Annotated in this window: 367 protein-coding genes, 7 pseudogenes, 1 CRISPR repeat array and 1 riboswitch (2 of these 376 running past the window's edge); of the genes and pseudogenes, 170 read left to right on the top strand and 204 right to left on the bottom strand. The window is 71.8% G+C overall.

Annotated features, from left to right (window positions below; genetic code table 11):
• Together ACFVFH_RS08025 and ACFVFH_RS08020 are read left to right on the top strand one after the other, a co-directional pair.
• Positions 1 to 1,205, top strand: the 3' portion of a protein-coding gene (locus ACFVFH_RS08025; RefSeq protein WP_383764967.1) for a coagulation factor 5/8 type domain-containing protein. The gene continues 583 nt to the left of window position 1, outside the view; the window shows 1,205 of its 1,788 coding nt (coding positions 584–1,788); the start codon falls outside the window, past its left edge; the stop codon is at positions 1,203 to 1,205.
• A 91-nt stretch (positions 1,206 to 1,296) separates the two neighbouring features.
• The gene (locus ACFVFH_RS08020; protein WP_383764964.1) at positions 1,297 to 1,905 is read left to right on the top strand and encodes a TetR/AcrR family transcriptional regulator; all 609 of its coding nucleotides are present in this window, start codon (positions 1,297 to 1,299) and stop codon (positions 1,903 to 1,905) included.
• Between the two features lie 25 nt (positions 1,906 to 1,930).
• On the opposite strand, the gene ACFVFH_RS08015 is transcribed toward ACFVFH_RS08020, so the two are convergent.
• The 9 genes from ACFVFH_RS08015 to ACFVFH_RS07975 form a co-directional block, all read right to left on the bottom strand.
• Positions 1,931 to 2,695 (bottom strand): SDR family NAD(P)-dependent oxidoreductase, encoded by a 765-nt coding sequence (locus ACFVFH_RS08015; RefSeq protein ID WP_383764961.1) that lies wholly within the window; start codon positions 2,693 to 2,695, stop codon positions 1,931 to 1,933.
• Positions 2,696 to 2,879: 184 nt separating this feature from the next.
• The gene (locus ACFVFH_RS08010) at positions 2,880 to 3,491 is read right to left on the bottom strand and encodes a response regulator transcription factor (RefSeq protein WP_383764958.1); all 612 of its coding nucleotides are present in this window, start codon (positions 3,489 to 3,491) and stop codon (positions 2,880 to 2,882) included.
• Complete coding sequence (locus ACFVFH_RS08005; protein ID WP_383764955.1) at positions 3,488 to 4,678, bottom strand: sensor histidine kinase; 1,191 nt, start codon at positions 4,676 to 4,678, stop codon at positions 3,488 to 3,490. The genes ACFVFH_RS08010 and ACFVFH_RS08005 overlap by 4 nt, the downstream gene beginning before the upstream one ends.
• Positions 4,675 to 5,415 carry an ABC transporter permease gene (locus tag ACFVFH_RS08000; RefSeq protein WP_383764952.1) on the bottom strand — a complete coding sequence of 247 codons (741 nt, stop codon included), beginning with the start codon at positions 5,413 to 5,415 and terminating at the stop codon, positions 4,675 to 4,677. Before ACFVFH_RS08000 ends, ACFVFH_RS08005 begins: the two co-directional genes overlap by 4 nt.
• A complete protein-coding gene (locus ACFVFH_RS07995; protein WP_383764949.1) occupies positions 5,412 to 6,347 on the bottom strand; it encodes an ABC transporter ATP-binding protein in 936 nt (311 codons plus the stop codon). Before ACFVFH_RS07995 ends, ACFVFH_RS08000 begins: the two co-directional genes overlap by 4 nt.
• Positions 6,348 to 6,523: 176 nt before the next feature.
• A complete protein-coding gene (locus tag ACFVFH_RS07990; protein WP_383764946.1) occupies positions 6,524 to 8,374 on the bottom strand; it encodes a hypothetical protein in 1,851 nt (616 codons plus the stop codon).
• 418 nt (positions 8,375 to 8,792) lie between these two features.
• Positions 8,793 to 9,239 carry a DUF6113 family protein gene (locus ACFVFH_RS07985; protein ID WP_383764943.1) on the bottom strand — a complete coding sequence of 149 codons (447 nt, stop codon included), beginning with the start codon at positions 9,237 to 9,239 and terminating at the stop codon, positions 8,793 to 8,795.
• Positions 9,236 to 10,135 carry an N-acetyl-1-D-myo-inositol-2-amino-2-deoxy-alpha-D-glucopyranoside deacetylase gene (mshB, locus tag ACFVFH_RS07980; protein ID WP_383764940.1) on the bottom strand — a complete coding sequence of 300 codons (900 nt, stop codon included), beginning with the start codon at positions 10,133 to 10,135 and terminating at the stop codon, positions 9,236 to 9,238. The genes ACFVFH_RS07985 and mshB overlap by 4 nt, the downstream gene beginning before the upstream one ends.
• A 66-nt stretch (positions 10,136 to 10,201) precedes the next feature.
• Entirely contained in the window at positions 10,202 to 10,396 is a 195-nt protein-coding gene (locus ACFVFH_RS07975; protein ID WP_093550068.1) for a hypothetical protein, read from the bottom strand.
• Positions 10,397 to 10,561: 165 nt separating this feature from the next.
• On the opposite strand from ACFVFH_RS07975, the gene ACFVFH_RS07970 reads away from it, so the two are divergent.
• A complete protein-coding gene (locus ACFVFH_RS07970; RefSeq protein ID WP_383764937.1) occupies positions 10,562 to 12,694 on the top strand; it encodes a prolyl oligopeptidase family serine peptidase in 2,133 nt (710 codons plus the stop codon).
• A gap of 18 nt (positions 12,695 to 12,712) precedes the next feature.
• Here the strand turns inward: ACFVFH_RS07970 and ACFVFH_RS07965 are convergent, their stop codons facing one another.
• The 6 genes from ACFVFH_RS07965 to ACFVFH_RS07940 form a co-directional block, all read right to left on the bottom strand.
• Positions 12,713 to 13,726: a hypothetical protein gene (locus tag ACFVFH_RS07965; RefSeq protein WP_383764934.1), complete on the bottom strand. Its 1,014-nt coding sequence runs from the start codon at positions 13,724 to 13,726 to the stop codon at positions 12,713 to 12,715.
• Positions 13,727 to 13,878: 152 nt separating this feature from the next.
• Complete coding sequence (locus ACFVFH_RS07960; protein WP_383764932.1) at positions 13,879 to 15,090, bottom strand: ABC transporter ATP-binding protein; 1,212 nt, start codon at positions 15,088 to 15,090, stop codon at positions 13,879 to 13,881.
• Positions 15,080 to 16,057: an ABC transporter ATP-binding protein gene (locus ACFVFH_RS07955; RefSeq protein WP_383764929.1), complete on the bottom strand. Its 978-nt coding sequence runs from the start codon at positions 16,055 to 16,057 to the stop codon at positions 15,080 to 15,082. Before ACFVFH_RS07955 ends, ACFVFH_RS07960 begins: the two co-directional genes overlap by 11 nt.
• A 13-nt stretch (positions 16,058 to 16,070) precedes the next feature.
• Positions 16,071 to 17,045, bottom strand: a complete 975-nt coding sequence (locus tag ACFVFH_RS07950) for an ABC transporter permease (RefSeq protein ID WP_383764926.1) — start codon at positions 17,043 to 17,045, stop codon at positions 16,071 to 16,073.
• The gene (locus ACFVFH_RS07945) at positions 17,038 to 17,961 is read right to left on the bottom strand and encodes an ABC transporter permease (RefSeq protein ID WP_383764923.1); all 924 of its coding nucleotides are present in this window, start codon (positions 17,959 to 17,961) and stop codon (positions 17,038 to 17,040) included. The genes ACFVFH_RS07950 and ACFVFH_RS07945 overlap by 8 nt, the downstream gene beginning before the upstream one ends.
• A gap of 124 nt (positions 17,962 to 18,085) precedes the next feature.
• Positions 18,086 to 19,717: an ABC transporter substrate-binding protein gene (locus ACFVFH_RS07940; RefSeq protein WP_383764919.1), complete on the bottom strand. Its 1,632-nt coding sequence runs from the start codon at positions 19,715 to 19,717 to the stop codon at positions 18,086 to 18,088.
• Positions 19,718 to 20,189: 472 nt separating this feature from the next.
• On the opposite strand from ACFVFH_RS07940, the gene ACFVFH_RS07935 reads away from it, so the two are divergent.
• From ACFVFH_RS07935 to ACFVFH_RS07915, 5 genes are all read left to right on the top strand, one after another.
• Positions 20,190 to 21,218: an ABC transporter permease gene (locus ACFVFH_RS07935; protein WP_383764915.1), complete on the top strand. Its 1,029-nt coding sequence runs from the start codon at positions 20,190 to 20,192 to the stop codon at positions 21,216 to 21,218.
• Positions 21,219 to 21,291: 73 nt separating this feature from the next.
• Entirely contained in the window at positions 21,292 to 23,070 is a 1,779-nt protein-coding gene (locus ACFVFH_RS07930) for an ABC transporter substrate-binding protein (protein WP_383764912.1), read from the top strand.
• An 87-nt stretch (positions 23,071 to 23,157) separates the two neighbouring features.
• The gene (locus ACFVFH_RS07925) at positions 23,158 to 24,138 is read left to right on the top strand and encodes an ABC transporter permease (protein WP_383764909.1); all 981 of its coding nucleotides are present in this window, start codon (positions 23,158 to 23,160) and stop codon (positions 24,136 to 24,138) included.
• Positions 24,139 to 24,209: 71 nt separating this feature from the next.
• Positions 24,210 to 25,175, top strand: coding sequence for an ABC transporter ATP-binding protein (locus ACFVFH_RS07920; RefSeq protein ID WP_383765584.1), 966 nt, complete (start codon positions 24,210 to 24,212; stop codon positions 25,173 to 25,175).
• A 26-nt stretch (positions 25,176 to 25,201) separates the two neighbouring features.
• The gene (locus ACFVFH_RS07915) at positions 25,202 to 26,287 is read left to right on the top strand and encodes an ABC transporter ATP-binding protein (protein WP_383764906.1); all 1,086 of its coding nucleotides are present in this window, start codon (positions 25,202 to 25,204) and stop codon (positions 26,285 to 26,287) included.
• 191 nt (positions 26,288 to 26,478) lie between these two features.
• Here the strand turns inward: ACFVFH_RS07915 and ACFVFH_RS07910 are convergent, their stop codons facing one another.
• From ACFVFH_RS07910 to ACFVFH_RS07870, 9 genes are all read right to left on the bottom strand, one after another.
• Positions 26,479 to 27,630, bottom strand: coding sequence for an ABC transporter ATP-binding protein (locus ACFVFH_RS07910; RefSeq protein WP_383764903.1), 1,152 nt, complete (start codon positions 27,628 to 27,630; stop codon positions 26,479 to 26,481).
• Positions 27,623 to 28,681, bottom strand: a complete 1,059-nt coding sequence (locus ACFVFH_RS07905; RefSeq protein WP_383764900.1) for an ABC transporter ATP-binding protein — start codon at positions 28,679 to 28,681, stop codon at positions 27,623 to 27,625. The genes ACFVFH_RS07910 and ACFVFH_RS07905 overlap by 8 nt, the downstream gene beginning before the upstream one ends.
• A gap of 14 nt (positions 28,682 to 28,695) precedes the next feature.
• Positions 28,696 to 29,643, bottom strand: a complete 948-nt coding sequence (locus ACFVFH_RS07900; RefSeq protein ID WP_383764897.1) for an ABC transporter permease — start codon at positions 29,641 to 29,643, stop codon at positions 28,696 to 28,698.
• Positions 29,636 to 30,562: an ABC transporter permease gene (locus ACFVFH_RS07895; protein ID WP_093550093.1), complete on the bottom strand. Its 927-nt coding sequence runs from the start codon at positions 30,560 to 30,562 to the stop codon at positions 29,636 to 29,638. The genes ACFVFH_RS07900 and ACFVFH_RS07895 overlap by 8 nt, the downstream gene beginning before the upstream one ends.
• A 151-nt stretch (positions 30,563 to 30,713) precedes the next feature.
• Positions 30,714 to 32,357, bottom strand: coding sequence for an ABC transporter substrate-binding protein (locus tag ACFVFH_RS07890; RefSeq protein ID WP_383764894.1), 1,644 nt, complete (start codon positions 32,355 to 32,357; stop codon positions 30,714 to 30,716).
• Positions 32,358 to 32,903: 546 nt separating this feature from the next.
• A complete protein-coding gene (gene typA, locus ACFVFH_RS07885; RefSeq protein ID WP_383764892.1) occupies positions 32,904 to 34,775 on the bottom strand; it encodes a translational GTPase TypA in 1,872 nt (623 codons plus the stop codon).
• Between the two features lie 608 nt (positions 34,776 to 35,383).
• Complete coding sequence (locus ACFVFH_RS07880; RefSeq protein ID WP_383764889.1) at positions 35,384 to 37,750, bottom strand: ABC transporter family substrate-binding protein; 2,367 nt, start codon at positions 37,748 to 37,750, stop codon at positions 35,384 to 35,386.
• A 335-nt stretch (positions 37,751 to 38,085) separates the two neighbouring features.
• Positions 38,086 to 38,640 carry an isochorismatase family protein gene (locus tag ACFVFH_RS07875; RefSeq protein WP_383764886.1) on the bottom strand — a complete coding sequence of 185 codons (555 nt, stop codon included), beginning with the start codon at positions 38,638 to 38,640 and terminating at the stop codon, positions 38,086 to 38,088.
• A 274-nt stretch (positions 38,641 to 38,914) separates the two neighbouring features.
• The gene (locus ACFVFH_RS07870; RefSeq protein ID WP_383764883.1) at positions 38,915 to 39,394 is read right to left on the bottom strand and encodes a MarR family winged helix-turn-helix transcriptional regulator; all 480 of its coding nucleotides are present in this window, start codon (positions 39,392 to 39,394) and stop codon (positions 38,915 to 38,917) included.
• Positions 39,395 to 39,564: 170 nt separating this feature from the next.
• On the opposite strand from ACFVFH_RS07870, the gene ACFVFH_RS07865 reads away from it, so the two are divergent.
• Positions 39,565 to 40,620: a LacI family DNA-binding transcriptional regulator gene (locus ACFVFH_RS07865; RefSeq protein WP_383764880.1), complete on the top strand. Its 1,056-nt coding sequence runs from the start codon at positions 39,565 to 39,567 to the stop codon at positions 40,618 to 40,620.
• A 296-nt stretch (positions 40,621 to 40,916) separates the two neighbouring features.
• Here the strand turns inward: ACFVFH_RS07865 and ACFVFH_RS07860 are convergent, their stop codons facing one another.
• Positions 40,917 to 41,909 carry an acetylxylan esterase gene (locus ACFVFH_RS07860; protein WP_383764877.1) on the bottom strand — a complete coding sequence of 331 codons (993 nt, stop codon included), beginning with the start codon at positions 41,907 to 41,909 and terminating at the stop codon, positions 40,917 to 40,919.
• A gap of 360 nt (positions 41,910 to 42,269) precedes the next feature.
• Between ACFVFH_RS07860 and ACFVFH_RS07855 the strand changes: the two genes are divergently transcribed.
• The 5 genes from ACFVFH_RS07855 (at position 42,270) to ACFVFH_RS07835 (ending at position 48,484) form a co-directional block, all read left to right on the top strand.
• Positions 42,270 to 43,520, top strand: a complete 1,251-nt coding sequence (locus ACFVFH_RS07855; protein ID WP_383764874.1) for a sugar ABC transporter substrate-binding protein — start codon at positions 42,270 to 42,272, stop codon at positions 43,518 to 43,520.
• A gap of 5 nt (positions 43,521 to 43,525) precedes the next feature.
• Complete coding sequence (locus tag ACFVFH_RS07850) at positions 43,526 to 44,518, top strand: carbohydrate ABC transporter permease (protein WP_383764871.1); 993 nt, start codon at positions 43,526 to 43,528, stop codon at positions 44,516 to 44,518.
• Positions 44,515 to 45,423 (top strand): carbohydrate ABC transporter permease, encoded by a 909-nt coding sequence (locus tag ACFVFH_RS07845; RefSeq protein WP_383764868.1) that lies wholly within the window; start codon positions 44,515 to 44,517, stop codon positions 45,421 to 45,423. Before ACFVFH_RS07850 ends, ACFVFH_RS07845 begins: the two co-directional genes overlap by 4 nt.
• Before the next feature lie 99 nt (positions 45,424 to 45,522).
• Entirely contained in the window at positions 45,523 to 46,725 is a 1,203-nt protein-coding gene (locus ACFVFH_RS07840) for a glycoside hydrolase family 1 protein (RefSeq protein WP_383764865.1), read from the top strand.
• A gap of 283 nt (positions 46,726 to 47,008) precedes the next feature.
• Positions 47,009 to 48,484: a glucoamylase family protein gene (locus tag ACFVFH_RS07835; RefSeq protein ID WP_383764863.1), complete on the top strand. Its 1,476-nt coding sequence runs from the start codon at positions 47,009 to 47,011 to the stop codon at positions 48,482 to 48,484.
• A gap of 114 nt (positions 48,485 to 48,598) precedes the next feature.
• Here the strand turns inward: ACFVFH_RS07835 and ACFVFH_RS07830 are convergent, their stop codons facing one another.
• Entirely contained in the window at positions 48,599 to 49,690 is a 1,092-nt protein-coding gene (locus ACFVFH_RS07830; RefSeq protein ID WP_383765582.1) for a hypothetical protein, read from the bottom strand.
• 140 nt (positions 49,691 to 49,830) lie between these two features.
• On the opposite strand from ACFVFH_RS07830, the gene ACFVFH_RS07825 reads away from it, so the two are divergent.
• The gene (locus ACFVFH_RS07825) at positions 49,831 to 51,924 is read left to right on the top strand and encodes a TPM domain-containing protein (RefSeq protein ID WP_383764861.1); all 2,094 of its coding nucleotides are present in this window, start codon (positions 49,831 to 49,833) and stop codon (positions 51,922 to 51,924) included.
• A gap of 178 nt (positions 51,925 to 52,102) precedes the next feature.
• The gene (locus tag ACFVFH_RS07820; protein WP_383764859.1) at positions 52,103 to 52,816 is read left to right on the top strand and encodes a PspA/IM30 family protein; all 714 of its coding nucleotides are present in this window, start codon (positions 52,103 to 52,105) and stop codon (positions 52,814 to 52,816) included.
• A gap of 730 nt (positions 52,817 to 53,546) precedes the next feature.
• Here ACFVFH_RS07820 and ACFVFH_RS07815 read toward each other — a convergent pair.
• The 6 genes from ACFVFH_RS07815 to ACFVFH_RS07790 form a co-directional block, all read right to left on the bottom strand.
• Entirely contained in the window at positions 53,547 to 56,075 is a 2,529-nt protein-coding gene (locus ACFVFH_RS07815; protein ID WP_383765580.1) for a SpoIIE family protein phosphatase, read from the bottom strand.
• A 189-nt stretch (positions 56,076 to 56,264) separates the two neighbouring features.
• Positions 56,265 to 56,693, bottom strand: a complete 429-nt coding sequence (locus tag ACFVFH_RS07810; RefSeq protein WP_383764857.1) for an ATP-binding protein — start codon at positions 56,691 to 56,693, stop codon at positions 56,265 to 56,267.
• A 636-nt stretch (positions 56,694 to 57,329) separates the two neighbouring features.
• On the bottom strand, positions 57,330 to 57,734 hold the full coding sequence (locus ACFVFH_RS07805) for an NUDIX domain-containing protein (protein ID WP_383765578.1): 405 nt from the start codon (positions 57,732 to 57,734) through the stop codon (positions 57,330 to 57,332).
• A 242-nt stretch (positions 57,735 to 57,976) separates the two neighbouring features.
• Positions 57,977 to 58,159, bottom strand: coding sequence for an SPOR domain-containing protein (locus ACFVFH_RS07800; protein WP_383764854.1), 183 nt, complete (start codon positions 58,157 to 58,159; stop codon positions 57,977 to 57,979).
• Positions 58,160 to 58,695: 536 nt separating this feature from the next.
• Positions 58,696 to 59,448: a GntR family transcriptional regulator gene (locus ACFVFH_RS07795; protein ID WP_383764851.1), complete on the bottom strand. Its 753-nt coding sequence runs from the start codon at positions 59,446 to 59,448 to the stop codon at positions 58,696 to 58,698.
• Between the two features lie 415 nt (positions 59,449 to 59,863).
• A complete protein-coding gene (locus ACFVFH_RS07790) occupies positions 59,864 to 61,450 on the bottom strand; it encodes a S8 family serine peptidase (protein ID WP_383764849.1) in 1,587 nt (528 codons plus the stop codon).
• Positions 61,451 to 61,694: 244 nt separating this feature from the next.
• Here ACFVFH_RS07790 and ACFVFH_RS07785 point away from each other — a divergent pair, with 244 nt between their 5' ends.
• Positions 61,695 to 62,792, top strand: a complete 1,098-nt coding sequence (locus tag ACFVFH_RS07785) for a threonine synthase (protein ID WP_383764846.1) — start codon at positions 61,695 to 61,697, stop codon at positions 62,790 to 62,792.
• A gap of 323 nt (positions 62,793 to 63,115) precedes the next feature.
• On the top strand, positions 63,116 to 65,761 hold the full coding sequence (locus tag ACFVFH_RS07780) for a discoidin domain-containing protein (protein ID WP_383764844.1): 2,646 nt from the start codon (positions 63,116 to 63,118) through the stop codon (positions 65,759 to 65,761).
• Positions 65,762 to 65,870: 109 nt separating this feature from the next.
• Here the strand turns inward: ACFVFH_RS07780 and ACFVFH_RS07775 are convergent, their stop codons facing one another.
• The 3 genes from ACFVFH_RS07775 to ACFVFH_RS07765 all read right to left on the bottom strand — a co-directional run bounded on the left by ACFVFH_RS07775 (position 65,871) and on the right by ACFVFH_RS07765 (position 69,438).
• Positions 65,871 to 66,371, bottom strand: coding sequence for a levansucrase (locus ACFVFH_RS07775; RefSeq protein ID WP_383764841.1), 501 nt, complete (start codon positions 66,369 to 66,371; stop codon positions 65,871 to 65,873).
• A 109-nt stretch (positions 66,372 to 66,480) separates the two neighbouring features.
• A complete protein-coding gene (locus ACFVFH_RS07770; RefSeq protein WP_383764840.1) occupies positions 66,481 to 67,170 on the bottom strand; it encodes a peptidoglycan recognition protein in 690 nt (229 codons plus the stop codon).
• Positions 67,171 to 68,019: 849 nt separating this feature from the next.
• Complete coding sequence (locus ACFVFH_RS07765; RefSeq protein ID WP_383765576.1) at positions 68,020 to 69,438, bottom strand: ATP-binding protein; 1,419 nt, start codon at positions 69,436 to 69,438, stop codon at positions 68,020 to 68,022.
• Positions 69,439 to 69,966: 528 nt separating this feature from the next.
• Here ACFVFH_RS07765 and ACFVFH_RS07760 point away from each other — a divergent pair.
• From ACFVFH_RS07760 to ACFVFH_RS07735, 6 genes are all read left to right on the top strand, one after another.
• Positions 69,967 to 71,214, top strand: coding sequence for a helix-turn-helix domain-containing protein (locus ACFVFH_RS07760; RefSeq protein ID WP_383764838.1), 1,248 nt, complete (start codon positions 69,967 to 69,969; stop codon positions 71,212 to 71,214).
• A 316-nt stretch (positions 71,215 to 71,530) separates the two neighbouring features.
• The gene (locus tag ACFVFH_RS07755; RefSeq protein WP_383764835.1) at positions 71,531 to 72,322 is read left to right on the top strand and encodes a toll/interleukin-1 receptor domain-containing protein; all 792 of its coding nucleotides are present in this window, start codon (positions 71,531 to 71,533) and stop codon (positions 72,320 to 72,322) included.
• Positions 72,319 to 74,301 (top strand): hypothetical protein, encoded by a 1,983-nt coding sequence (locus tag ACFVFH_RS07750; RefSeq protein ID WP_383764832.1) that lies wholly within the window; start codon positions 72,319 to 72,321, stop codon positions 74,299 to 74,301. Before ACFVFH_RS07755 ends, ACFVFH_RS07750 begins: the two co-directional genes overlap by 4 nt.
• A 137-nt stretch (positions 74,302 to 74,438) precedes the next feature.
• A complete protein-coding gene (locus ACFVFH_RS07745) occupies positions 74,439 to 75,614 on the top strand; it encodes a hypothetical protein (protein WP_383764829.1) in 1,176 nt (391 codons plus the stop codon).
• Between the two features lie 616 nt (positions 75,615 to 76,230).
• Complete coding sequence (locus tag ACFVFH_RS07740; RefSeq protein WP_383764827.1) at positions 76,231 to 76,494, top strand: CPCC family cysteine-rich protein; 264 nt, start codon at positions 76,231 to 76,233, stop codon at positions 76,492 to 76,494.
• The gene (locus tag ACFVFH_RS07735) at positions 76,491 to 77,222 is read left to right on the top strand and encodes a HEAT repeat domain-containing protein (protein WP_383764824.1); all 732 of its coding nucleotides are present in this window, start codon (positions 76,491 to 76,493) and stop codon (positions 77,220 to 77,222) included. Before ACFVFH_RS07740 ends, ACFVFH_RS07735 begins: the two co-directional genes overlap by 4 nt.
• Before the next feature lie 90 nt (positions 77,223 to 77,312).
• Here the strand turns inward: ACFVFH_RS07735 and ACFVFH_RS07730 are convergent, their stop codons facing one another.
• The 6 genes and pseudogenes from ACFVFH_RS07730 to ACFVFH_RS07705 all read right to left on the bottom strand — a co-directional run bounded on the left by ACFVFH_RS07730 (position 77,313) and on the right by ACFVFH_RS07705 (position 84,293).
• The gene (locus tag ACFVFH_RS07730; protein ID WP_383764822.1) at positions 77,313 to 80,630 is read right to left on the bottom strand and encodes a hypothetical protein; all 3,318 of its coding nucleotides are present in this window, start codon (positions 80,628 to 80,630) and stop codon (positions 77,313 to 77,315) included.
• Positions 80,631 to 80,700: 70 nt separating this feature from the next.
• Complete coding sequence (locus ACFVFH_RS07725) at positions 80,701 to 81,336, bottom strand: hypothetical protein (RefSeq protein WP_383764819.1); 636 nt, start codon at positions 81,334 to 81,336, stop codon at positions 80,701 to 80,703.
• 133 nt (positions 81,337 to 81,469) lie between these two features.
• Positions 81,470 to 81,709, bottom strand: a pseudogene (locus ACFVFH_RS07720) (helix-turn-helix domain-containing protein); the annotation flags it as partial.
• Positions 81,710 to 81,941: 232 nt separating this feature from the next.
• Positions 81,942 to 82,403, bottom strand: a complete 462-nt coding sequence (locus tag ACFVFH_RS07715; RefSeq protein WP_383764817.1) for a hypothetical protein — start codon at positions 82,401 to 82,403, stop codon at positions 81,942 to 81,944.
• Positions 82,400 to 82,936 (bottom strand): NUDIX domain-containing protein, encoded by a 537-nt coding sequence (locus tag ACFVFH_RS07710; RefSeq protein WP_383764814.1) that lies wholly within the window; start codon positions 82,934 to 82,936, stop codon positions 82,400 to 82,402. Before ACFVFH_RS07710 ends, ACFVFH_RS07715 begins: the two co-directional genes overlap by 4 nt.
• Before the next feature lies 1 nt (position 82,937).
• Entirely contained in the window at positions 82,938 to 84,293 is a 1,356-nt protein-coding gene (locus ACFVFH_RS07705; RefSeq protein ID WP_383764812.1) for a tetratricopeptide repeat protein, read from the bottom strand.
• A 223-nt stretch (positions 84,294 to 84,516) separates the two neighbouring features.
• Here ACFVFH_RS07705 and ACFVFH_RS07700 point away from each other — a divergent pair, with 223 nt between their 5' ends.
• The 6 genes from ACFVFH_RS07700 to ACFVFH_RS07675 all read left to right on the top strand — a co-directional run bounded on the left by ACFVFH_RS07700 (position 84,517) and on the right by ACFVFH_RS07675 (position 89,883).
• Positions 84,517 to 85,266: a hypothetical protein gene (locus ACFVFH_RS07700; RefSeq protein ID WP_383764809.1), complete on the top strand. Its 750-nt coding sequence runs from the start codon at positions 84,517 to 84,519 to the stop codon at positions 85,264 to 85,266.
• Positions 85,267 to 85,341: 75 nt separating this feature from the next.
• Positions 85,342 to 86,253, top strand: a complete 912-nt coding sequence (locus tag ACFVFH_RS07695; RefSeq protein ID WP_383764807.1) for an aminoglycoside phosphotransferase family protein — start codon at positions 85,342 to 85,344, stop codon at positions 86,251 to 86,253.
• A 1-nt stretch (position 86,254) separates the two neighbouring features.
• Positions 86,255 to 86,947 (top strand): class I SAM-dependent methyltransferase, encoded by a 693-nt coding sequence (locus ACFVFH_RS07690; RefSeq protein ID WP_383764804.1) that lies wholly within the window; start codon positions 86,255 to 86,257, stop codon positions 86,945 to 86,947.
• A gap of 34 nt (positions 86,948 to 86,981) precedes the next feature.
• Positions 86,982 to 87,527, top strand: coding sequence for an HAD domain-containing protein (locus tag ACFVFH_RS07685; RefSeq protein ID WP_383764802.1), 546 nt, complete (start codon positions 86,982 to 86,984; stop codon positions 87,525 to 87,527).
• Between the two features lie 73 nt (positions 87,528 to 87,600).
• Positions 87,601 to 89,079, top strand: coding sequence for a hypothetical protein (locus ACFVFH_RS07680; RefSeq protein WP_383764799.1), 1,479 nt, complete (start codon positions 87,601 to 87,603; stop codon positions 89,077 to 89,079).
• Between the two features lie 270 nt (positions 89,080 to 89,349).
• On the top strand, positions 89,350 to 89,883 hold the full coding sequence (locus ACFVFH_RS07675; RefSeq protein WP_383764797.1) for an SMI1/KNR4 family protein: 534 nt from the start codon (positions 89,350 to 89,352) through the stop codon (positions 89,881 to 89,883).
• Between the two features lie 49 nt (positions 89,884 to 89,932).
• On the opposite strand, the pseudogene ACFVFH_RS07670 reads toward ACFVFH_RS07675, so the two are convergent.
• The 4 genes and pseudogenes from ACFVFH_RS07670 to ACFVFH_RS07655 form a co-directional block, all read right to left on the bottom strand.
• Positions 89,933 to 91,630, bottom strand: a pseudogene (locus ACFVFH_RS07670) (relaxase/mobilization nuclease domain-containing protein).
• Positions 91,620 to 92,195 (bottom strand): hypothetical protein, encoded by a 576-nt coding sequence (locus tag ACFVFH_RS07665; RefSeq protein WP_383765575.1) that lies wholly within the window; start codon positions 92,193 to 92,195, stop codon positions 91,620 to 91,622. Before ACFVFH_RS07665 ends, ACFVFH_RS07670 begins: the two are co-directional and overlap by 11 nt.
• A gap of 243 nt (positions 92,196 to 92,438) precedes the next feature.
• The gene (locus tag ACFVFH_RS07660) at positions 92,439 to 93,581 is read right to left on the bottom strand and encodes a DUF3631 domain-containing protein (protein WP_383764794.1); all 1,143 of its coding nucleotides are present in this window, start codon (positions 93,579 to 93,581) and stop codon (positions 92,439 to 92,441) included.
• Between the two features lie 651 nt (positions 93,582 to 94,232).
• The gene (locus ACFVFH_RS07655) at positions 94,233 to 94,427 is read right to left on the bottom strand and encodes a helix-turn-helix transcriptional regulator (protein ID WP_383764791.1); all 195 of its coding nucleotides are present in this window, start codon (positions 94,425 to 94,427) and stop codon (positions 94,233 to 94,235) included.
• 121 nt (positions 94,428 to 94,548) lie between these two features.
• Between ACFVFH_RS07655 and ACFVFH_RS07650 the strand changes: the two genes are divergently transcribed.
• On the top strand, positions 94,549 to 95,049 hold the full coding sequence (locus ACFVFH_RS07650) for a helix-turn-helix transcriptional regulator (protein WP_383764788.1): 501 nt from the start codon (positions 94,549 to 94,551) through the stop codon (positions 95,047 to 95,049).
• A 24-nt stretch (positions 95,050 to 95,073) separates the two neighbouring features.
• On the top strand, positions 95,074 to 96,195 hold the full coding sequence (locus tag ACFVFH_RS07645; RefSeq protein ID WP_383764786.1) for a tyrosine-type recombinase/integrase: 1,122 nt from the start codon (positions 95,074 to 95,076) through the stop codon (positions 96,193 to 96,195).
• 108 nt (positions 96,196 to 96,303) lie between these two features.
• Here the strand turns inward: ACFVFH_RS07645 and ychF are convergent, their stop codons facing one another.
• On the bottom strand, positions 96,304 to 97,392 hold the full coding sequence (ychF, locus tag ACFVFH_RS07640) for a redox-regulated ATPase YchF (RefSeq protein ID WP_093550145.1): 1,089 nt from the start codon (positions 97,390 to 97,392) through the stop codon (positions 96,304 to 96,306).
• Positions 97,393 to 97,623: 231 nt separating this feature from the next.
• Here ychF and ACFVFH_RS07635 point away from each other — a divergent pair, with 231 nt between their 5' ends.
• Positions 97,624 to 98,238, top strand: coding sequence for a DUF6542 domain-containing protein (locus ACFVFH_RS07635; protein WP_383764784.1), 615 nt, complete (start codon positions 97,624 to 97,626; stop codon positions 98,236 to 98,238).
• A 154-nt stretch (positions 98,239 to 98,392) separates the two neighbouring features.
• On the opposite strand, the gene ppgK is transcribed toward ACFVFH_RS07635, so the two are convergent.
• On the bottom strand, positions 98,393 to 99,151 hold the full coding sequence (gene ppgK / locus ACFVFH_RS07630) for a polyphosphate--glucose phosphotransferase (protein WP_383764781.1): 759 nt from the start codon (positions 99,149 to 99,151) through the stop codon (positions 98,393 to 98,395).
• Between the two features lie 45 nt (positions 99,152 to 99,196).
• The gene (locus tag ACFVFH_RS07625) at positions 99,197 to 100,186 is read right to left on the bottom strand and encodes a 4-hydroxy-3-methylbut-2-enyl diphosphate reductase (protein ID WP_383764778.1); all 990 of its coding nucleotides are present in this window, start codon (positions 100,184 to 100,186) and stop codon (positions 99,197 to 99,199) included.
• Between the two features lie 74 nt (positions 100,187 to 100,260).
• Between ACFVFH_RS07625 and ACFVFH_RS07620 the strand changes: the two genes are divergently transcribed.
• From ACFVFH_RS07620 to ACFVFH_RS07600, 5 genes are all read left to right on the top strand, one after another.
• Positions 100,261 to 101,652, top strand: a complete 1,392-nt coding sequence (locus ACFVFH_RS07620) for an APC family permease (protein WP_383764776.1) — start codon at positions 100,261 to 100,263, stop codon at positions 101,650 to 101,652.
• A gap of 230 nt (positions 101,653 to 101,882) precedes the next feature.
• A complete protein-coding gene (gene xseA, locus ACFVFH_RS07615; protein WP_383764773.1) occupies positions 101,883 to 103,094 on the top strand; it encodes an exodeoxyribonuclease VII large subunit in 1,212 nt (403 codons plus the stop codon).
• 212 nt (positions 103,095 to 103,306) lie between these two features.
• Complete coding sequence (locus ACFVFH_RS07610; protein WP_383764770.1) at positions 103,307 to 103,555, top strand: hypothetical protein; 249 nt, start codon at positions 103,307 to 103,309, stop codon at positions 103,553 to 103,555.
• Complete coding sequence (locus ACFVFH_RS07605) at positions 103,552 to 103,815, top strand: exodeoxyribonuclease VII small subunit (protein ID WP_383764767.1); 264 nt, start codon at positions 103,552 to 103,554, stop codon at positions 103,813 to 103,815. Before ACFVFH_RS07610 ends, ACFVFH_RS07605 begins: the two co-directional genes overlap by 4 nt.
• Positions 103,816 to 103,930: 115 nt before the next feature.
• Positions 103,931 to 104,521, top strand: a complete 591-nt coding sequence (locus ACFVFH_RS07600; protein WP_383764764.1) for a malonic semialdehyde reductase — start codon at positions 103,931 to 103,933, stop codon at positions 104,519 to 104,521.
• A gap of 313 nt (positions 104,522 to 104,834) precedes the next feature.
• Here the strand turns inward: ACFVFH_RS07600 and ACFVFH_RS07595 are convergent, their stop codons facing one another.
• The gene (locus ACFVFH_RS07595; RefSeq protein ID WP_353788217.1) at positions 104,835 to 105,353 is read right to left on the bottom strand and encodes a DUF4245 family protein; all 519 of its coding nucleotides are present in this window, start codon (positions 105,351 to 105,353) and stop codon (positions 104,835 to 104,837) included.
• 141 nt (positions 105,354 to 105,494) lie between these two features.
• Here ACFVFH_RS07595 and glpX point away from each other — a divergent pair, with 141 nt between their 5' ends.
• The gene (gene glpX / locus ACFVFH_RS07590; RefSeq protein WP_383764760.1) at positions 105,495 to 106,526 is read left to right on the top strand and encodes a class II fructose-bisphosphatase; all 1,032 of its coding nucleotides are present in this window, start codon (positions 105,495 to 105,497) and stop codon (positions 106,524 to 106,526) included.
• 372 nt (positions 106,527 to 106,898) lie between these two features.
• On the opposite strand, the gene ACFVFH_RS07585 is transcribed toward glpX, so the two are convergent.
• Both ACFVFH_RS07585 and ACFVFH_RS07580 read right to left on the bottom strand, forming a co-directional pair.
• Complete coding sequence (locus ACFVFH_RS07585; RefSeq protein ID WP_383764758.1) at positions 106,899 to 107,282, bottom strand: WhiB family transcriptional regulator; 384 nt, start codon at positions 107,280 to 107,282, stop codon at positions 106,899 to 106,901.
• A gap of 191 nt (positions 107,283 to 107,473) precedes the next feature.
• Positions 107,474 to 108,133, bottom strand: coding sequence for a DUF1707 domain-containing protein (locus ACFVFH_RS07580; RefSeq protein ID WP_383764755.1), 660 nt, complete (start codon positions 108,131 to 108,133; stop codon positions 107,474 to 107,476).
• Positions 108,134 to 108,429: 296 nt separating this feature from the next.
• On the opposite strand from ACFVFH_RS07580, the gene ACFVFH_RS07575 reads away from it, so the two are divergent.
• Positions 108,430 to 110,097 carry a fumarate hydratase gene (locus tag ACFVFH_RS07575; protein ID WP_383764753.1) on the top strand — a complete coding sequence of 556 codons (1,668 nt, stop codon included), beginning with the start codon at positions 108,430 to 108,432 and terminating at the stop codon, positions 110,095 to 110,097.
• 65 nt (positions 110,098 to 110,162) lie between these two features.
• Here ACFVFH_RS07575 and ACFVFH_RS07570 read toward each other — a convergent pair whose 3' ends face one another.
• Positions 110,163 to 111,149 (bottom strand): LuxR C-terminal-related transcriptional regulator, encoded by a 987-nt coding sequence (locus ACFVFH_RS07570; RefSeq protein ID WP_383764751.1) that lies wholly within the window; start codon positions 111,147 to 111,149, stop codon positions 110,163 to 110,165.
• A 1,217-nt stretch (positions 111,150 to 112,366) separates the two neighbouring features.
• On the opposite strand from ACFVFH_RS07570, the gene ACFVFH_RS07565 reads away from it, so the two are divergent.
• Positions 112,367 to 113,668, top strand: coding sequence for a M18 family aminopeptidase (locus ACFVFH_RS07565; protein WP_383764748.1), 1,302 nt, complete (start codon positions 112,367 to 112,369; stop codon positions 113,666 to 113,668).
• A gap of 70 nt (positions 113,669 to 113,738) precedes the next feature.
• Here the strand turns inward: ACFVFH_RS07565 and ACFVFH_RS07560 are convergent, their stop codons facing one another.
• On the bottom strand, positions 113,739 to 115,268 hold the full coding sequence (locus ACFVFH_RS07560) for a ricin-type beta-trefoil lectin domain protein (RefSeq protein ID WP_383764745.1): 1,530 nt from the start codon (positions 115,266 to 115,268) through the stop codon (positions 113,739 to 113,741).
• A 106-nt stretch (positions 115,269 to 115,374) separates the two neighbouring features.
• Between ACFVFH_RS07560 and ACFVFH_RS07555 the strand changes: the two genes are divergently transcribed.
• From ACFVFH_RS07555 to ACFVFH_RS07540, 4 genes are all read left to right on the top strand, one after another.
• Entirely contained in the window at positions 115,375 to 116,799 is a 1,425-nt protein-coding gene (locus tag ACFVFH_RS07555) for a class II fumarate hydratase (RefSeq protein WP_383764743.1), read from the top strand.
• Between the two features lie 83 nt (positions 116,800 to 116,882).
• Entirely contained in the window at positions 116,883 to 117,590 is a 708-nt protein-coding gene (locus ACFVFH_RS07550; RefSeq protein ID WP_383764740.1) for a DUF402 domain-containing protein, read from the top strand.
• 372 nt (positions 117,591 to 117,962) lie between these two features.
• Positions 117,963 to 119,864 carry a SpoIIE family protein phosphatase gene (locus tag ACFVFH_RS07545; protein WP_383764737.1) on the top strand — a complete coding sequence of 634 codons (1,902 nt, stop codon included), beginning with the start codon at positions 117,963 to 117,965 and terminating at the stop codon, positions 119,862 to 119,864.
• Between the two features lie 147 nt (positions 119,865 to 120,011).
• Entirely contained in the window at positions 120,012 to 121,481 is a 1,470-nt protein-coding gene (locus ACFVFH_RS07540) for a catalase (RefSeq protein WP_383764734.1), read from the top strand.
• Positions 121,482 to 121,565: 84 nt separating this feature from the next.
• Here ACFVFH_RS07540 and ACFVFH_RS07535 read toward each other — a convergent pair whose 3' ends face one another.
• Positions 121,566 to 123,806: a transglycosylase domain-containing protein gene (locus ACFVFH_RS07535; RefSeq protein WP_383764732.1), complete on the bottom strand. Its 2,241-nt coding sequence runs from the start codon at positions 123,804 to 123,806 to the stop codon at positions 121,566 to 121,568.
• Positions 123,807 to 124,028: 222 nt separating this feature from the next.
• On the opposite strand from ACFVFH_RS07535, the gene ACFVFH_RS07530 reads away from it, so the two are divergent.
• The 5 genes from ACFVFH_RS07530 to ACFVFH_RS07510 all read left to right on the top strand — a co-directional run bounded on the left by ACFVFH_RS07530 (position 124,029) and on the right by ACFVFH_RS07510 (position 128,960).
• Positions 124,029 to 125,000, top strand: coding sequence for an SPFH domain-containing protein (locus ACFVFH_RS07530; RefSeq protein ID WP_383764729.1), 972 nt, complete (start codon positions 124,029 to 124,031; stop codon positions 124,998 to 125,000).
• Positions 124,997 to 125,242: a hypothetical protein gene (locus tag ACFVFH_RS07525; RefSeq protein ID WP_383764727.1), complete on the top strand. Its 246-nt coding sequence runs from the start codon at positions 124,997 to 124,999 to the stop codon at positions 125,240 to 125,242. Before ACFVFH_RS07530 ends, ACFVFH_RS07525 begins: the two co-directional genes overlap by 4 nt.
• 114 nt (positions 125,243 to 125,356) lie before the next feature.
• Complete coding sequence (locus ACFVFH_RS07520; protein ID WP_383764725.1) at positions 125,357 to 125,881, top strand: PadR family transcriptional regulator; 525 nt, start codon at positions 125,357 to 125,359, stop codon at positions 125,879 to 125,881.
• Positions 125,878 to 126,564, top strand: a complete 687-nt coding sequence (locus tag ACFVFH_RS07515) for an ABC transporter ATP-binding protein (protein ID WP_383764722.1) — start codon at positions 125,878 to 125,880, stop codon at positions 126,562 to 126,564. Before ACFVFH_RS07520 ends, ACFVFH_RS07515 begins: the two co-directional genes overlap by 4 nt.
• Positions 126,561 to 128,960: an ABC transporter permease gene (locus ACFVFH_RS07510; protein WP_383764719.1), complete on the top strand. Its 2,400-nt coding sequence runs from the start codon at positions 126,561 to 126,563 to the stop codon at positions 128,958 to 128,960. The genes ACFVFH_RS07515 and ACFVFH_RS07510 overlap by 4 nt, the downstream gene beginning before the upstream one ends.
• A 79-nt stretch (positions 128,961 to 129,039) precedes the next feature.
• Here ACFVFH_RS07510 and ACFVFH_RS07505 read toward each other — a convergent pair whose 3' ends face one another.
• Positions 129,040 to 130,008, bottom strand: coding sequence for a hydrogen peroxide-inducible genes activator (locus ACFVFH_RS07505; RefSeq protein WP_383764716.1), 969 nt, complete (start codon positions 130,006 to 130,008; stop codon positions 129,040 to 129,042).
• A 131-nt stretch (positions 130,009 to 130,139) separates the two neighbouring features.
• Here ACFVFH_RS07505 and ACFVFH_RS07500 point away from each other — a divergent pair, with 131 nt between their 5' ends.
• Entirely contained in the window at positions 130,140 to 130,694 is a 555-nt protein-coding gene (locus tag ACFVFH_RS07500; RefSeq protein ID WP_031083404.1) for a peroxiredoxin, read from the top strand.
• Positions 130,695 to 130,706: 12 nt separating this feature from the next.
• Entirely contained in the window at positions 130,707 to 131,240 is a 534-nt protein-coding gene (locus tag ACFVFH_RS07495) for an alkyl hydroperoxide reductase (protein WP_072483998.1), read from the top strand.
• Positions 131,241 to 131,321: 81 nt separating this feature from the next.
• On the opposite strand, the gene ACFVFH_RS07490 is transcribed toward ACFVFH_RS07495, so the two are convergent.
• From ACFVFH_RS07490 to ACFVFH_RS07475, 4 genes are all read right to left on the bottom strand, one after another.
• On the bottom strand, positions 131,322 to 132,761 hold the full coding sequence (locus ACFVFH_RS07490) for an AI-2E family transporter (RefSeq protein ID WP_383764714.1): 1,440 nt from the start codon (positions 132,759 to 132,761) through the stop codon (positions 131,322 to 131,324).
• Positions 132,762 to 132,897: 136 nt separating this feature from the next.
• A complete protein-coding gene (locus tag ACFVFH_RS07485; protein ID WP_383764711.1) occupies positions 132,898 to 133,611 on the bottom strand; it encodes a transglycosylase SLT domain-containing protein in 714 nt (237 codons plus the stop codon).
• A gap of 390 nt (positions 133,612 to 134,001) precedes the next feature.
• Positions 134,002 to 135,324: a PhoH family protein gene (locus ACFVFH_RS07480; protein WP_093550200.1), complete on the bottom strand. Its 1,323-nt coding sequence runs from the start codon at positions 135,322 to 135,324 to the stop codon at positions 134,002 to 134,004.
• A gap of 471 nt (positions 135,325 to 135,795) precedes the next feature.
• The gene (locus tag ACFVFH_RS07475; protein WP_383764708.1) at positions 135,796 to 136,557 is read right to left on the bottom strand and encodes an isoprenyl transferase; all 762 of its coding nucleotides are present in this window, start codon (positions 136,555 to 136,557) and stop codon (positions 135,796 to 135,798) included.
• A gap of 200 nt (positions 136,558 to 136,757) precedes the next feature.
• Here ACFVFH_RS07475 and mgrA point away from each other — a divergent pair, with 200 nt between their 5' ends.
• Positions 136,758 to 137,798, top strand: coding sequence for an L-glyceraldehyde 3-phosphate reductase (gene mgrA / locus ACFVFH_RS07470; protein ID WP_383764706.1), 1,041 nt, complete (start codon positions 136,758 to 136,760; stop codon positions 137,796 to 137,798).
• A 277-nt stretch (positions 137,799 to 138,075) separates the two neighbouring features.
• A complete protein-coding gene (locus ACFVFH_RS07465; protein WP_383764703.1) occupies positions 138,076 to 139,227 on the top strand; it encodes a winged helix DNA-binding domain-containing protein in 1,152 nt (383 codons plus the stop codon).
• A gap of 237 nt (positions 139,228 to 139,464) precedes the next feature.
• Here the strand turns inward: ACFVFH_RS07465 and ACFVFH_RS07460 are convergent, their stop codons facing one another.
• The 3 genes from ACFVFH_RS07460 to ACFVFH_RS07450 form a co-directional block, all read right to left on the bottom strand.
• Positions 139,465 to 139,932, bottom strand: coding sequence for a hypothetical protein (locus ACFVFH_RS07460; RefSeq protein WP_383764701.1), 468 nt, complete (start codon positions 139,930 to 139,932; stop codon positions 139,465 to 139,467).
• 67 nt (positions 139,933 to 139,999) lie between these two features.
• Positions 140,000 to 140,797 carry a class I SAM-dependent methyltransferase gene (locus ACFVFH_RS07455; protein WP_383764698.1) on the bottom strand — a complete coding sequence of 266 codons (798 nt, stop codon included), beginning with the start codon at positions 140,795 to 140,797 and terminating at the stop codon, positions 140,000 to 140,002.
• Positions 140,798 to 140,867: 70 nt separating this feature from the next.
• The gene (locus ACFVFH_RS07450; RefSeq protein ID WP_383764695.1) at positions 140,868 to 141,728 is read right to left on the bottom strand and encodes a prepilin peptidase; all 861 of its coding nucleotides are present in this window, start codon (positions 141,726 to 141,728) and stop codon (positions 140,868 to 140,870) included.
• 96 nt (positions 141,729 to 141,824) lie between these two features.
• On the opposite strand from ACFVFH_RS07450, the gene ACFVFH_RS07445 reads away from it, so the two are divergent.
• Complete coding sequence (locus ACFVFH_RS07445) at positions 141,825 to 142,220, top strand: DUF192 domain-containing protein (RefSeq protein ID WP_383764692.1); 396 nt, start codon at positions 141,825 to 141,827, stop codon at positions 142,218 to 142,220.
• 262 nt (positions 142,221 to 142,482) lie between these two features.
• Here the strand turns inward: ACFVFH_RS07445 and ACFVFH_RS07440 are convergent, their stop codons facing one another.
• Entirely contained in the window at positions 142,483 to 143,067 is a 585-nt protein-coding gene (locus tag ACFVFH_RS07440; RefSeq protein WP_383764689.1) for a helix-turn-helix domain-containing protein, read from the bottom strand.
• A 226-nt stretch (positions 143,068 to 143,293) separates the two neighbouring features.
• On the opposite strand from ACFVFH_RS07440, the gene ACFVFH_RS07435 reads away from it, so the two are divergent.
• The 5 genes from ACFVFH_RS07435 (at position 143,294) to ACFVFH_RS07415 (ending at position 149,260) form a co-directional block, all read left to right on the top strand.
• The gene (locus tag ACFVFH_RS07435) at positions 143,294 to 144,442 is read left to right on the top strand and encodes a Zn-dependent alcohol dehydrogenase (protein WP_383764687.1); all 1,149 of its coding nucleotides are present in this window, start codon (positions 143,294 to 143,296) and stop codon (positions 144,440 to 144,442) included.
• A complete protein-coding gene (locus tag ACFVFH_RS07430) occupies positions 144,439 to 145,869 on the top strand; it encodes an APC family permease (RefSeq protein ID WP_383764684.1) in 1,431 nt (476 codons plus the stop codon). The genes ACFVFH_RS07435 and ACFVFH_RS07430 overlap by 4 nt, the downstream gene beginning before the upstream one ends.
• A 218-nt stretch (positions 145,870 to 146,087) precedes the next feature.
• Positions 146,088 to 148,088 carry a hypothetical protein gene (locus ACFVFH_RS07425; RefSeq protein ID WP_383764681.1) on the top strand — a complete coding sequence of 667 codons (2,001 nt, stop codon included), beginning with the start codon at positions 146,088 to 146,090 and terminating at the stop codon, positions 148,086 to 148,088.
• A gap of 117 nt (positions 148,089 to 148,205) precedes the next feature.
• Positions 148,206 to 148,790, top strand: coding sequence for a hypothetical protein (locus ACFVFH_RS07420; protein ID WP_383764678.1), 585 nt, complete (start codon positions 148,206 to 148,208; stop codon positions 148,788 to 148,790).
• 20 nt (positions 148,791 to 148,810) lie between these two features.
• Positions 148,811 to 149,260: a DUF3592 domain-containing protein gene (locus tag ACFVFH_RS07415; RefSeq protein WP_383764675.1), complete on the top strand. Its 450-nt coding sequence runs from the start codon at positions 148,811 to 148,813 to the stop codon at positions 149,258 to 149,260.
• A 128-nt stretch (positions 149,261 to 149,388) separates the two neighbouring features.
• On the opposite strand, the gene ACFVFH_RS07410 is transcribed toward ACFVFH_RS07415, so the two are convergent.
• From ACFVFH_RS07410 to ACFVFH_RS07400, 3 genes are all read right to left on the bottom strand, one after another.
• Complete coding sequence (locus ACFVFH_RS07410; RefSeq protein WP_383764672.1) at positions 149,389 to 150,132, bottom strand: Imm52 family immunity protein; 744 nt, start codon at positions 150,130 to 150,132, stop codon at positions 149,389 to 149,391.
• Positions 150,133 to 150,175: 43 nt separating this feature from the next.
• Positions 150,176 to 152,560, bottom strand: a complete 2,385-nt coding sequence (locus ACFVFH_RS07405) for a Tox-REase-5 domain-containing protein (protein WP_383764670.1) — start codon at positions 152,558 to 152,560, stop codon at positions 150,176 to 150,178.
• Positions 152,561 to 152,807: 247 nt separating this feature from the next.
• The gene (locus tag ACFVFH_RS07400; protein ID WP_383764668.1) at positions 152,808 to 153,401 is read right to left on the bottom strand and encodes a hypothetical protein; all 594 of its coding nucleotides are present in this window, start codon (positions 153,399 to 153,401) and stop codon (positions 152,808 to 152,810) included.
• 380 nt (positions 153,402 to 153,781) lie between these two features.
• Between ACFVFH_RS07400 and ACFVFH_RS07395 the strand changes: the two genes are divergently transcribed.
• Positions 153,782 to 154,285 carry a DinB family protein gene (locus ACFVFH_RS07395; protein WP_383764666.1) on the top strand — a complete coding sequence of 168 codons (504 nt, stop codon included), beginning with the start codon at positions 153,782 to 153,784 and terminating at the stop codon, positions 154,283 to 154,285.
• A 215-nt stretch (positions 154,286 to 154,500) separates the two neighbouring features.
• On the opposite strand, the gene ACFVFH_RS07390 is transcribed toward ACFVFH_RS07395, so the two are convergent.
• The gene (locus tag ACFVFH_RS07390; RefSeq protein WP_383764663.1) at positions 154,501 to 155,370 is read right to left on the bottom strand and encodes an LLM class F420-dependent oxidoreductase; all 870 of its coding nucleotides are present in this window, start codon (positions 155,368 to 155,370) and stop codon (positions 154,501 to 154,503) included.
• Positions 155,371 to 155,779: 409 nt separating this feature from the next.
• On the opposite strand from ACFVFH_RS07390, the gene ACFVFH_RS07385 reads away from it, so the two are divergent.
• The 3 genes from ACFVFH_RS07385 (at position 155,780) to ACFVFH_RS07375 (ending at position 160,691) form a co-directional block, all read left to right on the top strand.
• Entirely contained in the window at positions 155,780 to 156,499 is a 720-nt protein-coding gene (locus tag ACFVFH_RS07385) for an HAD family hydrolase (protein ID WP_383764661.1), read from the top strand.
• 192 nt (positions 156,500 to 156,691) lie between these two features.
• Positions 156,692 to 159,325 carry an MDR family MFS transporter gene (locus ACFVFH_RS07380; protein ID WP_383764658.1) on the top strand — a complete coding sequence of 878 codons (2,634 nt, stop codon included), beginning with the start codon at positions 156,692 to 156,694 and terminating at the stop codon, positions 159,323 to 159,325.
• Between the two features lie 70 nt (positions 159,326 to 159,395).
• Positions 159,396 to 160,691 (top strand): serine hydrolase domain-containing protein, encoded by a 1,296-nt coding sequence (locus tag ACFVFH_RS07375; protein ID WP_383764655.1) that lies wholly within the window; start codon positions 159,396 to 159,398, stop codon positions 160,689 to 160,691.
• A gap of 52 nt (positions 160,692 to 160,743) precedes the next feature.
• Here the strand turns inward: ACFVFH_RS07375 and ACFVFH_RS07370 are convergent, their stop codons facing one another.
• The 17 genes from ACFVFH_RS07370 to ACFVFH_RS07290 form a co-directional block, all read right to left on the bottom strand.
• Positions 160,744 to 163,818, bottom strand: a complete 3,075-nt coding sequence (locus tag ACFVFH_RS07370; protein ID WP_383764652.1) for a type I restriction endonuclease subunit R — start codon at positions 163,816 to 163,818, stop codon at positions 160,744 to 160,746.
• A gap of 12 nt (positions 163,819 to 163,830) precedes the next feature.
• Positions 163,831 to 164,988, bottom strand: a complete 1,158-nt coding sequence (locus ACFVFH_RS07365; RefSeq protein ID WP_383764648.1) for a restriction endonuclease subunit S — start codon at positions 164,986 to 164,988, stop codon at positions 163,831 to 163,833.
• Complete coding sequence (locus ACFVFH_RS07360) at positions 164,981 to 166,567, bottom strand: N-6 DNA methylase (RefSeq protein WP_383764646.1); 1,587 nt, start codon at positions 166,565 to 166,567, stop codon at positions 164,981 to 164,983. The genes ACFVFH_RS07365 and ACFVFH_RS07360 overlap by 8 nt, the downstream gene beginning before the upstream one ends.
• A gap of 436 nt (positions 166,568 to 167,003) precedes the next feature.
• The gene (locus ACFVFH_RS07355; protein WP_383764643.1) at positions 167,004 to 167,609 is read right to left on the bottom strand and encodes an OmpA family protein; all 606 of its coding nucleotides are present in this window, start codon (positions 167,607 to 167,609) and stop codon (positions 167,004 to 167,006) included.
• A gap of 53 nt (positions 167,610 to 167,662) precedes the next feature.
• Positions 167,663 to 168,277: a hypothetical protein gene (locus tag ACFVFH_RS07350; protein WP_383764640.1), complete on the bottom strand. Its 615-nt coding sequence runs from the start codon at positions 168,275 to 168,277 to the stop codon at positions 167,663 to 167,665.
• A gap of 31 nt (positions 168,278 to 168,308) precedes the next feature.
• Positions 168,309 to 168,923, bottom strand: coding sequence for a pilus assembly protein TadG-related protein (locus tag ACFVFH_RS07345; protein WP_383764638.1), 615 nt, complete (start codon positions 168,921 to 168,923; stop codon positions 168,309 to 168,311).
• Positions 168,923 to 169,153 carry a Flp family type IVb pilin gene (locus ACFVFH_RS07340; protein ID WP_383764635.1) on the bottom strand — a complete coding sequence of 77 codons (231 nt, stop codon included), beginning with the start codon at positions 169,151 to 169,153 and terminating at the stop codon, positions 168,923 to 168,925. The genes ACFVFH_RS07345 and ACFVFH_RS07340 overlap by 1 nt, the downstream gene beginning before the upstream one ends.
• A gap of 254 nt (positions 169,154 to 169,407) precedes the next feature.
• The gene (locus ACFVFH_RS07335) at positions 169,408 to 170,505 is read right to left on the bottom strand and encodes a response regulator (protein WP_383764632.1); all 1,098 of its coding nucleotides are present in this window, start codon (positions 170,503 to 170,505) and stop codon (positions 169,408 to 169,410) included.
• Between the two features lie 52 nt (positions 170,506 to 170,557).
• Positions 170,558 to 171,874 (bottom strand): sensor histidine kinase, encoded by a 1,317-nt coding sequence (locus ACFVFH_RS07330; protein WP_383764629.1) that lies wholly within the window; start codon positions 171,872 to 171,874, stop codon positions 170,558 to 170,560.
• A gap of 51 nt (positions 171,875 to 171,925) precedes the next feature.
• On the bottom strand, positions 171,926 to 172,813 hold the full coding sequence (locus ACFVFH_RS07325; RefSeq protein ID WP_383765574.1) for a DUF5936 domain-containing protein: 888 nt from the start codon (positions 172,811 to 172,813) through the stop codon (positions 171,926 to 171,928).
• Positions 172,814 to 172,827: 14 nt separating this feature from the next.
• A complete protein-coding gene (locus ACFVFH_RS07320) occupies positions 172,828 to 173,766 on the bottom strand; it encodes a type II secretion system F family protein (protein ID WP_383764626.1) in 939 nt (312 codons plus the stop codon).
• A 10-nt stretch (positions 173,767 to 173,776) separates the two neighbouring features.
• Positions 173,777 to 175,114, bottom strand: coding sequence for a CpaF family protein (locus ACFVFH_RS07315; RefSeq protein WP_383764623.1), 1,338 nt, complete (start codon positions 175,112 to 175,114; stop codon positions 173,777 to 173,779).
• A gap of 59 nt (positions 175,115 to 175,173) precedes the next feature.
• Positions 175,174 to 175,560, bottom strand: coding sequence for a TadE family protein (locus tag ACFVFH_RS07310; protein ID WP_383765572.1), 387 nt, complete (start codon positions 175,558 to 175,560; stop codon positions 175,174 to 175,176).
• Positions 175,561 to 175,562: 2 nt separating this feature from the next.
• Positions 175,563 to 175,955 carry a TadE family protein gene (locus ACFVFH_RS07305; protein WP_383764621.1) on the bottom strand — a complete coding sequence of 131 codons (393 nt, stop codon included), beginning with the start codon at positions 175,953 to 175,955 and terminating at the stop codon, positions 175,563 to 175,565.
• 90 nt (positions 175,956 to 176,045) lie between these two features.
• Complete coding sequence (locus tag ACFVFH_RS07300; protein WP_383764618.1) at positions 176,046 to 177,329, bottom strand: CpaE family protein; 1,284 nt, start codon at positions 177,327 to 177,329, stop codon at positions 176,046 to 176,048.
• Positions 177,330 to 177,336: 7 nt separating this feature from the next.
• On the bottom strand, positions 177,337 to 178,044 hold the full coding sequence (gene cpaB, locus ACFVFH_RS07295) for a Flp pilus assembly protein CpaB (RefSeq protein WP_093550270.1): 708 nt from the start codon (positions 178,042 to 178,044) through the stop codon (positions 177,337 to 177,339).
• Positions 178,045 to 178,153: 109 nt separating this feature from the next.
• Positions 178,154 to 179,020, bottom strand: a complete 867-nt coding sequence (locus tag ACFVFH_RS07290; protein WP_383764615.1) for a hypothetical protein — start codon at positions 179,018 to 179,020, stop codon at positions 178,154 to 178,156.
• Between the two features lie 705 nt (positions 179,021 to 179,725).
• Here ACFVFH_RS07290 and ACFVFH_RS07285 point away from each other — a divergent pair.
• Both ACFVFH_RS07285 and ACFVFH_RS07280 read left to right on the top strand, forming a co-directional pair.
• A complete protein-coding gene (locus ACFVFH_RS07285; RefSeq protein WP_383764612.1) occupies positions 179,726 to 181,462 on the top strand; it encodes a chitinase in 1,737 nt (578 codons plus the stop codon).
• 241 nt (positions 181,463 to 181,703) lie between these two features.
• The gene (locus ACFVFH_RS07280) at positions 181,704 to 182,213 is read left to right on the top strand and encodes a hypothetical protein (protein WP_383764610.1); all 510 of its coding nucleotides are present in this window, start codon (positions 181,704 to 181,706) and stop codon (positions 182,211 to 182,213) included.
• A 231-nt stretch (positions 182,214 to 182,444) separates the two neighbouring features.
• On the opposite strand, the gene ACFVFH_RS07275 is transcribed toward ACFVFH_RS07280, so the two are convergent.
• The 4 genes from ACFVFH_RS07275 to ACFVFH_RS07260 form a co-directional block, all read right to left on the bottom strand.
• Positions 182,445 to 183,920: a GntP family permease gene (locus ACFVFH_RS07275; protein WP_383764607.1), complete on the bottom strand. Its 1,476-nt coding sequence runs from the start codon at positions 183,918 to 183,920 to the stop codon at positions 182,445 to 182,447.
• A gap of 115 nt (positions 183,921 to 184,035) precedes the next feature.
• Positions 184,036 to 184,446 (bottom strand): RidA family protein, encoded by a 411-nt coding sequence (locus ACFVFH_RS07270; protein ID WP_356480669.1) that lies wholly within the window; start codon positions 184,444 to 184,446, stop codon positions 184,036 to 184,038.
• Positions 184,447 to 184,452: 6 nt separating this feature from the next.
• Entirely contained in the window at positions 184,453 to 185,211 is a 759-nt protein-coding gene (locus ACFVFH_RS07265) for an IclR family transcriptional regulator (RefSeq protein WP_383764604.1), read from the bottom strand.
• Complete coding sequence (locus ACFVFH_RS07260; protein ID WP_383764601.1) at positions 185,208 to 186,287, bottom strand: sugar kinase; 1,080 nt, start codon at positions 186,285 to 186,287, stop codon at positions 185,208 to 185,210. Before ACFVFH_RS07260 ends, ACFVFH_RS07265 begins: the two co-directional genes overlap by 4 nt.
• A gap of 129 nt (positions 186,288 to 186,416) precedes the next feature.
• On the opposite strand from ACFVFH_RS07260, the gene ACFVFH_RS07255 reads away from it, so the two are divergent.
• Both ACFVFH_RS07255 and ACFVFH_RS07250 read left to right on the top strand, forming a co-directional pair.
• Positions 186,417 to 187,724 (top strand): alanine racemase, encoded by a 1,308-nt coding sequence (locus ACFVFH_RS07255; protein WP_383764598.1) that lies wholly within the window; start codon positions 186,417 to 186,419, stop codon positions 187,722 to 187,724.
• A 141-nt stretch (positions 187,725 to 187,865) separates the two neighbouring features.
• Complete coding sequence (locus ACFVFH_RS07250) at positions 187,866 to 189,497, top strand: amidohydrolase family protein (protein WP_383764595.1); 1,632 nt, start codon at positions 187,866 to 187,868, stop codon at positions 189,495 to 189,497.
• Here the strand turns inward: ACFVFH_RS07250 and ACFVFH_RS07245 are convergent.
• Complete coding sequence (locus tag ACFVFH_RS07245; protein WP_383764592.1) at positions 189,492 to 190,328, bottom strand: siderophore-interacting protein; 837 nt, start codon at positions 190,326 to 190,328, stop codon at positions 189,492 to 189,494. The two genes, ACFVFH_RS07250 and ACFVFH_RS07245, sit on opposite strands and share 6 nt — an antisense overlap.
• Positions 190,329 to 190,412: 84 nt before the next feature.
• On the opposite strand from ACFVFH_RS07245, the gene ACFVFH_RS07240 reads away from it, so the two are divergent.
• A complete protein-coding gene (locus ACFVFH_RS07240; RefSeq protein WP_383764589.1) occupies positions 190,413 to 191,219 on the top strand; it encodes a TetR/AcrR family transcriptional regulator C-terminal domain-containing protein in 807 nt (268 codons plus the stop codon).
• A gap of 73 nt (positions 191,220 to 191,292) precedes the next feature.
• Here ACFVFH_RS07240 and ACFVFH_RS07235 read toward each other — a convergent pair whose 3' ends face one another.
• Positions 191,293 to 192,153: a serine protease gene (locus tag ACFVFH_RS07235; RefSeq protein ID WP_383764586.1), complete on the bottom strand. Its 861-nt coding sequence runs from the start codon at positions 192,151 to 192,153 to the stop codon at positions 191,293 to 191,295.
• A 293-nt stretch (positions 192,154 to 192,446) separates the two neighbouring features.
• Here ACFVFH_RS07235 and ACFVFH_RS07230 point away from each other — a divergent pair, with 293 nt between their 5' ends.
• The 7 genes from ACFVFH_RS07230 (at position 192,447) to ACFVFH_RS07200 (ending at position 200,072) form a co-directional block, all read left to right on the top strand.
• A complete protein-coding gene (locus ACFVFH_RS07230; protein WP_383764583.1) occupies positions 192,447 to 193,298 on the top strand; it encodes an arylamine N-acetyltransferase in 852 nt (283 codons plus the stop codon).
• 268 nt (positions 193,299 to 193,566) lie between these two features.
• The gene (locus tag ACFVFH_RS07225) at positions 193,567 to 194,778 is read left to right on the top strand and encodes a pyridoxal phosphate-dependent aminotransferase (protein WP_383764580.1); all 1,212 of its coding nucleotides are present in this window, start codon (positions 193,567 to 193,569) and stop codon (positions 194,776 to 194,778) included.
• Positions 194,779 to 194,893: 115 nt separating this feature from the next.
• Positions 194,894 to 195,292: a hypothetical protein gene (locus ACFVFH_RS07220; RefSeq protein ID WP_383764578.1), complete on the top strand. Its 399-nt coding sequence runs from the start codon at positions 194,894 to 194,896 to the stop codon at positions 195,290 to 195,292.
• 147 nt (positions 195,293 to 195,439) lie between these two features.
• Entirely contained in the window at positions 195,440 to 196,543 is a 1,104-nt protein-coding gene (locus ACFVFH_RS07215; RefSeq protein ID WP_383764576.1) for a hypothetical protein, read from the top strand.
• Positions 196,544 to 196,571: 28 nt separating this feature from the next.
• Entirely contained in the window at positions 196,572 to 197,789 is a 1,218-nt protein-coding gene (locus ACFVFH_RS07210; RefSeq protein ID WP_383764573.1) for a toxic anion resistance protein, read from the top strand.
• A complete protein-coding gene (locus tag ACFVFH_RS07205) occupies positions 197,786 to 199,417 on the top strand; it encodes a substrate-binding domain-containing protein (protein WP_383764571.1) in 1,632 nt (543 codons plus the stop codon). The genes ACFVFH_RS07210 and ACFVFH_RS07205 overlap by 4 nt, the downstream gene beginning before the upstream one ends.
• Before the next feature lie 64 nt (positions 199,418 to 199,481).
• Entirely contained in the window at positions 199,482 to 200,072 is a 591-nt protein-coding gene (locus tag ACFVFH_RS07200) for a hypothetical protein (RefSeq protein ID WP_383765570.1), read from the top strand.
• Between the two features lie 158 nt (positions 200,073 to 200,230).
• Here ACFVFH_RS07200 and ACFVFH_RS07195 read toward each other — a convergent pair whose 3' ends face one another.
• Together ACFVFH_RS07195 and ACFVFH_RS07190 are read right to left on the bottom strand one after the other, a co-directional pair.
• Positions 200,231 to 201,973, bottom strand: a complete 1,743-nt coding sequence (locus ACFVFH_RS07195; protein WP_383764569.1) for an Ig-like domain repeat protein — start codon at positions 201,971 to 201,973, stop codon at positions 200,231 to 200,233.
• 315 nt (positions 201,974 to 202,288) lie between these two features.
• Positions 202,289 to 204,121, bottom strand: a complete 1,833-nt coding sequence (locus ACFVFH_RS07190) for a phosphoenolpyruvate carboxykinase (GTP) (protein WP_383764567.1) — start codon at positions 204,119 to 204,121, stop codon at positions 202,289 to 202,291.
• Between the two features lie 212 nt (positions 204,122 to 204,333).
• On the opposite strand from ACFVFH_RS07190, the gene ACFVFH_RS07185 reads away from it, so the two are divergent.
• Both ACFVFH_RS07185 and ACFVFH_RS07180 read left to right on the top strand, forming a co-directional pair.
• Positions 204,334 to 205,032 (top strand): hemolysin III family protein, encoded by a 699-nt coding sequence (locus ACFVFH_RS07185; protein ID WP_383764564.1) that lies wholly within the window; start codon positions 204,334 to 204,336, stop codon positions 205,030 to 205,032.
• Between the two features lie 96 nt (positions 205,033 to 205,128).
• Positions 205,129 to 205,493, top strand: a pseudogene (locus tag ACFVFH_RS07180) (TetR/AcrR family transcriptional regulator); the annotation flags it as partial.
• Between the two features lie 354 nt (positions 205,494 to 205,847).
• Here ACFVFH_RS07180 and ACFVFH_RS07175 read toward each other — a convergent pair.
• Positions 205,848 to 207,863 carry a thioredoxin domain-containing protein gene (locus tag ACFVFH_RS07175; RefSeq protein ID WP_383764562.1) on the bottom strand — a complete coding sequence of 672 codons (2,016 nt, stop codon included), beginning with the start codon at positions 207,861 to 207,863 and terminating at the stop codon, positions 205,848 to 205,850.
• 197 nt (positions 207,864 to 208,060) lie between these two features.
• Here ACFVFH_RS07175 and ACFVFH_RS07170 point away from each other — a divergent pair.
• Positions 208,061 to 208,291 (top strand): annotated as a pseudogene (locus tag ACFVFH_RS07170) (Uma2 family endonuclease); the annotation flags it as partial.
• A gap of 184 nt (positions 208,292 to 208,475) precedes the next feature.
• On the opposite strand, the pseudogene ACFVFH_RS07165 reads toward ACFVFH_RS07170, so the two are convergent.
• Positions 208,476 to 209,050 (bottom strand): annotated as a pseudogene (locus tag ACFVFH_RS07165) (IS5 family transposase); the annotation flags it as partial.
• A gap of 1,390 nt (positions 209,051 to 210,440) precedes the next feature.
• On the opposite strand from ACFVFH_RS07165, the gene ACFVFH_RS07160 reads away from it, so the two are divergent.
• The 6 genes from ACFVFH_RS07160 (at position 210,441) to ACFVFH_RS07135 (ending at position 218,370) form a co-directional block, all read left to right on the top strand.
• Positions 210,441 to 211,685, top strand: coding sequence for an ATP-grasp domain-containing protein (locus ACFVFH_RS07160; protein WP_383764559.1), 1,245 nt, complete (start codon positions 210,441 to 210,443; stop codon positions 211,683 to 211,685).
• Complete coding sequence (locus ACFVFH_RS07155; RefSeq protein ID WP_383764556.1) at positions 211,682 to 212,932, top strand: MFS transporter; 1,251 nt, start codon at positions 211,682 to 211,684, stop codon at positions 212,930 to 212,932. The genes ACFVFH_RS07160 and ACFVFH_RS07155 overlap by 4 nt, the downstream gene beginning before the upstream one ends.
• A 2-nt stretch (positions 212,933 to 212,934) precedes the next feature.
• Positions 212,935 to 214,101, top strand: a complete 1,167-nt coding sequence (locus ACFVFH_RS07150) for an acetyl-CoA carboxylase biotin carboxylase subunit family protein (RefSeq protein WP_383764553.1) — start codon at positions 212,935 to 212,937, stop codon at positions 214,099 to 214,101.
• Between the two features lie 65 nt (positions 214,102 to 214,166).
• A complete protein-coding gene (locus ACFVFH_RS07145) occupies positions 214,167 to 215,468 on the top strand; it encodes a lysine N(6)-hydroxylase/L-ornithine N(5)-oxygenase family protein (protein WP_383764551.1) in 1,302 nt (433 codons plus the stop codon).
• Positions 215,469 to 215,480: 12 nt separating this feature from the next.
• Positions 215,481 to 217,103, top strand: a complete 1,623-nt coding sequence (locus ACFVFH_RS07140; protein WP_383764548.1) for a phosphotransferase — start codon at positions 215,481 to 215,483, stop codon at positions 217,101 to 217,103.
• A gap of 43 nt (positions 217,104 to 217,146) precedes the next feature.
• Complete coding sequence (locus ACFVFH_RS07135; protein WP_383764545.1) at positions 217,147 to 218,370, top strand: ATP-grasp domain-containing protein; 1,224 nt, start codon at positions 217,147 to 217,149, stop codon at positions 218,368 to 218,370.
• 58 nt (positions 218,371 to 218,428) lie between these two features.
• On the opposite strand, the gene ACFVFH_RS07130 is transcribed toward ACFVFH_RS07135, so the two are convergent.
• Positions 218,429 to 221,650, bottom strand: a complete 3,222-nt coding sequence (locus ACFVFH_RS07130) for an amino acid adenylation domain-containing protein (RefSeq protein ID WP_383764542.1) — start codon at positions 221,648 to 221,650, stop codon at positions 218,429 to 218,431.
• Positions 221,651 to 222,076: 426 nt separating this feature from the next.
• Here ACFVFH_RS07130 and ACFVFH_RS07125 point away from each other — a divergent pair, with 426 nt between their 5' ends.
• A complete protein-coding gene (locus ACFVFH_RS07125; protein ID WP_383764540.1) occupies positions 222,077 to 223,444 on the top strand; it encodes a hypothetical protein in 1,368 nt (455 codons plus the stop codon).
• On the opposite strand, the gene ACFVFH_RS07120 is transcribed toward ACFVFH_RS07125, so the two are convergent.
• From ACFVFH_RS07120 to ACFVFH_RS07075, 10 genes are read right to left on the bottom strand one after another with little or no spacing between them, the layout of a single operon-like run.
• A complete protein-coding gene (locus ACFVFH_RS07120; protein ID WP_383764538.1) occupies positions 223,434 to 224,216 on the bottom strand; it encodes a hypothetical protein in 783 nt (260 codons plus the stop codon). The two genes, ACFVFH_RS07125 and ACFVFH_RS07120, sit on opposite strands and share 11 nt — an antisense overlap.
• Positions 224,216 to 225,757, bottom strand: coding sequence for an AMP-binding protein (locus ACFVFH_RS07115; RefSeq protein ID WP_383764535.1), 1,542 nt, complete (start codon positions 225,755 to 225,757; stop codon positions 224,216 to 224,218). The genes ACFVFH_RS07120 and ACFVFH_RS07115 overlap by 1 nt, the downstream gene beginning before the upstream one ends.
• 5 nt (positions 225,758 to 225,762) lie before the next feature.
• Positions 225,763 to 226,818 (bottom strand): amino acid--tRNA ligase-related protein, encoded by a 1,056-nt coding sequence (locus ACFVFH_RS07110; protein WP_383764532.1) that lies wholly within the window; start codon positions 226,816 to 226,818, stop codon positions 225,763 to 225,765.
• Between the two features lie 12 nt (positions 226,819 to 226,830).
• Entirely contained in the window at positions 226,831 to 228,198 is a 1,368-nt protein-coding gene (locus ACFVFH_RS07105) for an FAD-binding oxidoreductase (protein WP_383764529.1), read from the bottom strand.
• Positions 228,195 to 229,523, bottom strand: a complete 1,329-nt coding sequence (locus ACFVFH_RS07100; RefSeq protein WP_383764526.1) for an acetyl-CoA carboxylase biotin carboxylase subunit family protein — start codon at positions 229,521 to 229,523, stop codon at positions 228,195 to 228,197. The genes ACFVFH_RS07105 and ACFVFH_RS07100 overlap by 4 nt, the downstream gene beginning before the upstream one ends.
• A complete protein-coding gene (locus tag ACFVFH_RS07095; RefSeq protein WP_383764523.1) occupies positions 229,520 to 229,804 on the bottom strand; it encodes an acyl carrier protein in 285 nt (94 codons plus the stop codon). Before ACFVFH_RS07095 ends, ACFVFH_RS07100 begins: the two co-directional genes overlap by 4 nt.
• A 35-nt stretch (positions 229,805 to 229,839) precedes the next feature.
• A complete protein-coding gene (locus ACFVFH_RS07090) occupies positions 229,840 to 231,474 on the bottom strand; it encodes a condensation domain-containing protein (RefSeq protein ID WP_383764521.1) in 1,635 nt (544 codons plus the stop codon).
• Positions 231,475 to 231,490: 16 nt separating this feature from the next.
• Entirely contained in the window at positions 231,491 to 232,831 is a 1,341-nt protein-coding gene (locus tag ACFVFH_RS07085) for a hypothetical protein (protein WP_383764518.1), read from the bottom strand.
• 35 nt (positions 232,832 to 232,866) lie between these two features.
• On the bottom strand, positions 232,867 to 234,591 hold the full coding sequence (locus tag ACFVFH_RS07080) for an ABC transporter ATP-binding protein (RefSeq protein ID WP_383764515.1): 1,725 nt from the start codon (positions 234,589 to 234,591) through the stop codon (positions 232,867 to 232,869).
• Positions 234,588 to 236,300: an ABC transporter ATP-binding protein gene (locus ACFVFH_RS07075; RefSeq protein WP_383764512.1), complete on the bottom strand. Its 1,713-nt coding sequence runs from the start codon at positions 236,298 to 236,300 to the stop codon at positions 234,588 to 234,590. Before ACFVFH_RS07075 ends, ACFVFH_RS07080 begins: the two co-directional genes overlap by 4 nt.
• A 563-nt stretch (positions 236,301 to 236,863) precedes the next feature.
• On the opposite strand from ACFVFH_RS07075, the gene ACFVFH_RS07070 reads away from it, so the two are divergent.
• Positions 236,864 to 238,036, top strand: a complete 1,173-nt coding sequence (locus ACFVFH_RS07070; RefSeq protein ID WP_383764509.1) for an acyl-CoA dehydrogenase family protein — start codon at positions 236,864 to 236,866, stop codon at positions 238,034 to 238,036.
• Between the two features lie 75 nt (positions 238,037 to 238,111).
• Here ACFVFH_RS07070 and ACFVFH_RS07065 read toward each other — a convergent pair whose 3' ends face one another.
• The 14 genes from ACFVFH_RS07065 to ACFVFH_RS07000 form a co-directional block, all read right to left on the bottom strand.
• Positions 238,112 to 239,872 (bottom strand): non-ribosomal peptide synthetase, encoded by a 1,761-nt coding sequence (locus ACFVFH_RS07065; RefSeq protein WP_383764507.1) that lies wholly within the window; start codon positions 239,870 to 239,872, stop codon positions 238,112 to 238,114.
• On the bottom strand, positions 239,869 to 240,762 hold the full coding sequence (locus ACFVFH_RS07060; protein ID WP_383764504.1) for a metal-dependent hydrolase: 894 nt from the start codon (positions 240,760 to 240,762) through the stop codon (positions 239,869 to 239,871). Before ACFVFH_RS07060 ends, ACFVFH_RS07065 begins: the two co-directional genes overlap by 4 nt.
• On the bottom strand, positions 240,759 to 242,111 hold the full coding sequence (gene lysA, locus ACFVFH_RS07055) for a diaminopimelate decarboxylase (protein ID WP_383764501.1): 1,353 nt from the start codon (positions 242,109 to 242,111) through the stop codon (positions 240,759 to 240,761). The genes ACFVFH_RS07060 and lysA overlap by 4 nt, the downstream gene beginning before the upstream one ends.
• A gap of 3 nt (positions 242,112 to 242,114) precedes the next feature.
• Complete coding sequence (gene sbnB / locus ACFVFH_RS07050; RefSeq protein WP_383764498.1) at positions 242,115 to 243,101, bottom strand: 2,3-diaminopropionate biosynthesis protein SbnB; 987 nt, start codon at positions 243,099 to 243,101, stop codon at positions 242,115 to 242,117.
• Between the two features lie 72 nt (positions 243,102 to 243,173).
• Positions 243,174 to 244,172: a 2,3-diaminopropionate biosynthesis protein SbnA gene (gene sbnA / locus ACFVFH_RS07045; protein WP_383764495.1), complete on the bottom strand. Its 999-nt coding sequence runs from the start codon at positions 244,170 to 244,172 to the stop codon at positions 243,174 to 243,176.
• On the bottom strand, positions 244,150 to 250,440 hold the full coding sequence (locus ACFVFH_RS07040) for an amino acid adenylation domain-containing protein (RefSeq protein ID WP_383764493.1): 6,291 nt from the start codon (positions 250,438 to 250,440) through the stop codon (positions 244,150 to 244,152). Before ACFVFH_RS07040 ends, sbnA begins: the two co-directional genes overlap by 23 nt.
• On the bottom strand, positions 250,437 to 253,466 hold the full coding sequence (locus ACFVFH_RS07035; RefSeq protein WP_383764490.1) for an amino acid adenylation domain-containing protein: 3,030 nt from the start codon (positions 253,464 to 253,466) through the stop codon (positions 250,437 to 250,439). Before ACFVFH_RS07035 ends, ACFVFH_RS07040 begins: the two co-directional genes overlap by 4 nt.
• A complete protein-coding gene (locus ACFVFH_RS07030; RefSeq protein WP_383764487.1) occupies positions 253,460 to 258,373 on the bottom strand; it encodes an amino acid adenylation domain-containing protein in 4,914 nt (1,637 codons plus the stop codon). The genes ACFVFH_RS07035 and ACFVFH_RS07030 overlap by 7 nt, the downstream gene beginning before the upstream one ends.
• Positions 258,370 to 263,367 carry an amino acid adenylation domain-containing protein gene (locus tag ACFVFH_RS07025; RefSeq protein ID WP_383764484.1) on the bottom strand — a complete coding sequence of 1,666 codons (4,998 nt, stop codon included), beginning with the start codon at positions 263,365 to 263,367 and terminating at the stop codon, positions 258,370 to 258,372. The genes ACFVFH_RS07030 and ACFVFH_RS07025 overlap by 4 nt, the downstream gene beginning before the upstream one ends.
• Positions 263,358 to 264,374, bottom strand: a complete 1,017-nt coding sequence (locus tag ACFVFH_RS07020) for a TauD/TfdA family dioxygenase (RefSeq protein WP_383764481.1) — start codon at positions 264,372 to 264,374, stop codon at positions 263,358 to 263,360. Before ACFVFH_RS07020 ends, ACFVFH_RS07025 begins: the two co-directional genes overlap by 10 nt.
• The gene (locus ACFVFH_RS07015; RefSeq protein WP_383764478.1) at positions 264,371 to 265,384 is read right to left on the bottom strand and encodes a TauD/TfdA family dioxygenase; all 1,014 of its coding nucleotides are present in this window, start codon (positions 265,382 to 265,384) and stop codon (positions 264,371 to 264,373) included. The genes ACFVFH_RS07020 and ACFVFH_RS07015 overlap by 4 nt, the downstream gene beginning before the upstream one ends.
• Before the next feature lie 32 nt (positions 265,385 to 265,416).
• Positions 265,417 to 266,193: a hypothetical protein gene (locus ACFVFH_RS07010; protein WP_383764476.1), complete on the bottom strand. Its 777-nt coding sequence runs from the start codon at positions 266,191 to 266,193 to the stop codon at positions 265,417 to 265,419.
• Positions 266,186 to 268,561 carry a condensation domain-containing protein gene (locus tag ACFVFH_RS07005; RefSeq protein WP_383764473.1) on the bottom strand — a complete coding sequence of 792 codons (2,376 nt, stop codon included), beginning with the start codon at positions 268,559 to 268,561 and terminating at the stop codon, positions 266,186 to 266,188. The genes ACFVFH_RS07010 and ACFVFH_RS07005 overlap by 8 nt, the downstream gene beginning before the upstream one ends.
• Positions 268,558 to 268,785, bottom strand: coding sequence for an MbtH family protein (locus ACFVFH_RS07000; protein ID WP_383764471.1), 228 nt, complete (start codon positions 268,783 to 268,785; stop codon positions 268,558 to 268,560). The genes ACFVFH_RS07005 and ACFVFH_RS07000 overlap by 4 nt, the downstream gene beginning before the upstream one ends.
• 572 nt (positions 268,786 to 269,357) lie before the next feature.
• Between ACFVFH_RS07000 and ACFVFH_RS06995 the strand changes: the two genes are divergently transcribed.
• Positions 269,358 to 272,639: a tetratricopeptide repeat protein gene (locus ACFVFH_RS06995; protein WP_383764469.1), complete on the top strand. Its 3,282-nt coding sequence runs from the start codon at positions 269,358 to 269,360 to the stop codon at positions 272,637 to 272,639.
• Between the two features lie 50 nt (positions 272,640 to 272,689).
• On the opposite strand, the gene ACFVFH_RS06990 is transcribed toward ACFVFH_RS06995, so the two are convergent.
• Positions 272,690 to 272,926, bottom strand: coding sequence for a hypothetical protein (locus ACFVFH_RS06990; RefSeq protein ID WP_383764466.1), 237 nt, complete (start codon positions 272,924 to 272,926; stop codon positions 272,690 to 272,692).
• Position 272,927: 1 nt separating this feature from the next.
• Positions 272,928 to 273,809: a mycothiol conjugate amidase Mca gene (gene mca, locus ACFVFH_RS06985; protein ID WP_383764464.1), complete on the bottom strand. Its 882-nt coding sequence runs from the start codon at positions 273,807 to 273,809 to the stop codon at positions 272,928 to 272,930.
• A 97-nt stretch (positions 273,810 to 273,906) separates the two neighbouring features.
• Between mca and ACFVFH_RS06980 the strand changes: the two genes are divergently transcribed.
• Entirely contained in the window at positions 273,907 to 274,323 is a 417-nt protein-coding gene (locus tag ACFVFH_RS06980; protein WP_383764461.1) for a DUF4307 domain-containing protein, read from the top strand.
• A 184-nt stretch (positions 274,324 to 274,507) separates the two neighbouring features.
• Positions 274,508 to 275,005, top strand: coding sequence for a transcription elongation factor GreA (greA, locus tag ACFVFH_RS06975; protein WP_093550387.1), 498 nt, complete (start codon positions 274,508 to 274,510; stop codon positions 275,003 to 275,005).
• A 73-nt stretch (positions 275,006 to 275,078) separates the two neighbouring features.
• On the opposite strand, the gene ilvA is transcribed toward greA, so the two are convergent.
• The gene (ilvA, locus tag ACFVFH_RS06970) at positions 275,079 to 276,308 is read right to left on the bottom strand and encodes a threonine ammonia-lyase (RefSeq protein ID WP_383764458.1); all 1,230 of its coding nucleotides are present in this window, start codon (positions 276,306 to 276,308) and stop codon (positions 275,079 to 275,081) included.
• Between the two features lie 175 nt (positions 276,309 to 276,483).
• Between ilvA and ACFVFH_RS06965 the strand changes: the two genes are divergently transcribed.
• The 4 genes from ACFVFH_RS06965 (at position 276,484) to ACFVFH_RS06950 (ending at position 278,083) form a co-directional block, all read left to right on the top strand.
• Positions 276,484 to 277,014: a MarR family winged helix-turn-helix transcriptional regulator gene (locus ACFVFH_RS06965; protein ID WP_383764455.1), complete on the top strand. Its 531-nt coding sequence runs from the start codon at positions 276,484 to 276,486 to the stop codon at positions 277,012 to 277,014.
• Positions 277,015 to 277,088: 74 nt separating this feature from the next.
• Positions 277,089 to 277,583 carry a sigma factor-like helix-turn-helix DNA-binding protein gene (locus tag ACFVFH_RS06960; protein WP_383764452.1) on the top strand — a complete coding sequence of 165 codons (495 nt, stop codon included), beginning with the start codon at positions 277,089 to 277,091 and terminating at the stop codon, positions 277,581 to 277,583.
• Positions 277,580 to 277,828: a hypothetical protein gene (locus ACFVFH_RS06955; protein WP_383764449.1), complete on the top strand. Its 249-nt coding sequence runs from the start codon at positions 277,580 to 277,582 to the stop codon at positions 277,826 to 277,828. Before ACFVFH_RS06960 ends, ACFVFH_RS06955 begins: the two co-directional genes overlap by 4 nt.
• A gap of 63 nt (positions 277,829 to 277,891) precedes the next feature.
• Positions 277,892 to 278,083: a DUF1059 domain-containing protein gene (locus ACFVFH_RS06950; protein ID WP_383764447.1), complete on the top strand. Its 192-nt coding sequence runs from the start codon at positions 277,892 to 277,894 to the stop codon at positions 278,081 to 278,083.
• A gap of 156 nt (positions 278,084 to 278,239) precedes the next feature.
• Here the strand turns inward: ACFVFH_RS06950 and ACFVFH_RS06945 are convergent, their stop codons facing one another.
• Positions 278,240 to 279,385 (bottom strand): cystathionine gamma-synthase, encoded by a 1,146-nt coding sequence (locus ACFVFH_RS06945; protein WP_383764444.1) that lies wholly within the window; start codon positions 279,383 to 279,385, stop codon positions 278,240 to 278,242.
• 69 nt (positions 279,386 to 279,454) lie between these two features.
• On the opposite strand from ACFVFH_RS06945, the gene ACFVFH_RS06940 reads away from it, so the two are divergent.
• The 3 genes from ACFVFH_RS06940 (at position 279,455) to ACFVFH_RS06930 (ending at position 282,177) form a co-directional block, all read left to right on the top strand.
• Entirely contained in the window at positions 279,455 to 280,558 is a 1,104-nt protein-coding gene (locus ACFVFH_RS06940; protein WP_383764441.1) for a hypothetical protein, read from the top strand.
• 84 nt (positions 280,559 to 280,642) lie between these two features.
• The gene (gene msrA / locus ACFVFH_RS06935) at positions 280,643 to 281,308 is read left to right on the top strand and encodes a peptide-methionine (S)-S-oxide reductase MsrA (protein WP_383764438.1); all 666 of its coding nucleotides are present in this window, start codon (positions 280,643 to 280,645) and stop codon (positions 281,306 to 281,308) included.
• A gap of 431 nt (positions 281,309 to 281,739) precedes the next feature.
• Positions 281,740 to 282,177 (top strand): peptidase inhibitor family I36 protein, encoded by a 438-nt coding sequence (locus tag ACFVFH_RS06930; RefSeq protein WP_383764435.1) that lies wholly within the window; start codon positions 281,740 to 281,742, stop codon positions 282,175 to 282,177.
• Positions 282,178 to 282,239: 62 nt separating this feature from the next.
• On the opposite strand, the pseudogene ACFVFH_RS06925 reads toward ACFVFH_RS06930, so the two are convergent.
• Positions 282,240 to 282,464: pseudogene (locus tag ACFVFH_RS06925) on the bottom strand (NmrA family transcriptional regulator); the annotation flags it as partial.
• 89 nt (positions 282,465 to 282,553) lie between these two features.
• On the opposite strand from ACFVFH_RS06925, the gene ACFVFH_RS06920 reads away from it, so the two are divergent.
• The gene (locus ACFVFH_RS06920) at positions 282,554 to 283,162 is read left to right on the top strand and encodes a TetR/AcrR family transcriptional regulator (RefSeq protein ID WP_383764432.1); all 609 of its coding nucleotides are present in this window, start codon (positions 282,554 to 282,556) and stop codon (positions 283,160 to 283,162) included.
• Here ACFVFH_RS06920 and ACFVFH_RS06915 read toward each other — a convergent pair.
• Positions 283,144 to 283,689, bottom strand: a complete 546-nt coding sequence (locus ACFVFH_RS06915) for a GNAT family N-acetyltransferase (protein ID WP_383764429.1) — start codon at positions 283,687 to 283,689, stop codon at positions 283,144 to 283,146. The genes ACFVFH_RS06920 and ACFVFH_RS06915 overlap by 19 nt on opposite strands.
• 128 nt (positions 283,690 to 283,817) lie before the next feature.
• On the opposite strand from ACFVFH_RS06915, the gene ACFVFH_RS06910 reads away from it, so the two are divergent.
• Positions 283,818 to 284,213: a YrdB family protein gene (locus ACFVFH_RS06910; protein WP_383764426.1), complete on the top strand. Its 396-nt coding sequence runs from the start codon at positions 283,818 to 283,820 to the stop codon at positions 284,211 to 284,213.
• 57 nt (positions 284,214 to 284,270) lie between these two features.
• Here the strand turns inward: ACFVFH_RS06910 and gdhA are convergent, their stop codons facing one another.
• Positions 284,271 to 285,650 (bottom strand): NADP-specific glutamate dehydrogenase, encoded by a 1,380-nt coding sequence (gene gdhA, locus ACFVFH_RS06905; protein ID WP_383764423.1) that lies wholly within the window; start codon positions 285,648 to 285,650, stop codon positions 284,271 to 284,273.
• A gap of 210 nt (positions 285,651 to 285,860) precedes the next feature.
• Positions 285,861 to 286,031: a hypothetical protein gene (locus ACFVFH_RS06900; protein WP_383764420.1), complete on the bottom strand. Its 171-nt coding sequence runs from the start codon at positions 286,029 to 286,031 to the stop codon at positions 285,861 to 285,863.
• 275 nt (positions 286,032 to 286,306) lie between these two features.
• Between ACFVFH_RS06900 and ACFVFH_RS06895 the strand changes: the two genes are divergently transcribed.
• The gene (locus tag ACFVFH_RS06895; protein ID WP_383765569.1) at positions 286,307 to 287,860 is read left to right on the top strand and encodes a hypothetical protein; all 1,554 of its coding nucleotides are present in this window, start codon (positions 286,307 to 286,309) and stop codon (positions 287,858 to 287,860) included.
• Positions 287,861 to 287,902: 42 nt separating this feature from the next.
• Here the strand turns inward: ACFVFH_RS06895 and ACFVFH_RS06890 are convergent, their stop codons facing one another.
• Complete coding sequence (locus ACFVFH_RS06890) at positions 287,903 to 288,415, bottom strand: hypothetical protein (protein WP_383764417.1); 513 nt, start codon at positions 288,413 to 288,415, stop codon at positions 287,903 to 287,905.
• Between the two features lie 88 nt (positions 288,416 to 288,503).
• Here ACFVFH_RS06890 and ACFVFH_RS06885 point away from each other — a divergent pair, with 88 nt between their 5' ends.
• Positions 288,504 to 289,097, top strand: a complete 594-nt coding sequence (locus ACFVFH_RS06885) for an RDD family protein (protein ID WP_383764414.1) — start codon at positions 288,504 to 288,506, stop codon at positions 289,095 to 289,097.
• 35 nt (positions 289,098 to 289,132) lie between these two features.
• On the opposite strand, the gene ACFVFH_RS06880 is transcribed toward ACFVFH_RS06885, so the two are convergent.
• The 4 genes from ACFVFH_RS06880 to ACFVFH_RS06865 all read right to left on the bottom strand — a co-directional run bounded on the left by ACFVFH_RS06880 (position 289,133) and on the right by ACFVFH_RS06865 (position 293,454).
• The gene (locus ACFVFH_RS06880) at positions 289,133 to 289,816 is read right to left on the bottom strand and encodes an ABC transporter ATP-binding protein (RefSeq protein ID WP_383764412.1); all 684 of its coding nucleotides are present in this window, start codon (positions 289,814 to 289,816) and stop codon (positions 289,133 to 289,135) included.
• A gap of 45 nt (positions 289,817 to 289,861) precedes the next feature.
• The gene (locus ACFVFH_RS06875; RefSeq protein ID WP_383764409.1) at positions 289,862 to 291,337 is read right to left on the bottom strand and encodes an ABC transporter permease; all 1,476 of its coding nucleotides are present in this window, start codon (positions 291,335 to 291,337) and stop codon (positions 289,862 to 289,864) included.
• A 180-nt stretch (positions 291,338 to 291,517) separates the two neighbouring features.
• On the bottom strand, positions 291,518 to 292,780 hold the full coding sequence (locus ACFVFH_RS06870) for an Ig-like domain-containing protein (RefSeq protein ID WP_383764406.1): 1,263 nt from the start codon (positions 292,778 to 292,780) through the stop codon (positions 291,518 to 291,520).
• A 275-nt stretch (positions 292,781 to 293,055) separates the two neighbouring features.
• Positions 293,056 to 293,454, bottom strand: a complete 399-nt coding sequence (locus ACFVFH_RS06865) for a hypothetical protein (protein ID WP_383764404.1) — start codon at positions 293,452 to 293,454, stop codon at positions 293,056 to 293,058.
• Between the two features lie 106 nt (positions 293,455 to 293,560).
• Here ACFVFH_RS06865 and ACFVFH_RS06860 point away from each other — a divergent pair, with 106 nt between their 5' ends.
• Positions 293,561 to 293,884, top strand: coding sequence for a hypothetical protein (locus ACFVFH_RS06860; protein WP_383764401.1), 324 nt, complete (start codon positions 293,561 to 293,563; stop codon positions 293,882 to 293,884).
• Between the two features lie 44 nt (positions 293,885 to 293,928).
• Here the strand turns inward: ACFVFH_RS06860 and hutH are convergent, their stop codons facing one another.
• The 5 genes from hutH to ACFVFH_RS06835 all read right to left on the bottom strand — a co-directional run bounded on the left by hutH (position 293,929) and on the right by ACFVFH_RS06835 (position 300,430).
• Positions 293,929 to 295,479: a histidine ammonia-lyase gene (hutH, locus tag ACFVFH_RS06855; RefSeq protein ID WP_383764399.1), complete on the bottom strand. Its 1,551-nt coding sequence runs from the start codon at positions 295,477 to 295,479 to the stop codon at positions 293,929 to 293,931.
• Between the two features lie 76 nt (positions 295,480 to 295,555).
• Positions 295,556 to 296,725: a diguanylate cyclase domain-containing protein gene (locus ACFVFH_RS06850; RefSeq protein WP_383764397.1), complete on the bottom strand. Its 1,170-nt coding sequence runs from the start codon at positions 296,723 to 296,725 to the stop codon at positions 295,556 to 295,558.
• 95 nt (positions 296,726 to 296,820) lie between these two features.
• Positions 296,821 to 297,633, bottom strand: coding sequence for an enoyl-CoA hydratase/isomerase family protein (locus ACFVFH_RS06845; protein ID WP_383764395.1), 813 nt, complete (start codon positions 297,631 to 297,633; stop codon positions 296,821 to 296,823).
• Positions 297,634 to 297,756: 123 nt separating this feature from the next.
• Entirely contained in the window at positions 297,757 to 298,929 is a 1,173-nt protein-coding gene (locus ACFVFH_RS06840; protein WP_383764392.1) for an adenylate/guanylate cyclase domain-containing protein, read from the bottom strand.
• Between the two features lie 634 nt (positions 298,930 to 299,563).
• A complete protein-coding gene (locus ACFVFH_RS06835; protein WP_383764390.1) occupies positions 299,564 to 300,430 on the bottom strand; it encodes a biotin--[acetyl-CoA-carboxylase] ligase in 867 nt (288 codons plus the stop codon).
• Positions 300,431 to 300,567: 137 nt separating this feature from the next.
• Here ACFVFH_RS06835 and ACFVFH_RS06830 point away from each other — a divergent pair, with 137 nt between their 5' ends.
• From ACFVFH_RS06830 to ACFVFH_RS06815, 4 genes are all read left to right on the top strand, one after another.
• The gene (locus ACFVFH_RS06830; RefSeq protein WP_383764387.1) at positions 300,568 to 302,160 is read left to right on the top strand and encodes an acyl-CoA carboxylase subunit beta; all 1,593 of its coding nucleotides are present in this window, start codon (positions 300,568 to 300,570) and stop codon (positions 302,158 to 302,160) included.
• A 14-nt stretch (positions 302,161 to 302,174) separates the two neighbouring features.
• Complete coding sequence (locus ACFVFH_RS06825; RefSeq protein ID WP_383764384.1) at positions 302,175 to 302,384, top strand: acyl-CoA carboxylase epsilon subunit; 210 nt, start codon at positions 302,175 to 302,177, stop codon at positions 302,382 to 302,384.
• Positions 302,385 to 302,535: 151 nt separating this feature from the next.
• Complete coding sequence (mmpB, locus tag ACFVFH_RS06820) at positions 302,536 to 302,664, top strand: morphogenic membrane protein MmpB (RefSeq protein WP_383764381.1); 129 nt, start codon at positions 302,536 to 302,538, stop codon at positions 302,662 to 302,664.
• 280 nt (positions 302,665 to 302,944) lie between these two features.
• Complete coding sequence (locus ACFVFH_RS06815; protein WP_383764378.1) at positions 302,945 to 303,556, top strand: Maf family protein; 612 nt, start codon at positions 302,945 to 302,947, stop codon at positions 303,554 to 303,556.
• 45 nt (positions 303,557 to 303,601) lie between these two features.
• Here the strand turns inward: ACFVFH_RS06815 and ACFVFH_RS06810 are convergent, their stop codons facing one another.
• Complete coding sequence (locus ACFVFH_RS06810) at positions 303,602 to 304,051, bottom strand: hypothetical protein (protein ID WP_383764375.1); 450 nt, start codon at positions 304,049 to 304,051, stop codon at positions 303,602 to 303,604.
• Between the two features lie 410 nt (positions 304,052 to 304,461).
• Between ACFVFH_RS06810 and ACFVFH_RS06805 the strand changes: the two genes are divergently transcribed.
• Both ACFVFH_RS06805 and ACFVFH_RS06800 read left to right on the top strand, forming a co-directional pair.
• On the top strand, positions 304,462 to 306,216 hold the full coding sequence (locus ACFVFH_RS06805; protein WP_383764372.1) for a biotin carboxylase N-terminal domain-containing protein: 1,755 nt from the start codon (positions 304,462 to 304,464) through the stop codon (positions 306,214 to 306,216).
• Between the two features lie 129 nt (positions 306,217 to 306,345).
• Entirely contained in the window at positions 306,346 to 306,945 is a 600-nt protein-coding gene (locus ACFVFH_RS06800; protein ID WP_383764370.1) for a TetR/AcrR family transcriptional regulator, read from the top strand.
• A gap of 327 nt (positions 306,946 to 307,272) precedes the next feature.
• Here the strand turns inward: ACFVFH_RS06800 and ACFVFH_RS06795 are convergent, their stop codons facing one another.
• On the bottom strand, positions 307,273 to 308,253 hold the full coding sequence (locus ACFVFH_RS06795; protein ID WP_383764367.1) for a DeoR/GlpR family DNA-binding transcription regulator: 981 nt from the start codon (positions 308,251 to 308,253) through the stop codon (positions 307,273 to 307,275).
• Between the two features lie 187 nt (positions 308,254 to 308,440).
• Positions 308,441 to 309,880: an NAD(P)H-quinone dehydrogenase gene (locus ACFVFH_RS06790; protein ID WP_383764364.1), complete on the bottom strand. Its 1,440-nt coding sequence runs from the start codon at positions 309,878 to 309,880 to the stop codon at positions 308,441 to 308,443.
• 250 nt (positions 309,881 to 310,130) lie between these two features.
• On the opposite strand from ACFVFH_RS06790, the gene ACFVFH_RS06785 reads away from it, so the two are divergent.
• From ACFVFH_RS06785 to ACFVFH_RS06775, 3 genes are all read left to right on the top strand, one after another.
• Entirely contained in the window at positions 310,131 to 310,568 is a 438-nt protein-coding gene (locus ACFVFH_RS06785; RefSeq protein ID WP_358857946.1) for a gamma-glutamylcyclotransferase, read from the top strand.
• A 101-nt stretch (positions 310,569 to 310,669) separates the two neighbouring features.
• Complete coding sequence (locus tag ACFVFH_RS06780; RefSeq protein WP_383764361.1) at positions 310,670 to 311,494, top strand: purine-nucleoside phosphorylase; 825 nt, start codon at positions 310,670 to 310,672, stop codon at positions 311,492 to 311,494.
• A 59-nt stretch (positions 311,495 to 311,553) separates the two neighbouring features.
• Positions 311,554 to 313,203, top strand: a complete 1,650-nt coding sequence (locus ACFVFH_RS06775) for a phospho-sugar mutase (RefSeq protein ID WP_383764359.1) — start codon at positions 311,554 to 311,556, stop codon at positions 313,201 to 313,203.
• 761 nt (positions 313,204 to 313,964) lie between these two features.
• Here the strand turns inward: ACFVFH_RS06775 and ACFVFH_RS06770 are convergent.
• Complete coding sequence (locus ACFVFH_RS06770) at positions 313,965 to 314,615, bottom strand: PH domain-containing protein (protein WP_383764356.1); 651 nt, start codon at positions 314,613 to 314,615, stop codon at positions 313,965 to 313,967.
• 115 nt (positions 314,616 to 314,730) lie between these two features.
• On the opposite strand from ACFVFH_RS06770, the gene deoC reads away from it, so the two are divergent.
• Genes deoC through ACFVFH_RS06755 form a run of 3 tightly spaced genes read left to right on the top strand, consistent with a single transcriptional unit; the run spans position 314,731 to position 318,069 of the window.
• Complete coding sequence (gene deoC, locus ACFVFH_RS06765) at positions 314,731 to 315,732, top strand: deoxyribose-phosphate aldolase (RefSeq protein ID WP_383764353.1); 1,002 nt, start codon at positions 314,731 to 314,733, stop codon at positions 315,730 to 315,732.
• Between the two features lie 5 nt (positions 315,733 to 315,737).
• The gene (locus ACFVFH_RS06760; protein ID WP_383764349.1) at positions 315,738 to 317,177 is read left to right on the top strand and encodes an aldehyde dehydrogenase family protein; all 1,440 of its coding nucleotides are present in this window, start codon (positions 315,738 to 315,740) and stop codon (positions 317,175 to 317,177) included.
• The gene (locus ACFVFH_RS06755; protein ID WP_383764346.1) at positions 317,167 to 318,069 is read left to right on the top strand and encodes an aldehyde dehydrogenase family protein; all 903 of its coding nucleotides are present in this window, start codon (positions 317,167 to 317,169) and stop codon (positions 318,067 to 318,069) included. The genes ACFVFH_RS06760 and ACFVFH_RS06755 overlap by 11 nt, the downstream gene beginning before the upstream one ends.
• 96 nt (positions 318,070 to 318,165) lie before the next feature.
• On the opposite strand, the gene ACFVFH_RS06750 is transcribed toward ACFVFH_RS06755, so the two are convergent.
• Positions 318,166 to 318,600 (bottom strand): hypothetical protein, encoded by a 435-nt coding sequence (locus ACFVFH_RS06750; RefSeq protein ID WP_383764343.1) that lies wholly within the window; start codon positions 318,598 to 318,600, stop codon positions 318,166 to 318,168.
• Between the two features lie 63 nt (positions 318,601 to 318,663).
• Between ACFVFH_RS06750 and ACFVFH_RS06745 the strand changes: the two genes are divergently transcribed.
• Positions 318,664 to 319,374, top strand: a complete 711-nt coding sequence (locus ACFVFH_RS06745) for a uridine kinase (RefSeq protein ID WP_383764340.1) — start codon at positions 318,664 to 318,666, stop codon at positions 319,372 to 319,374.
• A gap of 758 nt (positions 319,375 to 320,132) precedes the next feature.
• On the opposite strand, the gene ACFVFH_RS06740 is transcribed toward ACFVFH_RS06745, so the two are convergent.
• Positions 320,133 to 320,894 (bottom strand): SigE family RNA polymerase sigma factor, encoded by a 762-nt coding sequence (locus ACFVFH_RS06740; RefSeq protein WP_383764337.1) that lies wholly within the window; start codon positions 320,892 to 320,894, stop codon positions 320,133 to 320,135.
• A 192-nt stretch (positions 320,895 to 321,086) separates the two neighbouring features.
• On the opposite strand from ACFVFH_RS06740, the gene afsQ1 reads away from it, so the two are divergent.
• From afsQ1 to ACFVFH_RS06715, 5 genes are all read left to right on the top strand, one after another.
• The gene (gene afsQ1 / locus ACFVFH_RS06735) at positions 321,087 to 321,764 is read left to right on the top strand and encodes a two-component system response regulator AfsQ1 (protein WP_176729344.1); all 678 of its coding nucleotides are present in this window, start codon (positions 321,087 to 321,089) and stop codon (positions 321,762 to 321,764) included.
• Positions 321,761 to 323,299 (top strand): ATP-binding protein, encoded by a 1,539-nt coding sequence (locus ACFVFH_RS06730; protein ID WP_383764334.1) that lies wholly within the window; start codon positions 321,761 to 321,763, stop codon positions 323,297 to 323,299. The genes afsQ1 and ACFVFH_RS06730 overlap by 4 nt, the downstream gene beginning before the upstream one ends.
• Complete coding sequence (locus tag ACFVFH_RS06725; RefSeq protein WP_383764331.1) at positions 323,296 to 324,000, top strand: hypothetical protein; 705 nt, start codon at positions 323,296 to 323,298, stop codon at positions 323,998 to 324,000. The genes ACFVFH_RS06730 and ACFVFH_RS06725 overlap by 4 nt, the downstream gene beginning before the upstream one ends.
• 403 nt (positions 324,001 to 324,403) lie before the next feature.
• On the top strand, positions 324,404 to 324,952 hold the full coding sequence (locus ACFVFH_RS06720) for a VanZ family protein (protein WP_383764329.1): 549 nt from the start codon (positions 324,404 to 324,406) through the stop codon (positions 324,950 to 324,952).
• 92 nt (positions 324,953 to 325,044) lie between these two features.
• Positions 325,045 to 325,251 (top strand): PspC domain-containing protein, encoded by a 207-nt coding sequence (locus ACFVFH_RS06715; RefSeq protein WP_383764326.1) that lies wholly within the window; start codon positions 325,045 to 325,047, stop codon positions 325,249 to 325,251.
• An 82-nt stretch (positions 325,252 to 325,333) separates the two neighbouring features.
• On the opposite strand, the gene ACFVFH_RS06710 is transcribed toward ACFVFH_RS06715, so the two are convergent.
• Complete coding sequence (locus ACFVFH_RS06710; RefSeq protein ID WP_383764323.1) at positions 325,334 to 325,651, bottom strand: hypothetical protein; 318 nt, start codon at positions 325,649 to 325,651, stop codon at positions 325,334 to 325,336.
• Between the two features lie 135 nt (positions 325,652 to 325,786).
• A complete protein-coding gene (locus ACFVFH_RS06705) occupies positions 325,787 to 326,941 on the bottom strand; it encodes an adenosine deaminase (RefSeq protein ID WP_383764320.1) in 1,155 nt (384 codons plus the stop codon).
• Positions 326,942 to 327,128: 187 nt separating this feature from the next.
• Here ACFVFH_RS06705 and ACFVFH_RS06700 point away from each other — a divergent pair, with 187 nt between their 5' ends.
• Entirely contained in the window at positions 327,129 to 327,815 is a 687-nt protein-coding gene (locus ACFVFH_RS06700; protein WP_383765568.1) for an alpha/beta hydrolase, read from the top strand.
• A gap of 136 nt (positions 327,816 to 327,951) precedes the next feature.
• A CRISPR array of direct repeats spans positions 327,952 to 329,567; the repeat unit is 28 nt; unit sequence GTGGTCCCCGCGCGTGCGGGGGTGGTCC.
• A 96-nt stretch (positions 329,568 to 329,663) separates the two neighbouring features.
• On the opposite strand, the gene ACFVFH_RS06695 is transcribed toward ACFVFH_RS06700, so the two are convergent.
• Positions 329,664 to 330,617, bottom strand: coding sequence for a LysR family transcriptional regulator (locus tag ACFVFH_RS06695; protein WP_383764317.1), 954 nt, complete (start codon positions 330,615 to 330,617; stop codon positions 329,664 to 329,666).
• Positions 330,618 to 330,679: 62 nt separating this feature from the next.
• On the opposite strand from ACFVFH_RS06695, the gene ACFVFH_RS06690 reads away from it, so the two are divergent.
• The 4 genes from ACFVFH_RS06690 to ACFVFH_RS06675 all read left to right on the top strand — a co-directional run bounded on the left by ACFVFH_RS06690 (position 330,680) and on the right by ACFVFH_RS06675 (position 334,229).
• Entirely contained in the window at positions 330,680 to 331,999 is a 1,320-nt protein-coding gene (locus tag ACFVFH_RS06690; protein WP_383764315.1) for an MFS transporter, read from the top strand.
• An 85-nt stretch (positions 332,000 to 332,084) separates the two neighbouring features.
• Positions 332,085 to 332,801: a L,D-transpeptidase family protein gene (locus ACFVFH_RS06685; RefSeq protein WP_383764312.1), complete on the top strand. Its 717-nt coding sequence runs from the start codon at positions 332,085 to 332,087 to the stop codon at positions 332,799 to 332,801.
• Positions 332,802 to 332,919: 118 nt separating this feature from the next.
• A complete protein-coding gene (locus tag ACFVFH_RS06680; RefSeq protein WP_383764309.1) occupies positions 332,920 to 333,909 on the top strand; it encodes a sigma-70 family RNA polymerase sigma factor in 990 nt (329 codons plus the stop codon).
• 8 nt (positions 333,910 to 333,917) lie between these two features.
• Positions 333,918 to 334,229, top strand: a complete 312-nt coding sequence (locus tag ACFVFH_RS06675) for a hypothetical protein (RefSeq protein WP_383764307.1) — start codon at positions 333,918 to 333,920, stop codon at positions 334,227 to 334,229.
• A gap of 451 nt (positions 334,230 to 334,680) precedes the next feature.
• On the opposite strand, the gene ACFVFH_RS06670 is transcribed toward ACFVFH_RS06675, so the two are convergent.
• A complete protein-coding gene (locus ACFVFH_RS06670) occupies positions 334,681 to 334,986 on the bottom strand; it encodes a hypothetical protein (RefSeq protein ID WP_383765567.1) in 306 nt (101 codons plus the stop codon).
• Between the two features lie 641 nt (positions 334,987 to 335,627).
• Here ACFVFH_RS06670 and ACFVFH_RS06665 point away from each other — a divergent pair.
• On the top strand, positions 335,628 to 338,918 hold the full coding sequence (locus tag ACFVFH_RS06665) for a S8 family serine peptidase (RefSeq protein WP_383765565.1): 3,291 nt from the start codon (positions 335,628 to 335,630) through the stop codon (positions 338,916 to 338,918).
• Between the two features lie 138 nt (positions 338,919 to 339,056).
• On the opposite strand, the gene ACFVFH_RS06660 is transcribed toward ACFVFH_RS06665, so the two are convergent.
• The 8 genes from ACFVFH_RS06660 to ACFVFH_RS06625 all read right to left on the bottom strand — a co-directional run bounded on the left by ACFVFH_RS06660 (position 339,057) and on the right by ACFVFH_RS06625 (position 348,540).
• Entirely contained in the window at positions 339,057 to 339,647 is a 591-nt protein-coding gene (locus ACFVFH_RS06660; RefSeq protein WP_383764304.1) for a Uma2 family endonuclease, read from the bottom strand.
• Positions 339,648 to 339,745: 98 nt separating this feature from the next.
• Positions 339,746 to 341,023 carry a thymidine phosphorylase gene (locus ACFVFH_RS06655; protein WP_383764301.1) on the bottom strand — a complete coding sequence of 426 codons (1,278 nt, stop codon included), beginning with the start codon at positions 341,021 to 341,023 and terminating at the stop codon, positions 339,746 to 339,748.
• A gap of 133 nt (positions 341,024 to 341,156) precedes the next feature.
• The gene (locus ACFVFH_RS06650) at positions 341,157 to 341,555 is read right to left on the bottom strand and encodes a cytidine deaminase (RefSeq protein ID WP_383764298.1); all 399 of its coding nucleotides are present in this window, start codon (positions 341,553 to 341,555) and stop codon (positions 341,157 to 341,159) included.
• The gene (locus tag ACFVFH_RS06645; protein WP_383764295.1) at positions 341,552 to 342,841 is read right to left on the bottom strand and encodes an ABC transporter permease; all 1,290 of its coding nucleotides are present in this window, start codon (positions 342,839 to 342,841) and stop codon (positions 341,552 to 341,554) included. Before ACFVFH_RS06645 ends, ACFVFH_RS06650 begins: the two co-directional genes overlap by 4 nt.
• Complete coding sequence (locus ACFVFH_RS06640) at positions 342,838 to 343,956, bottom strand: ABC transporter permease (RefSeq protein WP_383764293.1); 1,119 nt, start codon at positions 343,954 to 343,956, stop codon at positions 342,838 to 342,840. Before ACFVFH_RS06640 ends, ACFVFH_RS06645 begins: the two co-directional genes overlap by 4 nt.
• Positions 343,953 to 345,545 (bottom strand): ABC transporter ATP-binding protein, encoded by a 1,593-nt coding sequence (locus tag ACFVFH_RS06635; RefSeq protein ID WP_383764290.1) that lies wholly within the window; start codon positions 345,543 to 345,545, stop codon positions 343,953 to 343,955. Before ACFVFH_RS06635 ends, ACFVFH_RS06640 begins: the two co-directional genes overlap by 4 nt.
• A gap of 248 nt (positions 345,546 to 345,793) precedes the next feature.
• Positions 345,794 to 346,834 carry a BMP family protein gene (locus ACFVFH_RS06630; RefSeq protein ID WP_383764288.1) on the bottom strand — a complete coding sequence of 347 codons (1,041 nt, stop codon included), beginning with the start codon at positions 346,832 to 346,834 and terminating at the stop codon, positions 345,794 to 345,796.
• 467 nt (positions 346,835 to 347,301) lie between these two features.
• Positions 347,302 to 348,540 (bottom strand): amidohydrolase, encoded by a 1,239-nt coding sequence (locus ACFVFH_RS06625; RefSeq protein WP_383765564.1) that lies wholly within the window; start codon positions 348,538 to 348,540, stop codon positions 347,302 to 347,304.
• 563 nt (positions 348,541 to 349,103) lie between these two features.
• Here ACFVFH_RS06625 and ACFVFH_RS06620 point away from each other — a divergent pair.
• Together ACFVFH_RS06620 and ACFVFH_RS06615 are read left to right on the top strand one after the other, a co-directional pair.
• Complete coding sequence (locus ACFVFH_RS06620; protein ID WP_383764285.1) at positions 349,104 to 350,078, top strand: ArsR/SmtB family transcription factor; 975 nt, start codon at positions 349,104 to 349,106, stop codon at positions 350,076 to 350,078.
• A 155-nt stretch (positions 350,079 to 350,233) separates the two neighbouring features.
• Complete coding sequence (locus ACFVFH_RS06615; protein ID WP_383764282.1) at positions 350,234 to 350,617, top strand: peptidase inhibitor family I36 protein; 384 nt, start codon at positions 350,234 to 350,236, stop codon at positions 350,615 to 350,617.
• An 86-nt stretch (positions 350,618 to 350,703) separates the two neighbouring features.
• Here ACFVFH_RS06615 and ACFVFH_RS06610 read toward each other — a convergent pair whose 3' ends face one another.
• From ACFVFH_RS06610 to ACFVFH_RS06590, 5 genes are all read right to left on the bottom strand, one after another.
• Positions 350,704 to 351,432 (bottom strand): hypothetical protein, encoded by a 729-nt coding sequence (locus tag ACFVFH_RS06610; protein WP_383764279.1) that lies wholly within the window; start codon positions 351,430 to 351,432, stop codon positions 350,704 to 350,706.
• Positions 351,433 to 351,934: 502 nt separating this feature from the next.
• A complete protein-coding gene (locus ACFVFH_RS06605) occupies positions 351,935 to 352,990 on the bottom strand; it encodes a hypothetical protein (RefSeq protein WP_383764276.1) in 1,056 nt (351 codons plus the stop codon).
• Positions 352,991 to 353,001: 11 nt separating this feature from the next.
• Positions 353,002 to 353,937 (bottom strand): N-acetylneuraminate synthase family protein, encoded by a 936-nt coding sequence (locus tag ACFVFH_RS06600; RefSeq protein WP_383764273.1) that lies wholly within the window; start codon positions 353,935 to 353,937, stop codon positions 353,002 to 353,004.
• A gap of 88 nt (positions 353,938 to 354,025) precedes the next feature.
• Positions 354,026 to 355,267, bottom strand: a complete 1,242-nt coding sequence (locus tag ACFVFH_RS06595) for a cytidylyltransferase domain-containing protein (RefSeq protein ID WP_383764270.1) — start codon at positions 355,265 to 355,267, stop codon at positions 354,026 to 354,028.
• Positions 355,268 to 355,287: 20 nt separating this feature from the next.
• Positions 355,288 to 356,637 carry a DUF6716 putative glycosyltransferase gene (locus ACFVFH_RS06590; RefSeq protein WP_383764267.1) on the bottom strand — a complete coding sequence of 450 codons (1,350 nt, stop codon included), beginning with the start codon at positions 356,635 to 356,637 and terminating at the stop codon, positions 355,288 to 355,290.
• Between the two features lie 209 nt (positions 356,638 to 356,846).
• Here ACFVFH_RS06590 and ACFVFH_RS06585 point away from each other — a divergent pair, with 209 nt between their 5' ends.
• Both ACFVFH_RS06585 and ACFVFH_RS06580 read left to right on the top strand, forming a co-directional pair.
• A complete protein-coding gene (locus tag ACFVFH_RS06585) occupies positions 356,847 to 357,836 on the top strand; it encodes a glycosyltransferase family 2 protein (RefSeq protein ID WP_383764265.1) in 990 nt (329 codons plus the stop codon).
• On the top strand, positions 357,833 to 359,221 hold the full coding sequence (locus ACFVFH_RS06580) for a polysialyltransferase family glycosyltransferase (protein ID WP_383764262.1): 1,389 nt from the start codon (positions 357,833 to 357,835) through the stop codon (positions 359,219 to 359,221). The genes ACFVFH_RS06585 and ACFVFH_RS06580 overlap by 4 nt, the downstream gene beginning before the upstream one ends.
• Positions 359,222 to 359,294: 73 nt before the next feature.
• Here the strand turns inward: ACFVFH_RS06580 and ACFVFH_RS06575 are convergent, their stop codons facing one another.
• The 3 genes from ACFVFH_RS06575 to ACFVFH_RS06565 form a co-directional block, all read right to left on the bottom strand.
• The gene (locus ACFVFH_RS06575) at positions 359,295 to 361,637 is read right to left on the bottom strand and encodes a glycosyltransferase (protein ID WP_383764259.1); all 2,343 of its coding nucleotides are present in this window, start codon (positions 361,635 to 361,637) and stop codon (positions 359,295 to 359,297) included.
• Positions 361,634 to 363,148 (bottom strand): hypothetical protein, encoded by a 1,515-nt coding sequence (locus ACFVFH_RS06570; RefSeq protein ID WP_383764256.1) that lies wholly within the window; start codon positions 363,146 to 363,148, stop codon positions 361,634 to 361,636. Before ACFVFH_RS06570 ends, ACFVFH_RS06575 begins: the two co-directional genes overlap by 4 nt.
• Positions 363,149 to 363,553: 405 nt before the next feature.
• Positions 363,554 to 364,198: a TetR/AcrR family transcriptional regulator C-terminal domain-containing protein gene (locus ACFVFH_RS06565; RefSeq protein WP_383764253.1), complete on the bottom strand. Its 645-nt coding sequence runs from the start codon at positions 364,196 to 364,198 to the stop codon at positions 363,554 to 363,556.
• Between the two features lie 122 nt (positions 364,199 to 364,320).
• Between ACFVFH_RS06565 and ACFVFH_RS06560 the strand changes: the two genes are divergently transcribed.
• A complete protein-coding gene (locus ACFVFH_RS06560; protein ID WP_383765562.1) occupies positions 364,321 to 365,754 on the top strand; it encodes an FAD-dependent monooxygenase in 1,434 nt (477 codons plus the stop codon).
• Positions 365,755 to 365,843: 89 nt separating this feature from the next.
• Here the strand turns inward: ACFVFH_RS06560 and leuE are convergent, their stop codons facing one another.
• The 3 genes from leuE to ACFVFH_RS06545 form a co-directional block, all read right to left on the bottom strand.
• Positions 365,844 to 366,509, bottom strand: coding sequence for a leucine efflux protein LeuE (gene leuE / locus ACFVFH_RS06555; RefSeq protein WP_383764250.1), 666 nt, complete (start codon positions 366,507 to 366,509; stop codon positions 365,844 to 365,846).
• Positions 366,510 to 366,570: 61 nt separating this feature from the next.
• Positions 366,571 to 367,182, bottom strand: a complete 612-nt coding sequence (locus tag ACFVFH_RS06550; protein WP_383764247.1) for a Uma2 family endonuclease — start codon at positions 367,180 to 367,182, stop codon at positions 366,571 to 366,573.
• Between the two features lie 89 nt (positions 367,183 to 367,271).
• A complete protein-coding gene (locus ACFVFH_RS06545) occupies positions 367,272 to 368,852 on the bottom strand; it encodes a methylmalonyl-CoA mutase (protein WP_383764244.1) in 1,581 nt (526 codons plus the stop codon).
• Positions 368,853 to 369,096: 244 nt separating this feature from the next.
• Here ACFVFH_RS06545 and ACFVFH_RS06540 point away from each other — a divergent pair, with 244 nt between their 5' ends.
• A complete protein-coding gene (locus ACFVFH_RS06540) occupies positions 369,097 to 370,011 on the top strand; it encodes a L,D-transpeptidase family protein (protein WP_383765560.1) in 915 nt (304 codons plus the stop codon).
• Between the two features lie 229 nt (positions 370,012 to 370,240).
• Here the strand turns inward: ACFVFH_RS06540 and ACFVFH_RS06535 are convergent, their stop codons facing one another.
• Together ACFVFH_RS06535 and ACFVFH_RS06530 are read right to left on the bottom strand one after the other, a co-directional pair.
• Positions 370,241 to 371,404 (bottom strand): hypothetical protein, encoded by a 1,164-nt coding sequence (locus tag ACFVFH_RS06535; protein ID WP_383764241.1) that lies wholly within the window; start codon positions 371,402 to 371,404, stop codon positions 370,241 to 370,243.
• Positions 371,383 to 372,198: an RNA polymerase sigma factor gene (locus tag ACFVFH_RS06530; RefSeq protein ID WP_383764238.1), complete on the bottom strand. Its 816-nt coding sequence runs from the start codon at positions 372,196 to 372,198 to the stop codon at positions 371,383 to 371,385. The genes ACFVFH_RS06535 and ACFVFH_RS06530 overlap by 22 nt, the downstream gene beginning before the upstream one ends.
• Before the next feature lie 514 nt (positions 372,199 to 372,712).
• Here ACFVFH_RS06530 and ACFVFH_RS06525 point away from each other — a divergent pair.
• Positions 372,713 to 373,888: a glycosyltransferase gene (locus ACFVFH_RS06525; RefSeq protein ID WP_383764235.1), complete on the top strand. Its 1,176-nt coding sequence runs from the start codon at positions 372,713 to 372,715 to the stop codon at positions 373,886 to 373,888.
• Between the two features lie 19 nt (positions 373,889 to 373,907).
• Here the strand turns inward: ACFVFH_RS06525 and ACFVFH_RS06520 are convergent, their stop codons facing one another.
• A complete protein-coding gene (locus ACFVFH_RS06520; protein ID WP_383764232.1) occupies positions 373,908 to 374,339 on the bottom strand; it encodes a low molecular weight phosphotyrosine protein phosphatase in 432 nt (143 codons plus the stop codon).
• Complete coding sequence (locus ACFVFH_RS06515; protein ID WP_383764229.1) at positions 374,339 to 375,013, bottom strand: DegT/DnrJ/EryC1/StrS family aminotransferase; 675 nt, start codon at positions 375,011 to 375,013, stop codon at positions 374,339 to 374,341. Before ACFVFH_RS06515 ends, ACFVFH_RS06520 begins: the two co-directional genes overlap by 1 nt.
• A 332-nt stretch (positions 375,014 to 375,345) precedes the next feature.
• On the opposite strand from ACFVFH_RS06515, the gene ACFVFH_RS06510 reads away from it, so the two are divergent.
• From ACFVFH_RS06510 to ACFVFH_RS06500, 3 genes are read left to right on the top strand one after another with little or no spacing between them, the layout of a single operon-like run.
• Positions 375,346 to 376,602 carry an MFS transporter gene (locus tag ACFVFH_RS06510; RefSeq protein WP_383764227.1) on the top strand — a complete coding sequence of 419 codons (1,257 nt, stop codon included), beginning with the start codon at positions 375,346 to 375,348 and terminating at the stop codon, positions 376,600 to 376,602.
• Positions 376,599 to 379,970, top strand: a complete 3,372-nt coding sequence (locus tag ACFVFH_RS06505; RefSeq protein WP_383764224.1) for a type I polyketide synthase — start codon at positions 376,599 to 376,601, stop codon at positions 379,968 to 379,970. Before ACFVFH_RS06510 ends, ACFVFH_RS06505 begins: the two co-directional genes overlap by 4 nt.
• On the top strand, positions 379,967 to 387,514 hold the full coding sequence (locus tag ACFVFH_RS06500; protein WP_383764222.1) for a MupA/Atu3671 family FMN-dependent luciferase-like monooxygenase: 7,548 nt from the start codon (positions 379,967 to 379,969) through the stop codon (positions 387,512 to 387,514). Before ACFVFH_RS06505 ends, ACFVFH_RS06500 begins: the two co-directional genes overlap by 4 nt.
• A 459-nt stretch (positions 387,515 to 387,973) precedes the next feature.
• Here the strand turns inward: ACFVFH_RS06500 and ACFVFH_RS06495 are convergent, their stop codons facing one another.
• From ACFVFH_RS06495 to ACFVFH_RS06485, 3 genes are all read right to left on the bottom strand, one after another.
• Complete coding sequence (locus ACFVFH_RS06495; protein WP_383764219.1) at positions 387,974 to 388,543, bottom strand: hypothetical protein; 570 nt, start codon at positions 388,541 to 388,543, stop codon at positions 387,974 to 387,976.
• A gap of 114 nt (positions 388,544 to 388,657) precedes the next feature.
• Entirely contained in the window at positions 388,658 to 389,491 is an 834-nt protein-coding gene (locus ACFVFH_RS06490; RefSeq protein WP_383764216.1) for a DUF4328 domain-containing protein, read from the bottom strand.
• Between the two features lie 141 nt (positions 389,492 to 389,632).
• On the bottom strand, positions 389,633 to 391,231 hold the full coding sequence (locus ACFVFH_RS06485) for a glycoside hydrolase family 20 protein (RefSeq protein ID WP_383764214.1): 1,599 nt from the start codon (positions 391,229 to 391,231) through the stop codon (positions 389,633 to 389,635).
• 316 nt (positions 391,232 to 391,547) lie between these two features.
• On the opposite strand from ACFVFH_RS06485, the gene ACFVFH_RS06480 reads away from it, so the two are divergent.
• From ACFVFH_RS06480 to ACFVFH_RS06450, 7 genes are all read left to right on the top strand, one after another.
• Complete coding sequence (locus ACFVFH_RS06480) at positions 391,548 to 392,066, top strand: 2-oxo-4-hydroxy-4-carboxy-5-ureidoimidazoline decarboxylase (protein WP_383765558.1); 519 nt, start codon at positions 391,548 to 391,550, stop codon at positions 392,064 to 392,066.
• 218 nt (positions 392,067 to 392,284) lie between these two features.
• Positions 392,285 to 392,665 (top strand): succinate dehydrogenase, cytochrome b556 subunit, encoded by a 381-nt coding sequence (gene sdhC, locus ACFVFH_RS06475; RefSeq protein WP_072486591.1) that lies wholly within the window; start codon positions 392,285 to 392,287, stop codon positions 392,663 to 392,665.
• A 5-nt stretch (positions 392,666 to 392,670) separates the two neighbouring features.
• Complete coding sequence (locus ACFVFH_RS06470; RefSeq protein ID WP_124716825.1) at positions 392,671 to 393,147, top strand: succinate dehydrogenase hydrophobic membrane anchor subunit; 477 nt, start codon at positions 392,671 to 392,673, stop codon at positions 393,145 to 393,147.
• A 29-nt stretch (positions 393,148 to 393,176) separates the two neighbouring features.
• On the top strand, positions 393,177 to 394,931 hold the full coding sequence (gene sdhA, locus ACFVFH_RS06465; protein WP_383764212.1) for a succinate dehydrogenase flavoprotein subunit: 1,755 nt from the start codon (positions 393,177 to 393,179) through the stop codon (positions 394,929 to 394,931).
• On the top strand, positions 394,931 to 395,689 hold the full coding sequence (locus ACFVFH_RS06460; protein ID WP_383764210.1) for a succinate dehydrogenase iron-sulfur subunit: 759 nt from the start codon (positions 394,931 to 394,933) through the stop codon (positions 395,687 to 395,689). The genes sdhA and ACFVFH_RS06460 overlap by 1 nt, the downstream gene beginning before the upstream one ends.
• A gap of 170 nt (positions 395,690 to 395,859) precedes the next feature.
• Positions 395,860 to 396,420, top strand: a complete 561-nt coding sequence (locus ACFVFH_RS06455) for a hypothetical protein (protein ID WP_383764208.1) — start codon at positions 395,860 to 395,862, stop codon at positions 396,418 to 396,420.
• A 12-nt stretch (positions 396,421 to 396,432) separates the two neighbouring features.
• On the top strand, positions 396,433 to 396,609 hold the full coding sequence (locus ACFVFH_RS06450) for a hypothetical protein (RefSeq protein ID WP_383764205.1): 177 nt from the start codon (positions 396,433 to 396,435) through the stop codon (positions 396,607 to 396,609).
• A gap of 25 nt (positions 396,610 to 396,634) precedes the next feature.
• On the opposite strand, the gene ACFVFH_RS06445 is transcribed toward ACFVFH_RS06450, so the two are convergent.
• A complete protein-coding gene (locus ACFVFH_RS06445) occupies positions 396,635 to 397,144 on the bottom strand; it encodes a MarR family winged helix-turn-helix transcriptional regulator (RefSeq protein WP_383764202.1) in 510 nt (169 codons plus the stop codon).
• An 88-nt stretch (positions 397,145 to 397,232) separates the two neighbouring features.
• Between ACFVFH_RS06445 and ACFVFH_RS06440 the strand changes: the two genes are divergently transcribed.
• The 4 genes from ACFVFH_RS06440 (at position 397,233) to ACFVFH_RS06425 (ending at position 400,135) form a co-directional block, all read left to right on the top strand.
• The gene (locus ACFVFH_RS06440; RefSeq protein ID WP_383764199.1) at positions 397,233 to 398,459 is read left to right on the top strand and encodes an MFS transporter; all 1,227 of its coding nucleotides are present in this window, start codon (positions 397,233 to 397,235) and stop codon (positions 398,457 to 398,459) included.
• Between the two features lie 67 nt (positions 398,460 to 398,526).
• On the top strand, positions 398,527 to 398,958 hold the full coding sequence (locus ACFVFH_RS06435) for a hypothetical protein (protein WP_383764196.1): 432 nt from the start codon (positions 398,527 to 398,529) through the stop codon (positions 398,956 to 398,958).
• Positions 398,931 to 399,398 carry a thiol-disulfide oxidoreductase DCC family protein gene (locus tag ACFVFH_RS06430; RefSeq protein ID WP_383764194.1) on the top strand — a complete coding sequence of 156 codons (468 nt, stop codon included), beginning with the start codon at positions 398,931 to 398,933 and terminating at the stop codon, positions 399,396 to 399,398. The genes ACFVFH_RS06435 and ACFVFH_RS06430 overlap by 28 nt, the downstream gene beginning before the upstream one ends.
• A gap of 23 nt (positions 399,399 to 399,421) precedes the next feature.
• Positions 399,422 to 400,135, top strand: a complete 714-nt coding sequence (locus tag ACFVFH_RS06425; protein ID WP_383764191.1) for a TetR family transcriptional regulator — start codon at positions 399,422 to 399,424, stop codon at positions 400,133 to 400,135.
• A gap of 96 nt (positions 400,136 to 400,231) precedes the next feature.
• Here the strand turns inward: ACFVFH_RS06425 and ACFVFH_RS06420 are convergent, their stop codons facing one another.
• The 3 genes from ACFVFH_RS06420 to ACFVFH_RS06410 form a co-directional block, all read right to left on the bottom strand.
• Complete coding sequence (locus tag ACFVFH_RS06420; RefSeq protein ID WP_383764187.1) at positions 400,232 to 401,788, bottom strand: ABC transporter substrate-binding protein; 1,557 nt, start codon at positions 401,786 to 401,788, stop codon at positions 400,232 to 400,234.
• A gap of 187 nt (positions 401,789 to 401,975) precedes the next feature.
• Complete coding sequence (locus ACFVFH_RS06415) at positions 401,976 to 403,289, bottom strand: metallophosphoesterase (RefSeq protein ID WP_383764184.1); 1,314 nt, start codon at positions 403,287 to 403,289, stop codon at positions 401,976 to 401,978.
• A gap of 29 nt (positions 403,290 to 403,318) precedes the next feature.
• Positions 403,319 to 403,564 carry an SCO4848 family membrane protein gene (locus tag ACFVFH_RS06410; protein ID WP_383764181.1) on the bottom strand — a complete coding sequence of 82 codons (246 nt, stop codon included), beginning with the start codon at positions 403,562 to 403,564 and terminating at the stop codon, positions 403,319 to 403,321.
• Here ACFVFH_RS06410 and ACFVFH_RS06405 point away from each other — a divergent pair.
• Positions 403,503 to 404,933, top strand: coding sequence for a D-alanyl-D-alanine carboxypeptidase (locus tag ACFVFH_RS06405; RefSeq protein WP_383764178.1), 1,431 nt, complete (start codon positions 403,503 to 403,505; stop codon positions 404,931 to 404,933). The genes ACFVFH_RS06410 and ACFVFH_RS06405 overlap by 62 nt on opposite strands.
• Here the strand turns inward: ACFVFH_RS06405 and ACFVFH_RS06400 are convergent.
• On the bottom strand, positions 404,881 to 405,810 hold the full coding sequence (locus ACFVFH_RS06400; protein WP_383764176.1) for a YihY/virulence factor BrkB family protein: 930 nt from the start codon (positions 405,808 to 405,810) through the stop codon (positions 404,881 to 404,883). The genes ACFVFH_RS06405 and ACFVFH_RS06400 overlap by 53 nt on opposite strands.
• Before the next feature lie 143 nt (positions 405,811 to 405,953).
• Here ACFVFH_RS06400 and ACFVFH_RS06395 point away from each other — a divergent pair, with 143 nt between their 5' ends.
• Together ACFVFH_RS06395 and ACFVFH_RS06390 are read left to right on the top strand one after the other, a co-directional pair.
• Positions 405,954 to 407,297 (top strand): FAD-binding protein, encoded by a 1,344-nt coding sequence (locus ACFVFH_RS06395; RefSeq protein WP_383764173.1) that lies wholly within the window; start codon positions 405,954 to 405,956, stop codon positions 407,295 to 407,297.
• A gap of 48 nt (positions 407,298 to 407,345) precedes the next feature.
• Positions 407,346 to 408,233, top strand: a complete 888-nt coding sequence (locus ACFVFH_RS06390) for an SDR family NAD(P)-dependent oxidoreductase (RefSeq protein ID WP_383764171.1) — start codon at positions 407,346 to 407,348, stop codon at positions 408,231 to 408,233.
• Positions 408,234 to 408,358: 125 nt separating this feature from the next.
• Here ACFVFH_RS06390 and ACFVFH_RS06385 read toward each other — a convergent pair whose 3' ends face one another.
• The gene (locus ACFVFH_RS06385; protein WP_383764168.1) at positions 408,359 to 408,946 is read right to left on the bottom strand and encodes a 2'-5' RNA ligase family protein; all 588 of its coding nucleotides are present in this window, start codon (positions 408,944 to 408,946) and stop codon (positions 408,359 to 408,361) included.
• 112 nt (positions 408,947 to 409,058) lie between these two features.
• Positions 409,059 to 410,072 carry a tryptophan--tRNA ligase gene (gene trpS / locus ACFVFH_RS06380; protein WP_383764165.1) on the bottom strand — a complete coding sequence of 338 codons (1,014 nt, stop codon included), beginning with the start codon at positions 410,070 to 410,072 and terminating at the stop codon, positions 409,059 to 409,061.
• Between the two features lie 140 nt (positions 410,073 to 410,212).
• Here trpS and rocD point away from each other — a divergent pair, with 140 nt between their 5' ends.
• From rocD to ACFVFH_RS06365, 3 genes are all read left to right on the top strand, one after another.
• Positions 410,213 to 411,418 carry an ornithine--oxo-acid transaminase gene (gene rocD, locus ACFVFH_RS06375; protein ID WP_383764162.1) on the top strand — a complete coding sequence of 402 codons (1,206 nt, stop codon included), beginning with the start codon at positions 410,213 to 410,215 and terminating at the stop codon, positions 411,416 to 411,418.
• A gap of 246 nt (positions 411,419 to 411,664) precedes the next feature.
• Complete coding sequence (locus tag ACFVFH_RS06370; protein WP_383764159.1) at positions 411,665 to 412,435, top strand: SMI1/KNR4 family protein; 771 nt, start codon at positions 411,665 to 411,667, stop codon at positions 412,433 to 412,435.
• A gap of 187 nt (positions 412,436 to 412,622) precedes the next feature.
• On the top strand, positions 412,623 to 413,477 hold the full coding sequence (locus tag ACFVFH_RS06365) for a hypothetical protein (RefSeq protein ID WP_383765557.1): 855 nt from the start codon (positions 412,623 to 412,625) through the stop codon (positions 413,475 to 413,477).
• A 17-nt stretch (positions 413,478 to 413,494) separates the two neighbouring features.
• On the opposite strand, the gene ACFVFH_RS06360 is transcribed toward ACFVFH_RS06365, so the two are convergent.
• Positions 413,495 to 414,898, bottom strand: coding sequence for a PLP-dependent aminotransferase family protein (locus ACFVFH_RS06360; protein ID WP_383764156.1), 1,404 nt, complete (start codon positions 414,896 to 414,898; stop codon positions 413,495 to 413,497).
• Positions 414,899 to 414,945: 47 nt separating this feature from the next.
• On the opposite strand from ACFVFH_RS06360, the gene ACFVFH_RS06355 reads away from it, so the two are divergent.
• Both ACFVFH_RS06355 and ACFVFH_RS06350 read left to right on the top strand, forming a co-directional pair.
• Complete coding sequence (locus ACFVFH_RS06355) at positions 414,946 to 415,458, top strand: carboxymuconolactone decarboxylase family protein (protein WP_383764154.1); 513 nt, start codon at positions 414,946 to 414,948, stop codon at positions 415,456 to 415,458.
• A gap of 84 nt (positions 415,459 to 415,542) precedes the next feature.
• Positions 415,543 to 416,277 (top strand): isocitrate lyase/phosphoenolpyruvate mutase family protein, encoded by a 735-nt coding sequence (locus ACFVFH_RS06350; protein WP_383764151.1) that lies wholly within the window; start codon positions 415,543 to 415,545, stop codon positions 416,275 to 416,277.
• A gap of 102 nt (positions 416,278 to 416,379) precedes the next feature.
• Here the strand turns inward: ACFVFH_RS06350 and ACFVFH_RS06345 are convergent, their stop codons facing one another.
• From ACFVFH_RS06345 to ACFVFH_RS06335, 3 genes are all read right to left on the bottom strand, one after another.
• Positions 416,380 to 417,369, bottom strand: a complete 990-nt coding sequence (locus ACFVFH_RS06345) for a malate dehydrogenase (protein ID WP_383764148.1) — start codon at positions 417,367 to 417,369, stop codon at positions 416,380 to 416,382.
• A 487-nt stretch (positions 417,370 to 417,856) separates the two neighbouring features.
• Positions 417,857 to 418,525 (bottom strand): DUF3017 domain-containing protein, encoded by a 669-nt coding sequence (locus ACFVFH_RS06340; RefSeq protein ID WP_383764145.1) that lies wholly within the window; start codon positions 418,523 to 418,525, stop codon positions 417,857 to 417,859.
• A 29-nt stretch (positions 418,526 to 418,554) separates the two neighbouring features.
• Complete coding sequence (locus ACFVFH_RS06335) at positions 418,555 to 419,418, bottom strand: bifunctional methylenetetrahydrofolate dehydrogenase/methenyltetrahydrofolate cyclohydrolase (protein ID WP_093548990.1); 864 nt, start codon at positions 419,416 to 419,418, stop codon at positions 418,555 to 418,557.
• Positions 419,419 to 419,643: 225 nt separating this feature from the next.
• Here ACFVFH_RS06335 and ACFVFH_RS06330 point away from each other — a divergent pair, with 225 nt between their 5' ends.
• Entirely contained in the window at positions 419,644 to 420,381 is a 738-nt protein-coding gene (locus tag ACFVFH_RS06330; protein ID WP_383764142.1) for an RDD family protein, read from the top strand.
• A 65-nt stretch (positions 420,382 to 420,446) separates the two neighbouring features.
• Here ACFVFH_RS06330 and purH read toward each other — a convergent pair whose 3' ends face one another.
• Together purH and purN are read right to left on the bottom strand one after the other, a co-directional pair.
• Complete coding sequence (gene purH, locus ACFVFH_RS06325; RefSeq protein ID WP_383764141.1) at positions 420,447 to 422,000, bottom strand: bifunctional phosphoribosylaminoimidazolecarboxamide formyltransferase/IMP cyclohydrolase; 1,554 nt, start codon at positions 421,998 to 422,000, stop codon at positions 420,447 to 420,449.
• Complete coding sequence (gene purN, locus ACFVFH_RS06320) at positions 421,987 to 422,643, bottom strand: phosphoribosylglycinamide formyltransferase (RefSeq protein WP_383764139.1); 657 nt, start codon at positions 422,641 to 422,643, stop codon at positions 421,987 to 421,989. The genes purH and purN overlap by 14 nt, the downstream gene beginning before the upstream one ends.
• Positions 422,644 to 422,962: 319 nt before the next feature.
• On the opposite strand from purN, the gene ACFVFH_RS06315 reads away from it, so the two are divergent.
• A complete protein-coding gene (locus tag ACFVFH_RS06315; RefSeq protein ID WP_383764136.1) occupies positions 422,963 to 423,847 on the top strand; it encodes a hypothetical protein in 885 nt (294 codons plus the stop codon).
• 117 nt (positions 423,848 to 423,964) lie between these two features.
• Here the strand turns inward: ACFVFH_RS06315 and ACFVFH_RS06310 are convergent, their stop codons facing one another.
• Positions 423,965 to 425,719, bottom strand: coding sequence for a DUF6350 family protein (locus ACFVFH_RS06310; RefSeq protein ID WP_383764133.1), 1,755 nt, complete (start codon positions 425,717 to 425,719; stop codon positions 423,965 to 423,967).
• Positions 425,720 to 425,835: 116 nt separating this feature from the next.
• On the opposite strand from ACFVFH_RS06310, the pseudogene ACFVFH_RS06305 reads away from it, so the two are divergent.
• Positions 425,836 to 425,973: pseudogene (locus tag ACFVFH_RS06305) on the top strand (DNA-directed RNA polymerase sigma-70 factor); the annotation flags it as partial.
• A 423-nt stretch (positions 425,974 to 426,396) separates the two neighbouring features.
• Positions 426,397 to 427,275: an RNA polymerase sigma factor gene (locus tag ACFVFH_RS06300; protein WP_383765555.1), complete on the top strand. Its 879-nt coding sequence runs from the start codon at positions 426,397 to 426,399 to the stop codon at positions 427,273 to 427,275.
• A 139-nt stretch (positions 427,276 to 427,414) separates the two neighbouring features.
• Here the strand turns inward: ACFVFH_RS06300 and sucD are convergent, their stop codons facing one another.
• The 5 genes from sucD to ACFVFH_RS06275 form a co-directional block, all read right to left on the bottom strand.
• On the bottom strand, positions 427,415 to 428,299 hold the full coding sequence (gene sucD, locus ACFVFH_RS06295) for a succinate--CoA ligase subunit alpha (RefSeq protein ID WP_093544207.1): 885 nt from the start codon (positions 428,297 to 428,299) through the stop codon (positions 427,415 to 427,417).
• A 21-nt stretch (positions 428,300 to 428,320) separates the two neighbouring features.
• Positions 428,321 to 429,502, bottom strand: coding sequence for an ADP-forming succinate--CoA ligase subunit beta (gene sucC / locus ACFVFH_RS06290; protein WP_383764131.1), 1,182 nt, complete (start codon positions 429,500 to 429,502; stop codon positions 428,321 to 428,323).
• Between the two features lie 282 nt (positions 429,503 to 429,784).
• Complete coding sequence (locus ACFVFH_RS06285; protein ID WP_383765554.1) at positions 429,785 to 430,945, bottom strand: vWA domain-containing protein; 1,161 nt, start codon at positions 430,943 to 430,945, stop codon at positions 429,785 to 429,787.
• A gap of 257 nt (positions 430,946 to 431,202) precedes the next feature.
• On the bottom strand, positions 431,203 to 433,716 hold the full coding sequence (locus tag ACFVFH_RS06280) for a DUF5682 family protein (RefSeq protein WP_383764128.1): 2,514 nt from the start codon (positions 433,714 to 433,716) through the stop codon (positions 431,203 to 431,205).
• On the bottom strand, positions 433,713 to 434,831 hold the full coding sequence (locus tag ACFVFH_RS06275; protein ID WP_383764126.1) for an AAA family ATPase: 1,119 nt from the start codon (positions 434,829 to 434,831) through the stop codon (positions 433,713 to 433,715). The genes ACFVFH_RS06280 and ACFVFH_RS06275 overlap by 4 nt, the downstream gene beginning before the upstream one ends.
• Positions 434,832 to 434,949: 118 nt before the next feature.
• Between ACFVFH_RS06275 and ACFVFH_RS06270 the strand changes: the two genes are divergently transcribed.
• Together ACFVFH_RS06270 and ACFVFH_RS06265 are read left to right on the top strand one after the other, a co-directional pair.
• Entirely contained in the window at positions 434,950 to 436,368 is a 1,419-nt protein-coding gene (locus tag ACFVFH_RS06270; RefSeq protein WP_383764124.1) for an SWIM zinc finger family protein, read from the top strand.
• Between the two features lie 273 nt (positions 436,369 to 436,641).
• Positions 436,642 to 438,234: a DUF5691 domain-containing protein gene (locus tag ACFVFH_RS06265; protein WP_383764122.1), complete on the top strand. Its 1,593-nt coding sequence runs from the start codon at positions 436,642 to 436,644 to the stop codon at positions 438,232 to 438,234.
• A 388-nt stretch (positions 438,235 to 438,622) separates the two neighbouring features.
• Here the strand turns inward: ACFVFH_RS06265 and ACFVFH_RS06260 are convergent, their stop codons facing one another.
• Entirely contained in the window at positions 438,623 to 439,036 is a 414-nt protein-coding gene (locus ACFVFH_RS06260; protein ID WP_383764120.1) for a cobalamin B12-binding domain-containing protein, read from the bottom strand.
• Between the two features lie 107 nt (positions 439,037 to 439,143).
• A complete protein-coding gene (locus ACFVFH_RS06255; protein ID WP_383764117.1) occupies positions 439,144 to 439,317 on the bottom strand; it encodes a hypothetical protein in 174 nt (57 codons plus the stop codon).
• A gap of 38 nt (positions 439,318 to 439,355) precedes the next feature.
• Between ACFVFH_RS06255 and ACFVFH_RS06250 the strand changes: the two genes are divergently transcribed.
• The gene (locus ACFVFH_RS06250; protein WP_383764115.1) at positions 439,356 to 440,240 is read left to right on the top strand and encodes an esterase/lipase family protein; all 885 of its coding nucleotides are present in this window, start codon (positions 439,356 to 439,358) and stop codon (positions 440,238 to 440,240) included.
• Positions 440,241 to 440,473: 233 nt separating this feature from the next.
• Positions 440,474 to 442,066, top strand: coding sequence for a M23 family metallopeptidase (locus tag ACFVFH_RS06245; protein WP_383764112.1), 1,593 nt, complete (start codon positions 440,474 to 440,476; stop codon positions 442,064 to 442,066).
• Between the two features lie 105 nt (positions 442,067 to 442,171).
• On the opposite strand, the gene pcrA is transcribed toward ACFVFH_RS06245, so the two are convergent.
• Positions 442,172 to 444,637, bottom strand: coding sequence for a DNA helicase PcrA (pcrA, locus tag ACFVFH_RS06240; protein WP_383764109.1), 2,466 nt, complete (start codon positions 444,635 to 444,637; stop codon positions 442,172 to 442,174).
• 290 nt (positions 444,638 to 444,927) lie between these two features.
• Positions 444,928 to 445,093: riboswitch (cyclic di-AMP (ydaO/yuaA leader) on the top strand.
• Between the two features lie 6 nt (positions 445,094 to 445,099).
• Between pcrA and ACFVFH_RS06235 the strand changes: the two genes are divergently transcribed.
• Complete coding sequence (locus ACFVFH_RS06235) at positions 445,100 to 446,242, top strand: NlpC/P60 family protein (protein ID WP_383764106.1); 1,143 nt, start codon at positions 445,100 to 445,102, stop codon at positions 446,240 to 446,242.
• Between the two features lie 55 nt (positions 446,243 to 446,297).
• Here the strand turns inward: ACFVFH_RS06235 and ACFVFH_RS06230 are convergent, their stop codons facing one another.
• Complete coding sequence (locus ACFVFH_RS06230; RefSeq protein WP_383764103.1) at positions 446,298 to 446,651, bottom strand: hypothetical protein; 354 nt, start codon at positions 446,649 to 446,651, stop codon at positions 446,298 to 446,300.
• Positions 446,652 to 447,007: 356 nt separating this feature from the next.
• Here ACFVFH_RS06230 and ACFVFH_RS06225 point away from each other — a divergent pair, with 356 nt between their 5' ends.
• Together ACFVFH_RS06225 and ACFVFH_RS06220 are read left to right on the top strand one after the other, a co-directional pair.
• Positions 447,008 to 448,054 carry an NlpC/P60 family protein gene (locus tag ACFVFH_RS06225; protein ID WP_383764101.1) on the top strand — a complete coding sequence of 349 codons (1,047 nt, stop codon included), beginning with the start codon at positions 447,008 to 447,010 and terminating at the stop codon, positions 448,052 to 448,054.
• A gap of 440 nt (positions 448,055 to 448,494) precedes the next feature.
• Positions 448,495 to 449,256 carry a GNAT family N-acetyltransferase gene (locus tag ACFVFH_RS06220; RefSeq protein ID WP_383764098.1) on the top strand — a complete coding sequence of 254 codons (762 nt, stop codon included), beginning with the start codon at positions 448,495 to 448,497 and terminating at the stop codon, positions 449,254 to 449,256.
• A 21-nt stretch (positions 449,257 to 449,277) separates the two neighbouring features.
• Here ACFVFH_RS06220 and ACFVFH_RS06215 read toward each other — a convergent pair whose 3' ends face one another.
• Positions 449,278 to 449,976 (bottom strand): LuxR C-terminal-related transcriptional regulator, encoded by a 699-nt coding sequence (locus tag ACFVFH_RS06215; RefSeq protein ID WP_383764095.1) that lies wholly within the window; start codon positions 449,974 to 449,976, stop codon positions 449,278 to 449,280.
• Positions 449,960 to 451,258, bottom strand: a complete 1,299-nt coding sequence (locus tag ACFVFH_RS06210) for a PspC domain-containing protein (RefSeq protein WP_383764092.1) — start codon at positions 451,256 to 451,258, stop codon at positions 449,960 to 449,962. The genes ACFVFH_RS06215 and ACFVFH_RS06210 overlap by 17 nt, the downstream gene beginning before the upstream one ends.
• A 198-nt stretch (positions 451,259 to 451,456) precedes the next feature.
• On the opposite strand from ACFVFH_RS06210, the gene ACFVFH_RS06205 reads away from it, so the two are divergent.
• A complete protein-coding gene (locus ACFVFH_RS06205) occupies positions 451,457 to 452,785 on the top strand; it encodes a PspC domain-containing protein (RefSeq protein ID WP_383764090.1) in 1,329 nt (442 codons plus the stop codon).
• Complete coding sequence (locus ACFVFH_RS06200; protein ID WP_383764087.1) at positions 452,772 to 453,035, top strand: hypothetical protein; 264 nt, start codon at positions 452,772 to 452,774, stop codon at positions 453,033 to 453,035. The genes ACFVFH_RS06205 and ACFVFH_RS06200 overlap by 14 nt, the downstream gene beginning before the upstream one ends.
• Here the strand turns inward: ACFVFH_RS06200 and ACFVFH_RS06195 are convergent.
• From ACFVFH_RS06195 to guaA, 5 genes are all read right to left on the bottom strand, one after another.
• Positions 452,942 to 453,451 (bottom strand): DoxX family protein, encoded by a 510-nt coding sequence (locus tag ACFVFH_RS06195; protein WP_383764084.1) that lies wholly within the window; start codon positions 453,449 to 453,451, stop codon positions 452,942 to 452,944. The two genes, ACFVFH_RS06200 and ACFVFH_RS06195, sit on opposite strands and share 94 nt — an antisense overlap.
• 102 nt (positions 453,452 to 453,553) lie before the next feature.
• Positions 453,554 to 454,822, bottom strand: coding sequence for a hypothetical protein (locus tag ACFVFH_RS06190; protein WP_383764081.1), 1,269 nt, complete (start codon positions 454,820 to 454,822; stop codon positions 453,554 to 453,556).
• A gap of 112 nt (positions 454,823 to 454,934) precedes the next feature.
• Positions 454,935 to 455,705 (bottom strand): class II aldolase/adducin family protein, encoded by a 771-nt coding sequence (locus ACFVFH_RS06185; protein WP_383764078.1) that lies wholly within the window; start codon positions 455,703 to 455,705, stop codon positions 454,935 to 454,937.
• Positions 455,706 to 455,828: 123 nt separating this feature from the next.
• A complete protein-coding gene (locus tag ACFVFH_RS06180; RefSeq protein ID WP_329195393.1) occupies positions 455,829 to 456,434 on the bottom strand; it encodes a Uma2 family endonuclease in 606 nt (201 codons plus the stop codon).
• Positions 456,435 to 456,547: 113 nt separating this feature from the next.
• Positions 456,548 to 458,143: a glutamine-hydrolyzing GMP synthase gene (gene guaA, locus ACFVFH_RS06175; protein ID WP_383764074.1), complete on the bottom strand. Its 1,596-nt coding sequence runs from the start codon at positions 458,141 to 458,143 to the stop codon at positions 456,548 to 456,550.
• 364 nt (positions 458,144 to 458,507) lie between these two features.
• Between guaA and ACFVFH_RS06170 the strand changes: the two genes are divergently transcribed.
• Positions 458,508 to 458,825, top strand: coding sequence for a chorismate mutase (locus tag ACFVFH_RS06170; protein ID WP_383764071.1), 318 nt, complete (start codon positions 458,508 to 458,510; stop codon positions 458,823 to 458,825).
• A 582-nt stretch (positions 458,826 to 459,407) separates the two neighbouring features.
• Positions 459,408 to 460,487: an LPXTG cell wall anchor domain-containing protein gene (locus ACFVFH_RS06165; RefSeq protein ID WP_383764068.1), complete on the top strand. Its 1,080-nt coding sequence runs from the start codon at positions 459,408 to 459,410 to the stop codon at positions 460,485 to 460,487.
• A 109-nt stretch (positions 460,488 to 460,596) separates the two neighbouring features.
• Here ACFVFH_RS06165 and ACFVFH_RS06160 read toward each other — a convergent pair whose 3' ends face one another.
• Positions 460,597 to 461,373, bottom strand: partial view of a GMC family oxidoreductase N-terminal domain-containing protein gene (locus tag ACFVFH_RS06160; protein WP_383764065.1) — the 3' end only. Its footprint extends 1,047 nt past the window's final position; 777 of the gene's 1,824 nt are visible here — the last part of the coding sequence; the start codon falls outside the window, past its right edge — the gene reads right to left on this strand; the stop codon is at positions 460,597 to 460,599.

Genomic DNA, 461,373 nt, shown 5'->3' with positions numbered 1-461,373 from the left:
GCAGGATCGACGGCCAGGTCGCACCGTACTCGCAGCAGCAGTGGTACACCCGGGACAGCTCGGTCGGCGGCTGGAACAACGCGGTGTGGAACATGACGTTCTCCGGCGTCGAGGGCGCGCCCGCGCAGAGCTTCCCGGAACCCCCGTACACCACGCTGGACACCACCCCCGTCTCGCGCGAGAAGCCGTTCCTCTACCTCGACGGCGACGCGTACAAGGTGTTCGTCCCCGCCAAGCGCACCGATGCGCGCGGCACGTCGTGGGGCCATGGCGCACCGCAGGGCGAGTCGCTGCCGCTGGACCGGTTCTACGTCGTGAAGCCCGGCGCGAGCGCCGAGACCATCAACGCGGCGGTCCAGCAGGGCCTGCACCTGCTCTTCACGCCCGGTGTCTACCACGTCGACCGGCCCATCGAGATCGACCGCGTCGGCACGGTCGTACTCGGCCTGGGGCTGGCGACGATCGTCCCGGACAACGGGGTCACCGCTCTCAAGGTCGGTGACGTGGACGGCGTGAGGCTGGCCGGTCTGCTCGTCGACGCCGGTCCGGTCAACTCGGACACGCTGATCGAGATCGGCCCCGAGGGGTCGTCCGCCTCGCACGCCGCCGACCCGACCTCGCTCCAGGACGTGTTCGTGCGCATCGGCGGCGCCGGACCCGGCAGGGCGACCACCGGTCTCGTCGTCAACAGCGACGACACGCTCATCGACCACACGTGGCTCTGGCGCGCGGACCACGGGGACGGCGTCGGCTGGGAGACCAACCGGGCCGACTACGGCCTCCGGGTCAACGGTGACAACGTCCTGGCGACCGGCCTGTTCGTCGAACACTTCAACAAGTACGACGTGGAGTGGGCGGGCGAGAACGGCCGGACGATCTTCTTCCAGAACGAGAAGGCGTACGACGCCCCGAACCAGGGGGCCATCCAGAACGGCAGCACCAAGGGCTTCGCGGCCTACAAGGTCGACGACTCCGTCACCACCCACGAGGGCTGGGGGCTGGGCAGCTACTGCTTCTTCGACGTCGACCCGACGATCCGCCAGGACCACGGCTTCCAGGCACCGGTGAAGCCGGGCGTGCGGTTCCACGACCTGCTGGTGGTCTCGCTCGGCGGCAAGGGCCAGTACGAACACGTCATCAATGACACCGGCTCCCCCACCTCGGGGTCGGACACCGTTCCGTCGAAGGTGGTGTCGTTCCCGTAGCTCCGGGAGCGCGTACGGACGGGGCCCGGTCGTCGCGACGGCCGGGCCCCGGCTACGGTGGACCGCGCAGTCCATTCCGAGGAGGCGGATCGTGCGCGGGGAGCTGACGGCCAAGGGGAAGGCGACGCGGCGCCGGATCGTCGAGGGCGCCGCGGAGGTGCTGCGGGAGAGGGGCGTCGCCTCGGCCACGCTGGACGACGTCATGGCGCGGACCAGCACCAGCAAGAGCCAGCTGTTCCACTACTTCCCGGACGGCAAGGACGAACTGCTCCTCGCCGTCGCCCGGTTCGAGGCGGACCGCGTCCTGGCGGACCAGCAGCCGTATCTGAGCCACCTGGACTCGTGGGAGGCCTGGGAGCAGTGGCGGGACGTGGTGGTCGAGCGCTACGAGGCCCAGGGGGACGAGTGCCCGCTGGGGTCCCTGTTCTCCCAGGTCGGGCGCTCGACCCCCGGCGCGCGGGCGATCGTGATCGAGCTGATGCGCCGCTGGCAGGAGAGCCTGGCGTCGGGAATCCGGTCCCTCCGGGCGGCCGGCCTGCTTCCCGGCGGGCTCGACGCCGACGCCAGGGCCGCCGCGCTGCTGGCCGGGATTCAGGGCGGGGTGTCGATCCTGCTGTCGACGGGGCGGTCCACCCATCTGCGCGCCGCCCTCGATCTGGGGATCGCGGACCTGCGCCGAGCGGGCGAGGCGGCTTCGTGACGGACGACAGCGACGGCGCCCCGTGTCACCCGGCGATGACTGCGGTGGCGGTGCGGCCGCCGTCCACGTCGAGCGTGATGCCGTGCACGAAGGCCGATTCGTCACCGGCCAGGTAGACGGCGGCGTTCGCGATGGCGTCGGGGGTTCCCATCCGGCCCGCGGGGGTCCCCTTCATCATGACCTCGGCGGGATGGACCTCCCCGGGCACGGGCGCGAGCACGACGCCCGGCGAGATCGCGTTCACCCGCACGCCCCGGGGCCCGAACTCCGCCGCCCAGGCCCGGGTCAGGGTTTCCATGGCCCCCTTGGTGGAGCTGTAGAGGGCTCCCACCGGAACGCCCAGGCGCGCGATCCAGGAACCCAGGTTGACGACCGCCCCGCCACCGGCCTCCACCATGGCGGGCGCTACGGCGGCGGTGAGGAAGAACGGGGCCTTCACATTGACCGCGTAGACCTCGTCGAAGGTCTTCTCGTCGGTGTCCGCCGTGGTGTCGCCGGGGTAGATGCCCGCGTTGTTGACCAGGACGTCGATACGGCCGCCGAGCACCCGCGTCGCCTCCCGGGCCAGGGCCTGCGAGGCGGCGGCGCTGCCGTCCAGACCGGCCCGCACGAAGTCGGCGCGACCGCCGAGGGCGCGGATGCCGTCGACGACCTCCCGGCCGCGCTCCGCACTGCGTCCCGAGACGACGACATGGGCCCCCTCGGCGGCGAACGCCTCCGCGATGGCCCGTCCGATATTGCTGGTCGCTCCGGTCACCAGAGCGGTCTTGCCCTCCAGGCGCATTGACATGGTCCACTCCATCGCTCGGTTCTCCATCAGGAACCCGCACGCCCGGACCGCGTACCGCGTCCGACCGGTCGGGGCCCCGGAGCACCGGGGCGAGTGCCACTGTGCGACGACAAAAATGGACCTGCAAGTCCAGAAACTGCGGCGCCGCCGCGTCGTGGGGGGGGCGGCGAGCGGTCCGGATCGGCTACAGCCAGCCCTTCTCCCGCGCGATGCGGACCGCCTCCGCGCGGTTGCGGGCCGCCAGCTTCTGGATGGCCGTGGAGAGGTAGTTGCGGACCGTGCCCTGGGAGAGGTGGAGCGCGGCGGCGATCTCCGCGTTGGTGGAGCCGTCCGCCGCCGTGCGCAGCACATCGCGTTCGCGGTCGGTGAGGGGGCTCGCCCCCTCGGCCAGGGCCGCCGCCGCGAGGGTGGGGTCGATGACCCGTTCTCCGGCGAGCACCTTCCGTACCGCTTCGGCCAGTTGGGAGGCCGGTGCGTCCTTCACCAGGAAGGCGTCCGCGCCCGACTCCATGGCCCGGCGCAGATAGCCGGGGCGGCCGAAGGTGGTGACGACGACGACCTTCACCGCGGGGAGTTCGCGGCGCAGGACGGCCGCCGCCTCGATGCCCGTCATGCCCGGCATCTCGATGTCCAGGAGCGCCACGTCGACGTCGTGCGCGTGAGCGGCCGCCACCACCTCGTCACCGCGGGCGACCTGGGCCACCACCTCGATGTCGGGTTCCAGGCCGAGCAGGGCCGCGAGGGCCTCGCGCACCATGGACTGGTCCTCGGCCAGGAGAAGTCTGATCATGCTCATTCCGTGGATCCTAGGCCGGAATCGAGCGGAACGGTCAGGGTCAGCGTGAAGCCCTTGCCGGAGCCGAAGCCGGAAGCGGCCCGGCCCGCCGCGGTGACCAGGGTGCCGTCGACCGCGGCGAGGCGTTCGCCGATGCCGGTGAGGCCGTTGCCCGGCTTCGAGCCCGAGGGGCCGACCCCGTCGTCGCGGACGGTGAGTTCGAGGACCCTGCCGTCCAGGGTCTGGCGCGGGACGAGGGTGACCGTGCAGCGCCGTGCCCCGCTGTGGCGTACGACGTTGGTGACCGCCTCCCGCAGCGCCCAGGCGAGCACCTCCTCCGGCTTCTCGGGCAGGTCCTCGGGGGCCTCGGCCGGTACGTCGGCGCTGATGCCCGCGGCGGCCAGGGCCGTGCGGGCGCCCGCGAGTTCGCCGGGGAGGGTCGGGCGGCGGTAGCCGGTGACCGCGCTCCGTACGTCGATCAGGGCCTGGCGGCTCACCTGTTCGATGTCCGCGACCTGGGCCGCCGCCTGTTCCGGGTGGTCGGGGAGCATCCGGCCGGCCAGCTCGCTCTTGAGCGTGATCAGGGAGAGCGAGTGGCCGAGGAGGTCGTGCAGATCGCGGGCGAGCCGGAGCCGTTCCTCGTTGGCGGCGAGCTGGGCGACGGTCGCGCGGGCCTCGCGCAGCTCGATGGTGGTGCGGATCAGCTGCCGTACGCCGGTCATCGAGAAGCCGCCGAGCAGCGCCGGGAAGACCAGGGCGGTGATGACCTCGCGGGGGTGGTCCCCGGCCAGGCCGATGCCGACCAGGACGGCCGTCACGACGGGGATGAGCCAACGGGACGTCCTGGCCGGCAGGGTCGCACCGACCGAGACCGCCACGTACACGAAGAGGACCAGCCAGGAGGTGCCGAGCGTCAGGGTGAGGACGGTGGCGAGGACGCCGAGGAAGGCGATCGTGGAGTGGACGAGACGGCGGTCGAGGGGCTTGGACGTGTGGCGGAAGACCAGGAGCAGATAGACCCCGACGAAGGTCAGCAGGCCCAGCGCGCCGAGCGCCGTCGCCCAGTCGGTGTGGTTGCCGTCGGCCAGGTCCTTGACCGGTGCGCCCATGAACGCGAGCCAGATGCCGATCCAGAGCAGCTTGATCCAGAACTGCTTGCGGTTCGTGGGCGGGCGTCCGATGCCCACGGACGTCTCGTCGTCGTTCACGCCTTCAGGGTGTCCTTCCGGTAGAGCCAGGCCGCGCCGCCCGCGAAGACCGCGAAGTAGGCGCAGAGCAGGACCACGTCCCTGGCGTGCGGCGAACCGCCCATCTCGATCGCCTGGCCGAGAGAAGCGTACGCGTGGGTGGGCAGCCACTCGGAGATGTTCTGGAGCCACTGCGGGAAGGTCGCGCTGGGCATCCAGAGACCGCCGAGGATGGAGAGCCCGAAGTAGATGATCATGGTGAGCGGGCGGACCGCGTCCCCGCTGGCGAGATAGCCGATGGCGACCCCGAGCGCGGCGAACACCAGCGAGCCGGCCCAGATGACCCCGGCCAGCGCGAACCACTGCCAGGGCTCCACCCGTACGTGCTTGACGGCGGCGGCGACCAGGAAGACCACCACGATGCAGGGCAGGGTGACGATCGCCGCACTGGCGATCTTCGCGAGGACGTAGCCGCGGCCGGGCAGCGCGGTGAGCCGCAGCTGGCGGACCCAGCCCTTCTCGCGCTCCTTGGCTATGCGTTCGCTGTTGCCCATGAGGACGGCGGTCAGCGCGCCGAAGGAGGCCATCGAGACCATGAAGAAGGCCTGGAAGGTGAGATCGCTGTGCGGGATCCGGTCGGAGGTGTTCTGGGTGTTGGAGATCAGCAGATAGATCACCGACGGATAGATGACCGAGAAGAACATGAACTTCTTGTTCCGCAGGGTACGGGTCACTTCGAGCCTGATGAGCGTCTTCATGCGGTCCTGGCCTCCTCGGCCTCGGTGATGGCGACGAAGGCCTGTTCCAGGCCGAGTCCGGAGACTTCGAGGGCGCGCGGGTAGAGGCCGAGCCCGTAGACGGCGTGGACGGTCGCGTCGGCGTCGTGGGACTGGATCCGGATCCGGTTGCCGCTGATGTCGAGCGCGGCGAGGAACGGCAGGCCGCGCAGGGCCGATTCGTCGACCGGGCCCGCCAGCTCGAAGGAGATCCGCCGGGCCCCCGCCTTCGCCTTGATCTCGGCGGCGGTGCCGTCGGCGAGCAGCCGGCCCTTGTGCAGGACCAGGACGCGGTCGGCGATCGCGTCGGCCTCTTCGAGGTAGTGGGTGGCGAACAGGACGGTGCGGCCCTGGTCGGCCTGCTCGCGCATGGTGGCCCAGAAGGCCTGGCGGGCGGTGACGTCCATGCCGGTGGTCGGTTCGTCCAGGATGATGAGGTCGTTGGCGCCCGCGGTGGCCAGGGCGAAACGGACGCGTTGTTCCTGGCCGCCGGAGAGCTTGTTGACCATCCGGTCGGCGATCTGTGTGATGCCCGCGCGGGCGAGCACCTCCGTCACCGGGTAGGGCCTGGGGTGCAGATCGCAGGCGAGGCCGACCAGTTCCTCGACCGTGACGTCCTCCATCAGTCCGCCGGTCTGGAGCATCGCGCCGACGCGGCCCGTCGCGATGGCGTCCTGCGGGGTCGTGCCGAAGACCTGGATCGTGCCGGAGTCGGCGGTGCGCAGGCCCAGCAGCAGATCGAGGGTGGAGGACTTCCCGGCGCCGTTGGGGCCGAGGAGCGCCACGGTCTCGCCGGGGTGCAGTCGGAGGGTGAGCCCGTCGACGGCGCGTACGGCTCCGTATGCCTTGCTGACCTGTTCGAAGCGGACCGCGGCGGTCTTCGCTCCGCCGGCCTCGGCGGTTGTTGTCGTCATGCCTCCAGCGTGGCGGAGGACGGGTGCGCTCCGGCAGGGCCGCGGATCGTGGAAACGGGATGACAGATGTCATGCCGGATGTATGAAAGCGGCTGCCGGGGAGGGCGGTGCCCGGAGACGGCGCCGCCCCCGGCCGGGGGTCCGGTCGGGGGCGGGCGGTGTGTCCTGGCGGGCGGTCAGCCGCTGCCGTCGAGGCTGATGACGGTGGTCCGCTCGGCCGGAGTCTTCCCGAGCAGTGCGGTCTGCATGGCCTGGGCCACGTCGTCCGCGCCGAGCTGGTGCTTCTTGCCGTCACCCTTGGTGATCATGATGCCGTCGAAGACACCGTCGCAGAGGGTCTCGATGGCCTTCTTGTCGTAGTGCTCGACCAGCCGGCCGTCGACCGGCACCATCGACAGGATCTGCGGCAGCGACCTGGCCGGGCCGAACTGGATCTGCTTGGCCCCCGCCTTGATGGTGATCAGACCGGACATCGCGGGCTTCGCGAACTCCTTCATCGCCCGGTCGATCTCGGCCTGGCCGATGGTGGGTTCGCGGGTGGTGACGGGCAGCTGGACGACCTTCGAGCGGCCGGTCTGCACCTGGGCGCGGTACGCGTCGCGGACCGAGGTCATCGACTGGTTGACGTCCAGCGCCTTGCCGGACTTCCCCGGTACGGCGACGGCCTTGCCCGGCTCGAACTTGATCGTGCCGTCGTTGGCCGAGCCGGAGACGCCCGCCAGGTCGGTCAGCGCGACGCCGAGCTTCTCCTCGTCGACCGGGATCACCGGGTCGACGGTGCGCTTGCCGCCGAACAGGGAGCCGATGACGGAGACCGGGTTGTAGTCGCTGCCCGCCGCCGCGCGCACGGTCGCCTGGCTGTCCAGGGCGAGCCCGGCCTTGTCCGGGGCGAGCTGGGTCTTCTTGCCGTCCACGGACAGCTGGAGGGGGGCCACGGAGCGCTTGCCGAGGGCCGCGTCCAGCTTGGTGACGCCCTCGTCCTTCGTGCCGCCGCCGATGTCGACGCCGAGGACGGTGGTGCCCTTGGGGACGTCGGAGTGGTTCATCAGCAGTCCGGCGCCGTACGCGATGCCGACCAGCACGACGACACCGGCGCCGAGGAGGACCAGCTTGGAGCGGCCCTTCTTCTTCACGGGCGCGGGGGCCGGTTCGCTGCGCGGGGCGGGGGCCGCGGCGGAAGCGCCGGGGCCTGCCGGTCCGGTGCCCATCGGGTCGCCCGGGAGCCGCGACGCCGGGTCGCTGCCGCCGCCCGCGGGCGCCCCGGGGCGGGGACCGTTCGGGAACGCGGACGCCGCCCGCCGCTCCGGCGGGACGACGGGGATGCCGCTGGTGAGCGTGTCACCGGAGACGTTGCCGCCGGGCGCGGGGGCCGCGAACTGCGGTGTCAGCACCGCCGTGTCGTCGGACAGCCGGGGCACCGGGCCACCGGCCCCCTTGGCACCGGAGGGACCGCCCGGCGCCACCGGTCCGGGGCCGGAGCCCAGCGGCCCCGAGCCCATCGGCCCGGAACCCATCGGTCCGGAGCCGGGGCCGCCCGCTCCGCCGAGGTCCGGCGTCAGGGGCGAAGTGCCGGTGGCCGGGCCCGTGGTGGGTCCGGCGGGGCCGGGGGTGCGGATGCCGAGGTCCGGCGTGGGGCGCGGGCCGCCGGAGGCGGATCCGCCGAAGTCGTCGGAGCGGGGGGCGCCCTGGTCGCCCGTGCGCTGCGGGCCGTCCGAGAAGTACGGCAGGTCGGCGCGGGGCGGTGCGCCCTCGGCGCCCCGGACGCCGTCCGCGCCACCGGCCGTACCGCCGCCCGCGACCGAGGTGTTCGTGGGGGCCTTGCGCGGGGCGAACCAGTCGCTGCCGCTCTTCTCCCTGGCCGGCTTGTCGGCGGCCGGTTCCGCGCCGACGGCACCGGTCCGGGCCTCGGCGGCCGGGGCGGTGTCGGACCCGGCCGGAGCGCCGTCCGCCGCGGGCGAGCCGGGGCGCGGGATGCTGCCCGTGCGCTCGGCGTCGGCGGCGTCGGTGTCACCCACGGGCGTGCGCATGACGACGGGCGGAATGGGCCGCGAGCCCGGGATGTTGATCCGGATGCGCGTCGTCAGCGTCGTCTCGGTCCTGGGCTCGTCGGACGGCGCCGGATCCGCGGGCTCCGGGGCCCCCTCCGGGGCGTCCTGCGAAGGGTGCAGCGACGGATACTGGCGGGATCCGTACGGCGGCGTCCCCGAGGGGTACGCGGCTCCTCCACGCCCCTGGGGTCCGGAGGACGAACTGTCAGTTTCACGACTCAAAGCAGGTTCTCCCGATTGGCTCCGCCGCCCGTACTTCCCCCATGCCGCAGGCCAGGGGACGGCTCGGCGCGCCAACCACCATACTGGCCGCCGCCGACGGACACCCCGCGACCGGGGGAAACGGCTGTGCGGCCACCGGACGGACACGGGGCATTACGGGATCGGACGTGGCACTTTACTTGCCGGGCCGGCCGCCGTGGGCGCCCGGTCGGGGCGCCCGCGACATGGTGGCACAGATCACAGCGACAGCCATCCCGCCCAGCAGGAAAAGGGTGAGGCCGAGTTCGTCGCCGAAGACATAGTCGCCTTCCGGGCGCCCGCCCAGGAGAACAACGATCGAAATCAGCCATCCTGCGGCGGGGGCCAGGGCGCCGAGCTGGGTGCCGAAGACGAGGCGTCCACCGTGGAAGAGCCCGGCGGCGGCCACCAGCGCGAGCAGCAGTCCGGCGGGGAACCAGGCGGCCTGGACGAGCGCCCCGGCGATCCCGACGAGTGCGCCGAGGACGGCGAGGCCCACGTAGGCGGCGATCCGCCCGGGGTTGAGCGGCGCGGCGAGGCCGGTGGCCGCACCGCCCCCGGAGGGCGCCGCGGGGCGCGGTGCCCTCTGCTTGTCGCCGCTCACCGCTCCGCCCCCGTGACGCCCGCGAACAGGTCGTCCTCCCGGGCCCCTGGAAGGGCTCCGGAGTCGCCGCGGACCAACTCGTAGTACTCGGTGGTGAAGACGGGCTGTCCGAGGTCGTTGGAGAGGGCGAAGAAGGGGCCGTCCACGGCGATCTGGGTGGCGTGCGCGCGCATCGCGGCGCCCTTGGCGGCGGCGTGGGCCGCGCCGTCGATCTGCGCGGTGATCCGGGCGTCGTCGACCACGCCCGGTACGTCGTCCAGCGCGGCGATGCCCGGGAAGGCGTCCGGGGCCGTCTCCCTCAGGCGGGCGAAGCCCGCCTCGGCGACCGTGCGCGGGACCCGGTTCCAGTAGATCTTGGCGACGGTGTGCGGGGCGCCGGACCCGGTGCGGTACGCGGGATCGGCGGCGAGGTCCGCGGCGCGCGTCGCGACGCGGTGCGCCTGGATGTGGTCGGGGTGTCCGTAGCCGCCGTCGGGGTCGTAGGTGACCAGGACCTGCGGGCGCACCGAGCGGATGACGTCCACGAGGTGTCCGGCGGCCTCGTCCACGTCCGCGGCCCAGAAGGCGCCGGGCCGGCGGTTCTGCTCGGCGCCCATCATCCCGGAGTCGCGGTACCGGCCGGGGCCGCCGAGGAACCGGTGGTCGGTGACCCCCAGCTCCTTCATCGCAGCGTCGAGCTCGCCCTGGCGGTAGGGGCCCAGGGTGTCGTCCCGGTCGGCGGCGAGATGGGCGAGGGAGTGCGGGATGACCTCGCCCTCCTCACCGAGTGTGCAGGTCACCAGGGTGACCTGGGCACCCTCGGCCGCGTACTTGGCCATGGTGGCGCCGTTGTTGATCGACTCGTCGTCGGGGTGCGCGTGCACCAGGAGGAGACGCCGGGCGGGAAGGTCCGTCATGGGTCCACCCTACGAGCCGGGCGCACCGATCTCCGCCCCGCGCACCTGTCGTCGACGGGCCGGGCCTCAGAACTTGAGGCTTCCGAGCATGCCGGCCACGTTCGAGGTCAGGTTCGAGATGCTCGGCGCGATCGACGAGCTGGCCAGATAGAAACCGAGCAGTGCGCAGACCACCGCATGTCCGCCTTTCAGTCCGGATTTCCGGATCAGCAGGAAGACGACGATCGCCAGCAGCACCACCGCCGAAATCGAGAGTGCCACGGCGGTTCACCTCCATCAGTACGGTCGGGACGGGCAGCACACATGGAGCCAGCAGGTTCATACCCACCGAGCGCTACGGATCATAACTATCCGTGGCAACGCATTGATCGGGGCACAGCAGCACGAGGGGCGCACGACCGGGCGGTCGGGGGCTAGGTTCGCCCCATGACTTCGCAGAGGATTTCCTTTCCCCGCCAGCACGCCAGAACCATGCGGTTCACCCTGGGCGCCCCCCGGGCGTTCACCGTCTCGCCCGACGGGGAGCGGGTGGTCTTCCTGCGGTCGGGCTCCGGTACGGACCGCTCGGGCCGGCTGTGGGTGCTCGACCTGCCGAAGGACGGAGCGCCGAAGGAGCGCGTGGTGGCCGATCCGGCGGCCCTGCTGGGCGGTTCGGCGGAGCGGCTGTCGGCGCAGGAACGGGCCCGGCGCGAGCGCAGCCGCGAGGGGTCCTCGGGGATCGTCGGCTACGCGGTCGACGCGGCCGCCGAGTTGGCCGCCTTCGCGCTCTCCGGGAAGGTGTACGTCGCCGACCTGCGGGCGGGCACGGCGCGGGCACTGCCGGTTCCGGGCCCGGTGATCGACCCGAGGCCGTCACCGGACGGACGACACATCGCATATGTGTCCAAGGGCGCGCTGCACGTCGTGGGCGCGGAGGGGGACGGGGACCGGACGCTGGCCGAGCCCGAGGGCGAGGAGGTCTCGTACGGTCTCGCGGAGTTCATCGCGGCCGAGGAGATGCAGCGTTCGCGGGGCTTCTGGTGGGCGCCGGAGTCGGACCGGCTGCTGGTCGCCCGGGTCGACAACAGCCCCGTGCGGCGGTGGTGGATCGCTGACCCCGCGCACCCGGACCGCAGGCCGGCCGAGGTCGCCTACCCGGCGGCGGGGACGCCCAACGCCGAGGTGCGGCTCTTCGTGCTGGGCCTGGACGGCACCCGGACCGAGGTGGTCTGGGACCGGGTGCGCCACCCGTACCTGGCGCAGGTGCACTGGTCATCGGACGGGGCGCCGCTGCTGCTGGTGCAGTCCCGCGACCAGCGGAGCAATCTCTTCCTCGCGGTGGACGCGGAGACCGGTGCGACGCGGACGGTGCATGTCGACGAGGACCCGGTATGGCTGGAAATCTTCCCCGGGACGCCCGCCTGGGCCCCGGACGGACGGCTCGTGCGGATCGCGGACGAGGGCGGGGCGCGGGTGCTCGCGGTCGGCGACCGGCTGCTGACCGGGGCCCAGTTGCAGCTCCGGGCGGTGCTGGACATCGGCGCGTCGGACATCCTGGTGGCGGCCTCGGCCGGTGAGGAGGCGGCGGAGCCGGAGATCGGCGAGACCCATGTCTACCGGGTCAACGAGCTGGGTGTGGAGCGGGTCTCCGAGGGCGCCGGGGTGCACTCGGCGGTCCGCGCGGGCGGGGTGACGGTGCTGGTCTCGCACGCTCCGGACCGGCCGGGGGCCCGGACCGAGGTGTACCGGGACGGCAAGCCGGTCGCCACGGTGGCGAGCCATGCCGAGGAGCCGGTGCTCTCCGCGCGGGTCCGGCTCACCGAGGGGGGCGCACGGCGAATTCCGTGCGCCGTGCTGCTCCCGGAGGGGTACGAGGAGTCGGACGGACCCCTTCCGGTCCTGATGGACCCGTACGGCGGGCCGCACGGCCGCCGGGTGGTCGCCGCCCACAATCCGCATCTGACGTCGCAGTGGTTCGCGAACCAGGGCTTCGCGGTCGTGGTCGCGGACGGCCGGGGCACTCCGGGGCGTTCACCGGCCTGGGAAAAGGCGGTCAAGAACAACCTCGTGCTCTCCGTGGACGACCAGGTCGACGCCCTGCACGCCCTCGCGGAGCGGTTCCCGCTGGACCTCGGCAAGGTCGCGATCCGCGGCTGGTCGTTCGGCGGGTATCTGGCCGCCCTGGCCGTGACGCGGCGCCCCGAGGTCTTCCACGCGGCGGTGGTCGGCGCCCCGGTGACCGACCAGCGGCTCTATGACACGCATTACACGGAGCGTTACCTTGGTGACCCGGCCGAGCAGCCGGAGGTGTACGCGCACAACTCGGTGATCACGGACGAGGGGCTCTCGGGCGCCGCCGACCAGGTGCGGCCGATGATGATCGTCCACGGCCTCGCGGACGACAACGTGGTGGTCGCGCACTCGCTGCGGCTGTCGTCGGCGCTGCTCTCGGCGGGACGCCCGCACGAGGTGCTGCCGCTCAGCGGGGTGACGCACATGACCCCGCAGGAGCAGGTGGCGGAGAATCTGCTGCTGCTCCAGGTCGACTTCCTGAAGCGGTCGTTGGGGCTCACCGGCTGATCCGGCGGGCCGGCCCCGTCACCAGCCGGGCGGCGGCTGGGACGGGGGCGGCGGCCCGAAGACGCCGGGCCGCGGATAGCCGTACCCCTGCCCGTAGCCCTGGGCATGGCCCGGGTCGGACGGGGCGGGCGGCTCCTCGGGGCCCGGCCCGGCCAGCACCAGCAGCACCAGGGCTCCGGCGATGACCTCGAAGAACCAGGTCAGCACGTTGAGTTGGCTCTCGACACGCAGATCGCCGAAGTGGTCCAGCAGTTCGTAGTGGGCCGTGCGGGCCACCCCCAGCACCCCGCCGGCCAGCAGCAGCGCCCCGGCGATCAGGCCGAACGGCCGTGCGTGCGCGGCGCGTGGCAGGGCGCTCACCCCCGCGAACAGGCAGAGCAGTATCAGGAACGCCGAGAACCAGCCGGGCGGCGGGTCGATCAGCCCCTGCGCGACCCGGTCCCCGCCCACGATCCAGTCGGGGTAGAGCTCCGGGAGCCGGACCGCCTGCTTGATCTCCCAGGCCGCCACGACCGCCCCCGCCGCCCCGAGGAACACGAAGGCGGTCACCCCCGCGCCCTGCCCCGGCCGGGCCGGGGGGCGTTCCGGCCGGTCCCGTGCCGGTCCGCGGCCCGCCCCGGCGGTGATGATCAGCGCGAGGCCCGCCGCGAGCGCCGCGAAGGAGCAGAGCAGGGCGCGGGTGCGCAGGTCGTCGGTGAACCGGTCGTCCATCCGGGACTCCCCGATGTTCCAGAGTCCGGGCAGCCGCAGGACGATCGTGACCGCTCCGGTCGCGACCAGCACCGTGGCGGCCGCCGAGGAGCGCAGGGCCGCGACGGCGGCGAGGAGGTACACCACGAGCAGCACCCCGTCGTAGGCCGAGGTGACGGGCATCGTCGGGCGCCGCAGGTCGTAGTAGCCGGCCCAGTAGCGCCACAGCGCCCCGAGGTCGTCGGCCGCCCTGATGTCCCGTACGAGCCAGCCCGCGACGATCAGCGCGAGAACGGCGCAGAGCACGGCGCCGGTGATCCTTGCCCCCCGAGTGAGTATCACCCGAGCGATCCTCCACCGCCCCCGTCCACCGGACAAGGGGTTCGTCGGCGTGGTGCGCGAACGGGCAACCGGCCGCGCGGAGTTGGCGGCTCCCGGCCGGAGCCCGGCCCCCGCACGGCCGTACGCCGGAGGCGGGACGGCCCGGTCCGGCCTCAGTCCGCCGGGGTCGCCCCGGGCGACGGGGACGGCCCGTTCCCCCCGTCCTCCGGCTCCCCCGGCTCGCCCGGCCCCTTCAGCAGCCCCTCCGGCGGGACCACCTGCTTCTCCTCCGCGAAGTGGCAGGCCGAGTCGTGCCCGGCCGGTGACTCGGTCAGCCGGAAGACGGCCGGGACCGCCAGCAGCGGCACCTCCAGTTCGCACCGCTCCTGCGCCTTCCAGCAGCGGGTGCGGAAGCGGCAGCCCGAGGGCGGGTTGGCGGGCGAGGGGACGTCGCCGCGCAGGATGATCCGCTCCCGGTGCTCGCGGGCCGCCGGGTCCGGCACCGGGACGGCGGAGAGCAGCGCCTGGGTGTACGGATGCGTGGGGTGCTCGTAGATCTCCTCGTCGGAGCCGGTCTCGACGATCCGGCCCAGGTACATCACGCCGACCCGGTCGGAGATGTGCCGGACGATCGACAGGTCGTGCGCGATGAAGACGTAGGAGAGCCGGAACTCCGCCTGGAGCCGGTCCAGCAGGTTGACGACCTGGGCCTGTACGGAGACGTCGAGCGCGGAGACGGGTTCGTCGGCGACGATGATCTCCGGGTTGAGCGCGAGGCCGCGGGCGATCCCGATGCGCTGGCGCTGGCCGCCGGAGAACTGGTGCGGATAGCGGTTGATGTACTCCGGGTTGAGACCGACCACGTCCAGCAGCTCCTGGACCTTCCGCCGCCGCTCGCCCTTCGGGGCCACCTCGGGGTGGATCTCGTACGGCTCCCCGATGATGTCGCCGACGGTCATGCGCGGGTTGAGCGAGGTGTACGGGTCCTGGAAGACCATCTGGATGTTGCGGCGCACGGCCTTCAGGGCCCGCCCCGACAGCTTGGTGATGTCCTCGCCCTTGTACTTGATCGCGCCGGCCGTCGGCTGCTCCAGATGGACCAGCATCCTGGCCACGGTCGACTTGCCGCAGCCGGACTCGCCCACGATGCCGAGCGTCTCGCCCGCCGCCAGCTCGAAGGAGACCCCGTCGACCGCCTTGACGGCGCCGACCTGCTTCTTGATCAGGATGCCCTGGGTCAGCGGGTAGTGCTTGACCAGATCGCGGACCTCCAGGATCGGATCACCGCCCGCCGCCGCGGATCCGGCCCGTGCCTTGGCGAGCAGCGCGCGGGCCTTCTCGCCCTCTTCGCGCGCTTCCCTGCGCCCCGAGTGGTCAGCGTGCATCGAGCGTCTCCTTCCAGAAGTAGCAGGCGCTCTCGCGGTGCTCGGCCACCTCGAACAGCGGCGGCACCTCGTCCCGGCAGATCTCCTGGGCCATCGGGCAGCGCGGGTTGAAGGCGCAGCCGGGCGGGATGTGCAGCAGATTGGGCGGCAGGCCCTTGATCGCGTACAGCTCCCGGCCCTTCTGGTCCAGGCGCGGGATCGACCGGAGGAGGCCCTTGGTGTACGGGTGGGCGGGTGCCCGGTAGATCTCGTGGACCGGGGCGGATTCGACGATCCGGCCCGCGTACATCACGGCGATCGTGTCGGCGACGTCCGCGACCACGCCCAGGTCGTGGGTGATCAGGATCAGGCCCATGTTCAGTTCGCGCTGGAGTTCGGCGAGCAGGTCCATCACCTGGGCCTGGACGGTCACGTCGAGGGCGGTGGTGGGTTCGTCCGCGATGATCAGCGAGGGCTCCAGCGCCATCGCCATGGCGATCATGATGCGCTGGCGCATACCGCCGGAGAACTGGTGCGGGTAGTTCCCGACGCGTTCCTTCGCCGCCGGGATGCGGACCCGGTCCATCAGCTCGACGGCCTTCGCCTTCGCGTCCTTGCGGGACATCCCCCGGTGCACGACGAACATCTCGCCGAGCTGTTCCCCCACGCTGAGCACGGGGTTGAGGGAGGAGAGCGCGTCCTGGAAGATCATGGCCATCTCCTGGCCGCGGACCTTCCGGCGCTCGTCCTTCTTCATCTTCAGCAGATCGCGGTCCTTGAAGAGGATCTCGCCGCCGCTGATCCTTCCCGGGGGCATGTCGAGGATGCCCATGACCGCCTGGGCGGTGACCGACTTGCCGGAGCCGGACTCGCCGAGGACGGCCAGGGTCTCGCCCTCGGCCACCGAGTAGTTGACCCCGTTGACGGCCTTGGCCACCCCGTCGCGGGTGTGGAACTCCACATGCAGATCGCGCACTTCGAGCAACATGGCAGCGGGCTCCTCAGCGCAGCTTGGGATCGAGGGCGTCGCGCACCGCGTCGCCGAGCATGATGAAGGCGAGCACCGTGACCGCCAGGGCTCCGGCGGGCCAGAGCAGCATGTGGGGGGCGTTGCGGATGTACTGGGAGGCGGCGGAGATGTCGATGCCCCAGGAGACCGCGGGCGGTTTCAGGCCGACGCCGAGGAACGAGAGGGTCGCCTCCAGCGAGATGTAGGTGCCGAGCGCGATGGTCGCGACGACGATCACCGGGGCGATGGCGTTCGGCGCGATGTGGCGCAGCAGCATCCGGGAGTGGGAGGCGCCGAGCGCCCGCGCCGCCTGCACGTAGTCGTTCTGTTTCGCGGTGATCACGGAGCCGCGGGCGATGCGGGCGATCTGGGGCCAGCCCAGCAGCACGATGAAGCCGATCACCGGCCAGACGGTGGAGCTGGTGACCACGGAGAGGAAGACCAGGCCGCCGAGGACCACCGGGATGCCGAAGAAGACGTCGGTGAGGCGGGAGAGGATCGCGTCCGACCAGCCGCCGAAGAACCCGGCGAGGCCGCCGAGCACCCCGCCGAGCAGGGTGACGCCGAGGGTGGCGCAGACACCGACGGTCACCGAGTTCCGGGCCCCGTAGACGGTGCGGGTGTAGACGTCGCAGCCCTGTCCGTCGAAGCCGAAGGGGTGTCCGGGCTGGGAGCCCTCCTGGGCCTTGCCGAGGTTGCAGTCGAGGGGGTCCTGGTCGGCGATGAGCGACGGCCAGATCGAGATGATGACCAGGAAGAGGATGACCAGGGCGGAGATGATGAAGACCGGGTTGCGGCGCAGGTCCCGCCAGGCGTCCGACCACAGGCTGCGGGGCTTCTCGGCGGGGCCGGCGCCGTCCGGGCCGCCCGGCGGTCTTTCGAGGGTGGTGCCCTCCTCCAGGGCGAGGTCCATGACGCCTCCCGCTCCGGCGGACGAGATCGCCTCTTCCGGTGTCTGCTCAGGCATAGCGGATCCTCGGGTCGAGTACGGCGTACAGCAGGTCGACGATCAGGTTCGCGGCCAGGAAGACGAGGACCAGGATGGTGACGAAGCCGACGACGGTCTGGGAGTTCTGGCGCAGGATGCCCTGGTAGAGCTGGTAGCCGACGCCGTGGATGTTGAAGATCCGCTCCGTGACGATCGCCCCGCCCATCAGGGCTCCCACGTCCGTGCCGATGAAGGTGACGACCGGGATCAGGGAGTTGCGCAGCAGGTGCCGGACGACGACCCGGCGTCCGGGCAGTCCCTTGGCGACGGCGGTGCGGACGTAGTCGGCGCGGGCGTTCTCGGCGATGGAGGTGCGGGTGAGCCGGGTGACGTAGGCCAGCGAGACCGAGGCGAGGACGAGCCCGGGGACCAGCAGTTCGTTGAAGGGGGCCTCCGGCGAGACGGAGGGTTTGATCACACCCCATTCGACGCCGAGGAGGAGCTGGAGCAGGAGTCCGGTGACGAAGGTCGGGATGGAGATGACGACCAGGGTCAGGATGAGCACGGAGGTGTCGACGGGGCGGCCGCGGCGCAGACCGGTGACGACGCCGAGGCTGATGCCGATGACGACCTCGAAGACGATCGCCACGACGGTGAGCCGGATGGTGATGGGGAAGGCGGTGGCCATCAGCTCGGTGACCTTCTGCCCGTTGAACGCGGTGCCGAAGTCGCCGGTGAAGACGTTGCCCATGTAGGTGAGGTATTGCTGCCAGACGGGCTTGTCGAGGCCGAATTCCGCACGGAGCTGGGCCGCGGTCGCCGGGTCGCACTGGCGGTCGCCGCAGAGACCCGCGATGGGGTCGCCCATCACGTTCACCATGAGGAAGATCAGCAGCGTGGTGCCGAAGAAGACCGGGATCATCTGCAGCAGCCGCCGGATCACATAACGTCCCATGAAGGGCTCCGGGGGTCGCGGGGGTCAGAGGCTCGGGGCTGGGGAGTGACGCGTCGGAGGCGGGGAGGCCGGGTGGCCGGCGCGCCGTCGGCACCGGCCCCCCGGCCCCGTGGCTCCGGACGGGTCACTTGACCTTGATCTGCTCGTACACCGGGACGCTGAACTGGTTCAGCGTCACGTCGGTGATCCGGTCCGAGTAGCCGGCGCTGCCGTTCTGGTACCAGAGCGGGATGACGGGCATCTGCTCGACCAGCACCTTCTCCGCGTCCTGGAACGTCGAGACGGCCTTGGCCTTGTCCGATTCGGCGTTGGCCTTGTCGATCAGCCCGTCGAACTTCTTGTTGCTCCACTTGCCGTCGTTGGAGGAGGCGTCGGTGTAGTAGACGGGCTGGAGGAAGTTCTGGATGAGCGGGTAGTCCATCTGCCAGCCGGCCCGCCAGGCGCCGTTCAGCTTCTGCTGCGAGACCTGGCTGCGGAAGTCGGCGAAGGTGCCGACCGGGGCGCCGACGCACGCCTTGTTGTTGCCCATCGCCTTGTTGATGCTGTTGCAGACGGCGTCGACCCACTCCTTGTGGGAACCGGTGTCGCCGTTGTACGAGATCTTGAGCTGGCCGCCGGGGATGCCGCCGCCCTCCTGGATCAGCTTCTTGGCGTCCGCCGCGTTGTACTCGCAGGGCGCGCCGCACAGCCCCTTCTTGAAGCCGCCCGCCGCGCCGAGGACCGGGGAGGTCCAGTCGGAGGCGGGGGTGCGGGTCTTCTGGAAGATCTGGTCGGTGATCTGCCCTCGGTTGATCGCCATCGAGAGCCCCTGGCGGACCTTGATCCCGCCGGGGGTGTCCCACTTCTTGTCGTAGAAGGGGAAGGCGAGGGTCTGGATGATGCCGGCCGGGGTGTTGATGTAGCGGTCGCCGAGGTCCGCCTTGACGTTCTTCAGCTGCGAGGCGGGGACGTCGTCGACGAGGTCGAGGTTGCCGGCCGTCAGATCCGTGTAGGCGGTGTTGTTGTCGGTGTAGACCTTGAGGTCGATGCCGCCGTTCTGCGCCTTGTCGCTCCCGGGGTACTTGTCCCACTTGCGCAGGTTCATCGACGAGCCCTTGGTGTACGTGTCCACGGCGTACGGGCCGTTGCCGATCGGCTTGGACACCCAGGCGGCGTGGTTGGTGAAGAACGCCTTGGGCAGGGGCGCGAAGGCCGGGTAGCCGAGGGTGTCGGGCCACAGGGAGAACTTCTGCGACAGCTTGACCGTGAACGTCCTGTCGTCGACGACCTTGAGGCCGGAGAGCGTGGTCGCCTTGGCGTTGCCGGTGTCGGGGTGGACCTTGTCGTAGCCGTCGATGTATCCGAAGAAGTAGGCGTTCTTCTGATGGTTCTTCAGCAGGGCGCCGTAGTTCCAGGCGTCCACGAACGACTTCGCGGTGATCTTCTCGCCGTTGCTGAAGGTCCAGCCGTCCTTCAAAGTGACCGTGAAGTTCTGGTTGTCCTTGGTGTCGATCTTCTCGGCCAGCATGTTGGTGGCCGCGCCGGTCTTCGGGTCGTACCTCTTGAGCCCCCGGAAGATCATGTCGAGGACCTTGCCGCCCTGCACCTCATTGGTGTTCGCGGGCTCCAGCGGGTTCTGCGGGTCACCCCAGGAAGAGCTCACGATTCCGTCGGCCCCACCGCCGCCACCGCTGCTGCCCCCGCCGCCGCACGCCGTCGCCGCCAGGGCGACGGCCACCGCACATGCGGCCCACTTGGCCTGTGTGGCTCCGCGCATGGAGTGCCTCCTCGTTGTGCTCCGTCTCACTTACGGTCAAATATCACCGCATAAAAGGCATCATGCACATTTACTCCACCCATTCGGGCGCGTCGGAGCCCGTTCCGAGTGGCACCTCCCGGCCGGAGAGGATGCGGGCGTGCACCTGACAGACACCGGAGCGATAACGGCCCCGCATCGAATGCGCATCGACCGCTGGCCCGCCTGATCGGATGTACGTATTCCGAGACAACCCCGCCCGCATATCGGACTCATTGCCGGACTTCACCCGTTAAGTCGCGAACACGCCTTCGAAAAAGCCAAACGGAAGCAAAGCCACACCCAAACGAAAGCCATGTGTTGGTCAAATTTCCAAAGAGCGTGCCAAGGGCGTCGGACATTCATTGACCCTGCATGAATTGCGTTGAAAAAGTCCGGGTAGCCCGTAGGTGTTGCCCTGCGGAGTCCTTCGACCCTCCGGGCCAGGAGCACCATGACGATTCCAACCCCGCAAGCCACCACCCCCCTTGAGGTGGAGGACGCGAAGCCGTCGGCCGTGGCGGACCCGTCCGCCTCGAAGGGCGGGAACGGCCGATCGCCGGGCAAGATGGCCTGGCTGCGCTTCAAGCGCGACCGCACGGGCGTGATTTCGGCCTACGTGGTCATCTTCTTCTTCGTGATCGGCATCTGCGCGCCGCTGGTCGCGAAGCTGTACGGCAAGGACCCGTACACGACGTACGGGCAGAACCAAGAGGGCCTGCTGGACGACTTCGGCTCGCCCATGCTGCCCAACGGCGGTATCAGCGGCGACTTCTGGTTCGGCATCGAACCCGGACTCGGCCGGGACGTCTTCACCTTCCTGCTCTACGGCATCCGCAACTCCCTGCTGATCGCCACGGCGACGACCCTGCTGGTGACCCTGATCGGCATCGTCATCGGCATCACCGCGGGCTATCTGGGCGGCAAGACCGACTACCTCGTGGGCCGGGTCATCGACATCCTGCTGGCCTTCCCCTCCACGCTCTTCTTCATCGCCTTCTGGCCGGTACTGCTCTCGATCCTGGTCTCCCCGGAGGAGAACACCCCGGTCTGGCTGACCGTCGTCAGCCTCATCTCGGTCATGACCGCCTTCGGCTGGGCATCCATCGCACGACTGCTGCGCGGCGAGGTACTCGCCCTGCGCGAGCGCGAGTTCGTCGAGGCCGCGAAGGTCACGGGGGCGTCTCCGACGCGCATCATCTTCAAGGAACTGCTGCCCAACCTCTGGACGCCGATCCTGATCCAGGCCACGCTCGCGCTGCCCGCGTACGTGACCGCCGAAGCGGGCCTCGCCTTCCTCGGCGTCGGCCTCAGCGACCCGACGCCCGACTGGGGCGTGATGATCCAGCGCGGATCGGACGTCTACCAGAGCGACATCACGTTCATGCTCTTCCCCGGCCTCACGATGGTGATCTTCGTCATCGCCTTCAACCTGCTGGGCGACTCGGTGCGTGACGCACTGGACCCGAAGACCAAGCGCTGAACCGTACGTCCTCCGGCGGGCGACGGGGCCCGCCGGAACAATCGTTTCTCTCCCTCGACCAGAGCAGGAAGCCATGTCCCTCTCCCGCAGAAACTTCGTCATCGCCACGTCGGTCGCGGCCGGCGGCTCGATGGTCCTCTCCGCCTGCAGCAGCGGCAGCACGGCCAAGAAGGGCGGCGGTGGACACGGCGGTGCCGAGAAGTACACCGGCGCGGTCGTCGTCGGTACGAAGGCCGACTCCACCGGCCCCGCACCCGAGATCCCGGGCGCCAAGAAGGGCGGCACGATCCGCGGTCTGGCCCCGAGCGACTTCTCGCACCTGGACCCGCAGCGGATCTACTACTCGTGGAACTCCGCCATCGGCGACCTCTTCGTCCGCGGCCTGACCGGCTACAAGATCGCCTCGGACGGCACGATGAAGCTGGTCGGTGACCTCGCCACCGACGCGGGCACCATGGCCGACGGCGGAAAGACCTGGACCTTCACCCTGAAGGACGGTCTGAAGTGGGAGGACGGCAAGGAGCTCACCGTCGAGGACGTGCGCCACGGCATCGAGCGCGGCTTCGCCAGCTTCACCACCGAGGGCGCAGGCTACGTCCAGACCGCGCTGTTCGGCACGTCCAGCTACCGCTCGAAGTACAAGGGCCCGTACAGCGGCAAGCACCTCGACTCGGTCATCACCGACGACAAGGCCAAGACGATCACCTTCAAGCTGGCCGAGGCCCGTCCGGACCTCAACTTCACGCTGGCGATGACCTCCTACGGCGCCGTCCCGGTCAAGGGCGACACCAAGGAGAAGTACGACAAGGACCCGGTCAGCTGCGGCCCGTACCGGATCAAGGCGCACTCCATCGACAAGTCGATGACGCTGGTCCGCAACCCGCACTGGGACCCCGCCACGGACTCGATCCGCAACGCCTACCCGGACAGCTTCACCTATGAGTTCGGCCCCGAGTCGCTCCAGTCCGCCGACCGGCTGATCGCCGACGACGGCGACGACAAGTTCGCGTACATGGCGTACAGCGGTGTCCCGGCCGAGCGCATCCAGAAGGTCCTCACCGACCCCGAGCTGAAGAAGCGGACCTTCAACGGCCTGCTCACCGGTGTCTACTACTACGCGATCAACACCAAGCGGATCACCGACCTGAAGGTCCGCCAGGCCCTCATCCACGCCTGGCCGCTGGAGCAGATCCGCAAGATCTACGGTGGCCCGTCGGCCGGTGACTACGCGACCTCCATCCTGAGCCCCGACATCGTCGGCTACGCCAAGGACGACGTCTACGGCAAGCTGAAGAAGCCGCAGGGCGACCCGGAGGCGGCGAAGAAGCTGCTGAAGGAGGCGGGCAAGGAAGGCCAGAAGATCGTCTACGCCTTCCCCATCGGCAACACGTACAACAAGACCAAGGTCGTCATCGAGAACGCCCTCAAGGCGGCCGGCTTCGACCCGGTCATCAAGCCGCTGGACGCCACCAGCTACTACGACCAGATCCAGCAGATCGACAACCAGTTCGACGTCATGTGGTTCGGCTGGTCCCCGGACTGGCCGACCGGCTACACCCTGATGCAGCCGCTGTTCGACGGCGGCACGATCGCCAACGGCGGCAACAACATCTCCCAGCTGAACGTCGACTGGGTCAACGAGGCGATCAAGAAGAACGTCACCATCACCGACTCGGCCGAGGCCGGCAAGGCCTGGGCCGCGCTGGACAAGCGGCTCATGACGGAGGAGGCGCCGATCATCCCCGAGACGTTCCAGCGCCGTTTCTACCTCTACGGCGAGAAGGTCGGCGGCGCGATGTTCCACCCGCTGTGGTCCTCGGCCGTCAGCTACAAGCTGTTCGTGAAGGCCTGACGCCGACACTCCTGAGGCGGGGCGCCCCTGCGGCGCCCCGCCCGCTCCACTCCCCCTCGTCGGCGCCTGCCAGGGAAATCCATCGCCATGTTCCGCTTCCTCATCCGCCGGGCAATCGGCGCACTGGTCATCCTGCTGATCATCAGTGTCATCACGTTCGTCCTCTTCTACGTCGCGCCCCGCGACCCAGCCCGGGTCGCCTGCGGCAAGGTGTGCACACCCGAGACGCTGGCGCTGGTCAAGCGCAACCTCGGCATCGCCGACCCGCTGCCCGTGCAGTACTGGCACTGGCTCCAGGGCGTGTTCGTCGGCCGGGACTACACCTCCTTCGGACACTGTCCGGCGCCGTGCCTGGGCTACTCCTTCACCAACCGCGAGCCGGTCGTCGGCACCATCCTCGACCGGCTCCCGACGACCCTCGCCCTCTCCGTCGGCAGCGCGTTCGTCTTCGTGGTCTTCGGTGTGGGCACCGGCATGCTCGCCGCGGTCAAGCAGGGCAAGTGGCTGGACAAGGTGGCGTCCTCGGCGTCGCTGGTCGGTTCGTCGATGCAGATCTACTTCGTCGGCGTGATCGCCATGTACTACCTCGCGGACCAGTGGCACATCCTGAGCCGCCCGAAGGAAGTCCCCTTCGCCGAGAACCCGGCCGGCTGGTTCACCGGGCTGCTGCTGCCCTGGCTGGTGCTAGCGCTGATCTTCACCGCCAACTACACCCGTATGACCCGCTCCCAGCTCGTCGAGACGCTGAGCGAGGACTATGTGCGCACCGCGCGCGCCAAGGGCCTCTCCCGCCGGACGGTGTTCTTCCGATTCGCCTGGCGCGGCGCCATGGGCCCGATCGTCACCATCTTCGGTCTCGACATCGGCCTCCTCCTCGGCGGCGCGATCATCACCGAGAAGACCTTCGGCCTGCACGGCATCGGTGCCCTCTCGGTCAAGGCCGTCTCCGACAACGACCTGCCGTTGATCCTCGGCGTGGTCCTGATCGCGGCCGCGGCGATCGTCGTCTTCAACATCATCGTCGACGCCGTCTACGCCCTCATCGACCCGCGCGTCCGCCTCGCCTAGGGAGAGATCCAGTGAGCACCCCCTTCCTCTCCGTACGCGATCTGCGCGTGCACTTCTCCACCGAAGACGGCATGGTCAAGGCCGTCGACGGGCTGTCCTTCGACGTCGAGAAGGGCCGGACCCTCGGCATCGTCGGCGAGTCCGGCTCCGGCAAGTCCGTCACCAACCTGACCATCCTCGGGCTGCACCACCCCGATCACACGGAGATCGAGGGCGAGATCCTGCTCGACGGGCAGGATCTGCTGACCGTCTCGGAGCGGGAGCTTGAGCGGCTGCGCGGCAACAAGATGGCGATGATCTTCCAGGACGCCCTGGCCTCGCTTTCGCCGTACCACACCATCGGCAAGCAGATCGGTGAGACGTACCGCAAGCACACCGGCGCCTCCAAGCGGGAGGCGCGGGCGCGGGCCGTCGAGATGCTGACCAAGGTGGGCATCCCGCAGCCCGATCTGCGGGTGGACGACTACCCGCACCAGTTCTCCGGCGGTATGCGCCAGCGCGCGATGATCGCCATGGCGCTGGTCTGCGACCCGGAGCTGCTGATCGCCGACGAGCCGACCACCGCGCTGGACGTCACGGTGCAGGCGCAGATCGTGGACCTGCTCAAGGACCTCCAGCAGGAGACCGGCACCTCGATCGTCTTCATCACCCACGACCTCGGCGTCATCGCCGACATCGCGGACGACGTACTGGTGATGTACGGCGGGCGCTGCGTGGAGCGCGGTACCAAGAAGGAGGTGCTGCGGGCTCCCCAGCACCCGTACACCCTGGGTCTGCTGAGCTCGATGCCCACCCTGAACGGCCCGGTCGACGTGCCGCTCTCGCCGATCCCCGGCGCCCCGCCGAGCCTCCTCAACCCGCCGAGCGGCTGCCGCTTCCACCCCCGGTGCACCTTCACCGAGCAGGTGGGCGGCGGGCGTTGCGCGAGCGAGCAGCCGCCGCTGGAGATCACCGCCGGGCGCGGCGCCGCCTGCCACCTCACCGTGGAGCAGCGCACCGAGTTCTTCGCAGACTTCGCCGGCACCCGGCCCAACTGACGTACAAGAGACGGGACTTCCCCACCATGAGCAGCACAGATCCCCTCCTGGACGTCTCCGGACTCACCAAGCACTTCCCGATCAAGGGCGGCTTCCCGATCCGGCGGACGGTCGGCGCGGTCCAGGCCGTCGACGGGCTGGACTTCAGCGTCGCCGAGGGCGAGAGTCTGGGGCTGGTCGGCGAGTCCGGCTGCGGCAAGTCGACCACGGGGCGGCTGATCACCCGGCTCCTGGAGCCGACGGCCGGCCGGATCTCCTACCGGGGCCAGGACATCACCCACGCCTCGCGCAAGGAGCTGGCGCCGGTCCGCTCCGAGATCCAGATGATCTTCCAGGACCCGTACGCCTCGCTGAACCCGAGGCAGACCGTCGGCAAGATCATCACCGCGCCGATGGAGATCAACGGCATCAACCCGCCCGGCGGCCACGAGGCGCGGGTGCGGGAGCTGCTGGAGACCGTCGGTCTCAACCCGGAGCACTACAACCGCTTCCCGCACGAGTTCTCCGGCGGTCAGCGCCAGCGCATCGGGGTGGCCCGCGCGCTCGCCCTGGAGCCGAAGCTGATCGTGGCCGACGAGCCGGTCTCGGCGCTGGACGTGTCGATCCAGGCACAGGTGGTGAACCTGCTGCAGAAGCTCCAGAAGGAACTCGGCATCGCGTTCCTGTTCATCGCCCACGACCTCGCCATCGTGCGCCACTTCTCGCAGCGCGTCGCGGTGATGTACCTCGGCAGGATCGTGGAGATCGCCGACCGCGAGGACCTGTACGGCAACCCGCGCCACCCGTACACCCGGGCGCTGCTCTCGGCCGTGCCCGAGGCGTCCGCCGACGACACGCCCGCCCAGGAGCGCATCCGCCTGGTCGGTGACGTCCCGTCCCCCGTCAATCCGCCGTCGGGCTGCCGCTTCCGCACCCGGTGCTGGAAGGCGACGGACAAGTGCGCGAGCGAGGCCCCGCCGCTGGTGCGGGTGGAGGGGAGCCGGGAGGGCCATCTGACGGCCTGCCACTACCCCGAGGACACCCGGGCCGTGCCGGCCGTCCCGAAGGCCCGTGCGGCCGCGTCGGGGCCGAAGTCCGGCAAGGCCGCCGAAGAGCCCGGGGCCGGGGCCTGACACCCCCTCCCGGCCCCCGGGGCGCCTCGTGGACAGGGACCCGACCGGTCCCCGGACGCGGGGCTCCCCGGTCCTACGGAACCGAGCACGTGAGCCCCTTGACCCGAGCCACCCGCGTGCCCGGCTCCGGGAAAAGGAAGAAGCGCCCGGAACCGATCGGTTCCGGGCGCTTCCGCGTCGTACGGGCCCTGCTAGGAAGCCGCGCCGACGACGTCCCGCTCCTCGGCGAAGTGGCACGCCGACTCGTGCGCCGCGGGGGTGTCCGAGCCCTTGAAGCGCTCGGGGACGGCCAGCAGCGGCAGTTCCGTGGAGCACTTGTCCTGGGCCTTCCAGCACCGGGTGCGGAAGCGGCAGCCGGACGGCGGGTTCGCCGGCGACGGGACGTCACCGGTGAGGATGATCCGCTCGCCGCGCTCACGGGCCTCGGGGTCCGGGACCGGGACCGCCGACAGCAGCGCCTGGGTGTAGGGGTGCGTCGGGTGGTCGTAGATCTCCGCGTCCGTACCGATCTCGGCCATCTTGCCGAGGTACATCACGCCGACCCGGTCGGAGATGTGCCGGACGATCGACAGGTCGTGCGCGATGAAGACGTAGGAGAGGTTGAACTCGTCCTGGAGCTTCTCCATCAGGTTGATGACCTGCGCCTGCACCGACACGTCGAGCGCGGAGACCGGCTCGTCGCAGATGATGATCTCCGGGTTGAGCGCGAGGCCGCGGGCGATCCCGATGCGCTGGCGCTGGCCGCCGGAGAACTGGTGCGGATAGCGGTTGATGTACTCCGGGTTGAGACCGACGACGTCCAGCAGCTCCTGGACCCTGGCCCGCCGGTCGCCCTTGGGGGCCACCTCGGGGTGGATGTCGAAGGGCTCGCCGATGATGTCGCCGACCGTCATGCGCGGGTTCAGCGAGGTGTACGGGTCCTGGAACACCATCTGGATGTTCCGGCGGACCGCCTTCAGGGCGCGGCCGGACAGCCGGGTGATGTCCTGGCCCTTGTAGAAGACCTCGCCGGACGTGGCCGTCTCCAGCGCCATCAGCAGCCGCGCGACCGTGGACTTGCCACAGCCGGACTCGCCGACGATGCCGAGCGTCTCGCCCTGGTAGAGGTCGAAGGAGACCCCGTCCACGGCCTTGACCGCGCCGACCTGGCGCTTGAAGAGGATGCCCTGGCTCAGCGGGAAGTGCTTGACCAGATTGCGCACCTGGAGGATCGGCTCACCGCGCTCCACCGGAGCCTCGATCGCGGCGACCGCGGCCGTCTCGTCCGTGACGTCGACCGCCACGACCTCGGTGACGTTCGGGGTGGCGTCCATGGAACCGTCCGTCTTGTCGAGCTCAGCCATGGATCGTCTCCTTCCAGAAGTGGCACGCGCTGCCGCGGCCGGGCAGCTCGCTGCCGTCCTGCTCGGAGACCGGGACCAGGGCCGGGATCTCCGTACGGCAGATGTCCTCGGCCTTGGGGCACCTCGGGTTGAAGGCGCAGCCGGCCGGGATCTTGAGCAGGTTGGGCGGCAGCCCCTTGATCGCGTAGAGCTCCTGGCCCTTCTGGTCCAGGCGCGGGATCGAGTCGAGCAGACCGCGGGTGTACGGGTGCGCGGGCCGCTTGTACAGCTCGTGCACCGGCGCCGTCTCGACGATCCGGCCCGCGTACATGACCGCGATCTTGTCCGCGACGTCGGCGACGACGCCGAGGTCGTGGGTGATCAGGATCAGACCCATGTTGAACTCGGTCTGGAGCTCCTTGAGCAGGTCCATGACCTGCGCCTGGACGGTCACGTCGAGCGCGGTGGTCGGCTCGTCCGCGATGATCAGGTCCGGCTCCAGCGCCATCGCCATGGCGATCATGATGCGCTGGCGCATACCGCCGGAGAACTGGTGCGGATAGTCGTTGACCCGCTGCGCGGCGGCAGGGATCTTGACCCGGTCCATCAGCTCGACGGCCTTGGCCTTGGCCTGCTTCTTGGAGAGGCCCTGGTGGACCCGGAACATCTCGCCGAGCTGGTAGCCGACCGAGAGCACGGGGTTGAGGGAGGAGAGCGCGTCCTGGAAGATCATCGCGATCTTCTGGCCACGGATCTTCCGCCGCTCCTCGTAGCTCATGGTGAGCATGTCCTGGCCGCGGTACAGGATCTGGCCCTGCGGGATCTTGCCGGGCGGCATGTCGAGAATGCCCATGATCGCCTGAGCGGTCACGGACTTGCCGGAACCGGACTCACCGAGCACGGCCAGGGTCTCGCCGGAGTCCACGCTGTAGTTCACACCGTTGACTGCCTTGGCGACACCGTCACGCGTGTGGAACTCCACGTGCAGGTCGCGCACTTCGAGGAGCGGTGCGTCGTTGGACCCTCCGGCGCGGGGCGCCGGGATGTCTGCTGTCTTGTCCATGATGGTCACGTCGTACGCCCTCCTCAGCGCAGCTTCGGGTCGAGGGCGTCGCGGACCGCGTCGCCGAGCATGATGAACGCGAAGACCGTGAGGCTGAGCATTCCTGCCGGGAACAGCAGCGCATGCGGGTTGTCCCGGATGGCCTGGCTGCCCTCGGCGATGTCGATGCCCCACGAGATCGTCGGGTCCGCGAGCCCGAGTCCGAGGAACGAGAGCGTCGCCTCGGCCGAGATGTACCCGCCGAGCGCGATGGTGGCCACGACGATCGTCGGGGCGAGCGCGTTGGGCAGGACGTGCCGGAAGAGGATCCGCGGGGTGCCCGCGCCGAGGGCGCGCGCCGCCGTCACGTAGTCCGCCTGCTTGGCGGTGATCACGGAGGCCCGCATCACACGGCAGATCGAGGTCCAGCCCAGGAAGGCCAGGGCCAGGATCACGACGTACACCTTGCGGTCGGTGAACGCGTTCAGGACGACCATCGCACCGAGCAGGAAGGGGATGCCGAAGAAGATGTCCGTGACCCGGGAGATCACGGAGTCGAGCCAGCCGCCGAAGTATCCGGCGAGCATGCCGAGCAGGCCGCCGACCAGGGTGACCGCGGCGGTGACGCCGACGCCGACCAGGATCGAGGCGCGGGTGCCGTAGATGACACGCGCGTAGATCGAACGGCCCTGGCCGTCGTAGCCGAACCAGTCGGCCTGGAAGAAGTGCCCCAGGTCCGGCTTGGTCAGGAAGTGGTTGGTCAGGTCGCCGTCGCGCGGGTCGGCACCGGTGAACAGCCCCGGGAAGGCGGCTATGACCAGCAGGACCAGCAGCAGGATCGAGGAGATCCAGAACATCGGGCGGTGGCGCAGGTCGAACCAGGCGTCGCCCCAGAGGCTGCGCGGCTTGTCCTGGGTCTTGACCGCGGTGGCCGAGGGAGCGGCGGTGGCGTCCACCACCGCTTCGGTCTGGGTCTTGGTCGCGTCAGGCATACCGGATCCTCGGGTCCAGGACCGCGTACAGCAGGTCGACGAGCAGGTTGATCACCAGGATGACGAGGACGAAGACCGTGACGACGCCGACGATCGTCGAGCCCTCGCGCTGCTGCAACGCCTTGAAGAGCAGGTTTCCGACACCCTGGACGTTGAAGATGCCCTCGGTCACGACCGCGCCGCCGATGAAGCCGCCCACGTCCGTACCGAGGAAGGTGACGACCGGGATCAGCGAGTTGCGCAGCAGGTGGACACCGATGATGCGGCGTCGCGGCAGGCCCTTGGCCATGGCGGTACGCATGTAGTCGGCGCGCAGGTTCTCCGCGAAGGTGGTGCGGGTCAGCCGTGCCACGTACGCCATGGAGAGCATGGCGAGGACGAAGCCCGGCAGGAACAACTGCGCGTAGTCCGTCGAGTCCTGGACGTTCGGTGCCACCCAGCCGAGCTGGTCCGCGAGGACGAAGCGGGCGAGGAAGCCGAGCACGAACACCGGGATCGAGATGACGATCAGGGTGAAGATCAGGACGCCGGTGTCGGCGGCCTTGCCGGCCCGCAGACCGGCCCAGGCACCGAGCCCGATGCCGACGATGATCTCGATGATCATGGCGACGGCGGTCAGCCGCAGCGTCACCGGGAAGGACTCGGACATCTCGTCGATGACTTCGCGACCACCGAAGGTCTTGCCGAAGTCGCCCTGGAAGAGATTGCCCATGTAGTCGATGTACTGCTTCCACAGGGGCTGGTCGAGCCCGAACTCATGGCGGAGCGACGCGACCTGTGCGGGGTCTGCCGCCTTGTCTCCCCACATCGCCCGGATTGGGTCACCGGGAAGGATGTGGACCATGAGGAAAATAATCAGAGTGGTCCCGATGAATACCGGGATCATCTGGAGCAGTCGCCTTGCGACGTAACGCCCCATCATGCCTCCATGCCGTGAGGGGTCGGCGATGGCCTTGTCAGAGTGGTCTCCGCCGCGGGGTGTGGGGGGAGAGCCCCGGGGCCGACGCCTACGGGCCGGTTCCGCCGTCCTCCGGAGAGGAACGGCGAAACCGGCCGTCGGATCCCGAAAGTTACTTCTTGGCCTTGACCTGGACGTCGGTGAAGATCGGGTCACCGTCCTGGCCGTAGACGATCTTGCCGAACACGTTCGTCGACTGGCCGGAGTTGACCTTGTAGAACCACAGCGGGATGGCCGGCATGTCGTTCTTCAGGAGCTGCTCGGCGTCCTGGTACATCTTGACGGTCTCGTCGAGCGTCTTCGCCTTGTCGGCCTTCGCGGCGAGGGCGTCGAACTCCTTGTTGGAGTAGCCCGAGGTGTTGCCCGCGGCGGTGGAGCCGTACAGGTCGCGCATGAAGTTCGAGTTGACCGGGTAGTCGAGCACCCAGCCACCGCGGTACATGGACTTGACCTGGTGGTTGTCACGCGCGTTCAGGTCGGCCTGGAAGTCGGGCTTGGAGTCGCCCACGCACTCGACGCCGGTCGCCTTGCGGATGCTGTTGCAGACCGCGTCGACCCACGGCTTGTGGGACTGGTCGGCGTTGAACTGGATCGAGATCTTGTTGCCCGGGACGCCGCCGCCGTCCTTGATGAGCTTCTTGGCCTCGGCCGGGTTGTACTTCACGATGTCGCCGAGCGCGCCGGGCTTGTAGCCGAGCACACCGCGGGCGACGAACGAGTCGGCCGGGGTACGGGTGCCGTGCAGCACGGTCTTGGTGATCGTGTCACGGTCGATCGCCATCGACAGACCCTGGATGACCTTGGGGTCGATGTTCTTGAACTGCTTGGTGTAGAACGCCGGGACGATCGACTGCACCGCGGAGTACTCGGCGTCGATGGCACGGTCGCCGAGGTCCTGCTTGTAGCTGGTGAGCGACGTCGTCGGGATCTGCTCGATCCAGTCGAGGTTGTTCGACCGCAGGTCCGAGTAGGCGGCGTCGGCGGTGGTGTAGTTCTTGAAGTCGATGCCACCGTTCTTGGCCTTGTTCGGGCCCTGGTAACCGTCGAACTTCCGGACCTTGATCAGCTTCTTGTGGTCCCACGAGACGAACTTGTAGGGACCGTTGCCGATCGGCTTCTGGCCGGCGGCGGCCGGGTCCTTGAAGAAGGACTCGGGCAGCGGCGCCCAGACGTCGTAGCCGAGCTTGTACGCGAAGTACGAGACCGGGCCGTTCAGGCTGATCGTGAAGGTGTTGTCGTCGACGATCTTCAGACCGGACATCTTGTCGGCCTTCGGCGCACCCTTGGCCGGGTGGACGTCCTCGTAGCCCTTGATGTCCTGGAACCAGCTGGAGTTGGTCTGGTTGTTCTTGACGTTGGCCGACCAGTTCCAGGAGTCCACGAAGGACTTGGAGGTGACCGTGGTGCCGTCGTGGAACTTCCAGCCCGGCTTCAGCTTGACGGTCCACACGGACGAGTCCGCGTTGGGCGTCACGGACTCGGCGTTCACGTAGACGAGCTTGCCGGTGCCGGGCTCGTAGTCGACCAGGCCGGAGAAGATGGTGCGCAGGACACGGCTGCCCTGGCTCTCCTTGGCGTTCGCCGGCTGAAGCGGGTTCTGCGGCTCGCCGAGCTGGGCGGTCAGGATCCCGTTCGGGTCCGCCTTGCCGGACTTCATGCCACTGTCGCTGTCCTTGTCGTTACCACCACAGGCGGTCGCGGCCAGGGCGATGATGGCCGCTCCCGCGACCCACTTGGCGCTCTTGGCACCACGCATGGGTTTCCTCCTCATGAGTCCACTTTTGACTACAAGAAGGGCACTGGAGTGATCCACCGACACCCCTGACGGTGATCGTTCAGTGCCCCTAGTGTGCTCGTGAGTCGGCACTCCCCACAGTGCGTGACCCATTGACCCGAGCTCAATGGAGCCAACTATTAAGTACGACCGGGCTGTAAACCACACTTAAAGGGTCTCGTTTTAACAACATCGAGGAAGCTCGATTGCCCGAAATCCGGACAAAGTGATCCCAGACAGACACCCTCGAAACGGACCGTTAGCGCAGCTTTCGGAGAGCGACGATCGATATGCGGACGGATCGCCAGAGAAAACCACTGGACAGAGGCTCGATGGGCCTTCTTGACAGTGCACTGCCACTTCCTCGTGGTTGCTGGTGCAACAGCGGACGCACCACTTGAGGCATCGCCGCGCGCCGGGGCGCACTCCGACGCGGAGCACAACGGGGCCCCGCCCCCCGTCAACTGACGGAGGACCGGGCCCCGTTGTGCGGTTCTCGTCCGGGCGCGCACGGCGCCCGGCGCGGGATCAGCGCTTGGCGCGCGACGCGGCGCGGCCGCGCTCCTTCTGGTCGAGGACGACCTTGCGGATGCGGACCGTCTCCGGGGTCACCTCGATGCACTCGTCCTCGCGGCAGAACTCCAGGGACTGCTCCAGGGAGAGCTTGCGGGCCGGCACCACGTTCTCCGTGGTGTCGGCGGAAGCCGCACGCATGTTGGTGAGCTTCTTCTCCTTGGTGATGTTCACGTCCATGTCGTCGGCGCGGGAGTTCTCGCCGATGATCATGCCCTCGTAGACCTCGGTGCCGGCCTCGGTGAAGATGACACCGCGCTCCTGGAGGTTGACCATGGCGAACGGCGTCACGGAACCCGCGCGGTCGGCGACCAGCGAGCCGTTGTGACGGGTGCGCAGCTCGCCGAACCACGGCTCGTGGCCCTCGAAGATGGAGTGCGCGATGCCCGTGCCGCGGGTCTGCGTCAGGAACTCCGTACGGAAGCCGATCAGGCCGCGGGACGGGACGATCCACTCCATGCGGACCCAGCCCGAGCCGTGGTTCGTCATGGTCTCCATGCGGCCCTTGCGGGTCGCCATCAGCTGGGTGATGGCGCCGAGGTGCTCCTCGGGCGAGTCGATCGTCATGCGCTCGATCGGCTCGTGCGTCTTGCCGTCGATCTGCTTGGTGACGACCTCCGGCTTGCCGACCGTGAGCTCGAAGCCCTCACGGCGCATCTGCTCGACGAGGATGGCCAGCGCCAGCTCGCCGCGGCCCTGGACCTCCCAGGCGTCGGGGCGCTCGGTGTCCAGAACGCGGAGCGAGACGTTGCCGATCAGCTCGCGGTCGAGGCGGTCCTTCACCTGGCGGGCGGTGACCTTGTGGCCCTTGCCGCCCTTGCCGACCAGCGGCGAGGTGTTGGTGCCGATGGTCATCGAGATGGCGGGCTCGTCGACCGTGATCAGCGGGAGCGCGATCGGGTTCTCGGGGTCGGCCAGGGTCTCGCCGATCATGATGTCCGGGATACCGGCGATGGCGCAGATGTCGCCCGGACCCGCCTTCTCGGCCGGCTTGCGGGTGAGCGCCTCGGTCATCAGCAGCTCGGTGATGCGGACGTTGGACATGGTGCCGTCGCGCTTGATCCAGGTGACGGTCTGGCCCTTGCGCAGCTCGCCCTGCTCGACGCGGCAGAGCGCGATGCGGCCGAGGAAGTTGTCGGCGTCCAGGTTGGTGACGTGGGCCTGGAGCGGGGCCTCGTCGTCGTACTCCGGGGCCGGGACGTGCGCCAGGATCGTGGAGAAGAACGGCTCCAGGTTGTCGCTGTCGGCCGGGACGGTGCCGTCCTCCGGCTTGGTCAGCGAGGCGACGCCGTCACGGGCGCAGGCGTAGACGATCGGGAACTCGATCTGGTCCTCGTCCGCGTCCAGGTCCAGGAACAGGTCGTACGTCTCGTCGACGACCTCGGCGATCCGGGAGTCGGGACGGTCGGTCTTGTTGATGCAGAGGATGACCGGCATCTTCGCGGCGAGCGCCTTGCGCAGCACGAAGCGGGTCTGCGGGAGCGGGCCCTCGGAGGCGTCGACCAGGAGCACCACCGCGTCCACCATCGACAGGCCGCGCTCGACCTCACCACCGAAGTCGGCGTGGCCGGGGGTGTCGATGATGTTGATCGTGATCGGGTCCCCGCCGTCCTTGGGGTGATACTTCACCGCCGTGTTCTTGGCGAGGATCGTGATGCCCTTCTCACGCTCCAGGTCGTTCGAGTCCATCATGCGGTCGTCGAGGTGCTCGGCGGCGTGCGCGGCGAAGGCGCCGGCCTGCTTGAGCATGGCGTCGACCAGCGTGGTCTTGCCGTGGTCGACGTGGGCGACGATGGCTACGTTACGGATGTCGTGGCGCGTGGGCATGGGTGGCTTGCGCTTCTCTCGGATCGTGGGATCAGGCGTCTAAGTCGGTCTCAAGTCCTCGTACGCCCGCCGGGCGGACGCGCCACGGCTCGTCCAATGGTACGGGGCTGGCGCCGCGGCGGCTTCCCGGGCAAGTCCCGTGGGCCCCGGGACGGGGGTCGCGCCGGTCCGCCGGGCAGGCGTCGGCGGTGGTGGCGCCGAGTGCGGGCACGTACGTATCCGGTGGTGGGAGCCCGCGTCCGCGCCGTGTTCGCAACGCGTTCGCGCCCCCGTGACCGGTTCTTCCGGCGAACTTCACCGGGTCTCGCGGCCACGGCCGGCGGAGCGGTCGGCGGCGGGCATGGGGACCGGGCCGTGCCCGTGACGGCCACGGCGTCCGGTGCGGACGTACGAGGCTCCACGGACACGGCCCGGCACGGCTTCGGAGGTGGGGCTCCGGAGCGCTGTCTTCGAGAGGACCGGAGTTAGGGGCTCCGGTGCGGGGATCTCGAAGGTGGGGGGATCGAGCGGCCACCCGGGTCGACGGGCTGAAGCGACCTTGCCCGCCGGGCAGGGCGGCGGGCAAGGGATTTGAGCCAGTTCTGAGCTTCCGGTACTGCGCTGACCTGCTACTTCTTCGGGTGCGCCGGGGCCCCGGCGGCCTGCGGCGCCCGGAAACCGATGTCCTGGTAGCGGGGCGTGCCGAAGCCGAAGGCCCCGACGTTCACCAGCTTCCGGTTCGCCGCCACGAGCTGGGGACGCCGGTAGAGCGGGATCGACCCGGCGGCGGCCCAGATCCGGGCGTCGGCCTGCTTCATCAGTTTCCGGGCGGTGGCCTCGTCCAGCTCCGATACCGCCTCGTCGAAGAGCTGGTCGATGTGGTCCGTGCCGACCCGGGTGTAGTTCTGCTCGACCAGCAGCGAGCCGTCGGTGGCGGGCACCGGCTTGGCGAAGATCGGGCGGTCGTCGGTGGCCGGGTAGGCGGTCGCGGGCCAGGAGTACAGGGCCAGGTCGTAGTCGCCGGAGGCGATGTGGTCCTGGAAGTAGCTCTCGTCGGAGACCTTGGTGATCTCCGTACGGATGCCGACCGATTCGAGCATCGCCGAGATCTTGTCCCCGACGCTGCGCAGCGCCTCCGAGCCGGGACCGGACGGCAGGACGAAACGCAGGGTCAGCGGCTTGCCGTCCTTGCCGAGCGGGCCGCGCCCCGGATCGGCCGCCCGTGCGGGCGCCGCGGTGCCCACGGGGGCGTACGCGCCGGCGGCGCCGCCGGGCCGCTTGTCCTGCGCGGTGAGTCCGGCGAGGGCGTCCTCGGAGATGCCGGAGTCGGAGAGGTATCCGGCCTGGCGCAGCAGGGCGGAGCTGTGGAACGCGGCGGCGGGGGCGGGGGCGAGCACATGGGTGGCGCGGCTCGCCGGATCACCGTCGCCGGGCTTGCCGTCCTCGCCGACGATGTAGAGGCCGTCCTCGGGGGCGGGCTCGCGCCGGGCGGCGGCGTCGCCGGACTTGCCGTCGGTGCTGCCCGCCTTCCCGGCCGCGGGGCCCGTCTCCTTCTTCTCCGGCTTCTCCGCGTCCTTCGTGCTCTTCTTCCCGGCCTCGCTGCCCGCCTTGGTGCCGTCCGTCCGGGAGACGGCGCCCTCCGGCGTCCAGCCCGCGTCGGCCAGCAGCGCCTGCGCCTTCTCGGTGTCCTGCCCGCCGAGCGCGTCGCTGCTGTCCTCGTACGCCGGCTGTCCGGCCAGGGCCAGGTGGCTGCCGAGCGGGCGCGCGGGCAGGCCGAGCGGCTTGAGCACAGTGTCCACCAGCTCCTGGCGGTTCAGGGCCCGTGCGACCGCCCGGCGCACCCGGTCGTCGGCGAGCGGTCCGGACTCGCCGTTCAGCGCGAGCTGGGTGTAGGCGGGCTCCAGCGACTTGCGCACCACGTAGCCGCGCAGCCCGTCCTGTTCGGCGGCGTACGCCTCGGCGGCGGCCCGGCTCTTCTCCCTGGCCGCCTGGGCGGCGGCCGCCTCCTCGGCGTTCGAGCCGTGGGCCTCGGCCCAGGAGCGCAGGGCGGCGGCCGGGTCCGTCCCGGAGCCGGGGCCGGGGGCGGCGGGCTGCCCGTTCGCGCCCGCGTCGCGGGCCGCCCGCGCGATCCGGCGGACCGTCGCGGCGTCGACGTCGGCCACGTCGACCTTGTGCGCGGCCAGGGCCTCGGTGCGGTCCTTCGGCGCGACGGCCCGGAAGACCAGCGAGTCGAGCTTGGCCGGGGTGCCCCACCAGCGGGGGTTGCGGTCCAGGGTGACCTCGCCCGCCTTCGTGTCCACCCCGCGCAGCCGGAACGGCCCGGCGGTGGCCTTGAGGGTGGTCCGGGCGCCGTCGTTGAAGGCGTCCGGGGAGCCGGTCGCCTCCTTCGGGTACAGCGGGGAGAACAGCGAGCGCCAGTCCGCGTAGGGCTTGGCGAAGGTGACCCGTACCTCCAGGTCGTCGGCGCCGCGCTCGATCTTCTCGATGCGGTCGTAGCCGGCGTTGCGGGCGGTCCAGAAGGCCGAGTCCCGGCCGCTCAGGGCCCGCCACTGGGCCACGAAGTCGGGCGCCCCGATCTCCCGGCCGTCGCTCCACACCGCCTGCTGGTTGAGCCGGTACAGGACCACCTGCCGGGGCTCGCGCTCGACCACCTCGGCGGACTCCAGGTAGTCCGGGTTCAGCTGCGGCCTGCCCTGGGCGTCCAGCGGGAAGAGCGTCGGCAGCAGGGCGCCGGTGATCCGGGTGGTGGAGGCGTCGGCGTCCGCCTGGAAGGCGTTGAGGGTGGTGGGCACGGCGTCGATCGCCCAGTTGACCGTGGAGCCCTCGGCGACCTGGTCCCGGCTCGCGACCGCGACGTCCTGGGGGGCGGCTCCGGCGGCCGCACCGCCGCCGGAGCTGCATCCCGCCAGCACCGGGAGCGTCAGCACGCCTGTCGTGAGGAGCGCGAGGGAGCGGCGCTTTCGGGCCGTCCCCCGCGGGACGCCGACGTGGGACATGGCTGATACCTCCGGGGACGGCCCGACCCACCCATCCGCGGGTGTTCCGGATTGTGCGTTTTTGGTGGCATTGGCTGTTGATCACACTGGTTCCGTCCCACCACTGAATGCGCCCCCGCGCGAGAGGCCGCGCAGACACGGCGCGACGGCCCCGAACCTCACCCGTGCGGCGCAGCGGCCCCGGTTGCCGCGGCGCACGGGAACGGCCGGTCCGACCACGGGGGTCGGACCGGCCGGAAAGGAGGGGCCCGGCCGTGGGGCCGGGCCGTGGGGCCGGGCCGTGGGGCCGGGCCGTGGGGCCGGGCCGTGGGGCCGGGCCGTGGGCAGGGTCCCGGTCAGCCGAGCAGCTTGACGATCGCCTCCGTCGTGTCCGTCTCGCCCAGGCGCGGGAAGATCTTCTCGACGCTGTTGCGGTGGGCGTCGGCGTCCCGGTCGGTGACCGCGTCCGTGGCGATCGTGACGTGGTAGCCGTGCTCGTACGCCGAGCGGGCGGTGGACTCGACGCCGATGCTGGTCGCGATGCCGGTGAGGACGACCTGGGTGACACCCGCGCGGCGCAGCCGGAGGTCGAGGTCGGTGCCGTGGAAGGCGCCCCAGGTGCGCTTGGTGACCACGATGTCGCCCTCCTGCGGCCCGAGCTCGGGCACGATGTCGGCCCAGTCGGTGGGCGGCTGCCCGCCGGCCCCCGCCGGAGTCTCGTTGCGGCCGGGGGCGCCGTCGACGACATGGACCAGGACGACCGGGAGGCCCTTCGCGCGGAAGGCGTCGGCGAGGGTGACGGAGCGGGCGACGACATCGGCGGCGGGGTGGGCGGTGTCCAGGCCGACGATGCCCTTCTGGAGGTCGATGACGACCAGGGCGGTCCTCGGGTCCAGGGTGGTTGCGGTCACGGTGATACTCCTGTGGCGTGGGTGAACGGGTGGGTCCTGCTGCGGTACGGCTCGGGGTGCGGGTCGGGTCGGCGTGCGGGTCGGGGGTACGGGTACGGGCCCGGCTGCGGGTACGCGGTCGGCGCTCGGCGCTCGGCGCTCGGCGCTCGGCGCTCGGCGGTCGGCGGTCGGCGGAGGTTGCCGGGGAGGGGCGGAGGTTGCCCGGGAGGTTGCCGACGGGCCGGGGGCCGGGGCCCAGGTGGCCGACGACGGCATCGGCGCCCGTCGGCGGCGTTCACCGGTCGGTCAGTCGGTCCAGCAGTTCGACGGCCTCGGCCACGGCGCGGCGCTCGGCGCCGTCGAACTCGGCCGCGAGGGCCTGGGCGAGCCAGTCGCGCTTGGCGGCCCGCACCTCGGCGAGCGTCGCGGTCCCGGACTCCGTGAGCGACATCACCGACTTCCGGCCGTCCTCGGGATCGGGGGCCCGCTCCACCAGCCCCTGGCTCTCCAGCGCGCCGAGCGTCAGCCGCATGGACTGCGGACGCACGTACTCCGCGCGGGCCAGCGCGGCCGTGGTGGCCGGCCCCTCCCGGTCCAGCCTGGCCAGCACCGAACGTTGCGTCGGGGTGAGCAGCCCCTCCGACGAGGTGCTGCGCAGCCGCCGCAGCAACCGGCCGACCACGGCGGCCAGCCGGATCGCGAGCTGCTCGGCGTCCGGCTCCGCGGACGGGGCGGCGCGACGGGCGTCGGGGGTGGTCGGAGTCGGTTCCGTCATGCCCCCAACGTAAAAGATGTACAAGGCACCTTGCAAGGTTGCCTGTCATTTCTTGGCCGCTCTTGCCCGTCGCGCGGCCCGCGATCTAGGGTGAATGCGCTTTCAGAAGAGGGTCGGTACATGCAACAACAGGTGCTTCGGCACGGAAGAAGAAGCGGACGGTCGGTCGAGTGAGCGCCCCAACGGTGTACGACGTCGCCGAGCGGTCGGGCGTCTCCATTGCCACGGTCTCGCGGGTCTACCGCACCCCCGATTCGGTACGCGCCCAGACCCGTGAGCGGGTCCTCGAAGCCGCCCGCCAGCTCGGTTACGTACCCAGCGGCAACGCCCGGGGCCTGGCCAGCCGGACCACGGGCGTGCTCGGCCTCTGCTTCCCCGACTACGCCGACCCCGACGCGGAGGCCGACGCCGAGGCGGACAGCGACACCGACGACGCGGTGATGCTCTACTCCGACCAGATCATCCGCGGCATGGAGCGGGCGGCCCGGCGGCACGGCTACGCGCTGCTGATCGCGGCCTCGCTGGAGGGCGGCCCCGAGAGCCTCGTCGCGAAGGTCGCGGGGCGGGTCGACGGCTTCGCCGTGCTGGCGCAGACCGTGCCGACCGAGGACCTCGAAGTGATATCGCGCCGGCTCCCGGTGGTGATGATCGCCGGTCCCCGCGAGATCGACCACCTCGACCACATCGTCGTCGCGAACGCGGACGGCGAACGCGAACTGGCCCGCCATCTGATCGAGGACCACGGGCTGCGCAGGCTCGCCTTCATCGGCGGCGAGGTCGAGTCGCCGGACGCCGAGGCGCGGTTCCACGGCTTCCGGCAGGCGTGCGGCGATGCCGGGCTCCCGGTGCCGGACGCGCCGGATCTGCGGGCCGAGATGATGACGCAGGCCGAGGGCGCGCGGGCCGCGGAGGCGCTGCTCGACCGGACCGGCGAACGGCCCGAGGGCATGCTCTTCGCCAACGACCAGATGGCGGTGGGCGCGCTGCGCGCGCTGGAGCGGCGCGGGGTGCGGGTGCCGGAGGACATCGCGGTGACCGGCTTCGACGGGATTCCGCTGAGCCGGATCGTCCAGCCACCGCTGACGACCGTGCGCCAGCCGATCCGCCGGCTCGGTGAGCAGGCGGTGGAGCTCCTGGTCCAGCGGCTGGGCAACGGCGGCGCCGAGCCGGTCTCGCTCATGCTCCCGGTCTCCCTGATCCGCCGCGCCAGCTGCGGCTGCGGCTGACGGGGACCGCCGGGGGCCCGGCTCAGGCCCGGACCGCCCGACGCCCTCAGGCCCGGACCACCCGGCACCCGGCTCAAGCCCGCACCGCCTGACGCCCGCCTCCCTCAGGCCCGCACCGCCAGCACCCTCAGGCCCTGGCCGCCCGACGCCCGCCCGACGCCCGCCCGGCACCCGCCCCGCTCAAACCCGTACCGCCCGAAGCCCTAACGCCCGGACCGGAACCCGCCCCTCAGCGCCCCTCGGCGCCTCGCCGCGCCCCCTCGGCGCCGCGCCGCGCGCCCATGTGCCCCGCCCCCTCAGGCCCGGCGCAGCCGCTCCCCGAAGAAGCGCTGCCGGGCCGCCCGGAGCTCCGCCTTCTCCGCCTCCGTGCCCTCGTACTCGAAGTGCCCCGCCTCCAGCACCGTCAACTCGTGCTCACCGGCCAGCGCGTTGTGCACGGCGAACTGCCCCGGCGGTGGCACCGAGGGGTCGAAGAGCGCCGCTGCCACCAGCGTGGGCACCTCCAGCCGCGTCGCGGCCGTGGCGGCGTCGAAGTACGGCAGCACCTCGACGACCTCGGGGTGGTCCCGGCGGTACCCCCGCACGGCCTCCCCGCTGCCGATGCACGGCAGGGTGAGCCTCAGCGGGTGGTTGCCGAAGGTGGGCACGGTCAGCTGACCGGCCCCGAAGCGGTCGTCCCAGGGCAGCGCCAGCGCGCCGAGCCCGCCGCCGAAGCTCTCCCCGAGGTACCCCAGCCCCGGGCCGCCCTCCTGCGGCGTCAGCCCCGGCACCAGCTCGCACAGCGCGGACGCGGCGCACCACAGGTCCGCCACGCAGTCGCCGATGACATAGGTGTCGCGGGACTCGATGCCGTGCAGCACGTGCGCGGCGGACACGTCCGGTATCCCCGGGTGCAGGCCGCGCGACCCCATGCCGCGTACACAGGGCAGGATCGCCGCGGCCCGGGGCAGCGGCAGCGGCACCTCGGGGCCCGGCTCGTCCCGGCCGCCGTAGCCGTGCCCGATGACGAATCCGTACTCCGCCACCCCGTCGGCGGGCAGCGCCACCCAGCCGCCGAGCCGCACCCCGCCCACCGAGGTGTAGGTCACACCGTGGATCCGCACCCCGTCGCGCTCCTCCTCGGGAGGCCCGAGCTCCGGCTCCGTGGCGACCTTGCGGGCCTCCGCGTGGCGGGCCCGCCAGAAGGCGTCGAAATCGTCCGGAGCGGTGGGGGCGGGGACGCCCAGCAGGTCCGGGAGCGTGTATCCGTAGGCCGGATCGAAGGGGAATTCGTGTTCGAGCGAAACCATGGCACGACCGTATCCGCCCCGCTCACGACGGTACAGACCTGTTGATCATCACGGCGGGGACCCGCGGGCCCCGGCGGCTGGGCCCCGGCGGCTGGGTCCCGGCGGCCCTCGCCGTACGGGCCCGTCCGCCCCGGGAGACCGGACGGCGTCGGCCCCGGGAGGCCGGGCAGCGAAATCGGTCACATCACCCCCAATTTCACAAACAACCCCTTTACCGTGACAAGTTGAACATTCAGATGTCCAGCACGTTGCACGAGTGTGACCAAGCACCCTCTTGCGGATTCCCGAATCTCTGTCGCAGAGTGATGTATGCGCTTACAGGCAGCGCATACATCCGGATTGCTCAAGGAGGAGCCCTCCATGTCCCGCACCGCCAGAAACGCCTCGATCGGTATCGCGGTCACGGCCGCGCTCACTCTCGGTCTCACCGCGTGCGGCAGCTCCGGGGGCGACGAGGTCGCCGCGGACAAGAAGCAGACGATCACCGTCTGGGCCATGGGGGCCGAGGGCGAGAAGCTCGCGGATGTGGCCAAGGTCTACGAGAAGGCCAACCCGAACATCACCGTCAAGGTGACCCCGGTGGGCTGGGACGTCGCCCACCAGAAGCTGGTCTCCGCGGCCGCCGCCAACACCCTGCCGGACGTGGCGCAGATGGGCGGCAGCTACATGGGCGAGTTCGCCGAGCTCGGGGTCCTCGAACCGGTCGACACCAAGACCTTCCACGAGAAGGACTACTTCCCGTCCGGCTGGAAGCAGGGCGAGGTGGACGGCCAGGCGTACGGCGTGCCGTGGTACGTCGACACCCGGGTCCTCTACTACCGCACCGACCTGGCCGAGAAGGCCGGCGTCACCAAGGCTCCGACCGACTGGAAGGAGATGCAGGACCTCGCCACGGCCTACCAGAAGAAGGCCGGGACCAAGTGGGGCCTGTCCATCCAGCCCAGCGGCCTGGACACGGTGCAGAACTTCTACTCGTTCCTGTACTCGGCCGGCGGCGAGATCGTCAACGACAAGGGCGAGGCCGTCATCGACAGCCCCGAGGCCGTCAAGGCGCTCAAGGAGTACGGCTCGTACTTCGACAAGGGGCTCTCCAACAAGTCCGTGCAGCCCGGCTACGACGTGGTCAAGGACTTCGGCAACGGCCGCGTCCCGATGTTCTTCGGCGGCCCCTGGCACGTCACCCTGCTGAACGAGGGCCAGCCGCAGATCAAGGGCAAGTGGGCGGTGGCCAACGTGCCCGCCGACAAGTCCTCCGTCTCCATGGCGGGCGGCTCCTCCCTGGTGGTCTCCAAGGACAGCAAGCACAAGGCCGCCGCCACCGAGTTCATCAAGTACCTGACGGACACCAAGGGCCAGGCCGACTGGTACGAGCGCACCAAGGACCTGCCGGCCAACACCTCCGCCTGGACCTCCGGCGCCCTCGCCGACGACGCCGACCTCCAGGTCTTCAAGAAGCAGATGGACACCGCCAAGTCGTCGCCGTCCCTGTCCAACTGGACGGAGATCACCGACAAGGTCGACCAGGCCATCGCCAAGGTCACCCAGGGCAAGGCGTCCGCCGAGGACGCGCTCAAGACGGCCCAGTCCCAAATCGAAGGCCTCGTGAAGTAGGAGTCATGCGCACCATGACCGCAAAGGCCGCCGAGACGGCCAAGGTGCAGGCCGGGCCGGGGGCCTCCGGGTCCCCGGCCGCCGGGCCCGCAGGTCGCCGGGGTGGCAAGAGGGCCTCGATGGGCGTGCAGAACGTGGCCGGCTGGCTGTTCTCCACCCCCTTCCTCGTCCTCTTCCTCGTCTTCATGGCGTTCCCGATCCTCGCCACGCTGGTGATGAGCTTCACCGACTTCGGGCTGCGCAACGTCACGCACCCGCTGGACGCGAACTTCATCGGCTTCGAGAACTACGTCAACCTGTTCAGCGACGACAAGTTCCTCAAGTCGCTGTTCAACACGGCGTACTTCGTGGTGATCGGCGTCCCGCTGACGATCTTCCTCGGGCTGGTCGTCGCCGTACTGCTGAACAACGGCATCGACCGGGCGCGGACCTTCTTCCGCGTCGGCTTCTACGCACCGGTGGTCACCACCATCGTCGCGGTCGCCGTGGTCTGGCGGTTCGTGCTCGACCCGAGCGACGGGCTCGTGGCGGGGCTCTTCTCCGAAGTGGGCCTCACCTCACCCGACTTCCTGGGCTCCGAGACGCTCGCCATGCCGTCGATGATCGCGATGGCGGTCTGGCGCAACCTCGGCACGGTCATGGTGCTCTTCATCGCCGGTCTGCAGGCCATCCCCACCGAGGTGCGGGAGGCCGCGCGGCTGGACGGTGCCGGTGTCTGGCAGGAGTTCAAGGGCATCACCGTGCCCCTGCTCCGGCCGACGCTGCTCTACGCCACGGTGATCACCACCATCGGTTACCTCAACGTCTTCGAGGAACCGTTCGTGATGACCCAGGGCGGTCCCTCGGACTCCACGCTGACCGTCTCGCTGAACATGTACCGCGAGGGCTTCAACTTCTTCCACATGGGCTATGCGAGTGCCATGGCGTATGTCCTCTTCGTAGTGATCATGGGCATCACGGTGCTACAGCTCCGACTGCTGAAGGACAACACGAAATGAGCGCCACCAGTGCACCCGGCGCCGTCTCGACGGCGCCCGCGCAGAAGCCCGGGGACACGCGGCCCGCCGGGGCGAAGAAGGCCCGCAGCCCGAAGCGCGTCCTCGTCTACGTCCTCCTCTCGGTCGGCCTGCTGGTCATGTCGGCGCCGTTCCTGTGGATGGCGGTCTCGGCCTTCAAGACACAGCAGGAGCTGACGGCCAGCCCGCCGGTGTGGATCCCGACCGAGTGGACCCTGGAGAACTTCCGGGAACTGCTCGACAAGCTCGATCTGCCGCTGTACTTCATGAACTCGGTCATCGTGGCGGTGCTGGTCACCGTCTCGAACCTGGTGTTCTGCTCGATGCTCGGGTACGCCCTGGCCAAGCTGAACTTCGCCGGCCGCAACAAGATCTTCGGCCTGGTGCTCGGCGCCCTGATGGTGCCCGGCAACCTGATGCTGCTGCCGCTGTTCGTGCTGATGAGCAAGTTGCACCTGATCGACTCCTACGCCGGTCTGGTGCTGCCGTTCGCCGCCGGGGCCTTCGGGGTCTTCCTGATGCGGCAGTTCATGCAGTCGATCCCGGACGAGCTGCTGGAAGCGGCCCGGATGGACGGCGCCGGTGAGTGGTACATCTTCTGGCGCATCGTGATGCCGCTGGTCAAGCCCGCCCTGGCGACGCTGTCGATCTTCACGTTCCTGGGCTCCTGGAACAACTTCGTCTGGCCGCTCATCGCGACCAACGACCCCGACAAGTACACCCTCCCGGTCGCCCTGGCCACCTTCGCCACCGACCCCAACAAGGCGGGCGGCTCCAACGGCATGCTGATGGCCGGCTCCCTGCTGGTCGTCCTGCCCGTCGTGATCCTGTTCATCGCGCTCCAGCGCCACTTCACCCAGGGCATCGCCACCGCGGGCATGAAGTAGAACCGGACCCGCCCCGGCGCGGCCGCCCGACGAAACGTACGAGGCCACGGCCCCACCCCCGTCGGCCACACCCCATCATCACCAGAAAGACAGTTCGCGATGACGCATACCCAGGTCCCGTTCCCCGAAGGCTTCCTGTGGGGCGCCTCCACGGCCGCCCACCAGATCGAGGGCAACAACACCAACAGCGACTGGTGGGTCAAGGAGCACGCCGCGGGCACCCACATCCAGGAGCCCAGCCTGGACGCCTGCGACAGCTACCACCGCTGGCACGAGGACATGGACACGCTGGCCGGTCTGGGCTTCACCGACTACCGGTTCTCCATCGAGTGGGCGCGCATCGAACCCGCCGAGGGCCGGTTCTCCCGCGCCGAGCTCGCCCACTACCGCCGCATGGTCGAGGGCGCCGTCGAACGCGGCCTGCGCCCCATGATCACCCTGCACCACTTCACCGTTCCGCAGTGGTTCGAGGCGCGCGGCGGCTGGACCGCCGAGGGCGCGACCGAGCTCTTCGCGCGCTACGTCGCGGCCTGCGCACCGGTGATCGCCGAGGGCGTCGGCCACGTCTGCACCATCAACGAGCCGAACATGATCGCCGTGATGGCCGGCCAGGCCAAGCGCGGCGACAACAGCTTCCCGCCCGCCGGTCTGCCGACCCCCGACGACGAGACCACCGAGGCCGTCATCGCCGCGCACCACGCGGCCGTCAAGGAGGTCCGGGCGATCAACCCCGCCATCCAGGTGGGCTGGACCGTCGCCAACCAGGTCTACCAGGCCCTGCCCGGCGCCGAGGAGGTCACCGCCGCCTACCGGTACCCCCGCGAGGACGTCTTCATCGAGGCCGCCCGCGGCGACGACTGGATCGGCGTGCAGTCCTACACCCGGACCAGGATCGGCACCGACGGCCCGATCCCCACCGCCGAGGGCGCCGAGCGCACCCTCACCCAGTGGGAGTACTACCCCTCCGCGGTCGGCTACGCGCTGCGCCACACCGCCGAGGTCCTGGGCAACGGCATCCCGCTGATCGTGACCGAGAACGGCATCGCGACCGACGAGGACAGCCGCCGCGTCGACTACTACACCGGTGCCCTGAACGAGGTCGCGTCCGCGATCCAGGACGGCCTGAACATCCAGGGCTACCTGGCCTGGAGCGCGCTCGACAACTACGAGTGGGGCTCCTACAAGCCCACCTTCGGCCTGATCGGCTGGGACCCGGAGACCTTCGAGCGCCTGCCCAAGCCGTCCGCCGTCTGGCTGGGCGAGATGGGCCGCACCCGCGCCCTGCCGCGCGTCGCCGGCTGACCCCGGCCCCCGAGCCGACCCACCTCGGCTCCCCCGACCGGGAGCGACCCGACAGCTCCCGCCCGTACGGGAACCGGCGGCACCTGACGGACCCCGGTTCCCGTACAGCAGGGCCCCCGGGCCCTGTGCCCGCGTACGGCGCCGCTCGTGTCCAGCCCTGCTCACGAGCGGCGGCGCACGCGGGTGCCGTACCCGGCACGGCGCCCCGCGCCCGCGCTCACGACCGACGAACGAAATCCGCCCACCGCCCACAGCCGGTGGCTCTCTTCTTCGAGGGGTTCCGATGGACCGTCGTACGTTTCTCACCGCAGCCGGGACGGGAGCCGCCGCCCTGTCGCTCGGCGCCGTGGCCGCGCCCCCGGCGGGCGCCGCCGACCGGCCCGCGCGCGGCGCGCACGCCCCGCTGCTCCTGCGCTGGTTCCGCGACACGTACCGCTCGATCGAGGCCATGACGACCGGCCTCGGTCTCGCCGTCGACAAGATCGACGTCAGCGGGCCCGGCGCCCCCGTCCAGTCGCGCCAGACCTCCCCCACCAACATCGGCTGCGGCCTCTGGTCGACCGTGGCCGCCGCCGGACTCGGGGTGATCGGCCACGACACCATGCTCCGCAGGCTGGAACGGACCGTGCGGACCGTCGAGAAGCTGGAGCGCCACCACGGCTTCTGGCTCAACTGGTACGACGCGCACGACGGTTCGGTCCTCACCGAGTGGCCGGGCACCGGCGACCCGGTCCGCCCGTTCCTGTCCTCCGTCGACAACGCCTGGCTGATCACCGGTCTGCGCATCGCCGCCGACGCCGCCCCCGCGCTGCGCCCCCGCGTCGCCCGCATCCTGGCCACCGCCGACTGGTCGTACTACTACACGCCGTACGACCCGGCCGACCCGGTCGCCGGCCCCGGTCAGCTGCGCGGCGGATTCTGGCCCGACACCGAGGAGCCCACCGGCCACCACTACGGCGCGCTCAACACCGAGCCCCGCATGGCCAGTTACCTGGGCATCGCGGACGGTTCGCTGCCCGCCGACCACTACTGGCACCTGCTGCGCACCATGCTCCCCGAGCACGAGCAGGAGCAGCACCCGCAGGGCAGCTACGTCGCGATGGACGGCGTACGCGTCTGGCAGGGGCACTACACCCATCGCGGCCGGAAGCTCGTGCCCACCTGGGGCGGTTCGATGTTCGAGGCCCTGATGGTGCCGCTGTTCGTGCCGGAGGCGGAGTGGTCGCCCGGATCCTGGGGCCTCACGCACCGCCGGTACGTCCGCAGCCAGATCGAGCACGGCATGGTGGAGGCGGAGTACGGGTACTGGGGCTTCTCCCCCGCCGACATCCCCGAGGGCGGCTACCAGGAGTACGGCGTCGACGCGATCGGCATGCAGGTCGACGGCTACGCCTCCAACACCGACCGTACGTACACGAAGGACGGCGAACCGCTGCCGCCCGCCTCGGCGTTCACCAACGGTGTGGTCACCCCGCACGCCTCCTTCCTCGCACTGCCCCAGGCGCCGAAGGAGGCGATCGCCAATCTGCGGGCGCTCGACCGCGACTTCGGCGCCTACCACGCCGGATACGGCTTCCGGGACTCCGTCAACGTCTCCACCGGCCGGGTCAGCGACTACCACCTCGCGCTCGACCAGGGCATGATCGCCGCGGCACTGGCCCAGGCGCTCCGTCCCGGTCTGCTCCAGCGGCCGTTCCGGACCGGCGGGTTCCAGTCGAGGGTGCGGCCGCTGCTCGCGAAGGAGCGGTTCTCGCTCTGAGCCCCTGAGACGTGGTGGCGTACCGGTCCGGGGCGGGGTGCTCGGGGCCCGGCCCCGGCCCGGTACGCCACCGCTCCGTTCCCGCGCGGTCCGGGCCGCCCGGCTCCGGTGCGGTCAGTTCCAGCCCGCCCGGTACGCCGCCCAGTCGCCGTCCCGCGCGGCGAAGTCGACGTAGAGCGCGACCCCGAACCGTGCGCGGTGGCGGTCCGTACGCCCCAGCCCCAGCCGGGTGCCCCGGACCGCGGCCTCGACCGTCTCGGCCGACTCGTGGTGTCCGAGGTCGCTCTCGTGGAAGAACGGCAGCCCCATCAGCAGATCGGTGTCCTCGGGCGTCACTTCGAGGGCGAGCGCCGTCTGGTGGGCCACATAGCCGCCGAACATCCCTTCCAGCGGCATCCAGGTGTCGTACGACATGACGGCGATCTGGTCGACCCGGCGCGCGACCTGCCCGAAGAACGCCTGCGACCACCATTTCTCGCTGCCGCTGACCGCGCCGACCACGCTGTGCGCCGCGGGCAGCGGGTCGATCTGGTGGGCGGCGACCGACAGCCGCGCCCCGCGCGACCCGGTGAGCGCGCCCAGGTCGTCGAGGAGCGAGAGGTAGTGGCGGTCGCCGGAGTGCAGCGGCTCCAGGTCGAAGTGGACGCCGTCGAACCCGGCGTCCAGGACCTGCCGCGCCGAGGCGACCACGGCGGTGCGCGACCCGGCCCGCTCCAGGCGCAGCCCGTCCGGCCCCTCGGTGGCGAGTACGTCGCCGAGCCAGGCCTGGACCCGGATGCCGGGCAGGGTGCGGTGCACGGCATCGATCAGCCACCGGGCCCGGGGGTAGCGGTCGGCGGGCAGGGTGCCGTCGTGTTCCAGCGGCCCGGCGTGGACGTACAGGTCCTTGATCCCGGTGCCCTCGATCCGGGTGGCGAACGCGGCGAGGTCGGCGTCGTCCTTGCGCCCGTCGACCCAGGCGTGGCCGAGCCAGATGGCGTCGCGGCCCCGGGTGCGGGTGCCGTCGCCGGGGTCGCCTGAGTAGGCGAGCCGCAGGGCGGCGCCCGCGGTGAGGACCGGCACCACGACCACCAGGACGGCTGCCGCCACGATCCGTCTCGGCCAGGTCCACCGGAACCGTCTCGGCCAGGTCCACCGGAACCGGACCGCCCGCCCCCGTATCCTCCCGGCCGCTCGTCCGGCCTTCTCCCGGGCCGTCCGCCCCATCCCCGTGAACACGTCCGTCTCCCCCTGTGTACCGGTGTGCCGTAGGGCATCATGGCGCACCGCCGGGGACCGGCGGCGGGCCCGTCGCCGGGTCGCGGGTCACAGAGAGTGGACATAACCTCACAAAGGTGATGCCGCTCGTGAGCCGTACCCGGATATCCGTGCCGGGCCGGGCCCTGCTCGCCGTGCTGATGGCGGTGTGCTGGCTGGCCCTTCCCGCGGCGTCGGGCGCGCGCGCCGACGACCCCGTCACGCTCTCCCGCGACGGGCAGATCACCGACAAGGTGGGGGCGCTCGGGGACCGCCGGGACCAGGTGCGGACCACGCTCGACCGGCTGTACGCGGACCGCCGGGTGCAGCTCTTCGTGGTGTACGTACGGGACTTCTCCGGCCGGTCCGCGCAGAGCTGGGCCGACGCGACGGCCGACCGCAACGGGCTCGGCGGCGACGACGTCCTGCTCGCCGTCGCCACCCACGACCGGCAGTACGCGTACACCGTGGACCAGGGTTCCCGGCTCACCGACGCCCAGCTCGCCGAGGTGGCGCGCACGGCGATCGTGCCCGCGCTCCGGGAGCACGACTGGGCCGGTGCGGCGATCGGCGCGGCGGACGGGTACGCCGCCGTACTGGCCGGCCGGGCCGTGCCCACCCCGTCCGTGACCCCCGGTGCCGCCGATCCCGGAGCGGCCTCCGGCGGGACGGGCGCCGGGGACCTGGTGCTTCCGGTGGTCGTGGTCGGAGGTGCGGCGGCGGTGGCCGGCTACGCGTACACCCGGCGCAGACGGCGCACCACGACCCGCACCACCCCCGGCGCGCAGGGCTGGGGCCGTGCTTCCGCCGGGCCGGGCGGACCGCCCGCGCCGACTCCGCTGCCCGAACTGGACGCCCGCGCGAAGGAGGCGCTGGTGGAGACCGACGACGCGGTCCGCACCAGCGAGGAGGAACTCGGCTTCGCCACCGCGCAGTTCGGCGAGGAGGCCGCGGCACCCTTCACGGAGGCCGTCGAACACGCGAAGGGCGAGCTGACGGCCGCGTTCCGGCTGCGGCAGCAGCTGGACGACGCCTTCCCCGAGGACGACGCGACGCGGCGCCGGATGCTGGACGAGATCATCGGCCGTTGCGCGGACGCGGATGCCCGTCTGGACGCCGTGTCCGAGGACTTCGACCGGCTGCGCGCCCTGGAGCGCGACGCCCCGCGAGCCCTGGCCACGGCCGAGGCGGCGTTCCGGGCCCTCGCCGGGCGGGTCGCCGCGGCCGAGTCCGCGCTGACGGCGATGCGCGACCGGTACGCGCCGTCCGCCTCCGCGTCCGTCGCCGGTGACATCGAGCAGGCCAAGGACCGGCTGCTCTTCGCCACGTCGAGCCTCAACCGGGCCCGGCAGTCGGTGGACGGCACGGACCACTCCGCGGCCGCCGTGTACATCCGGGCCGCCGAGGGCGCCGTCGACCAGGCGACCACCCTGGTGGACGCGGTGGACCGGCGGACCCGGGAGCTCGCGGAGGCGGCGGACCGGCTGCCCGGCGCCCTCACCGGGACGGAGACCGATCTGGCCGAGGCGGGCGGGCTGCTCGAAGGGACCGGGGACGGGGCGCCGACCGCGGAGCTGCGGGGCCGGATCGCCCGTGCGCGGTCGGTCCTCGCCGATGTGCGCGAGGAGCTGCGGGCCGGTCCGTACAACCCGATCGACGCGCTGCGCCGGGTGGAGGAGGCGGACGCGGCGCTCGACGCGGCGCTGGCCGGTGCCCGCGAACGGGAGCGCGGCGACCGGCGGGCGCTCACCCTCCTGGACGCGGCGACGCTCACCGCGCGTTCCGCGATCGCCGCCGCGGCCGACTTCATCACCACGAACCGGGGGGCGGTGGGCAGCCAGGCCCGGACCCGGCTGGCGGAGGCCCAGCGGCGGCTGGACCGGTCCGGCGAACTGGCCGGGTCGCACGATCCGCAGGGGGCGCTGGCCGAGGCCCAGCAGGCGGACTCGCTGGCCGGGCAGGCCCGCAGCCTGGCGGAGCAGGATGTGAGGTCGTACGGGAACCAGGGCGGCACCCGGGCGGGGGGCGGCGGGGTCGGCGGCGCGATGCTCGGCGGCATCATCCTCGGCGGGCTCCTGGGCGGCGGCCGCGGCGGGGGCTACGGAGGCGGGTTCGGGGGCGGCGGCCGCGCCGGGGGCGGCGGGCCCGGCAGCTTCGGCGGCGGCACCACCCGTGGCCGGCGCGGTGGCGGCGGCCGCTTCTGAACCGACGTCACGGCCACCGCCCCGAGGAGTTCCCCCGCACCACCGCCCCATACGGAACGGCACGGGGAACGGCTTACGGAACGGCACACGGCACCGCATACGGCACCGCATACAGCACGGCATACGGCACGGCTTACGGAACCCACCCGGAGAACCCCACTCGCGCAAGGAGAGGCCCATGACCAAGCAGACCATTCTCGGGCGCGTCACCCAGCTGGCGAAGGCCAACATCAACGCGCTGCTCGATCAGGCCGAGGACCCGCAGAAGATGCTGGACCAGCTGATCCGCGACTACACGGCCAACATCTCGGAGGCCGAGCAGGCGGTCGCCACGACCATCGGCAATCTGCGGCTGATGGAGCAGGACCACCGGGAGGACGTGGAGGCGGCGAAGGAGTGGGGCGGCAAGGCGCTCGCCGCGAGCCGCAAGGCGGACGAGCTGCGGGCGGCCGGTGCGGCCGGGGAGGCGGACAGGTTCGACAACCTGGCCAAGGTCGCGCTCGGCCGCCAGCTCCGGTCGGAGAAGGAGGCCGGGACGGCGGAGCCGACCATCGCCGCGCAGACCGAGGTGGTGGACCGGCTGAAGACCGGCCTGGACCAGATGAAGACCAAGCTGTCGGAGCTGAAGGCCAAGCGTGACGAGCTCGTCGCCCGCGCCAAGTCCGCCGAGGCGCAGAACCGGATGATGGACTCCGTCAAGAGCATCGACGTGCTCGACCCGACCAGTGAGCTCAGCCGGTTCGAGGACAAGGTACGGCGCGAGGAGGCGCGGGCGCTCGGCAAGCAGGAACTGGCCGCCTCGTCCCTGGACGCCCAGTTCGAACAGCTGGACAGCCTGGGCGACACCGCCGAGGTCGATGCCCGGCTGGCCGCGCTGAAGTCGACTCGGTGAGCCCTGCGCCGCCCGCCAAGGTGGGCGCCGCGGTCGACTCGGCGGCTTTGTCATGGGGTCGACGCGGTGAACCCTGCCTCCGGCTCGGAGAGCGTGGTTTTCAGCACGGCGGCTCCGTCATGCCCTCGGCCCGGTGAGCCCTGCCCTCGGCACGGCGGCTCCGTCATGGGCTCGGCCCGGTGAGCCCTGCCCTCGGCACGGCGGCTCCGTCATGGGCTCGGCCCGGCGGCTCCGTCATGGGCTCGGCCCGGCGAGCCCTGCCCTCGGCCCGGCGGCTCCGTCATGGGCTAGCCCGACGAGCCCTGCCCTCGGCACGGCGGCTCCGTCATGGGCTAGGCCCGACGAGCCCTGCCCTCGGCTCGGGCGAACTCTGCCACGGACTCAGCGAGCCCGTGCCCTGCACTCGGTGCGCCCTGCCACCGGCTTCATGAGCGCCGCCGATCGGTCGATCGGTCCGGTGAACGCCGCCATGGGCCCGGCCCGGTACGCGCTCAGCAGCTGCCCGCCCGGCAGAAGCCCGGCGGCCCCCGCTCAGCCCGTGCCCATGCTCACCAGTCGCTGCCGCCGGCTCGGTCCATGCCCACCGGCCGCTGCCAACGTCCCAGTCCCCGTCCCCGCCCCTGCCCCCGTCCACCACCGCTGCCGACGTCCCCGTCCCCGTCCCCGTTCCTGTCCACACCCACACCCACACCCACACCCGCACCCACACCCACCAGCCGCTGCCACCCGCTCAGTACATGCTCAGCAGCTGCTCGACCGAGAGTTCGGCGGCCGGCTCCCCGTCGGGCAGGGCCAGTTCGAACCAGACGGTCTTGCCGCGCGGTGTACGCCTCGACCCCCAGCCCACGCTCAGCAGTCCGACCAGCTGGAGTCCGCGCCCGCCCTCGTCGGTGTCGCGGGCCCGCCGCCGCCGGGGCTGGACGAGCCCGGCGTCCCACACCTCGCACACCAGGGTGCGGTCGCGCAGCAGCCTGAGCCGGATCTCGCCCTCCCCGTACCGCAGGGCGTTGGTGACCAGCTCGCTGACCAGGAGTTCCGTGGTGTCGACCAGGTCGTCCAGACCCCAGGCGAGCAGCCTGCCGCGGGCCAGTTCGCGGGCGCGGCCGACGGAGCGGGGCTCGCGGGGCAGCCGCCAGTCGCCGACCGCGTCGGCGGGCAGTCCCTGGATGCGGGCCATCAGCAGGGCGATGTCGTCCTCGCCGTGCCGGGTGTCGAGGGTGGTCAGTACGTGGTCGCAGAGATCCTCGATCGGCCGTTCCGGTTCGACCAGCGCTCCGCGCAGGGCGTCGAGGCCCTCGTCGAGCGGGTGGTCGCGGGACTCGACGAGCCCGTCCGTGTAGAGGGCGAGGAGGGAGCCCTCCTTCAGCTCGACCTCCACCTCCTCGAAGGGTTCGCCGCCGACCCCGAGCGGCATGCCGGGCGGGACGTCGAGGAGCAGGGCGGCCTCGCCCGGCTCGACCACGGCGGGCGGGAGGTGGCCCGCGTTGGCGAAGGTGCAGCGCCGGGTGACCGGGTCGTACACCGCGTACACGCAGGTCGCCAGGTAGACCTCGGAGAGGTCCGCCTCGCGGGACTTGTGGGCGGCCCGGGAGGGCCACTGGGAGCCGCCGGACGCGCCGCCGCCACCGGGGGTGCCGAGCCCGCGGGCGACCTCGTCGAGCGCGCCGAGCACTTCCGCGGGTTCCAGGTCGAGCAGGGCCAGGGTCCGTACGGCGGTGCGCAGTTCGCCCATCGCGACGGCGGCCCGCAGCCCGCGCCCCATCACGTCACCGACGACGAGTGCGGTGCGGTGGCCCGGCAGCTCGATCACGTCGAACCAGTCGCCGCCCACCTCGGTGGCGGTGTTGCCGGGCAGGTAGCGGCAGGCGATGTCGAGGCCCGCGGCGACCGGGTCGCCGGGCGGCAGCAGGCTGCGCTGGAGGATCAGGGCGCGTTCGTGCTCGCGCCGGTAGAGGCGGGCGTTGTCGATGCAGACCGCGGCACGGGCGGCGAGCTCGGTGGCCAGCGCGCGGTCCCGTTCGCCGAAGGGCTCGCTGCCCTTCGTACGGGAGAACTGCACGAGACCGACCACGGTGTCGTGGGCGACCATCGGTACGGCCAGCGTGGACTGGACGAAGCCCCGGTCGTCGCCGGGTACGTCCTCGACGTGGCCGGTGCGCAGCGCGATGGCGCACGGCGAGTTGAACGTGAAGCGGTGCACGGCGCCGAGCTCGGGCGACCCGGTGTCCGCGGCGATGTCGGGCAGGGCGTCCGACACCGCGCTGGCCAGGGCGACGCGGCGCAGCTCGGCGGAGCCGCCGACCGATTCCTGACGGAGTGAATCCCAGCTGCCCGGCGGCGCGTCGTCACCGGTGAGCAGCCCCTGGTAGAGGTCGACGGAGGCGAGGTCGCAGAAGCCGGGCACGGCGACGTCGAGGAGTTCGCGGGCGGTGGTCTCCAGGTCGAGGGAGTTGCCGATGCGGGCGCTGGCCTCGTTGAGCAGGGCGAGGTTGCGGCGAGCGCTGGCGGCCTCGCGGGCGGCGATGTGCCTGCGGGTGACGTCGGTGGCGAGTCCGGCGACGCCGATGGGGCGGCCGGAGCCGCTGTGCACGCGATAGAGGTTCATGGACCAGTGGCGGCTGCCGAGTTCGCCCGGCGCGGTGCCGATGATCCGGAGATCGGTGACGGAGGTGCCGGTCTCCAGGACGCGCTCGATGGTGGCGGTGAGCCGGTCGGCCTCGGGGCCGGAGAGGTAGTCCTCGACCGTGCGGCCCCGGTGTTCCTCGGCCCGGCCGCCGAAGACGGTGGCGAAGCGCTGGTTGGCGCGGATGACCGAGAGGTCCGTACCGAACAGCACGAAACCGAAGGGAGATTGGCCGAATATGGCCTGTGACGCTGCGAGGTCCGTCTCGATGTGGCGCAGTGCCCGGACGTCCACGACGATGCAAAGCGCGGCCCGTTCCCCGCTGGCCGTCTCGCTCGGCATCACATAGATCTCGGCGAGCCCGCGCACTGCGCCCTCGCCGGGTATCCGGAAGGGAACGAGGCCCGTCCACTCCTTGCCGTCGAGGATCTCACCGACCGTACGGCGGCCGTCGGGGCGCAGTTCGGCGGGCATGAAAGCCTCGACCGGATCCATGCCCACCGCCTTGTGCGCGGCAATGCCGAAGAGGCCGGCGGCCCGGCGGCTCCACTGCTCGATCAGGCCATCGGGGCCGATCGAGAAGGAGGCGACCCTGATGTAGTCGTAGATCGAGCCAGGCGGGCTGCTCTGCCACACGATCCCGCCCGCTGTCCCAGGTATTTCGCTCACGCGACCGTCCCCTCCAGCTCACACACCGGACCGGTCCTGCCCGCAGTATTCAGCACTCCGGCCCCAACCGACACGGCGTTCACGATCACAGCACGGTCTCAGTCCCTTTCAGCCAGCTTCTGGCCGACCCCTGGTGATCGCCGTCCCACCCCACTCCTAACCAGGTAGGGCCAGCTCGAACCACACGGTCTTGCCGGTCTTTCCCCGCCTGGTCCCCCAGCGGCGGGCGGAACACGCGACCAGCTGCAAGCCCCTGCCCCCTTCGTCCTCCGGTCCAGCCATACGTTCGGTGGGCGGATCCGGAAGCGGATCGGAGACTTCCACGAGCAGTCCGGGGTGCGCGGAGGGGCCGTCGCCGTTGAGGTGAGGGCGCACCAGCCGTACGCCGATGGGGCCCGATGTATACCGCATCGAGTTGGTCACCAACTCGCTGACCAGCAGAACCGTCACATCCCCGACAGTCGCGTCGAGCCCCCAGGCACTCAACGCCTCATGGACGGCGTGCCGCGCGGATCGCACGGCGCCCGGCACAGCCGGAAAGGTCCACTCGGCGCAGTCGCCTTCGCTCTCGATCACGCCGATCACTTCCCAAGACCAGCTGTGGGGAACACCCCGTTTACAAGGGCTATTCAGCACATACCCGATATTTGGGTTTAACTATCGCCAGGATCGACACGTGGGGCGTACGGGTGTATGCCCGCGCACACGAACAGATGTGCACAGCGAGAAGGGCGCACACGGCAATCCGCACGCGCCGCCGCCATGGCGTCCGCCCCGGTCGACCGCCCGCCCGGCACCCCGGTTCCGCCCCGGTTCCGGCGGCGCCGGGGCAGGCGCCGCAGGTGCACGGAGCGGCGACGGGGACGGGAGCGGAGAGCAGCGAGCGGCCCAGGGAAGCGGGGACGGCCACAGGGCAGACCCCACCCCGGAACGGTCTCGACGGTCTCGACGGCTTCGGAAGCTTTGGATGCTTCGGATGCTTCGGAGGCCGCCGGTGGCCGCCAGCCTCTCCGAGCCCGGCGGCCACCGCCCTCGCGAACTGCGGCCCCGGGCAAGCGGATCGACCGTCTCCGATACGGTCGCCGAGCGCGGCGCCCGCTCAAACGCACCGGCCCCGGGGCCCGTTGCGAGCCACGGCCCCCGGCGGCAGCCCGCCGCCCGCTGTTTTCGGCCCACACCGGCGGTTCCGTACGATGCCCCTCGCGCGCGGGCGCCGACCCGTCAGGCCAGCGCCCCGGAGTCCCTGAGGTCGTCGAAGAGCAGCTGGTCGACCGGCGGGACGAGCGGCCGGTCGGCGTAGGAGAACCAGGCCATCTCCTCGATCTCGCTGCTGGCGGCCAGCGTCCCGCGGTACTCACCGGCGTAGCAGCTCATGCGCACGACCACGCCGTCCGGATGACCGTGCGCCTGCGCCTCGTACGTGCCCATGTGGGACACGGTCGCCGGGAGGATGGCCACGGTCAGCTCCTCCTCCACCTCGCGCAGCAGGGTCTGCAGATCGGTCTCGCCGCCCTCGCGCTTGCCGCCGGGAATGTAGAAGACGTCCTTCCCTCGCGGTCGCGCGCAGAGGATCCTGCCGTTCTCCACCCGCACCCATGCCACCGTGTCGATCAGGACCGACATCATTCCGCCTTCGTTCATGTGCAACCCGGTCGGACAGGACCTTAGCCGGGCGCGGAGCACCCGCCGGAACGCCCCCGGCACACGGAAACAGACCGGAGCGGGCAACGAGCAGCGCACGACAGGCAGCGCGGGGCAGGCGACAGGCGGCAGGCGGCAGGCGGGCAAGAACGGACAGCCGGGCCGACGAAGGCGTACGGTCGCGCGCCGGAGCGCGACGACCGACCGCCGCGCTCCGCGCGGCTGTCCTAGGGCCGGGCGCTCCGCTCGACCCGCTCCACCCAGTAGAGCTGCTTGTGTCCATGCGCTTCGAGCTTGTCGGCGATCCTCCGGGCCTCGCCCTCCGTGGCGTATCTGCCCACGCGATAGCGATTGCCGTTGTCGTCCTGCCTTATGACCAGCCACGGGAGAGCGGCACTGCTGTCACTCATCGTGTCCCTCCCCCGCATCGAGCCCCTCCCTCGAACATCGTGCACGTCGCTAAAGATCCCCAGGAAACCGCAGTACGCATATGCCTGAGCGTACGCCTGACCTTCACTCAACGGATACGTAATTACACAAAGAGATACCGAATCTGGCGACAAGAAGGGGCGCACCCGACTGGATGCGCCCCCATGCACCACGCGACAGCGATGGCGACACCCACCGCCGCGAGCGGTGAGCAGTGAGCAGTGAGCAGTGAGCAACGAACGGTGCACGACGACGGTGCACGACGACGGTGCACGACGAACGGTCAGCAACGAGGTGCGCAACGAACGAGCTCGGAACGCCCTACGACCAGGGACCGCACGGCAGGAGCGGGACATGACAAGCCGTAGCGGCCGACGACGCCCCGCCGGTCAGAGCAACCGGCCGGGTGTCAGCCCGCCGGGAACCAGAACCCCGCCACCGACACCCGCGCCGACGCACGCCGAGACCCACCCGGCCACCGACGCCGGCCCCGAGCCGCGCTCCCGCCCCCCACCGGTCACCTGACCGGAAGGTGGTAGGCCACCCGGAAGCGGTCGGCGGGCACGACCACGTCCGCCGTCTCGACGGCGCGGCCCGAGGCGTAGTACGTCCGCTCGATGACCATCACCACATGCCCCGGCACCCCGCCGAGCGCCAGGAGCTCCTCCGCCAGCCCCGGGCGCGCGCCGACCTGCTCGGCCACGTTGTCCACGACGACGTCGATCGCGGCCATCCGGTCGACCACCCCGCAGCCGCCGAGCGGTCCCTCCTCCGGCAGCATCACCGGCGTCCGCCCGGTCACGGCGAGCGGCTCCCAGGAGGTGGAGAGCATCATCGGTTCCCCGGCCTCACGGAAGGTGTACCGCGTCCGCATCACCCGGTCGCCCGGCTCGATGCCCAGCCGCTCGGCGATCTCGGCACTCGCCCCTTCCTGCTCGCTGCGCGACTCCCAGGTCCCATGCACCCCTTCCGCCGTCTGCTCCTGGCGGAACGGGCTGGCGCCGGTCGCGGCCCGGTAGCCGGACCGGGCGATCCGCCGCGGGACGGGGCGCTCGCGCACATACGTGCCGGAGCCGGATCGCCCCTCCACCAGCCCCTCGGCCATCAGCACCTTGCGCGCCTCCAGCGCGACGGTGTCCGAGACCCCGTACTCCTCGCGGATACGGGCCTGCGAAGGCAGGCGCGTATGCGGCGGCAGCAAACCGTTGACGATCTTCTCTCTCAGATCGCTTGCAACGCGCAAATACGCGGGCTGCTCACCGAAAGTCACAGGCCACTCCCAACAGGTTGACAGTCTGCAACAGACTGACAACCGTCGGTTGTGAACCGCAAGTACAGGCCAAAGATTCACTCGAAGTGATGATTCGCCCTGCCCTATGCATACCCGACCGTCGCCCACCAGAGGGATCTCAGCTCTTCTCACTCCTCCTCCCCACCTCCGGTTCACCGCAACCTTGTTCGACCACACACACGAAGGGGGCGGCACACACGAAGGGGGCGGCCGCCGAAGCAGCCGCCCCACCACGTCCGAAGCGTCACGCACACATCACGCGTGCTCACACACACATCACGCGTGCTCACTCGTGCTCACGCACACATCACACGTGCCTCACGCACGCCGCACTCACGCATCAGGCGCGCCGCACTCGCGCATCAGGCACCCGGCACGGCCGGAACCCTCGTCATCAGAACTGCAGACCCCATGAGTTGATCTTCCCGGTGTCCCCCGCCGCGTTGTCGCCGACCCGCAGCTTCCAGGTGCCGTCGGCCACCTCGGACGAGGCGTTCACCGTGTAGGTGGTGTTCACGTCGTCGGTGCTGCCGCCGGTCCCGTACGCCTTCAGGTTGTAGACCGAACCGTCGGGCGCGACCAGGTCGATCTTCAGGTCGCCGCTGTAGGTGTGCGTGATGTTCACGGGCACGCTCAGCGCGGCCGGCGCGTTGCCGGTGACACCGGTGACGGTGAGCGGCGATTCGACGGTGGAGTTGTCACCGATGGCGTAGCCCGTCGTGCTCTCGAACTTCTTGCCGCCCGGCGGGGTGGTGGAGCCGCCGCCTATGTTCAGCAGACGGTTGGGCGAGCCCGTGCCCGGGTTGGTCACCACTCCGGTGCTGGCCGTGGCGACCAGTCCGGCGGAGACCTGCGCCGGGCTGTCGCTCGGGTGGTCGGCCAGGTACAGGGCCGCGGCACCCGCCACGTGCGGGGTCGCCATCGACGTACCGGAGATGGTGTTGGTGGCGCTGTCGCCGGTGTTCCAGGCCGAGGTGATCGACGAGCCGGGGCCGAAGATGTCCACCACGCTGCCGTAGTTGGAGAAGCTGGAGCGCGCGTCGGTGCTGGTGGTGGAGCCGACCGTGATGGCCTCGGTGACCCGGGCCGGGGACTTCGTGGAGGCGTTGGTCGACTCGTTGCCCGCCGCGACGGCGTAGGTGATGCCGGACGCGATGGACTTGCGCACGGCGGCGTCGAGCACCGAGTCCGCCCCGCCGCCCAGGCTCATGTTGGCCACCGCGGGCTTGACGGCGTTCGCCGTCACCCAGTCGATGCCCGCGACGACCTGCGCGGTCGTACCGGAGCCGCTGTTGTCGAGGACCCGGACGGCGACGATCTTCGCCTTCTTGGCCACTCCGTACGCCGAACCGGCGACCGTTCCCGCCACATGGGTGCCGTGGCCGTAGCCGTCCTGCGCGGTGTTGTCGTTGTCGATGGCGTCGTAGCCGTACGAGGCCCGGCCGCCGAAGTCGCTGTGGGTGATCCGCACACCGGTGTCGATGATGTACGCGGTCACGCCCGCGCCGCCGTGGTCGGGGTAGGTGTAACTCTGGTTCAGCGGGAGGGACTTCTGGTCGATCCGGTCGAGCCCCCAGGAGGGCGGTGAGGGCTGGGTGCCGGTGACCCGGAAGGTCCGGTTCTGCACCACGGACTCGACGGCCGGGTCGGCGGCGAACTTCTTCGCCTGGCTCTCCGAGAGCTCCACCGCGTAGCCGTTGACGGCGGCGCGGTAGGTCTGCTTGATCCTGGCGCCGTACTCCTCGGCGAGCGCCCTGCCCTTCGCGGACCCCGCCTCGGCCGCCGACTCGTCGAGCGTGACGATGTAGCTGCCGCTGATGGTGCCCGGGGCGCCCGCGTTCTGGATCAGCCCTTCCGCCGTCGGCGCGGACGCCGAGGCCGGGAACACCGCCGCGCCCGAGAGCGCGAGGGCCGCACCGGCCATGACACTCACCGCGGCGATTCTTCGGCGTGCGTGGGGGGTGTGACGCATCACTGACATGTGGGGGGTCCTCCTCGATTGCGGTGCTCCGGTGGGGGTTCACATGCGGTCGAGACGGCGCGGGACGGGGCGGCACAGAAACGTGAATGCCATGAGCATGACAATCCATTGCCGCGGATTCCACATCGCCCAAGGCCCTGCCGACAGCGAAAGATTGACCGATTCTTGGGAATCGCACAAGGGTGCCCTGGGCTCCGCAATACCTTCGCCATGGAGCGGTCACACGCCTGACATGCTGACGGGCATGCCCGCATACCTCTGCCCGCAGGACGGCACCCGCGCCGACGTCACCGCTCTCACCTGGTGCTGCCCGGTCTGCCGCGGCCCCTGGGACCTCGCGTTCGAAGCCGCGGGCCCGCTCTCGCTCGACTCCCTGGCCGGTCGGGTCAATTCACTGTGGCGTTACGAGGAGGTGCTGCCCCTCTCCGCCCCCACGACCACGCTCGGCGAGGGCCGCACCCCGCTCGTCCCGCTCACCGGAACGGTCTCGGCCAAGCTCGACTTCCTGATGCCTACGCTCTCCTTCAAGGACCGCGGCGCGGTGATGCTCGCGGAGCTGGCCCGCCGGCTGTCGCCCGAACGCGTCGTCGCGGACAGCAGCGGCAACGCCGGGACGGCCGTCGCCGCGTACTGCGCCCGCGCCTCGCTCCCCTGCACGGTGTACGTCCCCGAAGGGACCTCCCCGAAGAAGACCGAGCAGATCCGGGCCCACGGCGCCCGGCTGGAAATCGTCCCCGGCGACCGCGAGGCGACCGCGGCCGCCGCCCGTACCGCCGCCGACGCCCCCGGCACCTTCTACGCCTCGCACGTCTTCAACCCGTACTTCCTGCACGGCACGAAGACCTATGTGTACGAGCTGTGGGAGGACCTCGGCGGCCGCCTCCCGGACGCCCTCGCCGTGCCGGTCGGCAACGGAACCCTGCTCCTCGGCGCGGCCCTCGCCACCGCCGAGCTGCACGCCCAGGGGCTGATCGCCCGGCGCCCCGCGCTGATCGCCGTGCAGGCCGAGGCCGTCTCCCCCCTGGCCGCCGCCTTCCGCGCGGGCGCCGACGACCTCCTCGACGCCCCGGACGGCCCCGCCGCCACCACCCTCGCCGAGGGCATCGCCATCCCCCGCCCACCGCGCGCCCGAGCCGTCCTGGCCGCCGTCCGGGAATCGGGCGGCACCTTCCTCACGGTGACCGAGGACCGGATCCGCGCCGCGCAGCGGGATCTGGCCGCCCGTGGGTTCTACGTGGAGACGACGGGCGTCGCCTGCTGGGCCGCGGTCGGTGACCGGACGGACCAAAGCATCGTCGTCCCCCTGTGCGGCGCGGGCCTCAAAACCGGCCTGGCACCCTGACGGCCCGGCTCGGCACCCTGAAGAACGGGCCCGGCACCCTGACGAACGGACGGGACCAGCACCGCCCCGCCCCACCCGGCATCCGCCACGCACACCCCGAGCACGACCGAAACACATCAGCACGCACACCCCGAACCCAACCGGAACACATCAGGCAGAGCACCCCCACCACCACGCGGACCGCCAGGCGGACCACCGCCACGCGGACCACCCCGAACCGGCACGCGCCTGAGGGAGCGCACCACCGGCGCTCGCCGCCTCATCAGCCGTTCACCCCGCGCGCCGCGCACCACCGCACGCCGCGCGCTTCCTACCTTCGTACGGTGAGCCTCTCGCGCGCCCGTCTCCTCACGTCCCTCGCAGCTCTCGCTTCCCTCACGTCCCTCGCCCTTCTGGTCGCGGGCACGCTGATCACGCCGGAGGCGCCCGTCTCGTACGCGGCGGCGCCTCCGTCCACGGCGGACGCCGCCTGCGGCCCGGACGCCGACCCCGCCTGGGCTCCGACGTCCACCCGGTACGGCGAGGCGGCCGGCTACGACCCCTACACCGGCAATGGCTACCTGGGCCACCGGGTGCCCCCCGCGGGCGCCGGATACGCCTCGACGGGCGAGAAGACCGGCTGGCCGCTGTTCACCCCGCGCTACGACGGCGCGTTCGTCTCCGGCCTGTTCGGGCGCGACAAGGACCTCGCCGCCGACCGCGAGGTGATCGCCGCGCTGCCGAGCTGGACCAACCTCGACGTACGCGTCGGCGACGAGACCTACGGCTCCGACACCCCCCGCGGCCGGATCTCGCACTACCGCCAGACGCTCTTCCTGCACTGCGGAGTGGTGCGTACGTCGCTGCGGTGGACCACGGCCGACGGGCGCGCGACCGACCTGACGTACGAGGTGCTCGCCGACCGGTCCGACGTGCACACCGGAGCCGTACGCCTGCGCATGACACCGCACTGGAACGGCGCCGCGACCGTCACCGGCCGCCTCGACCCGAGGGGCGCACGCCGGATCGATCTCGACGAGGACGGTACGTTCCGCACCCGGGGCACCGGGATCGCGGGCGCGATCGTCCAGACCGTGCGCGCCGGAGCCTCGGGCACCGGAGCGCCGATCGCGGCGCGGAGCACGCTCCGGGTGCGCGACGGGCGTACGTACACCTTCGAGAAGTACGTCGGCATCGACACCGCGCTCACCTCCCCCGCCCCGCGCGCCGCCGCCCGTGACGCCTCCCGGCGCGCGGCCCGGCGCGGCTGGTCCGGGGTCCTCGCGGCGAACGCGGCGGCCTGGCGGCGGGCCTGGGCGGCCGACATCTCCGTACCGGACAGCCCCGACCTCCAGAAGTGGCTGCGGGCGGCCCAGTACGGACTGCTGGCCTCGACCCGGACGGGATCCCGCGACAGCATCGCACCGGCCGGTCTGACCAGTGACAACTACGCCGGCATGGTGTTCTGGGACGCCGAGACCTGGATGTATCCGGGGCTGCTGGCCACCCGCCCCGAACTGGCCCGCCCAGTCGTCGAGTACCGCTACCGCACCCGCGAAGCCGCCCGCGCCAACGCCCGGAAGCTGGGGTTCCAGGGCCTGTTCTATCCGTGGACGAGCGCGAGCGGAGGGGACCTGTGGTCCGAGTGCCAGAGCTGGAACCCCCCGCACTGCGTCACCCAGATCCACCTCCAGGGCGATGTGTCGCTGGCCGTCTGGCAGTACTACCTGGCCACCGGTGACCGCGACTGGCTGTCCGGCCACGGCTGGCCGCTGCTCCGGGGCATCGCCGACTTCTGGGTGTCGCGGGCCACCGCCGACGCCGGGGGCGGCTACTCGCTGAAGGAGGTCGCGGGCCCCGACGAGTACAGCAACGGCGTCGACGACGGGGTGTTCACCAACGCGGTCGCCGCTACCGCCCTGCACAACGCCACCCGGGCGGCGCGGCTGCTCGGGCACCCCGCTCCGGCCGAGTGGCAGCGGGTCGCGGACGGCCTGCGCATCCCGTACGACCCGGCGCGCGAACTCTTCCTCCAGTACGCGGGCTACGACGGCTCGACGATCAAGCAGGCGGACACGGTGCTGCTGATCTATCCGCTGGAGTGGCCGATGGAGCCGGGCGCCGCCGCGACCACGCTCGACTACTACGCGGCGCGCACCGACCCGGACGGCCCCGCCATGACCGACTCGGTCCACGCGATCGACGCGGCCGCGATCGGAGAGCCCGGCTGCGCGACGTACACCTATCTCCAGCGTTCCGTGCGCCCGTTCATGCGCGGCCCGTACGCCCTGTTCAGCGAGGCGCGCGGCGCGAAGGCCGGTGCGCAGGACCCCTTGTCGGGCTCCCCCGCGGAGGACTTCCTCACCGGGAAGGGCGGCTTCCTCCAGGTCTTCACGCACGGCCTGACGGGCCTGCGGCTGCGGGAGGACGGGGTACGCCTCGATCCGATGCTGCCGCCGCAACTGGGCAGCGGCGTCACACTGACGGGCCTGCGCTACCGGGGCCGCACGTACGACCTGGCGATCGGCCCCCGGACGACCTCGGTCCGGCTGACCTCGGGCGCCCCCTTCACCGTCCACTCCCCCGCCGGCCCCCGCCTGCTCACCCGCACGCTCACCCTCCCCACCCGCCGCCCCGACCTCGCGGCGACCACCGACGCGGCCCGCTGCCGCCCCGTGACGGCGACCTCGGAGTCCCCCGGCCTGTACGCGGCCGCCGCGGTGGACGGCAGCGAGGCCACCGCCTGGTCCCCGGACGGCGTGACGGGCGCACTGACGGTGGACCTGGGGCGCGCGGCCGCGGTGACCTCGATCGAACCGGAGTGGACGGACACCCACCCGGCCTCGTACCACCTGGAAACCTCGCCCGACGGCACGCGCTGGCAGCCGTACCGGGCGGGGGCGGTGGCCAGGCTGGTACGACTGACGGTCACGTCCAACGACGCACAGAAGCCGACGGGCGTACGGGAGTTGCTGATCCAGCAGTCATGACCGGGACAGCACGGCCAAGAAACGCACGCCCCCGCACCACGGACCACGCGCTACGAGCCACGAGCCACGAGCCACGAGCTACGGGTCAGGGGCCACGGGCTACGCCCCCCTACCCCTGCGGGGAAAAGTAACGGGCGCCCTTCTCGATCAGATGCGCGGCATAGGCCCGCCCCAGGGCCGGCTTCCCCCGGTAGAGACCGACATGGCCGCGCGCGCCGTCGACGACGACCGGGCGCGCGAAACAGGCGAACTGATTGCGCTGCTTCTCCTCCGCCCACGCGATCGCGGCCGGATCGACCCGGTCACTGACCAGCAGGGGGAAGGCCGCGACGCCCGTCTGCATCCCCACGGGCAGACCCCCCTTGTTCTTCTTGGCGTACGCGAGCACCTGCGTGGTGAACGCGTCGATGACGGGCACGGTGACCTCGGGCACGGCGGCGGCCACGGTGAACAGATGCAGATTGGTGGCCGCCCAGCGCATCCGGAAGTCGGCCCGTCGGCCGACGAGAACCGGGACTCCGTACCAGTCCTCCCAGCGCGGGGCGCAGCCGTCGGCCGCCAGTCGGCTCTCGACCGAGGCCAGGTAGTTCCGTATCGACTCTTCGCTCATGGCCGCGATTGTCCACGGCCCGCCCACTCCGAGAAACACGCCCCCCGGCCGGTGCCCCACGCCCCACGACGGACCGCTTCCGCATATCGCATATCGCCCTGAGGGCTCGTCAACGCCCCGTCTTCCGGGCGGTCCCCGGCCCTGCGGCGAGGTGGGCCCCGGAGGAGATGCGCGGCGACCTGCCCTGAAGACTCGCGGCAAGCTTCCGGATGGCGGGGAGCCGGGCGAACAGCGCCTCCCCGGGACAGTTGGTGGCGAAGCCGTCGCGGTGCCCGGATATGGCGTCGAACTGGGCCGATGTGCCCTTGGCGTACCGGCTGTTGCCGTTCGTGGACGTGAGCCCCACCTTGCCGCCCGGGTCGACCCCACCCAGCCCGAGCTTCCAGGCGGCGAGGGCCGCGATGGCACGCTCCATGGCGACCGGCACCGGCGTCCCCGGCCCGAAGGTCCCGATGGCCGCGATCCCGGTGGTGCCCTGGTTGAACCCGAGGGTGTGGGCACCGACCACGGGCCGGTCGGCACCGCCGGCCCGCCCCTCGTAGATGGTGCCGCACCGGTCGACGAGGAAGTTGTAGCCGAAGTCGCCCCAACCCCGGTCCCGGGTCTGCCCGGTGTACAGATCACGCAGGGTACGGGGGACGTCGGCGCAGTCGTAGCCGTTGGGGGTGTCGGTGTGATGGACGAAGACCGCCCTGACCCCGCCCGCGTAGTGGGCGTACGGGTCACGCTTGCTCTCGTCGGCCTGCCACTGCGCCCGCGTCACGATCGCGGGCCGGGGAGCCAAGCTCGGCAGAGCCATCGAGGCCGCCCCGAGCGCGGGAAACGGCCGCCCGGCGGCCACCGGCACAACCGCCCGCCCGCCCGCTCCGGGCCGCCACAGGGAAGGGGGCCCTTCGGGGGCCCGGTCATGGACGGCGTGCGCCGTCGCTACTCCGGCAGGTGCCGCCATCAGGGGAAACACCATGGGAACGGTGGCCCACAGCGCTATTCGGTACAGACGCACAGGAAAAACCTTCTCCGTCTTCCGCTTTCGTCTCCCGCCGGGATACTGCCGGGAGCCCACATGCCCACAGCCTCCCGGCGCCCCGCCCGGCGCGCGCGCCGGATTAGTGCAGACAGACGATCACGGAACACACCACGACACGGCCCGTGGGCACTGCCGGGCAGACGGAGTCCGGCCGACCCCGCAGACTTCTGGAAACCGCCTGGTACGGAGTCGGCGAGCCATTTCGGCCGGCCAGGCATCCGGGCCTGTGTGTACGCCCGAAACGCTCGGCATCCTTGGATCCATGGCTCAGCCAACCGCGCACGGAGTCGCTTCGCAGTGTCCGGCCACACCTCGCCGAGGTCGTGGAGCGACCTGGCCGGGACGGTACCCCACCGTGATCGCCCGGCGCGGTAAGCAAGCCATCACGAGGAGGTGCTGCACGGTTCCCCGGAGTGGGCAGAGCGCGGGATCAGCCAGATCATCGACAAACGCCGCCCAATCCGGCGCAAGGCGTCACGATCGACGCCGGCGGGCCGACGGAATGGGCGAATGCCCAGGGCACTGTCCCCACCATCCACAGCGCCGGCCAGGACCCTCGGAACTCCTCGCAACGTCTTCGGCCCGATCGCGTTCCCAATTCCCCCCGCCTGGATCCGCTACTCACAGCGGCCAGGCAGCCAGCAGATCGACAGGGCCGTAGGTGGCGTCGAGCCCCGGACAGTCGACTCCGCTGCGCGAGATTGCCACAACTGGAACAGGTTCGCCAGTGAGGGCGGCCCGGTGTCGGTGGAGAGCTACCAGGTCGTGCCGGTCGAAGGCCGACTGCTCCAGCCATTTGATGGAGCCGACGAAGAACAGTTCCTTCGCAACGGGGGCGCGGTCCGCCCCGACGATATCGATCTCGACATCGTTGGTACGGGTCCAGTAGCCCCCTACCGCGGGGGCAGAAGTTAGTTGCCCGTCGGGCAGTATCCGTGCCAGAGCCTCCCTGACAAGGGGTTCGACGGCCCTGCCACGCCAACTGGTCCAGTTCTCCCGGATGCGCGCCAGGGTCAGATCGCCCCGCCCCCGCTCGATCTCTTCCATGAAGGGGCCGAGCAGGTGCAGCCAGAACCTCAGGTAGGGATCTGTCACCCGGTAACGGCGATCCTTCGACGGACGCAGCGATACGGGCAGTTCCGCAGCCACGATCCTCTTGTCCGTGAGAAGACCCAGCGCTCGCTGCAGCGGCGTGGCCCCGATTCCACCGGCCGCGCGGGCGATGTTGGTGAAGGTCCGCTCACCATTGCCGATGGCAGCCAGCACCGAACGCGCCTGAGCCTGCGGAGGGAATTCGGCAGCCAGGGAGCGCTCGGCCGACACCAGCAGGGCCGAGACCGGGTCGCTCAAGGCCTCACCGAGGAAGTCCCACACCCCTGCGCCCTGCGGCCACTCCGCACAGATCAACGGCAGCCCGCCGGTGATCATTGCGGCATCGAAGGCTTCCGCCGGATCCAACCCCAGCATCCGCCCGACCTCGGCAGGGTTCAGCGGCCCCAGCACCATCTCCCGACCGCGCTGGTGAAAGGGCCGCCCGTAGCTGTTCAAGGCCTCCATCATCGACAGATCGGAGCCGATCAGGACCAGCAGCACCGGCTTGGTCTCCAGCACCCGGTCCCAGGCCCGTTGCAGCATCCCCTCAAAAGCGCCATCTGCATCCATCAGGTACGGCACCTCATCAATGACCAGCACACTCACACGGTCAGTAGGCAATGCTGCGGCCAGCACGTCGAACGCGGCATCCCAGTTCCCCGGCCGGGCGGCGGCCACCAGCCCTGCCAACGGCAGCGTCGAGGCCTGGGCGTCGCGGGCCAACCGCGCCAGATCGTCCCGGGGGGACGCACCAGTCGCCGCGTAGAACAGGAACGGGGCTCCGGAACGCTCCGCAAACCGCTCGACCAGCCGCGACTTGCCCACCCGGCGCCGCCCTCGCAACATCACGCACCGGCCGGACCGCTCTCCGCCAACCCCTGCCGCCACCTTCTGTAGCTCTCGCTCCAGGACGACCAGTTCCTGGCGACGACCTACGAAGTCCACCACGTCCATCAACCTCCATCCATGTAACTAACAATATTGTTACTAACATGAAGATTAGCGCCTTCGCCATACAGGCGGGGACCGACAGGCCGCCGCTACAGCCGAAGCGACATACGTCCGGGCACGGGGCGCCCCAGAAAAGGGGGCCGGTCATGGCACTCGCGGGGCACAGGCCCCGCCACGGCGGGCCCAACCGTCACAGATGGCCGCGCACCGCTCCGCCACTCTCCACGACTCCGTCGACCACGCCTCACCCATTGTCGCCATCAACCGGTTCGTCATGATCCACACCGACTTCTTCCACGAAGAGCGGTGTCACCAGAACGGCGAAGAACAGAAGAGGCAACGGGCAACCCCACCGAACCCCGATCCCCGAGGTGCACGCCATGCCAAACTCACCCTCGAACACAAAGTGCAACGACTCAGTCACGACAGGTGTTCACTACTGGCCTTCATGTCGGTGGGTTGATCGTCGTACGCAGGTTCCCTGTGGAGCGCCCGGCTCTCACAGGTGCCGCTCCAGGGAGGTCAATGATGAGTACGACAGAACGTTTTGGACCAGAACTTCGCCGATTACGGCAGGAAGCGGGCCTTACTCTGACCGAGTTCTCCATAGCACTCAACTACGACAAAGGTCACCTCAGCAAGGTTGAGCGTGGGAGGCGGCCCGCCTCCCCTGAACTGGCCCAGCGATGCGACGCCTTTCTCGGCGCGAACGGCGAACTTCAGCGTCTGGTCGCTCGTCCCGAGACCAATTCGGAGTCCACAGAAAGCGCTGCCACCTCGAACTCCTGGCTCGTCGGACGCCGGGCTGTCCTCTCGGCCGGCACGGGGGCACTGATCGACATCGGTCTGAAACTGGGCGGTCAGGCATCCCGTGGCGCCGACCCCCTCATTCCCTCCTTCCACGCTCAGTTCGACCAGCTACGAAAGCTCGGCCAGTCCACCACGCCCACAGTCCTGCTTCCCTTGCTGGAGACGCAGACGCGCACGGTTGCCGGGCTGGCTGTCGGCGCTCCGTCCGCCACGCGGGCCCCCGCTCTCCTGCTCGCGTCGCGGTTCGCGGAATTCACCGGCTGGATGGCCCAGGAGGCCGGAGACAGCGGAGCAGCGCTCGGCTGGACAAGCGAGGCCGCCGAACTGGCCCTCGCTGGGGGCGATCAGTACCTCGGTTCCTACGCACTCGTGCGCCGCGCCCTGGTCACGTTCTACGCCGGCAACGCCGCGGACACCGTCGCTCTGGCCCGTCAGGCTCAGAGCGACGAACTCCCACCGCGCATCCGAGGGCTCGCCGCTCAGCGGGAGGCACAGGGGCACGCGCTCGTCGGCGATGAACACGACTGTTTCCACAGCCTCGACAGGGCGCGGGAATTACTCGCCGACGACGACGCCCGGAGTGGCGCCGAGCCGGTAATCGGCACCACCCATGTGAGCGATCCGGCCGCGATGACGACAGGCTGGTGCCTGTACGACCTCGGTCGCCCCAAGTCTGCCGCCGAGGTTCTCGACCGGGAGTGCCGCCGTCTCCCGCCGGATGCGCTGCGGACCCGCGCCCGGTACGGCTTCCGCAGGGCCTTGGCCCACGCCGCCTCAGGAGAGGTCGAGCACGCGTGCACGATCGCGGAGGAGCTCATGGGGGTGATGTCGGCCGCGCCCTCCGCGACGGTGAACAGCGACGTCCGGCGCCTCGCGCGGGAGCTCTCCCGGTTCCGGAGCAGCCGAGCGGTACACGATCTGCAACCGGCGCTGGCGCGGGTGCTCGCCCCTGCGCACGGCTGACACTGCCTCCGCGACCGGCACCGGGTCGAGCTGCCCGGCTCGCCGAACCACCCGGCCTCTCCCGTCCCCCGGTCCCCGGCCGGACCTTCTGATTCCCACCCCGCGTTTCCCATCGCACCCTCGGCTGCTTCGGGCTGCCCGCGGCCGGTGATGCCAGTGATGTGTAGGGCAGTGCGCCTCCGTTTCGTATGCCCTTCTGCGGATGTGCCATGCCGTCACGCGGACGGAGCGAGCCTCGAAGCGCCGTTTCGCGGCCTCCTCGCTCACATCCATCCGCACCTCTTCCGTCTTCCTCTCACGAAAAAGGGAACCCGTCATGCCCGATGTCTTCGTCAACTACCGCACCGGCGACGAGGAATCCGCGGCGACCATGATCGCTCGGGAGCTCGCCCGACGATTCGGCCGCGAACGGATCTTCTTCGCCAGCAACTCGATCGAGCCCGGACACCGCTTCCCGGCCGAACTGGTCAGGGCGGTGGAGGAATGCGAGGCCCTCCTCGCTGTGATCGGGCCGCGCTGGACGGGGGTGCAAGGGGCTGACGGCCGTCCCGCCCTCGATGCCGAGCAGGACTGGACCCGGCGTGAAATCCAGGCCGCGCTCGACCGCGGGATCCTGGTAATTCCCGTGCTTGTAGGGAAAACAACACGAATCGACCGCACCGTCCTCCCAGAGGACATGCAGGAACTGGCTGACTGCCAGTACAAGCGATTCGACCACCGCAACTCCGAGTCGGACCTGGCCGCACTCGGCGACGCTCTCGCCCGGCTGCTGCCCGATCTGGGTGCGGTGGATCAGGACGCCCGTGCCGCACGGGAACGTACCGAGGAGAAGTCCTGCAAAAAATCGGCCAAGGGTGCGGGACACACCAGGATGCGTACGCGCGACATCGAGCAGCGCGTACGCGGCGGTATCGGGAATCTCAACGGTGACCTCGGCACCTTCGTCAACGAGCCGCAGGGGCCAGTGAACACAGGCCGAGGCAGCCAGTACAACGCACCCCACTTCCAGGGTGACAACACCGGGGTCCAGTTCACCGCAGGCGACAACAGCGCCACGACCCACCAGCGTTTCGAGCGTGAGCGCCGCAGTTCGGACAACGGGCGATGACCGAGCAGGACCGCGTTACCGTCAACGATCCACGTGGCCCGGTGAACAATGGCGTGGGGCCCCAGTACGTCTTCTACGGCGTCGGAGCGGATCGGCTGGTCCACAAAAGGGTCGAGTCCCTCCGAGTCGTCCGCGAGGACCGGGTACGTCTGGCCGACCGGTTCGTTCCACCGGTGGGCTACCGCGTCGCGGCCGACCGTTTGGAAAAGCCCGGATCGGTGGTGCTGCTGGAGGCTCCGCCCGGCAGCGGCCGCCGCGCGGCAGCAATCATGCTGCTGCACCGGCTCGGTGACGATGGGAACACCGACGAGGAGACCCGGTTCGAAGAGCTTCCCGCTGGAGACAAGGACGAAGTCCCTCTCGCCCCCGGTAACGGGGACCGCTTCCTCCTCGATCTCTCCAGGATCGCCGACGAAGAGGCGTACACCACGGCCCAGCGCCATTTGGTCGTACGCCGATCGCAGATCCAGGAAGCGGGGGCTCATCTGGTCGTTGTCGTGCCATCGGGCATGGACCACGCCCACGCGCCGGAGCTCGAACCACTTACGGTGGCGCTGAGGCGTCCCCGGGGGCTCGCCGTCGTCACCCGTCATCTACGCATGGCCCGGATGGTCTTCCGCCCTGCAGACCTGGCAGGCCCCGATCTGCAGCGCTTGTGCGACCACTCCCCCATGCGGGAACTGGCACGGCTCACGAGACTGGTGAGGAGCGCGCGCGACAGCGGCCGGTTCGGCACCGACTTCACGGGGTGGCTCGACCAGGCGATGCACGCAGTGACCGACCGTGCCGGCGAGGTGGGCCGACAGGTGGCCACGGTCCGCACCGCGCCCGAGCGAGCCCTGTTGCTCGCGACTGCGGTGTTCGAGGAAGCACACGCCGACACGGTCTACGAAGCGTGGCACGGGCTGATGAGAACCGTGAGACAAGAGGAAGAGGTGACGACCGAACTCGCACGGACGGACTTCGGGGAGCGATTGACCTCGCTCGGGATCGAGCGGAGTCCGGACGGACGGCTCCGCTTCGGGCGACTGGCCTATGCCGACGCGGTACGGGCGTACTTCTGGGCGAACTTTCCCGGGATACGCGGCGACCTCAAGCGCTGGATCGGCCACTCCGCCGGACTCCGCGGCCTGACCATCGACGACCGAGTGAACGTCGTCGTCCGCTTCGGAGAGCGGTCCCTGGCTGTCGGGCGACCCGACCACCTCTTCAGCCTTGCAGTCCGCTGGGCGGACAGTGTTACAGGGGCATCCTGCGACCCTCGAGCAGTGGCGGCCCTCGAACTCGGTCTCAGCCACGAAAGGTTCGGAGGGTGGTTCCGCAGGCGGGTTTACGAATGCGCAAGGTCCGGCTCTTCGTCGGACGGTCTGGTCCGCGTCCTGACCACCGCCTGCCTCCAGAACCTCAGCGCCACCCACCCGGATCAGGCAATTGTGCGACTCCATTACCTCGCGATACGGAAGGGGGAGGCAGCGCGCGGGGCCCGGGAGGCGCTTTTCGGCCTCGTCGGCCGCGACCGCCGGTTCTACCGGCTGCTGATCGACCGCCTGCGGGACCGGGCGTCTCAGGAGCCACGCGAGGCCGAGCCTCATCTCCGACTGCTCACAGAGCTGTTGGGAAGCGATCGGGCACCGGAGCCACCACCGTGGCCAGACCTGTTCCTGGGCTGGGAGGCGGTCTTCTCGCAACCGGCGACGGCGCTCTGGAACCCACTGGTGAGTAGCTGGCTGAGCGCCGTGGCAGGCGACAGATCACAAGAAATGGCGCTCGGCGTGATGGTCGGGGCGGCACACGGCCGCACGACCGCGCTCCACCGCCTCTACGCCATCGCCTGTAGTTGGGCAGGGGCCTCGCGCCACCCGTCCCGGGCGGCCGTCGCCACCGTCTTCTGGCAGCACATCGACCACGCACAGTACGCCCGCACGGAAAACACGGAGCGTGCGGGCGCCGGACCACGGACCGCGGAAGAGGCACGATGAAACACCGTTCTCCCAGCCTGCTGTTCGTCGCTCTCTGCGGCCTGGCACCGGCTGTCCTGGGAAATCTCCTGCACTGGTCGGTCTGGCTGTGGGGTTTCATGTCCATGGTCACGGCCTCGGGCTCCCTGCTGCTCGTGATGACCGTCCTCAGCGGTGGCTTCGCGTCGGCCGATTCGTACGAGCCCGCAGAACCCGAGCCGCCGACAGCGCCGACCGAGCAGCCGTACCAGGAGACGCGAGTGGTCGACGCGGCGCTGCCGAGCGCGGCGGACGGCTACGACTTCCTCTTCTCCGCCACCGTGTGGTGGAAGCCGGTCCCCGAGCACGCCAACTGGTCCGACGGCGCCTTCCCAGCCCTCGCCGTTTCCTCGGTCGTCAGTCGGGCCCTGGAAATCGTCCGCCGGGAGGAGCCCGGCCGGGCGAGTTTCGCACGGTATCTCCTGGACGGGGAGTTGGGCGCCCCGCTCCCGGACCGGAGCGGACGGGTGAGAGCCCTGGCGGCTGATGTGACGCTGACCCTCGCCCCCGCCGACCGCGACCGGCTGCGCAAGTTGAACGATCTTCGCAAGGACGAGGAAATTTGGGAGTACGAGCGTCAGCACGAGCGCAACAAGCGAAGCTACCTCGGTGAAGACGTACTCAAGAGCACGGGCAGTGCCGTGGTCTGGTGGCTAGCCCGTCACGAGGACGACATCGAAAAGGCAGTCGACATGATCGGTCCGCTCGCCCGGATCGCAGCGGCGGCCAAGGACCAAGAGGTGCCCGAGATCTTCCGGCACCTGCTCGTTCCGCCTGCGGACGTGCGCTCCGGAGACCCTCTGTGGGGAACGGACGACCCGGGCGGAGGGGCATTCGACCGCGAGGAGGAAGTAGGGGTTACAGATCGGCTGCTTCTGTTGCTCACAGCGGTGGGTCTGAAACCGGACATGGATGAGTACACGGTGTTCGTGCACCGTGTGATGCGGAGCCTGGAAGCCGCCGGACTGGACGAGGCCGCAGAGGAGATCGGTCGGAACCTTCTCCCAGCGCCCGACGGGGACGAGGGAGCTGAGGGAAGGCCGTCGGGCGAGGGGGCCGAAACGGGGCCCCGGCCGCCGCGTCCCCCCGCTTCCGAGGACCCGCCGTTCACCGACCCCGACACACTCACGCCCGAAACTGAGCAGCGCGACACGAGCGAACGGAACCGAGACCGGTGGGAGCCGGGCGAGGACAACGCAGCGCCTCCGTACTTCTGGGACACCTCGCACAGCACACATCGGCCCGCCGCACCCCACGCCGGGGCCGAGTACAACGAGGAGAAGGACGAGAACTGATTCGGCGGGTGGGATCGACTCGCTGTGGCTCCCCGCCATCGGATACCGGGGCGGGGGCCTTTCCCTTCCGAACCCAGCATCACCATGAGTGAGCACGGACGCGGGCCCGCCAAGTCCTGCCACGCGTCCCTCGCGGGATACAGGGGCCGAGACCCAACACAGCAGCCGTGCCGACGGCCGGACGCGAACCCGGCACGAAAAGGACCAGGGGCTCGGCTCCGAAGAGTCGAACCCCTTCTGACCGGCCTGATTGCCGGATCAGCACATGACAGCAGGTCACACCCGCTACACGTTGAAGCGGAATGTCTGCGGCCTGATCCTGACCTGCGACGGAGCCCCCTCCAGGGCTCTGACCTGGGACTTCTGTGTTGGCACGCGTTGGCTTCCGACGGCCGTTTACGGGTGTCCTGCGGACTGGCTGCGGACTGGCCGGGCGGGCGGAGGCCGAGAAATCCATGGCGCACCAGCGGGACCGGCAAGGAGACTGCCCGGGTGAGCGACCGCTACCCCTGCCCATGCTGCGGGCACCGCGTGCTGGGCGAGATGCCCGGCTCGTACGAGATCTACCCCCGTCTGCTTCTGGGAGGACGACGGGGTCCAGTTCCGCTGGCCGACCATGGGCGGCGGCGCGAACAAGGTCTCCTTGATCGAGGCCCAGCGGAACTACCAGGACTTCGGCGCCTGCGACGAGCACGGCCGCCGGTTCGTCCGCCCGCCGGCCGAAGACGAGCCGCTCGACCCCGCCTGGCGCCCCATCGATCTGACACGCGACTCCTTCGAGGACTGGGCGGCCGAGGACCGCGCCCCGTGGCCCGACGACAGCTCGGTTCTCTGCTGGTGGCTCCCCACTTTCTGGCGCCGGGATCACTCCGCGTCATGACCTCCAACATCGAGACAATCGTCCAGCAGCTCGACGGCAAGGCCGAGGAGTCCTACGACGCCCGCGCGGAGCTGATCTGGATCGGCGCCGACGCCATACCCGCCGTCATCAACGGCCTGCCTTCCCTCGGCGGCTTCGGTCAGCTGACCGCCATCGAGGTCTTCGAGGAGGTGGGCGATCCCCGTTGCGGCCCCGCTCTCATCGGCCTGCTAGACAGCGACAACCCGACCGTCCGCGAATGGGCGGCGATGGCCCTGGCGAGCCTGAAGATCGACGGCGCGGTCGAGCCCGTGCGCCGCGCCTATCACGCCTGCCTGGAACGGGCGACGCCACCGGACTGGAGCGAGCCGGAAGGCATCCGCTGGGCTCTGACCGAACTCGGCGCCCGCACCCCTGTCGTCCCACCGCTCAGCACGCGCCTACGAGCCTCCACCGCGGACGACGCCCCTGGCTGGCCCTCGACCCACTTCACCGAGATCATCAACGACCTGGCCGACCACGCCCAGGTGATCCTCTACTCCCAGTTCTGGCGAGTGGACGCCGGCCGCACGTACGGCGTCTCCGGCCCCGACCTGAACTGGGAACTCGACTGGACCGCGCCCTGGGAGCACCTGGTCGAGGAGTCCCGCACCTGGTCCCTACTGGAAGCCTCCGAAGCCCCCGCCGGCAGCAACATCTTCGTCGCCCCCAACTGGATCGACCGTACCGACCTGCACCCGGAGAGGTGACCGATGCCGTCCCAGCACCCCGAGGAGATCGGCTACGGCTACGTAATCGAGGGCTCAGGGAGACAGCTGACAGCCGTGACGACGAACGACTTAAACCGGAATTCCGGGTCCCCGTGGCTGAAGCTTCTTGAGGAACGGCTCGTAGGTATCAGCGACGGACATGAACTGGTGGTTTCCGCGACAGAACCTCTTACCTTCCACGATAATCTGGAGAATCAAAGTCTGATTATCCAGGAACGCCTGAGAATCGAGGGTCTCGGCACACGCCTCCAGCCATCTGCTGCCTTCGCGGGCCAAGATCGTGTAACTGTGTGGAGCGTCTCCGCCGCGTTCGCGAGTGACGGCGTAGAGCTCCTGGACAGCATTGACGGCTGCCTTTTCGAGATCGGGTTTGCGTGGCGCCTTGGCCGCCGCCTTCAGGTCGATCGCGCTACTGGTGGTTCGCACGAAGGTGTCCTGCTCCCCTCCGTCACATCCCTTGGCACTCAGCAAGTGGTTGCGGGCGATGCCGAGATCTCCGTTCTCCAGCTCAAACTGCCCCCGCTGCAGCCAGTAGTGCCGATCGTCCTGAAGTGAGGGGAGCACCCTGTCGTAGATATTCCGCACAGATTGGACCGGGAGCTTCAGGTCGTTCATCAGTGAATGACTAAGCAGCTTGATCATCGCTCTGCGCAGGGGATGATCGTTGTCCTGGATGTTGCATGCCCTCGCCGCGTAGAAGACGAGCAAAAACTCCACCACCGAGGACAGTCGCTCGACATTGTTCCTGAGCACCGAATCCACCACGGTGTCCGCGATGGCGCGCTGCCGGCACCGGACTCGGCCGTCACCAGACCGCATGAGTATCCCCATCCCGACAAGTCCCGAGACGGCCTCGCGGAGGCTGCGTGTGGGCGCCTCGCCGCCGGCGATGATCAACAGCAGATCTTCTTCGTCGATGCCGCGCTGCTTGTAGACGAGCGCAGATTCGAAGAGGCAGACGGTAGCGTACGCCGCCCGCTCCTCGTCACCCAACTGCTGGAACTCGCTGCGGACCTTCTCCTCGAAGTCCTTGCCGGTCACCACCTTGATCATCGCTGCGAGCAGGCCCCGCTCGCAGATCGTGCGCATCGCGTTGAGACGCTGGGGCGGCAATCGATGCTTCTTCAGCTCACCCAGCAGTCCCTGCTTCTTCAGTGCCTTGATGAGGTTCTTCAGATCCGCGTCGGTGAGAGGCTCGTCGGATCGCAAGGTGGTGGGATCGAACGTGGCGTCCAGAACGGAGTGACGGGTCGTGCGGATGGCGGCGACCACCGCGGTCTCGCCGCCCTTGTTCAGGGTCTTGAGCATCGTCGCCGCCTGGCCGCCGAACATGTCGACGTCATCGACGAACACGGCCCCGATGTGCTGTTCCAGAACTTGGTCCTCGATGGTCCGGCGCGGCACCGAGGCGTCGCGGTCCACCCAGCACACCTTCTCGCCCCGCACGTGGAAGCGGTACGCACACTGCATCAGTGCCGTCGTCTTGCCCGAGCCGGCGCTTCCCTTAAGCAGGACAATGGGTGCCCGGCCACTCTGATCACGCTGCGCCGCCTTCTCCAGCGCGTCCACCATCGACAGGTCGGCGGCGACGTTGTGGACGATGTCGCCCCACGTGGGCTCACTGCCCTCTAGAAAGGCACGGCTTCCCTTCGGCGCATCCGCGATCAAAGACGCCACCTGCACGGCTCCAGTGCCCCTGCGTTCGCCCGCGTGCGACTGCGAGAGCGACCGCATTCCCTCAATCAGATCTCCGTGACCGGGGTTCAGTCTCCGGGTCGCGAAATCGAAAGGAGCCTCCTGAATGTGCCTCAGTCCTGCGCGTCGTAGCCTGGGGCGGTTGGCGTCGGAGCCTGCGGGAGTGACGATGAAACCCGGGTAACCGCCACCGGATCCGGACAGTCTGTCGGTCAGCGCGATCGTGTCCCACAGCGCCGGGCTGTCGGGAGAGAGTGCCATGAACAGCACCGGACGATTGAGCAGCTCGGTCTGGAACTGCCGGCGCCACAAGTTGCGGGGATCGCTGTCCTGCGTCGACACCGTCCCGAAGTCGTATCCCCCCGCCTCGTCCACCTTTCCGTTCATGGACACGACTTCGATGACGTTCTTCTTCTTCCCGGGCACCTCCTGGGTCCCGTTGACAAGGGCGACGGTGTCGGCGAGTTGCGGATTTCGACCGACAGCGACGGCGAAGGTGTCGGACCCCGTGAAATCGTAGATGCGCCACCACGGAGACTTCAGCACACGATGTGCCGCTCGAGGATTCGCGCCGGGTGGGCATAGCAGCGCCTTGGCCTGCTGCTCGAGTTGACCTGCGGACAGCTCCTCGCGGGCGGCGTCCCAGGTTTCCGCGAGTGACGGCAGAGGCGAAGGGGTGGAGCCATACACCAGCCGGGCGAGCCGTTCGTTCAGCTCGTCCGTCCCCAGAACCGCACTGTCGGCTTCGGGTCCGGAAACCAGCACCAGCACCATGCGCCCGGTGGAAGCCTGCTGGTAGAAGTCCTTAATCAGCGCTGCTTCGTCGGTTTCCTCCGGTGCGCGGTCCCGGTGCGTCGGCACGGGCGCGGTCACTGATGCGGAAGAACCTCGTGCCAGCAGGGGAACGGGGCGACTCGCTTCGAAATCCACCACTTCGAGGCCCTGGTCACGGAAGTCCACCCGCAGCAGCCGGTGCACCTGCCCAGGAGCCCGGGACACGACCTGCCAGCCGCCGCCCGCCTCCCCCTCTCCGGCCAGGGCGAGCACGGGCGTGGAGATACCAGAGACATCGGGGAGAAAGCACGTGTGGCCAGCGAGAAGGACTGTCAGCGCCTTGTCCCCGGCCCAATCCGAGAAGTCCGCGCCGACCGCACGGTTCAGCTGTTCGTCGTAGCAACCTGCCAAGGCCACCGGAGCATCCTCGGCGACCATGCGGAAAACCGTGTTGACCGTGACCAGGCCGATGCGCTTGCTCTCCAGGTCGATGCTCGATGCCGCATCACCGGACAGCACGCCGGTGTGCAACCAGGAACCGGGCTGGCGAATGCGGCTCTGCCATTCTTCGAACCCGCCGAAGACATCGGTCCTCAGCGGCTGTGCCACCTCCTCATCGAGGTCACCGCGCCAGAAGTCGTCGGCGTAACCGTCCCACATGTCCGTCAGAGCGCGGCGGACCAGGGGCCGGCGCCCGGCCCCGTCCGTACGGCGGTCACCCAATCCGGGGGCTGCGAGAACCACCGGCGTGGCGTTCGGCGCATGGCCCATGCACTCCAGCATCAGTGTGTCGACCAGATCCCGGGCGGCCTGATATCCGCCCCCGGGCAGCTCCCCGCGGGTGCCGAGGACGAACAGTCCATCCAGATGCTTCCCCGAGTCATGAAGGCTTCGCAGATCCTGGACGACAGCCTCCACGGTGCGATCGAACGCCTCCGTGGGTCCGGGCACGGGACCCGCACAAAGAATGTGTGCCGAGGTTTCCCGCTCAGCCATCGCCCAACCTCACTCCCTTGACCGCAGACCGGGGGATCCGTAGAGAATCACCCTGTCCCTCACACGTGCCCTTCTCGGGCTTCACCTCGATGAACTGTGCGGTCAGCGACCCCTTGACGACCTTGCCTGAAATACGGTCGAGCCTCGAGCCACACAGAGCGGTCAGCGTCGTCCGATAGGACGGGTCGACGACGACGGTCCCCGCGACGGATTCTTCCTCAGGCCCCAACAGCACCCCAAGGGCGAACGTGACAACGCTCATGAAAACCGCCGACGTGGCGACCCAGTTGGCCCGCGCCTGACGTCTGTCGATCTCCCGGGCTTCGTGGTTGGCCTTGTCCAGGACTCTTTTGACCAGTGCCTCACGGGTCTTGACGAAGCCGGGCCCTGGGGCGTCCACCACGGGCAACGCGACCGCGCTCATGTAGAGCAGAGCCGCGATCAGCCACAACGCGACCGCGATGACCGCAGCAACCTGGGTCGGCTTGCCCCGATCCGCCAGGGTCGTGAACGTCAGGGCGGCAAAGAGGCCTCCGGCGAACAGGGTGATGGTGGACTGTGCCGCCTGCGCCCTGAGCCGCGCGTTGAAGCCCGACTGAACCCGCTGCGCGTAATAGGCCTCGGTCACCGGGGCTGTTACTGCGTCAAGTACGCGTTCATAGTCCGCCGATTGCGCCTGAGCGCCTTCCAAGCGAACCTCCCCCATGGATCTTGGCGTGGAGCGTAACAATCTATCAGCGCACTGCGCCGGGATTCGGCGTCTTCGGACGCCGCGCCATCAGCTCCGCCTTCCACTGCGCGATCGAAGCCCGGTAGCTGAGGTGTCCGCCACATGTGGCCTCGTTGCGCCGCAGCTTCCTCAAGACGGTCGACGAGTCTCTGCCCAGCCGGCGTGCGATCTCGCGCACGCGTTCGCCCTGGGCGTTGAGCAGCGCGATCTCCTCGCGTTCGGTGAAGGAGAGGTGCTGGTGGCGCGACCTGGCGAAGGGCTTCGCGATCAGCGAGCTTGGCTCGGACCTTCGGGCCGACCACCCGGACTTCGACGCCGAGCGCGACCGCCTTCTGCACGCCCTCGGGCTCGCCTCCACCTCCGAGGAGGAGGCTGCCGCTCGCCTGCTGGCTGTGGCCTCACGCACGGCCCCGGACTACGTGCCGCGCGTACCGGACGACAATTACCTGCCTTACGAGCTCCTGTCTCCGAGCGGCCCTGCATAGCGAAGCCAGCGCTTGACGTCAGTACCGGGCGATGACCTGTCGCAGGTCCGCGCCTAGGAGGTCCTCCAGCGCCCGGATGCTGGCTGACGGTAGTGGCAGCTCGTATTCTGGATCTGTGGTTACGAGGCTGTACCTGGCAAAACCCGCAGCCCAGAGGTAGTCGAGGGCGTTCAGGTCCGTCTGGGCAGAGCAACAGGGCATCGTCACGGCAAGTGCATCGAAGTAGCCGTCCGGAAGGGCTGCCGTGTCCATCGCGTTGCCCCACCAGTCTTCGATGTCGGAGCCGCATACGGGGCACCGAACACCACACCTGTTCTCCCCGGGATCGATGAAGGCTGTGCCGGGGATGTCCCAAACGTCGTAACCGCCCAACGCCTCAGGAACCAGCTGCTGGAGCCGGGCCTGCGCAGCCTCGCTCGCAGCCGGCACAGGCGAAAAGTGCGGGTCCTTGGGTATGAGGTGGAGCAGCGTGATGCTCACGCTGCCGACCAGCCGTCCAGCGAGACCTCCGAGCCGTCATTCAGGTAATGGTGGAGGGCGCTGGCCGTGGTATCCACGAACGCCTCGGGGATGGAGTAGGCGTCGACCCAGCGGACCTGGGAGTGCTTGCGGGGTTCGCGGTTTTCGGGTTCGCCAGTCCATTCGTGGGCGGCGAAGACGACGGTGAGGAAGCCGTTGGGGGCTTCGACGCCCCAGGCGCCGTGGATGATGTGGGCGACCTTGAGGGACTCGGGCTTCACCGTGAGGCCGGTCTCCTCGTAGAGCTCGCGGACCGCGGTTTCGGTGATGGGCTCGCCCGGCTCGCTCTTGCCGACCGGGAGGTCCCACATGCCCTGGGCAAACTTCGCGTTCTCGCTGCGCTGGAGGAGGACGACGCGGTTGGTGGCCTTGTCGTGGACGATGACGGCAGCGACCAGCAGAGTCATCGATTCGAGCGCCGGCGTGAGGGCCTTCGGCTGGTCGTTGGTGTGCTGGGCCACGGTGTTCCCTTCGTCGGGCGGGTTGTTGGGCATGTTAGGCGAGGGCCTCGCGGGCGCGGCGAGCGAGATCGGCGGCGCCGGGCACTTTGCGGCGCTGGTAGAGCGCCAGGGTGGAGCGGATCGACGTGATCGCCTTGCGGGTGCGGTCGGAGGTCATGCCCTCCATGAGGACCAGGGCCTGGGTCCAGGCGGCGACGGCCTCGTCGGCGCGGGCCTGGGCTGCGAGGCTGTCGCCGAGATCTGCGTGGGTGAGGGCGTGGACGCGCTTGTACTTCTCGGGGTCCCAGCGGGTGAGGGCGTCGCGGTGCTGCTGTTCGGTGCCGATGTGGTCGGCGAGGTCGGTCAGGGTGCGGGCGGTGTGGCTGGCCACGGTGCCGGCGGCGGGGCCACTGACGCGGAAGTAGCTGGGCTGGGGGCCGTCGTCTCGTAGGAGAGCGTCCTCGGCAGCGAGCAGGGCACGTGCGGCCGACGGGTGCTCGTCGGTGGCGGCGTAGGCGCGGGCGTGGGTGATGTGGAGGAGAGCCTCGGTCTGACCGTCGACGTGGCCGAGACCCGTGCGGAGGGCGCCTTCGACGAGGTCTACGCAGTGGTGGGGCTGTTTGAGGCTGAGGGCCTGGTGGGCAAGGGCGCGCATCATCCAGGCGGCGTGGCCGTAGGGGTCGGCTTCGCAGGCGAGCTTGTAGCCGACCTGGTAGTAGCGCTGGGCGGCGCCTTCCTGGCCGAGGTCGTGGTGCTTCCACCCTGCGAGGTAGGCGAGTTCGGCGACGGCGCCGAAGGCGGCCCGACGTAAGGCTTCGCTGGGGAAGCGTCCACGCAGCATGGGGGCGGCTGTGTCGGCGAGGTACGCAGTGACGGTGGTCAGGCCGTGCCCGCCGCCGAGGCGCTCGTCGGCGGCGCTGAAGGCCGCCGTGATCTGCCGTACGACGTCCACGTCCTCCGCCCCGACCACGGACGTGCCTGTGCGGGCGCGGAGCATGCGGGCAGTGGCTTCGTGGTCGTATCCGAGCGGCATGGCGACGCCGGCGGTAGTGAAGGCCGCGATGGCGAGGAAGCGGCGGCGCTCGACATCGGCGCGGCCCAGGTCGGTGGCGGCGAGGACAGGGTCGGATTCCGCCGGCGCTTCGTCATCGCTGGCCTGGAGGCCGATCTCGGTCTGGGTGACCGTGCGCCCCGCTCGGCGGGACAGCGCCTCGGCCAGATACTGGCCTACCCGGCCGGACGGGGCACGGGTGCCGTTCACCCAGTGCGAGATGGCCGACTTGTTGGTCTGGAGGATCTCCCCGCTCTCGGCGGCGATGCGCCGCACGTCTCTGGCGAGGGCCTCGTAGGTGCAGCCGACCGCCGCAATGACGTCACGCAGACGGGAGTTGGGTTCTCGCTGCGCTGCCACGATCGCCTCCGCCCTGGAGCTGTAAACCGCGTATACCGCTTCAACTGCCTTCCACCGTACCCACTGAGCGTGACCACCGGTTCACTTATCAGCAGCCGCCCGGAACGGCGCAACCGTGATCCAGGCTCCCCCTTGGTCCGGGCGGCACCCCGAAGTTCCGTACGCCCACACCAGGCTCGGGCATTCCTGTGCCCGCGTCCGGACGAACAGAGACGGAGACACGGTGACCACCATCGACACCACGGCCATCACGGTCGAGCTGCCCGAGGCGTTCGACCCGCGCTGGAGCCGCCTGCCCGGCATCCAGGTCGACGGCCGACGCATCACGATCGACCCGGCCGAGTACTTCTTCCGCTTCGAGTCGAACACCTGGCTCGTAGCCGACTGGGAGCTGGTCAAGTCCCAGCTCCTGGACGTGGACGAGACGACCGAGAGCGCGGTCGAGCAGCTCGCGCTCGACTTCATCAAGCAGCACAGCGAGTCGACCTCCGACGCGACCCGTGTCCTGGCCACCGCGTACGAGGTGTACGCGTACCTTTTCCGCGACGAGCACCTGGCCGGCCTCGGCCTGCCGCAGATCACCGCCGACCACCTGCGGATGCTCCGCGAGGCCGCCACGCTCATGGCGCTCAACAAGGTCGAGCTGGACGGGCACATCTCCAACGTCGGCCCGTGCTGGTTCTTCCCCGCCGCCACCTCCGTCGTCTTCGACCTGGACGACGAGATGGGCGGGATGCTCGACGAGGTCTACCACGGCGGCTGGTTCAACGAGCACCGCCGGATCGAGTCCATCAAGGCCCACGCCGCGCTCGGCGGCCGACTCGTGCACGGCTGCCAGTCCGTGCCGGACCAGTCCGGCGGCGTGGTCGCGCCCTACGGTGCCTCGATGGCGAACTTCCGCGACGACCTCGCCGCGTTCAAGGCGGGCTGGATCGAGCAGGTCTACGCCCACCGCGTGAACCCCGCCGTGTAACCCACCCGAACAGGCTCCGGGGCGGGCCGTCTCTCGCCCGCCCCGGACGCCACCATCCCCCTCCGGAGCCCTTACGTGACCACGAACCCCAGCGCCGAACTCCTCGACAACCTGCTCACCGTGGCTGGCCAGACCACCGCCGTACGGGAGGAGGTACGCGTGTGGTCTATGTCCGGCGTCGAGCGCGTGACCTTCCCCGACGGTTCCACGGCCATCTTCAAGTACGCCAAGAAGCCGTTCGACAGCGAGGATCAGGCCCTCCGCCTGGCCCACACCCTCGGCGTACCCGTCCCCCAGGTCCACGCCTCCGCCGTCCTGGACGGCTGGCTCGGCATGCTCATGGAGGACCTCGGACCGTCCGTCCGCGAGGCCGACGACCTCGACGGTGCCGCCGCGGCCGTGGTCCTGCACGGCGCCCGTACGGCTCCGCCCTTGCCCGTCCTCGGCCAGGAGCGCCTGCGCGCACTTCCGGCCCGGGCGCTGGAACATCTCGAACGGCTACGCAAGGCCGACCGGTGGCAGGACGCCGACGACGTCGAGGACGCGCTCGACCGGATCGCCAAGGCCGCCGAAGGCCGCTCGGCCGGAGCGACGCTGGAACCGTTCGGCTGGGTGCACTCCGAGTTCCACCCCACCAGCCTCCACATCGGCGAGCGCGGCTGGCGGCTGCTCGACTTCGCCCGCGCCTTCACCGGACCCGGCCTGCTCGACCTCGCCAGCTGGCACGGCACCATCGAGCCCCCGCACCCCGTGCGCATGCGCGTCTTCCTGGAGCAGTACGTCACCGCCGGCGGCACCCCCGACGCCCTCGCCCCGCGCGGCGGACTCACCGCCGAACACTGGGCCCTGGGCTGGCACCGCATGTGGGCCGTCGAGTGGTTCATGGAGCAGTCCGTCCGCTGGATCGACGACCCGGCCACCGACCCGGCCTACATCAAGGCTGTGCGCCGCCACCTCACCGACGTCCTCCACCTCCTGGAGATCTGACGTGCTCGCCCAGGCATCCCCCTGGCACGCCCACGCCGCCCAGCGCACCGCCGCCGGACTCGCCGAACCCCTGTCCGTACCCACACGGATGGAATGGACCACGAGACCCGGCCAAGGGCCCGGAGCTGACGTCCTCGGCTCCGACCTGCGCGGCAAGCGACTCCTGGAACTCGGCTGCGGCCCCGGTCACAACGCCGCCCACCTCGCCACCCGCCACGGCGCCCACGTCACCGGCGTCGACCTGGTCGGCCTCCAGGTCCGCCGCGCCCGCTCCCACTACGGACGGCTGAACAACCTCACCTTCGTCGCCAGCCACGCCCTGCACTACCTGCACGCCTCCGACGAGCAGTTCGACGCGATCTACTCCGTCTTCGGCGCCGTCGGTCTCGTCGCCCCCGAGCTCCTCCTCCCGGCCATCGCTCAGCACCTCACGCCCGGACGGGTGCTCGCCTTCTCCGTCCCGCACCCGCAGCGTGGCGGCCGAAGCCCCTCGGGCGACGACCGGCCTCGCCGCGACCACGTCACTCTTCCCGATCGCACCCGCCTACCCATCGCCCGCTGGGAGTTCTCCACTGACCGGTGGGAGAAGCACCTCAGCCAGGCGGGCTTCTGGCTCACCTCGGCCCAGGAGTTCCACGACCTCCGCATGGGCCACTGGCCCACCACCCTGCTGATCCGCGCCCGCAAGCTCTGACCAGCCACTCGCCCCGGCTTCCCTGGAGGAACCGATGCGCCCGCCCTACCTGCTCCTCGACGTCGACGGCGTCCTCATACCCTTCCCCAATGCGGACGGCTCGACCCCGGCCACCCACGCCCGCCACGACGTCGTCCCCACCGGCCGGAGCGCCGACAACCCGGTCACCGTCTGGCTCCACCCCGACCACGGCCGTCTGCTCATGGACGTGATCCGCACTGGCCTGGTCACCCCGGTCTGGTGCACCAGCTGGCGGCAGGACGCCACCACCCTCATCGGCCCGCTCCTCGGCCTTCCAACCCTGTCGTACGTCGATCTCCCGCGTCCGCAGATCACAACCAGCCACCCCAACGGCTACCTGTGGAAACGCGACCACGTCGACGCCTGGCTGGGCGACGCCCCCGCCGTCTGGATCGACGACGACTTCACCGGCCTCGACCATGAATGGGCGGCGGAGCGCACTGCGAAGGGAACGTCGACCCTCCTCGTTCAGCCCGACCCGCACCTCGGTCTACAGCCCGAGCACCTGACCGGGCTCACGAGGTGGGTCGCGCAGTTACCCACAGCCCGCGCCGCCTGACGCCCTGATGCCCTCGCTGCCACGAGCAGCGAGGGCATCAGAGTGTTGCTCGAGCGTGAGCCGTCTGCGGTCTGTGGCACAGATCGGCGGCGCTGGTGTCGGAGTCAGCTGGAACACTGCGGTCGTGATCAACGAGATGACCCCAGACCTTGCTGATGCTCCCACTGGCTCCCTGCCACCCAGAGCACGGGCAGAGCTCACCGGCACCGCCTGGGATGAGCTGCCGCACGTCTGTACGGGCCAGCACGGTGTGCCTGACACACCGGACGTCCTCGGCGCTGTGCTCGCCGCCGACCCGGCCCGGCGGGTACGGGCGGTAGGCGATCTGTATCGGCTGCTCCTCAATCAGGATCAGGTGTCTCCGGCGACTGCTCCGGCAGCCTTGGTCCTGGCCGGTCTTCTCGACGATCCACGCACCCTCGCCGAAGACCGGTGGGGGCGCAGGGCTGGCCGGCGGTCGCTTCGCGCCGAACTGCTGAACTGGCTGGCTTCGTTCGCCGACATCGCCCGCCTGGACATCGAGGACGGCGTCGGCACGGCGCAGAATCTGGCCGCCGCCCGTGCGGCAAGGCCAATACTCCACGACCGCATCGCGGACTTCTGCGACGCCGACGATCCACTGGTGAAGGAGGCCGCGCTCGCGGCCACCGCCCTGCTCCTGGCCGACCCCGCCCTCGCCACGTCCGTACCCCGGTACACGCCCGCCGTTCGCAAAGTCCTTGCCGTGAGCGCGGACTCGTACTACCGGTCGATCGCCCGGGAACGGCTGGCTGCCTGGGGGGAGGATGTCGCTGGTCTCGTCACTGCGGAGAAGGAGCACCGCGCGGCCCTGGACCGGGCAGGCGCGCTGGCGGAGGACCCGTTCGGCGGCCAGGAGCAGGAGCAGGCGATCCGCTGGCTGGAAGAGCAACCCGAGGACACCGCGGCTCCGGAACGACTCGGCCGCCGGCATGAGGACCGGACCGCTCCCATACCGGCTGCCCTGCACGAGCCGGCACCCGAGCCGCCCGTGGCCGCCCCTGGAAGCGAGGCGGGGTACCGCGGCCCGTGGCGGATCGCCCGGGAGGAGGATCGCGCCGAGTGGACGTTCACGCCGTACGTAGGAGTCGGCCCCCTGCACTACGGGATGACCTTGGAGGAGATCACCCGCGTCCTCGGCGAAGGACCGGCCGTCTCGTCCTACTCCCACCACGGCGAAGACCGGCAGCTCAACTACGCCGACTTCACTGAGAGCGGGATCAGAGCCCTCTTTCACGACGGCCGCCTGGGGTGCGTCGCCGCAGATGCCCTCACCGGCCCCCAGGTGAGACTGGACGCAGCCCCGCTGACCGGCTGCGCGCCTTCCCACGTGGAGGACTGGCTCGTCCACCGCACAACACGGCCCGGCAACCTGGCGTACAGCGTCGCCGGCGATCCGGTCTTCGCCGACCTCGGCCTGGCGATCCGCTCCCAGCGGGCCGGCGACATCGTCCTGACCCGCCCCCTCTTCCTGCTCCACGACTGGCTCGACCTGTGGCACGCACTGCCCAGCGAGGAATGGAACTGCTCCTGAAGCGTTGTTCGCCGGTCGGCCTCACCTGAGTGCGAGGCCGACCGGAGCGACACACTCGTCCGCGGGAGCGATGTCGGCGGTCGCCCATGCTGCCGACCGGGTGGGGAATCAATGCGAGCAGCTCCGAGGCTGGCCAGCAGCGGGCTACCGCCTTCAACGAGCCCCATTGAGACGAACCTGGTCGCGCGGCTGACTGCCCTGAGTGCGGGTGCCAGCTGAGCCGGATCGCAGGCGGTGCTGCCAAGCCCAACCGATCGCTACTCTCCTCGCATGATCGCGAACGGAGATCGCCAGTTCTCCTCCCCGCTTGCCGCTGCCATGGCGGTCCGGCTCGAGTGCATTGGCGAGGATGGTGTCGACTTCGAACCGTATGAGTCATTCCTGAGTGCCGATGAGACCACCGAGTGGTTCCGTGCGTGGACAGGCAACGGCGAGCTGAACGGCAACGACTTCCGTGTATTCGGCCAGGACGGCACCGGCGGGTACGCGGCGTTCTGGCTGGTTCGTCCCGGTCGGGAACTGGTCGAGCAGCCCGTTGTCTTTCTGGGCTCCGAAGGAGAGACCGGCGTCGTCGCTCGCGACCTGGGCGCCTTTCTGTGGCTGCTGGCTGACGGCTTCGGCCCGTGGGAAGCAGCCACCTCATACGAGCCCGAGCCGGATTGGGCTCCCCAGGCTAATCGCGACCTGGCGGCCATCGCGGAGCAATTCGCCCCGGACCGCCGAGCGTCGGCAACGGCGATCATCACGCAGGCCACACAGGAGTTTCCCAACTTCGACGACACCATCATGAAGCTCTGCCTTTGAGCCGGACCCGATGCCCCGCCACGAGGCGTGGCGGGGCATCGGGCCGGGGTCAGCGGTGCCGACTGCGCTCTTCGGGCCTCATGGCCACTGGTGTGGCCGGAGGGCGTGGCGTGGCGGACATAACCGAGGTGCCGCTGGTGGTGCTTCGGCTGCGAGCTGCTTGCGTGCGCCGGTTCGGCTAAGCCGTGATGCGCCAGTTGAGGACCTCCGCCGGGCGCTCGGCGCTGTCGAGCTCTCGCTGGGCGCCCAGCTCAGCCAGGAGGCGTCGGGGGTTGTGGCCGGCGGTCTCGGCGTGGGCGAGGGTGGTGGTCAGGGCGGTCCAAGTGGGGTCGGCGAGGATTCGGTCGGCGTGGTTGGGGAGGGCCGCGCGAACGTCCTGCTCGTAGCGGCGGGCGGTTGCGGCTCGTGGTGCGCGGCGAGCCAAGTCGGCCAGGACAGGTGGGACGGCCTGCTGGTAGCCCGCCTGGAGGTGGCGGAAGGCTTCTTCGGCCGCGGCGGTCTGCTGTTCGTGGCCGCGCTGCTCGTGCCACTTGGCGGTGGCGTGGGCCAGGTGCAGGGTGGCGAAGAGCAGGGCGATGGCGAGTCCGCCCGGCTCGTTGGAGGCGTAGGCGAGTTCCTTGGCGGCCTGGCGCAGGGCGGTGGCGGCCTGGTGGTCGGCGCGGGTGGCGGAGCGGCGGGCGCGGTTGAATGCCATCGCCGCCGCCTGCAGTTCTGCCCGGTGGGGGCCGGTCGTGGCGCTGGCGATGTTGTACAGGGCGTCGCCGAAGGCGGCCAGGTGGCCCTGGGCGGCGGCATCGTCACCGGCGTCGAGGGCGGTGCGTGCGGTGTGGATGGCGGTGGTGGTGTGCTGCCATGGGGCGGCGGGGTCCGCCACGTACCGGGGGCGGTCGGCCACCTTCTGGTCGGGGAGGCGTTCGCGTAGGCGGTTGATGGAGAGGTCGGGGGCGAGCTTGGAGCCGCCGTACCAGACGGGTTCGCCGGCCGCGTTGGTGTCGCCGGGTGCGGCGAGGCTGTAGCCGATCACGTCACCTGTCTCGGGGCCGAGGCGTGTTTTGACCTTGATGCCGAGGGACTCCAGCACGGAGAAGTAATCGGCTTCGGTTCGTACGGCGGCGGCTACCGCGTACGCCTGCTCGCGCAGCCAGTGCCGTGCCGTGACCGTCTGGCCCTGGCGTTCCGCCTTGGCGCGTTCGGCGCCGGTGGGGGTGCGGGGCGCGGTGAGGTCGCCGGACTTCAGGCGGCGCAGGCCGAACTCGGCCTCGATCTTGCGGCACTCGGCTTGGGCCCGCTGGCCGTCACGGTGGGTGCGTGGGCGGCGTCCGTCGGCGCGGACAGTGGTGGCCATGATGTGGATGTGGTCGTCGGCGTGACGCACCGCGATCCACCGGCATGCCTTCTCGTCGCCTTCGGGAGCGATGCCGGTGGCGTGAACGATGCGGCGGGCGACCTCGGCCCACTCGGCGTCGGTGAGGTAGCGGTCGCCCGGCGCGGTACGGACCGGGCAGTGCCAGACGTGCTGAGGTGGTTTCCTGCCGCCCAGCTCACGGGTGCGCAGGTCGACGTGGGCGTCGAGGCGCTTGGCGAGCTGGGGGTAGGTGACTGCCGGGTCGCGGCCGGGGTCGAGGGCGCCGGCCATGTCCCAGGCGGCGACGATGTGCGGGTCGGTGTGCTCGTCGCGGCGGCCGGGGCCGAAGAGGTAGGCGATCAGCCCGCGGGTGTCGGAGCCGGTGGAGACGTCAGGAACCATGCGCGGTGCCCTCCGTCAGGAGCTGGTCGATCAGCCGGTAGCTGTTCTCGGCGGCTTGCTCGACGCGGTCCAGCACCGCCTCGGCGCGCTCGGGCACCGTTCCTCGATGGATGGCTGCGGTGATCTGGTTGAGATTGCCGCCGATGCGGTTCAGCGCGACCGTGTGTGCCTCGACGGCCTCGATCAGCGGGCGGACCGGGTCGTCCTCCGGGCCGCCGACCAGCCCCGCCTTGCCGAGGGCGACGGCCAGGGCGGCGTCTCCGACGAATCCGGCGAACTTCTGCCCGCGCCGGTGAGCGGCGGCGCTGATCACGCTCACAGCGGTCCGCGTAAAGCGGATGGTCTTCTCCTGGTCGCGCTTCTCCACGGTGCGCTTGCGGTTCATCAGCGCGGGCAGGACGGGGGCGTCGAGAGTCCGCCAGGAGAGCTGCTCGACGGACGGTTGGACGTCGGTCGACGGCTGAGTGCGCGGGGCGACGGAGTCGACTGCCGGCGGGCAGATGTTCTCGGCGGCAGCCTCCTCCGGCTCGGGCGCCCCCTGGCGCCCGGCCTTCTCTTCCGCCACCCCTGGGGCGGGGGCAAGCTCGGACGAAGCCTCGTTAGAGGTTCGTTCGCTCCAGCTTGCTGCTGATCGGCGGGTCAGGCCGAACAACCCCTTGCGGCGGCGGGTGGGCGCGTTGTCGGTGCTCGGTTCGGGCATGGTGGTGCTCCGGTGGTCGTGTGCGGTGGGGCTTCGTCACGTCCGTCGCATCCGTCCCCGCGCTGACCTGCGCGGGGACGGATGCGACGGATGGATACGGAGCTGGGGTCAGCGAGTGCGCCTGGGGCCGGCAGGCCCGCCGGGCGGGCCAACGGGCGGCGTGCCGGTCGGTGGGATCGGTGGCCTGCCCTGGGCCCGACGTGCGGGCGCAACGTCGCTGGCTGCGGGGGCCGGTGGGGCGGGGTCGGGGCAGTAGCGGGCCCCGGCGTCGAGGAACTGGTTGCGGGCGTACGCCTTGGCCTGCCTGCCACTCTCGAAACGGTGGTTAGCCGGGCTGACGCCGAAGTCGCGCAGCAGATTGGCGAGGTGGTAGGCATTCAGGCCCTTGGTGCCGTACTCGGCCCACGGCGCCTCGGCGTCCTGGACGAGCGCGGCGAGCAGGTCGTGGCTGCGCATGGCCCCAATGTCGCCCTGCTGCTCGAACACGCGGCGGATGTCCCGGAGCAACCGGGTCTTCAGCGTCGTCTGCTCGTCCTGCACCACCTCGTTCCTGGTCATCGCCAGGCAGGCGGAACGGGCCCGGGAAGGCCAGTGCCCGCCGGCCAGGTCGGCGACGATCACCAGCGGCTCCCACGTATCGGCAGCGCGGTCCTCGACCGGCGTCGGCGGAACCAGGCGCCCAGCGGTGCTCCGCAGCGGGGCCAGCCAGGCGGTCAGCCGGTCCCGCAGCGCGTTCAGCTCCGGAAACGAGTACCGCGAGCGGAACGGGGCGATGCGCTCGCCCGGCTTGCGCTTCTGCATGCGGAGCACGACCGCCCGGTCCATGATCGTGTCCGGTAGGTCGCCGATCCCGGCGAGCGCTGCCATGGCGAAGGTGGGGAACGCCGTCGGCTTGTGCTCCGGACCTGAGATCCGCCAGGCCGGGCGGTTGCGCTGGTGCCCGGCGTTCAGCAGGCCGCGCAGGTCCTCCTTGTCCCCGGCCTTGGGGCCGAAGATGGTGTCGGCCTCGTCCACCAGCAGCGTCGGCGGGTTCTTGCTGATCACGCGGAAGATCACCGCAAGGGAGGTGTTCACCGTCATCATCGGCTGATGGACGGTTTCGTGGAGCACGTCCAGGACGCGGGACTTGCCGCAACCCTTGGTCGGCCCCACCACCGCCAAGCGCGGCGCATGCTGGAGAGCGGGCTGAATATGGGAAGCCGCCACCCACAACGTGACCGCCGAGAGCGCCTCCTCGCTCGGCAGCACCACATACCGGCCGATCGCCGCCCGCAGATCGTCCAGTACGACGGTTCCTTCCTGGTCCCGGTCCGCCGTGAGGCCGGCACCCTCACGGCCCCCGGTCCGGGTTCGGGGACCGTCCCCGGAGCAGCGTGGTCCGCCAGGACCGTTGGTCCGGGTTCGCCGGCCGACCGGCCGGAACTCTCCGCCCGGTCCTCGGCTTCCGGACCGGGTCCATGGTCCGGGTTCCCGGTCCGGTCCGTCAGGCCGCCGAGCTGCGCGTTCTCCGTCGGTCCGGGTTCCCGGTCCGGGTTGTTCGGAACACCGGTCCGGGTTTCGGTCGCGGGTCGGTCCGGTCCCGAACCGACCGGACCAGCGGCACGGTCCGGTCGATCGCCGGTGCCCGGAAAGGCGGACCGGCCGTCCGCCCGGTCCGGACCGAGCCACGGGATGCCCTGGCCGGGGACCGCAGCGGCAGGCCAGACGACCTTGTGGGATGTGTTCGAGGTGGCGGGGGACGTAGGGTCCTCCATCGACGTTCCTCTCAGGTGAGGGGCGGGACGGGCAAGGTCCCGCCCCTCACCGGTTCGTTCGTTCAGGGATGGGCGACATGCAGGGGAATCTCCGGCCCTCGGCGTTGGCGCGCCGGGGGCCGTTGCTGTGTCTGGGCCTGTCGGTGGCTCACGAGGCCAGGCCCCATTCCTCCTGGCCGTCGATCAGGGTGCGCTTGTAGCGCAGCAGCTCGACCTCGGGGTACAGGACCCGCTTGCCGACCTTGATGCCGCGCGGCCCCTTCTTGATCTGGCGCCAGTAGCGGACGGTGCTCTCGGCTGTGCGGTAGCGCTCGGCGACCTCGGCGGTGGTCAGGTATCGCATGCATTCCCATTCGGCTAAGTGGTGATTCGATCTGCATAAAGTTGCACCCCAGGATCGGCGGTTACCCAAATCGGGAAGCCCATGTTTCAATTGGGATAGCGATGGTGACTATGGAGGTTCGATGGCAGGCGACAGGCCCCAGGGCGGCGAGGTGCCGCTGCTCTACAGCGAAGGGAACGTGGCCGCACGCGTGGCCCTGGAGCGCGAGGTCAGAGGGTGGAGCACGACCGAGCTGGCGGAGCGGGTGACCAGAGCCGGCGTCAAGATGAACCAGACAGCGGTCTGGCGCATCGAGAACGGCACTCCCCGCCGACGCATCAACCTCGACGAGGCTCTCGCCTTCACCCGCGTCTTCGAACTCCCTCTCGAAGAGCTCATGTCACCGCCCCTGGAAGGGCTCGACATCGACAGCCGGCGCCTCGTCCAAGAAGCCGTCGAAGCGTTCTACGAGACCCGCGACGCACAAGACCGGCTTCATCGCGCCGTGGTCGCCATCGCCGACCACATCAAGGCCCACCCCGACAGCTCGCGGGCGATCCACGAGCAGTGCCTCCGTCTCATGGGCGACGAGCGGGACGCTCGCACCCTCAGCGGTGACATCGAGGACGGCGGCCACTACTGACAACCGACACGAAGGAGAGGCCACTTGGCCAACATCCAGAAGCGCCCCAACGGCAAATGGCGTGCCCGATACCGCGACCTCGACGGCAAGGAACACGCCCGCCACTTCGACCGCAAGATCGACGCCCAGCGCTGGCTCGACGAGGTCACGACCAGCGTGGTCACCGGACAGTACGTCGACCCGCGTTCGGCGAAGAAGCCCTTCAAGGAGTACGCGGAGGAGTGGCGGGCCAGCCAGCCGCACCGGCCGTCGACGGCCAAGGCCGTAGCTCAGCACCTGCGTTGCTACGCCTACCCCATCTGGGAGAAGCGGGCACTCGGCGCGATCAAGCCCGGTGACGTGCAGAGCTGGATCACCAGCCTGACGACCACCCACAAGCTCGCCGCGAGCACATCCCGTACCGTCTTCAACACGGTCAACGCCGTCTTCCGGGCAGCGGTCCGCGACCGCATGATTCCACACAACCCCTGCACCGACGCGAAGCTGCCCTCAGTGCCCGGAAGAAGGTGGTGCCGCTCGCGGTCGAGCAGGTGCGGACTCTGGCCGAGGAGATACCCGGCCGCTACAAGGGCCTGGTCCTGCTGGGCGCGTGCACAGGGCTTCGCCCCGGCGAGCTCTTCGGCCTCCAGCTCCGGCACGTGGACCTGCCGCACGCGACCGTCTCGGTCGAGCAGCAGATCCAGCAGACCGCCAAGCACGGCGTGTACGTCTGCCCGCCCAAGACCGCTCGCTCGCACCGCACGGTCCCGCTCCCCCCGCATAGCGGTGGATGCGATGAAGGCCCACCTCCGGGACTTCCCCGCCGATGGGCCCGAGGGCTGGATCTTCACGGCGCCTCAGGGCGGACCCGTGGTCTACACGCACTTCATGGACGGGTCCTGGCGGCCCGCCTGCGCGCAGGCCGGCATACCGAAGGGCACCGGACCCCACGCCCTCCGGCACCACTACGCCAGCCTGCTGATCAAGCACGGCGAGTCCGTGAAGACGGTCTCCGAGCGCCTCGGCCACACCAACGCGGCCATGACGCTGAACATCTACACCCACCTGTGGCCCGACTCCGAGGAGCGGATCCGGGCCGCGGTCGGCAAGGCGTCCGCGGACCAGTCCGCCGATGCCCAGCCCCCACAGGTCGACGAAGCGGCGTAGCCGCTCCCCCGCGGCGCTGACCGAAGTCAGACCCCGCGGACTCCGTACGGACCGCAAAGGCCGCCCAACCCGCTCCGCCGCAGGTCAGACGGCCTTTCGCCGGACGTATCAGACGTTGAAGCGGAACTCCACCACGTCCCCGTCCTGCATCACGTAGTCCTTGCCCTCCATGCGGGCCTTGCCCTTGGCGCGGGCCTCGGCTACCGAGCCCGTTTCGACGAGGTCCTCGTAGGAGATGATCTCCGCCTTGATGAAGCCCTTCTGGAAGTCGGTGTGGATCACACCGGCTGCCTCGGGGGCCGTGGCGCCCTTCTTGATCGTCCAGGCTCGGGCTTCCTTCGGACCCGCCGTGAGGTAGGTCTGCAGGCCCAGGGTGTCGAAGCCGACGCGGCCGAGGGTGGCCAGGCCGGGCTCTTCCTGGCCCATGGACTGGAGGAGTTCGAGGGCCTCGTCGTCGTCGAGCTCGATCAGCTCGGACTCGATCTTGGCGTTGAGGAAGATCGCCTCGGCGGGGGCGACCAGGGCGCGCTGCTCGTTCTTGAAGTCCTCGTCGACCAGCTCGTCCTCGTCGACGTTGAAGACGTAGAGGAAGGGCTTGGTGGTCAGGAGGTGCAGCTCGTGGAGGAGCTTGCCCTTCTCGGTGCCGGCGGTGATGCCCGCGGCGAAGAGGGTCTGGCCCGACTCCAGGATCTTCTGGGCCTCCTCGACCGCGGCGAGGACGGCGACCTTCTCCTTCTGGAGACGGGACTCCTTGGTGAGGCGTGGGACGGCCTTCTCGACGGACTGGAGGTCGGCGAGGATCAGCTCGGTGTTGATCGTCTCGATGTCGTCCTTGGGCGAGACCTTGCCGTCGACGTGGACGACGTTCTCGTCCTTGAAGGCGCGGATGACCTGGCAGATCGCGTCCGACTCTCGGATGTTCGCGAGGAACTTGTTGCCCAGGCCCTCGCCCTCCGAAGCGCCCCGGACGATGCCGGCGATGTCGACGAAGTCGACCGTCGCGGGGAGCAGCCGCTGGGAGCCGAAGATCTCGGCCAGCTTGTTCAGGCGGGCGTCGGGGACGCCGACGACGCCCACGTTCGGCTCGATCGTGGCGAACGGGTAGTTGGCCGCCAGCACGTCGTTCTTGGTCAGGGCGTTGAACAGGGTCGACTTGCCGACATTCGGCAGACCGACGATTCCGATCGTGAGCGACACGTTGGCGACTTCCTGAGGAGTGCGGAGGTGGGCGGGAACGCCGCGGGCCCGGGTGGGCCGATTCTCCAGTTTACGGGCGGGGGCGACCGGGTAGCCACGGGTCCGCCCGGGGCCCGGTCGCGGGCCGATCCGGTTCCCGTTCGGCCGTGTGGCATCGAACTCATCCCCTAGGTCGCCCAAAGGGCGTGTCCCGCACCTGTTTCCTCCCGCCCGGAGACCTACGTTGTCCCGGTGGAGCAGCACAGGACACGTCCCCCGCAGCGCAGGCAGCCTCAGCAGGCCCCGCTGTCCCCGCAGGGCACCATCGAGGAAACCGCGACCGTCTACCAGGTGGTGAGCCCGCCGGAGGGCCGCTCCCGGCCGGTGCCGCCCGTGGTGCTCGCGCTGCGCAGGCTGCCCAATCCCCGGCTGACCGGCATCGGGGCCGGGCTCTTCGCCGCCGCCGCCATGTTCGTGATCGCCTGCCTCGATCTGCTGGCCCTCGACGGTTCGGCCGTGGTGTTCGGGGTGCTGTTCCTGCCGGTCTGCGCGCTGACCGCGCTCTGGGTGCGGCCCGCGGACCTGGTGACGGCGCCGATCATCGTGCCGATCGCCTTCGCCGTCGGCGTCATCCCGATCTCCGGCGGCACGGGCGGCTTCGGCGGCCAGACCATGGCCGTCGTCACCGCGCTCGCCGTGCACGCGGGGTGGCTGTACGGCGGGACGCTCATCGCCGGGCTCATCGCGACCGTACGCAAGGTCCGGCTGATGCGGCAGCGGCACCGCCGCGCCCCGCTCGCTGCCCAGAACCCTCGCCCGGCGCAGAACCCGCGCCCCTCCCAGGGACCGCGCCGCCCACGGCGGTGAGGGGAGGCCGCCGAGGTCCGTCCGCTCGCCGTCTCGCCCGTTCGCCCACGGCGGGGCGGGTCGCGACAGCCCCCGGTCGGCCGTGGTCCGTAGGTCCGGCAGGAGGCAGGAGGCAGGAGGTGCTACGGGCAGGGGTTCTAGCGGGCAGGCGGTTCTAGCGGCCCGTGGTCGCCGTCGCCGTCGCCGCGGCTGCCATCGCCGCGCCCACGATGCCGGCGTTGTTCTGTAGCTCCGCCGGCACCATCTCGGCCCGTACGTGCTCGATCAGGGGCAGGAACTTGTCGGCCTTGCGGCTGACCCCGCCGCCGATGATGAAGAGTTCGGGCGAGAACAGCATCTCCACATGGGCCAGGTACTTCTGCACCCGGTGCGCCCAGTGGTGCCAGCTCAGGTCCTCGTCCTCCTTGGCCTTGGTGGAGGCGTGCTTCTCCGCCTCGTGGCCGTTCAGCTCCAGGTGGCCCAGCTCGGTGTTGGGGACGAGCCGGCCGTCGACGAACACGGCGCTGCCGATCCCCGTACCGAGGGTCAGCATGATCACGGTGCCCTTGCGGCCCCGGCCCGCCCCGAAGGCCATCTCCGCGATGCCGGCCGCGTCCGCGTCGTTCAGCACGGTCACGGGAAGGCCCAGCCGGTCACCGATCAGTCCGCGGGCATCCGTGTCGATCCAGCTTCTGTCGACGTTGGCGGCGGTACGGGTGACCCCGGTGGTGACGACGCCCGGGAAGGTGACGCCCACCGGGCCCGACCAGTCGAAATGGCCCACGACCTCGGCCACGCACTCGGCCACGCTCTTGGGCGTGGCCGGGTGCGGTGTCAGCACTTTGTGGCGCTCCTGCGCCAGGTCTCCGCGGTCCAGGTCCACGGGAGCACCCTTGATCCCGGATCCGCCGATGTCCACGCCGAAGATCTGCATGCAGTCCACGGTACGGGCAGGGGGCCCGGCCCACTCCTCGGAACGCTACTTCTCCGAGAGCGCGGCGGCCTCGGCGCGCAGATCGCGGCGCAGCTCCTTCGGCAGCGAGAAGGTGATGGACTCCTCGGCCGCCTTCACGATCTCCACGTCCTCGAAACCACGCTCGGCCAGCCAGGCCAGCACACCGTCGACCAGCACCTCGGGAACCGACGCGCCGGAGGTGACGCCGACCGTGGAGACACCCTCCAGCCAGGCCTCGTCGATCTCTTCGGCGAAGTCGACCAGATGGGCGTCGTTCGCGCCGGCGCCCAGGGCGACCTCGACCAGGCGGACCGAGTTGGAGGAGTTCTTGGAGCCGACGACGATCACGAGATCGGCGTCCTCCCCCATCTGCTTCACGGCGATCTGACGGTTCTGCGTGGCATAGCAGATGTCGTCGCTCGGCGGCGAGATCAGCAGCGGGAACTTCTCCTTGAGCGCGCCGACGGTCTCCATGGTCTCGTCGACGGAGAGCGTGGTCTGGGAGAGCCAGACGACCTTGGACGGGTCGCGGACCTCGACACCGGCGACGTCCTCGGGGCCGTCGACCAGCGTGATGTGGTCGGGGGCCTCGCCGGAGGTGCCGATGACCTCCTCGTGGCCCTCGTGGCCGATCAGGAGGATGTCGAAGTCGTCCTGCGCGAAGCGGACGGCTTCCTTGTGGACCTTGGTGACCAGGGGGCAGGTCGCGTCGATCGTGGCGAGCTTCCGCTCGGCCGCCTCCTGGTGCACGGTGGGCGCGACGCCGTGTGCGGAGAACATCACGATCGAGCCCTCGGGGACCTCCGCCGTGTCCTCGACGAAGATCGCGCCCTTCTTCTCCAGGGTCTGTACGACGTACTTGTTGTGGACGATCTCGTGGCGTACGTACACCGGGGAGCCGTACTGCTCCAAGGCTTTCTCCACGGCGATCACGGCACGGTCCACGCCCGCGCAGTAGCCACGGGGAGCGGCGAGCAGGACGCGGCGAGGTGTCGTAGCAGTCATGCGACCCATCGTAAGGCCGAGTCGAACGCGCGGAAGATCGGCCGGGTGGCGAGACTGATCCGTACGCGACCCAGGGAGGGCTCATGTCGGAGAGCGGCGGCGGTGGCAGCGCCGGGAGCGGGGTCACGGGGACGACGGGGGCGCACCCGGAGGGCGGCGGGCTGCGGCGGACGCTCGGCTTCCGGGACCTGGTGGTCTACGGGCTCCTGTTCATCGCTCCGATGGCTCCCGTCGGGGTGTTCGGCACGCTCGACGCGAAGTCCGACGGGGCCGTCGCGCTGGTCTATGTCGCGGCGACCGTGGTGATGGCGTTCACGGCGTTCAGCTACGCCCAGATGGTCCGGGTCGCCCCGCTGGCGGGTTCGGTCTTCGCCTACGCGCGCAAGGGGCTCGGGGAGGGGCCGGGGTTCATCGCCGGGTGGATGGCGATGCTCGACTACCTGCTGATCCCGGCGGTCGCCTACCTCTTCTCCGGGATCGCGCTGAACGCGCTGGTGCCGTCGGTGTCGCGCTGGGTGTGGACGGCGCTCGCCGTCGTCGTCACCACCCTGCTCAACCTCTGGGGTGTGCGGGCGGCCGCCCGGGTCGGCTTCGCGGTGCTCGCGATGGAAATCGTGGTGCTGGCGGTGTTCCTGGTGTCGGCGGTGGTGGCGCTCGTACGGGACGGGGCGCAGCGCGGCTGGCTGACTCCGTTCACCGGTGACACCCACTTCTCCGCGTCGGCGGTGCTGGGGGCGGTGTCGGTGGCGGTGCTGTCGTATCTCGGCTTCGACGCGATCGCCTCGTTCGCGGAGGAGGTGACCGGGGGCTCGGCGAAGGTGGCGCGGGCGCTGCTGTTCTGCCTGGTGCTCGCGGGTGTGCTGTTCGTCGCGCAGGCGTATCTGGCGGCGCTGCTCGAACCGATGACCTCGGCGGAGCTGGCCGCCGATCCGGCCGCGCAGGGGTCGGCCTTCTACGACACGGTGGACTCGGCGGTCGGGAGCTGGCTGCACGATCTGGTGGCGGTGAGCAAGGCCATCGGTGCGGCCTTCGCGGCGCTGGCGGGTCAGGCCGCTGCGGGGCGGCTGCTCTTCGCGATGGCCCGGGAACGGCGGCTGCCCGGGGTGCTCGCGAAGGTCGACCCGCGGTCCGGGGTGCCGCGCCTCGCCATCCTGCTGGCCGCGACGGTGACGCTGGTCGCCGCGGTGTGGGCGGCCCGGCGCGCGGACGGGCTGGACCATCTGGTGTCGGTCGTCGACATCGGCGCGCTGACGGCCTTCGTGCTGCTGCACGCGTCGGTGGTCGGCTGGTTCGCCGTGCGCCGGATGGAGGGGCCGCCGAGCTGGTGGCGGCACGTGCTGGTGCCGGTGGTGGGTGCTGGGGTGCTGATCGCGGTGATCGTGGAGGCGACCGGGAGCGCCCAGATGGTCGGGGCGTGCTGGTTCGGGGTGGGGCTGGTGGTACTGGCCTTGCAGTGGGGGCGGAGTACGGGGTGAGGGTGCGAAGGGGGCGAGGGGCGAGGGGCAAGGGGGTGAGGGTGCGGGGCCGGGGAGTGAGCGGGCGGCGGCGCGGGGTCGGGGGCGGGAAGTATGGGGGCGGGGAGTATGGGGGCGGGGAGTATGGGGGCGGGGAGTATGGGGGCGGGGAGTATGGGGGCGGCGGCGCGGGGTCGGGGGGCGGTGTCCGTGGTGACCCGTTGTCGGTGGGGGCCGATACGCTCGCTCGCATGGCTCTCCAGACGTCCGCGGAAGCTCCGCTGCCCGTAGGTGATGTGTCGCGGCTGATCGGGGGCTGGATCGACCGGCTCGGGGCGGTCTGGGTCGAGGGGCAGATCACCCAGCTGTCGCGGCGGCCGGGCGCCGGGGTGGTGTTCCTGACGCTGCGCGACCCGTCGCGGGACATCTCGGTGAGTGTGACGTGCTTCCGGCAGGTCTTCGACCGGATCGCGGACGTGGTGACGGAGGGCGCGCGGGTCGTCGTGCTGGCCAAGCCCGAGTGGTACGCGCCCCGCGGCCAGCTCTCGCTGCGGGCCACGGAGATACGGCCGGTCGGCATCGGCGAGCTGCTGGTCCGCCTGGAGCAACTGAAGAAGTCGCTGGCTTCGGAGGGCCTCTTCGCGCTCGACCGGAAGAAGCCGCTGCCGTTCCTGCCGCAGCTGATCGGTCTGGTCTGCGGGCGGGCGTCGGCGGCCGAACGCGATGTCCTGGAGAACGCCCGGCGGCGGTGGCCCGCGGTCCGCTTCGAGGTGCGCAACGCGGCGGTGCAGGGTGTGCACGCGGTGAATCAGGTGGTCCAGGCGGTGAAGGAGCTGGACGACCTGCCGGACGTCGATGTGATCGTCGTGGCGCGCGGCGGCGGCAGTGTGGAGGACCTGCTGCCCTTCTCCGACGAGCAGCTGATCCGGACGGTGGCCGCCTGCCGTACGCCGGTGGTGTCGGCGATCGGCCATGAGCCCGACTCGCCCCTGCTGGACCTGGTCGCGGATCTGCGCGCCTCCACGCCGACGGACGCGGCGAAGAAGATCGTGCCGGACGTGGGCGAGGAACTGGACCGGGTGCGGCAGCTGCGCGACCGTGCGCTGCGGTCGGTACGGGGTCTGCTGGACCGGGAGGAGCGGGGGCTGGCACACGCCCTGGGCCGGCCGTCGATGGAGCACCCCCGGCGGATGGTGGACGAGCGCGCGGCGGAGATCGACGCGCTGGTCGGGCGGAGCCGCCGGGTGCTGGGCCATCTGCTGGACCGGGCCGACTCGGAGCTCGCGCACACCCGGGCGCGGGTGGTCGCGCTGTCGCCCGCGGCGACGCTGGAGCGCGGCTACGCAGTGCTCCAGCGGGCCGACGGCCATGTCGTACGGGCTCCTGAGGACGCCGGGGCGCCGGGCGATGTCCTCAGGGCGCGGGTCTCGGGCGGCGAGTTCGCCGTACGGGTGAGCGAGTGAGCGCCCCTGGTGGCAGCACGGTCGGCCGCGTCCCCGCCTCCGGTGGTGGCACGGTCGGCTACGTCCCCGCCTCCGGTGGCGGCACGGCTGGCCGCGTCCCAGGGGCGGGCGTACGCGGCGGTGCGGGCAGCAACGGTGTGCGCGGTGGCGACGCGAAGGTACGAAGTAGCGCGGGGGTACGAAGTAGCGCAGAGGGACGCGGGAGCGCGGACGTGCGCGCCGGTTTCGAGCGCACGGATATCGACCGCGCCGGTTTTGAGCGCACGGGGTTCGAGCGCGCCGGTTTCCTGCGCACGGATATCGAGCGTGCCGGGTTCGATCACACAGGGTTCGAACGTGCCGGTTTCCTGCGCACCGGGTTCGTGCGCGGCGGGTTCGTGCGCGGCGGGTTCGTGCGCGGCGGCAGAGACGGACGAGGTCACAGGCCCCCGGTGGGCCGGAACGTAGGGTGGGAAGCATGACGGACGACGCGACTACGGCGGCCGGTGCCACGGGCACGCTCGGTTACGAGCAGGCTCGTGACGAGCTGATCGAGGTGGTGCGCAGCCTGGAGGCGGGCGGTACGACGCTGGAGGAATCGCTCGCGCTCTGGGAGCGGGGCGAGGAGCTGGCGAAGGTGTGCCGGCACTGGCTGGAGGGCGCGCGCGCCCGGCTGGACGCGGCCCTCGCGGGGCCGGCCGACGACCAGGAGAACGGCGAAACGGCAGTCGACAACGACTGAGCGCGCTGTGGAACGAATCACTCCGCTCCAGCTTTAGTTGAAAGTTAACCTATCTTCTGGTTACCGTGGTCACCGTTGCTCGATCCACGTGTACGTCCGGAAGGTAATACGCACGATGTCCCTCGCTCTTGACCCCGCCGCCCAGGACCTCCTCTTCCGAGAGGCCCGCACCGCCAACACCTTCACCGCCGAGCCGGTGACCGAGGAGCAGGTCCAGGCGATCTACGACCTGGTCAAGTACGGGCCCACCGCGTTCAACCAGTCGCCGCTGCGTGTCGTCCTGGTCCGCTCCGACGACGCCCGCGCGCGCCTCGTGAAGCACATGGCCGAGGGCAACCAGCCGAAGACCTCGACCGCCCCGCTGGTCGCGATCCTGGCCACCGACAACGAGTTCCACGAGGAGCTCCCGGCCCTGCTGCCGCACTTCCCGCAGGCCAAGGACGCGTTCTTCTCCGAGCGCCCGGTCCGCGAGTCGGCCGCCGCGCTGAACGGCGCGCTGCAGGCCGCGTACTTCATCATCGGCGTCCGCGCCGCCGGCCTGGCCGCGGGCCCGATGACCGGCTACGACGCCGCGGGCATCGAGAAGGAGTTCCTGGACGGCGACCACAACGTGCTGATGGTCGTCAACATCGGCAAGCCCGGCGACGACGCCTGGTTCCCGCGTCTGCCGCGTCTGGCCTACGACGAGGTCGTCACGACCGTCTGACCGTCGCCACGCGCACACATGCGGAAGGCCCTGGAGCACCTCGGTGCTCCAGGGCCTTCCGCATGAATGGCGGCCGCGACCGCAGCCGCAAACCGTACGGGCCAGGAAGAGAAATCCGCGCGGGACGGGAAGAGGACCGTGCAGACCAGGAAGAAGACCGCGCGGGACGGGAAGAGGACCGGGCAGGCCGGGCAAAAGACCCTGCGGGACGGGAAGAGGACAGCACTGGACGGGAAAGGAGCCGCGCTGGACAGGAAGAGGGCCGCGCTGGACGGAGAGAGATCCGCGCGGCCGACCTACGCCCCGCGCCGCGTCAGGAGGACTTGAGCGCGGCGGCCATCTCCGCCAGCCGCTCCGGTGAGGCGGAACCCGTGACCACCGTGGTCGAGCCCTCCTCGTGGCGCACGAGGGCGTCGTACTTCGAGCCCTTCCAGTGCTGCCAGGTCTCGCCCGCGACCTGCTGCGTACGCCCGGTGTTCTTGGCGTCCTGGCTGACCTCGGTCACATACTTCTTGGCCGGGGACGTGGACTGCTCCACCGCGACGTACTTGCCGTCCGGGTCGAGGAAGCCCAGGTGCCAGCTGTTGCCCGCCTTGCGGTCGTAGCTGACCGAGGTCGGCTTCCACTTCTCGGTCAGGCCGTCCGGGGCGACCACGGGATACGGCGCCGCGCGCCGTGCCGTCAGGAGCTCCACCCGGTAGTCGACCGCCTTGACCGGGTTGGCGTTCTCGTCGTGCGGAACGAAGATGTAAACAACCCCTGCCGCGGCGGAGATGACCGCCATCGACAGGAACATGTCCCGCACCGTCTGCTTGCCTCGCTTGCTAGCCACGGGTCCATGGTCGCATTAGGCCCGATGGAACCGATCCGGGGGCGGCCGCTCATAAGTGACCCGGTCTGCTCATTATGTCGACCTGACGATAGAGTCACAGCACCCTCTTCCGGTCGTCGCCGTACAGAAAGGTGCGCTTCGATGTCCGAGCACCATCTACCGTCTCAGCTCGAGGTCTCCCCCGAGGCCCCCGACCGCAACCTCGCCCTGGAGCTGGTCCGGGTCACCGAGGCCGCCGCCATGGCAGCCGGGCGCTGGGTGGGCCGCGGCGACAAGATCGGCGCCGACGGCGCCGCCGTGAAGGCCATGCGGACCCTCGTCTCCACCGTCTCGATGAACGGCATCGTCGTCATCGGCGAGGGCGAGAAGGACGAGGCCCCCATGCTGTTCAACGGCGAGCGCGTGGGTGACGGCACCGGCCCCGAGGTCGACATCGCCGTGGACCCGATCGACGGCACCACCCTGAACGCCAAGGGCATGCCCAACGCGATCGCCGTCCTGGCCGCCGCGGACCGCGGTGCCATGTTCGACCCGTCGGCCGTCTTCTACATGGACAAGCTGGTCACCGGACCGGAGGCCGCCGAGTTCGTGGACATCAACGCGCCCGTCTCGGTGAACATCCGCCGCGTCGCCAGGGCGAAGAACTCCGCTCCCGAGGACGTCACCGTCGTCGTCCTCGACCGGCCGCGCCATGACGGCATCGTCAAGGAGATCCGCGAGACCGGCGCCCGGATCAAGTTCATCTCCGACGGCGATGTCGCGGGCTCGATCATGGCCGCCCGCGAAGGGACCGGCGTCGACCTGCTGATGGGCATCGGCGGCACCCCCGAGGGCATCATCTCGGCCTGCGCCATAAAGTGCCTCGGCGGCGTCATCCAGGGCAAGCTCTGGCCCAAGGACGAGGCCGAACGGCAGCGCGCGCTGGACGCCGGACACGACCTGGACCGGGTGCTGTCCACCGACGACCTGGTCAGCGGCGACAACGTGTTCTTCGTGGCAACCGGCATCACGGACGGTGAGCTGATGCGCGGCGTGCGGTACCGCGCGGAGACCGCGACCACCGAGTCGATCGTCATGCGGTCCAAGTCCGGCACCATCCGGAAGATCGACTCCACCCATCGGCTCTCGAAGCTGCGCGCCTACAGCGCGATCGACTTCGACCGCGCGAAGTAGGCCCCTGCCGGGATCCTCCGGACCGCCGGAACACGAAACACCGGCCGGCACACCGGCACACCGGACCCCGGTAGCAGAACGTGAAGAGGCGCCCCCGTGTGCGGTGGGGGCGCCTCTTCACGTAACCGCCGTCGAAGCAGTGCGTACTGAGCAGGCGTACCGAACCGTGCGTACCGAGCCGTGCGTACCGAGCAGACGTACGAAGCCGTGCGTGCCAAGTCCCGCACGCGCCAAGCCCCGCACACGCCAAGCCGTGCACGCGCCAAGCCGTGCCTACCGAAACAACGCATCCCGAGACAGCACACACGGGGGACGGGGGGCAGTGCCTGCCCATGCAGGCCGCGCGGGCCCGGCCGGTACGGAACCTCCCGGTCAGCCCGCCGCGGCGACCCGCTCCGGCGCGCCGGAGGACGCGGACGCCGCCTTGAGCTCCATCTCGCGCCGTCTCCGACGGGCGAGCACCACACGGCGCTCGGCGGCGGTGAGCCCGCCCCACACCCCGTACGGCTCGGGCTGTATGAGCGCGTGCTCCTGGCATTCGATCATCACGGGACAGCGCGCGCAGACCCGCTTCGCGGACTCCTCGCGCGCGAGTCTGGCAGCAGTCGGCTCCTTCGACGGAGCGAAGAACAGCCCGGCTTCGTCCCGGCGGCACACCGCCTCCGAATGCCAGGGGCCGGCCTGGTCCTCCCGCGCGGGGGTGCGCTGGGGAGGGACGGCGGCGACCTGGAGGGGCTGATGCGGCAGTTGCAGCACGGTCTACTCCTGACGACGGCTTCGCGAGCGAGAGACGATGCAGGATTCCCTACCCGCTGTGCGCACTCCCATGCACTGAGTGGCGTCCGACCCCCGGCGCCGAATTGCCGTCCATCAGGAATTTGGCTTGATTTCGAAGGGGCTCCCGGGAGTTTTCGAGCCTCCCGCGGAGCGTGTCGTTCCTGTCGGGCCTAACCGAGGTATTTGCGCAGCCGGTCCTGGAGATCCGCGATGAACTTGCCGCGCTTGGGCTTGGCCTCGACGCTGCCGAACACGGAATAGCCGTTGACGACGACCACCGGCGCCTGGGGGTCTGCGGATTCCAGCGTGGCGACTTCGAAATTGCCGAAGACGCCCGTGCCGCTGCCGCGCAGCGAGATGTTCTCGGGAACCTTGACCTCGACGCTCCCGAAGACGGAAGTCGCGTTGATGACCGTCAGTCTCTGACCGAAAAGCGCCTCGGTCAGATCGATCTCCACACTGCCGAAGAGCGCAAAGGCGTTCGTACGGCTGCCGACCCGCCAGCGGCCCTTGCGGGTCGAACTGCTGAAGATCGCGACCAGGTTGTCGGCGGGGCCCGTGGGGCTCTCGTGGCCCTGGACTCCGTGGGCGGCCGGGCGGGCCGCGCCCGCCGGGGCGGGCAGGTCCTGGATCAGCGGCTCCAACTCGCCGACGGTCTTGGCGCGGTAGACCGCGTCGACCCGCTCGGCGTGCTCGTCGGCGGTGAGCCGGCCCTCGGCCATGGCTTCCCGCAGGATGTCCGCGATCCGGTCGCGGTCCGCGTCGGAGGCGCGGATGCCGACCGGCTGCGCCGGGGCCGCTGACTGCTGGGGCTGCTTTTGGAGGTCCACCGACCCAGCGTACCCAAACGCGATAGATCGCGACTAGCCCTTGCCGCGCCTCCGCCGTGTCGCACCCCGGAGTCCGGGTGCGGCGACCGGTTCCGTCAGCGCCCGCGAAGCACCCTCGAAGCACCCTCGAAGCACCCGCGAAGCACCCGCGGAGCACCCTCGAAGCGCCCGCGAAGCGTCCGCCGGTTCGAACTGAGCCTTACCTCACAGCTTTGACATCCGTGCGGGGTTCTACCCTGGTGGGTGCGCTGTCCAAGGGAGGTCAGCCGCCGTCTGCCGAGTGAGGAATGGCCGTAATGCCAGAGTTTGCGTACTCCGATCTGCTCCCTCTGGGAGAGGACACCACGCCGTACCGTCTGGTGACCTCCGAGGGTGTCTCCACCTTCGAGGCCGACGGTCGTACGTTCCTCAAGGTCGCTCCGGAGGCGCTGCGCACCCTGGCCGCCGAGGCCATGCACGACATCTCGCACTATCTTCGTCCGGCCCACCTGGCGCAGCTGCGGCGGATCGTGGACGACCCCGAGGCTTCGTCCAACGACAAGTTCGTCGCGCTCGACCTGCTGAAGAACGCGAACATCGCGGCGGCGGGCGTGCTGCCGATGTGCCAGGACACCGGCACCGCGATCGTCATGGGCAAGCGCGGGCAGAACGTGCTGACCGAGGGCGGTGACGAGGAAGCGCTGTCGCACGGCATCTTCGACGCGTACACCAAGCTCAACCTCCGCTACTCGCAGATGGCTCCGCTCACCATGTGGGAGGAGAAGAACACCGGCTCCAACCTCCCCGCGCAGGTCGAGCTGTACGCCACGGACGGCGGCGCGTACAAGTTCCTCTTCATGGCGAAGGGCGGCGGCTCGGCCAACAAGTCGTTCCTCTTCCAGGAGACGAAGGCCGTGCTGAACGAGACCTCCATGATGAAGTTCCTGGAGGAGAAGATCCGTTCGCTCGGTACGGCCGCCTGCCCGCCGTACCACCTGGCGATCGTCGTCGGCGGCACATCGGCCGAGTTCGCGCTCAAGACCGCGAAGTACGCCTCCGCGCACTACCTGGACGAGCTGCCCGCCGAGGGTTCCCCCACCGGTCACGGCTTCCGTGACAAGGAGCTGGAGGAGAAGGTCTTCGAGCTGACCCAGAAGATCGGCATCGGCGCCCAGTTCGGCGGCAAGTACTTCTGCCACGACGTACGTGTCGTCCGCCTTCCCCGGCACGGCGCCTCGCTGCCCGTGGCGATCGCCGTGTCCTGCTCGGCGGACCGCCAGGCCACCGCGAAGATCACCGCCGAGGGCGTCTTCCTGGAGCAGCTGGAGAAGGACCCGGCCCGCTTCCTCCCCGACACCACCGACGAGCACCTGGACGAGTCGGGTGACGTCGTCAGGATCGACCTCAACCGGCCGATGGATGAGATCCTCGCCGAGCTGACCAAGTACCCGGTCAAGACCCGGCTCTCGCTGACCGGCCCGCTGGTCGTGGCCCGCGACATCGCGCACGCCAAGATCAAGGAGCGGCTGGACGCGGGCGAGGAGATGCCGCAGTACCTGAAGGACCACCCGGTCTACTACGCGGGCCCCGCGAAGACGCCCGAGGGGTACGCCTCCGGCTCCTTCGGCCCGACGACGGCCGGCCGCATGGACAGCTATGTCGCGCAGTTCCAGGCTGCGGGCGGCTCCAAGGTGATGCTGGCCAAGGGCAACCGGTCCAAGCAGGTCACCGACGCGTGCGACGCGCACGGCGGTTTCTACCTCGGCTCGATCGGCGGCCCCGCCGCGCGCCTCGCGCAGGACTGCATCAAGAAGGTCGAGGTCGTCGAGTACGAGGAGCTCGGCATGGAGGCGGTCTGGCGGATCGAGGTCGAGGACTTCCCCGCGTTCATCGTCGTCGACGACAAGGGCAACGACTTCTTCACCGCACCCGCCCCGGCTCCGACGTTCACCAGCATTCCGGTGCGGGGTCCCGGCCTGGCCTGATCCCCGGTACGAAGCCCGGCCCCGTGGGGCGCTCCGCCTTGTCCGAGCGCCCCACGGGGCCGTTCTCAGCCCTCCAGCAGACCCGCCGTCGCGACCAGATAGCCGAGCTGGGCCCGGCTGTTGCTGCCCAGCTGCTCGGAGACCCGGCGCACGTGCTCGGCGACGCTGCGGCGGCTCATGCCGAGCCGCCGGGCGATCGACTCGTCCGTCTCGCCGCCCACGACCGCCTGGAGGATGGTCCGTTGCAGGTCGGAGGTGACGACCGGGGTGCGCAGCGGGACCCGTTCCGGGCGGACCGGGACCGCCCGCGCCCAGGCCTCGTCGAAGTGCCGTGCCAGGAAGCGGACCAGGGCCGGGTGCTGGATGCTCAGGGCGCGGTGCGGCTCGTCGGAGAACGGGACGAACGCGAGGTCGCGGTCGAAGACGATGATCCGGTCGGCGACCTCGGCGAGCGTACGGACCTCGGCGCCCTCGGTCGTCACCCGCTCTATGTAGGCGAGCGTCGTACGGTCCGAGCGGACCGTGTGCTGGTAGATGGTCCGCTGCCGGATGCCCCGGCGCAGATTGCGCAGGTCCCTGGGCAGTGACTGTTCCAGCACGTGCACGGGACGCCCGCCTCCCGGATGGGCGGTCCGGACCTCCTCCCGGCAGCCCGCGACGCCCGCTTCGAGCGCCTTGCCGATGACGGACTCGCCGGAGAGCCGGGTGAGCGCGGACGGTTCGAGCCGGTGCGCGTCCGCGTACAGGCCCTCGAACTCGGCGAGGGCGGCGCGGGCCGAACGCAGGGTGCTGCGCTGCCGGGCGATCGCCGCCTCGATGGGTTCGAGCACGTCGAACGAGGCGGTCTCCGGTGGTACGGGCACCAGCCGCCCCGGTGCGTCGCGGTCCGCCACCATCAGATGCAGGGCGCGCAGACAGCCGGGCACCTCGGCCGCCGGAAGGCTGCCGTCCGTGAGCGCGCGGCGGTAGGCCGCGAGGGCCGGGTCGCAGACACGGTCCAGTGACGATTCGCGGCAATCACACGCCCGTGGGCCGGAATGATCGTCCTTCACAACCATGCAGATTACATTCGTGCAATCGCGCGGGCCCGGGTGAAAGCGAACGCTCGGTGAGTATGGGCCGGTGACGCACGACATCGGACAGGCGGACGGCCGGCCGGAGCGGGCCCGGGGCGCCGGTCCGGCCGGCCGGGCGCGCGGGGAACGCCGATTCCGGTCCCCGGTCGCGGGTGACGCGCTGTTTTCGTACGGCACCTCGTCCGGCTTCGTCACCGGACTCGCGGCCGGTGGAATTCTCGCCCGGTCCACCGCGAAGAGCCTGACACTGCCGGTCCTTGCGCCCGGGTGGACGCGTACGGGCGCGTCGCTCGCCGTGTCCGTGCGGGTCGTCGCCTGCGGGACGCCTTTCGTGGGGGCGCTGCTGCCGGTCCCGAGCGGGGGCAGGGGCGGGGGCAGGGGCGGAGGCGGAGGAAAGGACGGCGGGACAAAAGACGCCCGGCCGGAATCGGAGGGGGGTTCCGGCCGGGGTACGCAGGAGCAGGGGAAGGGGCGGCCGGGCCGGTTGCGGCGGCGGTGGCGTACAGGCGCGTTACTGGCCTCGGCCACCGTGCCCGGTGCCGGTCCCGGTGCCGGTCCCGGTGCCGGTCCCGGTGCCGGTGCCGGTCCCGGTGCCGGTTTCAGTCCCGGCCCCCGTCTCAGCCCCAGCCCCAGCCCCAATCTCGGTCTCAGTCCCGGCCCCGGCCCCAGCCCCGGCCTCACACTCGGCCCCGGCCCCACACTCGGTCTCGGTCTCGGTCTCGGTCCGAGGCTGGTGCCACGGAGTGTGGTCGCCTTCGGTGCGTCCCCCCACTACGCCGCCCTGCCGGTCCGCGCCGCCGCGCCACCGACTCCGACGCCACCGACGCCACCGACGCCACCGACGCCCACGCTTCCCGCGCCCGGCCCGGCGGGCCGGAGCGATGAGGCCCGCGTACAACAGTATTCAGCCAATCTCGGGACGGCCGACGCGGGACCTGGCGCCGGGCGGGCCGTCCCGCGCGCCGCCGCCCGCACCGAGCCACCGCGCGACGTGGCCGGTCCCGCACCGCCGCTTTCCCGCACCCGGCCTCGCCACGGACTTGCGCCGTACCGGGTCGCTTTGGTGGGTTGTCGGGCGTTCCTGGAGCACTCCGACACCGCCCGCCCCGCACACCGCCCGCAGCGCGCCGCCCCGGCGGCCCGGCACGGGCTCCCTCACCCTCACCGTCGAACACCGGAAAGGCGGACGCCCGATGACGCCGCTTCCCCGTCGCAGCCACAGCGACGACCTGCTGTCCTTCATCAATGCCAGTCCCTCGCCGTACCACGCGGTGGCCAGTGCCGCCCAGCGGCTGGAGAAGGCCGGCTTCCGTGAACTGCGGGGCACGGACGACTGGACGGGCGCGACCGGCGGCTGCTTCGTCGCCCGCGGCGGTGCGCTGATCGCCTGGTACGCCCCCGACGGCGCCCCGGCGCACACCCCCTTCCGGATCGTCGGCACCCACACCGATTCACCGAATCTGCGGGTCAAGCCCACTCCCGACACCGCCCGCGCGGGCTGGCGGCAGATCGGGGTGGAGATCTACGGCGGTGTTCCGCTGAACACCTGGCTCGACCGGGACCTCGGCATCTCCGGGCGGCTCGCCCTGCGCACCCCGGGCGGCGGCACCGGCTCCCGGCTCGTACGGATCGACCAGCCCCTGCTGCGCGTACCGCAGTTGGCCATCCATCTGGACCATTCGGTCAACGACGGGCTCGCGCTCGACCGGCAGCGCCACCTCGCCCCGGTGTGGGCGCTCGGCGGGCGCGAGGAGGGCGCGCTGCTGCGCCGGGTGGCGGCGGCCGCCGAGGTGGAGCCCGGCGAGGTGCTGGGCTGGGACCTGATGCTGCACGACGTGCAGCCGCCCGGATACCTGGGCGCGGACCAGGAGTTCGTGGTGTCGTCGCGGCTGGACAACCTGGTGTCCGTGCACGCGGGCGTCACGGCCCTGACGGGTGCGGCGACCGCGGCCGAGGCTCCCGGGTACGTCCCGGTGCTGGCCGCCTTCGACCACGAGGAGGTCGGCAGCGGTTCGGACACCGGGGCGCAGGGCCCCCTGCTGGAGCGGGTCCTCAGCCGCTCGGTCGCCGCGCGCGGCGGCAGCCCGGAGGACTGGGCGCGGGCGCTGTCCGGCGCCCTCTGCGTCTCCGCCGACATGGCCCACGCGGTGCACCCCAACTACGCGGAGCGGCACGACCCGGACCACCAGCCGCTGCCGAACGGCGGCCCCACGCTCAAGGTCAACGTCAACCAGCGGTACGCCACCGACGGCACCGGCATGGCGGTGTTCGCGGCGGCCTGCGAGCGGGCGGGCGTGCCGTGGCAGCCCTTCGTCTCCAACAACGCGATGACGTGCGGTACGTCGATCGGCCCGATCACCGCGGCCCGGCTGGGCGTGCCGACGGTCGACGTGGGGGTGCCGGGGCTGTCCATGCACTCGGCGCGCGAGCTGTGCGGGGCGGCGGACCCCGGCCATCTGGCCGCCGCGCTCGGCGCGTTCGTCACATCCGGCTGACCCGCGTCCGACGGCCCGGAGGGGCGGGACGGCCCAGGCCGTCCCGCCCCTCCTCGTGCTGGGGAACCTCCTACGCGAACCGCTGCTGCGCGCCGCCGTCGCAGCTCTGCAGCTTCAGCGGGTCCTTGGCGCCCGCCAGGGTCAGGCACAGCCCGGTCGAGGCCGCCGGGCGCAGGGTGCCCGACTGGCTCACGAACTGCTGGTTGGCCGCGCCCGAGCAGTTGTACACGATGAGCGTGGCGCCCGCCTTGTAGTCGGCGCCCGGCACGTCCAGGCACCGGTCGTGGCTCAGCGCCGTACGGAGGGTCTTCGTGCCGGAGTCGTACCACCAGCTCTGGTTGCGCCCGCCGTGGCAGTCCCAGCCGCCGATCTTGGTGTCATTGCGGGTCACCGAGGCGGGGGCGTCCACGCAGGTGCCCGTGGCCTCGTTCTTCAGGGGCTTGAAGAGGTCGTCCCACGCACCGGCCTGGAGCACCGGCTTCCCGGTGCTCGCCGGGTCGGCACAGCTCGCCTCGCGGAGGTTCGAGTTGTAGATCTGGGTCAGGCAGGACGCGAAGGCGCCGTGGCCCCTCTCGTTCGGGTGGAAGGACTGCCGCAGGGAGTTGGAGTCCGGCGGGAAGTGCCCGAGGTCGATGTAGAGGCCGCGGGCCCAGGTGGACTCGCTGCAGACCTCGTGGCCGTGGAAGAGCCGGGAGTTGTCGAGGTAGACGGCCCCGGTGTCGGCCGCGGCCTTGCGCATGCCGCGTTCGAAGGTGGGCACGGCGGTGTTGCGGCCCCAGGCGGCGTCGGAGTCGTAGCCGGCGCAGCCGCCGGGAAGCTTCCCGGGGTAGTCGGGGTTGTCGTAGAAGTCCGGGCCGATGGGGCTCGGGTAGCCCATGACCACGAGCTTGTAGTCGCTGTCGGCGTAGCCGGCCCCGGACATGACGGTCTTCAGGTCGCGCACCGTCTTCTCGACCTTGGGGACGAGCCCGTCGACGCGTGCCTGCCAGCCGCCTTCGTACTTCGGCTGGCAGGTGCCCTGGGAGAGCACCCAGCGTGTGACGCAGTCCGTCATGACCGGGCCGAACTGGAGGTCGTCGTTGGCTCCCGCGACCAGCACGATCATCTTGATGCGGGTGTTGCGGGCCTTGATGGCGAGGTTGTCGCTCTGCACCAGCTCGTCGGCGTACTGCTTCGAGCCGCCGATCACGATGTTTCCGGTGTACGCGCCGGAGCAGGAGACGTTGTACGTGACGTCCGCCGGGATGCCGGTGCGGTGGATGGCGGAGTCGGGCGAGCGGTGGCACCAGTTGTCGGGGCCGTTGGTGCCGGCCTCGTACGTGCCGACGCCCTCGCCGGAGATCTCGCTGTCGCCGAGCGAGATCAGTCCCGTCTTGCGCTGGGCGAGCGGGCGCTCGGCCGGGTCCCCGTACAGCTGGGTGGCTTCCGCGGCGCGGATGGCCTCCAGCTCGGGCGACAGGGGGGTGGATGCGGTAGTGCTGGAACCGGACCGGTCCGCCGCGCCCGCCGGTCCTGCCGCGGCGGCCATGCCGCCGAGTGCCGCCGCCATGGCCGCGGCGGCCGCGACCGTACAGCGGAGTCTGTGCCTGGTGCGCCTCATTGCGCCTCCCCGGGTTGTGGTTACCCACGGTATTTACTGGTCGGTAGCCAACTTGGGAATAGGCAGAACAAGACAAGTGCTCAACTTTTTCAGGAGGTTGAACGAGATGGACGAGTCACGGACCGGCGCGCAGAACCCCGCCGATGCCCCGGAATTCCGCGTCGAGCACGATTCGATGGGCGAGGTGAGGGTGCCCGCGGAGGCCAAGTGGCGGGCCCAGACCCAACGGGCCGTGGAGAACTTCCCGGTCTCCGGACAGCGCCTGGAGCGGGCGCACATCGAGGCCCTGGCCCGGATCAAGGCCGCCGCCGCCAAGGTCAACGCCGAGCTGGAGGTACTGGATCCGGAGATCGCCGCGGCCATCCAGGCGGCCGCCGCCGAGGTCGCCGAGGGGCGCTGGGACGCGCAGTTCCCGGTCGACGTCTTCCAGACCGGCTCGGGCACCTCTTCGAACATGAACACCAATGAGGTGCTGGCCACGCTGGCCACCGAACGCCTGGGCCGCGAGGTCCATCCCAACGACCACGTCAACGCCTCGCAGTCGTCCAACGACGTCTTCCCGTCCTCCATCCACATCGCCGCGACGGCGGCCGTCACCGGCGACCTGATTCCCGCGCTGGACCATCTCGCGGCCGCCCTGGAGCGCAAGGCCGCCGCGTTCGCGACGGTGGTGAAGTCGGGGCGCACGCATCTGATGGACGCCACGCCCGTCACCCTAGGCCAGGAGTTCGGCGGCTACGCGGCACAGATCCGGTACGGCGTCGAGCGGCTGCGCGCCTCCCTCCCCCGCCTCGCCGAACTGCCCCTGGGCGGCACGGCCGTCGGCACCGGCATCAACACGCCGCCCGGCTTCTCCGCCGCCGTCATCGCCGAGGTCGCCCGCACCACCGGACTGCCGCTGACGGAGGCCAGGGACCACTTCGAGGCGCAGGGTGCGCGGGACGGGCTCGTGGAGACCTCGGGCCAGCTGCGCACCATCGCCGTCTCGCTCACCAAGATCTCCAACGACCTGCGCTGGATGGCCTCCGGACCGCGCACCGGCCTCGCCGAGATCACCCTCCCCGACCTCCAGCCGGGCTCCTCGATCATGCCGGGGAAGGTCAACCCGGTCGTCCCCGAGGCCGTGCTGATGGTGGCCGCCCAGGTGACCGGGAACGACGCGACGGTCGCCACGGCGGGCGCGGCGGGCAACTTCGAGCTGAACGTGATGCTCCCGGTCATCGCGAAGAACCTGCTGGAGTCGGTCCGGCTGCTGGCCAACGTCTCCCGGCTGCTCGCCGACCGCACGGTCGACGGGATCACGGCGAACGTGGAGCGGGCCAGGGAGTACGCCGAGTCCTCGCCGTCCGTGGTCACCCCGCTGAACAAGTACATCGGCTACGAGGAGGCCGCGAAGGTCGCCAAGAGGTCCCTCGCGGAGCGCCGGACCATTCGCGAGGTGGTGCTGGAATCGGGGTACGTCGAACGCGGCGACCTCACCGTGGAGCAGCTCGACGAGGCCCTGGACGTCCTGCGCATGACCCACCCGTGACCCGTGCCGTGGCCGCCGGTCGAGGCGTCGACGCCGGTCGAGGCCCCGACCGGCGGCCACGGGGCAGCCCTTAGGATCTGCCCATGGCAGGCACGGAGTACATCGAGTGCGTCGAGCACTGGGCGCCGGGTGATCAGATCCTGTGGCGCTACCGCCGCAACGGCGCACCGACCGGGTCCGGCACCCCGTCGCCCGTCCCGGATCCGTTCCACATCTGCCGCCCCGTCACCGTCGTGCAGGACACCGACGAACTGCTCGCGGCGTGGGTGGCGCCCGGCACCGAGTGCGTGAAGCCGGTGCTGGCGGACGGCAGGGACGTGCACACCGAGCCGCTCGCCACCCGCTACACCGCCCCGCGCGCCACCGCCCGTTCCGCCTGGCTGGGAAACGGCGTGCTGAAGCTGGCCCGCCCCGGCGAACCCTGGTCGGTCTGGCTGTTCTGGGAGCCGGTCTGGCAGTTCCGCAGCTGGTACGTGAATCTGGAGGAACCGCACACCCGCTGGCAGGGCGGCGTCGACTCCGAGGATCACTTTCTCGACATCTCCGTCTACCCCGACCACAGCTGGGTCTGGCGCGACGAGGACGAGTTCTCCATGGCGCAGCGGGCCGGTCTGATGGCCCCGGAGACCGCCCGGCGGGTACGGGAGGCGGGCCACGCGGCCGTCGAGCTGATCCGGGACTGGGGCGCCCCGTTCCGGGACGGCTGGGAGGACTGGAGGCCCGATCCACAATGGCGGGTTCCCGCGCTTCCGGATGACTGGGACCGCACCCCCTCTCATATGCCGTCGTGAGACCCTTGATGGACCTCTGGGGGACGAACGTAGGATCGTTCTTCGGAGTTGCCGCTCCGCTCCAACCGGAAGGCGCGGCACCGGACCTGACCACAAGTCACCGCACGAGCACCACGCACTGAATGAGCTGTATGAGCCGCATCAGTCGTATGAATCGTATGAACCACTTCGAGGGGGTGGAGACGTGCTCGCTGTTGCCCGCCCCGTCGCCGGAAACGTTGTCACCGGCCCACCCCGCGAACATCCGGTTTCAGCCCCTCGTTCCGGGGCATCCGATGACAGCCGTTGTGATCGCCGCGCCTGCCGGGGCACAGTAGCGCCCCGACAGGTGATTGCCTCATACAACCGGCCCGGACGGACGGAACCCCACGCGTGACGGAGCACCCCACCTCCCACGAAGGCCGGCAGCCCCTCGCCGCCCGGTCGCAGGAACGCACCCGGCCGCGGCAGCAGGACGCCGCGCCGGCCGCTTCCCCTGCCGCCGCGGTCCCCGGACCGGCAGCGGCACCGGGGTCGGGAGCCGGCCCCGCAGGACTCGACCCGCTGGCCGCGGCCCGTCGCGAGGGCGACCGGCTGCGCTTCGTCGGGGCCGCCACCCGGCGGATCGCCCGCGGCATAGACCTGGACGAGATCGTGCTGGGGCTGTGCCGGGCCAGCGTGCCGACGTTCTCCGACGCCATACTGGTCTACCTCCGCGACCCGCTCCCGGTCGGCGACGAACGCCCGGTCTCGCCCTTCGTGCTGCGGCTGCGCCGGTCCGACCGGCTGCGGCTGAGCGAGGAGGAGACCGAGGGCTCACCGGAGACCGAGCGGCTGCGGCTGCCCGTCATCGATCCGCACGGCGATCTGACGCCCGCGGCCGAGCTGTGCGAGGTCCGTTCCGGCGGTGCGCTGGCCGAGGTGCTGCGCGGGGTGCGGCCGGTCTTCGGCGACTCCGCGGCGGCCCGCGCCGCGCTGCCCGAGCTGCTCGGCACCGGCCGGACCGTGCCCACCGGGCACCGGGCGATCCTCGCCCCGCTGCGCGGACGGCGGCGGGTCATCGGCGCCGCCGTCTTCCTGCGCGGCACCGAGCGGCCGTCCTTCGAGTCCAACGACCTGCTGGTCGCGGCCCAGCTGGCGACGCACACCGCACTCGGCATCGACAAGGCCGTGCTGTACGGGCGCGAGGCGTACATCGCCGACGAGCTCCAGCGCACCATGCTGCCCGACTCGCTGCCCCAGCCGACCGGTGTGCGGCTCGCCTCCCGCTATCTTCCGGCCGCCGAGACGGCCCGGGTCGGCGGCGACTGGTACGACGCGATCCCGCTGCCCGGGAGCCGGGTCGCCCTGGTCGTCGGCGACGTCATGGGCCACTCCATGACCTCCGCGGCGATCATGGGCCAGCTGCGCACCACCGCGCAGACCCTCGCCGGGCTGGACCTGCCCCCGCAGGAGGTGCTGCACCACCTCGACGAGCAGGCCCAGCGGCTCGGCACCGACCGCATGGCGACCTGCCTCTACGCGGTCTACGACCCGGTCGCGCACCGGATCACCATCGCCAACGCCGGGCACCCGCCGCCCGTCCTGCTCCACCTGGGCGGCCGTGCGGAGGTACTGCGGGTACCGGCGGGCGCCCCGATCGGCGTCGGCGGGGTGGACTTCGAGGCCGTCGAGCTGGACGCGCCCGCGGGCGCCACGCTACTGCTCTACACCGACGGCCTGGTGGAGTCCCGGCTCCGGGACGTCTGGACCGGGATCGAGCAGCTGCGCGAACGGCTCGCCGCCACCGCCCGGCTGACCGGCCCGGACCACTCGCCGCCGCTGGAGGCGCTGTGCGACGACGTCCTGGACATGCTCGGTCCGGGCGACCGGGACGACGACATCGCGCTGCTCGCCGCCCGCTTCGACGGGATCGCGCCGAGCGATGTCGCGTACTGGCACCTCGAACCCGAGGAGACCGCTCCGGGCCGCGCCCGCCGGCTGGCCCGCCGCGCGCTGAGCCGCTGGGGGCTCGACGACCTCTCCGACGCGGTGGAGCTGCTGGTGAGCGAGGTGGTGACCAATGCGGTCCGTTACGCGGAGCGACCGGTGACGCTGCGGCTGCTGCGCACCGACATCCTGCGCTGCGAGGTCGGCGACGACTCCCCGCAGCTGCCCCGGCAGCGCCGGGCGCGTGACATGGACGAGGGCGGGCGCGGCCTGTTCCTGGTGAACCGGCTGGCCAGACGGTGGGGGGCGACGCGCCTTTCGACCGGCAAGGTGGTCTGGTTCGAGATGTCGAACCGGGGCCAGTAGCGGGCACCGGGCGGAAGGGCCGGGACGGACACGGGGCAGAGCTCGGTACGGAGGGTAGCGAAATGTTGCCGACCTCCTGTCGGCGGGTTTGACTTCAGTCGTGAACGAGGCGACCTGACCCAAACCCCCACCGACGGGAGGACGCTCGTGTCCGAGGAACCAAAGACCAGGAACACCCCCTACACCACGAACAACGCCGGAATCCCGGTGGAGAGCGACGAACACTCGCTCACTGTCGGGGCCGACGGACCGATCCTGCTCCAGGACCACTACCTCATCGAGAAGATGGCCCAGTTCAACCGTGAACGGGTCCCCGAACGGGTGGTCCACGCCAAGGGCTCCGGCGCGTACGGCACCTTCAAGGTGACCAATGACGTCAGCCAGTTCACCAAGGCCGACCTGTTCCAGCCGGGCAAGCAGACCGCCATGCTCGCCCGCTTCTCCACGGTCGCCGGCGAGCAGGGCTCCCCGGACACCTGGCGGGACCCGCGCGGATTCGCCCTGAAGTTCTACACCGAGCAGGGCAACTACGACATGGTCGGCAACAACACGCCGGTCTTCTTCGTACGCGACCCGATGAAGTTCCAGGACTTCATCCGCTCGCAGAAGCGCCGCCCGGACAACGCGGTGCGCGACCACGACATGCAGTGGGACTTCTGGACCCTGTCCCCCGAGTCCGCGCACATGGTGACGTGGCTGATGGGCGACCGGGGCATCCCGAAGACGTACCGCCACATGAACGGCTACAGCTCGCACACCTACATGTGGGTGAACGCGGGCGGCGAGCGGTTCTGGGTGAAGTACCGCTTCAAGACCGACCAGGGCATCGACTTCTACCCGCAGGACGAGGCCGACCGGATGGCCGGTGTGGACGGCGACGTCCACCGCCGCGACCTGTACGAGGCGATCGCGCGCGGTGACCACCCGAGCTGGACGCTGTACATCCAGGTGATGCCGTTCGACGACGCTCCGGACTACCGGTTCAACCCCTTCGACCTCACGAAGGTGTGGCCGCACGCCGACTACCCGGAGATCGAAGTCGGCCGGATGACGCTGAACGAGAACCCCGAGGACTTCTTCGTCCACATCGAGCAGGCGTCCTTCGAGCCGTCGAACCTGGTGCCCGGCATCGGTCCGTCGCCGGACAAGATGCTGCTCGGCCGGCTCTTCTCCTACCCGGACACCCACCGGTACCGGATCGGCCCGAACTACGCGCAGCTGCCCCCGAACCGTCCGCGGTTCGGCCGCAACTCGTACGCCAAGGACGGCCCGATGCGCTACGAGCCGAGCCGTACGGGGGCGGTCTACGCCCCGAACTCCTACGGGGGCCCGGCCGCGGACACCACGCGCTACGGCGACCCCGCGGGCTGGGCGACGGCCGGCGAGATGGTGCACGAGGCGTACAAGCTGCACAGCGAGGACGACGACTGGGGCCAGGCGGGCACGATGGTGCGCAAGGTCCTGGACGACGCGGCGCGCGAGCGGCTGGTGGGGAACATTTCCGGCCATCTGCTGGACGGTGTGAGCGCCCCGGTCCTGGAGCGGGCGCTCCAGTACTGGCGCAACGTCGACAAGGACCTCGGCGACCGGGTCGCCAAGAAGGTCAACGGCGGCTGACACCGCCGTCGCGGGAGACACGATGCAGGGGCGGTGCCGGTCGGCACCGCCCCTGACTCCTGTGTCCGGCGTTCCGTCATCCGCTCACTGGCCGGGCGGATTCCTGTCGGCGCTGTTCTGGCCGGGGCGCCCGGAGCTGAGTCCGTCGCCCGGCTGGTCCGGGGACTGGCTCGGCGGCGGCACGTCCGGGGACTGGCTGGGCGGCGGCACGTCGGGCGACTGGCTCGGCGGCACCTCGGGCGTCTGGCTCGGCCCCTTCGAGGACGTGTCCGGCGACTTCGACGGCGTCGTGTCGGTGGTCGCCGTCTGCGAGGGGGTCGTCGGCGGCGAGGTCGGGAGGGTGGACTGGCCGCGCTCGACGTCCTCCAGGTCGAATCGGGCGCTGGAGCCGCCGCCCAGGGCGCCGAGGGTGTAGTCCGCCCAGATCTCCGCCGGGAAGCCGCCACCGTTGGCCCGGCCGGAATTGGCGGTGCCGGTCAGGCTGACCTGGCCGCCGCCGTCCTTGGGCGATTCGCCGAAGAGCGCGACGACCGTGGTGAGCTCGGGGGTGTAGGCGGCGAACCAGGCCGACTTGTTGTTCTCCGAGGTGCCCGTCTTGCCCGCCGCCTCGTACGCCGAGGTGTTGGCGGCCCGGCCGGAGCCGCTGTCCACGACGCCCGTCAGGACGGAGGTCACGGTGTCGGCGGACTTGCGGCTGATCACCTGGCTGCCGACGCCCTTGACCGGATCGACCGACCGGTCGCGGTGCTCGGCCGACTTCACGATGAACGGGGTGACCTTCTTGCCGTGGTTGTCCAGCGTGGCGTAGGCACCGGCCATGTCCCAGGTCGAGGCGTTCATGGTGCCGAGCGTGATGGCGGGGCGCTCGGGGAAGTTCTTGTCCGGTACGCCGAGGGCCAGGGCGGTCTTCTTCACCGCGGGCGGGCCGACGTCGACGACCATCTGCGCGAAGACCGAGTTGATCGACGCGTTCATCGCCTTCTGCACGGTGACGCTGCCGTAGCTCTGGTCGTCCTCGTTCTCCGGGGCGAACGGGGTGTCGCTGCCCACCACGGGCCGCTTGCTGGTGCCGTCGTAGCGGGTGTTGACGCCGATCAGGTCGCCGTCCTGGGTCTTCGCCTCGTTCTCCAGCGCGGAGGCGAGCACCAGCGGCTTGAAGGTGGAGGCGGGCTGGTAGTCCTGGCGGGTGGCGTTGGAGATGTAGTGCTTGGTGTAGCCCACCCCGCCGTACATCGCGACGACGGCGCCGGTCTTCGGGTCGACGGAGGTGGCCCCGGCCTGGACGGTCGCGTCGACCTTGTTGCCCTTGCGGTCCAGCTTGGACTCCAGCCGGCTGTCGACGGACGCCTCCAGCTCCTTCTGCCGCTTCTTGTCGATGTTGAGCCTGATGGTCCAGCCGCCGGCCTGCCGCATCTCCGCGGTGATGCCCTGCTTCTCCAGCTCCTTGTTGGCCGCGTCGACGAGGTAGCCGGTCTGGCCCTCCATGCCCTTGGCGGGCTTGGGCTTGTGCGGGTACGGGAAGGTGAGCTTGTCGCGCTCGGCCTTGTCGAGCCAGTGCATCTCGACCATGTTGTCGAGCGTGTAGGCCCAGCGCGCCTTGACCAGCTTCTTTCCGGTCTTGGTCGCGGACTGCCAGTCGTACTGGCTGGGGGCCTGGAGCACGGAGGCCAGATAGGCGCCCTGGGAGACGTTGAGGTCCTTGGCGTCGACCCCGTAGTAGGCCTGGGCGGCGGCCTGGATGCCGCTCGCGCCGCGCCCGTAGTAACTGGTGTTGATGTAGCCGGCGAGGATGTAGTCCTTGCCCTTCTTGTTCTCGATCTTGAGCGAGATCACCAGTTCCTTGAGCTTCCGGCTGATCGTCGGGTCCTGCGTCAGGTAGTAGTTCTTGACGTACTGCTGGGTGATGGTCGAGCCACCCTGCTTGCCCTTGCCGCTGAGGGTGTTGATCAGACCGCGCGCGGTGCCCTTGAGGTCGACGCCCTTGTCGTCGTAGAACGACTTGTTCTCGGCGGCGACGAAGGTGTGCTGGACATTCTTGGGCACCTCGGCCAGGTCGACTATCTGGCGGTTGACGCCGTTGCCGGTCCGGGTCAGCAGCGATCCGTCGCTGTACTGGTAGACATTGCTCTGCCGCTCGGCCAGGGCGTTGGCCTTCGGAATGTCCACGTACATGTAGAGCGCGACGAAGGCGCCCATGATCAGCAGACAGAACCCGAAGAAGACGCCCAGCATCTTCTTCCACGTGAAGAGTCTGCGTATGCCGCCGCTCTTCGCGGCCCGCCGCGCTCCGCGCCGCTGGGCTCGTCGCGCATCCGCTCGACCCATCGCTGTGTTGCTCCCGTTTCTCTGCTCGACCAGATCAGCTCAGCCCCGCCAGCTAACACCGTCGGCGAGGACAAAAAGCAAGCGATGCGGTCTTTTGTGGACGTGACAATCAGCACCCGCTCTCAAGGGAACCGACTCACGACGGGCCCGCAGGGTTGCCAATCGCGGTAATGTGTAATCACATTGCTAGCAGCCAGTCCGACTTCACCACGGGGGGATCCCATGTCCGACCACGACAGCCCGCACGCCGCCACCGCCCCGGCCGCGGACCTTGCGCCCGATGCGCCCCAGATGCCCGAACCGCAGGTGAGAGAGGTGACGGCGCACAGCATCCCCGGCGGCCTCGGCCTGCTGCTGACCGTGATCGGCGTGATCGCGGGCATCGGCCTCGCGATCGTCGGCGGTGTCGTCGCCTCGGACGGGAACAACGGCGTGGGCGTCCCCGTCTGCATCTTCGGCATCCTGCTCGTCTTCGCCTCGTTCTTCTGCATGACGGGTGTGAAGATGGTCGCACCGGGCGAGGCCCGGGTGATCCAGCTCTTCGGCCGCTACGTCGGCACCATCCGCACGGACGGACTGCGCTGGATCAACCCGCTCACCAGCAGCCGGAAGATCTCCACCCGGGTCCGCAACCACGAGACCGCCGTTCTCAAGGTCAACGACGCCTACGGCAACCCGATCGAGCTGGCCGCGATCGTCGTCTGGAAGGTCGAGGACACCGCGCAGGCGCTCTTCGAGGTCGACGACTTCCTGGAGTTCGTGGCCACCCAGACCGAGGCGGCCGTCCGCCACATCGCGATCGAGTACCCGTACGACGCCCACGACGAGGGCGGTCTCTCCCTGCGCGGCAACGCGGAGGAGATCACCGAGAAGCTCGCCGTGGAGCTCACCGCCCGGGTGCAGGCCGCCGGCGTACGGATCATCGAATCGCGCTTCAGCCACCTCGCGTACGCCCCCGAGATCGCCTCCGCGATGCTCCAGCGCCAGCAGGCCGGCGCGGTGGTCGCGGCCCGGCAGCAGATCGTCGAGGGAGCGGTCGGCATGGTCGAGATGGCGCTCACCCGGATCGCCGAACAGGACATCGTCGAGCTCGACTCGGAGCGCAAGGCGTCCATGGTCAGCAACCTGATGGTGGTGCTCTGCGGCGACCGAGCCGCCCAGCCGGTGCTGAACACGGGCACTCTTTACCAGTGACCGACCAGACCCCGCCCCGCCGGACCCCGCCGCAGCGCAAGCAGATGCTGCTGCGGCTGGATCCGGCGGTGCACGACGCGCTGGCCCGCTGGGCCTCCGACGAGCTGCGCAGCGCGAACGCCCAGATCGAGTTCCTGCTGCGCAGGGCGCTGGCGGAGGCGGGCCGCCTGCCGGGCACCGCGCGCCCGATCCCCCGCCGGGGGCGCCCCCCGAAGGACGCGGCGGGCCCGCCGGACGCCTGAGCACCGGGAATCCGGGGCGGGGACCGGGCGCGGGGACCTCGGGCATACACCGGGAATCCGGGGCGGGGACCCGGGTATACACCGGGGGTATACACACCGTGTACAGTGCTCCGCATGTCTATCGGCCACACCCTGCTCGGACTCCTGGAGTCCGGCCCCCGCCACGGCTACGACCTCAAGCGCGAGTTCGACGAGAAGTTCGGCCACGACCGCCCGCTGCACTACGGCCAGGTCTACTCGACCATGTCCCGGCTGCTCAAGAACGGCCTCGTCGAGGTCGACGGGATCGAGAGCGGCGGTGGTCCCGAGCGCAAGCGCTACGCCATCACCGAGGCCGGGATCACCGATGTCGGCGCCTGGCTCGCCCAGCCCGAGAAGCCCGAGCCGTACCTCCAGTCGACGCTCTACACCAAGGTCGTCCTGGCCCTGCTCACCGGCCGCAGCGCCGAGACCCTGCTGGACACCCAGCGCACCGAGCACCTGCGCCTCATGCGCATGCTCACCGACCGCAAGCGCCTCGGCGATCTCGCCGACCAGCTGATCTGCGACCACGCGCTCTTCCACCTCGAAGCCGATCTGCGCTGGCTGGAACTGACGGCGGCCCGGCTCGACCGGCTCGCCGAGGAGGTGGGCGCGTGATCCCCGACGGCTCCCTGCTCAGCGCCGACAGCCTGCACAAGACGTACGGCCAGACGCCCGCGCTCGACGGCGCGTCGTTCTCCATCCACCCCGGCGAGGTCGTCGCCGTGATGGGCCCCTCCGGCTCCGGCAAGTCCACCCTGCTGCACTGCCTCGCCGGCATCGTCACCCCCGACCGGGGCACGATCACCTACGCGGGCCGTGAGCTCTCCGCCATGTCGGACGCCGAACGCAGCGCCCTGCGCCGTACCGAGTTCGGCTTCGTCTTCCAGTTCGGCCAGCTCGTCCCGGAGCTGACCTGTGTGGAGAACGTCGCCCTGCCGCTCCGCCTGGCCGGCGCCAAGCGCAAGGACGCCGAGCGCACCGCCCGCCACTGGCTGGAGCGCCTGGAGGTCGACGGCGTCGGCGCCAAGCGCCCCGGCGAGGTCTCCGGCGGCCAGGGCCAGCGCGTGGCCGTGGCCCGCTCGCTCGCCGCCTCCCCGAAGGTGATCTTCGCGGACGAGCCGACCGGCGCCCTGGACTCCCTCAACGGCGAACGGGTCATGCAGCTGCTCACCGAGGCGGCCCGGTCCTCCAACGTCGCCGTGGTCCTGGTGACCCACGAGGCGCGGGTCGCCGCGTACTCCGACCGCGACGTCACCGTGCGCGACGGCCGTACCCGCGATCTGGAGCACGCCGTATGACCGTGCTCGACCACAAGAAGGCACCGGCGGCGGCCCCGCCCCGGCCTCCCGGCCCCACCGGCCTCGCCGCCTGGCTCCGGGATCTCGCCCTCGGCATCAAGTTCGCCGCGGGCGGCGGGCGCGAGGGCTGGATCCGCACCACGCTGACCGCCGTCGGCGTCGGCCTCGGCGTGGCACTGCTCGTGACCGCGGCGTCCGCTCCGCATCTGCTGGAGGAGCGTTCCGCGCGCAGCCAGGCCCGTGCCGAGAGCGCCGTCCCCGGCGGACCCGACGCACAGGCCGCGAAGACCGACACCTCGGTGCTCCGGGTCGGCGCGGAGACGGAGTACCGCGGCCGCACCGTCGAGGGCTGGCTGATGCGCGCGGACGGGTCGCGTCCGGCCCTCCCGCCGGGCGTCGCGCGCTTCCCGGGCGCGGGCGAGATGGTGGTCTCCCCCGCGCTGAAGGAGCTGCTGGACTCCTCGGAGGGCGCGCTCCTCAAGGAGCGGCTGCCGTACCGGATCACCTCCACGATCGGCGACTCCGGCCTGGTCTCGCCCAAGGACCTGGTCTACTACGCGGGCAGCGACACCCTGACCCCCGCCGACGGCGGCCACCGGATCGCCGGTTACGGCGACCCGGGCCAGGGCGAGGAGATGCCGCCGGTCCTCATCGTGCTGATCATCATGATCTGCGTGGTGCTGCTGGTGCCCGTCGCGATCTTCATCGTCACCGCGGTGCGGTTCGGCGGCGAGCGCCGCGACCGTCGGCTCGCCGCGCTGCGCCTGGTCGGTACGGACATCCGGATGACCCGCCGGATCGCGGCCGGCGAGGCCCTGTTCGGGGCGCTCCTCGGTCTGCTGGTCGGCGCGGTGCTCTTCCTGACGGGGCGCCAGTTCGTCGGGCACATCGAGATGTGGAACGTCAGCGTCTTCCCGTCGGACCTGGTGCCCGACCCCCTGCTGACGGCGCTGGTCGTGGTCGCCGTTCCGCTGACGGCCATGGTGGTCACGCTGGGCGCCCTGCGCTCGGTGGTGATCGAACCGCTCGGCGTCGTACGGGGCGGCCGCAACCGCAGGCGCCGGTTCTGGTGGCGGCTGCTGATGCCGGCGGCGGGGCTGGCGGTGCTCGGCACGACCGGCAAGGTCGACGAGTACTCCCCGGTCGATCCGTACCCGATCGCGGGCGGTGCCGCGCTGGTCCTGGTGGGGCTCGCGCTGCTGCTGCCCTGGCTGGTCGAGGCGTGCGTCAACCGGCTGCGCGGCGGTCCGGTGCCCTGGCAGCTCGCCACCCGCAGGCTCCAGCTGAGCAGCGGGGCGGCCTCCCGCGCGGTCAGCGGCATCACGGTCGCGGTCGCGGGTGCGGTGGCGCTGCAGATGCTGTTCGCCGCGGTGGGCGACGAGTTCACCCGGATGACCGGACAGGATCCGTCGCGGGCCCAGTTCTACACGTTCTCCGGCAAGGCAGACCCCGGCTCGGCCGCCCGGACCATCGAGCGGTTCAAGGCCACCAAGGGGGTGACGAAGGTCATCGGCAAGGTCGAGGTCTACGTCACCCGCCCCGGCAGGTTCTCCGACGACGACGTCCGGCCCACCACCAGCCTGACCATCGGTGACTGCGGGACCCTGCGCGAACTGGCCCGGATCGACTCCTGCAAGGACGGCGACACCTTCGTGGTCCACCCCAGGAACGACAAGGAGCTGTCCAACTGGGTCGACCAGACGGCCCGCAAGGGCAAGGAGGTCGAGATCGACGACGGCCGCGGCGGAAAGCCGGTGCGGTGGACCCTGCCCGCCGACTCCCCGACAGTCACCACCCGCCGGGATCCGATGGGCGAGGACTCCTGGGGCATCATGGCCACCACCGGCGCGGTCGACCCGAGCACCCTGCCGGGCGCGATGACCCAGTCCCAGATCCGGGTCGACGAGAGCGTGCCGGACGTCGCGGAGTACGTACGGAACACGGCGGCCAGGATCGACCCCGCGATGCGGGTGTCGAGTCTCTCCTCGACGGCCCGTGACGAGAAGTACGCCAGTGTGCAGCGCGGCCTCCAGGTCGGCGCGACCCTGACGCTGCTGCTGATCGCCGCCGCGATGCTGGTCTCGCAGCTGGAGCAGCTGCGCGAACGCAAGCGGCTGCTCGCGGTCCTGGTCGCCTTCGGCACCCGGCGCTCCACGCTCGGCTGGTCGGTGCTCTGGCAGACCGCGTTGCCGGTGGTCATCGGTCTGGTGGTGGCCGTCGCGGGCGGGCTCGGGCTGGGCGCGACCCTGATCGCCATGCTCGGCAAGGAGGTCACCGACTGGTGGGTGTTCCTGCCGATGACCGGCGCGGGCGCGGCGCTGATCCTGCTGGTCACGCTGGTGTCGCTGCCCTCGCTGTGGCGCTTGATGCGGCCGGAGGGCCTGCGTACGGAGTGACGCCACGGCCGGAGGGGGGTGCGGCCCCGCGGGGCCGCGCCGGAAGGGGGGTGCGGTCCCGCGGGGCCGCGCCCCCCCTTCAGTCGTCGCGCGTGCCGTCCGTGATCCGGACCGGCAGCGCCGCCAGCGCCTCCCGCAGCGCCGCCGCGAACTCCTCGAACTCCTCGTGCCGGGCGGCCCCGGTACGCATCCCCAGCGCCACCCGCCTCGACGGCGCGGGCTCCGCGAAGTACCCGGTGGCCAGCGCCTCGTTGCGGTCGGTCTCGACGGTCACCGCGGTGCGCGGCAGCAGCGTCACCCCGAGCCCGCCCGCGACCAGCTGCACCAGGGTGGAGAGCCCGGCCGCGGTGGTGGTGACCGGCGCCCCCTCCGTGCGTCCCGCCTCGCGGCAGATGTCCAGGGCCTGGTCGCGCAGGCAGTGGCCCTCGTCGAGCAGCAGCAGCGGGAGTTCGCGCAACGCCTCGCGCGGGATGTCGGCCCGGCCGCCCAGCCAGTGGTCCTTCTCCATCACCAGCACGAAGTCCTCGTCGAAGAGGGGGAGCTCGCTCAGCCCCGGCACCCCGAGCGGCACCGCGAGCAGCAGCAGGTCCAGCCTTCCCGCGGCCAGCCCCTCCAGCAGCGAGGAGGTCTGCTCCTCGTGCACCTGGAGGTCGAGGGCCGGGTAGCGCTCGTGGACCAGCCGCAGCACGGTCGGCAGCAGATACGGGGCCACGGTCGGGATCACCCCCAGCCGGAGCACCCCGGTGAACGGCGCCCGGACCGCCTCGGCCTCCTCCATCAGCTCACCCACGGCCTCCAGCACCGCCCGCGCCCGCACCGCGAGCCGCTCCCCGGCCGGTGAGAGCAGCACCTTGCGCGTCGTACGCTCGATGAGCTGGACACCCAGTGCCTCCTCCAGCGCCGACACGGCCCCGGAGAGCGCCGGCTGACTCATCCCGATTGCGGCCGCCGCGTCCCTGAAGTGCAGATGTTCCGCGACGGCCACGAAGGCACGCAGCTGCGAGAGGCTGGGCTGTTTGGGCCGACTGCCCTGATTGCTCTGCGCCACTGATAGGCACCTCCGATCATCACGACCGAGTGTAGCTATTTCCGTGATCAATGCACTCTGTGCCAAGGTGGGGTTCGTCCAACCCTCAGGAAAACCCCCAAAAGGGAATTCCAACGCTTCAAGGAGAGCGCGTGCTCACTGTCGGTGACAAGTTCCCCGAGTTCGACCTGACTGCTTGTGTCTCGCTGGAGAGCGGCAAGGAGTTCGAGCAGATCAACCACAAGACCTACGAGGGCAAGTGGAAGATCGTCTTCGCGTGGCCGAAGGACTTCACCTTCGTGTGCCCCACCGAGATCGCCGCCTTCGGCAAGCTGAACGACGAGTTCGCCGACCGTGACGCCCAGATCCTCGGCTTCTCCGGCGACTCCGAGTTCGTGCACCACGCCTGGCGCAAGGACCACCCGGACCTGACCGACCTGCCGTTCCCGATGATGGCCGACTCGAAGCACGAGCTCATGCGTGACCTCGGCATCGAGGGCGAGGACGGCTTCGCCCAGCGCGCCGTCTTCATCGTCGACCAGAACAACGAGATCCAGTTCACGATGGTGACCGCCGGTTCCGTGGGCCGTAACCCCAAGGAGGTCCTGCGGGTCCTGGACGCCCTGCAGACCGACGAGCTGTGCCCGTGCAACTGGACCAAGGGCGAGAACACCCTGGACCCGGTCGCCCTCCTCTCGGGCGAGTGAGCTGACAGCGACATGGCACTCGACGAACTGAAGGCCGCCGTTCCGGACTTCGCCAAGGACCTGAAGCTGAACCTCGGTTCGGTCATCGGGAACAGCGAGCTCCCGCAGCAGCAGCTGTGGGGCACCGTTCTCGCCTGCGCGATCGCCTCGCGCTCGCCGAAGGTGCTGCGCGAGCTGGAGCCGGAGGCGAAGGCCAACCTCTCCGCGGAGGCGTACACCGCCGCGAAGTCGGCCGCCGCCATCATGGCGATGAACAACGTCTTCTACCGGACCCGGCACCTGCTGTCGGACCCCGAGTACGGGACGCTCCGGGCGGGCCTGCGGATGAACGTCATCGGCAAGCCCGGCGTGGAGAAGATCGACTTCGAGCTGTGGTCGCTCGCGGTCTCCGCGATCAACGGCTGCGGCCAGTGCCTGGACTCCCACGAGCAGGTGCTTCGCAAGGCCGGCGTGGACCGTGAGACCATTCAGGAAGCCGTCAAGATCGCCTCGGTGATCCAGGCGGTCGGCGTGACCCTCGATGCCGAGGCCGTGCTCGCCGAGTAGGACAGCGGTACCCCTTGTACGAGGAGGGCCCCGGGGACGACCGACCGTCCCCGGGGCCCTTCTCTCTTCCGCCCGTGGGTCCTATGCGCCGGGCCCGTGCTTCGTGCCGCCGTCGTCCCCGTCCCGGTACGGCTCGTCGTCGCCGTAGTCGATGTCCTCGGGCGGCGATCCGGGGGCGGGCGTGGGAGCGACGTCGACCGCGGTGGCCCCGCGCGGGACGGGCGCGTACCGCAGCGCCTCCTCCTGCCCGTACGCCCGCAGATAGCCGACCACCGTGTTGGTGACCGCGACCAGCGGCACCGCGACGACCGCTCCCCCGATGCCCGCGATCATGCCGCCCGCCGCGACCGAGAGGACCACGGCGAGCGGATGCACCCGCACCGCGCGTCCCAGGATGAACGGCTGGAGCACGTGCCCCTCGATCTGCTGCACGGCGAGCACCACCACGAGCACCATCAGGGCGGTGAACACGCCCTGGGTGACCAGTGCGACGACCACCGCCAGCGCCCCGGAGATCACGGCGCCGACCAGTGGGATGAAGGCGAAGAGGAAGATGAAGACGGCCAGCGGCACCGCCATCGGCACATCGAGGAAGAAGATCCCGAGCCCGATGAAGATCGCGTCGATCAGCGCCACGATGACGGTGCCCCGCACATAGGCGGTCAGCGTCCGCCAGGCGCGCGGCCCCGCGCCCGCGACGCCCGGCCGGGCCTGGGCCGGCACCAGCTTCAGCACCCAGTGCCAGATCCGCCTCCCGTCGTAGAGGAGGAAGAGCGTCGAGAACATCGCCAGCAGCATCCCGGTGAGGAGCTCCACCATCACGGTGACGCCCTGGAGTCCGGCGGACGTTATCTGCTCGGTGTTGGTGCCGATGGTGTCGCTGAGGTTCTTCGCGACATCGTTGATCTGCTGCTGGGTGACGTGGAAGGGGCTGTCGAGCAGCCAGTTCTTCAGGTCCTCGATACCCGTCTGCACCTTGTCGGAGAGGGTGTCGATGTTGTCCATGACCTGCCAGACCACGAACCAGCCGACCAGGCCCATGATGACGAAGCCCAGGATCGCCGTGACGGCGGTGGCCAGACCGCGCGGCAGCCCGTAGCGCCGCAGCCGGGCGACGGTCGGCTGGAGCATCGCGGTGACGAGCAGCGCCGCGACGAAGGCCAGGACCACCAGCTGCACGGCGCTGATGACCCGCATCAGCACCCAGAGGGTGCCCGCCAGGACGAGCAGCCGCCAGCCCGCCTCGGCCGCGACCCGCATCCCCCAGGGGATCGCCGCGACGGGATCGGGCCGGGCGGCGACGGAGGGGGCGTACGAGGGCGGTGGCGGCACATGGTCGGCCGTGGCACCGCGCCCGGCCTCGGCGGGCACGGCGGAGTCGTGCACGGCGGAGGGGGCCGCGGGCAACGCGTGCCGTGCGGCCTCGTCCCCCTCGGCCTCGGCCCTGCGCTGCTCCAGCCGATCGCCCAGTTCGGTCAGTTCGGCGCCCAGCCGGCCGAGCCACCCCGGAAGTTTCGACATGATCGTTTCTCTTCCCCCGTCTCCTCGCCCCGACGCTCCCCGGCCGAGCGGTAGAAACCGACCGTACACGCGCGAAGCCCCTCACCGTGGAACGGCGAGGGGCTCTGCACGCTGGGAACCGGAACCTGTGCGGGTTCTAGTACCAGTGGTTGGCCTGCCAGAACGTCCAGGCACCGCACGGGCTTCCGTAGCGACTGCTGTTCATGTAGCTGAGGCCCCACTTGATCTGGGTGGCCGGGTTGGTCTGCCAGTCCGCGCCGGCCGACACCATCTTCGAGCCGGGCAGCGCCTGCATGAGGCCGTAGGCGCCGGTGGACGGGTTGCTCGCCCGGTAGTTCCAGCTCGACTCGGCGTTCACGATGTTGCTGAAGCACTGGAACTGGTCGGCGGGCACGATCTGACGCGCCATCGCCTGGATCTCGGCCACGGTGTACGAGCCCTGCTGGGCGAAGGACGAGGCGCTGCGGATCGAGGAGCGGCTGGCGCGCTCGTCCGCTTCCTTCTCCTTCTTGGCCTTGCGCTCCTGCTCCAGCTTGTCCTCGGCCGCCGCCTTCTTCGACTTGGCGTCCTTGGCGGCCTGGATGCGGGCCGCTTCCTCCACGGACTTCTTGGCCGCCGCGTCGGCCGCGGATGCCTGGGCGTCGGCCTGCTGCGTCAGCGAGGCGGTCTGCACCTGGGCCTGCTGGCCCGCGGGGATGTCTGCGAGCAGCGTGGTGTCGGCTGCGGTCGCCTCGAAGTTGTTGTCGTCGACAGCAGGAGTGCTGCCCGATGCAACGCCCACGACGGCGCCAACGGTGGTTACGGCAGTGGCGGATGCCACGGCGAACCCCCGGACCGAGATCCGGCTCACACGGTGTCCTTCCAGCATCGCCCGCTTAGGTGACCTCGCGGACGCAATCGTGCCCCTGGCGCTGGCCTCCCTACTGCTTGGGTCACGGGAGGCACGGACCCGGTGGGCGACTCCCCGGAGGAAGCGCCGCGTGGTACTCGCGGGCGGCATACGGACGGCGATTGTTGAGTTGTGTGGTGCGTGGCACCTCTGGAGGTGCGGGTGTGCCGTATGCGGGGCCTGACGGAAGCAAGACTCTGCCGGAACGGCGCACCGGGAAGCAATTCTCCGTTGCGTGTGAAAGCTCACACCTCGTTTGGAGCAAGTGATTTTCGGAAAAGGTGCCGCAACGCGATGCCGCCCGGCTAAGCTGCTTCGCTCGCCGGGCGGCATCAACTGTCGTAACCCGTATCAGATCTGGCCTTCCTCCAGCATTTCGGTCACCAGTGCGGCGATCTGCGAGCGCTCGGAGCGGGTGAGGGTGACATGCGCGAAGAGCGGATGCCCCTTCAGTTTCTCGACCACGGCGACGACTCCGTCGTACCGGCCGACCCTGAGGTTGTCCCGCTGGGCCACGTCATGGGTGAGCACCACCCGGGAATTCGCCCCGATCCGGGACAACACGGTCAGCAGCACGTTCCGTTCGAGCGACTGCGCCTCGTCCACGATCACGAAGGCGTCGTGGAGCGAGCGGCCCCGGATGTGGGTGAGCGGCAGGATCTCCAGCATCCCGCGCCCCAGCACCTCCTCGATGATCTCGCGCCCGGCGACCGCCGAGAGCGTGTCGAAGACGGCCTGCGCCCAGGGGCTCATCTTCTCGGCCTCGGTGCCGGGGAGATAGCCCAGCTCCTGCCCGCCGACCGCGTACAACGGGCGGAAGACCATCACCTTCTGGTGCTGCCTGCGTTCCAGGACCGCTTCGAGCCCGGCGCAGAGCGCCAGCGCCGACTTGCCGGTGCCGGCCCGGCCGCCCAGTGACACGATGCCGACGTCCTGGTCGAGGAGGAGGTCGAGGGCGATGCGCTGTTCGGCGCTGCGGCCGTGGATGCCGAAGGCCTCCCGGTCGCCGCGGACCAGGCGCACATTGCCCTCGGCGGTGACCCGGCCGAGCGCCTTGCCGCGCTCGGACTGGAGGACCAGTCCGGTGTGCACGGGCAGTTCGGCGGCCTCGGGCACGTACAGCGTCTCCTCGCCGTAGAGCAGATCCACCTGCTCGCCGGCGAGGGAGAGCTCCGACATGCCCGTCCAGCCGGAGTCGGTGATGGCGAGTTCGGCGCGGTACTCCTCCGCGAGGAGGCCGACCGAGGACGCCTTGATGCGCAGGGGCAGGTCCTTGGAGACGACGGTGACGTCGTACCCCTCGGCCTGGAGGTTGCGCGCGACCGCGAGGATCCGTGAGTCGTTGTCCCCCAACCGGTAGCCGGCCGGCAGTACGCCGGGGTCGGAGTGGTTGAGTTCGACGCGGAGCGTCCCGCCCAGGTCCCCGAGCGGTATCGGGGCGTCGAGCCGGCCGTACCGGACCCGGAAGTCGTCCAGCAGGCGCAGGGCCTGCCGGGCGAAGTACCCGAGTTCCGGGTGGTGCCGTTTGGCCTCCAGTTCCGTGACCACGACGATCGGGAGCACGACTTCGTGCTCGTCGAACCGGACCATGGCGTTCGGATCGGCCAGCAGGACGCTGGTGTCGAGAACATAGGTGCGCCTGTCGGGCATGCGGCGCTTTGTGCTGGTCACCACGGAAGGACGTACCCCCTCGGACGAGGTTGGGGTGCGACGGCGTCGCGGAGCATCCCAATGGGAGAGAACGGACCGGGCTCGGGCCCCGATGCACGGGCCGGGCACCGGCCCTCCGCGTCGGCCTCGCTGTTCGTGCGGTCCTTCGTGTGCAAAGGGCCTCCCGGGCGAGCGGACTCCATGCCGCTCACTTGGACACGACGTCCGCCTGGTTCCTGACCGGACGTCGACCTGTCAGGGGTATTCCCTCGAACACGCGAAGCCATGCAGCCCGGGACAGGCTGGTGAGCTGGGATGTGTGCCTCGGGGCACGTGGGTTCGGGCGCACCGCCCGCGCGGTCCGTCCTCGAACACCGGACGGACCGGGAACGGCGGGCGGACGGGCCGGGAACGGCCGGTGGACGGGCCCGGGGCGGCCACCGCGGCGGGGTGCCGCCCGGGGCGGCGAGCCCGTGCCGGGTGCGTGCCGGGGGGTCAGCCGCCGTAGCGGCGGCCGCGGGCCGCGTAGTCGCGCAGGGCGCGGAGGAAGTCGACCTTGCGGAAGGCCGGCCAGAAGACCTCGCAGAAGTAGTACTCGGAGTGCGCGGTCTGCCAGAGCATGAAGCCGGAGAGCCGCTGCTCGCCGCTGGTGCGGATGACGAGGTCCGGGTCGGGCTGGCCCCGGGTGTAGAGGTGTTCGGAGATCAGGTCGGTGGAGACGATCTCGGCCAGGTCCTCGAACGAGGTCCCCTTGGCGGAGTGGTCCAGCAGCAGCGAGCGGACCGCGTCGGCGATCTCCTGTCGCCCGCCGTAGCCGACGGCGACGTTGACCAGTATCCCGTCGATACCGATGGTGGCCTGCTCGGCCTCCTTGAGCACCGTCTGGGTGTGGGAGGGCAGCAGGTCGAGCGTGCCGACGTGGTGGACCCGCCAGCGGCCGTCCGCCGCGAGGTCGCGCACGGTGTTCTCGATGATCCCGAGGAGCGGTGTCAGCTCGGCCTCGGGGCGGTCGAAGTTGTCCGTGGAGAGCAGCCAGAGCGTGACGACTTCGACATCCGTCTCGCTGCACCAGCCGAGCAGGTCCTTGATCTTGTTCGCGCCGGCCTGGTGCCCCTGCGCGGCCGTGCCTCCGGACGCCTTCGCCCAGCGCCGGTTGCCGTCGAGGATGACGCCGATGTGCTTGGGCACCTGGGTGTGGTCTAGGCGGGCCTCCACCCGGCGCGCATAGAGCCCGTACACCAGGTCGCGCAAGTTCACTGAGTTCACCTCTCGGTTCCGTGCGGGCCCGCCCGCCCCTTTGCCCGGGGTCCGGGGTCGTCCCCCTGGGGATCGCCGCACCGGTTCACAGAGTCCGTCGCCCCGCCGTGCCGTGGCAGTCCCCGAAGCCGCCACATTACTGCGCAGGCGGCGCACCGGCCCAACCCGGCCTGTCACAAGTCCGTGATAAGGAGAGAAACGTGACTGATTCTCCTTTCCCCTACCGGGCCGCCGATTCGCGCTACGACTCCATGGAGTACCGCCGCACCGGCCGCAGCGGTCTCAAGCTTCCCGCCGTCTCCCTCGGTCTCTGGCACAACTTCGGCGACGACCGCACGCTGGACTCCCAGCGGGCGATCCTGCGCCGCGCCTTCGACCTCGGGGTGACCCACTTCGACCTGGCCAACAACTACGGGCCGCCGCCCGGCTCCGCCGAGCTCAACTTCGGCAAACTCTTCCGCCAGGACTTCGCCCCGTACCGGGACGAGCTGATCATCTCCACCAAGGCCGGTTACGAGATGCACCCCGGCCCGTACGGGGAATGGGGCTCCCGCAAGTATCTGCTGTCGTCGCTCGACGCCTCGCTGAACCGCATGGGGCTCGATTACGTGGACATCTTCTACTCCCACCGCTTCGACCCGGAGACCCCGCTGGAGGAGACGATGGGGGCCCTGGCCTCCGCCGTCCAGCAGGGCAAGGCGCTGTACGCGGGGGTGTCCTCCTACAACGCGGAGCAGACCGCCGAGGCGGCCCGGCTGCTCCGGGAGATGGGCGTACCGGCGCTGATCCACCAGCCCTCCTACTCGATGATCAACCGCTGGATCGAGGACGACGGCCTGCTCGACGCCCTGGAGACGGCCGGCATGGGCTGCATCTCCTTCGTGCCGCTCGCCCAGGGCCTGCTCACCGGCAAGTACCTGACGGGCATCCCGCAGGGTTCCCGTGCCACCCAGGGCAAGTCGCTGGATCCCGGTCTGCTCTCGGACGAGGTGGTGCGCCGGCTGAACGGGCTGAACGACATCGCCCGCCGCCGCGGTCAGTCGCTCGCCCAGCTGGCGCTCAGCTGGGTGCTGCGCGACAGCCGCATGACGTCCGCCCTGATCGGTGCGTCGAGCGTGCGGCAGCTGGAGGAGAACGTCGCGGCGCTCGGCGGACAGCCGTTGACGTCCGAGGAGTTGACGGAGATCGACACCTTCGCCGTGGACACCGCGGGCACCAACATCTGGGCCGGGCGGGGCTGACGGGACGGTCGGTTTCGCGGGGCCGTACGCGGTCGGCGCCGCGGGCCGACAAAAAACGGGCCGGTCCGTGGGGGGGGATACGGACCGGCCCGAGGGGGGGTTTCCACCATAACCCTTCGTAAGTGATGCTGCGTGCCACGCCACTCCACAATCACTCTCCGAATTCACCGGACTTCATTGCGCGCGCATCGCCCGGTTGACGTCCGGTGGCCGCCGGGCGGCTTCGCGCCGGGATTCAGGACAGGAACCGGCCTGATGGATGGCTAGCTTCCCCGTCATGACGACCCGAATCCCGACCGTGTCCTGGACCGCCGCGAACGCCCGCCGGATGGCGCGCCAGGGGCTGGTCTCCCCCGGCCGTCCCGACCCCGCCGGCGTGGTCGGGACGATGCCGGCCGCGCATGCCCAGGTCCTCTCGGCCGCCGAGCTCTCCGTCGGGCTGCGGACGACGGGCGTCACGCGTACCCGGGTGCGCGACGCGCTGTGGAAAGACCGCACCCTGGTGAAGACCTTCGGTCCGCGCGGCACCGTCCATCTGCTGCCGATGGCCGAACTGCCGCTGTGGACCGGTGCGTTGTCCGCGCTTCCGGCCGGGCGCAACCCGTTCGCCGAGGACGTACGGATGACTCCGGAGCAGGTCGAGGTGGTGCTCGCCGCGATGGAGGACGCGCTGACCGGGGCCGAGCTGACCGTCGACGAGCTCTCCGACGCGGTGGTGGAGCGGGCCGGGGCGTGGGCGGGGGACCTGGTGATGCCCGCCTTCCAGGGGATGTGGCCGCGCTGGCGGCAGGTGATGCATCTGGCGGGTCACCGCGGTGTGCTGTGCTTCGCGCCGGACCGCGGCCGGAAGGTCACCTGTACCCGCCCCGGCGTCGTACCGCTGGACGGCCCCGAGGCGCTGAACGGTCTGGTGCGCCGCTATCTGTACGCGTACGGCCCCGCCACGCCCGCGCACTTCGCGAAGTGGCTGGCCGTGTCCCCCGCCTGGTCGGCGGAGCTGTTCGCGGGGACGGCCGCGCGCGGCGGGATCGAGCGGGTGACGTACGAGGGCGGGCCCGCCTGGGTGGTGGCGGGCGACACCGGCTTCCCGGCGGAGCCGGTCCGCGGGGTGCGGCTGCTCCCCTACTTCGACGCGTTCGTCGTCGCGTCCCAGCCGCGCGAGCGGCTCTTCCCCGGGGCGGCGTACACCAGGGCGCTGGCGCGTGGCCAGGCGGGGAACTTCCCGGTGCTGCTGGTCGACGGCACGGCCGCCGGGGTGTGGCATCAGAGGCGTTCGGGCCGCCGGATCGCGGTCACCGTGGAACCGCTGACACCCCTGACGGCCGGACAGCTGCGGGAGCTGGAGGCGGAGGTGGCGCGGGTCGGCGAGGTACTGGAGGGGAACGCGGAGCTGACGGTGGGGACGGTGACGGTGGGGGCGCACGCGTAGGGACGGGCGCGGGGGGGGCGGTGGTCGGGGCCCTGTGGCCGGTGGTCGATGGTCGGGGCCCTGTGGCCGGTGGCCGTTGGTCGGGGCCCTGTGGCCGGTGGCCGTTGGTCGGGGGCGGGGCCCGGCGGTCGGGGCCCGGGGGCCGGCGGTCGGGGCCCGGGGGTCGGAACGGTGCTCCGGGGCGGCTCGTGCGGCGCGCCCGGTCGGCGGCGCTCGGGGGCGGCCGGGGCGGCGCGCTCAGGTGGTGGCCGGGGCGCCGCGGTGGCCGCGGGTGAAGCGGATCGCCACGGTGTCGCCGCCGATGACCACGAAGCTGCCGTCCTCGCAGCGGATCACCGCCTCGCGCACCTGGCCGTTCTCGTCCCCTCGTTCCTCGGTGCGGGTGACCGTCCAGCCCCCGTCGGGCGGCCGCGGCAGGTTCGACACGGCCGCGAACTCCCACTGCCCCGACGGTACGCACCAGCCGGGCAGCGTCGGCCAGGCGCCGGGGCCGACGTGCAGGGTTCCGTCCGAGGCGCAGGTCAGGATCACCGACTGGCCGTCCGCCAGCAGGAATTCGACGGCCTCCGGCTCCCCCAGCCGTCCCTCCGGCCGGTAGAAGACACCGAGCACCCCGATGACCCGGGCACCCCTGAGCCAGTCGGCCCTCCCCTGTCGCGGGACCCGCGGGACCCGCGGTGTCCCCTCGTCGTTCCCCACCCTCATGGCCACATCCTTCCCCACGCGTTCGCCGTCCAGGGTCGCACCCTTCGGGCCCGTGCGGCGGGCGTGGCTACGCCGGTTTGCGGGCCTCGATCAGGAATCGGGTGGTGTGGGCGACGAACGGCCCCTCGGTCTCGATCAGATGGTGCAGCTCGGCCAGTCGTGGCCGGTACTCCTCGACGGTGAAGCCCGGCACCATCCAGATCACCTTGCGCAGGAAGTAGACGACGGCGCCGATGTCGAGGAACTCGGTGCGCAGGGTCTCCGCCCGCAGGTCGACGACGTCCAGCCCGGCCGCCTCGGCCGCCGCCCGCGCCTGCTCGGGGTCGCGGGAGCCGCGCACCTCGGGGGGCTGCGGGCCGAGGAAGTACTCGACGAGCTCGAAGACGCTGGCCGGGCCGACCTGTTGGGAGAAGTACGTGCCGCCGGGGGTGAGCACCCGCGCGATCTCCTCCCACCAGGTCGTCACCGGATGCCGGCTGACCACCAGGTCGAAGGCGTCGTCGCCGAACGGCAGCGGCGGTTCGTCCGCGTCGGCGACCACGGCCGCACCGCGCGGGTGCAGGAGCGCGGTGGCGCGGGCGATGTTCGGCGGCCAGGACTCGGTGGCGACGGTGAGCGGCGGCAGCTTCGGCGCGGATGCGAGGACCTCGCCCCCGCCGGTCTGGATGTCGAGCGCGGCCCTGGCCCGGCCCATGCGGTCCGCCATGGCGCGGGCGTAGCCCCAGGAGGGGCGCTGCTCGGTGGCGCGACCGTCGAGCCAGGAGAAGTCCCAGCCGTCGACGGAGACGGTGGCCGCCTCCTGGACGAGGGCCTCGAATCGTGTGCGTTCGGCCGCGGCCGACGCTTCCTCGGATGTTCCGGACATACGGGGATGGTGTCATCCGGGCCTCGCGCGACGCGACTCGATTACGCCGGGGGCGGGGCGTACGGCGAGGTCAGGCGGCCAGGGCGCCGAGCAGCAGGCCCAGCAGCGCGCCCGTGATCATGAACGGGCCGAACGGGATGCCGGTCTTGCGGCCGGCCCGCTTCAGGACCATCAGCCCGAACCCGTACGCCGCTCCGAGCAGGAACCCGGCGAAGCCGCCGGCGAAGACCACGGCCCAGCCGTACCAGCCGAGAACCGTGCCCAGGGACAGGGCGAGCTTGACGTCCCCGAAGCCCATTCCGTTCGGATTGATCAGGAAAAGCAGGAAGTAGAAACCGCCGAGGGCGGCTCCGCCGAGCAGGGCGGACAGCCAGGAACCGGCGTGCTCGGGGAGCAGCGCGGCGGCGCCGAGGAGCACGACGGCCGCCGCCGCGGCGGGCAGGGTGAGCTGGTCGGGCAGCCGGTGGACCCGGCGGTCGATGGCCGCCAGGAGTACCGCGACGGGTGCCAGCAGCAGCCAGACGGCCAGTTCGGGGCGGGGCCCGGTGGCCGCGGCGAGGAGGGCGCAGGAGAGCGCGGTGACGACGGGGGCGAGGACGCCGGGGGCGTAGCGCGCCGTGCGCCGGGTGCCGTCGGGTCCGGCGGCCCGAACGTCCGGCTCCTCGCCGGGGGCGTCCGGCGCCGGTGTACCGCCGGGGGCGTCCGGCATCCGTCCCTCGCCCGGGGCGGCGGGCGCCGGGACCGCCGCGCACGACGCGCACCGGGGGGAGCCGAGCCAGCCGCGGGCGGCGCCGGTCAGGGCATGGCCCTCGGGGCAGGCATCGCGCCAGGGGTCCTCCGGCTCGACGGAGAACCGGTAGGCCGCGCGCGGGACCAGCAGTCCGGCCGCTGCGCCCCAGAGTGCGGCGAGCACTGTCAGCATGGCTTCCACGGAGCGACCCTAAGCGGGCGCCGGACACGGGTCATGGGTCCTGGGGCCCACTGCGCACCGTTCCGGACCCAGCGGCCGTCACGTGGCGCTACCTTCATGGCCATGGCTCAATGGCGCAATGGCAAGGGCACGTTGACGGTCACCGACGCACAGGGAGGGCAGGGGGAGGCGATACCGCTGCGGATCGCGGCCTCGTACCGCGCCCGGAGTCGCGGGCTGCTCGGGCAGGACGGGATCGACGGCGCGCTGATGATCACCCCGTGCGGGAGCGTGCACAGCTTCCGGATGCGGTTCACCATCGATGTGGCGTACCTGGACCGGAAGTTCAGGGTCGTGGCGGTCCACACGATGAAGCCCGGCCGGCTGGGCATGCCCCGGCTGCGGGCCCGGCACGTGATCGAGGCCGAGGCCGGGACGATGGAGAAGTGGGGGATCCGGCCGGGGGCCCGGGTGACGGTCGCCCAGGGCGCGGACGAGATCGACCGGAAGTGAACGTACGGGAGTAGCCGTGCGGGAGTGCCCCGTACGGGAGTGAGCCGTGCGGGAGTGAACGTACGGAACCGGCGGCGCGGGAGCAGACGTACGGGATTGGTCGCGCGGGAGTGAGCGCGCGGGAGTGAGCGCGCGGGAGTGAGCGCGCGGGAGTGAGCGCGCGGGCGCGGCGGGGTCGCACGCCCTCCGCCGCCGTTCACCGGCCCGCGCCCGCGCTCCGACCCTCGCCCTCGCTACGCCCCTCGCCCGCGCCCGGTGGGTCTCAAGGCCGGAGCTTCGTACGGGAGAGCGGCAGGGCGGGCGCGATCGACCAGAGGACCTCGGCCACGTCCTCGCCGGGGTTGTCCCAGGCGTGCGCGGCCCGCGCCGAGAACGTCGTCGAGTCACCGGCCTCCAGGAACCTGGGCTCGCCGTCCACGCTCAGCCGCAGCGTGCCGCGGACCATGTACGCGAAGACCGTCTCGGCCTCCAGGCTGTACGCGCCGCCGGAGCCGCCACCGGGGCGCAGGATCGTCCGCATGACCTGGACGTGCCGCTCCTCGGCGGGGGTGAGGAGGAACTCCTCGATGCCATGTCCGCCCATCTCCAGCTTGGCGCCCAGGCCGCCCTTGACGACGTCCTGGTCCGGATAGTCGAAGAGCGTGGCGATGCCGGTGCCCAGGGCCTCGCAGATGCGGATCAGGGTCGGGACGGAGACCGAGGTCTTGCCGCGCTCGGCGAGGCTGAGAAACCCCTTGGTCACGCCCGCCACCTCGGCGACCTGAGCGAGCGTCAGCCGCTGGGCCAGGCGGAGCTCGCGCAGCCGCGGACCGATCGTGGACATATGGCTGTCAGGGGCTTCGGACATGGCGGACACGCTACCTGTCGGGGATGTCACGGGCAGTGGCCGGGTGAAGGCGCAGGTCAAAAGGGTTTCCGGAAGGGTCTTTACCCATCGAGTTTAGTGCTGTAAAACTTGACGAAAGTTTAATGGCGCTAAACAAGACGCCCCGGCGGGCCTGCTGTGCCCCCTCGCCGTCCCTGTCGCCCTCCCCTCCCCCGTGACCGTTCCGCACCACCCGAGGAGTAAGCCGATGAGCTCCCCGTCCTTCCAAGAGAGCACCGCGCGCACCGTGCGCGGCGTCGTCTTCCGCTCCCCGGGCCAGGAGGTGACCGTCGCCGACATCACCCTGGCCCCGCCCGGCCCCGGCGAGGTCGAGGTCGCCGTGGCCGCGGCCGGCGTCTGCCACTCCGACCTGCATGTCCTGCGCGGCGAGTGGGACCACCCCACCCCGGTCGTGATGGGGCACGAGGGCTCCGGCGTGGTCACCGCGCTCGGCGCGGGCGTCACCGGCCTGGCGGTCGGCGACCACGTCGTCCTGTCCTGGGTCCCGTCCTGCGGCACCTGCCGCTTCTGCCTCTCCGGCCGCCCCGCCGCGTGCAGCCTGGTCGCCGAGGTCGTCGCGCCCGGCGGCGTGCTGTACGACGGCACCAGCCGGCTCTCGGTGGACGGCGAACCCGCCCACCACTACCTCGGCGTCTCCTCCTTCGCCGAGCGGGTCGTGGTTCCCGCCTCCGGCGCGATCAAGGTGCGCCAAGACGCGCCCCTCGATGTGATCGCCCTGGTCGGCTGCGCCATCGCCACCGGTGTCGGGGCCGTCCGCAACACGGCGGGCGTCGAGGCCGGGGCGACCGTGGCCGTCATCGGCTGCGGCGGGGTGGGCCTGTCCTGCGTACAGGGCGCCCGGCTGGCCGGGGCCGGCCGCATCGTCGCCGTCGACGTCGTCCCCGAGAAGCTGGAGCTGGCCCGCCGGCTCGGCGCGACGGACGCGGTCGACGCCCGTGACGGCGATGTCGTCGAGGCCCTGCGCGCCCTGGTGCCGGAGGGCCTGGACTACGTCTTCGACGCCATCGGCAAGATCGAGACCACCGAGCAGTCCATCGCGGCGCTCGGCCAGGGCGGCGCCGCCGTCATCGTCGGCCTCCCGCCGACCGGCCGCACCGCCCGCTTCGACCCGCTCGCGCTCGCCGAGGCCGACCAGCGCATCCTCGGGTCGAACTACGGCTCGGTCGACGCCGCCCGGGACATCCCGGCCCTGGTGGACCTCGTGGTGTCGGGCGAGCTCGACGTGGAATCGATGATCTCGGCACGGCGTCCGCTGGACGAGGCGGGCGACGCCCTGGCCGACCTCGCCGCCGGCCACGCCCTGCGTCAGCTGCTGATGATGGAGGACCGGACATGAGCACCGCCGGAAAGCAGGCCGCCGCCGGAGCACCCGCCGACGGCCTGGCCCACCGCTCCGTCTCCACGTTCGAGGTCGGCGCGCAGAGCGTCGCGAACGTCGCGCCCAGCGCCGTCATCGCGTTCGCCCCCGCCAGCATGGCGGCGTCCGCGGGCAACGGCGCCTGGTTCTCCTTCTTCCTGGCCATGGCCGCCGTGCTCGCCATCGCGTACTGCATCTGCGTCTTCGCGCGCAGGCGGGCCGGGGTCGGTTCGCTGTACGCCTTCTCCCGGCTCTCGCTCGGGGCGCCCGGCTCCTTCGTGACCGGCTGGGCGCTGCTCATCGGGGCGGTCTGCATCGGCTCGGGTTCGCTGGCGGGCGCCGGTTACTACACGGCGCGCGCCCTCGACCAGATCGGCATCGGGGTCTTCACCGGGATCACCGGCCAGATCCTGCTCGACGTACTGCTGGCGGCCGTCGCCATGCGGCTGACCATCGCCAGTGTGCGGACGGCGGCCCGGGTCGCCTCGGTGCTGGAGGTCGTGTCGATCGTCCTGATCGTGGTCGTGCTGCTCCCCGCCTTCTTCAAGAGCGGGAACATCATCGACACCGACCAGCTGAGCCTGAGCGGTTCCACCCTCGACGGCATCGTCTTCGCGGTGGTGCTGGGTGTGCTCGGCTTCGTCGGCTTCGAGGGCGCCGCCTCGCTCGGCGCCGAGGCCACCGATCCGTACAAGGCGATTCCCCGCTCGGTGATGGGCAGCGCGGTGCTGGCCGGCGTGCTCTACATGTTCGCGACGTACGCGCAGGTCGCCGGGTTCGGCGGGGCGGACGCGCTCGGGAGGAGCTCCGACCCGATGGACGAACTGGCGGAGATGTCCGGGCTGGGCTTCCTGAAGTTCTTCCTGCACGCGGGGTTCGCCGCGTCGTTCGTGGCCGTGGTGATGGCCTGCATCACCGTCGCCGCCCGGCTGCTGTTCGGCATGGCGAAGGAGGGAGTGATGCCGGCCCGGCTCGGTGTCGCCCACCCGCGCCACCGCACCCCGTCCACCGCGATCTGGACCATCACCCCGTTCGTCGTCGTCCCGGCGGTGCTCGTGGTCGGCGCCGGTACCGCGCCGCTGAACGCGACGTCGTACATCGACACCATCGGCGTCTTCGGGTACATGCTCAGCTACACCCTGGTGTGTCTGGCCGCGCCACTGTTCGTGCGCCGGATCGGGGCGCGCGGCCTGCTGCTCACCTGGGGCCTCGGGCTGATCGGTGCCGCCGCGATGGTCTACGTCTTCTACCGCAACCTGTGGCCGGTCCCCGAGTGGCCGCTGAACGTGCTGCCGTACGTGTTCGTCGGCGCCCTGGTCGTCGGCATCGTCGGCTTCGCCGTGCTGCGGGTCCGCAGTCCGGAAATCGCCCAGCGCGCGGGGACGTTCGCGGACGACCTGGACTGACCCCGCCGCCCCTCCTCCTCCCCTGTCCCCCTTCCCCTCCCTCTCCCCCGGAGCCCCGGCCCCCGCACCCCGCGGCGGGCCGGGGCTCCGGCCGTTGGGCCCGACTTTGGGGCCAAGGGCCCAGGTCATCCGGCTCGTACATCCGTACGCTCACGTCCACACCCGCATGGCGAACCGCGGGTACGGACAGGGCACTTGGGCGTCGGAGAGGAAGAACCGTGACGGGTGGCGGGGGCTGGGGAAGCGGAAGCGCGGGCCGCGTACCGCCGGGCGGCGGGGGCGGTGGCTCCCCGGCGGGCGGTGGCGTGTTCTTCGCGCTGACCCGGAGCTGGGCCGCCGGCGCGCTGGTCTACATCGCCGCCGGGTACCTGGTGTCGCGCGGGCTCGTCGAACTGCTGGCCACCGACGAACGCCTCGCGAGCTTCGGCTGGCGGCTGGCCCTGCTGCACGTCCCCAACGTCATCACGACCGTCCTCACGGTCCTGGCCTCCGCCCGTGTCCTGCCCGACGAGCACCGCGAGTCCCGGGTGCTCACGCTCGTCGCCTCCCTCACCGTCCCGCTGGCCGCGCTGGTCTACGGGCTCGCCGTGTCCTGGCACCTGGTGGACGTCGAGGGCACGTTGATGCCGCTGGTCTCGCTGGCGACCGGCGCGGCGGCGGGGCTGGCCGTCGACCGGCTGCTGGACGACCGCGCGGACGAGCCGGAGCCCGCCCCGTACCACCCGTACTCCTGGCGGGACGGCGGCGCCACCGCCATGGAGTACCTCGGGGTGGTCGTCCTCGTGGTCACGCTGATCGGCGCGATGGCGATGGCGGGGGTCGGCGGGCAGATCGGCGAACGCATCCGCTGTGCGATCAGCACGATGGGCGGCGGCGGTGGCGGCTGCTCCACGGGCGGCGGCGACACCACCGCGAAGCCGAAGACCGACGCCGACTACGAGCCCAAGATGTGCCAGGTCTCCAGCGTCTCCGACACGGTCGGCGACAAGGTGAAGATCGGCTGGTTCGAGTGGGGCAACGAGTACGGCTTCCAGCAGAAGGTCAGCCAGGCCAAGACGGACGTGAACGGCGACGGCAAGGTCGACGAGAACGACAAGCTGGTCTACATGACGTTCACCGACGCCGCCTCGGCCGGCGCCACCGCCAGCACCCCCGGCGTCAAGCTCGGCAAACTGGGCAAGGCGGATGTGGACGTCGGCGGCGGCATCAAGATCACCAACGGTGACACCTGGGTCTTCAAGAGCGAGGAGGACGCCAAGAAGATGCGGGACGACATCGAGGAAATGAAGATGTGGGAGACCTCCACCAAGTACAGCGGCGGCTACGGCGGCGGCTGGTACTCCGGGATGAAGTGGGCCGACAAGAAGAAGGACGTCGAGAGCAAGATCGGTGACAAGAAGATCTCGTACTCGACCATCGGTCTCAACGCGTACGCGGACGGCGGCCTCTCCATCAGCGCGGGCGACGAGGCCGAGCTGGGCGCGAAGCTCGGCGGCAAGGCGAAGTTCTCCCCCGAGGTCACCATCACCAAGGACGACGTCAACGGCAACGAGTCGTACACGTACACCGCCAAGCTGGAGCTGGAGGGCAAGGTCAGCGGCTCGGCCGGTCCGCTGGGCGGCGCGGCCTCCGCAAAGGACAACCGGACCGGGGCGGTCACCGTCACCCGCGACCAGAAGACCGGAAAGATCGTCCGGATCGACATGACCCAGACCATCGAGAACGGCGCGACGTCCAACAAGGGCGACATCAGCGGCGACAACGGCGAGAAGGGCAAGGACAAGCGCGGCGGCAAGGTCAGCGGCTCGGACTCCTCCGGCGAGACCGGCATCGAGGTCCTGACCAACTCGATCGTCTTCGGCAAGGACACCGACAAGGCCACCGAGGACAAGCGCGCCATCGCCGAGCAGTGGCTGGACGGCTCCGGCAACAACACCGCCCCGTTCGAGTACATGTTCGGCGATCACGCCCTGGAGCAGAAGCCCACCGGGACCGACCCGTTCGACCAGCTGATGTACCAGGACGGCCTGTCGAGCAAGATGAAGTACACCGGTCAGACGGACGCCCAGGAGTTCGGCTTCGAGGTCTCGCTCGGCATGAGTCTGGGATTCTCCCTCTCCGACGAGCACAAGAAGGAGACACTGACGGACGCGGAGTTCCTCGGGGCCCCGCAGGGCGACAAGCGCTCGTACCTGCCGTACAGCTACTGCGCGAAGTAGCCGCAACGGCGGGAGTACCGCTCCGGGGCGTATCGACGTACGGGAGTACGGGGTACGGGGGTACGGAAGTACCGCTCCGGGGCGCGGCAACCACGCACGACGAAGAGGCGATAGGCGATGACGACGACGAAGAAGACGTACCGGACGATCGGCGCGATCACCGCCGCCGCCATCGGCTTCGCCCTGCTCGCCGGCTGCGGCGGGGAGACCGCCGCGCTCCCGGAGGGCTGGGCGAAGCTCGACACCAAGAGCCTCTCCGTCGGCTACCCCGGCGACAAGGGCTACAAGGAGCAGCCCGCCACCGAGCGGGCCGAGGCCAACGCGGCCGTCGCGGTCAAGGAGGAGGGCGGGCTGCGCACGGGCATGGTCTCGGTGCAGCTCGACTTCGCCACGGGCGTGGACAGCGCCGCCGAGGCGGCCTCCGCGGCGGGCGCCGGCATCGGGTTGGGCGCGACCCGCAAGGGGACCGAGGAGGTGCGGCTCGCGGGCGCGGAGAGCGCCCGTGACGCGCGCCGGATCGACTACGAGTTCACATCGAGCGGCAAGGACCGGACACCGGCCCAGGGCACCCGGATGACGGGGGTCGTGGTGGCGGGCGTCGATTCGAAGGACGTGCCGTTCGCGGTCCGGATCAATGCGGTGAAGGGCTCGCTCAGCGCGAAGGACCTCGACGCCTTCGTCGACTCGATCACGGTCAAGTAGCGGATCGGGAGCGCTCGTCCATGCAGATCCTGCCCGGCGGCACGGCCACGTTCCTGCTGCTGTTCGGCCTGTTCCTCGGTGTGTTCGCGATCCGTTCCGCGCTGCGGCTGAACAGGGTGCTGCGGCTGGTGCGGCACGGCGAACGCGCCGAGGGGCGGTGCGCGGACCGCCGGACGGTCGACCGGGGTCCGGGCATGGACCGGAGCCACGCCACCGAGTACGTCTTCGCGTTCCGCACCCGTGACGGCCGCGACATCGAGTTCACCGACCACGCCCCGGGCCCGTTCGGCTTCGGGGTCGGGGCACCGGTCCGGGTGAGCTACGACCCGGCGGACCCGGCGCGCAGCGCCACGGTGGCCGGGCCGGGGGCGTGGGGGCCGGTGGTGATGCCCATGGTGTTCACGCTCGTGCCGGGGGCGTTCGCGGTGGGGCTGCTGCTGGGGTTCGCGGCACTGCGGGGCTGGCTCTGAGGCGCCCGGGTTCTGAGGTGCCCGGGTGCGGGGGCGCGGGTCTGAGCGGTGCGGACTTCGAGGGCGCGCGCTCGGGCGGGGTGCGGGGGCGGCTCCGAGTGGCGGGGCGGGCGGGGTGCGGGCGGAGGTCAGAACTTGTCGCGGTCGATCGGCAGCGGGAGCGGCGTCAGGGAACCGGCTTCCCGCAGTTCCCTGTTGGCCTCGACGATCGTCTCGTTGTCCGGCAGGGTCGTCCCGCCCCGGGTGAGGTCGATGACCAGGCCGCCCCCGGCTGTGGGGGTGTACGTACCGTCAAGGCCCCTGGGGGCCTGCGCCGCACGACGCGCGGAGAGGTAGACCGCCCGGCCGCACCGAGGGTGGGAATTCTGCAGATCGAATTGCTCGGCCACCGCGTCGTACTGGGAATCGTTGTACACCTGACCGGCGTCGATGTCCCATGCCTCGGCAATGATCCGCAGAATCTCGGGCGCCCGCCGGATCACTTCGGTCGATTCGTCCAACTCGCGCGATCGAAAGGCGAGCGAGATCGAATTCGTGACGTACGGCGACGACCCACCCGCGTGAATTGCCGTGGTGACGCGCAATTTCCCGGGGTTATGCGCCCAGAGGGAGGTCGTATAGCCGACCACATCGAGATCGGGCCCTTCGTTCTTGCGCTCGATGTAGTCGGCCAGCACCTCTCCCGACCTCGCGTCCGCGGACGGCAGCACCACAGGGTCGGACGCGTCTCCGCGCCCGGCGTCGCGCCAGTCGCCGAAGGTGGGACCATCCAGCTCCCTGAGCGCAGTGAGAGCCCTCGCCCATCGCCCGCCGATCTCCTGGACGTCCTCTTCTCGGACACCCCAAGTACCGTTGACGACGACATCAAGCACTGAACTCTCCCTCAGCCTTCGGAATTGCGCCCGGCGCCCACGTTCAACCGACGACGTCCCCTGGCGTGTTGATCACCTTAACGTCGATGTTCCGGCTCCGGAACATCTTCCGGGCCGCGTTGGCAACGTCGGGATCGGACAGATGCCATTCGACCGGCTTGCCCCGGGCGGCATCGAGCTGACGAGTCGCCTGGTCGGCCCAGCGGTTCGCGAGATCCTGCGCGAGTTCCCCGGTGTCGGTGTTGTAGTACTTCTTGCCCGTGTACCCGTACTTCGCCTCCAGGTACGTGCCCCGCGAGGCGTCCCAGCCGTCGAAGTCGACCGGCTTCCCGGTCAGCTTGTCCAGCGGGACCCGGTACTCCTTGCCCCGGCCCACCTTGGAGATCTGCTCCTGGTAGCGGGCGCCCATCTCGGTCGGGTAGTTCCAGACGCCGGGCTTGATCTCCTGCCAGTTGCCCGAGCCGCCGTCCTTGGCCCCGGCGGGCGGGTCCTTGAGGTCCTTGTACCAGGCCGGCTTCGGCTGGTTCTGGGCGTCCTGGAGGGCCTTGCGGCGCTTGGCCGCGTCCGCGGCCTTCTTCGCCTCGTCGGCCAGCTTCTGGGCCTCGTCGGCGGCGGACTTCTTCTCCGGGTCGACCTCGTCGCACTTGCCCATGAGGAAGCCCACGGGCACGGAGGCGGGCGGCGCGGCCACGAGGCCGGTGCCCGCGCCGGGCACCCCGATGCCCGTACCGCTGCCGTACGGCACCCGGAGGCGACCGCCCATGCCGACGGTGCAGCCCTTGAGACCGGCCTTCTCGGCCGCGTCGTCGGCGTGCTTCTGCGCTTCCTTCGCGGCCTTCTCCGCGGCCGCGACATCGCCCGCCTTGGCCGCCTTCTTCGCCTTGGTCGCGGCCTCTCCGGCCTTCTCGGCGAACTCGCCCAGCTTGCCGAGTTTCCCGAGCTTGCCCAGCTTTCCGACCTTGCCGACGAGCTTGCCCTCGCCGTATCCGGGAATGAGCAGCGAGCCGATGTTCCAGAGACCGGTGCCGATCGCCTGGCCCTCGTTGCCGTTCTTCCACATGTCCCGGACCTCGTCGCCGATGAACATGTCGTCGAGGACCTTGACGCCGGTGCCGCCGGACGCCTTGGTCCAGTCCCAGACCGCGCCGAGGTAGTCGCCCTTGGACCACTTGTCCCCGGCGTCCTTGGAGTCCTGGCTCCACTTGTCGCCGAGGCTCTTCCCGTAGTCCTTCAGGCCCTCCCACGCCTTGCCGGGGTGGAAGATCGTGTCGAGGGTGCCGGTGACGTCGCCCCAGAGCCCGTCGCCGACCAGGCCCTTGAAGAAACCGCCGGTCTGGTGCGCGGCGCAGGAGAAGAAGGCGCCGACGCCCGAGGTGCAGCTCTCACCGGGCTTGTCGTCGCCGCTGCCGCCGCCGTCGTCCTGGCCGTCGCCGCCGTCGGGCTCCCCGGAGGAGTCCACGTCGTCGCCGCCGTCGTCGACCTGGGTGGCGGTGTCGCCTCCGGTGCCGCCGGAGGCGGCCGAGCCGCCCGAACCGCCGTCGCTCCCGGAGCCGCCGGAACTGCCGTCGCTGCCGGAACTGCCCGAGCCTCCCGAGCTGTCGGAGCCGCCCGTGGTGCTGGTGCCACCGGCCGCGTCGGAACCGCCGGCGGTGTCGGAGCCGCCCGCCGTGTCCGTACCGCCGGAGCCGGAGCCCGACCCGGAGCCTGCCGGTCCCGAGCCCCCGGAGTCCGTACCGCCGGTGGCCACCGAGCCGCCCGTGTCCGTACCGCCGGACGCCGCCGTCCCGCCGGAGTCCTTGCCGTGTCCGGCCTCCACGTTGCTGCCGGGCGCGGGGCAGGAGCTCCCGGTGAGGCGGCAGATCGCGTCCTGCATCCCCCCGGTGATCTGGGCGGCGATGCCCGTGACGACGAGTCCGCCGATGAGGGCCACGACCACCAGGACCATGCCCAGGTATTCCATCGCGGTCTGACCGGCGTCGTCCCGACGCCACTTGATCATGCGCGCGATGCTGAACCGCCGGTGCGGCAGCCGCTGTTCGAGGGGCAGCTCGAACCACTCGCGCGAGCTGGCCCGGAACAGCAGGACGACGACGGCGACCGGCATCACCAGCTGGGTGACCCCGCGCCCGCTGCCCCCGCCGAGGGTCGCCAGCGCACCAAGGACAAGCCAGACGTGCACGGCCAGCAGCCCGCGCCAGACCCAGACGCCGCCGGTGCGCGCGTACAGCGAGAGCACGAACGCGAACACGCTCGGCAGCGCCGCGTACAACAGCAGCCCGAACAGCCGGCCGTCGACCTCGTCGACCGCCGAAGCCACCGTGAGCACGCCGATGCCACCGAGGGCGGCGGCCGCGAAGAGGAGCCGTACGAGGATCAGCACCGCCTGCAACGGACGCGGCAGGGAGTGCCGGCCCCCCTGTCGGCCCATGGCGACACCCCCGCCGGCGACTCCTCCGCCGGCACCGCCCGAAACCGCAAATCCGCCTATGCCAGACACGACGAGTCCCCCAGCTTGCCGGTGTACGGCCACAGTTCAGCCACTCCACGCATCCGACCACACCGGCACCCTTCGGGGCATGGGCCTCAGGACCCAATGCAAGGCTCAAAGTTGCCGATTACGACGGAAGCCGCGGAGCGACGGGCGTCAGGAAGCAGGGGAACCGGGGTCCACACCGCTACCGGACGGGCACCTCGCTCCCGAACAGCATCCAGGGCGACTGGTCGTACGAGGCCACTCCGGCCAACTGCGGCTGCATCGCCGCGATCTCGTGCCGGACGGCCAGGGTGTCCGGCCAACTGTCGAAGTACGTCGTCCCGTTGATGACGACACCGCTCCAGTCCGTCGCCACGGAGGCGCCCTCGCGGTCGACGACGAAGCCGATGCAGAGCACGGAGGCCCGGCCTATCGCCTCCCTGATCGCCCGCGCGGCCACCTCCTGCTCGTCCCGGGTCAGCCGTCCGAAGCCGAACTCCAGCGCGACGACACCGTCCCGCATCCGGCGGACGCGTGCGGGGACTCCGGAACCGCTGTTCACCCACAACAGGAAGTCGACCCGGTCGAGCCGTTGCAGTCCGGCCAGGAGGACGAGCTGTTCCCTGGTCACCCACGACGGGGTGCCCCGCGGGCCGGGCCCGGGACCGAGGAGCGTGACCCGCCGCGTGACCGGGTGGCTGAGCCGCAGCCCCGCCGCGTCGAGATCACTGAAGAGCGACTCGGAGTCCGGGCGGCTCCAGCCGAGGTGGTACGAGTAGAAGAAACCATCACTCATCGACACATCACCCCATGCAAGAAAGGTGGAGCGTGCAGTTCCAGGTGCGTGCGGGCACGCCCGGCAGGGCGCCCGTGCGGGGCGCCGGCCAGGTGGCTCACTCTTGGTCGTGCACGAGCCTAATGAGGCCCGTTCGCCGGGGCGTGGGCCCAGGGACCCAGGGGCGGGCCCCATTGGGCCGCGCTACGGGCGAGGACGGGACGCCGATGCGACGGGGGCGGGCGTCGCGCGACGCGGGCAGGCCTCCGCGCAACGCGTGCGGGCCTCCGCACGGCGGAGGGGGACGGGCCTCCGCACGGCGGGGGGGCGGCCTCCGCGCAACGAGTGCGGCCGAACAATGCGATGGACAGCGGGCGGCCCGTCGCGGATCGTGTACGCCGATGACACGCACCGATTCGCCTCCCGCATGGGACGAGCGCACCCAGTTGGCCACCTTCCTCGACTACGTCCGCGACACCGCACGCGCGAAGTGCGAGGGCGTCTCGCCGGACGACGCCCGCCGGGCCCCGCTGCCCGGCTCTCCCCTGATGACGATCGCCGGGCTGATCAACCACCTCAGCTGGGTCGAGTACCACTGGTTCGAGGTGATCTTCCTCGGCGGTGAGGACGAGGGGCCGTGGACGGACGAGGACCCCGACCGCGAGATGCGCATCGCGGTGGACATGCCGCTCGCCGATGTGCTGTCGCTGTACGAGGAACGGACCGACCGCTACCGCGCGTTGGTCGCCTCGCACGACCTGGACACACGGGCCGCGCTCCCGCGCCGCGACGGCACGCACCCTGATCTGCGCTGGATCGTCCTGCATCTGATCGAGGAGACCGCCCGGCACAACGGCCACCTCGACCTGATCCGCGAGATCGTCGACGGCACCACCGGCGTGTAGGGCCGGGACGAGGGCGAAGGCCGGGGCGGCGGACGGCGTGCGGGGCGCATCGCCTCCGCCGCTGTCAGCGGTCCGCCCCGCTGTCCACCCCGCTCCCGGCGCGGCACTCCGCGTCTGCCCGGCTGCGCGTCTGCTCGACTGCCCGGCTGGCCCGGCTGTGTGTCTGCCCGGCTGGCCCGGCCGCCTGTCCGAACAGCCCTCCGCCCGCCCGTCCGCTATCCCATCGCGGCGACGGCGGGTGCGATGTGCTCGGCGACCTGGTGGACGAAGCTGACCGGGTGCCGGTCGGGCAGCAGTTGGATCTCGCTGATGCCCAGCTCCGCGTACGCCTCCGCGTCGGCCAGGAACGCGGCCGGCCGGTCCAGCACCGGGCCGTTGTACATCACCGTCTTGGCGATGGCGTCGTAGTCGCGGTCCTCTGCGGCGCAGTGGGCGCGCAGCACGTCGAGTTTGCGGGCCACTTCCTCCTGGCCGGTGGCGAAGAGGTTGCACGCGTCCGCGTAACGGGCGACCAGCAGCAGGGTCTTCCGCTCGCCCCCGCCGCCGATCATGATCGGTGGGCGGCCGCCGATCGGCTCGGGCACGCACAGCGTCTCGGCCAGCCGGTAGTGCCGGCCGTGGAACGGGCCGTTGTCGTCGCTCCACATCTGGAGACAGATCCGGATCGTCTCCTCCAGCCGTTCGAACCGCTCGGCGACCGGGACCACGGGCACTCCGAGCCCGTACTGTTCCCGCTCGTACCAGGAGGCGCCGATGCCCAGCCTGGCCCTGCCGCCCGAGAGCACGTCGAGGCTGGTGACGATCTTGGCCAGGAGGCCGGGGTGCCGGTACATCACCCCCGTGACCATGAGGCCGAGCGTCATCCGCTCGGTCAGCGCGGCCACATAGCCGAGGGTGGTGTACCCCTCCAGCATCGGTTCGTCGGCGACGCTCCGCCCGGTCTCCATCTGGAAGTAGTGGTCCATCACGGTGAAGGACGCGATATCCGCCTGCTCGGCGATCCGCACCGACTCCGCGAGCGTGGGCGCGATGAGCGCGGGGTCGGCCGGTGTCGAGTAGTTCCAGTAGTGCAGGCCGAGCTTCATGTCCGGCCTCCACGGGCCGAGGGGGCGGGGCGGGCCGGGTTCCCGTACGAGCTCTCCATCGGCGTACCGCCTCCTGCCCGACGCACTCGACCACCGTGCGTGGTCGGCTGTCACGCTACGCGAGGCGGCGCGCGTCGGCACGTCGGACGACATGCTGGGGAACGCGCCGCGGGGCCGGGCGGGCCGTCTCTTCGCACAGTGGCCTCCGGGGGTCCATGCCCTCGCGGGCCGGGCGGGTCGTCTCTTCGCACAGTGGCCTCCGGGGGGCCATGCCGCATTCATCCCCGCGTCGATCGTTGCGGGCGAAGTGGGGACACCCTTCCCGTTTCTCTCTTCCTGCTCCTGTTCCCTCCACCCCGTCTCTACTCCCTCCCCACCGCCTCTCCCTCTCGCGCTCCAGGAGTCACCCGTGTCCGTACCTTCCACCGGCCTCCGCTCCGGCCCCGGCCCCGGCTCGCGGCCTGCCCTCGCCGCCGTCCTGTTCGACATGGACGGCACGCTGGTGGACACCGAGGGACTGTGGTGGCAGGTGACGCGGGAGGTGGCCGCCCGCATCGGTCACCGCCTCACCGACGCCGACGCCCCCGAGGTCGTCGGCCGGGCCGTCGCGGACACCGCGGCGCACCTGATACGGGTCACGGGCCGGGACGACACGGAGCGGGTGGCGGCGGAGCTCGGGGACGAGTTCTTCCGCCGGGTCGACGCGGGCGCGCCCCTGCGCCCCGGTGTCCAGCGGCTGCTGTCGCAGCTGGAGGCCGAGGGCGTCCCGTTCGCCCTGGTCAGCGCCTCTCCGCGGTCGGTGGTCGATTCGGTGACCCGGGGCGCGCTGGCGCATGTGCCGTTCGCGTTCACCCTCTCGGCCGACGACACCGTACGCACCAAGCCTCACCCGGACCCGTACCGGGCGGCGGCGGAACGTTTCGGGGTGCCCCCGGAGGTCTGTGTCGCCGTCGAGGACTCGCCGGACGGCGCCGCTTCGGCCGAGGCGGCGGGCTGCACGCTCCTCGTGGTGCCCTCGCTGCTCCCCGTACCGCCCTCGCCGCGACGGATCTTCGCCGAGAGCCTCGCCGGGATCGACGCGGCGGACCTGCGCCGCTATGTGGCGCAGGGCCCGCGGCGGGAGAGCTGACCCCGGCACCACCCGCACACTCCCCCGACGGCTCGGCACCCTCCACACACTCCGCACGCCCCCCGACGGCTCAGTCCCGCCCCCCCCCGGCACGCTCCTCCGATGGCCGCGCGCGGCATTGCCCGGACCGTCGCACCGATCGTTCACCGCAACTCCGCACCACGGCTTGGATACCTCAACTATCTTGCCTTCGTGGACCAGTTGATCGCCGAAGATCCCCCTCGCATCGGCCCCTACCGCCTGATCGCCCGCCTGGGCGCGGGCGGCATGGGTCTGGTGTACCTCGGCCGTTCGGAAGCCGGGCGGACCGTGGCCGTGAAGGTGGTGCAGGCCGAATACGCCCAGCACCCCGAATTCCGCAGGCGGTTCGCCCGTGAGGTGGCGGCCGCCCGGCGGGTGGGCGGGACGTGGACGGCGGCCGTGCTCGACGCCGACACCGAGGCGCGGGTGCCCTGGGTGGCCACCCAGTACATCCCCGGCCCCGATCTCACCACCGTGGTCGCCAAGGACTTCGGGCCGCTTCCCGAGCACTCGGTCCGCATCCTCGCCAACCGGCTCGCCGCGGCCCTGGAGTCGGTGCATGGGGCGGGGCTGATCCACCGCGATCTGAAACCGTCCAATGTGCTGGTGACGGTCGACGGGCCGCGGGTGATCGACTTCGGCATCGCGCGCGCCATGGACAGCCTGGCCGGGGACAGCCTGCACACCCGCACCGGGATGCTGATCGGCTCCCCCGGGTTCATGTCGCCCGAGCAGGTGCGCGGACTCGAACTCACCCCGGCCAGTGACGTGTTCTGCCTGGGAGCGGTCCTCGTCCACGCCTCCACCGGCCGCCTGCTCTTCGGTGCCACGGAGACCGGTCTGAACGCGCACCTCTTCCGGATAGCGGAGGAGGAGGCGGACCTGACCGGCGTACCGGAGTCGCTGGTCGACCTCGTACGCGCGTGTCTGCACAAGGACCCGGCACAGCGGCCCACGCCCGCCGAGGTGGCCGCACGCACGGCCGCCGGTCAGGACGGCGAGTGGCTGCCCGGCAGGGTGCTCGCCCAACTCGGCCGTCATGCGGCCCAGTTGCTCGAATTCGCCCCGGAGACCAGGGCCCCGCGGCCGGACCCGCGCATCCCGGCCCAGCCAGGGCCTTCCGACCCGGCGGAGCCGGTCCCCCCGCAGCCCGTGTACACCCCGACGACCCCGGCGGGCGGGCCACCGCACGCCGGGCCCGGGGCGCCCGGTCCGGCGGCCCCTCCGCACCCGGCCGGTGCCCCGGCCCCGCATCCCACCCGGTGGCGGGTCCTGGGGATGGCCTCGCTGGCGCAACTGCTGGTGCTGATGGGTACGACGGTCACGAGTGCCGCGCTGCCGTCCATCTCGGTCGCCCTGGGTGTCTCCGCCACCGACGTCCGCCTGCTCTCCACCGTCTACATGCTGGGCTTCGGCGTACTGCTGCTGTTCGGCGGGCACCTCTGTGATCTCCTGGGCCGCAAACGGGTGTTCGTCATCGGCTCCACCGGTCTCGCGGTCGCTTCCGCCATCGGCGGCCTCGCCTCCTCCAGTGGACTGCTCATCCTCGCCAACGCCCTTCAGGGCATGTTCGCCGCGCTGCTCTCGGTCTCCGCGCTGGCCCTGGTGTCCGCCGGATTCGCCGACCCGGCCGCCCCGAAGGAACGCGGCAGGGCCTTCGGGATCTACGCCGCGGTGGCCGGCGGCGGCATGGCGTTCGGTGTGTTCGCGAGCGCATGGCTGACGGAGGGGCTGAGCTGGCGCTGGTCGCTGTACGCGACCGCCGGGCTCGCCCTGCTCCTCACGGTCTGCGCGGCCCCCCTGCTGCACGACCCCCGTCCGGTCCGGGCTCCCGGCCGCGCCGACGTGCCGGGGCTGCTGCTCGGCACCGCCGGGCTCACCACGCTCGCCTTCGGCCTCGACCGGGCACAGGTGGTCCACGACGGCGTCCCGGCCGGTGCGGGCGGCTGGATCACCCCGCTGCCCCTGACGCTCCTCGTGGCCGGCGCCCTCCTGCTGACGGGGTTCGTGCGGCGGCAGAACGGTTCGCCCGGCGCGCTCGCCCCGGCGCGCCTCTTCAGGGACCGTGACCGGGTGGGTTCCCTCCTCGCCCTGGTCTTCCTCGGTCCGGGCCTGCTCATCACGTTCCTGATCCTGACCAGATACCTCCAGACGGTCCGCGGATACTCCGTGGCCGGGAGCGGCGCGGCCCTGCTGCCCATGGCCGCGGCGGCCGCCGTCTCCGCCACTCAGGTCGCCGCCCGTCTGGTCCACCGGGTGGCGCCCCGCGCCCTGATCGTGCCGGGCCTGCTGCTCACGGCGGCCGGTCTGGCGGTCCTGACCGGGATCGACACCGACAGCGCGTACACCGCCCAGGTGCTGCCGGGCACCCTGCTCATCGGTTTCGGTGCCGGGCCGGCCCTCACCCCGCTGTTCACCACCGCGACCGGCGGTCTCGCCCCGCAGGAATCCGGCGGGACCTCGGCGGTGGTCCTCGCAGCCCAGAGCCTGGGCGGCTGGGCCGCCTGGCCCCTGTTCGGCACCGTCCTCGCCTCGGCGGTCGCCGCCCGGCTGTCCGGCGCGTCGGACCTTCCCGCGCCACTGATCGAGGCGGCCAGGGCCGGTGTCCCGCTCAACGGGCACAACCTGCCGCCCTCGTTCTCCGGCGCCCTGAAGCAGATCGACGCGGCGGTCACGGGCGGGTACTCCGACGTCCTGTGGTGGACGGTCGGCCTCACCCTCCTCGCGAGCCTGCTCGCCGGTCTGCTGGTCACGGCCGGGGCCCCCGTGGACCGCGCCGCAGTAGCTCCCAACGGTCAACCCTGAGAGCCGAGTTGTGCGTCACAGGCACCGAGAGCGCAGCCCCTGCCCTCTCGGTGACCTGGAGGAAAGACGCATGACGCAACGTGCTGCCCGTATCTCCTCACTGCTCGCGCTGGCGGTGACCACGGCCGTGGGGGCGGCGACGCTCGCCCCGCCCGCACTCGCGGCCCCGTCACCCCGCGCGGAGCGGGCGCCGCACGACCACGCGGCGACCCGCGCCGCACTGCGCGACCTGGTCGAGGAGGGCGGCCTGCCGGGGGTGGCCGCCCAGGTGCGCGACGGCGGGGAGAACTGGTACGCGACGGCCGGTCACGCCGACACCGCCACCGGCCGCGAGCGCACCCCCGGCGACCACTTCCGCGGGGCCAGCATCACCAAGACGTTCATCGCGACCGTGCTGCTCCAGCTGGAGGCGGAGGGGAGACTGAGCCTGGACGACAGTGTCGAGTCATGGCTGCCCGGACTGGTGCACGGCAACGGGTACGACGCCGACCGGATCACCCTGCGCAGCCTCCTCAACCACACCAGCGGCATCGCCAACCACACCTCGGACCCGGCGTTCGTGCACGACGCCGCGGGCCCCGGCTTCCCGGAGCACCGGTACGACACCCACACCCCGGAAGAGCTGGTGGCCGTCGCGCTGAAGTACCCCCCGCAGCCCGATCCGCAGAAGGCGCCGCTGTACTCGAACACCAACTTCGTGATCGCCGGGATGGTCATCGAGAAGGCGACGGGCCACTCGTACGCGCAGGAGGTCACCCGCCGCATCATCCGGCCGCTGGGCCTGCGTGGTACGTCGTTCCCCGGCACGTCGCCCCGGATGCCGGACCCGCACCCCGTCGCGTACTCCCGCTTCCACCAGGACGCCCCCGACGCCGAGATCCACGACGCCACCGAGCAGAACATGACCTGGCTGGGCGCGTCCGGCGACGTCATCTCCACCACCGGCGACCTCAACCGCTTCCAACACGCCCTGCTGCACGGCAGGTTGCTCCCGGGCGCGCAGCTGAAGGAGATGCTCGACGAGATACCGTCCGGCGACGGCACCGGTTTCGGCCTCGGCCTCGAATTCGCGCAGCTGTCCTGTGGCGTGAAGGTGGTGGGCAAGAGCGGCCGTACGAACGGCTCGCTGTCCGCGATGGTGGGCACGCAGGACGGGAAGCACCAGTTGACGTTCAACATCAACGGCGACTGGCTGGAGAACGGCGCGCTCTACGTGAACGTGATCGAGGCGGAGTTCTGCGGCGCGGCCCCGACCGCCACGGCAAAGGCCACGCCTTCGACGGCGTTCCTCCCCGCCGCGACCCACGGACCGGCACGCCGAGCGGGCGGGCCGTCGCACTTCGACGTGTCTGCGGCCGCGCGGTGAGCGGGCGCGGCCGGGTCCGGACCTCCGAATCCCGCGCATCTCCCGCTCCCGGTCAGTCGACGAGATAGTGGGCTTCGATATAGGCGACGGTGGAGTCGTACGGCTCCCCCACCGGTTTCAGCGCGTACCGGCGGAAGACCTCGGCCGTGGCGCGGCGGGCCCCCCGGTTGCGGGCGTCGGCGTTGTCCCACGACCGGGCGAGGGTACGAGTGACCACCAGGTCGATCTCCTCGGCGAGGCTGCCCTCCGTGACGGTGAGGCCGCCCTGGGCACGGTCCTTGATGAGCCGTGACAGGACGCCCACATGGTCGTCGTCCAGCACGACAACGGCCTCGTCGGGGTGCTTCTCGGCGTCCACGATGGCGCGGGCCACACGGAGTGCCTCGGCCAGGAACTCCAGGGCGTCCTGAGCGTTCCGCACGATCCGGTCCCGCAGCTGCTTGATCCGCTCCGCCAGGGCGGTGTACTTCGCGGACCCCGGCTCGACGCCCTTCTCCAGCGCGCCCTTGATCTGGTCCAGGATCGCCGCCGCGGACGGCGGTGTCCTGTCCCCGCCGTCGTCCTTGCCGGTCTTGGGGCGCACCAGGGCCAGCAGGTCCTTGAGTGCCGCGATGCCTTGGGCGTCGAGCACGAGGGCTTCGTCCGGGGAAGCGACCACGGAGAAGGAGTGGACGTGGGCGTTGATGATCTCCAGGACCAACGGCCCCAACTCGCCCAGCCGTTCCTTCCGCTCCTCGTCGGAGGACCCCTTGAGGAGGGTCCGGTACACGGAACCGAACAGACCGAAGCCGTCCTGGTACTTCGCCACCCGCTTGTCGGTATTGATGAGCGGGTACAGGCGCGCCAGGAAGCGGTAGTCCTTGGTGAACGCCTCGGCCGCATCGGGGTCGGCGTCCAGGAACGTGTTGATGGCCCGCAGGGACGCGTATCCGTGGGCCGTGAGATCCAGCCCGTCCACGTCCACGAGCAGGTCCTCCACACGGGCGAAGGCGGTGCGGAATTCGGCGACCAGCTCGGACAGGTCGGTGACGAACCCGCCGCCCCTGCTTCCGCCCTCCGAGGTGGGGTCGACCACGGCCCGCTGGACCTCCCCCGCCAGACCGATGTAGTCCACGACCACGCCGATGGTCTTCACGAAACCGGTCGGGGACACCCAGGTGCGGTTCGGACGGGTGATCGTCTGGAACAGGGTGTGGGCCTTCAGCGGCCGGTCCAGGTAGAGGGTGCCCTCGTTGGGGGCGTCGAACCCCGTCATCAGCTTCGCGGTCACCACCAGGAAGCACAGCGGGTCGTCCGGGGTGAGGAACCGCCGCTTCTGCTCCTCCTCCTCGGTCTCCGAGAGCTGGTACGCCCGCATGGCGGGGTCTTCGTCCTTGGCGTCCGAGACGGAGATGTTCACCTCGGCGGTGATCCGCTCGTGCTTCCCGATCCCGGCGAGCACCCGCGACGCTTCGTGGCCGGCCAGCAGCTTGTTGATCCTGTCCGTGTACGCCACGGCCAGTTCGCGGTTGAAGGCGACGACCTGGGCCTTCAGGCCGTTGCGGTAGGCGCCGGCCAGATAGTGGTCCACGATGTCCTGGCAGACCGCGTGGATGCGGTCGGGATTGGCGAACACCGAGGTGAGGCGCCCGAATTTACGGGACAGGGCTTCACGGTCGGGGTCGTCGAGGTCGTAGTCGTCGGCGAACTGGTCGAACTCCGCCTGCAGTGCCTGGTCGGCCAGTTCGAAGTCGACCGGGTGCGAGTCGAGCATGACCGGCACGGTCGCCTCGTCCAGCAGGGACCGGGACACCGAGTACCGGTGCAGCACCCTGTCCGGGTCGCGCTCCTCACCGAAGAGGGTGAACGTGTCGGTGGCCAGGTTCCGCACGGGGGTGCCGGTCATGCCGAAGAACTTGGCGTTCGGCAGCGCGGCACGCATCTGCCCGGCCAGGGAGTTCGACTGGGAGGACTGGGTGCGGTGGGCCTCGTCGACGAGCACGATGATGTTGCCCCGGGCCGAGAGGTTCTCGCCCGCGTCGGCGAACTTGTGGACGGTCGTGGAAATGACGCCGCGTACGTCGCCGGTCAGCAGGGACCGCAGCTCCCGGCTCGTGCCGGGCTGGTGGAAGCAGGCGTCCCCCATGGCGGAGGTGAACACCCCGGAGGTCTGCCGTACCAGCTGAGCACGGTCGGAGAGCAGGATGATCGTGGGTGAGTCGGTGCGGGTGTCGGTCAGCAGCAGCGCGGCCGCGAACACCATCAGCAGCGTCTTCCCGGATCCCTGGTGGTGCCAGATCAGCCCCTTGGTCCCGCCTTTCAGGACACGCTCATGGATCAGGTGCGCGGCCTCCATCTGCGGGTAGCGGGGCAGGTACTTCTTGTCGGCCCCGCCCCCGGAGGTGTCGAAGAGGGCGAAGTTGTCGAGCATGTCCAGGACGGTGACCGGGTTCAGCAGCAGTTCGACGGAGCGCCGCACATCGCCCTGTCCGGACAGCTTCTCGTCGTCGGTGGACCGGAACGGCTGCCACAGGTTGACGGGCGCGCCGGCGGCGCCGAAGCGCAGCTTCAGCCCGTCGGACGCCACAGCGAAGACATTGGGGGTGAAGAACCACGGGTACTCGGCGGCGTACACGTCATTGATCTGCCGGGCGGCGTCGGTCCACCCCGACTTCGAGGTCGGCGACTTCACCTCGACCACGACGAGGGACAGCCCGTTGACCCAGTACACGAGGTCGAACCGGCGGGAGGTCTTGCCGGGGACCGTGATGGTCACCTCGTCCGAGACGACGAGGGAATTGGCGGCCGGGTGTTCGAAGTCGATGATCTTCAGCGCGTGCCAGACGCCGTCGTCGCCCCGGAACTCCTTCCGCCCGCGCAGCAGGTTCAGAACCCGCTCGTTGGCCCGTACCAGGCTGCCGTCGACGTCGTTGACGATCGCCGCGATGTTCTCCACCACGGCGTCCACATCGAACCCGTCGATCACCCCGGGGTTCAGCCGTACGAGGGCGTCTCGCAGGTCCGACGGCACGATCGTCTGCGTGGTCTTGCGCGACAACGCCCGTCCCTCGGTGAAGCTCCAGCCCAACGGGAGGGACCACTGGATCATCAGATCCTTCAACTCACGCTCCCGAATGCCCTTCGCCACGGCTCAGCCCTTTCACTCGGTGGTGGAGTCGATATCGATGGTGCGGTCCAGCAGCCCGGACAGCAGGCCGGCCCGCGCCCTGCGCAACCCGGCGGCTTCGTCACGGATCACCGCGATCTGCTCCTCGATGGCGTCCAGGGCCTCGGCGGTCCGTCGCTGCTCCAACCGGGACGGGACGGGGAGGGCCACCGACAGGAGCTGGTCGGGTTTGAGCCGCTTGCGGCGCTGTACGGTCCCGACGACCCTGCTCTCCATCTCGGCCCACAGCCGAGGCGTCCGACAGACATGTCTGACCCATCCCGGCACGATGTCCTCGGCCAGGGTGAAGGTGGGGAACTCATTGCTCGCGACGAAGCCGTCGAACTCCGCGGGAACCACCGTGATCGGCCCCTCCCAGGCAGTCAGCTGCCGCATCACCACCTGGTTCTCCCGAAGAACGTTCATCGTGGCGTACTCGGTGTCCGCACCGTCGAACTCGCCTTTGTCCACCAGTCCGTTGCCGGCGCTGAGCACTCCGGCGAGGCGGTAGACCGTTCCCGCGACCATCGGTGTCCGTGCGATGTCGAGGCGCATCGCTTCGCCGAGCGGCCGCGCCGCGGCCTCATCGCCCCGGGCCGTGCGCCAGAGCAGTGTCGTCGCCGCCCGGTAGACGGCCGCCAGCGCCCCCGCCTCCGCATCGAGTGCGGTGATCTGGCCGTCGACGGCGCCGATGACCTCCACGATCCGCTCCTGCGCGGGCAGCGGCGGGAGCGGAACCCTGAAACTCCTCAGCGCCTTCGCCGTGATGCTGGAGAACATCCCCGGACTGGAACGCGTGAGAAGCTCGGTGGCCGAATCCTGGATCGCGAGGCGGAGGTAGGCCGTCGTGGCCCGGTCGGTGGACGACACGGCCGCCAGGCCCCGGCCGATGGCCGTGCGCTCGACGGCGAAGTTCGTGTCGCCGACCGGAGCCCTCACACTGACCAGGAGGTCTCCCGGCTCGGCCACCTTCAGGGGAGCGCTGCACCACTTCACCGGAGCGGGCCGGTGCTCACCGAACTCCGCGCTTCCCTGCAGGAACGGCAGGCCGTGGCCGAGCGAGTTGTAGGTGTCCCCCGGCGGCGACGAGCCCATGACGACCGTCGAGGCCTCGCTCAGCGCCGCCTCCCCCCACTCCCCACGGTCACTCATCGAAGCCCTCGATGCCCGCCGCCGCGAGCACTTCGAGCATCCGCTGCTCGGCCTTCCGCCGCTCGGCACGGGCGAGGTTGTAGCAGTCGATCACGGTGCCGAGGTCTTCCTGCTCGGCGACGGTCCGCCTGATGTAGCGGCCGATGGTGAGATCGTGTCCGTTCGCCGCGATCTCCGCGGTGGGGACGAACCGCGACGCGAGACCGCTCCCGCCGGATCCCGAGTCGGGCTCCGCGTCGTCCGAGCCCGGCTCCGGGTCGCGTTCCGGGCCGTAGGCGCTCACCACGGCGGCGATGTCCGCTTCGGTCAGGACGTTGCGGTTCCTGGCCCGGGTGAATCCCTTGGAGGCATCGATGAACAGCACCCCGTCCCGGCGTCCCTCGCTCTTGGTGCCGGGGGCTCGGAACACGAGGACACAGGTCGCGATCGTCGTGGTGTAGAAGAGGTTCGCGGGCAGGCCGATGACCGCTTCCAGCAGGTCATCGTCCAGGACGCGCTTACGGATGGCCGCTTCCTGGCCGCCCCGGAAGAGGACACCGTGGGGCAGGACCACGCCGGCGCGCCCCTTCTTCGGTTTCATCGACGCGATCATGTGCTGCACGAACGCCCAGTCCGCCGCCGACTGCGCGGCGACCCCACCGATGGCGCGCGGGTCGTTGCTCCAGGGCTTCCACTTCAGGCTGTACGGCGGGGCGGCGAGGACCACGTCGAACTGCGCGAGAGACCCGTCCGGCGTCTTGAAGCGCGGGTCCTTCAACGTGTCGCCGACCTCGACCTGGAACTGGGTCAGGTTATGCATGAAGAGGTTCATGCGCGCCACACCGGCCGTGTCCGGCGCGGCCTCCTGCCCGTAGAGATCGAGGGTGTACTGGCGTCCGCCACGGGCCTTCAGAAGGTTCACGGAAGCGATCAGCATGCCGCCCGACCCGCACGTGGGGTCGTACACCGACTCGAAGCCCTTGGGGTCCAGGAGTTCCACGATCAGCTCGACGACGTCCCGTGGTGTGACGAACTGGTAGGCGCGGGTGCCGGACCCGTCGGAGAACCGCTTCAGCAGGTACTCGTAGGCCCCGCCGAGCACGTCGTGGGACATGTTGTCCTCGTGCATCTTCGGGGTGCGGTCCATCGCCTGCATGACCGCTGCCAGCACCTCCGTCGACAGCACCTCTTCGGACGTCCAGGTCATGGCCCCGAAGAGACGGGGGAACTTGTCGGGGTTGGCCGTCTCGATGGCCTGCAAGGAGGCACGGACCCGTTGGCCGAGTCCGGACTGGGTGATGGTGGCGAGGACGGACGACCAGGAGGCGCGTCGCTCCAGGAGGGTGCCAGGACAGATGAACGGGATCTCGAACGACTGGTAGTCGCGGTACTCGATCTCGTGGGCCTCCTCGGGGGAGAGATCCACCCCTTCGTTCTCCACCAGGAACTGCTGGTGCTGGTGCTCCCAGGTATCCGACAGGTACTTCCAGAACATGAGCGGGAAGACGACCGAGGAGTACTGTGCCTCGGCCATCACGGCGCGCAGCTCGTCGGCGGCGTCCCACAACCGGCTCTCGATCTCCTGCTGCGTCACTGCCATCAGTCGGGGGGTGTCCTTGCTGATCGAAGGGGGCGATCCGGGGACCGTTGCGGCTCTACCAGTCATCCTATTTCGGACACGCCCGACACCTGCACACAGCTCTTGGCCTGCCGAAGGGCCGCCGCGCGGGCGACTCGCCAACGGTATCCCTCTCCCGGGCCATGAAATACGGCAGTTGGGCCACCGAGGCCACACCTGTTGGGTCGCTCGGCCGGGCAGCCACCCTCTGCACCCTCCGACCGCCGCCCATGCGGTCTCCCCGGCCACCAGAGGCCGTCAACGGCACCGCTCGCCCGTCGGTCTGCCGGCATGCCGCGGTGCGTCCGGCCCCGGCCCCAAGGCCGACAAGGCCGAGCACCGGCGGTGAGCGCGAGGGCCCGGCCCCGCGACGCGCCGATGCGCTCGCGGTGCCGGGCCCCTGTTGTGGCGCGGTTCCTCAGGAAGACGTGCCGCGCGGGAAGGAGACCTCCACGCGGCGGTTCTTCTTCCGTCCTTCTTCCGTGCTGTTGTCGGCGATCGGGTACTGCTCGCCGTAGCCACGGATCTCGAAGGTGACGGTCGATCCGAGATCCTTCACCAGCACCGCCTGCACCGCGTTGGCGCGCTGCTTGGACAGCACGTCGCCGTGGGCCGACGAGCCGAGGTTGTCGGTGAAGCCGAAGACGCGCACCTTGGTGGCGTTCTGCTTCTTGATCTCGGCGGCGATGGCGGCGATACGGGAGTTGGCGGCGGAGCTCAGCTTCGCGCTGTCCTTGCCGAAGAGGACTTCGGCCTGGAGCGCGAACTTGATGCTCGCGTTGCTGTCCTCACGACGTTCCTCGCCGCCCATGTCCTCGACGACCTGGATGATGTCGAGAACCTTCGCGGGAGCCAGCGTGGCACCGTCGACCATCTTCAGGTCGGGGTCCTTGCCGTCCACCGCCACCGGCGGAGCCGCAGACGCTTCGGTACCCGGCGGAACGCTCGGTCCGTCGTCGGCCAGGGCAGCCGACGCGCCCATCACCGATGTGCCGGCCATCAGCACCACCGTCGCAATGGCCATGCCTGTCAGCCGAACCGGACCGCGTCGCTTGCAGGTGTGTGTCATCTCGCCCGTCACCCGGAGATCTTCAGCGACGTGGTGGCGAAGGTCGGCAGGTTGAAGTCGACCTCGGTCGTCTCGGCGGGCGGCGCCGGGAACTGCATGAACACCGGTACCGATGCGCCGGGTTGTACGGCGGACATCCCGGTCGTGCACAGGCAACGACCATCGGTGTCCCGGAGGATGTAATAGCGCTTCTTCCCGGCCTTGTCCACGAGCGTCGCACCACCGACGGAGTTCAAGTTCTTGCTGACGATGGCGGCCTCGCCGCCGGCCCAGGCGGACGGGTTGACGACGGTCTGACCCTGGTTCTTCAACTCGCCCTGGACCGTGACGAATCCGCCGGAGTCCCGCTTCACCTGGTTGACGACCAGCAGCATGTTCTTGTCGCCCCTGGCCTCAGCGAGCTTCACATTCGGGTCCACATTCTCCCCGGCCGCGGTGTCCTCCTGCTTCTTTCCCTTGTCCTCGTCGGAGGACTTCGGAGACGCGGGGGAGGACGGCGAACCGGTGTCCTTCGTCCCTCCGCCGTCGTCGGCACCGCAGCCGGTGACAGCCAGGGCCAGTGCCGCTGCCATCGAGACGGCTGCCACTGCCCTTCGGGACTTGATGGAGCGCCGAATGCTCATCGCTTCTGATTCCTTTACTCGTCGTTCACTGTCAACTGTCGACCAGGTGCACGTCAAAGAGAATCTTGCTCACCTGTTCCCAGGGCGGGGGGCTGCTCGGACTGATTGCGAGCATCTCTCCTCCCCTGCACGTGAAGAAGTACATGTCCTGGACGGTGTCGTCGTCGTAGTCGACGGACCTCCACTTGGGGCAGCGCCACTCGATGACGGCAGTGGCGTGCCCGTTGGCGAACGTGCGCCTCATGCCGGGAACCACGGACTTGCCCACGGGCTTGAGAGTCTTGACGTCGACCCTGATCTCGTCGCGCTCGCCGCCGGGCGTCGCGATGCAGCCGGGGCCGGTGAGCTTCGCGTCGTTCTCCGCTGCCATCGCATGCGCCGCAGGGCACCCGGTGACCGGGTGCGCCTGAAGGAACAAGTCCAACATGCTCTCGGGAAGTGAAGCGATGAACGGACCCTCGAACTGCCTGCGGGACTCCTGGGCAGCAGCGAGCGCAGCAGCGTCCGCTGCGCCCTGGGCTCCGTTGCGCAAGGCCGCAGCCTTGCCGACGGTAAAGAAGGCAAACGCGAGGAAGAGCAGGCCCGCCACCATCACGACATAGATGGGGAAAGCCTGCCCTGCCTCGCCGCGGAGTTTCGCGATCATTAGCCGGCCTTGATCTGCGACACCAGGTCGGAGATCTTGCTCGAGATCGAGCCGCCGATGCCGGAGGCCGCGATCGCGCCGATGATCGCCACGACCACCAGGATGATGCCCAGGTACTCGAACGCCGTCTGGCCGCGGTCCTTGGCCTCGTAACGCTTCTGGATGGCGCTGACGGCGGTGTTGGCCCAGCCGTTGACGCGGACGGCAGTCTTCAGGGTGATGTTCGACATGGTGTTCCCCTCCGGGTTCGGCCGACCGGAAGCCGGCCGACTCGCAAGTTTCTTGGGTGTCGCCCGCGGTACCGGCTTCCTCCTGGCCGGTGCCGCTGGCGACATGAGAAACATACGGCGACGCGCCCCGCTCGCCGGAGGGTCCCAGGGCCCATTCCCGGGCCCAAAGCGTCAGTTGGGTCTGTGGCACCGATACGCGCGTCCGGGCCCCACGCCCCACGCGCACCGTCACGGTCCTGCTCCCGGTCGGCCGCTCAGCCACGGTGACCACCGGCCTCGCGCGCTCCTTGCCCCGCCGAGGGGGCCGTGCCGAGCCAGCGGGCGATGGCCTCGCTCCGGCTCGCACTGTGCAGCTTGGTGAAGATGCGGTTGATGTGGTTCTTGACCGTCTTCTCGCTGATGAAGCAGGTGGCGGCGATCTGCTGATTGCTCATGCCGGACGCGATCAGCTCCATGACCTCCACCTCCCGTGAACTCAGCCCGTACTGCTGCCTGTTGAACGTCACGCCCGGTTCCCCGGTCATGGAAGACTGTGCCACAACCGGTTGCAGATGCGAAAGACCCTGGGGTGCTCGAACGGGTCGCGGCGCAGGTGGAGACGGTTCGGGCTTGGGTATGTGTGCAGGCGCACCGTGTTGCTGAACGGAACTCGGGGGGTGGCTGTCGTATCCGGGGCCCTGATAAGGAACGCCCGTGGTCAGAGCCGTGCCGAGCCCCTCGGGGAGGGGCTGTCCCTGAGGTCCGGGCCCCTGGCGCATATGGGCGAGGAGGGCGTTGGCGGCGGTGGCCGTGAAGTGGGCCCGGCCGTCCTTCGTGTCGCGTACGGCCTGCACCAGCTGGTCGGCCGTGAACTCGCCGTGGACCAGGTAACCGCTCGCGCCGAGGCGCAGCGCCTCGTGGACGATCTCGTTCTCACGGCTGTAGGTCAGCATCATCACGGGTGCGATCCGCACGAGGTGCGGAAGGGCGGAGATGCCGTCCACGCCGGGCATCCGGACGTCGAGCAGAACGACGTCCGGACGGTGCTGGACGGCCATGTCGTAGGCCTGGCGGCCGTCCGCGGCCTCCGCCACGACCTCGATGTCGTCGCGGCCGGAGAGCAGGACGCCGAGGCCGGCCCGGACCACCGGGTTGTCGTCGGCGACGACGACCCGCAGGGCGCCGGGCACGGCCATGGGTGCCGCCGCGGGGAAGGGAGGTATGGGCTCGGATGCCGCGGACTGCTGGGGGACGGGGAACCCCTGGGAGCTGGGTTCCGAGTTGAGCGGGGTGATGTGCGAGGACGTGTGCTGGGACGCGTGGTGCTGTGCGGCCCGGTTCTGGCCCGACGCGCGGGAGATGTCGTCCGGCATCTGCGACCTCCTCTCAGGTGTCAATGGGGGGTGAGGGTGGAAACGGAGCTGTTCAGCCGGGCTGCTCGGCGCCGGAGGTGGCGAGCAGCGCGGCGATCGGGAGTTCCAGGCGGACCTCGGTGCCCTTGGTCGCCTTCCCCTTTCCGATACGGATGCGGGCCCCGATGGACGCGGCGCGCTCGACCATGCCGACCAGGCCGAAGTGCCCGGCGCGCCGGAGGTCGTCGAGCGTCGTGCCCGGGGGCAGGCCGCGCCCGTCGTCGTACACGCTGACGCGCAGGACGTCGCCCTTCACACCTGCGAGTACGACGAGGTAGGTGGGTTGTGCGTGACGGTGGGCGTTCTCCATCGCTTCGGAGGCGATGGTGAGCAGCTGGCGGGCGACGGCCTGGGGGACCTGCGGGATCGGGGCGTCGTCGAGCAGCCGGAAGGCGGCGGTGAGTCCGTGCCGCCGCGAGAAGTCCTCGGCCCGCGCGCGGAGCTCACGTGCGACGTCCACGCCGCCGTCGAGTCCGGACTCGCGGCGCAGGTCGGAGAGGAGTTCACGGGACTCGGCGGCGGCCCGGCGGGCGGCGCGGGCGACCAGTTCGGCCTGGTGCTTGACGGTGAGCGGGTCCATCCGGTCGGAGGACACCGCCAGGCCGTCCGCGGCCAGGGCCAGGCCGTGCAGGGTCTTGGCCACCGAGTCGTGCATTTCCCGGGCGAGCCTGGTGCGCTCGCCCTCCACGGCCTCGCTGACGGCGAGCCGGGCCCGGGTCTCGGTGAGGGCCTGGCTGGCGGAGCCGAAGCGGAGGAGGAGATTACGCAGGGTCACTCCGACCGCTCCGGCAATCACACAGAAGCCGGGCAGGAGGAACGCCGTCGCGTTGGCGGGCTCCAGCTTCGGGTCCGTCCCGTACACACCGAGGACGATCGCGGTCTGGAGCGCCGCGAAGACCGCGGCGCCCCGCCAGCCGTACACCAGCCCGGCCAGGAGCGGAGTGCACACGGTGACGTAGGCCAGGGTCGATTCCGGCGAGGCGGTGACCAGCAGCAACGCGCCGAAGAAGGCGTCAATGCCGAGCAGCCAGGGATGGCGCAGCAGAACGGGGCCAAAGCGTTCCCAGTCGCGGAACAGCACGTAACTGCCCATGAAGGTGCTGAGAACGGCGGAACCGATCAGCCACGTGGCGAGACCCGAGGCGGTGTGGTCGATGGCGAACGGTGTGGCGATGGCGATCATGGCGAGCCTGAAGCCGAAGACCTGGCGGCACATCGCCTGGAGCGCGTTGAGCTGGATCGCGAACGCGGGGCGTGCACCGGGATCGGCAATCGCCTGACGCACCTGGGCGTTCAGTCCGGTCTGGATGCTGCCGAGCTGGAACGACATGAGCCTGTCACCTCCCTCCGACGGTTCTGCCCACCGTCCGCCTCGTTCACGTCATCCGCCCATGAGCGTGCTGAAGTCGACGTTGACTCCGTAGACGAATCCGACCGTCAGCATCACGAGCGTTCCGGGCAGCAGGAACGTGGTGACCGCGAAGGTCGCCTTGGGAACGGCCCTGGCCGCCTTCCGGCGGGCGTTCTGGGCGTCGGTGCGCCGCATGTCGTTGGCGATCTGGATCAGCGTCTCGACGATCGGCGCGCCGAGCTCCTCGCCCTGCTGGAGTGTGGTCACGAACATCGCGACCTGCTCCGAGTCATTGCGCTTGCGTAGCTGCTCGAACGCCTCGCGGCGGCTGACGCCCATGTCCATCTGGCGCAGGGTGATGCGCAGCTCGTCGGCCCAGGGGCCCTCGTACTTCTCGGCGACCCGGGCCAGGGCCTGCCGGAAGCCGAGGCCGGCGGAGACGACGACGGCGAGCACATCGAGGAAGTCGGGCAGCGTCCGGTCGATGTGGTCACGGCGGATGCGGACCGCGGACCAGATGCCGACCTCGACCCAGAACAGCCCGAAGGCGATCAGTACGAGGGAGAGGAAGATCTGCCCGCGGATGATCATCGAGAACGCACCGAGCAGGCCGAGTCCACCGTAGACGGCGCGACGGGCGGCGTAGCGGTCGATGGTCAGACCGCCCGGGTTACCCGCCATGTCGATCTGGTGGCGCTTCTTGTTGACCGCCTTGGGGCCCATCATCCTGAGCACCATGGGAGCCCAGCGCATGCCCAGGCGGTCGATGCCGGAGCCGACCGCGGTGGTGCGGGTCGAACCGACTTCCAGAGCGATGGCCAGGTCACCGGGGAGCTTCGCATCGGCCCGGTACATGCGGACACCCGCGATGGCGCCGAAGACCGCAAGGCCTATGACGCCTGCCAGCAGCAGATCCATGTGTGCGCCGCCCATCAGACGTCGATCTTGGACAGGCGTCGGATCACGATGAATCCGATCGCGTACAGGGCCAGGGACACGATCACCGCGACCTGCCCGATGAAGGCGCCCGTCATGCGGTCGAGTGCGCCGGGCATGACGGCATTCATCAGGAGCATGGCGCCCAGGCCGAACGCGGGAACGGCATAGGCCGTGACCGTCACCTGGGAGAGCTGGGTCTTGACCTCGCGCCGGGTCTCCTTGCGCTCCTCCAGCGTCTCGGTGAGGTTGCGCAGCGAGCTGACGACCGTACCGCCGGCCCGGTTGGACAGAACCAGGGTGGTCACGAGGACGACGAGCTCGCGGGAGGGCAGCCGGTCGGTCAGTTCGCTCATCGCGTCTTCGAGGGGTTCACCGACGGCCAGGCGACGGGCGACCCTGGCCAGTTCCTCGCCTGCCGGGTCCTCCAGCTCGTCGGCCGCCATTCCTATGGAGGTGCGCAGGGCGAGGCCGGCCTGGGTGGCGTTGGCGAGGATGCGGGCGAGTTCGGGGAGCTGGTTGATGAAGTGCTCCGTGCGTTTGGTCCGTTGCCAGTTCAGGAAGGCATTGGTTCCCCAGAGGCCGACGAGTGCGGCCACCGGACCGAAGAAGCTGGCGAGCACGGACGAGGCGAGCATCCAGAACCCGGCCAGCGCGACGACCGCGTAGACGAAGAACTCGCCGGGAGTGATGTCGAGACCGGTGGCGGCCAGCTTCAGTTCGAGCTTCCGGCCCAGGCCGGTCTTCCGCAACCGGCTGTCCACCGCTCGGAATCGACGGCGTCGGCCGGTCTCCGGGATGTGTCCCGTGTGCGAAAGACGGTCCACCAAGGCGTCCCGGTCTGCCTTGCCCCCGCTGTACGCGTGTAGACCCACGACGCCGGTGACCCCGGCGAGCAGCGTGACGCCGATGGTGAGAAGAGGGAGATTCGTCATGGCACGTTACCTAGTTGGCCTCTCGGGTGGCGAGCTGTTCGGCGGATTCGGCGACCCCGAAGGCCTGCGGGACGGGCTGGCTGGCCATGTAGAGGCGCTCGGCGATCTTGCGCGGGATCGGGAGGTAGGTGAACTCGCCGTTGATCCGCCCCTCGGCGTCCATCGGCTGGGCGTCGAACTTGGCGACGGTGACGATGCGGTAGGGATCGCGCCCGTGCGAGTCGAGGACGGCGATCTCGGTGATCTTCCGGGAACCGTCGGCGTGCCGGGTGAGCTGGACGATGACGTCGACGGCGCTGTTGATCTGGTCGTGCAGTGCCTCGAACGGGATCTCGATCTCGGACATCGAGGCCAGGGTCTGCAGACGCATGAGCGCGTCCTCGGCGTTGTTGGCGTGGACGGTGGCGAGCGAGCCGTCGTGACCGGTCGACATCGCCTGGAGCATGTCCAGCGATTCACCGCCACGGACCTCACCGACGACGATGCGGTCGGGGCGCATACGCAGGGAGTTGCGGACCAGGTCGCGAATGGTGATCTGGCCCTTGCCCTCCACGTTCGCCGGGCGGGACTCCAGCCGGATGACGTGGCTCTGCTGGAGCTGGAGCTCGGCGGAGTCCTCGATGGTGACGATGCGTTCCCTGTCGGGAATGAGGCCGGAGAGCGCGTTGAGGAGAGTCGTCTTCCCGGTACCGGTGGCTCCGGAGACGATCACGTTCAGTTTCGCCTGCACGAGCCCGGACAGCAGGATCAGCATCTGCTCGTCGAGCGAGCCGACATTGATCATTTCCTGGAGTGTGAAGGCCCTCGGGAACCGTCGGATGGTGAGCGTCGCCCCGGTCAGCGACAGCGGCGGGATGATCACGTTGACACGTTCGCCGCTGGGTAGACGCGCGTCGACCATGGGGTTCGACTCGTCGACGCGTCGGTTGACGGTCGAGACGATGCGCTCGATGGTCTGCATCAGCTGTTCGTGCGAGCTGAAGCGCATGGGCAGCTTCTCGACCTTGCCACTGCGCTCGACAAAGATCTGGTCCGGTCCGTTCACCATGATTTCGGTGATGGACGCGTCTTCGAGAAGCGGTTCCAGAATGCCGAGGCCGAGAGCCTCGTCGACGACCCTTCGGATCAGTTGGGTGCGTTCGACGGTGGAGAGGACCGGTCCTTCACGGCTGATGATGTGGCTGAGCACGCGCTCCAACCGCGCTCGCCGGTCTGCGGCGGCGAGCGAGGACATCTCGGCCAGGTCGATCTCTTCGAGCAGCTTGGCGCGGTAGGTGGCCACCATGTGGCTGTCCTCCCGCGCCCCGCCGTTCTTCTCGGGGGCGGTCATGCGTGCCCGCAGACTCATTGCGTAACTCCTCGCTCAGACGTGCTTGTGGTGCTCCGGTTGCGCTGTGCGGGACCCGCTCACCCTCGCGGCATGGTGGAGCTGCGCTTGGCCCAGCCCCAGTCGTCGATGCCGGGCACGACGGAGGGGATCCTGACGCGAGTGGTGTACGTCACCGAGCCGGTCCCGCCCTCGCGCCTGAACTTCGAGTTCTTGTAGCTGCCGAGCCAGTCGCTCATCGCCTCGCGCCCGGCCCGTTCCGAGTCCCCGCGCGACATGTCCTGGGTGGCGGTACGCGCGGCCGCGCGGGCGCCGGTGCCCGCCTGGTTCGCGGCATACGCGGCGACCCCCAGCTGAATCGCGAAGAGGCCCACCAGAAGCAGCAGCGGGATGAAGCCCATGTACTCGATGGCTACTTGACCACGGTCCCGGCGAGTCCCGGCAGCCCTCCGTGTGTGTACGCGCATGCTCATCGCTCAGCCTCCAACGGCGACGCGGCGTTGCCCTCGATGGTCATCGGCCAGTTGAGTACGCCGGGCACCAGGACCGGTACGCGGAGCTTCACCGTGGCCTTGTACAAACCACCCGAGCTCTGGCACGACGTCCGCTTCATCGAATCCCGCCAGACCGTCGGCAGGTCCTCCGCGGCGGCTTCCCGGCACGCCTGTCCCCGCGATCCCTCCGAGATGGCCCCCTTGTGCGCCGCCTCGTCCGCCGAGTTCCCCGCCAGGGAGAACGTGTAGCCGATCAGCGCGCACTGCCAGAGCGCGATGAACAGCAGGATGATCAGCGGTGTGACGCCCAGGAACTCGATCGCGGTCTGGCCGCGGTCCCGTCCCCGGCCCAGGAGGCGGACGCGCATTCCGCCCCGCGCCGGGGCGGCGTCACCGTAACGCCTTCCCCGTATCTCCGTGTCTTTCGTCTCGGTAAGTGCCATTGGTCAACTTGCCCCCTAGGTCGTCGGCAGGTTCCGGGTGCCGTCGCGGTCGCGGCGGCGCCCGATCGAGCCTCGGTCGTTCTTGAACTTCGCGCTGCTCTTCGCGCCGTTCTTTTCCGCCTTCTCAGGAACCTTGACGATGCCGAGCTCGCCCGCAAGGGCCCAGAGGGCCTGTTTGACCGTGCTCTTGGAATCGAGCTCATGCAGCCGGCCCGCGTCGACGACGCTCTGGAGCTCCTTGAAGTTCGCGGGGATCGCCGTGTTGGCCGTGCTGGTGCCGGTGATCTTCTCGATCAGCTGCGGCTGGATCTCGGTGTTGCGGATGAACCGGTTGACGACGGTGACCGTCTCCTCCGCCTTGCGGATCTGGAGCCGGTCCCACATCCGTACGACGCGCTTGGCGCCGCGTACCGCGATCACATCGGGTGTGGTGACCAGGAGCGCCGTGTCGGCCATCTCGATGGCGGCCGCGCTGGCGCCCTGGAGCTGGCTGCCGCAGTCGACCACCAGGACCTCGTAGCGCGAGCGCATCGCGCTGACGATCTGCCGGGCCGAGCGGTCGCTGACCTCCTCGGCGCTCTCGCCCTCGCCGGGGGCCAGGAGCAGCGCCAGACCGGTGCCGTGGCTGAACACGGCGTCGGACAGGACGCGCGGCGATATGTCGGTGATCGTCGACAGGTCGACGATCGACCGCCGGAACTGCACATCGAGGTACGAGCCGATGTCACCGGCCTGGAGGTCCATGTCGACCAGGGCCACGCTGCGCCCGGACGCCTGGGCCGCCAGGGCGATCTGTACGGCGGTGAGCGTGGTGCCGACGCCGCCCTTGGCGCCGCTGACCGTGACGACCGTACCGCCGGGGCCGGTGAACACGTCGTTGCCGGTGGTCAGGTGGCGGCGGACGCCGACGGACCACTGGGCCGCGGATTGAACCCTGTTGGCCAGTTCTTCGTAACTGAGGGGGAGGGTGACGACGCCACGCGCGCCCGACTCCATCGCGGACGAGAAGAGGCCGGGGGTGACATCGGCGGTGATCAGCACGACCCCTATGGCGGGGAAGCGCAGGGAGACCTCCCGGATCAGTTCCAGCGCCGGCACCGGTCCGATCCGCTCGTGGACCAGCACGACCTCGGGCAGATCGTCGAGCGCCTCGCCCGCGAGCCGGGCGAGGGTGTCGATGAGCTGGGTCGAGTCGGTCACGGGAGCGGCCGGCTCGGCGTCGGGGAGCTGGCTGAGCAGGGTGGTGACGGATCTGGCCGCGTCGACGTCACCGACGGCCGGGAGGATCCTGGTGGTCATTCGATCCTCACTTGTCCTTGTCGAGCGTGTAGGTGCGGTCGCCGGGACGGATGGTGCTGTCGCTGCCGGAGGCCAGGAGCGCGAGGCGTACGTGCTCCGCGAAGGACTCGGCGTAGGCGATGCGCTGGGTGTCGAGCGTGTTGAGCGCGAAGGTGATCGGGACGGCCTCGGTGCCCATGTTGGACTTGCCGTCGTGGTTGGGCTCCAGGGCGGTCAGCTTGCCGACGTCCAGGACCTTGGCGTTGGAGACGATGACCTTCGACTGGGACGGGTCGCCGTCGCGCTCACCGGCGAAGGTGGCGTAGATGTTGACGGTGGCACCGGGGGTGATCTTGCCCGCGACGCCGGTCGCGGCGTCGATCATGATGGCGATCTCCTGCTCCCCGGGCTGGAGTTCGGGGCGGCGCTGCATCATGTCGGACTGGAGCAGCGAGCCCTTGCGCAGCTGGGTGACGGCGATCTTGCCGTTCACCTCGGAGAGATCGGTGACCGCGTTGTGGGAGAGCCAGCGCTTGGGCATCGATATCTTCTCGAACTGCCCGGAGGACAGTGCGGTGTAGGGCGCTACGTCGGACCTCAGCTGGTAGGCCGAAACTTCCGGCCCGACCTTGGAGTTGACGTCGCTGATCACCGAGAGCACGCCGGCGAAGGCGCCGAAGGCGCACAGAACCGACAAAAGCAGGAGTATCACGCCGCGGCGCTGACGGGAGTTCATGGACCGGACAACCTCGTTCGATTCGGATGCGTGGGGCAGCGGACGGAAGGGCGTCTACGGAGGAAAGCGGAAGCGCTGGGACTGCGGTGGTACGAGGACTGCCGTGGTACTAGGACAGTGGTGGGGCGAGCGCTTCATGGCTGAGGACACCGGCGGAGTGCATTCGGTTCTCGGCCGCGGGTAGCGGGGAGGAGCAGAACCCGCAGCGATCACCGATGAGGTCCATTCCGCACCAGTGGCAGTTCTCACGGCGTACGGAGGACACCAATTGGTACAGGACGGAGATGTCTGGCAAATAGGCGGCGAATTCCACCAGTTTTCCGGTTCCCCACCATGCCGGGGATTCGGACGGAAGTGCGGACTCGTGAATGGCCTGGACCTGCCACGCGGGCGCGAGGGTCTCCTTCACCCACTCCGACTGCGACTGCCCTTTGGCGGTCATGAGGTGGGTGCCGAATTCCGGGCCGGTCGGCGGGTCGGCCTTCGGGCCGACCCTGACGAGCTGCGGCTCGGGACCCGCGACCACGGCGAACTGCGAACCGGGCACCCAGGACTTCGCATGGGTCCTGAGGTCGACCGGCACCCGGTCGAACCTGGTGACCGAGTGGAGCAGGGCGCCGGCGTGGATGTAGTGCGTCAGCAGCCGGGCGGCGGAGGCGACCACCCCGGGGCTGAAGTCACAGATCGACAACTGGCGCAGCTGCCTGACGAGTACGGCGACGCCCAGCGGCGGGAGGTCCACCTTGACCAGGGCGATGCGGTCGCTCTCCAGGACCGAGCGCACGGAGTAGAGCCGGCGCTCGTGGGCGGGCGGGATGGCGGAGGGGTAGACGGCGACGACATAGCCGTGCTGTTCGAGGAGCACGTGCATGTCACCGATGGCCATCTCCAGCGCCTGGGCATCGGGTGCCTGCAGCAGGGCGGCTGTCGGTGTCTGCTGATCGGTCGGAGGTAGTACCAAGTCAGCACTGGTCACTGCTATTGCGGTCGGCACGCTGTTCCCCGTTTCGGCTCCGGCCGACGCCGGTCATGACGTCGGCCGCAATCGCTCCTGCTCCGCGGTTCTGCCTCAGCACTTTATCCACGTCCTACCTGGCAGAGAACACTTTTCGGAGGCCAGTCCGACAACATGTGCGAGTCGCCCGCGTAACACCTGAGTGCTAAATCGGATCAAATCGAAAATCGTCAACTTCTGTACAACTGCGGAGGGTTACGGATCCACCTGCCGGTCATCTTGCGCCGTGAATTCATCCGCGCACGTCAGCGCGGATACGGATCCTTGCGCACCGGACGCACCCGGGACCCCGGATCGTCACTGTCCGAGCACTCCGCCCCCTCACTCGTACGGGCTTCCGCGAAGTCAACAAAACGTCAATTCACAGGCGCGTCGACTGGACTTCGCCCCTCGCGAGGGGCGCCGCGGAGGGCATCGGGGGGCACAAGCGGAGCGCGTACGGACCCGGCCGGGCCATGCGCTCGCCACGGCTCTCATTGCCAGAGGTCTTGACAACTTGATTGGTCTGGACCAGTTTATCGGCCAGCGGTGGCCACCGTTCCTCAACTCCACATCCCCTTCTTCTCCCCGTCACCTCCCGGACGGCCCGGAGTACCGCCGGTCCCCCGTCGGCTCGTCTCCCGGCACTCCCGGCAGGCATCCCCAACTCCCCCACGGAGGCAGCAAGTGGAACGTTCCCCCTTTAGCGGCCACAGAATCCACGGGCGGCGCGGCCGGGTCCGGATCGGTGCCGCCACCGCCGTCCTCGCGGCCGGCGCGCTGACCCTCACGGGTCTCGCCGGAAACGCCCAGGCCGCCGACATCAACGTCGCCAAGAACGCGGGCTTCGAGTCCGGGCTCGCCAACTGGACCTGTTCCGGCGGCAGCGGTGCCACCGTCTCCTCCCCCGTGCACGGCGGCACCGCCGCCCTCAAGGCCACCCCGTCCGGCCAGGACACCGCCCGGTGCTCCCAGACCGTGGCCGTGAAGCCCAACTCGACGTACTCGCTCAGCTCCTGGGTGCAGGGCGGGTACGCGTACCTCGGCGCGAGCGGCACCGGGACCACCGACGTGTCGACCTGGTCCCCCGGCTCCGGTGCCTGGACGCAGCTCACCACCAGCTTCAAGACCGGCCCCAGCACCACCTCGGTCGAGATCTACACGCACGGCTGGTACGGGCAGGCCGCCTATCTGGTGGACGACGTCTCGGTCAACGGCCCCGACGGCGGGGGCGGCACCGACCCGGAGCCGGGCATCCCGGCCGCCCCGGCCGGACTCGCGGTGGGCACGACCACCTCCTCCTCGGTGGCCCTGTCCTGGAACGCGGTGTCCGGCGCGACCGGCTACACCGTCTACCGGGACGGGCAGAAGGCGACCACAGCCACCGGGACCTCGGCGACCGTCACGGGACTGACCGCCGACACGGCGTACCAGTTCGCGGTGACGGCCACCAACGCGGCCGGTGAGTCGGTCAAGTCCGCGACGGTGAGCGGCCGTACGGCCAAGGAGGGCGGCGGCAACCCCAACCCCGGTACCTCCGTGCCCAAGCACGCGGTGACCGGCTACTGGCAGAACTTCAACAACGGCGCGACCGTCCAGAAGCTCAGCGACGTGCCCGCGAACTACGACATCATCGCGGTCTCCTTCGCCGATGCCACGGGCACCCCGGGTGCCGTCACCTTCAACCTGGACACGGCGGGCCTGAACGGTTACACCGTCGACCAGTTCAAGGCCGACATCAAGGCGAAGCAGGCGGCCGGGAAGAACGTCATCATCTCGGTCGGCGGCGAGAAGGGCTCCGTCTCGGTCAACAGCGACGCCTCCGCGACCAACTTCGCCAACTCGCTCTACTCGCTCATCCAGGAGTACGGCTTCAACGGTGTCGACATCGACCTGGAGAACGGCCTCAACTCCACGTACATGACGAAGGCACTGCGCTCGCTCTCGCAGAAGGCGGGCTCCGGCCTGGTCATCACGATGGCCCCGCAGACCATCGACATGCAGTCGACCGGTGGCGAGTACTTCAAGACGGCGCTCAACATCAAGGACATCCTGACCGTCGTCAACATGCAGTACTACAACAGCGGCGCGATGCTCGGCTGTGACGGAAAGGTCTACTCGCAGGGCTCGGTGGACTTCCTGACCGCGCTCGCCTGCATCCAGTTGGAGGGCGGCCTCGCCCCGTCCCAGGTCGGCCTCGGTGTCCCCGCCTCCACCAGCGCCGCGGGCGGCGGCTATGTCGCCCCGTCGGTCGTGAACGCGGCCCTGGACTGCCTGGCCTCCGGCACCAACTGCGGTTCGTTCAAGCCCTCGAAGACGTACCCGGGCATCCGCGGTGCGATGACCTGGTCGACCGCCTGGGACGCCAAGTCGGGCAACGCCTGGTCCAACGCGGTCGGCCCGCACGTGCACGGCCTGCCGTAACCACCTGATCCCGCCCGCGCCGCCCGCCGCGACCACCGGCCGGCATCAGTGACCAGCAGCGCCGCCGCTCCCCCGGCGGCGCTGCTGCACGTACGGCGCGGGACGCCCGGTGCGGTGCTCGGCCGGGCGGGCCGCTCCGGGCCGCTCCGGGCCGCTCCGGCTGATCGCCGGGTCCCGGGCCCCGTGCTGTAATCCTGCGAACGGCGCCGGGGCGCGCCGACGTGGAGGAGGGGGACTGGACGTGGCTGCTCGAACGGGGCGCGTCGCCGCGATGGCCGTGATGGTGGCGGTCCTGCCGCCGGCCGGTTGCGGCGATACCGGTGGCGGTGGCGGGGACGAGGAGCGCGCGGCGGCCGCGACCGCCGCCGCACGGGCCTATCAGCGGGCCTCGGTGGATCAGGACTGGGAGGCCGCCTGCGAGGGCCGGACCGAACGGCTGCGGCGGAGTTGGGGGGCGAACACCCTGGCGCAGTGCGTCGAGATCACCGGTGCGCCCCGGCTCGGCGCCTACTCGGACGCGCGGGTGAGCACCGGCGAGGCGGTCGAGATCCCGGCCTTCGGTCCGCACCCGGCGGGGATCGGACTGCGGGTGACCTTGGAGACCGGTACGGGGAAGCCCGGCACCCTGCACACCGCGCTGCGGCTCGTACCCGGGGAGCGGGGCACGTGGCTCGTCGATCAGGCGGTCGCCCTCGTCGACGCGGGGCGCACGGACACCGAGGCCGTGCGGTCCGCGCTCGCCCGCAAGTGAGCGGGCCGCCGGAGGCCCCCGCCCCGACCGGGGCGCGGGCCGTCCGGGGCGCGGGCCGCCGGGCCACGGGCCGCCGGGCCACGGGCCGCCGGTGGCCCCCGCCCCGTCCGGAGCACGGGCCACCGACTGACACCGTGTCCGCGCGGGTGCGGTGTCAGGGCCACGGGGCGCCCGGGGCGTGTGCCGGAGGTCCCGTCCGCCGTGTGGACGACGCCGCTTTCGGCACACGCGCTAGATGACCAGGCTGAGCAGCGCCGCCACCGCGAAGCCGGCGATCGACAGGACCGTCTCCAGGACCGTCCAGGACTTCAGGGTGTCGCGTTCGGAGATGCCGAAGTACTTCGACACCATCCAGAATCCGCCGTCGTTCACATGCGAGGCGAAGATCGAACCGGCCGAGATCGCCATGATGATCAGGGCCAGATGGGCCTGCGACAGGTCCTGCCCCTCGACCAGGGGGACGACGATGCCCGCGGTGGTGACGATGGCGACCGTCGCCGAGCCCTGGGCGACGCGCAGCACCACGGAGATCAGCCAGGCGAGCAGGATGACCGGCAGGCCGACGTCGTCGAAGGTCTTGGCGAGCGCGTCCGCGATACCGCTGGCCTTGAGGACGGCGCCGAACACCCCGCCCGCGCCGACCACCAGCAGGATGTTGCCGACCGGCTTCAGGGACGAGGTGGACACCTTTTCCAGGGACTTGCGGGACCAGCCGCGGCGGATGCCCAGCAGGTAGTACGCCAGCACCAGCGCGATCGTCAGGGCGACGAAGGGGTTGCCGAAGAACTCGACGACGGAGCGCGGGGTGGAGGGGTCCAGCGCGATGGAGGAGAACGTCGCGGCGAGGATCAGCACCAGCGGGGTGCCGATGATCGCCAGTACGGTGGAGAGCGCGACCGGCTCCTCGCGCGGGGTGACCCCGGCGGCCCGCTGTTCGGCGACGACCGCGGCCCTGGCCTCCTCGGCGGCCTCGACCATGTCCTGCGGGACGGCGACGAAGATCCGCTTCCCGATCCACGCGGCGTAGCCCCAGGCGGCGAGGACGGACGGGATGCCGACGACGGCGCCCATCAGGATGACCCAGCCGAGGGAGACGTGGAAGAGTCCGGCGGCGGCGACCGGGCCCGGGTGCGGCGGCAGGAAGGCATGGGTCATCGAGAGCCCCGCCAGCAGCGGCATCGCGTAGAGCAGGATCGATTTGCCGGACCGTTTGGCGGCCGCGTACACGATCGGCGCGAGGACGAAGATGCCGACGTCGAAGAAGACCGGGATCCCGAAGATGAGGCCGGTGAGGCCCATGGCGAGCGGGGCGCGCTTCTCGCCGAAGAGGTCGAGCAGACGGCTGCTCAGCACCTCGGCCCCGCCGGAGACTTCGAGGATCGAACCGAGCATCGTGCCGAGCCCGATGATGATCGCCACATGGCCGAGGATGCCGCCCATGCCGGATTCGATGACGGAGACGGCGGCGGACTTCTGGACCGTGCCGAAGAGTTCGGTCACGGAGAGACCGGCGCCCAGGCCGACGGCTATGGAGACGGCGAGCAGCGCGACGAACGGCTGGAGCCTGGCCTTGATGATCAGGAAGAGGAGGAGCGCGATTCCGAGGGCGGCGACGGTCAGCAGACCGGCGGTGCCGTCGACCAGCGGGAGGATGCCACCGGTGTGGGGCGGTGTCTCGGCCGGTGGTGGGGTTGCGGCGAGCAGCATGCGTGACTCCGTGGCGGCGGTTTCGGGTGTGGGGGAGCGCGGCACGGCGCCCCCACGGGGTGGGGCGCCGTGCCGGTGGTGCGGCGGTGCGGATGCGGCAAGTGGATCAGCCGGCTCAGCCGAGGACGGCGAGCGCGTCGATCTCGATCAGCAGGCCCTTGGGGAGGCCGACGTAGACCGTGGTGCGGGCGGCGGGGGCGGCCTTGAGGTCCTGCTCGCCGAAGTAGGCGTTGTAGATCTCGTTCATCTCGGCGAAGTGGTCCACGTCCGTGAGGTAGACGCGCATCATCATCACGTCGTCCCAGCTCGCGCCGCCCTCCTCCAGGATCGCCTTGACGTTGGCGAAGGTCTGGAGGGTCTGCTCGCGCAGCGTCGGACCGGCGGGGGTCGGTGCCTGGCCCTCGACGGCGGGCAGGAAGCCGACCTGGCCGGCGACCTGGAGGATGTTCCCCTTCTTCACCCCGTGCGAGAACTTCGCGGGGGGCGTGGTGTGGGTGCTCGGGGTGAGGGCGGTCTTCTCGGTCATGACAGTTCAGGCCTTCTTGGGTCGGGGGGTGCCGGAGTATTCCCGGCTGATGGAATCGGCGGTGCGGCGCACCAGCGGGAGCAGGGTGAGGAGTTCCTCGGCCGTGACGACGACGTTGGGTGCCGAGACCGACATCGCGGCGACGACCCGTCCGTCCGCACCCCGGATGGGGGCGCCGACGCAGTTGATGGACTCCTCGTGGCCGCCGAGGTCGGTGGCCCAGCCCTGTTCGCGGACGACGGCGAGCTCCTTGAGGAACGCGCCGGCGTTCGGGGTCGAACGGGACGTGTACATGGGGTAGTCGAGCTTCTCGGCGATGGTGCGCCGCTCGGGCTCGGTGAGGTCGGCGAGGAGCAGCTTCGCGACGGCGGCGACGGTGATCGCGACGGGCTTGCCGATCCGCGAGTACATCCTGACCGGGTAGCGGCTCTCGACCTTGTCGATGTAGAGGACCTCCTGCTCCTCGTACACCGCGAGATGGACGGTGTGCCCGCAGTTCTCGTTGAGCTCGACGAGGTGCGGGTGGGCGATCTCCCGTACGTCGAGGTTCTCGACGGCTTCCTGCGCGAGGGCGAAGAGGCGGGCGCCGAGGCGGTAGCGCTGGTCCTGCTGGCGGTAGACGAGTCCGTGTTCGTGGAGCGTACGGAGCAGGCGCAGCGCCGTGGACTTGTGGACGCCGAGCCGCTCGGCGACCTGGCCGAGGTCGGCGGGCCCCCGGGCGAGCAGCGGCAGGATGCTCAGCGCCCGGTCGACGGTCTGACTCATGTCGTACGTACCTCCTGGTCGTCCCCCGTCCAGCCGGGGCCGAGTCGAAGTCTCCCCCAGCCCTCGTCGTCCAGTGCGGCAAGGGCGTCGGCGTGCGCGCGGGACGGCGGGGCGGTGAGGTCGCCGGGGACGGTGAGGACGGCCGCGGCCATCAGGTGGCCGTGCCGGACGCGGTCGCGCACGGGCAGGTCGCGGAGGGTGGCGGAGAGGAACCCGGCGGCGAAGGCGTCACCGGCGCCGACGGGTGCGACGACGTCCACCCGGAGGGCGGGAACGGTGGTGATGTCGTCGGCGCCCGGGACGCCGCCCGGACCGGGGATGCCGTCGGCGCCCGAGAAGACCGTCGCGCCGTCCGCGCCGCGCTTCACGACCAGGACGGACGGTTCCGGCAGCGCCGCGCGGACCGCCGCCGCGCCGGTCAGCCCCCACGCCTCCGCCGCCTCGTCCTCGCCCACGAAGACCAGGTCGCTGCGGCGGGCCAGGTCGAGGAGGACGGTGGGGGACGCGTCGGTGCCGCGCCACAGGCCCGGCCGGTGGTTGACGTCGAAGGAGATCAGCGGGCGGCCGGGGCGGGGCGCGGTCAGGTCGTGGAGCAGGTCCAGGCAGTCGGCGGAGAGGGCGGCGGTGATACCGGACAGGTGGAGCACCCGGGTGCTGGGCAGCGAGGCGTAGGGGACGGTGTGCGGGGACATCGCGGAGGCGGCGGACCCGGCCCGGTAGTAGGCGACCTCGTGCACGTCGGTGGCCCGGTCGGTCGCGGTGCGGAAGTAGATCCCGGTGGGCCGCGCGGGGTCGCGCCGCACGCCGGAGGTGTCGACCCCGTAGCCCGCGATCGCCTCGACGAGATGGTCGCCGAAGCCGTCCGCGCCGACCCGGCCGACCCAGGCCGCCCGGTGCCCGGCGGCGGCCAGCGCGCAGGCCACGTTGGACTCGGCGCCGCCGATGCCGCGGCCGAAGGCGGGTACGTCGGCGAGGCGTCCGGGCTGCGACGGCAGGAACGTCACCATGGACTCGCCGAGGCACACGACCTCGGTGGCCGTGGCGGCGTCGGCGGTCCTGGCCGGGGTTCCGGACACTCGGGGCTCCTCGCGGGTCGGTGGGGCGGTTCGGGGCGTGCCGGGGATACCTGCCATTGACCCGGCGTCGGCTCGGATGTTAGACAGCGGTGAGCGATATACGCAATGGGTGTTGCATATGATGCAACGATGACTTCGAGCGAGGAGACCCCCTTGGCCGCCGCCCGTCCCGTGTCCGGACTTGCCGACGAACTGGTCGACCACCGCTTCAAGGCGCTCCCGCCCGACGCCGAGGGCCTGACCGTCGGCGCCCTCGCCGCCGAGCGGCGCAACCTCTTCACCGGCGGATTCACCACCCCGGTGCTCGCGCTGTCCGCCGAGTCGGTCGAGCACAACCTCGCCCTCCTGGAGACGTACGCGGAGCGCCATGGGCTGGCCTTCGCCCCGCACGGCAAGACCTCCATGTCCCCACAGCTCTTCGCCCGCCAGCTGGAGCACGGCGCCTGGGGCATCACCGCGGCCGTCCCCCACCAGGCGCGGGTCTACCGGGCGTACGGGATCCGGCGGATCTTCCTCGCCAACGAGCTGGTCGACGCCGCGGCCCTGCGCTGGATCGCCGGGGAGCTGGACTCGGACCCGGAGTTCCGCTTCGTCTGCTACGTCGACTCGGTGCGCGGCGTCGAGCTGATGGACGAGGCGCTGGGCGCGGCGGGCGCCTCCCGCCCCGTCGACGTCGTGGTGGAGCTGGGCGCGGGCGAGGGCGCGCGCACCGGTGTCCGTACCGAGGCCGAGTGCGCGGCGGTGGCCGACGCCGTGGCGGCGGCCGGGACGCTGCGGCTGGTGGGCGTGGCCGGTTACGAGGGCGAGGTGCCGGACGCCTCCGGCGAGCGGGTACGGGACTGGCTGCGCCGGCTCGTCGCGCTGGCCGTCTCCTTCGACCGCGCGGGGCGCTTCGCCGCGGCCGGCGGGGAGATCGTGATCAGTGCGGGCGGCAGCGCGTGGTTCGACGCGGTGGCGGAGGTCTTCGCGGAGATCCCGGAGCTGTCGGCGCCGGTGCTGAAGCTGCTGCGCTCGGGGGCGTACGTCTCGCACGACGACGGCCACTACCGCCATCTGACCCCGTTCAACCGGGTGCCGGAGGAGGGCGAGCTCCAGCCCGCCTTCCGGCTGTGGGCGCAGGTCGTGTCGCGCCCGACGGCCGAGCAGGCGTTCCTCAACGCGGGCAAGCGGGACGCGGCGTACGACCTCGACCTGCCCGAGGCTCAGGTCGTGCGGTCCGGCCGGGACGGCGCGGTCCGGCCCGCGACGGGCGTCTCGGTCAGCGGTCTGTCCGACCAGCACGCGTGGGTGCGTACGGAGCCGGGCGCGGAGCTGGAGGTGGGCGACTGGGTGGGGATGGGCCTGTCGCACCCGTGCACCAGCTTCGACAAGTGGCAGCTGATCCCGCTGGTCGCGGCGGACGGCACGGTCACGGAGTACATCCGCACGTTCTTCTGACGCCCGCGGGGCGGGGCGGGGCCGCCTCCCCCGCCCCGCCCCTGCCCCGGTCCCGGGGCCACGCCCCCGGACCCCCGCTCCTCGAACGCCGGAGGGGCCGACCTGCCCCTCCGGCGCCGGAGGGCCTGAACTGGAGCCCCCATGGACCTGGTCATCCGCAACGCCCACGTCGTCGACGGCACCGGCAGCCCCGGCCGCCGTGCCGATGTGGCCATCGCCGACGGCCGGATCGCCGAGATCCGCCCCGAGGACTCCCCCGGGCCCCGCCCCTCCGGCCGCCGGACCCTCGACGCCGACGGGCTCGTCCTCACGCCCGGCTTCATCGACATGCACGCGCACAGCGATCTCGCGCTGCTCCGCGACCCGGACCACAGCGCCAAGGCCGCCCAGGGCGTCACCCTGGAAGTGCTCGGCCAGGACGGCATCTCGTACGCCCCGGTCGACGACCGGACGCTCGCCGAGGTCCGCCGCTCCATCACCGGCTGGAACGGCAGCGGCGACGACATCGACTTCGACTGGCGCACGGTCGGCGAGTACCTGGACCGTCTGGACCGCAACTTCGGCGGCCGGGGCATCGCCGTCAACGCCGCCTACCTCGTCCCGCAGGGCACGGTCCGGATGTACGCGGTGGGCTGGGAGGACCGGCCCGCCACCGGGGCCGAACTGGACCGGATGAAGGCGCTCGTCGCCCAGGGCATGGCGGAAGGCGCGGTCGGCATGTCCTCCGGCCTCACGTACACCCCCGGCATGTACGCCGACGACGCCGAACTCACCGCGCTGTGCCGGGTGGTGGCCGAGCACGGCGGCTACTACTGCCCGCACCACCGCTCGTACGGGGCGGGCGCGCTCGGCGCGTACGAGGAGATGGTGCGGCTCACCCGGAACGCCGGCTGCGCCCTCCACCTCGCCCACGCCACCATGAACTTCGGGGTGAACAAGGGCCGCGCCCCGGAGCTGCTCGCCCTGCTCGACGAGGCGCTCGACGCGGGTGCCGACATCTCCCTCGACACCTACCCGTACACCCCCGGCTGCACCACGCTCGTCGCGATGCTGCCGAGCTGGGCGAGCGAGGGCGGGCCCGTGCCCACGCTCGCCCGGCTCGTGGACGACGCGGCGGCGGAACGCATCCGGCACCACCTGGAGGAGCTGGGCTCGGACGGCTGCCACGGCGTGCCGATCGAGTGGGACACCATCGAGATCTCGGGGGTCGGCACGCCCGCCCTCGCCGGCCACGTCGGGCGCACGGTCGCCGAGTCCGCCCGGCTGCGTGGCGAGGCGCCGTGGGCGACCGCGCGCAGGCTGCTCGTCGAGGACCGGCTCGGCCCGACGATCCTCCAGCACGTGGGCCACGAGGAGAACGTGCGGGAGATCATGCGCCACCGGGTGCACACCGGGGGCAGCGACGGCATCCTCCAGGGCGACAAGCCGCACCCGCGCGCCTACGGCACCTTCCCGCAGTATCTCGGGCGGTACGTCAGGGAGTTGGGCATCCTGTCGCTGGAGGAGTGCGTCGCCCACCTCACCTCGCGCCCGGCCCGGCGGCTGCGCCTGGCCGACCGCGGGTACGTCCGCGAGGGGTACCGCGCCGACCTGGTCCTCCTCGACCCGGCGACGGTGGCGGCGGGCTCCACCTTCGAGGAGCCGCGCACCCTGCCGACCGGCATCCCGCATGTGCTGATCGACGGCCGGTTCGTCATCGAGGACGGCCGCCGCACCCAGGTCCTGGCGGGCCGGGCCGTCCGGGGTACGGGGAGCGCCCGGCGCCGCCTATGAGGCCCCCTCCCCCGCCTGCTCCTTCGCCCAGGCCAGGTCCTCCTCGGTCGGGGCGTCGTCCTGGGTGAGGCTGCGCCGCCAGTACCCGGCGAACCGCACGGCCTCCCGGGGCAGCCCGCGCTCCTCGACCAGATGGCGGCGCAGGGCCCGTACCGCCCCCGCCTCGCCCGCCAGCCACGCGGCCCCGGAACCGGCGGGCAGCCGGGCCGACTTCACGGCGTCCACCAGCGAGCCGCCCCGGTCCCGGTGCACCCAGTGGACGTCCGCGTCACCGAGCGGGCGCTCCTCCGCCGCGTCGGCGACCTCGGCCCGGACGAGCGCCCGCGTCCCGGGCGGCAGGGACTCCAGCAGGGTCCCGATCGCGGGGAGCGCCGTCTCGTCACCGGCGAGCAGCAGCCAGTCGGCGGCGGGCAGCGGCCGGGCGTACAGCGACGAGGGGCCGACCATGCCGAGCACATCGCCGGGCCGGGCGTCCCGGCCCCAGCGGGCGGCGGGCCCGTCGTCCCCGTGGAGCACGAAGTCGACCGTCATCACGTCCAGCCGGCGGTCGTACCCGCGAACGGTGAAGCTCCGCATCGGCGGGCGCTCCGGCTCGGGGATCGCGAGGTACGCCTCGTACCACCGCATGCCGTAGGCGTCGTCGGCGTCCGGTTCCGGCAGCCGGGGCACCGTCTGCCCCGCCCTCGGGAAGCACAGCTTCATCTGCTGGTCGGGCCGGTCCTCCATGAGCTCCGCCAGCGCGTCCCCGGCGAAGGCTATACGGGCCGTCCGCGGAGTGATCCGCTCCACGCCGACGACCCGCACGTACGAAACGGTCAATGCCTGCCCCATCGCGGCTCCCACCCTCTCCCACTGATAGCTTACGTCGTAAGGAATTACCCGGGCGAAGTTACTTTACGTCGTAAGGAGTTGCAAGTGGTGGTCTTTGCCGGACAGGGCGACGCCCGTCGTTCGATGTCGCTGCTGTGGCGCGCCGAGCAGCCGGAGCGGCGGACCGGCCCCGGCCCCAGGCCGGGGCTGAGCGTCGACGCGATCGTCACCGCCGCGATCGCCGTCGCGGACGAGGAGGGCATGGCCGCGCTGTCGATGCGCGCGGTGGGCGAGCGGCTCGGCCGCACCGCGATGGCGCTCTACACCTACGTACCGGGCAAGAGCGAACTGCTGGACCTTATGTACGACGCGGTCCACGCCGAGCTGCCCACGGAGTACGACGGGACCGACGACTGGCGTACGGGGCTGACCCGCTGGGCGCGGGACACGCTGGAATTCCACCTCCGCCACCCCTGGGTGCTCCTGGTCTCCCAGGCCCGCCCGGTCCTCGGGCCGCACGCCTACGCGGGGCTGGACACCCTGGTGCGTCTGCTGGCCGCGACCGGGCTCGAAGCGCGGGCGCTGCGCCGGCTGGCCGGTACGCTGACCCACTTCGTCCGCGGCTGCGCCGGGACGGTCGCCGAGGCGCGGCAGGCCGCGGCGGAGACGGGCGAGTCGGACGAGGCGTGGTGGTTCGCCCGCTCGGCACTGCTGAGCGAGGTGGCCCCCGACTTCGCGGACCGTTATCCGGGTCTGGCCGCCATGGAGACCGGGTCCGCCCCGCCGCGGCCGGACGAGGGGGCCGTGCCGTACCTGGAGCGGGAGGCGCGGGAGACGTTCGAAGCCGGGCTCGGGGTGCTGCTCGACGGGATCGGGACGGCGGTCCGGCGCGCGGGCGCGTCCGGGACCTGAGCACGCCGCCCGGCCCGGACAAGCCGCCGCCGCGGCACCCGGTGGGCACCGCGGCGGCGACGGGTTCAGCGCGTCACGGCTTGGGCAGGGCACACCCCGCACGGTCCAGGTCGAAGACATTGCCGGCGCCGATGCACGGCACGATGCCGTACGTCTCCTGGGCGTAGTTGATGCCCTGGCGCACCGTCACATTGCCGTTCTCGTCGACCTCGCACGGGTTGTTCTCCGTGCACCGCTCGCCGTCCTCGTTGCCGGTGTTGTTGACGGCGACGACCTTGCCGGTCGCGTTGTCGATCACCGGGGAGCCGGACGTACCTCCGATGGTCTGGCAGGCGGAGGTGTAACGGACCGAGTCCTTGAAGGTCCAGTCCCCCTCCTTGAGGCGGTAGACGAAGCCGTCGACGTTACAGGAGTAGGTGCGCTTCCAGTAGGCGGACGCGACGGTGATCGCGGTGCCCTGGACCGGGTGCGCGGTGTCGAGCTCCAGCGCCTTGATGCCGTAGGTGCTCTCGATCTGGGCGTAGGTGCTGGTGAGTTGGTACACCGATATGTCGGTGTCGGTCATCGTCCCGTACGCGATCTTACTGGCCCGCAGGGTGCCGACGCCGCTGCCCGAGGCGTTCAGCAGGGTGAAGCTGCGGGAGGACGGCTGGTTGAACACGACGTCGCCGGGGCCCGGCATTCCGGTCTCCAGGCAGTGCCCGTTGGAGAGCACCAGCGCGTGGTCGCCCGGCTGGGAGTCGGGGGTGCGGATGACGGAGCCGGAACAGTTGCTGAGCGCCACGGTCCCGGCGAAGTTGACCGCCTTGGGCCTGACCTTCTCCTTGACCGCGGTGGGCGCGGCCGCTTCGTGGCCGGTTGCGGCGGTCGCGGGCGCCACGCCTGCCCCGAGGAGCAGTACGGCGAACAGCGCACCGACGAGAGGCTTCTTCATGTGGGGGTCCCCTCAAGTGACCTGGGCAGGGTCCTGATGGCCCCGGCCCACCGAAGTTGCCTTCGGATTTGACATGCGCATGTTGGCGCACCGAAGGGACCCCCACAAGGGGCGGTTTCAAGCCGTTCGGGCGCGAGAGGCGCTTGTGCCGACGGCCCGCGCGGCGCGCACGCGCACCGACCGGCCCGTGCCCCGCGTCGGCGCACCGCTCCCCGGGGACCCGCGCGAAGCCGCGCCGCCCGGTGGCCCGGCCCTGCGGCGACGCTCGCCCCCGGCCCCCGTACGGTCGGCACATGACCTCCGACCACGCGGCCGAAACCGGCCCCCGCCCCGCCCTCGACCTCGACGCCTATCTCACCCGCATCGGCTGGGCCGGGGAGCGCCGGCCGACCGCGCGGGTGCTGCGCTCCGTGCACCGGGCCCATGCGCTGGGCATCCCCTTCGAGAACCTGGACCCGGTGCTGGGCAGCGCGCCCTCGCTGGCGGTCGCGGACCTGGAGGCGAAGCTCGTGCGCGGCGGGCGCGGCGGGTACTGCTACGAACACAACACGCTGCTCGCCGCCGCGCTGACCGCGCTCGGCTTCCGGATCACGCTGCTCTGCGCCCGGGTCGTGGTGGGCGCCGGGCCCGGGGAGATCCGGCCGCGCACCCACATGCTGATGCTGGCGGAGGTGCCGGGCGAGCCGACCCCGTACCTCGCGGACGTCGGCTTCGGCTCCGTCGGCGCGCTGCTGGAGCCGGTCCCGCTGGCCGCCGGTGCCGAGGTGGCCGACGCCCCGCGCCGCCACCGGCTGGTGAACACCCCGCACGACGGGCCGCTCGCCCGGTGGGAGCTCCAGGCGCACACCCCCGGCGGGGCGTGGGAGTCCCAGTACGCCTTCACGGTGGAGCCCTTCGAGGCACCGGACTACGAGGTGATCAACTGGCACATCGCGACCAACCCGCGCTCCCCCTTCAGCCGCCGCCTGTACGCCCAGCGCACCACCCCGGACTCCCACCTGTCGCTGACCGGCCGCACCCTCACGGCCACGGCGCCGGACGGCACCCGCGAGGTCCGGGAGCTGCGGGACGGGGCGGAGGTGCTGCGCGTACTGGCGGACCGCTTCGGCATCCGCGTACCCCCGGGCACCCGTCTGCCGGAGTGAGGGGACGGACCGTGCGCCGGACGGCGGGGTGGCCGGTTCGCCCCTCCGGCGGCTCCGGGGTCGTGGCGCATCTCACCCGTCCGGGTCCGTCACTCCGCCGTTCCACCGCATTCGAAGCCGCTCCCCCGTCCGGGCCCGGCGTTCCCACGGTGCCGGGCAGTGGCCGCATGGCTATGGAAGTCCGCGCGGACCGGGGGACATACCCGGCCGGGGCAACCGGAAGGGAAAGGCCGGGCAACGGGCGCAACGCGGTCGTAAGCTCCCGGACATGCAGGTCATCCAGTCCACGAAGCTCGCCAATGTCTGTTACGAGATCCGGGGCCCCGTGCTCGAAGAGGCGATGCGGCTGGAAGCAGCCGGTCACCGCATCCTCAAGCTGAACACCGGCAACCCCGCCGCGTTCGGTTTCGAGTGCCCGCCCGAGATCCTTGAGGACATACTGCGCAACCTCTCCGGGGCGCACGGCTACGGCAACGCGAAGGGGCTGCTGTCCGCGCGGCGGGCGGTGGTGCAGCACTACCAGACCAAGGGGATCGAGCTCGACGTCGAGGACGTCTACCTGGGCAACGGCGTCTCGGAGCTGATCCAGATGTCGATGCAGGCGCTCCTCGACGACGGCGACGAGGTCCTCGTACCGGCTCCGGACTACCCCCTGTGGACCGCCTCGGTGTCGCTGGCCGGGGGCACGGCCGTGCACTACCGGTGCGACGAGCAGTCCGACTGGATGCCGGACCTCGCCGACATCGAGCGGAGGATCACCGACCGCACCAAGGCCCTCGTGATCATCAACCCGAACAACCCGACGGGTGCGGTGTACGACGACGAGATGCTGCGCGGGCTGACCGAGATCGCCCGGCGCCACGGTCTGGTGGTCTGCTCCGACGAGATCTACGACCGGATCCTGTACGACGGGGCGACCCACACGCCGACCGCGACGATCGCACCCGACCTGATGGTGCTCACCTTCAACGGGCTCTCCAAGAACTACCGGGTGGCCGGATACCGGTCCGGGTGGATGGCCGTCTGCGGGCCGAAGGCGCACGCCTCCTCGTACATCGAGGGGCTGACGATCCTCGCCAACATGCGGCTGTGCGCCAACATGCCCTCGCAGCACGCCGTGGCCACCGCGCTGGGCGGCCGCCAGTCGATCGACGACCTGGTGCTCCCGGGCGGGCGGATCCTGGAGCAGCGGGACACCGCGTACGACCTGCTGACGCGGATCCCGGGCGTGACCTGCGTGAAGCCGAAGGGGGCGCTGTACCTCTTCCCGCGCCTCGACCCCAAGGTCTACCGGATCAAGGACGACCGACAGATGGTGCTCGATCTGCTGCGGGCCGAGAAGATCATGGTCGTGCACGGCACCGGGTTCAACTGGCCGGAGCCCGATCACTTCCGGGTCGTGACGCTGCCGACGACCGAGGACCTGACGGACGCGGTGACCCGGATCGCGCACTTCCTGGACGGATACGGCCAGCCGTAGGGCCACCCGTCGAACCGCACCGGGCGACGGGTGCGCGGAACCCCGAGTCGATTACGGATAACTTTAGACTGAATCCAATGTAGGATGGTTCCACTGCAACACCAGGAGGCCATCCATGTACGAACCGATCCGCACCAAATCGGTCCACACACCGGCCGACCACGCCGACGACTTCCCGCACCGCTCCCGTGAGGAAGAGCTGGACATCCAGCTCGCCGGGCACCTGGCCGCGCTCCTCGCGGTCACCGACGAACTGGGCCTCGGCGAGGCGGGCGACCGCATCGCCGAGCAGGTCGCCAGGCTGCGCGGCGCGCCGCCCGCCCGGCACGCCGGCCGGACCGGGGCACCCGCCCCGGCACTGCACCGCCGCGCCCACGCCCTCGCGGGCCGCGCGCTGGTGGTGGCCGCGTCCCGCGCCGACACGGCCGTCGCGATTCTCGCGGCCGAGCGCATGGACGCACACACCGCGGCGCTCGCCGCCCCCGCTCCGGCGCGACTGGTCGGCGCCCACTGACGGCCCCGGTCCGCGTGCCGTCGAGGCGTGCGGGCCGGGTGCCACCCGCCCCCGAGGCGCACGGCCGGCTGTTTCCGCCGCCGTCGCGCCTCCGTTGCGTTCTGGGATGATTGCTTCACCTGCCGTCCACCCGACTCGGCCTGGAATGTGGGTTTCCGCGAGCAGGCTTCGCGTGTGAGACGCATCGTGGGAATCGTCCTGGCGGTGCTGCTGATCGGCGGAGTGGCAGTGGCCGTCGCAGCAGGCCGCGACAGCAAGGACACGAGCACGGCAACGAAGACCGTGCGTGGCGTGATCGGGTCGGAGAAGGCCGAGTTCTTCGCCGACCCGGACGTGGTGAAGGCCCTGGCTGCCAAGGGAATCACCGTCAAGGCGGAGACGTCCGGGTCCTGGGCCATGGACCGGCTCCCGCTCAAGGGGTACGACTTCGCCTTCCCCGGCTCCAAGGCCCCGGCCGACGAACTCCAGCACGGCTCCGCCGTCAAGGGCGGGCCGCTCAGGCCCTTCTACTCCCCGCTGGTCGTCGTCGCGCACCGCGCCGCCGCCCGGGTCCTGGCGGACAACGGGCTGGCGAGGCTGAGCGGCCCGACCGGCGGGAAGCTGCTCATGGGGCCCTACCTCCGGGCCGCCGGGGCGGACCGGACCTGGCAGCAGCTCGAAGGAGCGGACCAGCACGCCGAGTTGACCGGCACGGTGTTCATCACCAGCACCGACCCCGTCTCGTCCAACTCCGGCGCCCTGTACCTCGCCGCCGCCTCCTACGTCGCCGACGGCGGCCGGGTCGCCGCCGACGACGCCGCCGTCGACCGCACCGCTCCCCTGCTCAAGAAGCTGATCCAGGTCCAGGGGGCACAGCAGACCAGCAGCGACGCCCCGTTCCGGGACTTCATCAGCGGGGTCGGCAACCCACTGGTCCTGGTGTACGAGTCACAGGTCGCCTCGCTGCTGATGCGGCACCAGGACACCGGGGACCTGGTGCTGCTCTACCCCGACACCACCGTCTCCAGCGACCACACCCTGGTACCGCTGACCGACACCGGCCGCAGGCTCGGCGAACTGCTCTCCACCGACCCGGAGCTGCGCCGACTCGCCGTGCGGCACGGCTTCCGGCCGCAGGGCGCGTCCGCCGAGTTCACCGCCGCCACCGCGGACCACACCGACTACATCGACCAACAGCTGACCGGGGTCCGCCAGGCGCCCGTGCCCACCGCGACGGTGCTGCGCACGATGGCCCGGCGGACCCGCGGCTGACGACACCCGCCTCCAGGAGGCCCCAGCCATGACCGAAGAGCCGCAGCCGCTCACCCTCACCCCGCCGGGCGACTCCGCCCCGCCGCTCGTCCTCACCCCGCCGGAGCCGGTCGCCCCGGTCCGCGCCGAGCAGGCCGCCGGTCTCGTACCGGTCGACCCCCCGGTACGGACGGAGATGACGCGCCGCGCCACCGAGTACGTCGGCGGGCTCGCCGGACTCGACGCCCGGTCGCCCGAATTCACCACCCGGATCGGGGAGATCGCCGCGCTCGGGCAGGGCGACATCCGCAGCGCCGCCCAGCAGTCCAACCGGATGCTGGACCGTACCGTCCGCTCGCTCGCCGGGTCCGGCGGCGTGGACGCGCAGAGCCGGGTCGGCTCGTCCCTGGTGGAGCTGCGCCGCACCGTCGAGGATCTCGACCCGCGCGACACCCCGGGCCGCGGTGCCCGCCGGCTGCTGTCCAGGCTCCCCGGCGGCAACCGGCTCCGCGACCACGTCGCCAAGTACGCCTCCTCCCAGGCCACCCTGAACCGGATCGTGGGCTCGCTGCGCGGCGGCCAGGACGAGCTGCGCCGCGACAACGCCGCCCTGCACACCGAGCGCACCCGGCTCTGGGAGACCATGGGCAAGCTCCAGGAGTACGTCGTGCTCACCGAGGCGCTGGACGCCGCCGTCGAGCAGCGCGTCGCGCAGGCCGCGGCCACCGACCCTGCGCAGGCGGACGCGCTGCGGGCGGATGTGCTCTTCCCCGTGCGGCAGAAGCACCAGGACCTGCTGACCCAGCTCGCGGTCTGCGCGCAGGGATACCTCGCGATGGACGTCGTGCGGCGCAACAACGACGAGCTCATCAAGGGCGTCGACCGGGCCGCGACCACCACCGTCTCCGCCCTGCGGATCGCCGTGATGCTCGCCTCGGCCCTGGAGAGCCAGCGCAAGGTGACCGAGCAGGTGCAGGTGCTGCGCTCCACGACCGAGGATCTGATCCGGGGCAACGCGGAGATGCTGGCCGGGCAGAGCGGCGAGATCCAGCGCATCGCGGCCGACCCGGCGGTGGGCGCGGAGACGCTGCGCACCGCGTTCCAGCAGATCTACCGGACGCTCGACGCCATCGACACGTACAAGGCGCAGGCCACCGAGTCGATGGCGTCGACCGTGGAGTCGCTGACCGCCGAACTCCAGCAGGCCGGCGCCCATCTGGCCCGCAGCCGGTCGGCCGGTCCGCTCGATGGCGGGGGCCTGGGATGACGGGCCTCCCCCGGCGGCTGCGGCACCGGGCCGCCCGGTCCTTCGCCACCCTGCTGGCCGCCGCCGTGCTCGCCCCGCTCACCGCGTGTTCGGGTGCGTCCGGCGGGGCGTCCGGCGGGCCGTCCGGCGACCCGGTCAAGGACGACGGCGCGCCACGCCCCGGCACCCTGCGCGTACTGGCCTCCAGTGAACTCGCCGATATGAAGCCCCTGTTGGAGGAGGCCCGCGAGGCCACCGGGATCACCGTGCGGCCCACCTGGACCGGCACGCTGGACGCCGTCGAACTGCTCGGCTCCGGAAAGGCGGACGGGGCGTACGACGCGGTCTGGCTGTCGTCCGACGACTATCTGCGGCTGCACCCGGACGCGGCACGGCGGATCACCTCGGAGACGCCGCTGATGACGTCCCCGGTCGCCCTCGGGATCCGTCCGGCGACGGTGCGGCGGCTGGGCTGGAAGCCCGGGGACGTGACCTGGTCGCAGGTGCACCGGGCGGTCGCCGAGGGGCGGCTGACGTACGGGATGACCGATCCGGCCCGCTCCAACTCCGGTTTCTCCGCGCTGGTCTCGGTCGCCTCCGGGCTCTCGGGGGCGCAGTCCGCGCTGACCGACGCCGATGTCCGCGCGGCGGGCGGGAAACTGAAGGAGTTCTTCGCGGGGCAGCGGCTGACCTCGGGCTCCTCCGGCTGGCTGGCCACCGCGTACATCCGGCGCTCCACCGTCGACGCGCTGATCAACTACGAGTCGGTGCTGCTCTCGCTGAACCGCGACAGCCACACCGGGCTGACCGTGATCCGCCCGCGCGACGGGGTGGTGACGGCGGACTACCCGCTCAGCCCGCTCGCCGCCGCCGACCCGGAAGCCAAGGACGCGGTCCGCGCGCTGACGGCGTACTTCCGGAGCCCGGACGTCCAGCGGAGGCTGACCCGGGACACCTTCCGTCGCCCGGTGGTGCCCTCGGTGCGGCCCGCGGCGCCGCTCGCCGCCGACCCGCGCCGCGAACTGCCGTTCCCCGGCTCCCGGTCCGTCGCCGACGGGCTGCTCCACAGCTACGAGAACAAGCTCCGGCGGCCCTCGCGCACCGTGTACGTGCTGGACACCTCGGGATCGATGGCCGGGGGTCGGCTGTCGGCCCTGAAGGCGGCGCTGACCGGGCTGACCGGGGACTTCCGGGAGCGGGAGGAGGTCACCCTGCTGCCGTTCGGCTCGGCGGTGAAGCAGGTCCGGACGCACACCGTCGACCCCGCGGACCCGGAGCGGGGCCTCGCGGCGATCAGGGCGGACACCGCGGCGCTGACGGCCGGCGGCGAGACGGCTATCTATTCGAGTCTGGAGTCCGCCTACGAGCGGATCGGCGAGGGCACCGAGTCCGCGTTCACCTCGATCGTGCTGATGACGGACGGCCAGAACACCACCGGGCAGTCGGCCGGTGACTTCGCCGCCCACTACCGCGCCCTCCCCGCCGCGCGACGGGTCACCCCGGTCTTCCCGGTCGTCTTCGGGGACTCGGACCGCGCGGAACTGGACCGGATCGCCACGCTGACCGGCGGCCGGCTCTTCGACGCGACGAAGGACCGGGGTCCCGGCTCCCTGGAGGACGCCTTCGAGGAGATCCGTGGATACCAGTGAGGGGAGATCCGTGGATACCAGTAACCCGCCGGGCGGGCCGGGCGGCAGGGCCGCGCACGGATTCCTGGCGTACATCGAGTCGCGGAAGAACCTCGCCGGGAGCGCCTGCGGGCTCGTCGGCCTGGTCCTCACCTTCACCGGGCTCGCGGGGGCGTACTGGCCGGTGGTGGTCGTCGGGCTGTACGGCGCGGGCGCGCTGATCGCCCCGCCCGAGCGGCCGGCGGTCCCGGTCTTCCCCGACCCGTCGACCCAGCTGGACGCGGTGCGCACCGACTACCGCGCGCTGTGCGGCTATCTGGCCGAGGTGGAGCTGCCGCCCGCCGCGGCCGGCCGGCTCACCGAACTGACGGAGCTGCTCGACGGGCTGCTCGCCCCCGGGCCGGTGGCCGAGGCCCTGGCCGCCGACCCGGAGGGCGTCCACGTGCTGGCACGCGCCGTGCGCCAGGACGTCCTGGAGTCGGTCGACGCGTTCGTCCGGATCCGCCCCTGGACGCGGATGGTGCCGGGCACGGAACCACCCGAGCGCCATCTGGAGCGCCAGTTGACGCTGCTGCACCGGGAGGTCGAGGCGCTGGCGACCGCGCTGCGGGAGGCGGAGGCCCGGCGCCAGCAGACCCATACGCGCTATCTGGAGGACCGGGGCCGGAACGGGTAGCGCCCGCTCCGGCCGCGGTCCGGAGCGCCAGCCAGCGGTCCGGAGCGCCGGGGCCCACCTGCACTCCGCACCCTCCGACCAGCAGCACACAGGCCCACCCGCACTCCGCACCCTCCGGCCAGCAGCACACCGGCCCACCCGCACTCCGCACCCTTCCGTCAGCGGCGCACCCGTACCGTCGCCGACGCCGTCGTACCGGCGTGCAGGGCGTCACCGGCGTAGCCGACCTCGTAGGTCACCTGGCCGACGGCCCGGGGCAGGTCGTCGATGGTGAACGTGCCGTCGGCGGCGACGGCGGCCGAGGTCAGCGTTCCGGTGCCCTTCTTGTCGGTGCGCACCACGGACACCGTGATTCCGGCGGGGAGCGCCCGCCCCCGACCGGTCAGGGTGCCGGTGATCGTCAGCCCGGCGCTCTTCGTGGCCTCCGCCGGGGCGGTGAGGGCGAGGGTGGTCGGGGCCCGGTCGACCGCGACGGTGAGCGCGGTGTCCTCGGCCGGGCGGTGGGTGAGGTCGCCGGTGAACGAGACGGTGTAGGTGGCGTCCCCGACCACCGACGGGACGTCGAGGACGGTGAACGATCCGTCGGGGTCGACCTCGACAGGGGCGAGCTTGCGGTCGCCGTTGGCGTCGTGCCGTACCGCCGACACCCTGACCGGCTCGGCGGGGGCGGACCCGTCCAGCTCCAGCCGGCCCCTGATCCCGACCGGTTCGCCGACGACGGGCTGCCCCGGGGTGGTGGAGAGCGTGCCGGTGAAGCGGGAGTCGTACTGGGCGGCCGGGGGCTGGACGACATGCAGCCAGTACTCGCTGCCGGAGGTGTTGGTGGTGATGGCGAACAGGCGCGAGCCGTCCTTCGACCAGCCGAGCCCGCGCGGCGCGACCCGGTCCCCGTCGAGCGGGCCCTCGAAGGCGAACTCCAGCGGGGCCGTGCCGGAGGCCGGGTCGGCCGGCTGCACCAGCAGGTCGACCGTGCTTCCGGTCGCGGCGGCGCCCCGCGCGATGTACGTACCGTCACCGCTGAACGCGACGGCGGACGCCTTCGCCCCCTCGGGCAGCGGCTGGTATCCGGTCGGCGCGTCGGACAGGTCGTCGGCCTCCAGGAGGCGGGTGCCGTAGGCCGCGTCGGCGACGGCGATCCGCCGGCCGTCGGGGGACTGCGCCACGTCCTTCATGTCGAGGCCGCCCTTGCCCCCGGCATCCGCGAACCGCCGCTCCGGGCCGCGCACGAGCGTGTCGCCGCTCGCGTCGAGCGTGGTGAGGAAGGGGTTGGCCTCGCCGGTGCTGCGGGTCTGCGCCATCACGATGCGGTCCGGGGCCCCGGGGCCGCTCGTCAGCCGCAGCCGACTCGCCGCGTTCCAACCGGTGTTGGCCGACCGGCCGTCCGCCGTGCCGTACAGCCAGGTCTGGCGGTTGTCGCATTCGGTGGTGAGGAAGGGCGTCTCGGTGTGCCACTCCTTGCCGCCCGCGAAGGCGACGTCGCGCGGGCAGGGCACGTCGTACGCGGTGTACGTGAGACCGGTGCGCTCCAGGGTCACGGTGTCGAAGGCGAGGATGCCCGAGGACTGCGAGACATGGAGCGTGCCGCTGTCCGCGCTCAGGGCCATCCCGGAGGGCGCGGAGGCGGTGGGCAGCGAACCCACCTTCTGGCCCTGGAAGTTGTAGACGTGGACCTGGTTCGCGTACTGGTTGCGGCGGTCGTCCGTGACGTAGACCCGCTCGTGCACCGAGTCGACGACCATCGCGGAGTACGAGGTGATCGGCAGCTTGGCCACGGTGTCACCGGGTGTGGTGCCGTCGGCCGCGAGGGCGGCGGCCGGGGCGAGCGCGGTGAGCCCGGCGGTGCCGAACGTCAGTGCGGCAAGCGTCGCCGCGGTACGTATGCGGTGCTGGTTCCTTCTCAACTGAGTCCCCCACAAGCTCGGTTGGCCCCCGGCGGACCGAGCCGGAGGCATGTGAAGGAACATGGAACCTTGTGAAGGTGTCGTGTGCAAGGGTGAATCGATGTCGGGCCGTTCTGCCTGAAACCCGCAGGAAACAGGCGGCGGGCGGACCGGGCGCGGGACGGAACACGCGGAACATGGGGCGGCCCCCGGAACCGTGAGGGGATTCCGGGGGCCGTACCGCGGCGGGCTGCCGGCCTCCCAGGTCAGGGCGGATGTCCGGGCCCGGCCGCGGGGGCGTGCGGGGCGCACCCGCGCGGGGTGCGCCCGGGGGCGTCAGCCCAGGCGCCGGACCAGCGCGTGGTACTCGTCCCACAGCTCCTTCGGCGTGTGGTCGCCGAAGGTGTCGAGGTGCTCGGGGACCAGCCCGGCCTCCTCGCGCCAGACCTCCTTGTCGACGTCGAGCAGGAAGTCCAGGTCGGCCTCGGAGAGGTCCAGGCCGTCGGTGTCGAGGGAGCCCTTGGCCGGCAGGATGCCGATCGGGGACTCGACGCCCTCCGCCTTGCCTTCGAGGCGCTCGACGATCCACTTCAGGACGCGGCTGTTCTCACCGAAGCCGGGCCACACGAACTTGCCCGCGTCGTTCTTGCGGAACCAGTTCACGTAGTAGATCTTCGGGAGCTTGGCCTGGTCCTTGTCGGCACCGACCTTGATCCAGTGGTTCATGTAGTCGCCCATGTTGTAGCCGCAGAACGGCAGCATGGCGAACGGGTCGCGGCGCAGCTCACCGACCTTGCCCTCGGCGGCGGCGGTCTTCTCGGAGGCCACGTTGGCCCCGAGGAAGACACCGTGCTGCCAGGTGAAGGACTCGGTGACCAGCGGGACGGCCGAGGCGCGGCGGCCGCCGAAGAGGATGGCCGAGATCGGCACGCCCTTCGGGTCCTCCCACTCGGGCGCGATGATCGGGCACTGCCCCGCCGGGACGGTGAAGCGGGCGTTGGGGTGGGCGGCCGGGGTGTCGGACGCGGGCGTCCAGTCGTTGCCCTTCCAGTCGGTGAGATGGGCCGGAGCGGTCTCCGTCATGCCCTCCCACCACACGTCGCCGTCGTCGGTGAGCGCGACGTTGGTGAAGACGGAGTTGCCCCACATCGTCTTCATGGCGTTGGCGTTGGTGTGCTCGCCGGTGCCGGGCGCGACGCCGAAGAAGCCCGCCTCCGGGTTGATCGCGTAGAGGCGGCCGTCGTCGCCGAAGCGCATCCAGGCGATGTCGTCACCGATGGTCTCCACGGTCCAGCCGGGGATCGTCGGCTCCAGCATGGCGAGGTTGGTCTTGCCGCAGGCGGACGGGAACGCGGCGGCGATGTACTTCGGCTCCTCCGACTCGCCCTGCGGCGGGGTGAGCTTCAGGATGAGCATGTGCTCGGCGAGCCAGCCCTCGTCACGCGCCATGACGGAGGCGATGCGCAGCGCGTAGCACTTCTTGCCGAGCAGGGCGTTGCCGCCGTAGCCGGAGCCGTAGGACCAGATCTCGCGGTCCTCGGGGAAGTGCGAGATGTACTTGGTGGAGTTGCTGGGCCACGGAACGTCCTCCTGGCCCTCCTCCAGGGGCGCGCCCAGGGTGTGGACGGCCTTGACGAAGAAGCCGTCGCTGCCGAGCTCGTCCAGCACGGCCTGCCCCATGCGCGTCATGGTGCGCATGGAGACGGCCACGTACGCGGAGTCGGTGATCTCGACGCCGATCGCGGAGAGCGGGGAGCCGACGGGGCCCATGCAGAACGGCACGACGTACATCGTGCGACCGCGCATCGAGCCGCGGAAGACACCGTTCTCGCCGGTGAAGATCTCCCGCATCTCGGCGGGGGCCTTCCAGTGGTTCGTCGGACCGGCGTCCTCCTCCTTCTCGGAGCAGATGAACGTGCGGTCCTCGACGCGGGCGACATCGCTCGGGTCGGACGCGGCGTAGTACGAGTTGGGGCGCTTGGTCTCGTCCAGCTTGGTGAAGGTGCCCTTGGCCACGAGCTCCCCGCACAGGCGCTCGTACTCGGCCTCGGAACCATCGCACCAGACCACCCGGTCCGGTTCGGTGAGAGCTGCGATCTCGTTCACCCAGGAGACGAGCTCCTGGTGATCGGTGGGGACGGTGAAGGGAGCCGCGATGTCGCGCGCCACGATCGCTCCTTGTTGAGGGTGTCTGTCTGGTAGTTGCCCCGTGGGGGCCGCGACCCGGATGCTTCTACCCCTTCGAATCCCGTTGGCGCTCATCCGGTGCCGACCGCACTCATTTGATCATCCGACCGTTTCGCCCATATGTCCAGGGGGCCGCCCACGTGAGCATGGCCACTCGTACCGGTTACCTACGGTCGCGTAGGTACGATGCGGGAATGACTGCTGCCGCCGCCGCGCCCGGGTCCGCCGGGCTGGAACCAGCCGAGTCCGACACCCTCCCGGCGAAGCCGCGGTTGCGCGGCTGGCTGCACGCCGGAATGTTCCCCGCCGTGATCGTCGCGGGAGTGGCCCTGATCGCGTTCACGGACAGCGCCCGCGGCCGGATCGCCTGCGGGATCTACATCCTGTCCGCGTGCCTGCTGTTCGGTGTGAGCGCGCTCTACCACCGCGGCACCTGGGGCCCGCGCGGCGAGGCGGTGCTGCGCCGGCTCGACCACGCCAACATCTTCCTGATCATCGCGGGCACCTACACCCCGCTGACGCTGCTCCTGCTCCCCGAGTCCACCGGGACGCCGCTGCTGTGGGCGGTCTGGGGAGCCGCCGTCGCGGGAATCGCCTTCCGGGTGTTCTGGGTCGGCGCCCCGCGCTGGCTCTACACGCCGTGCTACATAGCGATGGGCTGGGCCGCGGTCTTCTTCCTGCCCGACTTCCTGCGGACCGGCGGGATCGCGGTGCTGGTGCTGGTCGTCGTCGGCGGGCTGCTCTACAGCGCCGGTGGCGTCATCTACGGCATCAAGCGCCCCAACCCCTCCCCGCGGTGGTTCGGCTTCCACGAGGTGTTCCACTCCCTGACCCTGGCGGCCTTCGTGGTGCACTACGTCGGCATCTCGCTGGTGGCGTACAACCACCGCTGAGCACTGTTCCCTCCGGCACCGGCAGCTGTCGTACAACCACCGCTGAGCACCATTCCCTCCGGCACCGGCGGCGCTCTGGTGCCGGTGCCGGAGGGAATGGTGCCGGTGCCGGTGCCGGACAATGAGGCCCATGGCCGCCACCCCCGTACCCCTCCTGCCCCCGCTCCGGGACCCCCGCCGCGGCCGGGGCTGCGCGAGCGGAAGAAGCTCCGGACCCGGAGCGCGATCCGGGTCACCGCCCACCGCCTGATCGCCGAGCAGGGGTACGGGGCGACGACGGTCGAGCAGATCGCGGCGGGGGCCGAGGTGTCGCCGAGCACCGTCTTCCGCTACTTCCCGGCCAAGGAAGACCTCGTCCTCACCAACGCGGACGCCCCGGCGCTGGAAGCCGCCCTGCGCGCCCGCCCGCGCACGAGCCCCCGCTGGAATCGCTCCGGCACGTACTGACCGCAGCCCTCGCGCCCCCCTGGCGACCGGCCGGCGGGGCCTTAGCGTACGCGGCGGGACCGATGCAAGCCCGGCGGCCCGGCAGCACGGCAGCCCGGCGGCCCGGCAGCACGGCAGCACGGCAGCACGGCAGCCCGGCGGCCCGGCGGCCCGGCAGCACGGCAGCCCGGCGGCCCGGCAGCACGGCGGAGACCCTCACGTACGCAGTGGCACTCCTACAAGCCAGGTGACCTGGCCGTCCGCCGGGGCCGATGACGGCTGACGCCTGACAGCAGACAGACAGCTGACAGCTGACAGCCACGCTCAGTCCGTCGGGGCCCGGCCCTCACACACCCAGCGGTCCGACCACCCACCAAGCGCGAGGCTGCTCACCGCACGCCGAGGCGTTCCGCCAGCTCCCCCGTGTCCGTCGTCGGCGCATCGCACACGAAGTGGCGGCAGACGTACGCCGTCGGCGCCCCGCCCACCATCGGCCGGTCCGCCAGCAGCGGGAACTCCGCGCCGCCGGTCTCCCCCACCGCCACCACCGCGCCGGGCGCCGTGGCCAGCAACGCCGTCCGGTGCAGCTCGCCGCCGACCGGACCGGCGACCGCGACCTCGCGCGGCCCGCCCAGCAGGGCCTCCGCGACGGCCAGGCCCCAGCCGGTGAACCGGGGGGCCCGCGGCCCGAGCGCCTTCACCACGCCCAGCGCCGCCTCCCCCGCCGTGCGGTGGGCCTCGGAGCCGGTGTGCGCCGCGTACGAGAGCAGCGCCCCGGCCGCCGCCGTCCAGCCCGCCGGGGTCGCGTTGTCGGTGGGGTCCTGGGGCCGGCGGATGAGCCGCTCGGCGTCGTCCGCCGTGTCGTAGAACCCGCCGCCCTCGGCCGTGAAGTGCTGGAGCACGATGTCGAGCAGGAAGCCGGCGAACTCCAGCCAGACGCCCTCGCCGGTGACCGAGGCCAGGGCGAGGAAGCCCTCGGCCACGTCGCCGTAGTCCTCCAGGACCCCGGCGTGCCCGCCCGGACGGCCGTCCTTGGACGTACGGTCCAGCCGGGCGACGGCACCCATGTGCACCCGTACCAGCAGGTCGGCGGCCTCGGTGGCGCGCTCGACGAGGTCGGGCCGGTCGAAGTACGCCCCCGTCTCGGCGAGCGCGGCGATCGCCAGGCCGTTCCAGGCGGCGACGACCTTGTCGTCCCGGCCGGGGCGCGGGCGCAGCTCGCGGGCGGTCAGCAGCCGGGCCCGCACCCGGGCGACCCGGTCCGCGTCCGCCCCGGCGCCCACGTGCGGCAGCCGCAGGACCGAGGAGCCCTCCTCGAACGTGCCCTCCGCTGTCACCCCGAAGTACTCCGCGGCGAAGGCGGCGTCCTCCTCGCCGAGGACCTCCCGCAGCTGCTCGGGCGTCCACACGTAGTACGCGCCCTCGACGTGCCGCCCCTCGCCGTCCTCGCTGTCCGCGTCGAGCGCGGAGGCGAACCCGCCCTCGGCGGTGCGCAGTTCGCGCACCATGAAGTCGGCGGTCTCCAGGGCGACGCGGCGGGCCCACTCCGATCCGGTGGCCCGCCACAGGTGCGCGTACACCCGGCAGAGCAGCGCGTTGTCGTACAACATCTTCTCGAAGTGGGGCACCACCCACTCCCGGTCCACCGAGTAGCGGGCGAAACCCCCGCCGAGCTGGTCGTAGATCCCGCCCCGGGCCATCGCCAGACAGGTGTCGGCGGCCATCTGGAGGGCACCCTCCGCCCCGGTACGGGCGTGGTGGCGCAGCAGGAACTCGACGGTCATGGACGGGGGGAACTTGGGCGCCCCGCCGAACCCGCCGTGCTTCTCGTCGTAGTCGCGGGTGAGCCCGAGGAGCGCCTGTGCCTGCTCCGACTCGCCGGGCAGGCCCTGGCCGCCGTGCGCGAGGGTGCGCTGGGTGAGGTCGTGGACGATGCGCCCGGCGACCTCGGCGACCTCCTCGCGACGCCCGGTCCAGGCGGCCGAGACGCCTTCGAGCACCTGTTGGAAGGAGGGCATGCCGTGACGGGGCTCGGGCGGGAAGTACGTACCGAAGTAGAACGGCTCCCCGCCCGGCGTCATGAACACGGTCATGGGCCAGCCGCCCTGCCCGGTGGCGGCCTGCACGGCCTCCATGTACACCGCGTCCACGTCGGGCCGCTCCTCGCGGTCCACCTTGACATTGACGAAGTGCTCGTTCATCCAGGCGGCGACGGCTTCGTCCTCGAAGGACTCGTGCGCCATGACGTGGCACCAGTGGCACGAGGAGTAGCCGACCGACAGCAGGACGGGGACATCGCGCCGTTTCGCTTCCTCGAACGCCTCCGGTTCCCACGGCCACCAGTCGACCGGATTGTCGGCATGCTGAAGCAGATAAGGCGAGGTCACACCAGCCAACCGGTTCATACGCCTCAGCCTCTCACAGCGTCTGCCGCGACCGGTGAAACACTGACGAGCCCACCTCACTTGGCCGAATCGCGCTCATGCGCCATCACGTGGTGGGCGGCTCCTTCCTTTTCCGAGTCGGGCAGCCCGGCACCTCGAAACAGTAGGATTGGCGCAGCGGCGCCACACCTGCCGAGGCCTCTCGAAGGAGGGACACCATGACCGCCGAGATGGTGGCGCCCGCGTGGATGCATTCGCAGATCAGCGCGGAGCAGTACGACTCCTGGTCCGAGGAGCAGTGCGCCGGCATCGAGATCGTGGACGGGATGGTCGTCGGGAGCCCGAGTGCCTCCAAGCGCCACAACCGGCTGGTGCGGATCCTGGCCAACGCCCTGGACGCCGCCGCGGGCCCGGACTGGAACGCGGATACGGACTTCGACGTCCGCCTGCACCGGCACCGTGAAGGCCACCGCACCATTCGCCGTGACGGTCAATCTTGGCGTCCTGTAGGCAATCGGGAAGTCGCCCCGCTATCAACGCTTGATCATTGACGGCCGCATCGTCGTTCTCCGCGAACCGGTCGGGGCGACCGCATACAAAGACGGTCCGTGCTCGGCATCCGGTTAAGACGCTGTCGTAGCCCTTGTCCGTGTGGAGCCTGTCGGGCCTTCGGCGGCGTGGACCTCGGCGGGATCGGACGGGCGGGATGCCACGTACGAGCGGTTCAAGGCCGAGGCTGTCGTGCATGTCCGCGCCGGAGACGCCCAGCGACAGCGGCAGCCCGTTCCGGTCAACGATCAGGTGGATTTTCGATCCAGGCTTGCCGCGATCGGTCGGATTCGGTCCCGCCAGTGGCCCCCTTTTGCGGCCCGGAGGCTCACGGAGTCGATGGCGCACCGGGACCAGTCCAGCTCGCCACGGGCGCCGAGTTCATCGAGAACGACACGGTGGAGCCCCGCCCAGACCCGGTCCTGGCTCCACTGGGCGAAACGTCGGTACACCGTCTGCCGGCACGGACCGAACACCGGAGGCAACTGCCTCCACGTGCAGCCCGACGTTGCCACGAACACGATCGCGGCCAGGGCCTCACGGTCACCCGCCCGACGCCGGCCCCCACCCTGCGGACGCTTCACCTCCGTCGGCGGCACCACCCGCCGAAACAGCATCCACAACTCGTCCGGCACCAGCCGCTCAACCAGATCCGTCATGCACCGTTCAACGAACGACAGTGCCACAAGAAAGGGCGTCTAAAAGCCCGTTCGGTGATTCCGGCCGTGCGGGATGGCGGAGGGGCATCCCGCACGGCCGTCTTGGTTCAGGCAGGGCTCAGGTAGGTGGTGATCACCGTGCCGAGTCCCGCCACCGAGACGAAGGCGGCGCCACCCGTCCCCGGAGAGGTCCGCCGCCATAGCTCTCTCACACAGCGCGGCGCCTCTCTGCCGCCACTTTCCTCACCGGTCCGGAACACCTGGACACGCCTCTCTGGAACATGTGGCCCATGCTCTGAAACACCCGAAGCGGCTGCTGTGGCTCGGCCGCAAGTCCTCTCCGCCTTCGGGGGACTTGGCCCACGGCATCGCCCCCGGGCCTGCGCACCGCCCTCGCGGAAATCAAGGGCGCCTTGACGGTCAGCACCCCAAAGACATTCGGCGCAGCCCTCACTCAGGACATCGGCCACGCGCATGCGTACAGCTGCGGACCGATCCTCGTACGCTGCGCCTTCTCGCCCTGGGGCCGAGGCGGATCTCCGGGGCGGGGCGGCCGGCGCCGGACGCGGGAGTCGTGCTCCGCAGGATCGTCCTCGCACACCTATGGGGGACCACACAGGTCTCCCCGGCCATGGCCTACCAGGAGGGTGAGTCTTCAATGGCGCGGCGAAGGCCGCCGCGCATTTTCCGTCATCGATCGTCGCGAATCGGTTGAGGAGAACGTCACCATCAGGCCTGCGGCGCCTCCACTGGGGCCTGACCAGCACCCTGATCAGACTCGACGAGGACCACTTGGAGCTGACCCGCGATCACGTCTTCGCCCTCCGCCCCCTCCACGAGCCGGCAGACGCTCTTCGGCGAGAACTCGATGCCCTGACGACCGCACGACGGGCCTTGCACACCAGACATCGATCCTCGCATCGAGTTCGTCACCATCGGCGCTCATGGCGGCACCCTGCGGCGTGATGCCTGGTCGGCGCTCAGGGGTTCAGCAAGTGCTCCGGCCTCAGTGGCACAAGCTGCAGCCCACGCCACTCGGCCCTCTGTCATCGCCGCTTCCCCCGTGATCACCGGTCCAACGGGGTGGAGGTGCGTCGGGGCAGGTGGGGCGGCTGCGAGTCGGCCAGTCGATTCATACCGGCATCGCGGCACGAGCGGAAGCGCTCGACGGCGGACGGGCAGGCCGGCGGAGGCGCGCGCCAGGTGGGACCGCACCCGGGGTCCGGTCGCGACACCGAACAACTTTGCGAGCATTTCACTTTGACAGCAAGAGGTTGATCGCTAGGGTGAAATCGATGTGCCCTGAAGGTGAACGCAGGCTTAACGCGCGGCAACCGGCACATCAAGAGCTTCGCTCAGCATTCGCTGTTGCTCCGGGGGGAAGTACTGCGTGGACATCACTCACGTCCTGTGCGGATTCAGCAAGGGACTGATTTCGGACATCGACGATCTGCTGCCGGCCCGGTCCGTGCTCGTGGTGGAGGATCCGTACGTCGCCGCCGCGCGTGACGTGCACCGAAGGGCCTTTCGTCATCGGTGTGTCGCCCAGGTCGTCCACGCGCCGGTCCAGGACGAGCGGGACCCCGCCGGACTGCTGCGCGCGCTCCCCCGGCCCGAGCACGTCCGCGCGGTCGTTCCGGCGACCGAGTACGGCGTGGTCGCGGCGGCAACGTTGTCGGAGGCCTGGGGGCTGCCGGGTGCGGGGAGGCGGGCCGCGGCGGTCCTGCGGGACAAGGTCGCGCTGCGGGCCCACGCGGACGCGGCCGGGCTGCCGCAGCCCGGCTGGCAGCAGGTGGGGAGCGCGCGGGAGGTACTCGCGTTCCGGTCCGGGCACGGGGGACGGTGTGTGCTGAAACCCGCCGATCTCCAGGCCAGTCTGGGGGTCCGGCTGCTCGATGCCGACGACGACGTGGCGCTCGCCTGGAAGACGACGACGACGGCCGGCGAACCGAAGATGCGGGCGCCCCGCACGGCCCCCGGCCGGTTCCTGGTCGAGGAGCGGCTGTCCGGGCCGGAGGTCAGCGTCGAGTGCCTGGTCGACCGCGGTGAGCCGCTGTTCGTGAACGTCACCGAGAAGCTGCTGCATCCGGGGCCGTCGCCGGTGGAGCTCGGCCATGTCGTGCCCGCGTCGCTCCCTTCGGAGGTGACCGGTGAACTGGCCCGTCTGATGCGGGTGCTGATCGATTCGACCGGATTCGGCTCCGGTGTGCTGCACGCCGAATGGATCCTGGTCGACGGGGTGCGGCCGCATCTCGTCGAATGCGCGGGCAGGCTGCCGGGCGACAGCATCGATCTGCTGATCGACCTCGCCTACGGCGGCCGCATCGTGGCCGATCTGCTGTCCGTACTGAGAACCGGCGAGCGGCCCGAACGCGGCCCCGCGCCCAGGGGTGCGGCCATCCGGTTCCTGTCCGCACGGCCGGGTGTGGTGCGCGGTGTCACGGGGCTGGCGGAGAGCCGGGCCGCAGACGGCGTGCACGAGGTCGAACTCACCGCGGAGGCGGGCTCGTCGGTCCAGGAGCTGACGAGTTCCTGGGACCGCGTCGGCCATGTGCTGGCCACCGGTGAGAACGGCGCGCGGGCCGCTCGGAACGCGGCCGCGGCGGCCGGGCTGATCGACATCCGTACCTCATGATCGGGCGGCTTCTGCGGAGTTACGTCCCCGAGTCGTCGGCGGGCCGCGCGTTCGCCCTGGTCGCGCTGTTCGACTCCGTCGGCACCGGGTTCTATCTGGCCGGGTCCGCTATCTTCTTCATCCGTGTGGTCGGGCTGAGCGACGCGCAGGTGGGTCTCGGCCTGGCCGTGACCGGTCTGACCGCCTTCCTGGCGACCGTGCCGCTGGGGGTGCTCGCCGACCGGTGGGGTGCCAAGCGGATGCTGATCGCGTATCAGCTGTGGCGCGCCCTCTGGTTCACGGCGCTCGCCTTCGCGCACGGGCCGGTCGCCTTCTTCGTGGTGTCGGCGCTGTTGGGTCTGGTCGAGCGCGCGGTCTCACCGGCCAGCCAGGCGGTCGTGTCGGTCGCCGTACCGAGCAAGGACCGCACCCGTGCCATGGCCACCATGCGCTCGGTCCGCAACATCGGCTTCTCCCTCGGCGCGCTGCTCACCGCTCCGCTGATGGCCGACGGTTCCGCCCTGGCGTACCGGACGGTCATCCTCGTCGACGCCGCGTCGTTCGTCTGCGCCGCGCTGCTGCTCGTCCGGCTGAAGGTGCCGACGACGCCGCCGCCCGTGCGCCGGGGCGGGCTGAGCTTTCTGCACGGGTTCACCGACCGGCGCTACCTCGGGCTCAGCGCGGTGAACTGCGTTCTCGCGGTGCACATGTCCGTCCTGGCCGTGGCGCTTCCGCTGTGGGCGGTCCGGGAGACGGACGCGCCGACGGCTCTGGTGCCGGTCCTGGTGGTGCTGAACACCGTGCTGGCGGTGGTCTTCCAGGTGCCGCTGGCCAAGGGCGCCGAACGGCCGGGCGGCGGCCTTCGCGCGATGCGTCTGGCCGGTCTCGCGCTGATCGCCGCCTGCGCGGCCTTCGCCGTCGCCGCGGCCCCACTGGGCACGCTCTTCGCCTGCGTCACGCTGGTGGTCGCGACACTGCTGCTGACCGCCGGGGAGCTGTGGCAGTCGGTCGGCGCCTGGGAGCTGTCGTACGCCTACGCCCCGGAGCAGCGCAAGGCCGAATACCTCTCGATCTTCGCGCTCGGCAACAGCGTCCAGGACGTGCTGGGCCCGCCGCTGATCACCGTCGTCGTCCTCGGCTGGGGCGGGGCCGGGTGGGCCACACTCGCCGCGCTGCTGCTCTGCGCGGTCCTCGTACTGCCGCTGCCCGTCGCCCGACTCGACCGACGCCTCGCCACCGCAGAAGGAGCACGGACATCCACATCCTGATCATGCAACGGCCCCATTCGACCGCGGAGTACGACCACTGGATCCGGGAAGCCGCGCCCGGGACCCGGATCACCGTCCTCACCTCGGCCGACAGCGAACGCCGGGCCGAGGACCTCGCGCCGGGCGTCCGCCGGGTGACGGTGGACGACTACGAGGCGCGGACCACGGACGCCGCGTTGTTCCGGCTGTGCGAGGCCGACCGGCCCGACCGGATCTTCGTGAACTCGGAGGACGACGTACTGCGCGCCGCCGAGGCCCGGAGCCTCTTCGGGATTCCCGGTACGGACTCGTCCCTGGCGCTGCGGTTCCGGGACAAGGTCGCCATGAAGCAGCTGTTCGACGGGCTGCCCGTGCCTGCGGTGCCCTACCGCGAGGTGCGCTGCTCCGCGGATCTGCGCGCGGCTCAGGACGAACTCGGCACCGTCGTCGTCAAACCCCGCGACGGCGCGGGATCCGCCGGGGTGCGGGTCCTGCCCGACACGCGGGCGGTCCGGCAGGCGTGTCTCGACGACCCCGGTCTGCTCACCGCCCTGCACGGCGGCGCCCTGATGGCCGAGCAGTACATCGAGAGCACGGTCCACCACGTGGACGTGCTCGTCGACGGCGGCTCGGTGCTCCTGGTCTCCCCCTCGCGCTACCTCAGCCCGCCGCACCGGTTCCGCACGCACAATCTGGGCTCGGTCATGCTCGACGCGGACTCGCCCCGCGCGAAGCTGCTCGTCGACACCGCCGAGCGCTTCGTCGCCGGGCTCCCCGAGGGCCACGGGGTGCACGTGCTGCACATGGAGTTCCTGGAGGACCGCTCGGGCGCCTTCCACGCGGGCGAGGTGGCCTGCCGGACCGGCGGGGCACTGATCAAGAACGCCGTACGGCACACCTACGGGATCGATCTGTCCCGGGCCGCCTGTCTGCTGGCCGCGGGCCTGTGGACACCGCGGGAGCCGGGCACCGGCGCGGCCCGCACCGGCTGGCTGCTGTGGACCGGCGGCCCGGAGCCGGTCGCCCCGGCGGTCCGGCCGGACTGGCTGGTCGGCTTCTCCGCCGCGGACGAGGCCGACCGGCGGCGCGACCCCGTCGACGCGGTGGACGGCAGGGCCCACGTCCTGGTGGAAGGCGCCGACGAGGAACAGGTCGAGGAGCGGCTGCACGCCCTCTGCCGGCGCGGCTGACCGCCCGGCGCGCCCGCCCGTCCCCTCACACATCACAAGATCGGCACTACAGGAAAGAGATCCCCATGCTCTCCGGCGAACTGGAAGTCCACGACGTTGTCGGCATCGGTTTCGGCCCCTCGAACCTGGCCGTGGCCATCGCCCTGGAGGAGTGTGATCAGCCGCTCGACGCGGTGTTCCTCGACCGGAAACCGGGGTTCGCCTGGCATCCGGGCCTCATGTTCCCCGGGGCGGAGATGCAGGTGTCCTTCACCAAGGACCTCATCACCATGCGCAATCCGCGCAGCCGCTACACCTTTCTGAACTACCTCGCCGAGCAGGACCGGGACCGGCTGGGCAAGTTCATCAACCTGCGTACCTTCTATCCGACCCGCGTGGAGTTCAACGACTACTACGCCTGGGCGGCCGCGCAGTTCGACAAGCAGGTCCGGTGGAACACCGAGGTCCTCGGCGTCGGTGCCGTACCGGCCGAGGACGGCGGCACGGAGCTGCTGCGGGTGTCCGTGCGCGACCGGAGCACCGGGGAGACCCGCTCGCTGCTCACCCGCAATCTGCTGATCGCCCCCGGCGGCACCCCGTACGTCCCCGCCGGGGCGGAGCTCGGTGAGCGGGTGTTCCACGCCTCCGAGACCCGGGAGCGCCTGGCCCTCTCGTTCGAGGACCGCTCCGCGCCCCACCACTTCAACATCGTCGGCTCCGGGCAGACCTCGGCCGATGTGTTCATGCATCTGCGCCGGACCTATCCCCACGCGCGGATCACCACGAACATCCGCGGTTTCGCCATGCGCCCCGAGGACGACACCCACTTCGTCAACGAACTGTTCCTGCCCGGCTTCCCGGACTGGTTCTACCGTCAGGACAGCGGATTCCGGCAGAAGATAATCGACGACTACGGTCTGGCCGCCCACACCGGTGTGAGCTACGACGTCCTGCCGCAGCTCTACCGCGAGTACTACGAGGACCAGGTCGCCGGGGACGGCTCGCTCGCCCTGCACCGGTTCACCGAGCTGGTCGGGGCCCGCTCGGAGGCCGACCGCGCGGTGGCCGGCTACCGCCACCTCGACACCGGCGCGACCAGCGAGGTCGAGTCCGACGCCGTCGTCCTGGCCACCGGGTACCGCTACCCGATGCCGATCCCCGCGCTCGCCGAGGTCGACGCGCATCTACGCATGGAGACCCCGGAGCGGTACGCGATCCGGCGCGACTACGCCATCGAGTCCGTCGACGGCTTCAAGCCCCGGGTCTTCCTCCAGGGTTACGCGGAGGCCACGCACGGCTTCAGCGAGGTGCTGCTCTCCCTGATGCCCATGCGGGCCGCCGAAATCGTCCAGTCCATCGCCGAGAACGAGTCCGTCGCGTCTCGTTAGGAGCACCGAAACATGAGCATCCCGACCACGACGGACACCGGACTGCACGGTGTCACCCGGACCGTGTCCGAGGAGGAACGCGCCACGGTCCAGGCGGTGTTCGAGCGGCACGGCACTCCCCTGCCGGAGGGCGCGGTGACCGTGGTGTTCGCCTATCCCGGCCACGGAGTGGGCGAACGACACAGTCGGCTCTCCGGCTGCACCAGCCAGATGCTGCTGCTGTCGAACGCCTCGGCCGGGCTGTCCCGGCTGGGCATCACCGTGGCCGCGGCGAGCACCGAACCGCCGGAGAACCACGCCCATCTGGGTGAACTGAGCCGGTCCGTCGCCCGGTTCACCGAGGACGACGCCGCGGCTCTCCCGCACACCGACCTCCCGGAGGGCCGGTACCTGCTGCGCTGGACCATGGTGCTCGGCGGACCGCGTGACGGTCTCCTGGTCACCGGCATCACCGACAGCGTGGCCCACACCCGGGCGGTCATCGATCTCCTCACCGCCGACCGGCTGCGCGACTGGGCCGGGGCCGCCGGGGCCGACCCCGCCTCCGCGTCGGCCGGGGTGACGGCGGCGTACGCGAACGGCGCCGACTCACGGGGCATCGTGGCCTTCGAGGCGGGCACCCCGCTGGTGGCCAAGGTGGGCCCCCGCGCGGTGATCGACGCGGAGACCGCCTTCGTCTCCGAGGTCAACACCCTGCTCACGGCCCGGGGGGCGGCCCCGCTGTTCCCCGTACTGCACGGCGTGCACCACGAGGGCGAGCAGGCGACGTCCCTGATGGAGCGGGTCGAACCGCTCACCCTGGACCACGTGGTCTTCGGCGACCCGGCGAAATTCGCCCTCGCCGAGGACGCCGTGGAGACGCTCGAACCACATCTGCGGCTCCTGGGCGATCTCTACGCGGCGACGACGGAACAGCGGCGGCCCACCGTCTCCGACTACCTCCTGCGCGAACGCTTCCACTCCGTGCGGGACCACGAGGGCTTCGTCGGCACGTTCCGGTCGTTCTTCCCCGGCTGGGATCCGGAGGCGGTGCTCGGTGCGGACGTGCTCCTTCCGACCGGCGCCCGGCTGCCGGGCTACACGGAGCTGACGCACTGGCTGGACGGGGCCGCGCCCTCGCTGCTGCCCGGCTCCGGCTGTCTCGTCCACGGCGATGTGCATCTGAAGAACATGCTGCGGCGCACGGACGGTTCGCCGGTGTTCGTCGACCCGCGTACGGTCTGGGACGGCCGGGACCGGCCGGACATCGGCTTCGGTGACCCCAGCTACGACTTCGCCACCCTGCTGCACAGCGCGCTGCCGATGAGCGGTCTGCTCCAGGCCGTCGCCGACGGCACCTGTGAGGCCCTGCTGCCGGAGCCGCCCCCGGTGCCGGACGGTGTGCTCGACCTCTCCGGGCTGACGACGCCCTTCACCGTGGACGGGAACCTGAAGCGGCTGGAGGACCGGCTGGTCGCCGGCCTCGGCCCGGACGACGCACCACCGGTGCTCCGCGCCAGGCTGTACATCGGCGCGGCGAACGCCCTGGCCGGCTGGCTGAAGTACGAGCGGGCGCTCGCCACCCCGCGCGCCTGGCTGGCCGTCTACGCCTACGTCCTGTGGTACCTCGACCGCGCGCGGACGGAGCTGCGATGAGCCGGTACCGGGGGCCGGAACGGCCGAACAGAAGGAGTGGGACATGCCCGCGCACGTACTGATGGTCAACTCCGGCAAGGCGGAGGCGGTCGACCGGCTGCGGGCCGTGGCGCCGGACGCCGAGATCGACGTCATCACCGAGAGCGCGTACGCCCGGATGTACGCGCCCGATGTCCGGCTGCACTTCGTCGACGACATCGCCGACCTGACCGCCGTCCGCCGGGTGGCGCTGGACCTCCTGGCCCGGCAGCCGATCGACCATGTGGTGGCGCCCTCGGAACGCAGCCTGCCCGCCGGAGGGTATCTGCGGTCGTTCCTGGGGCTGGGTGGGATCGGCTTCGAGACGGCCAACCGCTTCTCCCACAAGGGGGTGATGAAGTCCGCGCTGACCGCGGCGGGGCTGCCGGTCGCCCCGTACCGGGTGATCGGATCGCTGGCCCAGGCCCCCGCGGCGGCGGCCGGGCTCGGCTGGCCGGTGGTGCTCAAGCCCGCCCTCGGGACCGGCTCGATGAACACCTTCGCCGTCTCCTCGGAGCGGGAGCTGGCCGCGCTGATCGACTCGCCCGCCGCGGACGGTCTGCGCCGTGCGGCGTGCCCGCTGCTGGTCGAGAAGTTCGTCGAGATGGAGGGCGAGTACCACTGCGACGGGGTGGTCTCGGACGGCACGGTCGAATTCGCCGCCGTACAGCGCTACTTCATGCCCCTGCTGGGCCGCACGGACGACTTCACCGGCTCGTACCTGCTCCCCGACGAGGACCCGGACGCCGCGGCCGTGCGCGAACTGCACCGGGCCACGGTGGAGGCCCTGGGGCTGGAGGGCGGTGTGACGCACATGGAGCTGTTCAGGACCGGGAACGGGTTCGTGATCGGTGAGATCTCCTGCCGCCCGGCCGGAGGCGGCATCGTCGACTCGGTGCGGATGAAGTACGGCGTCGACCTGTGGCGGGTCTTCATGGACACCTCCCTCGGCCGCCCGGCCGGTGTGCGCGGGCCGGTGGCACCGCTGCGGGAGGGGACCATCGCCAACTGCGACCTCCCGGTCCGTCCGGGCCGGGTCGTGCGCGTCTCCACCCGGGAGGAGCTGGCGGCGCTGCCGGATGTGATCGAGGCACGGATGTCCACCCGGGCGGGCGATGTCATCAGCCCCCGGCTGCACTCGGCCTCGACCACCGGCCTGGTGTTCCTCGCCACGGCGGAACCCTCGCTGGTGGCGAAGCGCGTCGAGGACCTGGCCCGGGTCTACGTCCTGGAGGTCGAGCCGGTGTAGGGCCTTCCGTTCGGGCCGGGCCCCGCTCCCTGGTCCGGCGTGAACCGGACGAGCGGCCCTAAGGCCTGAGGGCCCTCCGCCGCGCCGTGTCCGGCCGGTCGCGCTCGCGGCCGGCCGGAGCGCGGTCCAGGGCGGCCGCGAGCGCGGCCACCGTCGGCGCGGCGAACAGCTCCCGGACGGCCGGGCGCACGCCCAGTACCGCACCGATCCGGCTCGCCAGCCGGACCGCCGCCGCCGAGTTCCCGCCCAGGGCGAAGAAGTCCTCGTCGGTGCCGACCGACTCCACCCCCAGCACCTGCGCGAACATCCCGGCCAGCAGTTCCTCGACCGGTGTCCGGGGCCCGCGCGCGGCCCCGCCCGAGGGCTTTCCCGGGGACGGCAGCGCCTCCCGGTCGAGCTTGCCGTTCACGGTCGTCGGCAGCGCGTCCAGCACCACGAACGCGGACGGCACCATGTAGTCCGGCAGCCGCGTCCCCAGCGCCCGGCGCAGCCGCGCGGGCAGACCGGCCGGGGTGCCGGTCCCGGAAGCGCCGTCCGCCGCCGGTACCACGTAGGCCACCAGCCGGGCGTTGCCCCGGCGGTCCTTCCGGGCCAGCACCACGGCCTCCGCCACGTCCGGCTGGTCCAGCAGCACGGTCTCGATCTCACCGGCCTCTATGCGGAAGCCCCGCACCTTCAGCTGGCTGTCCGCGCGTCCGGCGTAGACGAGTTCGCCCGCCGTGTTCCAGCGCACCAGATCGCCGGTGCGGTACATCCGCTCCCCCGGCTCCCCGAAAGGGTCGGCGACGAAGCGCCCGGCCGTGAGGGCCGGACGTCCCAGATAGCCGCGCGCCAGCTGCGCCCCGGCCAGGTACAGCTCACCGGTCGCGCCCGGGGGGACCACGCGCAACGCGTCGTCCAGTACATAGACCCGGCTGTTCGCCATCGGCCGCCCGATGGGCGGGGCGGTGTCCCCGGCCGGGGGCAGGCACCGCATGAGGGTGACCCCGACGGTGGCCTCGGTGGGGCCGTAGGCGTTCCAGAACTGCCGCTCCGGCCCCGCCCACGCGTCGACCAGCCGCCCCGCCGGGGCCTCGCCGCCGACGGACACCAGGCGCAGCTCCGGCAGCCCGTCCGGATCCAGCATCGGCAGCAGTGCGGGCGGGAGTTCGGCGACGGTGACGGACTCCTCGCGCATCAGCCGCTGGAGCAGTCTCGGATCGGTGCGCTGTTCATCGTCGGCCAGCACCAGCGTGGCGCCGGAGGTCAGCGCGGAGAAGATTTCGAGGACCGACACGTCGAACGTGACCGCGGCGAAGCCGAGCAGACGGGTCCCGCCGTCGATGCCGTAGGCCTCGTTGTTGGCCGCGACGAAGTTCACGACCGCCCGGTGCTCGACGACGGTGCCCTTCGGGGGGCCCGTGGTGCCGGAGGTGTAGATGACGTATGCGGGGTGCTCGGGCCGCGGGGGGCGGCCGAGGTCGGCCGCGGTGAGGGGGGCGCCGGAGAGGTGGTCGAGGCCGGTGTCGGTGAGGTGCACCGGTGCGGTGGCGGGGTGCACCGGTGCGGTGGTGAGGGGTTCCGCGCGGTCGGTGAGGATCGCGGCCGGGCGGCCGTCGCGGAGCAGGTGTTCCGTGCGCGCCGGTGGATGGGTGAGGTCGAGCGGCAGATAGGCGGCGCCCGCCTTGAGCGTGGCGAGGAGGGCGATGACGAGCCGTTCGGAGCGTGGCAGGGCTATCGCGACCCGGTCCTCCGGCCCGATGCCCTGCGCGATCAGACGGCGGGCGAGCCGGTTCGACTCGGCGTCGACATGGGAGTAGCTGTACTCCCGGCCGCCGAAGACGACCGCGGGGTGGTGGGGGGTACGGGCGGCCTGCCGGGCGAAGAGGTCCGGCAGGACCGTGTCGGGCAGCCCGCGCCGGGTGGCGTTGCGTTCCCGCAGCAGCATCTCCCGGTCCGCGGCCGATACGACGTCGGTGCGGCTCACCGGGGTCGAGGGGTCGGCGGTGACCGCCCTCAGCACCTGGAGCAGCCCGTGGACCAGGCGCCGCGCGGTGGCGGGGTCGAACAGGTCGGTGGCGTAGCACAGCTCGCCGGCCAGCCCGCCGCCCTGGTCGGCGGTGGGCTCCGTGAAGGTGAAGCGCAGGTCGAAGGCGGCCGTGCCGGGCCGGGGGCACTCCAGTGTCACGTCCAGCCCCGGCAGCCGCGGGGCGGGCGCGGGGGGCCGCGCCAGTTCGAACATGACCTGGAAGAGCGGGTGGTGGTTGGTGGAACGGGGCGGGTTGAGCGCGGTGACCACCGCGTCGAAGGGGATGTCCCGGTGGGCGTGGGCGGCCCGGCCGGATTCCCCGACGCGCTCCAGCACCTGGCGGAAGGTGGGGTCGGCGGACAGGTCGGTGCGCAGCACCAGGATGTTGCCGAAGTGGCCGACGACGTCCGGGGTGTCGTCGGCGCGGTCGGTGACCGGGGTGCCCAGCGGGATGTCGTCGCCCGCGCCGAAGCCCCGCAGGGTCACCGCCAGGGCCGCCTGCACCACCATGAGCACGGTGGTCCGGCTGTCGGCCGCCAGCGCGATGACGGCCCGGTGCAGCGGGGCGTCGACGTGGAAGGGGAGCACGGCGCCCCGGCCGGGGGCGTGGGCCGGGCGGGGCCGGTCGCGCGGCAGGGCCAGTTCGGCGGGGAGGCCCGTGAGCGCCCGGCGCCAGAACCGGGTCTGCCGGCTCAGCACGCTGTCGGGGTCGTCGGCCTGGCCCAGGAGGTCCCGCTCCCGCCGGGCCCGGTCCCCGTGACGGTCCGGCAGCGGTGGCCAGTCCGGTGCCCGCCCGGCGCGGCGCGCCGCATAGGCCCGTGCCAGGTCCCGGGTCAGCGGTGCGACGGACCCGGCGTCGCCCGCGACCAGGTGCACCACGATCACCAGGACCGACGCGGTGGGCGAGACCGTTCCCAGGACCATCCGTACGGGCAGGTCCACCGTGATGTCGAAGCCCCGTCGCACGATGGCGTCGATCCAGGTGGTGACGTCGGCGGGCACGGCTTCCTCGGTCACCGCGGACCGGGCAGCCTGCCCCGCCGGCACCACGGCCGGTACCGGTTCGCCGTCGTGCTCGGCGAACACCGTCCGCAGCGCGGGGTGGCGTGCCAGGACGTCCTGGCACGCGGCGCGCAGGGCCGCGCGGTCCACCACGCCCGAGAGCCGCAGCACCACCGGCACCGCGCAGTCCGCCGAACGTCCCTGCCAGGCGTTGAGGAACCACAGCCGTCGCTGGGCGGACGTCAGCGGGACGGCGTCCGCCGGACGCACCGGCTCCGTTTCCCGTCCGTCCGGTCCGGGTGTCCGTGCGCGGCCGTCACGGTGGAGAGATTCCACGATCCGCTGATTCCCGTTGATGGCGAGATCCCGCCCGTCCATGGAGGTCCTGGGCGCTCCGTACCGACCCGGGGCGCGTGGGGCAACGGCCGGTTGCCAGGCACAAGTCGCCTGTGCGGCAAGGGGTTTCCCCGTGATCCACAACCGCTGCTCAGACAGGAGGCTATCGGCCACGCACAGGAGGCACCATCCCCGCGGCCGTGACGGCGATCACAGCTTCTGACCGGCCACCGGACCGCTTCGGGCATCCCCGTACGTCCGTGTCGCCCGGTTCCTGGTCTGCTAGCGTTGCCTCTTCACCCGCCTGACTTCTTTTCACTTGCCTGACTTCTTTCGCAAAGGCCTTCAAGGGACTCGCGTTTGATACAGAACGATCGCTGGACGACTGTCACACCGTGGTTCTTCTCGGACGAGCCGACCGCCATGGAGTCCATCCGGCAGTCCCTCTCCGAGGACGGTCCGCACCGCGCCTGGGCGAACTTCTCCTTCCTCGCGGACTCCGGTCATCTGCACAGCGTGGACCTGCTGGTGGCCGGTCCCGGCGGTGTGCATCTGCTCGAAGTCGACGTATCGCAGGGCCGGTTGCGCAACGAGGACGGCATCTGGCTGCGTACCCGCAGCGGCAACACCAAGGCGTCGGACAGCACCCGCGATGTCGCCGAGGTCAAGGCCCGGCACCTCACGGCGGCGCTGCGCCGGGCCGCGGCCGGCCGTTTCCTGGCCGTTCCCGAGGTGCGCGGGTCGGCGTACCTGAGTGATCCGCGGTCGTCCGTCGACCTCACCGGGCCTGCCGCGCGGGGTGTGTTCGGACCCGACGAACCGGCCAACCCCTCGCTGCCCCGGCTGGCCAGGGATCTCCTGGAGCAGCCCGCGGGCGACCGCGCGGAACGGCCGGGCCGGCGCTTCCTGCGGGCCCTGCCCGGACTGCTGGAGCGGATCGGGATGCATCCGGTCGAGCACTGGCCCCGCGTCGGCACCTGGCAGCTGACCCCGAAGCCCGTCGCGCTGACCGACCGCTGGCAGGACTTCGTGGCCTGGAGCACGGTCTGGGACAAGGCCCCGTGCCGGGTACGCGTCTACGCCCCCGGCGCGTCCCGCACCAGGACCGACGAGGCGGTGCTGCGCGAGTATCTGCTGCTGCGCGAGCTCGACCACCCGGGCATCGTCACCGTGGACACCCTGGAGCACCATCCCCCCGGGCCGGTGCTGATGTTCCACGTGGAGAAGAAGCAGCTGCTCCGCCTCGACCACATCCTGTCCCTCTACCGTTCCCTCTTCACCCCCGAGGTCCGGGCCGACATGATCCGGCAGATCGGTGCGGGGCTCGCCCACGCGCACGACCGGCAGATCGCCCACTGCGCGCTGAGCACGCGCGCGGTGATGGGCATCCCCCGGCCCGCCCAGGGCGAGTCGGTGAACGACGGCTGGCGCGATCCGGGTCTCCAGATCACCGACTGGCACCACGCCGCCGTCGCGGCCGCCGCCACCGAAGACGCCCCGGCGCCCGCCTCGGTGACCCGGGACCTGCGGGGTCTGGTGGCCGTCGCGCGGGAGATCTGCGCCGGGGCGGCTCCGGCGGACGGGTTCGCCGGGCTGCCCGAACACCTCGCCGCGGAGCAGGAGTTCGCCCGGATCCGCCCCGCCGAGCAGGTCCGCCGGCTCACTCACCGGCTGGCCGAGGACGCCCTCTCCCCCGCCGCCGGTCCGGCGGTGCCGGTCACCCGCTGATCGCCGCGTGCACGAGCCCGGCGACCCGCGGGTCCCCGAGCAGTTCGTCGTGCGGGGTGGTCAGCCGTGACGGGTGGTCGGCGCACCAGGCGGGCAGCGGGTGGTCCGCGGAGGCGATCACGGTGGCGTGCTCGACGCGGCCGGTCCGGCGCGCGGCGGCGACCAGATAGCCCAGGTAGTCGGCGAAGCGCGCGCAGAGCATCGCCCGCAGGTGCTCGGGCATACCGGCCCGTGTCGTGGCGTGTTCCACGACGCGCCGCTGCTCGTCCCGCAGCCGCTCGGCGACCGCCGGCAGGTCGTCCGTGTCCGCCACGGCCTCGCAGACGGCGGTGACCTCGGCGAGCATCCGCTCGTCCAGATGCGCCCGGAACGTCTCGGTGGCGGCGACGAACTCCGCCCGCAGCAGTGCCCCGCCCACCTCCGTGGGGTCGATCGTGACCAGGGCGGGCGGGCCGTCCGGGCCGGTGCAGGCCCGCCGCAGCCCGTCGGCGAACGCGGCCCCGGCGCAGAACGTCACGATGGCCCGTACCGGGCGCTCCGGTTCCGGCAGCGCGGCCGCCCACTTCTCCACGTACCGGTCCGGGTCCGCATCGGCCCGCAGGTCCGTGCCGATGCCGGGCGGCACGGTCAGGTGGACGCCCTCCTCGCCCGGCAGGTTCGCGGCGAGCCGGGCGAAGCCCTGCTGGTTGGCCCGGGGGCCGAAGTCGACCGCGAGCACGGTGCCCGCCGCGCCCTCCGGCCCGCGCAGACAGCGCCACAGTTGCTTGCTCATCAGCACCCCTCCTCGCCCGCCACGGCCCGGCGCAGCGCGTGGTGGTCCACCTTGCCACTGAGGTTGAGCGGCAGCTCCGGCAGCCAGGTACAGCGTTCCGGCACGGCGTAGTCCGGTACCAGACGGGCCACTTCATGGCGCGGGTCGGTGCCCGGGGCGGCGTCCCCGGTGAGGACGGCGTGCAGGTGGACGCCCTCGCCGGGGCGCACCACATCGAGCACCACGGCCTCGGTCACGCCCGGACAGCGCCGCAGCGCCGTCTCCACCTCGCCGAGCTCGATGCGCTGTCCGCGCACCTTCACCTGGCGGTCCAGCCGGCCCTGGTGGACCAGTACGCCGTGCTCCCGTGTCACCCGGTCGCCCGGGCGGTACCACTGATCGGCCGGGACCTCGCCGCGCGTCGGTCCGAGGGGCACCCCGTCGGGGCCCATGAAGCGGCCGATGTTGTGTTCGGCGGTGAGATAGCCGCCGAAGCGCTGTGCTCCGCGTACGCACAGCTCGCCGTCGTCCGCCGGGCGGCCGTTCGCGTCCAGCAGGACGGACTCCAGATGCGGGAAGGGCGTACCGATCGGCACGGTGCCGTTGCTGGTCACGGGCCAGTCCCCGGGATCGGCGGGCAGGCGGTGGTCGGCGCAGAGCACGGTCAGTTCGGTGGGGCCGAACGCGTTGGCGATCACACTGCGCGGCGCGGCCTGTGCCCAGATCCTGGCCTGGTCCAGGGTGAGTTGTTCGCCCATGAACACGCTCCACCGCAGGTCGGGCAGGCATCCCGGGGGCAGCGCCCGGTACCGCCGCGCGAGCGTGATCACCGAGGGCACCGAGAACCAGTGGGTCAGCTCACGGCGGCGGGCGTACGTGGCGGGGATCAGCAGTTCGCGCTTCTCCGGCACCACCAGGGTGCCGCCCGCCCCCCAGGTGGCGAAGAGATCCAGGACGGAGGGGTCGAAGGTGAAGCCGAAGGTCTGCGAGACCCGGCTGCCGGGGCCCAGCTCGTAGCGGTCGATCGCGCAGCCGAGGAAGGCCGACACATTGGCGTGGGTGATCGGCACCCCCTTCGGTTCGCCGGTCGATCCCGAGGTGAACAGGATGTAGGCGGGGCGCTCGGCGCGGTCCGGTGCCGGTGCCGCGGCGGGCGGCCCCTGGATCAGTTCCTCCAGCGACCGGACCGGTACGGTCCACGGCTCCTCGCCGTCGGCGGGGCGCAGGGCCCCGGCCGACGGGCGGTCGGCCAGCACCAGCCCGGCGCCCGCCCGTTCCAGGACCGAGCGGTTCCGGGCCACGGGCGAGCGGGGGCTGACGGGGACCACGGTGCGGCCCAGCCGGAGCACGGCAAGGTAGCCGACGTAGCCGAGGAGCGTGCCGCCGGTGCACAGCCCGACCGTGGCGGTGTCGTGCCGGGCCAGGCCGGCCGCCGTCCGCTCGACCAGTCCGGCCAGTTCCGCGTAGGTGAGCCGCTGTTCGGCGGTGTCGAGCGCGACCGCGTCGGGCGTGCGCGCCGCGGTCGCGCCGAACCAGTCGTAGAGCGGGCGGGCACCGGTCATCCGGGTCACGGCCGATCGACCGAGGCCGGCCAGGACCGCTCTTCCCCTATGCGGGAGACCAGCGGGATGTCACGGATGTCGTCGTGCCGCAGCGCCCAGAGGAGGAACCGCTCCAGGCCGAGCCCGAAACCGGAGGTGACCATCGGGGTCTCGTCCTTCATCCGCGCGTACCAGGCGTACTCGTGCTCGGGCACCTTGTGCAGCGTGAGACCGGCGCGCACCTGGTCGCCCGTGGTGTGGCGGTGCCCGGCCCCGACGACCTCACCGATGCCGAAGTAGAGGTCCGCGTTCTCCGCCACCCGTTCGTTCCCGTTCTCGAACGCCTGGTAGAAGGGGACGCTGAGGTGGTCGAAGTGGGTCACCCAGACGAACTCCCCGACCAGTTCCATGAGTCGGCGCTCGGCGGCCCGGCTCAGCGACCGGGCGCCGTCGGCGGAGGTGATGACGCCCTCGCCGTCGAGCAGCCGGACCGCCTCGTCGAAGCGCAGGCGCTCGAAGGGCTGGTCGCCGACGGCCACCCGCTCCAGATGGCCGACGTCGCCGAGCACGGCGCGCAGGGTCTCGTCGTGCTCGGTGAGCACGGCGGTGGCCATGGCCCGTATGTAGCCGTTGACGTAGTCGACGAGGTCGTCCAGGTCGCCGGGGATCTCGGCCTCGCTGTGGACGAACTGTCCGAGGTGCGTCGCGTCGGGCTCGTCGCCGCGGAAACAGGGCAGGATGTTGTGACAGCCCTGCGGCGAGACCCGGCAGCCGTACTCCAGCATGAACTGCATCGAGTCGGCCAGATAGGTCTCGACGCCGTTGACCTGGACCGGCACCGGTACCGAGTCGCTGCCGAGGCCGGTGGGACAGGTGACGGTCCGGGTGGTGATGGGGAAGTGCAGGGCCCGTACCGCGCGGCTGTGCGCGTAGGTGTACGTGGCGCGCACGGCGGTGTCCTGGAGGCCGGCGACGAGCCGTGCCCAGGGGGAGCCCAGCGAGCGGTGGAAGCCTCCGTCGGCGTCCGCCCAGAGCCGGGGGACGTTCAGCGGGGCGGCTGCCGCGATTTCAGCGGTCTTCATTGGGGTCGTCCTTCAGGCGCGAGTGGGCGAGGGGCTGATGTTGTGGTTGCCGCGGAACACATTGGTGGGATCGACCCGCGCCTTGAGTGCGGCCAGCCTGGCGTAGCGGTGGGCGCCGTAGACGTCCGCCGCGCTGCGGCCGCTGCGCTGGGTGTAGTTGACGTAGCTGCCCTCGGACCGCCACGGCCCGAGGTCCCGGATCAGTCCGCCGGCCCAGCCGCGGCCGTGGTCGTCCTCGGCGGGGTCGTCCCAGGCAGCGGAGGCGGAGCAGATGAACGAGGCGTCCCGTGAGGGGAAGGCGGTGGCGTCGTCGTCGACACGTGCCACCGCGCCCCGGAAGTAGCCGAGGTCGATGGTCGAGTAGGTGGTCAGGCCGTCGACCGCGTACCGGACGAGTACGTCGACGGCGTCGGACGGCAGGTCGGCGAGATAGCCGGAGGTGGTGTAGTACCGGCGCCCCGCGGGCTCGCTCCCGTCGCCCATGGACTGGAGGTCGGCGAAGGGGATGATCCGGTCGATCGAACCGGCGGGCGGGCAGTCGGCGAAGAGGTCGGCGGCGGCCTCCGGGCCGCCCTCGGCGCCGAGCCACACGGTGGTGAAGGCCAGCACCGGCTCGCCGTGCAGGTGCTCGGGTATCCAGTCGGCCGCGGGCGCCCGTTTGAAGGCCCCGACCAGCTGGAGGTCGTCCGGCTGCGAGGGCATGGCGTCCCGGTAGGCCCGCAGGGCGTCGGCGGCCTGCTCGATCGGGTACACCGCGGAGCGGATCCAGACGTCGTCCACCGGCCGCAGGCGCAGGGTGAACCGGGTGACGACGCCGAAGTTGCCGCCGCCGCCGCGCAGTCCCCAGAAGAGTTCCGGATGGTTCTCCGCGGAGGCCCGCACGATGCTGCCATCGGCCAGGACGACCTCGGCGGCGATCAGATGGTCGCAGGTCAGCCCCCACTTGCGGGCCAGCCAGCCATATCCGCCGCCGAGCGCCAGGCCGCCGAGCCCGGTCTCGGAGACCACGCCGACGGGGCAGGCCAGTCTGTGCGGCAGGGTGGCGCCGTCGAGGTCCGCGAGCAGCGCCCCGCCGCCCGCGACCGCCGTCCGCCCCGCCGGGTCGACGTCGACGTGCCGCATCGGGCCGAGGTCGACGAGCAGGGCGTCGTCGGCCAGGGCGAGACCGGCGACGTTGTGGCCGCCGCCGCGCACCGTCACCGCGAGCCCTTCGGCGGTGGCGTACCGCAGCGCGGCGGCCACATCGCTCGCGTCGGAGCAGGGGACGATGACGGCGGGCCGCCGGTCGATCATTCCGTTCCACACCCGGCGGGCCTCGTCGTAGCCCGGATCGCCGGGCCACAGGGCAACGCGCAGGGCCTCTTCGGCCGTCCTGCTCATGTGGTCGTTCCTCCGGTCTCTGCGCTGGGCTCGCCGGGGTCTCCGGCCAGTTGGTCGAGCCATGGGTCGGCGCCCAGGCCATCGGCTTCGAACAGCCGCGCCACCCGGGTCGCCACGGTGTGTACGAGAGGGCCCGCCGCGTCCGCGTCCTCGGCCGTGATCAGCACCTTGACGGCGTGGAACGCGGTGTCGGCGCGCGGGGCCCCGTGCTGGGCGACCTCGTCCACCCGCACCACGCCGGGCAGTTCCCGTACCCGGGTCCGGGTGACGGCCGAGCGGACCGGTCCGGACCGCTCAGGGAAGGGCACGTACAGGCTGACCAGCACATCGGGCCGGGTCGGGGCGGAGACCTCGGGGCGGCGGCCCAGGGCCAGGTCGAACGCGGCCGGGACCAGGCCGGAGCCGCCCATCATGCCGATCATCCCGGCCACTTCGCCGCCGAGCCGGCCGTTGACCTCGATGACCTCCACCCCGTCCCGCGACACCCGCAGTTCGGTGTGGCTCACCCGGTCCCGTACGGTCAGCGCGTCCAGTGCCGCGGAGGTGGTGGCGAGCACCGCCTCGTGCACATGCGGCGGGAGCTGCGCGGGCAGTACGTCGCCGGTCTCGCGGACCGCGTGACGGCAGGGACCGTCGCCGCCGGCCACCGCGAGCGGGGTCTTGTCGAAGACCGCCAGATGCGTGTGCTCGCCGCGGTGGGTGACCGTCTCCACCGACACGTAGTCGGCCAGCCAGCGGCGGCCGGACGGATGCGCGGCCCGCTCAATCATCTGTTCGAGCACCAGTCCGGACCAGTTCTCCCGGCGGCCGGGCTCGGCCTCCAGATCGGCGGGTCCGGTCAGGAAGCTGAGGTCCGTGCTGGCGGTGCCGCGGCGGGGTTTGAGAACCGCGGGCAGCCCGACCTCGGCAGCAGCCGCCACCAGCCCCTCCGGCGAGTCGACCGGCGCCGAACGCACCGTGGAGACGCCCGCCGCGTTCAGCAGGCGCCGCTGCACCAGCTTGTCCCACGGCTGGTCGACCTCGGTGGCACCGGGCAGACCCAGGTCGCGCACCGCGGCGTCGTACGTCTCCAGCTCCGCGTCGTGGAAGGTCACCAGGCCGTCCAGGCCGAGACCGGCCAGTTCGCCCGGGATGTCGTCGCCGAGCACCTCGACGGTGGCCAGCGCCCGCCCGAGGCGGATCATGTCCGGTTCGGCCGCGGCGACTTCGCGGCGCACGAGGAGCACGACCTCGCACCGGTCGCGCCCCGCGAGCACCAGGTCCCGCAGGTTCGCCGCCGCGTGCGGCGCGTGCAGCACGCCGAGCCGGGGCAGGGCGCCGCTCACCCGGTCGTCCCCTCGGCGGTCGCGAGCCGTTCCGCGCAGGCCTCCGTCAGGGCACCCAGGGTGCCGTCGATGAACGCGACCTCGACCGGGAACAGAATGCCGAGCCGCTGCTCCACCCGGTCGATCATCGTGGCGATCAGCAGCGAGTTCCCGCCCGCCAGGAAGAAGTCGTCCTCCGGCGAGGGGTCCGTGACGTCGAGTGCCCGGCACCATTCCTCGGTGACGACGGCCGTTGCCCGGTCGACAACAGTCCTACCGACCGGTATGTCCTTGTCCCGCATGTTCTCTCCCGTGCTTCATGCTGGCCGGAGCGGATTCAGCTGTCCGCCGGCTCCGTCCCGGCCCCGGTCCGCAGCACCTCGACGAAGCGCCCGTGCAGGGCCGCGACGTCCGATGAGGTGAGCAGGCCGGGGCGGTAGGTCCAGAAGGCCTGAAGGCTGTCTTCCCCGGCCGCTTCCAGCCAGCAGGTCAGATCGAGCCGGGCCTGTTCGGTATCGGCCTCGCGGCCGGTCAGTTCGAAGCCCTCGCCGCGGTACGCGGGTCTGGCCACGTCCTGCGCGCCGAACGCCACCCGGATCTCGGGCGGGGCGGCGCCCTCCTGCCGGAACCAGGCGCGCACCTGCTCGAACGGCACGTCCTGGTGGCGCGCGACGAAGAGGGTGGCGTCCCGGACCCGGGCCAGTACGTCGGTGAAGGGTTCCGGTCCGCTCGTGCGGACCCGGATCGGCAGCACATTGACGAAGCAGCCGATCGCGTTCTGCGCCTCGGGGGTGGTGCGCCCGCTGAAGGCGGCGCCCACGGCCAGGTCGTCGGTGCCGGTCCGGTCGGCCAGCGCGACCGCGAAGGCGGCGAGACCGACCATGTGCAGCGTGGCGCCGTGCCGGAGCGCGAGACGGCGTACGGCATGCGCGAGGCCGCCGTCGATCGTCTCCCGGCGCTGCGCGCCGACGCCGTCCCTACCGCCACCACCACCGCCGTCGCCGATACCGTCCCCAGCGCCGTCCCCGGTGCCGGAAGGCTCCGTCCGGGGGAACGGGCCGGGAGCGGGCAGCCCGGTCAGGCTCCCGGCGAGCTCCGCGACCGCCCGCCGCCCCTCGGGGCCGGCCAGCCACGCGTGCTGCCGCGCTCCGAACGCGCCGGGGCCGGGCACCGGGGTGAGGTCCGCGACCCCGCCCTCGGCACGGGCGGCGCAGCACTCGCCGAGCTCCCGGACCAGAAGTTCCAGCGACCGGGCGTCGAAGACGGCGTGGTGCACCGTGAGGAGCAGGGCGGTCGCGCGGTCGCCGTCGGTGACCAGCCGGGCCCGGAACAAGGGGGCCCGGTCGAGCTCGACGGGCCGTTCGGCGTCCTCGGCGGCCAGCTCGCGCAGCCGGTCCGCACCGGGCGGTCCCGCTTCGGCCACCCGGGCCACCGGGACGCGCACCGATGCCTCGGCCCGTCGTTCCGGCTCCGTGCCCACCAGCAGGAAGGCCGTCCGCAGCGCCTCGTGCCGGGTGATCACATCGCCCAGGGCGTCCTCCAGCAGGTCCGCGGCGAGATCGCCCCGCACCCGCACCACCACACTGATCAGGTACGCGGTCGCCTGCGGTGCCAGCTCCGCCGCGAGCCACACGGCCCGCTCCGCGGCGGTGAGAGCCCCGCCCTCGGCCGCCACCGGTGCCTCGGCACTCCGGGGGCGGCGCGGCAGCAGCCGCAGATGGGCGACGAGCGCGCCCAGCCGGGTCTGCTGGAAGAGGTCGTCGAGGGTGACGTCGATACCGAGCTCGTCCTGGATCCGGGCGGCGGCCCAGGTCGCCAGCAGCGAATCGCCGCCCAGCTCGAAGAAGTCGTCGTCGTCCGTGACGTCTGCGCCGGCACCGAGAAGATCACGCCAGATCCGGGCCACCGCCGCCGTCAGCTCCGCCTCGTCGCGCCGTCGGCGCCCGGCGCCGTCCGCACGGCGGCGCACCACCGAGGTCCTCCCCGTGTCAGTCAACGAAGGCCAGCAATCTGCGCAGGTTGGCCGCGACCGCGTGCCGGAACCCGTCGTGGCGCTCCGGGGCGGGCACCGGGACCACGCAGTCCCGCCAGGACCAGGCGCGCCAGACGATCGCCGCCTGCTCCCCCAGGGGGAACGCCTCGGCGAGCCGGTCCCGCGACAGGTACGGCGTCCACTGGTCGAGATAGGCGTCGACCAGTGCCCGGCGGACCCGCTCGCCGTCGGCGATGTCGTTCTGCTCGAACTCCCGCAGCACGGTGGTCATCCCGCACAGGGGGTGGCCGATGCCCGTCTCGGCCCAGTCGAAGAAGATGTCCCCCTGCGGGCGGAACGAGACGTTGCCGTGCCAGAAGTCGATGTTGACCAGCACGTCCGGGAGTCCGGTCGCGGCCAGTTCGGCACAGCGGCGGGCGAACTCCGGCCGGAAGTCCAGCAGTCGGCGGTGCTCCTCGGGGGTCAGCCCCCACTCCCGCCCGGCCCCGAGGCGCTCCGGCTCGTCGAGCATCCGCTCGAACAGGCCGGGCAGTACGGCGGGGCGGCGGTCCGGTACGCCCGACTCGGCGAGTTCGCCGAGCCGTTCGGCCGTGGCGCGCTGCATCCGCGCGTACCGCTGGACGGACGAGCGGTACCGGGGCAGGTCCTCGGCGTCCGTCACGTCCTCGATGTAGGTGCAGGCGCCGATGTCCGCGGAGAGCAGCCAGCCGTGCTCCGGTTCGACGGCGAGCACCGGGACGATGTTGTCGGGGAACCAGCGGCCGAGCCGCTCGGTCAGGACCGCCTCGTGCGGGAAGCCCGGCGGCGCGGCCTTGAGGAAGACATGGCCCCGGTCGGTCGGGGCACGCAGGGTGCAGGCCCAGGGCGAGACGAGGAACTGTTCGACCGGACCGGTGAGGGCGGAGCCGTTGTCGCGCAGCCGGTCGGCGAGCCAGCCGGTCGCCCCGGCGTACCAGCCGGGGCGCGCCCACGGCACGTCGGGCAGCGCGTGGCCGCCGTCGAACCAGCCCTCGACCAGCGCCCGGTCCGCCGGATCGAGACCGGCCCGCTCCTCGGTGTCGAAGGCGCTCAGCCAGCGCGTGGACCCGGGGGCGGCCGACGGCTCCGCGCACCACTCGTGTGCGTAGACCGGGCCGGTGTCGCCGCCGGTGTCGGTCAGGGTGCCGAGGCGGACGGTGTCCTCGCCCCAGCGCTCCCGCAGGAGGGCGCGTATGCGCTCCGGCCCTCCGGCGGGGTGGCGCGGCAGCGACCACCGGCCGCCGTCCTCGTGCACCAGAACGCGTTTCCCCTCGTCGGCCGCGACGATGGTGCGCGCCTCGGTCTCAGTCCCCGTCACGTCGTGATCCCCTCACCCGGTGCGGCCATCGCCGCCTACTGTCGCTCACCAGCGGCGCCGGCCCACAAGTGGCGCATTTCGGCACTCGATTCGAGCAGCTCGGTGAGCGTGCCGACCGCCTCCACCTCGCCGTCCTTCAGTACGACGATGCGGTCGGCGCGCTCGAACGCGGCCCGGCGGTGCGAGACGGCCAGACAGCTGCGCCGCGCCCCCCGGTCCAGCAGCCGGTGCCACAGCTCCCGTTCGGTGCCGACGTCCAGCGCGCTGGAAATGTCGTCGAAGACCAGCAGTTCGGGATCGCGGACGAGCATCCGGGCGGCGGCGACGCGCTGCACCTGCCCGCCGGAGAGCTTGGTTCCCCGGGGGCCGACCATCGTGTCCAGGCCGTCCTCCAGGGTCGCCAGGTCGGTGTCGAGGACCGCGGTGGTGAGGGCCCGGACCACCGCGTCCTCGTCCGCCTCATGGCCGACCAGGACGTTGGTGCGCACCGAGTCGCTGGTCAGCCGGGGAACCTGCGAGGTGTACGCGGCCAGCGGCGGCACCAGCTCGTGGACCTCGTTCCCGTTCCAGCGCACCTCTCCGCTCTCCCGGGGCAGCAGCCCGAGGACGGCGCGCAGCAGCGTGGACTTGCCCGCACCCACCCGGCCGGTGACCACGACGAACTCGCCGGCGGCGACGTCGAAGCTGACGTCCGTGACCCCGTGGCCGGACTCCGGGTGCCGGTAGGCCAGCCCGCGGACCCGCAGGGTGTCCAGCGCGGTGCGCGGCGGTGCCGGCGGCACGGGCCCGGGGTCGGGCAGGCCGGTCACCGCGCCCGGCACGGCGTCCTCGATCCGCTGGAGCGAGGCACCGGACTGCATCACCAGGGCGAGGTTCTGGCTGAACAGGGAGGTGAAATCGGTGACCCAGCCGACGTAGACGATGAACAGGGCGAGGTCGCCGACGCGCATGGTGCCGTCGTGCAGATGCGTGGCCGCCAGCACGAGCACCAGCCCGGTGCCGATCGCGGTCGTGTTGTTCCAGATCGCGCCGAGGAAGACGTCGGTGAACAGGCGGCTCTGTACGGTGCGCTTGCGGCGGATCTCGTTGAGGCGGGTGAACCGGGCCAGCACATGCGGCTTCGCGCCGGCCAGCTGGATCGCCTGGATGCTGTTGAAGACGTCGCCGAGGAAGGCGCTGACGTCACCGGCCGCCTCCCGGCCCTGGCGGTGGTACTCCTTGATCTTCTTGCTGGCCATGTTGATCAGGAAACCGGCCACGATCAGCGGTACGCAGACCACCGCGGTGATCAGCGGATCGACGGTGACCATGACGGCGACGGCGATCAGCGCCTGGACGGCCGCCCCGATCACCATGAGCGTGTAGACGACGGTGCTGGACACGGTGGCGGTGTCGTCGGTGAGCCGGGACACCACGTCTCCGGTGGGGTGCTTCAGCCGGGCCGCGCCCGGCTTGGCCAGGACCCGGGCGAAGCCGTTGCGCATCAGCAGCCCGATCCCGGCGGCCTCGCAGATCCCGTCGTACGCCACGCACAGCAGCAGCGAGGCGACCCGGGCCAGCGCGGCGCCCACCAGGATCGCGATGAGCACCCAGAAGCCGGTGGACAGGGTGCCGCCGTCGCTCAGCCGGTTCAGGATCTCCCGGATCACGAGACCGGGCACCAGCGGGAACACACTGCGCAGCAACTGCATCAGCAGGTCGAGCGCGAAGGCGCCCGGTGCGTACCGGGCGATCTGCCGGAAGACGCGGAACGTGTTCATGACGCACCTGCCAGAAGAGCCGAGAACCGGGAACCCTCGGTGCCGGCCAGCTCGCCGCGCGCTCCGAACTCGACGAGCTCTCCGGCGTCCAGGACCGCTATGTGGTCCAGCCGGCCGACCGTGTCCAGGTGGTGCGCGATGACGACCGCGGTGCGCCCCCGGAGCAGTTCGCGTACGGCGGCGCCCACGGCGCGCTCGGTCGCCGGGTCCAGCCGGGAGGACGCCTCGTCGAGCAGGACGACATCGGGGTCGCGCAGGAAGACCCGTGCGAAGCTGAGGAGTTGGGCCTGTCCGGCGGAGAGCGATCCGTCGCTGATCATCGTGGACAGCCCCTCCGGGAGCGCTTCCAGCCACTCCCGCATGCCCAGGGCCGACATGGCCTCCTCGATCCGCTCGTCGCCGATGCCCGGGTCGAAGAGTGTGATGTTGTCCCGGACCGAGGCGTGCAGTACGTGGACGTCCTGGGTCACCACGCCCACCCGGGAACGCAGTTCGGCGAGCGGTACGGTACGGATGTCCACGCCTCCCAGCCGCACCGTGCCCTGCCCGGGGTCCATGCCGCGGTAGAGCAGACGGCCGATCGTGGTCTTGCCGCTGCCGGTCCGGCCGAGCAGCCCCAGCGACTCGCCGGCGGGCAGCTGGAAGCCGACCCCGCGCAGGGTGGGGCGGCCGTCGGCGTAGGCGAAGTCCACCCCCTCGAAGGCGAGCGGGAGCCGGCCTTCCGGCAGGGTGCCCCGGCCGGTGTCCTGGACCGCCGACCGCCGGTCGGAGAGCTCGGCGATCCGGTCCATGCCGGCCATCGCGGTCTGCAGGCCGTCGATGCGGTTGGAGATCCGGAACAGGGTGAGGCTGAGCAGGCTGGCGTAGAAGTAGCTCACGTAGACCGTGCCGAGCGTGATGCCGCCGCCGCGCAGCAGCAGGGCGCTGGCGACCAGGATGGCCGCGGTGGCGGCCGAGACGCTGAGCTCCAGGGCGCTGGACGAGGCACGGAAGGCGACGCTCTCCGACCGCATGGTGCGCCGCAGTCGCTCCAGCAGTGCGTCGAGCCGTCCCCGGGTCCAGGCGTCGCCGCCGTTGGCCTTGATGTCCTCGGTGCCCAGGATCCGCTCCTCCAGGAAGCCGCCGATGTCGGCGTTGTCCTGGCGCAGCCGGTGGAAGTACGGCGACGCCACCCGCTGGGTGCGGCGCAGCACCGGGATCACCACGAGGGAGAAGACCAGGAGGATCAGGCCCAGGCGCCAGTCCACGGCGAAGCTGACGCCCAGGATGCCCAGGGAGAGCAGCAGGTTGGCGAAGATCTGGAAGGTGAACGTGGAGAAGAACTGGGCCAGTGTGGCCACGTCGCCGTCGACCCGCTTGATCAGCTCGCCGGGGGTCTTCTCCTTGTGGAAGCCCAGGTCGAGATCGAGGCAGTGGTCGGTGAGGTCCATCCGCATCCGGTTGGTCGCCCGCCAGCCGAGGTCCTCGGCGAAGTACCCGGCGACGGACACGACGAGCTGGTTGACGATGGTCAGTGCGATGAAGACCAGGGCGATCCGGACCAGTGTGTCGACATCGGCGCCGTCCTTCGCCCGGTCGATGAAGCGGCCCAGCAACTGCGGGTTCCACAGCGACAGTCCGACCTCGGCGAACAGGAGCAGGAGCAGGAGGAGGGCGGTTCGCCAGTTCGGCGCCAGGTAGGACAGGAACAGGTGGAGCCGCTTCCTCATTCGTCCACCGGCCGGTCGGGCACACCCGGCACGCGCCGGACGGCTTCTCGATCGTTCACCACTGCACTCCCTCGCGAGTGAAACCCTTGCCCCGGCTCGACGGAACAGTCCGGCACCGGAGGCCGGCCCGGTCGCCGCACGGACGCGGGAGAGCCGTAGTCCGGAGTAACGGGGCAGGCGGCCGAAAACCGCTCGCCATGATTGGACTCACGCCATAGAAACAGTCACGTCATTAGCCTGTCAACCATTCAAATCCCTGCGTGCCACCACCTGTTAGTGCCTCAACCATTCCGTCACTCGTTGCGGGCACTTCGTCCGGAATGGCCACGGGAACCGAACTTTTCGGCGTCGTCGCTCGGGACAAGGCACGAGGGCGGAGTCATCGGGAACGGACTGCGACACCGCGGACGGAAGGCCCCGGACACCGGTACGACGCTGACAATTGTGGGCGAGGTCGTTAGCCTCGGTCATTCCGCGGTCCGCGGGCCATCCGGCGACGGGCCGCCCGATGCTTCGCGGCCCGTCGAGCGCCGCGACACGCAAGCCGCCTGGAGGACTCGCACATGACTAGCGCAGCCGCCCCCGCCACAGCCGCCGAGGCCCTCGAACGCGTCGACGCCCTGCGCGACACCGTGCGGGCCGGCGGCGAGGAGGCCGACCGCACGGCGAGCTTCCCGGACAAGGGAATCGACGCGCTGAAGGCGGCCGGGCTGCTCTCCGCCGCCATCCCGGCCGCGTACGGCGGGTCCGGGCTGACGGCCCCCGAACTCGCGGAGCTGGCCGCGCGGATCGGCCGGCACTGCGGCTCGACCGGCATGATCTGGGCCATGCACCAGCTCCAACTGGCCTGCCTGGCACCGGCCGCGGCGGACGGTCCGGAGCTCGCGGACTATCTGCGCACGGCCGCCGCCGAACAGCACCTGGTCGCCTCCGTCACCTCCGAGGCGGGCATCGGCGGCAACCTCCGGATGAGCAGGGCGGCCCTGGTCCAGGTCGGCGAGGAGTACCTGCTGGAGAAGCACGCCACCACGGTCTCCTACGGGGAGCGGGCGGACAGCCTGCTGGTCACCGCCCGGCGCGACGACCGGGCGGCCGCCGACGACCAGGTCCTCGTGCTGGTGCGGGCGGACCAGGCACGGCTGCGCCGTACCGGCCCGTGGAACACGATGGGTATGCGCGGCACCTGCAGTTCTCCGCAGCACCTCCAGGCGGTCGTGCCGCGCGGGCAGGTGCTGGCCGAGCCGTTCGGCGCGATCGCCGGGCGCGTCATGGTGCCGCTCTCGCACATCCTCTGGGCGGCTGTCTGGGCCGGGATAGCGACCGACGCCTTCCGTCGCGCCGTGCGGTTCTCGCAGGCGAAGGCCAGGGCGACCCGCCGCGGCGGCACGTTCGCCCCGGACGCCCGGCTGGGACGCATGCACGCCGTGCTGACGATGCTGTGGTCACAGGTCCAGGCGCTCGCGGCGGAGTACGCCGGGAGCCGGGCGGCCGGGGGCGAGCCCCGGGACCTCACCGTGCCGGCCAACGCGCTGAAGGTGTCCGCCTCCGAGGAGTCGGTCCGGGTGGCGGTGCTGGCGCTCGAAGTCTGCGGCATGGCGGGGTACTCGGAGGAGGGCGACTTCTCGGTGGCCCGCCACTTGCGCGACCTCTACTCGGGAAGGATCATGATCGCCAACGACAAGCTGACGGCGGTCAACACCGAACTGCTGCTGACCGGCGAGGACTTCCTCGGCTGAACCGGGCACCCGGGCGGGAGCCGCGGCGGCTCCCGCCCGGGCGAGGCCCCGGGGCCTCGCCCGGACCGGACCGGTTCACCCGGCTCCGGTCGAGCCCGCGGCCCTGATCGTGGCGGCCAGCTCGGCCGCACAGGAATTCCGCATAATCTCCGCGTTCCCAATTTTCACACCGAATCTGCGCTCCACCTTCAGCTGCATGCGAAAGGCGAGGAGCGAGTTTCCGCCGAGGGCGAAGAAATCATCGGAACGTTTGATTCCTGTGACGCCCAGCAGCTCCTCCCAGAGCAGGAGGACAAATTCCTCCTCGGCGCTCCCGGGCACCGCATCCGTCCCGGGCCCGGCACTTCCCGCGGCCAATTCGTCGAGGAGCCCGGAAACATTCCGCTTGCCGTGCTGGTCGGCCGGAATTCGGTCCACCAGGCGGACGTCGCTGGGCACCAGGAAGTGCGGCAGGTTCTCCTCGGCCGCGGTCCGCAGCCCCTGCCGGGTCGCGTCGCCCCCGGCGACCAGGAAGGCGACCAGACGCCGGTCGACGCCGTCCCCGACCGGGGCCACCACGGCGTCCCGGACGTCGGGGAGGCCGAGGAAGAACCGTTCGATCTCGCCGGGTTCGACCCGGTACCCGCGGACCTTCACCTGCCGGTCGGCCCGCCCCAGGAAGTCGATGACGCCGTCGTCGGCGACCCGGACGAGGTCGCCGGTCCGGTAGAAGCGGGTGGCGCCCCCGGGACCGTCCGGCCCGGTGAAGCGTTCCGCGGTCAGATCGGGTCGGCCGAGATAGCCGCGGGCCACCTGCGGGCCGCCGACGAACAGTTCTCCGGAGCTCCCGGCGGGGACCGGTGCCCCCTCGGGGTCGCGCACCTCGGCCACGACCCCGTCGAGCGGGCGGCCGATCGGCACCGCCGGGCGCCGGGTGTCCTCCGGGGTGATTTGGTGGGCGACGCACGCCGTGGTGCACTCGGCCGGTCCGTAGAGGTTGTACAGACCGCCCCCGAAGCCCGCCTCCAGGATCACCCGGCAGACCGCCGGGGCGATCACGTCGCCCGCCACGTGCAGCAGGCGCAGCGCGGCGAACGCGTCCGGCTGCTCGGCGGCGACATGCCCGGCGACCATGGTCGGGACGAGCATGGCGGTGATCCCGAGCCGGCGTATCTCGGTGTCGAAGCCCGCGGCCAGCAGGTCCGGCACCAGCGGGAGCACGGTCACCTCGGCACCGGCGGCGAAACCGTTCCACATCTCCCAGTGGAAGAGGTCGAAGGAGAGGCTGGAGACCTGGCCGATCCGGTCCTGCTCGGTCAGCCGCGGCAGCGCCGGATTGCGGGCGAACGCGACCACGTTGCCGTGCTCCAGCACGATGCCCTTGGGGGTGCCGGTCGAGCCGGAGGTGAACAGGACGCTCGCCGCGTCCCGGGCCCGCGGTGACGGCAGCGGGCCGGTGACCGGCTCCGCGCCGGACAGCGGCACGGACAGCACCCGGACCGCGTCGCGGTCCAGCCGGTCCGCCCAGTCCGGTTCGGTGACGACCACGCGGACGCCGCTCAGCCGCAGCATCAGATCGCGCCGCGCGTCCGGGTAGCGGCTGTCGATCGCGACATACGCGGCACCGGCCCGCACCACGGCGAGCAGCACGACGAAGAGGTCGGCCGACCGCCGGAGGTAGACGCCCACGAGGTCGCCGCGGCCGATCCCGAGCCCGCGGAGCCGCCGGGCCAGCTCCTGGGAGCGCGCCGACAGCTCCCGGTAGGTCAGCGCGTCCTTCCCGTCGCGCACCGCGATCCGCTCCGGATGCCGCGCCACGGTCTCGTCGAAGAGTTCGGTCAGGGTCCGCGCGGTCATGTCGCCGCCCCTCCCGTGGACGTGCCGAGCACCAGCTCCTGGCCGCCGTCGGCGAGTTCCAGCCGTGCCACCACCCGGCCCAGCTCCCCGGTGGTCGCCACATGGGTGCCGCCGCAGAGCGCCGTGACCGGGCCCTGGCGCACCTCGCAGCTGAAGCGCCGCACGTCCGCGAGGCTCGGTCCTTCGGTGCGCACCCGCACCGAGACGTCCGCGGCGACCCACTCCGCCAGCAGTTCGTTCATCCGGGCCTCCAGGTCACCGAGCTCCTCGGCCAGGCCCTCCGCCGTGAAACCCTTGCGCCGCAGGGACTTGCCCATCCGGTAGCGGTCGACGCTGTGGTGGAGGCCGATCCGCGAGCTCACGATGGCGATCTTGTCGAAGTCGGGGGCGCCCAGCGAGTCGAGCGGGGCCTCCTTGCGCCACCGGTCCCGCAGTACGGAGTTGAGCGCCGGCCCGACCAGTTCGCAGCCGGTGTGTCCGGCCGACAGACCGGCCCGCCGCTCCGCGTCGACCGACAGCCGCACCTCGCGCCCCAGCAGGGCACCCGGGTCGTCGGCGAGGACGTGCAGCACGTGCCAGGACCAGTCCGGGTCGCCGCGGCGAACCGGGATGTCCCCGGCCACCCGCACCTCGCCGGTGGACCGGTGCGCGGCGGCGATCACGCTGTCCAGCACCGGGAAGGCCTGGCCGCCGCCCTCCACGACCCCCTGGTCGCCCGGCTGGTCCGGCCAGGTGTGGTCCTCGGGGTGGAACGGGGTGGTGTCGCAGATCAGCCCGTACCGGCCGGTCGGCGAAGTCGCGTACCGCGCGGTCGCGACGGCGTCGAGTGCCCCGGCGGGGAAGGACACCAGGGTGGAGTCGCTCAGAAAAGGTGTGGTGGGCTCGGTCATTCCACTTCCAGGGCGAGCAGGTCGTCGTACGTCTCACGGCGCAGCCACAGCCGTGCGCCGCCGTCCCGGACGGCGACCACGGGCGGGCGGGGCGTGTGGTTGAAGTTGTTCGCCAGACTCCGGCAGTAGGCACCGGTGTTCGGCACGGCGAGCAGATCGCCCACCCGGATGTCGGCGGGCAGGTGGTCGTCGCGCACCACGACGTCACCGGCATCGCAGTGCAGACCCACCACCCGGGAGAGCATCGGTCCGGCATCGGAGCGCCGGCCGGCCAGCACGCCCGTGTACAGGCCGTCGTAGAGGGCCGGGCGGATGTTGTCGCTCATCCCGCCGTCCACCGAGACGAAGGTGCGCAGACCGGTGACGGCCTTGACGGTGCCGACGCGGTACACCGTGATCCCCGAGCGGCCGACGAGGGAGCGGCCCGGCTCGATCGCCAGCCGGGGCGGTTCCGTCCCCAGCTCCGCGCAGCTGCGCCGGGTGAACTCGCGCAGCCCCTCGGCGATCTCCGCGGGCGTACCGGCCCGGTGGTGGTCCAGGTAGGCGATGGCGAAACCACCGCCGAGGCTCACCTCGGGCAGGGTGACCCCGTGCTCGCGGAGGAACTCCGCGCGGACCTCCATGACCCGGCGCACCCCCACCTCGAAGGAGTCCAGGCCGAATATCTGCGAGCCCAGGTGCATGTGCAGACCGACCAGTTCGACCTCGTCCGCCCGGTGGGCGGTCTCGACCGCGGTGGAGGCGTCGCCGGTGCGCAGCGAGAACCCGAACTTCTGGTCGTCGTGGGCAGTGGCGATGTTGGCGTGGGTGTCGGCGTGCACACCGACGTTGACCCGGATGAGGACCTTCGGCCGTACCCCGGCCCCGGCCGCCAGCTCGCGCAGCAGCCGCAACTCGTCGAAGGAGTCCACGACGATCCGGCCGACCCCGTGGCGCAGGCCGGTGGCCAGCTCCTCGGCGGACTTGTTGTTGCCGTGCATCACCAGGCGCTCCGCCGGGAAGCCGGCGGAGAGCGCGATGCGCAGCTCGCCGAGGGAGCAGACGTCCAGGTGGAGTCCGAGTTCGGCGCAGATCCGGGCGACCGGCCGGCACAGGAACGCCTTCCCGGCGTAGTAGACGTCGAAGTCGTCGAAGACGGTGCGGAATTCGGTGCACCGGGCCCGGAAGTCCGCCTCGTCGAAGACGTACATGGGGGTGCCGAACTCGGCGGCGAGGTCGTCGACCCGCAGTCCGCCCAGGGTGAGGACGCCGTCCTCGGCGCGGGCCGCGGACGTCGGCCACAGCTGCTCCGGCAGGGTGTTCAGGTCGGCGGGCTCGGTGAGCCACTCGGGCTGCGTGGAGGTCAGCACCCGTCACGCTCCATTCGGGGCGAAGAAGTCGGAGATCTCGGTGGCCGTGCCCGCCGAGAGGGCCCGGTCGAGGACGAACCGGCCCACGGCGAGGTCGAGAATACCCATGCCGAAGGGGGAGAAGATCACGGGACGGTCGGCGCGGAGGGCGACGTCACCGCGCAGTACCCCGGCGAGTGTCCCGGTGACGAACGACCGGTCGCCGAGCAGTTGTTCGGCGAGATGCGGCGAGGTGTTCTGCTTCAGGCAGTGGTCCACGTCGTCGACGATGTTGTCGGCGTGCAGCAGGGTCTGCGGCTCCAGATCGCGCAGCGACACGTGCAGGACCAGCTGGCCGGGCCGGAAGCGGAGGTCCGCCGGGAGGTGGGGGCGCAGCGCGGTGGTGGCGAGGACGACGACATCGGCGTCGCAGGCGGTGGCCAGGTCGGCGGCGCGCCCGCCGGGCAGCGTGGCCGCGAAGCGTTCGGCGGCCGCGGGGTCCAGGTCGTGGCAGTGCGCCACCGGCGGTGCCTCGGTGGCGGCGGCCAGGTAGTGGCAGATCTCCCGGGCGATCACCCCGGTGCCGATCACGCCCCAGCTGCGCGCCGGGGTGTCCCGCAGCACCCGGGCGGCCAGCGCGGCCGACGCCGCGGTGCGGGCGGCGCTGATCGTCGCCGACTCCAGCAGCGCCGTCGGGTAGCCGGTGCGGTAGTCGTTGAGGACCAGTACCGCGGAGGCCCGGGGCAGTCCCCGGTCGTGGTTGCCGGGGAAGCTGGAGATCCACTTGATCCCGGCGGTCTCGGCCTCGCCGCCCAGGAAGGCGGGCAGCGCGATGATCCGGCTGTCCGGCTTCTCCGGGAACCGCAGGAAGTAGCTGTCCGGGTTGACCGTCCGCCCGTCGTCGTGCAGGAGGTACGCCTCGCGCACCCGCGCGATCACGTCCTGCTCGGCGCCGGCCAGCGCCGCGCGTACGGCGGGTCCGCCGACCACCGAGAAAGTCGTCGTAGTCATGTTCTCGCTCTCCATAGGGGCTGTCCGTGGTCCGAGGCGCACGACGGCTGCCGCCGTGCGCCCGCCGGAGGGTTACGGGACAGGCCTCAGTTCTCCGCGGACCGGTCCGCGTGCCGGTCTCGCGATGTCGCGCAGCAGTTCGTCGCCGAAGTGGGCGGCGACCCAGCCGTCGTCGTAGATGGTGTCCAGGTAGGCGCTGCCGAGGTCCGGGGAGATCGCCAGGACCCTGCTGTCCCGGGGGACGCGATGCCCGTGGGCCATGGCCGCGGCGACCACGGTGCCGGTCGAGCCGCCGACGAGCAGTCCGTAGCGGGACGCGATCGTGCGGCAGGCGACGATGGTGTCCCGTTCGGAGACCAGCACCCGGCGGTAGGCGCCGGGGCCGAAGATCTCCGGGATCCGGCTCGCTCCCATGCCGGGGATCAGCCGGCGGGCGGGCGCGCCGCCGAACGTGACCGAGCCCAGCACGTCGACGGCGACGACGGCGGGCCGGGGGTCGTGGTCGCGGAAGTGCTCCAGGCAGCCCATCAGCGTGCCCGAGGTGCCGACGCCGACGAAGAGCCGGTCGGGTACGCCGAACCCCTCGCAGATCTCGGCCGCGGTGCCGTCGCGGTGGGCGGCCACGTTCGCCGGGTTCGCGTACTGGTTCAGCCAGATGAGTCCGGGTTCGGTGGCCAGCCGGAGGCTGATGTAGGCGATCCGAGAGCCGAGGTAGCCGCCGTTGTCGTCCCGGCGTTCGATCACCACCACCTCGGCGCCGAGCGCCCGCATCTGCTGCACGCTGCGGTAGTTGCTGTTGGGGTCGGTCACGAGGGTGAGGTGGTAGCCGCGGGCCGCGCAGATCGCGGCCATCGCGACCCCGAGGTTGCCCGAGGTGGACTCGATCAGTTCGGCGCCGGGCCGGAGCAGCCCGGCCCGTTCCGCCGCGTCGATCATGGCGGTCGCGGTCTTCATCTTGATCGACCCGGCCGGGTTGCGGGACTCCAGCTTGAGCCACAGTCCGGCGTGCGGCAGCAGGCCGGTCAGCGGGACGAAGTCCTCGCCGGGTTCAGGCACGGTCGGATTGCGCATGGGCCACCTCCGTGGCGGGTGCGAGCAGGGAGGCGAGCCGCCGGGGCCGGGTCCGGTTGAGGTAGTGGCCGCCGTCGGGCACCTCCACCACCCGCGGATCGGCGGCGAGCAGCGCCCAGTTCGGCGCGGTGCCTTCGAGGTCGGGCACCACCGGGTCGTCGGCGGCCACGAGCAGGGTGAACGGCCGCTCCAGTGGTCCGCCGGTGCGCAGCAGCCCGGCCAGGAGCGCGTTGCCGAGCGCGGTGTCGCGGCGCAGGGCGGCCACCTCGTCCGGTGTCAGCGCGGGCAGCTCCCCCGTCCCGGTGCCGGGCACCACCCAGTCCCGGACGGTCTCGTCCGGCGCCCGCAGCACCTCGTGCACGGGATGGTCCGCGGGGTCGGCCGACCGGAGGGTCTTGCCGACGACGACGACCGACACCGGCCGTCCGGCCGGCAGCCTGTGGGCGAGCGCCAGGGCCGGTCCCGCGCCCGAGCAGTGGCCCAGCAGGGCGAGCGGGCCCGGCACCCGGTCCAGCTCGGCCGCCAGGGCGCTCACCAGCCGGTCGGGGTCCGGTGCGGCCCCCGGCGGCAGGTCCAGCACCAGGAGCCGTACGGGCAGCCGGTCCCGCAGGGCGTCGGCGAGCGGGAGGTAGCCGACCGGGGAGCCGCCCGCGTACGGGAAGCACACCACGGTCAGCTCCGGCCGGGCGTCGGCCGCGATCTCGGCGAACAGGCTGCCGCCGTCCTTCGGCGGGGAGGTCCGGGCCAGGGCCTCGGCGGTGCGGTGCCGCAGCAGTTCGCGTACGCCGAACCGGCCGCCGGAGCGCGCCGCCACGGCCATCGCGCTGAGCGAGTGGCCGCCCAGGTCGAAGAAGTCGCCGTCGGCCCCGACGGTGTCGGCCGGCAGGCCGAGTGCGTCGGCGAACAGGGCGACCACCTCCCGCTCGGCCGCCGTCGCGGGCGGCCGGGGGCGGCGCCGCTCCGTCTCCGGCAGGGGCAGGGCGGCGATGGCCGGCCGGTCCGCCTTGCCGTTCGCGTTCAGCGGCACCGACGGCAGCCGTCCGATGACGTCCGGGAGCATGTAGCCGGGGAGTTCGCGGGCCAGCTCGGCCCGGATCCCGGCCGCGTCGAGCTCGGTCCCGCCGCTGTGCCAGGCGGTCAACAGGCGCCGCTCCCCCTGGCGGTGGACGAAGGCGAAGGCGGCGGTGACGCCGGGGATCCGGCTCAGTGCCTGCTCGATCTCCGGCAGTTCGATCCGGTACCCGCGCACCTTGACCTGCTGGTCGCGTCGGCCGACGCAGTCGAGCAGTCCGTCCGGCAGCCAGCGGCCGAGGTCTCCGGTGCGGTAGAGCCGGGGGGAGGTGTCGTCGAGGGTGTTGGGCGGGAAGGCGGCGGACGTCCGCTCCGGATCGTTGACGTAGCCGGCGCCGACCGCCGGGCCGCTCACCAGGATCTCCCCGATGGTGCCGAGGGGGACCGCCGTCCCGTTCTCCCCCACCACGTGCAGGGTGGTGTTCAGGACCGGACGCCCCACCGGCACCCGCTCGGCGTCCACGGGCGCGGAGACGATGTGGTGGGTGATGTCGTCGGAGGCCTCGGTCGGCCCGTACGCGTTCACCATCGGCACCCCGTAGGCGGCGAACCAGCGGCGGGCCAGAGCCGGTCGGAAGGCCTCGCCGGTCACCATGAGGAAGCGCAGCGGGCCGAGTCCGGCCGGGCTTCCCGGGGCGTCGAGCAGGGCGTCGAGCAGTGACGGCACCACTTCCAGGACGGTCACCCCGGTGTCACCGGCCGTCCGCCACAGATCGGCCGGGTCGACCACGTCGTCGACGACGACGGAGGTGCCTCCGGTGAGCCAGGCCGCGAGCAGTTGCCAGACGGAGATGTCGAAGCACTGCGAGGCGGTCTGGGCCACCACGTCGGAGCCGTCGAGCGCGAGGTCCACGATCTTGGCCTGGAGGTGGTTCAGCATGCCGCGGTGGGTCACCGTGGCGCCCTTCGGCTCGCCCGTGGAGCCGGAGGTGAAGATGATGTAGGCGGGGTCGTCGGCCGCCACCGCCACCGTCGGGTCCGGTGCCCGGGTGCTCCCCTCCTTCAGCACCACCTCGTACTCCGCCGGGGTGAGCACCAGGCGGCAGTCGGCCCGGCGGACCATCCGGGCGACCCGTTCGTCCGGGTCCCCGGGCGACAGCGGCAGATATACGGCACCGGCCCGCAGGACGCCCAGGACGGCCACCGCCCACGGCAGGCCCCGCGTCATCCGGACGCCCACCGGCTCGCCCGGCCGTACGCCCCGGGCGTGCAGGCCCGCGGCCAGGTGCCGGGACGCGCGGTCCAGTTCGCGGTAGCGGAGCCCGGCCGAAGCGTGGCGCACGGCGACGGCGTCGGGCCGGGCGGCGACCGTTCCGGCGAACCGGTCGAGCACCGTCGTGCCCGGCACCTCGTGGCGCGGCCCGGTCCGCAGGGCGGCCAGTTCCCGCTCCTCGGCGTCGTCCATCAGCGAACGGGCCGCCGGGGACCGCCGGGGGTCGGCGGCCAGCAGCCGCAGGGCGGTGCGGTAGTAGCCCGCGATCCGGCCGATCTGCGCCGGGCCGAAGGCCGAGCCGTCGTAGTGCAGGCTCAGACCGGCCGTGCCGTCCAGCGCGTCCCGGAAGAACTCGGCCCGCAGCGGGAACTCGGTCTGGCTGTGCACCGCGACCCGGCGCAGCCGGAAGCCGTGCTTCCGGTCGAGGTCGTCCAGCACATGGAAGTGGGTGTAGTTGAAGACCGCCTCGAAGAGGTCGTGGCCCGTCTCCCGGACCAGCTCGCCCATCGGGAAACGCCGGTGCGGCAGCAGCGCCACCTCCGACTCGTGGACCCGGCGGATCAGCTCGGTCCAGCTCGCCGTGTCGACCCGCACCCGCAGCGGCAGGGTGTTGAGGAAGAGCCCGAGGGTGGCGTCCCCGTGCTCCTGCTCCGGCCGCCCGCTCAGCTCGTACCCGGTGGTGACGTCGAGGCGGCCGGACACGAAGGCCAGCACCGCCAGGTGCGCCGCCATCAGCACCGACTTCAGCGGCACGCCGGTCCGGGCGGCGACGGCCATGAGCTCCGTGCCGAGCGCGGCGTCCAGCGGGACGTCGAGCGTGCGCAGCGTCTCCGCAGGGTCCAGGCGGGCGTCGGGCAGCCGGGGCACCGCGGTCAGCTCGGCGCCGTCGAGCACACCGCGCCAGAACGCGCGGTGCTCCCCGGACTCCAGGGCGCGCTGTTCGAGCGCGACGAAGCGTTCGAAGCCCACCGGCTCGACGGCCGCGGCCGGGGCGGCCGTGCCGGAGAGCGCCGCGTACCGGGCGAAGAGGTCGTGCAGCAGCCGGTTGACGCTCCATCCGTCGAGCGCGGCGGCGTGGTAGCTCAGCAGCAGGTGCCGTCGTTCGCCGCCCAGGTCGCAGACGCTCATGCGGACCGGTCCGGGGGCGCCGTCCGGGAAGCCGGTCCTCAGTTCCCGCTGGACCGCCTCCTCCAGCCAGGCGCGCTGCTCCGGTCCGGAGAGGCCGGACAGGTCGACCGGACGGCACCAGTCCGGGGCCGTCCGGTGCACCACCTGGACCGGGACCGGCCGGCGCCCGGGGTGGAAGGAGGCGCGCAGCACCGGGTGCCGGTCGGCCACGTCACCGGCGGCGCGCAGGAACAGCGGCCAGTCCAGCGGGCCGTCGTACCGGTAGCCGGACACGTCGTGGTAGACCGCCGCGTCCCGGGTCGCGACCTCGTAGAGCAGCCCGCGCTGGAGGTGGGTCAGCGGATACGCGTCGACCGCGTCGGCGGGCAGCCCGGTCCTCGCGTCGTCCCCGGTGAGCAGCGCGAACGGCTCGGCCGGCCGGTCCTGTTCCGTCCGCTCGACCCGGCGCACCACCCGGGCCAGCGCGGCCACGGTCGGGTGGGCGAAGAGTTCCTGGAGCGTGAAGTCGAGGCCGGCGGGCCGCGCCGCGGCCAGGGCGCCGATGAAGGTGATGGAGTCGATGCCGAGTTCGAAGAAGTTGTCGTCGGCGCCGACCGGCCGGCCGCCGAGCACCCCCGAGATAATTCCGGCGAGGGTGGTCTCCACCTCGCCTCGGGGTGCGGTGGAGACCGTCCGCCTGCGCAGTCCGGCCAGCGCCTTCAGGTCCCGTTTGCCGTTCGGGGTGCGCGGGATGCCGTCGATCCGGAGGACCGTCGCGGGCACCGCGTACGCCGGGAGCCGCTCGGTGAGCGCGGTCCGCACGGTGTCCTCGATGCCCGGCTCGTCGGCCACCACGAACGCGCGCAGCGCCCCGTCGGCGGCGATGGCGGCGCAGTCGGTGACGCCCGTGACGCCGTGCATGACGTGTTCGATCTCGCCCAGTTCGATCCGGTGTCCCCGGATCTTCACCTGGGTGTCGAGCCGGCCCAGGTACTCCACCGAGCCGTCCTCCCGCCACCGGGCCGCGTCGCCGGTCCGGTACGCGCGCGCGCCGCGCTCCTGGAGGTCCGGTACGAAGCGCTCCGCGGTCCGTCCGGGGGCGCGCAGATAGCCGCGGGCCAGCCCGGCGCCGAAGAGGTACAGCTCGCCCGGCACACCGACCGGTGCGGGCCGTCCGTCCCGGGTCAGGATGCGCAGGCGCAGGTTGTCGATCGGGACGCCGAGCGGCACCGGGCGGCGCGCGTCGTGGCCGGTGCAGTCGTAGTGGGTGACGTCGACGGCCGCCTCGGTGGGTCCGTACAGGTTGATCAGGGCGGGCCCGCCGTCCGGGTACAGCTTCCGCAGCAGGAGTACGGTCTCGGTGCTCAGCGCCTCGCCGCTGGCGAAGACGCGCCGGAGCCCCGCGGGGAAGCGGCCGCGGAGCCTCGGCAGCAGCGCCTGGAGCATCGACGGGACGAAGTGCACCGTGGTGACGGCGTGTTCCCGGACGCGTTCCAGGATGGCCAGCGGCTCGCGTTCGGCGCCGGAGGGCAGCGTGCTCACCGAGCAGCCGGCCATCGACCACCAGAAGATCTCCCAGAGCGACACGTCGAACGAGACCGGCGTCTTGTGGAGCACGACGTCGTCGGCGGCGAGCGGATAGGCCCGCTGCATCCAGGTCAGCCGGTTGACGATGGCCCGGTGCTCGACCATCACGCCCTTGGGCTTCCCGGTCGACCCGGAGGTGTAGATGACGTACGCGAGGTCGTCCTCGCCCGCGAGGTCCGGGAGGTCGCCGCCGTCCAGGGCCGCGAGTCCGGGGTCGGCGGGGTCGACCAGCACCTCGGCGGCCGGGCACCGCGTGCCGACGACGATCCGGGCCCGGCTCTCCTCGATCATGTGCCGGATCCGGGCCTCCGGGAGCGCCGTGTCGACCGGCAGATAGGCGGCGCCCGCCTTGACGATCGCGTAGAGCGCCACCAGTTCGTCGGTCGACCGGGGCACCGCCATGCCGACGATCTGCCCGGGGCCCGCGCCCAGTTCGCGCAGCCGCCTGGCCAGCCGGTTCGCCCGCCGGTTGAGCTGGGCGTAGGTGGTGGCGCCGTCGCGCACCGCCACCCGGTCCGGAAACCGCGCGGCCCCGTCCTGGAGGCCGTGGTGCAGCAGGACGCCCTCGGCCCGGGGCCGGTCGGTCCGGTTGACCGCGGCGATCAGTTCGGCCTCCGCGGGGTCCACGAAGGTGAGCGCGGCGCCCACGGTGGCCGGTCCGGCCGGGTCGAGCAGCCCGGTGAGGAGCCGGGTGAAGACACGTGCCAGTCGGTCGGCCGTCGACGCCAGGAACAGGTCGGTGCGGTACCGCACCGTGAGCCGGCCGGCCGTCAGCGAGAGGCCCAGGGTGCTCCCGGCGGGCGGCTGCTCCGCGTCCGTGGCCAGGACCGCGAGGTCGCTGGGGACGAGGCCCTCGCGCCGGAGCAGGGCCTCGGGCGACACATGGAGGTTGCGGGCCCCGGTGAGGTACGTCTTCCGTACGCCGGACAGCAGCTCCCGTCCGGAGTGCCCGGGGTCGACGACGATCCGCACCGGGAAGGCCCGCCCGCCGGAGTTCGTCAGTACGCAGACGTCCCGGGTGTCCGTCTGCACGGCGGCGAGCAGCGCGGTCACCGCGGTCGTCAGCACCTGGACCAGGGTGGGGTCGTCGCGGGTGAGCGCCGCCGCGCGCGCGGCCGCGGCGGGGTCCAGCTCGGCCGTCGCGGTGGCGGTGGGCCGGTCGGCCCGCTCCGCCCCGAGCAGGTCCCTGCACAGCAGGGTGGCTTCGGGCAGCGCGTCGATCCAGGAGAGCCAGTACGACGTCTCCTCGGGGAACTCGTGCAAGGCCCGGCCCGCGATCACATTGGTCACAGCACCGCTCCGTAGTCGAAATCGGCCTCGTCGGCGTGGTCGGGGACGGCCGGAGGGGGCAGCACCGGCCCGTCCGGCGCGGAGTCCAGCTCCGCGACCGCGGCCAGCACGGAGTCCAGGAGGTGGCCTGCGGACTCCGGCGCGTACAGGTCGGTGGCGTACTCCAGGTCCACGACGAGGCGGTCCGGGTGGGCATGGGCCTGGAGGTTGAGGTCGAACCGGGGGCTGCCGGTCGGCAGCAGTTCCAGCCGGGCGCGCAGGCTCCCGGCGGCGAACGCGTAGATGTCCATGTTCTGCAGGGCCAGGAACGCGTCGAAGAGCGGGTTGCGGGTGCCCGGCCGGGCACCCCGGGCGGCGGCCAGCTCGTCGAAGGCGAGGTGCGGGTGGTCCAGGGCGCGGCGGTGTCCGGCGTCGAGTCCGGCGACCAGTTCGGCCAGCCGCATGCCGGGGGTGATCCGCACCGGCAGCGGCACGGTGGTGACGAACATGCCCACCGTGTCGGCCAGATCGGGGTGCCACCGCCCGTGCATCGGCGCGCCGATCACCAGATCGGTCAGTCCGCCGGTCCGGGCCAGTGTGGTCGCGTACGCGGCGAGCAGCACCACGAACGGGGTCGTGCGGTGCGACCGGGCGACCCGGGTGAGCAGGGACGCGGACACCGGGTCGCGGCGCTCGCGCGCGCCGGTGTCGCCGGGGCGCGGCGGGCGCGGGCGGTCGGTGACGAACGTACCGGCCCCGGGCATGCCGTCGAGTCGCGCGGCCCAGTGGCCGTGGTCCCGGGCGGCCCGTTCGGCGCACCACGCGGCGGCGTCCAGCCAGCGCACCGGGGGCCGGGCCGGGTCGCCGCCCTCGTGCAGATCGAGGAGTTGCTGGACGAGGACGCGCACCGAGACACCGTCCGCGATCAGGTGGTGCAGGTCGAGGTAGAGGCGGGGGCCCGCGAGCCGGGCGCGGAACAGGGGCGGCACCGCCGGGTCGAAGGGGCGCACGAAGCCGTCGAGTTCGGCGGCCGGGTCGCCGGGCGGTACGGTCTCGCACTCCCACGGGACGTCGTCGAGCACTTCCTGGCGCAGCCCGGTGGCGTCGACGTGGAGCCGGGTGCGCAGGGCGTCGTGCCGGTGGATCAGGGTCCGCAGCGCGGACCGCAGCCGGTCGGGGTCGACCGGGCCGTCGAAGTCGATCCGGACGGGGATGTTGTAGGCGAGCGAGGCGGGGTCGGCCTGCCACAGGGTGTAGAGGCCGCGCTGGGCGGGATGGGCCACGCCGGTCGGCCCGGTGCCGGCCGGGACCGCAGGGACCGACGCCGGTGCGGCCTCCACGCGCCGGGCCATCGCGCGCAGTGTGCTCGCCGCGTAGGCGTCGGCGAAGCGCAGGCTGCGCCCCATCCGCCGGTCGATCAGGTCGAGCAGCCGCGCCAGCTTCAGCGAGTCGCCGCCGCTGTCGAAGAAGTCGCTGTCCGGGGTGAGGTCCGAGGCGCGGCAGCCCAGCGCGGCGGCCCACAGCCGGGGCAGGGCCGGGGCGTCCTCGTCGGGCATCTCCTCGGCGGCCTCGGCGGGTACGGGCAGCCGGGCGGTGTCCACCTTGCCCGCCGGTCCGAGCGGCAGCTCGTCCAGGACGAGCAGGTGCGCCGGCCTCAGATGGCCGGGGAGCAGCCGGGCGAGCACCGGGCGCAGCGGGTGCGGTTCCGTTCCGTCGGTGACCGCGTACGCGGTCAGCCGGACCTCCCCGGCCGTGTCCCGGCGGGCGACCGTGTGCGCCCGCAGCACCCCGGGCAGGGTGCGCAGGGCCGCGGTGACCTCGGCGGGTTCCACGAGGTTTCCCGCGATCTTGACCTGCTGGTCGGCGCGGCCGTGGAAGTGCAGGACGCCCGAGGCGTCGCGGGTGACCCGGTCGCCGGTGCGGTAGTGGCCGTCGCGGAAGCGGGCCGCGGTGAGCTCCGGGTCGTTGAGGTAGCCGCGTGCCACCCCGGCCCCGGCGACCCACAGCTCTCCCTCGACGCCGTCCGGGACGGGCTCGCCCCGCTCGTCGCGGACGGAGAGTTCGGTGCCCTCGACGGCGGTGCCGATCGGGATCGGCTCGGGCACCGGGCGGGTGATGCGGTGCACGGTGGTGAACGTGGTGTTCTCGGTCGGCCCGTACCCGTTGCAGAGCGTGAGACCGGGGCAGTGTTCGAGCGCCCGGGAGGCGTGCCGGGGCGAGACCACGTCCCCGCCGGTGATCAGGGTCCGCAGGCCGGTGAACATGGCCGGGTCGTGGTCGGTCATGCGGTGGAACAGCGGGGCCGTCAGCCAGGCGAACGTGATCCGCTCGCGCCGCAGGAACGCCCCGTACAGCGCAGGGCGGGTCATGGTCTCGGTGTCGGCGATGTGCAGGGCCGCGCCGTTGAGGAGGGCGCCCCAGATCTCCAGGGTGGCGGCGTCGAACTCCGGGGCGGCGCCGTGGGCGATCCGGTCCTGTGCGCGGAAGGCGGCGTAGCGCGCGCCGCAGACCAGCCGGATCACTCCGGCCTGGCCGACCACCACGCCCTTGGGCTCACCGGTGCTGCCGGAGGTGAACATGACGTAGGCCGGAACGGCGGCGTCCGGCGCGGCCGGAACGGCAGCGTCCGGCGCAGCCGGGACAGCGTCGCCCGCGTCGCGCAGCTCCGCCGCCGTGACGAGCCGTGCCGGGGCGGGGAAGGCCGTCGCGTCCGGTCCGGGGCTCCCGCCCGTGCGCACCACGAGGCGCAGCCCCGCCTTCGCCACGATGCGGCCCAGCCGGGCCGTCGGGTGGGCCGGGTTGAGCGGCACGTAGGCGGCACCGGCCAGCACCGTGCCGACCACCGCCGTGACGAAGGAGGCCGACCGTTCGCCCATGACGCCGACGAGCGCGCCCTCGCGCACTCCGGCGCGGGCCAGCCCGCCCGCGAACGCCTCGGCGTCCGCGAGCAGTTCGGCATAGGTGTACTGCGCCCCGTCCTCGGACAGGGCCACGCGGTCCGGGTACCGGGCGGCCTGCGTCCGGAACCGCTCGGCGATCGTCACCACCCGTCGTCGCCCTCGTCGGCGGCGAGCCGCTCGGCCAGGTCGTCGATGCCCGCCTCCCGGGCCCGGCGGCACACCTCGGCGGTGAATCCGGCGAGGGTCGGGTGCTCGAACACGGACCGCACCGGCACCGTCAGGTCCAGCAGGTCGGAGAGGGTCAGGGTGATGTCCATGGCCAGCAACGAGTGTCCGCCGAGCTGGAAGAAGTCGTCGTCCGGGCCCACCTCCCCCAGGTCGAGCAGCTGCTCCCACCTGCGCCCCATGAGCGGCAGCACCGCCGTGTCCGGCGCGTCGTCGCCTACGGCTCCCGCATCCGTCGAGGCCCCGGTGCTCCCGGCCGCCCAGGGCAGGCCGAACTCGCTGACGCGGCGCCGCGGGTGGTGCGCGGCCTCGGCCAGCACCTGGAGCCAGCCCGCGCCGATCGCCTCGACGGTGGCGGCGTCGAGGACGTCGGTCCGGTAGCCGAAGGAGGCCCGCAGCTCGCTCCCGGCGTGCTCGACCGCCAGGTCCAGGTCGAACTTGGCCGTCGAGTACTCGGCGGGCAGCGGCTCCACCTCCAGCCCCGGCAGGGCGAGTTCGGCCTCCGCCTCGTCGTCCACGCCGAACAGCACCTGGAAGACGGGGTGGTGGCGGGCGTCGCGCCGCGGGGCGATCTCCTGAACCACCCGTTCGAAGGGCACGTCCTGGTGCTCGTAGGCGCTCAGGGCGGTCTCCCGCACCCGGTCGAGCACCTCGGTGAAGGACGGGTCCCCGGTGAGGTCGATGCGCAGCGCCACGGTGTTGACGAAGAAGCCGAGCAGCGGCTCCAGCTCCAGCCGGGTGCGCCCGGCGGTGGGTGTGCCGATCACCAGGTCGTCCTGGCCGGTGCGGCGGGCGAGCAGCACCCCGAAGGAGGCCAGCAGGGTCATGAACAGCGTCACCCCGTGCGACCGGCTGAGGGCCAGCAGATCGCGGTGGACGTCGGCGGGGACGGCGAGGGAGACGCCCGCCCCGTCCACGCCTCCCGTGCCGGCGGTGCGCGGGCGGTCCAGCGGCAGGGCCAGCAGCTCGGGGGCGCCGGCCAGCCGGTCCTTCCAGTAGGCGAGCTGCCGGAGCCCGTCCGGACCGGCGAGCCAGTCGCGCTGCCAGGCCGCGAAGTCGGCGTACTGCAGGCGTGGTTCCGGCAGGGCGGGCGTCCGCTCCTGCACGGCGGCCGCGTAGAGCTCGCCGAGTTCCCGGTGCAGCACCGACGAGGACCAGCCGTCGGTGACGATGTGGTGCTGGGTCAGCAGGAACACGTGCTCCTGCTCGCCGAGGGTGATCAACATGGTCCGGATCAGCGGTCCCCGGGCGAGGTCGAACGGTGCCCGCTCGTCGGCCCGGATCAGCATGTCGAGCGCCTCGGCGCGCTGTGCCGCGGGCAGTTGGGAGAGGTCGCGGCGGGCCAGTGGCACCCGGAGGTCCTTCCCGACCGTCTGGTGGAGCCGGTGTTCGGACCAGGAGAAGACGGTGCGCAGGATCTCGTGCCGGGCGACGAGGGACTGCACCGCCTCCTCGAAGGCGTCCGCCCGCAGCGGCCCGGTCAGCCGCAGCGCCACGGGTACGTGGTAGCTGACGTCGCCGCCGTTGAGCCGGTCGAGGAACCAGAGCTGCTCCTGGGCCGGTGACGCGGGGAGCGGTGCCCCGTCGCGCGGGACAGTGGCGATGGCCTGTTCCCGCCCCTGGTCGGCGCGGGTGGACAGCTCCGTGGTCAGCGACGCGACGGTCGGGTACTGGTAGATGGTCCCCAGCGGCACCTCGCGGTGCAGCGACCGCCGGATGCGCGAGGCGACCTGGGTGAGCATCAGTGAACTGCCGCCGAGAGCGAAGAAGTTGTCATGGCGGCCGACCCGGTCGACGCGCAGCACCTCCGCCCAGATCTCGGCGAGGCGGCGCTCGACCGGCGTCCGGGGCGGGACGTGGCCGCCGGTGTTGTCGTCGGCGGTCGGTTCCGGCAGCGCCCGCCGGTTGATCTTCCCGTTGGCGTTGAGCGGCAGCTCGTCCAGCACCATGATCACCGACGGGATCATGTAGGCGGGCAGCCATGCGGTCAGGTAGGCCACCAGGTCCACCGCGGCCTCGCCGTCCAGCAGCGTCGCGTAACCGACGAGCCGTGCGTCGCCGCCGGTCGCGGTCGGGCGGACCACCACCACGGCGTTGTCGACCGCCGGGTGTCCGCGCAGCGCCGACTCGATCTCGCCCAGCTCGATCCGGAAACCGTTGACCTTCACCTGGTTGTCGATCCGGCCGAGGATCTCCAGCACCCCGTCCGGGCGGAACTTCGCCAGGTCGCCGGAGCGGTACATCCGGGCTCCGGAGACGCCGGAGAACGGGTCGGGCACATAGCGGCTCGCGGTCAGCCGGGTGTCCCGGTGGTACCCGCGGCCCACCCCGACCCCGCCCACGTACAGCTCGCCCGGCACCCCGACCGGCTGCGGCTGCTGCCACTCGTTGAGCACGTAGAGCTGGGTGTTGGCCGTGGGCCGGCCGATCGGCACGATGCCGTCCTCGTCCGTGGGGCCCTCGTGCCGGGCGAGCGTGGCGTTGTCGATGGCGGTCTCGCTGAGCCCGTACGCGGCCACGATCTGGGTGTCCTGCCGGCACAGGTCACGGACCCGCAGATAGTCCCGGGAGTACCAGATGTCGCTGCCGGCCACCAGCAGGTCCAGGAAGTCCAGCCGCAGGCCGGTGTCCTGGAGGTGGTCGGCCAGCGCCGCGAGGATGGGGGTGATGAACTCGGCGCTGTTCACCTCCTCGCGCACCATCAGGGCGTGGAGATCGGGTGGGGACATCACCGTCTCGTGCGGGACGACGACCAGCTTCGCCCCGCTGAACAGGGCCCGGGTCGCGTCCGCGACGAAGATGTCGAAGGCGAAGCTGGTCATCTGCAGATGCGCGCGCATCGGCGTGTCCCGCAGATAGGTGTGCTCCCAGAAGCGGAAGTAGTTCGCGTAGTTGCGGTGCGTGACCATCGCGCACTTCGGGGTGCCGGTGGAGCCGGACGTGTAGAACATGCACGACAGCTGATCCGGGTCGATGGTGACCCCGGGCGCGGTCGACGGCATCGCCTCCAGCGCCGCCCGCTCCTCGTCGAGCAGCAGCAGGGCGCCCGCCGGCATGGGGACCTCGCGGACCGTGGCGGCGGAGCTCACCACGACGGGCACGGCCGCGTGGCCGAGCATGTACTCCAGCCGGTCGCTCGGATAGTCCGGGTCGAGCGGTACGTAGACACCGCCGGACTTCAGTACGCCGAGGAAGGCGACGACGACGTCCACGCCGCGTTCCATGCAGACCCCGACCGGGGTCTCGGTGCCCACGCCCCGGCTGCGCAGCAGGTGCGCCAGCTGGTTGGACCGGCGCTCCAGCTCGGCGTAGTCGATCCGGTCGGTGCCCTTGACCACGGCGGGCGCGTCCGGTGTCCGGGCCGCCTGCGCGTCGAAGAGCTCCGGCATGGTCAGCAGCTCACCGATGGGCAGTGCGGTGTCGTTCCAGTCCGTGAGCTGGTGGTCCCGCTCCGCCGGGGTCAGCATCGGCAGCGCGCCGACCGGGGCGTCCGGATCGTCGAGCAGTGCGCCGAGCAGCTGCACCCAGTGGCCCGCGGCGCGCTGTGCCGTCCGGGCGGTGAACAGGTCACTGGCGTACTCGATCTCGCCGCGGAAGACGTCACCCTGCTGGATCAGGTCCAGGCTGAGGTCGAACTTGGCCGAGACCTGGGTGTCGGTGAGGGTCTCCACGGTGATGCCCGGCAGGCTCAACTCGCCGGTCAGCTCGGCGGTCTGGAGCCCGAAGCTGGCCTGCACCAGCGGTGAGTAGCTCGGATCGCGGTCGGCCTGCACCGCTTGGACGACCTCGTCGAACTGCACGTCCATGTGCTCGAAGGCGCCGTAGACCGCCTCCGCGGCCGCAGTGACCAGGTCGTCGAAGCCGAGATCGGGCGCGACGTCGACCCGGATCACCAGGGTGTTGACGAAGCAGCCGATCAGATCGTCCAGATCGGGGTCGGGACGGCGGACCACCGGGATGCCGACGGCCAGGTCCCGCTCACCGGTGTAGCGGGCGAGCAGCGCGAAGAACGCCGAGAGCAGCACCACGAACGGGGTCGCGCCCCGGTCCCGGCCGAACTCCTCGACCCGGCGGGCCAGTTCCGCGCCCATCTCGAACTCGGCGACCGAGCCCCGGTAGCTCTGCACCGCCGGGCGGGGGTGGTCCGCGGGCAGTTGCAGGGTCGGCGGGAGCGGGGCCAGCCGCTCCCGCCAGTAGCGCAGCTGTTCGTCGAACTCCCGCGAGCGCGCGCGCTCGGCGAAGTCCGCGTACTGCACGGGCAGTTCGGGCAGCACGGGGGTCCGGCCCGCGAGGTGGGCCGGGTACAGCTCGTTCAGCTCGGAGAGCAGCACGGCCGCGGAGGAGCCGTCGAAGACGATGTGGTGGAACGTCAGCGCCAGCACATGGTCCTCGGGGCCGCAGCGCACCACGGCGGCCCGCAGCGGCGCCTGTCCGGCCAGGTCGAACGGCGCGTGGGTCTCCTCGTCGAGCAGCTCGCCCAGCCGCCGGTCCCGGTCCGGGTCGGCCGTGATGTCGTGCACCGGCACCGGCACGTGGGCACCCTCGGTGACCACCTGCACCGGCACTCCGGCGCGGTCCAGGAACCGGGTGCGCAGGATGTCGTGGCGGGCGACGACATCGCGCAGGGAGCGCTGGAGCACCGCGACGTCCAGCGGGCCGCGCAGCCGCAGCAGCAGGGGGATGTTGTAGAGCGAGCCGTCCGGGTGCAGGCGGTGCATCAGCCACAGGTGCTGCTGCGCCGCCGAGAGCGGCCGGTCCTGCCCGGACGGCGGGGCGGCCGGTCCGGTGGTGTCCGGTCGCTGCCGCCGCTTGCGCGGAACAATGCTCATCGGGGGCCCTCCACGGTGTGCACCGGCGTGATCGCCGCGTCCAGTTCGGCGCGCAGTGTGCCGGCGTAGCTGTCGAGTCGGTCCGCGCCGACCAGGTCGGGGTCGTACTGGACGGTCACCCGCAGGCGGCCGTCGGCGATCTCGGCGTGGGTGGCGACCGCGAAGCCGACGTCGGTGACGCGGTCGCGCTCCCCGATCACATGGGCGCCGTCCGGCGCGCCCCCCGGCTCGAACTGGACGAAGTTGAAGAACGTGTCGAACAGCGCGGTGCCGGGGCCGCAGCTCTGGATGTCGACCAGCGGGAGGGCGTGGTGGCCGATCAGGGACTGCTCGGTGCGCCACAGGTGCGACGGCTCGTCCGTGGCCGTCGCGGCGACCGGCACGGTGTTCAGGAACAGGCCCAGCGTCCGGTCGCCGCCCTCCTCGCCGACGCGTCCGTTCATCACCAGCCCGGTGACCACGTCCGGGCGTCCGGCCGCGGCGGCCAGCGCCCGCACGTGCGCGGTGAACAGCAGTGACTTCACCGGTACCCGGGCGGCCTCGGCGGCCCGTGCGAACACCTCGGCGGGCACCTCGTCGTAGTCGACGACGAGCGCCCGGCTCATCCGCGGGCGGTCGGTCCCGGCCAGGAGCAGCGGCCGGACACCGGCCAGGGCCTCGCTCCAGTACGCGCGGGTGGCCTCGTCGCTCCGGGCGGCGAGCTCCGCCTCGACGTAGCGGCGGTAGGGCAGCGTCGGCGCGGGCTCCGCCTCCCGGCCGGTCCGGCGGCGGTCGTACTCGGCGAGCAGTTCCTCGGTCATCAGCTGGAGGCTCAGTCCGTCGAGCACCCCGTGGAAGTGGGTCTGCACCAGCTCGAAGGTGTCGGGGCCGGTGCGCAGCGCGGCCAGCCGGAGCATGGGTGCCCGCCAGTCGAAGCGCGCGGCCTGTTCCTCCGCGACGAGCGCGGCGATCCGTTCGTCGCGCCCCTCCTCGGTGAGTCCGGTGAGGTCCTCCGTGCGGCAGGGGATCACGACGCGTCCGTGCACCAGTTGCAGCGGCGTCCGGTGGTCGGCGAGGTTGAACGAGGTCCGCAGCACCTCGTGGCGGGCGGCGAGCCGGTCCGCGGCGGTCCGCAGCGCTTCCGGGTTCCAGTCGCCGCGCACCGTGACCACCGTGACGACATGGTGGCTGTCGCTGTCCGGGGACGTCTCGGCGTGGAACACCATGGCGAGCTGGAGCGCGGTCATCGGGTACGCGTCCACGATGTCGTCCGCCAGCCGCGCGCGGTCCGCCGGGTCGATCAGGTCGAAGGCGGCCCGCTCGGGCACGGCCGGTTCGGCGGCCGGTTCCTGGCCGGTGATCTCGGCGGCCAGGGCCCGGATCGTGACGGCGCGGAAGGCGGCGCGCAGCGGGAACCGCAGCCCGGCGCGCCCGGCCACCGCCCGCATCCGGATGGCCCGGATGGAGTCCCCGCCCAGGGCGAAGAAGTCGTCGTCCACGCCGATCCCGGTGCGGCCCAGCACCTCTTCCCAGACCGCGACGAGCGCGCGTTCGCCGGCGGTGGTGGGCCCGGTGACGGCCCGGTCCGGCCGGCCCGGGGCGGGCAGCGCGTCGCGGTCGAGCTTGCCGTTGGCGGTCAGCGGCAGCTCGTCCAGGCAGACCACCTCGGCCGGGACGAAGGGCTCCGGCAGCCGCTGCGCGGCCCACTCCCGCAGCAGCGCCGCGTCGGGCACGGCCAGCGGCGGTTCGGCGACCGGCCGGGGGTCCTCGCGGTACTCCGGGCGGACCGCGTAGACCGCGTGCCGGTCGGTGCCGGCGAGCAGGTCGTCCTGTTCGGCCACCACCTCGAAGCCGCGGTCGCGCAGGTACTCCGCGATCCGCGCGGTCCGGCCGTCCGGCGCGCCGCCGGTGTCGTCGTGCACCTCCAGCGCTATCTGCTGGACGAGCGCGAGGTGGGCGTCGTCGATGCCGTGCAGGACGTCGAGTTCGGCCCGCTGCACATCGATCTTGAGGAGGTCGATCCGGGTCACGTCGGTCTCGGCGAGCACGTCCGAGAGGCGGCGCAGCGTGACCTCTTCGGTGTTCGGGGTGAACCGCTCGGCCAGTACGTCCGAGACCTCGCCGAACAGGGCCTCGTCCCGCCGGTTGGTGAGGAAGCGCTTGACCACCGACAGTTCGGCCGCCGGGTCGGCGTACGCGGCCAGTCCGGACATCATCGAGTAGCCGGGGTACACGGTGAAGGACGCGGTGCCCTCGCGGTCGGACAGGCCGACGGGGAACAGCTCGACGCGGCTCCGGCGGCCCTGGGTGTTCTTCTGCAGCAGCGCGTACGGCTCGGGCAGCGGCTCGAAGGCCAGGATCCGCGCGCCGGGGCAGGTGGCGTCGACGAACCGGGCGAACATGCCGATGTTCGCGCCCACGTCCAGCACCACCGCGTCCTCGCGCAGGGTGATGCCGCCGCGCAGATAGGTGCGCTGGACGAAGATCTCGTCGAAGAGGTAGCGGGTCTCGTGCGGGTTCACCCCGACGAGATCGTCCAGCAGGCCGGAGGTCGCCTCGGGGCGGGGCACCACGTAGGCGGTGAGCAGGTCCGGGCCCGTGGCGGCTCCCGGTTCCCGCGGCCGCCGTTCGACGACCGCACGGGCGAGGGCCGGGTGCGACTGGAGCGCGGCCGCCACCTCGCCCGGTTCCAGCCGGTGCCCATTGATCTTGATCTGGTCGTCCAGCCTGCCCGCGTAGGCGATCCGGCCGTCGTCGAGGAACCGGACCCGGTCCCCGGTCCGGTACGCGCGGACTCCGTCGATCTCGGTGAAGCGCGCCGCACCGGCCTCGTCCGCGGCCCAGTAGCCGCGGGCCACCTGGGGCCCGGCGACCACGAGTTCGCCCTCGCGGCCGGGCGGCACCGGGCGGCCGCCCGGGTCCACCACATGGACGCGGAGGCCGGGCAGCGGCCGGCCGATGGACGGGCCGTCCGCGGCGTCGATCCGGGCCCAGGTGGCGTCCACCGTGCACTCGGTGGGCCCGTAGAGGTTCACCGCGCGCACGCCGTCGAGTCCGGCGAGCTCCTGCCAGAGCGCCTCGTCGATCGCTTCCCCGCCGATGAGGAGCAGCTTCGGCAGGCGCTGGCCGGGCTCCCGGCCGTCCAGGATCACCCGCAGGTGCGAGGGGGTGCAGTCCAGTACGTCGGCCCGGTGCTCGGCGAGCCGGTCCAGCAGGGCCGGGACGTCCCGGCGGGTCTCCTCGTCGACCAGGCAGAGGGTGCGCCCGGCCGCGAGCTGGAGGAGTTGCTTGACCGAGGCGTCGAAGCCGAGCGGGGCGTTGACCGCGACCCGCAGTCCGTCCGGCGCGTCGGCGTAGACGGTCTCCTGGAGGGCCGTGTGCAGGGCGACCGCGTTGCGGTGTTCCACCACCACCGGGCGGGCGGCGCCCGTGGAGCCGGAGGTGAAGATGATGTACGCCGGGTCCGCCGGCCCGACCGGGGCGGGCTCCGCGCCCGTGACCGGCTCGCTGCCGTCGAGCGCCAGGGTGGGGAGCTCCAGGGTGGGCAGCTGCTGTGCGGCGAGGCCGCGCAGCGCCGTCCCGCCGGGCGTGCCCAGCACCAGGGCGGCGTCCACCGCCCGTGCCTGGGCCGCGAGCCACGCGGTGGGGTGAGCGGGGTCGAGGGGGACGTAGACCGCACCGGCGCGCAGCACGCCGACGAAGGCCGCGATCACCGACGCGGTCCGCTCGCCGAGCACGACCACGCGGTCCCCGGGGCGGACGTCCTGTTCGCGGAGCCGGCCGACGATCGCGTCCGCGGCGCGGTCGAGCTCCGCGAAGGTGAGCGTGGCGTCGGGCGCGATCACGGCGGGTTCCGTCCCCGGGGCCGCGGCGAACGCCTCGTCGAGCAGGGCCACCAGGGTCCGTTCGGCGTACGGGCCGGCCGTTCCGGCCCAGCGGGCCAGGGTCCGGGTCTCGGTGGGCCCGGCGCCGCCGCCGGCCAGCTCGGCCACCACGGATTCGAGCAGCATCCGCCCGGCCGCCGGGGCGGTGTCCGGCCCGGCGGCGTGCAGGGTCAGGCGCAGCCGCCCGTCCCGCGCGACGCATTCCAGGTGCAGTGCGGCGGCGGGCGGCGCGGAGGTCACCGAGATGTCCTCGGTGCCCGGCGCGGCGAGCCCTTCGGCGCGCGGCTGCGGATGCAGGGCGAAACCGGCGGCCACGGGCCGGTCCAGTGGCGTGACCCGGAGGCTGCGCTCGCGGGCCCCGGCGAGCAGCGACCCGACTTCGGCCTCGTCGGCCTCCCGGGGCAGGTCGAGCGCGACGAAGCAGCCGAGCGGTCCGACCACGCCGGTGGTTCCGTCGGGGTGGCGGCCCGAGTCGTACCAGGCGAGCGCGAGCGGCTCGGTGCCCGGGTCGAGGTAGCGGCCGAGCGCCCGCAGCCAGGCGGCGAGTACCCGCGGCTCCGGGTCGGCGTCGGGCAGCGGGCACTCGACGGTCCACTCCGCGGGTGCGGTGTCCCGGTGCGGAAGCGTCACGGAGGTGAGGGCGTCGGGGGCCGCGGGCACATCGCCGGGGGCCTCGTCGGCCTGCCACTCGGCGACGTCCAGGAACTGGATGCGATCGGGGTCCTCGGCGGGCGGGGCGCCGCGGTAGTACGCCGCGAACTCGTCGAGGAGCAGCGCCAGGCTCTCCCGGTCTGCCACCAGCACCGAGGCGTCGATGCTCAGGGTGTCGGCCGTGAGGGTCACGGCCACCGGCGCCGGGCCCTCCTCGGTGCCGGTCCCGGTGTCGGCGTCGGTGAGCGGCGGCACGGTGTCCTCGTCGACGACCTGGATCGGCATGCCGGTGCCGGTCAGGTCGCCGATGCGCAGCCGCAGCGCCTCGTGCCGCTCGGCCAGGGCCGCCAGGGCCCGTCCGGCCCGGTCCCGGTCGAGGGGGGTCCCGGTCCGCAGCCGCGCGGTGATCCGGCCGTCCCGGTCGTGGGCCCAGTGCCACCGCTGCTGGGTCGAGAGTCGGTAGCTTTCGGTTACGGACATGGCAGAGCTCGATTCACATAAAGGTCCGACATGGCGACCAGGGTCCGGCGCTCACCGGTGAACGGCTCGCGGCCGTGCGTGGCCAGGAAGTTGTCCACCATCAGGACGTCGCCGCGCTGCCAGGGGAAGGAGACCGCCGTCTCCTGGTACAGGTTCCGGATCAGCTCGACGGCCTCCGGCTCGATCGGTGATCCGTCGCCGTAGTAGGCGTTGCGCGGCAGCCCCTCCAGGCCGAATTCGCCGATGAGCGCGTCCGCCACCTCGGACGGCATGTTGGAGACGTGGAACATGTGGGTGTGGTTGAACCACACCTGCTCGCCGGTGCGCGGGTGGGTGGCCATCGCCTGGCGCACGGCGCGGGTCCGCAATCCGTTGTCGCCGGTCCACCGGAACGCGGTGTTCGACTCGCGGCAGTAGGCCTCGACCTCGGCCCGGTCTGAGGTCTGGAACACCTCCTGCCAGGGCAGGTCGAGGTCCTCGCCGTAGTTGCGCACGTACATCACGCCGTGCCGGAGGAACCGCTCGCGCAGTTCCTTCGGCAGCCGCGGGGTGAAGCGGCGTTCGCTGGCGAGCGGGGTGGCGCCGCCCGTCTCGGCGGGGAGGTCGCAGTAGAAGTACAGCCGGCTGGGCCAGTTGTGGGCGTACGACATCTCGTGGTGCAGCGGGATGACCTGGTCGGAGGCGAACTCCGTGGAGGTGAACACCTTGTCGGCGACCTCGCCCCGCGGTGCCGCCCGTTCCAGGTACCCCAGCAGCTCGGGGCTGACGCCGCGCGCGACGGCGCCGAAGGCCTCCGGGCCGGGCACCTGGAATCCGCGGAACAGGATGGCGCCGTGGCGGTCGAGATCGGCCAGGATCTCCTCGCGGTGGGCCGCCACGTACGGTGCCAGCGGGGCGCCGCCGTCGCTGCGCAGGATCAGACAGAACTCCTCGTCGGCGAACGAGCGGCGCACCGCGTCGGTGCCGCCGCCGGTGCGCGTACGCCGTCGTACGGGGCCGGGGGTCATCGGTCCGCCCCCGTCTCCGGGGCCTGCGACCAGCGGTCCGCCATCGCCGTCAGGATGCGCCGCGGGCCCTCGAAGGGCTCCCGGGCGTGCGCGGCGAGCATGTTCTCCACGAGCAGCACATCGCCCTGCTCCCAGTCGAATCCGACGGTCTCGGCCCGGTACGCCGCCCGGAGACCGGCGATGGTCTCCGCCGGGATCGGGCTGCCGTCGCCGAAGTAGGTGTGGTACGGCAGGTTGTCCTCGCCGACCGCGGCGAGCAGCCCCTCGCCGACCTCACCGGCGAGGGTGGCGTTGTTGAAGAACAGCGCGTGGTTGAACCACGTCTCCTCGCCGGTGCCGGGGTGGCGCCGGATCGCGGGCCGGACCTGCCAGGTCCGCAGCTGTTCGTCGCCGACCCAGGCGCAGGAGATGTCGTGCCGCGCGCAGTACGACTCCACCTCGGCACGGCTGCTGGTCTGGAACGCCTCCTGCCAGCTCAGGCTGATGCCGGGCAGGTAGTTGCGGACGTAGCGCACGCCGAGTTCACGGAAGCGGGCGACCGTCGCCGCGTCGAGCCGGGCCAGGACCCGCCGGCTGTCCGCGAGCGGGGTGCGGCCGCCGGTGGTGGCCGGCCGCTGGCAGCAGAAGACGATCCGCAGGGGCCAGTCCAGTGTGTACGACTGCTCGTTGTGCAGGGCGATGTGCTGGTCCGCGGGGTGGTCGGTGGAGGTGTAGACGCCCTGGGTGATCTCCTGCCGGGGCGAGGACCGCTCGCCGTAGTCCAGTACGTCGTCGGAGAGCGCCGCCATGACGCTGCGGAACGCGTCCGGCGAGTCGATGCCGAAGCCCCGGAAGAGCACGGCCCCGCTGTCGCGGGCGAGTCGGGTGACGGTCTGCCCGTGGTCCGAGAGCCAGGACACGAGGTCGGCCGCGCCCGTGCCGCGGACCAGGGCCGGCAGGGTGCCGCCCTGCCATTCGGGGGCCACCGTGACCATGGTCTTACGGGCACTGCGGCGAGATGGCGCGGTCATTTCACTCCACAGCAGAAGGGAAGGTGCGAGGACTACCGGTCGAGGTGGGCGGGGGCGGGGCGCCCCAGCAGGTCCGCGGTCAGCCCGCGGGTGCGCGGATCGGCGAGCAGGCCCGCCCGGACGCAGTCGACGACGTGCACGTCGAGGGAGCCGGCCCGGATCCAGTCGTCGCTCACCGGGTGGTCCGCCGACCGGATGTGCGTGACGGGCCCCGCGTGGGGTGACGCGGACCCGGCCCGGAACGAGGCCACGAGGAAGGCGATCCAGTCGAGGTAGAAGCCGGACACCCGCGTCGCGGCCGCCACCGCCTCCTCCTCGTCGAGGCCGTCCGCCCGGAAGACCTCGGCCCCCAGCCGGACCACCTGCTCGGCCAGCAGTTCCATGGCCCGCTCGGGGCGGTCCCGCAGCCCGGCGTCCGCCAGCGCCTCGGTGAGTTCGCCGTCGAGCTGTTTGACGGCCCCACCGGTGAGCTGCCGCACAACGGTCCCGACCGTCGCGCGGATCTCGTCCCCGGCGCCCGGTTCCCCGTCGAAGAACACCACCGGGACCGGCCCGTCCCGGCCGCCCAGCAGCGCCGCCAGATCGCGCGCCAGCGGGGCCGCCATGCAGTACCCGAGGACCGCGCGGACCGGCGCTCCGGAGCAGCGCCCGGCCAGGTGCGCCACGTACCGCGAGGGGTCCACCGACCGGCTGAACGGCTCGCTGATCGCGTACAGCACGTCCCAGCCCCGCTCCTCCAGACGCAGGTCGGAGAGGTGGGCCTCGGCGCGGCGGCCCGGGAAGTCCAGCACCACCAGGGTGTCAGCCATGGTCGATCGCCTCCTGGAGCAGCCGGGCGAGCGTCGGTGCCAGCTCGGGTGCGGTCATGACGCCGTAGTGGTCGCCCGGCAGCGCGAGGGTGCGCACCGGCCGCGTGGTCAGGGCGCCCCAGCCGTGGTCGTCCCGGTCGCGGGGTTCGTCGGCGGCCCGGATCAGGCAGACCCGGCCCGGGTACCCGCCGGTGACGGTGAACCGGCGGATGGCGTGCAGATTGATCTCGAACCGGTCGAGCAGCCGCTCCACCAGTCCCGCGTCGGCGAGGGGTTCGAGCAGTCCGTGGTCCCGGGCGCGCTGCCAGAGCTCCTCCCGGGTGGTGGGGGCGGGGCCGAGGCCGGTGCCGACGGCCGCTCCCCAGTCCTCGGCGAACCAGGAGACCAGATCGGCCTCCGTGGGCGGCTCGTCCTCCGGATCGGGGACATGGCTGTCGATCATCAGCACCGGGAGCGCCCTGCCGGTGCGGGCTTCGAGGCGCCGGGCCATTTCGAACGCCACCACACCGCCCATCGACCAGCCGCCGATGGCCAGGGGCGGCTGCGCCGCGGTCTCCAGGGCGGCCAGGTACGCCTCCGCCATCTCCTCGACCGTGTCCAGGCCCACGGCCTCCAGCGCGTAGACCGGACGTCCCAGCGCCCTGGCGAGACCGGCGTAGCAGCCCACGCCGCCGCCGACCGGGTGGACCAGGAAGAACGCCGGTCCGCTGCCCTCGGCCAGCGGCAGCAGCTCGGCCTTGGCCGGGGCGGTCAGCTCGCGGTCGATCGCCCGGCCGAGCCGGTACAGGGTGCGGGTCTCGAAGAGCACCGAGGTGGGCAGGTCCACGCCGTACTGGAGGCGGACCCGGTTGAGCAGCCGGATACCGAGGAAGGAGTGGCCGCCCAGGTCGAAGAAGTCGTCGTCGCGGTGGACCCGCGGGACGTCCAGGAGCTGCTGCCAGAGTTCGGCGAGGTACTGCTCGGTGGGGGTGACCGGCTCCACGGCGGCGACGGGCGCCGGGGCGTCGGGCACGGCAGTCGCCGTGGCGCCCGCCGCGGCCTCGGCCGGGGCGGCCGACGGGTGGTCGCCCAGCGCCCGGTCCGGGTCGTCGAGCGCGGCGGCCAGCAGGCCGAGGAACTCGTCGGCGAGCCGGCGCACCGTGGCGTCGTCGAACAGCTCGGTGGCGTATTCGACGCTGAGAACCATGCCGTCCTCGTCCTGCCACGTGGTGACGAGCCAGTCGAACTTGGCGCTGTCGGTCCGCTCGTCGACCTCCGTCACCCGCAGGTCCGGGGGCGTGTCCCGCTCGGTGATGTCGCCCTGGTGCACGTAGAGCATCTGGAACAGCGGTGACCAGCTGGGCGACCGGGGCGGGTTGACGGTCTCCACCACCCGGTCGAACGGCAGCTCCAGATGGTCGAAGAGGTCGAGCACATGGTCCCGGGTCCGGCTCAGGTGGGTGCGGAACGAGGGGTCGTCCGAGAGGTCGGCGCGGGTGGCGGCGGTGTTGACGAAGCAGCCGATGACCTCCCGCAGTTCGGGCCTGACCCGGCCGGACAGCGGCGAGCCGATGACCACGTCGTCCTGGCGGGAGACCCGGGACACGAACGCCTGCAACGCCGCCAGCACGACCATGTAGAAGCTGGCGCCCTCCGCCTCCGCCAGCGCGTCGACGCCGCGCCGCAGCGCCTCGGGCATCCGCAGCCGCACCTCGCGTCCGGCGTTGCTGGGGCGGGCCGGGCGGGGCCGGTCGGCGGGCAGGGTGGTCAGGACCGGGCAGCCGCTGAGCGTGTCGGCCCACCACCGGGCCTGCCGGTCGAGGACGCCGCCGGCCAGCCGGCCCTGCTGCCAGACCGCGTAGTCGGCGTACTGGACGGCGGGTTCGTCGAGTCGCTCCCCGCGGTACGCCCGCCACAGTTCGCGCCAGAAGACCGGTGCCGATCCGCCGTCGTAGACCGCGTGGTGGAAGCAGAGGAAGAAGAGGTGGTCGTCGGGGGCCCGCCGCTCGATCCGGGCGCGCACGAGCGGGCCCGTGCTCAGGTCGAACGGTGTCTCGGCCTTCCCGTCCCAGGTCTCGTCGAACAGCTCGGTCTCGTCGAGCGGCCGGACGCGCTGGAGCACGCCGCTCTCGTCCTCGCCCTCGACGAGGACCGAGCGCAGCACCCGGTGCCGCTCCACGACCTGGGTCAACGCCCTTTTCATGGCGGGGACGTCGAGCTCCCCGCGGATGCGGACGGTCGATCCGATGTTGTACGTGCCGGGCCGTCCGGTCCGCTCCAGGAACCACATCGCACGCTGCTGCTCGGAGACCGTGGCCTCGACGATCGACGCGTCATGCGTGATCCCGGCCGTGCGGCCGCCCGGGAGGCGCGCCGTCCGCGCGCTCATTCCGCCGCCCGGCCGCGAAGGCCCAGCGGCCGCATGTCCGTCCACACCTGTTCGATGTGGGCGAGACATTCCTCCTCGGGGCGGGCAGAACCTTCTGCGCGCCAGCCGTCCGGTACCGCGGTGCCGACCGGCCAGATCGAATACTGCTCCGCGTCGTTGACGACCACCTGATAAAGGACTGCACGCGAATCGCCCGGCACACGAATCCCTTCCCCGCAAATCAAAAAAATATGCTAACGACACGTCGAAGCACTTCATTTTCGGGGATGGTTCAAAAGGCGCTCGCCCGTGCGACCGCCGTCTTACGTCCCCCGGAAACGATGTGCGGCACCGGAACCGTTCGGCGCACGCGAATGACCCGCAAACGGGCCCTGGGCAGCCGTGAGTCAAGAATTATGAGCACCCGTCACCGGGCTGATCGTCCATCTCCCCCATTGCCGATATCGAGCAGAGTCCGGGCGATCAGAGCATCGCTCAACGGCATCTGACATCTAATTGACGACCACCCGAACCTAAGGCGCTGCCTCCAGCTCCGTCAAGGCACCCAGAGAGCTTTCGAGGGAATCGCCCGTTGTCAACCAGAAGCGGATTAGGTGTTTCTGCGGAGCCGTCAGGAATATTCGCTACCGACCGGAATCGATCGGACACCGATCGTGATCTTGGTCGCCGTGGCCCCGCACCCGCCGGGTGCGGCGTCTCGCGCCGACGGGCCGCAGCCGGGAGACTGGGCCGTGTCTTCGAACCACCGTCTGCCGCGCGAGGCAGCGGCGACCGTCGTATCCGAAGGGGGAGATCCATGCGGGACAGCCATCGGGCCGAGGCCGAAGGGCTGTTGGTGCGCGCCGTCGAGGAGGAGGTGCGGCGCTCGGGCGGGCGGGCCGACGCCGCCGCGCTGACGGCGCGCGGGCGGGCCGCGCTGGATTCGCTGGCGGTCGCCGCGGACGAGGAGTACGCCGCCTACCTCCGGGCACTGGACGCGTCGGAGGCCGGGGCGCAGCCGCTGTCGCAGCGCTTCAGCCGGACGGCGCTGGGAACTCCCCTGCTGGTCACGGGGGTTGCCGCGGTCGCCGCCTTCGGCGCGGACATCGCCTTCGGTACGGCGACGGGGCCGGCCCTGGGCGCGGGCGCCGTCGTGGCGGTCGCGGGGGCCACCGCCACCGTCGCCCGGGTCACCGCCTCGCACTGGCCCGCCGCCCACCGCAGGGCCGGTGCGCTCGGACAGCCCGGCGGCGCCGAACAGCTGCGGTTGCAGTGGCTGGCGGCGCTGGAGGTACGGGGCATCCGCCCGTTCATCGACCAACAGCGGATGCTCACCGCCTCCTCCCGCACCACGGCGAAGAAGGTCCCGCAGCAGTCGCGGACCGCTGCGCCGCTGCGCCGCGCGGACCGCAGCGCGGCCGCCCGCACGCGCGCGCTGCTGGAGCAGTCGTTCGGCCATCTGCCTGTGTCCGACGGGCCGTTCGCGGGGCGGCGCGCCGAACTGGAGCAGATCGCGCGGTGGGTGCGCGAGGCCCGCGCGTCGACGGAGACCAAGCCGACCGTCGTCGTCCTGCACGGCACGCCCGGTTCGGGGCGCACCACGCTGGCGGTGCGGGCCGCGCGCGATCTGAAGGACCTGTTCCGCGGCGCCTGCGTGGTGGATCTGCGCGGCGATGTGCCCGGCGAGGCGCCGCTGCCGACCCGGGACGCGCTGCTGCACCTGCTGAACCGGCTGGGCGCGCCCCGTGAGCAGCTCCTGTTCCGGGACGGGGCGTCCTCCGGCGGCGCGGACCCGGCGGCCCGGGGCCGGACCTCGGCGGAAGCGCAGGTACGGCGGCTGAGCGAGCTGTACCACCAGCATCTGACCGGCACCCCCGTGACGGTCGTCCTCGACGACGCCGGTGACGCGGAGCAGGTCCGCACCCTGATCCCGGAGCGCTCCGACAGCCTGGTCCTGGTCACCGCCCGCGAGCCCCTGGAGCTGCCGGCCGACCTCCCGGCGCGGGTCCACCGGCTGCCGGTCGGCGCGCTCGACGCGGCGGGCGCGGAGGAGCTGCTGCGCGAGGCGGCCGGGACCCCGGAGGAGGGGCCGTACGACTCCCGGGCGACCGACACCGTCGCCGAACTCTGCGGCGGCCTGCCGCTCGCACTGCGCGTGGCGGGCTCCTCGCTCGGCGCGCGCACCCGCGACGACCTGGCCACCGGTCTCGCCGGGTACGAGCGGGTCGGGCCGGTGGAGCGGGCGCTGTGGCTGCGCTACACCGACCAGTCCGAGCAGGCGCGGCGGCTGCTGCGCCGGCTCGCGCTGGCCGGGCGGGCGAGCCTGGGCGCCGCCGCGGCCGCCGCGCTGCTCGCCGCCGACGAGCAGGAGGCCGGGCGGCTGCTGGAGGAGCTGGCCGGGGCCGGGCTGCTGACCCATGTCCGGGGCTCGCGCTACCGGCTGCACGATCTCGTACGGGGCTTCGCCCTGGACCGGCTGCGGGACGAGGAGGAGGCGGCCGACCGCACCGCGGCGCAGGAGCGGCTGATCCGGAACTACGCGGACCTGGCCGGTGCGGTGATCCGCATGGTGGACGGCAAGATGTCCACCCGGGCCGGGCAGTTCGGCTCGCACGGCTTCGGCTCGCTGGACTCGGCCCTGAGCTGGCTGGACGAGGAGTCGAGCTTCATCACATCGGCGCTGCGGCACGCCGAGGGCGTCGACCAGGGCGCCGTGCTGGACCTGCTGGGCGCGCTCTGCGACTACTGCCTGCTGCGCGGCGACCTCTACCGGCTGGGCGAGATCAGCGAGTTGACCCAGGCGGTGGACAAGGGCCTGCTGGAGCGGTCCGTACAGTGGCGCACCGGCATCGCGGCCCGTCAGCTCGGCGAGCTGGACAAGGCCCGGACCACCCTGTCGTCGGTCGTCGGTCTCTACCGCGAGGCGCAGAACGGGGCGGGTACGGCGCTGGCACTCTGCTCGCTCGGCATCACCCTGCACCACCAGGGCAATCTGACCGAGGCGTCGGCCCGGCTGCGGGAGGCGATCGAGCTCCAGTCCTCCGAGGAACAGGCCGAGGACCGGGCCTGGTCGATGCACGCGCTGGCGGCCGTCGAGCGCGACCGGGCCCGGATCGCGGAGGCGCTGACCCTGCTGGACACCGCGCTGGTCCTGCACCGGGAGGGCGAGTCGCTGCACGGCGAGGCGTGGACCCGGTTCCAGCTCGGCCAGACCCTGCTGCGGATGGGCGAGGTGGCGCGGGCCGAGGACGAGCTGCGCAGGGCCCTGGAGCTGTACGGCAGCACCCGGGACGAGCGGGGCGAGGCGTGGGCGCTGACCCAGCTGGCCCGCGCCCGGCTCCTGGACGGCGACCCGGCCCCGGCGGTGGAGCAGCTGAACGGGGCGCTGGCCCGCCACCGCGACAACGAGGACGCGCGCGGCGAGGCTTGGACGCTGTTCTACCTGGGCCAGGCCCTGGAGGAGGACGGCGACACCGACCAGGCGGTCCGGCAGCTGGAGCGGGCCCGCACGATGTTCTCCCGGATGCGGGACGTGTACGGGCTGGCGTGCGCCCGCCACCACTCGGGGCGGGTCACCCGCGACCAGCGGGCCGCCCGGACCGGGAATCTGCGCAACTCCGGCTTCGCCCGCCAGCTCCTGGCGGACGCCCGCGCCGACTTCCGGCGCATCGGGGTCGCCCACGGCGAGGCGTGGACCTGCCTGGAGCTGGCGCTGGTCGACGCGGGCAACAGCCGCGCCCCGCAGGCGCTGGAGCTGTGCGGCGAGGCGGTGCAGCTGTTCGATTCGTATGGTGACGCGCGGGGCGCGGACTGGGCCCGTTTCCTGCGCTGCACGCTGCTGCCCTACGCGTCACCGGGCGGCAGCGAGGTGGGCACGGTGGTGGCCCAGCAGGAGCTGGCCGAACTGCTGCGGGCCGGTCACCCGGCGCGCGACGGCAAGCTGGAGGACTGCGCGGAGGCGTTCACCGTGGTGCTGAACCGCGGCGTGGACCTGGAGGACGGCTGGCAGGCATGGCGGCTGGGCATGACGCCGACGCGCCACGCCCGGGAGGTCATGGGCGTGCCGGTGCCGGCCGCGCACGGCCCGTCCGGCGAGTGAGTACGGCAGCGGGCGCCCCGGGAAACCCCGGGCCGCCCGCGCCGCCCGTCCTACTTCTGCTTCGCGGCGCCCGCCCCGGCGGTGGCGGGCTCCGCCACCGCGTCCGGGTCCGGGGCCTCCTCGAAGTCGACCCTGCCCATGTGCCGGTTCATGGACTTCATCAGCAGCCACACGCCTGCGGCGAGCGCCGCGAAGACGATGAAGCCGAGAACGCCGGGGGTCACCTTGTTCTTGTCGAGCTCATCGGCAAGCGGAACGAGGTCGGTCAGTGCCTGGGTCGCGTACATATCAGGCATTGTCGCGGATGCCCGCGAAGAGGTCGCTCTCGGGGAGGGAGGTATCGACGAGAGACTTCGCCAGCTCGTACTCCTCGGTCGGCCAGACCTCCCGCTGGATGTCCATCGGCACCCGGAACCAGCCGCCGTCCGGATCGATCTGCGTGGCGTGCGCGATCAGCGCCTTGTCGCGGATCTCGAAGAAGTCCGCACACGGAACGTGCGTGGTCAGCGTGCGTTCGTCCCGCTCGAACTCCTTCCAGCGCTGGAGCCACTCGCCGTACGGCGACTCCAGGCCGCGGGCCAGCAGCGCCTCGTGCAGCGCCACCGTGCGGGGCCGGTTGAAGCCCTGGTTGTAGTAGAGCTTCTGCGGCTGCCAGGCCGGGCCGAACTCCTGCTCGGGGAACTTCCCGGTGTCCGCCGCGCCGTCGAAGGCGATCATCGTGATCTTGTGGGTCATGATGTGGTCGGGGTGCGGGTACCCGCCGTTCTCGTCGTAGGTCGTGATGACCTGGGGCCGGAACGCGCGGATGCTGCGGACGAGACGGCCCGCCGCCTTCTCCTCGTCCTCCAGGGCGAAGCAGCCCTCGGGCAGCGGCGGCAGCGGGTCGCCCTCGGGCAGACCCGAGTCGACGAAGCCGAGCCACTCCTGGTCGACGCCCAGGATCTCCCGGGCCTCGTCCATCTCCTTCTTGCGCACCTCGTGGATGTTCTCCTCGATGTACGCGTCACCCTGGAGCTTCGGATTGAGGATGGAGCCGCGCTCTCCTCCCGTGCAGGTCACCACCAGCACGTCCACCCCCTCGGACACGTACTTCGCCATGGTGGCCGCGCCCTTGCTCGACTCGTCGTCGGGGTGGGCGTGCACGGCCATCAGTCGCAGCTGCTCGGTCAAGACTCGATCCTCAGTGATTCGTCGCATGGGCAGGCTTCTATAGTGACCGAACCGGGGGGTGGAAAATTCCTCGATCCCCGGCACGGGAGGAACGATCATGACCGCGGTGCGCGAGGCGACTCCGGAGAACCGCTACGGCCGCTCCACGGACCAACGCGCGGACCGCAGGCTCAAGATCGTCGGATCGGTGCTCGGCGCCCTGCTCCTGGGCGTGGTCGCCTGGATCGGTTACGACTACGTGACCGGCCAGGGCATCAGCGCCGAGGTCATCAAGCGCCAGGTCGTCTCCGACCAGCGGGTCGACATCCACCTCGAAGTGCGCAAGGACAAGGACGCCAAGGGTTACTGCACCCTGCGCGCGCAGCACGAGGACGGCAACGACGTGGCCCGCAAGGACTTCCGTTTCGACGACCGCACCGACCGCGTCGACCGCATCCTGACGCTGCGCACGACGGCCAGGGCGACCAGCGTCGAGCTGCTGGGCTGCACCGTCGACGGCGGGGCGTCGCGTTGACCGGCGCACGCCGGCCCCGATCCGCCCCATACCCGGTCTGACCTGCGCACTCGTACTTCCGAGGCTTTACCTTCTCCCCCTTTTCCTGCGGAATTGTTAGGCTCGTGGTTTCGCCCACCCGTGGAAGCACATGCTTACGGGTAGGGCGATGCTTTGTATTCCCAGTACCGACGAGGAGCACCCTGTGACCCAGACCAGCGAAAACGTCACCTGGCTCACGCAGGAGGCGTACAACCAGCTCAAGGCCGAGCTGGAGTACCTGTCTGGTCCCGCGCGCACGGAGATCGCCGTAAAGATCGCGGCGGCCCGTGAGGAGGGCGACCTGCGCGAGAACGGCGGGTACCACGCCGCCAAGGAGGAGCAGGGCAAGATGGAGCTCCGGGTACGCCAGCTGACCCAGCTCCTGGAACACGCGAAGGTCGGCGAGGCTCCGGCCGACGACGGCGTGGTCGAGCCCGGCATGGTCGTGACGATCGCCTTCGACGGCGACCCCGACGACACCATGACCTTCCTGCTCGCCTCCCGCGAGTACGCCAGCTCGGACATCGAGACGTACTCCCCCCAGTCGCCGCTCGGCACCGGCGTGAACGGCAAGCGGATGGGCGACGACGCCGAGTACGAACTGCCGAACGGCAAGACGGCCACCGTGAAGATCCTCGCGGCGAAGCCGTACACCGGCTGATCCCGCGACACCGACATGGGGGGAGCCTCCGGCCGGCGGGCCGGAGGCTCCCCCGCGTCGTGCCCGGTGCGGGTCAGTCCGTCACGAGATAGCCCGCGTCGCGCAGCGCCGCCGAGACCTCCGCGCAGTGCTCCGGCCCCTTCGTCTCCAGTTGCAGCTCCACCTCGACCTCGGTGAGCCCGAGCCGGGGGTCGGTCCGCACATGGCCGATGTCGAGCACATTGGCGTCGGCCGCCGAGAGCACGGCCAGCAGCGTGGCCAGCGCCCCCGGGCGGTCGGTCAGCCGCAGCCGCAGACTCAGATAGCGCCCGGCCGCGACCATGCCGTGGGTCAGGATGCGCTGCATCAGCAGCGGGTCCACGTTGCCGCCGGAGAGCAGCGCGACCACCGGCCCCCGGAACGACGCCGGATCGCTCAGCAACGCCGCGACCGGGCTCGCCCCGGCGGGCTCGACGACCATCTTCGCCCGCTCCAGACAGAGCAGCAGCGCACTGGACAGCTCGTCCTCGCCGACCGTGCGCACCTCGTCGACCAGCTCTCTGACCAGCTCGAACGGCACATCGCCGGGGCGCCCGACCTTGATCCCGTCCGCCATCGTGTGCAGCGAGCCGATCGAGACCGGACGGCCCGCGGCCAGCGAGGGCGGATAGCAGGCCGCGCCCGCCGCCTGCACCCCGACGATCCGTACGTCGGGCCGGACCGCCTTGACCGCCACCGCGATGCCCGCCGCCAGACCGCCGCCGCCCATCCCCACCACGATGGTGCGCACCTCGGGGCACTGGTCGAGGATCTCCAGGCCCACCGTGCCCTGCCCGGCGATGATGTCCGGGTGGTCGAAGGGGTGGATGAAGACCGCGCCGGTCTCCTGCGCGTACTCCTGCGCGGCGGCCAGCGTCTCGTCGACGACGTGTCCGTGCAGCCGGACCTCCGCGCCGTACTGGCGGGTGGCGGCCACCTTCGGCAGCGGCGCCCCCACCGGCATGAAGACCGTCGACCGCACGCCGAGCAGCGCGGAGGCGAGTGCGACACCCTGCGCGTGGTTCCCGGCGCTCGCGGCGACGACCCCGGCCGCCCGCTCCACCGGGGAGAGGCCCGCGATCCGGACGTACGCGCCCCGCAGTTTGAAGGAGCCGGTCCGCTGGAGGTTCTCGCACTTGAGGTGGACCGGCGCGCCCACGAGGTCGCTCAGGTGACGGCTGCCTTCCATGGCGGTCACCCTGGCCACGCCGTCGAGCATCTTCTGTGCCCCGCGGATGTCGTCGAGGATCAACGGGGGGAAGTAGCCGGTCACGCGGAAGTTCATACGGCAAGTCTGGCAGCTCGGCCCGCGGGGCCTTCGGGCCGGCCGCGCGCGGGCCGCGTGTCCGCGCCCTCCTGGGCCGTTGTCCGCAGGTTTGTGCAGCGCTGGTACGCGTTGCCCCGTGGCCGCGTACTCTGTCCCCCACCCATCCGACACCGCACGAAGAGAGCCCCCGGCCATGCCCCCTCAGGACATGACGACAGCTGCGTCTCCTTCCGGGGGCGCCGCCCCCGAACCCACGGGTCCCGACCACGTTCTCGACGTTCTGCAGCACCAGGTCGCGGTCTTCGCCCGCCGTGCCGAACAGACCCGCCTCGGCGGTGTCGGCCAGGTGCGCAACTCCATGGACCGGGCCGCGTATCTGCTGCTCAACCGCCTGGACCGGGAGGGCCCGATGGGCGTCAAGGCCCTCGCCGCGGGCATGGGCATCGACTCCTCGACCGTGACCCGGCAGGTCGCCCCGCTCGTCGACACCGGCCTGGTCAAGCGCACCTCGCACCCCGAGGACGGCCGGGCCGTCGTGCTCCAGCTGTCGCCGCGCGGGCAGGCGCGGCTGGACGAGGTCCGCAGCTCCCGGCGCGAACTGATGACCCAGGTGACGGAGGACTGGACGGCCGAGGAGCGCGAGACGTTCTGCGCGCTGCTCACCCGGTTCAACTCCTCGCTGGCCGCCCGCCAGACCGCGCACCAGACACCCCCGGCCGGCTGAGCCCCCGCCCGGCCCGGGGCGACCTGCCGCACGGCTCTTGACCGGGAGCCCCCGCAGCAGCTCGTATGTGGACTGTGCGAGAGCGCCAGTCGGGCCGGGAGCGGCGCCGCGCCCAGGAGTTCGAGACCTTCGTCGCGGGCGCGGCCGGACGTCTGCTGCACACCGCCACCCTGCTCACCACCGAGCCCGTGCGGCCGCCGGGCGCGAACCCCCGGGCCCAGCGGCTGCTCACGGCCGCCCTGGCGCACACCTACGCCCAGTGGGAGCAGCTGCGCGGCGAGGACCCGTACGACCGCACCCGGCGCGAGCTGGCCACCCGGTTCGCCCGTGAGGTGTGGCGGCACAAGCGGCCGCGCGGCGGGCTGCTCGGCCCGCTGACGCCGCAGGAACGCCTCGTCCTGGTCCTGCGCCTGTACGAGGGGGTCGCGGAGGAGCAGGCCGCGGCGCTGCTCGGTCTTCCGGTGGAGCGGGTGCGCGCGGTCTGCAACCGCTCGGTGGCCACGATGCGCGGGACCCGCCGTCCCACGGAGCGACGGGGCGTGCCCGGCCGGCCGGGGGCCGTGCGGTGAGCCGGGGCGGTGACCGGGAGGACGAGGTCCGGCGGATGCTGGACGGTCCGCATCCGCAGGTGCCCGCCGATCTGGTGCGGCGGGCGGCGGAGCGCGGCGGCAGGGCGCTGCGCCGGAGGCTGTTCGCCCGTCGGCTGATGCTGCTGGTGGCGTGCGTCGCGGTGGTGGCCTTCGCGGCCTGGGCGGTCACCGTACGCCCCTGGGAGGTGCCTCCCGCCGAGACGACGCCGCTGGAGGGCTGGTGAGCGGGGCGGGGACAGCCCTTACGCTGGAGGGGGCGGCACGCGGAACGCGCCGAGGAGGCTGCCATGACCAGGAAGATCGCCGACTGCCGCAAGCATCCGAGCGTGTCGCACTGCTCACTCACCATCGCGGGTGAGGAGGACGAAGTCGTGCGGGCCGCCACGGACCACGCGGTCGCCGTCCACGAGCACACCGACAGCCCCGAGCTGCGCGAGCAGATCCGGGCGATGCTGGAGGACGAGAAGACCGGCGCCTGACGAGCGGGCCGGTCCCCGAGGCACCACGGGGAACGCCGGGCGGGACGGTCCGCCCGGCGTTCTGCGTATGCTCCGTGCCCAGGGCCTCGCGACCGCACGCGCCGGACACCGCACGGCCCGGCCTCCGGCCGGACGACGGCACTTCGCGGACAGGTCCTAGCCGAGCGCCTGCGTCAGGTCGGCCAGCAGGTCGTCGGCGTTCTCGATGCCGACGGAGACGCGGACCAGATCCGCCGGCACCTCCAGCGGGGAGCCCGCCGCCGAGGCGTGCGTCATCCGGCCCGGGTGCTCCACCAGCGACTCGACGCCGCCCAGCGACTCGCCGAGGGTGAACAGCTTCGCCCGGTCGCAGACCTGGACCGCGGCCTCCTCGCCGCCCTCGACGCGGAAGGACACCATGCCGCCGAACGCCTTCATCTGCTTGGCGGCGATCTCGTGGCCGGGGTGCTCGGGCAGCCCCGGGTAGAGGACCTGGGTCACCTTGGGGTGCCGGGTCAGCAGATCGGCGACCTTGGTGGCGTTCTCGCAGTGCCGGTCCATGCGGACCGCCAGGGTCTTGATGCCGCGCAGCACCAGCCAGGCGTCGAACGGTCCGGCGACCGCGCCCATCGCGTTCTGGTGGTACGCCAACTCGTCCGCAAGCTCGGGGTCGTTGGCGATCAGCGCACCGCCGACGACGTCCGAGTGTCCGCCCATGTACTTGGTGGTGGAGTGGACCACCACATCGGCGCCCAGGGCCAGGGGCTGCTGGAGGTAGGGGCTGGCGAAGGTGTTGTCGACGACCAGCCGCGCACCCGCGGCGCGGGCCACCCCGGCGATCGCGGCGATGTCGGTGATGCCGAGCAGCGGGTTGGACGGGGTCTCCACCCAGATCGCCTTGGTGCGCGGGGTGACCGCGGCCCGGACCGCCGCCACGTCCGAGGTGTCGGCGACGGAGAACTCGACGCCCCACCGCGAGACGACCTTCGCGAACAGCCGGAAGGTGCCGCCGTAGGCGTCGTTCGGGATGACCACGTGGTCGCCGGGGGTCAGCAGCGTACGGAGCAGGCAGTCCTCGGCGGCGAGGCCGGAGGCGAAGGCGAGTCCGCGGCGGCCGCCCTCCAGGGCCGCGAGGTTCTCCTCCAGTGCGGTGCGGGTCGGGTTGGCGCTGCGGCTGTACTCGTAGCCGCCCCGCAGTCCGCCCACGCCGTCCTGCTTGTACGTGGACACCTGGTAGATGGGCGGAACAACGGCGCCGGTGAGGGGATCGGCGGTGTTTCCCGCATGGATCGCGAGGGTTTCGAAGCTGTGCTGGTCGCTCATGGGGCCAGAGCGTAGTTCGTCGCGAGGGCGCCCACCGGGCTACCGGGCCGTCCGGTGACAATGGGGGGCATGGAGATTCTCTGGTTCCTGCTCGCCCTGTGCATGCTCGCCGCGGTCGTCGGCCCCTTCGCGCTGCGCCGCCGGGGCGGAATCCGCCAGGTCGCGCCGGGTTCGCCGGACGCCGCCGACCCGGACGCCTACGGATTCGTGCGCCAGGAGGAGCTGGACATCCGGCTGCCGGGCCCGGACCAGGATCTGCTCGATGTGCTCGATGTCGTGCAGCGTACCCAGGACTGGCGGGCGGCCTCGCAGCTGCTGGCCGGGACGCCGAAGGAGGGCGAGGTGCGGTGGCAGCGGGTGCAGGCCTTCGCGGGGGCCGCCTCGCTGGAGCTGGCGCAGCAGCCCGGCGTCGGTGGCGCGTGGCTGCGCACCTGGCGGGCGGAGGCGCCGAAGGACGCGGGCGGCGCGGCGGTGCACGCCGAGTTCCTGGTGCAGCAGGCGTGGCGTTCGTCGACCGCGGGGACGGACGACTTCCGGATCATCCTGGAGGAGGCCCGTACGGTCTGCGGCGAGGCGGCGCTGCTGGCTCCGGGCGACCCGGTCCCGTACATCGTCGAACTGGCGGCGGGACGCGGACTGGGCTACTCCCCCGAGGAGTTCGACCGGCTCTGGGCGAAGGTGATGGACCGGGCCCCGGCCCACATGGGCGCGCACATCGCCGCGCTGCACTACTGGTGCGAGAAGTGGCACGGCTCGCGCGAGGACGCCGACCGCTTCGCCACCGCGGCGGCCGCCCGCGCCCCGCAGGGCTCGCTGCTGGCCGCGCTGCCGCTCTTCGCGGTGTACGAGCATCTGCCCGAGGTCAATCTGGTGCAGGGCTTCTACCGCGGCCTGGTGGTGACCAAGGCGGTCGAGGGTGCCCTGTTCGCGGTGCACGCGGCGCGCCCCGACGACCCGATGCTGGCGCACGTCCGTCATCTCCTGGTCCTCTTCCTGGTCCGCATGGAGCGCTGGTCGGAAGCGATGAACCAGTTCGTCCACATCGACGGACACGTGGGTGCGCTGCCGTGGACGCAGGACGCGGACCCGGCCGCCGAGTACACGGTGTACCGGGCGCTGGCGGTGGCCGGCTACGAGGCGAACGGCGGCAGCCCCGCGACGCTGCCCCGGTAGGGCCCGCGTCCGGGCCGGGGCGGAATCCACGGCGCCGCCGCCGCGTTGTACGCACTGCACACCCATCCCAGGAGGAGCCCCCGCATGTTCCTGCAACGCCGCACCCCTCAGCTCCCCACCCCGGAGGAGGCCCTGAAGGGCCGCCCCGTACCCGAATTCGCCGTCCCGTCCCGCCACACGGTCCTCGGCAACCCCCTGCTGGGCCCGTACCCGGAGGGCCTGGAGGTCGCGGACTTCGCGCTGGGCTGTTTCTGGGGCGCCGAGCGCAAGTTCTGGCAGACGGAGGGCGTCTGGACGACGCTCGCCGGTTACCAGGGCGGCTCCACCGAGAACCCCGCGTACGAGGAGGTCTGCTCGGGCCTGACCGGCCACACGGAGGCGGTCCGTGTCGTCTTCGACCCGGAGACCGTCTCGTACGCCGAGCTCCTGAAGCTGTTCTGGGAGTCCCACGACCCGACCCAGGGCTTCCGCCAGGGCAATGACGTGGGCACCCAGTACCGCTCGGCGATCTACACCCACTCCCCCGAGCAGGAAGCGGCGGTGGCGGCCTCCCGCGAGGCGTACCAGAAGGTCCTCACGGCCGCCGGGCACGGCACGATCACCACGGAGATCCTCCCGGCGCGGGGCCGCACGTTCTGGCCCGCCGAGCCGTACCACCAGCAGTACCTCGACAAGAACCCGGCGGGCTACTGCGGGATCGGCGGCACGGGGGTCTCGTGCCCGATCGGAGTGGCCCCGGCCGGCGAGTGACGGGTGCGCCCGCGCCGCGTTCCCCGCGGGCCGCGGGTTCACCGGGACCGGCCCGGTGGCTTCCGGGCGGCCGGGGAGGGCCCCTGGCCCTGCTCGCCTCGGAGGCCCCGTCGGGATCGTCCGCCGCGTCCGGCGGGCGGAGGGCCGCCACGCGGTGGTGGCGGACGACGCGGCGGTCGCGCACCGCGCCGACCTCGGCGGGCGCTGACACCCGCGCCGTTCCCCTCCGCCAGCCGGGTGCGACTGCCGCGTCACTGTGACCACTTTGCGTCACATTATGAACACGTTGAGTAACTTCCTCTCTGAGAAGTGGCCCTTCCACTGCGGAATCCACGGCTTCCGGGCGCCCCGGGGCCGACGCAGGAATCCGGGCCCGAACCATTCCCCGCGCGCCCGGCACCGCCGGGCGGTCAGCCCCTTGGAGAGAAAAGATGACGATCCGCTTCCGGCATCCCGGCAGTCTGGCCCGCGTGGCCGCCTCGGCGGCCGCCGCCCTGACCATCGCGCTGCTTCCCGGCATCGCCAGGGCCGACGTCGCCGCCGAGCACCTGCCGCCCGGCGTGGTCAAGCTCCAGGACAACGAGGCGTGCCCGCCCGCCACGCTGTGCCTGTACCGCGACTACAACAACCGCGGCCCGGCCTACGGCGTCGGTGCCGGTTACGACGTCAACCTGCACGAACTGCCCATGAGCGGCGGGGTCCACGGCTCCAGCGCGGCCGACGAGGTCTCCTCCTGGGTGAACAACACCAGCCACCTCGCCATCCTCATCGACAGGGACAAGGACGAGTTCCGTCCGCTGTACCCGCACAGCTCCCTCCAGGAGCCCCCGCAGACGAACGACACGGTCGACTTCATCGCCTGGGCGTAGCCCCCGGGCCGCGGTGCACGGTCTCGCCGCCGGTGAGGCCGTGCACCGCGACGAGGCGGTACGGCCCAGGCGAAGGCGTTGGAGGCGAATCCGCTCGGGCGCAGGATCGTGAACTCCGCTCCGGACGCGCGCACGGCGGCCTCGAAGGCACGCAGCCGGATGTGCGAAGGCGCTTCGGGGCGGGTGGAGTTGATCTGCGAGGAGAGCAGGACGATCCGTTCGACCCCGGCGAGCAGCGGCACCAGGGTCCGTCCGATGTCGCCGGTCGCGCCCGTCACCACGATCATCGCGACTCCACAAGTGAGTGAGTGAGTGAGTTGACTGACCAAGTTGGACGCCGGCACGGGCGCACCGGAGGTTGTCTATAGTCAGTCGGGTGACTGACTCAGTGAAGCCCAGGGCGCGGGCGGCGGCCGACAAGCGTCGGCGGCTGACGAAGGAGGCCGCCCGGGTCCTGCACGAGCAGGGCGTCGAGCGCACCACCCTCGCCGACATCGCGCGCGCGGCCGATGTCCCCGTGGGGAACGTCTACTACTACTTCAAGACCAAGGACGAGCTGGTCCTGGCCGCCCTCTCCGAGCACAGCGCGCACCTCGACGAGCTGACCCACCGTCTGGACCGCCTGCCCGACCCGTACGACCGCCTCAGGGCACTGGTCGAGATCTGGATCGGTCAGCGCGATGTCGCCGCCCGCCACGGCTGCCCCACCGGCACCCTGGCCGCCGAACTCGACAAGCGCGCCGACGGAACCCTCGACGCGGAGGCGGGCCGGGTGATCCGGCGCCTGCTGGAGTGGACCGGCCACCAGTTCCGCGCCCTGGGCCTGCCCGACCCGGACGACCTCGCCGTCACCCTCGTCTCCGCCTACCAGGGCATGTCGCTCCTGGCCAACGCCCTGCGCGACCCGGACCTCATGGCCCGCCAGGGCGCCCGTCTGCTCGACTGGCTCGATGCGCTGCGGGCCGGTCACACCGGCGCGGCGTAGCAGTGCACCGTCACGGTCCGGTCCGGACCCCACTGCTGGTCGAGGGTGGCCAGCAGGCTCCAGCCCAGGCGTTCGTACAGCGCCGTGGCCGACGTGTCGGAGGCCAGGACGTCGAGGACCGGGTGCAGAGCGCGCCGCCGGGCCTCCCGCACCGCCCGCGCCATCAGCAGTGCGCCGATCCCGTGGCCCCGGGCCGAGGGGGAGACGAACAGGCGGCTGATCACGGCGGTGTCCGCGATAGAGACACCTCGGTGGCGGCTCCACACGGCGGGCGCCGCGTCCCCCGCCCCGCCGCGGCACAGGGCGATGTGGCCGACGACGGGCCCGTTCAGCTCCGCCACCCAGGCCGCGTACGGGGAGGGCTGCGTCAGCCACTCACCGGGACGGTCGGGCCAGTACGCCGGATAGCCGTCCGCGGCATGGACCTCGGCGAGCACCTCGACGCACGCGTCGACATCGGAGGCGTCGCGCCGCCGGACACGGCGGGCGGAGGTCGCTTCGGCCGGGGTGCCGTCTGGTCGGTTCACCGGAGCATGAAAACACAACACGGCCTCCCGCTCCCGGCCAGGGCCCGTCTCCCACCGCGAACGCCGCCGTCCCGCCACCGACTTCGCGCCACCGATGCGCGATCACCGCACAGAAGGAGCTCCCACCGATGACCGCCGAAGGCCGCGGCACCCCCGTTCCCCCGGCCGGGGGCCCCTGGTTCATGGCCAATGAAGTCCTGGCGTTCTTCGTGGAGTTGGCGGCTCTGGGCGCCCTGGGGTGGTGGGGCTTCGCCACCGGGGAGGGGGTGGCCGGCCGGCTGCTGCTCGGGCTCGGGGCGCCCCTGGCCGCCGCCGTGGTCTGGGGGATGTTCGCCGCACCGCGGGCGCGTCACCGCCCACCGCTCCCGGGGGTCCTGCTGGTCAAGGCGGTGGTGCTCGGCGGCGGGGCGTACGCGGTGCACGCCGTGGGGCACTCTGGGGCGGCGGTGCTCTTCGCCGTGGTGGTGGTCGTGAACACGGCGCTGGCGGAGACCCTCCGGCGGCGCGTCGCGGCGGCCGTCTGACAGGGCGGTGGCCCGGCCGCGCGAGGCGGCCGGGCCACGGTCGTGGGAGGAGACGGGTCAGATCAGGCCCTGGGCCAGCATCGCGTCCGCGACCAGTTCGAAGCCGGCGATGTTGGCGCCGACCACGTAGTTGCCGGGGCTGCCGTAGCGCTCGGCGGTGGTGTAGCAGGAGTCGTGGATGTGGCGCATGATCTCCGCGAGGCGCTCCTCCGTGTGGGAGAAGGTCCACGAGTCGCGCGAGGCGTTCTGCTGCATCTCCAGGGCGCTGGTGGCCACGCCGCCCGCGTTGGCCGCCTTGCCGGGCGCGAAGGCGACGCCCGCCTCCTGGAGGACGCGTACGGCCTCCGGGGTGGTGGGCATGTTGGCGCCCTCGGCGACCGCCTTCACACCGTGGCGCACCAGCGCCACCGCGTCGGCCTCGTGGAGTTCGTTCTGGGTGGCGCAGGGCAGCGCCACGTCGCAGGGGACGTTCCAGACGCCGGTGCCGGGGACGTACGTGACGTGCTCGCCACGGCGTTCCGCGTATTCGGAGATGCGGCCGCGGCCCGTCTCCTTGATCTCCTTGAGGAGGGCGAGGTCGATGCCCTTCTCGTCGACGACGTAGCCGTTGGAGTCGGAGCAGGTCACCACGGTCGCGCCGAGCTGCTGGGCCTTCTCGATCGCGTAGATCGCGACATTGCCCGAGCCCGAGACGACGATGCGCTGGCCTTCGAGGGATTCGCCCCGGCTGCGCAGCATCTCGGCGGTGAACAGGACACAGCCGTAGCCGGTCGCCTCGGTGCGCGCCTGCGCGCCGCCCCAGCCGAGGCCCTTGCCGGTGAGGACGCCGGACTCGTAGCGGTTGGTGATCCGCTTGTACTGGCCGAACAGGTAGCCGATCTCCCGGCCGCCGACGCCGATGTCACCGGCCGGTACGTCGGTGTACTCGCCGAGGTGGCGGTGGAGCTCGGTCATGAACGACTGGCAGAACCGCATGATCTCGGCGTCCGAGCGGCCCTTGGGGTCGAAGTCCGCGCCGCCCTTGCCGCCGCCGATGGGCATGCCGGTGAGCGCGTTCTTGAAGATCTGCTCGAAGCCGAGGAACTTCACGATGCCGAGGTTGACCGAGGGGTGGAAACGCAGCCCGCCCTTGTACGGCCCGAGGGAGCTGGAGAACTCGACGCGGAAGCCGCGGTTGACGTGGATGTCGCCGGAGTCGTCCGACCACGGCACCCGGAAGATGAGCTGGCGCTCGGGCTCGCAGATCCGCTCGATGATCCGGGCGTCCACGAACTCGGGACGCTTGGCGAGGACCGGTCCGAGGGTCTCCAGGACCTCCCGGACCGCCTGGTGGAATTCCTGCTCGCCCTGGTTGCGCCGGAGGATCTCGGCGTACAGCGGCTCGATGACGCGGCTCTCGGTGGCGTGCGGGGTTACGGAATCAGGGGTGGCCTGCATCAGGTCAAGACCTTCCGTCGATGGGCGTCGCGCGCGAAGACGCCCCCGTCCCGGGAGGCGTCAGCGGTCCCCCTCCCCATTGAGGGCGTCGCCCAGACATCGCACGCTCTGCGGCTCACGGAGGCGACGTACAGAACCGTTGTGGCAGGTCGATTGTCCCAGTCCCCCCGGTGGTCCTCGCAACGGGACCCGTACGGCGCCGGGGCGGGGCTACGGCCGGGCCTCCCGGCGCAGCGCCCACAGACCCGCTCCGGACACGAGGACGGTCACTCCGCTGACCACGCTCAGCGCGATCCGCGGGCCGTTCTGCTCCATCAGGAAGTTCAGCGAGACGTTCGCGGCGAACGCCGCGCAGAGCACGGTCCAGAGCAGTGCCTTCATGGTTCCTCCGAGGTGGATGGTGTCGCGTGATGTCCTCATCCTGTGCGACCGGAGCCCATCGCACGAGGGACCCGGCACCCGGGTCCGTGGTGGAGCCGGCTGTACCCCCGTGCCGTTCGCGCACGCCGCCGGCCGGGGCGAACGGCGCCGTTAGGGTGTGCCGGGTGGGGATCACCGAGAGCACCGCCGCGCGCGGCGCGGAACGGGACGGGGAGCCCGACGGGCCCGGGGGGCGGGCCCCCGCCCGCGCGGGCCGGGTCCCGGCGCGGTGGCGGGTGCCGGGTGTCGCCGTGCTCGTCGTCGTGCCGCTGTACCTGCTGTGGGCGCTGGTGCTGGCGACCGGCGGCGGTGATCTGGCGGCGCAGTACGCCTGGGCCGGTTTCGCCTCCCGGCATCCGGGGTCCGCGTACAACCTCTCCTGGTACGGCGGGACGCACACCGCCAACTACAGCCTGCTGGCCCCGCCGCTCATGGCGGTGTCCGGGGTGCGGACGGTGACCGTCGCCGCCGGGCTCTGCGGGTCGTGGGCGCTGGGGCTGCTCTGCGTGCGCAGCGGGGTGCGGTGGCCGGTCGCGGTCGCCGTGATGGGTTCGCTGGCGCTCTGGTGCAACGCCGCGTCCGGGCGCACCACGTTCGCGCTGGGTGTCGCGATCGGGCTGGTCGCGCTGGTGCACGTCCCGCGCCGGACGGGCGTCGCGGCGGGGTGCGCGGCGCTGGCGACGGCGGCGAGCCCGGTGGCGGGGCTGTTCCTGGTGGTGGCGGGCGCGGCGTACGGGCTGGACCGGCGGTGGCGGCGGGCGGCCGGGCTGGTCGTGCCGCCGTTCGTGGTGGTGGCCGCGACGACGGTGGTGTTCCCCTTCACGGGCGAGCAGCCGATGGCGGCGGGCAAGCTGTGGATGCCGCTGGCGGCCTGCGCCGCGCTGTGGTGCGCGGCGCCGCGCGAGGGCGGCTGGCGGGTGGTCCGGTTCGCGGCCGTGGTCTACGCGGCCGGTGTCGTCCTGACCTTCCTGATCCCCTCCCCCATCGGGACGAACGTGGAGCGGCTGGTGGGGCTGGCCGGGCCGCCCGTGCTGCTGGCAGCTCTGGCGGCCCTGCTGCCCCGGTGGGCGCGGGGCGGGGCATCGGTGCGGCTGCGGGCCGTGCTGCTCGCCGGGGTGCTGGTGTCCGCCTCCGGCTGGCTGGCCGACAAGACCGACGACGACCTCCGGGTCTCCAACACCGTGCCCGCCTGGGCGGAGCACACCGACGGCGTGGTGGCCGAGCTGCGCCGCCTCGGTGCCGAGCGCACCCGGGTGGAGGCCGTACCGGCCCGCAACCACCGCGAGGCCACGGTGCTCGCCCCGTACGTGAATCTGGCGCGCGGCTGGAACCGGCAGCTCGACGTGGAGCGCGGGCGGCTGTTCTACGGGACGGGGCCGAGCCCGGCGGCGTACCGGGCCTGGCTGGACCGGTGGGGCGTGGGCCTGGTCGTGCTGCACGACGGCAGGCCGGACGGGCCCGCCGAGGCGGAGGCGGCGCTCGTCCGGCGCGGTACGGACTGGCTGGAGCCGGTCTGGCGGGACGCGGAGTGGCGGATCTACCGGGTGCGCGGGGCGGTGCCGCTGGTCTCGGCGCCGGGCGCGGTCGTGCGCGGGGACGACGCCTCCCTGGTGGTCCGGGTGCCCGCCGCCGGTTCGGTGACGGTACGGATCGCCTACTCGCCCTGGCTGCGGGCGGACGGCGGCGGCTGCCTGCGGCGGGACGGCGAGTGGACGCGGCTGACGGTGGAGCGGGCCGGGGAGTACCGGCTGGATTCGCGGTACCGGCTGTGGCCGTTCGGGGGCTGCTGAGGGGCGGGCACGGCCCGTCGCGAGGCAGGCGCCGCCCGGGGGTCAGTCCGTCACGCCGAGGTCCCGGCGCATCAGCTCCCGCATCCGGCCGAGGAGGGGGTCGGCCGCCTTCAGGTCCTCCAGGGCCCGTTCGACGTCCTCGCGCTCCCGGGCGCGGCCCCGGTCGAGGCGTTTGACGGTGGCGTCCCCGGCGGCGAGCACCCGGTTGAGGTCGCGGGACGCCTGGAGTATCCGTTCGGGGACGATCATCTGGGCCTCGGCGTAGCGGTCGCGGTGGTCGAGGCGGGCCTCTTCGAGCTGGGTCCGTTCCTGTTCCGTGTAGACCCCGTCGCGGATCCGGTGCAGGGCGTCCTTGAGGAGGGTGTGGAACTGCCGGGAGGCCCGGTTCATGGCCGTGTACTGGGCACGCCGCTCCTCGAACTTCCGCTGCTCGCCCGCCAGTCGGGCCTCCTCGGTGCGCTGACGCGTGGTCAGCCGCTGCGCGAACACCGGGGCGAGGAGTGTGCCGAGCACACCGACTACTGCGGTGATCATGGCGGTGACGGCGGCGGTCATGGCTGCGAGCGTAGTGCGGGGCGCGGGCCGGGCTGTGTGTGTTCGGTTACCGGGCACATGGTGACGGCTCTTCGGCCATGATGCCGTCATGACCATTCCACGGGGTGCGGGGCGCTCCCGCGACCTCTCCGGACCGCCTCTGCCGACGGCTCGCGCGGCCCTTCCGCCCGCGCCCGGGTACCACGCCGCGCACGCCTCGCGCGTACCGCCGCGCGCGGGCGACATGCGCCGCTACCTCGCCGTCGGCCTCGACTGCTATCTCTGCCTGGTCGCCGCCGGCTTACTGGCCCGGCCGTACGTGCACACGGCCGGAGTCACCGAGGCGGTGGGGCTGCTGCTCGGCCCGGCGCTCGCGTTCTCGTTCCTCAACCATGTGGTCCTGACCTCGCTCACCGGGGGCGGCGCGGGCAAGCTGATCATGGGGATACGGGTGGTCAGACTGCCCGACGCCGGGCGCCCGGGGCCCTGGCTGCTGCTGCGTCGCTGGCTGTACGGGCTGTGCTGGCTGCCGCTGCAACCCTGGTACGGGCTGCGCGCGTTGTGCTCCGGCCCGGGGGCCCTGCCGCCCGCCACGCTCTGGAACGGCGGGACCGGCGAGCCGTACGCCGATCCGCTGGGGCTGCGCCAGGTACGCCACAGCGGCCTCACCGCCCACCGGGCCGCGCCGGGCGCCCGCCACTGACCGGACGCCCGCCGCTCCCTCGGCCCCGGCCCGTGTCAGGCCGACGCGTTCTCCGTGATCGTCACCTTGCCCTTGCGGATCGTGGCGAGCCTCGGTGCGCGCCGGGCGATGGCGCTGTCGTGCGTGACCATGACGAAGGTCAGGCCGTGCTCCTTCCACATGGTCTCCAGCACCTCCATGACCTCGTCGCGCATCGACTCGTCGAGGTTGCCGGTGGGTTCGTCGGCGAGCAGCACCTTCGGCCGCTTGACCAGGGCGCGGGCGATCGCCACCCGCTGCTGCTGACCGCCGGACATCTCGCTGGGCAGATGCCCGAGCCGCTCGCCCAGCCCCACGGAGTCCAGCGCCTCGGCGGCCCTCCTGCGGCGCTCGGCCGCCCCGCCGCCGAGCGGCACGAGCGCGGTCTCCACGTTCTCCTGGGCGGTGAGCGTCGGGATGAGGTTGAAGCTCTGGAAGACGAAGCCGATGTTCTCGGCGCGCACCTTGGTGAGCTTGGCCTCGCTGAGCTTCGCGAGGTCGACGCCGTCCAGTTCGACGCTGCCGCTCGTGGGGCGGTCCAGCCCGCCGAGCATCTGGAGCAGCGTGGACTTGCCGCCGCCGGTGGGGCCCTGGATGACCAGCCGGCCGCCGTCCTCGATGGTCAGATCGACACCGGCGAGCGCGTGGACGGTGGACTTCCCGCGCGTGTAGCGCTTGGTGACGTCCCTGAGTGTGTACATGGGTCAACTCCTGCTGAAACCTGGGGGGATGGGGCGCGTGGCGGACTATTCGACGCGGCGCAGGGCGTCGGCCGGCCGCAGCCGGGAGGCCCGCCAGCCGCCGAAGGCCCCCGCGATCAGCCCGCCCGCCACGGCCAGCCCGACGGCGACCAGGATCACGGAGAGCGAGACGGGCGCGGTCAGCGCGATGTCGAGCGTCTTGGACGCGCCCGGCCCGCCCGGTCCGCCCATGAACCGGCCGCCGCCCATGCCACCACCCATTCCGCCGCCCGTTCCGCCGCCGGACGAGCCGAGCTGCGCGGTGAGCGTGGGGCTGATCGCGGTCACGACATAGGCACCGGCGAGGCCGACGGCGATACCGAGAACGCCGCCCAGCAGCCCGTTGACGAGCGCCTCACCGATGACCTGGCGGGTGACCCGGCCGCTCTTCCAGCCGAGCGCCTTGAGGGTGCCGAACTCCCGTACCCGGCGGCTGACCGCCGAGGAGGTGAGCAGACCGGCCACCAGGAAGGCGGCGACCAGCACCGCGATCGAGAGCCACTTGCCGACGCCGGAGGCGAGGTCGGAGGCGGTGGAGAGCGAGCCCGACACGGTGTCGGCGAGATCGGCGGAGGTGGTGACGGTGGTGCCGGAGACGTTCTTCTGGATGGTGGACTTGACCTGGTCGATCTGCTGCGAGTCCGCGGCCTTCACATAGACCGTGGTGACCTTGTCCTTGGCGTCGGCGAGGCTCTGCGCCTGCTTGAGCGGTATGTAGAGGTTGGCGGCCGCGTCACCGCTGTCGGCGGTCGAGACCCCGACGATCGTGAACTTGGTTCCGTGGACGGTCACGGTCTTGCCGACGTCGAGCTTCTTCTCCTTGGCGTACGCGGAGTCGACGACGGCCACCTTCGCGTCGGTCTCGGAGCTCTTGAACGTACGGCCCTTGGTGATCTTCGAGGAGGTCAGCGGGCCGAGTGCCTGCTCGGTGACGTCGGTGCCGTACACCGTGTAGGAGTTGACGTCGAAGGAGGCGCCGCCGCCCCTGACCTCGCCCTGCGGCTGCCCGCCGCCCCCGCCGGGGCCGCCCCGGCCGCTCTGGCCCGCACCCTCCTGCTGCCTGAACTCGCCGCGCTTGAACTGGCCGTCGACCTTCATCACGTTCAGGCTGAGCCCGCCCACGGCACCGGCCACACCGTTCTGTCCGCCGATCCTGGAGACGGTCGACGCGGCCAGCGTCTGGAAGCCCTGGACCATGACCCGGTCGCTGCTCTGTATCGCGTTGTCGTCGTCGCCCTTGGCGTCGAACTCGAACTTGGGCCGCCCGCCGCCCGATCCGGGGGCGGCGGCGGCCTTGGTGACGGTCATGTCGGTGCCGAGGCCGTACAGCGATTCCAGGACCTTGTCCTGGGCCCGGCTCATGCCGGTGGAGACCGAGCTGACGACGATGACCAGCGCGATGCCCAGCGCGAGGCCCGAGGCGACGACCAGCGCCGCCTTTCTGCGGCGGCGCAGCTCGCGCCGGAGGTAGGTGAAGAACATGGCGCGACGTTATGGAGCGCTTGTGATGGCGGGATAAGGCCGCGATGAGAGCCGGATGAGAAGCCGTGCGAACGCCGGAGGCGGCGGCTCCGCGGATCCGGGGGGATCCGGGTGCCGCCGCCTCCGTACGGGATTCGGGCCGCGCCGGGGATGACGCCGTGGGGTCGAACCGGGGTCGGGTCAGGCCTGGGAGCCCGCCGTCCACTCGGCCCAGCTCATGTTCCAGCCGTTGAGGCCGTTGTCGGGGGTGATGGTCTTGTCCGGGGAGTTCTTGACGATGACCACGTCGCCGACCATGGAGTTGTTGTAGAACCAGGCGGCGGGCTGGTTGGCGTCGCCCGCGCCCTTCACGTCGGCGAGACCCACGCAGCCGTGGCTGGTGTTGGCGCTGCCGAAGATCGACCGGGCGCCCCAGTAGTTGCCGTGGATGAAGGTGCCCGAGGTGGACAGCCGCATGGCGTGCGGCACGTCCTTGATGTCGTACTCGCCCTTGCCGTCGTCGTCGGTGAAGCCGACCGTCGCACCGTTCATCCGGGTCTCCTTGAACTTCTCGGAGATCACCATCTGCCCGTTGTACGTGGGGTTGGAGGACGAACCGGAGGAGATCGGGATGGTCTTGATCGTCTTGCCGTCCTGGGTGACGGTCATCATCTTGGTGTTGGCGTCGACCGTCGAGACCTGGTTGCGGCCGACCTTGAAGGTGACCGTCTTCTGCTGGACGCCGAAGACGCCGTCCGCACCCTCGACGCCGTCCAGCGCCAGCTTCAGGGTGACGGTGGAGCCGCCCTTCCAGTAGTTCTCGGGGCGCAGGTCGAGGCGCTGCGAGTTGAACCAGTGGCCGACGACCTGCTGGCCGCTGCTGGAGGTCACGGTGATCCCGGCCTGGACGGCCTTCTTGTCCGTGATCGCCTTGTTGAAGTTGATCGAGACCGGCATGCCGACGCCGACCGTGGAGCCGTCCTCGGGGGTGAAGTTCCCGATGAAGCTGTTGGCGGGCGAGACGGTGGTGAAGGAGGAGTTCTCGTGCGCCTCGCGGCCCTTGGCGTCCTTCGCCGTCGCGGCGATCTTGTACGTGGTCGAGCGCTCCAGCTGGACGTCCGGCTTCCAGCTCTTGCCGTCGGCGGAGAGCGTGCCCTTGACGGCCGCTCCGGCCGCGGTGGTCATGGTGACTTCGGAGAGCGTGCCCTTGGCGACGGTGACCTTCGCGTCGTTGTTGATGCTCGCGTTGGTCGCGCCGTTCTTCGGCGCGATCGCTATCTGGGCCTCGGACGCGTCCTGGGCCGCCGCCTTGTCGACCTCGGCCGCCTGCGACTTCTTCGAGCCCTCGGCACTGCTGTCGCCGCTGTCGTTGCAGGCGGTGAGCACCAGTACGCCGCCGAGCAGTGCGGACGCGGCCATCAGGCCCCTGCGCCGCTTGCTGTCCGTCATCACACGCTTCTCCATCGTTGCCGTATCCCCAAAATCCCCGAGCGGAACCGCCGTCTCCGGCGAAACCCGTCAATGGTCCTAGAACCCATGGAAAGGGTCCCGCGTTCCACATCCAAGAAGGATGTGGGGAACAACACTCAACGACGCGTCCGCGGCGACGGCGGTTCCCGGCGCCGATCGCGTAGGGGCGACCGGCCGACGACAGCGGCCCCGGACCGCGTGGGAAGCGGTCCGGGGCCGGTGTTCACGGGTCCGCGGTCCCGCCGCGCGCGGCGACGTGACCGTCGTCCTCATCCATGGTGCGGTACGCCGACACCGTCCTCCGGGTCGTTCTCGAAGTCCGTCTCGTCGCCCTCGTCGTCCTCGTCCTCGTCGTCGAGGTCCCAGGAGTCCGGGTCGTCCGGGTCGTAGTCGACGGTCTCGCTGCTCCAGGACGCCTGGGCGAGCTCGACCCCGGGTACCTCGCTGACCAGGTCGAACGGGTCGACGAGGGAGGCGAGGGCCTCCGCGCCGTCCTCCCGTACGGCGGCCTCGGCGCGCGTGCGCTCCTCGGCGGACTCGCCGCCCGGCTCGCCGTATTCGGCGGCGATCGACTCCAGCGCGGTGCCGCTGAGGGCGGCGGGGTCCGTGATCTCCAGCACCATTTCGACGCGAAGCCGAACGAACCGTGATGTCTCAGATGTGCTCATGTGCCGGAGCGTAAGCTCCGCGAGCCCCCGGCTTTCCCGCGACCCGCTGCTTTCACTAGCATCCGCACATGCCTAACTCACGGCTGTGACAAGGGGGATCGTTTCCGTGGCCGTCGCTCGCCGCCCGCTCCTGACCGCCACCGCCGCGGCCACGCTGCTGGCCGCCCTGTGGTTCGTCCCGTCCGCCAACGCGACGGACCGGCCGGTCTCCGCACCGGGTGCACGGAGCGCCCCCGCCACCACCGCCGCGGACACCCCGGACACCGGCCCCGGTCCGCGGCCGGCGGAGGCCGGGACCGGTCCGCGGCTGGCCGACACCGGGACCGGGATCGGCACCAGGCCGTATCTGATCGGCGGGATGGCCTTCCTGGGCATCGGCGCGGCGCTGCTCTCGCACGCCGCGCGCCGCCCCGAGGTCCTCCCCGTCTGAGGCCCCGCCCGTCCGGGACGCCCCGGGGCGTGCCCGCGACGGGCCTACGCCAGCGGCCCCGTCACCGGCTCGACCGCCGCGACCAGCTTCCCCGCGCGGACGAACGCGTCCGCCGCTGCCAGGTCCGGCGACAGGAAGCGGTCCGGTCCGGGCCCCTGGACCCCCGCCGCGCGCAGCGCCTCGATGGCGGCCAGCGAGGCGGGCGCGGGGGTGAGGCCCCCGGCGGCGCGCAGCTCGACGGCGCGGGTCGCCGCGTAGAGCTCGACGGCGACGATCCGGGCCAGGTTGTCGACGGCGGTACGGAGTTTGCGCGCCGCCGACCAGCCCATGGAGACGTGGTCCTCCTGCATCGCGGAGGACGGGATCGAGTCCGCCGAGGCGGGTACGGCGAGCCGCTTCATCTCGCTGACCAGGGCGGCCTGGGTGTACTGGGCGATCATCAGGCCCGAGTCCACCCCGGCGTCGTCGGCGAGAAACGGCGGCAGCCCGTGCGAGCGGTTCTTGTCCAGCAGCCGGTCGGTGCGGCGCTCGGCGATGGAGCCGAGGTCGGCGGCGACGATCGCCAGGAAGTCGAGTACGTACGCGACGGGGGCGCCGTGGAAGTTGCCGTTGGACTCGACCCGGCCGTCGGGAAGGACGACGGGGTTGTCGACGGCGGAGGCCAGCTCGCGGTCCGCTACGAGCCCGGCGTAGTCGAGGGTGTCGCGGCCCGCGCCGTTGACCTGCGGGGCGCAGCGCACCGAGTAGGCGTCCTGGACGCGGGGCGCGTCGTCCTGATGGTGACCGGTGAGGCCCGAGCCCGCGAGCACCCGCAGCATGTTGTCCGCGCTGGCGCCCTGGCCGGGGTGCGGGCGGATGGCGTGCAGCTCCGGGGCGAGCACCTTGTCCGTGCCGAGCAGCGCCTCCAGGGAGAGGGCGGCGGTGATGTCGGCGGAGGTGTAGAGGGTCTTCAGGTCGGCCAGGGCCATGACCAGCATCCCGAGCATGCCGTCGGTGCCGTTGAGGAGGGCGAGCCCCTCCTTCTCGCGCAGCTCGACCGGGGTGATGCCGTGGGCGGCGAGCAGCTCGCCGGCGGGGCGCACGGTGCCGTCGGAGCCCTCCGCTTCGCCCTCGCCCATCAGCGTCAGGGCGCAGTGCGAGAGCGGGGCCAGGTCGCCGGAGCAGCCGAGCGAGCCGTATTCGTGGACCACGGGGGTGATGCCCGCGTTGAGGACGTCGGCCATGGTCTGCGCGACCTCGGGGCGTACGCCGGTGTGCCCGGAGGCGACCGTCTTCAGCCGCAGGAACATCAGCGCGCGGACGACCTCCCGCTCGACCCGCGGCCCCATGCCCGCGGCGTGCGAGCGGACGATGTTGCGCTGGAGCTGCGTGCGGAGGTCCTGGCTGATGTGGCGGCTGGCCAGTGCCCCGAATCCGGTGGAGACGCCGTACACCGGCTCGGGCTTGGCGGCGAGCGCGTCCACGATCTCGCGGGCCGCGGCGAGCGCGTCGACGGCGGCCGCGGAGAGCTCGACGCGGGCGTTGCCGCGGGCCACGGCGATGACGTCCTGAGCGGTGGTGCCGGACGTCCCCACCACGACTGTATGCATATCCATATTCAGAAGCGTACGGATTGAATCCCTTCATGTCACTAGTGGTCGAGCGGTTGACCCCTTACCGGGGCACCCCTCCTCAGGGGCGGCTGCCGCGCAGATGGCGGCGGTCGTGCGGGGACCTGGGCGGCGCGTCGGCCAGCCGGATCACCTCACCGTCCCGCCCGGCCACCACGGGCTTGGCCGAACGGGCCGCCTTCGCCCGGTACTGCGCGGCGTCCGCCAGCCGGAAGAGCCGTCGCGCCGACACCACCGGGCCGATCGGATCGCCGGTCGAGACCAGCCCGCACGCCACTCCGTCCCCCAGCTCCAACTCGGCCGCCCGCTCGCAGAGTTCGGTGGCCACCCGGACCACCTCGTCCGCCTGCGGCCCCACCGTGAGCAGACAGAACTCATCACCGCCGAGCCGGGCCGCCAGCGCGCCGGGCAGCATGGCGCCGCAGCGGGACAGCACCGAGCCGAAACGTTCCAGCAGGCGGTCGCCGACCGCATGGCCATGCGTGTCGTTGACCTGCTTCAGGCCGTTGAGATCGCAGACGACCAGGCTGACCACCGCCCCGTCCGCCCGGTGCCGTTCCACCGCCTCGTCCAGCCGCACATCGACGGCGCGGCGGTTGGCCAGCCCGGTGAGCGGATCGGTGAAGGCGAGCTTGCGGACCTCTTCGAGCCGCTCCGTCTGGGAGATCCCCGCGGCGACCACCGCGGCCAGCACGGTCGCGAAGTCCGCGTCCGCCCGCCCGAACACCGGCGCCCCCACCGGCCGGGCCACGTACAGCTCGCCCCAGGCCCGCCCGTGCAGCACGATCGGCGCGACCACGCAGCAGCCGCGCCCGCGCCGGCGCAGCGCGGCCACCCGCTCCCGGCCGTACCCGCTCCCGTACTCCCGCAGCCCCGCGCCCCCGTCCGGCGGCGCGCCCGCCGGGCCGTCCGCGGTCTCGACCCAGGCGTCCGGCTCACCGCCCCCGGCCCACCGCTCGTGCAGGAACTCGGTGATCTCCGGGAACTGGTGCACCGGATACGCCTCCGCCTCGGGGAATTCCTCCTCCCCCTCGGCGCGTTCGCCCGCGTTCACCAGGACGCGCAGCTCCCCCCGCCCGCGCTCCCACACGGAGAGCGCGGCGAAGCTGCCGCCCAGTGCCTCGCACGCCCCCAGCGCGGCCGCCCGCCACGATCCCCGCGGGGTGTGCGCCGCCGCCATCGCCTGCGCCAGCGCCACCACGGCCCGCAGCCGTGCATCATCACCACCCATCGTTACAGCTTATGTAGATTTGGGGTGATTTGATCAGTTTGAGCCATCCCTCGCGTGCACTTCGTGTCCATTCGGTGACGCGAGGTCACTCTGCGTCACTCGCCGGGCCACTCCGGCTTCCGCTTCTCGTTGAACGCGGCCACGCCCTCGGCCCGGTCTCCGGAGAAGGCCACCGACCGCCAGGCGGCGTCCTCCACTTCGAGTCCGGCCCGCAGATCCAGGCCGTGGCCCAGCCGCAGCGCCCGCTTGGCGGCCCGGAGCCCCACCGGGGAGTTGGCGGCGATCCGGCCGGCCAGCGCCAGCGCGGCCGCCCGGTCCTGCCCGGCCTCCACCAGCTCGTCGACGAGTCCGGAGTCGAGCGCCTCGGCCGCCTCCACCCGCCGGGCCGTGAAGACCAGCTCGGCGGCGCGCGCCGCTCCGATCCGCCGCGGCAGCAGCTGTGTACCGCCACCGCCCGGGATGACACCGACCGACACCTCGGGCAGCCCGACCACGGCCGTCCGGTCGGCGACGATCAGGTCGCAGGAGAGCGCCAGCTCGAAGCCGCCGCCGAGCGCGAAGCCGTGCACGGCGGCGATCGTCGGCATCGGCAGTTCGAGCACCCCGGTGTACGCGGACCGGGCGGTGGGGCGCTGACGGAGCAGATCGGCGTCGGTGAAGGAATTCCGCTCCTTCAGGTCGGCGCCCACGCAGAAGGCCCGCTCATGGCTGGAGGTGAGGACGGTGACCCGCACGCCGGGGTCGGCGGCGAGCGCGGCACAGGCGGCGGCGATCGAGCGGGCCATGTCCGTGGACACGGCGTTCATCGCCCCCGGCCGGTCGAGCACCAGCTCGGCGACGTGCTCCTGCCCCTCGTGGACCCGTACGACGACGAATTCCCCGAACCGCTGCTCGGACGTGACGGTCATGACTTCACCCCTCCGGTTAACGAGCGTTACCGGAGGGATCCTATGGGGCGGCCCGGACGGCGGACCCGGGCGAGTCCGGGTGCGGACGAGGCGGCGGAATGCGGGGGCATGGCGGGGCCGGGGTCAGGACGTGCCGCGGCGGGCCAGCAGCCAGGGTTCCACCACGCCGAGCCCGCGCACCGGGCGCTGCCACATCGGCTGGAGCCCGTAGCGGTACGTGGGCGCCGCGGTCGGCTCCATGCCTTCCCGGCGCTCCTTCTCGGCCACCGCGGCCTCCTCCGCCGCCTGCGCCTCGGAGGCCGGGGCGTCACCGGTGCGGGTCAGCTCCTCGGCGAAGGCCCCGTCCACCAGCACGGCGTCCTTGGGCGCTATCGACGTCAGCCGGCTGGCGAGGTTCACGGTCGTGCCGAAGACATCGCCCATCCGGGTGGTGACCGTGCCGAACGCGATGCCCACGCGCAGCGCGGGCATGGTCTCGTCCTGGGTCATCGCCTCGATCAGACGCAGTGCGATCTCGGCGGCGGTGCCCGCGTCGTCGGCGGCGAAGAGGACCTCGTCGCCGAGGGTCTTGATGAGACGGCCGCCGTGGGCGGCCACCAGGTCGGCCGAGGTGGTCTCGAAGGCCTCGACCAGCTCGCCGAGTTCCTCCTCCTCCAGCCGCCGGGTCAGCCGGGTGAACCCGACGAGGTCGGCGAAGCCGACGGCCAGACGGCGGTCGACCATCTCCTCGTCGTCGGCGGCCTGCACGACCCGCCCGGTGGCGGCCGCCAGTTGGCGCCGCCACACATAGACCAGGAACTCCTGGAGCTCCGGGAGCAGCAGCTCGATCAGCGGGTACGTGACCTCGGTACGGGTCATGCCGGGCTCGGGCGGCTCGGTCAGCCCCTCCAGGAAGGAGTCGATCTGCCACTCCGCCAGCCGGGCGGTGGTCTGCCCGGTGGACCGGGCCACCTGGATCGCCATCGGTTCGCTGAGCAGCCCGGCCTCGACGAGACCGGCGAGCCGGCGCAGCGCCAGCACGTCGGCCTCGGTGAGCGCCTTGGCCTGCCCGATGTCGGCGAAGCCCATGGCCCGCCAGAAACGGGAGGCCAGGTCCATCGAGACACCGGCGGTACGGGCCGCCTGGAACGGTGTGTAGCGGCGGTCGGCGCCCAGGATCAGCTGTTCCAGCCGGATCGCGAGGGGGTCGTCGGTCGGCTCCGCCGTGTGGTCGACCTCGTGATGCGGTGTCGCGTGGACCGAGGGGCCCGACGGGGGCTGTGTGCCCGCACCGGAGGTCGTGTCGTCGACGGTCACCAGCCGCCTCCTGCCCGTTCCCTGCGCACTGCCCTGCCGATCTCTCTGTCGGTGGATCGCCTCAACGATACGGCAGGTGTGCCGTGGCTCACGCCCCTGAGTCCTCCCGGAAAGCTCCTGGGTGGGCCGGGGGGCGTGGGCGGTGACGGCCGGTGGGCGGTTTCCGGCAGGACGCGGATTCATACCCCCGGCCCTCCCGGAAGGGCCCCTGGGCGGACCGGCGGGCGTGGCTGGTTCCGGCCGGTGGACGGTTTCCGGGAGGGCACGGATTCATACCCCGAGTACGTGTTCGGGTGAGCCGGAGGGCCTGGCGGGGCGAGCACCTCCCCGGGGGCGCGGGCGGGCGCCCCGGCCATCGAGGGCTCCGCCCGGGTGGCTACGACTCCCTGCGGCTCCGGGCGGGCCCCGGTATGTGCCGCGACCGCGTACGACAGCTGAGGCACCCCCCGCAGGCGCGCGCAGGCGGCTGCACTCCGCCGCCGCGCCACCCGCCGAACCGGCACCCCCTCGCAGGCAAGGGCGGGCGCCACGGCCATCGAGGGCTCCCCCCAGGTGGTACGACTCCCCGCAGGTGCGGGGACGGCGCGCCTACCCGCCCGCGGCCCGTCGCGACGGGCCGGCCGTCCCGGCCGACTCAGACCAGGCCGCCCTCCACGCCCCGCAGATGGACGATGTCACCGGCCGACACGGGTTCCTGGAGGCCGTCCTCGGTGGACAGGACCAGTCGGCCGTCGCCGTCGATCGCCACCGCCTCGGCGACCAGCGTGCGGTCGCCGGGCAGCTGGGCCCGCACCGTCCGGCCGAGCGTGGCGCAGCCCGCCGCGTACGCCTCCTGGAGGCCGCTCGCCGCCGCGTCGCCGTCCGCCGCGCGCCACTGCCCGTACCAGTGCTCCAGCGAGCGCAGCACGCCCCGCAGCAGCGTCTCGCGGTCGGTGGAGACGGCCCCGGCCAGGGCCAGGGAGGCGGCCGTCGGGGAGGGCAGCTCCTCGGCGCGCAGGGAGACGTTGAGGCCCATGCCGATGACGACGCCGTCCCCGGCGCGCTCGGCCAGGATGCCGCCCGCCTTGCGCTCCACGCCGTCCACCGTGACCAGGAGGTCGTTGGGCCACTTCAGGGCCGTGTCGACGCCTGCGGCCCGTGCCAGGCCGGTCGCCGCGGCGACGCCGGTGAGCAGCGGCAGCCAGCCCCAGCGCTCGGCGGGGACGCCGCCCGGCTCCAGGTAGACGGAGAAGAAGAGGCCCGAACGGGCCGGAGCCGTCCAGGTGCGATCGAGTCGGCCGCGGCCCGCGGTCTGTTCCTCGGCGACCAGCACGGTGCCCGCGTCGAGCCCGTCCGCCGCACGGCGGGCGAGCTCGGAGTTGGTGGACCCGATGGTCTCCACGACGTCGAGCGAGGTCCACAGTCCGCCCGGCCGCAGCAGTCCGCGGCGCAGCGCGGGGACGTTCAGGGGCGGCCGGTCCAGGTCCGACCAACGGTTCCGTGGCGCATCCGAAGGTGTCATGCAAGCCAGACTAGGTGTGGCAAAGGACGCACTGCCGATCCGTATCGGCGCCGATACCCTACGGATCAGTAGGTGTTCTGCACCTGATCAGCAGCAGCACAGTCGTCCCCCGTGACCAGGCAGGGAGCCGCCACCCGATGTCCGAGCCGGAAGAGACCGACATCCACACGACCGCTGGCAAGATCGCGGACCTGCAGCGCCGGATCGACGAGGCGACGCACGCGGGCTCCGCGCGCGCGGTCGAGAAGCAGCACGCCAAGGGCAAGTTGACCGCGCGCGAACGGGTCGATCTGCTGCTCGACGAGGGTTCCTTCGTGGAGCTCGACGAATTCGCCCGGCACCGCTCCACCAACTTCGGCATCGAGAAGAACCGCCCGTACGGGGACGGTGTCGTCACCGGATACGGCACGGTCGACGGCCGCCCGGTCTGCGTCTACTCGCAGGACTTCACCATCTTCGGCGGCTCGCTCGGCGAGGTCTACGGTGAGAAAATCGTCAAGGTGATGGACTTCGCGCTGAAGACCGGCTGCCCGGTCATCGGCATCAACGACGGCGGTGGCGCCCGGATCCAGGAAGGCGTGGCCGCGCTCGGGCTGTTCGCGGAGATCTTCCGCCGCAATGTGCACGCCTCGGGCGTCGTGCCGCAGATCTCGCTGATCGTCGGACCGTGCGCGGGCGGCGCGGTCTACTCCCCCGCGATCACCGACTTCACGGTCATGGTCGACCAGACCTCGCACATGTTCATCACCGGCCCCGACGTCATCAAGACGGTCACCGGCGAGGACGTCGGCTTCGAGGAGCTCGGCGGCGCCCGCACCCACAACACCACCTCCGGTGTGGCGCACCACATGGCGGGCGACGAGAAGGACGCCATCGAGTACGTCAAGTCGCTGCTGTCGTACCTGCCTTCGAACAACCTGTCCGAGGCGCCGGCCTTCCCCGAGGCGGCGGACCTCGCCACCACGGACGAGGACCGCGAGCTCGACACCCTCATCCCGGACTCGGCCAACCAGCCGTACGACATGCACTCCGCCATCGAACACGTGCTGGACGACGGCGAGTTCCTGGAGACCCAGGCGCTGTTCGCGCCGAACATCGTCACCGGCTTCGGGCGCGTCGAGGGCTATCCGGTCGGCATCGTCGCCAACCAGCCGATGCAGTTCGCGGGCTGCCTGGACATCAACGCCAGCGAGAAGGCCGCGCGCTTCGTCCGCACCTGCGACGCCTTCAACGTGCCGGTGCTGACCTTCGTCGACGTCCCCGGCTTCCTGCCCGGCGTCGACCAGGAGTACGGCGGCATCATCCGCCGCGGCGCCAAGCTGATCTACGCCTACGCCGAGGCGACCGTCCCGCTGATCACGGTGATCACCCGCAAGGCGTTCGGCGGCGCGTACGACGTCATGGGCTCCAAGCACCTGGGCGCCGACATCAACCTCGCCTGGCCGACCGCGCAGATCGCGGTGATGGGCGCGCAGGGCGCGGTGAACATCCTGCACCGCCGTACGATCGCCGCCGTCACGGACCCCGCCGAGGCGGAAGCCACCCGCGCCGAGCTGATCGCCGACTACGAGGACACCCTGCTCAACCCCTACGTGGCGGCCGAGCGCGGCTACGTCGACGCGGTGATCATGCCGTCCGACACCCGCGCCCACATCGTGAAGGGGCTGCGCCAGCTGCGTACCAAGCGGGAGTCGCTGCCCCCGAAGAAGCACGGCAACATCCCCCTCTAGAAAGGGTCCTGGCCATGATCAAGGTCGTACGGGGCAACCCGACCCCTGAGGAGCTGGCCGCCGCGCTCGCGGTGGTGCGGGCGCGCGCGGCGGCGACGGCGTCCGACGCGCCGGCCGGTGCGCCGGCGCTGCCCGGCCAGTGGTCCGACCCGGGACGCATCGCGCGGAGCACCCGCCATCTGCCGGGGCCGCGGGCCTGGGCCCGGACGTACTGGCCCGGGTAGCGCCCGCCGTCTTTCCCCGCACGTTTCCGGAGGTCCGGGCCCCTTGGTCCGGACCTCCGGTGCGTCCGGGAGCGATCTGGTCCCTACGCACCACGGCGGCTGAGTACCCGTACTCAGGCGCGCCGCCCGCCGCCGCAGCAGGATCGTTTCCATGCTGTGGTCCGACCCGGAGAACAAGCCGCCGAAGGAACTGCGCGACGCCCAGGCCATGATGCGTCGCGCGGGGCTGCTGCTCGCCCTCGCGATGATGGTCGGGATGCTCGCGGTCGGGATCCGCTGAGCGGGACCGGGTCGCTGCAGGGGTCGGGGGGCGGGTCGCGGCGGGAGCCGGGGTGCGGGTCGCGGCAGGGGCCGGGGTCCGGGTCGCGGCAAGGACCGGGGGGCGGGTCGCGGCAAGGACCGGGGAGCGTGTCGCGGCAGGGACCAGGGTCCGGATCGCGGCAGGGACCAGGGTCCGGGTCACGGCAGGGACCAGGGTCCGGGTCGCGGCAAGGACCAGGGTCCGGGTCGCGGCAGGGACCGGGCCGCTCGCCTCTTCTCACGATGACGTGTCTTCTACGATGACGTGCATGACTGATCAGCGCCGTCTCGTGCTCGCCTCCGCCTCCCCCGCCCGCCTCGGTCTGCTGCGGCAGGCCGGTTTCGCGCCCGAGGTGATCGTGAGCGGGGTGGACGAGGACGCGCTGGACGCCCCGACCCCGTCCGAGCTGGCGCTCGTGCTCGCCGAGGCCAAGGGCGCCGCGGTGGCCGGCCGGGCGGAGGCGGCGGGCGCCCTGGTCATCGGCTGCGACTCGGTCCTCGAACTCGACGGCGAGGCGCTCGGCAAGCCTGCCGACGCCGAGGAGGCCGTCGCCCGCTGGAAGTCCATGCGCGGCCGCGCCGGAGTGCTGCGGACCGGCCACAGCGTGACCGACACCGCCACCGGCCGCACCGCTTCGGCGACCGCCTCCACGACCGTCCGGTTCGGGGAACCGACCGACGACGAGATCGCCGCCTACGTGGCCACCGGCGAACCGCTCCACGTCGCGGGCGCCTTCACCCTGGACGGCCGTTCGGCCCCGTTCGTCGACTCCATCGAGGGCGACCACGGCAATGTCATCGGGCTCTCGCTGCCGCTGCTGCGTCGCCTGCTGGGCGAGCTGGGGATCTCGGTCACCGAGCTCTGGGCCTGAGCGGCCACGCGTCCGGGCGGGTGCCGCCCGGACGGGTGCTTCCGGTCAGGCCCGTGCCGGAACGTCCGTCCCGGCGCCGTCGGCGGGCTCGTCGGACCCGGCGCCGTACGCCACCAGCGTCAGCACGATCAGCCCGAGCACCACCATCAGGAACGCGAACGCGGCCCAGCCGACCAGCCCGACGGTCAGCGCGCCCAGCACGCCGTGCACCACCGCGCAGACGATCAGGACGATGCGGGCGAGGCGGCCGGGGGCCCGGTCGCGGACGCCCGCCAGCAGCAGGAGCAGCCCGCACAGCAGCAGGTAGACGCCGAAGACCCCGCCCATCACCCAGGTGCCGCCGGAGACGACCGCGGGGTCGGTCCCGGCCAGTGACATGTCCTGGTTCTTCACGACCGTCGCCAGGACGCCGTTGATGAGCACGATGCCCACGGCTTCCACGAACAGCACGATCGCGGCCACGAACGCCACCGGTCTGCGCACCACGGTGCTCACCCCCTGTTACCTGCAGTACGTGCGATAGCGCGGACCCTACTCATGGGTAATGCCCGGGACAAGAGTTCCGGCGATCCCCGATTTCACTCCGCGCGCGTGGCGCGCGCGGGCGTGCGCTCCCCACGCCCCCTTGTCGTGGCTCCGGTACGTCGGGCAAAGAATCGTTCGCCCATTAGTGGGGACTCCACAAAGAAACGCGAGAAGTCGCAGGCCGTACGAACAGAGACCTGGACCACACCTTGTGGCTACTGTGCGGTTATGAAACCCGGCGTACCGTGGTGCCACAAGGGATTTCGCGACTTGAGCAAGCCTCGAATCACACTCCGTGTGGGCAAGCTCACCATTGGGGACGGGTCGTAGGGCCGTGTCGGTAGTCCCTAAACTCAGCTTGTTTCAAGGAGGGAGCCATCGTGCGCAAGGTGCTCATCGCCAACCGTGGCGAAATTGCTGTCCGCGTTGCTCGGGCATGCCGGGATGCCGGGATCGGGAGCGTGGCCGTCTACGCAGACCCGGACCGCGACGCTCTGCATGTGCGTGCGGCCGACGAGGCTTTCGCTCTGGGCGGTGACACCCCGGCCGCCAGCTATCTCGACATGGCCAAGGTGCTCCAGGCGGCCAAGGACTCCGGGGCCGACGCGATCCACCCGGGCTACGGCTTCCTGTCGGAGAACGCCGAGTTCGCCCAGGCCGTGCTGGACGCGGGCCTGACCTGGATCGGACCGCCGCCGCAGGCGATCCGGGACCTCGGCGACAAGGTCGCCGCCCGGCACATCGCGCAGCGCGCCGGTGCTCCGCTGGTGGCCGGCACGCCCGACCCGGTGTCGGGTTCCGAGGAGGTCGTCGCCTTCGCCGAGCAGCACGGGCTGCCGATCGCGATCAAGGCCGCCTTCGGCGGCGGCGGCCGCGGCCTGAAGGTCGCCCGCACGCTGGAGGAGATCCCGGAGCTGTACGACTCCGCGGTCCGTGAGGCCGTCGCGGCGTTCGGCCGGGGCGAGTGCTTCGTGGAGCGCTACCTCGACCGCCCGCGCCACGTCGAGACCCAGTGCCTGGCCGACACCCACGGCAATGTCGTCGTGGTCTCCACCCGCGACTGCTCCCTCCAGCGCCGCCACCAGAAGCTGGTCGAGGAGGCCCCGGCCCCGTTCCTGAGCGAGGCGCAGAACGCGGAGCTGTACGCGGCGTCCAAGGCCATCCTCAAGGAGGCCGGCTACGTCGGCGCCGGCACGGTGGAGTTCCTCGTCGGCACGGACGGGACCATCTCCTTCCTGGAGGTGAACACCCGCCTCCAGGTCGAGCACCCGGTCACCGAGGAGGTCACCGGCCTCGACCTCGTGCGCGAGATGTTCCGCATCGCCGACGGCGAGGAGCTGGGCTACGGCGACCCGGCCGTGCGCGGTCACTCCTTCGAGTTCCGGATCAACGGCGAGGACCCGGGCCGCGGCTTCCTGCCCGCTCCGGGCACCGTCACCACGTTCGCGCCGCCGACCGGCCCCGGTGTCCGCCTGGACGCGGGCGTCGAGTCCGGTTCCGTCATCGGCCCCGCCTGGGACTCGCTGCTGGCGAAGCTGATCGTGACCGGCGCGACCCGCGAGCAGGCGCTCCAGCGCGCCGCCCGCGCGCTGGCCGAGTTCAACGTCGAGGGCATGGCCACCGCCATCCCCTTCCACCGCGCGGTCGTGGTCGACCCTGCCTTCACCAGCGAGCCGTTCCAGGTCCACACCCGCTGGATCGAGACCGGCTTCGTCAACGAGATCAAGCCCTTCACGGCCACCGCCGACGCGGAGGCCGAGGAGGAGGCCGGCCGTGAGACGGTCGTCGTCGAGGTCAGCGGCAAGCGCCTGGAGGTCTCCCTCCCGTCCTCGCTCGGCATGAGCCTGGCCCGGACCGGACTCGCCGCGGGCGCCAAGCCCAAGCGCCGTGCGGCGAAGAAGAGCGGCTCGGCGATCTCCGGCGACACCCTGGCGTCCCCGATGCAGGGCACCATCGTCAAGATCGCCGTCGAGGAGGGCCAGGAGGTCCAGGAGGGCGATCTGATCGTCGTCCTGGAGGCCATGAAGATGGAGCAGCCGCTCAACGCGCACCGCTCCGGCACGGTCAAGGGCCTCGCCAGCGAGGTCGGCAGCTCGGTCTCCTCCGGCGCCGTCATCTGCGAGATCAAGGACTGATCGAGCGGCACCCGCACGACGGGGCCCCGGCGAGGTCGTACAACTGCGCCGGGGCCCCGTCGTGCGGTCACTCCCCCGGACGCGCGGTGGCATCCTGGACCCCGAGGCGGAAGAAGGGATGACCGCGCCATGGCGAGCAGTACGGCACAGACGCCGCCCCGGCCCATGCGGGCCGACGCGCGCCGGAATCACGACCGGCTGCTGAACGAGGCCCGGGTCGCCTTCGCGAAGCACGGCACCGACGCGTCCCTGGAGGACGTCGCGCGCCGCGCGGGCGTGGGCATCGGCACGCTGTACCGGCACTTCCCGACCCGGCACGCGCTGATGAACGCGGTCTTCCAGGAGGCCCTGGCGTCCCTGCTCACCCGCTCCCGGGAGCTCGCGCGGGCGGAGCATCCGTGCCGGGGCCTGGTGGAGTGGCTGGGGGCGATCATCACTCACGCGGGTGAGTACCGAGGGCTCGCGCAGGCCCTGATGTCGACGTCGCGGGACGAGACTTCGGCCCTGGCCCAGTGCAATGTGCCGCTGCGCGAGGCGGGGGCGGTGCTGTTGGCGCGGGCGCAGGTGAACGGGGCCGTGCGGCCCGACGTGTCGATCGACGATCTGTTGCAGCTGACCAACGCGATCGCACTGGCCGCCGAACAGGCCCCCGACGACCCGGAGTTGGCGGGACGACTGCTGACGCTGACCTTGCAGGGACTGAAGGGACCGCACGCGGAAGCCTGCTGAGCAGGTGCGGGCGGGCGTTACAAGCGGTCCGGGCAGGGCGGCGCGGGCGGTCCGGGCAGGGCAGCGCGGAAACGCCGTGGCCCACTGAACCGACCACACTCCGAAGCCTGCCGAGCAGATGCGGGCGGGCGTTACAGGCGGTCCGGGCAGGGCAGCGCGAGCGATCCAGGCGGGGCGGCACGAGCGATCCGGGCAAGGCAGCGCGGAAACGCCGTGGTTCGCTGCGCGGAGCGCCGTAGTCCCCTGCGCGAGGCTGCCCCCCCCCCTGCGAGCCCCTGCGCGAGGCTGCCCCCCCCTGCGCGCCCCCGCCCGCGCCTCCGGCCGGTCCTACCGGCGCCGCAGGTCCGCGACTCTCGACCGGTCCCCCGGGCCCTGGCCCGGCTCCGCCAGCGAGGCCGCGCTGCGCAGCTGCTGCGGGCCCTGGCCCCCGGGGCCGCCGTGCGGCGTACGGCGCTGTCCGGGCAGCGGCATGTCGCGGCGGCCCTGTCGGCCGTGCGGCAGCGGCTCGGCCGCCGTGGGGCCGCTTCCCGCACCGGCCACCGCGATCTGCACCCCTTGGTCCGCCAGGGCCTGGAGCTCGGTGGCGGCGCGGTCGTCGTGGCCGGGGGGCTCGTCCGTCACCAGGCGCGTGACGAGGTCCGTCGGCACCGTCTGGAACATGGTGTCGGCGCCGAGCTTGGTGTGGTCGGCCAGGACCACCACCTCGGCGGCCGCCTGCACCAGCGCCCGGTCCACGCTCGCGGAGAGCATGTTGGACGTGGAGAGGCCGCGCTCGGCGGTGAGCCCGCTCCCGGAGAGGAACGCGCGCGAGACCCGCAGCCCCTGGAGGGACTGCTCGGCCCCGCTGCCCACCAGGGCGTAGTTGGAACCGCGCAGCGTGCCGCCGGTCATCACCACCTCCACCCGGTTGGCGTGGGCCAGCGCCTGGGCGACCAGGAGGGAGTTGGTGACCACGGTCAGACCGGGGATCCGCGCGAGCCGACGGGCCAGCTCCTGCGTGGTCGTACCGGCTCCGACGACGATGGCCTCGCCCTCGTCCACGAGACCGGCGGCCAGGTCGGCGATGGCCGTCTTCTCCGCGGTGGCGAGATGGGATTTCTGCGGGATGCCGGACTCCCGCGTGAAGCCGCCCGGCAGTACCGCACCGCCGTGCCGGCGGTCGAGGAGTCCTTCTGCCTCCAGTGCCCGCACGTCCCGCCGTACGGTCACTTCGGAGGTCTGGACGACGCGGGCGAGCTCACGGAGCGATACCGCCCCGTTGGCACGCACCATTTCGAGGATCAACTGACGACGTTCTGCAGCGAACACGAAACTGACAGTAACGTGACCGCCCGAGTGTTTTCAGCAGTTTGCGCCGAATAACGGAAGTTGTACATACAAGGGGCCGCCAAGTGGTATAGGCGGCCCCGTTGTTGTTCTGTACTGATCGGACGGCGGTCGTCACACCGCCCGAACTGCCGGAAGTCGCCGGGGATTCCCGGCTTCCGGAGGGCGCCTACGCCTCGCCGGCGCGCTTACGGGTGTGCAACTGCCGTGCCACTTCCGCGATCGAACCCGACAGGGACGGGTACACGGTGAAAGCATTTGCGATCTGTTCCACCGTCAAATTGTTGTCGACCGCGATCGAGATGGGGTGGATGAGTTCGCTCGCGCGCGGCGCGACGACACAGCCGCCGACCACGATGCCGGTGCCGGGGCGGCAGAAGATCTTGACGAAGCCGTCGCGGATGCCCTGCATCTTGGCGCGCGGGTTGCGCAGCAGCGGCAGCTTGACCACCCGGGCGTCGATCTTGCCCGCGTCGACATCGGCCTGGGTGTAACCGACGGTGGCGATCTCGGGATCGGTGAACACGTTCGAGGAGACCGTCTTCAGATCCAGCGGGGCCACCGCGTCGCCGAGGAAGTGGTACATCGCGATCCGGCCCTGCATCGCGGCGACCGAGGCGAGGGCGAAGATCCCGGTGACGTCACCGGCCGCGTACACGCCCGGCGCGCTGGTGCGGGAGACCTTGTCGGTCCGGATGTGGCCGGACTCCTTGAGCCGGACCCCGGCCTCCTCCAGGCCCATGCCCGCCGTGTTCGGGATCGCGCCGACCGCCATGAGGCAGTGCGAGCCGGAGATGACCCGGCCGTCGGCGAGGGTGACCTCGACCCGGTCGCCGACGCGCTTGGCGGCCGCGGCGCGGGAGCGGGCCATGACGTTCATGCCGCGGCGGCGGAAGACGTCCTCCAGCACGGCGGCCGCGTCCGGGTCCTCGCCCGGCAGCACCCGGTCGCGGGAGGAGACGAGGGTGACGCGCGAGCCGAGCGCCTGGTAGGCGCCCGCGAACTCGGCGCCGGTGACGCCGGAGCCGACCACGATGAGCTCCTCGGGCAGCTCGTCGAGGTCGTAGACCTGGGTCCAGTTCAGGATGCGCTCGCCATCGGGGAGCGCGTCCGGGATCTCCCGGGGGTGGCCGCCGGTCGCGATCAGCACGGCGTCGGCGGTGAGGGTCTCCTCCGTGCCGTCGGCGGCGGTCACGACGACCTTGCGGGAGCCGTCGGCGGCCTGGAGCCCCGCCAGCCGGCCGCGGCCGCGCATCACCCGGGCACCGGCGCGGGTCACGGAGGCGGTGATGTCGTGGGACTGGGCGAGCGCCAGGCGCTTCACCCGCCGGTTGACCTTGCCCAGGTCGACGCCGACGACGCGGGCGGCCTGTTCCACGTGCGGGGTGTCGTCCGCGACGATGATGCCCAGCTCCTCGTACGAGGAGTCGAAGGTGGTCATCACCTCGGCCGTCGCGATCAGGGTCTTCGAGGGCACGCAGTCGGTGAGCACGGACGCGCCGCCGAGGCCGTCGCAGTCGACGACGGTCACCTCCGCACCGAGCTGGGCGCCCACCAACGCCGCCTCGTAGCCGCCGGGTCCGCCGCCGATGATCACGATCCGGGTCACGAAAAGTCCGCCTCGCGTATGTCATCCCGCGGCCGTCTGCTGCCCCGGCCGGGGGTCCGGGGGAGCGCCCCGGGGGAATGCAGTACGTACTTCATTGTCCCGCACGCGCCAAGGTGCTTCGCCCCGGGGCCCTCCATACGTGCGCCGGGGCGTGCGCGCCGGGGCCCGGGGACGGCTCGCGGAACCCCGTGCAGGGGTCTTCCGCAGCGGAGTCGACGTTCCCCCCTTCCCCTCCCGTACCCTCGATCCCATGTCGCTCTACGCCGCGTACGCCGGCAACCTCGACGCGCGGCTGATGACGCGCCGCGCACCGCATTCCCCGCTGCGCGGCACCGGCTGGCTCAACGGCTGGCGGCTGACCTTCGGCGGGGAGCAGATGGGCTGGGAGGGCGCGCTCGCCACCGTGGTGGAGGCGCCCCGTTCCCAGGTCTTCGTGACGCTGTACGACCTGGCGCCGATGGACGAGGACTCCATGGACCGGTGGGAGGGCGTCGGCCTCGACATCTACCGCCGGATGCGGGTGCGCGTGCACACCCTGGACGGCGAGGAGCCGGCCTGGATGTATGTGCTCAACGGCTACGAGGGCGGGCTGCCGTCCGCCCGCTATCTGGGCGAGATCGCCGACGCGGCGGAGTCCGCGGGCGCCCCGCACGACTATGTGATGGAACTGCGCAAGCGTCCCTGCTGACGGGCCGACCAGCCCTTTTGTGTGAAAGTACGAGTAAGTTCGGGCAGACTCTGTTCATGGGCATCTACGCGCGTAGGGAATCACCGGCTACCCTCGTCCGCGTGAACGCATCAGTTATTCCGGACCACATCCAGGGCGACCCGTACGCCGCCGCCGCCGACGCCGCCGCCCGCCTGCGCGAGCTGACCGGCGCCGAGACCCACGACGTCGCGCTCGTGATGGGTTCCGGCTGGGCCCCCGCGGGCGATGCGCTCGGCACCCCGGAGGCCGAGTTCCCGGTGACCGAGCTGCCCGGTTTCCCGGCCCCCGCCGTACAGGGTCACGGCGGCGCGATCCGCTCGTACAAGATCGGTGAGAAGCGCGTCCTGGTCTTCCTCGGCCGTACCCACTTCTACGAGGGCCGGGGCGTCGCCGCCGTCGCGCACGGGGTCCGTACCGCCGTCGCGGCGGGCTGCCGGACCGTCGTCCTGACGAACGGCTGCGGCGGCCTGCGCGAGGGCATGCGCCCCGGTCAGCCGGTGCTGATCAGCGACCACATCAACCTGACGGCGTCCTCCCCCATCGTGGGCGCCAACTTCGTCGACCTGACGGATCTGTACTCGCCCCGGCTGCGCGCGCTGTGCAAGGAGGTCGACGAGACCCTCGAAGAGGGCGTGTACGTGCAGTTCACCGGCCCGCACTACGAGACCCCGGCCGAGATCAACATGGTCCGCGTGATGGGCGGCGACCTGGTCGGCATGTCCACCGTGCTGGAGGCCATCGCCGCGCGCGAGGCCGGTGCCGAGGTGCTGGGCATCTCGCTGGTCACCAACCTCGCGGCGGGGCTGAGCGGGGAGCCGCTCAACCACGAAGAGGTGCTCCAGGCGGGGCGGGACTCGGCGACCCGGATGGGTTCGCTGCTGGCCCGGGTCCTCGACCGCCTCTGAGCCGGCCCCGGCCGGTCTCGCGCACCCACCCACGAAGCACCCGCAGGAAGGCGGACACCGTGCAGCAGGACCTCATCGCGCAGGCCAGGACATGGCTGGCGGAGGACCCCGACCCCGAGACCCGCGACGAGCTCGCCCGGCTCATCGAGTCCGGGTCCGTGGAGAGTGCCGAGGAGCTCGCCGCGCGGTTCGCCGGCACGCTCCAGTTCGGCACCGCCGGACTCCGCGGTGAGCTGGGGGCCGGCCCGATGCGGATGAACCGCTCGGTCGTGATCCGCGCGGCGGCCGGGCTCGCCGCGTACCTGAAGGCGCAGGGGCAGGGCGGCGGGCTCGTCGTCATCGGGTACGACGCCCGGTACAAGTCCGCCGACTTCGCCCGCGACACCGCGGCCGTGATGACCGGCGCGGGACTGCGCGCGGCGGTGCTCCCCCGCCCGCTCCCCACTCCCGTCCTCGCGTACGCCATCCGGCACCTGGGCGCCGTCGCGGGCGTCGAGGTGACCGCCAGCCACAATCCGCCGCGCGACAACGGCTACAAGGTCTACCTCGGCGACGGCTCGCAGATCGTCCCCCCGGCGGACGGCGAGATCGCCGCCGAGATCGCCGCGGTCGGCCCGCTCGACCGCGTGGCCCGCCCCGAGGAGGGCTGGGAGGTCCTCGGCGACGAGGTCCTGGACGCCTATCTGGCCCGTACGGACACCGTCCTGGCCGCCGGGTCGCCGCGTACCGCCCGGGTCGTGTACACCGCGATGCACGGGGTCGGCACGTCCGTGCTGACCGCCGCCTTCGAGCGGGCCGGGTTCCCCGCGCCGGTACTCGTCGCCGAACAGGCCGAGCCCGACCCGGCGTTCCCCACCGTCGCCTTCCCCAATCCGGAGGAGCCCGGCGCGATGGACCTCGCCTTCGCGACGGCGCGCCGGGCGGACCCCGACATCGTCATCGCCAACGACCCGGACGCCGACCGCTGCGCCGTCGCCGTGCCGGACCCGGGCGCCGACGGCGGCTGGCGGATGCTGCGCGGCGACGAGGTGGGCGCGCTGCTCGCCGCGCACCTGGTGGACCGGGGCGCGACCGGTGTCCTCGCCGAGTCGATCGTGTCGTCCTCGCTGCTGGGCCGGATCGCCGAGAAGGCGGGGCTGGGCCACGAGGAGACGCTGACCGGCTTCAAGTGGATCGCCCGGGTGGACGGCCTGCGGTACGGGTACGAGGAGGCGCTCGGCTACTGCGTCGACCCCGACGGCGTCCGCGACAAGGACGGGATCACGGCCGCCCTGCTCGTCGCCGAGCTCGCCTCGGCGCTGAAGGAGCGGGGGCGCACGCTCCTCGACCGTCTCGACGACCTCGCGGTCGACCACGGGCTGCACGCCACCGACCAGCTGTCGGTCCGGGTGGAGGACCTGTCGGTCATCGCGGACGCCATGGCACGGCTGCGCGAGCGGCCCCCGGCCACGCTCGCGGGCCTCGCCGTCATCTCGGCCGAGGACCTCTCGCGGGGGACGGAGCAGCTGCCGCCCACGGACGGGCTGCGCTACCAGCTCCAAGGCGCCCGGGTGATCGTCCGCCCGAGCGGCACGGAACCGAAGCTGAAGTGCTACCTGGAGGTCGTGGTGCCGGTGGGTTCGGCGGACGAGCTTCCGACGGCCCGCGCGAAGGCGTCGGAGCTGCTCACCGGAATCAAGCGCGACCTGGCGGCCGCGGCCGGGATCTGAGCGCCGCGGCCGGGCGCGGTCGGGGCGACCCGGCGCGGACGGGCGCAGACGGCGCGGAGGGGCACGGTCGGACGCGGACGGGCACGGTCGGCGCGGCCCAGCGCGACCCGGCGCGGACGAGGCAGCTCGGCGCGGACGGGCGCGACCGGGGCCGTCCCGGCGCGGACGAGGCAACTTGGCGCGGTCGAGGCGGCCGGAGCGACCCAGCGCACCCGCGCCGCCTCGACCACGGCCGCACGGTCCAGGCGACAGGGGCGGCCCGGCGCGACTGACACGGCCCGGCACAGTCAAGGCAACAGGCGCCGGTCCGGCACGCCTGGCGCGACCCGGCACGGTCGAGACGGCCCGGCGCAGACGGGGGCAACCCGGCGCGGACGGGTACGGACGGACGCGGACGGACGCGGATGAGCACGGACGGGCGCGGTCGGCGCGGAGGGGCACGGAGGGACGCGGACGGGCGCGGAAGGCGCGACCCTGCGCGGACGGGCGCGACCGGGGCCGTCCCGGCGCGGTCAAGACGGCCGGAGCACACGAGGCGGCCGGAGCGACCCGGCGCACCCGCCACCACCTCATCCCTGTCCGCGCGGCCGGCGCGACCCGGCGCACCCACCAGTACCGCCTCGAACGACTGTCCCGGCATCGGGACCGGGCAGGCCCGGAAAGGCCCGTACGGGAGAGCCCGGACAGGCGGAAGCCCGCACCGGAGAACGCGGTGCGGGCTTCGTCGGACCAGGCTCCCGTACGGGCCTTTCCGGCCGTCCTCAGCCGGTCGCCAGCAGCACCACGAGCAGCACCGCGCCCACCACCGCCGGTGCGATCACCTCGTACGCCCAGCACACCGAGACGGACGACGGCTCCGGGGCCCCCGCGGCGCCCGCCCCCGTCCGCGCCCGCTCCGCCAGCTCGCGCAGATCGGCCATGGTCTGGTCGGCCGACGCCGTCCGGGCCCGGGTGTCGCGTACATCGGCCTGAACGGACGTGCGGTCGTACGGGTCGTCCAGCGACCGCCGGGACTGCTGCCGGGCCGCCTTCTTGCGCTGCCGCAGCGAGACCGGCACCGCCCACAGCTGGTACTTGGCACCGCCCTCGGTGAACAGTTCGCTGGAATACCCGGCCCGCAGGTCGGAGACCTCGGTCCACGGCAGGGTGATCGTCCGGAACGGGTTGCGGATCCGGATACGCCGGTCACTGGCGAGCACCACGGGTCGCAGCGTGAACGCGACGACCATCGGCACCGAGGTCAGCATCCCCGCCAGCGCCAGCCACGGCACCCGGCCGTGGCCGCGGATCGCGGCGTCCCCGCCGATCCAGAAGATGAGCAGAAGCAGCAGGACGCCCCCGACGATCCCGGCGGGCGAGCGGAAGGTCCGGTCGGCGTAGACCGGCTCGGCGGGTGGTGTGGGGCTCGTCATGGGCCCGATTCTGCCTGACGGGCCCAGGGGCCTGCCCGGCGGACCGGAGCCGGTCGCGGAGAAGCGGTCCCCCTGTACAGGTCGCTACGCGCGTAGATATGCTCCTCTGGTGACCATGCCCACCACAGCACCCTCCCCCAAGCTCTCGGCTGCGTTCGAGCAGGGCGGTACCCCCTTCGCCGACGCGACCGGGTCCGACAGTGCGCTGCGCCGCTTCCTGCACGGGCTGCCCGGCGTCGACGCCGTCGGCCTCGAAGCGCGCGCCGCCTCCCTCGGCACCCGTTCGATCAAGACGACGGCCAAGGCGTACGCCATCGACCTGGCCATCTCGATGATCGACCTGACGACGCTGGAAGGCGCGGACACCCCGGGCAAGGTCCGGGCCCTCGCCGCCAAGGCCGCCCATCCCGACCCGACCGACCGCACGACCCCGCGCACCGCGGCCGTCTGCGTCTACCCCGACATGGCGGCGACCGCCGTCGCCGCGCTGGCCGGCTCCGGTGTGAAGGTGGCCTCCGTGGCCACGGCCTTCCCCGCCGGCCGCGCCGCGCTCGACGTGAAGCTCGCGGACGTCCGCGACGCCGTGGCCGCCGGGGCCGACGAGATCGACATGGTGATCGACCGGGGGGCCTTCCTCTCCGGCCGCTATCTGAAGGTGTACGAGGAGATCCTCGCCGTGAAGGCGGAGTGCGCGCGGGCCGACGGCCCGGACGCCCGGCTGAAGGTGATCTTCGAGACGGGCGAGCTGTCCACGTACGACAACATCCGCCGCGCCTCCTGGCTCGGCATGCTGGCGGGCGCCGACTTCATCAAGACGTCGACCGGCAAGGTCGCCACGAACGCCACGCCCGCGAACACCCTGCTGATGCTGGAGGCCGTGCGCGACTTCCGCGCGCAGACCGGCGTCCAGATCGGCGTGAAGCCGGCCGGCGGCATCCGCACGTCCAAGGACGCGGTCAAGTTCCTGGTGCTGGTGAACGAGACCGCGGGCGAGGACTGGCTGGACAACCACTGGTTCCGCTTCGGCGCCTCCAGCCTGCTGAACGACCTGCTGATGCAGCGCCAGAAGCTCAGCACCGGCCGTTACTCCGGCCCCGATTACGTGACGGTGGACTGATCCCCATGGCATCTGCATTCGAATACGCCCCCGCCCCCGAGTCGCGCTCGGTCGTCGACATCGCCCCCTCGTACGGGCTGTTCATCGACGGCGAGTTCACCGAGGCGGCCGACGGCAAGGTCTTCAAGACCGTCTCGCCGAGCACCGAGGAGGTGCTCTCCGAGGTCGCGCAGGCCGGTGCGGCCGACGTCGACCGGGCCGTGAAGGCGGCCCGCAAGGCGTTCGAGAAGTGGTCGGCGCTGCCCGGCTCCGAGCGCGCCAAGTACCTCTTCCGGATCGCCCGGATCATCCAGGAGCGCAGCCGCGAGCTCGCCGTTCTCGAAACCCTCGACAACGGCAAGCCGATCCGGGAGACCCGCGACGCGGACCTCCCGCTGGTCGCGGCGCACTTCTTCTACTACGCGGGCTGGGCCGACAAGCTGGACCACGCGGGCTACGGCGCGGACCCGCGCCCGCTCGGCGTCGCGGGCCAGGTCATCCCCTGGAACTTCCCCCTCCTGATGCTGGCCTGGAAGATCGCCCCGGCGCTGGCCACCGGCAACACCGTGGTCCTCAAGCCCGCCGAGACGACCCCGCTCTCCGCGCTGTTCTTCGCGGACATCTGCCGCCAGGCGGGCCTGCCCAACGGTGTCGTCAACATCCTTCCCGGCTACGGCGACGCGGGCGCCGCCCTCGTCGCGCACGAGGACGTGAACAAGGTCGCGTTCACCGGCTCGACGGCGGTCGGCAAGGCCATCGCCCGCCAGATCGCCGGTACGGACAAGAGGGTCACCCTCGAACTGGGCGGCAAGGGCGCCAACATCGTCTTCGACGACGCCCCCGTCGACCAAGCCGTCGAGGGCATCGTCACCGGCATCTTCTTCAACCAGGGCCAGGTCTGCTGCGCGGGCTCCCGCCTCCTCGTCCAGGAGTCGGTCCAGGACGAGCTGCTGGACGCGCTGAAGCGCCGGCTGAGCACGCTCCGGCTGGGCGACCCGCTGGACAAGAACACCGACATCGGCGCGATCAACTCCGCGGAGCAGCTCGCCCGGATCACCGCGCTCACCGAGACGGGCGAGGCGGAGGGCGCCGAGCGCTGGTCGGCCCCCTGCGAACTCCCCTCGGCCGGTTACTGGTTCGCCCCGACACTCTTCACCAACGTCACCCAGGCGCACACCATCGCCCGCGACGAGATCTTCGGCCCGGTGCTGTCGGTGCTGTCCTTCCGCACGCCCGACGAGGCGGTCGCCAAGGCCAACAACAGCCAGTACGGCCTCTCGGCCGGCATCTGGACGGAGAAGGGCTCCCGCATCCTCGCGGTGGCGAACAAGCTCCGGGCGGGCGTCGTCTGGGCCAACACGTTCAACAAGTTCGACCCGACCTCGCCCTTCGGCGGCTACAAGGAGTCGGGCTTCGGCCGCGAAGGCGGCCGCCACGGCCTGGAGGCGTACCTCGATGTCCGATAACCGTCTGAGCGTCTTCAAGACCTACAAGCTGTACGTCGGGGGCAAGTTCCCCCGCTCCGAGAGCGGCCGGGTGTACGAGGTGACGGACTCCAAGGGCAAGTGGCTGGCGAACGCGCCCCGGTCCTCCCGCAAGGACGCGCGCGACGCGGTCGTGGCCGCCCGCAAGGCGTTCGGCGGCTGGTCGGGCGCGACCGCGTACAACCGCGGCCAGGTCCTCTACCGCGTCGCGGAGATGCTGGAGGGCCGCAGGGAGCAGTTCGTACGGGAAGTGGCGGACGCGGAGGGCCTGTCGAAGTCCAAGGCGGCGGCCGTCGTCGACGCGGCGATCGACCGCTGGGTCTGGTACGCGGGCTGGACCGACAAGATCGGCCAGGTCGTGGGCGGGGCGAACCCGGTCGCGGGCCCGTTCTTCAACCTGTCCACCCCCGAACCGACCGGTGTGGTCACGGTCCTGGCCCCCCAGGAGTCGTCGTTCCTGGGCCTGGTCTCGGTGATCGCCCCGGTGATCGCGACCGGCAACACGGCGGTCGTCGTCGCCTCGGCGGACGCCCCGCTCCCGGCCCTGTCGCTGGGCGAGGTGCTGGCCACCTCCGACCTGCCGGGCGGTGTGGTGAACATCCTGTCCGGCAGCACCGCGGAGATCGCGGCACCGCTCGCCTCCCACCAGGACGTGAACGCGATCGACCTCACGGGCGCCGACACCGCGCTGGCGAAGGAGCTGGAGATCGCGGCGGCGGACAACCTGAAGCGGGTCGTCCGCCCACAGGCTGTGGACGGGGGTTCCGCCGACTGGACGGCCGCCCCGGGCACCCACCGCCTGACGGCCTTCCTGGAGACCAAGACGGTCTGGCACCCGACGGGCGCCCTGGGCGCCTCGGGCTCCTCGTACTGACCGGCGCCCCGCGCCGGCCGATCCACGCACGACGGCGGCCCGTTCCCCCGGAACCGGAACTCCGGGGGAACGGGCCGTTTCCGGTCCGGCTCCGGCTCAGCCGCCGTGCAGCGCCGTCACCACCGGGCCGACCAGCGGCAGGTCCTTCAACGCGCCACCGCTGGTCAGCGGGTCGGTGACGGCGGCCGTCGAGACCGGCTTGAAGTCCGCGATCTGCGTCCCGACCGCGTTGTCCAGCGGGTCCGTGCCCGTGCCCGCCAGCGGGTCGAGTCGCAGATGCGTCACCGGGGCGATGCCGCCCCTGAGGGAGTGCCCGAGCGCCCCGGTCACCGCGCCCCCGGCGGCCTCTCCGGCCTCCCCGAGGCTGGTGTCGCCGAGACTGGTGCCGGCGCCCACGACCGGCAGGTGGGGCAGCGGCGCCGCCTGGGCCGCCGCACCCCCCGCACCGAGCGCGGCACCCACCGCGGTGACGGTCAGCCCTGCCCTGAGCAGGGCGCGGCGCCGGGACTTGGAAAGTGCGTGACGTGCCATGGAATTCCCGCCTGATCGAGACCATCGAGTAATCGTCTGGACGCGTAGAGTAGTTGAGGTGTGATGCTCGATACCAACACGGGCACCGGGGGATCCCCTGCGTGGGTCAATGCCTCACACTCGTGTTCTGTGAATTCCCAATCGATCCCGACCCGCGTGGTGCTGCTCGCGGGCCCCTCCGGCTCCGGCAAGTCCTCCCTGGCCGCCCGCACCGACCTGCCGGTGCTGCGCCTGGACGACTTCTACAAGGAGGGCGACGACCCCACGCTGCCGCTCGTCCCCGGCAGTACGGACATCGACTGGGACTCCGCACAGTCCTGGGACGCCGACGCCGCGGTCTCCGCGATCATGGAACTGTGCCGCACCGGGCGCACCCACGTCCCGGTCTACGACATCTCCACCAGCTCCCGGGTCGACCGGGAGGCCCTGCACATCGAGCGCACACCGCTGTTCGTGGCCGAGGGGATCTTCGCGGCGGACATAGTCGAGCGCTGCCAGGAACTCGGCGTCCTGGCCGACGCGCTCTGTCTGCGCGGCCGCCCGACCACGACGTTCCGCCGCCGCCTGCTGCGGGACCTGCGCGAGGGCCGCAAGTCGGTGCCGTTCCTGCTGCGGCGCGGCTGGCGGCTGATGCGCGCGGAGCGCCGGATCGTGGCCCGCCAGACGGCCCTGGGCGCCCACCCCTGCGGCAAGGAGGAGGCCCTGGGCCGACTGGCCGCCGCCGCGGCGGGACGCTGCCGCCGGGCACCGGTGGGCACCCCGGTCCCGGAGTAGGCCGCCCCCGCCCACCGGCACCTCGCGCACGGGCCTCCGGCCCGGCTCGGCCCGGATACGCCAGGGTCCCGCGGCAGGCCGAGCCCTGCCCGCCCACGCGCCGGCTCCCGTCGCCACGAGCCCCTCGACGCCCTCCCGTGTCGACGCATCGCGAAGTGGCAACACGTCGCGGAGTGGCAACACGTCGCGGAGTGGCAACACGTCGCGGATCACGGCGTAGGCGCCGGGGTCCTCGGACACCGCCCGGACCACCGGCAGCAGCACGGTCTTCCGGTCCACCGAGACATGGACACCGGCCCCGTCCTCCCCGGCGGGCTCGGCGGGAAGCCCGCTCCTGACGTGGGCGGCCGAAGTCAGCCCCATGTTCTCCCGCGCGTCCACACGGCAGTCGGCGAGAACCTGCCCGAGCGGCAGCCTCGGACCGGCATCCGGCACGCCGTCCGTCCTGTCAACGCTCTCCGCGACCACGGGGAGCACGTCCTTCATCGCCTGCGCCTGCACCTGTGCCTGTGCCTGTGCCTGTGCCTGTGCCTGTGCCTGTGCCAAGGAGTACCCCGCCCGCCCCGGTCGGGTCAGCCACGTACCTGGCCGCGAGCGCACCCCGGCATGGAACTCCCCGCGTACGCCGACGAGGCCGGACAGGCCCCCCGGCCCATCCGACCCCGCAGCACTTCCCCCGTACTCCGCCGCCTCCCCCGAAGCAGCGGCCCCGTGTCCCCCTTCGTTCCCCCTCGGTCTCCCCCGTGTTCCCCCGTTCCTCAGGCCACCAGCTCGCCGAAGGACTCCTCCTCGTCACGGCCGAAGCTGAGGACCTCGTCCTCGCGCAGCCGGCGGAGCGACCGCCAGATGCTGGACTTCACCGTGCCGACACTGATGTCGAGGATGGACGCGATCTCCGGATCGGTGCGGCCCTCGTAGTAGCGCAGGACCAGCATCGTGCGCTGGAGTTCCGGCAGCCGCGCCAGCGCCTGCCAGAGCACGGCGCGCAGTTCCGTGCCGCGCATCGCGTCCGTGTCGCCCGCCGTCTCCGGCAGTTCCTCGGTCGGGTACTCGTTGAGCTTGCGCCTGCGCCAGGCGCTGATGTGCAGGTTCGTCATGGTGCGGCGCAGATAGCCGCCGACCGCCGCCTTGTCGCTGATCCGGTCCCATGCCCGGTACGTCGAGAAGAGGGCGCTCTGCAGCAGGTCCTCGGCCTCGAACCGGTCGCCGGTCAGGTGGTAGGCGGTCGCGTACAGGGAGGCGCGGCGCTCCTGGACGTAGGCCGTGAACGCCGCTTCGGCATCCCCGCCCTGCGCCGGAACCTTCCGCTCCCTCGTGCTCTCCCCGTACGCACGGCCCCCGTTGTTCCCCCCGCTGTCCCCCGCAGGCGCGTCAACCACCGTCATGTACGAGGTGTGCTGACGCCCGGCGCCACGAACGCACCCCCGTCCACTCCCGGCGCCGGACTTCTCGGTGCTCCGGCCGACGTCGTGGAGACGCGTGACAACTGCGCTTGCGGTGATGCTGTGAGTTGCGTTCATCTCGCGCCCCCCATCGGTGGAGTCCGTCCGTTCCTTGTGCCAATGAGCTTGCCGGGGCAGTTTCATGACGCTGTCCGCCGACTGTCACAGCCCTGTCACAGGCCCCGTCGGCCCCGTGTCCGGGCCGTGCCGGACGCACGAGTCGGCCCCAACTGTCGAACTGGGGCTCTGCCATGGGTCAGAATGACCAGCGTGCCTTTCCTGTTGCTGATCGAGGACGACGACGCCATCCGCACGGCCCTCGAACTCTCGCTGTCGCGCCAGGGCCACCGTGTGGCCACTGCGGCGACGGGAGAGGACGGCCTGAAACTGCTGCGCGAGCAGCGGCCGGACCTGATCGTGCTGGATGTGATGCTGCCCGGGATCGACGGTTTCGAGGTGTGCCGGCGTATCCGGCGCACCGACCAGCTGCCGATCATTCTGCTGACCGCCCGTAGCGACGACATCGACGTCGTCGTCGGGCTGGAGTCCGGTGCCGATGACTATGTGGTGAAACCCGTGCAGGGCCGGGTGCTCGACGCCCGCATCCGCGCGGTACTGCGCCGCGGCGAGCGCGAATCGACCGACTCCGCGTCCTTCGGGAACGTGGTGATCGACCGCTCCGCGATGACCGTGACCAAGAACGGGGAGGATCTGCAGCTCACGCCGACCGAGCTGCGACTCCTGCTGGAGCTGAGCCGCCGGCCGGGCCAGGCCCTGTCGCGGCAGCAGTTGCTGCGGCTGGTCTGGGAGCACGACTACCTCGGTGACTCCCGGCTGGTCGACGCGTGCGTGCAGCGGCTGCGGGCCAAGGTGGAGGACGTGCCGTCCTCGCCGACGCTGATCCGTACCGTCCGGGGTGTGGGCTATCGACTGGACTCGCCTCAGTGAGCGATGCCGTCAAACGGGGCCTGCGCGCCGGGCTCCGCTGGACCAGTCTGCGACTGCGCCTGGTCGTGGTGTTCGCCCTGGTGGCGCTGACCGCAGCGGTCTCCGCGTCGGGGATCGCGTACTGGCTGAACCGCGAGGCCGTGCTGACCCGTACCCAGGACTCCGCGCTCGGGGACTTCCGCCAGGAGATGCAGAGCCGGGCGGCCTCGCTGCCGCTCCACCCCACCAGGGACGACCTCCAGAACGCCGCCGTGCAGATGGCGAACAGTTCGCCCGGCTACAGCGTGCTCCTGGTCGACGAGCGCGACACCGGCAAGCCGATCGTCGGCAACTCCGACCTGGACAGCTTCACGCTCGACAACGTACCGGCGGCGCTCCAGAAGGCGGTCAACAAGAAGCAGCCGGTGGAGGCGGGCAACAAGTACGAGTACCACCTGTTCTGGCAGCGGACCAGCATCCGCGGCACGCCCTACCTGGTGGGCGGCACGAAGATCATCGGCGGTGGCCCGACCGGCTACATGCTGAAGTCGCTCGACCAGGAACGACAGGACCTCAACTCCCTCGCCTGGTCCCTGGGCATCGCCACCGGCCTCGCCCTGATCGGCTCGGCGCTGCTCGCGCAGGCCGCGGCGACGACCGTGCTGCGGCCCGTGCAGCGGCTCGGCGACGCCGCGCGCAAGCTCGGCGAGGGCAAGCTCGACACCCGGCTCACGGTCTCCGGCACGGATGAGCTGGCCGATCTCTCCCGTACGTTCAACAGGACCGCGAGCGCGCTGGAGAAGCGGGTCGCGGACATGAGCGCGCGGGACGAGGCGAGCCGGCGGTTCGTCGCCGACATGTCGCACGAGCTGCGTACCCCGCTCACCGCGCTGACCGCGGTCACCGAGGTGCTGGAGGACGAGGCGGACAGCCTCGACCCGATGATCGCGCCCGCGGTGCGCCTGGTGGTGAGCGAGACCCGGCGCCTCAACGACCTGGTGGAGAACCTGATGGAGGTCACCCGCTTCGACGCGGGCACGGCCCGGCTCGTCCTCGACACCGTCGACGTCGCCGACCAGGTGACCGCCTGCATCGACGCCCGTGCCTGGCTGGACGCGGTGGACCTGGACGCCGAGCGCGGCATGATGGTCCGCCTGGACCCGCGGCGGCTCGATGTGATCCTGGCGAATCTGATCGGCAACGCGCTCAAGCACGGCGGTTCGCCGGTACGGGTCGCGGTGCGGACCGAGGGCGACGAACTGGTCATCGAGGTCCGCGACCACGGCCCCGGTATCCCCGAGGACGTCCTGCCCCATGTCTTCGACCGGTTCTACAAGGCCAGCGCCTCACGGCCGCGTTCCGAGGGCAGCGGTCTCGGTCTGTCGATCGCCATGGAGAACGCGCACATCCACGGCGGCGACATCACGGCCGCGAACTCGCCGGACGGCGACGGCGCGGTGTTCGTGCTGCGCCTGCCGCGCGATGCCGAGCAGCTCACCCGTTCCGCCGGTGGGCACGGTGCCGGGGACCGGGACGAGGAGGGCGACGCCACGTGAGGGACAGCGTGAGAGGCAGTGCGAGGGGCAGCGGCAACCGCCGGGTACGCCGTTCCGCCCTGGCACTGGCCGCGGCCGTGACCGGGGCCGTGCTGGCCGCGGGCTGCGGCATCAGGTCCACCTCGGTGCCGGTGGACGCCGGGGCCGCGCCGTCCCGGGTGCCGTGCACGATGTCGGCGGACGACGTCACGACCCAGGCCGTCAAGGGCGTGCCCGTACAGATCTATCTGGTCTGTTCCTCGCAGCTGGTCACGGTGGACCGTACGGTGCACATCGACCGGACCGGCGCGGACCGGCTCCAGGTGGCACAGGCGCTCCTGGACGAACTGCGCCGGAAGCCGCCCGCCGCCGAACGCCGGGCCGGGTACTCCACCGCCGTCCCGAAGAACCTCCGGGTCGGCGCGGCCCGCGGCGGCGACCGGCAGGGCACCCTGCGCCTCAGCGAACAGCCGGAGGACCTGCGGTCCGAGGCCCTGGCCCAGATCGTGTGCACCTACGCGGAGAGCGACGCCCTCGCCCCGGAGGGCACGGTGGTCCTGGGCGGCCCCGGGAACTACGCGCCGCGCGGGTACATGTGCACCTCGGAAATGAAGGCACGACCCAAGTCCGCCTCGACGCCGGGGACTGGAACGGGGACGGGCATGAGCACGGGAACGGGAACGGGCCTGGGGACGGGCCTGGGGACGGGCACGGGGGGCTGAGGCTGAGGCGAGGGGGCGTGAGGCGGGGGCGTGAGGCGGGGGCGCAAGGTGCGGGCCTGGGGTACGGGGCGTGCCTGAACTGCCCGGTCTTTCCCGGCCTTCCCGGCCTGCCCGGTGTCTGAGACGCGACCTGAAACGCCGTCTGAAACGCCGTCTGAGGCTGGGCTGAGGGCAGGCAGGCTTCGGCGAGGGCCGAGGCAGGGGCTGGAGCAGGGACTGAGGCGGGTCCCCGACCGAGCTAGGTACCGGCCCGACCGAGCTGCCCCGGGAGCCGAGGTACAGGCCCAAGTGTGCTACCCCGAGGGCCGGGACCCCCGCCCTCCCGTGGTCCGACCGGCCGCCCCGGTGGGACGGATTCCGGGGTGGCGGAACCGATCCTGCCGTTCGTCGCGTCTTGGGTGGCGTGCGTCAAGGTCCGGACGGCCAGGCCGTCATCCGCTTCCGCGCGACCGGGGTCTCTCTCGTTCTCGCGCATCTGCTGCTTGTCGGGTGGCTGACTCTGCGCCCGCTCGATGTGCCCTGGGTGACCGCCTCGAATCTCCATCTCTTCGCCGGTATCAGGGCCGATCTGTCCCTCGGTCCGGTCGAGGCCGCCCGCCGGATCGGTGAGGGGCTGCTGCTCCTCGCTCCGCTGGGCGTGCTGCTGCCCATGGCCGGGGGCCGGCTCACCGTCTCCCCGTGGGCCTCGCTGATCCGCACCGTCGCGGCGGGGACGCTGATCTCGACGACCATCGAACTGGCCCAGACCGGGGTGCCCGGACAGGTCGTCGATGTCGACTCGCTGCTGCTGAACACCATCGGCGTGGCCCTCGCCCACCTGCTCGTCGTCCCCATGTGCCGGGCGCGGCTGCGCCGCAGGAAGCAGGAGCGGGTAGGAGTGGCACCCCACCCCAGGGACGAGGCGGCCCAGGGTACGACCCCGACGATTCCCAGGGTCGGGATCGCCCCGTAGAGCGACGCTTTGCCCCTGTTCGCCGGGCCACCATGGAGTCATCGGGAGCACGACGGAGCTGCTCCCCGGCGACGTTCGCGAAGGAGCCCACCATGGCCGCACTTGCCCGCCCCCTCGAAGGACGCATGATCGGCGGAGTGTGCGCAGCGCTGGCGCGGCGCTTCGGCACCTCCGCGGGAACCATGCGCGTCATCTTCCTGGTCTCCTGCCTGCTGCCGGGGCCCCAGTTCCTGCTCTACCTGGCGCTGTGGGTGCTGTTCCCGTCCGAGAAGTCCTCCTCGGCGCCCGCCGCCTGGTGACCTTCGTACGGAAACTTCGTACGGAAACGCCTGTGGGGCGGACACCCGGTCCGGGTGTCCGCCCCACAGGTGGGTACGGGTGTCAGCCGCCGAGCGGAAGGCCGTTGGCCGACAGGCCGCCGGTCTTCAGGCCACCGGTCGGCAGACCGCCGAGCAGGCCCTTGACCGGGGTGGTGGCGTCGCCGACGAGCTTCTGCTGGCCGGTGCCGAGGAGCTTGGTGGCCGTCTCCTGGACCGGCAGGCTCTGGGTCGCGGTGTCCAGCGCCGCGCCCGCGACCGGCAGGGCGGTGGTGGCGACGTCGGTCGGCAGCACCGCGGCGGAGGCGGTACCCGCGGCGGCGGCGGCGAAAGCGGCACCGAGAGCGGCGACGCCGAGAGTCCTGACAGCAGACTGCTTCATGTGAAATTCATCCTTGGGGAGAGGAACGTGGGGGGCTCCGCAACGTAGCCATTCCATCGCCCTCATCGCAATCACGTCGACACGCGGAAAGCGGCCAGGAATTCACATCCCGGCCGCTTTCCCTCAAGGCGTCGATCAGCTCACAGAATTGGAAGAAACGCTGGTCGCGGTGGTCTGCTCGAAGAGCCACTCGGACTTCAGCTCGGCGTATCCGGGCTTGATCACATCGTTGATCATCGCCAGACGCTCATCAAAAGGAATGAATGCGGACTTCATCGCATTGACGGTGAACCACTGCATGTCGTCGAGCGTGTATCCGAAAGTCTCGGTCAGCTTCTCGAATTCGCGGCTCATGCTCGTACCGCTCATCAGCCGGTTGTCCGTATTCACGGTGGCCCGGAAATGCAGCTTGCGCAGCAGTCCGATGGGGTGCTCGGCGTACGAGGCGGCGGCGCCGGTCTGGAGGTTGGAGGTCGGGCACAGCTCCAGCGGGACGCGCTTGTCCCGTACGTAGGAGGCGAGGCGGCCGAGCTTCACGGCACCGTCCTCGGCGACCTCGATGTCGTCGATGATGCGGACCCCGTGACCGAGCCGGTCGGCGCCGCACCACTGGAGCGCCTGCCAGATCGACGGCAGGCCGAAGGCCTCGCCCGCGTGGATGGTGAAGTGGTTGTTCTCGCGCTTGAGGTACTCGAAGGCGTCGAGGTGCCGGGTAGGAGGGAAACCGGCCTCCGCGCCCGCGATGTCGAAGCCGGCCACGCCCTGGTCGCGGTAGCGGTTGGCCAGCTCGGCGATCTCCAGGGAGCGGGCGGCGTGCCGCATCGCGGTGAGCAGGGCGCCGACCCGGATGCGGTTGCCGTCCTGCCGGGCCCGCCGCTCACCCTCGCGGAAGCCCTCGTTGACCGCCTCGACGACCTCTTCGAGGCTCAGTCCGCCCTCCAGGTGCTGCTCGGGGGCGTACCGCACCTCGGCGTAGACGACACCGTCCGCGGCCAGGTCCTCGGCGCATTCGGCGGCCACCCGGACCAGGGCGTCACGGGTCTGCATGACGGCGCAGGTGTGCGCGAACGTCTCCAGGTACCGCTCCAGGCTGCCGGAGTCGGCCGCCTCGCGGAACCAGATGCCGAGCTTGTCGGGATCGGTCTCGGGAAGTCCTTCGTATCCACTCGCCAGAGCGAGGTCGACGATCGTTCCCGGGCGGAGTCCGCCGTCGAGATGGTCGTGCAGAAGCACCTTGGGGGCACGCCGGATCTGATCCTGGCCGGGCACATGAGGGGTCGGGCTCATCATCTGCGCACTCTAATCCCTACGCGCGTAGATTGTCGCTCGCCGATACGTAACAGTGACCGCCAATACAGGTGGAGTACACCCACCCTTCTGACACTGTTCTGTCATGGCACAGAGCGCACTCCCCCTGCCTGCCGCAAGACTCGGACGGGCCGTCAGAACGGCCGGAGGCCCGGCCTCGGTCAGCGGCGTGGTCCTGCTGCTCCCGGACGGCGAGCCCGACTCGCACCGCCGCCCCTCCCCTCTCACCTACGCCCTCCAGCTGCCACTGGCCCGCGCCCTGGCCCGCGCCGGGCAGGAGGACGGCCTCGCCGCACACGTCGTGCGCTACCGCTGCCGGGGCTGGAACGCGACCGACGCGCACCTGGCGGCGGACGCCGAGTGGGCGGTGGACGAGGTCGTACGGCGATACGGCGACGTCCCCGTCTGCCTGGCGGGCCACGGCATGGGCGGCCGCGCCGCACTCCGCGCGGGCGGCCACCCCGCGGTCGGCTCCGTCCTGGCGATGGCCCCCTGGCTGCCCGAGAACGACACGGACGCCCCGGGCGGCCCGGAGCCGGTGAAACACCTCCTGGGCCGCCAGGTACTCCTCGTCCACGGCACCAACGACGCCCGCACCGACCCCGAACTGTCCTTCCGCCTGGCCGAGCGCGCCAAGAAGGCCAACCGCGACACCTGCCGCTTCGAGGTCCACTCAGACGGCCACGCCCTGCGCCAGCACCGCGCCGAAGTAATGGCCCTGGCCTCGGACTTCGTACGGGGCTCCCTGTTCGGCCGCGCCTACGCACGCCCGGTGGCCGACGCCCTGGCGGCGCCGCCGCCACTGGGGTTGCGGATGCCGCTGGCGGCGGGGTTCGGGAAGTCGTTGCGGGGGTGACGGGGTGTTCGGCGGCGACGCATCGCTGCTTGGGGCGGGGAGGGGAGAGGAGGTGCCACTTATGTTCCGTATGCCGGATTCAACAGAAGTGAAGAAAAACAGCACTTCCCTCCGATAAAGTCGCAGGTCACGAACGGTGGTCCCCGCGCGTGCGGGGGTGGTCCCGGGGGCGGCCCCCGGCAGGGCTCCACACCCACGGTGGTCCCCGCGCGTGCGGGGGTGGTCCCGCGCAGGTCAGAGCGGTGATAGGGCGGTCTATGTGGTCCCCGCGCGTGCGGGGGTGGTCCCTGGTCCATCATGTCGCCGAGGTACTTGGCGGAGTGGTCCCCGCGCGTGCGGGGGTGGTCCCAGGCATGGGTGTCCCCCGGTCGATGTGCACGGGTGGTCCCCGCGCGTGCGGGGGTGGTCCCAGCAGATCCCCGGGTTGCAAATCGCCCTTGCTGTGGTCCCCGCGCGTGCGGGGGTGGTCCCGTCATCGATACCACGTACAGCGGCCCGCGACTGTGGTCCCCGCGCGTGCGGGGGTGGTCCCCCTGGGCGCGTTCCCCCTCCAGCAGGGCGGTGGGTGGTCCCCGCGCGTGCGGGGGTGGTCCGGTGTCCACGACGGTTCCCCTTCGGCTTGTCAGGTGGTCCCCGCGCGTGCGGGGGGTGGTCCGCACTCGACGATGTCGGCGAAGTCGACCAGGTCGTGGTCCCCGCGCGTGCGGGGGTGGTCCGGACGGGCCCGCTGTCCCGACCCCCCGCCCGGCGTGGTCCCCGCGCGTGCGGGGGTGGTCCGTCGGCGCCGTACAGGGGCTGCGGGTTCTACTCGTGGTCCCCGCGCGTGCGGGGGTGGTCCTCATGGGGAGCTTCGGCATCCCGAGCACGCCCGGTGGTCCCCGCGCGTGCGGGGGTGGTCCGTGCGCTGGAGTTGGCCGGGCCTGACCTCCGGCGTGGCCCCCGCGCGTGCGGGGGTGGTCCGCGTCAGGAGGCCGCCGACCAGCGGGAACGGGAGTGGTCCCCGCGCGTGCGGGGGTGGTCCTCAGGGCCAGTTGCAGCGGACGCACGGACTGGCGTGGTCCCCGCGCGTGCGGGGGTGGTCCGCCACTTGTCGACTTCCCGCGTGGCGGGCGGCCGTCGTCCCCGCGCGTGCGGGGGTGGTCCGGACGGACGGGCGCCCGACTCCGCGTACTGGCTGTGGTCCCCGCGCGTGCGGGGGTGGTCCCCGCGGGCAGATAGCTAGTCGTACCGAACGGCAGTGGTGCCCGCGCGTGCGGGGGTGGTCCCAGGTTCTGTACGCCCAGGTCCCAGTCGAGCAGGTGGTCCCCGCGCGTGCGGGGGTGGTCCCCCCGAACAGCGGGCGCCGTCATCACCGCCGACGTGGTCCCCGCGCGTGCGGGGGTGGTCCCGGACCGTCCGGGCTGAAGGCGCACGACCCGCGGTGGTCCCCGCGCGTGCGGGGGTGGTCCGCTCGAATTTCAGCGCCGTGGCGCCCCGCACATGTGGTCCCCGCGCGTGCGGGGGTGGTCCCCGGCCTGAGCAGAACGCCTTGATCAAGGACGAGTGGTCCCCGCGCGTGCGGGGGTGGTCCTGCGGAAGGTCCGGGGCCTGGACGCTAAGGTCGTGGTCCCCGCGCGTGCGGGGGTGGTCCCCCGACGATCAGCCAGTCCGACGCGGCGTCGTTGTGGTCCCCGCGCGTGCGGGGGTGGTCCTGTCGTCAACATGGGTGGCGAAGGTGAGCTTGATTGGGCCCCGCGCCTGCTGGGGTGGTAGTCCCCCGGGCCCGGCCAGGGGGTCAGGCGCCAGTAGTGGTTCCCGTGTATGCGGCGGTGGTCCCCGCGCGGGGCTTCGTGGCCCGGTCCGGGTCCGTCAGTCCGGCAGCAGGTGGCCCCGTCTCGACAGCAGGAAGCGTTTGAACGCGGCCACCGGTGGGGTGTCGGGGTGGCCGTCCAGCCAGGCCACGCCGATTTCCCGGGCCGCTCTCGGAGCCGTCACGGTGAGTTCGACGACGCCGGGGCGCGGCACGGCGGGAGGCGGGAGGAGGGCGACGCCCAGGCCGGCCGCCACCAGGCCGCGCAGGGTCTCCGCCTCCTCGCCCTCGAAGGCGACGCGGGGAGTGAAGCCCGCCTCCGCGCACAGGTCGTCCGTGATGCGGCGCAGGCCGTAGCCGGGTTCCAGGGTGACGAAGGTTTCCTCGGCGGCCTCCGCCAGGCGGATGCGGCGGCGGCTGGCGAGGCGGTGGTCCTCGGGGACGACGAGGCGCAGGCGCTGTTCGTCCAGGCGGCGGGCCACGAGGTCGGGTGCGTCCGGGACGGGTGAGGTGAGGCAGAGGTCGAGGCCGCCTGCCCGCAGGCGTTCGATCATCGCCTCGCCGTAGTTCTGCACGAGCTGGAAGCGGACCCGGGGGTGGTCGACGCGGAAGGCGCGGATCAGGGCGGGGACGGTCTCCGAGCCCATCGTGTGGAGGAAACCGAAGGCGACCCTGCCGGTGGCCGGGTCGGCGTCGGCGCGGACCGAGTCGGCGGCCTTCTCGACCTCGGCCAGGGCCCGCTCGGCCGAGCCCAGGAAGGTACGGCCCGCCGGGGTGAGCGAGACCGTGCGGCCCTTGCGGGCGAACAGGGCGACTCCCAGGTCCTGTTCGAGCCTGACCATCGACCGCGACAGCGTCGACTGCGGTACGCCGAGTTCCTGCGCGGCGCGTGTGACGTGCTCGTGGCGGGCCACCGCCTCGAAGTGGGCCAGTCGCGGCGCGAGCACGGCGCGAATGTCTTCTTCGTAACTACTCGGTGACAGCCGGGGCTGTGAGCTGTGTTCATGCGCCATGGGATTGATTATCGCCACTTCGTGCATTGGACGCATGAAACCGGAGAGCCTACTTTCGAACCATGCCTCCTGCCAGTACCGGGGCGTCCACGCTCATCGTGGCCGCCTCGCCCCAGCCGTCCCCCGTCGCCGCCGCCACCGCCCCCGCCACCACCGCTCCGGAGCGGCTCGAACCGGGCCGTCCCGGCTACCGCCGGATGAGCTTCGCGCTCTTCGCCGCAGGTGTCGCGACGTTCGCACTCCTCTACTCCACGCAGGCTCTGCTGCCCGCCGTCTCCGCCTCCTTCGGCGCCACGGCCGGGCAGGCCAGCTGGACGGTCTCCGCGGCGACGGGCGCACTGGCGCTGTGCGTACTGCCGATGAGCGCGCTCTCCGAGCGGTTCGGGCGGCGGCAGATGATGACCGCCTCGCTGACGGTCGCCGTACTGGTCGGGCTGCTCGTCCCGTTCGCCCCCTCCCTGGGCTGGCTGATCGTGCTGCGCGCCGTCCAGGGCGCGGCACTGGCCGGACTGCCCGCCTCGGCGATGGCGTACCTGGCCGAGGAGGTACGGCCCAAGGCGCTGGTCGCCGCGATCGGACTGTTCGTCGCGGGCAACAGCATCGGCGGCATGAGCGGCCGCATCCTCACCGGGTGGATCGCCCAGCTGTGGGGCTGGCGCGCGGCGCTCGGCGCGGTCGGGGTACTGGCCGTGGCCTGCGCGGTCGTCTTCCACTTCATGATCCCGAGGGCGCGGAACTTCACCCCCGGGACGCTGAACCCGAGGGCCCTCGCGAAGACGGTGGGCGGGCATCTCGCCGATCCGCTGCTGCGCAGGCTGTACGCGATCGGCGCGCTGTTCATGACGGTGTTCGGCGCCGTGTACACGGTGATCGGCTACCGCCTGGTGGAGGCGCCGTTCAACCTCCCGCAGGGCGTCGTCGGCTCGATCTTCCTGGTCTACCTCGTCGGTACGGTCTCCTCCGCCGCGGCAGGCAAGCTGGTTGCCCGGCTCGGCCGCCGGGGCGCTCTCTACCTGGCCGTCTCCACCACGGCCGCCGGTCTGCTGCTCTCGCTCGCCGACCGGCTGGCCGCCGTGCTCCTCGGTCTGGTCCTGATCACGGCGGGGTTCTTCGCCGGGCACGCGGTCGCCTCCTCGTCCGTGAGCCGGACCGCGACCAAGGGCCGCGCCCAGGCGTCGGCGCTCTACCAGTCCGCGTACTACCTGGGCTCCAGCGCGGGCGGCACGCTCGGTGCGGTGGCCTTCCACGCCGGGGGCTGGGCCGGGACCGTGTCGCTGGGACTGCTCGCGGTCCTCGGTGTCGTCTCGATCACGCTGTACGGGACGCGCGCAGCCCGCGCCGAGCGGCGCCGGCTGCTGCCGGTGGCTTCCGTACAGAACTGAGACATACGGCGCACAACCAACGACTCCCCGACGCGCGTCTAGCTACCGGAATCACCTCACGGCGCGCGAAGGGGAGTTGGCGTACATGAGAGTCGCGGGGAACATACGGGGGGCACGGCTGCGGCGCGGGCTCGCGCTGTCGGTCGCGGGCCTGACGGCCGTACCGGCCCTGGTCCTGGCCGGCGGCGGTTCGGCGCAGGCGGCGTCCTGCACGACGTCCACCGGGCCGTACCAGAAGCAGGTCGAGAAGTATCTGCACCGGCCGGTCGACGGCAAGCAGTCGGCCGCCGACTGCAAGGCGATCCGGTCCTTCCAGAGCACCTACGGGGTCACCCCCACCATCGGGTACGCGGGTCCGGTCACCTGGCGCACGATGAAGACGCTCACGGCCCAGAAGGCGGCCGGAAAGAACCCGAACAAGGACAAGAAGTGCCCCACCAACAAGGGGCGCATCGCGTGCGTGGACCTGACCCGGCAGCTGAGCTGGATCCAGGACGGCAGCAAGCTGAAGTTCGGGCCCGTGCCGGTGCGGACCGGGCGGGACAAGTACGAGACCCGCACCGGGGCGAAGAAGATCTACTGGCGGCACATCAACCACGTCTCGTCGATCTACCACGTGTCCATGCCGTACTCCCAGTTCTTCGACGGGGGTCAGGCGTTCCACGCGGTGGGCGTGAAGATGTGGAACCCGCCGGGGTCGCACGGCTGCGTCAACATGCGCACCGCCGACGCGAAGTCGTACTGGAACCTGCTGAAGAACGGCGACGACGTGTACGTGTACGGGCGCAAGCCCGGAACGTGACCGGGAGCGTGACCGGAATCCGGGCTGCTTCGCTGCTTCCCGCCCCCGTTGTCAGTGGCCTGCGGTAGCTTCCGAAGTGCTGAAGTGAGCGGTGTCACAGCGCAACAGGGGTGGAGCGATGGGTGATCTGACAGCGACGACGGATATCGACAGCCGTCTGGAGGGACACCGGATCGAGCTGACCGGCTACTGCTACCGGATGCTCGGCTCGGCCTTCGAGGCCGAGGACGCGGTGCAGGACACGCTGGTGCGTGCCTGGCGCAGCTTCGACAAGTTCGAGGGGCGTTCCTCGCTGCGGTCCTGGCTGTACCGGATCGCCACCAACGTCTGCCTGGACATGCTGAACGCCGGGAAGAAGCGGGCCCGTCCGGTCGATCTGACGGGCCCGACCCCCCTCGCCCAGGCCGCGCTGAACCCCCTGCCGGAGAACACCTGGCTGGAGCCGATGCCGGACGGCCGCATCCTGCCGACGGTGGCCGACCCGGCGGAGGCCGCCGTGGCGCGGGAGTCGGTGCGCCTGGCGTTCGTCGCCGCGCTTCAGCACCTGCCGCCCAAGCAGCGGGCCGTGCTGATCCTGCGCGAGGTACTGGCCTGGAAGGCGAGCGAGGTCGCCGAGCTGCTCGACACCTCGGTCGCCTCGGTCAACAGCGCCCTCCAGCGGGCACGGGCCACCCTGACCGAACACGAGGGACAGCCCGTCGACGCCGCGAATCCGCTCGACGAGGAACAGCGCAAGCTCCTCGAACGGTACGTGGCCGCCTTCGAGGGCTACGACATGGCCGCGCTGACCGCGCTGCTCCACGAGGACGCCGTGATGACCATGCCGCCGTTCGACCTCTGGCTCCAGGGGCACGACGACATCACCGGCTTCATGCTCTCCATCGGCGCGGGCTGCGCGGGCTCCCGCCTGGTGGCGACGTCGGCGAACGGCACCCCGGCGTTCGCGCACTACAAGCCGAATCCGGACGGGGACGGGTTCGTGCCGTGGGCGGTGCAGGTCATCGACATCTCGGAGGGCGCCATCACCGGGATGCACTGCTTCCTGGACACACCGCGCTGGTTCCCGCTCTTCGGGCTGCCGGATCACCTCGACGCCGACGCGGTGTGAGACACGGCGTGAGACGCGGCGTACGGATCGGGCTGGTGGCCGGATGGGTGGTGCTGGCGGCCGGAGGCTGGGGGCTGTCCCAATGGATGGGCGAGCCCTCCGCCACCCGGGGCCCCGAGCCCGGTTCGGCCCGGCCCTCCTGGACGAAGGCCGAACCGGGGCCGCAGCCCGAGTCCGTCTGCGACGACCTCGTACGCGCCGCGTCGCCGCGCCCCGGCGCCACGCCCGCCGCGCTCCTCAAGGCGTCGGCGGCCCCGCTCGACTCCGGGACCGCCCATCTCCGGGCAGTGGTCTGCGACCGGGCTGAACCCGCGGACTGAGCGGAGAGGGGTGGGAGCGGGGCCGGGAGTGGGGGCGGGAGTGGGAGTGGGAGTGGGGGCGAGACCAGGCCGGGCACAGGCGGGACGGGGCCGGGCGGAGGGCGTGACGGGGTTTGACCGAGGCCGGGCGAAGGCCGGGCAGAAGACCGGGCAGAGGGCGTGACGGGGTTTGGCCGAGGCCGGGCAGAAGACTAGACGGAGGTCGGGCAGAGGGCGTGACGGGGCTTGGCCGAGGCCGGGCGAAGGCCCGACAGAAGCCGGGCAGAGGGCCGGAACTGAGGCCGGGCAGAGGGCCGGGACTGAGGCCGGGCAGAAAGCGGGGCGGGGCCGGGCGGAGGGCGTGACGGAGGCCGAGCGAAGGCCCGACAGAGGCCGGAACTGAGGCCGGGCAGAAGGCGGGACGGGGTTTGGCCGAGACCGGACCGGAGCCCGACCCGGGCGGCTCGTACGCTCAGCTGCCGCCCTCCCCCGCCTCCTCGGCCTCCGCTTCCTCGGCCCCCGCCCCGTATCCCACGTCCACCACCTCGGCCAGACCGACCAGGTCGAGCAGGCCCTTCAGTTCGGGCGGCACACGGCGCAGCCGCAGCCTCCTGCCGCCCGCCCGGCGCGCGACGAGCCCCAGCCGCGCCACCGCCTCGACCAGGGCCAGGTCCACGTGCACGACCCCGCCGACATCACAGTCCACCCACGCATCCGGGACACGGGGGCCAGAGGCGCGGGAGCCAGGGGCGCGGGGGCGGCTGTCCGGCTCCCGGATGTCCGGCCCTCCGGCGTCCGGGGCGCGGGCATCCGACCCTTGGCCGTTTGAACCCCGGGCATCCCAACTACAGGCCGCCCGCTCGTCGTCGGCGGCATCGGCGGCGCCAGCACCGCCGTCAGCGGCGGCAGCGGCGGCAGCGGCGGCGTCGCCGTCCAAGTCGTGCAGCAGCGCCTCCAGTTCGGCGCAGAGTTCCGGCACCATGGCCCGGGTGACGCGGCCGGTGACGATGAGAGCGTTCGGGGTCATGGGTTCCACATCAGGGAGACCGGACCGGCGGCCGAAACTCATCGCTGCCCGACCGCCGTTCTCAGCAAGTCTCCCGGCCCGGTGAAACGGCCGCGTACCCGCCCGGCGGCTGCCCGCACGACCCGCGCACCCACCCCGGGCCCGGCTCCGCGCACCGCGCCGAAGCGGTGAACTTCCGTCAACTCCGGTGGTCTGTGAGCTTTCTGTGAACCCCCGCAGCCGATTCCCCCTCTAGATACATGAACCGGCCGGCACCGGCGTCCCTGCGGTGCCGACTGACCAGTGGCCCCTCGGGGCCGCCTGATTCTCCAGGGGGAGAGTTGCGCAGACACGTGAAGAACGCGTGTGTTTCGACCGTCGCCGCGGCCGCCGCCGTGGCACTCGCGGCCGGGATGACCACCCCGGCCATGGCACAGCCCGACGCCGCCCGCCCCGGCACCCTCCGCCCGGCCGGCGGCGGGTCCGCCGCCGGGCACGAGCTGACCCTCATCACCGGCGACCGCGTCACCGTGAACGCCAAGGGCGAGTTCCTGGCCTTCCGGGCCGCCAAGGGTCGCGAGCACATACCCGTGCAACGGCAGATACGCGACGGCCACACCCTGCTCGTGCCGGCCGACGCACACCGGCTGATCAGCTCCGGCAAGCTGGACCGCCGGCTGTTCGACATCACCGAGCTGAACCGTGCGGAGAACCGCCGGGCCCAGAAGGCGGGCCTGAAGCTGATCGTCTCCTACCGGGGCGCCCAGGCCGCGACCGCCAGGACCGAGGTCCGGAACGCGGGCTCCACCCGGGTCGGCCGGACCCTGAACTCGCTGAACGCCCAGTCGGTGACCACGCCGCAGCGCGACGCCCAGGACATCTGGCAGGCACTCACCGCCAAGGCCGCGCACAGCGCGCAGCGCACCACGGCCGCCGGTATCGACCGGGTCTGGCTGGACGGCGTCCGCCGGGCGAACCTCGACAAGAGCGTGCCGCAGATCGGGACCCCCGCCGCCTGGAAGGCCGGTTACACCGGGAAGGGCGTCAAGATCGCGGTCCTGGACACCGGTGTGGACGCCACCCACCCCGATCTCAAGGGCCGGATCCTCGGCACGAAGAACTTCACCTCCTCGCCCGACACCAAGGACCGGGTCGGCCACGGCACCCATGTCTCCTCGATCGCGGCCGGTTCGGGCGCCAAGTCGGGCGGCAAGTTCAAGGGGGTGGCCCCGGACGCCAAGCTGCTGGAAGGCAAGGTGCTCGACGACGACGGCTTCGGCGACGACTCCGGCATCCTGGCCGGCATGGAGTGGGCGGTCGCGCAGGGCGCCGACGTCATCAACCTGAGCCTCGGCGGCAACGACACCCCCGAGGTCGACCCGCTCGAAGCGGCGGTCAACAAGCTGTCGGCCGACAAGGGCGTCCTGTTCGCCATCGCGGCGGGCAACGAGGGCGACATGGCCGGCACGGTCGGTTCCCCGGGCAGTGCGGACGCCGCGCTGACCGTCGGCGCGGTCGACGACAAGGACCAGCTGGCCGATTTCTCCAGCCGTGGCCCGCGCGTCGGCGACGGGGCGATCAAGCCCGACGTCACCGCGCCCGGTGTGGACATCACGGCGGCGGCCGCGCCCGGCTCCGCCATCGACCAGGAGGTCGGGCAGAACCCGCCCGGCTACCTGACGATCTCCGGTACGTCGATGGCGACCCCGCACGTCGCGGGCGCCGCGGCGCTCCTCAAGCAGCAGCACCCGGACTGGAAGTACACCGAGCTCAAGGGCGCGCTGACGGCCTCGACCAAGCCGGGCGCGTACACACCGTTCGAGCAGGGCTCGGGCCGGATCGCGGTCGACCGGGCGATCACCCAGACCGTCGTCGCCGACCCGGTCTCGGTGAGCTTCGGGGTGCAGCAGTGGCCGCACACCGATGACACCCCGGTCACCAAGAAGGTGACCTACCGCAACCTCGGTACGGCCGATGTCACGCTGGACCTGGCGGTGAAGGCCACCAACCCGAAGGGCAAGCCCGCCCCGGCCGGGTTCTTCGGCCTCGGCGCCACCAAGGTGACCGTTCCCGCGGGCGGCACCGCCGATGTGCCGCTGACCGTGAACACCAAGCTCGGCGGCACGACGGACGGCTCCTACTCCGCGTACGTCGTCGCCACGGGCGGCGGCCAGAGCGTCCGCACCGCGGCCGCGGTCGAGCGGGAGATCGAGTCCTACGACCTCACGGTCAAGACCATCGGACGCGACGGCAAGCCCGCCGAGTTCGTCGACACCGACCTCTTCGGCCTCACCGGCAAGGCCAACGGCGAGTGGTTCAACCCGACGAGCACCGCCGGTACGGCCAAGCTCCGTGTCCCCGCCGGCGGATACACGCTGAACGCGGGTGTCACCGTCGACCCCGAGGACTACGCCAAGGGCACCGACTGGCTGGCCCAGCCGAAGCTCGACGTCACCAAGAACCTCACCGTGACGCTCGACGCGCGCAAGGCCAAGCCGGTGAACATCACCCTGCCCACCACCGGGACGACGTCCCTGCTGGCCGCGCCCGACCTCCAGCGCATGACCGAGGACGGCGGCTACACCTACGGCTGGGTCCTCGACACGTACAAGAACTTCCGCACCGCGCACTTCGGCCCGAAGGTGACCGACGGTTCGCTCTCCCAGCACTGGATCGGCAGCTGGGTCAAGGGGGCCTCGACCCGGTACGACATCGTGGCCGGCGGACGGGTGACCCAGGCGGCCACCGGTTTCGAGCGGAAGTACGCCGCGAGCCAGCTGGCCAAGGTGGGTGTCTCCCTCGGCTCGCCCGCCAAGGGCAAGACCGGTGAGTTCACGGCCGCGGGCCTGCTGCCCGGGGAGGACGGCAGCTGGTCGGCCTGGTCGCTCCACAAGATCCCGGGCAATATCACCTCCTATGTCTCCACCGCCGACAAGGTGAAGTGGAGCTTCGAGTTCGAGCAGGACGGCGGGCTCGACCCGGACGGCTACCCGGTGGTCGACGCGTCGTACTCCCTCGGCGACCAGCAGAGCCTCAAGGCGGGCAAGTCCTACACCAAGAAGGTCAACACCGCGGTGTTCGGCCCCGCCGTCACCTCCGAGTACGGCGTCCTGCGCGACGGCAACAACATCCTCGGCGTGCTGCCGCTGGTGGCCGACGGACAGGGCAACCTCGGTGGTTCCGCCTACAGTTCGGTCAAGACGGTGCTGTACCGCAACGGCAAGAAGCTCGCCCAGAACGAGGACCCGCTGCTGGGTGACACCCCCATCGCCGTTCCGTCGGCCGCCGCCGACTACCGGCTGACGACCTCGGCACGGCGCAGCGCCAAGCTGTCCCCGGTCTCCACCCGGATCGACGCCAGCTGGACCTTCCGCTCCCAGCGGACCTCGGACCCGAAGATGCTGCCGGTCTCCACGGTCCGCTTCACGCCCAATGTCACCGCGGACAGCAGGGTGACGGCCGGCCGGACCGCTTCCGTGCCCGTGACGGTGCAGGGTGCGGCCGCCGGTAAGAACCTCAAGTCGCTGACGGTGTACGTCAGTTACGACGCCGGCAAGACCTGGAAGAAGTCCACGGTCAAGGCGGGCAAGATCTCCGTGAAGAACCCGGCGAAGGGGAAGTCCATCTCCTACCGGGCGAACGTCACGGACAAGAAGGGCAACAAGTCGTCGGTGTCGATCTACAACGCGTACTTCGGCAAGTGACCGGCCACCGGTGAGCCACTGAGCCCACCGGCCCCATGACGGCGGCCCGCCGGGACGGATCCCCCCTGTCCCGGCGGGCCGCTCCGCGTCCGTGACCCGTCGGGAGCACCGGCGCCGCGGCACCGCGGCGCCGCTCGCTCAGCTGACCGGGAACATCCCCGTGTCCAGGTCCAGCCCGAACGGCTCGGGCAGCGTCAGCTTCTCCCCGTACTCCACCGTGTCCAGCACCCGGTAGGTGCCTTCGTCCGGCTCGCCGTAGAGGGTGGCGGTGGGGCGGCCCGAGTGCCACGGGTCGAGCAGCAGGAACAGCGCGACTCCGGCCTTCGCGTACCCGTACACCTTGCCGATGCGGTCGTGGTTGGCGTTGGCCTGCGAGGTGATCTCGACGACGAGCCGGGCCTCCTCGGCCGGGACGCGGTTGCCCGGCCCGGTCGCCACGGCACGGGGCACGACGACGAGATCGGGGATGTAGAGTCCGGCCCGCCCCGGCACGGAGACGCCGAGGGTCTGGTAGATCCCCCACTCCTCCGGAATTACGGTGTACAGCCTGCGCTGAAGCAGTTCCGCGGTGGTGTTGTGGTCCTTGGACGGCGGTGGCGACACGGTGACGATCCCCTCGATGATCTCCACCTTGCAGCCCTCGGGTGCGTCCGTCTCCTCCCAGATCCGGACGAGGTCGTCCCACTCCTGGCCGTGGCCGGGGGCGGGATCGACGGTGAGTGCGCTCATGGCGGTCTCCTCTTATCGGTGCGTCACCGAGTCCAGCATGCCGAACGGGGCCGGTGGCAGTCCACCGGCCCCGTTCACCCGAATGAGAAATTCGCAGGTCAGGCGATACGTTCCCGCACTACCGGAGTAGCGGTGAAGGCCGTGCCGACCGGGGCGATGTCATACGCGTCGGGCAGGGCGCCCAGGGCGTAGTCGAACTTCTCGGGGGTGTCCGTGTGGAGCGTCAGCAGCGGCTGGCCGGCCGTCACCGTGTCGCCCGGCTTGGCGTGCAGCTCGACGCCGGCGCCCGCCTGGACCGGGTCCTCCTTGCGGGCCCGGCCCGCGCCGAGGCGCCAGGCGGCGACGCCGATGTCGTACGCGTCCAGGCGGGTCAGCACGCCGGTGGACGGGGCCGTGACCACGTGCTGTTCGCGGGCGACCGGGAGCGGGGCGTCCACGTCGCCGCCCTGGGCGGAGATCATCCGGCGCCAGACGTCCATCGCGGAGCCGTCGGCGAGGGCCTTCTCCGGGTCGGCGTCCTTGAGCCCGGCCGCGTCCAGCATCTCGCGGGCGAGGGCCAGGGTGAGGTCGACGACGTCCTTGGGGCCGCCACCGGCCAGGACCTCGACCGACTCGCGGACCTCCAGGGCGTTGCCCGCGGTCAGGCCGAGGGGGGTGGCCATGTCGGTGAGCAGGGCGACCGTGCGCACTCCGCTGTCGGTGCCCAGGGCGACCATGGTGGAGGCCAGCTCGCGGGCGTCCTCGATGGTCTTCATGAAGGCGCCGGAGCCGACCTTGACGTCCAGGACGAGCGCCCCGGTGCCCTCGGCGATCTTCTTGGACATGATGGAGCTGGCGATGAGCGGGATGGCCTCGACGGTGCCGGTGACGTCGCGGAGCGCGTAGAGCTTCTTGTCGGCGGGGGCGAGGCCGTCGCCCGCGGCGCAGATGACGGCGCCGGTGGTGTCGAGGACGTCGAGCATCTCGGCGTTCGAGAGGTGGGCGCGCCAGCCGGGGATGGACTCCAGCTTGTCCAGGGTGCCGCCGGTGTGGCCGAGGCCCCGGCCGCTGAGCTGCGGCACCGCGGCGCCGCAGGCGGCGACCAGCGGGGCGAGCGGCAGGGTGATCTTGTCGCCGACGCCGCCCGTGGAGTGCTTGTCGGTGGTGGGCCGGGAGAGCGAGGCGAAGTCCATCCGCTCGCCGGAGGCGATCATCGCGGCGGTCCAGCGGGCGATCTCGGTGCGGTTCATGCCGTTCAGCAGGATCGCCATGGCCAGCGCGGACATCTGCTCGTCGGCGACCTCACCGCGGGTGTACGCGTCGATGACCCAGTCGATCTGCTCGGGGGTCAGCTCGCCCCGGTCGCGCTTGGTGCGGATGACGGAGATGGCGTCCATGTCCTGGGAGTCCTTCCGGCCGGTACGTACGGTACGCAAGAGTCCCGAATGACTCTACGCGCATAGAGGGTGGAGATGGGGGTGGCCCTCCCGGCGGGCGGGAGGGCCACGGTGGACGCGCTGCGGGCGTCCGTTACTTCAGATGGTCCGGGCCGAACGCCTGCGGCAGCATCTCGTCGAGCGTGCGCAGTCCGTCCGGTGTCTCCAGGACGAGTTCGGGGCCGCCGAACTCGTACAGCAGCTGCCTGCACCTGCCGCACGGCACCAGGATCTCGCCCGCCCCGTCCACGCAGGTGAAGTGGGTGAGCCGACCGCCGCCGGTGGCCTGGAGCTGGGAGACCAGCCCGCACTCGGCGCACAGCCCGATGCCGTACGAGGCGTTCTCGACGTTGCAGCCGGAGACCGTACGCCCGTCGTCGACGCGCGCGGCGGCGCCGACCGGGTAGTGCGAGTACGGGACGTACGCGCGGCTCATCATCGACCGTGCGGCGCTGCGCAGCGCCGCCCAGTCGACCTCCGCGGCGGCCGTCACTTGCCCTGGCCCTTGCGGTAGCGCATGCCGTCCGCCTTCGGCATCCGCAGCCGCTGGGCGGAGAGCGAGAGGACGAGCAGCGTGACGATGTACGGGGTGGCGCTCACGAACTCGGTGGGCACGGTGTCCGTGGAGAGATACCAGACCAGCACGGCGGCGGCGATGACCGCGCTGACGCCGCCCTGGACGAAGCTCTTGCGGTAGAGCTTCCAGGCGGCGAGCACGGCCAGCACGACCACGAGCAGCAGGAGCAGCGCGTGGACGGACTCGCCGCCGTTGCGCAGCTGGAGCGCGTCGGCGAAGCCGAACAGTCCGGCACCCATGGCGAGCCCGCCGGGCCGCCAGTTTCCGAAGATCATCGCGGCGAGACCGATGTAGCCCCGGCCGCCGGTCTGGCCCTCGTTGTAGATGTGCGAGGTGACCAGCGAGAGGAAGGCACCGCCGAGCCCGGCCATGCCGCCGGAGACGATCACGGCGATGTACTTGTACGTGTAGACGTTCACACCCAGCGACTCGGCGGCGACCGGGTTCTCGCCGCAGGAGCGCAGCCGCAGCCCGAACGAGGTCTTCCACAGCACGAAGAACGTGAGGGCGAACAGGACGATCGCCAGGATCGTCAGCAGCGACACATTGGTGACCAGGCCGCCGAGGACACCGGCCAGGTCGGAGACGAAGAACCAGTGGTGCTTCTCGATGGAGTGCAGCCAGTCGGAGAGGCCCGGGACGGTCACCGAGGTGATGTCGTCGGCCGGCGGGGACTGCTTCGGGCTGCCGCCCTTGGCCGCCGCCTCGCCCGAGTTGAACCAGAGCTTGGCGAAGTAGGTGGTGAAGCCGAGCGCCAGGATGTTGATGGCGATGCCGGAGATGATGTGGTCGACGCCGAAGGTGACGGTCGCGACCGCGTGCAGCAGCCCGCCGAGCATGCCGCCGACGACTCCGGCCAGGACGCCGAGCCAGGGGTTGGTCTGCCAGCCGGCCCAGGCGCCGAAGAAGGTGCCGAGGATCATCATGCCTTCGAGGCCGATGTTGACCACACCGGCCCGCTCGGCCCAGAGACCGCCGAGACCGGCGAGACCGATCGGCACGGCCATCGCGAGGGCCGCGCTGATCTGGCCCGCCGAAGTGACGTCCTGGGCGCCGGTGATGGCGCGCACGGCGGACAGCGCGAGCAGCACGCCCGCGATGATCAGCAGGACGACGGGGAAGGAGAGGCGGGTGCGGCCGCCCTTGCCGCCGGAGACCTCGGGGGCCGCGGGGGGCGGGGTGGAAGTCGCCGTGGCGCTCACGCCGACACCTCCTGCTGGTCGTTGTTACGGGCGGCGGCCTGTGCGGCGAGTTCCGCGCCGACCTTGCTCTGCTGGCGCTTGAGTCCGTAGCGGCGGACGACTTCGTAGGCGATGACGACGCACAGGACGATGACGCCCTGGATCACGCCGACGATCTCCTTGTCGTAGCCCTCGAATTCGAGCTTGCCGGTGCCGCGCTCCAGGAAGCCCCAGAGCAGCGCGCCGAGCGCGATGCCGACGGGGTGGTTGCGGCCCAGGAGGGCGATGGCGATGCCGGTGAAGCCGATGCCGACCGGGAAGTCCCCGCTGTACTCGTAGCTGTCGTTGAGGAGGGTCGGCATGCCGATCAGACCGGCCACCGCGCCGGAGATGAGCATCGAGGTGATGACCATCTTCTTGACGTCGACGCCGCTGGCCTCGGCCGCGGAGCCGGACTGGCCGACGGTGCGCAGGTCGAAGCCGAAGCGGGTGCGCGAGAGCGTGAACCAGTAGGCGACGCCCGCGACGACCGCGACCACGATGAAGCCCCAGACGGGCGACGGGGTGGTCGGGAACTCGAAGAAGTGCGAGGACTCCGGGAGCGGCTTGGTGGAGATCTTCGTGCCGGCCTCGTCCAGGTGGCCGAGGCGGCCCTGCTGGAGGAGGTAGCCGATGACCGCGGTCGCGATGGCGTTGAGCATGATCGTCGAGACGACCTCGCTGACGCCCCGGGTGACCTTGAGGACACCGGCGATGCCCGCCCACATCGCGCCGACGATCATCGCGGTGAGGATGATCAGCGGGATCTGGAGCGCGCCGGGCAGCGTCAGCGCGCCGCCGACCGCGGCGGCGAAGAACGCGGCGAGGCGGTACTGGCCGTCGACGCCGATGTTGAAGAGGTTCATCCGGAAGCCGACGGCCACCGCGAGACCCGCGAGGTAGTAGGTCGTCGCCTTGTTGAGGATGTAGACCTGGCTGTCCGACTTCAGCCCGTAGTCGAACATGATGCCGAAGGCGCTGAACGGCTCCTTGCCGGTGGCGGCCAGCACGAGTGCGGTCACCAGGAAGGCGACCACGATCGCGAGTACGGGGGCCGCGATCCCCAGGAGCAGCCGCTCCTTGTCGATCTTCTTCATCGGTCCTCTCCCCCGTTCCGGGGGTCGGTGTCGGTGCTGTCGGCGGATCCGGCGCCGGGCGCCGTCGACTCGTCCGGCGCTTCCAGGTGGCCGGTGGCCGCACCCGTCATCGCGGAGCCCAGCTCCTCGGGGGTGATGGTCGCCGGGTCGGCGTCCGCGACCAGCCGGCCGCGGTACATGACGCGCAGGGTGTCGGAGAGCCCGATCAGCTCGTCCAGGTCGGCGGAGATCAGCAGCACCGCGAGGCCGTCGCGCCGGGCCTCGCGGATCTGGTCCCAGATCTGCGCCTGCGCGCCGACGTCCACGCCCCGGGTGGGGTGCGCGGCGATCAGCAGCTTCGGGCCGTGGCTCATCTCGCGGCCGACGATCAGCTTCTGCTGGTTGCCGCCGGAGAGCGAGGCGGCGGTGACGTCGATGCCGGGGGTGCGCACGTCGTACTCGCGCACGATCCGTTCGGTGTCCGCGCGGGCGCCCTTGAGGTCGAGGAACGCGCCCTTGCTGTTGGGGCGTTCGGTGACGTGGCCGAGGATGCGGTTCTCCCAGAGCGGGGCCTCCAGCAGCAGTCCGTGCCGGTGGCGGTCCTCGGGGATGACGCCCATGCCGTCCTCGCGGCGCTTGCGGGTGGGCGTGCGGGAGATGTCGGCGCCGTCGAGGGTGACCGTTCCGGCGTCGAGCGGGCGCATGCCCATGATCGCGTCGACCAGTTCGGACTGGCCGTTGCCCTCGACGCCCGCGATCCCGAGGACCTCGCCCTTGTGGATGGTGAAGCCGATGCCGTCGAGGACCGAGCGGACCACGCCGTCCGGGTCGGTGGCGCTCAGCCGCAGTCCGTCGACGGTCAGCATCGGCACGTCGGTGACGGTGGACTCACGGGTCTCGGGCGAGGGGAGTTCGCTGCCGACCATCAGCTCGGCGAGCTGCTTGGTCGTGGTGTTCCCCGGGTCGGCGGTGCCCACCGTCGTACCGCGCCGGATGACGGTGATCTCGTCGGCGACCGACAGCACCTCGCCCAGCTTGTGCGAGATGAAGATGACGGTCAGGCCCTCGGCCTTGAGCTCGCGCAGGTTGTCGAAGAGCGCGTCGACCTCCTGCGGCACGAGGACGGCGGTGGGCTCGTCGAGGATCAGCGTGCGGGCGCCGCGGTAGAGGACCTTGAGGATCTCCACGCGCTGCCGGTCGGCGACCCCGAGGTCCTCGACCATGGCGTCCGGGCGGACCCCCAGGCCGTACGAGTCGGAGATCTCCTTGATCTTCGCGCGGGCCCGGTCGCCGATCCCGTGCAGCTTCTCGGAGCCGAGAACGACGTTCTCCAGGACGGTGAGGTAGTCGGCAAGCATGAAGTGCTGGTGCACCATGCCGATGCCGCGCGCGATGGCATCACCGGGGTTGTGGAACGAGACCTGCTCGCCGTCCACCGCGATGGTGCCCTCGTCCGGCTTCTGCATGCCGTAGAGGATCTTCATCAGGGTGGACTTGCCGGCGCCGTTCTCACCGACGAGGGCGTGGACGGTGCCACGGCGCACGGTGATGTCGATGTCGTGGTTGGCCACGACCCCGGGGAACCGCTTGGTGATGCCGCGGAGCTCCACGGCATGGGGACTGCTGGACGCGTTGATGGCGCACTCTCCTTGGCAGGAGCGGAGGGCGGAGGCGGTGGGAGCGTGAAAGGTATCGCGCCCGGCGGACGCTACGCGCGTAGCGCCACCGAATCGTTGGCCACCTGATGACAGGTGGCGGACCGTGTGCGTACGGCTACGGCGGGGCAGCCGGGCCCGTACGTGAAATCGGGGCCCGAGTGAAGCCGAAGCGGCTCACCCGGGCCCCGATCGACGGTGGATCAGGTCGTGGTCTTGACCTTGATGGTGCCGTCGGCGATCTTCTTCTTGGCCTCGTCGAGCTTGGCCTGGATGTCCTTCAGGTGGTCACCCGTGGTGGTCAGGCTGACGCCGTCCTTGGCCAGGGTGTACGTCTGCGTGCCGGTCAGCGGCTTGCCGTCCTTGACGGACTTGACCAGGTCGTAGACGCCGCCGTCGACGTTCTTGACGACGGAGGTCATGATCGTGTCCTTGTACTTCGCCAGGGACGGGTCGAGGGCCTGGTCGGAGTCGACGCCGATGGACCAGGCGCCCTTCTTGCCCGCGACGGCCTCGATCGAACCGGCACCCGAACCGCCCGCGGCGGCGAAGATGACGTCGGCGCCCTTGTCGAGCATGCCCTTGGCGGCGGCCGAGCCCTTGTCGGGGCTGCCGAAGCCCGAGAGGTCCGAGCCGGTGGAGAGGTACTGGACCTGCACCTTGGCCTTCGGGTTCGTCTCCATGACGCCCTGCTGGAAGCCCGCGGCGAACTTCTTGATCAGCGGGAGGTCCACACCGCCGATGAAGCCGACCTGGCCGTCCTTCGACTTCAGCGCGGCGGCGACACCGGCGAGGTAGGAGCCCTGCTCCTCGGTGAAGACGATGCTGTCGACGTTCTTGGCGGAGGCGACCGAGTCGACCAGGCCGAAGTTCACCTTCGGGTACTTGGCGGCGATCTTGTCGACCGCGTCCTTGTACGCGAATCCGACGGCGACGACCGGGTTGTAACCACCCTCGGCGAGCGACTCCAGGCGCTGCTCACGGTCGGCGGGGGTCTCACCGGTCTTGGCGGTGAGCTCCTTGGTCTCGGCGCCGAACTCGGACTTGGCCTTGTCCAGACCACGCGCGGCGGAGTCGTTGAACGAGTTGTCACCACGGCCGCCCACGTCGTAGGCCATGCCGATCTTCATCTTGCCCTTGTCGGAGCCGGAGCTCTCGGTGGACGACTCGCCGCACGCGGAGGCGGTGAGGGCGAGGGCCGCAGTGACGGTACACGCAGCGGTGATCTTGGATACCCGGCGCAAGGGAAGGCTCCTTCAAACCTGACCGAAGCGCCTCTTCCGGCGCTGGTTTCGCGGCGATCGTAACGCGCGTAGATGTCAGATAAAGCCCTGTACGGAAGCCGTTATCGGATCGTCGCGAACGAGGGGCGACCCATCCGACTACAGGTGGTTGCCGCCGGGTGACGCGGAGACGGCGAGCGGCTCGACGACACGGTACTCCGCCGGGCGCGGGCGCCGTTCGGCGGTCGGACCGGGGGCGGGACCGGGGGCGGGACCGGTGGCCGGATCCGGGTGGCACCGCCCCGCCGACGGACCACGACGGACGGCTCGGCGACCGCCGCTTCCGCCCGGTCCACGCCCGCCCGCTGCCGCCCGGTCCGCGCCGCTTCTGCTGCCACCCGGTCCACGCCCGTGCGTACCCGCCCGGTCCACGCCCGTGCATACCCGTCCGCTGCCGCCCCGCCCTCCGTACCCCCGTCCGCTGCTGTTCAGCCGGAGCGGACGGAGCGGCCGTTCAGCAGCGCGGAGGCGGTGAACAGCTCGACGGCGACCGTGATCGACTCCTCGTCGGCGTCGAAGTCACCGCGGTGCAGATCGAGCCGGGCGGTGTCGCCGGGGGTGCGGACGCCGAGCCGGGCCATGGCGCCGGGAACGTGCTCCAGGTACCAGGAGAAGTCCTCGCCGCCCAGGCTCTGTTCGGTGTCCTCGATCGCGTACGAGCCGCGGCGCTCGGTCATCGCCGTGGCGAGCAGATCGATCGTGGCGGCGTCGTTGACCACGGGCGGGACGCCCCGGACGTAGTCGATCGCCGTCTTGGCGCCGTGCATCCCGGCCACCTCGTCGATCGCGGCGTGCACCAGGTCGGGGGCGTCCCGCCAGGCGCTCAGCTCCAGACAGCGGACGGTGCCCGACAGTTCGGCGTGCTGCGGGATCACATTGCAGGCGTGACCGGCCTCCAGCCGCCCCCAGGTGACCGCGAGCCCGGCCCGCGCGTCGACCCGGCGGGCCAGCAGGGCGGGCACCTCGGTGGCGACCTTGGCGGCGGCGGTGACCAGGTCGGTGGTCAGGTGCGGGCGGGCGGTGTGTCCGCCGGGACCGTCGAGCGACACCTCCAGCCGGTCGCAGGCCGAGGTGATCGCCCCGACCCGCAGCCCGATCCGCCCGACGTCCACCTTCGGGTCGCAGTGCACCCCGATGATCCGCCCGACGCCCTCCAGCGCCCCGGAGAGAATCGTGTCGGGCGCCCCGCCGGGCAGCACCTCCTCGGCCGGCTGGAAGATCAGCCGCACGGGGTTCGGCAGCAGACCCTGCCGGTCGAGCGCGGCGAGCACCAGCCCGGCGCCGAGCACCGAGGTGGTGTGGATGTCGTGCCCGCACGCGTGCGCCCGGTCGGGGACCGTGGAGCGGTACGGGACACCGGCCTTGGTGTCCGGAATGGGCAGGGCGTCGATGTCGGCGCGCAGCGCGAGCACGGGCGGGGTGGACTCGTCCCGCGTCCCCACGTCGCAGATGAGCCCGGTTCCGGTGGCGAGCACCACGGGCCGCAGACCGGCCTTCTCCAGCCGGGCCTTGATGGCCGCGGTGGTACGGAACTCCTGGTTGCCCAGCTCGGGGTGCATATGGAGGTCACGCCGGAAGGCGATCAGCTCGGCGCGCAGGGCCTCGGGCAGGGTGCCGGGGAGCGGTTCGTGGTGGGCTGTCGGCTCGGCGTCGGACTCGCGGGACATCAACTGGTTCACCTGGTGAAGGGTAAGGCCCTTCCCCCTTCAACTGACCATGAAACAAGAAAAGTTCAGCCACATAGACGAACAAAAGATGGTGTGACGGCGAGTGATGCACAGGGCCGATGGGTAAACTCCACCGCCGCGCGGGGGGGGCGTACGTCCCGGCCGCCGCGACGTTCCGGCGACACGTCCGCCGGGCGGGGGCCGCCGCAGGAACCACGGGCCGCGAGGCCCCCGGGACGACCGCGGCGAGAGCTCGGCGGTGGCCGGACGCGCGGACGACACACCGGCCCGGACTCCACCGTCGAGATCGGCGCGAAACCACCGCTTCCCTTGCCGCTCCGCCCGGCAGCGGACCGCACAGTACGGCGACCACCTGGGACGGAACCGCCGCCCCACGACCGACGGAACACACCGGCACGGCCAGGATCCCGCCACTCCGGGGCCCGTCGGGCGCCCGCACCCTTTACCATCCTTTGACTCTGCGGGAGATGGTCGGGATCTTTTTTCGTACGGCCGCCTCACCAGGGGGGAGAGGCACGGCCCGCATCCCGGGGGACGCCAGAATGCTGCGTATTCACTTCACCACCGAGGACCTGACCCGCATCCGGATCGCGCGGACGCCCGACCCGCTGTGGGAGATCGCCTTCAGTCTCCACCGGCTCCAGAGCGCACGCGGCCGCTGGGCCTTCGCCGAGTGGCACCGCGCCGCCCGGACGAAACTGACCGGTACGCCGCTGGGGACCGCCGTCCGCAGGGTCCTGCTCCAAGTCCTGCCCCGAGCGCGCTACTTCCCGGACTTCCTCACTCCGCCCGAGGCCGAGGAGGGGCTGGCCGCCGGCTGCGCGGCGATCCTGGACACTCCGCCGGACCGGGTCCGGCGGGAGGTGGCGGCCCTGGACCGGATCGTCGGGGCTCCGGCCTGGGCGGCGCGGCTGACGGAGCGGCGGCCGCGCGAGGAACTGGTGAGCGCCCTGCGCGCGTACCACTCCGCCGTGATCGCACCGCACGACGACCGGATCCGGGCGAGGATCGACGGACAGCGGGCGCTCCTGGGCCGGACCGTCCTCGACGGCGGCCTCGACGGCCTGCTGGCGGGCCTGAAGCCGGGCATGCACTGGCGGCCCCCGGTGCTGGAGGTCGACTACGCGGACGACCGCGACATGTATCTGAACGGGCGCGGACTGCGCCTGGTGCCTTCGTACTTCTGCTGGCACCGTGCGGTCACCTTCGCCGATCCGGGGCTCGGTCCGGCCCTGCTCTATCCGCTGCACCGCTCCAGGACCCCCGGCCCCGCGCTCCCCCGCGACGTCTCGCTCGGCGCGCTGCTCGGCCGGACCCGCGCCGCCGCCCTGCGCACCGTCGTCCTCGGCGCCACCACCTCGGAGCTGGCCCGTGCCCTGGGCGTCTCCCCCGCCACCGCCACCCACCACGCCTCCGTACTGCGCGACGCCGGGCTGATCGACAGCAGGCGGTACGCGAACACGGTCCTGCACACGGTGACCCCGGCGGGAGCGGCGTTGCTGCGCCCGCCTCGTTGACTCTCCGGTCACCCTCCGAGCTGCCTCTTTGGAGCAGCGTCGAATGTCCTGTCGGGGTCGCGGAGGGCCGCGCCATCGTGGTCGTACGACAACGGGCCGCCCGCCCGGGGGGAATGCCGGGGCGGGGGACGCGGCCCGGACGAAGGGGGTAACGCATGCGCACGACCAGGAAGTTCGCGGCCGTGGCCGGTGGGATCGCGCTGGCGGGTGGCCTGCTGGCCGGGGGCGCGGGCACCGCCGGAGCGGCGGAGGTCACGCCGGCGGCCGCGTCGGACTGCCCGTCGGGCTGGTACTGCGTCTGGTCCGGGGAGAACTACACCGGCAGGATGCAGAAGGTCGAGGGGACCAACGCGGACCTGACCGGGTTCTCCGTCTTCCAGGGCTTCAAGTCCCGGTACCAGCACGGCAAGAGCTGTGACTTCAAGTGGTACTCGGAGAAGAACTACAAGGGCAGCAGCGGCGTCATCAAGCGGGGTGCCAAGCTGACCGGGTCCACCACCCACTTCATCAAGTCCAACAAGTGGGTCAACTGCGTCTGATCCATCGCCCCGCCGCGGGCCCACCCGGGCCCCCTCCGCGACCGGTTCACGGAAGGGGCCCGGGCGCGCCACCGCCCCGCATCCGGTCAGTGGGACAGCCCCCGGCGCACCGGCAGCAGGGCCGCCCCGAGGCACAGGGCGCCCACCGGCAGCAGGTCCAGGTTCACGGCCATCGCCACCGTCCCCGCCAGCACCAGCACCGGGGTCCAGGCCGGGACCAGGTCGCGGCGGAGGAAGGCGAGCAGGGTGAGGAGGGCCAGCAGCCCGAGCCAGAACAGCATCGGCACCACGGTGTACACCAGCGGCATCACACCGGGCACACCCTGCACCCGGTCGAACATCTCGCTCATGGCCTCCTTGTCCGCCGAGACGAACCCGGCGGTGAGGTCGATCACCGCCTGCGCCACCACGGCCGCCGCGCCGACCAGCCCGGTCCAGGCGGCCACCTCACCGGCGCCCCGCCTGCCGCCGCGCTCCCCGGCGAGCCCCCGCAGCCCCAGGAAGACCGGCACGAAGGCGAGCACCCCGGCCAGGAACAGCAGATGCGCCACCGCCCACCACACCCCGGGCCCGTAGTCGCTCACGACCCGCCCGACCAGCCGCACCACCCCGTAGCCCGCCATCAGGACCGGCCCCGCGAGCAGCGCCGCCCCGACCGGCATCCGGCCCGCACCGGACCCCGCCCGGCCTGCACCAGTCGCATCGGTCGTACCAGTCGCACCGGTCACCCCGCCCGCACCGGCCGCCCCACCCCGCCGCTCCGTCGCCATCCGCCTCGTCGCCATCCGCCTCGTCGTCATGCGCCTCGTCGTCATGCGTCGATGCTCGTGCCGGGCCGCCCCTGCCCGCTATCGGGGCTCACCCCCAACCGACCCTGGGACCGGGCCACTTACGGCTCAGGGTGATCCATGACGCCGACGGGGCGGCCGCTCCCCCGGACCCCACAAGGACGCCGAAGAACTCCGGTGCGTGGTGCGCCGGCAGTTCACCACCACCGGCCGGAGCCCTGCCGAGGTCGCGGCCGCCATGGCCGACTGGCTCACCAACGGCTCGGAGTGACACTTCCTGCGAGTGGCCGAGACGTTGGCGGGAGGGAAGACCAAGGACAGGATCCGGCGTAGTCCGTCTGAGGACCCACTTTCGCAACAGGCCCTGGCGGGATGCTCCACAGCCGCTCACGGAGCGAACACGCGGAGTGCGATGTGACGTGCGGAACGAGGGGCGGACATACCTCTGAGCCTCGGCATGGTTCGCGACGAGGCTCAGTCGGTGGAGACGTTCGGCCGCGGGCGCTGCCCGCTCCTCGCGTCAGGCGGGTTACGCCTCCGTCACCGCCGTCGCCCGCCAAGGGGCCAGGCGCTGGACGTCGCGGGCGGTTTCCGTGACGCCGCTCAGGAAGCCCTGGGCGCGCGGGGAGGCCGTTTCGCGGAGCCATTCCGGGGCGATGTCGCAGACCGCGACCTTCACCTCGGTGCCGGCCAGGGCCAGGGGCAGGGTGTGGACGACCGTGGAGGGGAAGCTCAGGACCGTGCGGCCGATGGGGCCCCGGCGGGCGATGAGTTCGAGGGGGAGGTCGGGGCGGACGATCTCCAGGCCGGTGGCGGCTTCCAGGGCGTGGAGCTTCTCGGTGGACTCGCGGCGGTGTGCGAAGTAGCGGGTCGCGCCATGGGTGCGGGACAGGGACGCGACCGCCTCCAGGTACTGGTCCCGGTCGACCACGCCCGTCTCCACCAGTGACGTGCCGACCAGGTCCGCGCCCTTGGTGAGCAGCGGCGGGCCGAAGCGGGCGCGGGTCCAGGCGAAGGTGTTGGGGGTGACCGTCACGCCGGGCGGAGCCTCGACCGGCATCGCCGTGAAGACCTCGACCGTGCGGGTCGCGGACGGGGTGAAGCGGCTGCGGGCGCGGGCGGTGACCGGGGCCAGGACCAGGTCGCGCGGGCCCGAGCTGCCCTTCCGGTGCCAGCGCACCAGGCGTTCGCCGCGCGCCAGTTGGGCGACGAACTCCATGGTGGCCGTGCCGTCGTCGACCACGGTGAGGCGGCGGGCGCGGACCATGGTGAGGAGGAGTTGTACGTACCGGGAGAACGGGTCGCCGATGACGATGTGCTGCGCCCTGCGGACGAGTCCGGACAGGTCGCGCAGGCTCTTCAGGGGCGCGCCCGCACCGCCGCGCGCCTCCTGCCATCGGACGTTGATGCCCTCGTCGCGGGCCAGCTCCGCCATCCGGCGCAGCTGACCGCGCGACATCGGGTCGACCGGGGGGAGGACGACGACCGTGATGTCCGTGAGGACCCGGTCGTCGCCTCCCTCTGTGCAGGCCCACTCCAGGACGTTCAGGAGCTGGACCGGGCTCTCGACGAAGGCGAGGTTCACCGGTCGGCCCGTCAGACCGCGACCGGCTCGGCGGCCGGGGCCGCCTCGGCGTTCTCGGCGACGACGCCCGCGACGCGGCGGAGCTTCTTCATCGGGCCGAGCTCGGACTCGTACACCTTCTTGACGCCGTCGCCGAGCGAGGCCTCGATGGTGCGGATGTCGCGGACGAGGCGGGTGAGGCCCTGCGGCTCGACGGAAGCGGCCTGGTCGGAGCCCCACATGGCGCGGTCGAGGGTGATGTGGCGCTCGACGAACGCGGCGCCCAGGGCGACGGCGGCGAGGGTCGTCTGGAGGCCGGTCTCGTGGCCGCTGTAGCCGATCGGGACGTTGGGGTACTCCTGCTGGAGGGTGTTGATGACCCGGAGGTTCAGCTCCTCGGCCTTGGCCGGGTACGTCGACGTGGCGTGGCAGAGCAGGATGTTGTCCGAGCCGAGGACCTCGACCGCGTGGCGGATCTGGCGCGGGGTCGACATGCCGGTGGAGAGGATGACCGTGCGGCCGGTGGCACGCAGGGCGCGCAGCAGCTCGTCGTCGGTGAGGGAGGCGGAGGCGACCTTGTGGGCGGGGACGTCGAACTTCTCCAGGAAGGCGACGGCCTCGGTGTCCCACGGGGAGGCGAACCAGTCGATGCCGCGCTTGGCGCAGTGCTCGGAGATGGCCTGGTACTCGGCCTCGCCGAACTCGACGCGGTGGCGGTAGTCGATGTACGTCATCCGGCCCCAGGGGGTGTCGCGCTCGATGTCCCACTGGTCGCGCGGGGTGCAGATCTCCGGGGTGCGCTTCTGGAACTTGACGGCGTCGCAGCCCGCTTCGGCGGCGACGTCGATCAGGGCGAGGGCGTTGTCGAGGTCGCCGTTGTGGTTGATGCCGATCTCGCCGGTGACGTAGACGGGGTTGCCGGGGCCGGCGGTGCGGGTGCCGAGGGTGCGCAGACGGGAGGTGCTCATGAGGTGTGTTTCCTTAGCTCGGATGAGGTGGTGGGTTTGGGGGACCCGGAGTTACTGGAGTTGCTTGGGGGGACTGGCGTTACTGGAGTTACTGGGGTTGCTTCGGGGACTGGGCGGTGGGACTCGTGAGGGTGGGGCCGAGCAGCCAGGCCGCGATCTCGCGGATGGCGCCGGAGCCGCCGGGGGTGGTCGTGACGGCGCGTGCGGCCGCCCTGACCGAGTCGTGGGCGTTGGCGACGGCGACCGGCCAGCCGGCGAGTGCGAAGCACGGCAGGTCGTTGACGTCGTTGCCGACGTAGAGGACACGTTCGGGAGCGATGGACTGTTCGTCGCACCACTGCTTCAGTGCCAGGTCCTTGCGGTCGATGCCGTGCAGGACCGGGATGCGGAGTTTGTGGGCGCGGGCGGCGACGACCGGGTTCTGTTCGCTGGAGAGGATCAGCAGCGGCATTCCGGTCTTGCGCAGGGCGGCGATGCCGAGGCCGTCGCCGCGGTGGACGGCGACGATCTCGCGTCCGTCGGCGTCGATGAGGACCCGGTCGTCGGTCTGCGTGCCGTCGAAGTCGAGGACGACCGCGTCGACGTCGTCGAGGGTGGGCAGCGGCGAGGGGTCGAGCAGCGGCGCGAGGGCGCGGGCGCGGGCCAGGTCGTGCGGGTCGTCGATCTCCAGGGTCCGCGCGGCGTCGGTGCGCACCAGGGCGGTGTGGCCGAAGAAGCGGTGCCGGTGGGTGCGGAAGCCCGCGGCGTCCATGGCGTACGCGGTGCCCGTTTCGAGGAGGTCCTCGGGGCGGTCCTGGCGCATCTGGCGTACGGACTTGTCGTGGTTGACGCCGTAGTTGTCCTCCTCGATCGCGCTGCCGTCGCGCCAGAGGAAGCCGTGGAAGGGGGCGACCGTGACCGCGGTGTCGGCGCCGTCGCGGGCGACCGCGGCGGCGACGCCGTCGATGTCCTCGCGCCGTACGAAGGGGCTGGTGCACTGGACCAGCAGCACCACGTCGGCGGTCCGCTCGCGCATCGCCTCGTAGGCGTCCAGGGCGTGCAGCACCGCGTCCTCGCTGCTGGACTTGTCCCCGGCGATGGCCGCGGGGCGCTGCACGATGTGCAGCCGCTCGGGGGTGCCCAGCGTGTCGCCCGCGGCGCGGGCCGCCTCCGCGATGGCCGCGTCGTCGGTCGTCACGACGACGTCGGTGACCTCGCGGGAGGCCAGGCAGGCGCGTACCGCGCGGGCGATCAGCGGTACGCCGCCGACCTGGGCGAGGTTCTTGGCGGGTACGCCCTTGGATCCGCCACGGGCGGGGATCACGGCGAGCACGGTGGGGGTCGGGGTCATCTCTGCTCCTGAGGTGGTGTTCACAGCTCGCCCATCCGTCGGATCACCGGGGCGACCCGCTGGACGCCCTGCCGGTACGCGCCCCGCGCCGCTTCCCGGACCGCCTCGCGCACCGCGCCGCGCACCCCGCCGGTCTCGCGCGGCCGTTCGGCGCCCGGCAGCGGCCGGCCGTCGGGCGCGAGGTGGTGGCGGGCGAGGATGCCCGGGAGGTAGCCGGGCGCGGTGGCGGGTGTGTAGTACGGGGCGAGGTCGGGCAGCCGGGCGGCGCCGAGCAGGTCGGTGACCCGGGCGCGGGCGTGGTCGTAGGCACCGGCGTACGTGCCGTCGGCGGCGACGCCCTGGCCGGCCAGCCACCGCGGGGCGGGCTCCGGGCGGTGGCCGCCGTCCAGGTGGTCCCAGGAGGTGAGCAGGCCTGAGCCGACGAAGTGGTGGTTGCCGAGCGCCTCGCGGACGCCGAGGTCGGTGAGGACCGCGGTGGGGATGCGCCGGTGCAGGGACTCCAGGGCGGCGGTCGAGGAGACCGTGACCAGCAGGTCGGTACGGTCCAGGACCTCGCCCATGTGCCCGTACACCAGGCGGAAGTTGGGCGGCAGGCCGCCGGGCAGCTTCTCGGCGAGCCGCTGGTACGGAAGTTCCTCGATGTGCGTGGTGTGCTCGCCGGGCTTGGAGCGCAGCTTCAGCAGCACCTCGCGGTCCGGGTACAGCCTGGCGTGCTCGACGAGCCTGCGCAGCAGGTACGTCCGGTCCTCGCGGGAGGCCGGTACGGAGGGCTGGGCGGCGAAGACGACGGTGTCCCGGCCGTCCTGCGGGCGGTGCGGCTCGCCGCCGAGGAACGGCAGGGCGGCCTCGGTGACGGACGAGGCATCGGCGCCCACTCCCTCGTACACCGCGCGGAAACGCTCGGCGTCGTGGCGGGAGTTGGCGAGGACGATGTCCGCGCCGTGCCGCAGCAGCAGTCCGTCGGCGAGCTTCTCGTAGACGACGCCGACGTAGCCGGTGACCACGACGGGCCTGGCGGGCAGCCGCAGGGCGGCGAGTCCGTGCAGCATCGCCTGGACGGCGCCGCCGACGAGGGCGAGGACGACGACGTCGTACCCCTCGTCCCGCACACCGTGCAGGAACTCGACGGCCGTGACCTCGCGCACCCGTCCGGCCTCGATGCCGACGTCACCGACCTCGGCGAGCTGGCGCGGGGTCGGGGTGGCCCGGCCGCGCAGCAGCAGTCCGCTGATCTCGACGTCCTGCGCCGACGCCCGGGACGCACCGGAGGTGAGGCGGCGCGCGGTGAGCGCGCCCCATTTCCACCGGGTGTCGGAGTCGGCGAGCACGGCTACCCGGAGGGCGGTCGTCTTTTCGGTACGTGGGGGCACGTCCCAGAACTTAGGAAGGCATTCCGATTCGCGGCCCAACGTGACGGCAACAGCTGGTTAACAGCCTGCCGACGCTTGGCGAATCGCCTTCGCAAAGGGGATGCAATCGCCCATGAATCGGCCTGGTTCATCATTCCGACATTCGCCGTTCACCCGACGTCCCTCCCGGGGCCAAGGCAAATGACGGGCTCGCGCCTAGCGTGAGACGTGTGGTTAAGCTCTCGGTCATCGTGCCGTTCTACAACGTGCAGACATACGCCCCCGACACCTTGAGAAGCCTGCGGGCCAACGCCCGCGAGGACTTCGAATTCATCCTCGTCGACGACTGTTCGACCGACGGGACCGCGGACATACTGCGCCGCGCCGAGGACGAGATTCCGGGGGTGGTCGTACGCAGACACAAGCAGAACGGCGGACTGGCCACCGCCCGCAACACCGGCCTGGACGCCGCGCGCGGCGAGTACCTCGCCTTCCTGGACGGCGACGACTGGCTCGCTCCCGGGTACTACGCCGAACTCCTCGCCCGGACGGAGGAGTTGGGGTGCGACTTCGTCCGTACCGACCATGTCCAGGTCGAGGGCAGGAACCGCACCGTGCACCGCGTCCCGCACGGCAGACGGGGCGAGGTGCTGGACCCCCGGGACGCCATCCTGCCCGCCGAGCGGTCCACCTCGGTCGACTATCCGTACGCCTGGGCCGGGCTCTACCACCGGCGGCTGCTGGACCGCGGGCTGCTGCGTTTCACGGACGGTCTGCGCACCGCGGAGGACCGCCCGTGGATCTGGCGGCTGCATCGCGAGGCGGATTCCTTCGCGGTGCTGGGACTTCTCGGAATTTTCTACCGGCGCGGGGTCGCCTCTTCACTCACACAGATCGGCGACGTACGTCAGCTCGATTTCATTCGCTCGTTCGACCAGGTCATTCGGGAAACCGCGGAAGACCGTGACGCGCACGTACTGCTGCCGAAAGCGGTCCGCACCTATTGCGCGATCATTTTCCACCACATGAGCTCGATCGAAAGGTTCGAACCCGCCGTGGCCCGCACACTGAAGTCCATGAGTGGAGCCGCGCTCAAGCGAATGCCCCAGCAGGTGCTCGACGAAGCGCTCGACTCGATGGACGTGCAGCGCGCCACCGTGCTGCGCCGGCTGCGCCGCCGCCCGGCCGCCACGGGCACCAAGGAGGTGACGGCCGCGTGAACACCGTCCGGTCCCGCACCACGCAGATCTTCCTCGCCTCCACCCTCTACGGCACCGCCACGCTCGCTGCCGCGCTCGACGCGGGCTGCTTCCCGGACGCGGACCGCCGCATCCTGCTCGTCTCGAACAACGCGGCCGTGCCGGAGACGACGGCCGCCCTCGACACGATGCCCGGGTTCGACGCGCTGCGCGGCCGCTTCGACGACGTGGTCTCGTGGAACACGACGATCGCCCCCTTCCACCCGGGCGGCTGGGCGCCGCGCCCCGACGACGTACCGCTGTGGGAACGGCATCTTCGGCTGGCCTGGGGGCTCGGCGACGACGACGACATCGAGCTCGCCGTCGAGTCGATCCAGGTCAACCCCGCGATGGCGGTCGCACAGATCTTCACCGGCGCTCCGGTCGACGTGTACGCGGACGGGCTGATGAGCTACGGCCCCACCCGCAACAAGCTCGACCCGCTGGTCGGCACCCGGGTGCGCCGGCTGCTCCACCTGGACCTGGTGCCGGGGCTGAAGCCGCTGCTGCTCACGGAGTTCGGGGTGGCGCCGCAGATCGTGCCGAGCGACGTCTTCCTGAAGGTGCTCGGCGAGCTGGCGGACGCGCCCGGCGCCCGGGACGGCGTGCCGGAGGTGGAGGCGCCCGCGCTGCTGCTCGGCCAGTACCTCTCGGCGCTCGGGCTGATCAGCGCGGCCGAGGAGGAGGAGCTGCACCTACGGATGATGCGCGGCGCGGTCGCGCTCGGCCACACCCGCCTCGTCTTCAAACCGCACCCCACGGCCCCGGCGCAGTGGTCGAAGGCGCTGCGGGAGGAGGCCGTGAGCCTCGGCGCAGACCTGACGGTGCTGGACGACGGGGTGCTCACCGCGCCGGTCCTGGCCGAGGTGCTCTACCAGCGGATGCGGCCCGCGCTGGTGGTGGGCTGCTTCTCGACGGCGCTGCTCACCGCTTCCGCGTTCTACGGGCTGCCGGTGGCCCGGGTCGGCACCGGGATGCTGCTGGACCGGCTCGCCCCCTACGAGAACAGCAACCGCGTCCCGGTCACGCTGGTGGACGCGCTGGTGCCGGAGGTCACGGACCGGGCGGCCGTCGAGCGGGCGGGGCCGGAGCCGGGCGCGGAGCCGGTGGATCCGGCGGATCTGACCGGGCTGGTCACCGCGGTCGGGTTCGCGATGCAGCCGAAGATCTACCCCGGGCTGCGGCCCGCCGCCGAGCGGTATCTGGCCGCGCATCTGTCCACCGCGACCTGGCGCTACTTCAAGCGCAGACGGCTGACCTCGCTGGCGCTGCCGGGGGCGGTGCCGGCCCAGCTCGCGTTCCTGCCGCGCAACGCGGTGGTGCGCCGGGTGGCCAGGTCGGTGCGGCGCCGGGTGGTACGGCAGTAGCGGCCGCCGAGGAGGGCGGGTGGGGGCGGTGGGCCGGGCACGGCCCCCGCCCCCGCCCCGTCCTCCGGACCCCTCAGGCCGGCACGCCGCCCTGGATCACCCTCAGGTCCGCCGCGTTGGCCTCGGTGACCTTCCAGAGTTCCCGCTGCCGGCCGTGCACATCGGCGACCGTCGCCGCGTGGTCGTCGAGCAGTCCGGCCGCCCGCTCGGCCAGCCGCGCCCCGAGGTGCCGGTCGTGGACCGAGATGCCCCACTCCGGGCGGTCGATGTCGGCCAGGAAGTACGCCATCTTCGGGTGCGAGATCAGGCTGATGATCGGCGTACCGCAGCCGAACGGGATCATCCCCGCGTGCCCGCGCATCCCGATGACCAGCTTGGTCCGGGCGTAGGTGTCCCGGATCTCGTCGTTGCCGAAGTCGTACATCGGGATCACCGGCAGCGCGATCCCGTGCTCGCGGCGCAGGTCGAAGGCGATCCGCTCGTCGTCCAGCGAGTGGGCGACGCACCGGACCTCGGCCCGCTCGCCGAGCTCCCGCACCGCGGTCGCCATCTCGGCCAGGAAGTGCCCGTAGTCGTGCCCGAAGCGGAGCCCCGAGCGGTCGTACGCGGCGTTGACCAGCACGGTGTCCTCGCGCCGCTCCGGGTCCTCCCAGCCGTCCACCAGCTGCCGGGTGACCGTCGTCGGGCACGGCTGGAAGCGCACCTTGTCCTGGAGCGAGGCGGGCAGCAGCGCGCGGACCTTCTCGATGGAACCGTGGTTGCGCAGCCCGAAGAACGAGGCCCGTTCGACGAGCCGCCGCAGGCTGGAGAGGAACCGGTCGCGGCCGTGTCCGTACGCCTGGCCGTCGAAGGCGTTGAAGCCGACGGCGTACACCATGACGGGGACGTCGATCCGGTCCAGGAGCGCGTCCGGGACGTTCCACTGCCAGCCGCTGTTGCCGTTGGGCGCGGTGTCCGGGATGAAGAGGCCGCCGCCGCCGATGACCAGGCCCCGGCGCTCGTTGACCCGTTCCAGCGCGGCCTCGTCGAAGAGCCGGTGGGCGTGGATCGAGTGCCAGCGCCGCGGTCCGGTGTCCCGGCCGAAGGCCAGCCGTACGCTCTCGGGCAGCAGCTTGTCCCCGGCGTTGCCCTGGCGCTCCATGTAGAAGGCGACATGGGCGAGCTGCCCGGAGGCCGGGCCCTCCGCGGGGGCGACGGCCTCCGCGGTGCGCTTGCGCATCAGCCGGTTGGCACGGTGGGTGGGGTCGACGGCGAGACCCTTCAGGGCGTACCCGGCCGCCGCGTCGTCGTCGCCGTGGATCCAGGCGATCTGGGCGAGGCGGGCGAAGGCGGTCGCGGCCCGGTTGGGCGCCGCGGTGGCGAGCAGCAGCCGGGCGCGGGCCTCCTCGTAGCGCGAGACGCTCATCAGGGCGTGGCCGAACACCTCGTGCGGCCAGGCCTCGTCGACGGGAATCCGGACCCGGCCCAGCAGATCGGCCGCCTCCTGGTACTCGCCCGCCGCGATATGGGCGGAGGCGACCTTGCGGGCGTCCTCCGGGGAGCCGGTGCGCTCCACGTGCGGGGTGCCGTAGTGGACCAGCAGGTCGTGGTGCTTGGCGCCGGGCAGCGCCAGGTACGCGGCGTGGAACTCGGCGTCGGACAGCTCGAACGCGTGCCAGCGGCTCTCGGCCTCGCCGTAGCCCGCCTCGCCGCCCTGCCAGGGCTTGTGCCGCCCGGTGAAGTGCAGGATCGCGGTGGAGTCGGGGACCGGGAGGTCGCCGGAGAGCCGCCGCTTGACGAAGTTGTAGCGGGAGTCGAGCTGGACGAAGTCGCCGTCGAGCACGGCGTTGAGGATGCCCTGGTCGTGCTTGTCGAGCTCGTACGTGCCGGCCCGGCCGACCTCGTCGATCCTGGCGCAGAACGCGTCGCTCAGGTACTCGCGCTGGATGACCAGCAGTCCGCTGTTGAGTTTGTGCTGCCCGTAGAAGAACTGCGGCACGGCGGCCAGCCCGTCGCGCAGGGTGAGCAGTTCACCGAGATCGCCGAGGACCACCATGTCGGTGTCCAGGGTGATCACGGTGTCGTAGTCGCGGACCCGGAAGACGTCGAGGATGAAGTAGGCCTTGCGCACCAGGTAGTTGTCCTGGTCGCCCTTGGCGTACGTGTCGTAGTGCGCGGCGTCGACCCGGCGGAAGTCGACGCGCGGGTGCAGGGCGCGGATCTGCGCGACGGACGCGGGACGCAGCCCGTCGTGCAGGACGAGGAAGTCCTCGCAGACCTCCGGGTTGGAGAGCGCCAGACTGCGCAGCAGGGCGAGGAACCCGGGCAGGTAGTTCTCGTCGACGAAGCCGGCGAAGGCGACCCGGCGCTTGCCGGTGAGCGAGTTCGCGGGCGCGGGGGCCGCCATGGCGGAGGCGGGCGGGGCGGTCGTCGTCATCGCAGTCGGATCCTCATGTCGGTGACGCTCAGGGCGCGTTCCATGACCCACGCCTTTTCGCTGGTGTACTCGTGGACGGAGGTGATGGGCATCCGCATCGCGCCGGGCAGGCGATAGGCGCCGCTCTCGTAGAAGTCGAAGCCGATCAGGTCGAGCCGGCTGCTGACGTCGAGGTGGTCGAGGAGCCACAGCATGTTGAACCCGGTGGTGGGGATGGCCGGCCAGACGTCGGCGCCGACGCGTCCGATGTCGCGCAGCGGCCAGCGCAGCGACTCGTCGCCCAGGTACTGCTGGGCGCCCGGGACGAGGCGGTTGCGCAGGGAGTGCTTCCAGTCGCCGGAGACCCCGCCGAAGACCAGCCGGGTGTGCACCTTCTGGTCCCAGTTGAACCCGTGCTTGTGGATGGTGGCGTGGATGTCGGTGCGCTGCCCGGTCGCCGCCGGGTCGATCCGGTACGAGTTGAAGCGGACGACCAGGTCGTAGCCGTCGATCTCGGCACCCATCGAACTGGTGCCGACGCGCTGGGAGTTGGCGACGAGACAGATGGAGCGGCCCGCGATGCGGTTGCGGAACTCACCGACCGTGGTCCACTCGACGCCGCCGAAGGTGGGGTCCTCGACCGGGCCGCGCATCCGGCTCCGGCGCTGTTCGGCGTAGAGGCCCGCGAGCTCGGTGAGCCGGGCCACGGCGGCGGGGTCGGTCCCGGCCGCCTCCATGGCCAGACCGAGGTACTGGGAGGTGGCCTCCTGGAGCTCCGTCACCGGGGCCCCGGTGCGCTCCTGGGCGAGCAGGGCGCCGATCAGCCGGGGCTCCGCCGCCTCCCGGTCGCCGCGCGCCCGGAGGGCCAGCCCCTCGGCCCAGGACTCGGTGACGGGCCGGCCGGCGTACTCGGCGGCGGCGGGGCAGTCGCGTTCCAGCCGCCGCAGCAGCTCCTCATGGTGCCGCGCCCCGGCCCGCAGGCCGACGACCTTGGCCGCGACGCCGAAGCCGTCGTCCTCGGTGAACGAGAGGTAGCGCTCGTACGCCTCGACGGCCTCGGTCTCCGCACCCATCGCCTCCAGCGTCCTGGCCCGCAGCCGCCAGCCGGCCCGCGAGCCCTTGCGCTGGGTCAGCACGGCGTCCGCGACGAGCAGCGCGAGCTTCAGCTCGTCCTCGTAGCCGCAGTCCAGCGCCTTGTTGCCGACGGCGAGCAGCGGGTCGAGGAGTTCGTCGGCGAGGGGCGCGGCGGTGGCCGCGGCGGCCTTGCCGGAGCGGCGCATCAGCGGGATCGAGGACGCGGCGGGGGCGGTGCCCGCAGGCGTCGCGGCGTGCGTGGACAGCAGGTGCCGCAGCGCCTCCGCGAGTGCGGCGCGCCGCCGGTCGAGCCCCGCCACCAGCTTGGTGCTGTGCGCGGCACAGGCGCGCAGGCAGACGTCCGCGTAGGTCGGGGTGACGGAGGCGAGCGGCGAGGCGGCGTCCCCGGGCGGGGCCGCGTCGCGTTGCCGTGGCCAACGGGTGCGGGCTTCTCTCATGGCGCTCCAAGCGTCTGGGCCCGTGGGGGGAGGGGGCGTGTCCGGTCGTGCGGTCACCGGAGCGCACCGGGCCCCGCCCGTCGGGGGCGGATGTCCGGCGCGCGCGTTCGGTTCCGCGTCACGCTAAGAAACCTGAACGGCCACCGGATGAACTCGCCCTGTCGGTCCCGGAAACTGCGCACCGACCCCGCAGGTACGCGCCCCGGTACATGCGGTGGCAGATGCGGGGTCGGCGCGCACGTACGCGCACCGGTACATGCGAGGTCGGCACGCACGTACGCGCACCGGTACATGCGAGGTCGGCGCACAGGTGCGCGCCCCGGTACATGCAGGGTCGGCGCACAGGTGCGCGCCCCGGTACATGCGAGGTCGGCACGCAGGTACGCGCATCGGCACCCGCACCGGTCAGCGCGGTCCGTACCGTGCCTCGATGCCCGCGACGATCAGCAGCAGCCCGTCCTCGAACCGTTCGTCGTAGCGGGCGAAGATCTCGGCCCCGGCCTCGGCGGCGAGCGGGTACGCGGCCATGCGGGCGGCCCGTTCACCGATGTCGAAGCCCTCCCGCCGCTCGTGCGGCATGGGGTGGACGCCCTGTTCCTCGGTGACGAAGCCCATCGTGTACGCGTAGGCGGTGGTGCCCGCCCGGACGGCCTGCCACAGCTCGAACCCGGCGTCGACCATGGTGCGCAGATGGGTTTCGAGGCCGTCCGCGTGGTCGGTCCCGGTGAATTTGGCCCCGCTGTAGACCTTCGCCCCGTCGCGGTAGCGGAGCAGGGCGGTGCGCAGGGCGCTGTTGTACGCGACCAGCTGGTCCTGCCAGCGCTCCGGCCCGGGGCCCGGCAGGTCCTCGACGAGCATCCGGCGGTACATCACCGTGGCCATCTCGTCGAGGAGCGCCTGCTTGTCCTTGAAATGCCAGTAGAGCGCGGGCGCCTTGACGTCCAGCTCCCGGGCGATGGCGCGCAGGGTCAGGCCGTCGAGGCCCACCTCGTTCAGCAGCCGCAGCCCGGTGTCGGCCACCCGCGCCCGGTCGATCTTCGTCGTACCCACCTTGACAATTTAACAGCGTTAAGCGCACACTCCGAATCATGGAACTTAACAGCGTTAAGGAGACAGGGCTCCCGAAGAACGGCGGGGCCCCGGAGGCGAGCGGGATACCGGAGGCCGGCGGGATGCCAGAGGTCGGCGGGATCCCGCAGGAGACCGAGGTACTGATCGTCGGCGCCGGCCCCTGCGGCCTGGCGCTCGCCTGCGACCTGGCCCGGCGCGGCGTGCGCGCCCTGGTCGTCGAGCAGGCGCCCGCGCTCTTCCCCGGCTCGCGCGGCAAGGGCATCCAGCCCCGCACCCGGGAGGTCCTGGACGATCTGGGCGTGGGCGAGGCGGTGCGCGAGTACGGCGGCCCGGCCCCGGTCCGGATGGTCTGGCAGGACGGACGACGGCTGGGCGAGCAGGACATGTTCCGCCGCGCGGCCCCGACCGACTCCGAGCCGTACGGGGAGCCGTGGATGATGCCGCAGTGGCGCACCCAGGAGATCCTGCTGGCCCGGCTGCGCGAACTGGGCGGCGACGTCGTCTTCTCCGCCGCGCTGACCGGCCTGGACCAGGACGCGGACGGGGTCACCGCCCGGCTGGCCACGGGTCCGGTGCGGGCCTCCTTCCTGGTCGCGGCGGACGGCGGGCGCAGCACGGTCCGGCGTGCGCTGGGGATCGCGATGGCCGGTGAGGAGGTGGACCCGGCGCCGATGCTGGTCGCCGACGTACGGGTGGCCGAGGGCGCGCTGGACCGGCTCAACTGGCACGCGACCCAGGGGGAGCAGGGCTTCCTCACGCTCTGCCCGCTGCCCGGCACGGCGGACTTCCAGCTGGTCGCCCAGTTCAAGGAGGGCGCGCCCGACACGTCCCCGCAGGGCGTGCGCGCGGTGGTCGCCGCCCGCACCCATCTCTCGGCCGAGGACATCACCGAGGTCCGCTGGTCGTCCGACTTCCGGCCGCGCGCCGCGCTGGCCGAGCGGTTCCGCGAGGGCCGGGTCTTCCTGGCGGGGGACGCCGCGCATGTGCACTCCCCCGCCGGTGGCCAGGGGCTGAACACCAGCGTGCAGGACGCGTACAACCTGGGCTGGAAGCTCGGGCTCGTCCTGCGGCAGGGGGCTCCCTCGGCGCTGCTCGACAGTTACGAACAGGAGCGCCGCCCGGTCGCCGCGGCCATGCTCGGCCTCTCCACCCGGATCCACCGGGGCGAGCAGGAGCGGGGCACGGCCACCCAGCAGCTCGGCCTCGGCTACCGCACGGGCCCGCTGTCGGAGGGCCGGGCCGGGGTCCTGCACTCCGGGGACCGCGCCCCGGACGGCCGGACGACCGGGGGCCGCCGCCTCTTCGACGTCTTCCGGGGCCCGCACTTCACCCTGCTGGCGGTCGGCACGGACGCCCCGCTTCCGGCATGCGACGGCGCACAGCTGCGCGTGCACCGCACGGACGCCCAGGAGGCGTACGGCAAGGGCCTGTTCCTGGTCCGCCCGGACGGCTACGTCGGCTGGGCGGGCGAGGACGCCTCGGGGCTGGTGCGGTATCTGGCCCGGTTCGGCCTCGCCCCGGTCACGGCGTCCTGAGCCGGAAGGTCACACAGTGCCGATCCGGAGGGCCGTACGCTGCCGATCGGAAGGCCGTCCGCTGCCGATCCGGAAGGCCGTCCGAAAGGTCACACGCTGCTGAGCGAGAGCTTCGCCGCGAAGCCGAGGAAGAGCAGACCGGCCGCCGAAGTGGCCCCCGCCGACAGCCGCTTGCGGCGGCGGAACGCGGCGGACAGCCGGGTGCCGCCGAATATCAGCATGGACAGATAGAGGAAGCTGGCCAGCTGCAGCAGGGTCCCCAGCACCAGGAACGACAGCGCCGGATAGGCGTACCCCGGATCGACGAACTGCACGAAGAACGAGATCAGGAACAGGATCGCCTTCGGGTTGAAGAGGCTGACGACCAGCGCCCGGCGGTAGGGCCGCTCCATCGCCCCGGCGGCCGCGGGCCCGGTGTCCTCCTCGGTCAGCTCGGCCATCCGCCGGTGCCGCTCGCGCCACATGGTCACGGCGGTCCGCAGCATGCCGATCGCCAGCCAGGTCAGATAGCCCGCGCCGGCGAACTTGACGACGGCGAAGAGCACCGGCGTGGTCTTCAGCAGCGACGAGGCGCCGAGCGCGGACAGGGTCATCAGCACGGTGTCCCCGGTCCACACCCCGGCGGCAGCCACATACCCGGTCCGCACCCCGCGCCGGGCGGCGACGGAGAGCACGTACAGCGAATTCGGCCCCGGCAGCAGAACGATCAGCACCAGGCCGGCGAGATAGGTCGGAAGGTCGGTGACACCCAGCATGGAACGGAGTGTCGCACGCGGGTACGACACTCCGTCCAGGGGGTTTCGGGAAGGTGCGGGGTCAGTCCTCGTCGCCGTCGAGGAGGCGGTCGACGGAGAGCTTCATCTCGACGCCGACCACGTCCGGCACGGTGAACGAGGTCCCGCGCTTGTGGTGCACCTTGTTCTTGTACTCGCCGCCCCGGGGATCGGTGCAGAGCAGCACCTGGTCGTGCTTGCGATCGGCCACCACATAGACCGGAATGCCCGCCTGGGCGTAGTCCTCGACCTTGGGGCCGAGGTCGTCCGCCCAGTTGGTGGACGTCACCTCCACGACCATGCGGAAGACGTGGGCGGCGTAGCAGTTCTTCATGGCGTGATGGTCCCGGAAGTCCGCATCGACGACCGACAGGTCGGGAATCGCGTAGTCCTCGGGGCCGGTGGGCAGCCACAGCCCGACGCCTTGGACGAGTCTGAGCCCCGACTTGCGCGCCCGCGCACCGAATTCCTCGCCGAGCCAGGACAACGCCAGAGCGTGCGTTCCGTCCGCCGGCGGTGTCGCAGTGAGCCTCCCCTGGAGAATCTCCACGCGATGCCCAGGCAGCGAGTGTGCGAGCTGGTCGGCTGCCTCGCCGAGCGTCAGCTCCGGCTGTTCCCGCACGTGCACCTGCTCCTCGTGCTGTATTACGGCCACGGCATCCTCCTTTCGGGGACCACTGTTCATGAGCTTGTCCACGGTCGCGGACATTCGGCGAGAGATCACCCGTGCGAGTACCCGCCCCCTCAGAACGCGTCCGACGGCACGTACCTCCCCCAGACCTCGCGCAGCGCGTCGCACACCTCGCCCACCGTCGCCCGTGCCCTGAGCGCGTCCTTCATCGGGTACAGGACGTTCTCCGTGCCCCCGGCCGCCTTCCGCAGCCGGGCCAGCGCGCTGTCCACCGCGCCCCGGTCGCGTCCGGCGCGCAGCTCCGCCAGCCGGGCCGCCTGCTCGGCCTCGATCGCGGGGTCGACCCGGAGCGGCTGGTACGGCTCCTCCTCGTCGAGCCGGAAGCGGTTCACGCCGACCACGACGCGTTCCGCGCTGTCGGTCTCCAGGGCGATGCGGTACGCGGAGCGCTCGATCTCGCTCTTCTGGAAGCCGCGTTCGATCGCGCTGACCGCACCGCCCATGTCCTCGACCCGGGCCATCAGCTCCAGGGCCGCGGCCTCGACGTCGTCGGTCATCGACTCCACGACGTAGGACCCGGCGAACGGATCGACCGTCGCGGTGACATCCGTCTCGTACGCCAGGACCTGCTGCGTGCGCAGGGCCAGCCGGGCGGACTTGTCGGTGGGGAGGGCGATGGCCTCGTCGAAGGAGTTGGTGTGCAGCGACTGCGTACCGCCGAGGACCGCGGCCAGGCCCTGCACGGCGACGCGCACCAGGTTGACCTCGGGCTGCTGGGCGGTGAGCTGGACGCCCGCGGTCTGGGTGTGGAAGCGCAGCATCAGCGACTTGGGGTTCTCGGCGCCGAACTCCTCCTTCATGACCCGGGCCCAGATCCGGCGGGCCGCGCGGAACTTGGCCACCTCTTCGAGGATCGTGGTGCGGGAGACGAAGAAGAAGGAGAGCCGGGGCGCGAAGTCGTCGACGTCCATGCCGGCCGCGACGGCGGTACGGACGTACTCGATGCCGTCGGCGAGGGTGAACGCGATCTCCTGCACGGGCGAGGCCCCGGCCTCGGCCATGTGGTAGCCGGAGATCGAGATGGTGTTCCACTTCGGGATCTCGGCCCGGCAGTACTTGAAGGTGTCGGCGACCAGCCGGAGCGAGGGGCCCGGCGGGAAGATGTACGTGCCGCGCGCGATGTACTCCTTGAGCACGTCGTTCTGGACGGTGCCGGTGAGCTTCTCCGCCGGGACCCCCTGTTCCTCGCCGACCAGCTGGTACAGCAGCAGGAGGAGCGCCGCGGGAGCGTTGATCGTCATGGACGTGGAGACCCGGTCCAGCGGGATCCCGTCGAACAGGACCCGCATGTCGTCGATGGAGTCGATCGCGACCCCGACCTTGCCGACCTCGCCGGAGGCGATCGGCGCGTCGGAGTCGTGACCCATCTGGGTGGGCAGATCGAAGGCGACGGAGAGACCGGTCGTGCCGTGGGCGATCAGCTGCTTGTACCGGGCGTTGGATTCCGTGGCCGTACCGAAACCCGCGTACTGGCGCATCGTCCACGGCCGACCGGTATACATCGTGGGGTAGACGCCGCGCGTGAAGGGGTAGGCACCCGGCTCTCCCAGCTTTTCGCCGGGGCTCCAGCCGTCGAGCGCCTCCGGTCCGTAGACCGGCTCGATGGGCAGTCCCGACTCCGTCTCACGCGTCATCTGCTGTGCCTTCCGCTGAAGCTGCCCGGTGGATCCGCTGATCGGTGACCGGGGTTCCCGCGACGGACCGCGGTGGCGGGCGCGAGACCGTCCCAGGGGCCGGGGCCTGCGCACAGCCCCTGCCCGACGGCCCCGTTCCCGCTCCCCTCATCATGCGCGGGACCGTCACCGCGCGCGGGCTTTGACGACCGGGCGGAGCGGGAATCCGTCCAGGGGAACACCGCAGACACAGGGGGCCGAGATGATGAACAGCACCAGCAGGAGCACATCGCGCACCGCGGTACGGGGCCGGGCGGGGACCGCGGCGGTGCTCGCCGTCCTCGCCGTCGCCGCCGCGGCGGGCTGCAAGGCACAGGTCACCGGAAGCGCACCGGCGGCCCCGTCCGCGCCGCCCCGGGCCACGGCCACCGACGACGGGAAGTCCGCCGCCCGGCCGCCGTCGCCGTCACCCGCCCGGTCGACGCCGGCGGCCGCCGCCTCGTCGCCCCGGGCCACCGCGTCCCCCACGCCGGAACCCGATCCGCAGAGCACAACGCTGATGGCGAGCGGATCCGAGAGCGGGCAGGTACGGGAGCTCCAGGCCCGGCTGCGCCAGATAGGCCACTTCGACCGCAGCCCCACCGGCTACTACGGGTCCGTCACGGTCGCCGCGGTCCAGTCCTTCCAGGGCAAGCGCGGCCTCTCCCGTACGGGCAGGACGGACACCCTGACCTGGCGCAAGCTGCTCGGCATGACGCACGAGCCGACGGCCGCCGAGCTGAATCCGCCGACCACCCGGCAGGTCGCCGATCCGGACAAGCGGTGCATGACCGGCCGGGTGCTCTGCATCAGCAAGAACAGCCGGACGCTGTCCTGGATGATCGACGGCCGTGTCGTGTCGTCGATGGACGTCCGCTTCGGCTCCCAGTACACGCCGACGCGCGAAGGCACCTTCTCCGTCTACTGGAAGTCCCGCCACCACGTGTCGACGATCTACCACACGGCCATGCCGTACGCGATGTTCTTCAGCGGCGGCCAGGCGGTGCACTACTCGGCGGACTTCGCGGCCCGCGGCTACGACGGCGCCTCGCACGGCTGCGTCAACGTCCGGGACGAGGGGAAGATCGCCTCGCTCTTCGCCCAGGTGAAGAACGGCGACAAGGTCGTCGTCTACGGATAGCACCGGGACGGCGGAGAGAGGCGGGAGAGAAGAGGCGCGGACGGGACCGGGGGAACGTGTCCCGCCCGCGCCATGTGCGCTGAGCCGTAGGTACGGGGGGAACCCCGGCTCTGTGCGCGGCCGATGACCAGTCGGCTCACTCCCTACTGCGTCACGGCCTCAAAAAATGTCACACCTGGCGGCGGAAGGCTGGAAAAAGCCTGTCGCGCGGGGCTTGGGGCGGCTCGGCTCAGTCCGGGGTACGGGCCGAAGGGGTCAGGGAAGCCGGGGTCGGGGGCAGCCGCACACCCTGGGCGAACCGGACCGACGAGGGCAGACCGGAGCCGAGGGCGCCGTCGCTGTTCCAGTTCCAGCCGTCGTCGCCCTGGCCGTCTTCGCCGTCGTCGCCCTGACCGTTCTGGCCACTCGAACCGTTCTGGCCGTTCTGGCCGTTCGGGCCGTTCTGTCCGTTCGGGCCCTTGCCGGACCTCGCGATCAACCGGTCGCAGAACCGGTCCAGATTGCGGGCACCCTTCGCCAGCGCTTCGAGCTTGCGTCTACGCATGTCATCCAGCTTGCCGTCGCGGTAGTCGCGGCACGCCGTGAGCGCCTTGGCGTACCACTCGCCGGAATCGGCGGTACCGGACGTACCGGGCAGCTCGCCGGTCCGGGCGCTGCCGACGGAACCGCTCGCGGAGCCGCCGGGCTTCCGGTCGCCGCCGCCGTGCTTCTTCGTCCGGCCCGAACCACCGGGGTCCGGGTCACCGGGCGGGACGGAGGGGCGGGCAGGGGGCGAGGAGGTGTCCGCTCCTGGCGTGGTGGACGGCGAAGGCCGCGGGTTCTCCTGCTCGGTGAACCCCGAACCGAGCTCCTCGGGCGTCGCCGCGGCAGAGACGGAGGTGGCCGGCACGGGCGCGTGCTCGCCGAACGGTCCGGGAAGCATCCCGGCCCCCGCCGCCACGGCCACCCCGCCGAGCGCGCAGCCCGCGAGGGAGGCGACCAGGCCGAACCGGACGGGCCGGCTCCAGCGCGCGGGGCGGCCGGGGCCCACGGACGGGCCGGAGGCGTGCGGGGCGGCGGATCCGATGCGGACCGGTTCGAGCAGCTCGGCCCCGGCCGACCCGCCCGCCTGCCCCAGGGCAGCCCTCGTCCGCGCGTTCACCCGGGTCCTCGGGTGCGCGGAGCGGGTGGCGGTGCGGAAGGCGGCCAGCGCGGCGGCCTCGCCGGGAAGTTCACCGGTGGCCGGGCGGGCGCTGCGGGCGGCGGCGTCCAGTGCGGCCGCCAGCCTCTCGGCATCCGTACACGAGTGACCGCCGACGGGATCGACCGGCTCGCCGCGGAGCAGTTTCTCCGCGGCGCCCTTGTCAAGCCATTCGTACCGCTCGTCGGCCATCACATGTCCTTCTGCGTCCACGGACGCGAATGCGTCACACCCGCCGGGGCCGCCAGACCCTTGCGGACGGGGCGCTGGGCGGGCACTCCACCGAGTTCCGCCGTCCGGCCCGCCGCACCCGGCAGCGGGCCGGAGGGGTCCGCGTTCCCGGCCCCGGCGGTGTCGGCGTCCGCGCCGTCCGTGCCCGCTGCGCTGCCCACGCCGTAGGTGCTGTCCGTACCGTCCACACCACCCACACCACCCACACCATCCGCGCTGTCCGTGCTGTCCGCGCGCAGCAGCTCGGCCAGCCGCTTCAGTCCGCGGTGCGCGGCGGTGCGTACCGCTCCCGGGCGCTTGCCCAGCGTCTGCGCGGCGCTCTTCGCGTCCAGACCCACCACCACCCGGAGCACCACGGCCTCGGCCTGGTCCTGCGGCAGCCGGGCGATGAGCGACATGGTGCGGCCGGTGGCCAGGGACTCCATCGCCTCGTCGGCGGTGTCGGACTCGGCCGCCTTCTCGGACAGTTCCGACTCGTCGCCGCCGACCGCGGGGCGCCTGCCACGCATCCGCAGGTGGTCCAGCGCACGGTTGCGGGCTATGCGCGCCGCCCAGCCACGGAAACGGTCGGCGTCGCCGCTGAACCGGTCGAGGTCGCGCGCTATCTGAAGCCAGGACTCGGACGCGACGTCCTCGGCGTCCGGCTCACCCACCAGCGTCCGTATGTAGCCCAGCAGCCGTGGCTGCACAGCGCGGTACACAGTACGGAAGGCGTCCTCGTCCCCGTCCTGTGCCGCGAGTACCGCGGCAGTGAGCTCCGCGTCGTCCCCCAGCACTCCCTCAACCCGCCCTGCTGTCCAAAATCGCAGCTGGTCATCACTGCCGCGCCACCCTGCGCGACTCAGCACGCTACGTCCTCGGCGGGGGTCACGTCCATGACTTGTACAACCCGCAACATTCCTCGGAGACCGGTGCGGTGTGACAGAAAACGCAGCGACGACGCTGAGTGGAGTACGGGGTCGTCCTACGGCCCCGCGGAAGACGACCGGGGCCTCTCCTGTGGGGGGTGGCGGCCCCGGTCGTCCTCGTTTTCCTACCGCTCTGACCAGGCGATATGTGGGCCGCCCACCTCCTCCGTGACCAACGGCGTGACCAACGCGCCGACGGACCCTTCCGGGTGAACCCGTTCTCGGACCCCAGGTATCCGAGCTCAGAACAAGCTCCTGGCACCTTCCACTCGGCGCCGAAAGCCGCCGACACGAGAAGCCCGCCGGAAAGTGCAATCCAGGCGTTCCCGTCGCCTGGACGACCCCGGACGATTACCGGACAGCAGCCGCTAGAGTGCCCGGAGTGAACACCACGCCTCAACCGACGACCGCCTTCCGCCTGATCGTGACGGGAGGCGGCACCGGTGGTCACACCTACCCCGCTCTCACCGCGATCCGCACCTTGCAGGCACGCCTGGCGGCCTCCGGTCGCACCCTCGACGCCCTGTGGATCGGTACGGCGGAGGGCCTGGAAGCCAGGATCACCAGCGCGGAGGGCATCCCGTTCACCACCGTCGCCACGGGGAAGATCCGGCGTTCCTCGAACCCGTTGAAGATGGTGTCTCCTGCCAACGTCCGGGACATGGCGCGCGTGCCGCTCGGGGTCGCCCAGGCGCGCAGCGCCGTCTCCGCCTTCCGGCCGGACGTCGTGCTCGCCACGGGCGGTTACGTAGCCGTGCCGGCCGGGCTCGCCGCCAGGATGTGCCGGGTCCCGCTGGTCCTGCACGAACAGACCGTCCGCCTCGGCCTCGCCAACCGTAAGCTGGCCGGTTCCGCCACGAGGATCGCCGTGTCCTCGGAGTCGACCCTGCCGCTCCTGCCGGAGAGCGTGCGGTCGGCGGCGGTGGTCACCGGCAACCCCGTACGACCGGAGGTCCTGTCCGGTCACCCGGACAAAGCAGTGGCCGCCCTCGGTCTCCACGCCTTCGACCGACGCCTTCCGACGGTGTACGTCACGGGAGGCGCGCAAGGCTCACAACAAATCAACGACGTGGTCGGCGGCCAACTGCCGTGGCTGCTGGAGCGCGCCAACGTGGTGCACCAGTGCGGCCCGGCCCACCAGGAGGCGCTGTCCGCGCGCGCCGCAGGGCTTCCGGCCTCCCTCGCCGCCCGCTTCCACCTCACTCCGTTCGTCGGACCGGAGCTGCCGGACCTCCTGGCCCTGGCCGATCTCGTGATCTCCCGCAGCGGCGCGGGCACCCTGGCCGAGCTGACCGCCCTGGGCAAGCCCGCCGTATTCATCCCGCTCGCCACGGCGGCCGGCAACGAACAGGCCCACAACGCCCGCCACCTGGAAGAGTCCGGGGCAGCGGTCGCCCTCCTCGGCGAGGTCACCGGCGGGCACCTGCGCGAGGCGGTCAGCCCCCTCCTCGACCATCCCGAGCGCCGGGCCACGATGGCCGCAGCGGCCAGGGCGCACGGTCGCCCGGACGCTGCGGAAAGGCTCGTGGACGTGATCCTTTCCGCAGCGGCGCAGTAACAGCGCGGCCCGCGGTGGGTTACGTAATCCGTCCACCGGTACGGAGCACGGTGCCGACTTCAATGAGCACAGCGCATTCGTGGAACGCGGCGTCGTCCTGGCCCATCGGGTCAGGCACGTCGCGGTCTCCGAGGTAGAGGCGCAGTTTGTTCTCGTTCTCCGGACCGCAGACGGCTCGGAGGGTGGCAAGGACGGAGACGTCCATGGCGAGTACTGTGTCCGCCCACTCCAGCATGTCCAGGCTGATCTGCTGGGCGCGGTGGGCAGTGAGGTCGTAGCCCAGCCGCCGCGCGGCGTCGATCATGGCGGAATGGGCCGGCCGGTCCTGCCATTTGCCGATCAGTCCGGCCGAGCGGACGGCCATATGTGGTCCGCCCCGTCGAGCGAGAGCAAGCTGAGCGAAGGGGCTACGACAGTAGTTCCCCAGGCACACGACGAGCAGATTCGACATCATGAGCCGCCTGTGGCCTTGAGTGCGTGTCCGAGGGCGGTCACCACTCGGTGGACGTCTGCCTCGGTGAGGTGCTGGTGGAAGGGCAGGCTCAGGATTTCCCGGCTGACCCGTTCGGTGGCGGGCAGATCACGCGTCCAGCGCGCGAAGGCGGGCTGAAGGTGGTTGGGCGGGTAGTGAACGCCGACGCCGATGCTCCTCGCCCGGAGGTGGGCGAATACGTGGTCCCGGTGCGGCACGCGTACCTGACACAGGTGCGGCACCGTGTGGTCAAGGTCGACGTCGACGAGCGTCACCCCCTCCAGCGCGTCCAGCGCATCGCTGTAGGTGCGCCACAAACGCCGCCGGGAGCGCACGGTGGCGTCGAAATGGTCGAACTGCGCCAGACCGATGGCGGCGTTGATGGACGAGAGCTGATACCGCAGGCCGAAGTCCTCCACCTGGTAGCTGGTGGTCTCAGCGCGCTCGCTCTGGGACTGCGTAACGCCCAGCATGCGAAGTCGGCGGACAGCGGCGGCCTCCTCGGGCGAACGGGGGATGACGGCCCCGCCTTGGCCACACGTCAGATTCTTGACCGGCCCGAAGGAAAAGCACGTCAGGGCCGTGTCGTCGGCGCCGACGTGTTTGGATCCGCAGTGAGAGCCGAAGGCATGGGCGGCGTCCTCGATGACCACGGTGTCCCGCCGCCGTAGCGTCGCTCCGCGCCGCCCCCGGAAGCGGACTTCCGGCTTCCTTGCCTCGTGCCTTTCGCGGGAAACACCGCGCAACGCCGCGGCCGTCGCCCGCTCCCGTCGTTCTTCACCCGGAAATCCCGGCGGTCCGGTGTGAAGCCTGTGGCAGACGGGCAAGGCTTGACGGAATTGGCAGGTACATGTGGCGAACCAGTGAACGCCTTGGGGGGCGGGGTGCGGGGAGACCGGTCCGGCGCGCGAAGTCGGGGCAGTGGGCGGTCGGCGTCGGCTTCTCTCGTGGCTCCGCATCCTCCCGTGGCTCCGAAAGGGTGCGCATGAAGCATTTCCGGCTGCTCGTTCTCGGTAACGGCGTTTCCGCGTACGGCAGTTATCTGAACATGGTCGCGCTGAACGTCTTCGTCTACGACGTCACCGGGAGCGCCCTGGCCGCAGGGCTGTTCATGGCGGTACGGCTCGGGACGAGCGTGGGCGCGGGGTTCGTGAGCGGGCGCCTCGTCTCCGCGTACGACCGCAAGCGGCTGATCGTCGGTGCCGACCTCTGTCAGGCGCTGGCGCTCCTGGCGCTGCTCCTGGCCCCGGAGGCGGGCCGGGTCTCCCTGCTGTACTGCCTGGCGGTGGTGACCGGGGGCTGTTCGACGCTCTCGCAGGTCGCCCTGCGCAGCAGCATCCCGGAGATCGTGGGGGCCGAGCACCGCAGCCGCGCCAACGGCCAGCTGGTGACCGGCCGTTCGCTCGCCATGATCGCGGGGTTCGCCTCGGCGGGGGTGGTGGTGGCGCAGCTCGGGTACACGGCGGCCTTCGTCCTGGACGCGGTCACGTTCCTGTTCTCCGCTTCGGTCCTGCTGATGCTGCCGATCCGCACGAGGGCCCGGTCCGAGGGGCCCGGGGGTGCCGAGGACGGTGCGCGGGACGCCGGTCGTCACTCCCTGCGGCTGCTGTGGGCCGGTGCGCCGGTGCTGGTGGCGATGATCGCCGTGCGGGCCGTCGACGGGCTCGGGTCCTCCTCGCACAACGTCGCGCTGCCGGTCTACTCCAGCCTGCTGGACCCCGGTCATCCGGCGACCTTCATCAGCCAGTTCTGGGCCACCTGGGCGGTCGGCACCATCATCGCCCAGCAGGTACTGGCCCGGTACACCCGCCGGACCGGGCGCACCCTGGGCGAGCGGGCCTTCGCGGTCGGCGCCTGTGTCATGTCGGGGGCGTTCATCGTCGTGTTCAGCGGGCTGCCCACCGTGCCGACGCTCGCGGCGGCGCTGCTCGCCGGGGCGGCGGACGGGGTCACCGAGATCGTGTACGTGTCCCGGCTCCAGACCGTCCCCGACGAGCAGCGCGGTCGCCTCTTCGGGCTCTCCGCCTCGGCCGAGAACGCCGGGTTCGGGCTGGGGATGCTGGTCAGCGGATCGCTGCTGGAGTCCTTCTCCCCGTTCCAGGTGGTCGCCTCGCTGCACGGCCTCGCCATCGTGCTGTGTCTCGCCCTGCTGGCGCTGCTCCTGCTGCACCGTTCCCCGGCCGGTTCCGACGGGGTGCCACGGCCCGGCGGCTCCACCCTGCGCGAAGGCAGCGGCCGATGAGCGGCGGCGGGCGGGACCCGCGCATCGCCGTGGTCGGGATGGCCTTCCGGCTGCCGGGGGCCGACACGCCGGAGGAGTTCTGGCGCATCATCCGCGACGGCGAGGACCGCTTCACCCGCTTCACGCCGGACGAGCTGAAGGCCGCGGGCGTCCCCGAGGAGCTCTACGGGCGCGACGACTTCATCGGGGCCTCGGCCGTCCTGGACGACATCGCCGGGTTCGACGCCCGGCACTTCGGGATGAGCGCCCGCGAGGCCCGGCTGACCGACCCCCAGCACCGCCTGTTCCTGGAGTGCGCGCAGCACGCCCTGGAGAACGCCGGCTACCCCGACGAGCGGGACGGCAAGCGGATCGGGGTCTACGCCAGCACCGGCTACCACCTCTACAACATGCAGTCGTATCTGCTCAACAACGTCCTGCCGAACGAGGACATCGCCGACTGGCTGGCCGGCATGCAGGTTCTGGTGGGCAACTTCACCGACTTCAACGCGACCCGGGTCGCCCACCGGCTCGGTCTCACCGGACCGGCCGTCAACGTGCAGACGGCCTGCTCCAGTTCGCTGGTGGGGGTGCACCTGGCCGCCCAGTCGCTGCTGCTGGACGAGTGCGACGTCGCGCTGGTCGGCGCGGGTGCCGTCCATGTACCGCAGGTCCTCGGCTACCACTACGTCAAGGGTTCGATCCTCTCCAGGTCCGGCCGGCTCCGGGCGTTCGACGCGGCCGCCGACGGGACCGTCGGCGGCACCGGTGTCGTGGCCGTCGTACTGAAGCGGCTGGACCGTGCGCTCGCGGACGGCGACACCGTGCACGGCGTCATCCGTGGCTGGGGCATCTGCAACGACGGCGCCGGCAAGCAGACGTTCGCGGCGCCCAGCGCGCGCGGCCAGCAGGAAGCCGTACGCCGGGCGCTGGACCACGCGGGCGTCGGCGCGGAGACCATCGGCTATCTGGAGGCCCATGGCACCGGCACCCTCAAGGGCGATCCCATCGAGCTGGCGGGGGCGGGCGCGGCGTACCGGCAGGACACGGACCGGACCGGCTACTGCGCGCTCGGAGCCGTCAAGGCCAACATCGGGCACCTCGATGTGGCGTCCGGGCTCGCCGGTCTCGTCAAGGCGCTGCTGGTGCTCGGACACGGCGAGATCCCGCCGATCGCGGGCTTCAGCGACCCCAATCCGCTGCTCGGGCTGGAGGACAGCCCGTTCTACGTGCCCCGCGCCCCCCGGCCGTGGCCCGAGACCGGCACTCCCCGGCGGGCGGGGGTCACCTCGCTCGGGATCGGCGGCACCAATGTCCATCTGATCCTTGAGGAGCCCCCCGCACCGGCGCCGCGTCCCGCCGCCACCGCCGCCCCGCCCGATGTGCTCCTGGTCTCCGCGACGAGCCGGGAGGCCCTTCTCGACAACGTACGGTCCCTGCGCGACCGGCTCCGCGGGCGGACCGCCCCGGCCCTGGCGGATCTGGTCACGACCGCCGCCCTCGGGCGCTCGCACGGACGGCACCGGATCGCGGTCCGGGGAGGCTCGCCGTCCGCTCTGGCCGACGCCCTCGACGCCTGGCTGTCCGGCCCCGCCCCGCTCACGGCCGGCGCGGACCCGGGGCCGCCGGGGGAGGCGCCCGCCCGGGTGGTGTTCCAGTTCACCGGCCAGGGCTCCCTGCGCCCCGGAGCGGCGGCGGCCCTGTACGAACGGTTCCCCGTCGTGCGTGAGGTCCTCGACGCCTGCGAGGCATGGCATCGCGATCTCACCGGCGAACCGTTGACGACCGGTCTCCTCACCGGGTCGGCGGGCGCGCCGGGGGACGTCTGGCCGACCGGGACCGCGCAGCCGGCCCTGTTCGCCCTGCAGTGCGCCCTGGTCCGGCTGTGGGAGGAGGCGGGCATCGGGCCGTGGGCCGTGACGGGCCACAGCGTCGGTGAGTACGCGGCGCTCTTCGCGGCCGGGGCGCTGTCGCTCGCGGACGGCCTGGAACTCAGCGCGCACCGGGGCCGGTTGATGCGGGACCAGTGCCCTCCGGGCGCGATGGTGGCGGTCGCGGTGGAGCGGGGGGCCGCGGCCGAGCTGGCCGCGTCGCTGCCCGGACTGGAGGTCGCCGTGACCAACGGGGAGCGTTCCCAGGTGCTGGCGGGCCCCGTCGCGGCGGTGGACCGGCTGTGCGCCTCGCTCGACGGCCGGGGCGTCCCGTACGAACGGCTCGCGGTGGAGCGGGCCTTCCACACCGCCGCCACGGAGCCGATGCTCGACGCGTTCGCGGCGGTCCTGGCGAAGACCCCGTTCACCCCGGTACGGACCCGCTTCATCAGCTCTCTCGACGGCCTGGTCCGCGAGCCCGGCTGGCTGCCGGACCCGGGGCACCTGCTCCGCCACGCCCGCGAGCCGGTGCGCTACGACGCCGCGCTGCGTGCCGTCGCGGGTGAACGGCCCGACGTACTCCTGGAGATCGGCCCGCACTCCACTCTCAGCAGCCTGGCCCGGCGTTCCCTGCCCGCCGTGCGGGCCACCCCCTCCCTGCGCCGGGGCACCGGGCTCACGGCGCTCTTCGGCGCCGCCGCTGCCCTGCACTGCGCGGGGGCGGACGTCCGCTGGGAGACCTTCCTGTCCGACACCGGAGGGCGGCGCGTCCCGCTGCCCGGCTACCGCTTCCAGCACCGACACCACTGGGTCGGGGCCCCACCCAGGCCCCGCGAGCCCGTTTCCCCGGCGAGAGAGGAACGCATCATGACAGCAGAAGCGACGGAGACCGGACAGCTCCTCGACAGCATCCTCGGCGTGCTCTCCAGAGCCTTCGGGGAGGACCTCACCTCGATCCCGGCCGACACCTCGTTCTTCGACCTCGGCGCGGACTCGCTCCTCATGATCAACGCACTCCGGGAGATCGAGGAGGAGCACCACGTCAAGGTCACGATGCGCGAGCTGTTCGACGAGACGGGCACGCCCCGGCTCCTCGCCGGACTCGTCGCCGCGCGGCTGGCCGGACGGCCCGTGACCGCTCCCCCGCCGCCCGCCGCGCCCGCCGCCACCGTCCCGGCGCCCGAGGCGGCGCCCGCCGCACCGCCCCTGCTCCAGCCGCCCGTCCCGCAGTCGTCCATCCCGCGGCCCTACGCGGCGGAGCCCTCCCCGGCGCCCGCTCCGCACCCGTTCGCCCACCCGCCGATACCCGCGCCGCCCTCCCCCGCCGTACCGCCGGGCCCGGCCGCCGCCACCGACGCCGGTCCCGTCACCCGGCAGGAGCTGCTGGAACTGGCCCAACGGGTCCAGCAGCTCTCCCGGATCCAGCTCCAGATGCTCACCCAGCTCTCCCAGATCTCCGAGCTGCTCGCGGACCGGAACGGCGCGGCGGCCCTGCCGCACGACGAGGTGGCCCGGTGACCGAGCAGCAGAGCCTCACGGCCGCCCTGGACCAGGACCTGGCCGCCATGGCCGGACTCTCCCGGCGCATCACCGAACGGATCGACGCGGAGCGGGCCGGGGCCGGAAGCACCCCGCGGCCCCGGGCCCACGGGCCGCGCGTGGAGATCGCCCCCGACGCCGGTATGGTCCGCCCCACCTCGCCCCGCACGCAGCAGGAACATCTCGACGACCTCGTACGCCGGTACACGGCACGGACGGCGGCGTCCAGAGAGCTCGCCCAGCGCCACCGCCGGCGGCTCGCCGACAGCCGGGCGGTCGTCGGATTCCGCAGATCGACCAAGGAGATGCTCTATCCCGTGGCGGCCCGCCGCGCGGACGGCGCGCGGATCGAGGACATCGACGGCAACAGCTACACCGACATCACCATGGGCTTCGGGGTGCTCCTCTTCGGCCACGAGCCCGGCTTCGTCCGGGAGGCCGTGCGCGAGCACCTCTCCCGGGGCATCCGGCTCGGCCCCCGCAGCGTCGAGACGGGGGCGGCCGCCGAGCTGCTGTGCGAGCTGACCGGAATGGAACGGGTGGCCTTCGCCAACTCCGGTACGGAGGCCAACGCGGCGGCGATCCGGCTCGCCCGCGCCGCCACAGGCCGCGACCGGATCGTCACCTTCCAGGGCTCGTACCACGGCCATGCCGACCAGGTGCTGGGCCGGCAGGCCGGGCGCGGTGACCAGGAGGGGACCGTGCCGGTCTCCCGGGGCATCCCGCACAGTGCCGTCTCCGAGCTGACCGTCCTCGAATACGGCAGCGAGGAGGCCCTGCACGCGATCGAACGGGACGCCTCGCGGATCGCGGTGGTCATCGTCGAGCCGGTGCAGAGCAGACATCCCTCGCTCCAGCCCGCGGCGTTCGTCCGCAGGCTGCGCGAACTGACCGCCCGGCACGGCATCGTGCTGATGTTCGACGAGATGCTGACGGGGTTCCGCCCCGCCCTGCGTGGCGCGCAGGAGCTCTACGGAGTCACCGCGGACCTCGCCACCTACGGCAAGCTCCTCGGCGGCGGGTTCCCCATCGGCGCGATCGCCGGCCGCTCCGACATCATGGACGGCGTCGACGGCGGCCACTGGTCCTACGGGGACGACAGCGGTCCGACCGCCGACACCACCTTCTTCGGCGGCACGTACCTCCAGCACCCCGTCTCGATGACCGCGGCGCACGCCGTACTCACGCATCTGAGGGAAAGCGGTCCGCGCCTCCAGGAACGGCTCAACGCCCGGACGACGGAACTGGCCACCGGGCTCAACGCCTTCTTCGAGGCCGAGGAATTCCCCCTGCGGGTGGGCTGGTTCGGCTCCCAGTTCCGCTTCGAGCACCGCGCCGACATGGAACTCCTCTACTACCACCTGATGCTGCGGGGCGTGCATGTGTGGGAGTGGCGCAACTTCTTCCTCTCCACGGCGCACACCGACGGCGACATCGAGCACGTGGCCGACGCCGTGCGGGGGTCGCTGAGGGAGCTGCGGGAGGCCGGTTTCTTCCGCACCGGCACGACCCCGCCCCGCCGGGCCGCCGTCGCAGCGCCGGCGGCCGGAGCGCAGGCCGCGCCGACGGCCGCCCAGCCTCCCGTGGCCGTTCCCGTTCCCGTGGCCGCTCCCGTTCCCGTGGCCGTTCCCGTTCCCGTGGCCGAGGCGGTGCCCGCCACACCGCCCGCGGCCGCCCCGGCCCCCGTCGCGACCGCGACCCCGCGCCGCGCCGACTTCAGCCTCTACTTCTTCGGCGACTACCCGGAGGACGGTGCCGGTCCGCAGGAGGGCCGCTACGAACTCCTCATGGAGGCGGCCCGGTTCGCCGACCGCCACGGGTTCGAGGCGCTGTGGATGCCCGAACGGCACTTCAACTCGTTCGGCGGCCTCTTCCCCAACCCCGCCGTCCTGGCCGCGGCGCTGTCCCGGGAGACCCGGCGCATCCGCCTCAACGCCGGTTCGGTCGTGCTCCCGCTGCACGACCCGATCCGGGTGGCGGAGGAGTGGTCCATGGCGGACAACCTCTCCGGCGGACGCGTCGGCCTCGGGGTGGCGAGCGGCTGGAACGCCAACGACTTCGTCTTCTTCCCCGAGCGCTTCGGGCCGCACAAGCAGGAGATGTACGACCGGCTGGAAGAGGTGCGGAGCCTCTGGCGGGGCGAACCCCTGCGCCGTACCACCGGGGACGGCGAACGGGAGGTCCGGCTCTTCCCCCGCCCCGTCCAGCCGATGCCGCCGCTCTACACGGCGGTGGTCGGCAACCCGGAGTCGTACGAACGGGCCGCCGCGCACGACCTGGGCATCGTGACCAACCTGATGACCCAGGACATCGACCAGCTCCGGGAGAACATCGCCCGCTACCGCCGGACCCGCGCGCTCCACGGCCTCGACCCGGCCGCCGGGCGGGTCGCCGTCCTGCTGCACACCTACCTCGGCGAGGACCACGACACCGCACGGACCGAGGCCTTCGCACCGATGGCCCGCTACATGCAGGCCTCGCTGTCCCTGTTCAGCAACGTCACCAACAGCCTCGGGGTCACCACCGACCTGAGGTCGCTCAGCGAGGACGACCTGGACGTGGTCTTCCGGCGCGCCTACGGCCGCTACTGCGACCAGCGGGCCCTGATCGGTGACGTGGACAGCGTCCTGCCGGTGGTCGAGGCGGTGACGGACGCGGGCGCGGACGAGATCGTGGCGCTGGTCGACTTCGGTGTCTCCGCGGACCAGTTGCGCGCCGGGCTCCCCCGGCTGGACGCCCTGCGCCGACGCCACCGGGAGGGGCGGGCGCCCGAGCCGGGTGCGCCGCTCTCCCCGGGACAGGAGCGGATCTGGTTCCTGGAGCGCCTGCTCCCGGGCCGCACCGCCTACAACGAGGTGAAGGCGATCCGCCTGCGCGGCGCGCTCGACACCGGGGCGCTGCACACCGCGCTGCGCCGGCTCGTCGACCGCCACGAAGTGCTGCGCACCGTCTTCCGGCCCGCCGGTGACTCGGCGGTCCAGCTGGTGCGGGAGGCCGCGGAGCCCGGCTTCGAGGTGGTGGACGGCACGCCGGGGGCCGAGGCCGCCGTGCGGGAGGCGCTGGCGGCCGAGAGCGCCCGCCGCTTCGACCTGGAGAACGGGCCGCTGTTCGTCAGCAGGGTCGTACGGACCGCCGCCGACGAACACGTGCTGGTCCTGTCGTTCCACCACATCGTGGTCGACGCGGCCTCGGCGACCGTCCTGTGCCGGGACCTGGCCGCCTTCTACCGCGCGGAGCTGGACGGCACGGACGCCGGTCTGCCCGCGCTCACCTGGAGCTACGCCGAGCACGCCCGGGAGCAGCGCGCCGCCGCGGACGGCCCCGCCAGGGCGCGGGACCTGGACCACTGGCTGCGCGTGCTCGGCGGTGACCTGCCGGTCCTCGAACTGCCCACCGACCGCCCCCGCCCGGCGGAGATGACCTCCACGGGCCGCGCCGTCTTCCGCACTCTCGGCCCCGGCCTGTCCGAACGGATCAGGAGGATGAGCCGGGACCGCCACGCCACCCTGTTCATGACCCTGGTGGCCGGGTGGGCGGCGATGCTGCGCCGGGTCACGGGGCAGGAGGACGTCGTCATCGGCATCCCGGTCTCGGACCGGCCGCAGCGGGCCTCGGAACTGGTCGGCTTCTTCGTCAACACCCTCGCGCTCCGGGTCGACCTCACCGGCGACCCCGGATTCGCGACGCTGCTGGACCGGGTGCGTGCCGTCGCACTCGACGCCTACGACCACGCGGAGACGCCGTTCGAGGAAGTGGTGCGCGCGCTGGCGCCGCCCCGCCGGACGGACCGCACCCCGGTGTTCCAGGTGTGCGCCGAGTTCCAATCGGCGGAGCCGTTCCGCCTCGACCTCCCCGGCGTCGAGGCGGAGCCCCTGGAGGCGGGCCCCGACAAGGCGCTGACCGACCTGACGGTCTACTTCACCGACCGGCCGGAGGGCGTCCGCTGTCATCTGGAGTACAACGCGGACCTGTTCGAGCCGGGCACCGTCGACCGGTTCTTCACGGTCTTCCACGATCTGCTGGCCGCCGCCGTCGACGAGCCCGGCACCCCGCTGTCCCTGCTGGCGCGCGCGACGGCCGAGGGCGACGAGGTGCCGGAGAGCTGGGAGCACGGCCCGGTCCGGCCGGTCGCGGACACCACCGTGCACGACTGGATCGCCCGGCGGGCGGCGGAACACCCCGCGCGGACCGCGGTGGTGGGCGAGGACGCCGAGCTGACCTACCGGGAGCTGGACGAGCGCGCCGGCACGCTCGCCGCCGTGCTCGCCGCCCACCGGGCCGACGCCGGACAGGAATCCGTGGTGGCGGTGTGGCTGCCGCGCTCCGCGGAGTTCGTCGTGGCGCTGCTCGCGGTGGTGCGGGCCGGTTGCGCGTATGTACCGCTCGACCCGTCGCTCGGTGCCGTCCGCGCCGCGCAGGTGATCGCCGAGAGCGGCGCCCGTACGGTGATCAGCGGCGCGGACGGGGCCGAGGAACTGCGGCTGCCCGGATCGGTGAGGGTCGTCGCCCCGGACGCCGCCCCGATCGGCGCCCCGATCGGCGCCCCGGTCGGCGCCCCGATCGGCGCCCCGGTCGGCGCCCCGGCGGCAGGCCCCCGGCCGGGCATCCGGCCGACGCCCGCCGCCGGGGCCTCGTCCCCCTTCGCCGTCGTCTACACCTCGGGCAGCACCGGCACGCCGAAGGGGGTCGTGCTCACGCACCGCGGGGTCGTGGACCTCTGCCGGTGGCACCACGAACGCTTCGCGTTCACCGGGAACGACCGGAGCGCCGTCGTGTGCAGCCAGAGCTTCGACGCCTCCCTCCTGGAGATCTGGCCCGCGCTGACGGCGGGTGGCACGGTCGTCGTGGCCGGTGAACCGGTCCGCCGCGACCCGCTCGCGCTGGCCCGGTGGTACGCGGACCAGGACATCTCGTTCGGCTTCCTGCCGACGGCCCTGGGCGAACAGCTGCTGCGCCTGCCGGCGGCCGATCAGCCCCCGTTGCGCCACCTGCTGCTGGGCGGCGAGGCGCTCCGGCTCCGCCCCTCGCCCGCGGCGCCCTACGAGACGGTGAACGTCTACGGCCCGACGGAGACGACCGTGCTCTGCGTCGCCGACACGGTCGCGCCCCGGGCCGAAGGGCCCGCCCCGGACGGGGAGACGGACGTGATCGCGATCGGGCGTCCGGTCGACAACGTGACGCTGCGCGTGGTCGACGCGTCGGACAAGCCGGTGCCCATCGGTGCCGTGGGAGAGCTTCTCGTCGGCGGCCCGGGGGTGGCCGCGGGCTATCTGCACCGGCCTGACCTCACCGAGGAGAGGTTCGTCGCCGACACGGCGGGCGGGGAGGGGACCCGCTGCTACCGCACGGGCGACCTGGTCCGCTGGACGGCTGACGGGCGGCTCGTGTTCGTGGGCCGTACCGACGACCAGGTGAAGATCCGCGGCTTCCGGGTCGAGCCGGAGGAGGTGGCCCGGGTGCTGGGACGGCTCGACGGTGTCCGCCGGGCGGCCGTCGTCGGGCGGCGCCGTGCCGACGGCGAGACCTTCCTGGCCGCCTATGTCGTGCCCGCCGAGCCGGGCTGCGACAGTGCGACGGAGCAACGGTCGCGCACGGACCGGTGGGCCGGGGAGCTGCACCGGCATCTGCCGGAGTACATGGTGCCGCGCGCCTGGCGGGTCCTCGGCGAACTGCCGCTGACCGGCAACGGCAAGCTGGACCGGTCCCGGCTCCCGGCCGACGTTCCCCTCCTCCCGCCGGACGGGGAGAGCGTCCGTCCGGCGGACAGGGAAGACGTACGCCCGGCGAGCGGGGAAGGCTCCCGCCCGGCCGCCGGGGAAGGCGTCCGTCCGGCGGGCGGGGAGGACGTACGTCCGGCCGCCGGGGAGGATCCCCGTCCGTCGGACGCGAAGGACGCACGTCCGACGGACGCGGAGGACGTACGCCCGGCCGCCGGGGAGGACGCCGGTCCGGCCGCCGGCCCGTCGTCGGAGGCCGCGTCCCCCGGTGCGGCGGAGGACGGGATCCGTGATCTCTGGGCGGCCGAGTTCGGCCTCCCCGCGTCGGGCGTCGATCCGGACGTCTCCCTCTTCGACCTGGGCGGCCATTCCCTCACCGCGATGCGGCTGGTCAACCGGATCAGGGAGGTCTGGGGCATCGAGTACCCGCTGTCGCGGCTCTACCAGGAACCCACGCTGCGCGCCCTCACGGAGTTCGTGCGCGGCTCCGGACCGCGAAGGGTCCTCCGCCGGGGCCCGGCCAGCCACCAGCAGTCGCGCTTCGCCACCGTGCACGCCCAGCACACCAGACCGCAGGTCTTCAACGTGGCCCTGCGGATCACCTTCTCCGGCCGCCTGGACCCCGGCGCGCTCCGCACCGCGCTCCAGGCGCTGACGGACCGCCATGAGTCCCTGCGCACCCGGCTGGTACGGGAGGACTCCGGTCCCTGGCAACAGGAAGTGCTCGAACCCCGCCCCCTCGGCCTGCCCGTCGACGACCTCACCTCACGGCCGGAGCCGGAGCGGCGGGCCGAGGTGGCACGGCTCGCCCAGGAGGCGGCGGAGACACCGCTCGACCTCTTCGAGGGGGACGTGCTCTCCACCCGGCTGCTGCGCACCGGCGCCGAGGAGTGGGTGCTGCTGCTCGTGCTGCACCACTGCACCTGCGACGGATGGGCCCTGACCACGCTGCTCAAGGAGCTCGCCGCGTTCTACCGTGCGGCGGTCACCGGAACCCCGCACGGTCTGCCCGACCCGGCGCAGCAGGTGGAGTACGCGCACTGGCAGGCCGCCCATCTGGCGGCGACCAGTGGGCCCCGCACGGACTACTGGGTGGACGAACTCGTCGACGCCCCCTTCGTCGCGGGGCTGCCGCTGGACCGGCCGAGGCCGGACGCCCTCAGCGGGCGGGGCGGCGTCATCGAGTTCACCGTGCCCGCCGAGGTCCGGGCCGATGTGGAACGGCTGGCCGTCCGGCGGGCGACCACTCCCTTCGTGGTGACCGCGGCGGCGCTCGGCCGGCTGATGGGGGCCAAGGCCGAGCAGGACGACGTGGTCATGAGCATCTCCTACGCGGGCCGGGAGAGCCGCGAGTTCGAGTCCCTGGTGGGCTGCACGGCCATCGCGTTCGCCCTGCGGGTCCGTGACGCGCGCGCCGGTACGTTCGCGGCGCTGACGGACCGGGTCACCCGTACGACGGTCCTGGGCATGGAGCACGCCATGTCGCCGCGCCAGGTGGCTCCGGCGATACGGGAGCGCAGGGGCGTCGAGATGCCGGAGAGCCTGTCCATCGGTCTGGCCTACGAGAGTTCGCTGGACACCGGGATCGAGCTGCCGGGACTCACCACCACGGTGGCGGAGATCGCCCCGGCCGCGTCCCGGTCGGAGTTCATCATGGTGCTGACCCCGGCCGAGGGCGTTCTCCAGGGTGCCGTGGAGTACTCGGCCGACCTGTGGGACCGGGCGACGGTCGAGACATGGACGCGGGAGTACGTACAACTGCTGCGGGAGGAGGTCGGAGCGGCGCTCGCCGACGGAACGGACTGACCCCCGGGCGCCCCGGGGCGACGGGGGCCCGACGGCCGATGTCTCGCATCGCACGGCGGATGACTGCGGGCGCCCCGGAACGACGGGGCCCGACGGCCCCCACCGGGGCGCCCGACCGACGGGACCGCCACACGGAAGCCTTGCGACAGCCGGGCCCCTGAAACCCGGGAGGCCCGGGGGCCGGGGGCCTGAAGCCCGGAAACCCAGGAGGTCTGGATCCCAGGGCCCGGGAAGTCTGGATCCCGGGGGCCGGAGGCCCGGAAACCCAGGAGGTCTGGGGCCCGGAAGATCCGGGAGGCCCAGGAAGTCTGGAGGCCGGGAGGCCCGGAGGCCCGGGAGGCCCGGGAGGCCGGGAGGCCCGGAGATCCCGAGGCCCGGAATATCCAGGGGCCCCGAAGGCCCGGAAACCCGGAAGTCGCGCGGCAGTTCCCGGGCCCGTCCCCTGCTCCCGCCCGTCCCCTACTCCCGCCCGCGCGCCCGGCGTGAGACCGCCGCGCGCAGTACCCGTCGGCCCTCCGCCGACAGGTCCAGCGCCTGGCGCAGTCCGGTGCCTGCCACCGGGGTGTCCGCGGTCTCCGTCAGCAGTTCCAGGATCCGGATCTGGCGGCGCAGTTCCCCGGCCGTCAGCGGGCCGGACCCGGACCGGTCGCCCGCGCGGCAGCGGCGTGCCGCCTCCGCGTCGGCGGCCGGTGCCGCGTCCGGGCCGAGGTGGGCCTCCAGGGCCAGCAGCGAGCATGCCTCGGCCCATGCCCGCAGCTCCGGCGCGGCCCGGTCCGCGGGCGCCTCGGCCAGCAGCTCCCGGATCCGTGGGGCGGCGCCCTCCTCGTCGGCCCCGGCGTCCAGCGCCGCGCGGGCCCTCGCGAGACGGTCCGGCCAGAGCGCCGGGTCAGCGCAGCCCGCCCGGAGCGGGTGGAGCGGGTCCGGGTCCGCCCCGGCCGGGGGCTGCGGCAGACAGCGGTCGAGGCAGGCGACCGCGCTCACCGCGAGCCCGCGCTCGTCGGCGGCGGCGATCAGTTCCAGCAGGCTCATCGGCGTCTCCCGTCGGCACGTCCCCGGGTGCGCACCCGGGGACGAAGCGCTTCCTGTACCGCGTACAGCGCCGAATGGCTCAAAATCGTCACTGTCGGGGCCGAATTGCATCGGTCAGTGGGCGCGGTCCCAGCCCGCGCGCACCGCCGGGCCCGGCGTGCTCAGCGGAAACACCCCGAGGGCCGCCCGCTCCCCCTGCATCCGGGTCAGCTTGCGCACGAAGAGGATGGCGAGGACCGCGGCGACGATGTCGAAGGCGTCGGCCGCCACGAGCAGGCCCGTGGTGTCCACGATCTCCTGCGGCTGCTCGGCCTTGAGATACAGCCGGTACGAGATCTGGGAGAGGAGCAGGGAGCAGACCCAGGCGCCCCACCACAGGTTCATCACCGTGGTCGGCACCGACCGCCGACTGCCGTCGGTGCCGGTCTGGGCGCTCGCGGTCCAGACACCGCCCGCGATCCGGCGCGGCAGCACCAGATTGGCGATCGGGACGAACCAGGCGCCGACCGCCCAGCCGGGCCTCATCGACTGCATGCTCCGGTCGAACACCTCGGCGTTGAGCCGTACCCGCCGGAACCAGATGATGAAGACGACCGCGGTGGCCAGGCTCAGGAGGGTCTGCAGCACGCCCGCGGTCCCGGACATGTTGTCCGCGAGGGTCGCCTCCGCCTCGTCGTACGTCTCGAAGTCGCTCGCGATCCCGGCCGCGATCACGCGCCGGACGTTCAGATCCGCCGCCACGGCGAGCAGATCCGCCACGGCGACGAGCGTCAGCAGCACGACGACGGCCTTCGCGAGCCCTTCGGGCGAGCGCAGGTACTGCTGCGGGGCGTAGAAGGCCGGGGCGGGCGGCACCGGAGCCGTCGCCGGTCCGGCCGGTCCGGCACAGGGCAGACAGCGTCCGTCGTCGGTGACCGGCGGTCTGAGACGGCAGGTGGAACAGAGCATGGAGCGGAACCCCCCAAGGTTCTGAGCACGGGTCCGAGCCCGGGGTTCCGGGCCCGGACATGAGAACGCGCGCCCCTCCCCCGGAACGCGCGGCATCCGGAACCTAGCCGCCACCCACCCCGCTGTCCACGCGGATTCCGCTCAGCCCGCCCGGTCGATCCGGGTGGCCAGCTCCCGGAACCGGTCCCAGCTCAGGGCCGGTTTCCCCGGGACCCACAGCTTCTGCGCGACCGCCCGCAGCGGCATCCGGATGCCCTGCGCCACCTGCTCCGTGGTCTGCGCCTGCGGGAGGTCGCCCCAGACCGCGAACCGGCCGCCGAGGATCTGGCCGGAGTAGCGTGCCGGGACCGGCTGGGTGCCGCGCAGGACGAGCGGGGTCCACTGCTGGTAGATCCGCTCGCCCGTCGGGTAGACGAAGTTGTTGGGCTGGCCGAGCACGTAATAGAGGTACTCGTCGTTGAGGTTCACCAGGCGCCGCCCCTCGCCCAGATACTCCTCGGGCTGCCGGGCGCCGTACTCCTTGCCCGTCCAGTACTCGACCTCGATGTCCTTGTCGGCGTGGACCACCCCGCCCCGGAAGAAGCCGTCGTTCCACGCCTTGGGCCGCTTGCCGTGCGGGCGCACCACCGCCGCGCGGTCGTTCAGCCAGCCGGTCGCGAGGTCCTTGATACCGGCCTGCGCGCCGTACTTCTGCTGGGCGGCGCGCTGGAGCTGCGGATACGAGGCGGCCGGGTCCCGTGCCATCAGCGCGAGGTACTCGTCGGCGCCCAGATGCCAGTACGCGCCCGTGAACAGCTCGGTGTACTCGCCGAGGAGTTCGTCGACGAGCTTCGCCGAGCCCGGCTTGGAGATGTCGAGCGAGCCGGGCGAGGGCGTGCCCGACGCATTGCGCAGCTGGAGGTCGGGGTGGGCCCGCAGCACCGCGCCGAGGTGCCCCGGCGAGTCGATCTCCGGGACGACCTCGATGTGCAGCCGGGACGCGAGGTCGACGATCCGCCGCACCTCCGCCTGGGTGAGGTGCTGCGGCGACACCACTTCGGGGTGGGTGCGGGACTCGATGCGGAAGGCCTGGTCGTCGGAGAAGTGCAGCCCGAACTGGTTGAGCTTGAGGTCGGCCATCTCGCGCAGCCGGTCCTCGATCCAGCCGACGGAGTAGAACTTGCGCGCGATGTCGAGGTTGAAGCCGCGCTGCGGCCGGTCGGGGCGGTCGCGCACCTCGCCCTCCGGCATCACGCCGTCGGCGCGCACCGACTGCTTCAGGGTGCGGGTCCCGTAGAAGACCCCGGCCTGGTCGGGGCCGCTGATCCTGACCCGTCCGTCGTGGACGTCGAGGGTGTACGACTCGGGGGTGCCGGCGCCCGGGGCGAGGGCCAGCTCCACATCGCCCGCGCGGGCCGGGACCTCGCCCCGGTAGTGGATCTTCAGCTCCCGGGCCAGCAGCTGCCCCTCGTCCGCGAGCGTGCCGCTGCCGTCGGCGACGACGACCCCGCTGTCCTTGCCGGGCCGCCAGCCGGGGCCGTGGGCCGCGGTGTGCTCCCGTACGGCGGGGATGGTGCGCGGGGCGGTGGAGAGCGGGTAGCTCCGGGTGGGCGAGGGGGCGGGCGCGGGGGTGCGGGGGTTCGAGGACTCGCCGGCGAGCCCGGTGCCGGAGCCCTCCGGCCAGACGACGACGGCGATCGTCGCGGCAGCCGCCGCGGTGAGGACCGCACCGGTCACAAGAGCGCCGCGTGAGGGCGACATCGTTCAGAAACCTCCGTTGTATACGGAAACGAGGCGGAACAGCCGGAACCAGGCAGAGTCAGGCAGACAGCCGGGCATTCTCCTGGGATCTCGGTTCGTCAGGTGTGTCGAAACTCTCCCGTCCGGGTGAAGTTCGCGCATTTGTCGGACGTCCGTTGCCCCTCCTCGCTAGCTTTGAGGCACATTCGTCTCTCCCTTCACCCCGCATCTGCCTGGTCCCGTCCACCCCTTTCCGCTCCAGGGTCACAGATGCCGTTGATCCGAGGAGCCCACGCTGTCCAGGTCCAGCGAGTCCCCCGCAGGCCTCCCGGAGCAACTGCGGCAACCGGCCACCCGGACGGCCGTACCCGCCCAGAGTTCCGGCTCCGCGCCCGCCCCCGGCCTCGACCGCTTCAACGCGGCGCCGCCCGCCGATGCCGAGGCCGCCCTGCTGGAGTGCTGCGGCAGCCACCGCTGGGCGCAGCGGCTGACCGCCCACCGCCCCTACCCCGACCTGGACGCGCTGCTGGCCGCGGCCGACGAGGCGGGCTACGACCTCTCCCCGGCGCACCTCGCCGAGGCGCTCGCCGTCGAGGTCTCCCCCGGTCTGCACGACGCCGCGCCGCACTCCGCGCACCTCGCGCTGCGGGCCGCGCACGCGGCGTACGAGTCCCGCTTCGGCCATGTCTTCGTGATGTGCGTGGACGGGCTGGATCCGGCCGAGCAGCCGGACCAGGTGCTCGCCGGGATCCGGCGGCGGCTGGGCCACGAGTCCGATCAGGAGCGGGTCGTCACCGCGGAGGAGATGCGTCGGCTCGCCCGGGGCCGCATCATCGAGCTGGTATCGGATCCATAACGGAACGGGCTCGGTGGACCGGGTCGGCCACGTCATGACCGAGCCCACCTAGCCCGTCCGTGCCTGTTTGATTGCCACTTTGATCACACCGCGGGCCCCCGCGCGAACGAACCGACGAACCGTCGCTACGATGGCCGGGGCCGGTGGACCGTACCCGGCCGGGTCAGACCGACAGTCAAGCCGGCCGGCCCCAATCCCCGCTCCCGGAGGGTTCTTCCGTGCCGGCTGGAACGCTGTACCGCGGCCGGGAAGGCATGTGGTCCTGGGTGGCTCATCGAGTCACCGGTGTCCTCATCTTCTTCTTCCTGTTCGTACACGTCCTGGACACCGCTCTCGTCCGCGTCTCCCCCGAGGCCTACGACGACGTCGTGGCCACGTACAAGACGCCGATCGTCGCGCTCCTCGAATACGGCCTGGTGGCCGCGATTCTCTTCCACGCGCTGAACGGTCTCCGGATCGTCGCCGTGGACTTCTGGGCCAAGGGCCCGCGCTACCAGAAGCAGATGCTCTGGTCGGTCGTGGGCATCTGGGTCGTGCTGATGGTCGGGGCGCTGTACCCGGTCCTCGGCCACGCCGTACGCGAAGTATTCGGGAGCTGAGGCCAATGTCCACCGAGTCCTCCGCCGCGATCGGCTCCGTCGAGGGCGTGAGCCTGTACGACGTAGACAACCCGGCCCCGGTCATCGAGCCGCCGCGCAAGCGGACCGGCAAGACCCCCAAGGGTTCGCGCACCAACTTCGAGATGTACGCCTGGCTCTTCATGCGCCTGTCGGGCATCGTCCTGGTCGTCCTGGTCCTGGGCCACCTGCTGATCCAGCTGGTGCTGGACGGCGGTGTCTCCAAGATCGGCTTCGCCTTCGTGGCGGGCCGCTGGGCCTCGCCGTTCTGGCAGCTCTGGGACCTCGGAATGCTGTGGCTGGCCATGCTGCACGGCGCCAATGGTCTCCGTACGGTCATCAACGACTACGCCGAACGGGAGAACACCCGCTTCTGGCTGAAGATGCTGCTGTACACCGCCACGGTCTTCACCGTCCTGCTGGGCACGCTGGTGATCTTCACCTTCGACCCGAACATCCGCTAGGCGCCGGGCCAGAGGGACCAGAGGAAATCATGCAGATCCACAAGTACGACACCGTCATCGTCGGCGCCGGCGGCGCCGGTATGCGCGCGGCCATCGAGTCCACGAAGCGCAGCCGCACCGCCGTGCTCACGAAGCTGTACCCGACCCGCTCCCACACGGGCGCCGCGCAGGGCGGCATGGCCGCCGCGCTCGCCAACGTGGAGGAGGACAACTGGGAGTGGCACACCTTCGACACCATCAAGGGCGGCGACTACCTGGTCGACCAGGACGCCGCCGAGATCCTCGCGAAGGAGGCCATCGACGCCGTCCTCGACCTGGAGAAGATGGGCCTGCCCTTCGGCCGTACGCCCGAGGGCAAGATCGACCAGCGCCGCTTCGGCGGTCACACCCGCAGCCACGGTGAGGCCCCGGTCCGCCGTGCCTGCTACTCGGGTGACCGCACCGGCCACATGATCCTCCAGACGCTGTACCAGAACTGCGTCAAGGAGGGCGTGGAATTCTTCAACGAGTTCTACGTCCTGGACCAGCTGGTCGTCGAGGAGGACGGCGTCAAGAAGTCCGCCGGCGTCGTCGCCTACGAGCTGGCCACCGGCGAGATCCATGTCTTCCAGGCGAAGTCGGTCATCTACGCCTCGGGCGGCACCGGCAAGTTCTTCAAGGTGACGTCGAACGCGCACACCCTGACCGGTGACGGCCAGGCCGCCTGCTACCGCCGGGGCCTGCCGCTGGAGGACATGGAGTTCTTCCAGTTCCACCCGACGGGCATCTGGCGCATGGGCATCCTGCTGACGGAGGGCGCCCGCGGTGAGGGCGGCATCCTCCGCAACAAGGACGGCGAGCGCTTCATGGAGAAGTACGCGCCGGTCATGAAGGACCTCGCGTCCCGTGACGTCGTGTCCCGCTCCATCTACACGGAGATCCGTGAGGGCCGCGGCTGCGGTCCCGAGGGCGACCACGTCTACCTCGACCTCACGCACCTGCCGCCGGAGCAGCTGGACGCCAAGCTCCCGGACATCACCGAGTTCGCGCGCACGTACCTCGGCATCGAGCCCTACACGGACCCGATCCCGATCCAGCCGACCGCGCACTACGCCATGGGCGGCATCCCGACCAACGTCGAGGGCGAGGTGCTGGCCGACAACACCACCGTCGTCCCGGGCCTGTACGCCGCCGGCGAGGTCGCCTGTGTCTCCGTGCACGGCGCCAACCGGCTGGGCACCAACTCGCTGCTCGACATCAACGTCTTCGGACGCCGCTCGGGCATCGCCGCCGCCGAGTACTCCGTGAAGCACGACTTCGTCGAGCTTCCCGAGAACCCCGCGCAGATGGTCGAGGAGCAGGTCGAGCGGCTGCGCAACTCGACGGGCACCGAGCGCGTCGCGGCGCTCCGCCTGGAGCTGCAGGAGTGCATGGACGCCAATGTGATGGTGTTCCGCACCGAGCAGACCATCAAGACGGCCGTCGACAAGATCGCCGAGCTGCGCAGGCGTTACCTCGACGTGTCCATCCAGGACAAGGGCAAGCGGTTCAACACGGACCTCCTGGAGGCCATCGAGCTGGGCAACCTGCTCGACCTGGCCGAGGTCATGGCGACCTCCGCGCTGGCCCGCAAGGAGTCCCGCGGCGGTCACTACCGCGAGGACTTCCCGAACCGCGACGACGTCAACTTCATGCGCCACACCATGGCGTACCGCGAGGTCGCGGCCGACGGCACCGAGTCGATCCGGCTCGACTACAAGCCGGTCGTCCAGACCCGCTACCAGCCGATGGAGCGTAAGTACTGATGGCAACCCCGACTCTGGACAAGGTCGAGGCGCAGTCCGCCGCCTCGCCGTACATCACGGCGACCTTCCGGATCCGCCGCTTCAACCCCGAGGTCTCCGACGAGGTCCAGTGGCAGGACTTCCAGATCGAGGTCGACCCGAAGGAGCGTGTGCTCGACGCCCTTCACAAGATCAAGTGGGACATCGACGGCACCCTGACGTTCCGTCGCTCCTGCGCGCACGGCATCTGCGGTTCCGACGCGATGCGGATCAACGGCAAGAACAGGCTCGCCTGCAAGACGCTGATCAAGGACGTCGCCCCGGAGAAGCCGATCACGATCGAGGCCATCAAGGGCCTCACGGTCCTCAAGGACCTCGTGGTCGACATGGAACCCTTCTTCCAGGCGTACCGCGACGTCATGCCCTTCCTCGTCACCAAGGGGAACGAGCCGACCCGTGAGCGCCTGCAGTCCCCCGAGGACCGCGAGCGCTTCGACGACACCACCAAGTGCATCCTGTGCGCCGCGTGCACGTCCTCGTGCCCGGTGTTCTGGAACGACGGCCAGTACTTCGGCCCGGCGGCGATCGTCAACGCGCACCGCTTCATCTTCGACTCGCGCGACGACGGCGGCGAGCAGCGCCTGGAGATCCTCAACGACCGTGACGGGGTGTGGCGTTGCCGCACCACCTTCAACTGCACGGACGCCTGCCCGCGTGGCATCGAGGTCACCAAGGCGATCCAGGAGGTCAAGCGGGCGCTGATCACGCGCCGCTTCTGACCGCCACCGGCATGGCGAGAGGCCCCGTTCCCGCGGCAGCACCGCGGGAACGGGGCCTCTTGCTGCGCCGCCCGGACCGTGGCGGTACGGTCGTGCGGAACCGGAGACCGGTTCGCCGTCACCGGGCAGCAGGGCCCGGGGCGCGCGGGCCCGACCGAGAGCGGGGCACGTTGAGCGATCCCAGTCCCTACGCGGACGACTCGTACAAGTGGGGGCCTCCCCAGCAGCAGCCGGGCACCCCGCCCCCCGTCGACGGCCAGGCCCCGGTCCCGGGCGCGCCGGCCTACGGCTACCCCCAGCCGCTGCCCGGCTACGCCCCCGGCGCCCCGGCCCAGCCTGCCGTGGCCGGTCAGGGCTTCCCGCCGCCCGGCGGGCAGCCCGGCCCCGGCATGCCGGTGCTGGTGTTCGGTGACATCGCCGTCATGCAGGACCAGATCATGACTCCGGCCGGTCCGATGCCGCTCAAGGGGGCGGTGTGGACGGCGACGGACCTGTCGCGCACCGAGGAGAAGATCCCGACGGTGGGGATCGTGCTCGCGATCGTCTTCGCCCTGTTCTGCCTGGTCGGTCTGTTGTTCCTCCTGATGAAGGAGAAGCAGACGACCGGCTTCGTCCAGGTCTCGGTGACCAGCGGCGGGCGCCACCACTCGACGATGATCCCGGCGGTCGGGCCCGACACCTTCCCGATGGTGATGGCCCAGCTCAACACGGCCCGCGCGATGAGCCTCTGACGGCCGTCGCCGATGACCCGCCTCCACCGCATCGTCACCGTCCGCGCGCCGGACCGTGAGCGGATCGAGGCGTACGCCGGGCCGGTCCGGGACCTGGTCGAGTCCGCACGGGTCCGGGACCGGTCCGTGGTCCTGCCGGCCGGGAGCGCCGCGGCCGGTCCCGGCGAGAGCGCCGACAAGCCCCGCTGAACGCGCGGCCGAGCGCCCGCCGTCCTCAGTCCCAGTCGGCGTCGCCCCGGTCCTCCGCGACCACCATCACGCGCCGCAGCATGTCGTTGAGGAGCGTGCGTTCGTCCTTGTCGAGGACGCCGAGCAGCCGGTACTCCTCGTGCCCGAGGACGTCCATCGCACCCAGCCAGGTCGAGCGGCCCGCGTCGGTCAGCTCCACGTCGACCCGTCGGCGGTCGGTGGTGGAGGGCGTGCGGCGGATGAAGCCGCGCCGTTCGAGCGCGTCCAGCCGGCCGGTGACGGAGGCGGGCGCGAGGTCGAGGTCGGCGGCGAGTTCGGAGGGGGCCGCCTTCCCGCCGCGTCCGGCCAGCTTGTGGAGCGTGTCGAACTCCTGGCGGTCCAGGTCGAAATCGACCAGGGACTGCTCGCGCACCCGGCGCAGGTGGACGGAGAGCTTCTTCATACGGGTCACCGCGCCCTCGACCTCGGGATCGAGGCCGGGAAGCACGGGCTTCCAGCGCTCCACATGTCCATCGGTCCAGTCACGTCGCTCCATGGGGAGAGCCTACGCCCGGCCACCAAGAATCCTTCGGATCCAAATATTTCGTTGACGAATAATTCGGTACCGAAATAGATTCGCACGCATGCCCCACCCCTTGCGCACGCGCGCCTTCCGCCTGCTCTTCATCGGCCGCACCCTCTCGCTCCTCGGTGACGCCGTCATCCCCGCCGCGCTCTCCCTGGCCGTCTACCTGGCCACCGGCTCGACCGGGGCGCTCGCCCTGGTCCTGGGCTGTGCGATGGTCCCCAAACTGCTCCTGCTGCCCCTGGGCGGCGTCGTGGGCGACCGGTTCAACGCCCGTACGGTCGCGCTCACCACGGATCTCGTACGGTGCGCGACCCAGCTCTTCGTCGGCGTGGAGCTGCTCGGCGGCGACCCCGCGCTCTGGCAGATCGCCCTCGCCGAGGCGCTCGGCGGGGCCGCCGGGGCGTTCGCGATGCCGACCGCGTCACCGCTGATCCGCGGCACCGTGGCGGAGTCCGGACTGCTGCGCGCCAATGCGCTGATGGCAGTCGTCAACAGCTGCACCCGGCTCGGCGGACCGGCCCTGGCCGGGGTGCTGATCCTCACCGCGGGTCCGGGCTGGGCCTTCGTGCTGGACGGCGCCAGCTTCGCGGTGAGCGCCGCGCTGCTGTCCGTCATCGACGTGCGGCACGTTCCCCTGCCCCGGCGTTCGCTGCTGAGCGATCTGAAGGAGGGCTGGAGCGAGGTCCGGGGCCGCGACTGGTACTGGACGAGCCTGATCGCGCACGGCGCCTGGAACGGCGCCGCGGCCGTCCTGATGACGGTCGGCCCGGCGCTCTTCGTCCGGGAGCCGGGCGGCAAGGGCGTCTGGGTCGCCCTGCTCCAGACCGGCGCGGTCGGCCTGCTCCTGGGCTCCCTGCTGGCGGGCCGCATCCGCCCCCGCCGCCCGGTCCTGGTGGCCAACCTGGGCCTCGCCACCTACGCCCTGCCGCTGGGCCTGCTGGCCGCCCACGCCCCGGTCGCCCTCACCATCGCCGCGTACGGCGTCGCCCAGGCCGGCCTCGGCTTCCTCGGCCCGGTCTGGGAGACCTCGGTGCAGTCCGCCGTACCGGCCCACGCCCTGGCCCGGGTGACCTCGTACGACTGGCTGCTCTCCCTCGGCGCGATGCCGCTCGGCTATGCCCTGGCCCCGCTCGCGACCTCGGCCTGGGGCGCCGAAGTGCCCCTGACGGCCGCTGCCGTGGCGGTCGGCGCGGCCTGCCTGGGGACGGCCGCGGCGCCGGGCGTACGACGCTTCCCGGCGCCGGGCAGGCGGACGGAGCGCACCCTCGCACCGCAGACTTGAACATGTTCAGAAGCGGGTCTACAGTCCATGACAACAGCTTTTGAACGCGTTCAAAGGAGGGTGGGGCATGGACCTCACTGTGGTCGCGTATGTCATCTATCTGCTGATCAGCGTGGCGCTGACCGTCTGGGTCGCACGCACGCTCAGCCGCAACGGGAGGGTGTTCCTCGCCGATGTGCTGCACGGGAACGAGAAGCTCGCCGATGCCGTCAACCATCTGCTGGTGGTCGGCTTCTACCTGGTCAACCTGGGCTTCGTCACCCTCTACCTGAGGAACTCCGACGCCGTCCTCGACGCACGCGGGCTCTTCGAGGCACTGTCGGTGAAGCTCGGCGTCGTCCTGCTCGTCCTCGGTGTGATGCACCTCGGGAACGTCTATGTGCTCAACAAGATCCGGCGCCGCGGCCTGATGGAGCGTGAGCAGACCCCGCCCGTGGCCCCCCAGGGCTGGACGGGGCCGGCCACCGGCCCGTGGGCGACGCCCGCCCCGAGGGCCTGAGCGCCGTGCCGGACGGACCGGGCGGGCCAAAACTCCCCGTCGAGCGCCTCACGGTGCTCTACGACGCCGGGTGCGCGCTCTGCCTCCATCTGCGGCAGTGGCTGATGAATCAGCGTCAGCTCGTCCCGCTCGACCTCGTCCCGGCCGCCTCCGAGGAGGCGCGCCGCCGCTTCCCCGGGCTCGACCACGCCGGGACGCTGGACGAGATCACCGTGGTCGGCGACCGGGGGCAGGTCTACCGCTCCACCGCCGCGTGGATCGTCTGCCTCTGGGCGCTGGCCGAGCACCGGCCCAGGGCCCACTGGCTGACCACCCCGGCGGGCCGCCCGTTCGCCCGTGCCACCGTGCTCGCCGCGGCGAAGTACCGCTCCCTGACCGCTGCGCCGTGCGGCGGGCGGGACGGGGACGGCGGCTGCGCGGTCCCCGGAACCGAGGGCTGACGGGGACGGATACCCTCGGGACTGTGGTGAAGGAAGCGAAGGACGTGAAGGAAGCCAAGGCCCCCAAGAGCGAGCAGACCCGCACGCTCATCCTCGAAACGGCGCTGCGGCTCTTCCAGGAGCGCGGCTACGACCGGACGACGATGCGGGCCATCGCCCAGGAGGCGGGCGTCTCCGTGGGGAACGCCTACTACTACTTCACGAACAAGGAACACCTCGTCCAGGGTTTCTACGACCGGCTCGCCGCCGAGCACGAGGCGGCGGTGCGGCCGGTCCTGGAGGGCGACAAGGACCTCGCGGTGCGGATGCGCGGGGTCCTGCTGACCTGGCTGGACGTGGCGGAGCCGTACCACCGCTTCGCCGCCCAGTTCTTCAAGAACGCCGCCGACCCGGAGAGCCCGCTCAGCCCGTTCTCCGCGGAGTCGGTCGCGGCCCGCGAGGCGGCGATCGCCATCCACCGGCAGTGCCTGGCCGGGTCCGACACCAAGACCGATCCCGAACTGGCCGAACTGCTGCCGCAGTTGATGTGGCTGATACAGATGGGCCTGGTGCTGTACTGGGTGTATGACCGGACGGAGCACACCGCGCGCAGCCGCCATCTGGTCGAGCGCGCCGCCCCGATCGGCGCCCGTGCCATCGCGCTCTCCCGGTTCCGGGTGCTGCGACCGCTGGTGCGGCAGATCCACGACGTGCTGGAGGAGTTCCTGCCCGGCGCGGCGCGCCGGACGACCGCGTGACGACGGGCCCCCGGGCCGCCGTACGAACGCGGCGGGCGGCCGCCCGGCAGTGCCGGTACGACCGCCCGTGCCCCGTCCGGCGGACCGCCGGGACCGTCAGATCCGCTTCAGCTCCCACAGCCGCCAGAGGCCGGTGCCGTCCGAGAGGTACTGCGAGCCGGAGACGTCCGTCGTGCTGACGACGTAGTCCTTCTTCTGCCACAGCGGGACCAGCGGCACGTCCTCGCCGACCTGCGCCTGGATCTCCTTGAAGTCGGCCGCGGTGCGCCCGCGGTCGCTGTACTGGAGGGTGGAGCCGATCAGGCTGTCCACCTTCTTGCTGGAGTAGCCGTTGTGGAGGCTGTTGTCGCTGCCGACCAGCGGCTGGCTGAAGGTGTCGGAGTCCGGGTAGTCGGGAAGCCAGCCGACCGTGTACGCGTCGTACTTGCCGGCCGCGTAGTCCTTCTGGAACTTCTTCCACTCGACGGGGTGGACGGTGACCTTGAACAGCCCGTCGGCCTCCAGCTGGCGGCGGAGCTCCGCGGTCTCCTTCGCGTAGGTCTCGTCCCCGCCGCGGTAGCCGAAGCTGATGTTCACCGGCGTCTGCACACCGGCTTCCTCCATCAGCTTCTTGGCCCGCGCGCGGTCGGGCGAGGGGTAGGCGTCGAAGAACGGTGTGCTGTGCCCGATGTAGCCCTGCGGGATCAGCGAGTAGAGCGGCTCGACGGTGCCCTTGTAGATGCCGGTCACCAGCGGGCCGCGGTCGATGATCGAGGCGATGGCCTGCCGGACCTTCTTGTTGGCCAGCGGGGCGCCGGGCCGGACGTTGAAGACGAGGTTGCGGATCTCGGCGCTGTCCGCCTCGGTGACGCGCAGGTCGGGGTCGCCGGGGTTCAGCTCGGCGAGCGTGGCCGGCGGCAGTTCGCGGTGCGTGACGTCGAGCTGCTTGGCCTTCCAGGCGGCCTGGAGGTCGTCCGACTTGTCGTAGTAGTGCACGGTGACCGGGACGCCGGTCTTGCTCAGCGCGCCCTTGTAGAGGGGGTTGGGGACCAGCTCGGCGATCTCGCCCGACCGGTAGGTCTTCAGGAGGTACGGGCCGGAGCCGTCGACGGTGTCGCCCTTGCGGAGCTTGTTCGGCGGGTACGACTCGCGGTCGACGATCGATCCGGCTCCGGTGGCGAGCTTCTGCGGGAAGGTCGCGTCGCGCGCGGAGAGGTTGAACGTGATGGTGCGGCCGTCGGCCACCACGTTCTTGAGGCTCGGGAACAGCACCCACGGACCGACGTCCGTCTTGATCCTGATCATGCGCTCGATGGAGTACTTGACGTCCTCGGCGGTGATCTTGCGGCCGTTGGAGAACGTCAGGTCGTCACGGAGCCTGCACTGGTACGTCTGGAGCTTCTGGCCGATGAATCCGCAGCTCTCGGCGGCGTCGGGTTCGGGGACGATCGCCCCGGACTTGAACGTCATGAGGGACTGGTAGATGTTGCTGTACATCGCCCAGGAACCGGCGTCGTACGCACCGGCCGGGTCGAGCGAGGTGACCTCGTCGGTCGTGCCGACCGCGATGGGATCCTTCTTCACCTCGTCCGAGGGAAGCAACTGCCAGGCGACGACGCCTGCGATGACCAAAACCGCGAGAATCGCGAGAATCCGTAGCCGGATCGACCGCATTGCCGTGCTCTCCCTTACCAGCCCCACCTCGGCGTTGCGCTCAGATCCGCACATCACCTCATGCTCACGATCAGCCAATCACACGAATTTCACATCTGGAAGAGCAAAACTGTGACTCATAGCCTTTTGTTCGGCAGTTGAAACCTTCGGCGCGTGCGAACGTCCGGAACCTGTCGTCGACGGAGAGTCACGCCCGGAGCGAGGCCAGCTCCACGACGGTGATGTCGGAGGGGGCGCCGACCCGTACGGGCGGGCCCCAGGCGCCCGCGCCCCGCGAGACGTACAGCTGGGTGTCGCCGTAGCGGTCGAGTCCGGCACCCGTGGGATTGGCCAGATCCGCGAGGTAGTTGCCCGGCCAGAGCTGGCCGCCGTGGGTGTGGCCGGAGAGCTGGAGGTCCACTCCGTGGGCGACGGCGTCGTGGATGACGACCGGCTGGTGGGCCAGGAGGACCGAGGCGCGGGTACGGTCCCGGTCGCCGAGCGCGCGGGCGAAGTCGGGCCCCTGCCCCTCGCTCTCCCCGGCGACGTCGTTGACGCCCGCGAGGTCGAAGGAACCGATCTCGACCCGGGCGTTCTCCAGCGGATGGAGGCCCAGTTCCCGTACCTGGTCGACCCATTCGGCGGCGCCGGAGTAGTACTCGTGGTTGCCGGTGACGAAGAAGCTCCCCTGCCGGGACCGCAGCCGGGCGAGCGGCTCCGCGGCGGGCCCGAGGTCGGCGACGGTTCCGTCGACGAGGTCCCCGACGACGGCGACCAGGTCCGGCTGGGTCCGGTTGATCGTGTCGACGATCCGCTGCGTGTGGGCGCGGCCGAGGATCGGGCCGAGGTGGATGTCGCTGACGACGGCGATCCTGAAGCCGTGTGCGGAGCGCGGCAGTTTGGCGAGCGGCACGGTGATCCGCTTGACCCGCGGGCCGCGCAGCACTCCGTAGGTGCCGTAGCCCACCGTGCCGAGCCCGGCGACTGCGGCGGCGCCCCCGACGGCGCGGGCGACGAAGATCCGCCGCGTGGGGGCGTCGGGACGGCCCGGTGCGGGGGCGTCGGCGGCGGGAGCCGGGGGCTCCGCGGCCGCCGCGGAGCGCACACCGTGTGAAGAAGGTGTGGGGGGCGTGCTCCCCGCGGGCACGGGGTCCGGGTCCGCGACCGGGGCCGTGTCCCGGGCCCGTGTCCGGGCCGCCCGGCCCGCGAGGGCCCGGCGCAGCAGCGGCCGTACCGCCTCCCCCACCAGCAGAGCCAGCGTCAGGTACAGCACGGCGGCCAGCCACAGATAGCCCGGCCAGGCCAGCACCCGCTGGAGCCAGAAGGGCGCGCCCGCGCGGCCGGCGACCAGCGCGCCGACGCTCAGCAGCGGCAGGACGTACGCGGCCGCCGTGCCGGTCCTGCGCAGGGCGCTGCCCCGGGCCGTCGTGTCACCGACCAGGCGGCGCCAGAGGTAGCGGTGGACCCCGGCGAGCAGTGCGAGCACCGCGATCACCGCGACCACGAATCCGGCCACTGCCATGCGTTCCCCGTCTCCCGTCGTACGGCTCGTTACGCCTGTGCGCGGCGGAGCGCCCTGACGCCACGGAACCCGATCACACCGACAGCCGTCCCCAGGAGAAAGGACGTGATGGCGAGCAGCAGATGTACCCAGAAGTACGCAGTCGGGTCACCCGCGTCGTCGAAGGCGAGTCCGCTGCCGTCCTTCCACAGGTTCTTGACGAAAGTGATCCAGATGAACCAGCTCCACACCCCGAAGGCGAGCAGGAACCAGGAGACGGGGCGGCTGAGCTTCATGGCCCCAGTATCTCCGCCGCGCTCCGGCCGGGCGGCACGGGGTGGGCTGTCCCGGCGGTACACCCGGCGGGTCAAGCCATCCGTACCCATTTTCATATCTTCTGCATGTACGTTTCCGACCGTGCCTGCTCTCAAAAAGACCGCGATGACGGTCATCTCTGCCGCCTTGTTGTCCACTTTTGTTGTCAGCCCGGCATCGGCAGTCGGCAAGGACGCCTCCGACGACCAGCCCAAGCCGCCCGCGGACATGTCCCAGGTCGGTGGCGAACTGCTGGGCCGGGCCGGCACGCAGGTGACGCTGGGGCCGGACGCCCCGGTGCTGCCGAAGGGCCTCACGGGCAGGTCCTGGATCGTCGCGGACGCGGAGAGCGGCCAGGTCCTCGCCTCGCACAACCCGCACTGGCGGCTGCCTCCCGCCTCCACCCTGAAGATGCTCTTCGCGGACACCGTGATGCCCGCGCTCCAGCCGAAGACCCAGAAGTACACGGTCAAGGACGAGGACCTAGCCGACGTCGGCGAGGGCAGCAGCCTGGTCGGCATCAAGGAGAAGCTCACCTACACGGTCCACGACCTGTGGCTCGGGGTGTTCCTGCGCTCGGGCAACGACGCGGTGCACGTGCTGTCCTCGATGTACGGCGGCGTCCCCAAGACCGTCGACGCCATGCAGGCGCACGCCGAGGAGTTGCAGGCCCTCGACACGAAGGTGGTGTCGCCCGACGGGTACGACGCGCCCAAACAGGTCTCCAGCGCCTACGACCTGACGCTGTTCGCCCGCAGCGGGCTCCAGAAGGCGGACTTCCGGGAGTACTGCTCGACGGCCGAGGCGCAGTTCCCCGGCGAGGAGAAGAACGGGAAGCGCGAGAGCTTCGCCATCCAGAACACCAACAAGCTGCTCACCGGCGCGGGCGGCGTCGAGCCGTACAAGGGCATCGCGGGCGTCAAGAACGGCTACACCACGCAGGCGGGCAACACCTTCACGGGCGTCGCCGAACGCGACGGCAAGGTGCTGCTCGTCACCGTCATGAACCCGTCGTCCGAGAAGCCCCACGCCGTCTACGACGAAGCCGCCGACCTGCTCGACTGGGGCTTCGACGCGAGCGGCAAGGTGACCCCGGTCGGCGAACTGGTGGCCCCGAGGTCCGCCACCACCGACACCGGGAAGGGCCCGGCGGCCGCCCAGGGCAAGGGCGAGGGCCGCAACGGCCCCGCGCACGGCTCCAAGAGCGCCGCGTCCGAGGACGGGGGCGGCGGTGTCGGGGTCGCGCTGGGCATCGTCGGGGGCGTCCTGGTGCTGCTGGCCGGCGGGGTGTTCCTGGTCAACCGGCGCTGGCCGCTGCCGGACCTGATGCGCCGCCGTCCCCGCCCCTGACGGCCGCGGGCGCCTCCCCGGCCTCCTCGCTGTTCTGCGTCGCCGTCCAGGCGGCGCAGAACAGCAGCAGCCGCGCCGAGAAGTTGATCCACAGCAGCAGCGCGACCGGCACCCCGAAGGCGCCGTACATGCTCTTCGACGCCACGCTCTGCATATAGCTGCCGAGCAGCAGCTTGAGCAGTTCGAAGCAGACCGCGCCGATCGCCCCGGCGACCAGCAGCCTGCGCCGCGGCGGCTCGACGCCGGGCAGCAGGGTCAGCAGATAGAGCAGCAGCAGGAACCCGGCGAGCGCCGCCACGACCAGGGCGGCCACCCGCAGCACCACCCCGCCCGCGCCCCGGTCCGAGATGCCCAGCAGATCCGCGGCCCGGCCGACGGCGACGGAGCCGACCGACGACACGGCGAAGGTGGCGAGCGCCGCCCCGCCGAGGCCGAACAGCAGCCCCGCGTCCTTGAGCTTGCGCAGGACCGGATTGCCCAGGCTCACGTCGTCCAGGCCCCAGACGGCGCGCAGACAGTCCCGCATCGAGCCGATCCAGCCGATGCCGGTGAGGAGCAGCAGGGCACCGGCCACCAGACCGACCGTGCCCGCGTGGGTGACCAGGCTGTCGATGCCGAGCTGGTCGGAGATGCCCGGCACCTGCTCGGCGAGCTTCTCCTCGATCCGGTGGAGCTGCTCGGTGGAGAGCAGCGCGGCACCGATCGCCGCGCCGACCGCGATCAGCGGGAAGAGCGCCAGAAAGCTGATGAAGGTGATCGCGGCGGCGAGCCTGGTCCAGTGGACCCGCTCCAGCGTCTCGTAGGAACGCCAGGCGTGCGTCGCCATCAGCCGGGCGACGATCGGCCCGATGACGGGGAGGTTTCTCAGCCAGTCCATGACCGTACGACTACCCTCCCGGCTCCGGAAAACCGGCACCGGGCCCCGCCGCCGTACGGACTGACCCCCTCTCAGTAACCCATACCGGTGAGTGTTGTAACAAATACCTCAAAAGGGTTTTCCCGGGCGATACGGTCACGGTCATGTCTGTCGACACCGTGTCCCTGACCGGCTGGGGCCGTACCGCCCCGACGACCGCCCTGCGCTTCCGCCCCCGTTCGTACGAGGAGGCGGCGGCGACGGTACGCGGCTGCGGGCCGCGTGGCTCCATCGCCCGGGGCCTCGGCCGGGCCCATGGGGACGCGGCGCAGAACGCGGGCGGCTCGGTCCTCGACATGACCGCGCTGAACCGGATCCGCACCATCGACGCCGGTTCCGGACGCGTGGTCTGCGACGCCGGGGTCGGCCTGCACCGGCTGGCGGAGGTCCTGCTGCCGCTCGGCTGGTTCGTCCCCGGCACGCCCACGACCCGTCACGTCACCGTGGGCGGCGCGATCGGCGCCGACATCCACGGCCGCGACCAGCACCTCGCCGGCTCCTTCTCCCGGCACGTCCAGGAGCTCGAACTCCTGACCGCCGGGGGCGAGATCCGTACGGTCCGGCCCGGCACCGCCCTCTTCGACGCGACCGCGGGCGGCCTCGGCCTGACGGGGGTGATCCTCTCGGCCACGCTCCAATGCCACCACGTCACCAGCTCGTGGATGTCGGTCGACACCGAACGCGCCGTGGACCTGGACGACCTGCTGGACCGGCTCACCGCCGGGGACCACCGCTACCGCTACTCGTCCGCCTGGATCGACCTGCGCGCCCGGGGCCGGGCGACGGGGCGCGGCGTGCTCACCCGGGCGGAGCACGTACCCCGGTACGCACTCCCGGCGCGCGCTCGGCGCGCACCCCTCTCGTTCCGACCGGGGCCGCCGGCCGCCGCCCTCGCGCCGGAGGCGCTGCTCGGGGGTGCCCCGGCCACCCTCTTCAACGCGCTCCGGTACCGGAGCGCGCCCCCGTACCGGATCGGCGAACTCCAGCGGATCGCCCCGTTCTTCCACCCCCGCGATGGTCTGCCGCGGTGGCACCGGACCGCCGGACGGGCCGGGTCCGTGCGCTACCAGTTCGCCGTGGGGCACGGCCAGGAGGAGGTGCTGCGCCGGATCGTGCACCGGATCTCCCGGCGGCGCTGTCCGGCGTCGGACGCCGTGCTCAAGCGGTTCGGCGCCGGGGACCCGGGCTGGCTGTCCTTCCCGGTGCCCGGCTGGACGCTCGCCCTCGACCTGCCCGCCGCGCTGCCCGGTCTGGCCCGGTTCCTGGACTCGCTGGACGAGGAGGTGGCGGGGGCGGGCGGCCGGGTCTGCCTGGCGAAGGACTCCCGGCTGAGGCCGGAGCTGCTGGCCGCGATGTATCCGAGGCTGTCCGACTTCCGGTCGCTGCGCGCCGAGCTGGACCCGGACGGGGCCTTCCGCTCGGACCTCTCGCGCCGCCTGTCGCTCTGAACCACCGCAGTCCGCCCCATCCTCCCCACCCTCGCAAGGAGTGTTCCCGTGAAGGACGCCTTCGGAGCCCCCCAGTCCCTGCTCGTCCTCGGCGGCACCTCGGAGATCGCCCTGGCCACCGCGCGGCGGCTGATCGCCCTGCGGACCCGCACGGTCCGGCTGGCCGGGCGTCCCTCCCCCGCGCTCGACGCGGCCGCCGCCGATCTGCGGGCCCGCGGCGCCGACGTCCGTACGGTCGGCTTCGACGCCCTCGACGCCGAGTCGCACGAGGCCGTGCTCGGCGCGGTCTTCGCCGAGGACGACATCGACATGGTGCTGCTCGCCTTCGGCATCGCGGGCGACCAGGGGCGCGACGAGGAGGAGCCGCTCGCCGCGGTCCGGGTCGCCCAGACCAACTACACGGGGGCGGTCTCCGCCGGGCTGGTGTGCGCCGGAGCCCTCCAGGCGCAGGGACACGGCTCGCTGGTGGTGCTCTCCTCGGTGGCGGGCGAACGCGCCCGGCGCGCCGACTTCATCTACGGGTCCAGCAAGGCGGGCCTGGACGCGTTCACGCAGGGGCTGGGGGACGCGCTGCACGGGACCGGGGTGCACGTCATGGTCGTACGCCCCGGCGTCGTACGGCCCGTCGCCGCTCCGGCGCCGGGCTCGGGGCCGGGCACGGAGGCGGGGGCCGGTGCGCCGCAGGTGACGGCCCGGGGCGGGGCGGGGCTGCTCGCGCCGGAGCGGATCGTCGCGGCCCGGTCGGCCTCGGCCCGGTTCGCCTCGGCGCCGCTGGAGGCGCCACCGCTCACCACCACGCCGGAGGCGGTCGCGGAGGCCATCGTGACGGGGCTGCGGCGGCGTTCGGAGACGGTCTGGGTGCCCGGATCGCTGCGTGCGGTGATGTCGGCGCTGCGGCATGTGCCGCGTCCGTTGTTCCGGCGGCTGCCGATCTGAGCGGACGCTCCCGGCGGACGCCGCCGGAGGTCGGTGCGGCGGACGGCAGCGGCGGGCAGCGGCAGCGGCGGGCGCCGGGCCCGGCGGTGAGGCGGGCGGCAGCCGCGCCGACAGCGCCGCGCCGGTCAGTACAGGGAGGGCGCGTCCACGGCGGAGCCGCCCTGCGCGGGCACGGCGGAGGCGGCGCCCCCGGCGCCGAACGGGAACTCGTTGATCTTCCGCCAGACCCGGTCGGTGCCCTGCTCGTACAGCGCGAAGGAACCGCAGGTCCAGGCGGCCTCGTAGTCGGCGAGCTCCGTGTACGCCCGGTCCATCGCCTCCTCGGCGATGTCGTGCGCCACGGTCACATGCGGGTGGTACGGGAACTGGAGCTCGCGCACCAGCGGCCCGGAGGCGTCCCGGACCCGCTTCTGGAGCCAGGTGCAGGCCGCGGCGCCCTCGACGACCTGGACGAAGACCACCGGCGAGAGGGGGCGGAAGGTGCCCGTGCCGGACAGCCGCATCGGGAAGGGCCGGCCGCCCGTCGCGATCTGGGCGAGGTGCGCCTCGATCGCGGGCAGGGCGGCCGCCTCGGCCTCGGTCGGCGGGAGCAGGGTGACGTGGGTGGGAATGCCGTACGCGGCAGGATCCCCGAAGCTCGCGCGCCGCTCCTGGAGCAGGCTGCCGTAGGGCTCCGGGACCGCGATCGAAACGCCGAGCGTTACGGTCCCCACGTCGTCCTCCTCAATCCTCGATGATCGATGGCCTGTTTTCGGCCATCGGCCGATTCGACTTCCCGTCGCCAGTGTGACGCCTGCGGTCGCGAAACCGCCAGGGTCCTTGGACTCAGTGCTTCGCGGGCAGGAAGCCCATCCGGTCGTACGTCAGGGCCAGGGTCTCGGCCGCGACGGCACGGGCCTTCTCCGCGCCCTTGGCCAGGATCGAGTCCAGCGTCTCCGGGTCGTCCAGGTATTCCTGGGTGCGGGTCCGGAACGGTGTGACGAACTCGACCATGACCTCGGCGAGGTCGGTCTTGAGCGCACCGTAGCCCTTGCCCTCGTACTTCTGCTCCAGATCCGCGATACCGGTCCCGGTGAGTGTCGAGTAGATGCTCAGCAGATTGCTGACGCCGGGCTTCTCGGCCCGGTCGAAGCGGATGACCGTGTCGGTGTCGGTGACCGCGCTCTTCACCTTCTTGGCGGTGGCCTTCGGCTCGTCCAGGAGGTTGATCAGGCCCTTCGGGGTCGGCGCCGACTTGCTCATCTTCGCCGACGGGTCCTGGAGGTCGTAGATCTTCGCCGTCTCCTTGAGGATGTACGGGTCCGGCACGGTGAACGTGTCGCCGTAGCCGCCGTTGAACCGCTCGGCGAGGTTGCGGGTCAGCTCCAGGTGCTGGCGCTGGTCCTCGCCGACCGGGACCTGGTCGGCCTGGTACAGCAGGATGTCGGCCACCATCAGCATCGGGTAGGTGAAGAGACCGACCGTGGTGCGGTCGGCACCCTGCTTGGCGGACTTGTCCTTGAACTGCGTCATCCGCGACGCCTCGCCGAAGCCGGTGAGGCAGTTCATGATCCAGCCCAGCTGGGCGTGCTCGGGGACATGGCTCTGGACGAACAGCGTGCAGCGCTCCGGGTCGAGACCGGCGGCCAGGAGCTGGGCGACGGCGAGCCTGGTGTTCGCGCGCAGCTCCGCGGGGTCCTGCGGGATGGTGATCGCGTGCAGGTCCACGACCATGTAGAAGGCGTCGTGGGATTCCTGCAGCGCCACCCACTGGCGGACCGCGCCGAGGTAGTTGCCGAGGTGGAACGAGCCTGCGGTGGGCTGGATTCCGGAGAGCACGCGGGGGCGTTCAGAGGCCATGGAACTCATTGTCTCAGGTGCGGGCACCGGCCCCCGACCGGCCTGGCGCGCCGCAGAATACAGGTTTCCTCACCACGGATCCGACCGACGATACAAAGTGGGCACCACCCCGCCCACGCCGCACGACGAACGGAGATCCCGTGTCGACCACGGAAACCGCCATCGCCTCCGCCGAGGCGCACAGCGCGCACAACTACCATCCGCTGCCCGTCGTCGTCGCCACGGCGGACGGGGCCTGGATGACGGACGTCGAGGGCCGCCGCTACCTCGACCTGCTGGCCGGCTACTCGGCACTCAACTTCGGTCACGCCAACCGGCGCCTGATCGACGCCGCCAAGGCCCAGCTGGAGCGGGTGACCCTCACCTCGCGCGCCTTCCACCACGACCGGTTCGCCGACTTCTGCACGCGGCTGGCCGAGCTGTGCGGCATGGAGGCGGTGCTGCCGATGAACACCGGCGCGGAGGCCGTGGAGACCGCGGTGAAGACGGCGCGCAAGTGGGGATACCGGGTGAAGGGCGTCCCGGACGGCATGGCGAAGATCATCGTCGCCGCGAACAACTTCCACGGCCGGACGACGACGATCATCAGCTTCTCCACGGACCCGGAGGCGCGGCAGGACTTCGGCCCCTACACCCCAGGGTTCGAGATCGTGCCGTACGGGGACCTCACGGCGCTCCGGGAGGCGATGACCGAGAACACCGTGGCGGTGCTCATGGAGCCGATCCAGGGCGAGGCCGGGGTGCTGGTGCCGCCGCCGGGCTACCTCCCGGGGGTGCGGGCGCTCACGCGGGAGCGGAACGTCCTGTTCATCGCGGACGAGATCCAGTCGGGCCTGGGCCGGACCGGGCGGACCTTCGCCTGCGAGCACGAGGGGGTCGTGCCGGACATGTACGTGCTCGGCAAGGCACTGGGCGGCGGTGTGGTGCCGGTGTCGGCGGTGGTCTCCTCCCAGGACGTGCTCGGGGTGTTCCGGCCCGGCGAGCACGGTTCGACGTTCGGCGGCAATCCGCTGGCCTGCGCGGTCGCGCTGGAGGTGATCGCGATGCTCCGCACCGGCGAGTACCAGCAGCGGGCGGCCGAGCTGGGCGAGCACCTGCATCAGGAGCTGGGGCTGTTGACGGGCGGCGGCGCGGTGGAGGCGGTACGGGGCCGCGGGCTGTGGGCGGGCGTGGACATCGCCCCGGCCCTCGGCACGGGCCGGGAGATCTCCGAGAAGCTGATGGACCGCGGGGTGCTGGTCAAGGACACCCACGGCTCGACGATCCGCATCGCCCCGCCCCTGGTGATCAGCAAGGAGGACCTGGACTGGGGCCTCGAACAGCTCCGCGCCGTCCTGCGCGGCTGAGACGGGGGGCCGGGGCGGGCCCGGCAGCGGAGGCCGGACGGGGCCGAGGGCCGGGCCCCGTAACCGGGGGCCAGGCGGCGCCAAGGGCCCGTACCGGAGGCCCGGCGGGGCCGAGGGCCGGTACCGGAGGCCCGGCGGGGTCGCGGGCCGGACCCCGTACCGGAGGCCAGGCGGGACCGCGGGCCGGACCCCGTGACCGGAGGCCGGGCGGGACCGCGTGCGGGGTGCCCTGGCAGACTCGGCGCCGTGGAACCTGACCTGACACTGCTGCGCGAACTGGTCGACGCCTCGCCGGGGTTCGGCCGCGGAACGGCCGGCTCCGTGCCGGAGGCGCTGATCGCCGCGGCCGAGGCCCGCGTCGGCCCACTGCCGCCGTCGTACCGCTGGTGGCTGGCGGAGTTCGGCCACGGCCGGGCCGGGGACGCCGACATCGCGACGGCCGGGCCCGCCGACGACACGGACGACATGGACGAGGCCATCACCGCGGGGTGGCGGCTGACCGGCGACCGGCTCTGCTTCGCCGTCGAGCCGGACTGCGGCGACTCCTTCCACTTCGCCCTCGACCGGAGCGGGGAGGCCGGGGACGGGGAGTACCCGGTGGTGTGCCGGGACGGCGCCGACGGGAGCGAGTACCCGGTGGCGGAGTCCTTCGCCGGGTTCCTGGCCGTCCAGGCGGCACGGCTGCGCGGGCTGCGGGACGGGCCCAATCCCGCGGTCGCCCGGCTCTGGCGGTCGACGCCGGGCGTGCTGCTCGGCAACGGGGTGCACGTCTACGGCCCGCAGAGCATCGGGGAGCGCAACGAGACCTTCGAGGTGCCCCGGTACGCGCCGGACTGGGTGCTGGTCGGCGACGACAGCGGGGGCGGCGGGCTCCTCATGCGCCGCCACGGCCGCGACCGCGTCTCCGTGCACCGGCTCGGACTGGGCGCGATCTGCGCGGACGCCGAAGCGGCGGGCGAGTGGGTGACGGACGACCTGCCCGGCTGGCTGCGCGCGGGCGGTCCCCTGCCCGGCTGAGCCGCGCCGGTCCGGACGGACCGGGATCATCCGGACGGGCCGAATCGCGCCGGGTCCGCGGGCGCGATCCCCGGTCCGGTCAGGGCGTACGGCCCGGGAGACGGGAGAGCGGAGAGGGCTGCCGGGCACGACAGGAAGCAGGGGGAGCCGCACCGTCCGCGAGTAGAGTCCCTCCGTGCTCCTCGGAATGATCTGCGCGCTCGGCGCGGCCGTCTGCTTCGGTACGGCCTCGGTCCTCCAGGCCGTCGCCGCGCGGGCCGCCGCCGAGCCGGGGTCGGACGCCGGGGTCGATCCCGCGCTGCTGCTGCGCGCCCTGCGCCAGTGGCGCTACCTCGCCGGACTCGCCCTGGACGGCTGCGGCTTCGTCCTCCAGATCATCGCCCTGCGCTCCCTGCCGATCTACGCGGTGGGCGCCGCGCTGGCCGCGAGTCTCGCGGTGACCGCGGTGGCCGCCGCCCGGCTGCTGAGGGTGCGGCTGAGCGCCGTGGAGTGGAGCGCGGTCGGCGTCGTCTGCGCCGGTCTCGGCATGCTGGGGCTCGCCTCCGGCGGCGAGGGCCGCGGGACCGGTTCACCGGCCCTGGCCTGGTCGATGCTGGGCATTGCCCTCGGCGTCCTGCTGATCGGCGCGGCGGCCGGGCGCCTCCCGGAGAAGCCCCGGGCGCTCGCGCTGGGGCTCGGCGCGGGCTGCGGTTTCGGGGTGGTCGAGGTCACGGTCCGGCTGATCGACGACGTGTCCCCGGTGGCGCTGCTCACCAACCCCGCCGCGTACGCGCTGCTGCTGGGCGGCGGTTCGGCGTTCCTGCTGCTGACCTCGGCCCTGCAACGCGGTTCGGTGACCACCGCGACGGCCGGCATGGTGCTCGGCGAGACGGTCGGCCCGGCGCTGGTGGGCGTCGTCTGGCTCGGCGACCGTACCCGTACGGGGCTGGAGTGGCTGGCGGTCGCCGGTTTCGTGGTGGCGGTGGCCGGGGCGCTGGCCCTGGCCCGGTTCGGCGAGGCCCCGGCGGACGGCCCGGACCCGGTGGTCCCCGGACACCGCTGAGGGGCGTGCCCCGGGGCTCAGGGCAGCACCCGGCAGAGCGCGTCCAGCGCGCCCGCCCAGGCGCTGTCGGTGGGGGTTCCGTAGCCGATGACCAGCGCGTCGCGGTCCGGCGCGGCGTCCGGGTGCCGGAAGCGGGACATCCCCTCCAGCGCCAGCCCCTGCCAGGCCGCGGCCCTGAGCACCGATGCCTCGGTGCCCCCGGGCAGGTCGAGAACGGCGTGCAGCCCGGCCGCCATACCGCTGACCCGGACGCCGGGGGCCCGTTCCGCCAGTGCCGCGACGAGCTCGTCGCGGCGGCGCCGGTAGCGCAGCCGCATCGCGCGCACATGGCGGTCGTACGCGCCCGACGCGATGAACTCCGCGAGCGTCAGCTGGTCCGGCGCGCTCGACGACCAGTCGCTCAGCCCCTTGGCCTCGATCACCTCCCCCACCAGGGCCTCCGGCAGCACCATCCACCCCAGCCGCAGCCCGGGGGCCAGCGACTTGCTGGCCGTCCCCAGGTACACCACGTGTTCGGGGTCCAGGCCCTGGAGCGCGCCGACCGCCTGCCGGTCGTAGCGGAACTCGCCGTCGTAGTCGTCCTCCAGGACCAGCCCGCCCGTGCGGCGCGCCCAGTCCACGGCCGCGGCCCGCCGGTCGGGGTGGAGCGGCACCCCCGTCGGGAACTGGTGCGCGGGCGTCATCAGCACCGCGCCCGCGCCGCGCAGCCCGGCCAGTTCGCCGGTCACCGCGCCGAGTCCGTCGACCGGCAGGCGGGGCAGCCGCAGCCCGGCGTCCCCGAGGAGGTTCCAGTGCACGTCCAGTCCGTACGACTCGACGGCCACCTCCCGCACCCGCCGCCCGCGCAGCACCGGCCCCATCAGCTTCAGCGCCTGCACGAAACCCGCGCAGATCATGATCCGTTCCGGGTCCGCGTACACCCCGCGGGCCCGTGCCAGGTAGTCGGCGAGCACGGTGCGCAGCTCGATGCGTCCGCGCGGGTCGCCGTAGCCGAAGGCTTCGTCGGGTGCGGCGGTCAGGGCGCGCCGGGACGCCTTGAGCCAGTCGGCGCGCGGGAACGTCGAGAGGTCGGGCGACCCGGCCAGCAGGTTGTGGGTGGGCCGGGACGGCACCGCGCGGGTCCGGATCGCCCTGGCGGGCGACCGGCGCGGCTCGGCCCGCCGGGCCACCCGGGTGCCGGAGCCCTGCCGGGCGGTGAGCCATCCCTCGGCGACCAGCTCCGCGTAGGCGTCCGCGACCGTGTTCCGGGCGACGCCGAGGTCGGCGGCGAGGCCGCGGGACGACGGGAGGCGGGTCCCGGGGGCCAGCCGTCCCGTCCGTACGGCCTCGCGCAGGGCGTCCATGAGGCCGGCCCGCAGCCCTGCGGCGCCGGTCGTTTCGAGATGCAGGTCGGCCCCGAAAGTGGCCCATGGATCTGTCATGGAAATGGACCATACCGGTATGCCATCCGGCGCCTAGTGTCGTACCCATGACGACCAACGAGCACAGCCACCCGACCTCCGACCTCAACCCCGAGCACACCCCGCGCCTGTCGTGGGCCCAGCTCGCACCCGATGTCTACAAGGCGATGGTGCGGCTGGACGCGGCGTCCCGCCGGGGCGTCGACCCCGTCATCGGGGAGCTGGTGAAGATCCGCTCCTCGCAGCTGAACCACTGCGCGTTCTGCCTCGACATGCACACCAAGGACGCGCTCGCGGCGGGCGAGTCCATCGAGCGGATCGTCCAGCTCAGCGCATGGGAGGAGTCGAAGCACTACTACACCCCCAAGGAGCTCGCGGCGATCGAGCTGACCGAGGCGGTCACGGTGCTGACCGACGGTTTCGTGCCGGACGAGGTGTGGGAGCGGGCCGCCAAGCAGTTCGACGAGACCGAGCTGGCCCACCTCCTCGCCGCGATCAACACGATCAACGCCTGGAACCGCTTCGCGGTGACCACCCGTATGGTCCCCGGCCACTACAAGCCGGGCGACATCAAGCACTGACCCGGTGCGGCCGGCCCCGCGGGCCGGCCCGTGCCTGTGTCCGTATCCGTGTCCCACCGCCGCCCGACGCCCCAGGAGCCCCGCGTGACCGCTTCCGTCCTCCGCTCCCTGCACCACGACCGCGCCCCCGGGGACCCACTGGTCGTCCCCGGCCCGTGGGACGCGGCGAGCGCACGCGTCCTCGTCGACGCGGGCTTCCCGGCGCTCGCCACGCCCAGTGCCGGGGTCGCGGCCTCGCTCGGCTACGAGGACGGGGCGACGCCCGCCGACGAGATGTTCGCGGCCGTGGCCAGGATCGTGCGTGCCGTCCCGGCCTCCGTGCCGGTCTCGGCGGACATCGAGGCGGGTTACGGACTGGCCCCGAAGGAACTCGTGGAGCGGCTCCTCGACACCGGAGCCGTCGGCTGCAATCTGGAGGACTCCACCGACGGCGTGCTCGTGGACGCCCGGCGGCAGGCGGACCGGCTCGCGGAGGTGCGGGCGGTCGCGGGCGACGCGCTGTTCGTCAACGCCCGCGTGGACACCTATGTCCACGGTGTCCCGGACGGCACGGACCCGCAGGCGGAGACGGTCCGCCGCGCGCTGCTGTACGTGGCGGCGGGCGCGGACTGCGTCTACCCGATCATGGCCCCGCCCGAGGCGCTGCCCGCGCTGGCCGCCGCCGTCCCGGGTCCGCTCAACGCGCTGGCCCGGCCGGACGGCCCGGCTCCGCGCCGGCTGGGCGAGCTGGGCGCCACCCGGATCACCTTCGGGCCCGGACTTCAGCGCCGGGCCATGGCGGCGCTGCGCGGGATCGCGGACGGACTGCGCGAGGCGTAGACCGGACCGGGCCCGTCCGCCGCAGGGCCGCCCGGGTACGCCACCGCCCCCGGCGACGGGTGCTGCCGGGGGCGGTGGGGGTACGCGTGGAGTGCGTACGGATCAGATCAGGCCGAGCTCGCGCACCGCGTCGCGCTCCTCGGTGAGCTCCTTGACCGAGGCGTCGATGCGCGCACGGGAGAACTCGTTGATGTCCAGCCCCTGGACGATCTCGTACACGCCGTCCTTCGTGGTGACCGGGAAGGACGAGATGATGCCCTCGGGCACGCCGTAGGAGCCGTCCGAGGGGATGCCCATGGAGGTCCAGTCGCCCGCGGCGGTGCCGTTGACCCAGGTGTGCACGTGGTCGATGGCGGCGTTGGCGGCGGAGGCGGCCGAGGACGCGCCACGGGCCTCGATGATCGCGGCGCCGCGCTTGGCGACGGTCGGGATGAAGGTGTCGGCCAGCCACGCCTCGTCGTCGACGAGCTCGGCGGCGTTCTTGCCCGCGATCTCCGCGTGGAAGATGTCGGGGTACTGGGTCGCCGAGTGGTTGCCCCAGATCGTCAGCTTCTTGATGTCGGAGACGGCGGCACCGGTCTTGGCGGCCAGCTGCGAGATCGCGCGGTTGTGGTCCAGGCGGGTCATCGCGGTGAAGCGCTCGGCCGGTACGTCCGGGGCGGCGGCCTGCGCGATGAGCGCGTTGGTGTTGGCCGGGTTGCCGACGACGAGGACCTTGATGTCGTCCGCGGCGTTGTCGTTGATGGCCTTGCCCTGGGGCTTGAAGATGCCGCCGTTGGCGGAGAGCAGGTCACCGCGCTCCATGCCCTTCGTGCGCGGGCGGGCGCCGACGAGCAGGGCGACGTTGGCACCGTCGAACGCCTTGTCGGCGTCGTCGGTGATCTCGATGCCGCGCAGCAGCGGGAACGCGCAGTCGTCGAGCTCCATCGCGGTGCCCTCGGCGGCCTTGAGGCCCTGCGGGATCTCCAGGAGACGCAGGTTGACCGGCACGTCCGGGCCGAGCAGGTGGCCGGAGGCGATGCGGAAGAGCAGCGCGTAGCCGATCTGGCCGGCTGCGCCGGTCACGGTGACATTCACGGGAGTGCGGGTCATGGCGATCTCCGTTAGACAGCTGGCGGTGGGGGTTCCTGGCCCCTGGTGCTGGACATCCCTGAATCTTGATGTGAAGAGATATCCAGCGGTCAGGCTATCCGACCCGGGGCCTCCCGGCCGCCCTGCCCCCTGTGGGACCGCACACAACGCGTCACACGGCGCTCACCCGGCCGGACCCGGTCGTCCGGGAGGCGGCGGAGCCCCGGTGGCGGCGCCGGTGCGGCCCGGTGGCGGGGCCCCGTCCGGGGGTTCCGTTGCCGGACGCTCACACGGTGGCGGAATGGTCACTTCCGTGCCACAGGCCCCAGTGATTCCTTGAACGGGCCCACCCCGTCGACCAGGCTGAACTCCGGTCGGGGCAGGGCCGCCCACGTCACCGCGTACCAGGACGTTCGCGGTCCGGTGGGCTCCGGTACCGGTGTCCGTCCCTCCTCGGGGGAAGGGACGGACACCCCTCCGGTCGGCCCGGCCGACCGTCCGGCCCGGCTCAGCGGATGGTGAAGTGGACCGCGTGTTCCAGGAACGGGATGTCCAGCCACGGCTTGGGCTGCGCCACCAGAGCGAGCATCACGATGAGGAAGCCGAGCAGCCCGTACGTCACCAGGTCGGTGAAGCGGGACCGCACCGCCAGCATGCCCACCGACGGCACCACCAGCCGCAGCACGGCGCCCCCGACGAGGGCGACGCCGATCAGCATCGTGCCGACCCGGAAGGCCTCGGCGAACGGGTTGACCGCGACGATCAGCAGCCCCACCCCGGCCGTGCAGAGCACGGCGAGCAGCGGCCACTGACGGGCCGGGGCGGGCGCGTCCCCGGACGCGGCCCTGCCGCCGCCCTCGGGGCGCGCGGTGTCCCGGGTGAACGACGGGAACCGCCGCGACGGCCGCGTACCGCCGGCCGCCTCCTCGCCCGCGGCGTCGTCGGGGGACGCGGCCCCGGTCCGCCCGGGGCCGGTTCCGTCCGCCGCCCCCTCGTCCGACGCGTCGGGCTCTCGGGGCCCGGCCGTGTCCGATGCGGACGTGTCCTTCGTCCCCTCGTCCGCCGTCCCCGCGTCCGCGCCCGGCCCGGCCGCGTCCGGTGCGTCCGCGCGCTGCGGCGCCGCGGACGTGCCGTCCGCCTCGGCGGCCGGGTCGGCCGGACTCGTACCAGCACCCATGGGGTTCCCTCCGGATCGGGTCGGACGGCTCAGACCGCGGCGGCCGCGTCGCGCTCGGCCGCCTCGACCACGTTGACGAGCAGCTGGGCACGGGTCATCGGGCCGACACCGCCCGGGTTCGGGGAGATCCAGGCGGCGACCTCGGCGACCCCCGGGTGGACGTCCCCGACGATCTTGCCGTTCTCGTCCCGGCTGACGCCGACGTCGAGCACGGCGGCCCCCGGCTTCACGTCCTCGGGCTTGATGATGTGCGGCACCCCGGCGGCGGCGACGATGATGTCGGCCTGCCTGAGGTGGGCGGAGAGGTCACGCGTACCGGTGTGGCACTGGGTGACGGTGGCGTTCTCGGACTTGCGGGTCAGCAGCAGCGGGATCGAGCGGCCGATGGTGACGCCGCGGCCGACGACCACGACGTGCGCCCCGTTGATCTCCACGCCGTGGTGGCGGAGCAGCTGGACGACGCCCTGCGGGGTGCAGGGCAGCGGGCCCGTCTCGTTCAGCACGAGCCGGCCGAGGCTCATCGGGTGCAGGCCGTCGGCGTCCTTGGCCGGGTCCATCAGCTCCAGGACGCGGTTGGTGTCGATGCCCTTGGGGAGGGGCAGCTGCACGATGTAACCCGTGCACTCGGGGTTGGCGTTGAGCTCCCGTACGACGTCCTCGATCTCCTCCTGCGTGGCGGTGTCGGGGAGTTCGCGCTGGATGGAGCCGATGCCGACCTGCGCGCAGTCGCGGTGCTTGCCGTTCACGTACCACCGGCTGCCCGGGTCGTCTCCGACGAGCAGGGTTCCCAGGCCAGGGGTGATGCCCTGCGCCTTGAGGGCCGCCACGCGGACGGTGAGATCGGACTTGATCGCGGCTGCGGTGGCCTTGCCATCGAGAATCTGGGCAGTCATGTCCCCATACTCGCGGATGACCCCGCCCGCATACCAATTGCGGCCGCCGGGGGCGGCGCGAGGTTGCACTTGCGCAACATCCACCAACGGTGACTGGACAAACTTATGTTCTGCTTATAACGATTATGGCCGCAGTGCCGCAGAAGTACCGGGGGGCGGACCACTGACCTTTCTTTCCTCCGTGCGGCCGCATCGTCCCCGCACGCACGTTGGAGGAACGCCCAGATGAGTTTCGGCGACCCGAACCCGAACCCGAACAACCCGTACGGCCAGCAGCCGAACCAGCCGCCGCAGGGTCAGCCCGGTTACGGCTACCCGCAGCAGCCGCCGCAGGGCCAGCCGGGCTACGGCTACCCGCAGCAGCCGGGCCAGCCGCAGGGTCAGCCGGGTTACGGCTACCCGCAGCAGGCCCCGGGCACCCTCCAGGCCAACAACGGCTACATCAACGTCCCGGTCCTGGGCACCGTCCAGGTGGCCTCGATGGGCCGCCGCCTCGGCGCGCGCTGCATCGACGCGGCGGTCATCGGTGTCCTCTACGGCATCCTCAGCGCCATCGGCGTGGCCAGCGCGATGGGCATAGCCAAGAGCGTCGACGACTGCGGCTCCTCCCTCGACCCGGGCTACCAGTCCTGCGTCAACGAGGCGAGCGGCAGCATCATCGCCACGATGCTCGGCATGGTGGCGATCTTCGGTCTGATCACGCTGCTCTACGAGTGGCTGATGATCTCGCTGCTCGGCGCGACCCTCGGCAAGATGGCCCTCAGCGTGAAGGTCGTCAAGGAGAACACCGGCCTGAACCCGGGCCTCGGCGCCGGCTTCATCCGCTGGATCATCCCGATCGTCGGCGTGTTCCTCTGCTACATCGGCGCGCTGCTCGTCTACCTCTCGCCGTTCTTCGACAACTCCGGCAAGCTGCAGGGCTGGCACGACCGTGCCGCGGGCACCCTGGTGGTCAAGAAGTAACGCACACCCCGTACGGCGCGAAGGGCCGGAACTCCGCGAGGAGTTCCGGCCCTTCGCCGTAAGGATCAGTGGAAGAAGTGCCGGGTACCCGTGAAGTACATCGTCACTCCGGCCTTCTTCGCGGCCTCGACGACCAGCTCGTCGCGGACCGAACCGCCCGGCTGGACCACGGCCCTGACGCCCGCGGCGGTCAGGATCTCCAGCCCGTCCGGGAACGGGAAGAACGCGTCGGAGGCGGCGTACGAACCGCGTGCACGCTCCTCACCCGCCCGCTCGACGGCGAGCTTCGCGGAGTCGACACGGTTGACCTGGCCCATGCCGACGCCGACCGAGGCGCCGTCCTTGGCGAGCAGGATCGCGTTGGACTTGACCGCGCGGCAGGCCTTCCACGCGAAGGCGAGCTCCTTCAACTCGTCCGCGCCCAGGGCCTCGCCGGTGGCGAGGGTCCAGTTGGCCGGGTCGTCGCCCTCGGCCTGGAGGCGGTCGGTGACCTGGAGCAGCGCACCGCCGTCGATCGGCTTGACCTCGACCTCGGACGACGGCGCCTCGGGGCAGCGCAGCACGCGGATGTTCTTCTTGCGGGCCAGCACCTCGACCGCGCCGTCCTCGTACGCCGGGGCGACGATGACCTCGGTGAAGATCTCCGCGACCTGCTCGGCCATCCCGACGGTCACCGGGCGGTTGACGGCGATGACACCGCCGAAGGCCGACAGCGGGTCGCAGGCGTGCGCGTTGCGGTGCGCCTCGGCGACGTCGTCGGCGATCGCGATGCCGCACGGGTTGGCGTGCTTGATGATCGCGACGCACGGCTCGGCGTGGTCGTACGCGGCCCGGCGCGCGGCGTCGGTGTCCGTGTAGTTGTTGTACGACATCTCCTTGCCGTGCAACTGCTCCGCCTCGGCGAGGCCGCCGGAGCCGGAGGTGTAGAGCGCGGCGGGCTGGTGCGGGTTCTCGCCGTAGCGCAGGACGTTCTCGCGGGCGTACGTCGCACCGAAGAAGTCGGGGAAGCCCGAGTCGTCGGCGGCGGCGTAGTCGGCGGCGAACCAGGAGGCCACGGCCACGTCGTACGCGGCGGTGTGCTGGAACGCCTCGGCGGCCAGCCGCTTGCGGGCGGCCAGGTCGAAGCCGCCCGCCGCGACGGCGGTCAGCACGTCGGCGTACCGCGCGGGGCTGGTGACGACGGCGACCGACGGGTGGTTCTTGGCGGCGGCGCGGACCATGGAGGGGCCGCCGATGTCGATCTGCTCCACGCACTCGTCGGCGGAGGCGCCGGAGGCGACGGTCTCCTTGAACGGGTAGAGGTTGACGACCACCAGGTCGAACGGCTCGACGCCGAGCTCGGCGAGCTGCTCGCGGTGGGCGTCGAGGCGGAGGTCGGCGAGGATGCCGGCGTGGACGCGCGGGTGCAGCGTCTTGACGCGGCCGTCGAGGCACTCGGGGAAGCCGGTGAGCTCCTCGACCTTGGTGACCGGGACTCCGGCGGCGGCGATCCTCCCGGCGGTGGAGCCGGTGGAGACGAGCTCGACACCCGCCTCGTGCAGACCGCGGGCGAGGTCTTCCAGCCCCGTCTTGTCGTAGACGCTGACCAGGGCGCGGCGGATGGGCTTATTCACCGACATGACCGAGATGAACCTTTCGTCCCTCAATGCGATGGCCGTCACGGGCGAGCCGCCCCACGGCCTCGACGAGCAGCTTGCGCTCGATTTCCTTGATGCGTTCGTGGAGAGCGGCTTCGCCCTCCGCCGTGTCCTCCTCGGTCACCTCGACCACGCCCTGCGCGATGATCGGACCGGTGTCGACACCGTCGTCGACGAAGTGGACGGTGCACCCGGTGACCTTCACGCCGTACGCGAGCGCGTCACGCACTCCGTGGGCACCGGGAAAGCTGGGGAGCAGGGCGGGGTGGGTGTTGATGAACCGGCCGCCGAACCGGGCGAGGAACTCCTTGCCCACGATCTTCATGAACCCCGCGGACACCACGAGGTCGGGGCGGAACCGGGCGGTCTCGGCCGCGAGCGCGGCATCCCACTCCTCGCGGGTGGCGTGGTCCTTGACGCTGCACACGAAGGTCGGCAGTCCGGCGCGCTCCGCCCGTTCCAGGCCGACGATGCCGGAGCGGTCGGCGCCGACCGCGACGATCCGTGCGCCGAAGCCCTCGGGGTCGTCCTCGATGGCGTCGAGCAGGGCTTGGAGGTTCGTACCCGAACCGGAGACCAGCACGACCAGACGGGCCGGGGCGGCGGAGGGGGGCGGGGAGGCCACGGCTGGGCCCTTTCTCGCGTGATGAAGCGGAGCGGCGCTGATTTGTATGGTCGTACGAAAGATCCGAGCCCCTCGATACGGGGAACTCTACGAACCAGCCGACCGTCAGCAACGATACCGGCACCTCGGCGGGCCCCCTCGGGACGGGGGTGGGCGGCCGCGGGCCGGACTCCGGGGAGGGGCGGCGGGCGCGGGCGGAGAAGATCGGCCGTCCGGGCCGCGCTCCCAGCTTTCGGCCGCTCCTGGCCGGGAGGTAGCGTCAGGGGACAGCGAACCGTCCGCAGGGCGGAAATGACGAGATGGGGAAGACGTTCACCACATGCCGGACCGACGCCACCGCACCGCCTTCCGCCAGCCGCTGCCCGAGCGGACCTCACTGCTGATGCGAGAACGCCAGTCCTCCACGGGCCCTTCCTCCTCTTCCTCCTCTTCCTCTTCCGGCTCCTCTTCCTCTTCCGGCCGGCCCGACGACAACCCGTTCGCCGCGCCGCCCGAGAACCGGCCCGACCAGCCCTGGCAGCCCCGCCGCCCCGCGAACACCGACGACGAGAACGGCCGGGGCGAGGGCGACGGGTCCTCCGAGGGCGGCTCCTCCGGCGACCGGCCGGTCTGGGGCGGCCAGTGGAGCAGCAAGCAGCCCGGCCGCCAGAGCGGCGGATTCGGCGGCCGCCCCGGCGGTCAGGGCGGGAACGGCCAGGGCGGGCCCGAGGGCAACCCCGGCGGAATGCGCTGGGACCCGACCGACCCCGCCCAGCGCCGTGCGCGCTACGCGCTGCTGTCCGGGATGTGGGCCTTCTTCTTCGCGCTCTTCGACTTCCCCGAGATCGCCCTGCTGCTCGGCGCACTCGCCGTGTACTGGGCGATCAGCGCGCTCCGCTCGAAGCCGAAGAGCGCCACCGCGGCCGAGGGCTCCGCCCCGGCAGCCGGTGCCGACGCGTCCGGGCGCGCTCCGGCGCCCGGATCATCCGGGCCGGGCACCCCCGCGGCGGCTCCGGTCGGCGGCAGACAGCAGACCACGGCCGCCGTCAGTGGTCTGGTGACCGCGCTGCTCGCGCTCTCGATCGTCGCGACGACCTTTACGGTCCAGCTGGTCTACCGCGACTACTACACCTGTGTGAACGACGCCCTGACCAAGACCGGCCAGCTGTCCTGCAACGACCAGCTGCCGAAGCCGCTGGAGCCCTTCTTCGGCGTCAAGGACTAGGCCTTCGTCCGGAGCGGGCCGGTTCAGGCGCCGGGCCACACGAACCCGGCGCGATCCAGAACAAATGGCCCCGGATCCGGATCGGGCCGGGAGCGGGCCGGGCAGAGCCCCCGGCATTCAAGCGGATTCAGGCGGTCCGGCCTCCTCGGGCCGGGCCGTCCGCTCGTGCCAGGGGCCGATCGGCAAGAAGTCGTACGGCGCGACGCCCCCGGCCTCGTCCCCGCCCTCGCCCCGGTCCGGCGGACGGGTGGCGGGTGGCACCGCACCCGGCAGCGGCGCCGCCACCGGTCCGGCCGCGAGGGACGCCGCGACGGGGGTGCGCCGGGGCGCGGGCCCGTCCTCCGGTACCGGCCCGGCCGCCTCGCCGCCCCCGGCCCCGCTTCCTTCGCCGTTCCCTTCGCCGTTCCCGCCACCGGAGCGCCGCCACCACCGCCGGCCACCACCGCCCTGCTCCCGCGAGGCGTCCCCGGACGACGGCTCCGGCACCACGGCCTTCTCCGGCACCGCCGCCTTCTCCGGCACCGCTGCCTTCTCCGGCACCGCGGCAGCGGAAGCCCCGGCGGGGGCGTACGCCTCCTCCCCCTCGCCCGTGCGCCGCCCGTCCCCGTCGCGCCGCAGCCGCCAGGCCCTCAGCAGCAGCGCCCCGGGGACGCCGAGCGCCGCCGTCCACGCCAGGGCCGCCGCGCCCGTGAGCCACCACACCGGCCCGAACTCCGCCAGCGCGCGGGTGCCGAGCGGCCCCCCGGCCGCCACCGCCAGCACCGCCGTACCTGCCCCGCACCCCACCGCCGCCAGGGCCGCCACCAGCGCGGTCCCCCACGGGTTCCAGGCATCCTCGCGCGCGGTGTCCGGCGGCACGGCCCGCCGGGCCGTGAACCAGGCGATGGTCGCCCCGGCCGCGACCGGCACCGCGGCGGCCGACCAGTTCAGGACCGTTCCCGGGCCCTCGGCGGGCACCGCGGCCAGCAGCGGGAAGGCGGGCACCGCCGGGCGCCCCGAGAAGACGAGCGGGGTGACCGTGGCCCCCGTACCGAGGGCGAAACCCGGCCCGAGCCCGTACGCCGCGCCCCACACCGCCGCGTTCGGCACCAGCACCAGCGCGAGCAGCAGCACCGCGACCCGGCCCGACCAGTCGCCCGAGAGCTGGACGAAGGACCGCTGTGCGAGGTGCGCGTGCCACACCAGCGCCACCGCGACGAGCAGCGCCCCGCCGCCGAGCAGTGCCGCCACCCCGGCCGCCGCCGCGCGCCACACCGTCCCCGCGCGCTCCCTGAACCGTCTGCGCGCCAGCATCTCGTGCAGACCCACCGGTGCCCAGGACGGCGGCGGCCCGATCGGCCGCCCGGAGGCCGTCCAGACCCCGGCCGCCGCCGCGCCCGCCACCACGGCCACCGGGAAGAGCAGCGACGGCAGCCGCACGGACAGCCAGCCGCCCCGCACGTAGTACGCGGCGACCGCGCCGACCAGCAGATATCCACCGACGACCAGGCCGAAGGCGCCCACCCCCGAGAGCGCCGGGCGCCTCACGTCCGGCACCAGCACGTCCCGCGCCGCGCGGTGCACCAGCCACACCGGGACCACCGCGAGCAGCAGCGGGACGACGCCCACCGGGGCGGGGATCCCGCTGAGCGGGTGGGCCCTGGTCAGCTCGGCGCCATGGGCGAGCAGCCAGAGCCCGGCCGCCGTGTGGAGCGCGCCGCCGGGGCTGCTCTCGGAGGTCGGGGCGCTGATCCACAGGGCCAGGACCAGGACGGAGACGGAGCCCAGACCGAGCCCGGCCGCAACCGCTCCACGCAGAAGGGCGAGGGCCGCCACGGCGGACCGCTCGTGCTCTGCCGACAACGACGGGCTGCTCTCGGTCACTTGGGTCACGCGGCCATGCTGCCAACGACACGCGCTTAATCCGTGTAACGGGCGAATGGCCGCTGTGTCGCTCAATATACGTTTATGTACTTTTTCACCCGGTGCAGTGTTACGGGGGGTTCTTCATGACGCGGAGCTCGACGGATACGGCCTCTGTCCCTCCGCTCCCCTCCCCCAAGGAGCGGCGCAGACTGCGTGAGGCGAAGTCACTGAGTGAGGAGCAGGTCGCGACGGTGGTGGGCGTCACCCGCGCCACGGTCCGGTCCTGGGAGACCGGCCGCACCAGCCCCCGGGGGCGGAAACGCGAGGCATACGCCAGGCTGATCAGCGGCGGCCGGCCGAGTCCACAGGCCAACCCGCCGAGCGCCCGGACCAAACCGGCCGCCCCGAACACCCGGCCGAAGGCCGCCGTCAAACGTGCGGCCCGCCCGACGGCACCGACGTCGGTCGCGAGGCTGTCCAAGCCGGTGACGTCCACGAAACCACCGTCGAAGCCACCGGCTCCCGTCGAAGCCACCGGGAGTACTTCCATGGCCCCGACCAAGCCCGGCACCACCCCGGATCCGCCCAGCACCACCGGCACGTCCACCACCCGCACCGCACCGGCCGCACCGGCTCCACCGCTCACGCCGTCCGACTCCAATGGCCTATCCACGAGACCCGGAACCGAAGCCGGAACCGAAGCCGTGCCCGGGACCGGAGCCGCCGGGACCGGGGCCGCATGGCCGGCCCCGCCCGAGGGGCCCACTCCTGCCGAGGAGGCGTTCGACGCGCTGTACCGGCACTCCTCCGAAGCCCTCTTCCGCCAGACGTTTCTGCTGACCGGGCGCCGGAGCCTCTCCCGGGAGTCCGTCGCACGGGCCTTCGCACTGGCCTGGGAGCGCTGGCCCGAGGTCGCGGTGGACCGGGACCCGGCGGGCTGGGTGCGGGCCGCCGCGTACGAGTACGCCATGTCGCCTTGGCACCGGATGCGCCGCGCCCACCGGCGGCTCGACCCGCCGCCCGCCGAGCCGGAGCCGCGCGCCCTGCTCGACGCGCTGCTGGAACTCCCGCCCCCGTACCGCCGCACCCTGCTGCTCTACGACGGGGTCGGCCTGGACCTGCCGGAGACCGCGGCGGAGACGGAGGCGAGCACCCCGGCGGCGGCGAGCCGGCTGACGAACGCCCGCGCCGCCGTCGCCGAGCGGCTGCCGGAGCTGGCGGAGCGCCCGTCGCCCGCCGAACAGTCGGCGTTCCTGAACGAGCGGCTCGGCGCCCTGGTCCTGGCCCAGTCCGCCGGTACGCTTCCCCCGCCCGCCGCGGTCCGCGCGGAGAGCGAGCGCAGGGCCGAGCTGTGGACCCGGGCGGTCGCCGCCTTCACGGTGCTGCTCATCGGACTGACGCTGTTCACGCTGGCGACGGCCCCGACGCGGTACGAGACCCCGGAATCACCCGCCCAGCGGGTCGACGGGGTGCCTCCGCGAGGCGGCCCGCAGAAGCTGACGCCGCAGGACGCCGTGGTGCGCAAGGCGCTCCACGACGCGTTCGCGCGGGGGCCGGAACGGCTGGTCCCCGAGGCCGGCTGAGCGGAGAACACCTGCGCCGTCCGCAACAGGGGCGGCGCACACGGAAACGGCGCGGGCCCGTACCCCCGATCGGGGTACGGGCCCGCGCCGTCTGTGCGGTGTCGCGATACCGCGCTGCCGCTCCGGAGTGGTGGAGCGATCAGGCGCCGAGGATCTCGCGAGCCAGCTTGGCGGTCTCGGTCGGCGTCTTGCCGACCTTGACGCCGGCGGCCTCCAGGGCCTCCTTCTTGGCCTGGGCGGTGCCGGAGGAACCGGAGACGATGGCGCCCGCGTGGCCCATGGTCTTGCCCTCGGGGGCGGTGAAGCCCGCGACGTAGCCGACGACCGGCTTGGTGACGTTGGCCTTGATGAAGTCGGCCGCGCGCTCCTCGGCGTCGCCGCCGATCTCGCCGATCATCACGATCAGGTCGGTCTCGGGGTCGGCCTCGAACGCCGCGAGGGCGTCGATGTGCGTCGTACCGATGACCGGGTCGCCACCGATGCCGACGGCGGACGAGAAGCCGATGTCACGGAGCTCGTACATCATCTGGTAGGTCAGCGTGCCGGACTTGGACACGAGACCGATGCGGCCGGGCTTGGTGATGTCGCCCGGGATGATGCCGGCGTTGGACTGGCCGGGGGTGATCAGGCCGGGGCAGTTCGGGCCGATGATCCGGGTCTTGTTGCCCTTCGAGCCGGCGTACGCCCAGAAGGCGGCCGAGTCGTGGACGGCGATGCCCTCGGTGATGACGACCGCGAGCGGGATCTCGGCGTCGATCGCCTCGACGACGGCGGCCTTCGCGAAGGCCGGCGGCACGAAGAGGACGGACACGTCCGCGCCGGTCTTCTCCATCGCCTCGGCGACGGAGCCGAAGACCGGTACCTCGGTGCCGTCGAAGTCGACGGAGGTGCCGGCCTTGCGCGGGTTCACGCCGCCGACGATGTTGGTGCCGTCACCGAGCATCAGCTTGGTGTGCTTCATGCCGGTGGCACCGGTCATCCCCTGGACGATGACCTTGCTGTCCTTGGTGAGGAAGATTGCCATGGTGTTGGAGTCCCTCGTCCCTTACTTCGCAGCCGCGGCGAGCTCGGCGGCCTTGTCGGCCGCGCCGTCCATGGTGTCCACGCGCTGAACCAGCGGGTGGTTGGCGTCGGAAAGGATCTTGCGACCCAGCTCCGCGTTGTTGCCGTCGAGGCGCACGACCAGCGGCTTGGTGACTGCCTCGCCCTTGGACTTGAGCAGTTCGAGCGCCTGGACGATGCCGTTGGCGACCTCGTCGCACGCGGTGATACCGCCGAAGACGTTGACGAAGACGGACTTGACGTCCGGGTCGCCGAGGATGATCTCCAGGCCGTTCGCCATGACCTCGGCGGAGGCGCCGCCCCCGATGTCGAGGAAGTTGGCGGGCTTCACGTTGCCGTGGCTCTCACCGGCGTACGCGACGACGTCCAGGGTCGACATGACCAGACCGGCGCCGTTGCCGATGATGCCGACCTCGCCGTCGAGCTTGACGTAGTTGAGGTTCTTGGCCTTGGCGGCGGCCTCCAGCGGGTTGGCCGCGGCCTTGTCCTCCAGCGCCTCGTGCTCGGGCTGGCGGAAGTCGGCGTTCTCGTCGAGCGACACCTTTCCGTCGAGCGCGAGGATGCGGCCGTCCTTGGTCTTCACCAGCGGGTTGACCTCGACGAGGAGGGCGTCCTCGGCGACGAAGGTGTCCCACAGGGTCACCAGGGCCTCGGCGACACCCTCGGCCACGTCGGCCGGGAACTTCGCCTGGGCCACGATCTCGCGGGCCTTGACGATGTCGACGCCGTCAACGGCGTTGACCGGGACCTTCGCGAGGGCCTCGGGGGTCTTCTCCGCGACCTCCTCGATGTCCATGCCGCCCTGCACCGAGGCCATGGCCAGGAAGGTGCGGTTGGTGCGGTCGAGGAGGTAGGAGACGTAGTACTCCGCCTCGATCTCCGGGGACAGCTCGGCGATCATCACCTTGTGGACCGTGTGGCCCTTGATGTCCATGCCGAGGATGTCGGTCGCCCGGGCGACGGCCTCGTCGGCGTCGGCGGCCAGCTTGACGCCACCGGCCTTGCCGCGGCCGCCGACCTTCACCTGCGCCTTGACGACAGACTTGCCGCCCAGCCGCTCGGTCGCCTCGCGGGCTGCCTCAGGCGTGTCGATGACTTCACCGGCCAGCACCGGTACACCGTGCTTGGCGAAGAGGTCCCTCGCCTGGTACTCGAACAGGTCCACGCGCGTCCGTCCCTTAATCAATGGTCTCGCGGTTCGTTTTCTGCGTGGGCGTGCCGCGAGGGGCAACGTGACTGCTCTGTCACCAGGGATGCGCACACGGTGACCCCGGATACGCGGCATGTCCATCTCGCAGGTTATCCCCGTGGTCCGCAGGACCCTAAATCAGAGCTCCTGCCTGGGCGGTGATTACGGTCACAGATCACGCTGGTGGCCGGGTCGTAGTGGACAGCGCGGGCCCTCCGGCCCCGGTGACCGGGGGTTTCCCGGTGGTCGGCGGGGGGGCTAGCGATGGGCCTCCTGGTCCGGTACGGGAAGCGGCCGCTTCTCCAGGGCGGCCGCCATCACCTCGGGGAAGAGGTCCGGGGTGCACGCGAAGGCGGGGACGCCCAGGGCTCCGAGCGCCGCCGCGTGGTCGCGGTCGTAGGCGGGCGTGCCCTCGTCGGAGAGCGCGAGCAGTGTCACGAACTGCACGCCGGAGGCCCTCATCGCGGCGACCCGCTTCAGCATCTCGTCGCGTATCCCTCCCTCGTAGAGGTCGCTGATGAGGACGACCACGGTGTCGGCGGGCCAGGTGATCCTCGACTGGCAGTAGGCGAGCGCGCGGTTGATGTCGGTGCCGCCGCCGAGCTGGGTGCCGAAGAGCACGTCCACGGGGTCGTCGAGCTGGTCGGTCAGGTCGGCCACCGCCGTGTCGAAGACGACGAGCCTGGTCCGCAGGGTGTGCATGGAGGCGAGGACCGCGCCGAAGACGGAGGCGTGGACGACGGAGGCGGCCATCGATCCCGACTGGTCGACGCAGAGGATCACGTCCTTCTTCACGGAACGGGCGGCCCGTCCGTAGCCGATGAGCCGTTCGGGGACGACGGTGCCGTGCTCGGGGAGGTAGTTCTTGAGGTTGGCCCGGATGGTGCGGTTCCAGTCGATGTCGTAATGACGGGGCCGGGCGGTCCGCGCCGAGCGGTCCAGCGCGCCGGTGAGCACGGCCCGGGTACGGGCGGCGAGCCGCTTCTCCAGGTCCTCGACGACCTTGCGCACGACCGCTCTCGCGGTCTCCTTCGTCGTCTCCGGCATGGCCTTGTGGAGCGAGAGGAGGGTGCCCACGAGGTGGACGTCCGCCTCGACCGCCTCCAGCATCTCCGGTTCGAGGAGCAGCGCGGCGAGACCGAGCCGGTCGATCGCGTCCCGCTGCATGACCTGGACGACGGAACTGGGGAAGTAGCTGCGGATGTCGCCGAGCCAGCGGGCCACGGCGGGGGCGGAGGCCCCGAGTCCGCCCGCGCGGCCGCCCCTCCCCCGGCCACCGGCCCTGCCTCCGTCGCCGGTCCTTCCCGGATCGCCGTACAGCGCGCCGAGCGCGCCGTCCATCGCGGCGTCGCGCCCGGTGAGGCTGCGACCGGTGCCCTCGGCACCGTCCCCGCCCAGCACCAGCCGCCACCGGCGCAGCCGCTCGTCGTCCGCCTGACCGCGGGAAGTACGCGCTCTCCGGGGCGAGTTGGACGGGCGGTGCGGGTGGGGTGGCTGGAGTGGGCGAGGTGATTGGGATGACTGGGATGGCTGGGATGAGTGGGGTGACTGAGGTGAGTGCGGTAGCTGGGAGGGGTGCGGTGGTTGAGATGGGTGCGGTGACTGGGAGGGCAGTGGTGAGCTGGATGAGTGCAGTGTGTGCGGTGAGTGCGGTGCGGTGCCGGCTGTGTCCCTGGTCATCCCGTTGCCCCCAGTGGTTCCTTGGTGTGCGCGGTGGGCCCGCCCTGCCCGGACGGAGCGTCGCCTTCCGGGCGTGAAGGGTCCGGATCGGGGTGCGGACCGTGGGCCGGGGCCTCGGGTGCTCCGAGCAGTAGGCGCAGCACCGCCTCGACGGCGTCGGCCCGTGTCTCGTCCAGCACCGGGGCGAATCCGGGTGCCGTCGCGCCGGGCCCCGTACCGCTGTCCGCGCCCGCCGGGCCTCCGGCTGCGGACGGGCCCCGTCCCACGAGCTCGCCCAGGGTGCGCCGCACGCCCGCCTCGTACGCCGAGAAGGTACGGCGCAGCAGTGGCAGCACGTCGTCGAACAGGTCGGCGGGGACCCCGGTGAGCCAGGCGTCGACCAGGCCGAAGAGCCGCTCGTCGTGGACGAGCAGCATGCCTCCGCCCGCGGCCCCGCCGACGAACCCCTCGATCCAGGCCGCCGCGTCGGCCGGGGGTGTGCCGGGTGAGAGGGCCAGGCCCATCAGCCGTGCCGCGTCGTCCTCCGCGAGCCGTCCTTCGTCGAGCAGCAGGCGGGTCGCGCGTCCCCGGACGAGCCCCGCGACGGCGTCCCGGGCGGCGAGCTTGTGCAGGACGGCCGTCCAGCGCTCGCGGAGTCCGTCCGGGTCCATGCCGGGGTGGGTGGGCGTGGCCCCGGTGAGCAGCCCGATCGCGGTGTGGACGGCGTCCGTCCGGGCACGCAGCGCCTCGGCTCCGTCCGCGTCGAGCCCGGTGCAGGCGGGTGGCAGGCCGACGCAGATCCGCTCGGCGAGCCCGGCGGCGACCTCGCCGAGTGCCGCGGTGTCCGTGGACCGGACGTCGCCGTAGCGCAGGGTGCGGGCGAGCGCGGGCAGGGCGTCGGCGAGGTGGCCGACGTCGGCGTCGAGCGCCGCGCGGTCGGCGAGGGCCCGCATCACGACGGGGAGCGCGTCGGGCAGTTCGGCCAGGAGGCACTGTTCGGCGAGTGCGGTGATCTCGGCGAGCGCGGTCGCCGACGCCGCCTGGGACGCGGCCTTGGCGGTCGCCGCGGAGAGCACGGTGGTGCCCCAGGTCCCGGCTTCCGCGACCTGTACGTACAGCTCGGGTTCCCAGCGCAGCCGCCAGTTCTCCCGGAAGGTGCCGGTGCTCGCCCGGCCGGTGGCGGGCTCGCCCCAGTCGACGGCGAGGACGCGCAGCCGGTGGAGCAGTCTGCTGCGGGCCGCGTCGTTCTCCTTGCGCAGGTCGAGTTCGAGCTCCCGCTCCGTCGCCTCCGGTTTGAGCCGGAGCGTGCGCTGGCGACGGGTGAGGTCGCGCTGGAGCGGGACGGCGGGGGCGGTGTCCGGCACCTGGCCGAGGGCCTCCCCGACGGTCAGCCGGTCGTGGACGAGTGCGAGCGGCACATCGGATCCCTCGCACATCACGGCGCGGATCGCGTCGGTCGTCTCGCCCAGTCCGGCGAGCGGGCGGCCGCGCAGGGCGGCCAGGCTCCCGGCGAGCCGGACGGCCTCGATGACATGGGCCGGCGACACGAACCTGTCCTCGTCGCGCAGGAGTCCGGCGGCCTTCGTCATCCATCGCTCGATCGGGCGGTCCGGGGCGTCGAAGAGGTGGCCGTACCAGCCGGGCGCGTCGATGCCCGCCCCGTATCCGCTCCGCCGGGCCAGTCGCCGGTGCGACCAGGGCACCCAGGTCAGCTCGGCCTTGACCCTGGGCAGTCCCTTGAGCAGGGCGCGGTCGGCGGTGAGCGTGGTCCGCGTACCGAGCGCGGGGACGTGCCAGGCGCCGCAGACGACCGCGATGTCGTCGCCGAACTCCTTCGCCGCCTTGCGCAGTTGGATCCGCATGTACGCCTCGCGGACGGCGTCACGGGGGTGCCCGCCGTCGCCGTGCACCTCGCGCAGGGCGGTCATCGCCTCGGCGAGCGCGGCGAACGGCGCTCCGGGGTCGACGGCTCCGCCGTCTCCGGCACGGTGTTCGACGACGTCCTCCCACCAGCGCTCCGGGTCGTCGTGGCCCGCCGCCTCGGCGAGGACGCCGATGGGGTCGACCGGGGCACGTGCGGCCGGTCCGGCTTCGCCGGGGGCGTCCGCCAGGCCCGCCACGCCGTCCGTCTCCCCGGGCCCGTCCCGTCCCTCGTCCCCGGCGCCGTCCGCCGCGTGTTCCGCGGCCCGCGCCATGGCCAGGGAATGCGCGGCGGGCAGGTCGATGAACCGTACGGGGACGCCGTGTTCGAGGCCCCAGCGGAGCGCGACCCACTCGGGCGAGAAGGCGGCCATCGGCCAGAACGCCGACTGCCCCGGGTCGTCGACGGCATGGGCGAGCAGCGCGACCGGTGGCCGCATCCGCTCGTCGGCGGCGAGCGACAGCAGCGCGTCCGCCTCCGGGGGACCCTCGACGAGCACGGCGCGCGGGCGGGCGTCCTCCAGCGCGGCGAGCACGGCGCGGGCCGAGCCCGGTCCGTGGTGCCGCACCCCCAGCAGCAGCGGTCCCCGGGGGCGCCCGGCCCGGGTCATGCGGATACCTCGCGGCAGGCCCGGTAGAAGTCCTTCCACCCGTCCCGCTCGCGGACCACCGTCTCCAGGTACTCCTGCCAGACCACACGGTCGGCCACCGGATCGCGGACGACCACGCCGAGGATGCCCGCCGCCACGTCGCCGGGGCGCAGCACTCCGTCCCCGAAGTGGGCGGCCAGGGCGAGCCCGTTGGTGACGACGGAGATCGCCTCGGCCGTCGACAGCGTCCCCGAGGGGGACTTGAGTCTGGTGCGGCCGTCCGTGGTGACTCCGTCGCGCAGTTCGCGGAAGACCGTGACGACGCGCCGGATCTCGGCCATGCCGTCCGGCGCGGCCGGGAGGTCGAGCGAGCTCCCGATCTGGTCGACGCGCCGGGCCACGATGTCGACCTCGGCGTCGGGAGTGGCCGGCAGCGGGAGCACCACGGTGTTGAAGCGGCGGCGCAGCGCGCTGGACAGCTCGTTGACCCCCCGGTCGCGGTCGTTGGCGGTGGCGATGACATTGAATCCGCGGACCGCCTGGACCTCCTGGCCCAGCTCGGGGACGGGGAGCGTCTTCTCCGACAGGATCGTGATGAGCGAGTCCTGTACATCGGCGGGGATACGGGTGAGCTCCTCGATACGCGCGGTCGTGCCGCCGGACATGGCGCGCATGAGCGGACTGGGCACCATGGCCTCGCGGCTGGGTCCGTGCGCGAGCAGCTGGGCGTAGTTCCAGCCGTAACGGATGGCCTCTTCGGGGGTGCCCGCCGTGCCCTGGACGAGCAGGGTCGAATCGCCGCTGACGGCGGCCGCGAGATGCTCCGACACCCAGGTCTTGGCGGTGCCAGGAACGCCGAGGAGCAGCAGGGCCCGGTCGGTGGCGAGGGTGGTCACGGCGACTTCGACGAGGCGGCGCGGGCCCACGTACTTCGGTGTGATCACGGTGCCGTCCGGCAGGGCACCGCCGAGCAGGTAGGTGGCGACGGCCCATGGGGAGAGCTTCCAACGGGCGGGGCGCGGGCGGTCGTCGGCCGCGGCGAGGGCCTTCAGCTCATGGGCGAAGGCGTCCTCGGCGTGCGGCCGGAGCGCCTGTGCGCCGACAGCGGCGGTGGCGGTGGTTTCGGACACGGTCATGGAATCCCCCTCCGGATCGGTCGACCCGATGTGCTCACCACCGTGCACCACGCCACTGACAATCGGTCATGTCCGCAGGTCAGGGCGATTGTCAGTGGGGCGCCCTACCGTCGTTGGCATGCTGCTATCTCACGGGGGAGAACCCTTGCGCGCCGCCGGCCGGGTGGCGTGCTGGACGGTGGAGCAGGTACTGGCCCTCGCTCCTGACGACGCGTCGCGCGGGGCGGGGAGCGCTCTGGGTGCGTCCGGTTCCTGGTCGGGCGGCGGGTGCGACGGTTCGGGTGCGGTGTGGGGCGTGTACAAGGGGGGCGGAAGCACGCCGTACCGGACGGTGGTGGACACCACCGGCCCCGCGTACAGCTGTAGTTGCCCCAGCCGGAGGCTCCCGTGCAAGCATGCGCTGGGGCTGCTGCTGGGCTGGGCGTCGGGCGCATCGGCCCTGCCCGCGGGCGAGGCGCCGGACTGGGCCGGTGAGTGGCTGGCGGGGCGCCGCGAGCGGTCGGCGGGGGCGGCGGAGCAGCGGACGGCGGGCGCCCCGGCCGCGGGCCCGGCCGACCCGGAGGCCGCGCGGCGGCGGGCCGAGCGCCGCGCGGAGCGGATCACCGGCGGCGCGCAGGAGCTGGAGGAGCGGCTGGCCGATCTGCTGCGCGGTGGGCTGGCGGCGGCCGATCAGCCGGGATACGGACTCTGGGAGGAGACGGCGGCCCGCATGGTCGACGCGCAGGCGCCCGGACTGGCGGCGCGGGTGCGGGGGTTGGGCGCCGTCGTCGCCTCCGGGCCGGGCTGGCCGGTGCGGCTGCTGGAGGAGTGCGCGCTGCTGCATCTGCTGGACAGCGCCTGGCTGGGGATCGGCCGGCTGCCGGAGCCCCTGGCGGCCACGGTTCGCGGCCGGGTGGGGCTGACGGCTCCCGCCGAGGGGCCGCCGGTCCGCGACCACTGGCTGGTCCTCGCCCGGTACGACACCCCGGACGGCCGGATCGTCGCGCGGCGCATCTGGCTGTACGGCAGGAATTCGGGCCGCACGGCCCTGCTGCTCTCCTTCGGGGCGGCCGGACGCTCCCCCGGCCCGGCACTGGCGGTGGGCGACACGGTCGACGCCGAGCTCACGCCGTACCCGGGCGCGGGCCGGCTGCGGGCGGAGCTGGGACGGCAGTTCGACATGCCGCCCCCGGCCGATGCGCCCGCCCCGCCGGGCTCCACGACAGCGGCCGCGATCGGGGCGTACGGAGACGCCCTGCGGGAGGACCCCTGGCTGGACGCCTGGCCGGTGGTGCTCCGCGACGTCATACCCGTGCCGTCCGGGGACGGCTGGCAACTGGTCGACGCGGTGGACGGCGCAGGGGACACGGCGGGCGGTGCGCTGCCCGTCGCCCCGGCCGCTCTGTCGCGGCCGGGGCTGTGGAGGCTCGTCGCACTCTCCGGGGGCGCTCCGGTCACGGTCTTCGGCGAGTGCGGCCACCGAGGCTTCGAGCCGTTCGCGGCCTGGTCCACCGACGCCGGGGACGACGCGGCGTACGGGCCCGTGGCGCTTGTCTGACGGCGGGACGGCGCCCACGCCCGACGACGAACCGCGCCACTCGCCCGGCCGCAGGGCAGCGCCACTCGCCCCACGACGGAACCGGTCCCGCTCGTCGTCACTCACCGCCCACCACTCACCCGGCGACCGGCCCATGCCTCCATCGGCATCAGCCACTCGCTACTCATCGCTCATCGCTCATCGCGCACTACTCACCGTTCGCCGTTCGCCGTTCGCCGTTCGCCGTTCGCCGTTCGCCAGACGTTGGATCCGAAGATTCCGGAGGGGGACTCCATGCCCGGCACCGTCACATCCATCCTGTGGGAAGAACTCGTCACCACGGCACTGCTCGGCACCGACCGGCGTCCGGCAAGCGCGGGCGGCGGGCCCGCCGGGCTGCTGGACGCGGCGGCGCGGCACACCCTGCGGCGCAGGGCGGGGCTCCTGCCCGCCGCCCCCGCCGCCCGGCCCGATCCGGCGCCCGCCGACCCGCGACCCCCGCTGCCACCGGCCGCCCGGCGCAGACTCGCCCAGCTGCTGGCCGACCGGTCGGCATCGGGCGGCTCGGGCGGTCGGCGCGGTGCGGCCCCCGATCTCACGGAGCTGATCCCGCAGTGGCTGTCCACCGCCAACCAGCAGGGCTTCCGGGCCCCCGCCGAACTGCTCCCGGCCCTGCTCGACGCGGCCAGGGCCCGTACGGATCTACGGCCGCACGCGCTGGCCTTCGCCGGACCGCGCGGGCTGTGGCTGGCCGGGCTGAACCCCGAGTGGGCCTTCGCTCTGCGCGGCTCCTCCGGCGGCTCCCGGCTGCCCGGCCCGGCCGAGCCGGAGGCGGTCGCCCGGCTGTGGGAGGAGGGCCTGTTCGCCGAGCGGGTCGCGGTGCTCGGGGCCGTCCGGGCGCACGACCCCGCCGGAGCGCTCGCCCTGCTCGGGACCACCTGGACCACCGAGCGTGCCGAGGACCGGCTGATGTTCCTCGACTCGCTGCGCTCCGGGCTCTCCCCACTGGACGAGCCCTTCCTGGAACAGGCCCTCTCCGACCGCAGCCGTAGCGTCCGCTCGACGGCCGCCGAACTGCTCTCCGCGCTGCCGGAGTCGGCGCTCGCCGGCCGGATGGCGTCCCGCGCTCTGTCCTGTGTCGGTCCGGACCTCAACGGCGACGAGCCCTCGGTCGCCGTGGAGGCGCCGCACGAGTGCGACGCCCCGATGGAGCGCGACGGCGTGGTGGCGGTGCCTCCGGCCGGACGGGGTGAACGGTCTTGGTGGCTGGGCCAGTTGGTGGAGGCGACGCCGCTCGCCACCTGGCCCGCGCGGTTCGGCGGGCGCTCGGCGGCGGAGATCGTCGGCCTCCCGGTCGCGGACGGCTGGGCCGAGGAGCTGCATGCGGCCTGGTGCCGGGCCACGGTGCGGCAGCGGAACCCCGAGTGGGCCCGCGCGCTGCTCGGGGCGCCCTCCCTGCCCCCGGCGAGCGGTCCCGGTACGTCCTCGCTCGCCGAACGGGCGAAGCTCCTCGGCATACTCCCCGCCGCCGAACGGGGCGGCTGGGTGGCCGACTTCATCGCCGCGCACGGGCTGTCGGAGGCCTTCCAGCTCCTGGGGGTCTGCCCGACGCCCTGGGTCGAGCCGCTGGGCCGCGCGGTGGTGGACGCCTTGGACATCGCCCGGGACGCGGGCAGCTATCCCTGGAGTTTCAGCGGAGTGATGGGCCTCGCCGAACGCTGCCTCAACCCGGCCGAGGCGGACCGGCTGGAAGTTCTCACCACCACTCCGGACGAACCGGAGGACGCCTCGCCGGGCGCCAATGGCTACTGGTCCGAGGCCTTCCAACGGCTGGTCTCCACCTTGCGGCTGCGCGCGGCGATGGACGCGGAGCTGATACCGGCCTGAAACGCGACCGGCGCCGGAGCGGCCCCGGCCCGGACCCGGCCGCCCCGTACGGGAGGGGCCGAACGGGCGACGACGGGGCGGGCGCCGACCGCACCGAGCACCTGGAACCATGGGGCGCGGCCCCCAGACCACACGCCTCAGGCCCTGGACACGACCCGCAGAGCCACACACCGCAAGGCTGGACGCGACCCGCAGGACCAACCGCCTCAAGCCATGGCCACGAACCCCAGAGCCACACACCGCAAGCCCTGAAACCGCCCCGCAGAGCCACACACCGCAAGGCTGGACACGCCCCGCAGTACCAACCGCCGGAAGCCCTGCCCTGGCCTGCGTGGCCTGCCCTGGCCTGGCCTGTCCTGCCCTGGCCGCAGCCAGGGGCCCGGATGCCTCAGGCTTCCGCGGGGTGGCGGACGTTCGCGTTGACCCACTCGACGATCGACGTCGTGGTGGCGCCCGGGGTGAAGATCTCCGCGACGCCCTGGTCCTTCAGCGGGGCGATGTCCTCCTCCGGGATGATGCCGCCGCCGAAGACCTTGATGTCCTCCGCCTCGCGCTCCTTCAGCAGTTCGATCACCTTGGCGAAGAGGGTGTTGTGCGCGCCGGAGAGGATCGAGAGGCCGATCGCGTCGGCGTCCTCCTGGATCGCGGTGTCCACGATCTGCTCGGGGGTCTGGTGGAGCCCGGTGTAGATGACCTCCATACCCGCGTCGCGCAGCGCCCTCGCGATCACCTTGGCCCCGCGATCATGGCCGTCCAGGCCCGGCTTCGCCACCACCACACGGATCGGACCGGTCACACCCATCACTGCCTCCACATGCGTCTCCCGTGCCTGAAGGGCCGGGGATGTGAACGAACGTTATCTACAGCATCCCGCAAGCCGTCGTTTCGCGGTGGACGGGGAGGGGGAAATCACACATGGGACATGTTCACCGGGCGCCGTTCCCGCATCGCGCGGCACGCCTGCCGCGCGGGACCGGCCGCCAGGGGAGCCGCGACGAGGTCGCCGTACCACCGTGCCGCCAGCCGCGCGGCACGGTGGTACGGGCTGCCCGTTCCGCCGGCCGAGGGTGCGCCGGAGGTCACGGAGCCGCCTCCCCGCCCACCGAAGCAGGAGGTCGGCCATGGAGGTCCTGCCTTTCCTTCCGTCGCTGCTGCGCCTGCCGCGTCCGTGCCCCGCCCCGCCATCGGTCCCGCTGCTGAAGGCCACCGCGCTGGAGCTGCTGGTCCTCACCGGCCATGTGCTCCTCTACCCCACGGGCATCACCGGGGAACGGCGGGCCGCGCAGCCTCCGCCGGGTCCGCGCACCGCCCCCTCCGGCGCCACCCCCACCGCCCCGGCCGGGGCCCCCGCCCCGCCCGCCGGGGACGACGAGCGTCCTCCGGTCATCCTTCTGCACGGTTTCATCGACAACCGCTCGGTCTTCGTCCTGCTGCGCCGTTCCCTCGCCCGGCACGGCTGGCGCCACCTGGAATCGCTCAACTACTCACCGTTGACCTGCGACATCCGGACGGCGGCCGAGCTGCTCGCACGCCATGTCGAGGAGATCTGCGCACGCACCGGTCACCAGGAGGTCGACATCGTCGGGCACAGCCTCGGCGGCCTGATCGCCCGCTACTACGTCCAGCGACTGGGCGGCGACCAGCGGGTCCGCACCCTGGTCACCCTCGGCGCACCGCACGGCGGCACGGCCGTCGCCCCGCTGGCGAGCGCTCACCCCATCGTGCGGCAGATGCGTACGGGATCCGCGCCGATCGAGGAGCTGCGCAGGCCCGCACCCGGCTGCCGCACCCGGTTCGTCAGCTTCTGGAGCGAGCTCGACCGGGTGATCGTCCCGGCCGAGGCGGCCCGCATCGACCATCCGGACCTGGACGCGCAGAACGTCCGCGTCACCGGGATCGGCCATCTCGCGCTGCCCGCGCACCCGACGGTCGCCGCCGCGGTCCGGCAGGCGCTGGAATCCCGCGCACCGGCGCCCGGAACGATCGGAACCGCGGGGGCCGCGTGAGCCGCACCGACGGCCAGGGACACCACAAATAGAACGGGTTTCGAACATAGAGCCAAGGCTGTGTGCGCAGTCCGTCGAAAGACGGCCGATTGCCCGTTTCCTGAGTCGCCCACGGCCGCCGAAGATTGTCGGCGTCAGGTACCGCCGGGTACAGTCGCGGCCACTGCTCCCCCTGGGATTCCCCCGCCGGAACCCAGAGCAGAGGTCCTGCTGCCGAGGCGAGAGAGAAGTTGGTGAACGACCAGCACCCCCACGCCGGGTACGCCGGATACGACAGCGAGGCGACCGGCAGCTTCGACGCCGACCCGCTCTTCGGCTCGCTCCCCGGCGGCCACGACGGCGCGTACGGCAACGGCTACGGTGCCGGGCAGTCCGGTTACAGCGGCCAGTACGACTCCACCCAGTGGGACACGGGAGCACACCCGACCACCTCGTACGACGCCTACGCCCCCTACGCCGCGCAGCCCCAGCAGCAGTACACGGCGGACCCGGCCTACGGGACGACGGCCGCCTGGACGCCCACGGCCGACTACGGCACGGACGCGACCACCGCCACCGCCACGTTCCCCGGCATTCCGGCCCAGGGCGGCGCCCAGGACAGCACGGGACAGTGGGACACCACCGGCTGGCACACGAACGGCCAGTGGGCCACGGGCGACACGACCGGGTACGACAGCGGCGCGTACGACGCCACCGCCTGGAACACCGGCGCCACGCCCGACCACGACCAGCATCTGACACACCCCGCGGAGACCGCGGAATTCGCACAGGTGTCGCATGAAGCGCCGCCCGCGCCCGAGGCGCACAAAAGCTACGGGACCGGGACCTACACCGACCTGGGCTCCTACGAGTCCTACCTCGACGACGGACCGGACGACACGGACCACCTCGACCGCACGGGCCACGTCGATCACATCGACCGCACGGACCACGTCGACCACGTCGACCACGACCACCGCACGGGCCACGACGACCGCATGGACGACGCGGACGAGCCCGGCGGCACCGGGGTCACCGACGCCGCGGACGCCGTGCCCGGCTCCCGCCGTACCGTCAGCCGCCCCGCCACCCGCAACGGCGGCGGCCGCAGCCGGCGGCGCTCCCCCGCGAAGCGCTCCGCGCTCCTCACCGTCGCCATCCCCTCCGCCTGCGTGATGAGCGTGGCCGGTATCGCCGCCGCCTCCGTGGGCGGGCTGGGCGGCGAGGACACGAAGGACGACAACACCGCGATGGCGGCGGCCGACTCCGGCACCGTCAAGCCGGTCGCGGCCAACAACAAGCTGGACACCCAGCTCGCCAACCTCAGCGCCGACGCCGAGAACTTCGCCGACCGGGCCAGCCGCACCCAGGAGCGCATCGACCTGCGGGAGCGACAGGCCGCCGAGAAGAAGAAGCGCGAGGCGGAGGCCGCCCGCAAGGAGGCCCTGCGTCCCAAGTTCGTCCTGCCGGTCAAACGGCACGGCCTCAGCGCGTACTTCGGCCAGGCGGGCGTCAACTGGATGTCCGTGCACACGGGCATCGACTTCCCCGTCTTCGAGGGCACGCCCGTGATGGCCGCGACGGACGGCACCGTGCGCACCCAACTGAACAGCGCCTACGGGAACATGGCCATCGTCACCATGGCCGACGGGACCGAGACCTGGTACTGCCACCTCAGCAGCACCAAGATCCGCTCCGGCCCGGTCAAGGCCGGTGACGTCATCGCGTACTCGGGCGACACCGGGAACTCCACCGGCCCGCACCTGCACTTCGAGGTGCGCCCCGGCGGCGGCGCGGCGGTGGACCCGCTGCCCTGGCTCCGCAGCCACGGCGTCAACCCGACCTGACCCCGCCACGACGGGTCCGCCCCCGAACCGGCCGCCCCGGACGTCCGGGCGGCCGCCCCGGACGTCCGTCGCTCCGGGACGGCTCCGCCTACAGCTTCTCGACGCCTACAGCTTCTCGACCGGCGCGTACCGCAGCAGCAGCTTCTTCGGCCGCTCGTCGCCGAAGTCGACCGTGGCCTTCGCCTGGTCGCCGATGCCCTCGACCGCCGTCACCGTGCCGAGCCCGAACTGGTCGTGGGTGACCCGGTCCCCGACGGAGAGGCTGATCGTCGGCTTGTCCGAGCTCCGGCGGGTCGCGAAGCCCGAGGGGCCGGAGCGCGCACGCGACGAGGACAGCGAGGACGTGATCCCCGAGGTGGGACCGGCCGGAGCCGCCATCGGCCCGGTCCGCTTCCACTCCAGGTGCTGGTCCGGGATCTCCTCCAGGAACCGCGACGGCGGGTTGTACGAGGGCTGCCCCCACGCGCTGCGCATCGCCGCCCGGGTCAGATACAGCCGCTCACGGGCCCGGGTGATGCCGACGTAGGCGAGCCGCCGCTCCTCCTCCAGCTCCTTCACCTGCCCCAGCGCCCGCATGTGCGGGAAGACGCCGTCCTCCATGCCCGTCAGGAAGACGACCGGGAATTCGAGGCCCTTGGCGGTGTGCAGGGTCATCAGCGTGATGACGCCGGAGCCGTCCTCGTCCTCGTCGGGGATCTGGTCGGAGTCGGCGACGAGGGCGACCTTCTCCAGGAACTCGGCGAGCGTGCCCGTACCGGCGCCGGTGGCCGGGGCGGTCTCCTCGTCCGCCGCCGCCCGCTCCTGCTCGAACTCCAGGGCCACGGAGGCCAGCTCCTGGAGGTTCTCGATCCGGGTCTCGTCCTGCGGGTCGGTGGAGGCCTGGAGCTCGGCGAGGTAGCCGGTGCGCTCCAGGACGGCCTCCAGGACCACCGCCGGGCCCGCGCCCGACTCGACGATCGTGCGCAGCTCCTCCATCAGCGTGTTGAACCGCTTGACGGCGTTGGCCGAGCGGGCCGCCATGCCGTACGCCTCGTCGACCCGGCGCAGCGCCTGCGGGAAGGTGATCTTCTCGCGCAGGGAGAGGGCGTCGATCATCGCCTCGGCGCGGTCGCCGATGCCGCGCTTGGGCACGTTGAGGATGCGGCGCAGCGGGACGGTGTCCTCCGGATTGGCGAGGACGCGCAGATAGGCCAGGATGTCCCGGACCTCCTTGCGCTCGTAGAAGCGCACGCCGCCGACGACCTTGTAGGGCAGGCCGACGCGGATGAAGATCTCTTCGAAGACACGGGACTGCGCGTTCGTCCGGTAGAAGATCGCCACGTCGCCGGCCTTGGCGTCGCCCGCGTCGGTCAGCCGGTCGATCTCGTCGGCGACGAACTGCGCCTCGTCGTGCTCGGTGTCGGCGACGTAGCCGGTGATCCGGGCGCCCGTTCCGGCGTTGGTCCAGAGGTTCTTGGGGCGGCGGCTCTCATTGCGTTCGATGACCGCGTTGGCGGCGGACAGGATCGTCTGCGTGGAGCGGTAGTTCTGCTCCAGGAGGATCGTCGTCGCGTTCGGGTAGTCCTCCTCGAACTGGAGGATGTTGCGGATGGTCGCGCCGCGGAAGGCGTAGATCGACTGGTCCGCGTCACCGACCACGCACAGCTCGGCCGGGGCGTCGTCCTCGCCTGCCGGGCCGACCAGCTCGCGCACCAGGGTGTACTGGGCGTGGTTGGTGTCCTGGTACTCGTCGACCAGGACGTGCCGGAAGCGGCGGCGGTAGTGCTCGGCGACGTCCGGGAACGCCTGGAGCAGGTGGACCGTCGTCATGATGATGTCGTCGAAGTCCAGCGCGTTGGCCTCGCGGAGCCGGGACTGGTACATCGCGTAGGCCTGGGCGAGGGTCTTCTCGAAGCCGTCCGCAGCCTGGCCCGCGAAGGTCTCCTCGTCGATCAGCTCGTTCTTCAGGTTGGAGACCTTGGCCGTGAACGACTTCGGCGGGAAGCGCTTCGGGTCGAGGTCGAGATCGCGGCAGACCAGGGCCATCAGCCGCTTGGAGTCGGCGGCGTCGTAGATGGAGAACGAGGAGGTGAAGCCGAGCCGCTTCGACTCGCGACGCAGGATGCGCACGCACGCGCTGTGGAAGGTCATGACCCACATGGCGTTGGCGCGCGGTCCGACGAGCTGCTCGACGCGCTCCTTCATCTCGCCCGCGGCCTTGTTGGTGAAGGTGATCGCCAGGATCTGGCCGGGGTGCACCCCGCGTTCCGCGAGGAGGTGGGCGATCCGGTGGGTCAGCACCCGGGTCTTGCCGGACCCGGCCCCGGCGACGATGAGCAGCGGGGAGCCCGCGTGGACGACGGCGGCGCGCTGCTCGGTGTTCAGCCCGTCGAGAAGCGCCGCGGGGTCGATGACGGGGCGGTGCGCGCCGTCGCGGTAGTAGGCGTCCCGGGGCGGCGGGGGCCCGTCGAACACGCCCGCGAAGAGGTCCTCCGGCACCGCTTCGGGTGCGGAGTCCTCGGGGGGCGGCGGGGGCTCTTCCTCCGAGTGCTGGAGGCCGGCCAGGAAGCTGTCGTCAAAGAGGCTGCTCATCGCTTGTCGAGTCTAGGCCCTGTCTTCACACTGCCGTCTGCCGTTCGAAGACAGGGCCCAGGCCGCCGCACCGACACCCGGGGGCCGCATGACCAACCGCACACGGCCGGGGCACACAGAGAGAGCGCACGCCCACTCCCCGTGAGGGAATCCGGCCGTCGGCGCCCCTCCTCTGCAAGGTCACGAAAATGTATCGGGCATATCGAACATCAACCTTCACAGCAGCGCCACGGGTTGGCTAGCGTGCTCGGCCGGGCGGCCCGTACCCCCTTGAGGCGAACCACGCCGAGCGGGCGCCCCCGCCGAATCCGGCCTGCCCGCACGGGAGTCCGGAACCGGGGACCCAGACGCAGTACCGGGGTGAATCGGTCCTTGTCCCCCACTCGGACCGTAGGGCAGCCTTCCGATCCGCCCGAACCCGACAGCTAACCCGGTAGGCGGTCCACGGAAGGAGATGCCGTCGTGGCATCGCATCGCAAACCGCGCCCCCGGGTGCGCACCACCGGACCAGCCGTCGGGCTCACCACTGCGGCGCTGGCCTCCGTGACCCTGCTCTCCACGCAGAGCGCCGTGGCCGCGCCCGGCCCGAAGCCGAGCGTCGAGGACGTACAGAAGAAGGTCGACGCCCTCTACCGGCAGGCGGGCACCGCGACCCAGCAGTACAACCAGGCGAAGGAGGCCGCCACCGCCCAGCGCGCCAAGGTCGACGCCCTGCTGGACGATGTCGCCCGGCGTGCCGACAAGCTCAACGACGCGCGCAGGGAGCTGGGCACCTACGCGGCCGCGCAGTACCGCAGCGGCTCCCTCACGCCGAGCGCCACGTTCTTCCTGGCCGACGACCCGCAGTCGTACTTCGACCAGAGCCAGCTGATGGACCGGATGACCAGCCGGCAGCAGAAGGCGGTCACGGATTTCCGCACCGAGCAGGCGAAGGCCGCCAAGAAGCGCTCCGAGGCGGTGCGGAGCCTGGAGACGCTGACGACGACGCAGGCGGCGCTGCGCACCAGCAAGCAGGACGTGCGGAAGAAGCTGGGCGAGGCGCGCACGCTGCTGTCGAAGCTGACCGCCGAGGAGAAGGCGCGGCTCGCGGAGATCGAACGGAAGAAGGAGGCGGAGGCCCGGCGCAAGGCGCGGGAGCTGGCCGAGCGGCAGGCCGCCGCGAAGGCCGAGGCGGACCACAAGGCCGAGGAGGACGCGAAGGGGTCGGGCGGCGGTACGGGGACGGGCACCGGGACCGGCTCGGGCAGCGCCGCCACCACCAAGGCCGGACAGGTCCTCGCGTTCGCCAGGGCCCAGCTCGGAAAGCCGTACGTATGGGGCGCGACGGGCCCGGCGTCCTACGACTGCTCCGGGCTGACCCAGGCCGCGTGGAAGTCCGCCGGGGTGGACATACCCCGGACCACCTGGGACCAGGTCAAGACCGGCACCCGGGTCGCCACGGCGGACCTGCGGCCGGGAGACCTCGTCTTCTTCTACGACGACATCAGTCACGTCGGCATCTACAAGGGCGACGGGATGATGATCCACGCACCGAAGCCCGGGGCGAACGTCCGCGAGGAGTCGATCTACTACATGCCGATCTACGGCAGCGTGCGCCCGGCGTAGCGGCCCCGACGCGTCGCGCCGCCCGGGTGCCGGGGGCGGCGCGGCGCGGGCGGGATCAGGTCCAGAGCGTGGCGATGAAGATGTTGAGGACCGTCAGCCCGCCGACCGCCGCGAAGGCGCCCTTGTCGGCCTTCTCGTCGTCCCGCTTGACGTAGACGAGCGCGAGGACGACGACCAGGACCAGCAGCTTGACGCCGATCTTGATGTTGTTCACATGGTTGCCGTCGGCCTCGTTCAGCCCGACCAGCGCGACACCGGTGACCAGCATGGTCAGCGCGCCGTGCAGCATCGCCGGGACGAACCGGGCCGTGCCCGCGCCCATCGCCTTCATCTGGGTCAGGAACCCTCCCAGCAGCGAGGCGATGCCGATGATGTGCAGGGCGACGAGGGCATGAATGAGTACGTCCATGAGGCCGCAGCCTAGCTCCGGTCATATCACCACTCGGAAGGCAGGTATACCTTTCCTGGCACCTCACAGGGGCCCGTACCAATTGCCTGACTCTGATGGCATTTCTCCGGTCACTTGGCGACAATGCCACGCCAAGTTCGGACAATAAGCGTCATTACGACTCCTGCCCGTGCCCTGGGTTTAGCGTCCTTGAGCAGGTGACCGGCTTCACCGCCGCTCCGTACGCGGACGGCGCACCGGTCGCCCCGCCGAGGATTCCGGTGGCGGGCCGCTCCCCTTGCCGAGGCCCGCCACCGCCCCCGGCGGGCCCGCCGGTAGCCCCCGACGGGCAGTCGTCAGGAAGGACGCACGCCCTCGTGGCAGCGCACCGAAAACCCAAGCAGCGCCCCTGCACCGGCCCTGCTGCCCGCACCGCCGCGACCCTCGCCCTGGCCGGGGCCGCCACCGCCGCGGCCCTGCCGGGACCGGCGCACGCCGACCCGCAGCGCACCCCCGCCCAGGTCAGGAGCGAGGTCGACCGGCTGTACCACGACGCGGAGGTCGCCACCGAGCAGTACAACGGCGCGAAGGAGAAGGCGTCCGCCGCCGAGGACGCCCTCGACGAGCTGCGCGACGAGGCCGCCCGCAGGACCGAGCGCCTCAACGCCTCGCGCGACGCGCTGGGCTCGTTCGCCGCCGCGCAGTACCGCGGCGGCGGGCTCGACCCGTCCGTGCAGCTGGCCCTCTCCTCCGACCCCGACCAGTACCTGGAGCGGGCGGCGTACCTGGACCGCGTCGGCGACCGCCAGGCCACCGCGCTCGACAAGGTCCGGCGGCAGGTCGCCCGGATCGCCACCCTGCGCGCACAGGCCAAGGACGAGCAGGCCGCGCTGGCCGCCCGCCAGGCCGAGCTGAAGAAGCACCGGGCGACGGTCACCGCCAAGCTGGCCGAGGCGCGCCGGCTCCTCGCCCGGCTGACCCCGCCCGAGCGCTCCGCCTACGAGGACTCCGGCCAGGGGCGCGACACCGGCCGCGCCGACCGCTCCACCGCGCGCGGCCCGGTCCGCGCACCGAACGCCCGCGCCGCCGCGGCCGTGGCGTTCGCGTACGGGGCCCTCGGCAAGCCGTACGTCTGGGGCGCCACCGGCCCCTCCTCGTTCGACTGCTCCGGGCTCACCCAGGCCGCCTGGCGCTCCGCCGGGGTCTCCCTCCCCCGGACCACGTACACCCAGATCAACACCGGGCGGCGCGTCTCCCGCTCCGAACTCGCCCCGGGCGACCTGGTGTTCTTCTTCTCCGGCATCAGCCATGTGGGGCTCTACATCGGTAACGGGCAGATGATCCACGCCCCGCACCCCGGGGCTCCGGTCCGGATCGCGCCGATCGACCAGATGCCGTTCGCCGGGGCGGCGCGGGTGGCATAGGCCCCTCCCTTCCGGCCCCCGCCGGTACGCGCGGCACCGGGGCACGCGGGCCCGGCCTGATCCGACCGAGGTCCGGGCCGATCGCACCGTGCGCGCATGCCGACGAGACGTCAACCAGACGTCCGGGCGGCGCTGTTGGCCGCCGCTCTCCGGTGCGGGCGGTCGCGCGGAGCGACAGCCCGGTCGGCGCGGTGCACCCGGGGCCGGAGGCCGGATCGCGGCAACGCGGTCACCCGCTCCCGCCCGGACGCCGTCGCCGCGCAGCGAGCCGACTGCCCGCGAAGGGCCCGGCCCGTCACGGCCGGTGACCCGAGCCGGAGAACCGGGGAGCTTCCGGGGCGGGACAGCCCTTAAACCCTGTCCTAGACTCCCGACTCCGACCGGGTCGGCCCGTCACGGGTCGGCCCGCCGCCGACCAACCGGCCGAAGGACGACCCCACATGCCCATGGACGCCGATGTCCAGACCCATGCCCGTACGCTCGCCCAGCGGTCCCCGGACCACCTCCGGGTCGGGCCCTTCACCGTGCGGTACAACCCCGGCTGGTCCCTGAAGTACGCCAATTACGCCATACCCGACCAGGGCGCCGAGCCGACGGCCGAGGAGGTCGACGCGCTGGTCGCGGCGTTCCGCGCGCACGACCGGCTGCCCCGGCTGGAGTTCCTGCCCGGCACGGCGCCCGCGGTCGAACCCGCGCTGCTCGCCGCCGGATTCACCGTCGAGAACCGGGCCCCGATCATGGCCTGCGCGCCGGGCGGGCTGGTGCCGCCGAAGCAGGTGGACGGCCTCACGATCGCCGAACCGGCCACCGACGAGGAACTGGCCGCCGCCGCGCTCGTCCAGCACCACGGATACGGCGGAACCGGCGAGCCCGAGGCCGGTGTGGCGGACTGGCTGCGCACGGCGGCCCGGGACGGCGGGGTCGCGGCCCTCGCCACGGTCGACGGCGCACCGGCGGGCGCGGGCGGCTGTTCCGTCCCGGTCGACGGCCTGACCGAGCTGGCCGGTCTCGCCGTCGCCGACGGCTTCCGGCGCCGCGGCATCGGCGCCGCGCTCTCCGCCCATCTGACCGCGACCGCCTTCGCACGCGGCTGCCGGGTGGTCTGGCTGGAGCCGGGCGACGCCGATGTCGAGCGGATCTACGCGGCCATCGGCTTCCGCAGGGTCGGCGAGAAGCTCAACATCTCGCTCGAACCGGCCTGACGGGGCCCCACCCGTCGGGGCTCAGACCAGCCGCCGGGCGGTGGCCCACCGGGTCAGCTCGTGGCGATTGGAGAGCTGGAGCTTGCGCAGCACCGCCGAGACGTGCGACTCGACCGTCTTCACCGAGATGAAGAGCTGCTTGGCGATCTCCTTGTACGCGTAGCCGCGGGCGATCAGCCGCAGGACCTCGCGCTCGCGCTGGGTGAGACGGTCCAGGTCCTCGTCGACGGGGGGCGCGTCCGTGGAGGCGAAGGCGTCGAGGACGAAGCCGGCCAGCCGGGGCGAGAACACCGCGTCGCCGTCCTGGACCCGGAAGACCGAGTCGACCAGGTCGGTGCCGGTGATGGTCTTGGTGACATAGCCCCGGGCACCGCCGCGGATGACGCCGATGACGTCCTCCGCGGCGTCCGAGACGGACAGCGCCAGGAACCGCACCGGGTTCTCCACGGCCCCCATCAGCGGGGCGCAGCGGCGCAGCACCTCGACGCCGCCGCCGCCGGGGAGATGGACGTCGAGGAGGACGACCTCGGGGCGGGTCGCCGTGATGACGTTGACCGCCTGGTCGACGTCGGCGGCCTCGCCGATCACCTCGACGCCGGTCTCCTCGGTGCGGCCGATCTCGGCCTGGACGCCGGTGCGGAACATCCGGTGGTCGTCGACGAGCACGACCCGTACCCGGCGCTCCGGGCCCCCGGCCGCTGCCTCAGTGGTCTTGGTCATCGCTCGCCCTCTCCATCTCCAGTTCGACTTCCGTGCCCCCGCCGGGCACCGGACGCAGACGCGCCGTCCCGCCGTTGCGCTGCATCCGGCCGATGATTGATTCTCGTACGCCCATTCTGTCGTCCGGCACGGAATCCAGGTCGAAGCCCGGACCCCGGTCGCGTACCGAGACGAAGACCGTGCGGCCCTCGACCTCCGCGTAGACCTGCACGGCGCCGCCCTCGCCACCGTACTTGGCGGCGTTGACCATGGCTTCGCGGGCGGCCTGCATCTGTGCGGTCAGCCGTTCGTCCAGCGGGCAGTCGCCCACGACGACGACCTCCAGCGGGACGCCGTGCTTGTCCTCGACCTCGGCGGCGGCGCGCTTGACCGCCTCGGCGAGGGTCGCGGGTTCGTCGGCCTCGTCCTTGCCGGTGCCCTCGGGGTTGTAGAGCCAGTTGCGCAGCTCGCGTTCCTGGGCGCGGGCGAGCCTGCGGACCTCGCCCGCGTCCTCCGCGTTGCGCTGGATCAGGGTGAGGGTGTGCAGCACGGAGTCGTGGACGTGGGCGGCCACCTCGGCACGTTCCTGGGCCCGGATGCGCATCAGGCGTTCCTCGGAGAGGTCCTGGGTCATGCGGACGAGATAGGGCCCGGCCAGCAGCGCGATTCCGGTGAGGACGGCGATGGCCGCGGTCAGGACGTTGCCGAGCTGGGCGGCGGAGCCGCGCACCACCATGAAGACGGCCAGGCCCAGGCCGACCAGGGCGACCCCGGCCAGTCCGCGGGCCAGGTGCAGGACCCGGCGGCGGCTGCCGACCTCCATCCAGCGGGCGCGCCGGGCGTTGTCGGCCTGCCGCCACACCAGTACGGAACCGGCGCCGATCAGCAGCGTGGGCCAGATGTAGCGGTTGGCCCCGCTGCCCATGTCGACGTTGCCGACGAAGATCATGGCGCCGAAGAGCAGCGCGATCAGGGCGAAGACCTGGCCCTTGTCGGGTTTGCGGAGCCGGCGCCGGCCGTCCGGGGCGGTCTCGAAGACCGAGCGCGGCGCCTCGACGCCGCCGACGCCGAGCGGGACGACGATCCAGAAGACGGCGTAGAGCAGCGCGCCGAGGCCGTCCGCGAAGAACAGGCCGAGGAAGACGAACCGCACCCAGACGACGGGCAGCCCGAGATGTCCGGCGAGGCCGCGCGCGACACCGCCGAGCAGCCGTCCGTCGGCGCTGCGGTACAGCTTGCGCTGCGGTGGCTCCTCCGGGTCTGCGCTGCGGGGGCTGGTGGCGCGGGTCGTGGCGGCTGGCATGCCCCGATCGTCACATGTCCGCGCGGGTGGTGGCATCAGGGTCGGTCCCCCAGTCGACCCTGAGCCGGGACCGGTGCGAGGGTCCGGCCGGTTCCGCCCGCGGACGGGCCCGGTCTCGGGGGCCGTCCGGCCAATATCAGGGAACGGCCAGGGTCGGTGCGGGTCCCGGTCGGGCTTCCGGCCCGTCACCATGGAGGCATGACCGTTCCCCAGGATGCCTCCCCCGGTGTCGCTCCGCCCCCCGATCCGGCGCCTCTGCTGCGGCGCAGTCCGCAGCACAAGGTGGTGGCCGGGGTGTGCGGCGGGCTCGGCCGGTACTGCGACGTCGATCCGGTGATCTTCCGGATCGTGCTCGGTGTGCTCTCCGTGACCGGCGGCATCGGGCTGATCTTCTACGGCTTCGCCTGGCTGCTGGTCCCGGTGGACGGCGAGGAGGAGAACGAGGCGCGCAGGCTGCTGTCCGGCCGGGTGGAGGGGGCCTCGCTGATCGCGGTGCTGCTCGCGCTGATCGGCTGCGGGCTGTTCCTCTCGATGCTGGGCAACGGCGGCACGCTGGCGTTCTCCGCGATGCTGTCGCTCGCGGTCGTCGGCTTCGCCGTGTGGACGCAGCACCGCAGGACCGCGGCGCCGGAGGGCCCGCTGCATCCGGCGACCGCGCAGGCGGTGGCGGACGCGCCCCCGGAGGTGAAGGCGCCGCCGTCGCCGGGCAGCCCGTCGTGGTGGCGGGACCCGATCGTCAAGGACGGCTCCTCGGGGCCGGTGGCCGCCGGCTATCTGTGGGGCCCGGCCGACGCGGCGCCCGTGGCCCATGTGGCACGGCCCACGCAGGACGCCCCGTTCCGCCCGCCCCGGCACGAGCCCGGCACCCGGGGCCCGGCCTCGATCGGCGGTCCGGTGTTCCTGTTCGCCCTGATCGCGGGGGGTCTGGGCACGGGGCTGACGTGGGAGTCCCATCCGTTCGGTACGAGCCTGCAGTTCGGTCTGGCCGGCGCGCTCGCGGTGTTCGGGCTCGGGATGCTGGTCAGTTCGTTCCTGGGCCGCACGGGGTTCGGCACGGTCATGCTGGCGATGGTGACGGCCGCCCTGCTGGCGGGCGCGTCCGCGCTGCCCAAGAACATCACCACCCAGTGGGTCCGCGAGGGCTGGCGGCCCGCCTCGGTGGCGGCGGTCCAGCCGCACTACCGGCTGGGTACGGGGGTGGCGCGGCTGGACCTCACCGGGATCAAGGTCCCCCGGGGCACCACCCTCACGACGGAGGTGAACGTCGGGGCGGGCCGCGCGGTCGTCGTCGTGCCCGAGGACGTGACGGTGAAGGTGGACGCGCGGGCGACCATCGGCGACATCTCGCTGCCGACCGGCAGGCCGGGCGAGGCCCGGACCGAGAGGCCGCGCGAGGTGGACGTCGACCCCGACCGGCGGGAGCGCCGGACGCTCCCTCCCGCGCCGGGCGCCCGCCCGGCCGGAACGGTCGACCTCAGACTCGAAGTCGGCATCGGACAGGTGGAGGTCACCCGTGCTGCGTCATGAGATCCGGCCCGGACGGGCGGTGGCGGGCGTGGTCATGCTCGCGCTGGCGGCGGGCTACGCGGCGGACGCCGCGGGGGCCTGGGACGCCCCGTGGGTCTTCTTCGTCCCGCTGTTCTTCGGCGGCCTCTGGCTGGCCGCCACCGCGACCTGGGTGAACTACCTGATCCGTCGCCGCCGTGACGCGCGCAGGGCGTCCGCGGAGAACTCCGCGGCCCCGCCGAGCACCAGCGGCAGCCAGGCCATGAGGTAGGCCAGGTCGTTGCCGAAGTAGTACGGCGTGACCTGCCAGCTCACGGTCAGCCACAGGCTCAGCGAGATCAGCGCCCCGCCGAGCGCGGCGAGCCGGGCCCACAGCCCGAAGAAGGTCCCGAGGCCGACGGCGAGTTCACCGATGGCGATGGCGTAGCCGAAGGCGCCGGGGTTCTTCAGCGCGAGGTCGACGAGGCCCGGGATCGCGGACGAGTCCCGCACCGCGTGCATGGTCTCGCCGATGGAGCCGGGGCCGCTCGCCCGGAAGAAGGAGCGGTCCGTCAGCTTGTCGAGCCCCGCGTAGATGAAGGTGACGCCCAGGAAGATCCGCAGCGGCAGCAGGGCGTGCTGCCGCGCCACGTCCTTGAGCCCCCTCGACTCACCCAGTCCGCGCACGTTCGTGCCGTATCCCCGCATGTGACTGCACCGCCTTCCGTAGACCCGTCACCAGACCTTACGTACAGGGCGAACGCGCTGCTCACCCGGTGGGGCGTCCGGCCGGTCGTGCGTCGCGGGCGGTCAGTCCGTCACGTCGATCTCGACCGGGTTGGTCTCCACTCCGGCGGCGGTCACGACCTGGACCTCCACCACCCCTGGCTCGACCTCCACCGGTACCGGCACGGTGAGGACGCCGTCGGCCGGGTTGGCGAAGCCGCCGGGGACCGGGATCAGCGGTACGTGCACATGGACCCGGCCGATCCGGACGACCACGCGGGCCAGCCGGTCCGGTGTCCCGGCGCCGGGCGGCACGAAGCCCGCGCCGCGGATCTCGATGTCGTCGCCGGTGCGGACCGGCGCGTCCAGGTCCCCGGCCTCACGGGCCCGCACCACCGAGAGGATCACCGGACGGCCGCCCTCCGCGTACTTCCCGGCGAAATAGGCGAGCGCCGAAACGGTGACCAGCAGCGCCAGCCCCCAGGGCAGGTCCGGCAGCTGCTCGGGCCGGCGGGCCAGCCGGACCGCCGCGAACAGCACGGCGACCGTGCTCACCAGCACGTACTGCACATCCGTGAAGCTGCCCCGCCCGGAGTCGTCGGTGAGCAGATCGGCGGCGCGCGGCCGGTCGGCCCGCAGCTTCTGGAGCCGCCCGGCCAGGGAGCGTACGGTCACGACCCGGCGTACGACGACGGCGACGGCGCACACCAGCGCGAGCACGGTCACCACCCCGGCGCCCCGGGCCAGATCCAGTCCCTCGATCAGCGCGTCGCGTTCGGCGTGGCGGGAGGCGCCCGCCAGCTGGAGCGCCAGGACGAGTACGGAGAACACGGCGAGCAGCACCCAGGAGACGGCGACCGCCCGGGAGGTGGAGAGCCGGTTGTCCTCGCCGATCAGCGGGGCGAGCAGACCGCCCCGGGCGCGGTGGACATGGGCGGCGCCGCTCAGCAGGGCCGCGGTGACGAGTCCGGCGATCAGGCCCGCCGTACGGGCGTTGGTCCAGCCCGCGCCGATGGCGGTGGCGCACTCGCCGACGACCAGCAGCGCGACGCTCCCCCACACCACGGTCAGGGTGCGCCGCCAGACCCGGTACAGCCAGGCGTCGCCCGCCTCCCGGCCCCGTTCGGCGACGGTCCTGGCGGACTGGGTGAGCTCGTCCGAGACCCACTGGCGGGTCGCGGAGGCGGACCGGGCCACGCCGGGCGGCAGCCCCTGGCCCGCGGCGAGTTCGTCCCGCTTCGCCAGGAACGCGGCCACCGCGCGCCGGTGGCCCTCGCGCGCCCCGTGCGGGCAGTCGCCGCACATGCAGCCGCCCCCGTGCGCGCTGCCCGCCCTCGCCTCGTCCAACGCCACTGGGAACGCCGCCCTCTCCAACCCGGTACAGCCAACTCGGCTGCCATTTCAGCGAATTGTGCCGCACGGCGGGGCCCCGGACCGCATCGGGGCGGTCCGTCGGCGCGTATCGTCAGAATGTGCGACTGATCCGGCGCCACAGGGGCTGGTAGTTGATCCACGCCACCAGGTCGCTGCCGAGCTGATCGCGGGTGGCGACCGCGTCCCGGTGCTCGATGAGCACGGGTTTCCCGGCGGCCCGCGCGGCCAGTTGCACCTGGCAGGAGCGCTCCAGCGTGAGGAACCACCAGGCGGCCGCGTCCACCGAGTCGCCCACGGTCAGCAGCCCGTGGTTGCGCAGCACGATCGCCTTGCGGCCGCCGAGCGCGGCGGCGATCCGGCGCCCCTCGTCCTCGTCGACGACGACCCCGGTGTAGGCGTCGTACAGGACGTGGTCCTCGTAGAAGGCGCAGGATTCCTGGGTGATCGGTTCGATCAGCTCGCCGAGCGCGGCCAGGGCCCTGCCGTGCACGGAGTGGGTGTGCGCGACGGCGACGACGTCCGGGCGGGCCCGGTGCACCTGTGCGTGGACGGCGAACGCCGCCTGGTTGACGTGGTGGTGGCCCTCGACGACCTGTCCCTCGCCGTTGACCAGGATCAGGTCGTGGGGTGCGAGCCCGTCGAACGGGGCCCCGAAGGGGTTGACCCAGAAGCAGTCGGCGAACTCGGGGTCCCGGGCGGTGAGGTGGCCGGAGACGCCGTCCTCGTACCCGTACTCCCCGAACAGCCGGAGCGCACCGGCCAGCCGCTCCTTGCGGTACGCGCGCTCGTCGGCCGCGCAGTCGTGGACGGGCGGCATCGCGAAGTGGAGCTGGTCCACGGGTATGGGGGTGGGCTCGGACATGGCGGCTCCTCGGGGCTCCCAGGGCGTACGTGCGCCAGCGCACGGGATCGGAAGTTACCGCCGGTTGCCACAAGTGGCCAGGGATGCGGGGCGGTCCGCCGGGGGACCGCCCCATCGCGTCGTCTATCGCCGCCGCTGGTTGATCGCGGTGAGATCGATGTCGACGGGGAAGGGAACGTCAAGCTTCAGCCTGTTGTGGTGAATGCCCGTCGGCGTGTAGGCCTTCAGCGCCGGATCGAGCTCGTAGACATACACGATGGGCAGACCGTCCCCGCCCGCCTCCACCCTCCAGAAGTGCACGACCCCGGCAGCGGCGTACTTCCGGGGCTTGACCTCCCGATCCCTGTCCGCGGACTCCTCCGAGACGACCTCCACCGCCAGGATGACGTCCTCCGGCCTGAGTGAGGTCTGCTTGGGGCCCGTATCCGCTCCCAGGGGAACCACCAGTACGTCCGGCTCGGGCCGGTTCCGGCGGTCCAGCCTGACGCTGAATTCGCGAAAGACATCGAGTTCGTCCGGCGCCTGTTCGAGGAGAGAGGTCTCCAGCAGACGCATCGTCCGCATGTGAAACCTGGTCTGCGGACTCATGAAGACGAGACTCCCGTCGATCAGCTCGGTGCGCCGCGGCAGGTTCGGAAGCCGGTCGAGATCATCTGCGGTCCAGCCCTGGGGAGGGGGGACCGGGTAGTTGTACTTCTCGTCCAACTCGTACTCGGGTGCAGCGCTCATGATTGCTCCCATGGGGCAGAGTCTCGTCTCCGCAACCAGCGTACCCAGCTCATACGACGATGCCGTCGCCCAAACGAATGAGCGACGGCATCGGTGTTTGACCTCGTGGGAGGTCACTCCCACTCGATGGTGCCCGGCGGCTTGCTCGTCACGTCGAGCACGACGCGGTTGACGTCGGCGACCTCGTTGGTGATGCGGGTCGAGATCCGGGCGAGCGTCTCGTAGGGCAGGCGCGACCAGTCGGCCGTCATCGCGTCCTCGGAGGAGACCGGGCGCAGGACGATCGGGTGGCCGTAGGTGCGGCCGTCGCCCTGGACGCCGACCGAGCGGACGTCGGCGAGCAGGACCACGGGGCACTGCCAGATGTCGCGGTCCAGTCCGGCGGCGGTCAGCTCCTCGCGGGCGATGGCGTCGGCCTCGCGGAGCAGGTCGAGCCGCTCCTTGGTGACCTCGCCGACGATGCGGATGCCGAGGCCGGGACCGGGGAACGGCTGGCGCTGGACGATCTCCTCCGGCAGGCCGAGTTCCTGGCCGACCATCCGGACCTCGTCCTTGAACAGCTGGCGCAGCGGCTCGACGAGCTGGAACTCGATGTCGTCGGGGAGGCCGCCCACGTTGTGGTGCGACTTGATGTTGGCGGTGCCGGTGCCGCCGCCGGACTCGACGACGTCCGGGTAGAGCGTGCCCTGGACGAGGAAGGCGACCTCCTCGCCGTCGGCGGCGCCCTCGGCGACGATCTCGGCCTGGGCCTGCTCGAAGACGCGGATGAACTCGCGGCCGATGATCTTCCGCTTCTGCTCGGGGTCGGAGACCCCGGCCAGCGCGGTGAGGAAGCGCTCCTCGGCGTCGACGACCTTCAGCTGGACGCCGGTGGCGGCCACGAAGTCCTTCTCGACCTGCTCGGTCTCGCCCTTGCGCATCAGGCCGTGGTCGACGTACACGCAGGTCAGCTGGGAGCCGATGGCCTTCTGTACGAGGGCCGCGGCGACCGCGGAGTCCACGCCGCCGGACAGACCGCAGATGGCGCGCTTGGTGCCGACCTGCTCGCGGATCAGCGCGATCTGCTCCTCGACCACATTGGTCGTGGTCCAGGTCGGCTCGATACCCGCGCCGCGGTAGAGGAAGTGCTCCAGGACCTGCTGGCCGTGCGTGGAGTGCAGCACCTCGGGGTGGTACTGGACGCCGTAGAGCTTCTTCTCGTCGTTCTCGAAGGCGGCGACCGGCACGACGTCCGTGGAGGCGGTGACGGTGAAGCCCTCGGGGGCGGCGGAGCAGGCGTCGCCGTGCGACATCCAGACCGACTGCTCGGCGGGGGTGCCCTCGAAGAGCGTGGAGCCGCTCTTGGAGACGGTGAGCGGGGTACGGCCGTACTCACGGGCACCGTTGTCGTCGACGGTGCCGCCGAGCGTGGTGGCCATCAGCTGGAAGCCGTAGCACATGCCGAAGACCGGGACCCCGGCCTCGAACAACGCGCGGTCCAGGGAGGGCGCTCCCTCCGCGTACACCGAGGAGGGGCCGCCGGACAGGATGATCGCCCGGGGGTTCTTGGCCAGCATCTCGGCCACCGGCATGGTGGACGGGACGATCTCGCTGTAGACCCGGGCCTCACGGACGCGTCGGGCGATGAGCTGGGCGTACTGCGCGCCGAAGTCGACAACGAGAACCACGTCGGTGGTGGTGTCGGGGGCGGCGGGGGGTGCTGCTGGCACGGGCGGCCTTCCGGCGGTGAAAGGGGGGGTCTGTTTTGTCGATTCTACCGGGGTCGCGGAGTCCGCCGACGTCCCGGCCGCGCGGGGGTCCGGGGACGGGCTGGGGCGGGGCGCGCCCGGACACGGTGTCTCAGCATCCGGGCGCCGGGTTGGTCCGGCCTTCGCGGCCGGGCCATACTGAGGGCATGCGTCAGCACACGACCTTCGTCTTTACCTATGGCATCCGGCCCGCCGGCTGCCATGGTCGTGCTGCTTGATCCACTGACAAGCAACGTTCCAGGCGCCCCGGGCCGAAAGGCCCGGGGCGCCTCGGCGTTTGCGGACCGACCGGCCTCGGGGACCCGACCCACGAGGAGTCACCACCATGACCAGCACAGCCCCCGCGGAAACCGCCCCCGTGAAGACCGCCGCCGAGAAGACCGGCGCGCGTACCGAGGAGGCCGCCGCGCTGATCGACGACGCACGGGCCCGTATCGACACCCTCGACGACCGGATCATCGGACTCGTCCAGGAGCGGATGGCCGTCTCGGCGGTCATCCAGGAGGCCCGGATCACCTCAGGCGGCCGCCGGATCAGCCTCTCCCGCGAGATGGAGATCCTCGCCTCGTACCGGGACGCGCTCGGCAAGCCCGGCACCTCGCTGGCCATGACGTTGCTGGAGCTGTGCCGGGGCCGGGCCTGACACCCGGCGGGGCGGGGGTCCCCCGGCGTATCCCAGTTCGGGCCGATTCTCACCCGTACGGCGCGTGACCGGGCCCGGCGCGGCTTCGTTGGTCCCGGTGTCCGTGCCAGCCAGGGGCGGTTCCGAAGAAAACCGCGTGTGGCTCCGCTGGAGCGTGTGGCGTACCGCATGTGCGCCGTGGGACCACGCCCCAGCGTGCGTGACCGGTCGGCAGGGGACAGCAGACCGGTCACCCCAGGAAACGGCCGGCTCCGGGGACGCCCGGGGCCGGCCGTTTCCATTGCCTCCGCCGCCTCCGCGCCGTACCCCTGCTTCCGTCGGCCCTCTTCCCGTCGCCGGCCCTCTTCCCGTCGCCGCTGTGCCGCCGCCGCTGTGCCCGTCGCATCCGTTTCCGTGGCCTCTTTCCGGCGGGGCCGTCGGCGTGAGCGGCGTCACATCGGAGTTCGGTGAGCATCCGGACAACCATTGCGGCGGACCACGGGTCAACCATGCGGAACCACCGGCCCCGCTCGTGTCCCCCGCGGCGGGCCCGTCCCGCAACCGTGGCACCCATCGCGCCGCGCAAGGACTCCCGAGGTCGCCATGAAGTTTCGCCGCGCCCTGGCGCTGGCCGCCGCCACGGTGGTCGTCGCGCCCGCCGCGATTCTGGCCGCGCCCGCCGCGTCGGCCACGGCGACGGACGGGACCGCTGCCGCCGGGGCCACCGGTACGCCCCCGCCGAGCGAGCCCGGGTCCCCGGCCGCCTCACCGGATGCGTCCGCCACCACGCCCGTGGAAGAGCCGGGCGGGAACCCGGGCGAGGGACCGGGCGGAGATACGGGCGACGGAACCGGTGAGGACTCCGGCGAGGCGTCCGCGAGTCCCGGAGCGGGCGGGCCCGGCCCGTCCACCGCCCCGGACGAGTCCCCCGGACCGACCCCGAGCGGCACGCCGGGCGCCCCGGCGTCCCCGTCCGCCTCCCCGTCCGCCTCCTCGTCGGAGTCCGAGGACCCGGCGCCGCCGGCCGTGTGCGCCACGTCCGACCTGGACGTCTCCGTCCACGGCCTGCCCGGCCGGATCGCCCGGGGCAGCGGCCGGCACGCGTTCACGATGAACGTCTACAACTCCTCGCGGTCCACCGTGAAGAAGATCGACTACTTCGCGGGCGCCTCCTCCGACAGGGCGGGCGACGACCTGTTCCGCTCGGAGCAGGTCAGCCTCCAGGTCCGTGATCCGGAGACCGGCGCTTGGGTGGAGCTCGGCGAGGACGGGCGCGCGGTCGGTTACGTCGGCCGGTCGGACGAGATGCCTCCCGGGTACGAGGTCGACATCCCGCTGCGCATCGAGGTGAAGCGGACCGCCCCCGTCGGCGCGGGCTTCACGCTCGGTGCCGGTCTGTACGTGGGCGACAAGGACTGCGTGGGCGTCGGCGACGTCGCGTACCGGTTCCGGATCGTGGAGTCCGGCGGGAGCGGTTCGACGCCGCGGACCGGCGGCCGTGCCCCGGTGCCGTCCGCGGAACCGGCCGCCAACCCGATGGGCCGGGTGACCGGCCGTCTCGCGGAGACGGGGCCGTCCTCCGCGCTGCCGGTGTTCGCCGCCGCGGGCGGTGCGGCCGTGATGCTCGGCGCGGGCGCGATGTACCTCGTGCGGCGCCGCGGGCACGGTGACGCCGACGTGTGACGCGTCGGTACGCCGTGGACGTGGAAGGGGCTGCACTCGGAGGGGGGTGCAGCCCCTTCCACCGTTCCCGAGCCTCCTGCGGCCGCTTCACGGCTGCTTCAGGGCTGCCTCACGGCTTCTTCGGCGGGACGGCCGGCATCCCGAGGAACGGCAGCTTCAGCGCGCCGAAGGCGTCCTCGGGCACGGCGGGCGAGCGCGGTTCGACCGCGGCCAGCCGTTCGTACGCCTCGCCCTGAGCCGGACGCGGGTCCTTCTCGCCCTTGTTGGGCCAGAAGGACATCGCGCGCTCGGCCTGTGCGGTGATGGTGAGCGACGGGTTGACGCCGAGGTTCGCGGAGACCGCCGAGCCGTCGACCACCGAGATGCCGGGGTGCCCGTAGAGCCGGTGGTACGGGTCGATCACCCCGTCGTCGGCGGTGGCGCCGATGGGGCAGCCGCCGAGGAAGTGCGCGGTGAGCGGGGTGCCCATCAGCTCGCCCACGTTCGAGCCCGCGAAGCCGTTGATCTCCTCGGCGAGCAGGGCGGCGGCGCGGGTCGCCTCCGCGATCTGGGTCGGGTTGGGCGTGCCGTGCCCCTGCCGGGCGGTGAGCAGGCCCTTGCCCACGCCGCCCGGCTTGCGGTACGTCGTCAGCGAGTTGTCGAGCGACTGCATGACCAGCCCGATGATGGTCCGTTCCGACCAGTGGTGGTTGGAGAGCGAACGCAGGGCGAGGGCCGGGTGCCTGGCCATGTTGCCGAGCCAGCCCAGCACCCTTCGGCCGCCGTAGGGCACCTGGAGGATGGACATCGAGCCCATCGCGTTGGAGCCCTTGCCGTAGCGGACCGGCTCGATGTGGGTGTTCTCGTCGGGGTGGATCGAGGAGGTGATCGCGACGCCCCGGGTGAA

Source organism: Streptomyces sp. NPDC057697 (assembly GCF_042799335.1).
GTDB lineage: Bacteria > Actinomycetota > Actinomycetes > Streptomycetales > Streptomycetaceae > Streptomyces.
Note: the sequence above shows the minus strand (reverse complement) of the source record. Positions and strands in the feature narration are given on the sequence as shown.

Coding starts and splice junctions, on each gene's coding strand:
- ACFVFH_RS08015 (WP_383764961.1), bottom strand. CDS start 2,695: ATGTCAATGCGCCTGGAGGGCAAGACCGCTCTGGTGACCGGAGCGACC.
- ACFVFH_RS08010 (WP_383764958.1), bottom strand. CDS start 3,491: ATGAGCATGATCAGACTTCTCCTGGCCGAGGACCAGTCCATGGTGCGC.
- ACFVFH_RS08000 (WP_383764952.1), bottom strand. CDS start 5,415: ATGAAGACGCTCATCAGGCTCGAAGTGACCCGTACCCTGCGGAACAAG.
- ACFVFH_RS07995 (WP_383764949.1), bottom strand. CDS start 6,347: ATGACGACAACAACCGCCGAGGCCGGCGGAGCGAAGACCGCCGCGGTC.
- ACFVFH_RS07990 (WP_383764946.1), bottom strand. CDS start 8,374: ATGCGCACGCCCGTGGGTGACACCGACGCCGCCGACGCCGAGCGCACG.
- mshB (WP_383764940.1), bottom strand. CDS start 10,135: ATGACGGACCTTCCCGCCCGGCGTCTCCTCCTGGTGCACGCGCACCCC.
- ACFVFH_RS07970 (WP_383764937.1), top strand. CDS start 10,562: ATGACTTCGCAGAGGATTTCCTTTCCCCGCCAGCACGCCAGAACCATG.
- ACFVFH_RS07960 (WP_383764932.1), bottom strand. CDS start 15,090: ATGCACGCTGACCACTCGGGGCGCAGGGAAGCGCGCGAAGAGGGCGAG.
- ACFVFH_RS07955 (WP_383764929.1), bottom strand. CDS start 16,057: ATGTTGCTCGAAGTGCGCGATCTGCATGTGGAGTTCCACACCCGCGAC.
- ACFVFH_RS07950 (WP_383764926.1), bottom strand. CDS start 17,045: ATGCCTGAGCAGACACCGGAAGAGGCGATCTCGTCCGCCGGAGCGGGA.
- ACFVFH_RS07945 (WP_383764923.1), bottom strand. CDS start 17,961: ATGGGACGTTATGTGATCCGGCGGCTGCTGCAGATGATCCCGGTCTTC.
- ACFVFH_RS07940 (WP_383764919.1), bottom strand. CDS start 19,717: ATGCGCGGAGCCACACAGGCCAAGTGGGCCGCATGTGCGGTGGCCGTC.
- ACFVFH_RS07935 (WP_383764915.1), top strand. CDS start 20,190: ATGACGATTCCAACCCCGCAAGCCACCACCCCCCTTGAGGTGGAGGAC.
- ACFVFH_RS07930 (WP_383764912.1), top strand. CDS start 21,292: ATGTCCCTCTCCCGCAGAAACTTCGTCATCGCCACGTCGGTCGCGGCC.
- ACFVFH_RS07925 (WP_383764909.1), top strand. CDS start 23,158: ATGTTCCGCTTCCTCATCCGCCGGGCAATCGGCGCACTGGTCATCCTG.
- ACFVFH_RS07920 (WP_383765584.1), top strand. CDS start 24,210: ATGGTCAAGGCCGTCGACGGGCTGTCCTTCGACGTCGAGAAGGGCCGG.
- ACFVFH_RS07915 (WP_383764906.1), top strand. CDS start 25,202: ATGAGCAGCACAGATCCCCTCCTGGACGTCTCCGGACTCACCAAGCAC.
- ACFVFH_RS07910 (WP_383764903.1), bottom strand. CDS start 27,630: ATGGCTGAGCTCGACAAGACGGACGGTTCCATGGACGCCACCCCGAAC.
- ACFVFH_RS07900 (WP_383764897.1), bottom strand. CDS start 29,643: ATGCCTGACGCGACCAAGACCCAGACCGAAGCGGTGGTGGACGCCACC.
- ACFVFH_RS07895 (WP_093550093.1), bottom strand. CDS start 30,562: ATGGGGCGTTACGTCGCAAGGCGACTGCTCCAGATGATCCCGGTATTC.
- ACFVFH_RS07890 (WP_383764894.1), bottom strand. CDS start 32,357: ATGCGTGGTGCCAAGAGCGCCAAGTGGGTCGCGGGAGCGGCCATCATC.
- typA (WP_383764892.1), bottom strand. CDS start 34,775: ATGCCCACGCGCCACGACATCCGTAACGTAGCCATCGTCGCCCACGTC.
- ACFVFH_RS07880 (WP_383764889.1), bottom strand. CDS start 37,750: ATGTCCCACGTCGGCGTCCCGCGGGGGACGGCCCGAAAGCGCCGCTCC.
- ACFVFH_RS07870 (WP_383764883.1), bottom strand. CDS start 39,394: ATGACGGAACCGACTCCGACCACCCCCGACGCCCGTCGCGCCGCCCCG.
- ACFVFH_RS07860 (WP_383764877.1), bottom strand. CDS start 41,909: ATGGTTTCGCTCGAACACGAATTCCCCTTCGATCCGGCCTACGGATAC.
- ACFVFH_RS07855 (WP_383764874.1), top strand. CDS start 42,270: ATGTCCCGCACCGCCAGAAACGCCTCGATCGGTATCGCGGTCACGGCC.
- ACFVFH_RS07850 (WP_383764871.1), top strand. CDS start 43,526: ATGCGCACCATGACCGCAAAGGCCGCCGAGACGGCCAAGGTGCAGGCC.
- ACFVFH_RS07845 (WP_383764868.1), top strand. CDS start 44,515: ATGAGCGCCACCAGTGCACCCGGCGCCGTCTCGACGGCGCCCGCGCAG.
- ACFVFH_RS07840 (WP_383764865.1), top strand. CDS start 45,523: ATGACGCATACCCAGGTCCCGTTCCCCGAAGGCTTCCTGTGGGGCGCC.
- ACFVFH_RS07835 (WP_383764863.1), top strand. CDS start 47,009: ATGGACCGTCGTACGTTTCTCACCGCAGCCGGGACGGGAGCCGCCGCC.
- ACFVFH_RS07830 (WP_383765582.1), bottom strand. CDS start 49,690: ATGGGGCGGACGGCCCGGGAGAAGGCCGGACGAGCGGCCGGGAGGATA.
- ACFVFH_RS07820 (WP_383764859.1), top strand. CDS start 52,103: ATGACCAAGCAGACCATTCTCGGGCGCGTCACCCAGCTGGCGAAGGCC.
- ACFVFH_RS07805 (WP_383765578.1), bottom strand. CDS start 57,734: ATGATGTCGGTCCTGATCGACACGGTGGCATGGGTGCGGGTGGAGAAC.
- ACFVFH_RS07800 (WP_383764854.1), bottom strand. CDS start 58,159: ATGAGTGACAGCAGTGCCGCTCTCCCGTGGCTGGTCATAAGGCAGGAC.
- ACFVFH_RS07790 (WP_383764849.1), bottom strand. CDS start 61,450: ATGTCAGTGATGCGTCACACCCCCCACGCACGCCGAAGAATCGCCGCG.
- ACFVFH_RS07785 (WP_383764846.1), top strand. CDS start 61,695: ATGCCCGCATACCTCTGCCCGCAGGACGGCACCCGCGCCGACGTCACC.
- ACFVFH_RS07775 (WP_383764841.1), bottom strand. CDS start 66,371: ATGAGCGAAGAGTCGATACGGAACTACCTGGCCTCGGTCGAGAGCCGA.
- ACFVFH_RS07770 (WP_383764840.1), bottom strand. CDS start 67,170: ATGGCTCTGCCGAGCTTGGCTCCCCGGCCCGCGATCGTGACGCGGGCG.
- ACFVFH_RS07760 (WP_383764838.1), top strand. CDS start 69,967: ATGATGAGTACGACAGAACGTTTTGGACCAGAACTTCGCCGATTACGG.
- ACFVFH_RS07755 (WP_383764835.1), top strand. CDS start 71,531: ATGCCCGATGTCTTCGTCAACTACCGCACCGGCGACGAGGAATCCGCG.
- ACFVFH_RS07750 (WP_383764832.1), top strand. CDS start 72,319: ATGACCGAGCAGGACCGCGTTACCGTCAACGATCCACGTGGCCCGGTG.
- ACFVFH_RS07745 (WP_383764829.1), top strand. CDS start 74,439: ATGACCGTCCTCAGCGGTGGCTTCGCGTCGGCCGATTCGTACGAGCCC.
- ACFVFH_RS07740 (WP_383764827.1), top strand. CDS start 76,231: ATGGGCGGCGGCGCGAACAAGGTCTCCTTGATCGAGGCCCAGCGGAAC.
- ACFVFH_RS07735 (WP_383764824.1), top strand. CDS start 76,491: ATGACCTCCAACATCGAGACAATCGTCCAGCAGCTCGACGGCAAGGCC.
- ACFVFH_RS07710 (WP_383764814.1), bottom strand. CDS start 82,936: ATGCCCAACAACCCGCCCGACGAAGGGAACACCGTGGCCCAGCACACC.
- ACFVFH_RS07685 (WP_383764802.1), top strand. CDS start 86,982: ATGCGCCCGCCCTACCTGCTCCTCGACGTCGACGGCGTCCTCATACCC.
- ACFVFH_RS07675 (WP_383764797.1), top strand. CDS start 89,350: ATGATCGCGAACGGAGATCGCCAGTTCTCCTCCCCGCTTGCCGCTGCC.
- ACFVFH_RS07655 (WP_383764791.1), bottom strand. CDS start 94,427: ATGCGATACCTGACCACCGCCGAGGTCGCCGAGCGCTACCGCACAGCC.
- ACFVFH_RS07650 (WP_383764788.1), top strand. CDS start 94,549: ATGGCAGGCGACAGGCCCCAGGGCGGCGAGGTGCCGCTGCTCTACAGC.
- ppgK (WP_383764781.1), bottom strand. CDS start 99,151: ATGCAGATCTTCGGCGTGGACATCGGCGGATCCGGGATCAAGGGTGCT.
- ACFVFH_RS07625 (WP_383764778.1), bottom strand. CDS start 100,186: ATGGGTCGCATGACTGCTACGACACCTCGCCGCGTCCTGCTCGCCGCT.
- ACFVFH_RS07620 (WP_383764776.1), top strand. CDS start 100,261: ATGTCGGAGAGCGGCGGCGGTGGCAGCGCCGGGAGCGGGGTCACGGGG.
- xseA (WP_383764773.1), top strand. CDS start 101,883: ATGGCTCTCCAGACGTCCGCGGAAGCTCCGCTGCCCGTAGGTGATGTG.
- ACFVFH_RS07605 (WP_383764767.1), top strand. CDS start 103,552: ATGACGGACGACGCGACTACGGCGGCCGGTGCCACGGGCACGCTCGGT.
- ACFVFH_RS07600 (WP_383764764.1), top strand. CDS start 103,931: ATGTCCCTCGCTCTTGACCCCGCCGCCCAGGACCTCCTCTTCCGAGAG.
- glpX (WP_383764760.1), top strand. CDS start 105,495: ATGTCCGAGCACCATCTACCGTCTCAGCTCGAGGTCTCCCCCGAGGCC.
- ACFVFH_RS07575 (WP_383764753.1), top strand. CDS start 108,430: ATGCCAGAGTTTGCGTACTCCGATCTGCTCCCTCTGGGAGAGGACACC.
- ACFVFH_RS07565 (WP_383764748.1), top strand. CDS start 112,367: ATGACGCCGCTTCCCCGTCGCAGCCACAGCGACGACCTGCTGTCCTTC.
- ACFVFH_RS07560 (WP_383764745.1), bottom strand. CDS start 115,268: ATGAGGCGCACCAGGCACAGACTCCGCTGTACGGTCGCGGCCGCCGCG.
- ACFVFH_RS07555 (WP_383764743.1), top strand. CDS start 115,375: ATGGACGAGTCACGGACCGGCGCGCAGAACCCCGCCGATGCCCCGGAA.
- ACFVFH_RS07550 (WP_383764740.1), top strand. CDS start 116,883: ATGGCAGGCACGGAGTACATCGAGTGCGTCGAGCACTGGGCGCCGGGT.
- ACFVFH_RS07535 (WP_383764732.1), bottom strand. CDS start 123,806: ATGGGTCGAGCGGATGCGCGACGAGCCCAGCGGCGCGGAGCGCGGCGG.
- ACFVFH_RS07530 (WP_383764729.1), top strand. CDS start 124,029: ATGTCCGACCACGACAGCCCGCACGCCGCCACCGCCCCGGCCGCGGAC.
- ACFVFH_RS07520 (WP_383764725.1), top strand. CDS start 125,357: ATGTCTATCGGCCACACCCTGCTCGGACTCCTGGAGTCCGGCCCCCGC.
- ACFVFH_RS07510 (WP_383764719.1), top strand. CDS start 126,561: ATGACCGTGCTCGACCACAAGAAGGCACCGGCGGCGGCCCCGCCCCGG.
- ACFVFH_RS07495 (WP_072483998.1), top strand. CDS start 130,707: ATGGCACTCGACGAACTGAAGGCCGCCGTTCCGGACTTCGCCAAGGAC.
- ACFVFH_RS07490 (WP_383764714.1), bottom strand. CDS start 132,761: ATGTCGAAACTTCCGGGGTGGCTCGGCCGGCTGGGCGCCGAACTGACC.
- ACFVFH_RS07465 (WP_383764703.1), top strand. CDS start 138,076: ATGACGACCCGAATCCCGACCGTGTCCTGGACCGCCGCGAACGCCCGC.
- ACFVFH_RS07460 (WP_383764701.1), bottom strand. CDS start 139,932: ATGAGGGTGGGGAACGACGAGGGGACACCGCGGGTCCCGCGGGTCCCG.
- ACFVFH_RS07455 (WP_383764698.1), bottom strand. CDS start 140,797: ATGTCCGGAACATCCGAGGAAGCGTCGGCCGCGGCCGAACGCACACGA.
- ACFVFH_RS07445 (WP_383764692.1), top strand. CDS start 141,825: ATGGCCATGGCTCAATGGCGCAATGGCAAGGGCACGTTGACGGTCACC.
- ACFVFH_RS07440 (WP_383764689.1), bottom strand. CDS start 143,067: ATGTCCGAAGCCCCTGACAGCCATATGTCCACGATCGGTCCGCGGCTG.
- ACFVFH_RS07435 (WP_383764687.1), top strand. CDS start 143,294: ATGAGCTCCCCGTCCTTCCAAGAGAGCACCGCGCGCACCGTGCGCGGC.
- ACFVFH_RS07430 (WP_383764684.1), top strand. CDS start 144,439: ATGAGCACCGCCGGAAAGCAGGCCGCCGCCGGAGCACCCGCCGACGGC.
- ACFVFH_RS07420 (WP_383764678.1), top strand. CDS start 148,206: ATGACGACGACGAAGAAGACGTACCGGACGATCGGCGCGATCACCGCC.
- ACFVFH_RS07415 (WP_383764675.1), top strand. CDS start 148,811: ATGCAGATCCTGCCCGGCGGCACGGCCACGTTCCTGCTGCTGTTCGGC.
- ACFVFH_RS07405 (WP_383764670.1), bottom strand. CDS start 152,560: ATGGGCCGACAGGGGGGCCGGCACTCCCTGCCGCGTCCGTTGCAGGCG.
- ACFVFH_RS07400 (WP_383764668.1), bottom strand. CDS start 153,401: ATGAGTGATGGTTTCTTCTACTCGTACCACCTCGGCTGGAGCCGCCCG.
- ACFVFH_RS07395 (WP_383764666.1), top strand. CDS start 153,782: ATGACACGCACCGATTCGCCTCCCGCATGGGACGAGCGCACCCAGTTG.
- ACFVFH_RS07390 (WP_383764663.1), bottom strand. CDS start 155,370: ATGAAGCTCGGCCTGCACTACTGGAACTACTCGACACCGGCCGACCCC.
- ACFVFH_RS07375 (WP_383764655.1), top strand. CDS start 159,396: ATGACGCAACGTGCTGCCCGTATCTCCTCACTGCTCGCGCTGGCGGTG.
- ACFVFH_RS07365 (WP_383764648.1), bottom strand. CDS start 164,988: ATGAGTGACCGTGGGGAGTGGGGGGAGGCGGCGCTGAGCGAGGCCTCG.
- ACFVFH_RS07360 (WP_383764646.1), bottom strand. CDS start 166,567: ATGGCAGTGACGCAGCAGGAGATCGAGAGCCGGTTGTGGGACGCCGCC.
- ACFVFH_RS07355 (WP_383764643.1), bottom strand. CDS start 167,609: ATGGCCATTGCGACGGTGGTGCTGATGGCCGGCACATCGGTGATGGGC.
- ACFVFH_RS07350 (WP_383764640.1), bottom strand. CDS start 168,277: ATGAGCATTCGGCGCTCCATCAAGTCCCGAAGGGCAGTGGCAGCCGTC.
- ACFVFH_RS07345 (WP_383764638.1), bottom strand. CDS start 168,923: ATGATCGCGAAACTCCGCGGCGAGGCAGGGCAGGCTTTCCCCATCTAT.
- ACFVFH_RS07340 (WP_383764635.1), bottom strand. CDS start 169,153: ATGTCGAACATCACCCTGAAGACTGCCGTCCGCGTCAACGGCTGGGCC.
- ACFVFH_RS07335 (WP_383764632.1), bottom strand. CDS start 170,505: ATGCCGGACGACATCTCCCGCGCGTCGGGCCAGAACCGGGCCGCACAG.
- ACFVFH_RS07330 (WP_383764629.1), bottom strand. CDS start 171,874: ATGTCGTTCCAGCTCGGCAGCATCCAGACCGGACTGAACGCCCAGGTG.
- ACFVFH_RS07325 (WP_383765574.1), bottom strand. CDS start 172,813: ATGGATCTGCTGCTGGCAGGCGTCATAGGCCTTGCGGTCTTCGGCGCC.
- ACFVFH_RS07320 (WP_383764626.1), bottom strand. CDS start 173,766: ATGACGAATCTCCCTCTTCTCACCATCGGCGTCACGCTGCTCGCCGGG.
- ACFVFH_RS07315 (WP_383764623.1), bottom strand. CDS start 175,114: ATGAGTCTGCGGGCACGCATGACCGCCCCCGAGAAGAACGGCGGGGCG.
- ACFVFH_RS07310 (WP_383765572.1), bottom strand. CDS start 175,560: ATGCGCGTACACACACGGAGGGCTGCCGGGACTCGCCGGGACCGTGGT.
- ACFVFH_RS07305 (WP_383764621.1), bottom strand. CDS start 175,955: ATGCGCGTCCGCCTCCTGGGCCGGGGACGGGACCGCGGCCAGACCGCG.
- ACFVFH_RS07300 (WP_383764618.1), bottom strand. CDS start 177,329: ATGACCACCAGGATCCTCCCGGCCGTCGGTGACGTCGACGCGGCCAGA.
- cpaB (WP_093550270.1), bottom strand. CDS start 178,044: ATGAACTCCCGTCAGCGCCGCGGCGTGATACTCCTGCTTTTGTCGGTT.
- ACFVFH_RS07275 (WP_383764607.1), bottom strand. CDS start 183,920: ATGCTGCTCGCCGCAACCCCACCACCGGCCGAGACACCGCCCCACACC.
- ACFVFH_RS07270 (WP_356480669.1), bottom strand. CDS start 184,446: ATGACCGAGAAGACCGCCCTCACCCCGAGCACCCACACCACGCCCCCC.
- ACFVFH_RS07265 (WP_383764604.1), bottom strand. CDS start 185,211: ATGAGTCAGACCGTCGACCGGGCGCTGAGCATCCTGCCGCTGCTCGCC.
- ACFVFH_RS07255 (WP_383764598.1), top strand. CDS start 186,417: ATGACTTCGAGCGAGGAGACCCCCTTGGCCGCCGCCCGTCCCGTGTCC.
- ACFVFH_RS07250 (WP_383764595.1), top strand. CDS start 187,866: ATGGACCTGGTCATCCGCAACGCCCACGTCGTCGACGGCACCGGCAGC.
- ACFVFH_RS07245 (WP_383764592.1), bottom strand. CDS start 190,328: ATGGGGCAGGCATTGACCGTTTCGTACGTGCGGGTCGTCGGCGTGGAG.
- ACFVFH_RS07235 (WP_383764586.1), bottom strand. CDS start 192,153: ATGAAGAAGCCTCTCGTCGGTGCGCTGTTCGCCGTACTGCTCCTCGGG.
- ACFVFH_RS07230 (WP_383764583.1), top strand. CDS start 192,447: ATGACCTCCGACCACGCGGCCGAAACCGGCCCCCGCCCCGCCCTCGAC.
- ACFVFH_RS07225 (WP_383764580.1), top strand. CDS start 193,567: ATGCAGGTCATCCAGTCCACGAAGCTCGCCAATGTCTGTTACGAGATC.
- ACFVFH_RS07220 (WP_383764578.1), top strand. CDS start 194,894: ATGTACGAACCGATCCGCACCAAATCGGTCCACACACCGGCCGACCAC.
- ACFVFH_RS07210 (WP_383764573.1), top strand. CDS start 196,572: ATGACCGAAGAGCCGCAGCCGCTCACCCTCACCCCGCCGGGCGACTCC.
- ACFVFH_RS07205 (WP_383764571.1), top strand. CDS start 197,786: ATGACGGGCCTCCCCCGGCGGCTGCGGCACCGGGCCGCCCGGTCCTTC.
- ACFVFH_RS07185 (WP_383764564.1), top strand. CDS start 204,334: ATGACTGCTGCCGCCGCCGCGCCCGGGTCCGCCGGGCTGGAACCAGCC.
- ACFVFH_RS07175 (WP_383764562.1), bottom strand. CDS start 207,863: ATGAACCGGTTGGCTGGTGTGACCTCGCCTTATCTGCTTCAGCATGCC.
- ACFVFH_RS07155 (WP_383764556.1), top strand. CDS start 211,682: ATGATCGGGCGGCTTCTGCGGAGTTACGTCCCCGAGTCGTCGGCGGGC.
- ACFVFH_RS07150 (WP_383764553.1), top strand. CDS start 212,935: ATGCAACGGCCCCATTCGACCGCGGAGTACGACCACTGGATCCGGGAA.
- ACFVFH_RS07145 (WP_383764551.1), top strand. CDS start 214,167: ATGCTCTCCGGCGAACTGGAAGTCCACGACGTTGTCGGCATCGGTTTC.
- ACFVFH_RS07140 (WP_383764548.1), top strand. CDS start 215,481: ATGAGCATCCCGACCACGACGGACACCGGACTGCACGGTGTCACCCGG.
- ACFVFH_RS07135 (WP_383764545.1), top strand. CDS start 217,147: ATGCCCGCGCACGTACTGATGGTCAACTCCGGCAAGGCGGAGGCGGTC.
- ACFVFH_RS07120 (WP_383764538.1), bottom strand. CDS start 224,216: ATGAGCAAGCAACTGTGGCGCTGTCTGCGCGGGCCGGAGGGCGCGGCG.
- ACFVFH_RS07115 (WP_383764535.1), bottom strand. CDS start 225,757: ATGACCGGTGCCCGCCCGCTCTACGACTGGTTCGGCGCGACCGCGGCG.
- ACFVFH_RS07110 (WP_383764532.1), bottom strand. CDS start 226,818: ATGAAGACCGCTGAAATCGCGGCAGCCGCCCCGCTGAACGTCCCCCGG.
- ACFVFH_RS07105 (WP_383764529.1), bottom strand. CDS start 228,198: ATGAGCAGGACGGCCGAAGAGGCCCTGCGCGTTGCCCTGTGGCCCGGC.
- ACFVFH_RS07095 (WP_383764523.1), bottom strand. CDS start 229,804: ATGCGGGACAAGGACATACCGGTCGGTAGGACTGTTGTCGACCGGGCA.
- ACFVFH_RS07080 (WP_383764515.1), bottom strand. CDS start 234,591: ATGAACACGTTCCGCGTCTTCCGGCAGATCGCCCGGTACGCACCGGGC.
- ACFVFH_RS07075 (WP_383764512.1), bottom strand. CDS start 236,300: ATGAGGAAGCGGCTCCACCTGTTCCTGTCCTACCTGGCGCCGAACTGG.
- ACFVFH_RS07070 (WP_383764509.1), top strand. CDS start 236,864: ATGACTAGCGCAGCCGCCCCCGCCACAGCCGCCGAGGCCCTCGAACGC.
- ACFVFH_RS07065 (WP_383764507.1), bottom strand. CDS start 239,872: ATGACCGCGCGGACCCTGACCGAACTCTTCGACGAGACCGTGGCGCGG.
- ACFVFH_RS07060 (WP_383764504.1), bottom strand. CDS start 240,762: ATGACCGAGCCCACCACACCTTTTCTGAGCGACTCCACCCTGGTGTCC.
- sbnB (WP_383764498.1), bottom strand. CDS start 243,101: ATGACTACGACGACTTTCTCGGTGGTCGGCGGACCCGCCGTACGCGCG.
- sbnA (WP_383764495.1), bottom strand. CDS start 244,172: ATGCGCAATCCGACCGTGCCTGAACCCGGCGAGGACTTCGTCCCGCTG.
- ACFVFH_RS07030 (WP_383764487.1), bottom strand. CDS start 258,373: ATGAGCATTGTTCCGCGCAAGCGGCGGCAGCGACCGGACACCACCGGA.
- ACFVFH_RS07025 (WP_383764484.1), bottom strand. CDS start 263,367: ATGTCCGTAACCGAAAGCTACCGACTCTCGACCCAGCAGCGGTGGCAC.
- ACFVFH_RS07020 (WP_383764481.1), bottom strand. CDS start 264,374: ATGACCCCCGGCCCCGTACGACGGCGTACGCGCACCGGCGGCGGCACC.
- ACFVFH_RS07015 (WP_383764478.1), bottom strand. CDS start 265,384: ATGACCGCGCCATCTCGCCGCAGTGCCCGTAAGACCATGGTCACGGTG.
- ACFVFH_RS07010 (WP_383764476.1), bottom strand. CDS start 266,193: ATGGCTGACACCCTGGTGGTGCTGGACTTCCCGGGCCGCCGCGCCGAG.
- ACFVFH_RS07005 (WP_383764473.1), bottom strand. CDS start 268,561: ATGAGCGCGCGGACGGCGCGCCTCCCGGGCGGCCGCACGGCCGGGATC.
- ACFVFH_RS06995 (WP_383764469.1), top strand. CDS start 269,358: ATGCGGGACAGCCATCGGGCCGAGGCCGAAGGGCTGTTGGTGCGCGCC.
- ACFVFH_RS06990 (WP_383764466.1), bottom strand. CDS start 272,926: ATGTACGCGACCCAGGCACTGACCGACCTCGTTCCGCTTGCCGATGAG.
- ACFVFH_RS06980 (WP_383764461.1), top strand. CDS start 273,907: ATGACCGCGGTGCGCGAGGCGACTCCGGAGAACCGCTACGGCCGCTCC.
- ilvA (WP_383764458.1), bottom strand. CDS start 276,308: ATGAACTTCCGCGTGACCGGCTACTTCCCCCCGTTGATCCTCGACGAC.
- ACFVFH_RS06965 (WP_383764455.1), top strand. CDS start 276,484: ATGCCCCCTCAGGACATGACGACAGCTGCGTCTCCTTCCGGGGGCGCC.
- ACFVFH_RS06950 (WP_383764447.1), top strand. CDS start 277,892: ATGACCAGGAAGATCGCCGACTGCCGCAAGCATCCGAGCGTGTCGCAC.
- ACFVFH_RS06945 (WP_383764444.1), bottom strand. CDS start 279,385: ATGAGCGACCAGCACAGCTTCGAAACCCTCGCGATCCATGCGGGAAAC.
- ACFVFH_RS06940 (WP_383764441.1), top strand. CDS start 279,455: ATGGAGATTCTCTGGTTCCTGCTCGCCCTGTGCATGCTCGCCGCGGTC.
- msrA (WP_383764438.1), top strand. CDS start 280,643: ATGTTCCTGCAACGCCGCACCCCTCAGCTCCCCACCCCGGAGGAGGCC.
- ACFVFH_RS06930 (WP_383764435.1), top strand. CDS start 281,740: ATGACGATCCGCTTCCGGCATCCCGGCAGTCTGGCCCGCGTGGCCGCC.
- ACFVFH_RS06910 (WP_383764426.1), top strand. CDS start 283,818: ATGACCGCCGAAGGCCGCGGCACCCCCGTTCCCCCGGCCGGGGGCCCC.
- gdhA (WP_383764423.1), bottom strand. CDS start 285,650: ATGCAGGCCACCCCTGATTCCGTAACCCCGCACGCCACCGAGAGCCGC.
- ACFVFH_RS06900 (WP_383764420.1), bottom strand. CDS start 286,031: ATGAAGGCACTGCTCTGGACCGTGCTCTGCGCGGCGTTCGCCGCGAAC.
- ACFVFH_RS06890 (WP_383764417.1), bottom strand. CDS start 288,415: ATGACCGCCGCCGTCACCGCCATGATCACCGCAGTAGTCGGTGTGCTC.
- ACFVFH_RS06885 (WP_383764414.1), top strand. CDS start 288,504: ATGACCATTCCACGGGGTGCGGGGCGCTCCCGCGACCTCTCCGGACCG.
- ACFVFH_RS06880 (WP_383764412.1), bottom strand. CDS start 289,816: ATGTACACACTCAGGGACGTCACCAAGCGCTACACGCGCGGGAAGTCC.
- ACFVFH_RS06875 (WP_383764409.1), bottom strand. CDS start 291,337: ATGTTCTTCACCTACCTCCGGCGCGAGCTGCGCCGCCGCAGAAAGGCG.
- ACFVFH_RS06870 (WP_383764406.1), bottom strand. CDS start 292,780: ATGGAGAAGCGTGTGATGACGGACAGCAAGCGGCGCAGGGGCCTGATG.
- ACFVFH_RS06865 (WP_383764404.1), bottom strand. CDS start 293,454: ATGAGCACATCTGAGACATCACGGTTCGTTCGGCTTCGCGTCGAAATG.
- hutH (WP_383764399.1), bottom strand. CDS start 295,479: ATGGATATGCATACAGTCGTGGTGGGGACGTCCGGCACCACCGCTCAG.
- ACFVFH_RS06850 (WP_383764397.1), bottom strand. CDS start 296,725: ATGGGTGGTGATGATGCACGGCTGCGGGCCGTGGTGGCGCTGGCGCAG.
- ACFVFH_RS06845 (WP_383764395.1), bottom strand. CDS start 297,633: ATGACCGTCACGTCCGAGCAGCGGTTCGGGGAATTCGTCGTCGTACGG.
- ACFVFH_RS06835 (WP_383764390.1), bottom strand. CDS start 300,430: ATGACACCTTCGGATGCGCCACGGAACCGTTGGTCGGACCTGGACCGG.
- ACFVFH_RS06830 (WP_383764387.1), top strand. CDS start 300,568: ATGTCCGAGCCGGAAGAGACCGACATCCACACGACCGCTGGCAAGATC.
- ACFVFH_RS06825 (WP_383764384.1), top strand. CDS start 302,175: ATGATCAAGGTCGTACGGGGCAACCCGACCCCTGAGGAGCTGGCCGCC.
- mmpB (WP_383764381.1), top strand. CDS start 302,536: ATGCTGTGGTCCGACCCGGAGAACAAGCCGCCGAAGGAACTGCGCGAC.
- ACFVFH_RS06815 (WP_383764378.1), top strand. CDS start 302,945: ATGACGTGCATGACTGATCAGCGCCGTCTCGTGCTCGCCTCCGCCTCC.
- ACFVFH_RS06800 (WP_383764370.1), top strand. CDS start 306,346: ATGGCGAGCAGTACGGCACAGACGCCGCCCCGGCCCATGCGGGCCGAC.
- ACFVFH_RS06785 (WP_358857946.1), top strand. CDS start 310,131: ATGTCGCTCTACGCCGCGTACGCCGGCAACCTCGACGCGCGGCTGATG.
- ACFVFH_RS06770 (WP_383764356.1), bottom strand. CDS start 314,615: ATGACGAGCCCCACACCACCCGCCGAGCCGGTCTACGCCGACCGGACC.
- deoC (WP_383764353.1), top strand. CDS start 314,731: ATGCCCACCACAGCACCCTCCCCCAAGCTCTCGGCTGCGTTCGAGCAG.
- ACFVFH_RS06760 (WP_383764349.1), top strand. CDS start 315,738: ATGGCATCTGCATTCGAATACGCCCCCGCCCCCGAGTCGCGCTCGGTC.
- ACFVFH_RS06755 (WP_383764346.1), top strand. CDS start 317,167: ATGTCCGATAACCGTCTGAGCGTCTTCAAGACCTACAAGCTGTACGTC.
- ACFVFH_RS06750 (WP_383764343.1), bottom strand. CDS start 318,600: ATGGCACGTCACGCACTTTCCAAGTCCCGGCGCCGCGCCCTGCTCAGG.
- ACFVFH_RS06745 (WP_383764340.1), top strand. CDS start 318,664: ATGCTCGATACCAACACGGGCACCGGGGGATCCCCTGCGTGGGTCAAT.
- ACFVFH_RS06740 (WP_383764337.1), bottom strand. CDS start 320,894: ATGAACGCAACTCACAGCATCACCGCAAGCGCAGTTGTCACGCGTCTC.
- ACFVFH_RS06715 (WP_383764326.1), top strand. CDS start 325,045: ATGGCCGCACTTGCCCGCCCCCTCGAAGGACGCATGATCGGCGGAGTG.
- ACFVFH_RS06710 (WP_383764323.1), bottom strand. CDS start 325,651: ATGAAGCAGTCTGCTGTCAGGACTCTCGGCGTCGCCGCTCTCGGTGCC.
- ACFVFH_RS06705 (WP_383764320.1), bottom strand. CDS start 326,941: ATGATGAGCCCGACCCCTCATGTGCCCGGCCAGGATCAGATCCGGCGT.
- ACFVFH_RS06695 (WP_383764317.1), bottom strand. CDS start 330,617: ATGGCGCATGAACACAGCTCACAGCCCCGGCTGTCACCGAGTAGTTAC.
- ACFVFH_RS06690 (WP_383764315.1), top strand. CDS start 330,680: ATGCCTCCTGCCAGTACCGGGGCGTCCACGCTCATCGTGGCCGCCTCG.
- ACFVFH_RS06685 (WP_383764312.1), top strand. CDS start 332,085: ATGAGAGTCGCGGGGAACATACGGGGGGCACGGCTGCGGCGCGGGCTC.
- ACFVFH_RS06680 (WP_383764309.1), top strand. CDS start 332,920: ATGGGTGATCTGACAGCGACGACGGATATCGACAGCCGTCTGGAGGGA.
- ACFVFH_RS06665 (WP_383765565.1), top strand. CDS start 335,628: ATGACCACCCCGGCCATGGCACAGCCCGACGCCGCCCGCCCCGGCACC.
- ACFVFH_RS06660 (WP_383764304.1), bottom strand. CDS start 339,647: ATGAGCGCACTCACCGTCGATCCCGCCCCCGGCCACGGCCAGGAGTGG.
- ACFVFH_RS06655 (WP_383764301.1), bottom strand. CDS start 341,023: ATGGACGCCATCTCCGTCATCCGCACCAAGCGCGACCGGGGCGAGCTG.
- ACFVFH_RS06640 (WP_383764293.1), bottom strand. CDS start 343,956: ATGAAGAAGATCGACAAGGAGCGGCTGCTCCTGGGGATCGCGGCCCCC.
- ACFVFH_RS06625 (WP_383765564.1), bottom strand. CDS start 348,540: ATGTCCCGCGAGTCCGACGCCGAGCCGACAGCCCACCACGAACCGCTC.
- ACFVFH_RS06620 (WP_383764285.1), top strand. CDS start 349,104: ATGCTGCGTATTCACTTCACCACCGAGGACCTGACCCGCATCCGGATC.
- ACFVFH_RS06615 (WP_383764282.1), top strand. CDS start 350,234: ATGCGCACGACCAGGAAGTTCGCGGCCGTGGCCGGTGGGATCGCGCTG.
- ACFVFH_RS06610 (WP_383764279.1), bottom strand. CDS start 351,432: ATGACGACGAGGCGCATGACGACGAGGCGGATGGCGACGAGGCGGATG.
- ACFVFH_RS06600 (WP_383764273.1), bottom strand. CDS start 353,937: ATGAGCACCTCCCGTCTGCGCACCCTCGGCACCCGCACCGCCGGCCCC.
- ACFVFH_RS06595 (WP_383764270.1), bottom strand. CDS start 355,267: ATGACCCCGACCCCCACCGTGCTCGCCGTGATCCCCGCCCGTGGCGGA.
- ACFVFH_RS06575 (WP_383764259.1), bottom strand. CDS start 361,637: ATGACGACGACCGCCCCGCCCGCCTCCGCCATGGCGGCCCCCGCGCCC.
- ACFVFH_RS06570 (WP_383764256.1), bottom strand. CDS start 363,148: ATGAGAGAAGCCCGCACCCGTTGGCCACGGCAACGCGACGCGGCCCCG.
- ACFVFH_RS06560 (WP_383765562.1), top strand. CDS start 364,321: ATGCCAGAGGTCGGCGGGATCCCGCAGGAGACCGAGGTACTGATCGTC.
- leuE (WP_383764250.1), bottom strand. CDS start 366,509: ATGCTGGGTGTCACCGACCTTCCGACCTATCTCGCCGGCCTGGTGCTG.
- ACFVFH_RS06545 (WP_383764244.1), bottom strand. CDS start 368,852: ATGACGCGTGAGACGGAGTCGGGACTGCCCATCGAGCCGGTCTACGGA.
- ACFVFH_RS06540 (WP_383765560.1), top strand. CDS start 369,097: ATGAACAGCACCAGCAGGAGCACATCGCGCACCGCGGTACGGGGCCGG.
- ACFVFH_RS06520 (WP_383764232.1), bottom strand. CDS start 374,339: ATGTCGAATCTGCTCGTCGTGTGCCTGGGGAACTACTGTCGTAGCCCC.
- ACFVFH_RS06510 (WP_383764227.1), top strand. CDS start 375,346: ATGAAGCATTTCCGGCTGCTCGTTCTCGGTAACGGCGTTTCCGCGTAC.
- ACFVFH_RS06505 (WP_383764224.1), top strand. CDS start 376,599: ATGAGCGGCGGCGGGCGGGACCCGCGCATCGCCGTGGTCGGGATGGCC.
- ACFVFH_RS06495 (WP_383764219.1), bottom strand. CDS start 388,543: ATGAGCCTGCTGGAACTGATCGCCGCCGCCGACGAGCGCGGGCTCGCG.
- ACFVFH_RS06490 (WP_383764216.1), bottom strand. CDS start 389,491: ATGCTCTGTTCCACCTGCCGTCTCAGACCGCCGGTCACCGACGACGGA.
- ACFVFH_RS06485 (WP_383764214.1), bottom strand. CDS start 391,231: ATGTCGCCCTCACGCGGCGCTCTTGTGACCGGTGCGGTCCTCACCGCG.
- ACFVFH_RS06470 (WP_124716825.1), top strand. CDS start 392,671: ATGTCCACCGAGTCCTCCGCCGCGATCGGCTCCGTCGAGGGCGTGAGC.
- sdhA (WP_383764212.1), top strand. CDS start 393,177: ATGCAGATCCACAAGTACGACACCGTCATCGTCGGCGCCGGCGGCGCC.
- ACFVFH_RS06460 (WP_383764210.1), top strand. CDS start 394,931: ATGGCAACCCCGACTCTGGACAAGGTCGAGGCGCAGTCCGCCGCCTCG.
- ACFVFH_RS06450 (WP_383764205.1), top strand. CDS start 396,433: ATGACCCGCCTCCACCGCATCGTCACCGTCCGCGCGCCGGACCGTGAG.
- ACFVFH_RS06445 (WP_383764202.1), bottom strand. CDS start 397,144: ATGGAGCGACGTGACTGGACCGATGGACATGTGGAGCGCTGGAAGCCC.
- ACFVFH_RS06440 (WP_383764199.1), top strand. CDS start 397,233: ATGCCCCACCCCTTGCGCACGCGCGCCTTCCGCCTGCTCTTCATCGGC.
- ACFVFH_RS06435 (WP_383764196.1), top strand. CDS start 398,527: ATGGACCTCACTGTGGTCGCGTATGTCATCTATCTGCTGATCAGCGTG.
- ACFVFH_RS06420 (WP_383764187.1), bottom strand. CDS start 401,788: ATGCGGTCGATCCGGCTACGGATTCTCGCGATTCTCGCGGTTTTGGTC.
- ACFVFH_RS06415 (WP_383764184.1), bottom strand. CDS start 403,289: ATGGCAGTGGCCGGATTCGTGGTCGCGGTGATCGCGGTGCTCGCACTG.
- ACFVFH_RS06405 (WP_383764178.1), top strand. CDS start 403,503: ATGAACCAGCTCCACACCCCGAAGGCGAGCAGGAACCAGGAGACGGGG.
- ACFVFH_RS06410 (WP_383764181.1), bottom strand. CDS start 403,564: ATGAAGCTCAGCCGCCCCGTCTCCTGGTTCCTGCTCGCCTTCGGGGTG.
- ACFVFH_RS06400 (WP_383764176.1), bottom strand. CDS start 405,810: ATGGACTGGCTGAGAAACCTCCCCGTCATCGGGCCGATCGTCGCCCGG.
- ACFVFH_RS06395 (WP_383764173.1), top strand. CDS start 405,954: ATGTCTGTCGACACCGTGTCCCTGACCGGCTGGGGCCGTACCGCCCCG.
- trpS (WP_383764165.1), bottom strand. CDS start 410,072: ATGGCCTCTGAACGCCCCCGCGTGCTCTCCGGAATCCAGCCCACCGCA.
- ACFVFH_RS06365 (WP_383765557.1), top strand. CDS start 412,623: ATGATCTGCGCGCTCGGCGCGGCCGTCTGCTTCGGTACGGCCTCGGTC.
- ACFVFH_RS06360 (WP_383764156.1), bottom strand. CDS start 414,898: ATGACAGATCCATGGGCCACTTTCGGGGCCGACCTGCATCTCGAAACG.
- ACFVFH_RS06355 (WP_383764154.1), top strand. CDS start 414,946: ATGACGACCAACGAGCACAGCCACCCGACCTCCGACCTCAACCCCGAG.
- ACFVFH_RS06345 (WP_383764148.1), bottom strand. CDS start 417,369: ATGACCCGCACTCCCGTGAATGTCACCGTGACCGGCGCAGCCGGCCAG.
- ACFVFH_RS06340 (WP_383764145.1), bottom strand. CDS start 418,525: ATGGGTGCTGGTACGAGTCCGGCCGACCCGGCCGCCGAGGCGGACGGC.
- ACFVFH_RS06335 (WP_093548990.1), bottom strand. CDS start 419,418: ATGACTGCCCAGATTCTCGATGGCAAGGCCACCGCAGCCGCGATCAAG.
- ACFVFH_RS06330 (WP_383764142.1), top strand. CDS start 419,644: ATGAGTTTCGGCGACCCGAACCCGAACCCGAACAACCCGTACGGCCAG.
- purH (WP_383764141.1), bottom strand. CDS start 422,000: ATGTCGGTGAATAAGCCCATCCGCCGCGCCCTGGTCAGCGTCTACGAC.
- ACFVFH_RS06315 (WP_383764136.1), top strand. CDS start 422,963: ATGCCGGACCGACGCCACCGCACCGCCTTCCGCCAGCCGCTGCCCGAG.
- sucD (WP_093544207.1), bottom strand. CDS start 428,299: ATGGCAATCTTCCTCACCAAGGACAGCAAGGTCATCGTCCAGGGGATG.
- ACFVFH_RS06280 (WP_383764128.1), bottom strand. CDS start 433,716: ATGACCCGGGCCGGGCGCCCCCGGGGACCGCTGCTGCTGGGGGTGCGG.
- ACFVFH_RS06275 (WP_383764126.1), bottom strand. CDS start 434,831: ATGACCGTGTCCGAAACCACCGCCACCGCCGCTGTCGGCGCACAGGCG.
- ACFVFH_RS06270 (WP_383764124.1), top strand. CDS start 434,950: ATGCTGCTATCTCACGGGGGAGAACCCTTGCGCGCCGCCGGCCGGGTG.
- ACFVFH_RS06265 (WP_383764122.1), top strand. CDS start 436,642: ATGCCCGGCACCGTCACATCCATCCTGTGGGAAGAACTCGTCACCACG.
- ACFVFH_RS06260 (WP_383764120.1), bottom strand. CDS start 439,036: ATGGGTGTGACCGGTCCGATCCGTGTGGTGGTGGCGAAGCCGGGCCTG.
- ACFVFH_RS06250 (WP_383764115.1), top strand. CDS start 439,356: ATGGAGGTCCTGCCTTTCCTTCCGTCGCTGCTGCGCCTGCCGCGTCCG.
- pcrA (WP_383764109.1), bottom strand. CDS start 444,637: ATGAGCAGCCTCTTTGACGACAGCTTCCTGGCCGGCCTCCAGCACTCG.
- ACFVFH_RS06230 (WP_383764103.1), bottom strand. CDS start 446,651: ATGGACGTACTCATTCATGCCCTCGTCGCCCTGCACATCATCGGCATC.
- ACFVFH_RS06220 (WP_383764098.1), top strand. CDS start 448,495: ATGCCCATGGACGCCGATGTCCAGACCCATGCCCGTACGCTCGCCCAG.
- ACFVFH_RS06215 (WP_383764095.1), bottom strand. CDS start 449,976: ATGACCAAGACCACTGAGGCAGCGGCCGGGGGCCCGGAGCGCCGGGTA.
- ACFVFH_RS06210 (WP_383764092.1), bottom strand. CDS start 451,258: ATGCCAGCCGCCACGACCCGCGCCACCAGCCCCCGCAGCGCAGACCCG.
- ACFVFH_RS06205 (WP_383764090.1), top strand. CDS start 451,457: ATGACCGTTCCCCAGGATGCCTCCCCCGGTGTCGCTCCGCCCCCCGAT.
- ACFVFH_RS06195 (WP_383764084.1), bottom strand. CDS start 453,451: ATGCGGGGATACGGCACGAACGTGCGCGGACTGGGTGAGTCGAGGGGG.
- ACFVFH_RS06185 (WP_383764078.1), bottom strand. CDS start 455,705: ATGTCCGAGCCCACCCCCATACCCGTGGACCAGCTCCACTTCGCGATG.
- ACFVFH_RS06180 (WP_329195393.1), bottom strand. CDS start 456,434: ATGAGCGCTGCACCCGAGTACGAGTTGGACGAGAAGTACAACTACCCG.
- ACFVFH_RS06170 (WP_383764071.1), top strand. CDS start 458,508: ATGACCAGCACAGCCCCCGCGGAAACCGCCCCCGTGAAGACCGCCGCC.
- ACFVFH_RS06165 (WP_383764068.1), top strand. CDS start 459,408: ATGAAGTTTCGCCGCGCCCTGGCGCTGGCCGCCGCCACGGTGGTCGTC.